Source organism: Thioclava sp. JE_KL1, assembly GCF_009296265.1.
Lineage (GTDB): Bacteria > Pseudomonadota > Alphaproteobacteria > Rhodobacterales > Rhodobacteraceae > Thioclava.
This window is the reverse complement of the sequence record NZ_WBJS01000003.1, coordinates 111,028-518,364: the sequence shown is the minus strand read 5'-3', so window position 1 is coordinate 518,364 and position 407,337 is coordinate 111,028. Positions and strand designations below refer to the sequence as shown.

The following is a 407,337-nucleotide window of genomic DNA, read 5'->3' as shown; positions in this document are numbered from 1 at the left end:
CTCACCCGCTCTCCGCTGCCGTAGAACAGGTCGTAGTACAAAGGGTACCTGTTGACCTCGCCTCGGCAATGTGGATACCCCTGTGTTTGCTGAGGCGTTGGGCCGATGCGGTGCCTGCAACGGGAGACAAACCCACTCCGCCGGCACCACCTCACCGCGCCTGTGGGCGTGCATTGGAGGGCGCGATGGACGGCACCGCTCAGATTTCCGGAGCTCTTCCGGGGCGCATGTTCGATGCGCTCGTGCTCGGAGGTCCAGCGATGTGGGCGATTGCGGCGCTGTCCGTGATCTCGCTCGCGGTGATCATCTGGAAAATCTGGGATCTGCTGGCCGCCGGCGCGTGGTCGGGCGGGGCGCATAGCCAGGCGGCGATTGCGGCTTGGGCGGCAGGCGATCCCGACGGGGCCGAGGCGGCTTTGGCGGGGCGGCGCTCGTTGCGCGCGCAGCTGGCCCGTGCCGCGATGGCGAGCCTACGCGATCCGCAGCTCGATCGGGCCGGGGCCGAGGCCGAAACGGGCCGCGTCGCGCGCGATCTTCTGGCGCGCGCACGCTCCGGGCTGCGGGCGCTGGAACTGGCCGTGGTGATCGGCCCGCTCTTGGGGCTTCTGGGCACGGTCGCGGGGATGATCGCGGCCTTCCGCGCCTTGCAGGAGGCAGGCGTTCAGGCCGATCCGGCGACGCTTGCAGGCGGCATCTGGGAGGCGCTTCTGACGACGGCGGCGGGCATGGCTGTGGCGATCCCGGCGCAGATCGCGCTGTCGGGCTTCGACGCGGTGGTCGACCGTCTGCGCCACGACATGGAAGACGCCGCGACCCGCATCTTCGCCCGCGCGCCCGCCACGCTCACCGAGCGGCCCCGCGCCGCCGCCGAGTGAGGCGCGCGCGATGTTCGCCTTCGGTCAAGCGCGCCCCCGCCGTCGCCCGGCACTGACGCCGATGATCGACGTGGTCTTCCTGCTTCTGGTGTTCTTCATGCTCGCCTCGCGCTTTGGGGTGGAGCGCACGCTCGACCTGACCTTGGGCGGCGGCACATCTGGCGCGGAGTGGTCCGGGCCGCCGCGTCTGGTCGATGTGGGCGAAGGCGGTACGGTCAGCCTGAACGGGCAGGTGGTCGCGCTCTCCGATCTGGCAGGCGCGCTGCAGCCGCTGATGGAACAGCCTTCCGATCCGGTCGTGCTACGTCCCAAAGAGGGCGATCTGAGCGCGCTGACGCAGGTGATCGAGGCGTTGCGCGGCGCGGGGCTGAGCAATCTGGTGCTGGTGCCATGAGGCTTTTTACCGATCCGCCTCGACGCAGCTTGCCCGAGCCGCTTTTGCCGATGATCAACGTGGTCTTTCTGCTGCTGATCTTCTTCCTGCTGGCTGCGACGCTGGCCCAGCCGACGCCCTTCGAGGTCACCCCACCCGAGGCTTCGGGCGAGGGCAAGGCCGATCCCGGCGCGCTGGTCCTGTTCGCGAATTCCGAAGGCGAGATCGCCTATGGGAAGGCGCGCGGCGATGCGGCGATTGCGGCGCTGGGAGCGGCGGCGCAGGATGCGCGCTTGGACTGCGGCGATTGCGCCGACAGCCTGACCCTGCGGGCGGATGGGAAGCTTCCCGGCGACGCGCTGGCCAAGCTGATGCCGCAGCTAGCGGGTCTCGGTTTCACCGATCTCAAACTCGTGGTGCGGGGCAAATGACGCTGCGCGGGCTGGCTTTCGCGGGCGCGCTCGGCGCGGCTTTGGCGGTCCATGCGGGCGTGCTGATGGTCTGGGAGCCTGCGCCTGAGGGCGGGGCGCAATCGGCGGGCGACGGGGGCGACGCGCTCGTCTCGCTTGCGCCGTCTTCGCCGTCCATGGCCGCGCGCGTGGCCGAGTGGGAGCGCCCGCCCGAGGTCGAGACGGAGGTTGCGGCGACGCAGCCTGAGGCTCCAACCGCGCCCGAAGCGCCTGAAGCCCCGACCGAGCCGGTCGAGACCGCGCCGCAGACTGCCGCAGCCCCCACGCTGGCCGCGCCACCTGCGCCCGATGCGGCGCTGCCCGAACAGGCCGAGCCCGCACCGCCCGACATGCCGCGACCTGAAGCCAAGCCCACGCCGCCTGTACCGAAACCAGCGAAGCCGAAACCCAAAGCACCCGCGAAGAAACAGGCCTCGCAGCCCGCCCCCGCCCAGCCGAAGCAGCAGGCGAAGGGGCAGGGCGACAAAGGGGCGGCGGGCGACCGGCGCGCGGCTCCGGCGGCGACGCTTTCAGCGGGGCAGATCAACGCGCTGATCGACAGCTGGGGCGGCCAGATCCGTGCCCGTGTCGCGCGCCATCAACGCATGCCTGCGGGAGCGCGCCGGGGCGTTGTCGGCGTGATCGTGACCGTGGCGCGCGACGGGCGGCTCCTCGGCGTGTCGGTTGCGCAAAGCTCGGGCCATGCGGATCTCGACCGGGCGGCGCTCGACGCCGTGCGCCGGGCGGGTCGTTTCCCCGCAGCGCCGCAAGGCTTGGGCAAACCCAGCTACAGCTACTCCTTGCCGATGGCCTTCCGCTGAGCGCGGCTTGCACCCACCGGCAAGGCGAGGCAGGGTGCGCGCAACCAAGGAGCGAGCATGCCGATCAAGAACCGTTTTGCCGAAATGCACACGGAAGCCACCGCATGGCGGCACGATTTCCACCGCAATCCCGAACTGCTCTACGATCTGCCGCGGACCTCCGCGCGCGTGGCCGAGCTGCTGCGCGAATTCGGCTGCGATGAGGTGGTCGAGGGGATCGGGCGCACGGGCGTTGTCGGCGTGATCGAAGGGCAGGGCGCACGCCAAGGTGGGCTGCGCTGTGTCGGGCTGCGCGCCGATATGGATGCGCTGCCGATCCGCGAGAAAACCGGCGCCGAACATGCTTCCGAGATCGAGGGCAAGATGCATGCCTGCGGCCATGACGGGCACACTTCGACCCTGCTGGCGGCGGCGAAATACCTTTGCGAGACGCGCGCCTTCGCGGGCCGTGCCGTGGTGATTTTCCAGCCCGCCGAAGAGGGCGGGGCCGGGGCCAAGGCGATGATCGAGGACGGTCTGATGGAGCGTTTCGGCATCGAGGAGGTCTATGCGCTGCACAACATGCCGGGGATGGAGCCGGGCAGTTTCGGCATCCGGCCCGATGCGATGATGGCGGCGGCGGATTTCTTCGACATCGTGGTGACCGGCAAGGGCGGCCATGCGGCGAAACCTCAGGAAGTGATCGACCCGGTGCCGATTTCCGCCCATCTGATCCTCGCGCTGCAAAGCATCGTGTCCCGCGCGACCGATCCGCTGGAGGAGATCGTGCTGTCGGTCACGACGCTGGAGACCGACTCGAAAGCGCTCAACGTGATCGGCAATTCGGTGAGCCTTGGCGGGACGGTGCGCACGATGAGTGCCGAGACCCGCGATCTGGCCGAGCGCCGCCTGCGCGAGATCGCGCAGGGGGTGGCCGCGACCCATGACGCGACGGCCGAGGTCGATTACCGGCGCGGCTATCCCGTCACGCGTAACGATGCGGCGGCGGCCGAGGTCGCAGCGCAGGTGGCCGAGGCCGTGGCAGGCACCTGCGATCGCAACGTCGACCCGATGATGGGGGCGGAGGATTTCGCCTATATGCTGGAGGTGCGCCCCGGGGCCTATGGCTTCATCGGCAATGGCCCCAGCGCGCCGCTCCATCACGCGGAATATGATTTCAATGATGCGATCCTGCCTGCGGGTGCAAGCTGGTTCGTCGGGATGGTCGAGGCGCGTTTGCCTGCCGAGTGAGCCTCAGCGCATCACCATCACCGCGCATTTCGCATGGCGCACGACACGCCCGGCGGTCGAGCCGATCAGGTAATCGCCAAAGCCCGGGCGGTGCGACGCGATCACGATGCAATCGGCCCCGATATGTTCGGCGTAGTTCAGGATTTCATGGCCGGGCTGACCTTCGACGATCGCCCAGGCGCCAGCGTCGAACTCCGCCGCGCGCGTGGCGAGGTCATGCTCCAACGTCTTGTGCAATTCCTCCGCATAGCCCTCGGGCATGTAATTGATCGCATAGGCGGGGACGTCTTCCATCACATGCAGCAAGGTGATGCGCGCCCCGTCGCCTGCCAGCGCCCGCGCGACATTGATTGCGGCGTCGGGGTTGTGATCCTCGTCGAAGGCGACGGGCACGAGAATGTTGGAATACATTGGTTTGGCTCCCTTTCTTTGTCGGGAGCCTGCCAGACGGTCTGGCCCTATGCATTGATTTGGGTCACGCCGGAGGTAGGCCGCGCCACCAAATTCGCGTGAGTTGCCTGAGACCTGCGCCGAGCGCGTAGCCGACGCAGGTTTGGTGAGGCTCAGCCGCCGGTATGGCTCATGTGGCGCGACATCTGGCCCGAGACGGTCTGGCGCGAATAGTCGAAATCATGGCCTTTGGGCTTGCGCGAGATCGCCTCGCGGATCGCGGCTTCCAGCGCCGCGTCGTCCTCGCTGGCTCGCAGGGGCGCGCGCAGATCGGCGTTGTCTTCCTGGCCCAGACACATGAACAGCTCGCCCGTGCAGGTCACCCGCACGCGGTTGCAGTTCTCGCAGAAATTATGCGTCAGCGGCGTGATGAAGCCGATCTTCTGACCGCTTTCCTCAAGCCGGACGTAGCGCGCCGGGCCCCCGGTCGATTCCGCCAGATCGGTCAGGGTGAAGCGCTCGGCCATCGCCTTGCGCACATCCGAGAGCGGCCAGTATTGATCGAGCCGCAGATCGTCGCCCATCTCGCCCATCGGCATCACTTCGATAAAGGTCAGATCGAAGCCTTCCGCCGCGCACCAGTCGATCAGGGTGAACAGCTCGTCCTCGTTGAAGCCCTTCAGCGCGACGGTGTTGATCTTGACCTTGAGACCCGCGCGTTTCGCGGCCTCGAGACCTTTGAGCACCTGTTCGAGCCGGCCCCAGCGCGTGATCTTCGCGAATTTGTCGGCATCGAGCGTATCTAGCGAGACGTTGATCCGCTTCATGCCCAGAGCCGCGAGATCATCGGCGAATTTCGCAAGCTGCGAGCCATTGGTGGTCAGCGTCAGCTCGCGCAGATCGCCGGTCTCCAGATGCCGCGAGATCGAGCGGAAGAAGGTCATTATGTCACGCCGCACCAGCGGCTCGCCCCCGGTGATGCGCAGCTTCTTCACGCCGAGGCGGATGAAGGTTGAGCAGAGCCGGTCCAGTTCTTCGAGCGTCAGCAGTTCCTTTTTCGGCAGGAACTGCATGTGTTCGGCCATGCAATAGGTGCAGCGAAAATCGCAGCGGTCGGTGACCGACACCCGCAAGTAGTCGATCGGGCGGGCGAAGGGGTCGATGAGGGGCGTGTTATCCATGGTTCGGAAAGTAAGGCGCGGCGGGCGGGGCGGCAAGGGTCGTCGCGTGGATCACGTGCGGGCAGGGCGCAGAGCGGGGGGTGGCAGTCGCCTCGGACTGGGCATAGGCTCGACGAAATTTTAAGGAGATTTCGAATGCGCAAACCCCTCTCCCGCCCGATCCTGGCGCTCACGCTGATGATGCCGATGGCGGGCTGCGCCACGCTGGGACTCAACGGCCCGAACGCCGCGGGCCCGGCGACCACGGCAGCCCCCGACGCCGCCGCTCCGGTCGCGGCCCCGATCCCGAAACCGAGTGCGAAAACCGCCGATTCCCTTGATACCACCACCGCGGAGCAGCGCGCAGAGGCGGCGAAGAAACCCGTGGGCGGCGAGACCAAGCTTGGCACCACAATCGCGAGCCTTGGCGATCCGGCCGATCCGGGCTTCTGGGTGAAGACCGGGCTGGTGAAAAGCGAGACCCCCGGCCGGATCGAAGACCCGAAGACCGGCAAATCCGCGAAGGTCACGCTGATCCCGTCGGGCAAGGCGGCTGGCTCGGGCTCGGAAGTGTCGCTGCCCGCGCTGCGCCTGCTCGAGGTGCCGCTGACCGATCTGCCTGAACTCACCGTCTACAAACTGTAAGCAGCGCGATGAACCCTCTGCGCGAGATCGACATTCCGCCGCTCTGGCTCGTGCTGTTCGCGGCGCTGGTCTGGGGGCTCGGGCAGGTCGTGCCGATGCCGTTTCGCTATGATCGCGCGCTCGGGATGATCGCGATCGCGCTTGGGCTTGCACTCATGCTGGCCGCGGTGGGGCAGATGCTGCTTCACCGCACCACCTTCATTCCGCGCCGTGACCCGTCGGACCTCGTGACCTCCGGCGTCTTCGCGCTGTCGCGCAACCCGATCTATCTCGGCGATGCGCTGGTGCTGGCGGGGCTGGCGCTGATCTGGCACGCGCCTTTGGGGCTTCTGCTGGTGCCGGTCTTCATGTGGTTCATCACGCAGCGCTACATTCTCGGCGAGGAAGCCCGGATCGCCGCGCATTTCGGCGACGCTTACACCGCCTACCGCGCCCGGACCCGCCGCTGGCTCTGATCGAGCCGCGGCAAAGTGCTGCGCCCGTCAAAAAAGCTGATGACGGTGCAATCGGGTCGCAGCGCAAGAAAGTTCCGGTAAGGCTCTAATATAAAAAGAAAAATAGCCCCAAAGTTCGGTATTCAATGGTATACACGGACCGGTGAGGCGCGCCGTGACCGATTAACAAGGTTTTACGGCCCATCGGTGCTTGTGAAACATTATTGCGCGATGCTAAGGAGTACGACGCAAGATTCCGGGTGCGCAGGCCATCGGCTAAACGCACCGCTATCCAAGGGGGAGTTAGAGTGAAAATCGGAGCTCCAAAGGAGATTTTCGAGGGCGAGGCGCGGGTCGCCATGACGCCCGACTCGGCTTTGCAGCTGCAAAAGCTGGGCCATGAGTGTTTCATCGAGACCGGGGCAGGCGTCCGGGCCGGCTTCACAGACGAGGCCTATGAGGCCGCGAACGTGACCGTCATCAAGACCGCCGCCGCGCTGTTCAAAGAGGTGGATTTCGTCATCAAGGTGCGTCCGCCGAGCGATACAGAGGTCAAGCGCCTCAAGCCCGGCCAGACCCTGATCTCGTTCTTCTACCCGGCCCAGAACGAAGAGCTTCTGAAAGCCGCAGAGAAGACCGGTGCGAACGTGATCGCGATGGACATGGTCCCGCGGATTTCGCGCGCGCAGAAAATGGATGCGCTGTCGTCGATGGCCAATATCGCGGGCTACCGTGCGGTGCTGGAGGCAGGCAACAACTTTGGCCGGTTCTTCACCGGGCAGGTGACGGCGGCAGGTAAGGTTCCGCCGGCGAAAGTGCTCGTGGTGGGCGCAGGCGTCGCGGGTCTTGCCGCGATCGGCGCTTCGACCTCGCTGGGTGCGATCACCTACGCGTTCGACGTGCGTCCCGAAGTGGCCGAGCAGATCGAGTCGATGGGCGCCGAGTTCGTCTATCTCGATTTCGAGGAGGCTGCGAAAGACGGCGCCGAGACGGGTGGCTATGCTGCGCCGTCCTCGCCGGAGTTCCGCGAAGCCCAGCTCGCGAAATTCCGCGAACTGGCGCCCGATATCGACATCGTCATCACCACCGCGCTGATCCCGGGCCGCGACGCCCCGGTGCTGTGGACGAAGGACATGGTCGAGGCGATGAAGCCGGGCTCGGTGATCGTGGACCTCGCCGCCGAGCGCGGTGGCAACTGCGAACTGACCGTGCCGGACCAGAAGATCGTGAGCGACAATGGCGTGACCATCGTCGGCTACACCGATTTCCCGAGCCGCATGGCGACGCAGAGCTCCACGCTCTACTCGACGAACATCCGTCACATGATGACGGACCTGACGCCCGAGAAGGACGGTGTCGTCGTTCATGACATGGAAGACGATGTGATCCGCGGCGCGACCGTCGCCTATCAGGGCGCGATCACCTTCCCGCCGCCGAAACCCAAGGTGGCCGCGATCGCGGCGCAGAAGCCGAAGGAAAAGGCCAAGGAGCTGACGCCGGAGGAAAAGCGCGCCAATGAGGTCGCCGCCTTCAAGGCGCAGACCCGCAATCAGGTGACGCTGCTCGCCGTGGGCGCGATCGTGCTTCTGGGCGTGGGCCTCGTGGCGCCGGCCAGCTTCATGCAGCACTTCATCGTTTTCGTGCTCAGCTGTTTCGTGGGCTTCCAGGTGATCTGGAACGTCTCGCACTCGCTGCACACGCCGCTGATGGCTGTGACCAACGCGATCTCGTCGATCATCATCCTCGGCGCGCTGTTGCAGATCGGATCGGGCTCGTGGCTCGTGATCCTGCTCGCTGCGCTGTCGGTGTTCATGGCCGGGATCAACATCTTCGGTGGCTTCATGGTCACCCGGCGCATGCTCGCCATGTTCCAGAAGTCGTAAGAGGGGGAGAGCGTAATGGAAAACGGATTTTCGACCGCCGCCTATGTCGTCGCGGCAGTTCTCTTCATCCTCTCGCTGGGCGGCCTCTCGGGGCAGGAAAGCGCGAAACGGGCCGTGTGGTATGGCATCGTCGGCATGGGCCTTGCGGTTCTGGCGACGCTGATCGGCCCGGGTTCGGGCCTGTGGCTTCTCTCGGTCATCCTGATCGCGGCCGGTGGCATCATCGGCTGGTTCGTTGCGAACCGGGTGCAGATGACGGAAATGCCGCAGCTTGTGGCCGCGATGCACTCGCTGGTCGGTCTCGCCGCCGTCTTCGTGGGCTACAACGCCTATATCGAGATGGCGCGCGTCGGCGCGATGGGCGTGGAAGAACAGCACGCGCTGAAGGGCTTTGCCGCTCTGATCGCGCATAAGACGCCGGTCGAGCTGTCGATCCTGCGCGTCGAGCTGTTCCTCGGCGTGTTCATCGGGGCGGTGACCTTCACCGGGTCGGTCGTGGCCTTCGGCAAGCTCGCGGGCAAGGTGACCTCGAAGGCCACCAAGCTCCCGGGCGGGCATATGCTCAACGCAGGCGCCGCGATCCTCTCGGTGATCCTGCTGATCCTGTTCATCAACGGGGCAGGCGCTTGGGCACTGATCGCGATGACGCTTCTGGCCTTCTTCATCGGCTACCACCTGATCATGGGTATCGGCGGTGCCGATATGCCGGTCGTGGTGTCGATGCTGAACTCCTATTCGGGCTGGGCCGCGGCGGCGATCGGCTTCTCGCTGGGCAACGATCTTCTGATCGTGGTCGGCGCGCTGGTCGGCTCCTCGGGTGCGATCCTGTCCTACATCATGTGCAAGGCGATGAACCGCTCGTTCATCAGCGTTATCCTCGGCGGCTTCGGCGGCACCTCCGGTCCCGCGATGGAAGTCGAGGGCGAGCAGATCGCGATCGACGCCGATGGCGTGGCTTCGGCTCTGCGCGACGCCGATAGCGTGATCATCGTGCCGGGCTACGGCATGGCGGTGGCGCAGGCTCAGCAGGCGGTGTCGGAACTGACCCGCAAGCTGCGCAGCCAAGGCAAGGAAGTCCGCTTCGCGATCCACCCGGTCGCGGGCCGTCTGCCGGGCCACATGAACGTGCTGCTGGCCGAGGCGAAGGTGCCTTACGATATCGTCCTGGAAATGGACGAGATCAACGAGGACTTCCCCGATACCGACGTGGTGATCGTCATCGGCTCGAACGACATCGTGAACCCCGCCGCACAGGAAGATCCGAACTCGCCGATCGCTGGCATGCCGGTTCTGGAAGTGTGGAGGGCCAAGCAGGTCTTCGTCTCGAAGCGCGGTCAGGGCACCGGTTATTCGGGCATCGAGAACCCGCTGTTCTACAAAGAGAACACCCGGATGTTCTATGGCGACGCCAAGGACTCGGTGAACCAACTGCTGCCGCTGATCGACTGATCGGCAGGGCAGGAAAATTGGAAACGGCCGGTCGATGGACCGGCCATTTTCGTTTGGGGTGACTGGCTCGGGGCGACCAGCCCCGGGCCGCGCCCGACCCTCCCCCCGGGAGGGCGCATTGGCGATGTCGGCGCGGGTATGGAGGTCGTGCGGGCTTGCGAGATAAACCGCCCAGCCACATGCGTTGCAACGCGCCCACCCGAGGCTCGGGCGCGTCCCTCTGTCGCTAAGTAGAAAACCTAGGGCCTTACGCCCCCACGGCCTCACCGGCCAGCTTGCGAATCCGTTCCACCATCGCGCGCAACCCGTTCGAGCGCTGCGCCGAGAGGTGGTCGTTCAGGCCCAGACGGCCCAGCTCGGCGGGTGCGTCCACCTTCAGGACGTCCTCGACCGTCAGTCCGGAATAAAGCGCATGCAGGATCGCGATCAGCCCCTGCACGATCATCGCGTCGCTCTCTCCCTGAAAATCGAAGGTCGCCTGCGGGCCCTCGCCCTCGATCCGGGGCAGCAGCCAGACCTGGCTCGCACAGCCCTCCACCTTGGTCGCGGGCACCTTCACCGCGTCGTCCAGAGGCGGCAATTCGCGGCCCAGTTCGATTACATGACGGTAGCGGTCCTCCCAATCGTCGAGAAATTCGAAGGTCTCGGCAATCTCTTCAAAGGCTTCGCGGGCCATGGTCACTCGCTCCTACGGACAGGGAATTGCCTATTGGGTAACGGGTTCGCGCCCGAGGGTCCAGACGCGGCTTTTCAAAAGCGCTACAATGGGCTACCACAAATCCGGGTCCAGACCCGGGACAGTATCGGAGCCATCATGAACAAAGCCCTGATCGCGGCACTTGCCCTGACGCTCACCACCGCAGGCTGCGGCACAATCCGTGACAGCAAGCTCAACCCGTTCAACTGGTTCGGGCGCGACACGGCCGCACCGGTAGAGACACTCGCCCCGCGCGGCGGCTACCCCGTGAAGGTCGGCAAGCCGAACCAGCAGCAGGTGTCGCAGGTTTCCTCGCTCTCGGTCGAGAAGATCCCCTCGGGCGCGATCATCACCGCGATGGGCCTGCCGCCGACGCAAGGCTATTGGGATACCGATCTGGTCCCGCTGAATGGCGGTGCGCCGGACGAGAACGGCACGGTGACCTATGTCTTCATGGTCTCGCCGCCGCCCGCTGAAAGCCCCGATGCGCGCCGGGTGATGACCCCGCAGTCGCGCGAGGTCTCGGCGGCTGCGTTCCTGAGCACTTACAAGCTGCAGGGCGTGCGCAAGATCGTCGTGCAGGGCGCTTCCAACGCGCGGTCCGTCGCGCGCTGATCGTCACTTCAGTTGATTGAGATGAGGCTCGGGGCGACCCGGGCCTTTTTCTTGTCGTCTTGCCCGGATCAGCCGCGACAGCGGCCCGCGCAGCGCCCGACCGCCCCCTCGGGCGGGCGCTTGTGGGGTGTCAGCGCGCGCACTGAAAGCCTCCGAAACTTTCAGGGATAAAGCGAAGACCACCAAAGAAGGGGGCGCCCACCCGGCGGTCAGGCGCAGCCCTCTGGTGTCCTTACACGTCGATCAGCTTCACCGCGCCGCTATCGGCGGTCAAAGCCACTTCGCCCTTAGCCAGACGCAGCGCGTCAGTGCCGAAGACCTCCGCGCGCCAGCCCTGCAGGGCGGCCACGTCGCGCTTGCCAGCGGCGATGCGATCCAGATCGGAGGACGTCGCGATCAGCTTCGCGGCGACGCCTGCCTGCTGCGATTTCGCTTTCAGCAGCACCCGCAGCAGATCGCCAAGCGCGGTGTCGACCTGCAATTGCTGGGCCTGATTGTCGGGGCGGGGCAGCTTCTCGTTGGGCATCTCCAGCCCTTCGCGCACCGCCGTCAGGATGCCCTCGGCGATCTCGCCCTTGCGGGCCTCGCGCAGCAGCAGTCGCGACTTGCCCAGCTCTTCGATCGACGAGGGCTTGGTCGAGGCCAGCTCCAGCAGCGCGTCATCCTTGAAGATACGGCTCCGCGGGATGTTTCGGTTTTGGGCATAGCCCTCACGGAACTGCGCCAGCTCGCGCACGATGGCGAGGAAGCGGCCCGAATTGGTCCGCGTCTTCACGCGCTTCCACGCCTCTTCGGGGCGGTTGATATAGGTCTCGGGGTTCAGCAGAACCGCCTCTTCCTCTTCGACCCAGGCATCGCGGCCGGTTTTCTTCAGCTGTTCGTCGAGGAATTCGTAGATCACGCGCAGATGGGTCACATCGGCGATGGCGTATTTCTTCTGCGCCTCGGTCAGCGGACGGCGCGACCAGTCGGTGAAGCGCGAGGACTTGTCGAGCGACTGCTTGGCGATCTTGCGCACCAGCGTCTCGTAGCCCACCTGCTCGCCGAAGCCGCAGACCATCGCGGCGATCTGCGTGTCGAACAGCGGATCGGGGAAGACCTGCGCGTCGGTGAAGAAAATCTCCAGATCCTGCCGGGCCGCGTGGAAAACCTTCACGGTCTCCTTGTGGCGGTAAAGATCGTAGAGCGGCTCGAGCGAGAGCGCGTCGGACAGCGGATCGACCAGAACGGCCTCGCCTTCGGTCTCGCCATGATTGGGGAGCGCCATCTGCACGAGGCACAGCTTGGACCAGTAGGTCCGCTCGCGCAGGAATTCGGTGTCGACGGTGACGTAGGGCTCTTGCTTGGCCTTTTCGCAGAAGGCCGCGAGGGCCTCGGTCGTGGTAATGGTCTGCATATCGCGCTTTCAATTCGGTGCGGGCTCATCCCGCGCAGGTGCAAATTCCCTAGACCTTCATGGGGCAAAAGGGAAGGGTGGCGCGTGTTGCGGCCCGGTTTGCGTGGCAGAAGCGCCAGTTTCAGTGCTGCAGGAGGTACGCGGCCCAGGTCAGCCCGTAGAGCACCGGCTGGTGGATCAGGTAGATCGGCAGGGTGTGGCGGCCCGCAAACAGCGCGACTTTCATCGCGCCGCGCGTCTGATCGGGCTGGTAGCGCGCAGCCCGTTTCCAATAGCCCAGCCGGTCGAGCAGTTTCGCCGCGCCCATGCCGATCAGGAACGGCCCGATCCACGGGAAGACCGGCTCGAAATCCATCGAAGGGCGCCACTTCGTCGACAGCCCCAGCCACCAGAGCCACGGGTGATTGAATATCTCGAAGGCGTAGTTCAGATGCACCCAGACCGCGATCACGCCAAGCGCGGCCAGCAGTATCCAAGGCAGGAACAGAAGTGCGGCGCCGATCAGCGAACTGACCGCGATGGAATGCAGGATGCCGTAATAGATGAAATACTCCGGCATCATCACATAAGTCGCCGCACTCACCAGCGCCGCCGCGACCACCACCTTGCCGATCCGCTTCCAGAACGGGGCGGCGCGGAAGCCGTGGCGATGGGCGAGCACAAGGCTGGCGCCGGCCATGAAGATGAAGGTGCTGGCGACCACGCGGGCGAAATCGAGAAAGGCCGGATGGAAGACCGTCCCGCGCGGCAGGAAGCGGAAATTCTCGAGATCGTAGGTCAGGTGGAAGATTGCCATGCCGATCAGCGCCACGGCCCGGATCAGGTCGGGGGCGATCATGCGCCCGCGCGGGGCCGTATCCGGGGTCGTTTCCATGCGTCAGTCATGCGCGAAGCGACGGCCGCTCGCAAGCGGATGAGGCGCATTTCGGCGTGAGCGTGCTTACAGAAAGACGCTTAAAGAAAAACGGGCGTGCGGTCGCCCTCGGCGAAGCGGCGCAGCACCGCCGGATAGAGGCGATGTTCCTGCACCAGCACGCGGGCCGCCAGATCGTCGGGCGTGTCGCCCGGTTCGATCGGAACGCGCGCCTGACCGAGGATCGGCCCGTCATCGAGCACCGGCGTCACCTCATGCACCGTGCAGCCTGCCACCGCATCGCCCGCCTCGATCGCGCGTTTATGCGTATGCAGTCCGGGATATTTCGGCAAAAGCGAGGGGTGGATGTTGAGCATCCGGCCCTCGAACTGCGCGACGAATTCCGGCGTCAGCACCCGCATGAAGCCCGCAAGGCAGAGGATATCGGGCTTCGCGGCGAGGATCGGTTTCAGCAGTTCGGCCTCGAAGGCGGCACGATCCTTGCCATAGGGGCGGTGGTCGATGGCGGCGGTCGGTACGCCCATCCGCGCGGCCTTCTCCAGCCCCGACGCCCGTGCGTCGTTCGACGCGACCAGCACCGGCCGCGCAGGGTGGTCCTCTGCCATGCTCTCGACCAGTCGGACCATGTTCGAGCCGCCGCCCGAGATCAGGATCGCGACACGGATCACAGCAGCGCGCCCTCGTAGGCGATGCCCGCATTGGACGTGACGGTGCCGATGCGGGTGACGCTCTCGCCTTCGCCTCCGAGCAGGGCGGCGATCTCGTCGGCCTTGTCCGCCGCGACGACGACGATCATGCCGATGCCGCAATTGAAGGTCTTCAGCAGCTCGCGCTCTTCCATCGAGGCGGTCTCGGCCAGCCAGCGGAACACGCCGGGCAGCTCCCACGTGTCGAGGTCGATCGTCGCCCCCATGCCCTCGGGCAGAACGCGCGGCAGGTTCTCGGTCAGGCCGCCGCCGGTGATATGGGCCAGCGCATGAACGCCGCCCGTGCGCACCGCCGCGAGGCATTGTTTGACGTAAAGCCGGGTGGGCGCCAGCAGTGCCTCGCCAAGCGCGCCCTCACCGAAGGGGCAGTCCGCGTCCCAGCCAAGGCCGGACATCTCGACCACCTTGCGCACGAAGGAATAGCCGTTGGAATGCACCCCGTTCGAGCCGAGGCCCAGAAGCACGTCACCCTCGGCCACGCCTGCGGGCAAGTCGGTGCCCCGCTCCATCGCGCCGACCGCGAAGCCCGCGAGGTCGAAATCGCCCTTGGAATACATGCCCGGCATCTCTGCCGTCTCGCCGCCGATCAGCGCGCAGCCCGATTGCGCACAGCCTTCCGCGATGCCCTCGATGATGCGCGCGGCCTGATCGAGCTCGAGCTTGCCGGTCGCGAAATAATCAAGGAAAAACAGAGGCTCCGCACCTTGGCAGACCAGATCGTTGACGCACATCGCCACGAGGTCGATGCCGATCGTGTCGACATTGCCAGTATCGATTGCGATGCGCAGCTTGGTGCCCACGCCATCGGTCGCGCCGACGAGGATCGGATCGTTGTAACCGGCCGCCTTCAGATCGAACAGCGCGCCGAAGCCGCCGAGACCCGACATCGTGCCCGAGCGCTGCGTGCGCTTGGCTGCGGGTTTGATCCGGTCCACCAATGCATTGCCCGCGTCGATATCGACGCCCGCATCGGCATAGGTGAGGCCCTGTTTTTTCTCGGTCATCGCGGCGTACTCCGGCAAGTAAACTCTTGGCCGAAGCCCTAGCGTAACCGCACGCGCCCCGCAACGTCGAAGGGGATAGGTGCGCGCGCTTTCTTGACGCCCGCGCGCGGCCTGACTAGAGGAATACCCAATGGTGGGCCTGTAGCTCAATTGGTTAGAGCAGGGCGCTCATAACGCCTTGGTTGCGGGTTCAAGTCCTGCCGGGCCTACCAGTTTTTCGCCGAAATTTCCGCATCTTCTCGGCTCTGTCGGAGCGACTCTCCCTATGCGTGTCGCTCCGCCCGGAAAGCCCCCATTTCGCCCAAATTGCGCCGCGCCGGGATCACGAACCCGCGCCAAATGAGGGCCTTGTTAGCGTACCAGTAACTATAAAAATCGAGCAGCCACGTCATAGGCCCCGATATTTTTGCACAGTCTTCGAAAGTCGGAGACCGGTCCCTCGCGGGCCTGTCCGACAGTAACAAGGTAAAGCAGCGGCGACATGGCCACGACGTTCAACTGGATATATCTGGGGCAACTTGTCGATCAAAATGGGACTCCCTTTGATCTCGATCCCGACGAGTCGAACTGGAAGGTCGAAAACTCGCGTGTCCTCGAAGGGATGACGATTGGGGATTCGACCGATCCTCTCTTCAGCAATATCACCGAAGCGACGCTCATCGATAACGGCGGGGCGTCTGGCGCTCTCGATACCCGAAACGCAGACTCGAACGACAATATCCGAACGGATATCGGTAACGGCGTTGCGACCTTCACCTTCGACAGCCTCGTCGTTTACGAAACTACCCTCACCTATAGGGACGGCACGACGGCGACCGTCCAGTCAGTCCTCGTTCAGACCACCTCGGGCCACCTGTTCTTGGCACCGGAGATGTCCAACGATGCGACCACGGCGGCATATGAGGCCAAGCCGATCCAGTCGATGACCATCGGGCGCGTGATCAGCGACGATAGAGCGAACCTCGCACAGGATCGCTACGTCACCGGCTTCGACGATGGCTATGTCGACGGCACCGACGGGGCGGACCGCATCGACGTGAACTACGTCGAGCCGATCGCGAATGGCTCCGACCGCGTGGACAATAACGATGCGGGCCTTGCGGGCAGTAGCCGCAATGACGACTACATCCGCGCCTATGGCGGCAACGATACCGTGCTGGCCGGGCTCGGAAACGACACGGTCGATGGCGGTACGGGCGACGATTCGATCGATGGCGGGTCGGGCAACGACTCGCTGATCGGCGGCACCGGCAATGACACGCTCCTCGGCGGCAGCGGAAACGACATACTCACCGGCAACGACGGCAACGATTCCCTCGATGGCGGCGCGGATAATGACTGGCTCGATGGCGGCATCGGGAACGACACGCTGATCGGCGGCCGCGGGAATGACCGGCTGATCGGCGGTGCGGGCAACGACTCGCTCGATGGCGGGCCTGGGACCGATACGCTCGATGGCGGCACGGGCAATGACACGCTGCATGGCGGTGCGGGCGGCGATATCCTGTCGGGCGGAACCGGCATGGACTATGCCGATTACAGCGATTCCGGCAGCGCGGTGAACATCAACCTCGGCGCGGGCACGGCCACGGGCGGCGATGCGACGGGCGATACGCTCAGTGGCGTCGACGGGATTTACGGCTCGGCGGGCAACGACACGCTGATCGGCTTCGACGGCGCCTCCTCGGACCCGACGGATGGCTACACCAACGTCTTCTACGGCAATGGCGGCGACGACTATATTGACGGCGCGGGCGCGGATGACATCCTCTACGGCGGCACCGGCAACGACACCGTGCTGGGCGGATCGGGCAACGACTCGCTTTACGGCGACGCAGGCAATGACAGTCTCGTCGGCGGCACCGGGAATGACACGCTCTATGGCGGCGACGGCAACGATGTCATGCAGGGCGGCGCTGGCAGCGATCAGCTCGACGGCGAAGCGGGCAACGATACGCTCTCGGGCGGCGGCGGTGACCTTCTTATCGGCGGCGCGGACGCCGATACGTTCATCGACCTCGTCCCCGGCGACACGATCGACGGCTCGGAGACGGGCGACGATTTCGACATCATCGACCTTAGCGACTGGGGCTGGGACAATGTCGCCGTACATCGCGACGCGGCGAACCCGGAAAACGGCACGATCGATTTCTTCGACGGCAATGGCGCGGTCGTCGGCACGGTCAACTTCTCGAATATCGAAAAGGTCATCCCCTGCTTCACGCCGGGCACCTTGATCGCGACACATAGCGGCGCTCGCGCGGTCGAGACCCTGCAGGTTGGCGACCACGTTCTGACCCGCGACAGCGGCTTTCAGACCATCCGCTGGATCGGCACCCGCGCGCTCAGTGCTGCAGAGTTGCTGGCGAAGCCTGAATTCCGCTCTATCAAGATCGCACCGGGCGCGCTGGGCGCGAACCAGCCCGAGCGCGAGATGCGCGTCTCGCCGCAGCACCGCATCCTGCTGACCGGGCCGCGCGCGCAGCTGATCGCGGGCGAGCCGGAGGTGCTGGCTGCCGCGCGCCATCTTGTCGGGTTGCCGGGGATCGAGATCGACGAGGAGGCCGAGGCGGTCACCTATATCCACGTGATGTTCGACAATCACGAAATCGTTTTCTCCGACGGGCTCTGGACCGAGAGCTTCCAGCCGGGGCAGGCGACGATGAACGATATGGATCAGGCGCAACGGGCCGAATTGCTTGCGCTGTTTCCGGAACTGGACGGCAAAGTCGAAAGCTACCTCGCCGCGCGTCCCAGCCTGAAGCGCCACGAGGCCCGGATCATCGCGGCCGCCTGATCGGGCAAGAGCCACTTCCGCGCGACCTGCTTGCCCTTGCGTTCCCCCGCTCCGGATCGCTACAGGGGTTATTGACCCGTGGATCAATAAAAGGAGCGCGCTGCAATGCCTGACCTCGAAACCGCCGCCAAGGACGACAGGAAGCCGCGCCCGAATATCCTGATCCTGATGGTCGACCAGCTCAACGGGACGCTCTTTCCCGATGGTCCGGCGGAGTGGCTGCACACGCCCAACCTGCGCAAGCTGGCCGAGCGTTCCGTGCGGTTCGAGAACGCCTATACCGGCTCGCCCTTATGCGCACCGGGGCGTGCGGCGTTCATGTCAGGCCAGCTTCCCTCGACCACGGGCGTCTACGACAACGCAGCCGAGTTCCGCTCTGACATTCCGACCTATGCGCACCACCTGCGCCGGGCGGGTTATCAGACCTGCCTCTCGGGCAAGATGCATTTCGTGGGCCCCGACCAGCTTCACGGCTTCGAGGAGCGTCTGACCACCGATATCTACCCCGCCGATTTCGGCTGGACCCCGGATTATCGCAAACCCGGCGAGCGGATCGACTGGTGGTATCACAATATGGGCTCGGTGACCGGGGCAGGGGTAGCCGAGATTTCCAACCAGATGGAATATGACGACAACGTCGCCCATGAGGCGAAGATGAAGCTCTACGATCTGGCGCGCGGCAACGATACGCGCCCGTGGATGCTCACCGTCAGCTTCACCCATCCGCACGACCCCTACGTCGCGCGCAAGAAATACTGGGATCTCTACGAGGATTGCGACCATCTCGAACCCGAGGTCGGCACGATCCCCTACGAGGAGCAGGACAACCACTCGAAGCGGATTTTCGACGCCAATGACTGGCGCGAGTTCACCATCACCACCGAGGATATCCGCCGCTCGCGCCGCGCCTACTTCGCGAACCTGTCCTATCTCGACGACAAGATCGGCGAGCTGTTGCAGGTGGTCGAAGACACCCGGCAGGAGGCCACGATCCTCTTCGTCTCCGATCACGGCGACATGCTGGGTGCGCGGGGGCTGTGGTTCAAGATGAGCTTCTACGAGGGCTCGGCGCGCGTTCCGCTGATGATCTCTGCTCCGGGGCTGGAGCCGGGGCTGGTTTCCGATCCGGTCTCGACGATCGACGTCACGCCGACGCTGTGTGATCTGGCTGGTATCTCGCTCGACGAGATCGCGCCCTGGCTCGACGGGCATTCGCTGCTGCCGCAGGCCAAGCGCGAGCCCCGTGCAGAGTCGGTGGCGATGGAATATGCCGCCGAGGCGTCTTACGCGCCGCTCGTGAGCCTGCGCAAAGGGCGCTACAAGCTGAACCTGTGCAAGCTCGATCCCGATCAGCTTTTCGACGTCGAGGCCGATCCGCATGAGTTGACCAACCTCGCGGGCGACCCCGCCCATGCCGAGGCCTATGCCGCGCTCAAGGCAGAGGCAGCTCAGCGCTGGGATCTGGATCGTTTCGACGCGGACGTCCGGGCCAGTCAGGCGCGGCGCTGGGTCGTCTACGAGGCGCTCAGCCAGGGCGGCCAGTATCCGTGGGATTACCAGCCGCTCAAGAAAGCTTCCGAGGCCTATATGCGCAATCACATGGACCTTAACGTGCTGGAAGAAAACAAACGTTTCCCGCGCGGAGAGTAAGGGCGTAAGGCCCGGGGCGTGCCAGCCCCGGGCCAATCCCCGGCGCCTTTCACTACCCCGTGAGCGCCTTTCCGGAACGCCGCGCCGCCCTAAGCTGTTGTCCAACCCAACAGGTATACAGGAGATCGACCATGAGCGTTCCGACCCTCACCCTCAATGACGGCATCAAAATCCCGCAGCTTGGCCTCGGCATCTGGAAAATGGACGATGCCGATGCGCCCGCAATCATCCAGAATGCCCTCGATGCAGGTTATCGCCATATCGACACCGCCGCCGCTTACGGCAACGAGGCGGGCGTGGGCGGCGGCATCGCGCAAAGCGGCGTGGCGCGCGAAGACATCTTCGTGACCTCGAAGCTCTGGAACGACCGGCAGGGCTATGACGAGACCAAGCGCGCCTTCGACGAAACGATGGGCAAGCTGGGCTTCGACTATCTCGACCTCTACCTGATCCACTGGCCGATGCCTGCGAAGGACAAATATGTCGAGGCGTGGAAGGCCATGATCGAGCTGCGCGACGCGGGCCGCATCCGCGCGATCGGCGTGTCGAACTTCCTGCCCGACCATCTCGAGCGCCTGATCGAAGAGACCGGCGAGGCGCCCGCGATCAACCAGATCGAGCTGCATCCGCGCTTCCAGCAGGCCGACCAGCGCGCTGCGCATGAGAAGCTCGGCATCACCACCGAATGCTGGTCGCCGCTGGGGCAGGGCGAGGCGCTCTCGAACCCGATCCTGACCGAGATCGCAGCGCGCTACGGCAAATCGGCGGCGCAGGTCACGCTGCGCTGGCAGATTCAGCTGGGCTGCGTGACGATCCCGAAATCCGCTAATCACGAGCGGATGCGCGAGAATATCGACGTGTTCGATTTCGAGTTGACCGAGGATGAGATGGCGCAAATCAAGGATATCGACAGCGCGGAAGGCCGCATTGGGCCGGACCCCGCCACCGCCGATTTCTGAGAGGGCCGATGGGTCATGCCACCCCGGCGACACAGGCGCTGACCCGCGCCAAGCTCGCCTTCGAACTGCACGAATATGCTTATGAGGCCGGTCAGGAAAAGATCGGCCTCCATGCGGCCGGTGCGCTCGGAGTAGAGCCGGCGCGGGTTCTCAAGACCCTGATGGTCGAGGTGGATGGCAAGCCTGCCTGCGCGGTGATCCCGTCTGACGCGACACTGTCGATGAAGAAGGTGGCCGCGGCCTTCGGGGCAAATCCGCGAAGATGATGGAGCCCGCCAAGGCCGAGAAGCTGACCGGGTTTCGCACCGGCGGCATCAGCCCCTTCGGCCAGAAACGCGCAAGCCCGGTGGCGTTTGAGCAGAGCGCGCTTCGCTATGACCGGATCATCCTGAACGGCGGCAAGCGCGGGCTGATGATCGAACTTCTACCTGATGAGGCGCTGTCAGCCGCGCGGGCCGAGGCAAAGCCCCTCATCGCCGATCAGTGACCGCCCATCCCCTTGCGGATGCGCCGGATCATCAGCCAGACCGCGAGGATCACGATCGGCGTCAGCCCCGCCATCATCAGCTCTTTGCTCAGCCCGATCTTTTTCGAGAGCGGATAGGCGAGATAGCCCGCGACCGAGATCGCGTAATAGCTGATCGCGACCACCGACAGCCCCTCGACCGTGTGCTGCAGGCGCAGTTGCAGGTCCGACCGGCGATCCATGCTTTCCAGCACTTTCTGGTTCTGCGCCGAGCGTTCCACATCGACCCGCGTGCGTAGCAGTTCGCCCGCGCGCGCCGCCCGCGTCACCATCTGGCGCAGCCGCGTTTCGGCCGATTTGACCGTGCGCACCGCCGGATCGTAGCGCCGCGCCATGAATTCGCTGAGCTTCTGTCGCCCCTCGAAGCGGCTTTCGCGCAGGGCCTCCACCCGCTCGCGCACGATCGCCTCATAGGCACCGGTCGCAGAGAAGCGGAAGGAATGTTGCACCGCGAGGCTCTCCAGCTCGGCGGAGATTTCCAGCAGGTCGTGCAGCGTCTCTTCGGCGGAATTGGCGTCATTGCCCATCCCGTCCACGATCTCGGTCAGGCGCGGGTCGAGCGCATTGAGCCGCTTCGACAGGTCGCGCGCCCGCGCCAGCCCCAGCATCGACATCGCGCGATAGGTTTCCAGCTCGCAAAGCCGCTGCACCGTGCGCCCGATCCGCCCGGGCCCGGTGCCGGGTCGCGCGAAGACGGCAAAGCGCATCTGCCCGTTCGGGTCGATCCGGAAATCTCCCGCGACCACCGCCGCCCCGTCGAGCACCCAGGTGCAGACGAGGCTTTCGGTGACGAACCATTGCTCCAGCAGCGGCGAGATGTCGTCGGGGTTCTCGGGCAGCTCCTCGATGCGGATCTGCACCGCGGCGATCCGTCCGCCGGGTGCCGCATCGATCCAGCTGTCGGGGAATATCTCGGTCTCCGCCGGGTCGAAGGCGCGCGACGACACGCCTTTGCCGAACGCGAGATAGGTGGTGAATTCGGTATGGCTCTCCCATTTCACCTCGTGGCGCCCGATCTTGCCGCCGTAATGGGTGATCCCCGCCTGTGGCTGCGCCGCCCCGTTGCGCGTCAGAAGATCGACGAGGTGATCGTGATCCTTTCTGCGGTCGCGATTGGCAGCGTCGCGCGGCTCCTTGAAGGCGACATAGACCGCATGCCCCGGCACGCCGAGCTTCGGATAGGGGCGGGCGTGCAATTCATTCACGAGCGCATAGCGCTGGGGATGGTCGGGCAGGTGGGGCTTTGGATCGGCGGTCATCTCTCAAGTCTCGCTCACGCGGGTGTTACCCTCTAGCTGCGGCGAAATTCCCCGCTGATCAAGCGTTTGACGGCATGCATCGGAATACCGGGCAAATCTGCCACAGCGCCGCGCGGACCGCGACGGGGCAGGGGGCTCTGCCCCCTCGGCCTGACGGCCTCACCCCCGGGATATTTGCGCCAAGGCGAAGGGAGAAGGGTTAAAACGGCACGTCGTCGGCGTCGGCGGCGGGCACGACGAAGCTCGACAGCAGACGTTTCTCGCCCGCCTTGTCGAACTCGACCACCAGCTTGGCGCCTTCCGAGCCCATCACCTCGCCATAGCCGAACTTCTTGTGGAAGACCCGGTCGCCGATCTCGTAATCGCTCTCGCCCTTGGCGTCGATCACCATATGGCGGGCCTCGCGCGGTTGGCTGGTCCCGCGCGATTGCGCGTTTTGCAGCCGCCGCCAGCCGGGCGAGTTGTAGACATCGGCGCGCGAGACGCGGTCTTCCATCGCGCTGGACCCGCCGAAGCCGCCCCCGTTCATGCCACCACCGTAGAGCCCCGGAGGCGTCAGCACGTCGATATGGGCGGGCGGCAATTCGTCGATGAAGCGCGAGGGCATCTGGCTTTGCCATTGGCCGTAGACGCGGCGGTTGCCTGCGAAGGAAATCGTGCATAGCTCCTCGGCGCGGGTGATGCCGACATAGGCCAAGCGGCGCTCTTCCTCGAGGCCCTTCAGGCCGCTCTCATCCATCGAACGCTGCGACGGGAACAGCCCGTCTTCCCAGCCCGGCAGGAAGACCACGGGAAATTCCAAGCCCTTGGCCGCGTGCAGCGTCATGATCGAGACCTTTTCCTCGGTCTCGGCCTTGTCGTTGTCCATGATCAGCGCGACGTGTTCGAGGAAGCCCTGCAGATTGTCGAACTGCTCCAGCGCCTTGACGAGTTCCTTGAGGTTCTCGAGCCGCCCCGGCGCTTCCGGCGTCTTGTCGTTCTGCCACATCTCGACATAGCCGGATTCCTCGAGGATCCGTTCGGCCAGACGCACATGGCTGAGGTCATTCGCGGGCGCCACACCATCCTCGGCGGGCTCGATCAGCAGGTCGTCATCCTCGGCCCGTGTCACGGCGGTCGCGGGCGAGGCCTGCACGACCTCCTCATGCCAGCGCGCGACATTCTCGACGAACAGCCGCAGCTGCCCGCCCGCCTTGCCCGACAGCGCGCCTTCGGCCACCAAGAGCCGCGCGCCGTCCAGAAGGCTCAGCCCGTTCTCGCGCGCGGCGACCTGAATGCGCTGCTGCGCCTTGTCGCCAAGGCCGCGCTTGGGCGTGTTGATGATCCGCTCGAAAGCCAGATCGTCATCGGGCGAGGTCACGAGGCGGAAATAGGCCATCGCGTCTCGAATCTCGAGCCGCTCGTAGAAGCGCGGGCCGCCGATCACGCGATAGGGTAGGCCGATGGTCAGGAACCGGTCCTCGAAAGCGCGCATCTGATGCGAGGCGCGCACGAGAATGGCCTGCGAATTCAGGCTGATGGGCGGATTGCCGCGGGTGCCGCGCTGGATCGCCTCGACCTCCTCGCCGATCCAGCGGGCCTCTTCCTCGCCGTCCCAATGACCGATCAGGCGCACCTTCTCGCCGCCCTCGGCCTCGGTCCAGAGCTCCTTGCCCAGACGGCCCTCATTGGCCGTGATCAGCCCGGACGCGGCGGAGAGGATATGCGCGGTCGAGCGGTAATTCTGCTCCAGCCGGATCACCGCGGCGCCGGGAAAATCCTTCTCGAATTTCAGAATGTTGCCGACCTCGGCGCCACGCCAGCCATAGATCGACTGGTCGTCATCGCCCACGCAGCAGATGTTCTTGTGGCCCTGCGCGAGAAGCCGCAGCCACAGATATTGCGCGACGTTGGTATCCTGATACTCGTCGACGAGGATGTATTTGAACCAGCGCTGATATTGCGCAAGCACATCCCCGTGGGTCTGGAAGATCGTGACCATGTGCAGCAGCAGATCGCCGAAATCGACCGCGTTGAGCGTCTTCAGCCGCGCCTGATAGGCGGCGTAAAGCTCGGAGCCGCGATTGTCGAAAGCCGCCGTCTCGCGGCCCGAGACCTTTTCGGGCGTCAGCGCCTTGTTCTTCCAACCGTCGATGAGCCCAGCCAATTGCCGCGCGGGCCAACGCTTCTCGTCCATATTCGCCGCAACGATCAGCTGCTTGAGCAGCCGGATCTGGTCGTCCGTGTCGAGAATGGTGAAATTCGACTTGAGCCCCACCAGTTCGGCGTGGCGGCGCAACAGCTTCACGCAGACCGAGTGGAAGGTGCCGAGCCACGGCATCCCCTCGATCGCACCGCCCAGGTGGCGACCCACGCGCTCTTTCATTTCGCGCGCGGCCTTGTTGGTGAAGGTCACCGCCAGCACCTCGTTCGGGCGCGCGCGGCCGGTGTGGATCAGATGCGCGATCCGTGCGGTCAGCGCCGAGGTCTTGCCCGTGCCCGCGCCTGCCAGCATCAAGACCGGCCCATCGAGCGTCTCGACCGCCTGGCGCTGCTGGGGGTTCAGTTTCTCGAGATACGGCGCGCTCCGCGCTTGCATGGCGCCCGCCATGGCACGTTGCGACAGGCTCGCAGCCCCTTCATACGGATCGTCGTCATCAGCCCAATTCATGGGAGGCAATCTAGCGGTTCGGCCTTCAGAGGGAAAGGGGCATGTTCGGCATCTGTTCGCCTAACGTAAGCTTCAGCGCCCGTCTTCGCTCTTGCGGAAATATCCCGGGGGCCCGCAGGACGGGGGCAGAGCCCCGTCACCGCCTACAACGCGCATCAACGCGGCGGAGACAGCCCCTACCCGCGCTTAGCCCTGATGGATCAGCGTGGCGAACAGCTTCGGATCGACGCTGGCGGATGCGAAGGTCTCGCCCTCGGTCAGCATGGCCACGGCGTCATGGCTGTGCAGGCTTTCCTGATGGCTGGCCACGATGCGGAAATCGCCGATACGGGCATCCGCTAGAAGGCGCTCGGCGAAGGCGCGCACGGCATCCTCGACGAAGATCGGGTTGGCGGCGTTCAATTCCGCAAAGGCCTGTTCGTCCTCGCGCTTGACCATGACCTGCGTCTCGGTCGGCACCGCGGCGCGTGCGAGATCGATCATGTCCTCGAACCACAGCACCTCGCCCGGCTCAACCACCGCCGAAATCCGCGCGACGGAGCGCTGCGAATGGGGCGTGGCCAGCTGGCCGCGGCTGGCGCGGGCATGCTCCGAGAGTTCCAGCGAGCACGGGCAGGTCGAGGAATAGACGTAATCGAGATGGATCACCTTGGTGCGCACCCCGGCGGTCTCGATCAGTTCCAGCGCGATATCGTAATACTGCCAGCCTTCCAGCCCGGAGCGCAGCGAGGGCCGCTTCACCGGGAAAGAGACCCGCATCATCAGACGGGCGTCGAAGCTCTCGAGATCATCCATGTAATCGTCGAGCGCGGCTTCCATCACCTCGAAGGAGAAGGTCTTCTCCGCATGGACGTAGAAGCTGCGCATCACGCGGGACATGTTGATGCCCTTCTTCTCCGCTTCGAGGCTGACCGTCCCGGTGACCGACGCCTCCAGCGTCAGATCGCCATTGTCGCGGGTATGAAACCGCACCGGCAGGCGGAAATTCGAGATGCCGACATGTTCGATCCGGGTATGGGCGCCCACGATCAGCGAGGACGGGCCGTTCTGCAGGTCGGGCATCGTCGCCTTGTAGGTCTCGTCCGCCTCGAAATCCGCGTCGTAGTCGCGGCTCAGATCTGGGTAGTTCGAGACCTCGTGGCCCGGCAGCAGCCGCGCGATCGCCGGATCGAGCTGTGCGACCTCGACCGGGTCGGCCTTCGCCGCCCATGCACGCAGCACGTCGAGCGCGGCGCGGGCGTCGTCATTGTCGGGGGTGTCGATCCTGCCTTGCACGTTCATATCCTGTCCTCCGGTGCGCCCGGTCCCGCCAGATATGGGGTTTTTGAGGGCGATGTCCAAGACAATACGCCGGATCGCGGCAATCGGTTCACCCCGTTCAGGCCGCGTCGAGCGCCCCCTTGATGTCGGCGATCAGGTCGCCTCCGTCCTCGATCCCCATCGAGATGCGGATCAGACCGGGGGTGATCGCGATCGCCTCCCGCTCCTCTTCCGACAGATTTTTGTGGGTCGTCGTCGCCGGATGGGTCGCAATGGATTTCGCATCGCCGAGGTTGTTCGAGATCGAGACGATCTGCAGCGCGTTGAGGAAGCGGAACGCCGCCTCCTTGCCGCCTTTCAGGTCGAGCGCCAGCATCGTGCCGCCCGAGCCCATCTGCTCCATCGCCAATGCATGTTGGGGATGATCCATCAGGCCGGGATAGACGGTACGGGCGAGTTTTTCATGGCCCGCAACGGCGCTGGCCACGGCAGCCGCGTTCGCCGCCTGCGCGCGTACCCGCAGATCGAGCGTCTGCAACCCGCTCAGCAGAACCCAGGCGTGGAACGGGCTCATCGCGCCGCCGGTGTGCTTCACGTAAGTTTCCAGCGGACCGCGGATATACTCTTTCGAACCCAGCACGACACCGCCGAGCACGCGCCCGCCGCCATCGATATGCTTGGTCGCGGAATAGACGATCACATCTGCGCCAAGTTCCACTGCACGCGAGAAAATCGGCGAGGCGAAGACGTTGTCGACTACCACCGTCGCGCCGCCCTCATGAGCGATTTTCACGATGCCCGCGACATCCATCACCTCGAGGCCGGGGTTCGAGACGCTCTCGAAGAAGCAGACCTTCGTCTCGGGACGCATTGCGGCGCGCCACGCGTCGAGATCGGTGCCGTCGACCAGCGTCACATCGACGCCGAAGCCCTGCAGAACCTTCAGCACATGCAGGCAGGAGCCGAACATCTGGCGCGCGGCCACGATGTGATCGTCCGCCTTCACGAGGCAGGTCAGCGCGCCATTGATCGCGGCCATGCCGGAGGCGCAGGCGAAAGCGTCTTCGGTGCCTTCGATCGAGGCCATCCGGTCTTCGAACATGCGCGTGGTGGGGTTGCCGTAGCGCGCATAGATGAACTCATCATCGGAGGCGTTGAGGAACCGCGCCTCGGCGGCTTCGGCCGAGGGGTACGCAAAGCCCTGCGTCAGGAACATCGCCTCGGCCAGTTCGCCATATTGGCTGCGGCGAATGCCGTCATGGACGAGTTTGGTGCGGGTCTTGCGCTCTGTCATCGGGGCCTCCTGCGGCGGTCTGTCGCGGCTTGGGGCTGCGATAGCGCGCAGGCGGCGCTGGGTCAACGCATAGCGGCGATGTCACGATCGCACAAAACGAATGCGTGCCGTCGCTGCAGGCTCACGCAAGGGGGGGGAACTTTCCGACGAAAAGCTGCGTTCGGATTAGAACAACAACCCGCGCCTGCGCTCCTCCCCCGAGGCCCAAATGCCGCTTCTCAAGGTCCATGCCAGCTCCGAGCTGCCCGCCGATGTCATCGCTCAGGCGCGCGCGCTGCCGGAGGGTGCCCCGGTCGTCTTGATGATCCACGGCTACGGCTATGCGGCGGGCGTCGAGGGGCGCGACCCGTATCAGCATATCTTCGCGATGGAGCCGAGCTTCAATCTGCACACCGCGATCAGCTGGCCGCGCGCGCTCGGCTTCGACGGCAGCAATCCCGGCGAGGGGTTGGGGATTGCGTTCAGCTGGCAATCGACGGGGCGGCTGACCCGGATCTACGACATGGCCGAGATCGCCGCACAGCGCCTTGCCCGCCTGATCGGCGCGCTTCATGCCGCGACCGGGCGTCCGGTGGGAATCATCGGCCATTCGATGGGCGCACGTGTCGCCCTGCGCGCGCTGCGCCATGCCCATGCGGGGCAAGTCGCGCGGATGGTGCTGCTGGCCGCCGCGGAATTCCAGAGCCGCGCCGAGGAGGCGATGGCGAGCCCTGCGGGACGCAGCTGCGAGGTACTCAACGTCACCAGCCGCGACAACGACCTGTTCGATTTCCTGTTCGAGTGGGGCGTCGCGGGCGGGCGCGAGCGGTCTTTGGGAAATGGCCTGTCGCAGCCGATGCGCAACTGGCTCGATCTGCAGATCGACGCGCCCGAGGTGATCGAGGTTCTCGAAGATCTCGGCTACCCCGTCGCCCCGCCCGCGAAACGCGTCTGCCATTTCGCCTGCTACATGCGCGAGGGGCTGTTCGACCTTTACCGTCAAGTGCTGCGCCAGCCCGACCGACTGCCGCTTCCCTTTCTCGCCGAAGCACTACCTAAGGCGCAAGACCCCCGCTGGTCGCGCCTGTTTGCGCGTCCGCGCACACCGGGTTTCGCCTTGCCCTCGTTCCAGCGTGCGGCAAAGTAGAGCGGAACCTGCCGCCTAACCTGACGGAGACCCCATGATCGACCTCTATTTTTGGCCCACGCCGAACGGCTGGAAAATTTCCATCGCGCTCGAAGAGATGGGCCTGCCCTACGAGACCCACCTGGTGAATATCGGCAAGGGCGAGCAATTCGAGCCGGAATTTCTGAAAATCTCGCCCAACAACCGGATGCCCGCGATCATCGACCGCGACGGCCCGGATGGCGAACCTGTCTCGATCTTCGAAAGCGGCGCGATCCTGCAATATCTCGCCCGCAAGACCGGCCAGTTCTACGGCGAGACCGAGCGCGACCGGATCGCGGTCGACGAATGGCTGTTCTGGCAGGTCGGCGGGCTGGGCCCGATGGCCGGTCAGGCGCACCATTTCCTGAAATACGCGCCCAAGCTGGAGCCGTCGCAGGACCTGCCCTATGCGAAGGATCGCTACCGCGCCGAAACCGGGCGGCTTTATGGCGTCATGGACCGCCGTCTCGCCGAGACCCGCTACCTTGCCGGCGATTTCTACTCGATCGCGGATATGGCGTCCTGGGGCTGGGCCTCGCTCTGGGAAGGGCAGGAGCAGACGCTCGACGACAAACCGAACCTGAAGCGCTGGCTGGACGAGGTCGGCGACCGCCCGGGCGTCAAAGCGGGCCGGGCCCTGTCTGCCGATGAGCGCAGCGACAATTCGAGCCGCGAAGCGCAGAAGCATCTCTTCAAGCGCTGAACGCCAGACCCAAGACATGAAAAAGGGCGCCTCACCGGGCGCCCTTTTACTTTGGTCGATCGGGACCGGATCAGTTGATCGTCAGGTCCAGCGTGATCTCGCAGTTCAGAAGCTTCGAGATCGGGCAGCCTTCCTTGGCGCCCTCGGCCGCCTTGCGGATGGCCTCCTCGTCGCCAGTACCTTTCACGATCGAGGTCAGCGCGGATTTCTTCACCGCGAAGCCATCGCCCTCCTTGTCGAGCGAGATTTCCGCCTTGGTGTCGATCACGACATCCGAGACGCCTGCCTGCTCGAGCTGAAGCGACAGCGCCATCGAGAAGCAGGACGCGTGAGCCGCGCCGATCAATTCCTCGGGATTCGAACCGGGCTCATCTTCGAACCGGGTGTTGAAACCGTAGGGCTGCGACTTCAGCGCGCCGCTCTCGGTCGAAATCGTGCCTTTGCCGCCCTTGATGGTGCCTTCCCAATGGGCCGATGCGTGCTTGCGGATCATGAATCCCTCCTATGCGTTGCATTCGCGGAGACAACGAGACGGAAGGCCAGTTGTTCCGCCTCAGCGCCCGCGCCCCACCAGCCTATCATATTCCTGAATGGCGAAGCGGTCTGTCATCCCGGCCACGTAATCGAGCACGACCCGCGCCAGCGCCTGCTTCGATTCGGGCCGCGTGCAGTCGCCGCCGAGGATGCGCGCGCGGGAGACTTCCTCCTGCCATTCCTCGGGCAGAAGCTCCGGGCGTTCCATGAACAGCGGGAACAGCGCGTTGATCATTTCGGTCACGCGCTTGCGCTCCACCACCACGGAGGGCGCGCGATACATGCGCTCGAACAGGAATTGCTTGAGCACCTTGAGGCTTTGATAAAGCGGCTTCGAGAAGCGGATGATCGGCCCGTCCATCTGACGGATATCGTCGACCGATTGCGGGCCGAGCGAGGTCAGCCGGTTCTCGGCCACCGCGATCACGTCTTCGACCATCACGCCGAAGACCCGGCGCAGCGCCTCGTGCTGGCGGCGCGTGCGGTCGAGACCGGGATGCAGCTTGTCCACCTCGGCGAAACAGGCTTCGATTACCGGCAATTCGCACAGATCGTCCTCGTCGAAGAGCCCCGCACGCAGGCCGTCATGCAGATCGTGGTGGTTATAGGCCACGTCATCGGCCACCGCCGCCACCTGCGCCTCGGCAGAAGCATTGGTCTCCAGCTCCAGATCCCAGGCCGCATCGACCTCGGCCAGCGCATAGGGCAGCTCCTCACGGCTCGGGAAGCTGTGCGAGCCGCCCTTATCGGAAATCGCAGGGCCGTTGTGCTTGGCGATGCCTTCCAGCGTCTCCCAGGTCAGGTTCAGCCCGTCGAAGCCCGCGTAATGCTTCTCCAGCTTTGTCACGATCCGCAGCGCCTGCGCATTGTGATCGAAGCCCCCATAGGGCTTCATCAGCTCGGCCAGCGCGTCCTCGCCGGTATGCCCGAAGGGCGGATGGCCCAGATCATGCGCCAGCGCCACCGCTTCGGCCAGATCGGTGTTCAGCCCCAGCGTCCCCGCGATGGTGCGCGCCACCTGCGCCACCTCGATCGTGTGGGTCAGGCGCGTGCGGTAATAATCGCCCTCATGTTCGACGAAGACCTGCGTCTTGTGCTTGAGCCGTCGGAAGGCCGAAGAATGGATAATCCGGTCCCGATCGCGCTGGAACGGCGAGCGGAAAGTGGACATGCTTTCGGGGTGAAGCCGCCCGCGGCTCTCGCCGGGCTGGCAGGCATAGGGCTTGAGCACTGGTAAAACCTCGTCTTGTCGGCACGCTTCGGCCCTCCTATATCTCGGATGTGACGGAAATACAGGCCCCGTGGGGTCAGGAAGGCCAATCCGATGCAACTCCCTCCGAAAGTGACCGAGCGCGCCTTTGCGCGTCTGGCGGAAATCAATGAAGGTCGCGAAGCGCCGCAAGCGCTGCGCGTGGCCGTCGAGGGCGGCGGCTGTTCCGGTTTTCAGTATGATATCAAGCTCGAAGAGACGCCTGCGGGCGACGACATCGTGCTAGAAGGCGCGGGCCAGAAGGTCCTGATCGACCCGGTCTCGCTGCCATTCCTCGAGAACGCCACGATCGACTTCACCGAAGAACTGATCGGCGCGCGTTTCGTGATCGAGAACCCGAATGCATCCAGCTCCTGCGGCTGCGGCGTCTCCTTCGCGATGTAACGATGCAGGCGATGCGCCCTGCCAGATGGCGCATCCTCGCTTCCTCTTGATATAAATATCCCCGCCGGAGGCTCCCCCCCCTTCGGCGTCACTCCTCCAGTGGCAATTCGCGAAAATCGAACCCGTCTTCCAGCGTCGGCTTGATCACATCGAAATAGGGCGAGAGATCGAAATCGCGCGGCGTAAACAGCGACGAGTGCCGGATATGCAGGATCTCGCCCTGACTGTCGGCGCTGCCCATCTCGATATCGGGCAGGATCGGATAGTGGACCGCGTGAAACGCCTCCGCGATCACGGTCGAACAGATTGCCCGCGTCGGATCGCCCGATCCCAAAGCCAGCATCCGCCGCCGAAACCGATGCGGCACAGGCGGGCGCGGTAGCAGATACCGCACGAGGTCGATCACGTTTTTCAGATCGTATTGCCGCCCGACGGCGCTCTGCATGTAATCGATCACCTCTTCGATCCGGTCGTGCCCAAGCCCCACGGGGCGGCAGATACGCGTGTTGAGATGCGCATAGGCCGCAAGCCCCGCGATCCGCACGCCTGCCTCCAGATCGGCCTCGATCAGTTCGCCACCGGGCGGGCCACCGGAATAGAAAGCCGCATGCGACCATGTGGAATGGGTGAGATATTTGATCGCCGCCGATATCCGCCGATCGCCCTCGACCAGAAGCACATCGCCGGGACGCAGCGTGGCGCGTAGCGCGCGGGTCGGGATCACGCCGAAGGGTTGGTAGAAGCGGGTCTGCTTTTGCAGAAACCGCGCCATTCTCTTGCCGGATACCCGAGACAGCTGCGCCATGATCTCCTCCTTGCTCAGAGGTAGGTCCGGCGCGCACTGCTGCACAGCTCAGGCGCAGAGATGTGATTTTTGTTAAGTGGCGCGCGATGCGCCTGCGCTTATTTCGGCGGCAGCGGACCGCCCATATCGAGCCCGGTATCCATCGCCGCCGCGCGCGCCTTCTCGATCCGCGCCCAAAGGGTGGGGTCTTCCTCGCCTTGCGGCCAGACGCCCGTCAGCGCAAAGCGGAAACGCGCGGAATGGCGCGCCTCGCGCTCGAGCCGGTCGATGAACTCCGCGCCATGTTCCGCCACCAGATCCTCCAGCGGCCCGGCGGCAAGCATCACCACCTGCCAGATCGTCGTGGCCCCCGTCAGCGCCTTGCGGATGAAGGTCCAGAGCACCTCGGGATATTCGCGCAGTTCGAAGACACAGAGCACCGACCACGGGAAGTCCTCGCCCTCGGGCTCCTCGGCATTGTCGGCCAGCCACAGATCGACCAGCGCCTCGACCGTGCGCACGTCTTCCGGCGCGCTGGCCTCGTTGCATAGGATCGAGACGAGTTCGGGGGGAAGGGGGGTGGTCATATAAAGTTCTTCTCTTCTCGCGCATAGCTACACTCGTATCCGAGATAGCGAAGTTATTCACAGTTAAAAGTCGGTTTTCGATAACCGGTAACGACCCAGTCTTTTCCATTTGGCTTTGCCAGCAGCGTGTAGACGCAGGTTTTGCTGTAGGGAACCCAGTTCGTTTGGCTACCTGAGACGGTCGCCATTCCGGCAGGCCCATAAACGGTCGAGGTCGTCGGTGTCACAATTGGAACCGCGCCGGAATCTGACATTTTCCACTGATAGGCCCTCGACCCATCCGGCAGATCAAGGACGTTCATAGGTGGCCCGTAATCCAACACCGGTTCCGATATCGATTTGCCGACATAGGAGTCCATAATCTGTGAGGCACACCCAGACAAAACCACAAAAAAGGTAATCAAAAATCTCTTCATCTCAGCACCGCAGTTAGGAATTAACAAAACCACCGTAACACTAAGACTTTTGAGTCCAGTAGATTATTTACTGCATCATTTCCTTGGTCGCCGACAGCGTCACGCCCTCATAGTCGCGCTCGACCCGGTCGATGTCCCATTGCAGGCGCGTGAGGAACACCACGTCGCCGTCATGATCATAGGAGATGTGCTGCTTGTTGGCGTTGACAAGCTTCTCGACCGCCGCCTTGTCGCCCAGCACCCAGCGGGCGGAGGTGAATTGCGAGGCCTCGAACCGCACGGGGATGCCGTATTCCTGCTCGATCCGGCTCGCCAGCACCTCGAATTGCAGCGCGCCGACGACGCCCACGATGAAGCCCGAGCCGATCGCGGGCTTGAACACTTTCGCAGCGCCCTCTTCGGCGAATTGCATCAGCGCCTTTTCCAGATGCTTGCCCTTCATCGGGTCGGTCGCGCGCACCGATTGCAGCAGTTCCGGCGCAAAGCTCGGGATGCCGGTGAAGCGCAGCGCCTCGCCTTCGGTCAGCGCGTCACCGATGCGCAATTGCCCGTGGTTCGGAATACCGATGATATCGCCGCCCCAGGCCTCTTCCGCCAGTTCGCGGTCGGCGGCGAGGAACAGGACCGGGTTCGATACGGCCATCTGCTTTTTCGAGCGCACATGCAGCAGCTTCTGCCCGCGGGTGAAATGCCCCGAGACGAGGCGCACGAAGGCCACGCGGTCGCGGTGCTTGGGGTCCATGTTCGCCTGCACCTTGAAGACGAAGCCCGCGACCTTCTTCTCCTCGGGCGCCACATCGCGCTCGGCGGATTTGAAAACCTCCGGCTCGGGGCCGAATTCGCCGATCCCGTCCATCAATTCCTTCACGCCGAAGCTGTTGATCGCCGAGCCGAACCAGATCGGCGTCAGGTGTCCCTCAAGGAAGCTCTGGCGGTCGAAGGCGGGCAGCAGCTCGCGCGCCATCTCGACCTCTTCTTTCAGCTTTTCGAGCTGGTCGGCGGGCACATGCTCGGCCAGTTTCGGGTCGTCCAACCCGCTGATCTTGATCGATTCCGCCACCTTGTTGCGGTCGGCGCGATCCATTAGCTCCAGCCGGTCGTGCAGCATGTCATAGCAACCGAGGAAATCCCGGCCCATCCCGATCGGCCAGGACGCAGGCGCCACGTCGATCGCGAGGTTTTCCTGAATCTCGTCGATGATCTCGAACGTATCCCGGCTCTCGCGGTCCATCTTGTTACAGAAGGTCAAGATCGGCAGGTCGCGCAGACGGCAGACCTCAAACAGCTTGCGCGTCTGGCTCTCCACGCCCTTCGCCCCGTCGATCACCATGATCGCCGCGTCGACCGCCGTCAGCGTCCGGTAGGTGTCTTCCGAGAAATCCGAGTGGCCGGGCGTATCGACGAGATTGTAGCGGAACTCGCGATACTCGAAGGACATGGCCGAGGCCGAGACCGAAATCCCGCGGTCCTGTTCCATCTTCATGAAGTCCGAACGCGTCCGTCGCGCCTCGCCCTTGGCACGCACCTGTCCCGCCATCTGAATGGCGCCGCCGAAAAGCAGGAACTTCTCGGTCAAGGTGGTCTTGCCCGCATCCGGGTGCGAGATGATCGCAAAGGTGCGGCGACGGGCGATTTCGGGCGGGAGCGCGGGACGGTTCATCATGCGCGCTCGTTTAGCCTGCCCGCGCGCGCCTTGCAATCGCGGCGATGGGGGGCGCCGGGGTTGTCATGCAGAGGGGGGGGCTCCGCCCCCGCGCTGACGCGCTCCCCCGGGATATTTTGACCAAGGCGAAGTGCAATCCCGCGTGGCCTTCCTCTTGGCGGAAATATCCCGGGGGTGAATTGGCGCAGCCAAGAGGGGGCAGCGCCCCCTCGCTCCGTCTGGTTTAGCTCACCAGACCCGGCACCGGCAGCCCGGCCGATTGCCAGAGCAGCACGAAATTCAGCCCCAGCACGATGAGCGCGCCCAGTACGGCGAACCAAAACAGCGGCCCGCGCAAGGCGAACTTGCCCATGATGTCGCCGCGCCGCGCGAAGATCAGCAGCGCGATCATCGGGACGGGCAGGGCGATCGACAGCACCACCTGGCTCATCACCAGCGCATCGGTCGTGTTCACCCCAAGCCAGACGACGACGAAGGCGGGCGCCATCGTGATGACCCGGCGCAGCCAGACCGGGATACGACGGCGGATGAAGCCCTGCATGATCATCTGCCCCGCCATCGTGCCGACGACTGAGGAAGAAACCCCCGAGGCGATCAGCGAGGTCAGGAAGGCTGCGGCCGCGAATCCGCCCAAGAGCGGCGTCAGCGTGTGATAGGCGGTCTCGATCTCGGCCACTTCGGAATGCCCGCTATGGAAGGCCGAGGCCGCCATGATCACCATCGCCATATTGACCATCCCCGCGATCGCGAGCGCGATGATCACCTCGCGGTTGGAGAACTTCAGCAGCCGCGCCTTTTGCACCGGATCACGCGTCAGGGCGCGGTTCTGCGTCAGGCCGGAATGGAGGAAAATCGCATGCGGCATCACGGTCGCACCGATGATGCCCACCGAGATCGTCAGCGCCGTCGCATCGGGCATCGAGGGGGCGAACATCCCCGCGACGGCCCCGGACCAGTCGACCGGCGCCACGAACATCTCGGCGAGGTAGCACGCCCCGATCAGCGCCACGAGCGCGCCGATCACGATCTCCATCGGGCGGAAACCGCCGCGCTCGAACATCAAGATTGCATAGGTGACGACGGCGGTGACACCCATCCCCCAGATCAGCGGCCAGCCGAACAGTAGCGAAAGCCCCAACGCGCCGCCCAGAAACTCTGCCAAATCGGTCGCCATGGCGGCGATCTCCGAGACGATCCACATCGCGATCGTCACGGGTTTCGAGAAATTCTCGCGCGACAGCTCCGCGAGGTTCTTGCCGGTGACGATGCCCACGCGCGCCGAGATCGCCTGAAACAGCATCGCGATCAGGTTCGCCCCTAGCACGACCCATAGCAGAGCATAGCCATAGCCCGCGCCCGCCTGAATGTTCGTCGCGTAATTGCCCGGGTCCATATAGGCGACCGAGGCGATCACCGCCGGCCCGAAGAACAACAGATACCCGCCGCGCCGGTTGCCCGACAGCACTGCCTCCATGGCCGTGCGGGTGCGGCTCGTCATGTTTTCCTTGCGGGTCAGTTCAGTCATGGGGCCCTCGCTTATGCTGCTCCTGCGAAATGTAGCCTTGGCTACAAGATTCGCAAGTGGCTAATTTTCGTTGACAGCACAACAGGCGCCGCGCGAAGCTTTGCTTGGCATATCGGGCGTGACAGGTTATCCGGTCCGCTCTGGAAATGGTGCCCGAAAGGCCCCGACCGGTATTGAGACAAAGACCGTCAAGGCAGGCGAATGACTGACACTGACCCTTCGCAGATCAAGGGGTTCAACCGGGCCCGAGAGCGTGCGGCGCGCGCGCTTCTGGAAGACTATGTCGAGATGATCGCCGATCTGACGGCGGAATTCGGCGAGGCGCGGATCACCGAGATCGCCGCGCGACTCGGGGTGGCCCATCCGACGGCGACGAAAGCCGTGGCGCGGCTCAAACGCGAAGGGCTGGCCGTGTCGCGGCCCTATCGCGGGGTGTTCCTGACGGAGACCGGGGAGGCGCTGGCCGATCAGGTGCGCGAACGCCACCGGACCGTCGTGGCCCTGTTGCGCGCCGTGGGCGTGCCGGAAGAGGTCGCGGAGATTGACGCCGAAGGGATCGAGCACCATGTCTCCTCCCGCACGCTGGAGGCGTTCGAGGCTTTCCTTGCGTCAAAGGCTGGAAAATAGCTCCGACAGCCGCTCGGCCTCGCCCGCAAGACCCCAGGGCGGGTTCACGATGAACATCCCCGAGCCGATCATGCCGTGGCCCTCGCGGGCGGGCGGGAATCGCACCTCATGGCTCAGCGCGTCGGGGAAATCGCGGCGCAGGGTGCGGACCATCGTTTCGTGTGCGCCCGAGGCCAGCATCGGATACCAAAGCGCTATGATGCCGACGTTCCATTTTTTCGCGATATGGCCGATCAGCTTCGGCATCGCCGTGTAGTCGGCCTTCTCCTCGAAGCTCGGATCGATCAGCATCATCCCGCGACGCGGGGTTGGGGGCGTCAGCGCCAGCGCCATCTCGCGCCCGTCGGCTTTGTGCAGGACCGCGCCGCTTCGCCGCGTGGCCGTGCGCAGGGCGGCAAACTCCTGCGGGTGCAGTTCGCAAAGCTGAATCGTGTCCATCGGCCGCAACAGCGCCTGCGCCACCAAAGGCGAACCTGGATAAGCTTGCGCGCCGTGCTGCGCACGCACAGCAGCCAGCGCGCGCATATAGGGATGATCGGGTGCGAACCAGCCCAAGCCTTCTACCCGCGTAATCCCGGCCGCTGCCTCGCCGGTCTTCGCGGCCTCCGCCCCGTCGAGCGCGTAAAGCCCGCGCCCGGCATGGGTTTCGAGATAGCTTAGCGGCTTGTCCTTGCGCGTCAGGTAATCGAGCGCAGACGCAAGCAGCGCGTGCTTGTGCACATCGGCCAGATTTCCGGCGTGATAGGCGTGTTGGTAAGACAGCATCGGTTCGGTCTCCTTGCGCCCTTCCTGCCGGTCGGCGCGCGCGAGGGCAATGCTCTTCTTCTCGAGAGAAATATCCCGGGGGCGCGCGAAGCGTGCGGGGCAGAGCCCCTCCATCGGGTCAGCTTGGGAGAGAGTAAAAGAAAACGGCGGCGCCCAGGGAGGAGGAGGGGCGCCGCCGTCTCTTTTCTGCCGTCAGGTCTCAGGGAGGAGGAGAGAGACCCTTCGGCACTGTCGACACCGCTTCAGGGAGGAGGAGGAAGCGGCGTCACACCCTCGGGTCCAGGGAGGAGGAGAGGACCCTCGGTATTTTGTGGCGGCACCCTCAGGGAGGAGGAGGAGAGTGCCGCCGAAACGATCGGCCCAGGGAGGAGGAGAGGGCCTTTCGTATCAGTTTGGGCCTGTCGGCCCGGATATCAAGTGCTGCACTGCAGCATGCGACAGCCTGTCGCAGCTTTCCGCCGGTGATAGGCGGCGACCTCAGGGAGGAGGAGAGAGGTCGCCGCCTGCTCGGCGCGGATCTCTCAGGGAGGAGGAGAGAGAGATCCGGGCAGCTCGGATCCGGCATCGCGGCGTCGCGCCGCTTGGGGCCGGTATGTTTGGTGTGGCGGCGCTCTCAGGGAGGAGGAGAGAGAGCGCCGCCGCAGTCCTGAGCCCCAGGGAGGAGGAGAGGGGCTCGGGAAGCGAATTACTTGCCGTATGCGGCCTCGTAGGCCACGCGGGTGATCATCGAGCTGTGCAGCCCGAGGTCGTTCAGCTCGCGGCTGTTGAGCGAGCGCAGTTCGTTGAGCGTCTGGCGATACACCTTGCGGCGGGCCAGGGCTTCGGTCAGTTTCGATTTCAGCGCGGCGAAGCCGCCTTCGTTCAGTTGGATGTCTTGTACGAGTGCCATCGTTTTAGCCTCATCTATCTACTTGCGAGGGCCGCTGCCGGTTCCAGCTTGTCGGCCCGAATTCGTTACTTCGTGTTCCGTCGTTGGGCTAAAGATGGCGCTAATGCTGCGACTGCACAATGCCGGGAAGCCTCATTGCCGCCATGCAGAAAATGCATGAATGATTCTGACCCATTTTCGAGACGCAGACGCAAGATATGTGCGCTTGCCTTGGGGCGTTTGGGGGATTCCTGACCATTTGGGCAGTTCTCGACTTGAACTGCGCGGCAAAAACGCCACAGTTCCGGCCAAATCACGAGCAGTCGGGACGATGACGGACCCGGGAATGGAGGAATCTGCATGGCTCTGAGCAAGGAAACGGTTCTTGCGACGTTGCAATCGGTAGAAGTGCCGGGCGGCGGGACCGCGATCAGCCGCGATCTCGTGCGCGCGCTTGCGGTGCAAGACGGCGTGGTACGCTTCGTGCTCGAAGGCGCGCCGCAGCCTGAACTGGAAGCGATGCGCCCCACGCTGGAAGCGGCGATCAAGGCGCTTCCCGAGGTGACGAGCGTGACGGTAGTGGTGCCCGCGGGCGCGCCGCGCGGTCTTGGCGGCACCGCTCAGCAATCGCAACAGCGCGGCCCCGCGATCGGCGGCCATCCCAAGCCCCAGCAAGGCCCGCAAAAAGTGCCGGGTGTGAAAAAGATCATCGCCGTGGGGTCGGGTAAGGGCGGTGTCGGCAAATCCACTGTCGCGTCGAACCTCGCTGTGGCGCTGACTCGCGCGGGCAAGAAGGTCGGTCTGCTCGACGCGGATATCTATGGTCCCTCGCTGCCGCGCATGATGGGTGCGAGCAAGCGGCCCGCCTCGCCGGACGGCCAGACGATCCTGCCGCTGCAGGCGCATGGCGTCACGCTGATGTCGGTCGGTCTCATGCTAAAAGAGAGCGAGGCGGTTATCTGGCGTGGCCCGATGCTGATGGGCGCGATGCAGCAGATGCTGTTCCAGGTGAAATGGGACGAATACGGCCCGCTCGACGTGCTTTTGATCGATCTGCCGCCGGGGACGGGGGATGTGCAGCTCACGCTGTGCCAGAAAACCGAGCTGGACGGGGCGATCATCGTCTCCACCCCGCAGGATGTCGCGCTGCTCGATGCGAAGAAGGCGATCGACATGTTCCAGCGGCTGAAGACGCCGATCCACGGGCTGGTCGAGAACATGTCTTCTTATGTCTGCCCCAATTGCGGTCACGAGGCGCATCTCTTCGGGCATGGCGGGGTCGCTGCGGAAGCCAAAGCGCTCGGGCTGCCCTTCCTCGGGGCGCTGCCCGTCGATCTGGATGTGCGGCTCGCCGGCGATGCGGGCACCCCGGTCGCGGCGGGCGAGGGGCCGGCGGCCGAGGGCTATGCCGCTCTTGCGCAGGGGCTGGTCGACCGCGATCTGCTCTGACCTCGGGACCAAGGTCACATTTGGAAAGGCGCCCGATCCGGGCGCCTTTTTTCTGGTCACAGGGGCGTTATGGGAAATCATGGCACCTTTCATGGAACTTCACGGGAGCGTAGAAGGCATGTGAGCGGAGATTCGCCATGATACTGGGCGGAATCACGCGCGCTTCACGCGCCCTCGCGCAAAATCACCCTGTAGTGAGCGCTGAAATCAGTGGTGTCGTGGGTTCAAATTGCGGCTCAAAAACCACAGGTTCCGCATTAATGGAAATTTTTTGGGATTTTACGGGAATCTCTGACGGCTCCGGTTTTTCTACCATATATAGTAAACTGCCGTCATGCTTGCGCTAGGTGTGGTCTGATTTCGGCACAACACCTTGTAATGGAGTCTCTTCTCGAACAACATATGCCCAGTATTCGGCAACTTTTTTCTTGCGTGCCATGAATTCCCATGTCATCCCTAATTCATCGGAAGCGAAGACAAATAGAGGCACTAAGACCTCACGGCGAAATGCAGGTTTCATACAGGCCATCGCTTCACGAAAACAAAGAGATCCGGCGCGCGAGCGAGCAGATATCCCCATCCCCCCAGGTGGCGCGTGCAGTCGGACATACCCAGTAATGGGAACGAGGGCGGCGGATTGGGCAGTGGCAGCAGCCCAATCCGCTGTTTTCATTTCGGGCCCCGCCCGGCGGGACAGGTGATAGGAGCGCGCTTTGGCGGGCATGTTCATAGGCGAATACACCTTCAAGGTGGACAGTAAGGGTCGCGTGTCGATCCCCGCGCTGTTTCGTCGTGAGCTGGAAGAGGGTGACCCCGAGCGCCCGAACAAAGATCGCCCCCGCATGGTCATCGTCTACGGCGCCGACACCCAGAAAATGCTCCAGATCTACACGCAGGCCGCTTTCGAGGCGCTGGCCGCCGATATCGCGGCGCTGCCGCGCGGTTCGAAACAGCGCACGATCCTGCAGCGGATGGTTTTGTCCAAATCGCACCCGACCGAAGTCGATCCCGATGGCCGCCTGGTTCTCCCGGCGGCTTTGCGCACGAAGATCGGTCTCGACAAGGAGGCCTATTTCTCCGGCGTGGGCGAGACTTTCGAGATCTGGAACCCCGAGACCTTCGCCGCTGCCGATGAAGCCAATATCGATCAGTGGATCGAGGAGCAGGGCGAAGATTTCGACCCGCTCAGCCTATTGTCGCAGGGGTGAGCCATGACGGATCGGGACGCCCTGCCAGACGCCCCCCACGTCCCGGTATTGCTGCGGCCGCTCCTTCGGGCGGTCGCGCCTGTCTCCGGGACTTGGCTTGACGGAACCTTCGGCGCGGGCGGCTATGCGCGCGGATTGCTGGAGGCGGGCGCCGACAAGGTGATCGGGGTCGACCGCGACCCGGCCGTGTTCGAGATGGCCGAAGCGTGGCGCGGCGAGTATGGCGACAGGCTGGAACTGGTCGAAGGCACGTTCTCCGAACTCGATACCTATAGCGACGAATTGCTCGACGGGGTGGTGCTGGATCTCGGCGTCTCCTCGATGCAGCTCGATCAGGCGGATCGCGGCTTTTCCTTCATGCGCGACGGGCCGCTCGATATGCGGATGTCGCAGGAAGGGCCCTCGGCGGCCGATCTGGTAAACGAGACGGACGAGGCCGAACTCGCGGATATCCTGTACCAATATGGCGAAGAGCGCGCCTCGCGCCGGATCGCCAAGGCCATTGTCGAGGCGCGCAAGGTTCAGCCGTTCGAGACCACGCAGCAGCTGGTCAAAGTGATCGAGCGTTGCCTGCCGCGTCCGAAACCGGGGCAGAGCCATCCCGCCACGCGCAGCTTTCAGGGTCTGCGCATCGCGGTAAACGACGAATTCGGCCAGCTCATCGAGGGGCTGGAAGCCGCCGAGCGCGCGCTGAAACCCGGCGGGCTTCTGGCCGTGGTCAGCTTCCATTCGCTCGAAGACCGGGTGGTGAAGCGTTTCTTCGCGGCGCGCTCGTCGACGGGCGGGGGTGGTTCGCGCCACGCGCCGGTTCAGCAAACCCTTGATCCCGCGTTTGAGATTACCGTCAAAGGCGACGGGCCCGACGCAGAGGAGCTGGCTGAAAATCCGCGTGCACGCTCGGCCCGGCTTCGGGTGGGGCGGCGCACGAATTCGCCCGCCGGCAAGGCCGATCGCACGCAGCTGGGGCTTCCGAAGCTCGTCACCGGGGAAAAGAAGGGGAAACGCCGTTGAGACTGCTTGCCTATCTTGCCGCCTCCGCCTGTGTCCTCGCGCTCGCCTTCTGGGCCTATCACGTCAACTACGACACGCAGGACCGGATCGACGAGCTGCGCGACCTCAACCGCGAAATCGCCTCGCTCAACGAGGGGCTGTCCGTGCTCAACGCCGAATGGGCCTATCTCAACCGCCCGCAGCGGCTGCGCGAACTGGTCAATCTCAACTTCACCTCGCTGCGTCTCCTGCCGATGACGCCCGAGCAGTTCGGGACCGTGGCGCAGATCGCCTATCCGACGCCGCAGGCCGATGATGCCGATGCGTCGGGCACCGATTTGTCCGGCCTGTCCGACCCGATCGAGGTCAAGGCCGATCCTGAGGGAGGGAACTGATGCGCACGCCCCTTCGTCCGCTTGCCCGTATCCTTGACGCCCGCGAAAAAGGCGAGAACCCCGACGCGATCGAACGCGAGAACCGCCGTCTGCGCGGCGAGGCCACTCGTGACAAGGCCCGTCAAAGCGCCGAGGGCCGCCTGCTGGTCATGTCGGTGATCTTCCTCGCGGCCTTCCTGACGGTGGGCCTGCGCATGGGTTCCTTCGCCGCCGCGCGCCCCGAAGAGCCGCAGACCGATTCCACGACCGAGCAGATCCACGCCCAACGCGCCGATATCGTCGACCGCAAGGGCAGGGTGCTCGCGACCAACCTGCTGACCCACTCGCTCTATGCGCAGCCGCCGATGATGATCGACCCGCTGGGCACCGTGGACAAGCTGGTGAAGATCTTCCCCGATCTCGACCGCGACCGGCTGAAGAAGGATTTCACCGGTCATCGCAAATTCGTCTGGATCAAGCGCCGCATCAGCCCCGAGCAGATGCAGGCAGTCCATGATATCGGCGATCCCGGCCTTCTGTTTGGCCCGCGCGAGATGCGGCTTTATCCCAACGGCCACCTCGCCTCGCATATCCTTGGCGGCGCGCGCTACGGCACGGAGGGCGTGAACTCCGCCGAGATCCTCGGCGTGGCCGGGATCGAGAAGGAATATGACAAGTGGCTGCGCGATCCGGCCAATGGTGGGCAGCCGCTGAAGCTCTCGCTCGATCTGACCGTGCAGTCCGCGCTCGAAGACGTGCTCTCGGGAGGCATGAAGCTGATGAATGCCAAGGGTGCGACGGCGGTGCTGATGAAGGTCCGCACCGGCGAGATCGTCGCCATGGCGAGCCTGCCCGATTTCGACCCCAATGACCGGCCCGCCCCGCTTCTGAAGGGCGACCCCTCCGACAGCCCGCTGTTCAACCGCGCGGTTCAGGGGATGTACGAGCTGGGCTCCACCTTCAAGATCTTCGCGGTCAGCCAGGCGATGCAGGACGGTCTGGTCACGCCCGAGACGATGATCGACACCAAGGGCCCGCTGCGCTGGGGCAAGTTCCGCATCCACGATTTCCACAATTACGGCAAGCAGTTGTCGGTTACGGATGTGATCGTGCACAGCTCGAATATCGGCACTGCGCGGATCGTCCAGAAGATCGGCCCCGAGAAGCAGCGCGAATTCCTCGGCAAGCTGGGCCTTCTGGAGCCCTCGCCGGTGGAGCTGATCGAGGCGCCGACGGGCCGACCGATTCTGCCGAAAAACTGGTCGGAGCTTTCGGCGATGACCATCGGCTACGGCCACGGTCTCTCCGACAGCCCGCTGCAGCTCGCAACGGCCTATGCGACGATCGCGAATGACGGGCGGCGCGTGCTGCCGACGCTGATCGCCAAAGGCGGTCCGCGCAAGCCGCATAAACAGGAATTCGGGGCTCCCGAAGGCACGCAGGTCGTCTCTCCGGCGGTGGCCCGCAAGGCGCTGGCGATGATGCGCGCCGTGGTGACGCGCGGCACGGCGAGCTACGGCAATGTCGCGGGCTATCAGGTCGCGGGCAAGACCGGCACCGCCGACAAGCCCGATCCGCAGGGCGGTTATTACGACAAGAAGGTGATCTCGACCTTCGCGGGCGTCTTCCCGGTGACCAACCCCGAATATGTGCTGGTTCTCACGCTGGACGAGCCGACGGATACCTCCGGCGACACGCCGCGCCGCACCGCAGGCTGGACCGCCGTGCCGGTCGCGGCCGAGACGATCCGCCGTGTCGCGCCGCTTCTGGGCCTGCGCCCCGAACCGACCACGCCCGACACGCTCGACGGCATCAGCCTCGTCAAGAAAGACTGACCTTTCCGGGCTGTCGGCGGGCCTCACGCCACGCGCATGAACTCGCGCAAAGAGACCGGGGGAAGGGCCTGTCGCCTTGACCTCGCAGACGCGTCGCCGGATAAGTGCGGCAAGCTGAATGAAGGACGGATACGATGGCTGCGGGCACCAAAATGCTGAGCGAATTGGGGCTGACGCCGCTGCAAGGCGCAGACTGCGCGATCTCGGGGCTGTCGGTCGACAGTCGGCAGGTCAAGCCGGGCCATCTTTTCGCGGCGCTGCCGGGCACGCAGATCCACGGGGCCGAGTTCATCCCTTACGCTTTGCGCATGGGCGCGGCCGCCGTTCTGACCGATCGCGCAGGCGAGAAGGCCGCGCGCGAGGCGCTCGAAGGCACCGACACCGCCATCGTCATCACGCAAGATCCGCGTCAGGCGCTGGCCTTCGCTGCGGCGCTGTGGTTCGAGCGTCAGCCCGAGACCCTGATCGCGGTGACCGGCACCAACGGCAAGACCTCCGTGGCCACCTTCACCCGCCAGATCTGGCAGCTCATGGGGTTCGAGGCCGCGAATATCGGCACGACCGGCGTGGAAGGCAGCTATTCCGCCCCGTCGCCGCATACCACGCCCGAGCCGATCACCCTGCATCGCCTGCTGTCGGATATGGCGGCCGTCGGTGTGACCCATGCCGCGATGGAGGCCTCGTCGCACGGGCTGGCGCAGCGGCGGCTGGATGGCGTGACGCTCTCGGCGGCTGCATTCACGAATTTCACGCAAGATCACCTCGATTATCACGCGAGCTTCGAGGAGTATTTCGCGGCCAAGGCCGGGCTCTTCACCCGTGTCCTGCCCGAAGACGGGGCGGCGGTGATCAATCTCGACGATCCCAAGGGCGAGGAACTGGCGCGCTATATCACCGCGCGCGGTCAGGAGTTGATCGGCATCGGCCATACCGAGCAATGCGAAATGCAGATCCTCGGCCAGCGGTTCGATGCGACCGGGCAGGATGTGCGCTTCTCGTGGGAAGGCTGGACGCAGATGACCCGCCTGCCGCTGATCGGCGGGTTCCAGGCGATGAACGTGCTCACGGCAGCGGCGCTCGCCATCGCTTGTGGCGCGGACCCCGAGGACGTCTTCGCGACCCTGCCGAAGCTCTCCACCGTGCGCGGGCGGATGCAACTGGCCGCCACCCGCGACAATGGCGCGACGGTTTTCGTCGATTACGCCCATACGCCCGACGCGGTGCAGACCGCGCTCAAGGCGCTGCGCCCGCATGTGATGGGCCGCCTGATCGCCATCGTCGGCGCGGGCGGCGATCGTGACGCGACCAAGCGCCCGCTGATGGGGCAGGCGGCGGCTGAGAACGCCGATATCGTCATCGTCACAGACGACAACCCGCGCTCCGAAGATCCCGCGACGATCCGCGCCGCCGTGCTGGAAGGCGCGCCCAAGGCGATGGAAGTGGGCGACCGGGCCGAGGCGATCCTGCGCGGCGTCGATCTGCTGCAGCCGGGCGATGCACTGCTGGTGATGGGCAAGGGCCATGAGAGCGGGCAGATCATCGGCTCGGATACCTATCCGTTCGACGATGCCGAGCAGGCTTCGGTCGCTGTCGCCGCGCTGGACGGGAAAATCTGATGGCCGTGCTCTGGACTTCGAGCGACGCGGCCGCAGCGACGGGTGGCGAAGCCACGCAACCGTTCGCCGCGACCGGAATTTCCATCGACACCCGGACGATCCATCCCGGCGATCTTTTCGTGGCGCTCAAGGATGTGCGCGACGGCCATGATTTCGTGCGTCAGGCCCTCGACAAGGGTGCGGCTGCGGCGCTGGTCAGCCGCATCCCCGAAGGCTGCTCAAAGGACGATCCGCTGCTGATCGTGGATGACGTACTCGCAGGCCTAGAGGCTTTGGGGCGGGCAGGGCGCGCACGTGCGCGGGCCCGCGTGCTCGCCGTGACCGGTTCGGTCGGCAAGACGTCGAGCAAAGAGATGCTGCGCGCCGTCCTCTCCGCCCAAGGCACCGTCCACGCCGCCGAGGCGAGTTTCAACAATCACTGGGGCGTCCCGATCACGCTGGCACGTCTGCCGCAGGATGCCGATTTTGCCGTGATCGAGATCGGTATGAGCAACCCGGGCGAGATCGCGCCGCTGGCGAAGATGGCGCAACCCCATGCCGCGATGATCACCACCGTCGCGCCGGCCCATCTGGCCGCTTTCGACAGCATCGAAGGCATCGCGCATGAGAAAGCGTCGATCTTCGAGGGGCTCGTCGCGGGCGGCATCGCGATCGTGCCGTCCGGCCTTGAGGTTTCCGACATTCTGCGCAAGGCGGCCCAGCAGGCCGGAACCATGGTTAGCTTCGGTCCCGAGCTGGGCTCGGATTACCGTCTGATCGATGCCCGCATCGCGGGCGATGCGACCGTGGTTCAGGCCGATCACCATGGCACGCCGATCCTGTTCAAGGTGATGACCCCGGGGCGGCATTTCGCGAATAACGCGCTCGGCGTGCTGGCCTTGGCCGAAGCCGCGGGCTGCGATCCGACCATCGCCGCGATGGATCTGGGCAACTGGCAGCCCCCCGCCGGACGCGGCCAGCGCGAGCGGGTCTATATGGATGTGGTGGACGAGGCCGAGAGCTTCGATCTCTTCGACGACGCGTTCAACGCGAACCCGGCCTCGATGTCGGCTGCGCTCGAGGTTCTGGCAGGCGCCAAGCCGCGCGACGGGGTGGGGCGCACCGCGAAAGGGCGCCGCATCGCGATCCTCGGCGACATGCTGGAGCTGGGCGACGACGAGGCGGCGCTGCACGCGGCCATCGCCGATCACCCCGCCATGGCGAAGATCGACCTCGTGCATCTCGCGGGGCCGCGCATGGCTTCGCTGCGCGAAGCGCTTCCGCGCGCCAAACGCGGCGAATGGTATGAAAAGGCGGACAAGCTGGCAGAGCGCGCCCGCCACCTGATCGACCCCGGCGACGTCGTTCTGGTCAAAGGATCCAAAGGCTCCAAGGTGAGCGTCGTCGTGAGCGTATTGAAAAAACTCGGCCAGCCCGGCGCGGCCGAGGCCCATAAGGGAAAAGACTAATGTTGTATTGGCTGACCGACTTCTCCGATGGCGGGGGCGTCTTCAACCTGTTCCGCTACATCACCTTCCGCGCGGGCGGGGCCTTCTTCACGGCGCTTCTGGTGGGGTTCATCTTCGGCCCCTGGCTGATCGGTATCCTGCGGCGCACGCAAGGCAAGGGGCAGCCGATCCGCGATGACGGGCCGGAGGGGCATATCTCCAAGGCCGGGACGCCCACGATGGGCGGCATCCTGATCCTGACGGCGCTTCTGGTGTCGACACTCCTCTGGGCACGGCTCGATAACGGCTATATCTGGGTCGTGCTGATGGTCACCTATGGCTATGCCGCGATCGGGTTCGCCGATGACTATGCCAAGGTGTCGAAGCAAAACACCAAAGGCGTCAGCAGCAAGGCGCGGCTCGCGCTCGGTTTCCTGCTCGCGCTGCTCGCGTCGCTCCTGACATGGTATCTGCACCCGTCCGATCTGGAAGGGCGGCTGTCGATCCCGTTCTTCAAGGACCTCGTGCTGAACCTCGGCTATTTCTACATCCCCTTCGCGATGATCGTGATCGTCGGCGCGGCCAATGCGGTGAACCTCACCGACGGGCTCGACGGGCTCGCGATCATGCCGGTGATGATCGCCGCGGGCACGCTGGGCGCCATCGCCTATGTCGTGGGCCGGACCGACTTCACCGAATATCTGGGCGTGCAATTCGTGCCCGGTTCGGGCGAATTGGTGATCTTCACCGCGGCGCTGATGGGCGGCGGTCTGGGCTTCCTGTGGTATAACGCCCCGCCGGCTGCGGTCTTCATGGGCGATACCGGCAGCCTCGCGCTTGGCGGCGCGATCGGCGCGATCGCGGTCTGCACCCAGCACGAGATCGTCCTCGGCATCGTGGGCGGCCTCTTCGTGGTCGAGGCGCTGTCGGTGATCATCCAAGTCGCCTATTTCAAACGCACCGGGAAACGGGTGTTCCTGATGGCTCCGATCCATCACCATTTCGAAAAGAAGGGCTGGTCGGAGCCCCAGATCGTCATCCGCTTCTGGATCATCTCGCTGATCCTCGCACTGATCGGTCTGGCGACGCTGAAAATCCGCTGAGAATTCCTTCCCGTATACCTCTTATTTAGCGCGTATGCGGGTGCGCGCGAAGTCGCAAATGGGCGTCGTGGTTCCACCGCGGCGCCCTTGGTTTACGTCAACTTTATTTGAGCGAACCAAAGCGAAATCCACTGGTTGTCTCCCCGAACCGCGACGCGAGACGTCGTAAAAGTTTTAACGAGGAGAACCCGATGACCCGCAAGTTCAACATTATTCTGTCGACGACCGCTCTCGCTGCCACGCTCTCGCTTGGCACCATCGCAAGCGCCGCAGATGGCGTGACCACCGGTGGCTCGTCCGAAAACGGCCAATACGGCCTGGTCGACTACAAGATGCAGATCGTGCCGAATGACCAGACCTCCGACGGCACCGCGCCCGCGGTCAACGTCACCTCGGGTGGCGACGTCAACAACACCGCTGGTGTCGCGGGCGAGAAAGTCGGCGCTACGATGACCGACCAGACCTCCAACGGCGAAGAGTCGATCCCCGCCGAGAACCAGTTGAACAAAGATGCCGGCATCGTCGGCAACAAGGTCCAGACCGGCGTCAACGATGCCGTCGTGTCCTCGGACGGCGCTGCGGTCGGTACGATCGAGAAAGTCATGAACATGGGCGACAGCGACGAAGTCTATGTCCGCACCGACGACACGCTCGACACGACCGTTTCGATGTTCAAGATCACCGTTCCCGCCTCGGAAGTCGGCTCGGGCAAGCTGACGCTGAATGCGAGCCTGTCGGACATTCTCTCGACGCTCGAGAAGCAGCAAGACCAGAAGTCGTAATCTAACGATCTTCGCTAGAAGACCCTTTGCGGCGCGCACGGATCCTCCCCTCCGTGCGCGCCGTTTTTGCATGTCCGGCGACTTGTGCGCTGCGTTCCCCCTTTCCCCTTCGTATTGGTTCAAATATCCCGGGGGTACGGGGGCTGGCCCCCGATAAAGAACGACGTGATAGAACGACGAAGACGCGAGGCGGCCCCGCTGCCCTTGCGCGAGGCGACAGGAGAGACCCATGATCCCGGTGCAGGGCTTTGACGGACAGAAGGTAGCGGTTCTCGGGCTCGGGCGCTCGGGTCTGGCGACGGCGGCCGCGTTGCGCGCGGGCGGGGCCGAGCCGCTGTGCTGGGACGACAGCCCCGAAGGCCGCGCCCGCGCCGAGGAAGCCGGCTATAGCTGCCGCGACCTGACGCGCCACGGCGCTTTCGAGGAGGTCGCGGCCCTGATCGTCTCGCCCGGCATTCCGCATCTCTATCCCAGGCCCAACCAGGTGATTTCGGCGGCGATGGAGGCGGGCGTGCCCGTCGATAACGATATCGGCCTGTTCTTCGCCTCCTGGGCGACCGATGATTTCATGCGCTACGATCAGGCACCGCGCACGATCTGCGTCACCGGCTCGAACGGGAAATCCACGACGACGGCGCTGATCCATCACATTCTGGAAGAGGCCGGGCGACCGACGCAGATGGCGGGCAATATCGGGCGCGGCGTGCTCGATCTGGAACCCGCCGAGAATGGCGAGGTCGTGGTGCTGGAACTGTCCTCCTATCAGACCGATCTGGCGCGCGCGCTGACGCCGGATATCGCGGTCTTCACCAATCTCTCGCCGGACCATTTGGATCGCCACGCAGGCATGGGCGGCTATTTCGCGGCCAAGCGTCGACTGTTCGCCGAAGGCGGCCCGGATCGCGCGGTGATCGGCGTCGATGAGCCCGAGGGCGTCTATCTCGCCAATCAGATCATGATGGGCCGCAACGATGACAGGCTGATCCGGGTGTCCTCGGCGCGCAAGCTGGGGGATTGGGGCTGGTCGGTCTATGCGCGCAAAGGGTTCCTCAGTGAATGGCGCAAAGGCAAGCAGGTGGCCTCGATCGACCTGCGCGACGTCACCGGGCTGCCCGGCGCGCATAACCACCAGAACGCCTGCGCGGCCTATGCCGCCGTGCGCGCGCTGGGAATTGCGCCGCGGGTGATCGAACAGGCGTTCCATTCTTTCGCCGGGCTTCCGCATCGCAGCCAGACCGTCGCGGAGAAGCGTGGGGTGCGCTGGGTCAACGACTCCAAGGCAACGAACACCGACAGCGCCGCGAAGGCACTCGAGGCCTTCCCGAACATCCGCTGGATCGCGGGCGGTCTGGGCAAGGAGGGCGGGGTGGCCTCGCTCTCCGAACATCTCGGCGCGGTGAAGAAAGCCTATTTCATCGGCCATTCCGCGCGCGATTTCGCGTTGGAACTGGCGGTCGAGCATGAGATTTGCGAGACGATGGAGGCCGCCGTCGCCGCCTGCGCCCGCGATGCCGAAGAGGGCGACACGGTGCTTTTGGCGCCTGCGGCCGCGAGCTTCGACCAATATCCGAATTTCGAAAAACGCGGCGATCATTTCGCGCAGCTCGTGGACGCGCTGCCCGGCTGAGGGTTGAGCGTCTACGCCGTCCGCTCTCACATCTCGCGAAAACGGCAGTCCCGCTTCGGGGCTTTCGAATGCCCCGCTGCGTCTTCTGTCTCCTTAGCCGTATTCGGCCTGTAGCTCGAACGGTGTGGCGTCCTGATCGGCGCCGTTCGTCCTTACGCGCCAAACCTCCGAAACAAGACGAAAATCGCGCCCCGCGTACTGAGTCGCGGCGGCGCCCCAGTTGCATGCTTCGGCAATCAAACGGCGTATCTGGCGTCCAGATTTCGGCATCTCTGACAAGTAATACAATCTGTGGTTGTGATTTTGCGACGTTGAACCGATGCCGCGACGTCAAAACACTCGCAATCTGAATCTTGGCTGCCCGGCTCAACAGGGGACACGGGGCCAGATTTAAACGCCGGGGTGGGCCGGCATTTCAGAAACGGAGAAAGACCATGAAACTGTTCAAACTCGCTTCGCTGCGCCGTCTGAAGAAGGACGAAGAGGGCGTTACGGTCGTCGAATACGGCATCGCGCTGGCGGTCGCATTGGGGATCGCAGTGACAGCTTATTCAGGACTGGCCGACAAGGTGGAAACCCAACTCACCGACGCTGCATCGCTCATGACCGGCAAGACTCAGTAATCATCGGACTCGGGTGGTGCCTTCTGGCGCCACCTGTTGGAAACTATGGAGAGCGCCATGCGTATCGCATCTTTGCTGACCTTCACTGCAGGACTCGCCGTGGCAGGTGGCTCGGCTTACCTGGCGCGTGATTTCTTCGAGGCGAAATACAAACGCGACCTTGCCGCCGAGCGCGAAGGCCTCGTCGAGGTCCTCGCCGCTGCACAGAACATTCCCTTCGGCCAGACCATCGAGGCGCAGAAGCTGACCTCGATCTCCTGGCCGAAAGAGGCGCTGCCGCCGGGTGTCTTCACCGATTACGCAGCCCTCCTGCCCGAAGCGGGCGGGGAGCCGCGCCGCGCCCGTGCCGAGATCGCGCAGGGCGAGCTGATCCTCGCCTCCAAGGTCTCGAATTACGGCGAGAAGGTCACCATCGTTCAGACCCTCGGCCCGAACAGCCGTGCCATGGCGATCGAGGTCAACGCCTCGAGCGGGGTGGGTGGTTTCGTGACGCCGGGCGACCGCGTCGACGTGATGATGACGCGCGGCAAGAACGAGTCGCTCAAAACCGTGACGATCCTTCAGGACGTCCGCGTCATCGGGGTCGATCAGGAAGCCGATGAGAAGGTGAAAACCCCCGGCGTGGCGCGCACTGTCACCGTCGAGGTCTCGCCCGATCAGGGACAACGCCTCGCGCTGGCGCAGAAGGCGGGCACGCTCAGCCTGACGCTGCGCACGCTCGACGAGGCCGAGAGCGATCCGCTGCCCTCGATAGGGCTGGCCGATATTCTCAGCGAGCGGTCCGCGAACAAGCTCGAACCCACGCCCGTGCGCACGGTGACGATCCGGCGCGGCACGGAAGTGACCCATACGACGGTCAAGTGAGGCTCGGGGTCGATGGGGCGCATCCAGAACAGCATCCGGCGTTTCGCCCGCGAGGAAGACGGGACGATCCTCGTCTTCTTCGGGATGAGCCTCGTGGTGGTGCTCGGTCTGGTCGCGCTCTCCTTCGACCTGGGGCGGCTCGGCAGCACCCGCTCGGAGCTGCAATCCTTCGCGGACTCGGTCGCTTTGGCGGCGGCGGGCGAGCTTGACGGCAATTCCGACGCGATCACCCGCGCCAATGCGGCTGCGCAACTCATCGTCGACAGCCAGACCTTCGCGACTGGCTCGCAGGTGTTGGGGGCTGCGAACGATGTGACCCTGACCTATCTCAGCGCCCTGCCGGACAGCGATAGCGACGCGACAAACGCGGTGACCACCGATCCGGCGAAGGCCGCCTTCGTGCGCGTCGATGTCGATGAGCGTGAGGTTCAGGGTGTCTTCGCCGCCGCGTTCACCACGATGGGCGGGTATGACGCGTTCGACGGCTCGGCCACGGCTCAGGCGGTCGCGGGGCTCGAAATCCTGGCCTGTGACGTCACGCCCTTGATGTTCTGCGTGCCGCCGGGCTTCGATGCGGAAAAGGATATCGGACAGATGATCCTGCTGCGCTCGGGCGGGGGCGGTGATGCCGCTTGGGGGCCGGGCGATTTCGGGTTCCTCGATCCGAATGGCGCGAAAATCGATGACGAGGGGCCTTGCGCCAAGAAATCCGGCGCGCAGCTCGACGCCTGCCTGCTCGGCGCCGTCAGCAAGATCACCCAATGCTTCAACCAGCGCGGCGTCGACCTCGAACCGGGCCAGAAGGAAGGACGCAACGCGGCGATCTTCAACGTGCGCTTCGACATGTATCAGTCGATCATGAACGGGCTGAGCAACGATCCCGATTATGCGCCTGCGCCCAATGTCATCAAGGGAATCGTCGCCGCCAATCCGAGCGGGAAGGATGGCACGACGTCGAATGGCGGCGGAAAAAACACCTGCATCAAGGAAAATGAAGAGCTTTCGCCCGATACGGTCGGCCTGCCGCGTGACGATTGCTTCATGCCGGGCGCGACTGAGCCCTGCGGTCGTTTCGGCGATGGCGACTGGTCGCAGGGCCGCATCACCTACATGCAGACGAATTACGGAATCGACATCACGGCGGAGGGTGCCACGGATCCTTTCGCGGATGCCGAAACCCGCTATGACCTCTATCTTGCCGAGATCGCGGCGGCGGCTGGCGGCGACATTCTCTCGGGACGCGCCGAGACGGGCCTGCCGAGCTGCGCGCCCGCGGCCGCCCCCAATGCCGACCGCCGCGTTCTGATCGTCGCGGGCATCGATTGCAGCGCCGAGACGGGCACCGTGATCAAGGGCGCGGCGACGAACGTGCCGGTCAAGGAATTCGTCAAAGTCTTCCTCACCGAGCCGGTGGGCGAAGACGGATCGAGCCCGCCGACGATGGATATCTGGGGCGAAGTGATCGGGTCCGCCAGCAATGGCGACCAAGAGGAGCTGGGCACGGGCGGCATGGTCCGCGACGTCGTCCAGCTTTACCGGTGAGCGCGATGCGGTGGTTTCGCGCATATCGCCTCCGCGCCCCGCGCCGCATCTGGCGCGATGATGAGGGCGCGCAGCTGGTGGAATTCGCGCTGGTGCTGCCGCTGATGCTCATCCTCTTCGCGGCGATCATCGAGAGCGGGCGGATGTTTCTTGCCTACCAGACGGTGATCGGAGGGGTGCGTGACGCAAGCCGCTATCTCGCCCGGATCACCCCGCGCAGCATCTGCGAAACCGGCGGCAGCGTCGATGGTCAGGCGGAGACGCTCGCCGGGATCGTCGGCAATGCGATCACCGGCGGTAGCGTGCTGGGGGGCGGGATCACCGTCACGACGGTGGAGCCGAGCCTCGATTGCATCGAAGGCAGCTATCGTTTCGGCGATGCGCCGATCGTCGAAGTGGCGGCGAATGTCACGATCACCTTCCCCTTCGCCGGTCTCTTCACCCTGATCACACCCACGACGCTCGGCACCGTCACCACGACGATCGCCGACCAGAACCGGGTCTTCGGCTCATGACCGGGCCTCTCGCATATCACGCGCGCGCACTGCGCCGCTTTCTGCGCGACGAGGAGGGCGCGACCCTCGTCGAGTTCACGCTGGTATTCGGCCTCTACCTGCTCGTGTTCTTCGGGCTTCTGGATTTCGGACGGCTGGCCTTTCACTACGTGAATATGCAGCGCGGATTGCAGGTCGCGGCGCGGCTGGCAGCGGTGCGTCCGGCGGCATGTGCCGGCGTGCCGGAGACGAATGAGCGCGGCGTGACGCCGAAAGACGAGACCGAGCCGCAATTCGGCACGAATTGCAGCGCCAAGAGCTGGGTCTGCGCGGCACCCGCCACGGTGAGCTGCTCGGGCGCGACGACGAATGCGACCGTGGCCGAGATCTGGCCGATCGTCGCCCCGGCGCTGCCCAACGGCTCGACCGCCGCGAACCTGTCCTTCAGCTATTCCTACGATTCCGAGCTTGGATTTCTCGGCGGGCCCTATGTGCCGATGGTCACCGTCGAATTGCAGAATGTGAGCTTCCAGTTCGCGACGCCGCTGGGCGCGCTGGTGGGGCTCGTGACCGGCACCGCCAATGAAGATCTTGATGCAGATATCGCCTTCCCGAGCATGAGCACGTCGATGCCGGGCGAGGATCTCGCGCAGGGCGCGGGAAGCTAAAGCAAGGGGAGACATGAAATGACCCGTAGAACCAAACCGATATTCCTGGTGCCCGAGCCGAGCGCGCGCGACCTTGCCGCGCCCGCCAAACGTCGACTGACCTTCTCTGCCGAGGCCGAGCGTCTGACGCATGCGCGAGCGCCCGACGAAGAGGGCCAGGTCATCGCGGTCGCGCGCAGCCGCGGCGGGATCGGGGCCACGATGCTGGCGGTGAATCTCGCCCATCAACTGGCGGCTCAGGGTGTGAAGAAAGGCCAGGCGCCGCGCCGCGTCGGGCTGATCGACCTCGATCTGCAATTCGGCATGGTCGCGGGCTTTCTCGATCTCGATCCGAGCCCGGCGCTCTACGATATGGCGCGCAGCGGGGCGGTGCCGGACGAGACCTTCCTCGATCAGTCGCTCCAGCATTCGAAAGACGGGCTGGAAGTGCTCTGCGCCCCCGCCGCTTTCGCGCCGCTCGGTGCGCTCGGGGCCGATCAGGTCACCGAACTCATCACGCTGATGCAGGCGCGTTGTGATTACGTCGTCGTCGATCTGCCGCATGCGTTGATCGACTGGGTTTCGCCGGTGCTGGCGCGCGCGTCCCTGATGTATCTGGTGACCGATCTCGCGGTGCCCTCGCTGCAGCAGGCCCGCCGCCTGATCGACGCCTATCATGAGGAGAACCTCGCGCTGGAGATCGAGGTGGTCGTGAACCATCAAAGCCGTCCGCTGATGCGCTCGCGGGTGCAGCAGGAGGCGGCGAAGGCGCTCGATCGCGATCTCAGCCACTGGTTGCCCGACGACCCGCGCGCCGCCAAGGAGGCTGCCGATCGCGGCGTGCCTCTTGCGCGGATCGGGCGGCGCTCAGCGCTGTCGAAAGCGATTGCCGGTTTGGCGAAGGGGCGGCTCGCACAGAGCGCAGCCCGGACGAATTGAGGGGGAGCACGAGATGTTTCGCAATTTCACGGATCGCGGGTCGAAACCGACCGAGACCGAAAAGGTGATCCCGCTCGGCAAGCCCTACGCGGGCAGCCCGCCGAAAGACGCGCGCGAGATGGCCGCACAGCAGGTTACGCCCAAACCGCCTGCGGCAGAGGTCGACGAAGACGCGCAGCGTCGCGCGCTAGAACTCAAAAGCCGCCTGCATGACGCGCTTCTAGACCGGCTCAACCTGTCGATGCTCGATAAGGTCGTGCCAGAGGAGCTGCGCCGCGAAGTGGCGGCGCTGGTGAGCGAAGAGCTGCGCGACGCGAAAACCCCGCTGCGCGCGGAGGAGTTCAAGACGCTGGTCGACGAGCTTCTCAACGAAGTGCTGGGGCTCGGCCCGCTGGAGCCGCTGCTGGCCGACCCGTCGATCAACGACATTCTCGTCAATGGCTGCAACCGCGTCTTCGTCGAGCGTCACGGCGTCCTCGAGCGCACGGCGGTACGCTTCCGCGACGAGCGCCACCTGCTGCGGATCATCGACAAGATCGTCTCGCGGGTGGGCCGCCGGATCGACGAGAGCAACCCTTGGGTCGATGCGCGGCTCGAAGACGGCAGCCGCGTGAACGCGATCATTCGGCCCTGTGCGATTGACGGGCCGAGCCTGTCGATCCGCAAATTCGCGCGCCAACCCTACACGATGGAGCGGCTCGTCGAGACTGGGATGATGACGGGGGCTGCGTCGCGGTTCCTCCACGGGCTGGTGCATGCCCGCAAGAATATCCTGATCTCGGGCGGCACCGGCTCGGGCAAGACGACGCTTCTGAACGCGATCTCGGCCGCCATCGACCCGCGTACGCGGATCGTGACGATCGAGGACGCCGCCGAATTGCAGCTGCAACAGGAGCATGTGGTGCGGCTGGAAACCCGCGCGTCCAATCCGAACGGGCAGGGCGCGGTGATCCAGCGCGATCTGGTGAAGAACGCGCTGCGGATGCGCCCCGACCGGATTATCGTCGGCGAGGTGCGCGGCTCGGAAGCCTTCGACATGTTGCAGGCGATGAACACGGGCCATGACGGCTCGATGACCACGGTCCACGCCAATTCCGCACGCGACGCTCTGGGGCGGATCGAGCAGATGGTGACGATGATCGGCCTCGACATGCCGCTCAACGCGATCCGTTCGCAGATCGCCTCCGGCCTCGACATCGTCGTGCAGATCGCGCGCATGTCCGACGGTCGCCGCCGGGTGCTCTCGATCTCCGAGATCACCGGGCAGGAGGGCAATATCGTGATGATGCAGGACATCTTCACCTTCCGCAAAACCGGCACCTCCGCCGATGGCGTGATCGAGGGCGAGTTCACCGCGACCGGCCTGCGCCCGCGTTGCCTCGAAGACCTGATCGCGGCGGGTGTCGCGGTCGATCCGTCCGATTTCAAGATGCGGGGGAACTGAGCCATGTGGGAGATCATCGAAAAGGACCTCGCCGCCTATGTCGCCTATAGCGGCATCGCGCTTGGCGTTCTGCTGGCGCTGACGGGCGGCCTGCACCTGCTCAACCGCACCGAGACCAGCGGTGAGGCGAAAAGCCGCCGGATGAAGATGATCGCGAAGGGGCGCGACACCGAGGAGATGCTCGCGCTGCTCAAGCCCAACCCGCGCAAGGGCTGGATCGCCCGGCTGCCGAAGCGGTTCGATCTGCCGCGTCTGCTGCATCGCGCGGGCTTCCGGATCGGGCCGGACAAGTTCCTGCTGATCTGCGCCGCGCTTGCGATCGGGAGTTTCGTGCTGGCGCTTGCTCCGCTCGGCCCGCTGCGGGCGGCCTCTGCGGCTGTGACAATCGGGCTGGTGCTGCCCTTCATGGTTCTGCGCGCGCGGGCGACGCAACGGATGAAAGTGCTGACGAGCCAGCTGCCTGACGCGCTCGACATGCTCGCGCGGGGTCTGAAGATCGGCCATCCGCTGAACATGTCTATCGGCGCCGTGGCCGAGGAGATGCCCGACCCGATCGGCACCGAATTCGGCATCATCTTCGATCAGGTGACCTATGGCGAAGACCTTCCCGACGCGGTGCTGGAATTCGCCGAGCGGGTGGGGCTGGAAGACGCCGACTATCTCGCGGCCAGCATCGGTATTCAGCACGGCACGGGCGGCGATCTCGCCCGCGTGCTCGAAGTGCTGGCGGCGACGACGCGGGGCCGGATCTCGATGCGGCGCAAGATCCGCGCGATCTCGGCGGAGGGGCGCGCCTCGGCGTGGTTCCTGACCGCGCTGCCCTTCATCATGTTCGGCTTCACATCGTTGATTTCACCCAATTACTACGGCGAAGTCGCCGATCACCCGATGTTCCGCACGATGGCGATCATCGTCGTTACGCTTATCATCCTGAATGCCGTGGTGCTGCGCCGTCTGGTGCAGTTCCGGATCTGAGCCGGGGAGAGAGACCATGTTGATGACACGGATCGAGGATTTCGCGCTTCGGATGGGCCTCGCGCCCGAGACGCTTCTGGCCGCCGGGATCGGCTTCGGCCTGTTGCTGCTGATTGTCGGGCTTCAGGCCGCCTTCCAGCGTGACCGCGCCGCCGAGCGCATCGCGGCCATCGGCGGGCCGAAGACGGGAGGGCGCGCCGAGCATGGCTATCTCAAGGCGCCGGAGGCACGTCCGGGCCAGATCCTGAAGGCCTTCGTGCCCGCCGACCGCCAGACCCGCTCCAAGCTGGAACGCAAACTTGCGCAGGCCGGGCTGTCCGGGGCCAGCGCATTGCGCCGCTTCACCCTGGTCCGGATCGCGCTGGGCGTCTGCCTGCCGGGTATTTTCATGGGGCTTCTGTTTGCCGCACGCAGCCCCGAAATCGGCCTGCCGATGGGCCTGGATGCCCGTCTCGGCAGCCTGAGCGGCATGGCGACCTATCAGATCCTGACCGGGCTCGTCGCAGGCGGCTATCTGCTGCCGCTTATGTGGCTCAACAGCCGGATGCGCGAGCGGCGGCTGCGGATCGAAGAGAGCTTCCCGAATGCGCTCGATCTGATGCAGGTCGCGATCGAGAGCGGCATGGGGTTCGATGCGGCGATGACCCGCGTGGGCAACGAGCTGGCGGAGACCTCGCCGGAGATTTCCTTCGAGTTCCTCTCGGTGCAGCGTCAGGTTCAGGCCGGGCGCGAGCGCGAGTCGGCACTGCGGGACATGGCCGACCGGACCGGGGTCGAGACCGTACGTGCCTTCGCCAATGTCGCGAGCCAGTCGCTGCGCTTCGGGGCCTCGATGGCACAGGCGCTGACCACCTATGCCGCCGATCTGCGCGGCATTCGCGAGATGCGCGCGCAAGAAAAGGCCAATCGCCTGCCGGTGCAGATGTCCGGGGTACTGGCCTCGTTGATGCTCCCGGCGCTGATCCTGATCGCCGTTGGCCCGGTGGTGATTCGATATTTCGTGAATTACGCGCAGTAAATCGAATCGTTTCCAAATTCGATCTTTTCCCAAAGCATTGTTTACGGACAATTTTTTCGGCCGAAATCTCGATTTAAATGCCGAATATGCAACCTTTGATTGCGGAGGGCGTCAATCGAATCATCCACAGGGGGCTGTGGATATAGTCCAAATGGCTAGCTTAGGAATTAACGCATTTAGGGGTTACGCTTAGAGATGGTCTACGCGCTGTCACGCACATAAGTGGGCCACATATAATAGTTTCTGGGGATGGTGGGGACCATGCGGGACTATGGGACAGCCGGGGCTTCGCCCGGGCAAGAGCGCGCTATCGAAGCGGGCATGATTGGGGCCGTTGCACAGTGGTGTGAGTGTCTGCACGGGACGAACCCGCTGCGCATGGCGTTGAGATATCTGACCGACAGTATCGGGGCCGAAGCCGTCATATTGGCGCGTTATCCGCGGGATGCGGGCGCATCGGCACGGGCGTTGGTCCATGACAGGGCGCGATCCGGCTGCCGGATCCCGCTGGAGCAAAGCTTCGCGGCCGATCTGCTGGGCGATTATCTCGACAAGGCCAAACGGGGCTCGACCTGGTATCGCTCGATGCAGGACGAGGACGTGCCGCAGGCGGTCGCCTCGGCACTGGCCCGGCGCAACCTCGTCGAAATGGTCGTCATCCCGCTCGAGATCAGCGATCGCTGGGTCGATACGTTGGAGCTGCATTTCACCGAGAAGCTGCGCCAGTATCAGCAAGCGGTGCTGACCACGCTCGGCGATACGCTGAGCCGCACCTGGCACAACCGCGCCCGGGGCATGTTCACCGAGACCTTGCTGAAATCCGCCGCCAAACAGGCCGCGCCGCTCATCGGCTCGCCGATCCTGAGCGCGGATAACCCGGCGCGTCTGAGCCGTTCGGAATATCGCGTCTGCCTGCTGCTGCGCCACGGCCAGTCGCCCGATCAGATGCTTGCAGAGCTGGGGATCAAGGAATCCACCCTGCGCACCCATCTGAGCAATCTCTACGCCAAGACCGGCGCGCGCAATCTGGCGGAACTGACCTTCCAGCTGGTCTCCGAACTGCCCTTCGAGCTCGCCGGCGCCAGAGCCGGACGGGTCGCATGACCGGGCAACTCCTGCCGCTGGCGGCGCTGGCCCCGGTCTTGATCTGGGTCGCGCTCAGCGATCTGCGCGAGATGCGCATTCCGAACAGGATCGTGCTGATCACGCTTGGCTTCTTTGCGCTCTGCGCGCCGTTTCTGGGTCTGCACGAGCTGAGCCTGCGGCTTGCCGCGGGCGCGATCACCTTCCTCGTCGGCTACGTCTTTTTCGTGCTGCGCGCCTTCGGGGGAGGGGATGTGAAATTTCTCGCGGCCCTGATGCTATTCGTACCCTCTGCGGCGATGGGGGAGTTTTTGATCGCCTTTTCCGTCGCGCTTTTTGCGGGCTCGGCGTTGACGATGGGGCTGCAAAGCGCGCCGGTGGCGACGCGGCTTGGGCCCCGTTTGGGTTGGAAAAGTTGTTACGCACGGGGAAAGCTCCCGATGGGCGTCTCGATCGCGCTTGCGGGTCTGGCTTTGCCTTATCTGGTCGGCGGGTAGGCCCCGCCAAGGGAGGACCTATGTCACGCAAGATTTGGACCAAGTCGCTCGGAGTGGTCGCTCTGGCTTTGTGTACGGTCAGCGCACCGCTCCTCGCGGACGAAACGAAGCCCGACGTCACCGAACGCGCGCAGGCGCTCGTCTGGGGCTCTGGCGATGTGAAACCCGATCCACAGACCGGGCTCTCGATGTTGGAGGAGGCCGCGGCGCAAGGCGATCCCGAAGCGGCTTTGGCCGCAGGTGACCTGCTCCTCTGGGGCGGTCCTGTCGCTGCAGATCGTGATCGGGCCGTAGGCTATCTCGAACAGGCGGTCGAAGCGGGCAGCTGGGAAGCGCACCGTCTGTTGGGCAAGCAGCTGATCGGCGGCTGGGCTTTGCCACGCGACACTGGGCGCGGGGTCGACCTGCTTGAGACGCAGATCGCAAAGGGCGATGCGAAAGCGGCGCTGATCTTGGGCGAGGCCTATCTCTACGGAACGGGACTGCCGCGCGATTATGCCAAGGCGCGCGACCTGTTCGAGACCGCAGCAGAGGCGGGCGACGCGACCGGATTGTGGAAATATGGCGAGACGCTGATGTGGGCTCAGCGCGATCCGAAGACAGCGCAGGCGTTTCTCGAACGCGCAGGCGCGGCGGGCGTGGACGGCGCCTATGCGACGCTGGCCGAGGGCGCGATGTATGGCTATCTCGGTGGCGGCAAGGTTTCGCGGGCGAAGTTCGACGGCTATGCCAAGGCCGCCCGCGCGGCGGGAAACGAGCGGATCGAAGTGCTCGACGCCACGCGCCGCATCTGGGGTATCTCGATGCGCGGCGATGGCAAACAGGCGGTGGCGCAACTGCGCGAGGCTGCCGAGGCGGGCAACAAGACCGCAGCGCGCTATCTGGTCGGCCTTTTGCGCGACGGCAACTCCTATAACGTCCGGCGCGATCCCAAAGGGGCGGCGGACTTCCTTGAAGCGCATAGCGATCTGTTCACGCCCGAAGAACGTGCGAATTACGCGATGACGATCCGTGTGGCGAGGCATCGGCACGATGTCGATTTCGCGCCGCTCGCAGGAGAGATCGCGCCCGCCCGGGGGAAGATGAATGCCGCGCAGGCGCGTGATCTGTTCAAGGCCAACCCGAGGCTCGCGGTCTATCTGATCCAGAAAGACCTCGCCGATAAGGGGCTGTATCGCGGCCCGCTCGACGGGTTCGCCGGGCGCGGCACACTTCGTGCGATGGAACGCGCCTGCGGCGGATTGTCGGGCGATATGGCTTGCCGTGACGGAGTTCTGGCGCCCGAGATCGTCGGCGCGATGCTGCGCGAAGGGTGGGGCTCGTAAGTGACATCGAAGGTTCTGGTCACCGGCGGCGCGGGCTTCATAGGCTCGCATTGCTGCAAGGCGCTGGCTGCGGCGGGGCACACCCCCGTCGTCTTCGACGATCTGTCGCGCGGCCATGCCGATGCGGTGCGCTGGGGGCCTCTCGTCGAGGGCGATCTGCGCGACCGGGAACTGGTCGAGACAGCGCTCAAGGATCACCGGATCGACGCCGTGATTCATTTCGCGGCGCTGGCCTATGTCGGCGAGAGCGTGGCCGAACCCACCCGCTATTACGACGTCAATCTGGGCGGGACGACCGCCCTTCTGGGCGCGATGCAGGCGGTGGGGCTCGACAAGATCGTCTTCTCGTCGAGCTGCGCCACCTATGGCACGCCCGAGACGCTGCCGATCTCCGAGGACACGCCGCAACACCCGATCAACCCCTATGGCCGCAGCAAGCTTATCTGCGAATGGATGCTGGAAGATGCCGCCGCCGCGACCGATCTGCGTTTCGCGGCCCTGCGCTATTTCAACGCGAGCGGCGCAGATCCGAGCGGTGAGATCGGCGAGCGGCACGATCCCGAGACCCATCTGATCCCGCTGGTGCTGCGCGCGGCCTCGGGGCAGGGCCCGGCGGTGAAGGTCTTCGGCACGGATTATCCCACGCCCGACGGCACCTGCATCCGCGACTACATCCATGTCGACGATCTGGCCCGCGCGCACCTTCTGGCGCTCGATCACCTGCGGGGCGGCGGCGACAGTCTGAAGCTCAATCTTGGGACCGGGCGGGGCGCGTCGATCCGCGAGGTGATCGCCTCGGTCGAGCGGGTGACGGGGCGCAAGGTGCCCTTCGAGGACGCCCCACGCCGCCCCGGCGATCCGGCGGAACTGGTGGCCGATCCATCGCGGGCGCGCGACGCTCTGGGCTTTAGCGCGCGTTACCGTGAACTTGACGAGATCGTGTCCCATGCCGCCCCGTGGTTCGGCCTCTGACCTCGGGTTCGTGCTCTGCCGGGGTTGAGCCTGCCGCCCAGCCATCTATCTTGCGCCTCAACGCAATTCAGGAGGCTCTCATGGCAAGCGACGCAATCGATCCGCAACTTCTCGACCGGCTGGCCGAAGTTGCCGTGCAGGTGGGTCTGAACCTGCAAGACGGTCAGGATCTGGTGTTGACCGCGCCCGTCGAGGCGCTGCCGCTGGTGCGCCGGATCGCCGCCGAAGCCTATCGCGCGGGCGCAGGCACCTTCACCCCGATCCTCAGCGATGGTCAGATCACGCTGGCCCGGTTCGAGAACGCGAAGGACGAAAGCTTCGACCGCGCACCCGATTGGCTCTATCAGGGCATGGCGAAAGCTTACGAGAGCGGCGCGGCCCGCATGGCGATCGTCGGCGAAGACCCGATGCTGCTGTCCGAACAGGACCCGGAGAAAGTCTCGCGCGCAGGCAAGGCCAACTCCATCGCCTATAAACCGGCGCTGGAGAAAATCTCGAATTTCGAGATCAACTGGTCGATCGTTAGCTACCCGACGGTGGCCTGGGCCAAGCGCGTCTTCCCCGATCTTCCCGAAGACGAGGCCGTGGGCAAACTGGCCGACGCGATCTTCGCGGCCTCGCGCGCCGATCAACCCGATCCTGTCGCCGCATGGGAGGCGCATAACGCAGCCCTGCGCAAGCGCCGCGACTGGCTCAACGAGCAGCGCTTCTCGGCGCTGCATTTCACCGGCGGCGGCACCGATCTGACCGTGGGCCTCGCCGACGATCACGAATGGAGCGGTGGTGCATCCGAGGCCAATAACGGTGTTGTCTGCAACCCGAACATCCCGACCGAAGAGGTCTTCACCACGCCCCATGCCGAGCGCGTCGACGGGGTCGTGCGCGCGACCAAGCCGCTGTCGCATCAGGGCAGCCTGATCGAGAATATCGAGATGCGCTTCGAGGGTGGTAAAGTGGTCGAGGCGAAAGCCAGCCGCGGCGAGGCGGTGCTGCAGAAGCTGATCGACACGGACGAGGGCGCGCGCCGTCTGGGCGAGGTCGCGCTGGTGCCGCATGGCTCGCCGATCTCTGCCTCGGGGCTGCTGTTCTACAACACGCTCTACGACGAGAACGCGGCCTGCCACATCGCGATGGGGCAGTGCTATTCGAAATGCTTCGTCAATGGCGGCGAGCTGAGCGAGGACGAGGTCGCGGCCAAGGGCGGCAACAGCTCGATGATCCATGTCGATTGGATGATCGGCGGCCCCGAGACCGATATCGACGGCATCAAGCCCGACGGCACCCGCGTCCCGGTTTTCCGCAAGGGCGAATGGGCCTGATAGGCCGCTGAACCTGACTAAGTATAGCGCCCGGCACGCCGATTGGTGTGTCGGGCGCTTATTTTTTGTGCGGACGTGAGGAATTCCGCCTCATCTCGCGCAGTTCGATGCACCCGGCGTAGGAGGGTACCGCTGAACGCGGGCGCAGCTTGACGGAAACGGAAACTGGGCGAAATCTGAACATACGGGTCGGGCTTGGCCGACCCTCTTGGGCAACTCGCGCACCCTTGCGCTGTGTGAAGGGCCGCCCGGTCGACGCAGGTTTTCGATCCTCCTCCCCGAAAACGCGTTCAGGCCGGGCGGTGCCCAGCCTGACAAGCAAGAAATCGAAATTTTCGCCCGCTTAGTTGCCGGTATCGAGGCTCTTCGAGATCAGTTTCTCGCGGCTCTTGGCGAGCGAGGGATGGATCAGCGCGTTCTCGATCGCGGCAACCTGCGTGAAGCCGATGTCGTTGAGCTTCTTCCCGTTCGTAAACTCCGCAGCGCGCGCTTGATCGAACATGCTGAGATGCGGATCGGCCGGCATGAAATAGGCCGGGTCGGACCCGCTCGAGCTCTTCGCGGGAGCTTGCGGGCCAAGGTCAGCGGGTGGCTGCGACGCGACACCGGCTTGCGCGATCCCGACGCCAAGGCCAAGCGCCACTGCAAGGCTGCAACCGAAAGTAGCCGCGGTAAAACGGGTCGTCATAGGCAGTTTCCTCATTTCTTCTTCAGGGCCATACGGATCAGCGTTTCCTTCGCCGTGCGGTCGACATTCTGAACCAGCGCTTCCTTGATCTGCACGATCTGGCGGTCAGTCAGGTTGGACAGGTCGACATTGCCGACGAGAAAATGCACGCGTTGGATCTCCAGCGCATTGAGCGGCTGCTGCTGCGCGGCGGCCAGCGAGGGTAGCGCGGCGCAGGCGAGGGCGGCGATCAGGGCGATCGATTTCATCATGAGTCTCCTCAGGGTGCTCTTCCCAACGAAAATGCAGTTGCGCGCGCGTGGGACAAGCGTGGCCGCGCGCAAGTTTCGGTGAAGGCCGCTTGCCCTATGCGTCAAGATGGGGATTCACATCGCGAATTCATCATGATACCGTAACTATTAACAAGCAGAGGGCAGACATAAGCTCTCGCGAAATACGGGCAGGATCGAGGCAATGAAGGCGGGCTATCAGGGCACCTTCGTCATTTCATGGGCGCAGACGGAAATCGACGGCACACCGGTGCCGCCTCTTGAGGTCGTGACCGTGGGCGCATGTTGGCGATGGACGGGGCAGGCGATTTGCGTGGACGGGCCCAATGATCGGCTCATCTTGCACAATGCGCGTGGCGAGGCGGAGCGGCGCACGAAAGCCGCCCGCGCGGTGCGTCGCCTGCTGGGCGAGGCCGTGGGACATCCGCGAACGCTTGACGATCCCGACGAGACCGAGACGCCCAATCAAAGTTTTACCGTGACCGATGGCTATCACGCCTATGTCGTCACGCTGATCGAGCTGCCCGAAAGCGGCACGCGCATCCTGATGTTCGCCGGTCGGATGCCGCCGGTGGACAGCGATCTGTGGGTGGTCGACCGGGCGCTCGACCTGCGCCCGAAAGCGGCGCGGCAGGGGCCTGCGGGCGTCATCTGTTTTACCCCCGGCACGCTGATCGAGACCGACCAGGGCCGCCGCCCGGTCGAGGCGCTGCGCGAAGGCGACCGCGTTCTGACCCGCGATGACGGGGCGCAGCCGATCTGCTGGATCGGTCGGCGCGACATCTCGGGCGCGCGGCTCCATGCGATGCCGCATCTGCGCCCGGTGCGGATTTCGGCAGGGGCTTTCGGCATTGCCCGGCCCGACCGCGATCTGATCGTATCGCCGCAGCACCGGATGCTGGTGCGCGGACGCGCGGCGCAGGCGCTGTTTGCCGAAGACGAGGTGCTGGTGCGCGCCTGCGATCTGGTGAATGGCCGTCAGATCCGCTTCGAGGGCGCGCTGCGGGGCCTGAGCTACATCCACCTGATGTTCGAGCGCCATCAGGTGCTGACCGCGAACGGGCTGGAAACCGAAAGCTTCCATCCGGCCTCCACGCGGCTCGAGATGATCGCCCGCGACCAGCGCGCCGGGCTCGAGGCGCTGGTGCCGCAGGTCGAGGAAAATCCGCTCAGCTACGGTGCCTTCGCGCGCCGGGCGCTCAAGCCCTCCGAGGCCGCGATCCTGCGCCACGATCTGGCCGCCTGAACAGGCAATTCCGCTGGAAATCGCCGCAGGCTTGGGCTGTGCGTCAGATGCACGGCTTCGTGCGCATTTTGCGCCTTTTCTCTGCCCGAACGTCGCCTTAGCTTCGGGACAAAGGAGAATTCAATGACCAGACCCGTCGTCGGCATCATCGGCAATAGAGGCCTCGTAGGTGACCGCTACCCCGTCCATGAAGGCGGCCAACTCAACTCGGAAGCGGTGAGCAAGGTCTCCGATTGCATCCCGCTGCTGATCCCCGCCGATCCCGAATATGTGTCCGTTCAGGAGTTGATGGAGGTCTGCGACGGCTTCCTGCTGACCGGCGGGCGGCCGAACGTCCATCCGCATGAATATGGCGAGGAACCGACCGAGAAGCACGGCACTTTCGACCGCGCCCGCGACGCGATCACCCTGCCGCTGGTGCGCGCCTGTGTCGAAAGCGGGCAGCCTTTCCTCGGCATTTGCCGGGGCTTTCAGGAGGTCAACGTCGCGATGGGCGGCACGCTTCACCCCGAGATCCGCGAGCTTCCGGGACGGTTGAACCACCGGATGCCCCCCGAGGGCACGCTCGAAGAAGGGTTCTCCAACCGCCACATGGTCACGCTCACTCCCGGCGGCCGGTTCGCGCGTCTCTTCGGCGCGGATGAGGTCGAGACCAACACGCTGCACGGGCAGGGCGTCTGCACCGCCGGTACCCGGATTGTGATCGAAGGGCGCGCCCCCGATGGTACGCCCGAGGCGATCTATGTTAAGGACGCGCCGGGGTTTACCCTATCGGTGCAATGGCATCCCGAATGGCGTGCGGCGGAAGATCCGGTCTCGCGCCCTCTGTTCGAGGCATTCGGCGATGCGGTGCGTGCTTGGGCGCGCGGCGAACGGCCCGCCGCCTGCGTCGCCTGAGCCGCGAAGACAAAACGGAGAGACAGATGAAACGCTCGCGCGTGAACGAAATCATGGCCGCGGCCGAGGAAATGATCCAGGAATTCGGCTTCCGCCTGCCGCCCTTCGCATGGTGGAGCCCGGCCGAGTTCAAGGCGCGCCTGCCGCAGGCACAGCGCATCGTGGAAGCCGCGATGGGCTGGGACATCACCGATTACGGGCAGGGCGATTTCGACAAGCTGGGTCTGTTTCTCTTCACCCTGCGCAACGGCGATCTGCGCGATCTTCAGGCGGGCCACGGCATGGCCTATGCCGAGAAGCTCCTGATCTCGCGCAAGGACCAGATCAGCCCGATGCATACCCATATCATCAAGGCCGAGGACATCATCAATCGCGGCGGCGCAGACCTCGCGATCGAGCTCTATGGCTCTGACGCGGATGGCAAATTCGACGAGACCGCAGGCGGGCAGGTGATGTGCGACGGCGTCCCGCGCAATTACGCGCCCGGCGAGGTGCTGATCCTGCGCCCCGGCGAGAGCGTGACCCTGCGACCCGGTGACTGGCATGCCTTCTGGGGCGAGGGCGGCGACGTGCTGATCGGCGAGGTTTCGACCGTCAACGACGACAATACCGACAATATCTTCCGCGAAGATATCGGGCGGTTCTCCGAGATCGAGGAAGACGAAGCGCCGCGCCACCTGCTGGTCAGCGACTACGACAAGTTCCTGTATTCATAAGTATTTACTGGCTTCCTTGCGGGCGAAAGGCTTCAGCCTTTCGCCATGCTCGGTCAGCCAGGCCTGTGCGCGGGCGGGGTCTTTCTTGCTCAGCTCGCGCAGCCACCACGCGATGGCCTTCTGGATGAACCAGTCGCGATCCTCGGCCAGTTGCGCGGCCCAGCCCAGAACCTCGTCGCGCACCGCCTCGTCCTCGGGCTTGGGATTGCGCTGCTTGGTCCAGGGCAGGGTGAAGACGAAGGCCGCGCGCCGCGTCCACATGTGATCCGAGCGCACCCAGTCCGCCACCTCGTCGAGCCGCGCGGGCTCGGCCTGAAGCCGCTTGGAGCCCGCCTTTGCCGCGTGGTCCGCAATGGCCCAGGCGTCGAATTGCGGCACCCAGCTCGCGATCAGGTCCCAAGCTTCGGCATCCGGGCGCAGCCGCGCCTGCGTCAGCAACTTGGCCGCCGCGATCCGCGCCTCGTGAATGTCGCTGTCCCAAAGCCCACGCGCCAACTCAACGCGTCCCGGCACGTCGAGCTGGCCACGCCACAGCGCCACCATGTCCTCGATCGCCGGAACGGAAATGCCCAGATAGCGCCGCTCCGCCTTGTGATAGGCGGCCATCTCGGCGGCTTTCTCGGCATCCGCCCAGCTTTCCAGCGCGAAAAGCGCGTCTTCCAGCGTGGGTGGCGGGCCGAGCGGCGCGTCGGCGTCCTCTTCCTCGGCGAAGGCCTCATAGTCCGCATCCGAGGCCGCATAGGCCTCGGCCTCTGCGCGCAGCCGGGCGTCCTCCGCCGGGTCGAGCGGTGCGTAATCCGCCGCGCGCGGCCGGGCGACGCGCTTCTTGCCCCGCTTGCGGCTCATTCGACCGTCACCGATTTGGCGAGGTTGCGCGGCTGGTCCACGTCGGTGCCCTTCGCGACCGCGGTGTGATAGGCCAGCAGTTGCGCCGGAACCGCGTACAGGATCGGCGCGAAAGGTTCTGCAATGTCAGGCATTTGCAGCGTGCCCCAAGTGCCGTCCTGCGCCGCGCTGATGCCCTTGGCATCGGAGACCAGCAGCACCATCCCGTGGCGCGCCATCACCTCCTGCATGTTCGAGACGGTCTTGTCGAAGAGCTTGTCATAAGGCGCCATAACGATCACCGGCACGGTGCGATCGATCAGCGCGATCGGCCCGTGTTTCAGCTCGCCCGAGGCATAACCTTCGGCATGGATATAGCTGATTTCCTTGAGCTTCAGCGCCCCTTCCAGTGCCAGCGGATACATCGCGCCGCGCCCGAGGAAGAGGATGTCCTGCGCCTCGGCAAGTTGCTCTGCGAGATGCGCGATCGGCTCGGAGATCGACAGCGCCTGATTGAGCAAGCCGGGCAGGGCGCGCAGCGTATCGGCATGGGCGCCAAGCGTCGGCCCGTCGGTGACGTCCCGGTCGCGGCCCGCTTTCAACGCCATGACGGCCAGAACCAGCAGCTGCGCGGTGAACGCCTTGGTCGAGGCCACGCCGACCTCGACGCCCGCGAAGATCGGCAACATGATGTCGGCTTCGCGCGCGATGGAGGAGGTGGGCACGTTGACCACGGCCACGGTCTTCGCAACGCGCTCGGAGCAATAGCGCAGCGCGGCCAGCGTGTCGGCGGTCTCGCCGGATTGGCTGACGAAGACGGCGAGGCTGCGCTCGGAAAGGGGCGGCTCGCGGTAGCGGAATTCGGACGCCACGTCGATCTCGACCGGGATGCGAGCGAATTCCTCGAACCAGTATTTCGCCACCGCGCAAGCGTAATGCGCAGTGCCGCAGGCGATCAGGACAATCCGGTCGATGTTGGAAAAGTCCAAGTCTTCCGGCAGATTCAGCCCGGTTTCGGGCAGATAATGTCGCAAAGCGTCAGCCAGCACGACGGGCTGCTCTGCGATTTCCTTCGCCATGAAATGCTTGTAGCCGCCCTTTTCGACCTGTGCCTGACCCAGATCGATGCGGCTTTCGTCGCGGTTCGCACGGCGACCCTCGGCGTCAAAAATCTCGGCACCTGCGCGGGTGACGAACGCGTAATCGCCCTCTTCGAGATAGGTGATCCGGTCGGTCATCGGCGCGAGCGCAATCGCGTCCGAGCCCACGAACATCTCGCCATCGCCATGCCCGATCGCGAGCGGCGAGCCCTTGCGCGCCGCGATCAGCAGATCGTCCTCGCCGTCGAAGAGCCATAGCAGCGCGAATGCCCCTTCGAGCTTGCCAAGCGTCGCCACGGCGGCCTCGCGCGCATTCATGCCGCGATCCATGAACATCCGCGTCAGCAGCGCGACGGTTTCGGTATCCGTCTGCGTCTCCGGCGTGATCCCCGCTTCGGCCAGTTCGGCGCGCAGCTCGCGGAAATTCTCGATGATGCCGTTATGCACGACCGCGACGGGCCCCGAGCGATGCGGATGCGCATTGCCCTGGGTGGCAGCCCCATGGGTCGCCCAGCGGGTGTGGCCGATACCCGACTTGCCCGGCAGCGGCTCGTGCACCAGCAGATCGGACAGGTTCCACAGCTTGCCCACCGCCCGGCGGCGATCCAGCTTGCCTGCGTTTACCGTCGCGATCCCGGCACTGTCATAGCCGCGATATTCCAATCGCTTGAGGCTCTCAACGAGCCAGGGGGAAACCTCGTGCTTCCCCAAAACGCCAATAATTCCGCACATTTATCAATCTTTCTTCATGCGACGCGCTTTCTCCGCGCGCAGTTTCGCAAATAGTTTCTTGGCGAGGCCCGGACGGTTCACCTGTTCGGAGCGCTCGATCGCGATCGCCTCTGCAGGAACGTCTTTCGAGATCACCGATCCCGAGCCCGTCAGCGCGCCGTCGCCCACCGTCACCGGGGCCACCAGCATCGTGTCGGAGCCGATGAACGCATTCGCGCCAATGGTGGTACGATGCTTCATCACCCCGTCGTAATTGCAGGTCACCGTGCCCGCGCCGATATTCGTATGCTCGCCGATATCGGCATCGCCCAGATAGGTCAGATGGCCGACTTTCACACCCTCCGCGAGGATCGCGTTCTTCACCTCGACGAAATTGCCGATATGCACGTCCTCGGCCAGTTCCGCGCCGGGGCGCAGACGGGCGAAGGGGCCAATCGTGGCCCCTCGCGAGATGTGGCAGCCTTCGAGATGGCAGAAGGCCTCGATCACCGCACCGGATTCGATGGTGACATCGGGGCCGAACACGACATTCGGGCCCAGCACGACATCGCGGCTGATATAGGTGTCGAGCGCGAACCAGACGCTGGTGGGCTCCACCATAGTCACGCCGTTTTCCATCGCCTCGGCGCGCATCCGCTCCTGGAAGAGGGCCTCGGCGCGGGCAAGCTCGGCGCGGGTGTTGATGCCCAGCGTTTCGGCCTCATCACAGGTCACGACCTGCGCGGTCAGGCCCTTCTTGCGCGCGGCTTCGACGATATCGGTGAGGTAGTACTCCTGCGACGCGTTCTCGTTCGACAGCCCCGCGACCAGTTCGGTCAGAAGTACCGCATCACAGGCGATAACGCCGGAATTGCAGAGGGTTATGGCGCGTTCTTCATCCGTGGCATCCTTGAATTCCACGATCCGGTCCAGCGTGTCGCCCTGCGCCACCAGACGCCCGTAGCGGCCCGGATCGGCCGCCTCGAAGCCGAGCACGGTCACCGCCGCATCGGACGCGGCTAGCCGCTCCAGCGTCTCGGGCCGGATGAAGGGGGTGTCGCCGTAAAGCACGATCACACGGCCGTCGAACCCGTCGAGCGCGGGCAGGGCCTGCGCCACGGCGTGGCCGGTGCCGAGCTGTTCTTCCTGCAGCACGATCTGCGCCTCGGGATCGACCTTCGCGACGGCTTTCTTCACCTTGTCGGCACCGTGGCCCGCGACCACGATCACGGTCTCGGGTTCGAGCGCGCGCCCGGCAGCCAGCGCATGCGCCACCAGCGGCGCGCGGCCCACCTGATGCAGCACCTTCGGCAAGTCGGATTTCATGCGGGTGCCCTGTCCCGCCGCGAGGGTGATCAATGCAATCGCCATTAGAAACCTTTTCTTCTGCTCGGCCCCGTTTTAACCATTGGCTTGCTTGCCGCAAGTGGTGCGTCTTCACGCTTCCTTTCGCGGTGTTACGGAAGGAGCAAAAGGCAATGCGCACAGTGGTTTTCGACCTCGACGGGACTTTGGCTGATACCTCCGCCGACCTGATCGCGGCGGCCAATTCCTGCTTTACGGCGCGTGGCCATGCGCCGCTTCTCGATCCGGCGGAAGACGCGCTGACCGCCTTCCATGGTGGCCGTGCGATGCTCAAGGCCGGCTATGGGCGGCTGGGGCTGCCGGAGGCGGAGATCGCCGAGCTGGTCGAGGCCGATTATCACCCGCTGCTCGCGCATTACGGCGAGAATATCGACCGGTATACGCAGCTTTATCCTGGCGCTGAGGAATCTGTGAAAACGTTGCGCGATCAGGGCTTTGCGACGGCTGTCTGCACCAACAAGCCCGAAGGTCTAGCGCGCGATCTGATCGACCGGCTCGGGATCGCCGCGCTTTTTGACGCGCTGATCGGCGCCGATACGCTGCCGCTGCGCAAACCTTCGCCCGATCCCTATCTCGCGGCGGTCGAGCGGGCCGGGGGCAAGCTGGAGACCTCGCTGCTGGTGGGCGACACCAATACCGATCGCGAGACCGCGCGCGCGGTCGGCGTGCCCTGCGTTCTGGTGACCTTCGGACCGGAGGGGCGCGGCATCGAACGGCTCGCCCCAGAGGCGCTGCTCGATCATTTCGATGATCTGCCCGCGCTGGCCGCGCGGATGCTCGGGTGAGCGCCTCGGCGGGGCGGTGCTGCCCCGAACCAGCCCTCAGACGCGGCTTCCGACGGCCATGACCGCAGCCCCCATCGGTCCTTCGCGCTTTCACGCCACCGCCTTCGTTCTGATCGCGGTGTTCCTCGACATGGTGGGCTTCGGCCTGATCATCCCAGTGCTGCCCTCGCTGATCGCGGATGTCGGCCATGTCGATCTGGCGCAGGCGAGCCGGATCGGGGGTTGGATGTTCGCGGCCTTCAGTCTCGCCCAGTTCCTGTTCGCGCCGCTGATGGGCAACCTCTCGGATCGGTTCGGACGGCGCCCGCTTTTGCTGCTCGCGATTGGCGGCTTGGGCGTCGATTACCTGTTTCACGCCTTCGCGCCGACGCTGCTCTGGCTCTTCGTGGGCCGGATCGTCGCGGGCATCTGCGGCGCGTCCTATGTCATCGCGAATGCCTATCTTGCCGATATTACCCCTCCGGCCGAGCGCGCCCGCGCCTTCGGTCTGATCGGCGCGGCGTTCGGCTTCGGCTTCATCGCGGGGCCTGCGCTTGGCGGGTTTCTGGGCGAGCTTGGCCCCCGCGTGCCCTTCTTCGTGGCGGCTGCGCTGTCGGGGCTGAACCTGATCTACGGGCTGATCGTGCTGCCCGAAAGCCTGCCGCAGGGCCTGCGCCGTCCGGTGAACTGGCGCGCCTGCAATCCTCTGGGCACGCTGAAAGTCTTCGCGCGCTATCCGGGCGTGCTGCCGATGGGCACCGCGCTTGGCGTCTATCTGTTCGCCTCCGCCGTCTATCCCGCGATCTGGCCCTATTGGGGGATGGCGAAATTCGGCTGGTCCGAGGGGACGGTGGGGCTGACACTTGCAGGCTATGGCGTCGTCGCGGCGATCTTTCAGGGCGGGTTGGCCGGTCCGCTCGCGTCCCGTCTGGGCGAGGCGCGGGTGGTGGTGATCGGGCTGATCGTGGGCATCGGCATGACAATCGCACTGGGGCTGTCGACCTCGCTCGTGATGGTGCTGATCGTCCTGCTGATCACCGGGATCGAGGGGCTGGTGCATCCGATGATCGCCTCGCTGATGTCCAACGCGGTGCCCGAGGATGCGCAGGGCGCGCTGCAGGGTGGCATATCCGCGCTGATGAACCTTGCAATGCTGGCAGGCACCTTGTTCTTCACCCAAGTGTTCGGGATATTCCTCGCCGAGAACGCCCCGATCCGCACGCCGGACATGGCCTTTTACGTGGCCTCCGTGATCCTGTTGGCGGCATTGGCGCTGTTTGTCCGCGCAAGAAAGGTTGAGTGATGTCCGAGGTCTTCAAAGGCAATTTCACCCAGCAGGAGCCGATCCCCGAGGACGCGATCGAACGCGCCGTCGAGGTGATGCGCTCGGGTCGCCTGCATCGCTACAACACCCTGCCCGGAGAGCCGGGCGAGGTGGCGCTGCTGGAAGAAGAGTTCGCCGGGTTGACTGGCGCGCCTTATTGCCTTGCGGTGGCCTCGGGCGGCTATGCCTTGGGCTGCGCGCTGCGCGCCGTGGGCGTCGGGCCGGGCGATCCGGTGCTGACCAATGCCTTCACGCTCGCCCCCGTGCCCGGCGCAATCGCGGCAGTCGGCGGCAAGCCCGTGCTGGTGGAGGTCACGGATCAGCTGACCATCGACCTTGACGATCTGGCGGCGAAAGCCCCGCAGGCGCGGGTGCTTATGCTGTCGCATATGCGTGGCCATATCTGCGACATGGATGCGTTGATGAAGATCGCGCGCGCCCATGATCTGACGGTGATCGAGGATTGCGCCCATACGATGGGGGCGACATGGGCCGGGGTTCACTCGGGGCGGCATGGCGCGATCGGCTGCTATTCGACCCAGACTTACAAGCACATGAATTCGGGCGAGGGCGGGCTGATCGTGACCGACGATGCCGAGCTGGCGGCGCGGATGATCCTGCTCTCGGGCAGCTACATGCTCTATGAGCGCCACCGGGCCGCGCCCGGCGCGGAGGTGTTCGAGGGGCTGAAATACGACACGCCCAATGTCTCGGGCCGGATGGACCATCTGCGCGCCGCGATCCTGCGTCCGCAACTGCCGACGCTGGCGGATCGGGTGGCGCGCTGGAATGCGCTGTACCGTGAGGTCGAGGCGGGGCTTGCGGGGGCAGAGGGTGTCGCGCTGATCGAGCGTCCCGAGGCCGAGAGCTATGTCGGCTCGTCCTTCCAGTTCCGCCTGCCGGGACGCTCCGCCCCCGAGATGCTGGACTTCGTCGCCCGGGCTGCGGCCCGCGGGGTCGAGCTGAAATGGTTCGGCGCGGATGAGCCTGCGGGCTTCACCTCGCGCCATGACAGCTGGCGTTACGCCGAGGCGCAGAACCTGCCGCGCACCGATGCGGTGCTGGCGACGCTGCTGGATCTGCGCCTGCCGCTGACCTTCTCGACGGATGACGCCGCCCAGATCGCGCGTATCCTGCGCGAAGAGGCCGAGACCTGAAGATGTGGCGCGCTGAGGCTCACCCGGCGCGCGAAATCCAGTCGGCGATCATCAGATCGAGATGCGCGCCGCCGCCATTCTTGTAGAGCGTGATCTCCTCGGCGCTTTCCCGCCCGCGCGCACCGCCGATGAGGTCGTAGAGATCGGCCTTCACCGCCTCGGGCGTGATAACCCCCTCGCGGATCGGGATCAGCAACTCGCCGATATGGCCGAGCGTGGTGTCGCGGCTGTCGACAAAGAGGCTCGCCGTCGAGATCAGCGCATCGTCGGCCTCGCGCATATCGGCCTTATAGGCGCCGATCAGATCGATATGGGTGCCGGGCTTTACCCATTCGCCATGGAGGACCGGCGCGCGGGCCATGGTCGCGCTGCTGACGATATCGGCCTCCGCCACCGCCTCGGCCAGATCGGTCACCGCGCGCAGGCTGATGCCCTCGGGGGCAGGGCCCTCCGCCAGTTCCTGTGCCTGCTCGGGGCGGCGCGTCCAGAGCGTGATCTCCGTCAGCCCCGGAAAGCCCGCCGCATAGGCCGCGATCAGCGAGCGTGCGACCCGGCCCCCGCCCACGATCAGCAAACGGCGGCTGTCGGGGCGGGCCAGAAGCTGCGCGCCCAGAACGGAATCGGCGGCGGTCTTGAACTCCGTCACCAGCGGGCAATCGACGATCGCGGTGGGCTGGCCATGCTCGGGCTCGAACACCACCATCGCGCCTTGCACTGTCGGCAGCCCTGCCTGCGCATTGCCGTCGCAAACGGTGAAGGATTTCACCCCGTAACCGAGCCCCGGAATATAGGCCGCGCGGCTCAGCAGCACCGCGTCAGAGGGCCCGAGAAACGTATCGCCCAGCTCCGCCTTCGGGCGCGTATGACCCGCGCGCAGCGCCGCGATTGCGCCGGGCCAGTCCAGCTTCTCGGCGATGTCATAGGGGATGATCTTCGGGCTCATGTCGTTTCCTTCATTGTCTAGGGCGTCACAGAGGCGCCAGCCAGCGCGCCGGGGCCGACACCTCGCGCGGGCCGTTGGCGGCACCGGTGATCGCATCGGCCAGAAGCGCACCGCAGCCCGCCGAGAGCGTCCAGCCCAGCTGTCCATGGCCCGCATTGACCCACAGATTGTCGTAAGCCTTCACCCGGCCAAGGAAGGGCGGGCCATGCGGGGTCGAGGGCCGCAGCCCGGTCCACAGCACGGGCGGCGCATCGCTCACCGCATCGCCGAAGCGTGCGGCGACGTAATCGGTCAGAACCTTGGTGCGATCCTCGCGCAGCGTCCGGTCGCGCCCGGCGAATTCGGCAATCGCCGTTACCCGCAAGATACCGCCATAAGAGGCCACGGCCAGCATCGCGGCCTCGTCGATATAAGGATGGCGGGGCAGGCGGCTCGGATCGCGGACCTCCCATGTCCCCGAATAGCCCTTCACCGGGTAGATATCCGGCGCAAAGCCCAAGGGCCGCGCCAGATCGGGTGTCTCCACCCCGGTCGCAAGGATCACCTGCGCGGCGGGCAGCGTCTCGTCGGCGAGGTTGACCCCGGTGATCTTGCCATGAGCCTGCGTGAAGCCGGTCACCGCGCTGTTGTAGCGAAACTGCACGCCGTGCTTGGCGGTAAGGGCCTTGGCGGCGGCGCGGGTCACCTCATGGCAATTGCCCGCGGCATCCATCGGCGAGAGGAACCCGCCTGCAAAACCCGCCTCTGCCAAGAGCGGATCGTTCTCGGCCAGCCAGTCCGGGTCGATCCGCGTCAGCCGCCCGTCGTCATGCGCGTCGATCTCGGCGGTGGAGTTGTGCAGGTAGAGCCCGCCCTCGAAGCGGATCAGTGCGTCCAGCCCCAGCTCCTGCGCCATGTCGGGCAGGGCGGCGCGGGCGGTCTCGGCCAGCCGCATCATCCGCGCGGTGTTGCGTGCCTGCGCGGCCCCGGTGCAGTTGCGCAGGAAGGTCGTGCCCCAGCGCCACAGCGCCGGATCGAAGGGCGCGGTCAGCTTCACGCCGGGATTGCGCCCCGCCATCGCGCGCAGCAGTTGCGGCAAGGCATCCGGCCCCGCCCAGGCGCTCGCATGGCCGATCGAGACGATCCCGGCATTCGCGCGCGAACACAGTTCCGCCGGGCCGGGCAGACGGTCGATCACCGTCACCGGCAACCCGCGGCGGGCCAGCGCCCATGCGGTCATCGTGCCGACGATCCCCGCTCCGATCACGATATGACGTGGCTGGCCCATCTGCGCTCCCGTTGGTTTCCAAGCTCTCAGGTTTCTTTGTGGCGGCAATCACTGCAAGTGACCAGCCCCTGTGCCAGTGGCTCGTGCCGCTGCGTCCTTTGCCCGCGTGCCAGCCCACGGGCCTTGACCCGACTCGGCAATTGCGCATAAATGAACGTGCGTTCAATAAACCGGGGGAGGAGATCCGATGTTCGCAGGTTCGATGGAGTTCGATCTGGGCGAGGATATCGCCGCACTGCGCGATATGGTGCGCCGTTGGGCGTCCGAGCGTGTGGCCCCGATCGCGGCCAAAACCGATCTGGATAATGAGTTTCCGAACGAGCTTTGGACCGAGATGGGCGAGCTTGGCCTGCTCGGGATCACCGTGTCGGAAGAATATGGCGGGGCCGGGATGGGCTATCTCGCCCATGTCGTGGCCACCGAGGAAATCGCGCGGGCCTCGGCCTCGATCGCGCTCAGCTACGGCGCGCATTCCAACCTCTGCGTGAACCAGATCAAGTTGAACGGTTCTGACGCGCAGAAGAAGAAATACCTGCCCGGGCTGATCTCGGGGGAGGCCGTCGGCGCGCTGGCGATGTCGGAATCCGGCGCGGGCTCGGATGTGGTGGGCATGAAGCTCAAAGCCGAGAAGCGCAACGGCTACTACGTCCTGAACGGCCATAAATACTGGATCACCAACGGCCCCGATGCCGATACGCTCGTGGTCTATGCCAAGACCGACCCGGAGGCGGGCTCCAAGGGTATCACCGCCTTCATCGTCGAGAAGGATTTCAAAGGTTTCTCGACCTCCAAGCATTTCGACAAGCTCGGCATGCGCGGCTCGAACACGGCGCAGCTGTTCTTCGAGGATTGCGAAGTGCCGTTCGAGAATGTGCTGGGCGAAGAGGGGCGCGGCGTGCGCGTCCTGATGTCGGGGCTCGATTACGAGCGCGTGGTGCTTTCGGGCATCGGCACCGGCATCATGATGGCCTGCCTCGACGAGGTCGTGCCCTATTGCAAGGAGCGCGAGCAGTTTGGCCAGCCGATCGGGAATTTCCAGCTCATGCAGGGCAAGATCGCCGATATGTATGTCGCGATGAACACCGCGCGCGCCTACACCTACGAGGTCGCGAAGGCCTGTGATCGTGGCGCAGTGACGCGTCAGGATGCGGCGGCGACCGTGCTTTATGCCTCCGAGCAGGCGATGGTGCAGGCGCATCAGGCGGTGCAGGCCCTTGGCGGCGCCGGGTTCCTCAACGACTCCAACGTCTCGCGCCTGTTCCGGGATGCGAAGCTGATGGAAATCGGCGCGGGCACCTCGGAAATCCGCCGGATGCTCATCGGTCGCGAGATCATGGGAGCCGTCTGATGCGGGCGGGCGCTCTCCTCCTGATCGGGCTTGCAGCGCCACTGGCGGCGCAGGCCCAAGGGGCAGGGGCGGATTTCGATCCGGCCCCTTTGGAGAGCTGCCTGTCGGGCGAAGGTGACCCTGCGTCGTGCATCGGCAAAGCGGCGGAGCACTGCATCGGCGATGATGCAAGCGTCCCCGACCGCCGCGCCTGCTATGATGCCGAGCGCGCCCTCTGGTCCGACCGGGCGGCAACAGCCCTCGACAGCTTGCGCCGGGCGGCGGCGGCCAGCGACGCGGCGCAAATCGTGGCGGGCAAGTCTCCGTCCGGATTGCAAGGCGCGCAGCTGGGTGAGGCGGAAGCCGCCTGGGCGCGCTACCGCGATGGCGCCTGCGCCTATGGGTCCGCGCTGCAGGGCGCGGGTGCGGAGGCGGACGAGGCGCGCTGCCTGATGCGCAAGACTGCCGAACATGCGCTGGAACTGCAGATTTGGGCCGAGACGCTGTCCGCTCAAGGCAAGGGAGGGACGCAATGAAGACGCTTTGGATGGTCGCTGTCGCCATGCTGGGCCTATCGGCCACTGCCGCGCGGGCCGAGGGCATTCCCGTCACCTATGATCCGCAGGTTATCACGGCCTGTCTTGCGGCAAAGAGCGGACCCGCGCGCAGCGCCTGTATCGGGCTCGGGGCTGCACATTGCATGACCGTCGACAATGCCGGCTCGAGCAATGCGGGCATGGGCTTTTGTTTCGGCGCAGAACGCGACGATTGGGACGCGCGCCTGAATGCAGCCTATCAGACGATCGTTGCACAGGACGGCAAGATGGATGCGGAACTGAAAGAGCTGGGCTCCGCCGCGCCACCGCAGGTGCCTGCACTGAAAGAGATGCAGCGCGCATGGATCGCCTATCGCGATGCGTCCTGCACCTATGAAATGTCGACTTGGGGCGGCGGCTCGGGCGCAGACCCGGCCGGATCGCAATGTGAAATGCAACTGACCGGAGCGCAGGCGCTACGCCTGATCGCGCGCGCCGAGCAGCTTGAAGGAGATACCCAATGAAAGGGCTGGCAATCGTCGCGGCACTGATCTGTGCCACACCCGCGTTGGCGCAGGAGCCGAGCGTCGATCCGGACGCGGTGCGTGCCTGTTTCGACGGGGCGAAGGATACGCATCCCGCCTGTATCGGCGAGGCGGCCGCGACCTGTCAGGGTCAGCCGGGCGGCGATACGACGCTCGGAATCTCGGCCTGTCTGCAAGGCGAGGCGCAGGTCTGGGACGATATCGCGAAGTCGCAATATAAGGCGGCGCGCGCCCGTCTGCTGGAGCAGGGCGGCACGGAGCTCGCCAACAAGCTGCTCGATGCGCAAAGCGCGTGGGGGCAGTATCGCGACGCCGATTGCGGGCTGCTCTATGAGATTTGGAAGGACGGCACGATCCGCACGGTCGTGGCGTCGCAATGCTACCTCGAGCGTACGGCGCAACGCGCGCTGGAACTGCGCGATTTGGGGAGGATGGAATGAAACTGTTATCGCAGGCCCTGACCTCGTCGGAGGACTTTCAGGCCAATCGCAAGGCGCATCTCGACGCGCTGTCGCAGATCGAAACCGCAGCCGCGCAGGCCGCAGCAGGCGGCGGCCCCGCCGCGCTGGAGCGGCACCTGTCGCGCGGCAAGATGGCGCCGCGCGAACGGGTGGCGGGACTCTTGGATCCCGGCTCGCCGTTTCTGGAAATCGGCGCGACGGCTGCGCATGACATGTATGGCAATGCCGCGCCCTGCGCAGGCGTGATCGCCGGGATCGGCCGGGTGCAAGGCCAAGAGGTCATGGTGGTCGCCAACGACGCCACCGTGAAGGGCGGCACCTATTACCCGCTGACGGTGAAGAAGCACCTGCGCGCACAGGAAATCGCCGAGGAAAACCATCTCCCCTGCATTTACCTCGTCGACTCGGGCGGCGCGAACCTGCCCAATCAGGACGAAGTCTTCCCCGATCGCGACCATTTCGGGCGCATCTTCTACAATCAGGCCCGGATGTCCGCGAAGGGCATCGCGCAGATTGCGGTGGTGATGGGGTCCTGCACGGCGGGCGGTGCCTATGTGCCCGCGATGTCGGATGTGACGATCATCGTGAAGGAGCAGGGCACGATCTTCCTCGCAGGCCCGCCTCTGGTGAAGGCCGCAACAGGCGAGGTTGTGACCGCCGAGGATCTTGGCGGCGGCGATGTGCATACGCGCCTCTCCGGCGTGGCCGATTACCTCGCCGAAGACGATGCCCATGCTTTGGCGCTGGCGCGCCGCGCGGTTGGCAATCTCAACTACACGAAACCTTCGACGGTGAACTGGCAATCGCCAGAGGAACCTGCCTACGACCCCGAGGAAATCCTCGGCGTCGTCCCGGCGGACCTGCGCACGCCCTACGATATCCGCGAGGTGATCGCGCGTCTGGTGGACGGCTCGCGCTTCGACGAGTTCAAACCGCGCTTCGGCGAGACGATCGTCACCGGCTTCGCCCATGTGAAAGGCTGTCCCGTCGGCATCGTCGCCAATAACGGCGTGCTGTTCTCGGAAGCCGCCCAGAAGGCCGCGCATTTCATCGAGCTGTGCTCGCAGCGCTCGATCCCGCTTGTCTTCCTGCAAAACATCACCGGCTTCATGGTCGGGCGCAAATACGAGAACGAGGGCATCGCGCGTCATGGCGCGAAGATGGTCACCGCCGTCGCCACCACCTCGGTGCCGAAGATCACAATGCTGGTCGGCGGCTCCTTCGGGGCTGGCAATTACGGCATGGCGGGCCGGGCCTATTCCCCGCGCTTCCTCTGGACCTGGCCCAACTCGCGGATCTCCGTGATGGGCGGCGAACAGGCCGCAGGCGTGCTCGCCACCGTCAAACGCGACGGGATCGAGCGCAAGGGCGGCCAGTGGTCGGCGGAAGAAGAGGCCGAGTTCAAGCGCCCCACCATCGAGATGTTCGAGCGCCAGTCGCATCCGCTCTACGCCTCGGCGCGGCTCTGGGATGACGGCATCATCGACCCGCGCAAATCGCGCGACGTGCTGGCGCTCTCGCTCTCCGCCGCGCTCAACGCTCCGATCGAGCCGACCCGCTTCGGCCTGTTCAGAATGTAACTTTCATGCCTCCGGCGGGGATATTTGGACCAAGAGGAAGTTCAAAGCTTCGACTTGGCCGAAATATCCCGGGGGGCTCCGCAGGAGCGGGGGCAGCGCCCCCTCCGACGCTCTCAAAGGGGAGACCGACATGTTTTCCAAGATCCTGATCGCCAATCGCGGGGAGATCGCCTGCCGCGTGATCGAAACCGCACGCAAACTGGGCGTGGCGACCGTCGCCGTCTATTCCGAGGCCGACGTCGAGGCGCGCCATGTGGCGATGGCCGATGAGGCGGTGGCCATTGGCGGCCCCGCGCCGAAAGACAGCTATCTGCGCGGTGATGCGATCATCGACGCCGCCAAACAGACCGGCGCGCAGGCGATCCATCCGGGCTACGGGTTCCTCTCGGAGAACCCCGATTTCGTCGATGCCGTCGAGGCGGCTGGGCTGGTCTTCATCGGCCCCTCGGCCAAGGCGATCCGCGCGATGGGGCTCAAGGATGCGGCCAAGGCGCTGATGGAGAAGGCGGGCGTGCCCGTCGTGCCGGGCTATCATGGCGACAATCAGGACCCCGAGCACCTCGCGGGCGCAGCCGACACGATCGGCTATCCGGTGCTGATCAAGGCGGTTGCGGGGGGCGGCGGCAAGGGTATGCGGCTGGTCGAGGCGCCGTCCGAATTCGCCGATGCGCTGGCCTCCGCGCAGGGCGAGGCGCAGACCGCCTTCGGCAATCCCGCCGTTCTGATCGAGAAATTCATCGGCTCGCCGCGCCATATCGAAGTGCAGGTCTTCGGCGATGGCGCGGACGCGGTGCATCTGTTCGAGCGCGACTGTTCGCTCCAGCGGCGCCACCAGAAGGTGATCGAAGAGGCCCCGGCGCCGGGCATGACGCCCGAGATGCGCGAGGCGATGGGGCAGGCGGCCACCCGTGCCGCCGAGGCGATCGGCTACAAGGGCGCGGGCACGGTGGAGTTCATCGTGGACGGCTCGGACGGGCTGCGCCCGGATCGGTTCTGGTTCATGGAGATGAACACCCGCCTGCAGGTCGAGCATCCCGTGACCGAGGCGATCACCGGCGTCGATCTGGTCGAATGGCAATTGCGGGTGGCGAGCGGTGAGCCGCTGCCCTGCGCCCAAGACGATCTGACGATCACCGGCCACGCGTTCGAGGCGCGCCTATATGCGGAAGACGTGCCCGCGGGCTTCCTGCCCGCGACGGGGACGCTCTCGCATCTGCGCTTCGCCGATGGGTGCCGTGCCGATACCGGGGTGCGCACCGGCGACACGATCAGTCCGTGGTATGACCCGATGATCGCCAAGGTCATCACCCATGGGCCGACGCGGGCGACCGCGCTGGGGCAGCTCGCGCGGGCTTTGGAAGAGACGGAAGTGGCGGGCACGGTGACGAACCTTGCCTTCCTCGCGCGGCTCGCGCGGCACGAGGGCTTCGCGCAGGGCAAGGTCGATACCGGGCTGATCGGGCGCGAGATCGACGCGCTCGCCGCCCCGACCGAGACGCCGATTGCCGCAAAAGCGCTGGCCGTGATCGCCGCGGCCGGGCTTTGGGATGGTGACGCGAGCGGCTTCAGCCTCTGGCAGTCGCCGCGCCGCGCGGTGCCCTTCGAAGAAGAGGCCGCGATCCGCGTGCACGGGCCGGGCCATGTCACGGTCGAGCTGGGCGAGGAGGCTCATACGTGCCAACTGGCCGAGGATGGCTGGCGGGTGGATGGTGCCAAGACCGGGGCGCGGATGGCGCAGTCGGACGGGGCGATCACGATCTTCCTGCATGGCGCGCATCGCTTCGATATCCCCGACCCGCTGGCGCGCGGGGCAGATGCCGACGCTTCCGATCTGACGCTCGCGCCGATGCCGGGGCTGGTGAAGGCGGTCTTCGTCTCTGCCGGAGATACGGTGGCGGCGGGGGACCGGCTTGCCATCATGGAAGCGATGAAGATGGAACACACGATGCGCGCAGCCCGCGACGGTGTGGTGGCCGAAGTTCTGGTGACTGAGGGCGCGCAGGTCGAAGCGGGCGCGGCGCTCATCCGGCTGGAGGACGAGGCATGATCCGACTGCATCACATCCCCGGCGCGCGCTCGATGCGGGTGCTGTGGCTGCTGGAGGAGATGGGGCTCGAGTACGAGCTTCAGACATGGTCGCTCACCGATGGCTCGCTGCGCAGCCCGGAGTTTCGCGAACTCTCGCCCGCCGGGCGCATCCCGGCGCTGGAGGTCGACGGGCGGTCGATCTTCGAGAGCGGCGCGATCGTCGAATACCTGACCGAGACGCGGCCCGAGGCGGGGCTGGCCCCGGTCACGGGGGAACCCACCCGCGCGGATTTCCTCGAATGGGTGCATTTCGCGGAGACGCAGGGCAACATCCTGCAAAGCCTCAACATTCAGCACATCTTCCTGCGCCCGCCCGAGGCGCGCTCGCCGGCGATGATGGCGCTCGAGACGAAGCGGCTTGGCGTGACGATGAAGGCGCTCGAGGCGCATCTGGTCGGGCGCGACTGGCTGATCGGAACGTTCTCGGCGGCCGATTGCATGATGGGGTTCAATATCGACGCGATGTTCCGCTTCGTGCCGCGCGAGAGCTTCCCGAACATCTCCGCCTATCGCGACCGGATCGAGGCGCGGCCTGCCTATCAGCGCGCGGTCGCGAAGGGCGGGGCGAGCATGTATGCGCAGGATTTCTACGAGCTGCCCCCGATGGAGCAAACCAATGGCTGAGAGCGTCGAAATCTTCGAGATGGCCCCGCGTGACGGGCTGCAGAACGAAAAGCGCCAGATCGCGCTTTCCGACAAGATCGCGCTGGTCGATTGCCTGAGCCGGGCCGGGTTCCGCCGGATCGAGGTGGGGTCTTTCGTCAGCCCGAAATGGGTGCCGCAAATGGCCGACTCGGCGGAAGTCTTCGCCGGGATCACGCGCCGCCCCGGTATTTCCTACGCGGCGCTGACGCCGAACATGAAAGGCTATGAGGCGGCGAAAGCGGCCAAGGTCGATGAGGTTTCGATCTTCGCCTCCGCCTCCGAGGGATTTTCGCGCGCGAACCTCAATTGTTCGATCAGTGAAAGCCTGGAGCGGTTCGCGCCGATCATGGAGGCTGCGAAAGTCGATAATATGAAAGTCCGCGGCTACATCTCTGTCGTCACGGATTGCCCATTCGATGGGAAAACGCCGCCGGAGAACGTGGCCCGGGTCGCGGAGCAACTGCGCGACATGGGCTGTTACGAGATCAGCCTCGGCGACACGATCGGGCAGGGTACGCCCGAAAGCGTGACGGCGATGCTGCGCGCGGTGTTGGAGGAAGTTCCGGCTGAGAAGCTCGCCGGACATTTCCACGACACCTCCGGGCGGGCGCTGGAGAATATCGAAGCCTCGCTGGCGATGGGCCTGCGGGTATTCGACGCCTGCGTCGGCGGTTTGGGCGGATGCCCCTATGCGCCCGGCGCGGCTGGCAATGTTGCGACGGAGGCGGTGCAGGCGCGTCTCGAAGCTTTGGGCTACGAGACCGGGCTGGATACGACCGTTCTGGCCGAGGCGGCCGCGATGGCGAAGAAGATGAAAGGGCAGGGCGATGTTTGAGACGATCAAGACCGAGACCGATGCGCGCGGCATCGCGCGGCTCACGCTGGCACGTTCGGGGAAGCATAATGCGCTCTCCGAGCAGATGATGGAAGAGATCACCGCGGCGATCGGCCAGCTTGGCGCGGACGATGCGGTGCGCGTCGTGATCCTCGCCGCCGAAGGGCGCAGCTTCTGTGCGGGTGGCGATCTGAAATGGATGCAGAGCCAGATCGCGGCGGGCGCGAAAGAGCGCGCGGCGGCGGCGCGCAAGCTCGCGGGGATGCTGCAGGCGCTCAACACCTGCCCGAAACCGGTGATCGGCGCGGTGCAGGGCAACGCCTTCGGTGGCGGGATCGGCATGATGTCGGTCTGCGACGTGGCCATCGGTGTCGAGGGCGCGAAATTCGGGCTGACCGAAACGCGGCTGGGCCTGACGCCCGCGACGATCTCTCCTTATGTCGTCGCGCGCATGGGCGAGGCGCGGGCACGCCGCGTCTTCATGTCCTCGCGGATCTTCGAGGCCGCCGAGGCGCGCGATCTGGGGTTGCTGGCCAAGGTGGTTCTGCCCGAGGTGCTGGAGCGCGCCGTGATGGCCGAGGCCGAGCCCTATCTCGCCTGCGCGCCGGGTGCTGTGGGCGAGGCCAAGGCCTTGGTCCGCGCGCTGGGGCCGCGGATCGACGAGAGCGTGATCGACATGACGATCGAGGCGCTGGTGACTCGCTGGGAATCCGCCGAGTCGGACGAAGGAATCACTGCGTTTTTCGAGAAGCGCGATCCGGCGTGGAAAGCTTAAGGCAGCCTTAAGTAGCGCCCCGCAACGTGCAGGGCGAATATTCCGAAAATTCAAAGCGCCGTTAAGTTTGATCAAAGGCTGCGCTGCTGCAAAAGCGGCGCAGTCCAACGCGGGCAGGCTCTGAGCGGCGCTCGAAGCGCAAAAAATTCGCATACATTCGTATGCAAAAAGCATCTGTGGCCCGCATTTGCATGATTTTCCGGCCTGCTCTCGGTTGACCCCAATGGGGCGCAAGGCTATTGCTCGCCTAGCCAGAACCTGCGCGACAAGTCGTCGCGATGTTAGGGAGCCAAGCCCATGCATGACATGCTGCGCGAATATCTTCCCATCCTCATCTTTCTCGCCATGGCGATCGTGTTGGGCCTTGTGCTCATGCTCGCTGCGGCAGTGGTGGCGGTCCGCAATCCCGACCCTGAGAAGGTGTCGGCCTACGAATGCGGCTTCAACGCCTTCGACGATGCCCGGATGAAGTTCGACGTTCGTTTCTACCTCGTTTCCATCCTCTTCATCATTTTCGATCTCGAAGTGGCCTTCCTCTTCCCTTGGGCGGTGGCCTTCGGTCAGCTTTCCATGGTCGGATTCTGGTCGATGATGGTCTTCCTGACGGTTCTGACCGTAGGATTCGCATATGAGTGGAAGAAAGGGGCGCTGGAATGGGCGTGATGACCTCTGCCAATACCGCCGGTGCGGATCGCGAAGTCGCGACGCAGACGCTGAACAAGGAATTGCAGGATAAAGGCTTCCTGCTGACCTCCACCGAAGACATCATCAACTGGGCGCGCAACGGCTCGCTGCACTGGATGACCTTCGGCCTCGCCTGCTGCGCCGTCGAGATGATGCAGGTGTCGATGCCGCGCTACGACCTCGAACGCTTCGGCACCGCGCCGCGCGCCTCGCCGCGCCAGTCCGATCTGATGATCGTCGCCGGCACCTTGACCAACAAGATGGCGCCCGCTCTGCGCAAGGTCTACGACCAGATGCCCGAGCCGCGCTACGTGATCTCGATGGGCTCCTGCGCGAATGGCGGTGGCTATTACCACTACAGCTATTCGGTGGTACGCGGCTGCGACCGCGTCGTGCCGGTCGATATCTACGTTCCGGGCTGCCCGCCCACGGCGGAGGCGCTGCTTTACGGCATCCTTCAGCTGCAACGCAAAATCCGCCGCACCGGCACGCTGGTGCGCTGAGGAGAGCGAGAGATGGACGATACTGCCCTTCGCGAACTGGCCGGCCATATCGAGCTGAAGCGCCCCGATGACGTGGTCTCCACCGAGATCGCCTTCGACGAGCTGACGGTCACGATCACCGCGCAATCCGTTCCCGGGTTCACCGAGTTCCTGCGCGACGATCCGAATTGCCGCTTCACCAACCTCGTGGACATCACGGCCATCGACTGGCCCGAACGCCCGCAGCGCTTCGATGTCGTCTGGCATTACCTGTCGATGTATCGCAACCAGCGCATCCGCATTAAGGCGGCGGTCCGCGAAGAGGACATGGTGCCCTCGATCACCAAGCTGCACCCCTGTGCCGATTGGTTCGAGCGCGAGATTTTCGACATGTTCGGCATCCTGTTCTCGGGCCATCCGGACCTGCGCCGTCTGCTGACCGATTACGGGTTCCGCGGCCATCCGCTGCGCAAGGATTTCCCGACGACGGGCTATGTCGAAGTGCGTTACGACGAAGTGCTCAAGCGCGTCGTCTATGAGCCGGTGAAACTGACGCAGGAATACCGGCAGTTCGATTTCCTCTCGCCATGGGAAGGTGCGAAATACATCCTTCCCGGTGACGAGAAGGGCGAGGAGGCGAAATGATGGACGGCGATATCCGCAACAATGTCTATGATGACGGCTCGAGGGACACGCTGACCGACGAGCAGCGCATCCGCAATTTCAACATCAACTTCGGTCCCCAACACCCGGCCGCCCACGGCGTGCTGCGCATGGTGCTGGAGCTGGACGGCGAGGTCGTGGAACGTGCCGACCCGCATATCGGGCTGCTGCACCGTGGCACCGAGAAGCTGATGGAAAGCCGCACCTATCTGCAGAACCTGCCTTACTTCAATCGCCTCGACTATGTCGCGCCGATGAACCAGGAACATGCATGGTGCCTCGCCATCGAGAAGCTGACCGGCGTGGAAGTGCCGCGTCGCGGCTCGCTGATCCGCGTGCTCTACTCGGAAATCGGGCGCATCCTGAACCACCTGCTCAACGTGACGACGCAGGCGATGGACGTGGGCGCGCTGACGCCGCCGCTCTGGGGTTTCGAAGAGCGCGAGAAGCTGATGGTCTTCTACGAGCGGGCCTGCGGCGCACGTCTGCACTCGGCCTATTTCCGGCCCGGCGGCGTCCACCAGGACCTGCCGCCGAAGCTGCTCGACGATATCGAGGCATGGGCGCATGAGTTCCCGAAAGTGCTCGACGATATCGAAGGGCTGCTGACCGAGAACCGCATCTTCAAGCAGCGCAACGTCGATATCTGCGTCATCTCCGAGGAAGAGATCCAGCAATGGGGCTATTCCGGCGTGATGGTGCGTGGCTCCGGCCTTGCATGGGACCTGCGCCGCGCGCAGCCCTACGAATGCTATGACGAGTTCGACTTCCAGATTCCGATCGGCAAGAACGGCGATTGCTACGACCGCTACCTCTGCCGGATGGCGGAAATGCGCGAGTCGACCAAGATCGTGCTTCAGGCGATCGAGAAGCTGCGGATGCCGGAAAATCAGGGCGACGTGCTTGCCCGCGGCAAGGTGACCCCGCCGAAGCGGTCGGAAATGAAGCGCTCGATGGAAGCGCTGATCCACCACTTCAAGCTTTATACCGAAGGCTTCCACGTCCCCGCGGGCGAGGTTTATGCCGCCGTCGAAGCGCCCAAGGGCGAGTTCGGCGTCTATCTGGTGGCCGACGGCACGAACAAGCCGTATCGCGCGAAGATCCGCGCTCCGGGTTACCTGCATCTGCAATCCATGGATCACGTCGCCAAGGGGCACATGCTCGCCGACGTTTCTGCAATCATCGGCACGATGGATATCGTGTTCGGGGAGGTTGACCGCTAATGCTTCGCCGTCTTTACCCGGAACAACCCGATAGTTTCGAGTTCACGCCCGAGAACCTCGCATGGGCCAAGGCCCAGATGACCAAGTTCCCGGTCGGCCGTCAGGCCTCGGCGATCATCCCGCTGCTGTTCCGCGCGCAGGAACAGGAAGGCTGGCTGAGCCGTCCGGCGATCGAAACCGTCGCCGAAATGCTCGACATGCCCTATATGCGGGCGCTCGAGGTCGCGACCTTCTACTTCATGTTCCAGCTGGCCCCGGTCGGCTCGGTCGCCCACCTGCAGATCTGCGGCACCACCTCGTGCATGATCTGCGGCGCGGAAGACCTGATGAAGGTCTGCAAGGAAAAGATCGCCGCCGAGCCGTTCCAGCTCTCGGACGATGGCAAGTTCTCGTGGGAAGAGGTCGAGTGCCTCGGCGCCTGCGCGAACGCACCGATGATGCAGGTCGGCAAGGATTACTACGAAGACTTGACCGAGGAGAGCCTCGCGAAGCTGATCGACGAGATGGGCAAGGGCGATGTGCCGAAGCCCGGCTCGCAGACCGGCCGCTTCTCGTCCGAGCCCGCCTCGGGCCTCACTGCGCTCACCGAGTCCAAGGGCGACAAGGAAGAGTACAACGCATCCGTTGGCTGGGCGCTGGCGATCGGCGACACGATCAAGCGCATCGACGGCACCGAAGTGCCGCTTGCCGCACCGTGGCAAAGCTCGGGCCAGCGCGGCCCGATCGGCACGATGGGGCAGGAGCGTCCGCGCTCTGCCGCGCAACAGGATGAAGAGCGTAAGGCCGCCAAGAAAACCGAGGCCAAGCCCGCCAAGGACACGCCCGCCGACAAGACCGGCGTGACGAAATCCGAAGCGCAGGCCACCTCGAAGGCCCGCCCGGAGTCCAAGCGTGAGCCCGAAGGCACGGAGGCCGACGCGAAACCCGAGACCGCGCAGGCAGAGGCGGGCGAGAAGCCCAAGCTGCTCGACGCACCGCGCGACGGTGGCGCCGATGACCTGAAGATGATCAAGGGCGTCGGGCCGAAGCTCGAGACGCTTCTGCATTCGATGGGCATTTATCATTTCGACCAGATCGCTGGCTGGACCGATGCGGAACTCGCTTGGGTCGACAGCAATCTCGAAGGGTTTAAAGGTCGCGCGACGCGCGACGACTGGAAAGGTCAGGCAGAGAAACTGGCCAGCGGGGCGGAGACCGAATTCTCGTCGCGCGCAAAGAAAGACGGCATTTACGAATAAGCGCAACAGGGTAGAACCGCCGTTCGGCGGAGTGAATGGAGAAACGGGAATGGGTGATCAGACACAAGGGTGCCGCGGCAAGGCGGGTATCTGGGCAGGTATTACGGGGCTTGTGGTCACCGTATTCCTGATGGTCGTGGCGCATGAGCCCTTCCTCGTGGCTCTTTTCCTCGGTCTGATGACCTTCCTGCTGTTCGGCGCCTTCCTGATCTGGGCATTCTGCTCCGAACATGGCGCGCCGGGCGCGGCTGACGGCACCGGCGCCTCCTCCGACGACTCCGCAATTCCCGAAAGCCCGGTCGAAACCTTCAACGCCTCGTCTCCGGAAGGGGTGGCAGCCCAAGCGCAGGCAGCAGCGGCGGCACCGACGCCCGCAGCCGAACGCGAAGTGGCGCGTGCCGACACCATGACGCCCAAGGACGAAGCGGCCACGCCCGAGGCGGACAAGCCCGAGCCCGGCCCGACAACCAAGCCTGCGACGGAAGAGGCCGAGGCCGAGGAGCCCAAGGCCGAGCCTAAGGCGGAAGAGCCTAAAGCCGAAGAGCCGAAAGCGGCGCCCAAGGCCAAGTCCGAGAGCGACGACACAAACCCGCTCTCTGCCATGTCGGCGCAGGTCGCGGACAAGCCCGCCGCCAAAAGCGCGGCAGGCCAACCCGAGGCCGCCGAGGGCGACGGCAAGAAGCCGCGCGGCCTCAAGCAGCCACGCAAGGCGGGTGCCGACGATCTCAAGAAGATCGAAGGCGTCGGGCCGAAGCTCGAAGAAGTGCTGAACGGCTGGGGCATCTACCATTACGACCAGATCGCGAAATGGGGCCCCGAAGAGATTGCCTATGCGGACCAGAACGTGCCGCGTTTCAAAGGCCGCTGCACCCGCGACAAGTGGGTCAGCCAGGCGAAGATCATCGTCGAGGACGGCATGGATGCGTTCCTCGAACGGGCGAAGACGAACGATTACTGAGCGGGGGTGAATGAGCCAGATCGACGAGCACGACAGGGCGTTGGGGCGTAAAGCCGCCCTTATCATCGCCGTCGCCACGATCCTCTGGCTCCTCCTGCAATGGATCGGACAACAACAGGGCTGGTCGGCGCAGGTCGCGCTGATCGGCGATCTCGCGGCGATAGCCGCCTATATCTACGCGCTGGCACTCGTCTGGCGCATCTGGCGCCGGAAATCCGGCAAGTGAGGGAAGCGATATGCTGAAGGATCAAGACCGGATCTTCACCAATCTCTACGGGATGCATGACCGCTCTCTGCAGGGCGCGAAGATGCGCGGGCATTGGGACGGCACTGGCGAGATCCTGTCGAAAGGCAAGGATTGGATCATCGAGCAAGTGAAGGCCTCGGGCCTGCGCGGGCGCGGTGGGGCAGGCTTCCCGACGGGTCTCAAGTGGTCCTTCATGCCGAAGGAAAGCGACGGGCGCCCGGCCTTCCTCGCGATCAATGCCGACGAGTCCGAGCCCGCGACCTGCAAGGACCGCGAAATCATGCGCCACGATCCGCATACGCTGATCGAAGGCGCGCTGATCGCCGGTTTCGCGATGGGGGCTGCGGCCGCCTACATCTACATCCGCGGCGAGTATGTCCGCGAGAAAGAGGCGCTGCAGCGCGCGATCGACGAGGCCTATGAAGACGGGCTGATCGGCAAGAACGCCTGCGGCTCCGGCTACGATTACGACGTCTATCTGTCGCACGGCGCAGGCGCCTATATCTGCGGCGAGGAAACGGCGCTGCTGGAGAGCCTCGAAGGCAAGAAGGGCATGCCCCGGATGAAGCCGCCGTTCCCGGCGGGCGCGGGCCTCTACGGTTGCCCGACCACGGTGAACAACGTGGAATCCATCGCCGTTGTCCCGACTATCCTGCGTCGCGGCGCGGAGTGGTATGCAGGCTTCGGTCGTCCGAACAACACCGGCGTGAAGCTGTTTGCGATGTCGGGCCACGTCAACACGCCCTGCGTGATCGAAGAAACCATGTCGATCTCGATGAAGGAACTGATCGAGAAGCATGGCGGCGGCGTCCGTGGCGGCTGGAAGAACCTCAAGGCGGTGATCCCGGGCGGCGCGTCCTGTCCGATCCTGCCCGCAGATCAATGCGAAGACGCGATCATGGATTACGACGGCATGCGCGAGCTGAAATCCAGCTTCGGCACCGCCTGCATGATCGTCATGGATCAGAATACCGACGTGATCAAAGCCGTCTGGCGCCTGTCCAAGTTCTTCAAGCACGAGAGCTGCGGCCAGTGCACGCCCTGCCGCGAAGGCACCGGCTGGATGATGCGCGTGATGGACCGTCTGGTGCGCGGCGAGGCCGAGATCGAAGAGATCGACATGCTGTTCGACGTGACCAAACAGGTCGAAGGCCACACGATCTGCGCGCTCGGCGACGCAGCCGCCTGGCCGATCCAGGGCCTGATCCGTCACTTCCGCGAAGAGATCGAAGACCGCATCAAGGCCCGCAAGACGGGCCGCATGGGGGCGATGGCTGCCGAATGAAGCAACCCGCCGGATATCACCTGGCCGAGCTGAATATCGGCCGACTGGTTGCCGAACCGGGCGACCCGCGTGTGGAGGCTTTCATGAAAGCCCTCGACGCGGTGAACGGCATTGGCAAGCGGTCGGACGGGTTCGTCTGGATGATGGAGGGCTCGGGCGAGCCCGGCACCGGCAATACCGAGGCCAAGATCGGCGGCGACCCGTGCTTCGTGTCGAACCTGACGGTCTGGGAAGACGTGGAAAGCCTCGAGAAATTCGTTTGGAACACTGTGCATCGCGCCTTCTACGAGCGCCGCGCGGAGTGGTTCGAACTTCTCGGTCAGCAGCATTTCGTCATGTGGTGGGTGCCCGCGGGCCATCAACCCACGCTCGACGAGGCGCTGGAACGGCTCGAAGACCTGCGCGCGAATGGCGCGTCCGAGCGTGCCTTCGGCTGGAAAGACCTGCCGCAAGCCACGCTCTGGAAGACGCGCGCCTGTGCGCCGGAGGTGGCGGCATGAACCTCTCGATCAAACTCTTCTCGCTAGCACTGGTCGCGACAGTTCTCTCAGGCTGCGTGCCGAGCGGCACCATCAAATTGTCGGAAAAGGGCGACGTGCGCGAGGAAGCCCTGAGCGAGATGGTTGCGATGAAGAAAGCCAGGATGCTTTCGGAGAATTGTCGGCGCATGTCTTTGATCACGCTTGGCTATAATGAGTTTCGCGACACCGACATGCGCATTGCCCTGACGGAAAAGGCAAAGGCGCAGGGATATACACGGCGCGATCTGTCGAAATGGGCGTCCAAGCTCGACCATGCCACGCTTCAGAACGATCTCATGAATTACATCAAGTCGCGCAAACTCGTGTTCGGCGAACCGCTGACCTTCTGTGAAGCGGGCGAAAAAGAAATCGCGATGAAGAGCCAGATCGGATCTTACCTCTATATCCGCGATATCCATGGCAAAACACGCGAAGAGCTGGGCGTGACCATCCCGAAACCGGAGGGGAAATAGGGCATGGCAAACGACAGGATGACAGCCGGACTGGCGAAAGGCGCTGTTGCCATGATCTTGCCAACGCTTTTGGCAGGCTGCATGGGCACTCCGGGCGGCAACGAAGCCTCCAAGGGTCCGCGCCGACTGGCGGCAATCGAGGGCTACACGGCTGCCTATGACGCGAACGGCGCGCTTGTCGTGATGCGGCAGGCCGCGCCCTTTGGAAATGACGAGGGCGCCGAGGCCAAGCGGGCCGCGAACGCCATCTGCGGCGGGGCTGTGGCCTCGTCGATCGACGATACATACCGGGACGGCGCTTGGGTCTTCCCGATGGGCTGCGGACACGCGGCCTGACCTAAAACCCGCGCGGGGGCAACCTCGCGCCCGAAGAGACGAGACGGATAGCCATGGCTGACCTGAGAAAGATCATCATCGACGGGAACGAGGTCGAGGTCGATCCGAACCTCACGCTGATCCAGGCGTGCGAACAGGCGGGGATCGAGATCCCGCGCTTCTGCTACCACGAGCGTCTGTCGATCGCAGGCAACTGCCGGATGTGTCTGGTGGAAGTCGTGGGCGGCCCGCCGAAGCCTGCTGCCTCCTGTGCGATGCAGGTGCGTGACATGCGCCCGGGGCCGGAAGGCGCGCCGCCGGTGATCAAGACGAACTCGCCGATGGTCAAGAAGGCCCGCGAGGGGGTGATGGAGTTCCTGCTCATCAACCACCCGCTCGACTGTCCGATCTGCGATCAGGGCGGCGAATGCGATTTGCAAGACCAGGCAATGGCTTACGGGGTGGACTTCAGCCGCTACCGCGAGCCCAAGCGCGCCGCGACCGAGCTGAACCTCGGCCCGCTGGTCGAGACCCATATGACGCGCTGCATCTCCTGCACCCGCTGCGTACGCTTCACCACCGAAGTCGCGGGCATCACCCAGATGGGCCAGACCGGCCGGGGCGAGGATGCGGAAATCGCGAACTATCTGAACATGACGCTCGACAGTAACATGCAGGGCAACATCATCGACCTGTGCCCGGTGGGCGCGCTGGTCTCCAAGCCCTACGCGTTCACCGCGCGTCCGTGGGAACTGACGAAGACCGAGACCGTCGACGTGATGGACGCCGTGGGCTCGAACATCCGCGTCGACACCAAGGGGCGCGAAGTGATGCGCATCCTGCCGCGCAACAATGACGACGTGAACGAGGAGTGGATCTCCGACAAGACCCGCTTCGTCTGGGACGGTCTGCGCCGCCAGCGTCTCGACAAGCCTTACGTCCGCGTCGACGGCAAGCTGAAGCCCGCAAGCTGGGGCGAGGCGCTGAGCGCCGCCGCCGAGGCGATGAAGGGCAAGAAAGTTGCCGGTCTCGTGGGCGATCTGGTCTCGACCGAGGCGGCTTTCTCGCTCAAGCAGCTGATCGACGGTCTGGGTGGCACCGTCGAATGCCGCACCGATGGCGCGCGTCTGCCGATCGGCAACCGCTACGGCTATGTCGGCAACGCGACGATCGCCGATCTGGATAACGCCGAGATGGTGCAGATCATCGGCGCGAACCCGGCGGTGGAAGCGCCCGTTCTGAACGCCCGCATCCGCAAGGCCTGGGCCAAGGGCGCGAATGTGGGCCTCGTCGGCGAAGCCTGCGATCTGACCTATGACTACGTCCATGTCGGCACCGACCGCGCCGCTCTGGCAGAACTGTCGGGCAAGACGATCTCGGACGAGACGAAGGCGAAGAACACCGTCGTCATCATCGGGCAGGGCGCTCTGAACGAAGCCGATGGCGAGGCGGTTCTGGCCCATGCGATGAAGCTGGCCGAGAACTCGAACGCCAAGTTCATGGTGCTGCATACCGCTGCGGCTCGCGTGGGTGCGATGGATGTGGGCGCTGTGACCGAGGGCGGTCTGCTCGCGGCTATCGACGGCGCCGAAGTGATCTACAACATGGGCGCCGACGAGGTGGAGATCACCCCGCGCGCCGAGGGCGGTCCCTTCGTAATCTATCAGGGCAGCCACGGCGATCGCGGGGCCAACCGCGCCGACGTGATCCTGCCGGGCGCGGCCTATACGGAAGAAAACGGCCTCTTCGTGAACACCGAAGGGCGTCCGCAGCTTGCCTTCCGCGCGGCCTTCCCGCCGGGCGAGGCGAAAGAGAACTGGGCGATCCTGCGCGCGCTCTCGGCCGAGCTGGACGCCAAGCAGCCTTGGGACACGCTCGCCGGTCTGCGCCGCGCGATGGTGGCAGAGGTGCCGCATCTGGCGCAGGTCGATGAGGTTGTGGAGAACGAAGTGCAGGCGATCGAGCCGCGCGACATGGGCAAGGCGACCTTCCGTCTGCCGATCCACGAATTCTACCTGACCAACCCGATCGCACGGGCCTCCGTCGTGATGGGCGAATGCGCGAGCCTCGCGAAAGCGCGGGCCGAAGCGCCGGTTGCTGCCGAGTGAGGTTGAGACGGATGATGCAGACCCTGCCCAATATCGCACCGCTCGCCCCCGGCCTTCTGGCCGGTCTGGCGGCGTGCACGCCGACCGGCGGGGCGCAGGGGGATAGCGCGGTCAAACCGGACTATCGGGGCACCGAGACACGGCTCCTCGACAGCGATCTGGTGGAGATACGCGCGCGCGTCTCGGGCGAGGGCGCTGGCGAGAAAGCGGCGACCGATTATGCCCAATGCGCAGCCGCGCAATATGCGCTGGTGCGCGGCTATGGATTTGCGCGCCACGTGCGCACGAATGTGACTGAAGAGGGTGGCATCTGGCGGGCAGATGCGGTCTACACCATCTCGCCCGCCTTGCCGCAGGGACTCAAGACGATCGACGCGGAAGTGACCGTCGCCGATTGCAAGGATCGCGGCATTCCGACCGTATGAAGAGAGTGGGACATCATGGCTGAATTCTTCGCGACACCTTTCGGGATCTTCCTGCTGATCGTGCTGCAGAGCTTGGCGGTTATCGCCTTCGTGATGCTGTCGATGATCTGGCTGGTCTATGGCGACCGTAAGATCTGGGCTGCCGTGCAGATGCGTCGCGGGCCGAACGTCGTCGGGCCCTGGGGCCTGATGCAGACCTTCGCGGATGCGCTGAAATATGTGGTCAAGGAAATCGTCGTGCCGGCGGGTGCCGACAAGTTCGTCTATTTCCTCGCCCCTATCCTGAGCTTCGTGCTGGCGATGCTGACCTTCGCGGTGATCCCCTTCGCCGACGGTTGGGTGCTGGCCGATATCAACGTCGCACTGCTGTTCGTCTTCGCGGCCTCCTCGCTCGAGGTCTACGGCGTGATCATGGGCGGCTGGGCGTCGAACTCGAAATACCCGTTCCTCGGCTCGCTCCGCTCGGCGGCGCAGATGATCTCCTATGAGGTCTCGATCGGCCTGATCATCATCGGGGTGATCATCTCGACCGGCTCGATGAACCTGTCGACCATCGTGCGCGCGCAGGATACCGGCTGGGGCCTGCTGGGCTGGTACTGGCTGCCGCACCTGCCGATGGTGGCGCTGTTCTTCATCTCGGCGCTGGCCGAGACCAACCGCCCGCCCTTCGACCTTCCGGAAGCGGAATCCGAACTCGTTGCGGGCTTCATGGTTGAATACAGCTCGACCCCGTATCTGCTGTTCATGGCCGGCGAATATATCGCGATCTGGCTGATGTGCGCGCTGATGTCGATCCTGTTCTTCGGCGGCTGGCTGTCCCCGATCCCGGGCCTGCCCGACGGGGTGCTGTGGATGTTCGCCAAGATGGTGTTCTTCTTCTTCATGTTCGCGATGGTGAAGGCGATCGTGCCGCGCTACCGCTACGACCAGCTCATGCGGATTGGCTGGAAAGTCTTCCTGCCGCTGTCGCTGGCGTGGGTGGTGATCATCTCCTTCCTCGCGAAATTCGAAATCTTCGGGCACTTCTGGGCCCGCTGGGCGATGGGGAGCTGATAGATGGCTTTCGACTATAACCGCGCTGCCAAGTATTTCCTGCTGGTGGACTTCATCAAAGGCTTCGGTCTGGGGATGCGCTACTTCTTCGCGCCGAAACCCACGCTGAACTACCCGCACGAGAAAGGGCCGCTGTCGCCGCGCTTCCGTGGCGAGCACGCCCTGCGCCGCTACCCCAACGGGGAAGAGCGCTGCATCGCGTGCAAACTGTGCGAGGCGATCTGCCCGGCGCAGGCGATCACGATCGACGCGGAACCCCGCGCCGACGGCTCGCGCCGCACGACGCGCTACGATATCGATATGACGAAATGCATCTATTGCGGCTTCTGTCAGGAAGCCTGCCCGGTGGATGCGATCGTCGAAGGTCCGAATTTCGAATTCTCGACCGAGACCCGCGAGGAGCTGTTCTACGACAAGCAGAAGCTCCTTGAGAACGGGGCCCGCTGGGAAGCCGAGATTGCCCGCAACCTCGAACTGGATGCGCCTTACAGATGACCGACGATTTTTCGAAACTCTTTAGCAACATGATGGAGCAGTCGGCCGAGATGGCGCGGCTGTTCAATCCGGCGCTGGAAAGTTTCAATCCGGCTGCGATGGAGAAACTCTTCCCCACCATGTCGAAGGACATGATGGAGATGTGGTTCGGCAAGACCTTCAACCGCGAAGGGCTCGACAGCCGGACGCGGCTTCTGGTGACGATCGCCGCGCTCACGGTGCTGGGCGCGCAAGCGGACTCGCAGCTGCGCCTGACGATCCGCCACGCGCTCGAGGCCGGGGCCACGCAACGCGAGATCGCCGAGGTGATCTTTCAGATGAGCATGTTCGGCGGGGTGCCCGCCATGACCCGCGCGCTCGAGATCGCGCAATCGGTCTTCGACGAGAATTCGGGAGAGAACGAATGACGGTGTTTGCTTTCGCCTTCTACCTTTTCGCCATTACGGCGGTGGTCGCGGGCTTCATGGTGGTGATTTCCAAGAACCCGGTCCATTCGGTGCTCTGGCTGATCCTCACCTTCCTGTCGGCGGCGGGGCTTTTCGTGCTGCTGGGCTCGGAATTCGTCGCGATGCTCTTGATCATCGTCTATGTCGGCGCGGTCGCGGTGCTCTTCCTATTCGTGGTGATGATGCTCGATGTCGACTTCGCCGCGCTCAAGGGCGAGCTGGCGCGCTACATGCCGCTGGGCCTGCTGATCGGGGTCGTGATGCTGGTGCAGCTGGGCATCGCTTTCGGCGCATGGCAGACCTCCGGCATGGCGGAAAGCCTGCGTGCCGATCCGGTGCCCGAGGGCATGACCAACGCGCAGGCGATCGGCCTGCTCGTTTATGACAAATACCTCTACCTCTTCCAGACGGCGGGCCTGATCCTGCTGGTCGCGATGATCGGGGCGATCCTTCTGACGCTGCGCCATCGCACCAACGTCAAGCGCCAGAACGTCATCGCGCAGATGCATCGCGATCCGTCCAAGACGATGGAAATGGTGGACGTCAAACCGGGGCAGGGGCTGTGAGCGAACAAAAGCAAGCGAAAAACGCGAGTTCGGAAACGAGGGTGAACGCATGATCGGATTGGAACATTACCTTGGCGTGGCTGCCGCGCTGTTCGTGATCGGCATTTTCGGGATCTTCGTGAACCGCAAGAACGTGATCGTCATCATGATGTCGATCGAACTCATGCTGTTGGCGGTGAATATCAACCTGGTGGCCTTCGCGGCCTATCTGGATGACCTCGTCGGACAGATCTTCACCCTCTTCGTGCTGACCGTTGCGGCAGCCGAGGCCGCGATCGGCCTTGCGATCCTCGTGGTCTTCTTCCGCAACCGCGGCTCGATCGAGGTCGAAGACGTCAACGTGATGAAGGGATAAGGGACGATGGAAACGATCATTCTCTTTGCGCCGCTGGTCGGTGCGATCCTTGGTGGCTTCGGCTGGCGGGTGATCGGCGAAAAGGGCGCGATGGTCCTGACCACGGGCCTTCTGTTCCTCGCCGCTCTGCTCAGCTGGATCGTGTTCCTTACGCTGGGCGATCAGACGCAGCACATTCACGTCCTGAACTGGATCACCTCGGGGGAGCTGGACGTCTCGTGGGCGATCCGGATGGACCGACTGACCGCGATCATGCTGATCGTGGTGACGACGGTCTCCTCGCTCGTGCATCTCTACTCGTGGGGCTACATGGCCCATGACGAGAATTTCGACGAAGGGAAGGGCGAGAACTACAAGGCGCGCTTCTTCGCCTATCTGTCCTTCTTCACCTTCACCATGTTGATGCTGGTGACCTCGGACAACCTGCTGCAGATGTTCTTCGGCTGGGAAGGCGTCGGTGTCGCCTCCTACCTGCTGATCGGCTTCTACTACAAGAAACCCTCGGCCAACGCGGCGGCGATGAAGGCCTTCATCGTCAACCGTGTCGGCGATTTCGGCTTCCTGCTGGGGATGTTCGGTCTGTTCTACATGACCGGCTCGCTGCAGCTGGACGACGTCTTCTCGGCGGCCCCGGCTTTGTCAGAGACCAATCTCGACTTCCTCTGGGGGTCCTGGAACGCGGTGGAGCTCTGCGCCTTCCTGCTCTTCGTGGGCGCGATGGGCAAATCGGCGCAGCTCTTCCTGCACACGTGGTTGCCGGACGCGATGGAAGGCCCGACGCCTGTGTCGGCGCTGATCCACGCCGCGACCATGGTGACCGCAGGCGTGTTCCTCGTCTGCCGCATGTCGCCGGTCTATGAATACGCTCCGCATGCGCAGACCTTCATCGTCGTGATCGGCGCCTCGACCGCCTTCTTCGCCGCGACCGTGGGTCTGGTGCAGAACGACATCAAGCGCGTCATCGCCTATTCGACCTGTTCGCAGCTGGGCTACATGTTCGCCGCGGCCGGTGTAGGCGTCTATTCGGTGGCGATGTTCCATCTGCTGACCCACGCGTTCTTCAAGGCGCTGCTGTTCCTTTCGGCGGGCTCGGTCATCACCGCGATGCACCACGAGCAGGACATGCGGAACTATGGCGGCCTTCGCAAAAAGGTGCCGCTGACCTTCTGGGCGATGATCTTCGGCACGCTGGCGATCACCGGGGTCGGTATTCCCTTCACGCCGATCGGCTTCGCGGGCTTCCTGTCGAAAGACGCGATCATCGAGAGCGTCTGGGGCGGTTCCGGCGCGGGCTATGCCTTCTGGCTTCTGGTTATCGCGGCGGCCTTCACGTCCTTCTATTCGTGGCGGCTGATCTTCATGACCTTCTTCGGCAAACCGCGCGGCGATCATCATGCGCATGATCACGCGAAGGAAAGCCCCTGGGTCATGACGGTGCCGCTGGTGGTTCTGTCCTTCGGCGCGATCTTCGCCGGGATGATCTGGTACAACGTCTTCTTCGGCGATCACGCGAAGCTGGTGAAATTCTTCGGGCTTCCCGCCCATGCCGAGCAGACGGCGGATGCGGGTCACGCGACGAATGGCGAGGCTGCGCAGACCGGCGAGGGCACCCATGGCGCAACGCCGCCGGTGCCGGATGCGACCATGTCCGAAGATCAGGCCGAGGCCGAGCTGATGGACGAGGCCAAGACCTCGCCGGATGTCGGCGTCTCGACGGCGGTGATCAAGTATCCGGGCGTCGCACCTCAGGGCGCGATCTACATGGGTCAGGAAAACGAGGTCATCGACAAGGCGCACCACGCGCCGGCCTGGGTCAAGGTTTCGCCCTTCGTGGCGATGCTTGCAGGGCTTCTCGTGGCATGGCTGTTCTACATCAAGGACACCAGCCTGCCGAAGCGGTTCGCCGAGGCGCAGCCGGGCCTTTACCGCTTCCTGCTCAACAAGTGGTATTTCGACGAGCTGTACGAGCGCATCTTCGTGCGCCCGGCGCTCTGGTTCGGCTATCAATTCTGGAAGAAAGGGGACGAGGGCTCGATTGACCGAGTTATCGACGGCATGGCCGTCGGCATCGTCCCGACATTCACGAGGTTCCTTAACAGGATGCAATCGGGCTATCTGTTCCACTACGCCTTCGCCATGGTGATCGGGATTGTCGGTCTCATGCTCTGGGTCGTCCTCAACGGGGGGGCGAACTGATGCAACACCTGCTTTCCATCGTCATCTTCACGCCCGCCGTGGCGGCGCTGATCCTCGCGCTGGTTCTGCGCGGCGGCTCGCCCGAGGCGGACCGGAACGCGAAATGGGTGGCGCTGACCGCGACGTCGGTCACCTTCCTGATCTCGCTGTTCCTGCTGGCCGGGTTCGACCCGTCCAACACCGGCTTCCAATTCATGGAGAAATACAGCTGGATCATGGGGTTCCAGTACCGCGTGGGTGTCGACGGCCTGTCGATCCTCTTCGTGATGCTGACCACCTTCATGATGCCGCTGGTGATCGTCGGTAGCTGGAATGTGACCGACCGCGTGAAGGAATACATGATCGCCTTCCTCGTCCTCGAGACGCTGATGGTGGGCACCTTCGTCACGCTCGATCTGGTGCTGTTCTACCTGTTCTTCGAAGCGGGCCTGATCCCGATGTTCCTGATCATCGGTATCTGGGGGGGCAAGCAGCGCGTCTACGCCGCGTTCAAGTTCTTCCTCTACACCTTCTTCGGCTCGGTCTTCATGCTGGTGTCGATCATCTACATCTACTTCCACACCGGAACGACGGACATGCCGGGGCTGCTCGTCTACGAGTTCCCATACACACCGGTGCACATACTCGGGATAACGATCCCCGGCGGGGTGCAAACGCTGCTCTGGCTCGGCTTCTTCATCTCGTTCGCGATCAAGATGCCGCTTTGGCCGGTGCACACTTGGTTGCCTGCCGCGCACGTGCAGGCGCCGACGGCCGGTTCGGTCGTGCTCGCCGCGGTGCTGCTGAAGCTCGCCGATTACGGTTTCCTGCGCTTCTCGCTGCCGATGTTCCCGGTGGGCAACCTCGTGGTCGGCCCCTGGGCGATGTGGCTCGCGGTGATCGCGATCATCTGGACGTCGCTGGTGGCGCTGGTGCAGACCGATATCAAGCGCGTCATCGCCTATAGCTCGGTCGCGCACATGGCCGTCGTGCTGCTCGGGATCTTCTCGGGCACGCAGCAGGGCATCGAGGGCGGTATCTTCATGGTTGTCGCGCACGGTTTCACCTCGGCGGCGCTGTTCCTCGCGGTGGGTGTGGTCTACGACCGGATGCATACGCGTGAGATCTCGGCCTATGGCGGCCTCGTGAAGCGCATGCCCGCCTATGCGACGATCTTCATGTTCTTCACGATGGCCAATGTCGGCCTTCCCGGCACCGCCAATTTCGTCGGCGAGTTCCTGATCCTCGTGGGCGTCTTCCAGGTGAATACCTGGGTTGCGCTCTTCGCCACGACGAGCGTGATCCTGTCGGCGGCCTATGCGCTCTGGCTCTATCGCCGGGTCGTCTTCGGCGATCTGATCAAAGAGAGCCTGCGCTCGATCACCGACCTGAGCACGCGCGAAAAATGGATCTTCGCGCCGCTGGTCGCGATGACGTTGCTGCTCGGCGTCTATCCCGATCTGGTGACCAACATCATCGGGCCGTCGGTGACGCAACTCGTCCAGAACTATCACGATGCCTTGCCGGACAACCTTCTGTCCGACCTGGTCGAACACTGAGGAGCTGAGGGATGACTTCTGCGGATTTCTCGATCGTCCTTCCGGAGTTTTTGCTCGCCGTCTACGCGATGGTGGCGCTGCTCGCGGGTGTGTGGTTCGGCAAGGACAAGCTTGCGCCGACCCTGCTGTGGATCACCTCCGGCGTCATGCTGGTGATCGCGGCCTGGATCGGTCTGGCCGAGGTTGGCTCGCATGAGGCCTTCGGTGGCCTCTTCATCGACGACGCGTTCTCGCGCTTCACCAAGGTGATGATCCTCGTCTCGGCTGCGCTGGTTCTCGCGATGGGCACCGATTACATGCAGCGGCGCGGGCTGCTGCGCTTCGAATACCCGATCCTCGCGACGCTGGCCGTCATCGGTATGATGATGATGGTCTCGGCGGGCAACCTGATGTCGCTCTATATGGGCCTCGAGTTGCAATCGCTCGCGCTCTACATCGTGGCCGCGCTGCGCCGCGAAAGCGAGAAGAGCTCGGAAGCGGGTCTGAAGTACTTCGTGCTCGGCGCGCTGTCCTCGGGCATCTTGCTCTACGGCGCCTCGCTGACCTATGGCTTCGCGGGCACAACGCAATTCGCGGGTATCATCGGAGTGGTCCAACAAGGTCACCTGCCGATCGGCCTGCTGTTCGGCATGGTCTTCCTGATCGCCGGTCTCGCCTTCAAGGTCTCGGCGGTGCCGTTCCACATGTGGACGCCCGACGTCTATGAAGGCTCGCCCACGCCGGTCACCGCCTTCTTCGCCACCGCGCCGAAAGTCGCCGCGATGGCGCTGATCGCACGGCTCGTCTTCGACGCCTTCGGTCAGGTGCCGGCGGAGTGGGGCCAGATCCTCGCGCTGCTCGCGGGCCTGTCGATGGTCTGGGGCTCGGTCGCGGCGATCGGTCAGACCAACATCAAACGCCTGATGGCCTATTCCTCGATCACCCATATGGGCTTCGTGCTGCTGGGCCTGTCGGCGGGCACCGCCGAGGGCGTGCAGGCGATGCTGACCTATATGGCGATCTACGTGACGATGAATGTCGGCGTCTTCGCCTTCATGCTCTCGATGGAGCGTGACGGCCAGCCGGTGACCGATATCAAATCGCTGAACCAATATGCCCGTCAGGATCCGACCAAGGCACTGGCGATGCTGGTACTGCTGTTCTCGCTCGCGGGCGTGCCGCCGTTCCTGGGCTTCTTCGCCAAGTTCGCGGTGCTTCAGGCGGCGCTGCATGCGGGATATATCTGGCTCGTGCTGCTGGGCGTGATCGCCTCGGTCGTGGCGGCCTTCTACTACCTGCGGATCGTGTTCTACATGTATTTCGGCAAGGAGACGGACCCGCTCGACAACCGGATGCCCGCGATTCAATGGGGGCTTCTGATGGTCTCCGCGCTGGCAATGTTGCTCGGTATCTTCAACCTCTTCGGCATCGAGGGCGCGGCCCAGGCTGCGGCGGCGGCTCTTGTCAACTGAGCGCGATGACTGGCCCGAGGGCGTGGCGCGACACGTCCTGCCCTCGGTCGATAGCACCATGGATGAAGCGGCCCGGCTAGCGCCGGGCCTCTCAGGTTCAGCGTGGATCTTTGCGCATGAGCAGACCGCGGCCCGCGGCCGGCGCGGCCGTGCCTGGCGTGCGCCCACGGGCAATTTCTCGGCGACGCTGGTGATGCGGCCCGAGGGCGGGCTGGGGCAGGCGGCACTCTATTCCTTCGTCGCGGCTCTGGCGCTCGAGGCGGCGCTCGCCCATGTCGGGGGCCCGCATGCGCGTCTCACGATCAAATGGCCCAATGACGTGCTGCTGAGCGGCGGCAAGATCGCGGGCATCCTGCTGGAGAGCCTGCGCGGCGGAGAGCAGATCGCGATCGGCATCGGGGTGAACCTCGCGCAGGCGCCCGACCGCAGCGAGGTCGAGCCCGAGGCGATGGCTCCGGTCAGTCTGGTGGGCGAAACCGGGATGCAGATCGCTCCGGTCGACTTCCTGCCGATGCTGGCGCAGGCCTTCGATCACTACGATCGGCAGTTCCGCGATTACGGCTTCGACGCGATCCGCAATGCGTGGCTCGCCCGCGCCGCGCGTCTGGGCGAAGAGATCACCGCCCGGGTCGGCAACGAAACCTATCGCGGCACCTTCGAGACCATCGACGAGACCGGCGCGCTGATCCTGACCACGCCCGAGGGCCGTCGCGCCATCTCGGCAGCGGATATCTTTTTCTGAGCGGAAAGGGGGAGCCATGCTTCTCTGCATCGACTGCGGTAACACCAATACGGTCTTTTCGGTCTGGGACGGGACGGATTTCGTCGCCACATGGCGGATGGAGACCAATCACCAGCGCACGGCGGACGAATATTTTCTCTGGCTGTCGGGCATGATGCGGGTGCAGGAGATCGCGGGCGAAATTACCGAGGTGATCATCTCCTCGACCGTGCCGCGGGTCGTGTTCAACCTGCGGGTCCTGTCGAACCGGTATTTCAACTGCCGGCCGCTCGTGGTGGGCAAGCCCGAGTGCCGCCTGCCGGTCGAGCCGCGCGTCGATCCGGGCACGACCGTGGGGCCGGATCGCCTCGTGAACACGGTGGCGGGCTATGACCGGCATGGCGGCGATATCGTCGTCGTCGATTTCGGCACCGCGACCACCTTCGATGTGGTGGCCTCCGACGGCGCCTATATCGGCGGCGTGATCGCACCCGGCGTTAACCTGTCGCTGGAGGCGTTGCACGCGTCCGCCGCCGCCCTACCTCATGTCGACGTGACGATGCCCGAAAAGGCCATCGGCACGAATACCGTCGCCTGTATCCAATCGGGCGTTTTCTGGGGCTATATCGGCCTCGTCGAAGGCGTCGTGCGCCAAATCCGGCTCGAACGCGACCGCCCGATGAAAGTCATCGCAACCGGCGGTCTGGCCGAACTGTTCTCGCAGGGCTTTGACCTCTTTGACAGTGTGGATTACGACCTTACCATGCACGGCCTTCGCCTCCTCAACGACTATAACAAGGATCTTCCCGCGTGAGTGACAGACTGATCTACCTCCCCCTCGGCGGTGCCGGCGAAATCGGCATGAACGCCTATGTGTACGGCTACGGCCCAGAGGGGAAAGAGCGGCTGATCGTTGTCGATCTGGGCGTGACTTTCCCGGATATGGACGGCACGCCCGGCGTCGATCTGATCTTTGCCGATCTCGAATGGCTGGAAGCAAACGCCGACCGGATCGACGCGATCTTCATCACCCACGCCCATGAAGACCATATCGGCGCGCTGCCCCTTGTCTGGAACAAGCTGCGCAAGCCGGTCTATGCGCGCGCGTTTACCGGCCGCATCGGTCAGCTGAAGCTGGAAGAGGCGGGCATCCCGCCCGAGACGATCCAGATCGTCGAGCCGCGCCCGAAGGTGATCGAAGCCGGTCCCTTCAAGGTGCAATTCGTGCCGATCTCGCACTCGATCCCCGAAAGCTCCGGCCTCATCATCGACACGCCCGCCGGGCGCGTTGTCCATACGGGCGATTTCAAGCTCGACGGCAATCCGATCGTGGGCGAGCCCTTCGAGCCCGAGATGTGGCATGCCATCGCCAAAGAGGGCGACGGTGTGAAGGTTCTGGTGAGCGATTCCACGAATGTCTTCTCGCCGCTGCCTGGCCGGTCGGAGGCCACGCTGGCCGAGCCGATCTCGGAACTGATCCGCGCCCAGACCGGCATGGTCGTCGCGACCACCTTCGCCTCGAATGTCGCGCGCCTGAAGACGCTCGCCGAGGCGGGCAAGGCCGCGGGCCGCTCGGTCTGCCTGCTTGGCCGCGCGATGAAGCGTATGGTCTCGGTCGCGGAAGAAACCGGCGTGCTCAAGGGCATGCCCGGCACGATTTCGGCAGAAGAGGCGAGCGACGTGCCGCGTCAGAACCTGATGCTGATCGTGACCGGGTCTCAGGGCGAGCGCCGCGCGGCCTCGGCCCAGCTGAGCCGCGGCAAATATCTGGGTCTCGAGCTGAAAGAGGGCGATACGTTCCTGTTCTCCTCGAAGACCATTCCGGGCAACGAGCGCGGCGTGATCCGCATCATGAACGCGTTCTCTGAGATGGGCGTCGACGTGGTGGACGATCACGGCGGGCTCTATCACGTTTCGGGCCACGCGAACCGCCCCGATCTGGAAGCGGTCCATGAGCTGCTCGCGCCGAAGATGCTGATCCCGATGCATGGCGAGCACCGTCACCTGCGCGAGCACGCGAAGCTGGCCTCGGATAAGGGCATCGCGTCGGAAGTCGCAACGAACGGCACGATGATCGACCTGACCGGCAAGGCCCCGAAAGTCGTCGAATATATCGAAGCGGGCCGCACTTACCTCGACGGTTCGGTGCAGATCGGCGCTATGGACGGCGTGGTGCGTGACCGGATGCGCATGGCGCTGAACGGGCTGTGCCTCGTGACCCTGATCCTCGACGAGGAAGACCAGCCGCTGGGCGAGCCCTGGGTCGAGCTGAACGGCCTGCCGAAACTGGGCCGCTCGGGCGCGCCTCTGGCGGAGACGATCGAAGACGAGATGACGCAATATCTCGAACGCGCTTCGATCAAAGTCCTCAAAAATGACGATAAGATCGACGAGGGCCTGCGTCGCATCGCGCGTCAGGTCTCGATGGAAGAGATCGGCAAGAAGCCCGAAGTGATCGTCGTCACCAGCCGCCTGACCGAGTGAGCGTGGCTCCGCGCCCGAAAGGGCGCGGATCGCCCTAGGCGCAGGCGGGCAGGGGCGCGCCCCTGCCTTGAAGACAAAGAAAAACCCCGCCGGAGGAAGCCTCCGGCGGGGATATTTTTACCAATACGAAAGCGTCAGCTATCCGCTTTGTCCTCGGCGGTCTCCTCAACCGCGCCGGGGCGGAAGGAGACGGTGAGGAAGTCCGGAACGTGATCGCCCATGCCCACGACTTCGTTGTCGCGCTCGCGGCGGTTGCGACCACCGCGCGACCGGCGGGCATTACCGCCCTCGTCGGAAGACTGGCTGCGCGATTGCGGCTTCGGAGCGCTCGCGGCCTCGGGGGCAGCTTCGCTGCGGGCCTCTTCGGGCTGAGCCTCGGCTTTCTTGGGCGCCTGCTCTTGCTCCTGCTGCTCCTGCGGCGCGGCGCTTTGCGGCTGCTGCGTCTCTTCGCTGCGCTGGTCGCGTTTCGACCCACGCCCGCCACGATCCCGGCTGCGTCCGCCGCGCGAACGACCGCCCTTGGCGTCTTCGCGCTTGCGCGCCGGTTGCTTCGCGCCTTCGGACAGCTCGAAATCTTCAGGCGGCTCGGCACGCGGGATTTCCTGCTCGACGAGGCTTTCGATCTGACCGAGGAATTTCTCGTCCGACGGGACCGCGATCGAGATCGCCGTGCCCTTGCGGCCCGCGCGACCCGTGCGGCCGATCCGGTGGACGTAATCCTCGGCATGCATCGGCAGGTCGTAGTTGAAGACGTGGCTCACCGAAGGCACGTCGAGACCGCGCGCGGCCACGTCGGAGGCGATCAGCAGCTTGAGCTTGCCATCGCGGAAATTCTCGAGCGTGCGCGTGCGCTGGCTCTGGTCGAGATCGCCATGGATCGGGGCGGCGTCGAAGCCGTATTTCTGCAGGCTCTTGGCGACGATATCGACATCGACCTTGCGGTTGCAGAAGACGATCGCGTTGGTGCAGGCCTCGCCCTCGGCCGAGATCACCGCGCGCAGCAATTCGCGCTTGGCCTTGGCCGTCTGGTCGCGGCGCGCCGGTTCGATCTGGATCAGCTTCTGGGTGATGTTCGCACCGGTGGTCGCCTGACGCGCAACTTCGACCCGCGTCGGCGCATGCAGGAAGGTGTTGGTGATCCGCTCGATCTCAGGGGCCATCGTGGCCGAGAAGAACAGCGTCTGGCGCGTGAAGGGCGTCAGCTGGAAGATGCGCTCGATATCCGGGATGAAGCCCATGTCGAGCATCCGGTCGGCCTCGTCGACGACCATGACCTTCACGTCGGTCAGGATCAGCTTGCCACGCTCGAAATGGTCGAGCAGGCGGCCCGGCGTCGCGATCAGCACGTCGACGCCCTTGTCGATCAGCTTGTCCTGCTCGCCGAACGACACGCCGCCGATCAGCAGCGCGCGGGTCAGCTTGGTGTTCTTGGCGTAGAGGTCGAAGTTCTCGGCGACCTGGGCTGCCAGTTCGCGCGTCGGGCAGAGCACGAGCGAGCGCGGCATCCGGGCGCGGGCGCGGCCCCGGCGCAGCAGCGTCAGCATCGGCAGGGTGAAGCTGGCGGTTTTGCCGGTCCCGGTCTGCGCGATGCCGAGCACGTCCTTGCCTTCGAGCGCGGGCGGAATGGCGCCAGCCTGAATGGGCGTGGGCTCTTCGTAGCCAGCGTCGACAACGGCGGAAAGGACTTTCGGGTCCAGCTTCAGATCGGTGAATTTAGTCATGGGTTTCCTTGGTTTACCTTTGATCGCGTCCTGTCGCGACCCGCATCGGGCGGGGCCGCTGTCGGGCGCTTTAGGAACCGGGCGCCCAGGAGAAGCTCCGCCGGATTACGGAGCTTGACTGCGCCCTACCGGATTGCGACGCAAAGGTCAATCTTTTCAGGGGGTGACCCGGGGCTGCGCGCGGAACATAGCGCGGTCCTGCGCGATATTCGGCCTCTTGCAAAAGGGCACGGAACCTGACCTCCTGAACGGGGTTTGATCCCGAAGCGTGACGAGGGACAGGTATGGCAATCGCGGAATCGGCGGGTCTCGGCCCGGTATTGGCCTTTGCGCTGGTGGGTGTGTGCGGTGTTGGGGCGCAATGGCTGGCCTGGCGCCTGCGCCTGCCCGCCATCGTGATCATGCTGGTCGCAGGGCTCATCGCGGGGCCCGCGACGGGGCTTTTGAACCCGAGCCGGGATTTTGGCGACTTGCTGAGCCCTCTGATCGCGCTCGCGGTGGCGGTGATCCTGTTCGAGGGGGGCTTTTCTCTAGATTTCCACCGCTTGGGCGACGCGAAAACCGGCGTACGGCGACTGGTCTTCATCGGCGCGCCTCTGGGCTGGTTCCTCTCGGTGCTCGCGCTCGTTTGGGGCGCGGGGCTCAGCTGGGAAAGCGCGGCTGTTTTCGGCGGGATCATGGTCGTGACCGGCCCCACGGTGATCGCGCCGCTTCTGCGTACGGCGAAACTTGCCCGCCGCCCCGCGCGTCTGCTGCAATGGGAAGCCATCGTGAACGATCCGATCGGCGCGCTGGCGGCGGTTCTGGCCTTCGAGGTGGTGTTCACGCTGCGCTCCAACTTGCCGATGGGCGAGGCGGTGTGGCATCTCGCGCTCGGTATCGGCTTTGCGGCCGCGATCGGCGGCGCGATCGGCTGGGGCATCGCGCGCAGCTTCTCGCGCGGGTGGGTGCCGGAATTCATGAAGGTGCCGGTGCTCTTCGCGACGCTTCTGGGCACCTTCGCGGTGACGGATCACGTGCTGCATGAAAGCGGGCTGCTTGCGGTCACCGTGATGGGGCTGGTGATCGGCAATGCCGACCTGCCGTCCTACGAGGAACTGCGCCGTTTCAAGGAGCATGCGACGGTGCTGCTGGTCTCGGGCGTTTTCATCCTGCTCGCCGCGAATATCGAGATCGACCAGCTCGCCGCGCTCGACTGGCACGCGCTTCTGTTCGTTATTCTCGTGGTGCTGGTGGCGCGGCCGCTGACGGTGCTGATCTCGCTGATCGGGACAGCACTGCCGCGCAACGAACGGCTGTTGATCGCCTTCACCGGCCCGCGCGGGGTGGTGCTGGTCGCGGTGGCGGGCCTCTTCGGGCAGCGTCTGGCCGAGATCGGCGTCGCGGACGGGCTGCGCATCGGGCCGCTGGCCTTCGTGCTGGTGCTGGTGACGGTGATCGTGCACGGCTTCACGCTGGCGCCGCTGGCGCGAAAGCTGGGGCTCGCCAATGCCGACAAGCCGGGGCTGCTGATCGTGGGCGGCTCGCGCTTCACCACGGCGCTGGCCGAGACGCTGAACAAGGCCGAGGTGCCGGTGCTGATCACCGATCCGAACCACGCCCACCTGATCCGCCCGCGCGCCAATGGGCTCAAGACCTTCTACGGCGACATTCTGGGCGAGGCGGCGGAGGACAAGGTCGAGCTGATGGCCTATTCGACCCTGCTCGCCGCCACCGATAACGACGCCTACAACACGCTCGTCGCGACCGATCTCGCGCCCGAGCTGGGCCGCGACAAGGTCTGGCAGGTGCCGCGCCAAAAGGACGACCGCGAGCGCCACGCGCTGCCGACGCAGCTCGGTGGGCGCCGCTTAGGCGAGGGGCGGACGCTGGAGAATTGGGAGAAGCTGCTATCCGAGGGATGGCGTTTCCGCGTGACCCGGATCACCGAGGAATACACGCTGACCCAGTGGCGAGAAAAGCGGCCCAACGCGAAGCCCGTGATGGTCGTGGCAAAAAGCGGCGATCTGCGCTTCGTGATCGATCCGGCCGAGATGAAGGTCGAACCGGGCGGACGGTTGATCTCGCTCCTGCCGCCCGAGGCGTTCGAGGAAGAAACCGCGCAGAAGGCCAAGGCCGGGGAGAAGCCCTCAGGTCAGCCGGGGCCTGCCGCGCGGATCCCGTGAGGGCTAGTCGATGTCGGTGCTGACGTCGCGTCGGGCGATCACCGCGCCGTCGCGACTGAGCGTGATCTGTCCTGCGTAGGTGCCTTCGGGCCAGCCGCTAGGTGATGTCTTCTTGCCGACATAGCGGAAGAACCGGGCCATGGACGCGTCGACCTCGCTGGTCGTCCTGAAGCTGATCCCGTCCGGGCCGGTGATCTCGAACCCGATCGTGTCCCCCGCGCGCAGGCCGAAACCGTAGCCCCACAAGATTAGCGCGGGTCCGGTGTCGCGGGGCGGGGGCAGGGGAGCGCCAGCCAAGACTGTCTCGAAGCGTGGCAGGGTGGCGGTGAACCCGGCCTCGAGCCAGCCGCTCGGTGTATATTTTACCGGGGCGGACCAGAGCGTTTGCGTTGCATCGGTGGCGCAGGCGTCCTGCATGTCAGGGTCGAACGGGTCGATCACGGTGTCGTCGTGGCGCAGCGAGAGATGCAGATGGGGAAACGCTGCTTTACCCGATTGTCCGACGAGGCCGAGCGGGTCGCCCGCCGCCACCTGATCGCCGCGGGTCACGGAGATGGAGCCGTCGCGCAGGTGGCAATATTGGGTCTGCCAGCCGTGTCCGAGATCGATGACGATCCCGTTTCCGCATTCCTTGCCGGAAACCGTTAGCCCGCTGGCATAAGCCCCGTCGGGCTCTCCGTCGCGGGTGGCGATCACCCGGCCCGGGGCGGCGGCGATCACCTGCACGCCCGCCTGCATCTGCGCTTCTGTCAGCAGTGCGAAATCGGTGCCCTTGTGGCCGTCATAGGTCAGCCCGCCGCAACCCGCGTCTCGCGCGCCGGGACCAGGGGCGCGGTCGACGTAGTTTTGGATGTAGCAATCTTGGCCAAGTGTGCACTCGACCGGCATCTGCAGCTTTGGCGCGTCGGATAGAAAAGTCCCGGCCATGCAGGGCACGGCCGGGACGAGAAGGCTTATCAATACCGCGCGAAGCACGGGCTAGATCATTCGGCGGTCAGCAGGCGCGGCTTGGAGCCGGAGATCCGCTTCTTGCCCGGTTCCTCGACCTTGATGACGATCTTGTCGTCCTTGATCGAGACCTTGGCGACGCCGCCCTTGGTGAGCTTCCCGAAGAGCAGCTCTTCGGCGAGCGGCTTCTTGATATGCTCCTGAATGACCCGGCCCAGCGGACGCGCGCCCATCTTGTCGTCGTAGCCCTTCTCGGCGAGCCAGTTCGCGGCGGCCGGGGTGAGCTCGATATGGACGTTGCGGTCGATGAGCTGCGCTTCGAGTTGCAGCACGAACTTGTCGACCACCTGCAAGATCACCTCGCGCGGCAGCGGCGCGAAGCTGACCACCGCGTCCAGACGGTTTCGGAACTCGGGCGTGAAGGTCCGCTCGATCGCGGCCGTATCCTCGCCCTCGCGCCGGTCGCGCCCGAAGCCGATTGCGGTCTTCGCCTGCTCGGCGGCGCCCGCATTCGAGGTCATGATCAGGATCACATTGCGGAAGTCGACGGTCCGGCCGTTATGGTCGGTGAGCTTCCCGTGATCCATCACCTGCAGCAGGATGTTGTAGACATCCGGGTGGGCCTTTTCGATCTCGTCGAGCAGCAGCACGCAATGCGGGTGCTGGTCGACGCTGTCGGTCAGCATGCCGCCCTGATCGAAGCCGACATAGCCCGGAGGCGCACCGATCAGACGCGAGACCGCGTGCTTCTCCATGTATTCCGACATGTCGAAGCGCATCAGTTCCACGCCGAGCGTATCGGCGAGCTGCTTGGCGACCTCGGTCTTGCCGACGCCGGTCGGCCCCGCGAAGAGGTAGTTGCCGATCGGCTTCTCAGGCTCGCGCAGACCCGCACGGGCCAGCTTGATCGCGGAGGACAGCGTCTCGATCGCCTTGTCCTGACCGAACACGACGCGCTTGAGGGACTTCTCGAGATCCTTGAGCACCTCGGCATCGTCCTTCGAGACCGATTTCGGCGGGATCCGCGCGATCTTGGCGACGACCGCCTCGATCTCTTTCGGGCCGATGGTCTTGCGCCGCTTGCTTTCGGCCACGAGATGCTGGGCGGCGCCCGCCTCGTCGATCACGTCGATCGCCTTGTCGGGCAGCTTGCGGTCATGGACATAGCGCGCCGACAGCTCCACCGCCGTCTTGATGGCGTCGTTGGTGTAGCGAATGTCGTGGTGCTTCTCGAAATAGGGTTTCAGACCCATCAGGATCTTGATGGAATCCGGCACCGACGGCTCGTTCACGTCGATCTTCTGGAACCGGCGGCTCAGCGCGCGGTCCTTCTCGAAGTGCTGGCGGAACTCCTTGTAGGTGGTGGAGCCCATGGTGCGCAGCTTGCCGCCCTGAAGCGCGGGCTTCAGCAGGTTGGAGGCATCCATCGCGCCACCCGAGGTCGCGCCAGCCCCGATCACGGTGTGAATCTCGTCGATGAACAGGATCGCATCGGGATGCTCTTCAAGCTCCTTCACCACGGCCTTCAGACGCTCCTCGAAGTCGCCGCGATAGCGGGTGCCCGCGAGCAACGCGCCCATATCGAGCGAGTAGATCGTCGAATTGGCGAGGATCTCCGGGGTTTCGCCGCGCGTGATCTTCAGCGCGAGACCTTCCGCGATCGCGGTCTTGCCCACGCCGGGATCGCCCACCAGAAGCGGGTTGTTCTTGCGGCGGCGGCACAGCACCTGAATGCAGCGCTCCACCTCATGCTCACGCCCGATCAGCGGGTCGACATCGCCCTTCTCGGATTTCGCGTTGAGGTTCACGCAGTATTTCTCGAGCGCGGAATCCTTGGCTTCGGCCTGGGTTGCCCCTTCGGCTTTGGCCTCTTCCTCGGCCCCCGACACCGGGCGCGTTTCGCCAAACTCGGGGTCCTTCGCCACACCATGCGCGATGAAGTTCACCGCGTCGTAGCGGGTCATGTCCTGCTCTTGCAGGAAATAGGCGGCGTTGCTTTCGCGTTCCGCGAAGATCGCGACGAGCACATTGGCCCCGGTCACTTCCGAGCGGCCCGAGCTTTGGACATGGATGGCCGCGCGCTGGATCACGCGCTGGAAGGCCGCGGTCGGCACGGCTTCCGAGCCTTCGATTTCGGTCACGAGGGTGGATAGCTCATCGTCGATGAACTCCACCAAGGTCTGGCGCAATTCGTCGGTGTCGACGGCGCAGGCCTTCATCACCCGCGCTGCGTCCGGCTCGTCGATCAAGGCGAGGAGCAGGTGTTCTAGCGTCGCGAGTTCATGCTTTCGGGCATTGGCGAGCGCCAGCGCCCCGTGGATTGCCTGTTCGAGCGTATTGGAAAACGACGGCATTATCTGCTCCTTTCCTCGGAGGGCGGCGCGGGAGGATACCCAGCCTAGTGTTGCCCTATAAGATTAAAGTTCGGTGGAAATCGCCACGCTTCAAGTCTTTTCATGCCCAAAATCCGACCGGACTCCGATTCGTGCGGAAAAAACGGTCATTTAACGGGCGCGACGGTGCAGGGATACCGATGAGGCGCGCAATATCTTGGGGGGTTGCGTGTGACCTCTCCCATATGGGGAGGGTTTTCGCGCGTTCAAGCGTATTGCCGGTTACTTGGGCGACTCGCCGCGGCTTTCAGCGGTGTCGTATTGCGTGTCCTCATAGACCGGCGGACGACGCGCGGTGCTTTGGTGCAATTCCGCGGCCAGTTCGGCCTCTTCAGGGTCGGTGTTGCCCCCGCGCTCAGGCGTGTCTTCGACGCGCGCCGCGGGCTTCGTCTTGGGCGAGGCCGCCTCGGCGGGCTCCCCGTCATCATCCTCATCGTCGACTTCTTCGTCGAGCTCCGCCTCGGTATGGGCGGCAGGCGAATGCTCCAAAAGCAGCGCCATGATGTCGGTCCGGGTCAGGATTCCCACAAGTCGCCCGCTTTCGGTCACGGGCACGACGCGCGCCTCGCGCCGGGCCAGCCGTTCGAGCAATTCGCCCACCGGCGTGTCGCCCTCGACGGTCTCGATATCGGTATGGAAGATCGCGCGGACCTCGGCCTCAGGGGGCGCCGCGCGAAAGCGCAGCGGGCGGCGCAGGATGTCGAATTCCTTGAACAGTTCCTCCAGCGCGTCGTGCTGATCGACCACGCCGAGGTAATAGCCGGAATTGTCGACCACCGGCAGCGTATGCACGTTGAGCGCGGTCATCTTGCGCACGATCTCGGACAGCGGCGCTTCGGGGCTGACGGTGACGGGGTTCTGCGTCATCAGATCGCGCACATGCGTATCGGCGAGAAGGGACTCGGCGGCGCGGTGTTCGGCCACCGCCATCAGCCGCGCCAGATCGGCGGGGTCCATATTGGCCGATTGGTTGAACTCGACCAGAAGGTTCGACAGGTCGCGCTGGCTCAGCGAGCGAGCCGGGCCGCGCGCGCGTCCGACATGGGCCGGATGATAGGCGAGAGGGCGCGTCGGGTAAGAAATGCCGAACAGCCGGTTCCAGAGCATCGCGAACCCGATCATCAGCACGGTCATCACCGCGATCGGGAAGATCGCGAAATCGAAGCCGAGCCGTCGTCCCGCCTCGTGTTCCAGCACCACCAGCAGCGCGATCCCGGCTGCGGGCGGATGCAGCGCGCGCGCCGCCATCATCGCCGCGATCGACCCGCCGACCGCCAGCCCGTCCGCATAGGGCGGCGGGGTCACCATCAGCACCGCGACCGGCACCACGGCGGAGATCATCATCCCCATCATCGCGGACCATGGCTGCGCAAGAGGCGAATTCGGCAAAACGAACAAGAGCACCGCCATCGAGGCGAAGCTGGAGACGAGGTAGATCCCGGCCTGTCGCGAATGGGGCAGGGTGGCCACGATGAAGGTCACGACGAGGATCGCTACCCCCGCGCCGACCGCGCCGCGCAGAATGTCGACCGCGGGCCTGCGCCCCATGGAGGGGCCGAAGCGGCGCAACTGGCGGCGGACATTCTTGGGCAGGTGTGAGATCGGCATCGGTTCGCTGGGGTTAACTTGCGTCAGGTATCGCGCCTGGCACGCGCGGATGCAAGCGCGGGGGCGGCGAGGGCGCAGTGGCACGGCGTCGCCGGTTAAGGGCTGGGTGACGACTGCAAGGGCGTCTGACATCTTGCCATCATGAGCGGTGGCTCTATGGTGCGGCGCGACTTTACAGGCGGGACAGAAGACGGAGACAGCGCAATGGCCGGACCGATAGACAAGACGCTGCGCACGGCGAAGAGCCATGCGAAAAGCGGGGCCTTTGCCGAGGCCGAGGCGCTCTATCGCGAGGTCCTCGCAAAGTTTCCCGGCAACAAGCGGGCGCAGGCCGGGCTGGCCGAGATCGCGCAGTCGCGCGCGACCCGTCCGATGAACCCGCCGCGCCCGGTGATCGACCAGCTCTTCGGGCTCAAGAAGTCGGGCCGTGACCGCGAGGCCGCCGAGGCCGCCGCCCGTGTCCTCAAGCAATTCCCGCGTGCGCCGGCTGCGATGGAAGTCCGTGCAGCGGCGCTCTCGGCGCTGGACGATCACGAGGGCGCGGCGGCGCTCTATCGCGAGCTGGTGGGAATGTTCCCTGACGCGCCTGACGCGCATGGCAGCTACGGCAACGAACTGATGGCGCTGAACCGCGATGACGAGGCCGTGGCCGAGTTCGAGCGCGTGTTGGAATTACGGCCCGGCGATCCGGTTTCGCTCAATAACATCGGCAATGCGAAACGCCGGGCGGGTGACGACAAGACCGCACGCAAACTCTATCACGCCGCCCATGAGGCTGCGCCCGATTTCGCCGAAGCACAGCTGAATCTGGGGAATATGCTGGCGAAAGATGGAGAGCTGGAGGAGGCGGAATTCCACCTCAAGGCCTTCTTGCACAAAGTGCCCGATCACTATCTGACCCTGTCGTCGCTGGGCGATCTCCTTCTCGCAAAAGGCGACAAGCAATCGGCGCGCGAGAATTACGAGCGCGCTTTGCACTACCGGCCCGGCTTCCCGGATGCACTCGCTGGGCTCGCCCATATCCAGCGCGCCACAGCGGACGATCCGCTTTTCGATGCGCTCACGGATTCGCTCGCGCAGCCGGGCCATAGCGCGAAGCAACGCGCGGGGCTCGAATTCGCGCTTGGCAAGCTGCGTGAGGAGTCGGGCGAGACCGAGGCCGCTTTCGGTCATTACACGCGCGGTAATGCGCTGCGCAAAGAGGCACAGGGCTACACGATTGCGCGCGACGTGGAGCGTTTCGCCCAGATCAAACAGGCGTTTCCCGCCCCGCCCGCCGAAATCCCCGAAACCGCGCCTGACGGCCCCGAGCCGATCTTCATCGTTGGCCTGCCGCGCTCGGGCACGACCCTGACCGAGCAGATCATCTCCGCGCATCCGCAGGTCGCACCGGGCGGAGAGCTGACCGAGCTGAGCCAACAGTTCAACGAGTTCGACTGGACCGATCCCGATCTGCTGGGGCAGAAAGCGCCCGCGATCCGCGCCGAGTATCGCGAGAAACTGCGCAAGCTCGGGCAGGGCGCGCCCTTTGTGACCGACAAGATGCCGCTCAATTTCCGCTGGCTGGGGGCGATCCGGGCGCTTTTCCCGCAGGCGAAGATCGTCCACACCAACCGCGACCCGCGTGCGGTGATCTGGTCGATCTTCCGGCTCAATTTCAGTTCCGACGGCAATGATTACGCCTATGATCTGGACGATCTCGTTGCCTATCATGGCCTCTATCGCGACCTGATGGCGCATTGGCGCACGCTGTTCGGCGCGACGCTTTACGATCTCGATTACGAACGGCTGACCGCGACGCCGGAGCCGGTGATCCGCGACGTGCTGGCTTATCTCGAGCTGCCTTTCGACGAGGCGTGTCTGCGCCCGCAGGACAATACCCGCATCGCGCGCACCGCGTCGCGCGATCAGGTTACGAAACCGATCTACAAGGGCAGCTCGCAGGCGTGGGAGAAATTCGCGCCCCATCTGGAGACGGCTTTCGCCAAGCTCGACTGAGAGTCTGGGCTTGTTTGTCACAGAATCGTCATTAACCTGTGAGGGCACTTAGGTAAGCCTCCCCCGATTCCCGAGCGGTTTCATTTTTTTCCTTAGGTGCGCCTCGCGATGATGTTGCGGCAGGTTTTCTGCCGCGCTCTTCACGGCGTGGGTGCTCGCAATGGTCGGGGGACGATTTTGCGAGTGAAAGCCAATGGCTTGGTCCGTCGACAAGGTTCTGCTTGCTGCGCGCAGTCATGCAAAGCGTGGGGAATTCGCGCAGGCCGAGGCGCTTTACCGAGAAGTGCTTGGGCGCTTTCCTGGCAACAAACGCGCGAAGGCGGGGCTTGAGGCGCTGGAGCAGGCCAGTAAGGCGAAACCTGCGGCGGGGCCGCCGCGCGCGCTGGTTCAGCAGTTGATGGGACTGATGCAGACGGGGCGCAATCGCGAGCTGGTCGACCAGGCGAACCGCGCGCTGCGGATCCATCCTGACACCATACTGTTGCTCGAATTTCGCGCGGCGGGGCAGGGGGCGCTGGGCGACCATGCCGGGGCGGCCGAGACCTATCGCCGCCTGATCGCCTTGCGCCCGGATCATGCCGATACGCACGGCAATCTGGGCAATGAGCTGATGGAGCTGGGGCAGCACCAAGACGCGATCGTTCAGTTCGAGCGCGTGTTGGCGCTGCGCCCGCGCGATCCGGTCGCGCTCAACAATCTGGGCAATGCGCTGCTCGCGCTGGGCCGCGAGGCCGAGGCGCGCACACGGTTCGAGGCCGCGCTCGAGGTCGCGCCGAATGATGTGCATATGCTCAGTAATCTGGGCAACCTGCTGCTGAACGAGGGGGATTTCTCCGGGGCACGACTCCGGTTGGAAAAGGGGCTGTCGCTCGATCCGCGCCATGTGTTGCTGTTGAACAATCTTGGGATCGTACTTCTCGCACAGGGCGACATCGTGGGCGCGCAGGCACGGTTCGAGGCGGCGCTGGCCGCTGACCCGAGTTATGCCGAGGCCTGGTGGAACCTCTCGCCCCTGCATCGCTTCGCGCCGGATGACCCGCTGCTTTCACAACTCGAAAAGCAGGTCGCGGCGGAAGGGCATTCGGAGCACGATCGGATGCTGCTCGAATTCGCGCTCGCCAAGGCGCAGCATGATGTGGGCAGGACCGAGCGGGCCTTCGCGCTCTGGCACTCGGCCAATGCGCGGCGCAAGGCCGAGCTGGGCTACGACATCGCGCAGGACCGCAAGCTGTTTGCGCAACTGCGCGACCGGTTTGCCGAAGCTCACCTGCCGATCCCCGAGACCGAGGCCGACAGGGCTGCCCCGGTGCCGATCTTCCTGCTCGGATTGCCCCGTTCGGGCACGACGCTGGTCGAGCAGATCGTCACCCAGCACAGTCAGGTCGCGCCCGGCGATGAGATCGCCACGCTCGATCGCGAGATGAGCGCGCTCGACTGGAGCGACCCGGAGGCCCTGACCCGGGAGGCGGGGCGCATCCGCGCCGCCTATTACGAGACGCTTGCCGGGCTGGCCGATGGAAAGCCGTTCGTGACCGACAAGATGCCGCTCAACTTCCGCTGGATCGGCGCGATCCGGGCGTTGTTTCCGCGCGCGCTCATCGTGCATGTCCATCGTGATGCGCGCGCGACGCTCTGGTCGATCTATCGCAACTTCTTTTCCAGCGCGGGGAATGGCTACGCGCATGATCTGGACGATCTCGTGGCCTATCACGGGCTCTATCGCGATCTGATGGCGCATTGGGCGGCACAGCCCGGTGCGCTCGTCGATTGCGACTACGAGGCGCTGACGGAAGACCCCGAGGCGCGTAGCCGCGCATTGATCGAGGCGCTCGGGCTGCCTTGGGAGGATGCCTGTCTGCGCCCTCAGGACAACGCCCGCACGGTTGCGACCACGTCGAACACGCAGGTGCGCAAGCCGATCTACAAAGGCAGCTCGCAGGATTGGGAGACATACGCGCCCTATCTGGAGGCAACCTTCGCGAAGCTTGATTGAGCGCGGGCTTGCGGCGCGCAGGGGCCGCTTTAATCTGCACGGACCACTGAGAAAGCCCTTCGATGCCCGACCTGTCCCATATCCTCGCCTTCGGTGCCGTGGCGCTGGCCATGGTGCTGAGCCCCGGTCCCAACATGATCTATCTGGTCTCGCGCACGATCTGTCAGGGGCGCGGCGCGGGACTGGTCTCACTGGGTGGGGTGGCGCTGGGTTTTGTCTTCTACATGCTCTGTGCGGCCTTCGGGATCACTGCGATCGTGCTCGCCGTGCCTTATGCCTATGACGCGCTGCGGATTGCCGGGGCGCTCTATCTGCTTTGGCTGGCATGGCAGGCGGTGCGGCCGGGCGGGCGTTCGGCCTTTGAGACCCGCGAGTTGCCGATCGACGGGCCGCGCAAGCTGTTCGTGATGGGCTTCGTCACCAACCTCCTTAATCCGAAGATCGCGGTGATGTATCTGTCGCTGCTGCCGCAATTCATCGACCCCGCGGCGGGATCGGTGCTGGCGCAGTCACTGGCGCTGGGCGCGGTGCAGATCGTCATCTCGGTGGGCGTCAACGCCGCGATCGTGCTGGGCGCAGGCGCAATGGCCCGGTTCCTCGCGACGCGTCCGCTCTGGATGCGCGTGCAGCGCTGGGCGATGGGGACGGTGCTCGCCGCGCTGGCGCTGAGCGTGCTGCGCGACGCGCGGCGGTGAGGCTTAGAACCGGTCCTTGCGGGCGCGCGCTTCGGTAAAAACCTCGACCGGCGTCGCGCTTTCGGGCAGGCCGAGCGCCGTGCGCAGTTTCGGGTCGTCGCCGCGCAGGAACGGGTTGGTCGCTTTCTCCAGACCCAGTTCGACCGGAACGGTGGGGCGGGCCTGAGCGCGAATGGCGCGGACATTCTCCATCCGGTCGATGAGGTTCGGGTTCTCCGGTTCGATCGAGAGCGCGAAGCGACCATTTGCCTCAGTATATTCATGCCCCGAACAGACCAGCGTCTCGTCGGGCAACTCGCTAAATCGAGACAACGTGTCATACATCTGCTGCGCCGAGCCCTCGAAGAGACGTCCGCAGCCCCAGCTCATCAGGCTGTCGCCGGAAAACAGTAGACCGCCCTCGGGGAAGTAATAGGCGATATGGCCGACCGTATGCCCATCGGCGGGCAGAACCTCGACATGCTCCATCCCGATCGCGAGCTTTTCGCCGGGGCTGACCTCCTGATCGAGCTTGGGAAGGCGATGCGCATCCGCCTTGGCCCCGACGATTTTCGCCCCCGTTGCCGCCGACAGCGCCTGAACGCCATCGATGTGATCGGCGTGATGATGCGTCAGCAAGATCAGATTCGCTTTCCAGCCCCGTTCGTTCAGCGCCTTGAGAATGGGCGGCGCTTCGGGAACGTCGATCACGGTGGTTGTGTCCGTCGCCGCCTCGTGCACGACATAAGCATAGTTGTCGGCGAGACAGGGAATGATGAGAAGCTCAACGGCCATGGTGTTTTCTACCGCTTTGATTATCTTGCAACATAGGTAAGCCGAAGGAAGCGAAAGGCGCAATGCATCTCGACGTACTCGACCTGCGGAATTTCTACTACCGGACCCAGCTAGGCCGTGCGGCGCAGCGGGCAATCCGGGATCGCGTTGTTTCGATGTGGCCCGCGACGGGGCCGCAGATGGCGGGGCAGACGGTGGCGGGCTATGGCTTCGCTGTGCCGCTGCTGCGTCCTTACCTCGAGCCTGCCCGTCGGGTGATCGGGTTGATGCCGGCCGAGCAGGGCGTGATGCCGTGGCCTGCGGGGATGCCCAATGTCTCGGTCCTGTGCGACGAGGCGCGCTGGCCTCTGGAGACGGGCCGGGTGGATCGGCTGATCGTGATGCACGGGCTCGAGACCTCCGACAATTCCGAGGCCCTGATGCAGGAATGCTGGCGGGTGCTGGGGCCGGGGGGCAGGGCGCTGTTCATTGTGCCCAACCGCGCCGGGCTCTGGGCGCCGCGGGAAACGACGCCCTTCGGCTTCGGCAAGCCCTACACGCTCGGGCAGCTCGATCAGCTCGCACGCCGGTCCGGCTTCGTGCCCGAGCGCCATACCGGTGCGCTCTACATCCCGCCGAGCCATCGCCGCTTCTGGCTGCGCTCGGCCGCGATGTGGGAACGGCTGGGCACCAAGGCAGCGGGCGTGCTGGCGGCGGGCGTCGTGATGCTGGAAGTCTCCAAGCAGGTCCATGCGCGCCATGATTCCGGTTTGGGCGCACGGGTCCGCAAACCGCTGTCGATTCTCGAAGGGGCGGTGAAACCGGCGACGGACCCGGCCTGACACGGAGTTAATGCCTCCCGCGGGAAAAACAGTCGAGACGCAACAATCACCTTCGCGTATCGCCCGCCGCGCAACTCTCCTGCGTCCCGTCGCAGGGCGCGAATAATTTTTCGACCGCCAACGCGTATTGAGGTGAATCACCCTCGCGCGGCGTTCCATGACCAACCGGTCCAAATTCCTGTTAGCGCCCACAAAATCCTCCCCTGCCTGTCACCTTCCCGCGACGAAGGGCAGATTGGAGGCATTCTGCTCACATTCTCGTGCTCAAGATGGTTGCGAGGGGGGGATTGCTCTGCTAGTGACCTCCCCGATAAGCGGCGCGGAGGGCATGTCTCAAGCGCGCCGGGGGAGCGCCCCACGGCCTGTTCCGGGTCGGGGCAAAACGCATCGGAAGGGTGGACGTGTCCGAACCAGCTTCGATTTCCGCAAGCATCGCCGGCCGCTATGCGCTGGCCATTTTTGAACTCTCGCGCGAAGCAAATGCCCTCGCCGCGCTCGAAGCCGATGTCTCCGCGCTGTCGGAGGCGCTGGCTGGCTCTGACGAGCTGCGTGAGGTGATTGCATCGCCGGTCTACACGCGCGATCAGCAGGCAGCCGCAATCGGCGCTCTGGCAGCCAAGATGGGTCTGTCGGACCCGATGAAGAACGGTCTGCAACTGATGGGCGCTAAGCGTCGTCTCTTCGTGCTGCCGCAGCTGCTCAAGGCGCTGTCGGACCTGATCGCGGACGAGAAGGGCGAAGTGACCGCAGATGTCACCTCGGCCAGCAAGCTCAGCGCCGCACAGGCCAAGAAGCTCGCCGAAGTGCTGAAAAACCAGACGGGCAAGACCGTCAAACTGAACACCGCCGTCGATGAAAGCCTCATCGGTGGCATGATCGTAAAGCTGGGCTCGCGCATGGTCGACACGTCGATCCGTTCGAAGCTCGCTTCTCTCAAGAACGCCATGAAAGAGGTCGGATAAATGGGCATCCAAGCAGCTGAGATTTCTGCGATCCTCAAGGAGCAGATCAAGAATTTCGGGCAGGACGCCCAAGTGGCCGAAGTCGGTCGCGTGCTGTCGGTTGGCGACGGTATCGCGCGCGTCTACGGGCTCGATAACGTCCAGGCCGGTGAGATGGTTGAATTCCCCGGTGGTATCCGCGGGATGGCACTGAACCTCGAAACCGACAACGTCGGTGTCGTGATCTTCGGTTCGGACCAAGACATTAAAGAAGGCGACACCGTCAAGCGCACTAACTCCATCGTGGACGTGCCGGTCGGTGAAGCGCTGCTCGGCCGCGTGGTAGACGGTCTCGGCAACGCGCTCGACGGCAAAGGCGCCATCGAAGCGAAAGAGCGTCGCGTCGCCGACGTGAAAGCTCCGGGCATCATCCCGCGTAAATCGGTTCACGAGCCGATGGCGACCGGCCTCAAGTCGGTTGACGCGATGATCCCGATCGGCCGTGGCCAGCGCGAGCTGATCATTGGCGACCGTCAGACCGGTAAGACCGCAATCGCGCTCGACACCATTCTGAACCAGAAGTCGTATAACGACGCTGATCCGTCCAACAAGCTGCACTGCTTCTACGTCGCGATCGGCCAGAAGCGCTCGACCGTGGCGCAGCTGGTTAAGAAGCTCGAAGAGACCGGTGCGATCGAATACACCACCGTGATCGCCGCGACCGCTTCGGACCCCGCGCCGATGCAGTACCTCGCGCCCTACACTGCGACCGCGATGGCGGAATACTTCCGCGACAACGGCATGCACGCGCTGATCATCTATGATGACCTCTCGAAGCAGGCTGTCGCCTATCGTCAGATGTCGCTGCTGCTGCGTCGCCCGCCGGGCCGCGAAGCATATCCGGGCGACGTTTTCTACCTGCACTCCCGCCTGCTGGAGCGTTCGGCGAAGCTGAACGAAGACTTCGGCGCAGGTTCGCTGACCGCTCTGCCGGTCATCGAAACCCAGGGCGGCGACGTGTCGGCCTTCATCCCGACCAACGTGATCTCGATCACCGACGGTCAGATCTTCCTCGAGACGGAACTGTTCTACCAAGGTATCCGTCCCGCCGTGAACACCGGTCTGTCGGTGTCGCGTGTTGGTTCGTCGGCTCAGACGAACTCGATGAAGACCGTGGCAGGCCCGGTTAAGCTGGAACTGGCACAGTATCGCGAAATGGCGGCCTTCGCTCAGTTCGGCTCGGATCTCGACGCCGCAACTCAGAAGCTGCTGAACCGTGGTGCGCGTCTGACCGAGCTGATGAAACAGCCGCAGTATTCGCCGCTCACCAACGCGGAAATCGTGGCCGTCATCTTCGCCGGCACCAACGGCTTCCTCGATAGCATCCCGGTCTCCGAGGTCGGCAAGTTCGAACAGGGTCTGCTGGATTACCTGCGCAACTCGCGCAAGGACATCCTCGACTGGCTCACGAACGAGGATCCGAAGATCAAGGGTGACGCGGCCGACAAGCTGAAAGCCGCTATCGACGAATTCGCCAAGACCTACGCGTGATTGGCCTGAAAGGACAGGGACATGCCCAGCCTTAAGGACCTTAAAAACCGGATCGGAAGCGTCAAGAACACGCGGAAGATCACGAAGGCGATGCAAATGGTCGCCGCCGCAAAGTTGCGCCGCGCTCAAGAAGCGGCCGAAGCTGCGCGCCCCTATGCCGAGCGGATGCACTCCGTGATGGCGGGGCTCGCAAGTTCGGTCCAGGGCCGGGACAACGCGCCGCGCCTGCTTTCGGGCACCGGTTCGGACAAGGTGCAGCTTTTGGTGGTCATGACCGCCGAACGCGGCCTGTGCGGTGGCTTCAACGCCAATATTGCGAAGCTCGCGCGCCAGACGGCTGAAAAGCTGCTGGCCGAGGGCAAAGAGGTGAAGATCCTCACCGTCGGCAAGAAAGGCCGCGATGCGCTGCGCCGTGAATACGGTCAGTACTTCATCGGCCACGTCGATCTGAGCGACGTCAAGCGCCTGAGCTATGACGACGCGCAGAAGATCGCCCGCGACCTGATCGGTCGCTTCGACAATGGCGAGTTCGACGTCGCGACGATCTTCTTCTCGATCTTCGAGAGCGTGATCGCGCAGCGCCCGACCGCGAAGCAGATCATCCCCGCTTCCTATGAACCGGAAGAGGGCGAAGAAACGCCGAGCGTCAATTACGACTACGAACCCAGCGAGACGCAAATCCTCGAGGATCTGCTGCCGCGTGGGGTCGCCACGCAGATCTTCACGGCTCTGCTGGAAAACGGTGCCTCGGAACAAGGTGCGCGGATGTCAGCGATGGACTCTGCGACGCGCAATGCGGGCGATATGATCGACAAGCTGACGATCGAATACAACCGCACGCGCCAGGCCGCGATCACCAAGGAACTCATCGAAATCATTTCGGGCGCCGAGGCGCTCTGACGGAACCGGAGAAAGACAGACATGGCAAGCAATGGTAAAGTGACCCAGGTCATCGGCGCCGTCGTCGACGTGCAGTTCGACGGCGAGCTGCCTGCGATCCTCAACGCGCTGGAAACCGAGAACAACGGCAAGCGCCTCGTTCTCGAAGTGGCTCAGCACCTCGGCGAAAACTCGGTGCGTACCATCGCAATGGACGCGACCGAAGGTCTCGTGCGCGGCGCCGGCGTGAAAGACACCGGCAAGCCGATCTCGGTGCCGGTCGGCAACGCGACCCTCGGCCGCATCCTGAACGTGATCGGCGAGCCCGTGGACGAGAAAGGCCCCGTGGAAGCGGAAGAAACCCGCGCCATCCACCAGCCCGCGCCTAACTTCGAGAGCCAGGCGACCGCCTCGGAAATCCTCGTGACCGGCATCAAGGTCATCGACCTGCTCGCACCCTACTCCAAGGGTGGTAAGATCGGCCTGTTCGGCGGCGCTGGCGTCGGCAAGACCGTTCTGATCATGGAGCTGATCAACAACATCGCGAAGGTGCACTCGGGCTACTCCGTGTTCGCCGGTGTGGGCGAGCGGACCCGTGAAGGGAACGACCTCTACCACGAGATGATCGAATCCAACGTCATCAAGCCCGACGATCTGTCGAGCTCGCAGGTGGCACTGGTTTACGGCCAGATGAACGAGCCTCCGGGTGCGCGTGCGCGTGTCGCTCTGACCGGTCTGACCCTGGCCGAGCAGTTCCGCGACCAGTCGGGTACCGACGTTCTGTTCTTCGTGGACAACATCTTCCGCTTCACGCAGGCGGGTTCCGAGGTGTCCGCACTTCTGGGCCGTATCCCCTCGGCAGTGGGCTACCAGCCGACGCTGGCCACCGACATGGGCGCGATGCAGGAACGCATCACCTCGACGAAAGCCGGCTCGATCACCTCGATCCAGGCCGTCTACGTGCCCGCGGATGACCTTACCGACCCGGCTCCGGCCACCACCTTCGCCCACCTCGACGCCACGACCGTTCTGTCGCGTGCGATCTCGGAACTCGGCATCTACCCGGCTGTGGACCCGCTGGACTCGTCCTCGCGTATCCTCGATCCGGGCATCGTCGGCGAAGAGCACTACAAGGTCGCCCGTCAGGTGCAGGAGATCCTTCAGCGCTACAAGGCTCTGCAGGACATCATCGCCATCCTCGGTATGGACGAACTGTCCGAAGAGGATAAGCTGACCGTGGCTCGTGCCCGTAAGATCCAGCGTTTCCTCTCGCAGCCCTTCGACGTTGCGAAAGTGTTCACCGGTTCGGACGGCGTTCAGGTTCCGCTCGAAGACACCATCGAGTCGTTCAAGGCGGTTGTTGCGGGCGAATACGATCACCTGCCCGAAGCGGCCTTCTACATGGTTGGCGGCATCGAGGACGTGAAAGCGAAAGCCGAGAAACTCGCCGCTGCGGCGTAAGGAGGCATTATGGCCGACACGATGCAATTCGATCTCGTTGCGCCCGAGCGCAAGCTGGCCTCGGAAGAGGCGGCGGTCGAGGTCATGGTGCCTGGTGCGGATGGTGACCTCACGGTCATGCCCGGCCACGCGCCGATGCTGACCACGCTGCGTCCCGGCAAGCTGACGATGGTGACGCGGTCGGAAACCCAGAGCTACGCGGTGACGGGTGGCTTCGCCGAGATCACCCCCGAGGGGATCACGGTTCTGGCCGAGCGTTCGCTGCCCGCGGAAGAGTTCACCAAGGAAGTCCACGATCGCCTGATCGAGGAGGCCCGCCGCGTCCATGACGAGGCGCATCCTTCGGTGGCCGACATGACCGCGAAGCTGCTGGCTGACATGGAGGCCCTCGGCTCGCATATGCTGAGCTGAGACCTCTCGCGAAAAGATTTAGGAAGCCCCGGATTTTCCGGGGCTTTTTATTGTCTGCAGTTGCGGTAAGCTCTGCCTCAGGTTGAAAGAAAGAGGCCCTGTCTCGATGATCACGATCGAAAGCCACCGTCTGGGGATGCAACGCGGCTCGCTCGCGCTGTTCTCCGACTATCAGGATGGCGGCGCCATGTGGACGGGCGAGGGCCCGCGCGAGCTGCGCAAGAAGGTTGCCTTCGCGGAGCCCTTCCGCGCGACGCCGATGGTGCAGGTCTCGCTGTCGATGTGGGACGTGGACGGCAAGCACAATTCGCGGATGGATATCTCCAGCGACGGCGTCACGCCAGATGGCTTCGTGATCGTCTTCCGCACCTGGGGCGACAGTCGTGTGGCGCGGGTGCGCGCGGATTGGCTGGCACTGGGCGGCGTCTCGCATGAGGATGACTGGGACATCGATTGATCCGCACGGTCTCATGCCACGAAAAACGCCCCGCCAATCGGCGGGGCGTTTTCCTATCTGTGGGGGAGGGCGGTTCGCGAACCGCCCGCCGCAAGATCAGTCGAGCGCCTTGAAGTTCAGCGCCGCGCCTTCGTCCTTGATGCCCGAGAACCAACGCGCCGTGACGGTCTTGGTCTTGGTGTAGAAGCGGAAGGCGTCCGGGCCGTACTGGTTGAGGTCGCCGAAGGCCGACTTCTTCCAGCCGCCGAAGGTGTAGTAGCTCAGCGGAACCGGGATCGGGAAGTTGATTCCGACCATGCCGACATTGACGTTCGCCGCAAAGTCGCGTGCCACATCGCCATCGGCGGTGTAGATCGCGGTGCCGTTGCCGTAGGGGCTGTCGATGACAAGATCGAGCGCCTCGTCATAGGACTTCGTGCGCACCATCGACAGGACCGGGCCAAAGATTTCCTCTTTGTAGATGTCCATGTCGGGGGTGACGTTGTCGAAGAGCGACGGGCCGACGAAGAAGCCGTCCTCATAGCCCTGCAGCGAGAAGTCGCGGCCGTCGACGACAAGGTTCGCACCCTGATCGACACCCGAATTGATGAGCGACTTGATCCGCTCCTGCGCCTGCTTGGTGATGACGGGGCCGTAATCCACGTCGTCGCCGCCGGTATAGGGGCCGACTTTCAGCTTCTCGATCTTCGGCACGAGACGTTCGACCAGCGCATCCGCCGTGCCGTCGCCCACCGGAACCGCAACCGAGATCGCCATGCAGCGCTCGCCAGCGGCGCCGTAGCCCGCGCCGATCAGCGCGTCGGCGGCCTTGTCCATGTCCGCGTCGGGCATGATGATCATGTGGTTCTTCGCACCGCCGAAGCACTGCGCGCGCTTGCCGTTGGTGGCCGCACGACCGTAGATGTATTGCGCGATCGGGGTCGAACCCACGAAGCCCACGCCCTGGATCGTTTCGTGATCGAGGATCGTGTCCACGGCTTCCTTGTCGCCGTTGACGACCTGCAGAACGCCATCGGGAAGACCGGCTTCCTGCGCCAGTTCCGCGAGCATGATCGCGGTGGTCGGCACGCGCTCGGACGGCTTGAGGATCATCGCGTTACCTGCCGAAAGCGCCGGGCCCATTTTCCACAGCGGGATCATGGCAGGGAAGTTGAACGGCGTGATGCCGGCCACGACGCCCAGCGGCTGGCGCATCGAGTAGAGGTCGATACCGGGGCCTGCGTCGCCCGTGTATTCGCCCTTGAGCATCGCCGGCGCGCCCATGCAGACCTCGATCACTTCGAGGCCACGCTGCACGTCGCCCTTCGCGTCGGGGATGGTCTTGCCGTGCTCTTTCGACAGAGCCTCGGCGAGCTTGTCCATGTCGCGCTCGATCAGTTGACCGAATTTCATCATCACGCGGGCGCGGCGCTGCGGATTGACCTTCTGCCATTCCAGCTGCGCTTTTGCGGCGTCCGCGATTGCGGCATCCAGCTCGGCCGGGGTGGCCAGCGCGACCTTGGCGATCTGCTCGCCGGTGGCGGGGTTGAAGACTTCGCCGAAGCGGCCGGACGTGCCTGCAACGCGCTTGCCGTTGATCCAGTGACCGATTTCTTCCATGAGACGCTCCTCCTACAGATAATCTTGGCTTGGGCGCACTCTAGCCTTGCGAAATTGAGCATAAAAGAGGAAGTAGCTCAAAAGCGTTTTGCATTTTTGCAAAGAGGAGCGCGATATGGACTGGGACGACCTGCGGATTTTCCTTGCCGTCGCACGGGCCGAGAGCCTGTCGGGCGCCGGGCGGCGGTTGAAGCTGGACGCGGCCACCGTAGGACGGCGCATCGCGCGGCTCGAAGAAGGGGTGGGCGCGAAACTCTTCGTGAAATCGCCGCAGGGCTATGCGCTCTCCGAGTCGGGCGATCGGCTCCTGCCCCATGCCGAGGCGGCGGAGCAGGTCTTCGCGGGCGCCGATGAAGAGCTGTCCGGCATCGCGGGCCAGTTGACGGGGCAGTTGCGGATCGGCGCGCCCGATGGCTGCGCGAATTACCTTCTACCGCAGGTCTGCGCGAAGATCGCCGAGGACAATCCCGGGCTGGAGATCCAGGTCGTCGCCTTGCCGCGGGTCTTCAACCTCTCGAAACGCGAGGCGGATATGGCAATCGCGGTCTCGCGCCCGACGGCGGGTCGCCTGACCGTGCAGAAGCTGAGCGACTATCACCTTAGCCTCGCCGCGCATCGCGACTATCTCGCGAAGGCGCCGCCGATCACCTGCAAGGAGGATCTGCGTCATCACCGGATGATCGGCTACATCCCCGACATGATCTTCGACAAGGAGCTGGACTACTTCGCCGAGACCGAGGCCGAGGTGATGGGGCTGGCGTCGAATTCAGCGGCCGTGCAAACCCGGATGATCGAGGCGGGCGCGGGCGTGGGCATTGTCCACGACTTCGCGATCCCCTTCGCCCCCGGCGTTCAACGGGTGCTGGGCGACGAGATCCGGCTCAACCGCGCCTTTTGGTTGATCCGCCACGCCGATGACCGCCGATCCGAGCGTCTGACCCGCTTCGCCGAAGCGCTAGGGCAGGGGCTTCGCGACGAGGTCGCGCGGCTCGAACACGCTGCGGTTGAAATATAACTGGCGGCCCCGTGAACCGCAAAGCCGTTGACAAATCTATGAAAGCAGTGGGACGCTTGGGTTTAGACGACGTTTTTCAAGGAGACGCCGATGCAGGTTATGCAGATTCTCAAGAACAAGGGCGAGATGGAAGTTTTCACCGTCGCCCCCGACATGAAGCTGAGCGAGGTCGTCGCCCTGCTTTCTTCGAAACGCATCGGTGCGGTGATCGTCTCGCAAGACGGGGAAACCGTCGACGGGATCGTCTCGGAACGCGATGTTGTGCGTGAAATCGCGCGGCGCGGTGCGGATTGTCTGGTGATGACCGCCAGTGATGTCATGACCCGCGACGTCAAGCATTGCGCCCCGATGGACAGCACCGAAGAGGTGATGAGCCTGATGACCGAGGGCCGCTTCCGCCACATGCCCGTGCGCGAGAACGGCAAGATGGTCGGCGTGATCTCAATCGGGGACGTGGTCAAGGCGCGTCTGAACGAGCTCCATATGGAGAAAGAGTCGCTTCAGGGCATGATCATGGGCAACTGATGCCGCATTGCGGCACCTTCCCGCTTGCATTTAGCCACGCAATATAGTTGCGTGCGCTGAGCTTTTTGGCGGGCGACGAGGGAGGATGCCATGCGGATCGGTCTTTACCCCGGAACTTTCGATCCGGTCACGCTGGGCCACCTCGATATCATCGAGCGCGCGATGGCTCTGGTGGATCGGCTCGTGATCGGGGTCGCGATCAACCGTGACAAGGGGCCGCTTTTCTCGCTCGAGGAACGCGTCGCCATGCTTCAGGATGAGTGCGCGAAGATCACCGACCGCCGCGGCGGCGAGATCGTCGTCCATCCCTTCGAAAACCTGCTGATCGACTGCGCCAAGGATGTCGGCGCGAGCGTGATCGTGCGCGGCCTGCGCGCGGTGGCCGATTTCGAATATGAATTCCAGATGGTCGGGATGAACCGCGCGCTCGACGCCTCGGTCGAGACGGTGTTCCTGATGGCCGATGCACGGCGTCAGGCGATCGCCTCGAAGCTGGTGAAGGAAATCGCGCGGCTCGACGGGGATGTCTCGAAATTCGTCACCCCCGCCGTGCGCGATGCCTTGGTCAAGGCTTACGCCAACCGCTGATCAGCCGTTCGAGGCGGAGTTGGCCGACGTGCCGCTCTGCTGCGATTTCTGCTTCATCTGAGTGCTGCCGCTCGCATTTGCCGAGGATTTCGTGGCGTTGCCCGCCTGCTGCGGCAGGTTGTCGAGCCCCCATTGGTCGATCACGACGGAATCCTCGACGCCTTTCAGCGCAAGGTTCGCTTCGTAGTAATTGCCCGACTTGATGAGCTTCGATGCGTCCTGCAGGTGGGCGAGCGACGCCTTCGCGGGCACCATTGCCGCCGAGATCGACACGTCGATATCGTTGTCCTTCAGCGTCTTGGCGGCGGCTTTTGCGTTCCCCTGCGCCATCTGCTGATTGGCCTTGCCGACCGCCTTCTGGTTGTCCGGCGTCACCGTGAAGCTTTCACCAAGCGCGATGGAGCTGTCGAAGGGCAGGTAAGTCACGCCTTTCTTGCCCGCTTTCGAGGGCACGCCCCATTTGCTCTCGGCCTTCTCGGCGGACTGCATTTTCGCGGTGGCGTCCTTGGTCATCTTGGTCGCCATGTCGGTATTGCCGTCGAAGATCGCCAGACGCGCCGCGCGCACTTCGCGCATCGCGGTGTAGGCGTCATTGACCGTGGTCAGCAAGTCCTTGTCGGTCGAGCTTGCCGTGGTCTGCGAGACCGCGTCATTGCCTTGGCTCTGCGCGCTCTGCATCGCGGTGCCGCTTGAGTTGCTGTTGGAACTCGTGGTGGCGGCATTGGCCATCTCAAAGCTCGCGGGGCCCGCGATCAGCGCGGAGGAGAGGGCGAGGGCGAGGAATTTCTTGCTGCGTTCCATGGGATATTCCCTTTCGTGACGGGGTTCAGCTAAGGCGGAGGCGCCGGGCGGCGCGCTCCATGGCCCTAAAACGTCCCGGATTTCAAAGGGTTCTATCACCATGCATCAAGGCTCGCGGCGCGGGTGAGAGGGCGCGTGCATGCTCTGCGAGCCGTGTGTGAGGGGTGAACGAAAAAGGGCAGCCCAAGATGGACCGCCCTTTCGTCATATTCGCAATGTCCGGGGCGGTGCCCCGATCACGCTCAGATCAGCTTGCCCATCGCGACGGCGGTGTCCGCCATGCGGTTCGAGAAGCCCCATTCGTTGTCGTACCAGCTCAGGATACGGACCATGCGGCCTTCCATGACCTTGGTCTGGTCCATGTGGAAGATCGACGAATGCGGGTCGTGGTTGAAGTCGCTCGAGACGTTGGGCTTGTCGGTATAGCCGAGGATGCCTTTCATTGGGCCGTCAGCGGCCGCCTTGATCGCGGCATTGATCTCTTCGACGCTGGTGTCCTTGCCGGCCTCGAAGACCAGATCGACGACCGAGACGTTCGGCGTCGGCACGCGGATCGCGACACCGTCTAGCTTGCCGTTGAGTTCCGGCAGCACCAGACCCACGGCTTTGGCAGCGCCGGTCGAGGTCGGGATCATCGACAGCGCGGCGGCGCGGGCGCGATAGAGATCCTTATGCATCGTGTCCAGCGTCGGCTGGTCGCCGGTATAGCTGTGGATCGTGGTCATGAAGCCCTTCTCGATCCCGATCGCGTCGTTCAGCGCCTTGGCGACGGGGGAGAGGCAGTTCGTGGTGCAGGATGCGTTCGAGACGACGAGGTCGTCTGCGGTCAGCGCACCGTCGTTCACACCGAAGACGATCGTCTTGTCGGCGCCGCTGGCGGGGGCCGAGACCAGAACGCGCTTCGAGCCGTTCTCGAGGTGGAAGGCTGCCTTGTCGCGCGCGGTGAAAATGCCGGTGCATTCCAGCGCGACATCGACATCGCCCCAGGGCAGTTCTTTCGGGTCACGGATTGCGGTGACCTTGATCTTGCCGCGGCCGGCATCGATCCAGTCTTCGCCGGTCGTGACCTCATGGGGGAATTTGCCGTGCACGGAGTCGAATTGCAGCAGATGCGCGTTCGTCTCGACCGGGCCGAGATCGTTGATGGCGATCACTTCGATGTCGGTGCGCCCCGACTCGATGATCCCGCGCAGCACGTTGCGGCCGATGCGACCGAACCCGTTGATGGCAACTTTAACCGTCATATCCGTCTCCTCTGGCTGGCTGCCCGGCAGGGAGTTGCACGGGCAGGTCTTCCGTTAACGCTAACAAGCGCGTTCAGCGCCAAAGGTCAACGGGGTGCAGCCCGATGCTAGCGCCAGAAAGCGACATATTGAACGAGATCGGCAGTTTTTTTCGCCAGAAACAGCAAGATGCGGCCGTCATCCGCCATCACATCCGCCAAAATGAGCAAAATGAGGAGGGCCCCAAGCCAGAGCGCGATCCGATTGGTCATCTATCCCCTTCGCGCGCCCTTGCCCGGCGCGTCAGTGCACGAGTCGCCCCATCGCCCCGGCCACATCGGCCATGCGGCAGGAGAACCCCCATTCGTTATCGTACCAGGCCAACACGCGGACAAGCTTGCCCACAACCTTGGTCTGGTCCGGCGCGAAGATAGAGGATTGCTGCGTATGGTTGAAGTCGATCGAGACCTTCGGCTCGGGGTCGTAGCCCAGCACCATGCCCATGTAGCCGGCAGCGGCCTCGCGGACGATCTCGTTCACCTCGTCGCGGGTGACGGTCTTGCGCGCCTCGAAGGTCAGATCGACCGCGGAAACATTGGGGGTCGGGACGCGCAGCGCGGTGCCGTCGAGGCGGCCTTGCAGCTCGGGCAGCACCTCGCCCAGAGCTTTCGCGGCGCCGGTGGAGGTCGGGATCATCGCCATCGCCGCAGCACGGGCGCGATAGAGATCCTTGTGGCGACGGTCGAGCGTGGGCTGATCGCCGGTATAGGAATGGATCGTCGTCATCACGCCCGATTCGATGCCGATCGTGTCATTGAGCACCTTGGCGAGCGGCGCGAGGCAGTTCGTCGTGCACGACCCGTTCGAGACGACGTGATGCGCCTGGGTCAACTCGCGATGGTTCACGCCGTAGACCACGGTCTTGTCGGCATCGGTCGCAGGCGCCGAGACCAGAACCCGCTTCGCACCGCGACCCAGATGGACGGCGGCCTTGTCGCGGGCGTTGAACTTGCCGGTGCATTCGAGAACGACATCGACGCCGTCCCAGTCGAGTTCTTCCGGGTCGTAGGTCGACATCACGTCGATCGGGCCGCGCCCGAGGTCGAGCGTGTTGCCCGCGACTTTCACCTGCCCGCCGAACCGGCCGTGGACGGAGTCGTATTTCAGGAGATGCGCATTGGTCTCGATCGGGCCGGTGGCGTTGATCTTGACGACCTGCACGTCATTGCGCGCGGCTTCCGCGATATGCGCGAGCGTGCAGCGCCCGATGCGGCCGAAGCCGTTGATCCCGATGGTGACGGTCATGATGATCTCTCCGAAGCGCGTGATTTCGGCGCTGGATACCATTGCATGCAATTTGGGAAAAGGTTTTGAAACAGTATGTTAGCGTAAACACGCGGTGTTTGCGATAACATTGCGGGGCAGGGTGCGGCTTTGGCGCGAAGAGTGGCGCCAAACGGGGCGCGGCGACAGAATCTTTCGCTCAATCGTCGTCCTCCGCGACGAGGAATATCTCTCCCGCGGCTTCCATCTCCCGGATTGCGGCGACGACCGCGCTCATCGCCTCTTCGGCGTCTTTCTCCTTCACCTTGCCCAGATTCGCCATCTCGTCGCGCAAGCTTTGCGCCATGCGCTGGGACATGTTGGCAAGAATGAACTCCGCCGCGGGCTGCAACGGGCCGGTCGCCCCGGCAAGCGCGACGGTCAGCTGCGTCTGATCGACCACGCGCAGCACTTTCGGGATATCGCGTGTGTCGATGCGGGCGGGGATATTGGCGAAGGTGAAGATTGCCTTCTTCACCTCGTCGGCGAAGGTCTTGTCCTCTTCCTCCAACCCCTTGAGCACCGCGTCGCGGGTGGCGGAGGCCGAGTAGTTCAGGATCGCACCCACCCGTTCCACCGGCCCGGAATCGAAGGCTTTGGGCGGGGTGGCATCGAGTTGCGCCGCGAGCGCCTGCCCGATCCGCAGCACGGTTTCGGGCGCGACATTGCCGGTCAGCGAGACCGCATAGGCAATCCGCCGCGCTTTCTCTCCGGGCAGCAGCCCGAGCAATTCGGCAGATTTCGCAACCGACAGCTTCGACAGCATCACCGCGCCCACTTCGACGCTTTCGCCTTCCAGCACGGGCAGAAGCACCTCTGCGGTGAGGCCCGCGATCCGCTGCCATGGATCGGCGCGCGAGGAGCCGGAGGCCAGCCTGCGCAACCGGTTCGAGGCCGAGGGCGAGAGCTGACCATCGAGCAGCGACAGCGCGCCTTCCAGCCCGCCGGGAAAAGCGATGCCGACAGCTTCCAATTCTTCGCAGAACTCTTCCACCACGCTCGCGATGGTGGCGCGGTCGACCAGACGCAGCTGCGCCACAGCCTCGGTCAGTTCGGTCTGGTGGTCGTCGCTCAACTCCGTCAGCGGCAGTTTCAGCCCTTCGGAGGCGAGCAGCCGCACGATGATCGCAGCTTTCTGGCGCCGCGAAAGCGGTCCCGGCCGGGCGGATTTGTCGCCAGCCGAGTCGGACCCGGCCATATGACCGAGCGCCATGGGCGCGATCGCATTCACCGCGAGAACCTCCGTGCTGGGCATCGGCCGCGCGGGCGGCCAATGCGTTTCGCGGTCAACTTTGCACGGAGGCCGTTAAGACGGGATTACCGTCTCAGCGGTCAGCTGGACTGCAGGACGCAGGCACTCGCGTCCTTGTCCCAGACCTGGCCCTGCGGGCAGGACATGGAAGCCTGATGGCCGCTAAAGCACTCGGCCGACGCGGCCAGAGGAGCGAGGATCAGCACGGCGGCTGCAAGGATGGTTCGGGTCATCTGCAATCTCCCTTTGCTAGATGCCCTAGGGTAAGCCCGAATCGCACGCGCCGCCTATAGTCGGCTGACATAGGCGGCGCGGAACGGGCTTGTTTCTCGATTATTCGCCGAAAACGCGGGCGAAAATCGTGTCGACATGCTTGGTATGGTAGCCCATGTCGAACTTCTCGTTGATGCCGTCGACGCCGAGAGCGGCCACGACATCCTTGTCGGCGAGCAGCTGTTCGCGGAAATCGACGCGCTCTTCCCAGACCTTGAGCGCGTTGCGCTGCACCATCGCATAGGCGTCTTCGCGCGACACGCCGGCTTGCGTCAGCGCCAGCAGAACGCGCTGCGACATCACCAGGCCGGGGAACTTGTTCATGTTCGCAAGCATGTTCTCGGGGTAGATGATCATCTTGTCGACGACGCCTGCCAGACGGTTCAGCGCGAAATCGAGCGTCACGGTCGCGTCGGGGCCGATGCCACGCTCGACCGAGCTGTGCGAGATGTCACGCTCGTGCCAGAGCGCCACGTTCTCCATCGCCGGGATCACGGTCATCCGCACTAGGCGGGCAAGGCCGGTGAGGTTCTCGGTCAGGACCGGGTTCTTCTTGTGCGGCATCGCCGACGAGCCTTTCTGGCCCATCGAGAAGAATTCGGCGCCTTCGAGCACTTCGGTGCGCTGCATGTGGCGGATTTCGATCGCGACGTTTTCGATCGAAGACGCGATCACGCCCAGCGTCGCGAAGAACATCGCATGGCGGTCGCGCGGGATCACCTGCGTCGAGATCGGCTCCGGCTTGAGGCCGAGCATCTTGCAGACATGCTCTTCAACGCGCGGGTCGATATTGGCGAAGGTGCCGACAGCGCCCGAGATCGCGCCGGTCGCGACTTCTTCTTTGGCGGCCTGCAGGCGCGCCTTGTTGCGGTCCATCTCGGCGTAGAAGCGCGCGAAGGTCAGGCCCATCGTCGTGGGCTCGGCATGGATGCCGTGCGAGCGGCCCACGCGAACCGTGTCCTTATGCTCGTAGGCGCGCTTCTTCAGCGCGGCCAGAACCTTGTCTAGATCGGCCAGCAGAATATCGGCGGCGCGCACCAGCTGCACGTTCAGGCAGGTGTCGAGAACATCCGACGAGGTCATGCCCTGATGGACGAAGCGCGCCTCTTCCGAACCCACATGTTCAGCGAGGTGCGTGAGGAAGGCGATGACGTCATGCTTGGTGACGGCTTCGATCTCGTCGATGCGGTCGACGTCGAACTCGACATCCTTGGCCTTCCAGACGGCCTCGGCATTCTCTTTCGGGATCACGCCCAGCTCGGCCTGAGCGTCGCAGGCATGCGCCTCGATCTCGTACCAGATTTTGAACTTGGTGGCGGGTTCCCAGATGTCGACCATCTCTTTGCGGGCATAACGCGGGATCATCGGCGGCCTCTTGATTGCGTGTGGTTGCGCGCTTGTTAGACTGCACCTGCCTTTGGGGCAAGGGAGAGCCAATGCCGCAGCTGTCGGATTTCGAGGGGAACTGGGTGCTGACGCGCCAAATCCTGCATAGCGACGGCAATAAGGCCCGTTTTGACGGTCACGCCTGTTTCGCGCCCGAAGGGGTCGGGCTGCATTATCGCGAGAGTGGCGAGCTGGTGATGCCGGGCGGTCAGAGCTTTCACGCGGAGCGCAGCTATTTCTGGCGGGCCGAGGGCGGGCAGATCGCCGTGGCCTTCGAGGACGGTCGTCCCTTTCACAGTTTCGATCCGCTGAGCCCGGCCGCGAGCCATTGGTGCGACCCCGACGATTACCGGGTGAGCTATGACTTCGACGCGTGGCCGAAGTGGCGAGCGATCTGGCGGGTGCAGGGGCCGCGCAAGGATTACGAGATGATCTCGGACTATGTGCGCAGCGCGGGGCAGCCCTGACACGGACGCTCTTGTCGCGGGCGGGGACGCGCGGCAATCTGCCGGGATGAAAGACCTTGTCGCCACACCGATCCTGCAAAATCGCCTGAGCTTCGCGCCCTGGGCTGATCCGCGCACGCGGCGGCTGCCGGGGGTGATCCCGGTGACATATGAGGATTGGCTGGAGGTCGATGATGCCTATGCCACCCAGATGGGCTTGCGCGACCGTTTGATCGGAGAGGCGCGCGATCTGGTGCTGGGCCTGTCGGATCACGGACGGCCTGCGGCGGAGGAACTCTACGATCTGATCCTGCCGATGCTTCCGGCGCTGGGGTTTGCCTGCAGCGCGGAGACGGTCACGCGGCCAGATGGGGCGGAGGTTGCGCTGGATCGCACGGACCCGCTCGCCACGCTCGGGCGGCTCTTGCAATGCGATCTCTGCCTGATGGAAGCCGATGAGGCCGCGTTCGGTCATGCCGAGCATGTTCTAACCGGCGGCGTGCTGTGTTTTCCCTCGGGCTGGACGCTGCGCGAGAAATTCATGCGCCCGATGATGCGCATTCACGAGCCGATCGAGATCTACACCGACGATCTCGGCAAGCGGGTGCAGCGCTTGCTCGATGGGGTGCGTGAGGGCAGGGGGCTGATGCGCGGGACCGCCTCGCGCTCGGCAGCACATCTTCACGATCCGCGCTCGGAATACGAATTCGCTCACGCGCCCGCCGACGCCCCTTATATCCGGGTGGAGCGGCAATGCTTGTTCCGGCTGCCGCGCACGAATGCCGTGGTCTTCTCGATTCACACCCAAGTGGTGCGGCCCGAAAGCCTGAGCCCGGATCAGGCGCAGGCCTTGGCCGAGCACCCGATCCGGCAGGCGGATTAAGCTTCCTGCATCAGCCGCCAGCGCGTCTCGGCCATATCCTGCGAGACCATGCCGGGGATCAGCAGCGCGTCGATCAGCCACCACAGCCCTGCGAGTCCAAGCGGGATGAAGCCGATCAGGATGGGCGACAGGAGCGTGCCGATCCCGGTCAGCGCAAGCATTACTACGCCGGAGAAGACGCGCCCCATATACATCCGGTGCACGCCAAGCATCGGCAGCATGACCCACAGCACATAGCCAAGCAGGGCCGATTTCTTCTCATTCGCGACGCGCTGCTCGATATAGAGGGCGCGGGCATCGTCTCGGGTCATGTTAATCTCCATAACATCTTCCTAGCCGATATGGGCAGTTGCGCTGCGCGATCAAGAGGGTCGCGGACAATCCGCCGTCTCGGCGGGTCTGCGCGGGCGTCCGGTTTCATAACCTTTTAACCAAAAGTGACCCTAGGGAAGTTTTGGCGCTAATCGCCTTATGCGCGAGTGCCGCGAGGCTGCGGATTTCCGCAGTGCTGAAAAAATGTGACATATAAAACAACAAGATAAATAACAGTGATCAACGACTTGTGATTTTTGGCCGTGATCTATTTGTAGCCCCGAGCCGCAACAATTGTCGGCTTTCGTCACAATTATGGACGAATCAAAGATGAAAACCGGGTTAAAGAAAAGCGGGCTTGAAGGTTCGCACTCTGAGGTAGGGTAATAGGGGCGAAAATGTCGGATCTCTCGACCAATTTCGAGCTTGCAAGTGTAACGAGTACCAGCCGGGACCGGTCGCGCATTCTGCGTTATGAGGGCATGGGCAAGCGTCTGTTCGACATTCTCGCCGTGCTGGCGATCCTTCCGGTTCTGCTGCCGCTGATCGCGCTTCTGGCGCTGGCGGTGCGTGTCGACGGTGGTCCCGCCTTCTATTCGCAGATCCGCGTCGGGCAGGGCGGCAAGCGCTTCCGCTGCTACAAGCTGCGCACCATGCATGTCGATGCTGAGGCGCAGCTCGTGCGTATGTGCAACGAGAACCCCGCGCTCGCGCTGGAATGGTCAGTGAACCAGAAGCTCGACGACGATCCGCGGATCACCCGCATCGGTCGCTTCCTGCGCCGCACCAGCCTCGACGAGCTGCCGCAGTTCTTCAACGTGCTGTTCGGGACGATGAGCCTCGTGGGGCCGCGCCCCTTCATGCTCGACCAAGAGGCCAGCTACAAAGGCGCGATGGGCCTGGCTTATTACAAGATGCGCCCCGGCATCACTGGGCTTTGGCAGGTCGCCGGGCGTTCGACCACCGCCTTCGTGGATCGCGTGCGCTTCGACGAACGCTATTACGCGAAACTGTCGCTGCTGAACGATCTGTGGCTTTGCGTGATGACCATCGCCGTGGTGCTGCGCCAGACGGGCAAGTAATTCCAACACCGGTTGCGAGAGAGAGACGGCTTGTAACCTGCCAACGGGCGCTCCCTTCGGGGGGCGCCCATCGTCTTTCAGCCTTCGACTTGCAGGAAGCGCAGCCCGCCCTTGTCGAGCCACGCCGCACTCAAGAGCCCGGTCTCATAGGCGCCGGTATCGACCGCGATGCGGCCCTGATCGGCGACAGGTTGCTCCACGACCCAATGGCCGAAGGCGATCCAGACCCCGTCACGCCGCGTCATCTGCCCGAACCGGGGATGACCCCAGAGCAGCGCATCGCGGCTCTGGCGTTCCATCGGGTGATAGGGGTCGGCCCCCGCATGGGTCGCGGCGAAGCGCCCTTCGCGCCACATCGCGGGGCGCGCATCGAGCCATGCCAGCAGGTCCGGCCCCAGCGCGCGGGCGAGGTCCATCCGCAGTGCGTCCAGCACTTCCGGATCCGTCTCGCGTGGATCGGGCGGCGCGATGCCGTAGCTCTGCAACGTCTGCAATCCGCCCACACGCAGCCAGCCGGCGGTGCGCGCATCGGGCGACAGCAGGAAGTCGAGCATCATCCGCTCGTGATTGCCCATCAGGCAGATCATCCGCGAGGGATTGGCAAGCTGCGCGGCATGAAGCGTCGCCAGCACCCGCGCCGAATTCGGGCCCCGGTCGATCATGTCGCCCAGCGTAATGATCCGGGCCTTTGCGCCTTGCGGTTCCTGCCCGATCCGCTCGAACATCTTGCCCAAGAGATCGGCGCGGCCGTGAAGGTCCCCGATCACGCAGATCGGCGCCTCCGGACGGGGCAGACCATTGGGTGCCGAGGAGGGAGCGGTCTCTGGTTTGAGACGGGAGAGTAGAGAGCGCAACATATGGGGAAATCCGGAGTTATGCGGGGTGGAAACCAACGCGTGGCTGCGACATAACCGTCGTAAGACGTGAGCGAAAGGGGCTCACTTAAAAATGGGCGGCAAACCGCCCCCGTGGCAAGGGCGGGTCTTAAGGGGCATGGCGAGACGCATTCTGATCGTGGTGGAGAACCTGCCGGTGCCGCTGGATCGCAGGGTCTGGCTGGAGGCCACGACATTACGCGCGGCGGGCTACGATGTCTCGGTGATCTGCCCGATGGGGCGCGGCTGGGACGCGGCTTATGAGGAAATCGAGGGCATCCATATCTACCGCCACCCCGCACCGCCCGAAGCCCATTCCGGCGCGGTGGCTTATGCGCGCGAATATTGGCATGCGATCAAGGCGTGGTTCCGGTTGGCGAAACAGGTGAAGCGCGAGCGCGGCTTCGACGTGATCCAGGGCTGCAACCCGCCCGACCTGATCTGGCTTCTGGCGTGGCGCTATCGCCTCTCGGGCGTGCGCTACATGTTCGACCACCACGACGTCTGCCCGGAACTCTTCGAGGCCAAGTTCGGCAAGAAGGGGCTCCTCTGGGCCGTGATGCGCATCTGGGAGCGGATCACCTTCGCCAGCGCCTCGGTGTCGATGGCCACCAATGAGAGCTTCCGCAAGATCGCGATCACCCGCGGCGGCATGGCCCCCGAGGACGTCTTCGTCGTCCGCTCCGCCCCGCGTGTCGAGACTTTCCTGCCCGGCCCCGGCGATCCCGCCTATCGCAAGGGCACGAAGACCGTGCTTGGCTATATCGGCGTGATCGGGCAGCAGGAGGGGATGGACCTTCTGGTACAGGCGGTCGAGCATCTGGTGCGCAAGCTCGGCCACACCGATCTGCATGTGGTGATCGTGGGCTTCGGGCCCGAACTGCCTACCGTGGAGGCCGACGTCGCGGCGCGGGGCCTGAGTGACTATTTCACCTTCACCGGCCCGCTCTACGGCGAGGATATGCTGGCGGCGATGAATGCGATTGATATCGGCGTCGCGCCCGATCCGAAAAACGCGATGAACGACATCTCCACCATGAACAAGGTCATGGAATACATGACGCTCGAGAAGCCCTTGGTGCAGTTCGAACTCACCGAAGGGCGGGCCTCTGCGGGGGAGGCCGCGCTCTATGCCCGCGCCAATGATCCGAGGGACTTTGCCGCCCGGATCGCGGCCCTGATCGAGGCGCCCGAACGCGCGCGTTCGATGGGGCGGCTGGGCCGGGCGCGGGTGCTCGATGCGCTGTCTTGGGATTTCTCGGCCCGACAGCTCCTTGCGGCCTATGATCGGATATTCTCCAAGCTGGGGAAATAAAGCCTGCAGATCGAGCGGAATTGTTTCTTATAAATAGTTCTTTTCGCTCAATTTTCGCCAAGATTCCAGTTGCGCGCCGCCCCATTTGCGCCACAAACTCAAGGGGCGGACAGGGAGACGGTTCGCCCTAGATCGTTAAGCATTCGGCTTGGAACTTGTATGGCGCATTGGAGAACATCGGCGGTGGCGTTTACCGCACTGGTTGTGACCGGTGTCGCCAGCTCTGCTCTCGCGGGTGATCTGCGCGAAGCCGCGCCTCACGCGACCGCTGATCTGACGGGCCGCACGCTTTATGACCCGGTGGCCCATGCGCTCGCGATCGGGCTGACGCCCGCGATGGCCGATGCGCGCGTGGATCGTGCGATCAAAGCCGTGGAAACCTGCCCGGTTGTCTTTGATACTCGCAATCCGATCCCGGGTTGCTGGGGCGGGACCGTCGCGCTGGGCTCGTAAGCCCGCTCAATCCGGAATCGAGGCACTCAGCCGGGGCAGCGACTGCCCGATGAAGCGCGTGAGCCGCCGGTCGGCAGCGCGCACTTCCTCGTCGCGGCGGATCGGCGTGACATAGCGCACCAGCGCGCCGTCGGTCCGCCCGCGCGTGATGCCATCGACGATCACCGACAGCTTCGCGCGCCAGTCGCTCGTCATCGCGCGGCCACGCCCGTCGAACCAGTAATAGACCAGTTGCCGGTTGAGCCCCTTGGTGATGATCGCGCGGTTGACCTCGAAGGGTGCGCGGTGGGGCAGGGCGATGCGATGCGGACGGAAGGCGCTGACCTCCCAGCCGCCGACCGGCAGGCAGACCTCGGGGGAATGGATACCGTCGCCTTGGCTCTGATCGGCATACCACGCGACAAACAGGTTCACCGGCGCGTCCTGAGCGGGGTCGGCATAGACCGCGTTGAGATAATCGCTGGCTGCCAGCACAGTTTCAGTGGCAGGCTCCAGCGGGCGGCGCGTGCCCTGCCAGCCATCGATCTGCGTCGGGAAGGACGACAGCGGCGCGCGCTCCGGCGGGAGCGTCGTCATCTGCGGCAAGCCCGACCAGAGCGCCAGCGCGACCCCCGTCAGGACGACCGCCAGCCCCAGATCGCGCGACGGCGCGAGGTTGCGCAAGCGACGCGCTTCCGGCGCGAAACGGCGATAATCGAGGTCGAGCGCCTCGGAGAGCGGTTTCGGCTCGGCCACCAGCCGCTGCAGCCCGATCGCGGTGAGGCTTAGGATCGCAATCGCCGCCCCGAAGATCACCCAGCCCTCGAAGACATGCAGGAAGCCCTCGGCCTGTTCGATCCCGTAGGCGTCGACAAGGATCGCGACCATGCCGATGCGCAACGAATTCAGAAGCACCGTCAGAGGCGCGGCCATCGCGAAGAGCACGGCTTTGTGCCAGAACGGACCGCGATAGAGGATGCCGAACAGGTAGGAAAAGCTGAGGATCGGGAAGAGATAGCGCAGCCCCGAACAGGCATCGGCCACCTGCAGCTTGTAGACGCCCAGATCGATCACATTGCCGCTCAGGTGCACGGGGATGTCGGCGGCGCGCACCAGCATCACGCCCAGCTCCGACGAGACGAGCTGCAGGGCGATGGTGAGCTTCCAGTAGAGGATCTGCGGCAGCGGCAGCATGAAGATCAGATGCAGCACCGGCTTCCAATGGCGTTTGCCCGCCTGCCAGCCCATGCTCAGCAGTACCGCGCCCATCATCCAGATAATCAGTGCATAGGTCACGAGATCGGCGATTTGCGCGCGGCTGCCGAAGACGGCGAGGGCGAGGGCGAGTGCGATCACCGCAACGCCTTGCCAGCGCTGCGGGCGGGCCTCCAGCGTGAGCGGTGCGTGATGCAGTTCGCGGGCGAAAAGGTAGAGCGAAATCAGCGGAATCAGCGGCCCGTGGCTGTATTCCGGCGTGGACCATGCGGCCCCGAGGCTCGCGAGCCCCAGTGCGAAGAACGGATAGGAGAGGACGGCCAGCGACAGCAGGCCGAGCGCACCCCATGGCAGGGCACGCACCTCGCGCAGAGGGGGGCTCGTGGTGATCATCTCGACTGCTCGCTCATAGGCCGTCTGACGCGGCGCTTAACATGAGCTTACCCCGCGAGAACTTTGATCCAAAGACAAAATCAGCGCTGGGCCGGGGCCGGGCGCGGGGTGTTGCCCGACGAGCCCTCTCTGGTCAGCGCCGCAAGCTGCGCCTGCGCGCCCCGCATTGCGGGCGGGAGCGGCTCTCCGGCAAGACGCAGCGCATCGCGCAGGGCGGCTTCGGCCAGATCGGTCTCTTCCAGCGCGATCAGCACGGCGGCGTAGTGATATTGCGCGAGCGCGTTCTCGGGCAGCCCGGCGGCGGCAGCGGCGAGAAGGGGGCGCGCGGCCCCGTAATTGCCCAGCCGGTATTCCGCCCAGCCATAGGTGTCCTTGAAGGCGGGTTCGGGCCGCTCGCGGAAGCGTTTCGCGATCTGCGCCGCGCGCTCGAGGCTGGGGCGGTCGTCGCGATGGGTGCTCAGCAGGCTCGCGAGGTTATTGGCCACGATCAGATCGCCACTGTCGCGGGTGTAGAGATCGTCATAGGTCGCGATCGCCGCATCGAACCGGCCCGACTTCTCTTCCGAGCGCGCCCGGTAGAGCAGCAGCAGCGGATCGGCCTGCGGTGCCTTCTCCAGCGCGGTCTCGATCACGGCAAGCGCGTCGCCTTCGCGCCCTTGGGCCGCAAGCAGGCGATAGAGCTGGCGGGCCGGGCGCGGATCGGCCGGGTCTTCATACATCAGCGTACGCAGCCCGGTCTCTGCCCGGTCGGTGTCGCCCTGAATTGCACAGAGATTGGCCTCCAGCAGCCGCAGGCCGCGATTGCCGGGTTGCTCGTCCAACTGCGCCTCAAGATAGGCGCGCGCCTCGCCGCCCCGCCCGGACGCCAGTTGCGCCTGCACCACGGCCGAGACCGCCGCCGCCGAGACCGCAGGGGCCGTGGTGACGCCGTCTTCGCCGGTCGCGGGCATCTGCACCAGGGTTTTCAGGGTCTCGATCGCGCTCTCGCTGCGGCCGCGTCCCATCAGGATCGCGGCGCGGATCGACTGCGCCAGCGCCTCCGTGCCCGGAGCCGACGATGCGGCAAGCCGGTCCGCGATGCGATGGGCGAGCATCCAGTCGCGATCGGCCAGCGCCAGATCGGCCTGCCGCTTGAGCAGTCCGGGGCTGTTGGGCGTGACCGCCACGGCCTCGGCCAGAACCGTCCGCGCGGCGCTGGCGCGGTCATGCGCGAAGAGGAAATCGACATAGCGGATCGCCTCGGGCGCGGCGCGCCCCGCCGCATCATAGGCTTGGCTGAAGCGGCCCATCGCCAGATCGGGCGCGCCTTCTCGCAGGTCGGCCTCGCCCAGCAGGGTCAGGGTCTGCGGGTTGTCGGGGGCCTGCTGCAGCGCGCTGCGCAGGTCGGTAATCGCCAGATCGAGGCGATCCTCCTCGATCCGCCACGCCGCGCGCTGCTGCAGGGCAGGGACATTGGTCGGATCGGTTTTCAGGATGGCCGCGATCTCGGTTTTCGCCTTATCTCGCTGTCCGTCATGGTCGAGCATCCGGGCGTAAGCCGAGCGCAGCTGGCGCATCTCTTCGCTGTCGGGATGGCTTTCGATCAGCGCCTGCATCCGCGTCAAAGCCGCCGCCCGGTCCCCGGCCTGAAAATCCAGATCGGCGCGCATCGCGGTGAAGATCGCCTCATTCGCCGCGCCCTTCGACTGCGCGATCAGCGAGTCGAGTTCGGCCCGCGCAGCCTCGGCGCCTTTCGCGCGGGCCAGAAAGCGCACGAGTTCCAGATAGCCGCCCGTCTGCTGGTCGCGATCTGTCGCGAGCTTGCGTAGGAAGCGCGCCGCCCCCGCCGGATCGTCGCGCAGCACATACCACGCGATGAGGGCCGTGCGGGTTTTCGGGTCCTCGGGGAATAGCCCCTGCATCACTTCGAGCTGCGCGCCGATCTCTGCGTTCTCACCACGCTTCGAGATCAGTTCCAGCTTGAGAACCTGCAGCCGGTATTGCGCCGGATCGCGGGCCAGCGCCGCATCGAGGGCGGCAAGCGTCGCGGCGTCGTCGCCCTGGGCGTTGCGCGCGTCGATCAGCACATGCCAGCCGGTCGGGATCTCGGGATGCGACGCGGTCAGCGCCTTGGCCTGCGCCGCGATCTCGGACTGACGGCCCGTGTCGCGCGACAGGCTCGCCTGCCGCAGATCGAGTGCGAGCTGCACCGCCTGCGCGCCGGGATCGTCGGGCGCGAGTTCCAGTACCGCGTCGACCTGCTTCTGCGCGCGCGGCAGGTTGCCCGTGCGCAGCGACAGCTCCGCAAGGATGCGATGCACCTCGACCGTCTCGGGATATTGTTCGAGCAGACGCAAATATTGGCTGAAGGCTTCCTGCAGGCGTCCCTGCGCCAGCAGCAGATCGGCATAGGCGCGCCGCGCGGCCTTGTGGGTGCCGTCATATTCGAAGACGTTGCGCAGCTCTACCATCGCGCGGACGGGATCGCCCTCGGCCAGAAGGGTCTGGGCCGATTGGTAATGGGCTTCGGCCTTGTCTGCGTCACTCTTGCAGCCGCTCAATGCGAGTGCCGCGCAAAGCGCGAAAAAGCTCGCGCGCGCATACTGGTATCGGGGCATCTGTCTTGCCTGCTCTGCTACTGCGCTCTGACTGGCGCTTGGCAGAAAGGCTAGCTGCTCCGACGTCATCTATAAAGAGATTTGAACAGCGCCCCCCTGTCTAAATAGCCAGTTTTCCTAGGAATAGACGCGTTTTTGCGACAGTTTCGCCTCAGCCACTCGCGAATTGCTCACGAATTCTTGCGTAAGGCGGGGAGATGCAGCTTACTGGCGCAAACAAATCCCAGAGGCCAAAGGCCCGGTACAGGCATGAACGAAATCTACACCGAATTCTTCGGGTTGGCAGAGCGTCCCTTTTCGTTGCTGCCCGATCCCGATTTCCTGTTCTGGTCTCCAGAGCACAAGCACGCGGCGACGATGCTCGAATACGGGCTGTTCTCGCGCGCACCGATCACGCTGATCACTGGCGAGGTCGGGGCGGGCAAGACGACGCTGCTGCGTCACCTGATGGCGACGATCTCCGAGGATGTGACGATCGCGCTCGTGTCGAACGCGCGCGGCTCGCGCGACGACGTGATCCGCTGGATCATGCTCTCGCTCGGCCAGCGGGTGGAGGCGGGCGAGGATTACGTCCTGATCTACGACCGGTTCCAGCAGCTTCTGATCCAGGAATATGCCGCCGGGCGGCGCGTCGTGGTGGTGATCGACGAGGCGCAGAACCTCGATGCGGGCGTGCTCGAAGAGCTGCGCATGATCACCAATATCAACGCCGACAAGGACGAGCTGGTGCAGCTGATCCTGATGGGGCAGCCGGAACTGCGCGACCTGATCGCGCGGCCCGAACTGCGCCAGTTCGCGCAGCGTGTGTCTTCCGGCTTCCATCTCGGGCCGATGCCCGCCGATTGCGCGCAGCCCTATATCGCCCATCGCCTGCAGGTCGCGGGGGCGACGCGCGAGATATTCACCCCCGAGGCCGCGCAGAAACTGCACGCCCATTGCGGCGGCCTTCCGCGGCTGATGAACCAGCTGGCCGATCTGGGCATGGTCTATGCCTACTCGGCGCGTTCGGAGATCGTCACCGGCGAGATCATCGACAGGGTGATCGAGGACAACGTCTTCTATCTGCCGGTCGAGACCCAGCGCGCCAAGCCGCGCGTGATCGCGCCCGCGCCTGACACTGCAGCGACTGCTGAGGCCGCGCCCGCCTTCCTCCACAGGGGAGGGCGCTGATGCGGGAGCTCCGCTTCTACGCAGCCCTGTTTGCCCGGCGGGTCCACTGGCTCTTGCTGGCGGTGCTGCTGGGCGCGCTTGTCGGTCTGGCGGCGGGGCGGATGATCACGCCGATCTACGAGGCGAAGGCGCTTCTCGTCGTCGAAGGGGACCGCATCCCGGACGGTCTCGCGGCCTCGACCGTGCGCACCGACACCAATGCCAAGCTGCAGGTGATCCGCAAGCGGGTGCTCTCGCGCGAAAGCCTGCTCGACATGGCGCGGCGGATGGCGCTTTTCCCTGACCTGCGCACCGAGTCCGGCGCGCGCAATGCCGATGCGGTTTTCGAGGCGCTGCAGAACTCGGTCGAGATCGAGATCTCCGAGCAGAGCAAGTCGCGCTCCGCCCCGAAAGACGCGACCTTCATGACGGTGTCCTTCCGCGCAGGCGCCCCGGCTCGCGCCGCGCGGGTCGCGAACGAGCTGGTGACGCGCATCCTCAAGGAAGACAGCGATATCCGCACCAAGGCCGCCCGCGATACGCTCGATTTCTTCTCGCGCGAGGTGGATCGGCTGGAAGGCGAACTGGCGAAATCCTCCAGCGCGATGTTGCAGTTCAAGCAGGAGAACGGCGACGCGCTGCCCGAAGAATTGCCGCTGCTGCGCGACCGTCTCGCTGCCGTGCAGGCGGGCGCGGAGACCCGGCTCGCGCATGTGAACGAGACCGAGACGGAGATCGACCGGCTGGTGCGGCTGCGCGAAGCGGCGGGGCGTGTGGTCGACCGCGATGCGATCTATCCGCCCGCCGCGCGCGAACTGTCCCGGCTCGAGGCGCAGCGCGACGCGCTCAAACCGCTGCTGCCCGCTGATGACGCACGCCTCGCGGCGCTGGGCGCGCAGATTCAGGAATTGTCGCAGCAGGTGACGATGCCGCTGCCGAAAGCCAACTCCGCCTTCGAGAGCCGTCTGCGCGAATTGACGGATACGCTTTTCGTGGCGCAGGCCGCAGGCGATGCCGCCGATCTGAAAATCGCACAACTCCGCGAGGCGATTGCGAAAGTGCCCGCCAACGCATCGGCGCTCGAGGCGCTGCGCCGCGATCACGACAATCTCGCCGATCAGTACGACAGCGCCGTGAAAGCGCGCGCCGTGGCCGAGACGGGTGATACGATCGAGTCGCTGGCCAAGGGCGAGAAGCTGACCGTGATCGATCAGGCGGTCGCGCCGGGCGAGCCGGTGAAACCCAACCGCAAGACGCTTGCGCTGGCAGGCGTCGGGGTGGGGCTGCTGCTCGGTCTCGTGGCGATTGCGCTGCGCGAATTGCTCAGCACCGGCATCCGTCGCCCCGAAGATCTGCAGCGCCATTTAGGGATCTCGGCTTTCGCGACGCTTCCCTATCTGAGCACGCCCGAAGACATGCGCCGCCGTCGTCGTAAGGTTCTGGTCTCCGGCTCGATGGTCGGCGCGGCTTTCGTTGCGGTCGTGGTGCTGTTCGGCGCGTTCTACATGCCGCTCGACCGGCTGTTCTGAGGCAAGGAGGCAAGAGATGGCCGAAAGATTGCGAGACGCGATTGCCAAAGCCCGCGCCGCCCGTACGGGCCGTGCAGCCTCCGAGCCTTCGGTCCGGGCGCAGGTCGCCCCCGGCAGCGACGGCATCACGGCAGGCGCGTGGCAGGCTTTGACGCCGATCGCCCCGAATTTGGGGCGGCTGCGCGGCAAGCGCATCGTCAGCCCCGATGGCAGCGCCGAGAGCGCCCCGATCGACCTGATGCGCACCAAGATCGTGCAGCAGATGCGCGCCAATGGCTGGCGGCGGCTGGCGATCACCTCGCCCTCGGCGGGCTGCGGGAAGTCGACCGTCGCGCTCAATCTCGCGCTGAGCCTCGCACGACAGCAAGAGCGGCACACGCTGCTCATAGAGGCCGATTTCCGCAAGCCCTCGCTGTTGAAGCTGCTCGACGCGCCGCGCGGGCCGCAGATCTCCGAAGTGCTCGCAGGCACGGCCGAGTTTGCCGATCACGCGTTGCGGCTGGGCGGCAACCTCGCGATTGGGGCGAATAGCAAGCCGGTGGAGACCCCGGCCGAGTTGATCCAGTCGCGCCGCGCTGCCGAGGCGCTGGAGCGGATCGAGACGATCTACGCCCCCGACCTGATGATCTTCGACACCGCGCCGGTGCTGGTCAGCGACGATACGCTCTCGCTCGCCGCCCATGTCGATTGCGTGCTGATCATCGCCGCGACCGAAGAGACCACGATTCAGGAAATCGACGTCTGCGAGCGCGAGCTGGCCGAGCGCACCAATGTGATGGGCGTCGTGGTCAACAAATTCCGCTTCGCCGCTCCCGAATACGGCTACGCCTATGGCTACGGCTACGGGGCCGCGACGGACGAGGACTGAGCGGCCAGCCGCTTTGCCTTCGGTCACGCCCGTGCCATATAGCTTCGGTAAGCGCGCGGCCCCCGCCTGCGGGGGCTCTGACCGCGCCAAACCCTGCTGACGAAAGGCCGCCATGACCCGCATCATCTCTTCGCTGTCCGAGATTTCCGATCCCTATGACGCGCTGTTTTGCGACCTCTGGGGGTGCCTGCATAACGGGGTTAAGGCGTTTCCCGCGGCAGTCGAGGCGCTGCAGGCGTTTCGTGCGAAGGGCGGCAAGGTCGTGCTTCTGACCAACGCCCCGCGGCCTGCGAAATTCGTGATGGAATCGCTCGACAAGCTGGGCTGTCCGCGCGACGCCTATGACCTCGTCGTCTCCTCCGGCGATGCCGCGCAGGATGCGATGTTCGCGGGCGCCGTGGGCAAGAAGGTCTGGCATCTGGGCCCGTCCAAGGATGACGGGTTCTTCACCGAGGTGCCGGAAGAATGGCAGGGGCAGGCCGAGATCACCCGCGTCGATTTCGACGAGGCCGAGGGCATCGTCTGCACCGGTCCCTTCGACGAGGTGAACGAAGTCCCCGAGGATTACCGCCCGAAGTTCCTGCTCGCGAAGATGCGCGAGCTGCCGATGCTCTGCGCGAACCCCGATATTGTCGTCGATCTGGGCGACAAGCGCATCTACTGCGCCGGCGCGCTGGCTGCGCTTTATGAGGAAATGGGCGGCGAGGCGATGTATTTCGGAAAGCCCCATCCGCCGATCTACGATCTCGCGCGGCGCAAGCTGAGCCGTCTGGGCGGCGCGGAGGATGCGCGCATCCTCGCCATCGGCGACGGGATCAATACCGATGTGGCCGGCGCTGCGGGGGAGGGGATCGATTGCCTCTTCATCTCCAGCGGGCTGGCGCATGACCAGTTCGGGGCCGATCCGCAGAACCCCGATCCCGAATTGCTGCACTCCTGGCTGGAGGCGCGTCAGCGCGACCCGCTCTACACGATGGGTCAGCTGACCTGAGCGGTGCATAAAATCCAGGCGGTAACTTTGTTGCGCCTTTTGTTGCGGTAGGGTAAAAAAGTTGCGCAGGCATCTTGCCTGTGCTCTGCCGCATGTGCTATGCCGCAGTGCAACATAAACTTCCGGCTGGGACCTATGGATATGCTCGACAACCTGCCCCGTGGCACGATCTGCATCGAAGATCTGGAAATCGGCATGGTGCGCTACCTCCGCAAGGAGGTCACCGACCGCGACATCGAGATGTTCGCGGAAGTCTCCACCGACCATAACCCGGTCCATCTGGACGATGCCTATGCGCAAGACACCATTTTCGAGGGTCGAATCGCGCATGGCATGCTGACTGCCGGCCTGATCTCGGCAGTCATTGGCGAGCAGCTTCCCGGTCACGGCACGGTTTATCTGGGCCAGTCGCTCAAATTCATGGCTCCCGTGCGCCCCGGCGATGTGGTCTATGCCGAGGTGAAGGTGACGGCGATCGACCATTCGCGTCGCCGTGTCACGCTTGAAACCCACTGCGCGGTGGGCGATACGGTGGTCGTGAAAGGCGAGGCGCTGGTTCTGGCGCCCTCGCGCAAGTTCGACTGACCCGGCGACCTCGCCGGAGGGCGGGGTGGATGAAACGCTTGACCACTTGGAAATCGCTGGAGAAATCCGCGCGCGGATCCTCCGTCGCGATGGGCAATTTCGACGGCATCCATCTCGGCCATCAATCGGTGATCGATCAGGCACGTGGGAAAGACGCGCCGCTGGGCGTCATCACCTTCGAGCCCCATCCCCGCGAATTCTTCGCAGCCCGGGCGGGCAAGACCCTGCCGCCGTTCCGGCTGATGAACCCCGAGGCGCGCGCCAACCGGCTCGCCAAGCTCGGCGTCGATCGGCTCTATGAGCTGCCCTTCAACGAAGAATTGGCCGATATGAGCGCCGACGCGTTCGCCCGCGAAGTGCTGGCCGAGGGGCTGGGCGTGACCCATGTCGCGGTGGGCGGCGATTTCCGCTTCGGCAAGGGGCGCGAGGGCGACACGGCCATGCTGACCGAACTGGGCGCGAAATACGGCTTCGAGGTCACTGTCGCGCCGCTTCTGCATGTCGAGGGGGTGGAGGCGTCCTCGACTGCGATCCGCACCGCGCTGGCCGAAGGCCGCCCCGAGGATGCCGCCGCGATGCTGGGTCACCTGCACCGGATCGAGGGCGCGGTGCTGCATGGCGACAAGCGCGGGCGCGATCTGGGCTATCCGACCGCGAATATGTCGATGGCCGGGCTGCATCTGCCCAAGCTCGGCGTCTATGCGGTAAAGCTCGACGTGCTTACCGGGCCGCATAAGGGCAGCTATACCGGGGCCGCGAGCCTCGGCGTGCGCCCGATGTTCGGCGAGAATACCCCGAACCTCGAAACCTTCGTTTTCGATTTCAAAGGCGATCTCTACGACGAGCATGTCTCGGTCGCGCTGGTCGAATTCCTGCGCCCCGAGATGAAGTTCGACGGGCTCGAGGCGCTGGTCGCGCAGATGGATGCCGATTGCGCCCGCGCACGGGAGATCCTGGCTGAGCGCTGAGGGCCGCGCCCGACCTCGGGTGGGCGATTAGCATCTTGCATCTCTGGTCACTTTATCGCGCAAATCCGAATGACGCTGAAACCTGCGCCGACATCGCCAATGCGCCCTCCCGGGGGGAGGTCGGGCGCGGCCCGGGGCTGGTCGCCCCGCGCCAAAAGTCGTCGGTCTGCCCGTCCCGCCATGTCCAAATCGCAGATCCGCTCACGATCCGCCGATCTGCCCTTTCCATTTCCCCGCCGCTGCCCCATTTTCCGCGCCATGACCAAACTGCGCCCCGAGTTCTGGAAACTGCCGCTGAAAAAGCTCACCGCCCCCGAATGGGAGGCGCTGTGCGATGGCTGCGGTAAATGCTGCCTGAACAAGCTCGAATACGAGGATACGGGCGAGGTCGTCTTCACCCGCGTCGCCTGCCGGCTGCTCGATGGCGAGAGCTGCAGCTGCACGCAATATGACATTCGCCACCAGTTCGTCCCAGAATGCGTCACGCTCAGCCCGAAGACGATCCACAAGATCGCCTATTGGATGCCCGCGACCTGCGCCTATCGGCTGCGCTTCGAAGACAAGCCGCTCCATGACTGGCACTACCTGATCTCGGGCTCGCGCGAGACGGTCCACGAGGCCGGGGAAAGCGTGCGCGGCTGGACTGTGCCCGAATTCGAAGTGCCCGAAGACGAGTGGGACGAATACACGATCGAGGATCTCTCATGAATTTTGCCTCCGACAACACGTCCGGTGCCCATCCCGCCATTCTCGAGGGCCTCATGGCCGCGAATGAGGGGCATGTGCATTCCTATGGCGACGACCCGATCACCGAAGGCGTGCAGGCGAAGATCCGCGAGATTTTCGAGGCGCCCGAAGCGCGTGTCTATCTCGTCGCGACCGGGACGGCGGCCAATGCGCTCTCCTGCGCAGTGCTGACCCAGCCCTGGGGCGCGATCTTCTGCCACCGCAACGCCCATATCGAAGAAGACGAATGCGGCGCGCCGGAATTCTACACCGGCGGCTCGAAGCTGGTTCTGGTCGACGGGCCGGACGCGAAGATGGACCCCGATGCGCTCGCGCGCACCATCGCCCATACCGGGCGCGGCGGCATCCATAACGTGCAGCGCGGCATGGTCTCGATCACGAACTCGACCGAGGCCGGCGCGGTCTATTCGCCCGAGGACGTCAAAGCGCTGACCGATGTCGCTCGCCGCTTCCATCTGCCCGTGCATATGGACGGCGCGCGCTTCGCCAATGCGCTGGTGTCCGCGGGCTGCAGCCCGGCGGAGATGACGTGGAAGGCGGGCGTCGACGTGCTCAGCTTCGGCGGCACGAAGAATGGCTGCATGGGCGTCGAGGCGGTGGTGATTTTTGACCCCAAACGCGCCTGGGAGTTCGAGCTGCGCCGCAAGCGTGGCGGCCATCTCTTCTCGAAGCACCGCTTCCTCGCGGCCCAGATGCAGACTTATCTGGCCGACGATCTGTGGTTGAAGACCGCGCGGCATGCCAATGAAATGGCACGCAAACTCTCGGAAGGCATCGGCCAGATCGAGGGTGCGAAGCTGATCCATCCGACGCAGGCCAACGCGGTCTTTGCCGCCCTGCCGCGCGGGGCGCATAAGCGCGCGAATGCAGCGGGGGCCTATTACTATCTCTGGCCGTTCGACCAGTCGCTGGAAGGCCCCGAGGACGAGCTTCTGGCCGCGCGACTGGTCTGTTCCTGGGCCACGACGCCTGAGGAAATCGACGCCTTCCTCGGCCATCTGGCGTAATCAGCGCCGAAGCTCAGCGCCGTCCGGGCAGGTCGCGAAACGCGATTTTCTCGGGCGGGCCGTCCCATTCCGGATGCTCTTTCTGCGCGGCTCTCAAGGCCGCGCGAAACCTGCGGATTGCCCCGAGGCCGGGAATGCGTGGGATATGCGCCAGTTCCCAGTGAATGCCGTTGATCGGATCATCGAAGAACACCGCGTAATAGCCCGGCGCATAAACGGAATATTCCTGCGGAGCGTCCGTCACCGACAGCCCGCGCGGGATCAGGAAATCGCGGTGAAACGCATCCACCTCGGCGCGTGACTTCGCCCAGAGCGCAATGTGATGGATGCCCACCGCCCGCGCCTCGTGGTCCAGCTTCTCGCCTGAACGCGCAGGCTGAATGCCGATATAGGAATGCGGCATCGGGAAGCGCGCCATATAATAGGTCGACCGATACCCGATATCGAGCGTCCAGAAGCTCTTATATCCAAGCCATCCGAACATCGCATCGTAGAAGGCGATCGACCTGTCATAGTCGAGCACCGAGAATTCGACGTGATTGACCCCGCGCCAGCGCATGAACGGCCTCCTCCTGATGGTCTTCACCCTAGAGGAGCCGCGCGATGGTGCAATGACGCCTCACGCAGATGGGATCGGGTAGGGCGGGTGCCACGGTTGCGCAGGGCCCGCCTGCCGCACTGTTGCGGGCGAGACCTCGAAGAGCACCAGATGGCTCAGATCGGGGCGTGAGCGCGAGGCGTAGAGAAGCCCCTGCACGCCACCTTCGCGTGCCCGATCCGAGAGGCGCCATGTGGGCGAGGGGGCGCCGCTTGCCCGGTCATCCTGCCAGACCATAGACGCCGCCGCCTGATCGGGTGTGCCGCGCAGGTCGTCCATCGTCTCTGTCATGATCTCCAGCGGCACGATCACCCGCGACGGATCGCCCGCGCGCACATAGCGCCGCAGCGCGACGGCAGCCCCCTCGGCACTCAGCGAGGCATAAAGTGCGACCTGCCCGGAATAATGAAACCGGCCCTCCGGATGGCGGGCCGGTTCGCAAGCCTCGTCGGCACGGTCGGCGGAGAGAATCCGCCAGACCGTGCCGTGGAAAGGGGTCACTCGGCTTCGCCCTGCTCGGCGAGGAATTTCTCGGCGTCGAGCGCGGCCATGCAGCCCATGCCGGCGCTCGTCACCGCCTGACGATAGGTGTGATCGGTCAGGTCGCCCGCCGCGAAGATGCCCGGCTGCGAGGTGCGGGTTGAACCCGGCTCCACCCAGACATAGCCGCCCGATTGCATCTTCAGGCTGTCCTTCACCAGCTCGGACGACGGCGCGTGCCCGATCGCCACGAAGAACCCGTCGCAGGGGATGACTTTCTCGGACCCGTCGGCGGTGGATTTCACCCGCACACCGGTGACGCCGAGCGGATTTTCGTCGCCGAGGATTTCCTCGACCGTGTGATTCCACTCCACTTCGATCTTGGGGTTCTTGAACAGGCGATCCTGCAGGATCTTCTCAGAGCGCAGCGTGTCGCGCCGGTGGATCAGCGTCACCTTGGAGGCGAAGTTGGTCAGGAACAGCGCCTCTTCGACCGCGGTGTTGCCGCCGCCGATCACCACGACTTCCTTGCCGCGATAGAAGAACCCGTCACAGGTCGCGCAGGCCGAGACGCCGAAGCCCTTGAACTTCTCTTCCGAGGGAAGACCCAGCCATTTCGCCTGCGCCCCGGTGGCGAGGATCACTGCTGCTGCCTCGTAGGTGGTGCCCGAATCGCCTTTCGCCACGAAGGGACGCTTCGAGGTGTCGAGCTCGGTGATCATGTCCATGATGATCTCGGTGCCCATCGCGCGGGCATGCTCTTCCATCTTCACCATCAGGTCGGGGCCCTGAATCTCGCTCTCGCCGGGCCAGTTCTCGACCTCGGTGGTGATGGTCAGCTGGCCGCCCGGCTGCATGCCTTGCACCAGAACCGGCTCGAGCATCGCACGCGACGCGTAGACCGCCGCCGTGTAGCCCGCAGGGCCGGAGCCGATGATCAGAACCTTGGTTTTCTTCGTCTCGGACATGCCCGCCTCCTTGGAAATCTGCCCGACGGATATAGTCGGAGCGAGGCCCGCCGAAAACCCCCCGCTTTCCGCGACAAATAGCACTTGCGGAGCGGTCCGCGAAATATTATTGCGCATCCTCTCTTCCAGCGGTAAGTTCTGCCGCAACCCACGAAGGATTGTTTCAACATGCCCACCTCCCGGCTCGACGACATCGACCGCAAAATCCTTGCCGAACTGCAGGCGGACGGGCGGATGACGAATGTCGAACTGGCCAAGCGTGTGGGCATTTCGGCCCCGCCCTGCCTGCGCCGTGTGCGCACGCTCGAAGAGGCGGGCTACATCCGTGGCTACCATGCCGATGTGAACCCGCGCGAGCTGGGCTTCGAAGTGCAGGTTTTCGCGATGGTGCGCCTGCACAGCCAGGCCGAAGCGGATCTGTCGAACTTCGAGTCGCGCTGTCGCGAATGGCCGCTCGTACGCGAGTGCCACATGCTCAATGGCGAGATCGATTTCGTCCTGAAATGCGTGGCGCCGGACCTCTCGAGCTTCCAGAGCTTCCTGACCGGCCAACTGACCGCCGCCGAGAACGTGGCTAGCGTGAAGACCTCGCTGGTGATCCGCTGCGCCAAGGACGAGCCGGGCGTGCCCTTCGACGTGCTCGAAGAGCGCATCGCCAAGCTGGCCTGAGCCTTACCCTGAATTGAGACGTTGTCGGAGGGGCGCTGCCCCTCCCTTCGCTGTCGCGAATTCCCACCCCGGGATATTTTCGCCAAGCCGAAGGGGCGCGCGGCCGCTTCGCTCTTGGGAAATATCCCGGGGGAGGCCAAAGGCCGGGGGCAGGGCCCCCTTTCTTTTTATATTTGCCGCCCTCGGACGACGGGAGCAGCGTCCCCTCAGCGCGTCTCTTTCGGGCGCAGCACCAGCCAGATCAGCGCGGCGCCCGCCAGCGTCAGGAAGGGGATCATCGCGAGATTGACCGCCTGCCAGCCCGCTTGTGCATTGCCGCTTTGGGTGCAGTTCATCAGTCCGCCCGAGGCGAGCGAGGCGAGGAAGACGCCACCGAAGACCACGAAATCGTTCATCCCCTGCACATGGCCGCGCTCTTCGGGGCTATGGGCGGAGGCGAGCATCGAGGTCGCGCCGATGAAGCCGAAGTTCCAACCCAGCCCCAGCAGCATCAGGGCGATGTAGAACTGGTCCAGATCGACCCCGGTCAGCGCCACCGCGCCGGAGGCCGCGAGAATCACGAGGCCGGTGCCCACGATCACCTCTTTGCCGAAGCGCGCGATCAGGTGGCCGGTGAAGAAGCTCGGCAGATACATCGCCAGCACGTGGGCCGAGACGATATTGGCCGCGTCGCCTTGCTCGAACCCGCAGCCGACCACGGCCAGCGGTGTCGAAGTCATCACGAGGTTCATCAGCGCATAAGAGACCATGGCGCAGATCATCGCGACGAGGATCACCGGGTCTTTCAGCAGCTCGCGCCGGGTGCGGCCCTCGTGATGTTCGTGCTTCTTGCGCCGCCCCGGGGCGGGGATGTCGAGGAAGGAGAACAGGATCGGCCCGAGCGCATTGATCCCGATGATCGCGAGGTACGTCGCCATGAAGGGCACGACCATCGCCTCGCTCGTGACCTTCACCAGCTGCGGGCCAATGATCGCGGCCACAAGCCCGCCCGCCATCACATAGGAGATCGCCTTGGGCTGGAACTCCGCGCTGGCGGTATCGGTCGCCGCGAACCGGTAGAACCCCTGCGCCGACATATATGTGCCGGTGAAGAACGACCCTAGCATGAACAGCGCAAACGATCCGTGATAGAGCGCATAGGCCGCGGTCGCAGCCCCCAGCGCCCCCATCGCGTTGGCGAGGATGAAGCCCGCGCGGCGACCTTTCGCGGCCATAAATTCCGACATCGGCTGCGCCGAGAGGACCGAGCCCAGAATGATCAGCGACAAGGGCAGCGTCGCGAGGCAGGGATTGGGCGAGAGCATCTGGCCCGCAAGACCGCCCACCGTGAAAATCATCGGCATCTGCGCGCCCAGAAGCGCCTGGGCCAGAACCAGCACGATCGTATTGCGCTTTTCGCGAGAGGCGGGAGGGGCGGTCATGTCACTCATGACAGCTTGCTAGCGTGGCGATTGGGGGCTGGCAAGCGGGCGCGGCATGAGGCAGGGTGTCGCGCATGGTTGGACGTATCATTACCTGCGAAGACGATATCGCCGAGGGCACCGAATTTCTCTGCCGCGCCGAGCCGCGTTTTGCCGAGGTTTGCGCGCTGACGGGGCCGTGGCCTCTGCGCCGCCGCGAGGACGGGTTCGAGGCGCTGCGCGACGCGATCATCGGCCAGCAGGTTTCGGTCGCCGCCGCCAACTCGATCCGCAACAAGGTGATCGGCGCGGGCTATGGCGATCCGGTCTCCATCGCGGGCGCCTCGGAAGAGGATCTGCGCGCCTGTGGCCTCTCGCGCCAGAAAGTGCGCTACCTGCAGGCGCTCTCCAATTCCGGCGTCGATTTCGCGGGTCTGCGCGCGATGCCCGACGAGGAGGTGGTCGCCCAGCTTCTGCCGATCCCCGGCATCGGGCGCTGGACGGTGGAGATGTATCTCATCTTCGCTCTGGGTCGCGCCGATGTCTTCGCGGTCGATGATCTGGCGCTCGCTGAAGGGGCGCGGATCCTGTTCGATTTGCCCGAGCGGCCCAAGCGCAAGCAATTCAATGAGCTATCGGCAGCCTGGTCGCCGTGGCGCGCGGTTGCGGCGCGCGGCCTCTGGGCCTATTACGCGGCCTGTAAAGATCGTGAAGGAGTTGCCCCATGACCCGCAAGCTGGAAGCCGGACGCAGAGAGTCGCAATCGGGGGTGGTGAAATCCGCCGTCGTTTTCCTGCATGGCTATGGCGCGGACGGGGCGGACCTGCTGGGCCTCGCCGATCCGCTGGGCCAGCACATGCCCGACACGCTGTTCCTCGCGCCCGACGCGCCCGAACCCTGCCGCGCGGCCCCTTACGGCCGTCAATGGTTCCCGATCCCCTGGATCGACAATTCCAGCGAAGCGGAATCCGCCCAAGGTCTCAAGGACGCGGCAGCCGACGTGGATGCTTTCCTCGATTCCGTGCTGGAAGAGCAGGGGCTGACGCCCGCGCAGCTCGCCGTGATCGGCTTCTCGCAAGGCACGATGACCGCACTCGAAGTGCTGCCGCGCCGGGCCGAGCCCGTGGCGGGGCTGGTGGCCTTCTCGGGACGTCTTCTGCGCCCGGAAGCCTTGGGCACTGAGGCGATCTCCAAACCGCCGGTTCTGCTGATCCATGGCGATCAGGATCCGGTCGTGCCCTTTGCCGACATGGGCAAGGCGGGCGATGCGCTGGTCTCGGCGGGGTTCGATACCTATGCCCATGTGATGAAGGGCACTGGCCACGGCATCGCGCCCGACGGGCTCTCGGTGGCGCTGTCCTTCCTGCAAGACAAACTGCCGGGCTGAGATGCCCGCGGCCGCCGATCGCCGCGGCACCTGCAACCTTGCCAAACGCTCGCGCAGCGTCATTTCTTTGTCATGGCTGTTTGCTACCTATGCCGCATGGCAGCAATCGCGAGATCAAGAGGCTTGCCAGATCGCGAACGCCATATATAGTCATGGATAAGGCAGGGGCGGACCCCGCCCCTGAGCCGAGGCAGGCGACAGGGCGAGGACGGAGTCACCCATGCTGGACGAGTGCGACAGGACGAATTTTCGAACCCAATTCACCCGCGAACCGGCGGCGCTGAGACAGCACCCGGCACTGGTGCTCAACGCCGATTTCCGGCCGCTCTCCTACTACCCGCTCTCGCTATGGCCTTGGCAGGAGGCGATAAAGGCGGTCTTCCTCGACAGGGTGACGATCCTCGCCGAATACGAAGAGGTGGTGCGTAGCCAGAGACAGGCCTTCAAAATCCCCTCCGTCGTCGTCCTCAAAGAATATGTCCGACCCCAGAAGCGCGTGGCTTTCACGCGCTTCAATCTTTTTCTGAGGGACGAATTCAAGTGCCAGTACTGCGGCAAGCGGGGCGACCTGACCTTCGACCATGTGATCCCTCGCTCGCGCGGTGGAATCACCAGCTGGGAGAATGTCGTGGCCGCCTGCGCGCCGTGCAACCTGCGCAAGGCCAACAAGCCGCTGGAGCGCTCCGGGATGCATCTTCTCAAGCCCGCGCGCCAGCCCCAGCCCGAGGATATGCTGCGCATCGGGCGTCGCTTCCCGCCGGGCTATTTGCATGAAAGCTGGATGGACTTCCTCTACTGGGACACCGAGCTGGAAGCCTAAGAAAAAGGGCGCGCCGCATCCGGCACGCCCGTCTTCGTATTGGTGGAAATATCCCGGGGGGCTTGCGCAGCAAGCGGGGGCAGAGCCCCCTCTGGCTTGGTTGATTGTCGCCCTCAGGCGACGGGGGGCAGAGCCCCCGCCGAGCGCCTCAGTGCCCCGCCGCGACCTGACCGCCATTCGACAGCTTGTCGATGATCGTCTCGGTCGCGTGGTTCATGCCCACGACCTTTACATCCGTCCCCGACATCCGGAACTTGCCTACCGCCCGGTCGAGCGCCGAGACAGAAGAGATATCCCAGATATGGGCGTGGGTCAGGTCGATCACCACGCGATCGAGCTTCTCCTGGAAGTCGAAGGCGCGGTTGAACTCTTCCACGGTCGCGAAGAAGATCTGGCCCTTGATGTAATAGGTCCGCAGGTGATGCGCCTCGTTGTAGCGCGAGGAGATCTCGGTCATCCGCGCGATCTTGCCCGCGAAGAAGATCCCCGAGAGCAGCACGCCCACGAGCACACCGATCGCGAGGTTATGGGTGGCGACGACGAAGGCGACGGTGGCCAGCATCACCACGTTGGACGACATCGGCATCGTGCGCAGCTGACCCAGCGAGGCCCAGCTGAACGTGCCGATCGACACCATGATCATGATCGCCACCAGCGCGGGCATCGGGATGCGGCCCACCCATTCGCCCAGCACCACGCAGAAGATCAGGAGCGCGATCCCGGCGGTCAGCGTCGACAAGCGCGTGCGCCCGCCTGAGGTGACGTTGATCACCGACTGGCCGATCATCGCGCAGCCCGCCATGCCCCCGATGAAACCGGTGCAGAAGTTGGCGATGCCCTGACCGAAGCATTCCTGACGACGGTCCGAACGCGTGTCGGTCATCTCGTCGACGATGTTCTGCGTCATCAGGCTCTCGAGAAGGCCGACGACCGCCACGCCCACCGAATAGGGCAGGATGATCTGCAGGGTCTCGAAGGTGAACGGCACGTTGGGGATCAGCAGCGAGGGCAGCTGATCGGGCAGGGCGCCCATGTCGGACACCGTGTGCACGTCGTTGAGCCCCAGCCCCATCGAGACCGCGCTGAGAACGAGGATTGCGATCAGCGGCGAGGGGATGGCGCGGAAGAAGCGCGGCAGCAGGTAGATGATCGCAAGGCCGAGCGCGACGAGTGCATAGGTCGCCACCACCGGCACGTTGGCCGGGTTCAGCTCGGGCCATTGCGCCATGAAGATCAGGATGGCGAGCGCGTTCACGAAACCCGTCATCACCGATTTCGACACGAAGCGCATCACGGTCCCGAGGTTCAGCGCCCCGGCGATCACCTGAAGCACGCCCGCGAGCACCGTCGCGGCCAGCAGGTAGTCGAGCCCGTAGCTGCGCACCAATGTGCCCATCAGCACGGCGGTTGCAGCGGTCGCGGCCGAGATCATACCCGGGCGGCCACCGAAGAAAGCGGTGATCGTGGCGATCATGAAGGAGGCGTAGAGGCCCACTTTCGGGTCCACGCCCGCGATGATCGAGAAAGCGATGGCCTCGGGGATCAGCGCGAGCGCGACCACGAGACCGGAGAGAATGTCAGCGCGGTAGTTGCCAGTCCACTGGCTGCGCCATTGCGACAAGGTCATACGGTTGTCCTGCAATTAGAAAGGCCCGCGACCGGGGAGGGGCGGGCCGGAGGGATGTGAGATTTGGCGAAGCCAATACCCGGGTGACGTAGCGATGCCAAGCCCCGGAGGTCGGGTTTTAAGAAAAATTCAAAGAGGATTAAGCCGGATTGCCCGATTTCGCGGCAAATTTCGCGAGACTGGTGGCCAGATCGCCATAGCCCGTAAAACGCCGTTCATAGCGCAGGCCGAGCCGCTCCGCGGCCTCACGCGCCTTCGCGTCGAGCGCGGGATCGTCGGTCTGGGCCTGATATATCAGCCGGTCGTAATTGCCGAACATCATCGGGATCAGCTCGGGGTGACGATCGAAGCCCATCGGCTTCCAGACGAAAGCATCGAACTGACGGGTCAGGAAATCGGTGAGATAGAAGGCCGTGATTTCGTCCTCGGCGGTCTCGGCAAAGGCCGCGTTACCTTCAAAAAACGAATAACAATGGGGGCCATCGACCATCTCGACCCCCAAAGACTTGCACTTTTCCAACAATTGCCCGCCCGTACCGCAATCGGCATAGACCACGAAGATATCGTCATATTGGTCGCGATAGCGCAGCACCGCCTCTTCGACGGCGGCGGTGATCTTCTCGGGGTATAGGTGCAGATTGGCGGGCAGGCAGGTCAGGTCGATGTGATCCCAGCCATTGATCCGCTTGAGCGCGAGAATCTCCCGCGCCAGCGCCCCGCAGGCGATCAGCAGAAGACGCCCCGAGCCCTCGGGAGCTAAACCATTTTCGGATAGGATCGTGTCGCCGGGAAGCGAGGCAGCTTTCTGGGCGGTCATTCCACTCGTGCCATCATCCGGGCAACGCCTGCTGCGACGAGAACCATCAGCCCGAGCATCGCCATTGGCACGCCCGAAGCGGCAAAGGCCCAGATCGTCAAGCCCGCCAGAACGATCACAAACAGGATCAGCAGCAGAAAATGTGGCAGCGGCATTTCTCGTTTCCCCCTTCTCTTCAAGTATGGGGCGGGGAAGCGCACATGAAAAGGCCCCGATGAAAAAATCGGGGCCTTCTCCATACATATCAGCCTAGATGCGCGCGCGATCGGCGATCAGGCGCTCATCTGGTTGTGCTTGCGGGCGATGAAATCCTTCGCCGTTTCCACCGCCACGGCGGCGTCGCGGCAATAGGCGTCGGCACCGATCGCCTTGCCGAATTCCTCGTTGAGCGGCGCACCGCCCACCAGAACGATGTAATCGTCGCGGATGCCCTGTTCCTTCATCGTGTCGATCACGACCTTCATATAGGGCATCGTGGTGGTCAGCAGCGCGGACATGCCGAGGATGTCGGCCTCTTCGCGCGCGATCGCTTCGAGGTAGTTCTCGACCGGGTTGTTGATCCCCAGATCGACGATCTCGAAACCTGCGCCTTCCATCATCATCGCAACGAGGTTCTTGCCGATATCGTGGATATCGCCCTTCACCGTCCCGATGACCATCTTGCCCATGCGCGGCGCGCCGGTTTCGACCAGCAGCGGCTTGAGGATGGCCATGCCGCCCTTCATCGCATTCGCCGCCAGCAGCACTTCCGGCACGAACAGAATGCCGTCGCGGAAGTCGTTGCCCACGATGGTCATGCCCGCGACGAGGGCCTTGGTCAGAATGTCATACGGCGTCCAGCCGCGGTCGAGCAGGATGCGGGTGGCCTCTTCGATCTCTTCCTTGAGACCGTCATAGAGGTCATCCATCATCTGCGCGGTGAGCTCGTCGTCGTCGAGTTCCGAGAGGATGATATCGTCTTCGTCTTCGGCCATGTCCAATAGTCTCCTGCTAGCCGGTGTTACCCTGTGGTGAGGCCGTGGCCCCGTCAAGTCTTGGCGATTTGCGACATGCGCGGTGTTTTGTCCGACCTCGCATGGTGTTGGTAGGTCCGCATCGGGACTCTACTTGGCAAATGTTCTCATTTCGTTCTAAATTCCGGGCATGAGTCTGCCATTCGATCTTCCCCCCGCGAACCCGTCCGAGCGTCTGCGCGCGCGCGGTGCCGCGGCGCGCCCCGTGGGCCGGTTCGAGCCCTTCTCCCGCGCGCCCGAGCATGACGGCTGGGACATCCCCGAAGAAGAGCGCCTGACGCGCACCGAGGTCTTGGTGGAGCGTCCGCGCTCCGTCATCACCCGCAACCAGTCGCCCGATGTGCCCTTCGAGCGATCGCTCAACCCCTATCGCGGCTGCGAGCATGGCTGCATCTACTGCTTCGCACGGCCCAGCCACGGCTATCTCGGCCTCTCGGCGGGCTTGGATTTCGAGACCCGGCTGATCGCACGCCCCGAGGCGCCGCAGGTGCTCGAAGAGGAGCTGCGCAAGAAAAGCTACCGCCCGAACGTGCTCGCCATCGGCACGAATACCGACCCCTACCAGCCGCTCGAGCGCAAGATGGAGATCATGCGCGCCGTGCTGGAAGTGCTGCAGGCCTATCGCCACCCGGTCTCGATCGTCACCCGTGGCTCGACCATTCTGCGCGATCTCGACATCCTCGCGCCGATGGCCGAGGCCGGATTGGCGCAGGTCGGCGTCTCGGTCACGACGCTCGACGCCAAACTCGCCCGCGATCTGGAGCCGCGCGCGCCCAGCCCGCCGACCCGTATCCGCATGATCCGCGAACTCTCGCGCGCCGGTATCCCGGTCCGCGTGATGGCCGCGCCGATGATCCCGGGGCTCACCGATCACGAGCTGGAGGCGATCCTGACCGAGGCGCGCAGGGCAGGGGCCAAGGCCGCGTCGATGATGCCGGTGCGGCTGCCGCATGAGGTGGCGCCGCTTTTCGCCGACTGGATGGAGCGGCATCACCCCGGCAAGGTCGAGAAGGTGCTGGGCCGGATCCGCGACATGCGCGGCGGCAAGCTCAACGATCCGCGCTTCGGCGAGCGGATGAAGGGCGAAGGCGAGATGGCGGAACTGTTGCAGCAGCGGTTCAAGCTGAGCTGCAAGCGGCTCGGCTTCTCGCGTCATCTGCCCGATCTCGACGTGACGCAGTTCCGCGTGCCGCCCCGGCCGGGCGATCAGCTCGAACTGTTCTGATCTCGTCTGAGACGCGCGCATGCTCCATCCGCCGGGAAACCCCGGCCCTTCCTTCGTTTTGGTTCAAATATCCCGGGGTGAGGCCGCAAGGCCGAGGGGCAGAGCCCCTCGAACCGCGCTTAGCTGCGGCGACGGCCCCGGCGTTCGCGCTTGGGCGCATCCCCGCTCAGCCCGTCATCCTCCGACGAGAACCCGCCGAGAACCGAGGAGATCTGATCCAGCGTCGGGCGCTCGCCGCGCGGACGCGTCTCCAGCGCCTCGCGCATCGCCACCAGATGCTCGGCCATCGTGCCGCAGCAGCCGCCGATGATCGTCGCGCCGCAATCGCGCGCCATCACCGCATATTCCGCCATCAGCTCGGGCGTACCGTCGTAATGGATATGACCGTCGACATATTTCGGGATGCCCGCATTGCCCTTGGCGATGATCGGGCGCTCGGTCCCGGTGGCGGCAAAGCCCAGAACCGTGCGCAGCAGGTCGGCCGCGCCGACGCCGCAATTCGCGCCGAAGGCCAGCGGCGGGTGAGCCAGCTTTTCGACCATCGAGACCATCGCCTGCGAGGTCAGCCCCATCATCGTGCGGCCTGCGGTGTCGAAGCTCATCGTGCCGCACCAGGGCATGCCCGCCAGATGGCAGGCTTCGGCGGCGGCCTTGTATTCTTCCTGCGCCGAGATCGTCTCGACCCAGAGGATATCCGCGCCGCCCTCTTTCAGGCCCTCGGCCTGTTCGTGGAACATTTCGACCGCGAGTTCGTGGGTCAGCGTGCCCATCGGCGCGAAAATCTCGCCGGTCGGGCCCATCGAGCCCGCAACGATCACGGGACGCGACTGCTTGTCGGCCACGTCGCGGCCGATCTCGGCGGCGAGGCGGTTGAGTTCGCGCACGCGGTTCTGCGCGTTGTGCAGTTTCAGCCGCGAGGCATTGCCGCCGAAGCTGTTGGTCAGAAACAGGTCCGAGCCCGCATCGACGGCCAGCGAATAGAGCTTCGCGATCTTCGCGGGCTCGTCGGCATTCCACAGTTCCGGCGCATCGCCCGAGGCCAGCCCCATGTTGAACAGGTTGGTGCCGGTCGCGCCATCGGCCATCAGCCAATCGCGGGTTTCCAGAAGGCGGCTCAGCGCGTCGGTTTTCGGGGCGGTCATAAGGGCCTCGTCAAATGCAAAGGGCCGCGTCGGGCGCGGCGGTTGGGTTTGTCCTGCCATGACAGGCGGGAATTGGCAAATTCGTTTCCTTCATGTTCTTGATGAAGGCGCTGCAATCTCGGACTGAAATGCAAAAGGCCGGACGCGCGGGGCATCCGGCCTTTTAATCTGCGTCATCGGCGAGGGCTCACTCGGCCTCGTCGACCACCTGACGGCGCGCCTCGGCCATGCATTCGGCCATCTTCGCGCGGATCGTCTGTTCATCGGCCTTGTCGCCGAGATCGCCCGAGAGCTTGCGGTACACGTCTTCGTGGCCCGCTTCCTCGAAATCGGAGGTCACGACCTCGCGGACATAGGCATCGGCCTCGGGGCCGGTTTTGCCCAGAAGCTCTGCGGCCCATTGGCCCAGCATCTTGTTGCAGCGGGCATCGGCCTTGAACTGCAGCTCGGCATCATGCGCGAACTTGTTCTCATAGGCGTTTTCGCGATCGTCGAAGGTGGTCATGGCCCACGTCCCTCCCGGTAAAGTCTCCGTTACCTCCGATATGCACATGCACGGCGTGCGCCGCAAGAGGAAAGGGCCGCGATTTGGCCGGTTTGACGGGGCTGTGCATCTGCGTGAAGTGGCGTGCGCTTTACCTTGCGAGACTCGCGGGCTTGTCCTATAGGGCGGGCAACACCCTTTCGCGGACGGCGCGCAGGGGCGTGCGCGGCATTCCCGACGGTATGCGGCGCAGGCCCTGGCACCGCCGCGCCAAGTGAGAACGGAGACGCGATGGCACCCCGGCGCAAGAAGATCTACGAAGGCAAGGCGAAGGTTCTGTATGAAGGCCCCGAGCCCGGAACGCTGGTCCAGTATTTCAAGGACGACGCGACCGCCTTCAACGCTCAGAAAAAGGACGTGATCGAGGGCAAGGGCGTGCTCAACAACCGCCTGTCCGAGTATTTCATGACCGGCCTGACCAATATCGGCGTGCCGAACCACTTCATCAAACGGCTCAACATGCGCGAGCAGCTGATCCGTCAGGTGGAGATCGTGCCGCTCGAAGTGATCGTGCGCAACTTCGCCGCCGGTTCGATCGCGAAGCGTCTGGGCATGGAAGAGGGCACGCCGCTGCCGCGTCCGATCGTCGAATACAGCTACAAGAACGACGATCTGGGCGATCCGCTCGTGCCCGAGGAATATATCATCGCCTTCGGCTGGGCGAGCCAGCAGGACCTCGATGACATCGTGGCGCTGGCGCTGCGCGTGAACGACTTCCTGACCGGCGTGTTCTACGGCGTCGGCATCAAGCTGGTCGATTTCAAGATCGAGATCGGTCGCGTCTGGGATGGCGATTTCATGCGCCTGATCGTGGCCGACGAGATCAGCCCCGACAGCTGCCGCCTGTGGGACGTCAAGACGGGCCAGAAGCTCGACAAGGACGTGTTCCGCCGCGATCTGGGCAGCCTGACCGATGCCTATACCGAAGTCGCCAAGCGCCTTGGCGTGCTGCCGACCAATACCCAGCCGATCAAACCGACGCTGATCAACTGAAAGGACCGCTCGTGATGAAAGCCCGCGTTCATGTCATGCTGAAGGATGGGGTGCTCGACCCGCAGGGCGAGGCCGTCCGTCACGCATTGGGCCATATGGGGTTCGGCGGCGTCGAAGGCGTGCGTCAGGGGAAGGTGATCGAACTGGACCTGAGCGCCACCGATGCAGCCTCTGCCGAGGCCGAGGTGAAAGAGATGTGCGAGAAGCTCCTCGCCAATACCGTGATCGAGAAATACACCATCGAGATCGCCTGATCCGGGTCGGGTGGGGGGCGCTGCCCCCCTTGGCCTGCCGGCCAATTCCCCCCCGGGATATTTGTACCAAGCCGAAGGCCGCACAGGCCTTACCCGACAGGTTCGACCCTCAAGGCCAGGAGTTTGCACCCATGAAAGCCGCCGTCATCACCTTCCCCGGATCGAATTGCGACCGCGACCTGAGCATGGCCTTCGCGGCAGCCGGGGCGGATGTCGTCAAGATCTGGCACAAGGAAACCGCATTGCCTGAAGGCATCGACATCATCGGTGTGCCGGGCGGGTTCTCCTATGGCGATTATCTGCGTTGCGGCGCGATCGCCTCGCGCTCGCCCATCGGGCAGGCGGTGGCGGATTTCGCAGGCAAGGGCGGCTATGTCATCGGCATCTGCAACGGCTTTCAGGTGCTGACCGAGATGCGGCTGCTTCCGGGCGCCTTGATGCGTAACGCAGGGCTGAAATTCGTCTCGAAACCGCTGGCTCTGCGCGTCGCGACGACCGACAGCGCCTATACCTCGGGCTATGAGGCGGGGCAGGAGATCGTGATCCCGGTCGCCCACCATGACGGCAATTACCAGATCGATCCCGAAGGCCTTGCCCGCATCGAGGGCGAGGACCGCGTGGCGTTCCGCTATGTCGAGAACCCCAACGGCTCCGTCGACGATATCGCGGGCGTGCTGAGCGAGAACCGCCGGGTGCTGGGCATGATGCCTCACCCCGAGCGCGCGATCGAGCCTGCGCAGGGCGGCGCCGATGGGGCGGCGCTTTTCCGCGCGTTGAGCGGGATGCTGGCAACCGCCTGATCTCGCGCGCTTGTTGCGCTCTGGGCCTTGGCTTAGACTTCGCGCATGACGCACGTGCAGACACGTTCGACGATTTTACCTGACGAGCCGCCCGAGAGTGAGGGCGGGCTCGGCGTGATGGCGCGCTCGCCACGCGCCCGTTGGCTGCTGCGCGTCGCTGTGGTGTTGATCCTCGCGCTGGCGGGGGCGGTGATGTGGATCACCAACCAGTGGCTGACCCAGCGTTTCACCGAGACGACGCGCGTGCGCACCGAGCTGCGGCTTGCGCTTTACACCGGCAACATCATGTCGGAGTTGCAGCGGACATCGGTTGTGCCGCTGTTGCTCGCGCGCGATCCGGAGCTGACGCAAGCCCTTGATACAACGGATTATTCCACCGCCTCGGCGCAGCTGATCACGGCCAAGAAAGAGGTCGCGGTGGCTTCGATCCGGCTGTTGGACATGCAGGGCCGGGTGGTGGCGTCGACCAATCGCACGCAGATCGGCACGCCCTTCCCGAACGCGCCCTTCTTCGTCGATGCGACCCGCTCGCGCGGGACGATCTTCTCGCTCAACGAGCCCGAGGCGGGCGGCACCGAGTTCGATTATTCGCGGGCCGTCATTCAGAACAACAAGCCCGTCGGCGTGATCGTGGTCGAGGCGGATCTGTCGAAATTCGAACGCGCCTGGGCCGGGATTTCCGATGCGCTGGCGGTGGTCGACAGCGAGGGCAAGATCATCCTGACAACCGAGCCGCGCTGGCGCGGGGTGACGATGTCGGAGGCGCTGGCCGCGCGGTCTGCCCCCTCCGCGATCGAACGCGCGCTGCAGGCGACTGCGGACTGGGCCAATGACGCGCCCGACGCCTATCTCAAGGGGCGCGCGGTGATGCGCACCGAGGCGCGGATTCCCTTCCGCGGCTGGAAGATGATCGCCTTCACCAGCTACGATTCCGTGCGTGAGCGGGTGAATGCGGTGCTCGCGCTCGAGATCATGGGTTTCGCGATCCTGCTGGCGCTGGTCTTCTACGCGCTGTCGCGGCGCGCGCGGCGGCAAAGCCAGGAATTGCGCGCGGAATCGGCGGAGCTGCGCCAGCTCAACACCCGGTTGAGCCGCGAGATCGCCGAGCGCGAGAAGGCCCAGCAGGATCTGGCCGTGGCCGAACAGACGATCGCGCAAAGTTCGAAACTCGCGGCTTTGGGGGAAATGTCGGCGGCGGTGAGCCACGAATTGAACCAGCCCTTGGCCGCGATGAAGACCTATCTGGCAGGCGCGAAACTGCTGTTGCAGCGCGCCCGGGTCGAGGAGGCGCTGTCGTCTTTCCAGCGCATCGACGACCTGATCGGTCGCATGGGCGCGATCACGCGGCAGCTCAAATCCTATGCCCGCAAGGGCGGCGAGGCCTTCGAGCCGGTGGACCTGCGGGTGGCGCTGTCGGAGGCGCTCTCGATGATGGAGCCGCAGCTGAAAATTCGCAAATTGCACATTTCGCGCACCATGCCGCGCAGTCCTGTTATGGTCATGGCGGACCGCATCCGGCTGGAGCAGGTGATCATCAACCTGTTGCGAAACGCACTCGACGCCACCAAGTCGGTTGAGGAACCTCAAGTGGAGTTGTTGCTTACCTCGGGTGAGACGGCCGTGCTGAGCGTGCGTGATAACGGTCCCGGAATTTCGGATCTCGACAAGCTGTTCGAGCCGTTCTGGACCACGAAGAAACCGGGGGAAGGGACGGGGCTGGGCCTCGCGATCTCGTCCTCCATCATCAGTGATTTCGGGGGTCGTCTGACCGCCCATAATTCCGAAAGCGGGGGTGCAGTGTTCGAAGTTCAGTTGCCCCTCCTGGCGGACAAGAACAGGGCCATAAAGGCCGCGGAGTAAGACATGGCAAGACTAATGAAGGTAGCGATCGTCGATGACGAGGAAGATATGCGGCAATCCGTCAGCCAATGGCTGGCGCTGTCGGGCTTCGACGCCGAGACCTATGCCAGCGCCGAAGACGCGCTGAAAGTGATCGGCCCCGATTGGCCGGGCGTGGTGATCACCGACATCCGGATGCCCGGCATGGACGGGATGGCCTTTCTCAAGCGGCTGATGGGGATCGATAGCGGTCTGCCGGTCATCATGATCACTGGCCACGGCGATGTGCCGATGGCGGTCGAGGCGATGCGTCTCGGCGCGATGGACTTCATGGAAAAGCCGTTCTCGCCGGATCGGATGACCGAACTGGCCAAGCGCGCCACGCAGGCGCGCCGCACGACGCTGGACAACCGGGCGCTACGCCGCGATCTGGCCGAGGGCGAGAAGGTGATGGGCAAGCTGATCGGCACCTCCGAGCCGATGGAGCGTCTGCGCGAGGATATTCTCGATCTGTCTCAGGCGGATGGCCACGTGCTGATCGACGGCGAGACCGGCACCGGCAAGACGCTGGTGGCGCATGCGCTGCACGCGACGGGCCCCCGCGCGGGCAAGAAATTCGTGATGGTCAGCTGCGCCGCGCTGACCGAAGAAGCACTCTCGGCCAAGCTGTTCGGCCCGGTCGAGGAGGGCGGTCTGCCGCTGATGGAAGAGGCCCGCGGTGGCACGCTCTGCCTCGAGGATGTCGAGGCGCTTAGCCAGTCGCTGCAGGCGCGGCTCTTGCAATTCATCAACGATCAGGGCGCACCGGCGGAAACGCGGATCGTCGCGATCTGCAATACCCATGGCGAGGGCAAGACGGTCGAGGACGCGCTGCGCCCCGATCTTTATTACCGCCTCGCCGCGCTGAAGATCACCCTGCCGCCGCTGCGCGCGCGCGGCGAAGATATCCTGACGCTGTTCAACCGCATGTCCGAGCAATTCGCCGATGAGTATGGCTGCGACGTGCCGGAGGTGACCGCGCAGGAAGCCGCGCAACTGCTGCAGGCCCCGTGGCCGGGCAATGTGCGCCAGCTGATCAACGTGGCCGAACGCGCGGTGCTTCAATCGCGCCGGGGGTCGGGCTCGATCGCGTCACTGCTGATGACCGACGACGAAGAGGCGGGCCCGGCGGCGATCACGACCGAGGGCAAACCGCTCAAGGAATATGTCGAGAGCTTCGAAAAGATGCTAATCGACAATACGATGCGGCGCCACAAGGGCTCGATCTCGGCGGTGATGGAAGAGCTGTGCCTGCCGCGCCGGACCCTGAACGAGAAGATGGCCAAATACGGCCTCGCCCGCGCGGATTACCTGTAAGGTCCGCGCGCCCGCATCTTCGCCTCTAGGTGCGAAGCGTGCGGGCGGCATTCGAACAAGACGACGTGAGCGGCGCGGGCCTGAATGGCACCGCGCCGCGGCATTTTTCGGCCTGCGGCGGAAAATCCCCGGAACAGGCCTGCCCAATCGCTGAACATCGTGAGACTCCGGGGGGCGATTAACCCTTCCCTTACGAAAATTCGATTGTGTTCCCGTAGGCTGTGCCGCTATGGTCGGAACCAGTCGGTTTCACGCCATAAGTGTGGACCCACCGAAATTCGCTGATGCCTTGGCCGATCCGGCGCAGATGATGCGCAAGGGGCCCCGGCTCAACCGATTGGCCGCAAGGCCGCAAGTTTGTCTCCCTCTTCCGCATTTGCCGGGACGGAGGCCGTTAATTGGGCGCCAAGCGGCTAAGCCGATCGCGCCTTGGAAAGAACCGCGATGATGCGTGACGGGATATCGCAGATGAGGACGGGCAGGCTCGACGCCACCGCCGTCTGCACGCATGTCCGCAACCTCGCCTCAAGGACAGTTTCAGCCCAAGACAGCGCCGCGCCCCCGGGCAGGTCGCAAAGGGCTGACCTATTGGATTTACATGGCAAAGAAGATGCTTATCGATGCCACCCACGCGGAAGAGACCCGCGTCGTGGTGGTGGACGGCAACAAGGTTGAAGAATTCGACTTTGAGACCATCAACAAACGGCAGCTCGCCGGAAATATCTATCTCGCGAAAGTAACGCGCGTCGAACCGTCGCTGCAGGCGGCCTTCGTCGACTACGGCGGAAACCGGCATGGCTTCCTCGCCTTCGCGGAAATCCACCCCGATTACTACCAGATCCCGGTCGCCGACCGCGAAGCGCTGCTGGAAGAAGAACGCCAGCTCGCCGAAGCCGCGGCTGCGGAAGAGGACAAGCCGAAATCTTCGCGCCGCCGCCGCTCGCGCCGGTCGTCGAACAAGGCGGAGAAGGCCAAGCAGGACGAAGCGGTCGTCAGCTCGGACGAGATCCCGGGCATGGGCGTCGTCGATCCCGAGGCGGAAGGCGAGAGCGCCGACGCCTCCAGCGACGAGACCAAAGCCGAAGCGCAGACGGAAACCTCCGAGGCCCCGGCCGAGGACGCGCCCGCTCAGGAGGCTGCTGAAAGGCCCGCCGCTGCGGCTGAGACCGCGTCCGACGAGGATGACAGCGACGACTCCGACGACGATGACGACGACGCGGGCGATGACGCTGCCGAGGCCGATAGCGGCATCGAATCCGTCGCCGACGAGGATGTCGAAGAAGAAATCCGTCCGGCCCGCAAGCCGCGTCCGCGCCGCTACAAGATCCAGGAAGTGATCAAGGTCCGCCAGATCATGCTGGTGCAGGTCGTCAAGGAAGAGCGCGGCAATAAGGGCGCTGCGCTGACCACCTATCTCTCGCTGGCAGGTCGCTACTGCGTGCTCATGCCCAACACCGCGCGCGGTGGTGGCATCAGCCGCAAGATCACCAACGCCGCCGACCGCAAGAAGCTCAAGGAAATCGCGGGCGAGCTGGACGTGCCGAAGGGCGCGGGCCTGATCGTGCGCACGGCGGGCGCGCAGCGCACCAAGACCGAGATCAAGCGCGACTACGAATACCTGATGCGCCTGTGGGAGCAGATCCGCGACCTGACGATGAAATCCGTCGCACCCGCGCCGATCTACGAGGAAGGCGATCTGATCAAGCGGTCGATCCGCGACCTCTACAACAAGGATATCGACGAGGTTCTCGTCGAGGGCGAGCGCGGCTACCGCGCGGCGAAGGCGTTCATGAAGATGATCATGCCGAGCCACGCCAAGAACGTGAAGCACTACGCCGAGTCGCTGCCGCTGTTCGCGCGCCATCAGGTGGAGAGCTACCTCGCATCGATGTTCAACCCGACCGTTCAGCTCAAGTCCGGCGGTTACATCGTGATCGGCGTCACTGAGGCGCTCGTCGCCATCGACGTGAACTCGGGTCGGGCCACCAAGGAAGGCTCGATCGAGGAAACCGCGCTCAAGACCAACCTGGAGGCCGCCGACGAAGTGGCACGCCAGCTGCGCCTGCGCGACCTGGCCGGGCTGATCGTGATCGACTTCATCGACATGGACGAGCGTAAGAACAACAACGCCGTCGAGAAGCGCATGAAGGAACGTCTCAAGACCGACCGCGCGCGCATTCAGGTCGGCCGCATCTCCGGCTTCGGCCTGCTCGAGATGAGCCGCCAGCGCCTGCGTCCGGGCATGATCGAATCCACGACCCAGCCCTGCACCCATTGCCACGGCACCGGCCTGATCCGTTCGGATGACAGCCTCGCGCTGAGCGTCCTGCGCGCGATCGAGGAAGAGGGCACCCGCAAACGGACCCGCGAGGTTCTGGTGCGTGCGCCCGTCGCGGTTGCCAACTACCTGATGAACGCCAAGCGCGAGCATGTGGCGGTGATCGAGGCGCGTTACGGCATGTCCGTGCGCATCGAAGCCGCGCCGGAACTCGTCTCGCCCGATTTCACCATCGAGAAGTTCAAGACCGCGACGCGGAATGTCGCGGAAGTGGAGAGCCCCGTGGTGTCTGCTTCGGCCAGCCTGATGGCCGAGATCGACGACGCCGAGGACGAGGTGGAGATCGAAGTTGAAGCCGAGGCCGAGGCCGAGGAGCAGACCCAGAAGGTCGAGACCGACGCCGAGGAGCAGCCGAAGAAGAAACGTCGTCGCCGTCGTCGTCGCCGGAAGTCGAATGGCGAGAACGGGGAGAACGGGGAGAATAACGACTCCTCGGAGAACGGCGATCAGTCGTCGGACGACCAGAAGTCGGACGAGCAGAAGTCCGAGCCGGCCGAAGGTCAGGAAGCGCCCGCCAAGGCCGAACCCGCGCAGGCGGCAGAAGCTCCGGCGGACGAGGCTAAAACCGAGGCGCAAACCGACGCGAAAACCGAGGCTCAGCCCGAGGAAGAAGCGCCGAAGCCGAAGCGCCGTTCGCGCGCCCGCAAGAAGGTGGAAGAGCCGAAACCCGAAGCCGAGACCGCGGAGGCCCCCACTGAGGGCACCGAAGCCAAGGCCGAGGAAGAAGCGCCCAAGCCGAAGCGTCGCACGCGGTCGCGCAAGAAGGTGGACCCGGAGGCCGACGCGCAAGCCGCCGTCGAAGGCAGCGCTGCAGAGGTCAAGGCCGACGCCGCAGAGGCAGCCGAGGAGGCTCCCAAGCCCAAGCGTCGCTCCCGTGCGCGCAAGAAGGTCGAGGAGCCCGTCGCAGCGACGTCCGGGACGCCCGAGCCGCCGGAAACCCCGCAGCCCGACGCGCCCACTGAGCCGCAGGAGACGCCGCAGCCCGACGCGCCGGTCGAGACGCCTGAGCCCACGCCGCAGGAAACTCCTGTCGACGTGCCGCCGGAAGCGCCGCCCGCGCCCGAACCGGAAACCCCGTTCGAGCAGCCGCCGGAAACGCCGCAGCCTGATGCGCCGGTCGAACTGCCCGGTGGTCCGGCCTTCGCCGAGACTGAGGCAGAGGGCGAGACCATGACCGAGGAGGCACCCAAGCCTAAGAAGCGGGGCTGGTGGAGCCGCTAAGGCACTTTCAGATTTGAGAAAGGCCGGGCAGAGCGCCCGGCCTTTTTCGTATTTCGTTTTCCGCGCTCAGGCCGCCAGTTCCTGTGCCGGGCGGGTCAGTTGCAGCGCCGCGCGCGCTGCCTCGCGGCCCTTCTCGACGAAATGGCTGGCGAAGATCGCCCGGTGGTGATCGGTCTCCTGGAACTGATGCGGGGTCAGCGAGACCGACAGCACGGGCACGCCCGTCTCCAGCCCCACCTGCATCAGTCCATTCACCACGGCCTGCGCCACGAAATCATGCCGATAGATCCCGCCATCGACGACCAGCGCCGCCGCCGCGATCGCGCCATAGCGGCCCGTGCGGGCCAGTTCCTGCGCCTTCATCGGCAGCTCGAACGCGCCGGGCACGTCGAAGACATCGACCTGCGCTTCCGGGATCTCTTCGAGAAACCCCTCGAGCGCACGGTCGACGATATTGGCGTGCCAATTGGCTTTGATGAAGGCGTAACGGGTGTGTGTCATCGTAATCTCCTTGCATAGCGACACGTCACCCAAGGCGATCACATGCAGTCCGCGCCCACGCGCTAAGGCACGGGGTCGGCTGCATATTCTCTTCCATCCGGACTGTAACCGTCGGCTCAGGCCTCGCACCTGATCTGCTGACCCTCGCACGTCGGCGAGGCGCTCGCGGGCTCGCGGATTTCGCCGCATACCGCCGGTGGGGAATTTCGCCCCGCCCTGAGAATGGCCGGAGATTGGCACGCGCTTTTGCGCTCGGCAAGGGGCTTAGTTGCCGGGCGCAGCGTGACGGTCATCACCCCTTGCGCACCAGATAAACCTTCACGCCTTCCCAATCCTCGGCCTCGACCAGTTCGTGTCCGGTCTGAGCGCAGAAATGCGGCACGTCGATCCAGCTCGCGCCATCGGTCGCGACCAGTTGGACCAGTGCGCCGGGCGCGGCCGACTCGAGCGCTTTGCGCAGGCGCAGAACGGGCAGGGGGCAGAGCAGCCCCTTCGCATCGATTTCGATATCGGGCGTCATGGCGGAGGTTCTCGCGCGCCCGCGCTGATTTGTCCACGCTGTTGTTATCTCACGACCCGGTGACCGCGCGCGAGGAATGGGGTAGAGGAGGAACATGTTTGGAATCGATCTCGTCTCCGCTGCGTTCCTGCCCGCCGCCTTTGTGGCGCTCTTTGCGGGTCTGTTGTCATTCCTCAGCCCCTGCGTGCTGCCGATCGTGCCGCCCTATCTCGCCTATATGGGCGGGGTGAGCATGGGCGATCTGCGCGAGGGCAAGCGCTCGGCGGTGGTCCCGGCGCTGTTCTTCGTGCTGGGCTTGTCGACGGTGTTCCTGTTCATGGGGTTCGCCGCCTCGACTTTCGGGCGGTTCTTCCTGACCAATCAGGTGCTGTTCGGACGAATCGCAGGCGGGGTGATCGTGATCCTCGGCCTGCATTTCCTCGGCGTGTTCCGCATCCCGATCCTCGACCGTGAGGCGCGGCTGGATGCGGGCGACCGGGGCGGCTCGTCGCTTGGTGCCTATGTTCTGGGCCTCGCTTTCGCCTTCGGCTGGACGCCCTGCATCGGCCCGCAACTGGGTGCGATCCTGTCGCTGGCCGCCCAAGGCGGCGATCAGGCGCGCGGGACGGCGCTACTGGCAGTCTATGCGCTGGGTCTGGGCATCCCGTTCCTGCTGGCCGCGCTGTTCATCCAGCGTGCGATCGGGGTGATGAACCGGCTCAAGGCCTATATGGGGATCATCGAGAAGACGATGGGCGCGCTCCTGGTCGTCGTCGGGATCCTGCTGCTGACCAACGCGTTCTCGGCGATCAGCTTCTGGCTGCTGGAGACCTTCCCGAGCCTTGCCGTGCTGGGCTGAGCCCTCAGGCCACCATTTGCGCCGCGCGGGCCAGATCGGCCTCGAAAGCCCGCAGCATCGCGGGCTTTTCGATGTCCGGCAGGCGTAGCAGGTAAGACGGATGCACGGTGATCAGCATCGGCGTGCCGTCCTCGAGCACCTCCACCGTGCCGCGCCGTTTGAGAAGGCCACGCCGATCCCCGGTGAGGCTCTCCAGCGCGGTCGCTCCCATCGCGAGGATCGCCTTCGGCTTCACCAGCGCGCGCTCCTGATCGAGCCACCAGCGGCAGTGGTGGATTTCCTGCCGGTCGGGCGACTGGTGGATCCGCCGCTTGCCCCGCGGAGTGAATTTGAAATGCTTCACCGCATTGGTGATGAAGGCGCGCTCGCGGAAGAGGCCAGCCCGCGCCGCGACCTCGTCGAAAAGCTGCCCGGCGGGGCCGACGAAGGGGCGGCCTTCGAGATCCTCGAAATCGCCCGGCTGCTCGCCCACGATCATCAGCGGCGCATCGAGCGGCCCTTCGCCCGGCACGGCCTGCGTCGCGTTCTCCCAAAGCGGGCAGCGGCGGCAGCCATTCAGCCCGGCCAGCAATTCCGCGCGATCGCCCACGGGCGGCGGCGTGGCGCGGTCGCTTGCCAGCCGCTTGGTGATCTTGCCCGCACGGGACGGGGCGAGCGTGGGTGCGTTGGCCGCCATCTCCTCGGCGCGGGCCTGCGCGGTCGCGATCATCTCGGGGATAAGCCCGGCCTCGGGCAGGTTGTGCCAATATTTGCGCGGCATCTCGGATTGCATCGCGCCGACCTTCAGCCGCGCCGGGTTGAAGATGTTGCGGAAATAGGTGCGCCAGAGGTCTTCCGCGCCATCCTCGGGCAAGTCAGGGCGCGGCTGGCCCTCGGAGAAGCGCAACTTGCCCGCTTCGAAATGTGCGGTCAGGTCGGGCGTGAAGATCGACCAGTCCATATCGCCGAAGCGCTTGACGAAGAACGGCGCGGTCAGCTCGCAGATGTAATGCGAGGGCTCGAACCACGCGGCAAAGCGGCGGCGGGGGGCGTCGGGCGCGCCGATCTCGCGGAAGCGCACGAAGGCGGTCATCTTGTGGCGGTCGCGCGAGACTTCCTTGGCCATGCGGTTGAGCCGGTCGATGTGCGGATCGGCACGGTCTTCCAGCAGGCGCTTGTCGGATCGCAGCGCCCAGAGCACCGCGTAAGCCCGCGCGAAGCGTTCCGGGTCGCGATGGCAGATCACGAGGCGGGCGAGATCGACAAACGCTTTCGGCACACTGACTGCGCTGCCCGTGGGGGTAGGGGCGTCCTGCGCGAAGAGATCGGCCTCCGCCGCCCCGCGATGCCAGAGAAGCTCCTCAGGCGGGATGCCAGCGCCCAAGGCTGCGCGGGCCTCGTCTCGCCACGCCTCGAACGTGCCGATCTCGGGCAGGGTGATCGTGCGCATCACAGCAGCTGCAACTGCTGCGGTGGTGGGGCGAAACGGGCGCGCAGGTCTGCCGCATCGGTCAGCGCACGCGGGTGCCAGTCCAGCAGCGTGATGAAGGGTTTCGCCTGCTTCAGGTTCGCCCCCATCCGGCGCAGATCCTCGTAGCGCAGCGTCCGATGGCGGCGCGTCGCCAGCACCCGACCCACCGTCTTCACCCCCAGCCCCGGTACCCGCAGCAGCATCTCGCGCTCGGCCCGGTTCACGTCGAGCGGAAACAGATGCCGGTTCGCCAGCGCCCAGGCGAGCTTTGGGTCGACCGTCAGATCGAGATTGCCGTCGGTCGCGCCTTGCGAAATCTCGTCCACGTCGAAGCCATAAAAGCGTAGCAGCCAATCCGCCTGATAGAGCCGATGCTCGCGCATCAAGGGCGGTTTGATCAGGGGCAGGGCGGCGGAACTGTCGGGGATCGGCGAGAAGGCGGAGTAATAGACGCGCTTGAGCGCATAGCTCGAATAGAGCCGCGTCGAGGTCTTCAGGATCGTGGTGTCATTCGCCCCGTCCGCGCCGACGATCATCTGCGTCGATTGCCCGGCGGGCGCGAATTTCGGAGGGCGCTTGCCGGTGAAGCTGCGTTCCTTGCGGGCGTCGCGCAGCAGCCGCACATCGCCCATCGCGCGGCGGATTTGGGCGGGATCCTTCTCGGGGGCGTAGTCCTGCACCGCGCGGTCGGTCGGCAGTTCGACATTGATCGAGAGGCGGTCGGCGTAAAGCCCGGCCTCCTCGATCAGTTCGGGCGCGGCATCGGGGATGGTTTTCAGATGGATATAGCCGCGGAAATTATGCTCCACCCGCAGGAGCTTCGCGATCCGCACCATGTCGGTCATCGTGTCGTCGGGCGAGCGGATGATGCCGGAGGAGAGGAACAGCCCCTCGATATAGTTGCGGCGGTAGAATTCCAGCGTGAGGGTCACGACTTCCTCAGGCGAGAACCGCGCGCGGGTGACGTTCGAACTGACCCGGTTCACGCAATAGGCGCAGTCGTATATGCAGAAATTCGTCATCAGGATCTTCAGCAGGCTGATGCAGCGCCCGTCCGGCGTGTAGGCGTGACAGATGCCGGAGCCTGTGACCGAGCCGATCCCCTTGCCATCCTTGGAGTCGCGCCTTTGCCCCCCGCTCGACGCGCAGGAGGCATCGTATTTCGCCGCATCCGAGAGGATCGCCAGTTTCTGATCGAGGGTCATTCTTGTCATGTGTTCACTATATGTTCACATTTTTCGCCTTTCAATAAATCCATGACAAAGGGGCGCGAAAATCGCGCCCCTTCGGAAAACCTCGCCTCGGTTTCAGGCCGTCAGGCGGCGATACATGTGCCAGCTGGCATGGCCCAGCACCGGCAACACGATGAACAGGCCAAGAAAGACCGGCAGCATCCCGATGAACAGGCTTGCCGCGATCACCATGCCCCAGATCGCCATCGAGACCGGGTTGGCGGCGACTGCCCGCATCGAGGTGAGGATGGCGGTGATGATGTCGATTTCGCGATCCATGATTAGCGGCAGGCCGACCACGGTGAAGGAAAACAGGATCGCCGCGAAGGCCGCCCCGATCGCAGAGCCGATCGTCAGCATCATCAGCCCGTTACCGGTCAACAGGATTTCGGGCGAGCTGGAGACATTGGTGAAGGCCGACAGCCCCATGAACAGCGCGAAGGTCGTGTGGGCCACGAAGACCCAGAACATGAACATCATCAGGATCAACATCGCCATCGAGGGCGTCTGGCGATCTTTCTCGGAAACGCAGCAGGCGATCACCTCACGCCAGACCAGCGGCTCTTGAGCTTCCAGCCTACGACTGACGGTGTAGAGACCCATCGCGGCAAAGGGCGCGAGCAGCGGAAAGCCGAGCGCGAAGGGGATCAGCCACCATTCCTCGCCCTGGGCTGCGAATACGGTCCAGAGCACGATGCCACCGAGCACGTAGAAGCCCGAAAACATCAGCCCGAAGGCCGGGGCGCGTTTGAAATCGTTCCATCCTGCCTTCAGGATGTCTGGTATTTCCGAGACCTGAAGGTCGCGGATATGCGGCACCTCGGAGGGCGGCGACGCGATCGTTTGCATGTGTATTCTCCCTGACTGAGGGCCCTCTCCCCAAGGCCCGCAACTTCACGTTGCGTCACGCGGGCGTGATCTGTCCAGAGAATTGCGCGCTGCGTCGCCGCGAGGCTCAGCCGCCCATCCGTTTCGTCAGCCGCAGCGACAGCGCATAAGGTAGTCGTTTCAATAGCTTGAGCTGCCATGTGAGGCGGCGGGGGAAGTGGGTCTCGAAGCGGTCCTTGGCCAGCCCGTCGGCAATGCGGCGGGCGGCGTCGTCGGCCTCGATCATGAAGGGCATGGCGAAATCGTTCTTCTCCGTCAGGCGAGTCTTCACGAAACCGGGAGAGATCAGGCGCACGTCAATCGCGGGCGCATATTCCACGCGCAGGCTCTCGACGAGGTTGATCACGGCGGCTTTCGAGGCTGAGTAGAGCTGGCCTTTCGGCAGGCCGAAGATGCCCGCGACCGAGCCGAAGATCACCAATTGCCCACCTTCGCGCAGCAAGCCGGGAGCGGCCTGCGCGAACCACAGCGTGCCGAGCAGGTTAACCTCCACCAGCTTGCGTGCCGCATCGCGCTCGATTTCATCGACGCGGCCGGGATCGTAGAGCGCCGCGGTGATGATCATCGCGTCCAGCGGCCCGTGGGTGAGGATCTCGCCGCGCGCATCGTCGAGGCTTTCGGGATCGGAGACGTCGCAGGGCACGACTTCGCCCTGACCCAGTTCCGCCTTCAGCGCGTCCAGCGGCTCGACCGAGCGGGCCGACAGCACCAGCCGCGCCCCGCGCGTAGCCAGTTCGCGCGCCAGCGCTTGCCCGATGCCCGAGCTCGCGCCCATGATCCAGATGCGTTTGTCCTTGAACTCCACGGTGCTCATCCTCTCGCTACTGGAGAGGATACGCGCCAAAACCGTTCAGGGTTTCATTCCAAGCGCGACAACGCACTCCGCCAGCAGATCATCCAGCGGACGGGTGCCCGACAGCTCCAGCACCGGCTCGGACCGGCCCGCCAGCCATTCGTGATGGCGGCTGAGCGAGCGCCCAGAGAAATAGGGATCGTCATAGCCCGCAGCCCAGGTCAGGAAGGAGCCGTGATTGGCCTCCATGTCGCCGCCCTTGCGGATACGGTTGCCGAAGCGCGCCGCCTCGCGCTTGCGCAGGCGCGCAAGGCGGATCGGTGTGGGAGCGGTGAGAAAGACAATCAGGTCGGCGCCTGCGATGGCGGGCTCCCCCCAGCCGTCGAGCGAACCGGAGATCACCCAGCCCTCCGGCTCTTTCGCCGCCTCCATCAGCGCCAGTCGTTCAGCGGGGCGGCGTTTGACGGTGTAGGGCGGGTCGCTCTCGGCCCAGTAGAACTGATCGGTGTCGAGATGGGTGACGCCCAGCCGGTCGGCCAGACGTTCCCCCAGCGAAGATGTGCCCGAACCCGCGGCGCCGGTAATATGAACCCGCGCCGCCATTCGCGATCAGCTCTCCGCTTGCGCGTCAGCGCGGGACTTGCCTTCGAGGCCAAGCGCCAGCGTCGCCGCCATGAACCCGTCGAGATCGCCGTCGAGTACGCCCTGCGTGTCCGAGGTCTCGTACTGCGTGCGCAGGTCCTTCACCATCTGGTAGGGCTGCAGAACGTAAGACCGGATCTGGTTGCCCCAGCCGGCCGAGCCCTTGTTCTCGTGGGCCTCGTTGATCGCCGCGGTGCGCTTTTCCAGCTCCATCTGATAGAGCCGCGATTTCAGCGCTTTCATCGCGATATCGCGGTTCTGGTGCTGCGACTTCTCGGAACTTGTAACCACGATCCCGGTCGGGTGGTGGGTGATCCGCACCGCCGAGTCGGTCGTGTTGACGTGCTGACCGCCAGCCCCCGAAGAGCGGAACGTGTCGATGCGGATATCGGCGGGGTTCACCTCGATCTCGATATTGTCGTCGACCACCGGATAGACCCAGACCGACGCAAACGAGGTCTCGCGCGTGCCCTTGCCGAAGGGCGAAATCCGCACGAGGCGGTGCACGCCCGATTCCGATTTCAGCCAGCCATAGGCGTTGGGACCGGAAATCTTGTAGGCGCAGGATTTGATCCCGGCCTCGGCGCCCGGTTCTTCGGATTGCAACTCGACCTCGTAGCCGCGTTTCTCGGCCCAGCGGACATACATCCGCTGCAGCATCGAGGCCCAGTCGCAGGCCTCCGTGCCACCCGCGCCCGCGTTGATCTCGAGGAACGTGTCATTCGCATCCGCCTCACCGTCGAGCAGCGCTTCGAGCTCTTTCGACGCGGCGGTCTCTTTCAGCGCGGCCAGCGAGGCTTCGGCCTCGGAGACGACTTCCTCGTCGTCTTCCATCTCGCCCATCTCGATCAGTTCGACATTGTCCTCCAGATCCTGCTTGATCCGGTTATAGGTTTCGAACTTGTCCATCAGTTGCTGCCGGTCGCGCATCAGTTTCTGCGCGCGCGCCTGATCGTCCCACAGGGTGGGGTCTTCGATCATCGCGTTGAATTCCTCGATCCGGTGCGGCGCGGTCTCGAGGTCCATCCGCTGGCCCAGCAAGGTCAGGGACTTGCGGATCTGTTCGACGGTGTTCTGCGTCTCGGCGCGCATCTGTCATCCTCTTGAAAGCTTGGCCCGCGTGATACGAGATCGGGGCGGCGCCCGCAAGGCGGCGCGGGGGAAATTGCGTGGGCCGCGCGGCGTTGAAAAGCGGCGCGGCCCTTGTGTCTGCGGCCTCCGTGGGCCGGAGCGGGACTTGGCTCAGCTTGCGTCCAGTGCCGCGATGATCGCGCCGAAATCGCTGGCCTTGAGCGAGGCCCCGCCCACCAACGCGCCATCGACGTTGGAGGTCGCGAAAATCTCTTCCGCATTGGAAGGTTTGACCGACCCGCCATAGAGCAGACGCATCCCGTTGCCCGCGTCTGCGAAGCGCGCGACCAGCGTGTTGCGCATGAAGTCATGCACCTCGGCGATCTGCTCCAGCGTCGGCGTGCGGCCCGTGCCGATCGCCCAGACGGGTTCATAGGCGATCACGCAATTGGCGGCCGTCGCGCCATCGGGGACGGAGCCCGCAAGCTGTTCGCCGATCACGTCGAGCGTCTGCTCGCCGTCGCGCTGCGCCTCTGTTTCGCCCACACAGATCACCGCGATCAGACCTGCGCCAATCGCCGCCTCGGCCTTGGCGCGCACGATCAGATCGCTTTCATGGTGGTCCGCACGACGCTCCGAATGGCCGACGATGACATAAGAGCCACCCGCATCCGCAATCATCTGCGCCGAGATGTCGCCCGTATGCGCGCCGCTCTCGTTCATGTGGCAATCCTGCCCGCCGACCGCGAGCTTGCCGCCTGCCGCCTCGGCCATCGCGCCGATCAGCGTCGCGGGCGGGCACAGGAGCACGTCACAGGCGGGGGACGGGTGCGCTTCGGTCAGCGCCGTGACCTCGCCCAGATTGCTCTTGAGCCCGTTCATCTTCCAATTGCCGGCGGCCAGTTTCTTGCGCATGTGCGATTATTCTCCCTGATGTCGTTGCGGCCGACATTAGGGCAGGGGGCGCAGCCTCGCAAAGGGCAAATTGGCGCGGGGGGCGAGACTTAGCCGTTGGTCTGGAGGGCTTCCATATCGGCGAACTTGATCGACTCGCCGCAGCCGCATTCGTCGACCACGTTCGGATTGCGGAACTTGAAGCCCGATTCCAGAAGGCCGGTCTCGTAGTCGATCTCGGTGCCCAGCATGAACATCTGCGCCATCGGCGCGATCAGCACTCGGGCAGGGCCCTTCTCGACGACGATATCCATCGGCCCGGCTTCGGCCGCGACCTCCATCGTGTATTCCATGCCCGCGCAGCCCCCTTTCTTCACGCCGATGCGGAAGCCCGCCGCGTCTTCACGCGACATCAGCTTGGCGATCTGCGCGACGGCGGCGTCGGTCAGGGTGACGGGGTCTTGTCCGGGGACGTTGAACATGGGGGCTCTCCTTCACCGAGTAATTTAGTCGGGGACGGGCAGGATTCCAAGGGGCGGAAGCTGTCCCAAAAGCGCGAGCGTGGCGTAAGAGGCGGCGAGCGCCCAGCCGAAAGAGGCCAGCGTGCCGATGATCACATATTCGGATTTTGGATTCGCCCCGTCCTTGGAGACCGCCTCGAAGCGCAGGATCGACTTCGCCGCGATCAGAAAGCCGATGCCGGAGGGCTGACCCGCCAGCACCAGCAGAAAGATCAACCCGCGCTCGAGCAGCCCGATCATCCGCCCGCCTTGGGGCAGGCCCGGAGGCGGGGCGTCGTTTTCGTATTGCGCCATCAGCATCCCCACCGCGAAGCCGCCCGCGCGGGTGGTGATCAATAACCCGGTGGCGAGCGTCAGGGCGCCGGGGAGCCAAGTGAGGTTCACCCAGAGCGAGTTGGCCCAGAACGTCGGGAAGGCGGTGGCGATCAGCGCAGTCGCGGCGATATGGGCCGTCTGATCGCCAAGGAAGGCGGCGAGGGCCTGTTCGCGCGGCGCGAAGCTTTTGACGATGTCGATCACCAGATGGCTGAGGGCGACCAGCGCCAGCACCCCGATCAGCGCCCAGCTCAACTGCAGCCCCACCAACAGCGTCAGCCCCGCAAGGATCGCGATATGCGCGGCCAGAGCCGCTCCGTCACGCCCGGCTTTCTTCACCGCCATGTCGCTGCTTTGAAACGCGAAATCGGTGAAGGCATGGGCGAAGAGAAGCGCCGCGAAAGTCTCGATCATGGGGTCTCCTCGATCATCGCTAAAGCCTCCACGATGGCCGGGTAAGCCGCGCTTGCCAAGGCCTGTGCCAGCGATTGCCGGGTGATGCCGATCTCGGATGCGGCGGCGGTCTGGGTCGGAGGTTTGATGCGCAGCATCGGCGCGATCGCACGTGCCTGCGCCGGCGTCCAGTCTTCCGAGATGTGATCGAACAGCCGCAGTGCCGCGCCAAGCGGCCCGCCCGCAGCATGGGCGATGCGCGGCTCCTCCAAGCTATCGAGTAGTTGGCCCGAGGCGGTGAAGACCGGCCCTGATGCCCCGTTCAGGTCGCCATCGGGCGGCAGTGTGCCGTCGCCCTCGGCAATCGCGATCCGGGTCGAGAATGCCTCGCCCAGAGCGCGCAACTCGGCCTCGATCAGCACGGCCAGCCTTGCCTGATAGCGCGGCTCGGTGATCGCGATCTGCCAGCCATCGCCGCGATTGCGGGCGAAAGCCGTGTCGCCCAGTGCGGGCCGGAGTACTGCCGCCGCGCCCTCGATCGCATCGAGCGCCGCGCTCAGCTCCGACGCCGAGAGCCGGGTCGAGGCGACGATATCGCCGGTGAGGACGCAAAAATAAGCCATGCGCAGGTTATAATGCCTGCGCATGGAGATATGCAAGTAAAAATGCCTGCATCAATTATTTAGCAGGTGAAATGGCCTGCGTCATTCATCGAGGAACGGATAATCCGTATAGCCCTCAGCACCGCCGCCGTAGAACGTGTCCGGGTTCGGCTCGTTGAGCGGCGCGTCCTTCTCGAAGCGCGTCGGCAGGTCCGGGTTCGCGATGAACAGCTTGCCGAAGGCCACCGCCGCCGCGCCCTCTTTCAGCGCCGCTTCGGCCATCGCCTTGTCGTAGCCATTATTCGCGATATAGGGCGCTTTCGACTTCGCACGCAGCGTCTCGATCCCGTCCTCAGGCCATTCGCGCGGACCGCCGGTCTGGCCTTCGACGAAGTGGACATAGGCCATCGGCTTGGTGTTGAGGAAATCGACCACCGCACCGAACAGCTCCGCCGTGTTGCTGTCGATGCCGACGTTATTCGCGTTCGACCAGGGCGAGAGGCGGATGCCCACACGTTCGGCGCCGAGGATCTCGGTCACCGCGTCCACGACTTCGCGCAGGAAGCGGGTGCGGTTCTCGATCGAGCCGCCGTATTCGTCTTCGCGTTTGTTCGAGGTGTCGCGCAGGAACTGGTCGATCAGGTAGCCATTCGCGGCGTGGATTTCGACGCCATCGAAGCCCGCGGCTTTCGCGTTACGCGCGGCGTTGCGGTAATCCTCGACCGTGGCGGCAATCTCTTCGACCGTCAGCGCATGGGGCGTGGTGGTCGCGACGAAGCCTTCACCGTCGAAGGTTTTCGCCTCGGCCGAGATCGCCGACGGACCGACCGGATCGCGCCCATCCAGAAGCTGCGGCACCGAAATCCGGCCGACATGCCAGATCTGCGCGACGATCTTGCCGCCAGCGCCATGCACGGCCTCGGTGACCTTCTTCCAGCCCGCGACCTGCGCGTCGTTATAGATGCCCGGCGTCCAGGCATAGCCCTGACCCATCGGCGAGATCTGCGTGCCTTCGGTGATGATCAGACCCGCGCCTGCGCGCTGGCGGTAATATTCCACCGTCATGTCGGTCGGATGCAGATCGGGCGCGCGGTTGCGGGTCAGCGGGGCCATCACGAAACGGTTGGCGATCTCGATCGCGCCGAGTTTCGTGGGGGAGAATAGCGTATCAGCCATGTCGGTCATCTAGTCGGGCCTCTCATCGGGTTTGACATTCGGCAGCATGAGATGGGTCTTGCAGCGCGATGGGCAAGGTGAGCTACGCGCAACGCCCCTGTGCGCAAATGCGAGGAAACAAAAAGGGAGCCGCGTGGCTCCCTTCCTCTTGGTCCGAAATATCCCGGGGGGCACCCGCAGGGTGCGGGGGCAGAGCCCCCTCCGGACCTCACATGAAGCCCAGTTCCAGCCGTGCCTCGTCCGACATCATGTCCATGCCCCATTGCGGATCGAAGGTCATCTCGACATCGACATCGCGCAGACCACCCACGCAGGCCACGGCATCGTGAACCCAGCCCGGCATCTCGCCTGCAACGGGGCAGCCCGGCGCGGTGAGCGTCATGATCACCTTCGCGTCATTCTCGGGGCTGATCTCGATCGTGTAGACGAGGCCGAGATCGTAGATGTTCACCGGGATTTCCGGGTCATAGACGGTGCGGCACGCTTCCACGACATTTTCGTAGAGCGGGTGATCGGTCGTCGAGGGCTTGATCAGCGGCGTGCCTTCAAGCGGCTCTTCGGGCGTGGCGGTCATGGAAGCCTCTTTCATCGGCGGGGGCGCGCGCGGGCGCCTATCGAATTACTCGACTGTTTATCTAGGTGATAGGACCCGAGCCGTAAAGGGAGGCGTGGGCTGTCTGCTGATATGTGATGACCTGGCGTCCATGACGACACGTTGGTTGAGAAGGGGCGCGCCCGAGCCTCGGGTGGGCGCGTGGCGTCGCCTGTGGCCGGGCGCTTTATCTTGCAAGCTCGGCGGACGCTTGAGCCCGCGACGACATCGCCAATGCGCCCTCCCGGGGGGAGGGTCGGGCGCGGCCCGGGGCTGGCCGCCCCGGACCAAAGGGAGGAAGCGGCGCGCTCCTCCCAACGCTCCTGCCTTGACGCCCCGCACGCTTCGCGCCAAACCGATCCCATGTTGCCCGAAGAGAAACTCGACCAGATCCTCGCGCGCTTCGAGTACCTCGAGGCGCTGCTCAACGCTGGCGCGGAGCCCGCCAAGATCGCCGAGATCAGCCGCGAATATTCCGAATTGAAGCCGGTCGTGACCCAGATCGAGGCTTGGCGTCAGGCGCGCGCCGATCTGGACGAGGCGGAAGGCTGGCTGAGCGATCCGGAAATGCGCGATCTGGCCGAAGAGGAGCTGCCGCGCCTCAAATCCCGCATTCCCGAGATGGAGCAGGCTTTGCGCGTGGCGCTTCTGCCCAAGGACGCCGCCGACGCACGGCCCGCGATCTTGGAGATCCGCCCCGGCACGGGCGGCGAGGAAGCGGCGCTTTTCGCGGGCAACCTGCTGCGGATGTATCAGAAATACGCTGAGAAACACGGCTGGCGGTTCGAGATGATGGAGCTGACCGAGACCGAGCTGGGCGGCGTCAAGGAAGCCGTGGCCCGGATCGAGGGCGAGGGCGTCTTCGCGCGGCTGAAATACGAGTCCGGCGTCCACCGCGTGCAGCGCGTGCCGGAAACCGAGGCCGGCGGGCGCATCCACACCTCGGCCGCGACCGTGGCCGTTCTGCCCGAGGTCGAGGCGGTCGATATCGACATCCCCGCCAATGATATCCGGATCGACACGATGCGGGCCTCCGGGGCGGGCGGCCAGCACGTCAACACCACGGACTCGGCGGTGCGCATCACCCATATCCCGACCGGGATCGTCGTGACCTCGTCGGAGAAATCCCAGCACCAGAACCGCGCCAATGCGATGGCCGTTCTGCGGGCACGGCTGTTCGAGGCCGAACGCGATCGCGCGGCTTCCGAGCGTGCCGAGACGCGGAAGTCTCAGGTGGGCTCCGGCGACCGTTCGGAACGCATCCGGACCTATAATTTCCCGCAAGGGCGGCTGACCGATCACCGGATCAATCTTACGCTCTATTCCCTTGATAAGGTTATGGAAGGCGAGATCGACGAGGTGGTCGACGCGTTGATCGCCGACGATCAAGCGGCGAAGCTCGCGGAGATGGAGGCGTGAGGGCGCAGGATGCGTTGGTCGCCGCGACGCGGCGTCTGCGCGAGGCCGGGATCGAGGGCGCGCAGACCGATGCGCGCAGGCTCTTGGCCCATGCGCTGCAGATCGCGCCCGATCGGCTGACGCTCGCGCTGCAAGAACCGCTGCCAGAGGACGCAGCCGCCCGGTTTGAGGTGGCGCTGACTGCTCGCGAGGCGCGCCAGCCCGTCGCTCAGATCACCGGCAAACGCCTGTTCTGGGGGCATGAATTCCGCGTCACCCGTGACACGCTCGATCCGCGCCCGGAGACGGAATTGCTGGTCGAGGTGGCGCTGGAACGCCCCTTCGTCCACGCGCTCGACCTTGGCACCGGCACCGCCTGCATCCTGATTTCGCTGCTGAAATCCATGCCCTTCGCGGCGGGGACGGGGACCGATTTGTCGGACGCCGCGTTGGAAGTCGCGAAATCCAACGCCGAGACGCTCGGCGTCGCCACGCGCGCCAAGTTCCTGATTTCAGACTGGTTTGCCAATGTGCCGGGGCGCTACGACCTCATCGTCTCGAACCCGCCCTATATCGCCCAAGACGAGATGGCGGGGCTCTCGCAGGATGTGCGCGAGTGGGAGCCGCTCTCGGCGCTGACCCCCGGCGGCGACGGGCTCGACGCCTATCGCGCGATTGCGCTCGGGGCGGGGGCGCGGTTGCTGGCGGGCGGTCGTCTCGCGGTGGAGATCGGTCCGACACAGGCGCAGGCGGTCAGTGACCTCTTCGCGGCCCAAGGTTTCGAGCGGATCGAGACCCGCCAGGATCTCGATGGGCGCGACCGCGTCGTTTTGGCACATAAATCCGGGGATACGGCGGATTGCGGCGCTTCCTGAGCGCGAAATCGCGCAAAAACTTGGGGAAAACCCTGCGAATCGGCGGAAATCGCGGATTTGACCGATTTTCTGACTTGAAAGGTGGCCCCCCGCATGTTTAGTCAAGCCTGTGCAGGGCGGATATTGATCCACCGCACGGCTCAGCTTCACAGCGCGGGTGTTAGGAACGAAACCGGGCAAGTATGCCCAGCGTGACAGTTCAGCCCGCAGGCCACGCATTAGCGGCCATTTCCGAAAAGCCCGTGACAACGGGCCAAGAAAACGAAAGCCATGAGATCTTCGAAATCCCGTTCGCGCAATAAGTCGAACCGTCAACGGTCGATGGGCAATATCGTTAACCGCGTCTTCGACAGCTCCGGCCCCGAAGGCAAGGTGCGCGGTACGCCGCAGCAGATCATCGACAAATATCTTCAGCTTGCGCGCGATGCGCAGCTCGGCAACGATCGCGTGGCCGAACAGAACTTCCTGCAGCACGCAGAGCATTACACGCGAATGCTGGGCGAGGCGCAGAAAGAACAGGCTCGCGAGCAAGAGGCCCGCAACCAGCAGCGCCAGCAAAACAACCAGAACAATGGCAACCAGAACAATGGTGGCCAGAATAACGGTGGTCACAACAGCGGCGGCCAGAACAACAGTGGCAACGGTCAGAATAACGGCCAGAACCACGCTCAGCAGGACGACGGCCAGAACGAGGCCCAGTCGAAGGGTGAAGCTCAGGACAACAATACGTCCGAGCGTCGCGAAGAGCGCAGCGAGGCGAAATCCTCCGGTCGCAACAAGCGCGCCGAAAGCCCCGAGATGATGCCGCCGATGCCGCAGCTGGAGCTCGAAGAGGATTCCACCCTCGTCGAGACGCCGGAAAGCCGCAGCAGTGAAGAGGCACCGAAAGCCGCGGAACAGCCAGAGAAGGCCGAGAAAGCGGAAAAGGCCGAAAAGCCCAAGCGTCCGCGCGCCCCGCGCAAGCCGCGCGCCCCGAAAGCCGATAAGGCTGAAAAGGCAGCGGCGAGCGCCGAGCTGCCCAAAGCCTCGGGCGAGTAAAGCCTCGGACAAGAGATAGCAAAAGGCCCGCCGGATCGGCGGGCCTTTTTGCATGATGGGGCAGGGGCGGCGCTCAGGCGGTCAGGTCTTTGTCCAGAAACACCCGGTCATAGCCACCGTCCATCCGGCGGTCGCGCTCGATAAAACCGAGCCGCGCATAGACCGCGCGGCTGTCTTCCATCGCGGCATTGGCGTAAAGCCACAGTCTTTCCGCGCCGATCTCGCGGGCGCGTGCCTCGGCGAACGCCATCAACTGCCGCCCGATCCCCTGGCCCTGCGCGGCCGGGTCGACGGCGACGGGCTCGATCTGCAACCGGGGCGGCGTGCCGTCATCCGCAAAGAGCCCGATATAGCCCGCGACCCCGCTCGTTCCCTCGCAGACCCAGAGATACGGCAGCTCGGCGGCGTGATCGGCCAGCATCGGCGCGGGTGGGCGTCCGATCCGGGGAATGTAGCGGGAGAAGGCGGCCTCGGCGATCTCGGCAATGCGCGGCAGGTCGTCCTCGCGCGCCGGGCGGATCATTCCTGACCCGCGACGATGCGCGCAAGCCGGCAGAACTGCTCCAGTGTTACCCGTTCGGCGCGCTCGGTGGGCGCGATCCCGGCCTGCTCCAGCTTCGCCTCGATATCGGGGGCCACGCCTTTCAATGAGGCGCGCAGCATCTTGCGGCGCTGGTTGAAGCCCGCAGCGACGACCCGGCTGAGCGTCGCCGCATCGGCCGGATAGCGCGGCTCGGGCAGGGCGCGCAGATGCACCACCGCGGAATGAACCTTTGGCGCGGGCGTGAAGGCTTCGGGCGGCAGGCTCATCACGATTTTCGCCTCGGCACGCCATTGCGCGAGGATCGCGAGCCGCCCGTAATGCTTGCTGCCCGGCTTCGCCACGATCCGCTCGGCCACCTCGCGCTGGAACATCAGCGTCAGGCTTTCCCAGAAGGGCGGCCACTCTTTCGGCGTCAGCCAACGCACCAGCAACTCGGTGCCCACGTTATAGGGCAGGTTCGCAGCGATCTTGATCGGCGGCGTCAGATGCGCGAGCGGATCGATCTGCAGCGCATCGCCATTGATCACTTCGAGCCGCCCCGGATAGGCCTCGGCGATCTCGGCCAAAGCGGGCAGGCAGCGCATGTCTTTCTCGATCGCGAGGACCTTGCGCGCGCCTTCGGCCAGAAGCCCGCGCGTCAGGCCGCCGGGGCCGGGGCCGACCTCCAGCACATCCGCGCCCGTCAGATCGCCCGCAGACCGCGCGATCTTCGCGGTCAGGTTCAGATCCAGCAGGAAGTTCTGCCCGAGGCTCTTCTTTGCCACCAGATCATGCGTCTGCAGAACCTCGCGCAGCGGCGGCAGCCCATCGATCGTCGCCATCACGCTGCCTCAGTCATGACGCGCGGCTCCCATCCGGGCCGCCATCTCGAGCGCCGCGATCAGCGAGGCGGGGTTGGCGCGGCCTTGACCCGCGATGTCATAGGCGGTGCCGTGATCGGGCGAGGTGCGCACGAAGGGCAGGCCGAGCGTGATATTCACCCCGCCATCGAAATCGAGCGTCTTGATCGGGATCAGCGCCTGATCGTGATAGGCGCAGATCGCCGCGTCGTAAGTCTGCCGGGCGCGGGCGTGGAACATCGTATCGGCGGGCATCGGGCCCGCGACGGCGTAACCTTCTTCGCGTAGACCGTCGAGCGTGTCGGCGATCCAGTCGCCTTCCTCGGAGCCCATCGCACCGCCTTCGCCTGCATGCGGGTTCAGCCCCGCCACGGCGATCCGCGGGGCGGAGAAGCCGAAATCGCGCCGCAGCCCTTCATAGGTGATCCGCACCGTCTCGCGCAGAAGCTGCGGGGTCAGGAGTTTCGGGACCTCGGAGAGCGCGACATGGATCGTGGCGGGCACCACGCGCAGCGGCGGGTCGACCCGCGACGAGGCCAGCATCATCACCACCCGCTCGACGCCCGCCAGATGGGCGAGATATTCGGTATGGCCGGGGAAGGTGAACTTTGCCCCGTCCTTCAGCGCTTTCTTGTTGATCGGCGCGGTGGTCAGCCCGGTGCCTTCGCCGCGCATCACCAGATCGACGCCGCGCGCGATCACGTCGATCACGGCTTTCGCATTGGCCGGATCCGGCTCGCCCGGCAGGGCAGCGGCGGGAAATTGATGGGGCAGCACCGGCAGCCCGGCGCTGGCATGGCGCAGCGCATCGGAAGGCCGGTCGATCTCGCGGATCTTGGTGCCGCGCGGCAGATGCGCGGGATCGCCGATCCAGACGAAGGGCAGTTTCGCGCCGCAATGCTCCCAGGCGCGGGCGGCGATCTCGGGGCCAATCCCCGAGGGATCGCCGCAGCTGAGGATCACGGGGCGGTCGGGCGCACGGGCCGCAGTGCGATCGGTCGGCTGGGCGCTCATTTGCGCACGATCACCGCGTCGGCTTCCAGATCGGCCATGTAGCCGTTGGCATAGGCTTCGAGCGCCTTGCTCTCCAGTGCCGCGCGGACCTGATCGCGGTCGGGGGCCGACTGGTCGCCCTCGGGGGCCACCTTGCGATCGCAGAGCATCACCAGAAGATCGTTTGCGCCCTGCGGGATCACTTCGCTCTCGCCCACGTCGAGATGCGACAGCGCGAGACCGACATTGGTCGGCACCTGCGCCTGCGCCACATCCTCATGCATGGTGAGCGCGCTCGGTGGGAAGCCCTTGCCGATCGTGTAGAGCTGGTTGCATTGGCGCGCCGCGGCCACCTGGCTCTGGATCTTGGCCGATTGCTGCGAGCCGGTCTGGCCGATGGCGAAGGTCATGTAGCTCAGCGTCTGCGGGCCCGACGGCGCGTCGCCGTCACCGATCGCACGCAGCATGAAGACCGCGACCGCGCCCTTGAGTTCGATCGGCTGGGTCGCCGTGCCCGGCTTGAGCTTGAGCACCACGCCGCGCAGCTGCGGCGGCAGCTTGTCGATCGGCATCCACTCCAGACGCCCGCCGCGATCCCGCGAGGGAGCGGCCGAATATTGACGGGCGAGTGCTGCGAACGCGCCTTCGCCCTGCGCGGCCGACAGTTGGCGCGCCTGACCCATCGCCGCGCGCTCGCGGCCCGGCGGGGCGGGCACGATCGCCTCGGAGATCAGTACTTTCACGCCCTTGCCGGTCTGGCTCTCGGGCATCATCGCGCGGTCGATGTCGGCTTTCGTGATGTTCACCTGCGGCCCGAACCGCGCCCGGACCACCTGACGCCAGACGAGACCGGCCTCGGTGAAGTTGCGGAAGGTGTTCGGATCGACGCCTTCCTTCTGCAGCGCCTGCACGAATTGCTCGCCGGTCATGTTCGCGCGGCCCGCGAATTCGTCCATGCCCTGCTGGATCGCAGCTTCGTCGAGCTTGATGCCGATCCGATTGCCGGCCCAAACGCGCAGGCGATCTTCGATCAGCGCCTTTTCGGCATCCTCACGGGAGTTCGAACCGGCATTGAGCAGCTGCATGAAGCGCTGGCGCTGCGTGATCTCGTAATCGGTCACGCCCATCCCGTTGACGGTAACGACGGGCGCGAAGCTGCCGCCCGATTGCGCCTGCGCCGTCCCTGCGGCGAAAGGCAGGGCGAGCATCAGCGCCAGAAGGGTGAGCAGTCGGGTCATCATCGTCATGAGCGTGCCTGTCCGTTTCGTCTCGTTCAGTCTTGGCCCTTTGGGCCTCGTTGATCCTCTGGGCCCGCTGGGCCGCGTTGCGATCCTCAGCCTCACCCTCCGCAGGTTCGTCGCGCGGGCGCACCGCCACTCGCGCCGAAGCCGACGAGTTGGACGGAAAGGCCGAAATCGGTCTCCGGGGCTACACTAGTGGATGACGTGAAGCGGCGCGAGAGGGAAAGATCAACCGCGATGCATTCGGTCTGGTAGCGCAGGCCGAGCTTGGCGCGTGCCGCGCGCTCGGCGGTGAAATCGTAACGTGTGCTCAGCGTGCCCGACCAGCCGTTGCCCCAGCGCCATCCCGTGTCGAGCATAAGTTCCGACATGTTGTCGTCGCGCCCTTCGGCGGGGTTCTTCTCGAGCCAGAGATAGCCTGCCGAGACGTTGAAGTCGTCGCCGGCCCGCGACAGCCGCAACTCGTCGCGCGACACGGAGAAGTTATCGTCGAACAGCGCGCGGTTCGACAGTGTCAGCCCGTTCGCGGTGGCCAGATGGCTTGCGAGGAGCCAGTCGGATTTCGTCCCCGACAGCCCCGTGCCCTGCGAGAACTGGCTCAGATCGCGCTGGCGGAAGACGCGGCCCGCCGCGACGCCCAGCGACCAGCCGGAGCTGTCATAGCGCGTCCAGCCGAGCCCGACATTGGCGCGCAGGCCGGTCTCGCGCGCATCCTCGCCCGGATAGCGGGTCAGCGAGAACAGATTGCCGCCATCGAATTCGGGCAGCTGGCTGTCCTCGTTGGGGGCGTCCGCCAGATGATCGGGCGCCCAGACGATCTGCGCCACCGGCTCGATCACATAGGCCGCGCGACCACTCGTCTTCACCCAAGGCCAGCGGATTTCCGCGGCGACGGTGGGCTGGCCGCGCAGAATCGTGTCGCTGAAGGCGGGGTCTTGGTTGGTCTCGATGATGTCGCCCGCGAATTGCGCCTCGAGCGAGCCAAGCATACCCGGCCCGAACAGCCAGTTGCGGCGCCAGTCGGCGGTGAGCGAGCCACGCACCATGTCGCGCCCGTCGGGGCGTCCGTCGCCGTTGAGATCGAGCGTCGAACTCGAAGCGCGCCGCGTCGCCAAGGTGGAAAACCGCAGGCTGCCCTGTCCGCCGATCCCAGCGGGGCGGAAGGTGCGGAACCACTCGCCGGTGCCGCTCAGCATCGGTTCGGTGGAGTTGTTCTCATCTGCGCGCAGCGAGTGAATATTGCCGACGCGGGTCCAGATCATCTCGTCGCGGCGCACCCGTTCGAGCTCGACTCCCGACCACAGCCGATCGTCGTCGCCGAGCCCGTAATTGAGCAGGTAGCTGTCGTCGCTGACCAGCCGAAGCTGCGCGGTCATGCGGAATTCGCGGGGCAGCTGCGCCTCGAGATCGCCGAAGAGATAGCCCCGCGTGCCGCTGCGAATGTCGTCATTGCTGAGCGCGCCCGACCATTCCATCTTGCCCCAGTTGAAGGCCTGACGGTAGCGCAGGTTCAGCGTCTCGGTGCGCGAGGTCGCGACATAGGGCGTCACCGTCAGGTCGCGGCTGGGCCCGAGCGCGATGAAATAGGGCACCAGAAGCCCCGGTCCGAGACCGCTCGTGGTGCGGAATTGCGGGGCGAGGAAGCCGGTCATCCGCCGCACGCCCGGCGCGGGTAGGCGGAGACGCGGCAGATAGGCGATCGGCACGCCCGCCGCGCGGAACTGGGCATCCTCGAAGACGATCTGCCGCGTGGTCGCGTTGTGCACGACGCGGCTCGCGCGGATTTCCCAAAGCGGCGTCGGATTGGTCCGGCAGACCTCGCAGGACGAGGCCACGACCTTGTTCATGATCGTGATCGCGCCGTCGCGCCGCTCGATCCGGGCGGCGGCGAGCTGCAATTCGCGCGCCATCACCATGCGGGCGCTGAGCAGGATGCCGTTTTGCAGATCCGAGGACAGCTCCGCCTGCGAGGCGAGGATCACAGCCTGCGACTGACCGGGCTGCACGAGCCGGATCGGACCTTCGAGGTAGAGCTTGTCCGCCTTCTGGTCATAGACCACGCGCTTGGCCGACAGCCGGTTCGACTTGTAGAAGACCTCGACATTGCCCTCTGCGACCAGCTCGTTCTGATTGCGGATAGAGACCCGGTCGGCCAGCAGCGTTGCCAATTCGTCCGAAGAGGGGATCGGAGCGCCTTGCGTCGTTGTCGCGGCATCGGTCGCGGTGTTGTCTTGTGCGCGCACCGTCTGCGGTCCCGCCACGCCAAGCGCGACGATCAGCGCCAAGGCGCTCGCCCGTCCTGCCAAGGCGCCGAATTGCCGCCGCATCACCCATCCTCCCGGTGCAGTAGCCGCGCCAGCGGCAGCATCAACCCGATCACTGGCGGCGCCCAGGCCGCGAGCAGAACGGGAATCTGTCCGTTATCGCCCAGAACTTGCGCGATATTGCGCAGGAAGAACAAGCCCAGACCCGCCGCCAAGGCCAAAAGAACCTTCGTTCCGATGCCGCCGAAGCGCACATGATCCATCGTGAAGCTCGCCGCGATCAGCACCATCGCCGCCAGCAGCACCGGCAGCGCGAGCTCCATCTGGAACCACACGATATGGCGCCGCGCCGAGAAGCCCGCATCCTCGAGCGACGCGATGAAGCTTGGCAATTGCCAGATCGGAACGGCGGAGGGCTTGCCGAAACTGTCGCGGATGCTGGCAACCGTCAGCTCCGAGGGCAGCGAGAGGCTGTCTTGGGTGGTGGCGTCGCGCTCGGGGTTGGTGGATTCGCCCAGCGGCCAGTCCTTCACGTCCTGCAACTGCCATGCGCCCGGCACCAGCGTCGCGGTCTTCGCGTCGATCCGGCGCACCGGGCCGCGATTAGGGTCGAAGATCAGGAAGGTCACGCCGTGCAGGGTCGTGGCATCGCCATTGGCGCGTTCGGCATGGATCACCGCCTGCGCCAGCGATTTGCCGTCCGAGGCAAGGCCCGCGCTTTGCCGCATCCAGACACCCTCGCGCCCGATCGAGACGGTCGAGCCACCATCGGACGTGTAGTGATCGACGAGCGTCTCGTAGCGCTTCGAGGTGGCGGAGACGAGCGGGTTGCCGACCAGCAGCGCCAGTAGACCAATCACCAGCGCCGCCGCGATCGGGGCTGCCAGCATCCGCAGCGCGGACCGGCCCGCCGCCCGGATAACCACCAGTTCCGAACTGCGCGCCAGTGCGACGAACAGCGCCACCGCCGACAGCATCACAATCAGCGGCAGGATGGTGTAAATCGTCTCGGGGATGTTGAGCGCAGAGAGCACCGAGAGCTGCAGCAGGCTCAGCCCCTGATCGGAGAAGCGGCGGATTTCCTCGACCACGTCGATCAGGAACAGGATGCCCCAGAAGCTCGCCGCGACGATCAGGAAGCTGCGGAGGAACCGTTTCGCAAGATAGAGGGCAAGCGTCATGCGGCAGCCTCCCGCTTGGGCCGGATACGGCGCGGACGCCCCGACCACCACAGCATGAACAGCACCATCACGATCCCGCCCAGCGTCGGCGCGATCAGGCTTGGCCAGAGCGAGGGATCGCGCCCGGAACTCGTCTCGGCGGCGTTCTGCAGAACCTGCACCACGATCAGCCCGCCGATGGCGAGCGACATCTGCCGCCACATGCCGAAGCGCGAAAACGTGCCCATCATCAGCGCCGAGAAGCCGATCAGCGCCGCGATCGGCGCCAGAAGGGGCTGGGTGATCCGCCGGGCAAGCTCCAGCCGCAGCGCGTCGCGGGCCGCCTTGGCGTTCTCCGCGCCCGGCGTCGCGTCCAGACCGGTCCCGGCCATCATCGCGGCGAGGCGCGGCGTCGTCATCTCGTCGATCTTCGGTGCCCGTGCTTTCCCGGCCTTCAGGAACGAGCCGATATCATAGGTGAAATTGCTGAACCGCGTGACCGACAGGCGGTCCGAGGGTTTGCGCAGGGTCTGGGCCATACCCGAGAACATGATCAGTTTCGGCCCCGTCTCGGTCTTCACAATCACGCCCTTGTCGGCGGTGTAGATCGTGCTCGTCTGCGCCGAGCGGCTGTCGGAGACGAAGATGTCCTGCAACTCCCCCAGATCGGAAATTCGCCGGATATAGATCGAGATGCCCGGCGCGGGATGCTGGAACGTGCCTTCGGTGAGGAATTTCGCGGTCAGGTTCTGCGCGACCTCCTGCTGGCGCTCGGCCAGCCGGGCTTTCGCGGCGGGGACGAGGAAATTCACCAGCAAAGCCATCATCACCGAGGCGATCAGCCCGAAGACCAGCACCGGACGCGCCAGCCGCCAGTTCGAGGTGCCGGTGGCGCGCATCACCACCAATTCGCTGTCCTGATCGAGCCGGTTGAACGCGTAGATCGTGGCGGCGAAGGCGGCGACCGGCAGCACGATGCGGATGACGTAAGGCAAGGTCAGCGCGGTGAATTCCAGCACCACCGTTGCGGTCTGGCCATCCGAAATCAGGCTGTCGAACATGATCACAGCCCGGTTGACCCAATAGACGGAGACCAGCACGAGCGCGAAAAACCCGAACAGCGCCATCAATTTGGACAAAACATATCTGTCCAGTTGCGTCACGACCCTCTCAATACCCCCGAATATTTCCCTTTCTCTAGCCTGTCGGGCGAAGTGAGGGAAGGGCACAGCGGGGGTGCTTTTCATTTTCCGGAGGCAGGGCTAGGCTCGCGCGCAATTTGATGCCAATCGCGACCGAGCGCCGCCGACGCGCGCGCCGGTCTCATCTTCGGAGAACCCCACATGACCCAACCTGTTGCTATCGCCTTCAAGGAAACCGATCCGGAGGTCTTCGCCACCCAAAGCGGGCGGATCGCGCTGGTCGTGGGCGGTGACGGCAAGCTGGGGCAGGCCGGGCGCAAGCTGGATCGGGCGATGAAAGGCGCGATCAAGCGCGCGGTGGACTCGGAAGCCTTCGCGGGGCTCGGTGCGGGCGATGCGATGGAGTTGAGCTGGCCCGCCGCGATTGCCGCCGAAGCGGTGCAGCTGGTGCGGCTCGACCGCAAGGCCAGCGCCGACGAGGCCCGCAAGGCGGGGGCTGCGATCGGGGCCAAACTGGGGGAGGCGGGCGCGCTCGTGGTGGCGCAGAACCATCCGCGCGCGGCCGATCTGTCGCTGGGCCTTGCGTTGCGCGCCTATCGCTTCGACTATCACACGGGCGAGGACAAGAAGGCCTACGGGCCGGTGACGATCATGGTCGACAAGCCCGAAGAGGTCGCCGCCGCCGCGGCCCCGCATGCAGCACTGGCCGAGGGCGTGTTCTTCACCCGCGATCTCGTCAACGAGCCCGCCAATATCCTGACCACCGACGATTTCGCAGCCCGCCTCGCCGCGATGCAGGAGCTGGGCCTCGATGTCGAAATCCTCGAAGAGGAGGACATGAAGAAGCTCGGCATGGGTGCGCTTCTGGGCGTCGGCATGGGCTCTGAAATGCCCTCCAAGCTCGTCGTTATGCAATGGAAGGGCGGCGAGGAGGGCGAGGCGCCCTTCGCGCTCGTCGGCAAGGGCGTCGTCTTCGATGCGGGCGGCATCTCCCTCAAGCCCGGCGCGGGCATGGAAGAGATGACGATGGATATGGGCGGCGCAGGCGTCGTCTCGGGCGTGATGCGGACGCTGGCGCTGCGCAAGGCCAAGGCGAATGTCGTGGGCCTCGTCGGCCTGGTCGAGAACATGCCCGACGGGCGCGCGCAACGCCCCGGCGATATCGTGACCTCGATGAAGGGCGACACGATCGAAGTGATCAACACCGATGCCGAAGGCCGTCTCGTTCTGGCCGATGTGCTCTGGTATGCGCAGGACCGGTTCCAGCCCAAGGCGATGGTCAATCTCGCCACGCTGACCGGGGCCGTGATCGTCGCCCTCGGCCACGAGAACGCGGGTCTTTTCGCCAATGATGACAAGTTCGTAGCCGACATTCTTAAAGCGGCGAAGACCGAGGGCGAGGGCGCGTGGCACATGCCGCTGCAACCCGCCTATGACAAGGCGCTGAAATCTCGGCTGGCCGATATGCGCAATGTCGGCAACCGTTGGGGCGGCGCGATCACCGCGGCCGCTTTCCTCAAGCGCTTCGTCAAGGACGAGGTGCCGTGGTGCCATATCGACATCGCGGGCGTGGCGCTTCCGCCGGGGGAGACCACGCTGGCGCCGAAAGGCCCGACCGGCTGGGGCGTGCGCATGCTCGACCGCCTGATCCGCGACAAGTTCGAAGCCTGAGATGGGGCAGGTCAATTTCTACCATCTGACCCGCTCCAGCCTCGAGGAGGTGGTGCTGAACCTCGCCTCCCGGGCGGTGGAGCAGGGTTGGAAGGTGGACTTGCGCGGGACCGATTCCGCGCGGCTCGACTGGCTAGACCAGAGGCTCTGGCTGATGGGAAACGAGGCAAGCTTCCTGCCGCACGGGCTCGCAGGTGGGCCGCATGACGCGCTGCAGCCGATCCTGCTGGGCACCGCGCCCGCAGGCGACGGGCGCGAGGCGATGATGGCCGTCGACGGCGCCGAGGTCGCAGCAGAGGAAACCGACGCCCATAAGCGCGTCTGGATCCTGTTTGACGGCAACGACCCGCAGGCGGTGCAACACGCACGCGGGCAATGGAAGACCCTGACCGGCGCGGGCGCGAAAGCGATCTACTGGTCGGAAGAGGGCGGCCGCTGGGAGAAGAAGGCGGAGAGTTGAGAGGAGCTTATTGCAGTCGCTCCGGCTCCAGCACCATCACGGTTGGCTCGCGCGGCAGGGTCCTGAGCGAAACGATCACCTCGCTCACGCCGGGCCGCTCGACCGCGAAGACGCCTTCCATCCCGTCGAGAAAGCTCTGCAGGGTGGGTTCGCCGAACCAATGGACCGGGATCACGATGCGCGAGCGCAGCCGGTTCAGGATGCGGATCATCGTCGGCTGATCGACCGTCATCGAGCCATCCACCGCCGCCATCACCACATCGAGTCGCCCCAGCGCCGCATATTGCGCAGGATCGGGCTCGTGATGCAGATGGCCCAGATGGCCGATGCACAACCCTGCAACCTCGAAGACGAAGATCGAGTTGCCGTTCTCCTCGACTCCGCCAAAGCTGCGGATCGCGGTGGGCACATTGCGGATCAGCATCTCTCCCAGATCCAGATGATGCTCGGCGGCGATGCCGAACTGATCTGACCAGCCTTTCAGGGCCACCGTGCCTTCGGGGATCATATCGGTCATATGGCTCGAATGGGCATGGTTCATCGTGACGTAGTCAGGGGCAAAGCGCGCCCCGCCGGTCCAGCCGTTGAAATCAGTCACGACCGACAGCCCGCCCTCGGTCTGCAACAGCACCATCGAATGGTCGATGTAATGCAACCGCACCGATTGCTCCGGCACCGGGTCGGACCAGCTGGCTTTGTGCAGATACTCGATCCCGGGCGCGGCATCGGCGATCGCGATGCAATGGCTGATGCGCTGGTTTTGCGCGGCAGCGGCGAACGGCGCGAGCGTGGCGCAGAGGGTTAGAAGGATGGAACGAAACATGGCGAGCCTCCTTTTGCCTTAGCGTAAGGCCAAAATGCGATTCCGGTCCATGCCCTTGCGCCCCACGCGGCCTTCCCTTCGCGGCGCTTTGGGTCTATCAGCCGGGGCCGAAGGAGAGCCCCAGATGACCAAGTTCAGCTTCACCCTCAAGGCCACCGATGGTGCTGCGCGCACCGGGACGATCTCGACGCCGCGCGGCGAAATCCGCACGCCGGCCTTCATGCCCGTGGGCACCGCCGCGACCGTGAAGGCGATGATGCCCGAAAGCGTCGCCGCGACCGGCGCGGATATTCTGCTGGGCAATACCTACCACCTTATGCTGCGCCCCGGTGCGGAGCGGGTTGCGCGTCTGGGCGGGCTCCACAAGTTCATGAATTGGGAGAAGCCGATCCTGACCGACTCGGGCGGGTTTCAGGTGATGAGCCTCGCGTCTCTGCGCAAGCTGACCGAGGACGGCGTGACCTTTGCCTCCCATGTCGACGGCTCGAAACATATGCTCTCGCCCGAACGCTCGATGGAGATCCAGAAGCTGCTGGGCTCGGATATCGTGATGTGCTTCGACGAGTGCCCCGCGCTGCCCGCGACCGAGGAAGAAGTGGCCAAGTCAATGCGCCTCTCGATGCGATGGGCGCAACGCTCGCGCGATGCCTTCGGCGACCGTCCCGGCCATGCGCTGTTCGGCATCCAGCAGGGTGGCGTGACGCGTGAGCTTCGCGAGGAAAGTGCCGAGAAACTCAAGGAAATCGGCTTCGAGGGCTACGCCGTCGGCGGCCTCGCCGTGGGCGAGGGGCAAGAGGCGATGTTCGGCGTGCTCGACTATGCGCCGGGCATGCTGCCGCAGGACAAACCGCGCTACCTGATGGGCGTCGGCAAGCCCGACGATATCGTGGGCGCAGTCGAGCGCGGCATCGACATGATGGATTGCGTGCTGCCATCGCGCTCGGGGCGCACCGGTCAAGCCTGGACCCGTCGCGGTCAGGTGAACATCAAGAACGCCCGCCATGCCGATGATCCGCGGCCCTTAGACGAGGCCTGCACGTGCCCGGCCTGCTCGAATTATTCGCGCGCCTATCTGCACCACGTCTTCCGCTCCGGCGAGATGATCTCGGGGATGCTGCTGACCTGGCACAACCTGCATTACTATCAGGAACTGATGGCGGGCCTGCGCGCGGCGATCGACGAGGGCGCACTGGCGCGCTTCGTCTCGGAATTCCACGAAACCCGCGCGATGGGCGATATCGAGCCGCTCTGACCCCCGCTCAGTGCGAGATCACGATCACCGCGGCGTAATGCGTCGCGGCTGCGGCCAGCACATGGCCGTGCCAGATCGCGCGCGAGAAGGGGATGCGCTCGGTCTGGTAGAAGATCACGCCGACCGTATAGGTCAGCCCGCCCACGACCAGCAGGATCAGCGCGGGCAGGGGCAGGGCCACGATCAGCGGCCACATCGCGATCATCCCGAGCCAGCCCATCGCCAGATAGAGCCAGAACCCCGTGCGCTCCGCGCGGTGGAAGAAGCCGAGCTTCATCACGATGCCGAAAGTCGCAAGCGCCCAGACCGTCGCGGTCAGCGCCCAGCCAGCGACCCCGCCGAGGCCGATCAGCGCCATCGGCGTGTAAGTACCTGCAATCAGTAGATAAATCGCTGCGTGATCGAAGCGCCGCAGCACCGCGCGCGTCGGCGCATGCAGGGTCAGGTTATAGGCCGCCGAGAGCGAGAAAGAGGCGATCAGCCCCACGGAATAGACCGCGAGCGGCCAAACCCGCCCGGCCGGTGCGGCCAGCGACGCCCAGACGATCAGTGCGCTGACGCCTGCCACGGCGAAAACGACGCCCAGCACATGGACGACGCCATCGGCGACATGTTCGCGAAAGCTGTGGCTCAATTGGTGGCGCGTCATCTTGGTGGTCCCCTAGGTCATGCCTTCAAGATAGCAACGATCAGGCGATCTCCCAAGTCGCGACGGAAAAAAACGCTGGGTCACAAGGGGGCTCTGCCCCCGCGCGCTGCCGCGCGCGCCCCGGGATATTTGAAAAGAGCGAAGACAGGACAGACGCCCATCTTCGCTCTTGAGAAATATCCCGGGGGTGAGGGCGAAGCCCGAGGGGGCAGAGACCCCCGATCCAGATCAGATGCCGTCGCCGACGAATGCCTTCTCGACCACATATTCGCGCGGCTCGGAATTCGCGCCCTCGCGCAGGCCGAACCCTTCGAGCACCGCCATCACGTCCTTGTTGAAGGCGAGCGAGCCGCAGACCATCGCGCGATCGGTCTCGGGGTTCATCGGCTCGAGGCCGAGATCCTTGAACACCTTGCCGTTTTCGAGATTATCGGTGATCCGACCCATATGGGGGGATTCCTCGCGGGTCGTGGTCGGGTAGTATTTCAGCTTGCCGTCCACCATCTCGCCGATCAGCGGATCGTTGATCAGGTTTTCGACGAGCTGGCGACCATATTCCAGTTCCTCGACCGTCCGGCAGGTATGCATCATGATGACCTCGTCGAACTTGTCGTAGGTCTCAGGGTCGCGCATCAGCGAGGCGAAGGGCGCGATGCCGGTGCCGGTGGCGAGGAACCACACCCGCTTGCCGGGCAGCAGTGCGTCATGGACGAGCGTGCCCACGGGCTTCGGGCGCAGGATGATCTGGTCGCCCACATTGATATGCTGCAGCTTCGAGGTCAGCGGGCCATCGGGCACCTTGATCGAGTAGAATTCCAGCTCCTCGTCCCAGTTGGGCGAGGCGATGGAATAGGCGCGCAGCAGCGGTTTACCATTGTCGCCCATCAGCCCGATCATCACGAACTCGCCCGACCGGAAGCGCAGGGACTGCGGGCGGCTCACGCGGAAGGAAAACAGCCGGTCCGTCCAATGGGTCACTTCGGTCACGGTCTGCGCGTCGGGCAGGGTCTTCACCTTGGGGATGTCGGTCACGGCGCTCTCGTTCATTGTCACATCTCTCTCGGGCCGGGGCATGCGCCTCGGTCTGGCAAATATACAGATCGGATACAGCTTGCGTGAGCGCTGGCCCTTGATCTGGCTCAATTGCCGGTTTCGTTATGGTCTATCGAATATCGCGGGCGGGTGAAAGCCTCAGCCGGCCAGTCGTGCGCGGTAGTCATGCGCGGCCCAGTCGGCGCGGAACAGCCATTGCGCCTGCGGCTGGCGCTCGGCCAGTTCCGGCGGAATCTCGACCTCGTCGAAGCCCACGCGCCGCGCCATCGCATATTGATCCGCGATCAGCGGGCCCGCAGCGCGCAGACGCCCGGTATAGCCGAGCGCACGGATGCGGCGCGCCAGCGAGAAGCCGCGCCCGTCCGAGAAGGTCGGGAACAGGACGCGGATCATCTCGGCGCCTTCGATCAGCGCAGGAAGGTAGCCCGCATCGGTCTCCGGCGCGATATCGAGGCTCGCCCCGGTGAAGTCGTCATTGTGGAAGCCGTCGTCGCGAACGATCACGCTCATGCCACATTCTCCTTGTTCTCAATCACTTGGCCTTCACTGTTCACACGGACGGCCTTGCCGCCGATGAAGTGGATGCCGCATTCGGTCTTGGCAGCGCCGCGCCAGCGGCCCGCACGTTCGTCTTCGCCCGGTTTGACGGGCGAGGTGCAGGGTGCGCAGCCGATCGAGGGATAGCCTTGCGCCACCAGCGGATGGCGCGGCAGGCGGTTCTCGACCATGTAATCCTGCACATCCTGCTTGTCCCAATGGGCGAGCGGGTTGATCTTCATCCGGCTGTCGGTCTCGATCTCGAAGAAATCGAGCGCCGCGCGCTGGCCGCCCTGAAAGCGTTTGCGCCCGGTGATCCACGCGTCATAGCCCGACAGCGCATTTTCCAGCGGCACCGTCTTGCGCAGCGTGCAGCAGGCATCGGTGCTGTACTGGTGCAGCGTGCCGTCCGGGTCGTCGCGGGCGATCGCGGCCTCATCGGCCTGGATCACCTGCACATTGGTCAGGCCCAGCTTGGCCGCGACGTCGCGCTGATAGGCGAGCGTCTCGGGAAACAGCATCTGCGTGTCGATGAACAGCACCGGCGTACCGGGCGCGATCACCGAGACCATATGCAGCAACACCACCGATTCCGCCCCGAAGGACGAAACCAGCGCGACATTGCCCACGTCGGGGTCCCGCAACGCCCGCTCCATCACCGCGGTTGCGGCGTGGTGGCGGTAGCGTTCGTTCAGCCCGGCGACGCGGGGGGCGATATCCGTTCCATCACTGAGCGGCATGGCGTTGAGCCTCTGCATAGAGCGCTTCCTTGAACGGGGCCGGGCCGAGGCGGCGCAGCGCGTCGAGGAAGCTCTCGGTGGCGCTTTCACGCAGCTCGAGATAGGCGCGCAGCAGACGCTCCAGCGCGGGGATCACCTCCGTATAGGCGAAGCCGGGGCCGGCCCGTTCGCCAAGCGCCATCGTTTCGGTCGCGTCGCCGCCAAGCGTGATCTGGTAGTTCTCCACGCCGGCACGGTCGAGACCGAGGATGCCGATATGGCCCAGATGGTGGTGACCGCAGGCGTTGATGCAGCCCGAGATCTTGATCTTAAGCGCACCGATTTCCTGCTCCAGTCCGAGATCGCGGAAATGGGTCGAGATCTGCTGCGCGAGCGGGATCGAGCGGGCCGTGGCCAGCGCGCAGTAATCCATGCCGGGGCAGGCGATGATATCCGAGGTCAGCCCGATATTCGCCGTGGCGAGGCCGCCTTTGCGCAGCGCTTCGAACAGCGCAGGCAGATCGGCCTTCGCGATATGCGGCAGGATCACGTTCTGCTCGTGGCTGATGCGCAGCTCCGACTGGCCGTAGCGTTCGGCCAGATCGGCGAGCAGGCGCATCTGGTCCGAGGTGGCATCGCCCGGAGGCGCGCCGTGATCCTTCAGACTGACCGTGACCACCGCGTAATCAGGGTTGTGATGGGGTGAGACCGAGCGCGCGGCCCAGTCGCGCAGAAGCGCGTCGACACTGAGCGAGGTTTCGAAGCTCTCGCTCTCCCGCGCAGGCAGCGCGGGCGGGGCGAATTGCGCCTTGAGATCGGCGAGGATCGCTTGGTCCGCGCCCTTGAACGCCGCGCGACGGGCCGGGAATTCAGCCTCGACCATCTCGGAAAACGTATCGATTCCAAGCTCGTGCACGGTGATCTTGATACGCGCCTTGTATTTGTTGTCGCGCCGTCCGGCGAGGTTCCACGCCGCCACGATCGATTCCAGATAGGGAAGCAGATCGACCGCGGGCAGGAAGCTGCGGATCTCCTTGCCGATCATCGGAGTGCGGCCGAGACCGCCGCCCAGGAAGACCTGGAACCCGATCTCGCCATCGTGCTCGACCAGTTGCAGACCCACGTCATGGGCGCGGATCGCAGCCCGGTCGGCCTCGGCGCCGTTGATCGCGATCTTGAACTTGCGCGGCAGGAACTGGAACTCCGGGTGGTCGGTGGACCATTGACGGATCAGTTCCGCATAGGGGCGCGGATCGGCGATTTCATCGGCGGCGGCACCCGCGAAGGCATCCGTCGTCGTGTTACGGATCGCGTTGCCCGAGGTCTGGATCGCGTGCATGCCCACATCGGCGAGCGCGTCGATCATATCCGGCACATCGACCAGTTTCGGCCAGTTGAACTGGATGTTCTGGCGCGTGGTGAAGTGCCCGTAGCCGCGATCCCAGGCATCTGCGATCTTGGCGAGCTGGCGCATCTGCCGGGCCTCGATCGTGCCATAGGGGATCGCCACGCGTAGCATATACGCGTGCAGCTGCAGATAGAGCCCGTTCATCAGGCGCAGTGGTTTGAACTCGTCCTCGGTCAGGCTGCCGTCGAGGCGGCGCGCGACCTGATGGCGAAACTGCTCGGCGCGCGCGCGGACGGCGGCGCGGTCGAAATCGCTGGGTTGGAACATGGATCAGCTCCCGGCCAGAGTGTTGTGGGGTAGCTCAATGGAGGGGCCGGAGGCGCGGAAGGCCTCGCGGAAATGCGCGGGCTCGGGGCCGTTCGGGCCGAGCGTGGCAGGCGCGAGATAGGCGCCCACGACTTTCTCGGGCTGGGCATTGGCCAGATCGAGCCACATCTCGGCAATCACCGGATCGTCGAGAAAGGCGGCGTCCTTGAGGCGCAGCACCCATTGGCCCGCGTCGTTCATGTAAACGACATGGCCTTCGCGCAGGTCATTGGCGCTGATCACGCCGGGGATGAATTTCTTGCTCATAGCACGGCCTCCTTGAGGGCGGTGCGGGCGTCGCGCGGGGCGAGCCCGAGTAGGATCACGGCGGGGCCTTTGGCCTCCGCGGTCACGGTGGGCAGGGTGGCGAGCGTCGCGGGGCGGATCACCTGATCGGCGCGCGAGGCGTTCTCGACAACACAGGCGGGGGTCGCGGGCGAGGCGCCGTGCATCATCAGGCGTCCTTGCACGTAGCGCGCCGCGCGCTTGCCCATATAGATCGCAGCGACCGCGCCGGGGCGGGCCAGCGCCGACCAATCCTGTTCTGCCAGCCCGTCTGCGTCATGCCCGGTGAGCAGGCGCAGCTCGCGATTGCGGCCACGTTCGGTCAGGCTCTGGCCAAGCGAGGCAGCGGCAGCGGAAGCTGCGGTGATGCCCGGCAGTACGCGATAGGCGATCCCGGCCGCGTCGAGCGCGTCCAGTTCCTCGCCCAGTCGTCCGAAGACACCCGGATCGCCCGATTTCAGGCGCAGCACGCGCTGGCCTTCCTGCGCGCGGCGGACGATCAGGGACGAGATGTCGCCTTGCTTCATCGACGGGCCGAAACCGGTCTTGCCGGTCTCGATCAGCTGCGCCTGCGGACCCGCAAGCGCGAGCACCTCGGCGCTCACCAGCGTGTCGTGCAGGATGACGTCGGCGCACATCATCTCGCGCAGCACCGCCACGGTCAGCAGGTCCGGATCGCCTGGACCGGCCCCGGCAAGGGTCACCCGGGTCTGAGTTTCGAGAGTTTCCATGTCACGCTCCTCGTCTGCGTCTTGAGCGTGAATATAGGAAATTATTCCGGTTTTTGACCATATACCCTTGCCAATAAGGACATTCGTTCCCTATGGATTTAGAGGGAGTGACAATCTCCTAACAAGCGGAGGGAAATCGGAATGGCGGTGCAGATCGACGAGCTGGATCGGAAAATCCTCGCGGAGCTTCAGGACGATGCGAGCCAGTCGCTCGACGAAATCGCGCGGAAAACAGGGTCTTCCAAGACCCCGGTCTGGAACCGGATTCGCAAATTGCGCGCGGCGGGGGTGATCGGAAAGCAGACCGCGATCCTCGATCCCGAGGCGCTTGGTTTCGATGCGTGCTTCTTCGTGTTGATCCGCACGTCGGAGCATGAGGCCGAGTGGCAGGACAAGTTCCTCGCCACCCTGCGCGCGCGCCCCGAGGTGATGGAAGCGCACCGTCTGGCGGGTGATATCGATTACATCCTGAAAGTGCGGGTCGAGAATGCGCGTGCCTATGACCGCTTCTATCAGGCGCTGATCTCGGAAGTGAAAATCCACAACGTGACCGCGCTTCTCTCGATGGAGGAGCTGAAATCTACCACCGCGCTGCCGCTGTGAGGCTCAGCGCTTGGTGTAGGTGACCTGCAGCTTCTCCAGCCCGTGGAAGTGGTAGAGATCCGCGTAATAGGGGCGGCGCGGCAGATCGAGCCCCTGTAGCCGCTCCATCAGCACCGGCAGGGCGAGTTTCAGTTCCAGCCGGGCAAGCGGAGCACCGATGCAGAAATGCGCCCCTGCGCCGAAGCCGAAATTCGTGCGCACGGGGCGCGACGGGTCGAAGACGCTCGCATCGTCCCAAGCCGACGGATCGCGGTTGGCACCGGCGAGCAACAGCCCGATCCGCTCGCCCTTGCGCAGCACCTGCCCCTGAAACTCCATGTCCTCATAGAGCCAGCGCGTGAATAGATGCAGCGGCGGATCGAAGCGAAGCAGCTCCTCGATGGTGCCGTCGATCCGCGCAGGCTCCAGCCAATGGGGGGCTACGGTCTGCTCGATCAGGGTTTTCACGCTGTTGCCGATCTGGTGGACGGTCGCCTCGTGCCCAGCGTTCAACAGCAAGATCACGGTGGAGATCAGCTCGTCGCGGGTCAGGTGGGTGCCTTCCTCTTCGACCGCGATCAGCTCCGAGATCAGATCGTCGCCGGGCGCTTTGCGGCGGGTCTCGATCAGATCGCCCAGATAGGCGGCAAATTCCGCCGAAGCGCGCGCGGCGTCTTCCTCGAGGCTGATATCGCGGCGCGCCTGATACATCTGCACCATCGCGTTCGACCACGCCAAGAGCTTGTCCGCATCGCTTTCGGGTACGCCCAGAAGCCGCGCGATCACGATCACCGGCAGGGGTTTGGCGAAATGTTCCAGCAGGTCGCAGCCGCCCTCGGGCATCTCGTCGATCAGCCGATGGCAGAGCGCGGCGATCTCGTCTTGCATCCCTGCGATCCGGCGCGGGGTGAAGGCCTTCGTCACTAGCTTGCGCAGCCGGGTGTGCGTCGGGGCTTCCAGTTCCAACATCGAATGACGCTCGATGGCGTAGAAGGGTTCGAGGTGCTTGGGGATGTCCACCGCCTGCTCGGGTGGGGCCTCGCGCCCCAGCCGCCGGTCGCGCAGCGCCATGCCGACAATCGCGGCCCGCGCGGTAACGCGAAACCCGTATTCGGGCCATTGCACGAAGGGGCCGCCTTGCCGCACCCGATCATAGAACGGGTAGGGGTTCTGGACGAATTCTGGATCGAGCGGGGATTGGGAAAGGGTCTGCATCGGCGCTCCGGTTACTCGGGGCCAGATTGGCCGCAACGCGCCCGGGGATGCAAGACCAAGCGAACGCTCCGCCTTGCATTGCCGCGCGGTAGGCCGCAAGGAAAGGGGCGGGAGAGTGCTGATGCTGGGCCGTGTCGCCATATTGCTGATCTGGATCGCGCTGACGCTCGCCGCCTCTATCGGGGTGTGGCGGGTCTCGGCGCGCGAGGGTCTGGCGCGGATCGAAGCGCAGGGACAGTCCGATCTGCGGCTGGCCTCGGATCGTCTGGTCGCGGCGCTGTTGCAGTTTCGCGAGGTGGCGGTACTGGCGGCCGATCATCCCGACGTCGTGGCGCTGGCGGCGCGTTTCGCCGAAGGGGGCAAGGAGGTCGGCACATGGCGCGATGCGGCGGTGAGCCTGACGCTGCAACGCCTCGCCGACCATGCGGGCGCGCGCGACATCTGGCTGATCGCACCGGGCGGCACTGTGCTGGCAGGCCCGGCGGACAGCCCTGACAGGGTCACAATGAACCGGGCGCTGGCGCGGGCGGCGCAAGGCGCGACCGGCTCAGAGCATTTCGTGGATCCCGATACCGGCGATCGGCTGTTCGTCTTCGCCGCGCCGGTCTTTGCCTCCGGCGGCAATGTTGCGGGGATCGTTCTGCTGCGGCTGAATGCCGAGGATGTCGAGGCCGAGGGGCGCGGCAACCCGGTGCCGGTCTGGTTCACCGATGATAGCGGCGTGAGTTTCCTGACCAACCGCACCGATCTGGTGCTGCTGTCCGAGCCCGGCGCAAAGCCCGATCCCGCGACATATCCGGCGGGGTCGCTCGCCGGGGTGCTGCACCTGCGCGAACGTAACCTTGCGGGGCATCGTCTGGTATCGGGGGATGGCTCGCTCTCCGGGCCCGCCTTGGACGTCTCGCGCGCCTTGCCGGTGATCGAAATGGAGGGCCATGCCCTCGCTGCCGCCGATCCGGTGCTGCGAGCGGCGCGACTTGCGGCGCTTTCGACTGCGGCCGGGTTTCTGGCCGTGGGGGCGGTGATGTTCGCCCTGTGGGAGCGCAGGCAGGCGCTCTCCGAGGCCAATGCCGCGCTCGAGGTCCGCGTGGCCGAACGCACGGCGGAGCTGTCGACCGCGAACGAGGAATTGCGGCGCACGCAGGCGGAGCTGGTGCAGGCGGGAAAGCTCTCGGCGCTGGGCCAGATGTCGGCGGGGATCAGTCACGAGCTGAACCAGCCGCTGATGGCGATCTCGTCCTATGCCGAGAATGCCGAACTGCTGTTGGATAGGGGGCGGGCCGAGGAGGCCGGCGAGACGCTCGGCAAGATCGGCGCGATGGCGCATCGCATGGCGCGCATCATCCGCAACCTGCGCGCCTTTGCGCGGCAAGAAAGCGAACCCGCGACCCGCGTCGGGCTGGCTGCGGTGGTGGAGAGCGCGCTGGAGATGCTCGACGAACGGCTGCGGCGCGCGGGCGTCACCGTGGACTGGCCGCGTCCTGATTTCCCCGCCATCGTGATGGGCGGCGAGGTGCGGCTGAGTCAGGTCGTCATCAACCTGATCTCGAACGCGGTCGAGGCGATGGAGGGGCAGCCCGAGCGCCGCCTGACGATCCGCATGGCGCGCGCGGACGGGATGATCCGCCTGAGCCTGCGCGACACCGGGCCGGGTATCGCCGATCCGGACCGCATCTTCGATCCGTTCTACTCGACCAAGGAGGCGGGATCGGCGGAGGGGCTTGGCCTCGGCCTCTCGATCTCTTACGGGCTGGTGCAAGGGTTCGGCGGCACCCTGCGGGGCGAGAACGTGCCCGGCGGTGGCGCGCGTTTCACCATCGAGTTGCGCGAAGCCACGGCCCAACCCAAACCGATCGAGGTGGAGACATGATGCGCCGGGTTCTCTTTGTCGATGACGACCGTGCGGTGCGCGAGGCGCTGGGCCAGACGCTGGAACTGGCGGGGCTGAAGCCGACGCTCGCGGGCAGCTATATCGAGGCGAAGGACCATATCTCGACCGAGTTCGAGGGGGTCGTGGTCACCGATATCCGGATGCCCGGCAAGGACGGGTTCGCGCTGCTGGACCTCGTGCAGAAGGCCGATGCGGAGCTGCCCGTCGTCCTGCTGACCGGCGAGGCGGATGTGCCGATGGCGGTGCGCGCGATGGCGGCGGGTGCTTTCGATTTTCTGGAAAAGCCCTGCACGGGGAAAGACTTGCTGGCCGTTGTTGAGAAGGCACTCGAGACCCGTGCGCGGGTGATGGAGGCGCGCTTTTCGCGGGCGGCAGGCAAGCGCGGTGACGCGGCGGCGCGGATTTTGGTCGGTAGCTCTCCGGTGGCGGAGGGGTTGCGCGAAGCCGCCCGACGCGCCGCGCGCTCGGGCGCCGAGGTGCTGATCACCGGGGCGCCGGGGGCGGGCAATTCCAAGCTCGCCGAGGTGATCCATCTGCTCTCGACCAATGCACGCCGCCCCTTCGTGAAGCTTGCGGCGGCGGGCCTCGACGTCGCGGCGTTGGAGGCGGGCTTTGCGCAGGCCGAGGGCGGGACGCTTTATCTTGATGAGGTGGCCGACCTGCCGCGCCCCGCACAGTTCGCGCTGATCGAATTGCTGGAGACGCGGCCCGCTACGCGCCTCATCGCGGGCACCTATCGTGATCTGCCGGGCGAGGCGCGGGCCGGGCGCTTCCACCCCGATCTCTACTGGCGGCTGGAAGCGCTGAAGGTGCGCATCCCCTCGCTGTCCGAGCGCCCCGAGGATATTCCCGCGCTGTTTCGCCATTACGTCGCCACCGCCTGCGAACAGGCCAATCTGCGCGCCCCCGAAATCCCGCCCGAGATGACCGCGCAACTGATGGCGCGCGACTGGCCCGGCAATGCCCGTGCGCTGATGTCCGAGGCGATGCGCTTCGCGATGGGGCTGGAGGCGGGGGAGCCGCCCGAGGAGCTTGGTCTATCCGAGCGCATGGCGGCGGTCGAGAAGTCGCTGCTGGCCGAGGCGCTGACCCGCGCGGGCGGCAATGCGACCGAGGCGGCGGCGGCGCTGAAACTGCCGCGCAAGACCTTCTACGACAAGCTCGCGCGCCACGGGCTGCGGCCCGAGGAGTATCGGGACTAGCGGCGGGCGAGGATTCGCACGAAGCCGCATCTATCTGTGCGGGATTTCGCACACACCTCCGCGCGTCCGAATGAGCCTCTCCTCCTAAGATGCTGATTTCGAGCAGATAATGCCCTTCTCACAAGAGTTTCACGAAACAGTTGATCGCATCTCTCGGCGGCTTTCTGCTGACCCCAATGCCGGGGAGGACCGGCGTGACATGAATTCCGGGAGGACATTATGAAGAAATTTACCGCCGCCGTTTCGGCGCTCGCTCTCATGGCTTCGGCCTCGGTCGCTATGGCCGATCCGACGCGCTGCGACGAAGGCGAAATGGTCATCAAATTCAGCCACGTCACCAACACCGACAAGCACCCGAAAGGGATCGCTGCTGCGCTGTTCGCCAAGCGCGTGAACGAAGAGATGGACGGCAAGGCCTGTGTCGAGGTCTACCCGAACTCGACCCTCTACAACGATGACCAGGTTCTGGAAGCAATGCTGCAGGGCGACGTGCAGATGGCCGCGCCGAGCCTCTCGAAATTCGAGACCTTCACCAAGAAATACCGCATCTTCGATCTGCCCTTCATGTTCAAGAACATGGACGCCGTGGACGAATTCCAGAATTCCGACATCGGCCAGAATATGAAAGAGGCGATGGTGCGTCGTGGTCTGCTGGGTCTCGATTTCTGGCATAACGGCCTCAAGCAGTTCTCGGCCAACAAGCCGCTGCTCGTGCCGGGCGACGCCAAGGGTCTGAAGTTCCGCGTGCAGCCCTCCGACGTGCTGATCGCGCAGATGGAAGCGCTGGGTGCCTCGCCGCAGCCGATGGCCTTCTCGGAAGTCTATGGCGCGCTGCAGACCGGCGTTGTCGACGGGCAGGAAAACACTTGGTCGAACATCTACGGCCAGAAGTTCTACGAAGTTCAGGACGGCATCACCGAGACCAACCACGGTCTGCTCGACTACATGGTCGTGACCTCGGTCGACTGGTGGGACAGCCTCGACCCGGCAATGCGCGACCAGATTAAGTCGATCCTCGACGAGGTCACCAAAGAGCGTAACGCCGCGATCAATCAGGTGAACGAAGAGAACCGTCAGGCGATCCTCGACGCCGGTGCGACGATCCGCGAACTGACGCCCGAGCAGCGCCAGCAATGGGTCGACGCGATGAAGCCGGTCTGGGACCAGTTCAAGGATGACGTCGGTCAGGAAAACATCGACGCAGCGCAGGCGATCAACGCCAAGCACTGATCAGGAACGGACGGGCGACGACCCCCACTCGTCGCCCGATCTCACGGCGCGCGCGGTCCCCCCACTTACCCGCGCGCGCCACTTTCAACTCTCGACCTCAGACCGGAGTGAGCCATGAGCCAGCGCTATGAGCCGCGCAACGGGTTTTCGCGGGCGATCCATCATCTGGAGGAGACGCTGATCGCGTTGATCCTCGGCACGATGACCGTGATCACCTTCGTCAATGTCGTGCTGCGCTACGTCTTCAACTCCTCGCTGATCTGGGGGCTGGAGACGACATTGATCCTCTTCGCCTGGCTGGTTCTGCTGGGCATGAGCTACGCGGTGAAAGTGACCGCGCATCTCGGCGTCGATGCGATCATCAACATGCTGCGCCCCGGGCCGCGCAAGGCCATGAGCCTCTTCGCGGCGGGACTGTGCATTCTCTACGCGGTGCTGCTGCTGAAAGGCGCATGGGATTACTGGGCCCCCTTCGCGGGCTTCGATCAGACCTCCGGCCGCTGGTTCCCGACGGGCTTTCAGGACACCCGCGACCGCGCCTTCTACGAGACCGATCAGGTGCCGATCGCGGATTGGCTCGCCGTCTGGCTGGGCGACCGGTTCAACATGGGCGAGGCCTATGACAAGCTGCCGCGCTTCATCCCTTACCTGATCCTGCCGATCGGCGTGACTCTTCTGCTGATCCGCTTCGTGCAGGCGGCAATCGGGGTCGCCGTGGGCAAGCGGTCGGCGCTGATCGTGAGCCACGAAGCCGAAGACCAAGTGGCCGACGTGGCCCATATCAACAAGGGTGACTGAGGCATGGATATCCTGTTCCTTTTCGTGATGGTGATCGGCTTCATGCTGATCGGCGTGCCGATCGCGGTCTCTCTGGGTCTCGCGTCGACGCTGTTCCTGCTGATCTTCTCGGACGCCTCGCTCGCCTCCATCGCGCAGTCGCTCTATGACGCGATGGACAATCACGCGACGCTGCTGGCGATCCCGTTCTTCATCCTCGCCTCGAGCTTCATGTCGACGGGCGGGGTGGCGCAGCGCATCATCCGCTTCGCCATCGCCGTAGTGGGCCACCTGCCGGGCGGTCTGGCCATCGCGGGCGTCTTCGCCTGTATGCTGTTTGCGGCGCTCTCGGGCTCGTCGCCCGCCACCGTGGTCGCCATCGGCTCCATCGTTATCGCGGCGATGCGGCAGGTGGGCTACTCGAAGGATTTCGCCGCCGGCGTGATCTGTAACGCGGGCACCTTGGGCATTCTGATCCCGCCGTCGATCGTGATGGTGGTCTATGCTTCGGCGACCGACGTGTCGGTGGGCCGGATGTTCCTCGCGGGCGTCATTCCGGGCCTGATGGCGGGCGTCATGCTGATGGCCACGATCTTGTTCTTCGCGATCAAGCGCAACCTGCCGAAAGGCGAGTGGCAGGGCTGGGGCGAGGTCGCCGCAAGCTTCGTCGACGCCTTCTGGGGTCTGATGCTGATCGCGATCATCATGGTCGGCCTCTACGGCATTCCGGGCATCACGGGTGGCATCTTTACCCCCACCGAGGCCGCTGCCGTCGCCGCCGTCTACGCGTGGTTCGTCGCGAACTTCATCTATCGCGACATGGGCCCGCTCGATGAGGGCGAGCAGAAAACCTCGCTTCTGAAGAAGCCGCAGGCGCTGATCACCGCCATCTGGCACAAGGGCACGCGCGATACGCTGTTCGAAGCAGGCAAGCTGACGATCACGCTGATGTTCATCATCGCCAATGCGCTGATCCTCAAGCACGTCCTGACCGACGAGCAGATCCCGCAGAAGATCACCGAGGCCCTGCTTGGTGCGGGTCTGGGCAAGATCATGTTCCTCGTGATCGTCAACATCATCCTGCTGATCGGCGGTCAGTTCATGGAGCCCTCGGGCCTGATCCTCATCGTCGCACCGCTGGTCTTCCCGATCGCGATCGAGCTGGGCGTCGATCCGATCCATCTCGGCATCATCATGGTGGTGAACATGGAGATCGGGATGATCACGCCACCGGTCGGCCTGAACCTCTTCGTGACCTCCGGGGTGGCGGGGATGCCGATCATGCGGGTCGTGAAAGCGGCCGCGCCCTTCCTCGCCGTGCTCTTCGTCTTCCTGATCCTGGTCACCTATGTGCCATTCCTGTCGACATGGCTGCCGACGATGGCGATGGGGCCGGAGACGGTCGTGAAATAAACCGCGCGGGGCAGGGGCCGAACCCGGCCCGATCGCCCCGCCATTCTGACCTGGCGCGCCCGTGGCACTCCCACGCGGCGCGCTTTTCTATGGGGGCAGGTCTAGGGGACTCTGCCCCCCGCGCTGCGCGCGCCCCCCGTGATATTTCGACCAAGGCGAAAACGCAGGATATTCTTTCGGCTTGGCCGAAATATCCCGGGGTGAATTCGCGAATGCGAAGAGGGGCAGCGCCCCTGTTGCCCGCTCGGGACGTGACACCGGCGCAAAATAAAAGGGCGACCCGATCGGCCGCCCCTCCTGCTCTGGCTATCGCCTGATTTTATTTCTGTTCCGACCCCGTCGGCGCCGGCGCTGCTGCGGCGGTCTCGGAGGCCGGGGGCGCGAGTTTCCGCGTGCCCTGACCGGTCTGCAGCGGGTCGTCCTGACGCTGCACCGAACCTTCGAAATGCGCACCGCTCTCGATCGCGATGGTCTTGTGGATGATGTCGCCTTCGACACGTGCGGTCGAGGTCAGGCGCACCTTCAGGCCGCGCACACGGCCCACGACGCGGCCATTGACCACGACGTCGTCTGCCATGATCTCACCCTTGATCGTGGCGCTTTCGCCGACGGTCAGCAGATGGGCGCGGATGTCGCCTTCGACGGTGCCTTCGATCTGGATGTCGCCGGTCGTCTTGACGTTGCCGGTGATGGTCAGGTCCGAGGAGAGAACCGAAGGCGCGGGCTTCGAGCGCGGCGCGGCGCTCGGCGTATAGTCGCTCGAGCTGGACGTCGGGCGGCTCGGAGCGGTCGAGCTCTCACCGGTTTTGGGCTTGTCGCCGTCGGCCTTGGGGCCCGGTTCATGGATTTTCGATTTAGAAAACATTCTTACCAGCCTTGATGAAGGTCATCGGGTTAATTGGCTTGCCTCCGAGCCGGATCTCGTAGTGCAGATGCGGTCCCGTGGAGTGTCCGGTATTGCCCATATCAGCAATCCACTCGCCTTGCGACACTTTTTGCCCCACTTTCACGTGGAATTTGTTGAGGTGGCCGTAGCGGGTGGTAATGCCGAACTCGTGGCGGATCTTGACGATATTGCCGTAGCCACGCTCGTGCTCGGCGGCGATCACGACGCCATCGGCGGGGGCATAGACCTTGGTGCCGATCGGGGCGGCCATATCGACGCCCTCATGCATCCGACCCCAGCGCCACCCGAAGGGCGACGAGAAGCGGAAATGCGCCTTCACCGGCATCGAGAAGGGCAGCTTGTCGACGGCGATGCGATACATGTTCATCTCGTCGAGCTTGCGCAGGATGTTCTCGGCGCGCGCGGTGTCGCCATCGAGATCGGCCGTGCCCTTGGTCGAGAGCGAGATCGGCGAGAGCGGCCCGCCGGTGCCCGAATAGCCCCGTTTGATTTCCTTGAGCACGTGATCGGGGTCCATGCCGGCCTGTTTGAAGACCTTGTCGAGCGGCTCCATCGAGATTTTCACCGCCCCTTCGAGCGTGGTGAAGATTTCGTCGTTGCGCTGTTCGAGGAGACGCTTCTGCAGCGCGATCTTGTCCATCTGCAGTTGCGCGGTCTTGGCATCGGCATTTGCGGTGTCGCGTTCCTTCGCGGTCTCGCCGAGCGCGGTGGACAGCATGTCGACCGTCTTCTCCATGTCCTCGGCGCGGGCGATCGGCGTCGGACCCGCGTCTGGGCCTTTGCCCTCGGCTTTGGCCAACGCGAGCCGGGCTTTGTCGCGCTCGTCCATGGTGCGGCGCAGGGTGGCCTGGATCACGCCGATCCCGGTTTCCAGCTCGCGCTTGCGTTCTTCCGAGGCGAGCAGCGTGGATTGCATCTTCGAGACCTGCTCGAGGGCGGTCTGGAAGCGGTCCTGGGCGGCGAGGGCTTCGGCGGCGCGGGCGTCACGCTCTTGCGAGAGCGCGTCGAGGCGGCGCTCGAAGGCGAGTTTCGCGACCTTGTCGTTCTGCTCGGCCCCGCCGGAGGAAATTCCGTCGATGAAGAGCATCGAGGTTGCGGCCATCGACCACACGAACACACCTGCGCCGATCGCCAGTACACTCGCTTGGGTGAGGGGGCGCAGTCGGACGAACCGCGTGGCGCTGTCTGATTTCAGAAACAGCCGCTGTTCGGGCAGGATGCGCTCGAGACGGGTGTTCAGGCGGTCGAGAATGCGTCTAGGCAAGCCGGTCGGTCCTGTGTTTGTTTCGGATCAAGCGCGGCCACGGGGCCGCACGTCACTTGCGGCGGCGCACCCGTCCTGCTTGTGGATAAGTCCTCCGCCCTTGAGCAATGGGATTACCAAGGGGGGCAGGTCCGGGCAACCTCTTTCCCCCTCGCATTTGGTCACGGTTCCCTCGCGCGCGCGGTATGAGCGGTTTTCTGCCCAAAAGGCCGCGTTGCCCGGCGGTTTCGGTCCCGCCAGTCATCTCTGCGTCACGTTGGTGTGATCCGCGCTTGCCGCCGGGCGCGCGCCACACAACGCCCCCGCGGCGCGACATCTGTCGCCCGCTAACGGGGCATCCGGGGCGCTGCGCCCGCTTGGCGGGTCAGCCCAGGTCGCGGGCGGCTTCGAGCACCTCTTCGGCGTGGCCTTTGACTTTCACCTTCGGCCAGACCCGCGCGACATTGCCGTCCGCGCCGATGAGGAAAGTCGCACGAACAATGCCCCAGAAGGTTTTGCCATACATCGATTTTTCGGCCCAGACGCCATAGCTTTCGCAGGTCTCGCCGCCATCGTCCGAGGCGAGATAGATGCCCAGATCATGCTTGGCGCAGAAATTCTCGTGCTTCTTGAGGCTGTCTTTCGAAATGCCGATGACGACCGCGCCAGCCTCGGCGAAGTCCGGGGCGAGCCGGGTGAAATCGAGCGCCTCGGTGGTGCAGCCGGGCGTGTTGTCCTTGGGGTAGAAATACAGCACGACCGGACGGCCCGCAAAGGCCGACAGCGTCAGATTTCCGTCTTTCGTGATCGGATTTCCGAGCGTTTCGAAGCTCTTGCCGCCCGTCGCGGGAAGGGTGAACTCCGGCGCTTTTTCGCCTGTCTCGATCATTGGGGAACCTCCTTGCAGTTTCGGGGCTTACTTTCCACGCCCGCTTGCGCGAGACTTAACCACGAGGCAGGAGACCCGGGCAAGACCGCGCGCGGTGGGCCCGGCATAAGAGACGGGGTCGGCACGCGCCGCCGCCGAGGGAGAAAAAGCCCCGATCCAACGGGCGCAAGACGAACGGTATGGAGAGACAGCGTCCCGATAGTCGCGAAACGTCCGGCGCGCCCGAAAGGGCGAGCGATGCGTCGTTGAGCGATGCCGAGATGCCCAAACCCGAGGCCGAGACCCAGCCCGGGACAGAGACGCCGGTGAGCCGTGGCCGCCGTGCCCGCACCGGTCTGCTTCTTGTTCTCAGCTTCCTGTTTCTTGGGGTCGTGGCTGCCGGTGCCTTTCTCGTCATCACGCATCGCGCGGTCGCCGTGCCGCAATGGATCGTCGCGCGCATCGAGACCCGCGCCAATGACGCCTTGCAAGGCCAGATGCGGGTCCGGCTGTCCGGCGGGATCGATCTTTACATCGACGATGGCATCCGCCCCCGGATCCGCCTGAACACGGTGCGGCTGGAGCGGCCCTCGGGGCTGCCGATCGCGGTCTTGCCGGAATTGCGCATGACGCTCTGGGCGGAGCCTTTGCTGCGCGGGCGGGTCGAGCCGCGCTCGTTTCGGCTGCGCGGCGCGAGCCTGTCGCTGCATCGTCTGCCCGACGGCAATCTGGATCTCGATTTCGGCGGCGGCAATCGCTTCGCCAATATCGACTTGAATAACGCCTCCGATCTCATTGAGACATTTGAGAAAACCCTGGAGGTTCCGGCGCTGTCTCGGCTGCAGCAGATCAGTGCGGAAGACCTGCAAATCCGGCTGATGGACGAGCGGCTCGACCGGCTCTGGAAGGTCACCGATGGCCGCTTCAAGCTGACTCAAAGCGACAGTGAAATCTCGGTCGCGCTGGGGTTCGATCTGGGCAGCGGGCAGACGAAACCGGCGCAGGTCGCGCTGTCGATGACCACGCAGAAAGCCAGCCGTGAGGCTAGTTTCGGGGCCGCCGTGACCGCGCTTCCGGCGCGCGATCTGGCGGTGCAGGCCCCGGCGCTTGCGGCGCTCGGTGTGCTCGATGCGCCGATCTCGGGGGCGCTGCGCTCGGGGCTCAACGACAAGGGCGAGCTGACCGGGATGAACGCGATGCTCGAAATCGGGCGGGGCGCGATCCGGCCCAATGAGGGCGTGAACCCGATCCCGATCGAGAACGGCAAGCTTTATCTCAACTACGATCCGAAACGGCAGCGCGTCGAGGTCTCGACGCTTTCGCTCAACAGCCGGGCGCTGCGCCTGAAAGCGGCGGGCCACACCTATCTGCGCGATCTCGAAGGCGGGGTGCCGCAGAAGATCGTCGGCCAGATCGCGATTTCCGATCTGCAGCTCGATCCGGCGGGCCTGTTCGAGAGCCCGGTGCAATTCGCGCAAGGCGCGGTCGATTTCCGGCTGAACCTCGATCCGTTCCGCATCGATATCGGCCAGCTGGAACTCAACGATCAGGGCGACACGACGATCTCGGCGCGCGGCAAGGTCAGCGCGGAAAAGGACGGCTGGAAAGTCGCGCTCGATGCCGGGATCGACCAGATCGACCAGACCAAGCTGCTCGCGCTCTGGCCGCCCGCGGTCGTGCCGAAGACCCGCGAATGGCTCGAGAAGAACGTGACCACGGGCCAGCTGCGCAATGCCCGCGTGGCGCTGCGGTTGGTGCCGGGCGCGCAGCCGAAACTGGCGCTCGGCTACGAGTTCCGGGGCGCGGATGTGCGGATCATCAAAACTCTGCCGCCCGTGCAGCAGGGCCGGGGCTTTGCCACGATCATCGACACGCGACAGGCGCTCAAGGTCGAGGAGGGGCATGTGACCGCGCCGTCGGGCGGGCGGATCGAGGTGACGGGCTCGTCGCTCATCGTGCCCGATATCCGCATCAAACCCGCCCCGGCGGAGGTCACGCTGATGACGCGCTCTCCGATCCCGGCGGCTCTGTCGCTGCTCGACCAGCCGCCGTTCGAATTCCTCAGCAAGGCGGGCATGAGCACCGACGTGGCGCAGGGCTGGGCCGAGGCGCGCTCGGTGATCCGCTTGCCGCTGAAGCCCAATGTGCCGCAGGACGAGATCGATTTCGACGTGACCGCCCGGCTGACCGAGGTGAAGAGCGACACGCTGGTTCCCGACCGGCCGCTACGGTCCGATTTGCTGACGCTGAAGGCCGATCCGAAAGGGATGACGATCTCGGGCAAGGGCACTCTGTCCGGTGTCGGGTTCGATGCCGCCTGGACGCAGAAATTCGGACCGGAGAACAAGGGGCGCTCGGAGGTCGCGGGCACGGTCGATGTCAGCCCCGATGGGCTCGACCGGCTGGGGATCGCGCTGCCCAACGGTATGGTGCGCGGCTCGGGTAAGGGCCGTATCGCGCTCGAGCTGCGCAAGGATCAACCGACGCGGTTCACCTTCGCGAGCGCGTTGCAGGGGATCCGCCTGTCGATCCCGGAAATCGGCTGGAGCAAAGCGCCGGGCAGTGCGGGCGATCTGAAAATGTCCGGCACGCTCGGCGCGCCGCCGCAGGTCGACAGCCTGTCGCTGAGCGCGGCGGGGCTGAAGGCGCAGGGCGACATCACCTTGAACAAGGGCGGCGGGCTGAACCGGGCGCGGTTCTCGAGCCTGAGCGTCGGCAACTGGTTCACCGGCAGCGTCGATCTGATCGGTCAGGGCAAGGCGCGCCCGCCGAAAGTGAATGTCACCTCGGGCAGGCTGGACCTCGCCAAGGCGGATTTGGGCGGCGGTGCGGGTGCCAGCGCGAGCGGTGCCGGCACGGCGATCAGCGCGTCGCTCGACCGGCTGCAGATTACGGATGGCATCGCGCTGACAGGCTTCCGGGGCGATTTCAGCACGCGCGGCGGCCTCTCGGGCCGGTTTCAGGGGCAGCTCAACGGCAGCGCGCCGATCGACGGCACGGTGATCCCGGCTGCAGGCGGGCGCGTCTCGGTGCGCGCGCAAACCCGCGACGCAGGCCGCGCGCTGGCGGCGACCGGGATCTTCACCAAGGCCCGCGGCGGGCAGGGCGCGCTGGTGCTGACCCCGCTTGGACAGAAGAGCTATGACGGAAAGCTCACGGTCGCCAATCTGCGGGTGAAGGACGCGCCCGTTCTGGCCTCGCTCCTGTCAGCGGCCTCGGGTGTGGGGCTGCTGGAGCAGCTCAGCGGTGATGGCATCCTGTTCAGCTCGGTCGATGGCGCCTTCCGCTTGACGCCCAACGGGGTGAGTGTCACACGGGGCGCCGCCGTGGGGGCCTCTATGGGGGTGACGATGACGGGCAACTATTACCCGCAATCGAAGACACTGAACATGAAGGGCGTGATCTCGCCTTTCTATCTCGTAAACGGGATCGGTCAGGTCATCTCCAAGCAAGGCGAGGGGCTTTTCGGGTTCAACTACTCGCTGCGCGGAAGCTCCGATGCGCCGAAGGTCTCGATCAATCCGCTGTCGGTGCTCGCGCCGGGCGGTCTGCGCGAGTTGTTCCGGGCGGGGCCGCCCAAGGTGCTGAGCGAATAAGGCTGACGATGAAGCTAGACGATTTCGATTTCGAGCTCCCAGAGGGGCTGATTGCGACGCGGCCCGCGCGCCCGCGCGATGCGGCGCGGCTGCTGCTGGCCGAGGGCGATGCGATCCATGACCGCCATGTGCGCGATCTGATCGACATCTTCCGCCCCGGCGACCGGCTGGTGCTCAACAACACCAAGGTGATCCCGGCGCGGCTTGCGGGCACGCGGACCCGGCAAAGCGCGCAGGGCGAGGTGGTCGCGAAGGTCGAGGTGACGCTTCTGGAGCCCGCACCGGGTGGCGAATGGTCGGCGCTGGCCAAGCCGTTGCGCAAGGTGAAGGAAGGCGAGGAGATCGTCTTCTCCGACGCGCTCTCGGCCAGGGTCGAGGCGATCGAGAACGGCCAGCTTCGGCTCAGCTTCAACCTGTCGGGCGACGATTTCGACGTGGCACTGGCTGAGGCGGGGGCGATGCCGCTGCCGCCCTATATCGCGGCGCTGCGTGCCCCCGATGACGAGGACAAGCGCGATTACCAGACCGTCTTCGCACGCCATTCCGGCGCGGTCGCTGCCCCGACCGCCAGCTTGCATTTCACGCGCGAACTGCTGGAGGCGCTGGCCGCCAAGGGCGTGGAGTTCACCGAAGTCACGCTCCATGTCGGCGCGGGCACCTTCCTGCCGGTGAAGGTCGAGGACGTCACCACCCACAAGATGCATGCCGAATGGGGCGAGGTGAGCGAACAGGCGGCAGCCGAGATCAACGCGACCAAACAGGCGGGCGGCCGCGTCATCCCCGTCGGCACCACCGCGCTGCGCCTGATCGAGAGCGCCGCGCGTGCCGAGGGTGGGGCGAAAGGCCATATCGTGCCCTTCCGCGATGCCACCGACATCTTCATTTATCCCGGCTTCGAGTTCCGCATCACCGACGCGCTGATGACGAATTTCCACCTTCCGAAATCGACGCTGCTGATGCTGGTCTCGGCTTTGATGGGCCAGGACCGTATACGCGAAATTTACGATCATGCGGTTAAGACGGGCTATCGTTTCTTCTCTTACGGCGATGCGTCGCTTCTAATTCCGTAGAGTCGCTTTCAGGGCTTGGAAATGTCTTCGCTGCGGACTAGATGCCGCGACACGACGCAATCCAAATCATTCCCCGGGAGTCCAAGACATGTTGTTAGTGCTGCGCCAGACATGGCCGCTATTGCTGGGCATCATGCTCTTGATGGTCGGCAACGGGATGCAGGGCACGCTGCTTGGTATCCGCGGCAAGATCGAGGGTATCGACACTTTCTACATGTCGCTCGTCATGTCGGCCTATTTCGCGGGCTTCCTGTTCGGGTCGCGCATGGTGCCGGAGATGATCGCGCGCGTCGGTCATGTGCGGGTCTTCGCGGCGCTCGGTTCGCTGATCTCGGCGATCCTCGTTCTTTACGCCGCCTTCCCGAACTGGCCCTCCTGGGTGGCGCTGCGCGTGCTGATCGGCTTCTCCTTCTCGGGCGTGTATATCACGGCGGAAAGCTGGCTGAACGCGGGCTCGACCAACGAGACGCGCGGGCAGGCGCTGTCGCTCTACATGATCATGCAGATGTTCGGCATCGTCACGGCGCAGGCGCTGCTGAACGTGGGTGATCCGGCGGGCTATCTCCTCTTCGTGATCCCCTCGGTGCTGGTGTCGCTGTCCTTCACGCCGATCCTGCTCGCGGCCTCGCCCGCACCCAGCTTCGAGACGATCCAGCGAATGACCTTCAGGCGGCTCTGGGAGGCCTCACCGCTGGGCATGGTGGGGATTTTCCTGCTGGGCGGCATCATCTCGGCGATGTTCGGCATGGCTTCGGTCTGGGGCACCGCCGAAGGGCTCAACGTGAAGCAGATTTCGGCCTTCGTGGCGGCGATCTATGTGGGCGGCCTCTTCCTGCAATATCCGATTGGCTGGGCTTCGGATCGGATGGACCGGCGCCGCGTGATCATGGGCGCGGCGCTTGTAGGTGCGGTAGTGACCTTCGCGATCTTCGCGACGAACCCGCCCTTCTGGGTGCTGCTGATCGGGGCTGCGCTGATCGGCGGTGTGGCCAACCCGCTCTATTCGCTGCTGATCGCCTATACGAATGACTATCTCGATTATTCCGATATGGCGTCCGCTTCGGCGGGGCTGATGTTCATCAACGGGCTTGGTGCGGTGGCGGGGCCGCTGGTGACCGGTTGGCTCATGAGCGTCATGGGACCGGGCGGGTTTTTCCTCTATATCGGGGTGCTCTGTGCCGGGATCGCGGGCTATGCCGCGTGGCGGATGACGCGCCGCGAAGCGCCTTCGGCGGACGAGACCGGCTCCTACACGCTGCTCTCGCCGACGGCGACGGCGGTTGCGGTCGAGGCCCGTCTCGAAGTCGCTCAGGAAGAAGCGGAAGCGGAAGCGGAGGCCGAAGCCGAGGCAGATGCGGACGAGCCGTCCGAGGCCGACAAGCGCACCGAGACCACCGGCTGACGCAAGCCCCCTTTGCCTGCCCCTGCGCTTGCCCTACCATGATCTGAAGATCAGGCGGGGCAGGCACGGCAGGGGAGGGCCGTTACCATGGATCGCATCAACGAGATTATACGCTTCTGGCGTATCGAGGTCGGCGAGAAATACTGGTATCAGTCGAGCGAGCAGATCGACGCCGCGATCCGGCGTCGCTATGCGCCGCTCTGGCAGGTGGGCGCGCAAGGCGCGCTGAGCGAATGGGAGCGTAACGCCGAGGGCGCGCTGGCGCTTTTGCTGCTGCTCGATCAGTTCCCGCGCAACATGTTTCGCGAAGACCCGCGCGCCTTTCAGACCGACCCAATGGCGCGCCGCCATGCCGATCGCGCGATTGCCGAAGGGTTCGACCTGCAGATCGGCCCGCCGCTGCAGCAATTCTTCTACCTGCCTTTCATGCATTCCGAGGAACTTGCGGATCAGGATCGTGCCGTGTCGCTATTCGCCGAGCGCTGGCGCTCGGAGGATAACCTGCGCCATGCGCGCGCACATCGTTCAGTGATCGAACGGTTCGGGCGCTTCCCTTGGCGCAATTCCGCGCTAGATCGCGAAACGACGCCCGAGGAACAGGCATTTATGGAACAGGGCGGCTACCGCAAAGCGCTTGCGGATGCGGATGAGTTGAAGCTGTCCGTAAAATAGTTTAATGCCAAACCAGTTTCTGACCGGAGGGAAGACATGGCATCGAAAAGCTACGACATGATTGTGATCGGGGCAGGGCCGGGGGGCTATGTCAGCGCCATCCGGGGCGCACAGCTGGGCCTCAAGGTCGCGATCGTAGAGCGCGAGCATCTGGGCGGCATCTGCCTCAACTGGGGCTGTATCCCCACGAAGGCGCTGCTGCGCTCCGCCGAGGTGTTCCACCTGATGGAGCGCGCGAAGGATTTCGGCCTCAGCGCCGAGAAGTTCGGCTATGACCTGGACGCGGTGGTGAAACGCTCGCGCGGGGTGGCCAAGCAGCTCGCCTCCGGCGTCGGCCACCTTCTCAAGAAGAACAAGGTCGATGTCGTGATGGGCACGGCGAAGCTTGCCGGCAAGGGCAAGGTTTCGGTGAAAACCGACAAGGGTAGCGAGGAACTGACCGCCAAGAATATCGTGCTGGCCACCGGCGCGCGGGCGCGCAACCTGCCGGGGCTCGAGGCCGACGGCAAGCGCGTCTGGTCCTACAAGCACGCGCTCAACCCGCCGCACGAGCCGAAGAAGCTGCTGGTCATCGGCTCCGGCGCGATCGGCATCGAATTCGCCAGCTTCTTCAATACGCTGGGCGCCGAGACGACGGTCGTCGAGGTGATGGATCGCGTGCTGCCCGTCGAAGACGAGGAAATCTCGAAATTCGCCAAGAAGCAGTTCGAGAAGCAGGGCATGACGATCCGCGAGAAGACCACCGTGACCAAGCTCGACCGCAAGGCCGACAAGGTCATCGCGACGCTCGACAAGGGCGGCAAGACCGAGACGCTGGAGGTCGACACCGTGATCTCCGCCGTCGGCATCGTCGGCAATGTCGAGGATCTGGGCCTTGAAGAGGCGGGCGTGAAGGTCGACCGCACCCATGTCGTGACCGACGAATACTGCCGCACCGGCGTCGACGGGCTCTATGCCATCGGCGATATCGCGGGCGCACCGTGGCTCGCGCACAAGGCGAGCCATGAAGGTGTGATGGTGGCCGAGCTGATCGCGGGCAAGCACGCCCATCCGGTCAAGCCGGGCTCGATCGCGGGCTGCACCTATTGCCAGCCGCAGGTCGCCTCGGTCGGCATGACCGAAGCGAAGGCGAAAGAGGCGGGCTACGACATCAAGGTCGGCCGCTTCCCCTTCATCGGCAACGGCAAGGCGATTGCCTTGGGCGAGAGCGAAGGTCTGGTGAAGACCGTGTTCGACGCGAAAACCGGCGAATTGCTGGGCGCGCATATGGTTGGCGCGGAAGTGACCGAGCTGATCCAGGGCTATGTCGTGGGTCGTCAGCTGGAGACCACCGAGGAAGACCTGATGAACACCGTCTTCCCGCACCCGACCCTGTCGGAGATGATGCACGAGTCGGTGCTCGACGCTTACGGGCGCGCGATCCACTTCTGATCGGATGTGCCGAGGAATGCGGAAGGCCGGGGGTGACCTCGGCCTTTTTGTTTTGGTGATAAGGGACGCGCCCGAGCCCCGGGTGGGCGCTGCGCGTCGCCTGTGGCCGGGCGGTTTATCCCGCAAGCCCGCAAGTCGGATGTGCCCGCGCTGGCATCGCCAATGCGCCCTCCCGGGGGGAGGGTCGGGCGCGGCCCGGGGCTGGTCGCCCCGTGCCGGTTATGACCAAGGCCCGTTCTTGCCCTTCCGCCGCACCTTCGGCATCGAGCGCGCGCCGCTCCAATCGCCCGTAGCCGGAGCAGGGGTCGCGCGCTCACGACGTGCACCCGTACCGCCCGCAAGCTGGCGCAGCGCGGCCACGCGGTTCTCGGTCGAGGGGTGGGTGGCGAAGAGGTTATCCGCGCCATGCCCGCTCAGCGGGTTGATGATGAACATATGCGCGGTCGCGGGATTGCGCTCGGCGGCGACATTCTCGACCCGGCGCGCGCCCGCCTCGATCCGCTGCAGCGCCGAGGCCAGCCAGAGCGGATTACCGCAGATAGCAGCGCCTTCCTTGTCGGCCGCATATTCGCGGGTGCGCGAGATCGCCATCTGCACCAGCGCCGCCGCCATCGGGGCGAGGAACATCATAGCCAGCGTCCCCATGATCCCCATCCGCTCGCGCGAGCCGCCGAAGAACAGCGCGAAATTCGCCAGCATCGAGATCGCACCGGCGAAGCTCGCCGTCACCGTCATGATCGCGGTGTCGCGGTGCTTGATATGGGCCAGCTCGTGGGCGATCACGCCGGACAGCTCCTCGCGCGACAGGCTCTGCATCAACCCGGCGGTCACCGCGACGGCGGCATTCTCGGGGTTGCGGCCGGTGGCGAACGCGTTGGGCTGCGGCGTGTCGATCAGGTAGACGGCGGGCATCGGCAGGTCGGCATTTTTCGCCAGTTGGCCCACCAGCGCGTTCAGCCCCGCGCGGTCGCCCGGCGCCACCAGATGCGCGTTATGCATCCGCAGCACCATCTTGTCCGAATTCCACCACGAAAAGACATTCATCCCGGCGGCGAAGATCAGCGCGATCACCATGCCGGTGGCGCCCCCCATCAGGTAGCCCAACCCCATGAACAGCGCCGTCATCGCCGCCATCAGCATCGCAGTCTTGGCATATCCCATCGTGATCATCTCCACGCGAAAACACTCGGTCTCGATATAGGCACGCGACGCGCCCACGCAATTCCGCGGGCGCGCAAAACAAAAGGGGCCCCGGCGGGACCCCTTCAAAATCATGCGATGCAGCGCGCGCTCAGCGTTCGATTTCGCCACCGCCCGCGTGCCAGTCATGCAGGCCGCCGAGGTTGTAGACATGCTCGTAGCCAAGTTGGGCGAGCATCTGCGCCGCACCTGCCGAACGCGCGCCCGAGGCGCAATACAGAGCCACCGGCTTCGACGTGTCTAGCTTGGGATGTTTCTCGGGGCTCGACGGGTCGGCCTTCATGCGGATCGTCGCCAGCGGGATATGCAGCGCGCCCTTGGCCTTGCCCGAGCTTTTGACTTCCATGCCCTCGCGCACGTCGACGACGGTCAGTTCGCCGGCTTTCGCCTTGGCCACGGCGTCTTTCGCCGAGATTTTTTCCACGCGGCCACCGCCGGACGGACGAAGGAAGTTCAGCATCTCAATACCTCTTGCGTTCGCTGGACCCGAAAGATCCGTTTCCCGCCTCATGTGGCAAATGCCGGGAGGCTTTCAAGAGCATTAGCGCGGAACGGAGCGAAAATACATTCAAGAAATGGAATTTAATGCCGATCTGCCACGATTTTGATCGTGCTGCGAGGCGGGCAGGCGGCGCGCGCAAAGCGCGTGACATCCGCGCAGTGCAGAAAGTTCACATTTCGTTCGCAGATTTGGATTGGAGACTCGCACGGAAACACCTATCTAGGGCTGGTGATAAAGGGGGCGTGGATGGCTGAACTGAAGTTCATCGAAGTGCGCGGCGCGCGCGAGCACAATCTCAAGGGCGTGGATGTCGATATTCCGCGCGACCAGTTCGTGGTGATCACGGGGCTTTCGGGCTCCGGGAAATCCTCGCTGGCGTTCGATACGATCTATGCCGAAGGGCAGCGCCGCTATGTCGAAAGTCTGAGCGCCTATGCGCGCCAGTTCCTCGATATGATGGGCAAGCCGGATGTCGATCACATCTCGGGCCTGTCGCCTGCGATCTCGATCGAGCAGAAGACCACGTCGAAGAACCCGCGCTCCACCGTCGGCACCGTGACCGAAATCTACGACTACCTGCGTCTGCTCTATGCCCGCGCAGGTACGCCCTATTCGCCTGCCACCGGCGAGCCGATCGAGGCGCAGCAGGTGCAGGACATGGTCGATATCGTGATGCAGATGGAGGAGGGCACGCGCGGCTATCTGCTCGCCCCCATCGTGCGCGACCGCAAAGGCGAATATCGCAAGGAATTCATCGAGCTGCGCAAGCAGGGCTTCCAGCGCGTGAAGGTCAATGGCGAGTTCTACGAGCTGGAAGAGCCGCCGACTCTGGACAAGAAATTCCGCCATAACATCGACGTGGTCGTGGACCGTGTCGTCGTGCGCGAGGGGATGGAGACGCGGCTGGCGGACAGCTTCCGCACCGCGCTCGACCTTGCTGACGGTATCGCGATCTTCGAGAGCGCGCCCCGCGAAGGCGAGGGCGATCCCGAACGTACGACGTTTTCGGAGAATTTCGCCTGCCCGGTTTCGGGCTTCACCATTCCCGAGATCGAGCCGCGCCTGTTCTCGTTCAACGCGCCCTTCGGGGCCTGTCCGGTCTGTGACGGCCTCGGTGTCGAGCTGTTCTTCGACGAGCGCCTGATGGTGCCCGATGTGACGCTCTCGGTGCAGGGCGGGGCGCTGGCGCCTTGGGCGCGGACGAAGTCGCCCTATTACACCCAGACGATCGAGGCGCTGTCGAAACATTACGGTTTCGATCCGAAGAAGCCGTGGAAGGACCTGCCGGAGAATGTGCAGGAGCTGTTCCTGCGCGGTTCGGGCGATCAGGAGATCAAGTTCCGCTTCGACGAGGGCGGCCGCGTCTACGAGGTCAGCCGCACCTTCGAGGGGATCATCCCCAATATGGAGCGCCGCTACCGCGAGACCGATAGCGCCTGGTCGCGCGAAGAGATGGAGCGCTATCAGAACAACCGCCCCTGCCACGCCTGTGGCGGCTATCGCCTGCGGCCCGAAGCGCTGGCCGTGAAGATCGGCGGCAAGCACGTGGGCCACGTTGTCGAGATGTCGATCAAGGAGGCCCATGACTGGGTCGCCACCGTGCCGGGCAGCTTGTCGAACCAGAAGAACGAGATCGCGACGGCCATCCTAAAGGAAATCCGCGAACGTCTCGGCTTCCTCGTGAATGTGGGCCTCGATTACCTGACGATGAGCCGCGCGGCGGGGACGCTGTCGGGCGGCGAGAGCCAGCGGATCAGGCTGGCGTCGCAGATCGGCTCGGGGCTGACAGGCGTGCTCTATGTGCTTGACGAGCCCTCGATCGGTCTGCACCAGCGCGACAATGACCGGCTGTTGCAGACGCTGAAAAACCTGCGCGATCAGGGCAATACCGTGATCGTGGTCGAGCATGACGAGGATGCGATCCGTCATGCCGATTACGTCTTCGATATCGGCCCCGGCGCGGGCGTCCATGGCGGTCAGGTCATCGCGCGCGGCACGCCCGACGAGATCGCCGCCGATGCGGCCTCGCTGACGGGGCAATATCTGTCCGGCAAGCGCGAGATCGCGGTGCCGACGGAGCGGCGCAAGGGCAACAAGAAGAAGCTCAAGGTGGTTGGCGCGACCGGGAATAACCTCAAGAACGTCACGGCCGAGTTCCCGCTGGGCAAATTCGTCTGCGTCACTGGTGTGTCGGGCGGGGGCAAGTCCACGCTCACCATCGAGACGCTGTTCAAGACCGCCTCGATGCGGCTCAACGGCGCGCGTCAGACGCCCGCGCCCTGCGACACGATCAAGGGGCTGGAGCATCTCGACAAGGTCATCGACATCGACCAGCGCCCGATCGGGCGCACGCCGCGCTCGAACCCGGCGACCTATACCGGGGCCTTCACTCCGATCCGCGACTGGTTCGCCGGTCTGCCCGAGGCGAAGGCGCGCGGCTACAAGCCGGGGCGCTTCTCCTTCAACGTGAAGGGCGGGCGCTGCGAGGCCTGTCAGGGCGATGGCGTGATCAAGATCGAGATGCACTTCCTGCCCGACGTCTATGTCGAATGCGAGACCTGCAAGGGCAAGCGCTACAACCGCGAGACGCTGGAGATCCAGTACAAGGGCAAGTCCATCGCGGATGTGCTCGACATGACGGTCGAGGATGCGCAGGAGTTCTTCAAGGCGGTGCCCTCGATCCGCGAGAAGATGGATGCGCTGATGGAGGTGGGCCTTGGCTATATCAAGGTCGGCCAGCAGGCGACGACGCTGTCGGGCGGCGAGGCGCAGCGGGTGAAGCTGTCCAAGGAACTGTCGAAACGCGCGACAGGTCGCACTTTGTACATTCTGGACGAGCCGACGACCGGTCTGCACTTCGAAGATGTTCGAAAACTGCTAGAGGTGCTGCACAGTCTCGTGGAGCAGGGCAACACAGTCGTGGTGATCGAGCACAATCTCGACGTCATCAAGACTGCCGACCACATCATCGATATCGGCCCCGAGGGCGGCGATGGCGGCGGTGAGATCGTGGCGGTCGGCACGCCCGAGCAGGTGGCCGAAAATCCGCGCAGCCATACCGGCCATTACCTCGCGCAGATGCTGGGAGTGAAGGTCGCGGCGGAGTGATCCGCCGCGCCGATGACTTTGACCGTAACCGCGGGCTCAGCGCTGCGCGGTGCGACCGATGACTTCCATGACCTTGTGGTCTTCCGCGCCCACTTTGTAGATCACGCCGCGTACTCTGTAGTAGCGCCAGGCGCCCGTCACGATCGGCAGGTCGTAGCGGCGCAGGTTCAGGATCATCGAGTGCTGATAGACCGGGAAGTCGTCGCCGACGCTGAACTCGGGCTCCATCTGGCCTTGCAGCACCCAGCGCGCCGTTCCGTTGGTCGTGGCGACCTTGCAGAACGTGTCCCCCGTCGTGAGCGTCTTGCACTCCGGCGCGGCTTTTGCAGCGGTCTTGGTCTCGGCTGTGGCATTGCCCATGTCGATCTTGCCGCCGCGCATCACTTGGACCCCTTGCGCCGATCCTTCGGCGGAGGCGAGGGCGGGCAGGGCGCAGAACAGCGCGATCAGGGCGAGCGGGCGTGTCACGATCCTCATCACGAAAGCCTAGCCACGCAGATACCATCGGGCAATGAAATTGAGAATCGACGCATGTTTCTGTCCTCCAAGCTTTTGAGGACAAGAAAAAACGGGCGGAGTAGTTCCGCCCGTTCGTAACTTTCCGTCTGGACTGTGGCTCAGAAGCCGACGACGTCCGAAGCTTTGCCGATCTGGGCGATCACTTCGCCGTTCTCGGGGCTGACTTCATAGATGTAGCCAAACGAGCGCCAGTAGGTCGCGTCAGCCTTCAGGCCGAATGCGTCGGGCTGACGGAGGCGAACGTGGTTCTCGGTGATCTGCTGGCCAACCTGCCACAGAAGGTCATTTCGAACCGAGGGCTTTTCAGCGTTTGCCTGGTTCGCGACCGAGACGCTCGAAGCGAGTTTCGAACCTGCGGCGCTCATCGGACCATCTGCGAGAGCTGCCATCGGGGTAAGGGCTGCACCGATCACCGCGATCAGCGCGATACGGGGAAGATAAGTCATGCGCGTTTCCTTTCGTCTTGGAGGACCAAATGCCGCATTGCGGCGAAAAGGTCCATTGCAGAATCCGCATTACCGCTATGCACGCGTTTGTGTGCGATTGTGTGCCGGCGGTTTTGCTAGGGCGCTGAAAATGCTTAAATAAATTCTAATGGTGGCTTCAGAAAATATGAAAGACCCGCGCAAATCCGCGCGGGTCTTCACTTTTCGTAACGTCATTTTGAACGTCGTTTCTGCGTTTGCGCGGTCAGTTCCCGAGGATCGAGCGCGCGAGTCCGATCAATGCGAGCACTTCGCCGGTCTGACGGTCGACCTGATAGACGTATCCGTTCGAACGCCAGTAGGTGCGATTGTCGTTCAGCCCGTAGCGATTCGGGTCGCGGATCAGGACGTAGTCGCCAATGATTCTGTCGCCGCGACGCCAGCGGTGGTCGGCGTCCCGCCATGCGTCATCACGCTCGTCGTCATGGCGATAGCTCTTCTTGGCGAGGCCCGGCGGGCGGCATCCATTGTTCTTCTTGGCCAGCCCCGGCGGGCAGCCTTTGTAATTGCGCTCCGCGTGGCCGCGGTCGTTTTTCCACTTGCCGTGGCCATTCCCGTCGGCAAGGGCCGCACCGGGAAGAAGGCTCGCCCCGAGGGCGGCGGCGAGGGTAAGCTGGGTCAGGCGTTTCATGTGACCTCTCCTTTCCATAAGCGCCTCAGGCGCATCTCGGGACATAAATGACCATACCTGCCGGGCCGTTCCATTGCGGAATCGAAACATACCTTCTCACAAGCAAGACCCCGCCGAAGACACACGGTCCTTCGGCGGGGTCCGGCTCGCCCGAGGGCGAGCTTAGGTCGTAGGGGTCACTTCTGGCAGGTATTGACGCCCAGCATCGAATAAAGCGGGCAGGTGCCCAGCAACCCGGTCGCAAGCGGGATCAACCCGATCCAGTACAGCCAGTGATAGGGGCCGGGCGGGGTGACGAAGAAGCCGATGATCAGGGCCAGCCCGACCACGATACGCAGAGTGCGGTCGATGCCGCCGACATTGTTCTTGAACATGCAAAGCCCTTTCGGTGGCGCAGTTTCCTTTGATCTTGATACTGTTACGCAAGCTCAAGCGGCAAGGATTAACTGCGGGAGGCGCGGTGACGCGCCCCCGCTCAGCTGCGCGAGCGCTTCTCGAAACGCGGCAGCATGGCCGAGAAATCGCGCCCCTTGCCGCCTTCGGCTTCCACGAAAGCCGCGTAGAGCGCGGAGGCGAGCTTGCCCATCGGCGTGTCGGCATCGGCGCTTTCGGCGGCCTGCTGGCTCAGCCGCAGGTCCTTGAGCATCAGCTCGGCGGCGAAGCCCGGCTTGTAATCGTTGTCGGCAGGCGATTGCGGCCCAACCCCCGGCGCGGGGCAATAGGTGTTCATCGACCAGCTCTGACCGGAAGAGGTCGAGACCACGTCGAACATCTTCTCGCGGTCGAGCCCCAGCTTGTCGGCCAGCGCGAAGGCTTCGCAGGTCGCGATCATCGTCACGCCGAGGATCATGTTGTTGCAGATCTTCGCAGCCTGACCGGCGCCCGCTTCACCGCAATGCACGGCCTTCTGGCCCATCACGTCGAAGAGGGGCTTCACGATCTCGAAGCTTTTCGCGTCACCGCCCACCATGAAGGTCAGCGTGCCGTTGCTCGCGCCGCCAACGCCACCGGAGACCGGCGCGTCGAGCGAACCGAGGCCGCGATCCGCCGCCATCGCCGCGACCGCTTTCGCGCTATCCACGTCGACGGTCGAGCAATCGCACAGCACTGCATCTTCCTGCATCGCCGGGATCACCTCCTTGGCGACGTCGCGCAGGATTTGGCCGTTGGGCAGCATGGTGATGACAACCTCGGCCTCCTGCGCCGCCGCCGCTGCGGTCGTCGCCTGACCCACGCCCTCGGGCGGCGGGGCGGTGAGGTCGAAGCCGATCACTTTGTGACCCGCGGCGACCAGATTGGCCGCCATCGGCCCACCCATGTTTCCAAGCCCGATAAATGCGATTTTCATGGTGTCTCCTCCCAGATGGCCCATTCGGGGCCGAGCGGCTCCAGCATCTGCGCGACCGCCTCTTCCGGCAGCGCATCCAGAGCATATTTCCATTGCGGATTGCGATCTTTGTCGATGATCTGCGCCCGCACGCCCTCGAGAAAATCACCTAGCTCCGCCGCCCGCCAGGTAAAGCGGAACTCATGGGTGAGGGCGGCGCGGATGGTGTTCTCGGCACGGGTCATTCGGATCAGGCGCAGCGTCGCTTCCATCGAGAGCGCGGAGTTGCGCAGCACCGTCTTGTAGGTCTTCTCGGCGAACTCGCTGCCCGAGGTCTCGAGCTTGGCGACGATCGCGGCGAGGTTCTCGGCCCAGAAAATCCGGTCGATCTCGGGGCGCAGGGCCTCCAGCTTGCCGGGCTCGGGCGAGGTGCGCGGATGGGGTAGGATGTCGATATTGCCGGTCTCGATGAGTCGGGTCTTCAACTCTTCCCAATCGGCCTCGGGCACGAACATATCGGCAAACCCCGCATAGAGCGCGTCTGTCGCGTTCATCCGCGCCCCGGTCAGGCCGAGATATTCGCCCACATGGCCCGGCGCGCGCGCCAGCAACAGCGTGCCGCCCACGTCCGGGATCAGCCCGATCCCGCTTTCGGGCATCGCCACTTGCGTGCTCTCGCCCACGATCCGGTGGCTGGCATGGCCGCCGACGCCGACGCCGCCGCCCATCACGAAGCCCTGCATGAAGGCGACGATGGGTTTGGGATATTCCGCGATCTTGGCGTTCATCCGGTATTCGTCGCGCCAGAAATCGCGCCCCGGCGCATAATCGCCCGCGATCCCGGCCCGATAGACGGCGGCAATGTCGCCGCCCGAGCAGAAGGCGCGATCGCCCACCGCGTCGATCACGACAAGATCGACCTCCGGGTCGTCGCGCCATCGATCGAGGGCCGCCTCGATCGCCATGGCCATGTCGTGATCGAGCGCGTTGAGCGCCTTGGGTCGATTGAAGGTCAGCCGTCCGGCGCGACCTTCTTTTCGTGCGATCATCGTTTCTTCGGTCATCCACGCTCCGCCAGCATCGCGCGACTGATGATCAGCCGCATGATTTCATTCGTACCTTCAAGGATCTGGTGCACGCGCAGGTCGCGTACGAGCTTCTCGATCCCGTAATCGGCAAGATAGCCGTAACCACCATGCAATTGCAGGCATTGGTTTGCCACATCGAATGAGGCATCCGTCACATAGAGTTTAGCCATGGCGCAGAACTTCGTTGCATCATGGGTCTTGTTGTCGAGCTTCCATGCCGCCTGACGCAGGAAGGTGCGCGCGGATTCGAGTTTTACCTCCATCTCGGCGAGGCGGAATTGCAGCGCCTGGAACTGATCGAGCGATTTGCCGAAGGCCTTGCGCTCGCCCATATAGGCCAGCGTCTTGGTCAGCGCGGCCTGCGCGCCGCCCAAAGCCGAGGCCGCGATATTCAGGCGCCCGCCATCGAGGCCTGCCATCGCATAACTGAAACCTTTGCCCTCTTCGCCCAGCAGATTCTCCGCCGGAATGTGGCAATCGTCGAATTGCACCTGCGCGGTCGGCTGGGCTTTCCAGCCCATCTTGCGCTCCAGCCCGCCGAAGCTGAGACCCTTTGCGCCGTCCTCGACGACCACGGTGGAGATGCCCTTGGGCCCCGGATCGCCGGTGCGGACCATCGTCACATAGACATCCGAATAGCCGCCGCCCGAGATGAACGCCTTGGTGCCGTTGAGCACCCAGCCCTCGTTCGAACGCTCGGCTTTGGTGCGCAGAGCCGCCGCGTCCGAGCCCGAGCCCGGCTCGGTCAGGCAGTAGGAGAAGACTTTCTTCATGCTGACCAGATCGGGCAGCCAGCGCGCCTTGTCCTCGTCCGAGCCGAATTTGTCGATCATGCCGCCGCACATGTTGTGGATCGACAGGAACGAGCCCACGGCCGGGCAGGACATCGCCAGCGCCTCGAAGACGAGCGTCGCATCGAGGCGCGACAGTCCCGATCCGCCATAGTCTTCGGAGACGTAAATTCCACCCAGACCCAGCTCGGCCACTTTCGGCCAGAGCTCTTTCGGGATCGTGCCCGCCTCTTCCCACGCCTCGGCATGGGGGGCGATCTCGTCTTGCCCGAAGGCGTAAGCCATATCGAAAATGGCCTGCTGTTCCTCGCTGAGCGCGTAATCCATGAAACTCCTCCCCGAGCTCACTTTCGGCAAAGGCTCGACCTCAACCGGATGAATTGAACACCCGTTTAATTTCGAATCCTTGCGAGAGTTTTGCAAGGGGGGAGCATCGAGGGAAGGGGGCGGGCCGTCAGCCCGCCAGATAATCCGCGATCACCGAGTGCGAGCCGCGCGCCCAGACGTCGTTCAGAAGTTCTGTGAATTTCGCCACGACCTCGGCATTCTCGGCCAGATCGCCGTAAATCTCGGACATCTCCAGCCACGCGGCGGGGCGCTCCTTCGCCAGCTTCGACTGCGCGACGAGGTGATCCCAGTTCGGATCGTTCGGCGCGATCTCCGCCCCGGTCTCGCTGGTGCCGTAGCAATAGCGGCACCACAGCGCGCTTTCGAGGATCAGCCCGGTGCAATCGCGGCCCTGCGCGACGCAGTCGTTGATCGAGGTGATGATGAACTTCGGCTGCCGGTTCGACCCGTCGAGGCACAGGCGGCGGATCGTGTCGGCCACTTCCGGGTTCGAGAAGCGGTTTAGGATCAGCTGCTTGTAATCATTGAGATCTGTCTCCGGCACCGGCGGTACGATGGGCAGGATCTCGGTCGTCTCGATCTTGTCGAGATAGGCGCGGATCTGATCGTCGGCCATCGCCTCATGGGCGTATTCGATGTCGCGCAGCCCGGCAGCATAGGCGATGATCGCGTGCCCGCCGTTGAGGATCCGGATTTTCATCGTTTCGAACCGGTCGACCGCATCGGTGAAGGTCACGTCGACCTTCTCCAGCGCGGGACGGCCTGCAGGGAAATTGTCCTCCATCACCCATTGGCGGAAGGGCTCGCAGGTGACGGGGGCGGCGTCTTCGATCCCGAAGCTTTGGGCCAGCGCACGTTCGCGCGGGCCGGTGGCGGGAGTGATCCGGTCCACCATCGAGTTCGGGAAGGCGACATTGGCCTTGATCCACGCGCTCAGTTCCGGGTCCGACAGTTCCGCCAGCCCGCACACCGCATCGCGGGTGACATGGCCGTTATGGGGGACGTTGTCGCAGCACATCACAGTGAAGGGCGGCACACCCGAGGCACGGCGCGCTTTCAGCGCCGCAATGATCGCGCCGAAGGCGGTCTCGGGGGCGTCGGGATTGGCCGCATCGGCCTGAATGTCCGGATGCGTCGGGCTGAACGTCCCGGTCTTCGGGTCGATGTAATAGCCGCCCTCGGTCACGGTGAGCGACACGATCCGCACGCTGGGCTGCGACATCGCGGCGATCAGCGGCGCATTGCCCGAAGCGACCTCGGCGAAGCCGACCATCGAGCCGATCACGCGGGCCGATTTTGCCGCCGGGTCCAGCTCGATCACACTATACAGACCGTCCTGCGCCAAAACCGCGTCGCGCATCTTGGCATCTCCCGGGCGAACGCCCGCGCCCATGAGCGCCCAGTCATGGCCTTCGCCCAGATTGAACAGATCGTCGAGATAGACTGCCTGATGCGCCCGGTGGAAATTGCCGCAGCCGATATGAACGATGCCGGGGGTGAGCGCGGCACGGTCGTAACCGGGGCGCGCCACGTCTGCGGGAAGCTCGGAGAGGGTGTCGTTGGAAAGTGTCATATCAGCTCATCCAGTTTCCGCCGTCGACATTGTAGGTCTGGGCGACGATGTATTCGGCCTCGTCCGAGGCGAGGAAAACGGCCATGCCGGTCAGGTCGGCAGCCGTGCCCATGCGACCGAAGGGGACGGACTCGCCCACCTCTTTTTTCTTCTGGCCCAAGGGTTTGTTCTCGTATTTCGCGAAGAAGGCGTCGACGCCGTCCCAATGCTCGCCGTCGACCACTCCGGGTGCGATCGCGTTCACGTTGATGCCGTGTTCGATCAGGTTCAGACCCGCCGATTGGGTGAGGCTGATGACCGCGGCCTTGGAGGCGCAATAGACCGCCACCAGAGCTTCGCCACGCCGCCCGGCCTGAGACGCCATGTTGATGATCTTGCCGCCACGTGCCTGCGCGATCATCTCTTTCGCCGCCGCCTGCATCATGAACAGCGTGCCTTCGACATTGATCTTGAAGACACGGGCGTAGTCTTCGTGGGTGATCTCTACGAGGGGGGCCGCGGTGAAGATCGCCGCGTTGTTGATCAGGATGTCGATCCCGCCCGAGGCGCGCATCTTCTCCATCGCAGCGTCGATGCTCGCCGCGTCGGTCACGTCGAGCTTCAGTGCGACAGCACCGATCTCGGCCGCCGTATCCTCGGCCCGGGCCATGTCGATATCGCCGATCACGACCTCCGCGCCTTCCGCGATGTATTTCTCCGCGAAGGCGCGGCCGATCCCGCGGGCTGCCCCGGTGATCAGGGCGCGTTTGCCTTTCAGTCGCATCAGATTGCCTGCCCTTGCGCGTCGAATTTGTGAAGCTGGCTCAGATCGGGCGTCAGGAAGACCGTGTCGCCCGCGTGCAGGCCGATCTCGCCGCCGCCGCGCACGTTGATGAGGCCATACTCGGTGTCGACATGCAGGAAGGTGTCCGATCCCAGATGCTCGGAGACGCCGACAGTGCCTTTCCACGCGCCTTCCGTGGTCGAGACCTCGATATGTTCGGGGCGGATGCCGATGCTGTCGGCGCCGTACTTCGCGGCCTCGTCGCCTTCGATAAAGTTCATCTTCGGCGAGCCGATGAAGCCCGCGACGAACTTGTTGCGCGGCGTGCGATAGAGTTCCAGCGGCGAGCCGACCTGTTCGATGCGGCCAGCCTGCAGCACGACGATCTTGTCGGCCATGGTCATTGCCTCGACCTGATCGTGCGTCACATAGACCATCGTGGTCTTCAGTTTCTGGTGCAGCTCGGAAATCTCAAGACGCATGTTCACGCGCAGCGCTGCATCGAGGTTCGACAGCGGCTCGTCGAAGAGGAACGCCGCCGGTTCACGCACGATGGCGCGGCCGATCGCGACCCGCTGACGCTGACCGCCCGAAAGCTGGCCGGGACGGCGGTCGAGATAGTCGGTGAGGTTGAGAATGCGCGCGGCATTGTCGACCTTCTCCTTCGCCGCCGCCTGATCGAGCTTCGCCATCTTCAGCGGGAAGGCGATGTTCTTGCGCACCGACATATGCGGGTAGAGCGCGTAGGATTGGAACACCATCGCCAGACCGCGTTTGGCGGGGGGCAGTTCGGCCGAAGGTTGACCGTTGATCTCGATCTCGCCGCCGGAGACATCTTCCAGACCCGCGATCAGGCGCAGAAGGGTGGATTTGCCGCAGCCCGAGGGGCCGACGAAGACGACGAACTCGCCATCGTTGATTTCCAGATCGAGCGGGGGGATGACCTCGACATCGCCGAAGGCCTTGCGGACGCCCTTGAGGGTTATTTGTCCCATGGGTTTAGCTCCTTATTTCACGGCGCCGAAGGTCAGGCCACGCACCAGCTGTTTCTGGCTGAACCAGCCGAGGATCAGGATCGGTGCGATAGCGAGCGTCGAGGCGGCAGAGAGTTTCGCGTAGAACAGCCCTTCGGGGCTGGAATAGGCGGCAATGAAAGCGGTGAGGGGGGCGGCTTTCGCCGCCGTCAGGTTCAGGGTCCAGAACGCTTCGTTCCAAGCGAGGATCACGTTCAGCAGAAGCGTCGAGGCGATACCGGGCACAGCCATCGGGGTGAGCACGTAGAGGATCTCGCCCCCCAGCGTCGCCCCGTCCATGCGCGCGGCTTCGAGGATGTCCTTCGGGATTTCCTTGAAGTAGGTGAAGAGCATCCAGATCACGATCGGCAGGTTCATCAGGCACAGCACGATGACCAGACCGGTCCGCGTATCCAGAAGGCCCCAGTCGCGGAACATCAGGTAGATCGGGACGAGCACGCCCACCGCGGGCATCATCTTCGTGGACAGCATCCACATCAGCACGTCCTTGGTGCGCTTGCCCGGCACGAAAGCCATGGCCCAGGCAGAGGGGATCGCGATGACCAGCGCCAGCAGGGTGGAGCCGAAGGAGATCACCACCGAGTTCATGAAGTGGCGGAAGTAGTTCGAGCGCTCCTGCACGACGTGGTAGCTGTCAAACGTCCAGGACGAGGTCAGCACGTCCCAGGGCGCCTTGATCGCATTGCCCTCGGTCTTGAACGACAGGATGATCGTCCAGAGGATCGGGAAGAAGATCACGAAGGCCAGCGCCCATGCGATCACCGACATGATCACGCGGCGGCGGTTGGAGATTTTGCGCGCCATTGGATTACGCCTCCAGGTTCTTGCCGATCATCCGCATCAGGAAGATCGCGACGATATTTGCGAGGATCACGGCGATCACACCGCCAGCAGCGCCTCCGCCCACGTCGAATTGCAGCAGCGACTGGACATAGACGAGGTAGGTCAGCGTGGTGGACGCGTTGCCCGGGCCGCCATTCGTGGTCACGAGGATTTCCGCGAAGGTGGACAGCAGGAAGATCGTTTGAATGAGGATCACGACGGTCGCGGCGCGCGCGAGGTGCGGCAGCATGATGTAGAAGAACCGCGACAGCGCACCGGCACCGTCCATCTCGGCGGCCTCCAGCTGCTCGCTATCGAGCGATTGCAGCGCGGTCAGCAGGATCAGCGTCGCGAAGGGCAGCCACTGCCATGCCACGATAATGGTGATCGAGAGCATCGGCGCATGGGCGAGAAAGTCGTATGGTTGCAGCCCTATCGCCTTGGCGAGATAGGCAAAAATGCCGTTCACCGGATTATAGAGCATGTTCTTCCACACCAGCGCGGACACGGTCGGCATCACGAAGAACGGTGCGATCACGAGGACCCGCACGATGCCTTGGCCGAAGATCGGTTGATCGAGCAGCAGCGCGAGCAGGATGCCACCGAACACGGTGATCAGAAGCACGCCCCCCACCAGTACCAGCGTATTGATCAACGCGGTGAAGAAGGCGGGATCGGTCAGGAAGTAATAGTAATTGTCCCAGCCAACGAAGCCGCCCTGACCGGGCATCAACAGGTTGTAGCGCTGGAACGAGAACCAGATCGTCATGCCCAATGGCACTGCCATCCAAAGAAACAGCAAGATGACGGATGGCGAAATCATAAGGCGCGCGGCAGAGCGCGAGGCTTGCGTGGACATCGGTCCGGCTCCGGTTATCGGGAGTTGCAAAAAGAGGCACGGGGCGGTCAGACCCAAAATGACCGCCCCGGCCAGGGAGGGGGCAGGTTACTTGATGTAACCGGCCTTCTTCATCTCACGCTCGGTCAGACTTTGTGCGCTTTGCAGCGCCTGATCGGCCGAGACTTGCCCTGCGAGAGCCGCCGAGAACTGCTGACCGACAGCGGTGCCGATCGCCTGGAACTCGGGGATCGCGACGAACTGGACGCCCGTATAGGGGACCGGCTGGACCGAGGGGTTCTTCGGGTCAGCTGCGTTGATCGAGTCGAGCGTCAGCTTCGCGAAGGGCGCCGCTTCGAGATATTTCGGGTTCTCGTAGAGCGAGGTGCGGGTGCCCGGGGGCACGTTCGCCCAGCCTTCTTTCTCGGCAACCAGCTCGGTGTAGTGCTTGGAGGTCGCCCATTCGATGAAGGTCTTGGCAGCCTCTTCCTTCTGGGTGCCCGCCGGGATCGCCAGCGACCAGGCCCAGAGCCAGTTCGCGCGCTTGTCCACGCCTTCCTTGTTCGGCGCGAGCGCGAAGCCCACCTTGTCGGCCACGGTCGAGTCCTGCGGGTTGGTCACGAAGGAAGCCGCCACGGTGGCGTCGATCCACATGCCGCACTTGCCCTGCTGGAACAGCGCGAGGTTCTCGTTGAACCCGTTGGACGAGGCGCCCGGAGGTCCGTATTTGTTCATCATGTCGAGATAGCGCGTCAGGGTCTCTTTCCACGGCGCGGTGTCGAATTGCGGGGTCCAGTTCTCGTCGAACCAGCGACCGCCCATCGAGTTGTCCATCGCGCTCAGGAAGGCTGCGTTCTCGCCCCAGCCGGCCTTGCCGCGCAGACAGATGCCGTAGACTTCGTTGTCCTTGTCGGTCATCGCCGCGGCGGCTTTCTCGATGTCGGACCAGGTCGGCTTCTCGGGCATTTCCATCCCGGCCTTTTCCATCAGGTCCTTGCGATACATCACGAAGGAGCTCTCGCCGTAGAAGGGCGCGGCATAGAGGTGATCGTCGACCGTCAGGCCCGAACGGATCTGCGGCAGCAGGTCGTTCACGTCATAGCTGTCGGGCATGCCGTCGAGCGGCACGAGCCAGCCCTGCTTGCCCCAGATCGGAACCTCGTAGGTGCCGATGGTCAGCACGTCGAACTGACCGCCCTTGGTTGCGATGTCGGTGGTGACCTTCTGGCGCAGGACGTTCTCTTCCAGCGTGACCCATTCGACTTTGATGTCGGGATGCTCGGCGTAGAAGTCGTCCATCAGGCCCTGCATGCGGACCATGTCGCCGTTGTTCACGGTTGCGACGGTGATGGTGGTCTCGGCAGCCGCGGCAGTTGCAAGCGCGCCAAGAGCACAGGCGCCCATGAGCGCCCGGATCGTGTAAGTCATAGATTTCCTCCCTTGAGTTTTGAGCATATGCCCAAACTGTGAGAAAATATTCACAAACACGACCTAAACTGTCAATCCAGAATTACTGCGATGTCTTGATTAATTGTTAACGCTGACAGTAACGCCTTGTTTCGGCGTCAGTCTTCCAACAGGGCCTGGGCCGTCGGCTCATCGGTCACGAGCCCGTTGAGAAGCCCGCCTGCAAGGGCTGCACGAATCGCGACCAGTTTCGATGGGCCGGCTGCGATGCCGATCACCGGGGCCTCGCGCTTGGGCTCGATCCGGAACGAGCCGAACCGCGCCGTGGTGGGGGTGGCGATGTAATTGCCCTGCGCATCGTAGAACGAGCCCACGAGCTCGCCCACGCCACCCGCGGCGCGCAATTCCTCCAGCTCGGCAAGGGTGACGAAGCCGTCCTTGTAGACCGGCGCGTCCTCGCCCAACTGACCGACGCCCACGAAGGTCGCATCTGCCGCCGCCGCAAGCCGCTGCACCGCCTGAACCGGCTTGAGCTTGTCGAACATCGCGCGTTCTTCCACCGTCTCCGAGATCACCGGCACCAGCATCGGGTAATGCGGCAGGCGCAGCTTGTCGGCCATGCGCATGATGACGTCGTAGAACGAGGCCGAGCCGTCGGGCGCGATGTTGCCGATCAGGGAGACGATCTTATGCGCGGTCGCGGGGCGCTGCATCACCTCGTTCACCATGGCCGAGAGCGAACGACCGGTACCGAAGGCGATCACCTGCGGCTCGGAGCGTGCGAGGATACGTTCGAGAAGCGTGGCGGCGAAGGCCGCAGTGGCCGCAGAGGGATCGCCCCGTTCGCCCAGCGAGGGCGCGACGCGTGCCGTCTGCAGGCCGAAGCGCCGGATCAGCGCCGCTTCCAGTTCCAGACAAGCCCCGATCTTGTGCTCGATGCGCACCCGCACCAGCCCCTCGGAGACCGCGCGGCTCACCAGCCGCTGCGCGCGCTGGCGCGATACGCCCAGTTCGGCGGCGATCTGGTCCTGCGTCATTCCGCCGACATAATAGAGCCATCCGGCCCGTGCCGCCTCGTCATCGCGCGAGGTTTCGGCGTCACTCATACGGTTCACGAATCTTTCTCCCTAGTCGGCTCATTCTGGAAGAACTCGGTGAAATGCGCAAATTCGCGATGCGGCTGCGCGTCCTCGGGCGGGGTCAGATCGCGCCCGGCCAGATGGCTGCCGCCGGTGAAGCGCCAGACTTCCATTCCTGCCGCAAGCCCGGCGCGGATGCCGTTGAGACTGTCCTCGACCACCAGCGCGCGGGCAGGGGTCACGCCCATCTTCTTGGCCGCATGGAGGAACAGATCGGGCGCGGGTTTGCCATGCGCGACCTCGCTTGCCGTGAACAACCGGTCGCCCACCAGCTTGCGCAGCCCCGCGATTTCCAGCGAGCGTTCCGCGCGCGGCTGGCTCGACGAAGTGGCCACGCACCACGGCACGTCCAACCTCTTCATCACATCGGCCACGCCCGGCATCACCTGCAACTCGCGCTCGAACGCGTCCAGAAGCCGCGCGCGATACTGCGCCTCGAATTCCTCCGGCAGATCGAGCCCGAATTCGTAGCGGATCTGCTTCATCACGGTGGGGTAGGAGCGTCCGAGGAAATGCCGTGCGACATAGTCGAGGTCGATCGACACCCGCAGCTTGGCCAGCTCGTCGATCAGCATCTGCGCCGAGATGATCTCGGAATCGATCAGCACCCCGTCGCAGTCGAAAATCACCAGCTCGGTCATGGTTCCTCCCCCTGTCCTTCGCGCAGCGATAGCGCGCGAAAGCAGGGATGGCCAGAGGTGGGAGGGGACGGTCAGGCTGCGGCGCCTTGCGCACCGATCCCGGTCACGCGCAGCACGATCGCGCCCGCGCCGAACAGGAAGATCGCCATCATGCCAAGCCAGCCGACCCAGGGGATCATGCAGATGAGCGCCCCGATCACCGCCCCGCCGAAGGCCGCGAGTGCGCATTCTCCATTGGTGACGGGATGGCCGCGCCCGATCAGATCATGCGCCCAGGCGCCGATGACCCAGATGCCCACGATATAGCCGCCGAAGCCCAGCACCAGCACCCCGAGCAGCGAGAACGGAATAAGCACGATGCCGATCACCGTCATCGCGAGCAGCAGGATCGAGCCGACCAGCGCGGAGAGCCCGATGAACCCCGCAAGTCCTGCGCGCAAAGGATGGGCGAGGCTGCGTTGGCGCATCCGGTCCATGAAGCCCGGTGCGAAGACGGCAAGAAGCGTGGCCACGATCCCGACCACGAGCACGCCGCCCAGCCAGTCGCGGGTCTCGATGAGGTAATTGCGCTCCGGGGCTACGCGCGACTTCGCCTGCTCGAACTCCTTCGCCTCATGGATGCTGACCTGATCGGCCGGGGCGACGCTGGCAGGCACGCTCACCTCGCCGGGCGTGTCGGTGTAGACTTGGACCTTGCCTGTGACCGTCGCGCCATCGCCCCAGGTGACGGTCTTTGTTCCCAGCACCAGATCGCCCGAGATCTCGGTGTCGATCTGTGCGTCGTCGGCGCCGATGATCACGCTGCCTGCGACCGGCGCCTCTAGCCGGACCTGCTGGCCCATCGCACGCAGGTTGCCCGAGATCGGCCCCTTGATGGTGAGCGCCTGACCCGCGAGCGTGGCCGCGCCCGCCACCGGGGCCGCGAGGTCAATATCCTGTCCCGCCGCGTAGAGATCACCGCCCACCTGCGCGCCGATCACGATATTCTGGCCCGCCAGATGCGCCGCGCCGGTGATCGGGCTGCCCAAGGTTACATGCTGACCGGCGGCGAAGAGGTCGTGGATGTCCTCGCCCGTCGCACTCACGGTGCGGCCCGCGAGATAGGCGTCTCCGCCGAAGCGCCAGTCTTGAGTTTCCTCAGCCGCCGCGACCGAGGCGGCCAGCGCGACAGCGAGGCAGGCGAGGGATTTGACGAGGAAATTGCGCGACATGACCGGGGCCCTCCAGCGAAATTGACGTTGGGGGAAGTATAGCGCCATTCGTTTGCGGCCCCGTGACATAGCTCAATGCGCGCGTAAGAATCTGCGATTTACGCATGTGAAAAGGGGCGCCCCTTTCGGAGCGCCCCTTCCCATTAGATCCCTGAAGCGGGAACGGCTGATTACATCATGCCGCCCATGCCGCCCATGCCGCCCATGTCGGGGGCACCGCCAGCGCCTTTCGGCTCCGGCTTCTCGGCGATCATCGCCTCGGTGGTGATCAGCAGGCCAGCAACCGAAGCCGCATCTTCGAGCGCGGTGCGGGTCACTTTCGCCGGGTCGATCACGCCGAACTCGAACATGTTGCCATATTCTTCGGTCTGCGCGTTGAAGCCGAAGTTCAGGTCGTCGCTTTCGCGGACCTTACCGGCCACGACAGCACCGTCCACACCGGCGTTCTCGGCGATCTGACGCAGCGGCGCTTCGAGAGCGCGCTTGACGATCGCGATACCGGCTTCCTGGTCGGAGTTCGCACCGGTGAGACCGGCGAGCACTTTCGCGCCCTGCACGAGGCTGACGCCACCGCCGACGACGATGCCTTCCTGAACGGCCGCACGGGTCGCGTTCAGAGCGTCGTCCACACGGTCCTTGCGCTCTTTCACTTCGACTTCGGTCATGCCGCCGACGCGGATGACAGCAACGCCACCGGCCAGTTTCGCGACGCGCTCTTGCAGCTTCTCGCGGTCGTAGTCCGAGGTGGTTTCCTCGATCTGGGTGCGGATCTGGCTGACGCGCGCTTCGATCTCGGCCTTGTCACCAGCGCCTTCGACGATGGTGGTGTCGTCCTTGGTGATGGTCACCTTCTTGGCGGTGCCCAGCATGTCCATGCCGACGTTCTCGAGCTTCATGCCGAGGTCTTCCGAGATCACCTGGCCGCCGGTCAGGACAGCGATGTCCTGCAGCATGGCCTTGCGGCGGTCGCCGAAGCCCGGTGCTTTCACGGCTGCGATCTTCAGGCCGCCGCGCAGCTTGTTGACCACGAGGGTCGCGAGCGCTTCGCCTTCGACGTCTTCACCGATGATGAGGAGCGGTTTCTGCGACTGGATGACCTGCTCGAGGAGCGGGACCATCGGCTGCAGCGACGAGAGTTTCTTCTCGTGGAGCAGGATGTAGCAGTCTTCGAGTTCCGCGACCATCTTGTCGGGGTTGGTCACGAAGTAGGGCGACAGGTAGCCACGGTCGAACTGCATGCCTTCGACGACTTCGACTTCGGTCTCCATGCCGCGGGCTTCTTCCACGGTGATGACGCCGTCATTGCCGACTTTCTGCATCGCGTTGGCGATCATCTTGCCGATGGCTTCTTCGCCGTTCGCCGAGATGGTGCCGACCTGAGCGACTTCGTCCGAGTCCTTGACCGGGCGAGCAGCGCTCTTGATCGCGTCGACGACTTTCGAGGTCGCGAGATCGATGCCGCGCTTGAGGTCCATCGGGTTCATGCCCGCGGCCACGGCTTTCAGGCCGTCCTTGACGATCGCCTGAGCGAGCACGGTGGCGGTGGTGGTGCCGTCGCCAGCCTCGTCATTGGTGCGCGAGGCGACTTCTTTCACCATTTGCGCGCCCATGTTCTCGAACTTGTCCGAAAGCTCGATCTCTTTGGCGACCGACACACCGTCTTTGGTGATGCGCGGCGAGCCGAACGACTTTTCGATCACGACGTTGCGGCCTTTCGGGCCCAGCGTGACCTTCACCGCGTCGGCGAGGATGTTGACGCCGTCGAGCATACGATCGCGGGCGTCGGTGGAGAATTTCACGTCCTTGGCTGCCATGTTTGTTGGCTCCTTGACTGAGTTGTTCTTGGGATATCAGGGGATCTCGGTAAGGGCAGGGCGCCTTACGAGATGATGCCCATGATGTCGCTTTCTTTCATGATGAGCAGCTCTTCGCCGTCGAGGGTCACTTCCGTGCCCGACCACTTGCCGAAGAGAACGCGGTCGCCAGCTTTGACGCCCGGTGCGATCAGCTCGCCCGATTCCTTGCGCGCGCCGTCACCCACTGCGACGACTTCACCCTCTGCGGGCTTTTCTTTCGCGCTGTCGGGGATGATCAGGCCACCCTTGGTTTTTTCTTCGCTCTCCACGCGCTTGACCAGCACACGGTCATGAAGCGGTTTGAATGCCATCTGGGTCACTCCCTAAAGGTTCCAGGTTCGAAAACTTTTAGCACTCGTCACTGGTGAGTGCTAACGATGGCGGAGTTAGTCATTGGGGCGGGCGGGTGTCAATAACCGGAGGGCGAATTTTTTGCGTCAATTCGAACGATCCGGGCGCGGCGATTTCGCCTCTATGCGGAATGCAGATCGCGTGGCACTCTCGCCGTTATGAAACTCGCCAAGCTCCTTCGGCCGCTGCTGGCCCCCGCGCTCTCGCTCTGCCTTGCACTGCCCGCTTGGGCGGAGTGTCGCGGCAAGAATATATTCGACGCGCTGCCCGCAGCCGAGCAGGAGGCGCTGACCGCCGAGGCCGATTCCGCGCCCTTCTCTCGCGGATTGCTGTTCTCTGCAACCAAAGGCGAGGAAAAGATCACGCTGGCTGGCACTTACCACCTTCCCGATCCGCGCCATGACAAGCTCGTCGGCACGCTCTCGAAGGCGCTCGACGATGCATCGCGGCTTCTGGTGGAGGCCGGTCCGGACGAGCAGGGCAAGCTGGAACATGCGATCAAGACCGACCCGACGCTGATGTTTTCTACCGGCAAGACGCTGCCGCAGATGATGTCGGAGCAGGACTGGAACATGACCAAGGCGGCGCTGGCCGCCCACGGGATGCCCGCCTTTCTCGCGGCCAAGATGCGGCCCGCTTTCGTCGCGATGACGCTCTCGCTTCCGCCGTGTGCGACGGCCGAGCTTGCGAAGGGGCAGGGAGGTCTGGACCTGCAGGTGATGACGAAGGCCGAGGCCGATGGCGTGCCGGTCGAGGCGCTCGAGCCGTGGGATACCGTCTTCAAGCTCTTCAACGGGATCACCGAGACCGAAGCGCTGGAGATGCTGCGCGCCGCGGTAATCGGCGCGCCCCTGGCCGACGATATGGGCGTGACGATGGGCGATCTCTATTTCCGGGGCGAGCCGCGCCTGATCTGGGAACTGGCGCGCTACCAGGCGGTCGCGGCGGGCATGGATGCCGACGAGGTCGAGCGTCAGATGAAGCTCTCCGAGGATCTTCTGATGGTCGCGCGAAACCAAAACTGGCTGCCTGAGATCGAGGCGGCAGCGAGCGATGGCCCGGTCGTCGTGGCGGTGGGCGCGCTGCATCTGTCCGGCGAAGAGGGGCTGTTGCGGCTGCTCGAAAAGGACGGCTGGACGATCAAGCGGCTGGATAGCTGATTAGTTGAAGCAGAGTGTTTCCGGGGTGCCCGTCCAGGGTTCGGGCTCGCCCCTTTCCGCATCGCCAGACCCCTAGGTGACAAGCCCAGACACAGCGCCTATAACCTGCGCCGACAGATGATTATCCGAGAGGATCTCCCCATGACGATCAAGGTTTTTGGCCATAAGGCTCCCGACACCGACTCCACCGGCTCGCCCATCGCCTGGGCGTGGTATCTCAATGATGTCAAAGGCACTCCGGCCAAGCCCTGCCTGCTGGGTGAGCCCAATACCGAGGCAGCTTTCGTCATCGAACATTGGGGTCTCGACAAGCCCGAGATCATCTCTGACGTGGAAGAAGGCGAGGACGTGGTCGTCGTCGACACCAACAACCCCGCCGAGCTGCCGAGCGGTATCAACGCGGCCAACGTCATCCAGATCATCGATCACCACAAGCTGACCGGCGGGATCGAGACCAAAGGGCCGATCGACATCACGATGCGCCCGCTCGCCTGCACCGCGACCATCCTCTACGATCTGATGGGCGACGACGTGGCGAAGGCCCCGCGCGGCATCAAGGGCGCGATGCTCAGCTGCATCCTGTCCGACACGCTGGAATTCCGCTCGCCCACCACCACCGATCACGACCGCGCCGTCTGTGACGCGCTGGCGAGCGATCTGGGCATCGACATGCACGAGCTGGCCGAGAAGATGTTCGAAGCGAAATCGGACGTCTCCGCCTTCACCGATGCGGAACTGCTGCGGATGGATTCCAAGGAATACCCGGTCGACGGCACGAGCTTCCGCGTCTCCGTACTGGAGACCACCGCGCCGAAGATGGTGCTGGACCGGAAGGCCTCGCTGATGGCCTCGATGGAACAGGTCGCGAAGGAAGACGGCGTCGATCAGGTGCTCCTGTTCGTGATCGACATCCTGAAGGAAGAGGCGACGCTGCTGGTGCCGAACGATCTGGTGAAGGGCGTGGCCGAGAAGAGCTTCGATGCCACGGTCGAGGGCGACACGGTCGTCCTGCCGGGCGTGATGAGCCGCAAGAAGCAGATCATCCCGTCGCTCAAGGTCTGAGCTTTTCGGGGATTGGAATTGGGGAAGGGGCGTCCGGTCGGGCGCCCCTTTTCGTTGGTCGGGAAGCAGGGTGCGCGCCGGTCCGTGGGATGGCGCAGCCTGAGTTTTGAACGAAGGCGGTTTATGCCTGCCAAGCCTCCCACAGCATGAACGTTGCGCGCGGGTGGCAATGCGCCAGCCCGTCGGGACGGACCGGCGCGCGCCCTGCGCCTGCGGCGCGTTCCGCGCGCCATCGCGAAGCGGGAGCATTTTGCTCTGGCGCGGGGCGACCAGCCCCGGGCCGCGCCCGACCCTCCCCCCGGGAGGGCGCATTGGCGATGTCGGCGCGGGCTCGAACGTCATTCGGGCTTTCGAGATAAATCGCCCGGCCACCCGCCGATCGAAGCGCCCACCCAAGGTTCGGGCGCTGCCCTCAACGCCTCACTCCTCCATCGTCCCGGTTTCAACGAAGCGCTGGTGCCAGCTCAGCGCCTCGCCCAGCAGGTTCGGGGCGTGATTGGCAAAGCTGCCTTTCTTCGCGCGCTCGAAATAGTCCCGCAGCATCGGGCGATAGGCGGGATGGGCGCAGGTCTCGATAATCGTCTCGGCGCGCTGCTTCGGAGACAGCCCCCGCAGATCGGCCAGACCCTGCTCGGTCACGATCACCTGCACGTCCTGCGCGATGTGATCGACATGGGCGGCCATCGGGACAATCGCGGAAATTTTGCCGCCCTTCGCCACCGAAGGCGTCATGAAGATCGAGACATAGCCGTTGCGCGCGAAGTCGCCCGAGCCGCCGATGCCATTCTGGATCTTCGAGCCCATCACATGGGTCGAGTTCACGTTGCCATAGATATCCGCCTCGATCAGCCCGTTCATCGCGATACATCCCAGACGGCGCACAAGCTCGGGGTGGTTCGAGATCTCCTGCGGGCGCAGGATCAGCTTGTCGCGGAAATAGGCGGCGTTGTCGTTGAAATACTGCGCCTTCTCGGGCGAGAGCGAGAACGCCGTGGCCGAGGCCATGCGCAGCTTGCCCGCCTCGATCATGTCGAGCATCCCGTCCTGAATGACCTCCGTGAAGGCGGTCATCTGGTCGAAGGGTGCCTCGATCAGCCCGGCCATCACGGCATTGGGCACATTGCCCACGCCGGATTGCAACGGCAGCAGCCCGCGCGGCAGGCGACCCTGTTTTACCTCGTTGCCCAAGAAGTCGAGGATATGACCGGCAATCGCTTCGGCCACCGCATCCGGCGGGCTGAAGGGCGCGTTGCGGTCAGGCGCGTCGGTCTCGACCACGGCCACGACTTTCTCGGGATCGACCTCGAAATAGGTCTGGCCGATCCGGTCGTCAGGCTTCACCAGCGGGATCGGCACGCGGTTCGGGGGCAGGGCGGTGCCGTAATAGATGTCGTGCATCCCCTCCAGCAGCGGCGATTGCCAGCGGTTCACTTCGAGGATGATCTTGTCGGCACAATCGAGCCAGGTCTTGTTGTTGCCGACCGAGCTCGAGGGGATCAGCTTGCCATCCTCGGTGATGCCGGAGATTTCGATCACCGCCGTATCCAGCTTGCCCATGAACCCCATCCACGCCATCGGCGCGACCTGGCTCAAGTGCATGTCGAAATATTTCATCTGACCCGCATTGATCCGCTCGCGCGCGATCGGGTCGGAATTGTAGGGCAGGCGGAATTCGATCCCGTCGGCCTTCGCCAGGGCACCGTCCAGCTCGGGGCCCGTCGAGGCGCCCGACCAGATCTTGACCTTGAAGGGGCGGCCCGCCGCGTGCTCGGCCTCGATCCGCGCAGCCAGCGCCATCGGCACCGCCTTGGGATAGCCCGAGCCGGTGAAGCCCGACATGCCGATGGTCGCGCCATTGTCGATCAGTTCTGCGGCATCTTCGGCCGACATGACCTTGGCGGCGAGCCCGGCATGGGCTTTGCGGATCGTATGGTTCATGGACAAGCGCCTCCTTCGCGACGGCGCGGAACGGGGCTCCTCTCTGCCCCGCATGGCCGCGCGACCTCGAGTTCCGCTGACGAGGAACGCGAGGTTGCGCGGGATGTCCATGTTTGGCAGATATGCGCCGAGTGCATAGCAACTGTCACGGGGCGCATGGCATATCGATCTCAACGCCAGTGGCGCAGAGATCAGGCTTCGGCAAAACCCATCGAAATCAGGGCATTGGCGAAATCGTCATTGGTGAAGGGCTTGATCAGCATCTTGCCTTCGGGAAAGCCGTCCATCATCACGGATTGTTCATCATATCCGGTCGAGTAGAGGATCGGCACCGCACGTTCGCGCAGTGCCTTGGCAGCCTCCAGCGAGGTTTCGTCGCCAAGATTGATGTCGAGCAGCGCCATCGAGATGTCATTGCCGCCAGCAATATGGAGCAATGCTTCTTCGACAGTGCCGAAGATGACCACATCGCGCGCGCCGAATTCGCTCAGCATCGCGGCCGCATCATAGGCCACGATCATCGCGTCTTCGAGCACCAGCGCGGTGCCGTCGATCCGAGGGGGGGAACAAAGAGTCACGAGGACCGCCTAGCCGCGAGGCGGGCACCGCTTACGCGGATCTCGCTTCGTTCGTGTTGGAAAATCCGGGGCATCAGCTTCCTGTCCTTGCAGATTACTGCATTTGGAGGGTGAGAGGGATCGTGGTCGATCCGACGTCAGTATAACGATTTAGGCTTCAGCCCGATTGTCGGTGCACTGAGAGGCCTCTTCAGCCTTCCTGCACCTCGTAATCTCCGGGGTCATTTAACTATGACATACTGCTGCAAAGCGTCTAGCTGGCATGAATCCCACAGGGCTGCCTGTTACACAAGCGATCGTGAACATGTGGGGCGCAGATAGTGAGGGAAATAAGGGGAAATAGGGAATCCACCCACGAAATTTGAAAGGAACCTGCCACGGTCCTCCGCGTTGCCTTATGACGTAAAAGTGAGCCAAGGCATGACACGCAACTTTAGAAATTGTCCCTTCGTCGATAATCCCGCCTTCATGGCGCCCGATGCGCACGAGGAAGCAATCGCCGAAGCCGCCCGCGCGGGCGAGCTACGGATGCCCGCAGGGCAGACCGTCGTGATGGAAGGCAACGAGCCGCAACGCTTCTTCACCTTGCTCGAGGGCCAGGCCATGCGCTACCGGATGCTGGAAGACGGGCGGCGCCAAGTGCTCAATTTCCTCTTTCCCGGCGATCTGATCGGCCTCGACGCCATCATGATGGGAATGGCCTCGCATACGACCGAGGCGCTGACCCCGGTAAAGCTCAGCGTTTTCGACCGTAAACAAGTGTGGGAGCTTTTCTCGAAGATGCCGCAGCGTGCGATGATGCTGACGTGGCAGGTCGCGCGCGAGGAGCATTTCCTGAGCGACGCACTGGTGACGGTGGGGCAGCGCTCGGCGCGCGAGGCGCTCGCATGGGCCTTCGTCACTCTCTTTGAGCGTGGATCGCAGACCGGGCTGGTGCGTGACGGCAAGATGCCGTTCCCGGTGCGGCAGCAGGATCTCGCGGATGCGCTCGGGCTATCGCTCGTTCACACTAACAAGACGCTTGCCCGTCTGCGGTCCGAAGGGCTGGTCAGATGGGCGCAGGGGATTCTCGAACTGCCCGATCTCGAAAGGCTCGCCGATATAGGAGTCGTCGAGCTCGGGGCCGGGCCACCGCGCTACTATTTATAGTCGCGCAGGAGAGTGGCGGAATTCCTCAGTAACGCTGCAGTCGCGCAGCGATTCCTAAAGCTTTTCACATAGGCGAAAAGCGTTTTTCCGCCGGGTGACGCCGAGGAACATCCGAAAAAATCTGCATCAATGTCCTATGACGTAGCGCGCTCAGCGCTTTCGCGGCAGATGCTGGTTTCTTCGCAGAAATCAACAAAACGGAACCGAGCAAGCTTGGAAAACCTGTCTCGAAAACCTGACCTCGCCTATCTGGCGGAGCTGTCCCAATCGCAACGCGCCATTCCCGCGGGAGCGGCGCTTTTGCCCGAGTCCACGCCATTGATCGTGCGGGTCGAGCGCGGGATCGCCATGCGCTATACGCTGCTCGAAGACGGGCGCAGGCAAGTCGAAGCGCTGGTCTATCCGGGCGATCTGTGCGGGCTGACGAGCGTGCTCTACGGTCCGGGGGCGAGCTATTACGAGGCGCTCACGCCGATGATGCTGTCGAGCTTCGATCCGGCCGATCTGCATCAGCCTCTGCCAGATGGTCCCGACCGCACCACGACGCTCGTGTGGCTGATGACGCGCGAACTGACGCGGCTGTCGGGCTGGCTGGCCTCGGTGGGGCAGCGCAACGCCAATGAGGGGATCGCGTGGTTCGTGATGCACGCATGGGAGCGTGCCGAGGCGGTCGGGCTGATCGAGAAGGACAGCGCGCCGTTCCCCTTCGCCCAGCAGGTCGTGGCGGACTCGCTCGGGCTGTCGCTGGTGCATACGAACAAGACGATCCGCCGCCTGCGCGATCAGGGCCTGTTCAGGATCGCCGGCGGGCGTGTGCGGATCTCGTCGCTCCCGGCGCTGCGCCGGGCCGCGGCGCTCTGACCGTTCCCTTCCGGTAATCCTCTCTGACAGCGCGCCGCGGGGTTTCCGCGGCGTTGGTTTGTCATGCGCCGGGGGAGGGCGCTGCCCGTTACCGTCAACGCGGGGCGAGGCGGGAGTCTGAGCGGATAGCACCCCTCACGCACCGAGTGACCTCAAGCGTCCGTGATCGGCTAAGTTGCTCATTTTGCTCACGGATCGCTCACTGCTCCATCACAAGCGCGAGAGAAGGGCCCGTTTACCCCTGTATTCGGGCGCGCCCGTTCAAGACCAACCCCCTTTATTTATTGGTTATTTTTTCGTGCGTCGCAGGTGTGTGATGACATTTGTGCATGATTTTCAGTCGGTTACGCCCGTTCCTGCGACAATTTGTCAACACCGATTGACCTCGCGGGCGCTGCCCTAGAGTGGGAGGCATCGCGCGGGACGGGAGCCCTCGCGGCCTCCCCCGAGAGACCCCTATGCCCCCGCGCCAAGAAGAGGGAATAGGAAAGGTATTTCCGTGTTGTTTGAAAAAATCTACAAGCGGCCCAGCCGCCTCGCTGCCCCGGTCCTGTTGACCGTTGCGGCTGCATGGCTGTCAGGTTGCGCGGAGAACGGGGTGATGACCCCGCTCGGCCCGGTGGCGGCCGGAGAACGCGCTCACCTGATCAGCTTCTTTCTTTGGATGCTGCCCATTTCCCTGCCGATCCTGATCGGCACGCCGTGGATCGCGATGCGCTATCGCCGTCAGGGTGGGAAAGGCAAATATGACCCGACCTGGTCGCACTCGGTTGCCGCCGAAGTCGTGATCTGGGGCGGTGCCACGCTCACCTTCCTCATCGTCGGCTGGCTCACCTGGGGCCACGTGATGGGCGAAGACCCCTACAAGGCAACGGGCAAAGAGCCGATGCATGTGAAGGTCATCGGGTCCGAATGGAAATGGATGTTCATCTATCCCGGCAAGGTCGCCGCCGTGAACCGGTTGGTCCTGCCCGAGAACACCCCCGTCGAGTTCGACATCACCGCCACCGGCGCGATGCAGAGCTTCTGGATCCCGCGTCTTGCCGGCCAGATCTACGCAATGCCCGGCATGGGCACGAAGATGAATCTGACCACCTCGGAAGATCCGTCGCAGACCTATGGCTTCAACAGCCAGTTCAACGGCGCGGCTTTCCCGCTCAACAAGTTTGAGGTCGACGTGGTGAGCCAGGAGCAGTTCGACGCGTTCCTGCAAGAGCCCAAGCACCCCTTCGCCCAGCTCGAAAAAGCTTTCAAGAAGACCGCGACCTGGTCGGGGCCTGAGCTCTTCGAGCCGCCGGAGAAAGGCTACTGGGGCAAAGTAATGATGAACCCTGACATGCTGTCCGATGGCGGTGCAGCGATCCTGCCCGATCACGCGCCCGAGCAGAAGAAGATCGACGACGCGATCCGCGAAGAGCTGCATGTCTCGCAAAACCAACATCAAGGGGACGCTCAATGAGTATTCTTGGTAGTCTCGATTGGAACGATATCTTCATCGTTCCCTTCTTCACGGATCCGTCTCTGTCCACCGGGATCGCAGCAGGCGCGGGCGGCATCGTCGTCCTCGGCGCGCTCGCGGTCATGGTTCTGCTGACCGTCAAAGGTTGGTGGAAGCCCCTCTGGTCGAACTGGATCACCACGCTCGATCACAAGAAGATCGGTGTGATCTATATCGTTCTGGCCCTGATCATGCTGATCCGCGGCGTCCTCGAGGCGGTCGTGATGCGCGCCCAGCAGGTCTCGCCCGCACCGGGCTTCCTGTCGGTCGAACACCACGCCGAGCTGTTCTCGACCCACGGCACGATCATGATCTTCTTCGTGGCGATGCCTTTCCTGACCGGCGTCATCAACGTCGTCATGCCGCTCCAGATCGGTGCGCGCGACATGGAGTTCCCCTTCATGAACGCGGTCTCGCTCTGGCTGTCGATCGGCGGTGCGGCACTCGTGATGGCCTCGCTCGTCGTCGGTCACTTCGAGACCGGCGGTTGGACCGCTTACCCGCCCTATACGGGTATCAAGCTGTCGCCGAACGAGGGCGTGGATTACTGGATCTGGTCGCTGGGCCTGACTTCGGTGGGTTCGACGCTTTCGGGCATCAACTTCCTCGTGACGATCTACAAGCAGCGTGCCCCCGGCATGAAGCTGTTCGACATGTCGATCTTCGCCTGGGCGACGCTCTGCACGGCGATCCTGATGATCTTCGCGATGATGCCGCTGACCGTGGCCTCGTTGATGCTGGCGCTTGACCGTCAGGCGGGCTTCCACTTCTTCACCGCCACCCAAGGCGGGAACATGATGAACTTCGCCAACATGTTCTGGCTGTTCGGTCACCCGGAAGTCTACATCCTGATCCTGCCGGCCTTCGGCGTGTTCTCGGAAGTCATCCCGACCTTCTCGGGCAAGAAGATCTACGGCTACACCTCGCTCGTCTGGGCCACCATTGCCATCGCAGTGCTGTCCTTCACCGTCTGGGTGCACCACTTCTTCACCATGGGTCAGACCGCCCACCTCAACGCCATCTTCGGCATCGCGACGATGACGATCGGTGTGCCGACGGGTGTTAAGGTCTTCAACTGGATGCTGACCATGTGGCGCGGCAAGCTGCGGTTCTCGACCGCGATGCTGTTCTCCACCGGCTTCATCTTCACCTTCGTAATCGGCGGGATCACGGGCGTCATGCTCGCCAACCCGACGATCGACTTCGCGACCCACAACTCGCTGTTCCTGGTGGCGCACTTCCACAACATGCTCATCCCGGGCCTGCTGTTCGGTATGTTCGCGGCCGTGAACTACTGGTTCCCGCTCTGCTTCGGCTTCCGCCTGGACGAGAAATGGGGCCGTCGCAGCTTCTGGCTGTGGATGATCGGCTTCTACGGGGCCTTCATGCCGCTCTATGCGATCGGTCTGATGGGCGCACCGCGCCGCATGGCCTTCTTCACCGAGCCGGCCTACTTCCCGTGGCTGGTGATCGCGATGCTCGGCGCGCTGTGCGTGCTGGCGGGTCTGACCGCGCAGATCATTCAGGTCTGGGTCTCGGTCAAGAACCGTGAGAGCCTGATGGTGCCGGCGGGCGATCCCTGGGACGGTCGTGGTATCGAATGGTCGCTGGGCTGCCCGGTGCCGGAATACGACTTCTCCACCATCCCGGCGATGACCTCGCGCGAGCCGTGGGTCGATGCGAAGGAAGCGGGCAAGCGGGTCATGGATCCGACCGAGTTCGTCGACATCCACCTGCCGAAACCGACCGGCATGCCGTTCCTGGTGGGCCTCGTCGCGACCCTCTTCGCGTTCGCCATGATCTTCCAGATGTGGCTGATCGCTGCGGTGGGCTTCGTGGCCATGTGGGTGCTGGTGCTGATCCGCTCCTACGACACCGACTGGGAAGAAACCGTCACCGCGGAAGAACTGCGTGAGGGCTATGAAGCCCACAAGCGCCTCGTCGAAACCACGCCGCAAATCCGGCTCGACGATGAGTTCACCACCAAGAACCGCGGCCTGATCATGGAGACGCAGGTATGAGTGCAACTATGAGCAACACGGGGGCAGCGCACGCTGCCTCCCACGATCACGGTCATCACGACAAGACGGGCACGGTGATCTTCGGCTTCTGGATCTTCCTGATGTCGGACCTCATCGCCTTCTCGCTGATGATCGCCAACTACGCCGATGCCGAATGGCACGGCATCGCGAACGGGCCGAGCCCTCATGAGCTGTTCAGCCTCGGCCTGCCGACCATCGAGACGATGGCGCTGCTGATCTCCACCTTCACCTTCGGCATCTGCACGCTGGGGATGAAATACGGCGCGTCGATGAAGCGCACGGTGGGCTGGCTCGTCGTGACGCTGGCGCTTGGCGCGATCTTCCTCGGGATCGAACTCTACGAATTCCACGAGTTCTGGACCGAGGGCAACACGCCTCAAGTGTCGGGCTTCCTGACCGCCTATTACTCGCTGGTGGGGCTGCACGGTCTGCACGTCACCTCGGGTATCATCTGGGGCATCCTGCTGATGGTTCAGATGAAGACCTTCGGGATGAACGACCTGATCAAGTCGCGTCTCGTGCGTCTGGGCCTGTTCTGGCACATGCTGGACATCGTCTGGATCGCGCTCTTCACGAAAGTCTACCTGATGGGGGTGCTGTGATGGATTATATCAACTCCGACGTCGGCATGGACTCGGCTGAGTACAAGCACGACATGGCGCGCTATGTCTGGGGCTTCGCGCTCTCGGTGGTCCTGACGCTCGCAGGCGTCGTGATCGTCGCGGGGGGCGTGTTCTCGACGGGCCTCGCATGGTCCATCGTGGGCATCCTCGGCATCGCGCAGCTGATCATCCAGTTCTGGGCCTTCATGCACCTCGACTTCTCGAAAGAGGCGCGTCCGGACCTGTATCTGGTGCTCTTCACCTTCCTGCTCATCATCCTGATGGCTGCGGGCACCGTCTGGGTGCTGGCCGATCTGGCAAGCCGGATGGGTATGGGCGCCGGCAGCATGTAAGCCGAGGGGCAGGGGCCTCCGGGCCTCGCTCCGCCAAGCAAAAGAGAACGCGGGCAGCGCAAACTGCCCGCGTTTTTTCATGTCCGCATGACAGGGGCGATTACATCGGGAAAAGGTGATAGCCCTGGCTTTCCAGCACGGGCACGGCGGCCAGAGCCGAGAGCGCCACATCGACATTCGGCCCGACCTGATCCTCGGTGAAGCCGTGATCGGCCAGTGCCTGCCCGCAGACATAGAGCGTGACGCCGGCATCCGCGAGTTCCTGCTTCAGCTTGGTGTCGGGGTCGTCCTTGCCGAACTTGTCCTCATACGCCTCGGGCGAGAGCGCGAGCGAGGTCGCCGCGCCATGCAGCACCACCGCGAATTTGCGATGTTCCTTGTCGACGCCCGCATGGCCGTAGACGTTCACCGCGCGCGCGACATGCCACAGCGCCGCGTTCACGCCGCCGTCCATCGTCTCGCCCATTCCGACATCGAAGACGATCTTCCAGTCCTTGTTCGGATCGGGGCTGAGCGCGCCATCGGGCACCGGGTGCATCTTGCCGTAGTCCTTCACGACCGGGTTGATCCATTCGGTTTTCGAGTCGTCGTTGCTCGAGGAGGCGGCGAAAGCCGCGCCCGAGCCGAGGGCAAGGGCGAGGGCGGCGGGAAGAACGAAGCGGGGTGCGCGCTGCATGAAACTCTCCTTTGAAATCGCTTTGAGGGCCGGGACCGGGGATGTCCGCGCCCGGTGAGGCTCAGCGCGGGGCGCAGCGCTTCGTTCCTCGCCGCACCGCTCACGGCAGATCAGGGCTGCGTGATGCGCGCCGCGCCTCCAATCGCCCCAATTCGATGCGACAGTAAGTCACGCAAAACTCACGAAATGTCGCATCCCCGTGATCGACGCGATCGCGCTAAGCAATGTGAGTAACCAGTAGTGAGCCAGTCGGAGCATCGATGACACAGAGTGCATTGCGGATCACGGCATTCGTCTCAGCCGTGATTTTGGGCCAGCTTCCCGCCTACGCGCAGGACGCGCCCCCGGAGGAGACGCCCGCAATCGGCGCGCAATCGACGCCCGTCGCGCAAGGGGCCTCGAAGGCCGCCCATATGAGCGATCCGGTGAAAGAGCTCACTGCCGACCACTCGAAATTCGATCAGCTCAAGGGGCCGTTCGCGTCGGGCTCCGAGGTGACGGAAGCCTGTCTGTCGTGCCATACTGAGGCCTCCAATCAGGTGATGCATTCGGTCCACTGGACCTGGGAATACCAAAACGAGGCCACGGGCCAGACGCTCGGCAAAGCGCATGAGATGAACGCGTTTTGCGGCAATGTCGCCTCGAACGAGGTGCGCTGCACCTCGTGCCACACGGGCTATGGCTGGACGGACGTGCGTGAGCCGATGCCCGACGATCCGACCAAGGTCGACTGCCTCGTCTGTCACGACAAATCCGGCCAATATACCAAACAGGATAACCTCGCGGGCGAGCCGCCGCTGGAACCGGTGGCCGCAGGCGCGAAGACGATCACCGGTGCCGCCGCCTGGCCCGTCGATCTGGCCGAGGCCGCGCAATCGGTGGGCGCACCGCCCGGACGCGACAATTGCGGCAACTGCCATTTCTATGGCGGTGGCGGCGATAACGTGAAGCATGGCGATCTCAGCTCGGCGCTGTTCAACCCGTCGCGCGACGTCGATGTCCATATGTCGCCCGACGGTCAGAACTTCACCTGCGAGACCTGCCACGTCTCGGACAAGCACGTCTTCGAGGGCTCGCGCTACGAGACCGACGTGATCGACCCGCATCCCGATCGCATGGCGGGCTCGGCGCATGATGCGGCCGCCTGTCAGTCGTGCCACACCGACAGCCCGCATGAAGGGCCGAACCCGCTGATCGCGGCGAAGCTCAACGATCACACCGACACGTTGGCCTGCCAGACCTGCCACATCCCCAGCTTCGCGCGGGGCGGGGTGGCCACAAAGACCGTCTGGGACTGGTCCACGGCGGGCAAGCTCGACGAGAACGGCAAGCCGATTACCGAAGAGGGCTTCACCCAATCCGATGGCAAGCACCTGCACACCTACATGTCGAAGAAGGGCGATTTCGAATGGAGCGAGAACGTCACGCCCTATTACGCCTGGTCCAACGGCGAGATGACCTTCACCCTGCCGGAGGAAGAGATCGACCCGACGCAGGTGGTCGAGATCAACAAGATAGGCGGCAATCCCGGTCAGCCCGACAGCCGCATCTTCCCCTTCAAGCGGATGGTCGGCACGCAGGCCTATGACGTACAGCGCAATGTGCTGGCCTATAACAACGTCTATGGCCCCGGCAACGGCACCGCGCTCTGGTCCTATTACGACTGGGAGAAAACGCTCAAGGCGGGCATGGACTATGCCGGTGTGGAGTATTCGGGCGAGTTCGATTTCGTCCATACCTACATGTACTGGCCGATCACCCATATGGTCGCGCCCGCAGACGATGCGCTGCAATGCGAAAGCTGCCACACGCAGGGCGGCCGGATGGCCGATCTGGCGGGGATCTACGTTCCCGGATCGGAAATCAATCTCGGCGGCAAGCTGGGGCTCGCGATGTTCCTGATGGCGCTTCTGGGAGCCTTGGGCCATGGCGCGCTGCGCCTGATCAACCGCGGCAAGAAGAATGGAGGCCACCATGGCTGAGCATTGCGTAAAGGTTTATTCGCGCTTCAACCGGCTCTGGCACTGGAGCCAGGTTGGCTCGATCATGCTGCTGTTCTTCACCGGCGCACGGCTTCTGGGGCTGCATCCGATCCTGCCTTTCGGGGCGGCGGTGCTGATCCATACGGTCGTCGCGCTGGCGCTCCTGCTGCTCTGGGCCTTCGCGACCTTCTGGCTGTTCACCACGGGCGGCTACAAGCAGTTCATCCCGCGCATGCAGGGCATGTGGGAGGTTAGCCGCTTCTACGCCTATGGCGTCTTCAAGGGCGAGGAGCATCCTTACGTGAAAAGCTACGAGCGGCGGCACAACCCGCTGCAGGCGGCGGCCTATTTCGCGCTCAAGATGATGCTCTTCCCGGCGATCTGGATCTCGGGGCTGGCCTATCTCAGCTACGGCTTCTGGGATCACCTCGACGGCGGCTCGTTCTGGCTGGAGATCATCGCGAATTTCCACGTCCTCGCGGCTTTCGCCATTGCGAGCTTCGTGGTGGTCCATGTCTACCTGCTCACCATCGGCCACGGCTTCCGCCAGCATGTGCGCCCCATGGTTTCGGGCTATGAGAAGGTCGATCTGACCCCCGAGGCAGAGGCCTATTTCCGCCAACAGGGTCGCGTGCTCGACTGAGCATCGCTACGCACGACCGATCAAGGGCCCCCATGCGGGGCCTTTTTCTGTCTCCGGCTTGGGGCAGCCCCCGGCAGGGCAGGCAAAGAAAAACGCCGCTCGGGAAAGCGGCGTTCGGGTCGGTCTGGCGAGGTGCGCGGGGCTCAGGAGCCCCAGTGCCGCACCGGGCCGCAATCCATGTGCACGAAGTTCGAGCGCGAGTATTTGCCAACGCCGCCGGCGTGGCAGGCGGCGGCCGCCTTGTACATCTGGCTGACCGAGCGCGACTTCAGCCGCAGGTCCATCGCCAGACCCTGCATGTGCAGCGAGTTCTTCGCGACGCCTTTCGAGCGGGAGCGCAGCATGGCGTTGGTCTTCGGCGAGCGGTAGCCCGACAGCAGCATGTAGGGTTCGCGCGAATCCATCAGGTTATGCGCTGCCGCCGCGATATCCACGGTGCGCGCGTCGATGTTTTTCAGCTGGTTGGTGCGCCAGTCGCGGGCGAAGTAGGTGATTTCCTTCAGCGCGTCGGGGATATACTCGCCTTCGATCCAGTAAACGGTGTCGAGCGTCTCGCCGGTACGACCGTTATACATCTTGATCCGTCGGATGTCCCCAGCGCCCTTGAGTAGACCGAAAGCGTTACTCATGGTGGGGGCTGCCGTCACCATGGTCGCAGCAAATGCGCCCAGAAGGCCGCGCCGGGAAATCGTCGTCATAGCAAGTTCCTGTGTTCGCCTGTCTCTCGAATTTCCCGCCCTGTTTCGGGCGGTTGAGGGATGGTAGACCCAAACTTCTTACTCCTTATGGCATAGACAGATTAATCGATAAAGAACGGAACTGATGCATCTTTGCCATGTTGGGGTATGTCGGCAAAATTTCGCCTGCCGGTAGTAAAAATACGCTCACGTCCTTGTGGGAGCGGTGTGCGTGCGGGGTGAGAGGCGGCGGAAAGGCGCTGTTGCGCCCCTGCATCGTTCCGCGCGGGTCGGCTCACTTCGTTGCGCGCAGGCAACGCTTCGCTGGACAGATGCAGGTAAGTTTGGAACATCTGGAACGATGGGACCGGGCAGAGGTTTAGACGCTATGACGCGCAATTTCCGTAAGATAGGGCTGGCCTTCGCGCTAGCTACGCTCGCCGCCGGCGCTCAGGCGCAAGGCACTGCCCAGATTGCTGCCCAAGGGGCCATGTCGCCATTGGCGGGGGTCGAGCTTTCGGGCTTCACTCAGGCCGTGGCCGAGGCTGCCGCTGATAATCCCGCTCTGGCCGCCTTCTATGCCGCCCGCGATTACCGTCCGATCTGGACCGCCGCCGAGGATGCGGGCCGCCGCGCGGCTTTCATGCGCGCGCTCGATCTGTCGGCGATGCAGGGGTTGCCCACGGCGCATTACGACCCCGAGGGGCTGCGTGTCGCCTTCGCCGCCGTCCAGTCCGAGCGTCAGCGCGGTCTGCTCGAAGTGAAGATGAGCCAGATTTTCCTGGATTACGCCCATGACCTGTCGCATGGCGTGCTCGACCCGCATAGCGTCATCTCCGATATCAAGCGCGAACCCAAACGCGCCGATCCCGAAGCCCGGATCACGGCTTTTGCGGCCTCGACCAACCCGGCGCTGTTCCTGCGCGATTTGGCTCCGCAGATGCCGCAATATGCGCAGCTCGTGAAAGCGCGTCTCGATCTGGAGCATCAGATCGAAGCGGGCGGCTGGGGGCCGACGGTGCCCGGCACCAAGCTCGAGCCCGGCGATAGCGGGCCGGATGTCGTGGCGCTGCGCGACCGGTTGCAGCGGATGGGCTATCTGGGCCGCTCTGCCAGCGCGACCTATGACGCCGAGATGCAAAAGGCGGTGCAGGCCTATCAGACCGATCAGGGGCTCGCGACCGATGGCGTCGCAGGGCCGAGCACGCTGGGCGAGATCAACAAGAGCCCCGAGGCGCGGATGAAAGCCATCCTCGTCGCGATGGAGCGTCTGCGCTGGATGAACGGCATCGATTTCTCGGGCCGCTACGTCTGGGTCAACATCACCGATTTCTCGGTCCGCGTAGTCGACAATGGCAAGACCACGTTCCGCTCGGTGACGGTGGTCGGGCAGAACAGCTCGGACCGCCGCACGCCGGAGTTTTCCGACGAGATGGAGCGGATGGTCATCAACCCGGCCTGGCATGTGCCGCGCTCGATCGTGACCAAGGAATACCTGCCGCAGATGAAGCGCAATCCGAACGCGGCGAGCCAGCTGCAGTTGATCGACAGCCGGGGCCGCGTCGTGCCGCGCTCTGCGGTGAATTTCGCCGCCTATAACGCGAGCAACTTCCCCTTCGCAATGAAGCAGCCGCCGTCGAACCGCAACGCGCTGGGGCTGGTGAAATTCCTGTTCCCGAACCGCTGGAACATCTACCTGCACGACACGCCCTCGAAATCGCTCTTCAAGAAAGAGACGCGGGCGTTCAGCCATGGCTGCGTGCGCGTCGGCGACCCCTTTGATCTGGCCTACACGCTGCTGGGCGCGCAAAGCTCCGACCCGGAAGCTGAGTTCAAGCGCATCCTCAATTCGGGGCGCGAAACCGTTGTGCCGCTGGAAAAGCACGTCCCGGTCCATCTGACTTACTTCACCGCCTGGCCCACCGCGTCGGGGCAAGTCGAGTATCGCCGCGACGTCTATGGGCGTGACGCGATCCTCTTTAACGCCTTGCAAAAGGCCGGGGTGGAATTGGGCACGCAGGACAGCTAAATCTCTGGCAAAGGGGGCGGTTAAGCGCGCCCCCAAACGACCATGAGAGGATCGGCCATGTCCCAGACAATCGAGCATATCGCGCAGGCGCTTAACGCCCGCGCCGAAGGCGACCTGTCGATCGAGGTGACCGGCGCGTCCGAGCCTGCGACGGCGGAACCCGATCAGATCGCCCTCGCGATGAGCGAGAAATACGCCGAAGGACTGCGCGAGGGTAAGGCCCGCGCGGCGCTTCTGTGGGAAGGTGCCGACTGGCGCGCGCTCGGGCTGGAGGCGGCGGTCTTCGTGACCCGCCCGCGTCTCGCCATGGCGGGGCTGTCGAAAGCCTTCGATCCCGGCCCCAATGTCGAGCCCGGCATCCACCCGACCTGTGTGATCGACCCGACCGCCATCATTGGCAAGGATGCCGCCATCGGCCCCTTCACCGTGATCGGCAAGGAGGCGAAGATCGGCCCGAACGCGCGGATCGTGGGGCAGGTGACCATCGCGGAGGGCGCGCAGATCGGCTCTGATGCGCTGATCTATCCCGGTGCGCGGATCGGCGCGCGGGTTCTGATCGGCGATCGTCTGGTCTGTCAGCCCGGCGCAGTGATCGGCTCGGACGGGTTCTCCTTCGTCACGCCTGATCCTTCGGGTGTCGAGGAAATCCGCCACACGCTGGAGCAGCGCGAGGAGATCACCGAGCAGAAATGGTCCCGCATCCATTCGCTCGGCACGGTCGAGATCGGAGACGATGTCGAGATCGGCGCCAATGCCTGTATCGATCGCGGCACGGTGCGCGCGACTGCGATCGGTTCGGGCAGCAAGCTCGATAACATGGTCCATATCGGTCACAACGTGCAGGTGGGCGAGGATTGCCTGCTCTGCGGTCAGGTCGGTATCGCGGGCTCGACTCGGATCGGGCACCGCGTGGTGCTGGCAGGGCAATGCGGCGTCTCGGACAACATCACCGTGGGCGATGACGTCATCGCGGCGGGCGGCACCAATATCTATACCAACGTTCCCAAAGGCCGTACGATCTGGGGGAGCCCGGCGGTGAAGATGGAAACGCAGCTCGAGATCAACAAATCTGTCCGCAGATTGCCGAGATTGTTTGCGCAAATCGCCGAGCTTCGAGAAACTGTTACGAAACTCACGCAAAAAGGCGGCACGGAGTAACCCCAGATATGAGGCCAGACGTGCAAGACCAGGTTTTCTCGATCATCGCCCGCGAAGCCCTTCGCGAGCCCTCCGAACTTTCGCCCGAGATGACGCTCGACGAGTTGGGGCTCGATAGCCTCGGCCTCGTCGAAGTGATCTTCGCCATCGAAGAAGCCTTCGACGTCTCGGTGCCGTTCAACGCCAACGAGCCCGCCGCCTCGCAATTCGACATGTCTTCGGTCGGCGCGATCGTGGGCGCGGTGGAGCGTCTCGTCTCGGGCGGCAAGCCTTCGACCGCCGTCGCCTGATGCGGCGCGTCGTCATCACGGGCGCGGGCACGATCAACGCGCTCGGCGAGGGCGTTGCGGCAACCAAGGCGGCCATGGCAGAGGGGCGCAGCGGCATCGGCCCGCTCAGCTTCCAGGATGTAGAGCGGCTGAGCATACGCATCGGCGGTCAGATCCGCGGCTATGACGCGTCGGACCGCTTCACCTCGGCGCAGCTCGCGCAATACGATCCCTTCACCCAATACGCGCTGATCTCCGGCGCGGAGGCGATGGCGCAGGCGGGGCTGGAGGCAGCCCCCGATCCCGCCCGCTGGGGCTGCATCATCGGGTCCGCAGGCGGCGGGCATACGACCGCGAATAACGCCTATCGCGCTGTCTTTGCGGATCAAAAGAACCGCGTGCATCCGCTGACGGTGCCGAAGCTGATGGCCAATGCCGCGCCCTCGCATCTCTCGATCCGCTACGGGCTTCAGGGGCCGAGCTTTGCCGTCGCCACCGCCTGCGCCAGCTCCAACCACGCCATCGGCCTCGCGTTCCAGATGGTGCGTTCGGGCATGGCCGAGGGGATGCTCGCGGGTGGCTCTGAGGCGATGCTCAATTTCGGCGGGCTGAAAGCGTGGGAAGGGCTGCGCGTGATGTCGCCCGATGGCTGCCGCCCGTTCTCGGCGGATCGCAACGGCATGGTGCAGGGCGAGGGCGCGGGCGTCTTCGTGATCGAGACGCTGGAGAGCGCCGAGGCGCGTGGCGCGCAGCCCTTGGCCGAGATTGCGGGCTTCGCGATGAATTCCGATGCGAGCGATATCGTGATGCCGTCGCTCGACGGGGCCTCCGCAGCGATCACCGGCGCGTTGAGCGATGCGGGTATGGCGCCAGAAGAGGTCGGCTATATCAACGCCCACGGCACCGGCACGGCAGCCAATGACCGGATCGAGACCGCCGCGATCCGCGCGGCGTTGGGCAAGGCGGCCGATCACGTCGCGGTCTCTTCGACCAAGGCGCTGCACGGCCACTGCATCGGCGGTACCGGCGCGGTGGAGCTGATCGCCTGCCTGATGGCGCTTGGCGATGGGGTGATCGCGCCGACGGCGAATTACGCCACCCCCGATCCCGACTGCGATCTGGATTATGTGCCCAATACGGCCCGCAAGGCACAGGTCGGCGCGGCACTCTCGAATGCCTTCGCTTTCGGAGGGCTTAACGCGGTCGTGGCCCTGCGCGCGATATGAAAACGCCGCGCCCGGATGGGGCGCGGCGTATTTGATTTCAAACGGTTACGAGCCGAAGCTCACCAATCCAGCTTACTGCTGAACACCGTTTTCCTTGTTGGTTTTCACGGTCTCGTCAAAGGCTTTGGTGAAGCCGCTGAGCGAGATATCCGCTTTGACCTTTTGCTGCGGGTTGGCCAGCGGCGTGATTGTGATCGTCGCCTTGCTGCCCTTCTTGAGCGACTCGAGTTCGGCCTTGCCGACGCCGAAGCGCGCGAAGCAACCCATCATGCGCGGGTCGCAGAAGGAATAGGGGTAGACCATTGCCTTGCCGCCATCGACCTGCATCACGAGGTTCTGCGACAGCAGGGTCTGCATCGGCACCATCACGGTCAGTCCGGCTGCGGCCTGGCTGCCATCGGGCAGGCCGATCACCGAGATGTCGGCCACGTTGCCGCCATTCTGGTCCTTGATCACCTGATACATCTGGCAGGGATCCTTGCCGTCGGGCGACTTGGCGCATTGCAGCTGCCAGTCTTCGTAGGTGGCCTTGATGTAGGTCTGCGGCTCCTGCGGCTTCTGGGCCTGCTGATCGGCGCCGGGCATCGTCGGCGTGGCGTCAGCACCGTTCGCGGTGGCGTCGGGTGCCTGATCGGTGCTGGTCGCGTCTGCGCCCGCATCCGCCGCCGGGGTCGCCGCGCCATCGGTGGTCGCGCCTGCGGTCGCATCCGCCGAGGGGGTCGTGGTCGTGTCGCTCGAGGTGGTATCTTGCGCCCACGCCCCGCTTGCAAGGCCGAGGGCCAGAGCGAGGGCGAGCGGTTTCGTCAGTTGAGACATATTACTCTTCTCCTGAAACGTATTGGGCGAAGGCTTAACACGGGGCTGCGCCCCTGTCAGTCGCGAATTCCGCAGCGGCGCTCACGGATCGGCGGCAAACTGCCACAGTTTCGTGAGCGGCTCGACGGCCTGCATCGGCGCTGGCGCAGGCGAGGGATTTCGCCGAAAGAGCGGGGAGATTCCGCCGCGTCTCGCGCGGGCTGGATCGGCTATTCCGGGGGGAGTGAACGCTGGGCTTTCCAAGCGAAAGGGGCCCATTCAGGACCCCTTCCTTTTCCCCCTGTCGGACTGGCCGACTTCGTCATTGCCGGTACGCTAGGCCGTAATTTTTCACAGGTCAACAGGCAAAGTTGAGGAAGTGTGACAGGCGGTGAGGCGATGAACTCCGGAACGCAATCCCTTGGCACAGAAGAAAAAGACCGCGCCAAGCGTGGCGCGGCCAGTTCAACAGGGAGGAAGCGCCCCCATCCGCGCAAAAGCGCACTCCAGGGGCAGGATCACACTGGCGCAAAAGGGTTAAGGTAGTATTGTCGGAGCCGAAATTTGTTTGGCGAGGGCAAGATGACCGGTGTTCTGACCGAAGAGGGTGTGTTCGTTGGGGGCGGTGGTGAAGGCTACGCAAGCCCGCAGGAATTGAAGCTCCAATACGGCAACCGTCACGGGCTGGTTGCGGGCGCGACCGGTACCGGCAAGACGGTGACGCTGCAGATCCTCGCGGAGGGCTTTTCGCAGGCGGGCGTGCCGGTCTTCATGGCCGATGTGAAAGGCGATCTGTCGGGCATCGCGGCGACTGGCTCGGCTGAGGCCAAGCTGCACAACGCCTTCATGGAACGCTCGCAGACAATCGGGTTCGACCTGCAATACCGCGCCTATCCGACGGTCTTCTGGGACATGTTCGGCGAGAAGGGCCACCCGGTGCGCACGACCGTCTCCGAGATGGGGCCGCTGCTTCTGAGCCGTCTTCTAGGGCTAACCGAGGCACAGGAAGGCGCGCTCAACATCGCTTTCCACATCGCCGACAAGGAGGGGTTGGCGCTGCTCGACCTCGACGACCTGCGCGCCATGCTGCGCCATATCGGCGAGCGCGCGGACGAGATCGCGCTGGAATACGGCAATGTCGGCACCGCGACGATCGGCGCGATCCAGCGCGACCTGCTGGTGCTGGAAAATCAGGGCGGGGCGCAGTTCTTCGGCGAACCCGCGCTGGACCTCGCCGACCTGATCCAGATCGACGAAAACGGCATGGGCCAGATCAACATCCTCGCCGCCGACAAGCTGATGGGCAGCCCGCAGCTTTACGCGACCTTCCTGCTGTGGCTGCTCTCGGAACTGTTCGAGGAGCTGCCCGAGGTCGGCAATCCCGACAAGCCGAAGCTGGTCTTCTTCTTCGACGAGGCGCATCTGCTGTTCGACGACGCGCCCAAGGCGCTGGTCGACAAGGTGGAGCAGGTGGCGCGATTGATCCGCTCAAAAGGGGTGGGGGTGTTCTTTATCACCCAGAACCCCGGCGACGTGCCCGATGGCATTCTCAGCCAGCTTGGCAACCGGGTGCAGCACGCGTTGCGCGCCTTCACGGCGAAGGATCAGCGCGATCTGCACCGCGCGGCCGAGAACTACCGCGCCAATCCGAGCTTCGACACCGAGATAGCGATCAAGGAGGTCGGCACCGGCGAGGCGGTGACCTCCTTCCTCGAGAAGAAGGGCGTGCCGGGCATGGTCGAGCGCACGCTGATCCGCCCGCCGCAGTCGCGCCTCGGCCCGCTCAGCGATACCGAGCGCGCCGCGGTGATCGCTTCAAGCGGTCTGGGCGACAAATACGACACGCCCGTGGATCGCGAGTCGGCGCAGGAGATTCTCGCCAAGCGTGCCGAACTGGCCGCGCGCGAGACCGCGGAGGCCGAGGCGCGCGAGAAAGCGGCCAAGACCGCTGCGGGCCGCTCCGAGCTCGATGAAGGCTTCGACAATTTCAACAATGCAAGGCGCTACGATCCGACGGCGAAGTCGAAACCAGCGCGCAAAACGTCCTCGCGCCGGTCCGATACGATCCTCGAGACCTTCGGCAAGAGCCTTGCGCGTCAGCTGGGCACGAAGACGGGCCAGACGATCGTGCGCGGGGTTCTCGGTTCGCTCTTCAAGTCGCGCTGAGCGACGGGGCGCTCGCGCACTCTTCTGACGGCTGCGGCGCAAGCCGCGCCTCCGCCAGAAGCGCGATCAGCAGCTCGATATGGCGGGCGACCGAATAGGTCGCCTCGCCCGCGCGCCGCGCCTGATCGAGCGCCGCTTCCTCGGCCATCAACGCGCGCAGGGCCGTTCCCGGACGCGGTAGCTCGCTCATCCGCATCACCCGTTTGAGGTCGCGCTTGCGGCTGTAATCGCTCAGCCCGTGCCGGGCCGCGCGGATCAACAGGCGCGGGCGGCGCAGTTTCGCCACGGCGGTGACAGGATCGGGATCAGGGGCGACGCTGTCGGCTTCGGCCGGTTCGACGAGGCGCAAGGGCGACGGGGCGTGGAAGGCGGGCGTGGATTTCTGGCGAAATGCGAAGGTCATCGGAAACTCCCTTGAGGTGAGATCCCGAGCGTTACCCAGCCTCAGGCGGTGTTGCGCAATTTCGCCCTCAAGCGCGCGCCCCGCAAAGCTTTGTTTAGGAAGTTTAAGGAATTCTTGCTGGCGTCCCGTTTATTAACGAACGGGTAACCAAAGCAACTCACGGTTGTTACCGGACGGACTCGCCGCGCGTTTCGCGGCGCAATCTGGGGGACAATATGACTTCGATCGCACCGGCCCCGGCGGCGCTTCCCGCCTGGCTGCCCGAACATGCCCGACTCTATCTGCGCCATGTCGAAGAAGGCGTTCCGATACGGGCACTGGCACGGGCGGAAGGGTGCGCGGCCTCGACCATCCTGCGCCGCGTGCGCCGGATCGAGGCGCGGCGGGACGATCCGCTGGTCGATGAAGCGCTCGAACGTCTTGGCCGCGCGGCCGGGCCGGGCGCTGCCAATTATCCCGAGGCTCCGATGACGACCGTGCTCCAAAAGGACACGCCCATGACTGCTGCTTTCCGCCCCTCCGAGACGCCCGCCGATGAAGACCAGCTGCGCCGCGAGACGCGCCGCATTCTGCGCCGCCTGGCCGAGCCGGGTGCGCTCCTGATCGTGGGGCGCGAGATGGACAAGGCCGTGGTGCTGCGCGGCACGGTGCGCACGGCCGTGCTGGAGCGCGCGGTGGCGCAGGCTTTCGCGCTCAAGGACTGGATCGAGGTCGCCCATGCGGGCCGCGTCACCAGCTACGAGATCACGCAGGCGGGGCGCGCGGCGCTGAAACGCGTGCTGGAGGAAGAGGCCGCAGCACGCGGCGAGACCGCCGCCAATCCCTTCGCCGCGCAGCATGGCGAGTTCATCCACGAGACGCGTGCCGACGCGGACGGGCATCAGCGCCGGGTGCGCGCCAATCTGGCGGAAAGCCCGCTCGCGGTGCTGGCGCGGCGGCGTGACAAGCAGGGGCGGCCGTTCCTCGGCGCCGATCTCGTCGCCGCAGGGGAGCGTCTGCGCGAGGATTTCGAGCTGGCGCAGATGGGCCCGCGCGTGGGGCAGAACTGGGAACGGTTCCTGACCGGCGGCGGCGGGCGCGGGCAGTATCGCCCCGAGCTGGCGATGGGTGGCGGCTCCGACACCGCGCGTGAGCGGGTGGCGCTGGCGCTGCGCGATCTCGGGCCGGGACTGGGCGACATGGCGCTGCGCTGCTGCTGCTTCCTCGAAGGGCTGGAGACGGCGGAGAAGCGGCTCGGCTGGTCGGCGCGCTCGGGTAAGATCGTCCTGCGCATCGCGCTGCAACGTCTCAAGCGGCATTACGACGACACCTATGGTGGCGCCAGTCCGATGATTGGGTGAGTGGCGGTCCGGGCGTTCTTAAAGAACGATCTGGACGCTCTCACGCAGCTAACCCGTCAACGCCTAACAGTCCGTTAAAGTTAAGGTGTTGCCTTAGCTTTGCTGCGCAAGGCTCTGATAAAAAGAAAGAAAGGGCGTGAGGCTTCCTCGCGTCCTTTCCTTTTGTAACCGGTCCGCGTCCTTTCGGGCATGGCGCGCACCCTCACGAGTTCTCTTCTTGGCATGAGCCATCCATGTGGAAATGATATAATGCGAAGTTGTAAAGTTTTTCGCATATCGATAATCGAAGATTATGAATATTACGCTTCGCCAACTCACCTATCTGCGGGCGCTCGGTCAGGCACGCTCTTTTTCGCGCGCCGCCGAAATCGTCCATGTCAGCCAGCCCGCGCTCTCGGTGCAAATCCGTGAGCTCGAGGAGCAGGTGGGTCAGCCGCTGGTCGAGCGGCGTCCGCGCGATGTGCGGCTGACGCGGGCGGGGCGGCGGGTGCTGGAGACCGCCGAGCGGGTCGCGGGCGAGTTGCGCGATCTCCAGTCCGAGGCGCGGCGCGGGCTGGGGCAGGTCAATCTTGGCGTGATCCCGACCATCGCGCCCTATCTGCTGCCTGCGTCTCTGGCGGGGCTGCGCGCGCAAGGGGGGCTTCGGCTGCGCGAAGCCACGACCGAGTCGCTGCTGGCCGAGATCGCCGAGGGGCGCCTCGATGCCGCGATCATCGCGACGCCTGCGCCCGAACTGTTCGAGACACCGCTGTTCGAGGATCGCTTCCTTCTCGCCGGGACGCCGGATCAGTTGACCATGGTGCGCGGCCTCAGACCTCAGGCGATCGACCCGGATCAGCTCTTGCTGCTCGACGAAGGCCATTGCCTCGCGGATCAGGCGCTGGCGCTGTGCGGGCTGACGCGGGCGGCGCAGCGCATCGATCTGGGGGCGTCCTCGCTGACCACGCTTTGCGCGCTGGCCGGGCAGGCGATGGGGCTGACGCTGGTGCCCGAGATCGCGAGCTTGCAGGAAACCCGCGCCTTCCCGACGCTCGCGCTCAGCCGGTTCGACGAGGAGCCGGCACGGACCGTAAGGCTGGTCCGTGCCCGCGAAGTGTCCGATGCCGAGGCGTGGTTCGACCCGCTCACGCAGGTCTTGCAAAAAGCGGGCGAGGGGCTGGTCGCGCAGGCGCGCAGGCGTTTCTGAGCGCCGTGCGCCTCGATCCCTCGTAAGCCGGTCCGATAAACGGGCCGGCATAGGGTCACGCCGCCGCTTCGGCCTTGGCGTTGACCAGCCAGTCCATGACGGTCTCGGGCGAGGACACGCCATAGGGATCCGCGCCATGGTTGTCTTCAAGGCCGGGCTCTTCGAACCAGGCTTCGACCACGCCGTCATTGACGACGGCCGCATAGCGCCACGAGCGCAGACCGAAGCCCAGATTGTCCTTGCGCACCAGCATGCCGACGCGGCGGGTGAACTCGCCCGAGCCATCGGGGATCACCTTGACGTTCTCGAGGCCCTGCGCCTTGGCCCACTGGTTCATCACGAAGGCGTCGTTAACCGACAGGCAGTAGATCTCGTCGATTCCCTGCTCGGCGAAATCGTCGAAGCCCTTCTCGAAGCCGGGCAGCTGGTAGGTCGAGCAGGTGGGGGTGAAGGCGCCGGGCAGTGCAAACAGCACCACGCGCTTGCCTGCGAAGTAATCCGAGGTGGTCTTGTCCTCCCAGCGGAAGGGGTTCGGCCCCTCGATGCTGTCGTCGCGCACGCGGGTGTGGAAGGTCACTTCGGGCAGTTTCGAACCGGAAAGCATGGGGAGGTCTCCTTTGTCGGTTGGGGAGGTTGCGTTTTGGAGAGTGTACTGACTAGCGGATGTCCCTTTCGGTCACAATCGCTGACTTTGCAGTTGCGGCATTCGCTGCGTGAGACCCTTTCGGATGCGCGGAGAAGTTCAGCCTCTTTGAATTCATTATCCTTGTGACGATCCTGAGCGCCGCTTCCGCGCAGGTCAGCCGCGCGCGATGTGCAAGGCGGCCTTCGGGCTTGCGCATTTGCATCCGGGACGCAATCGGCTTATGTGACCAACAACCGCACTCCGAAAGGATGGATCATGCGCGATCTCAAGATGCCCGGTGAACGCCACCCCGAAAAGGCGCATCGCGCCGACAATGCTCAGCCCAAGAAACCCGATTGGATCCGCGTGAAAGCGCCGGTCTCGGAAGGCTACAAGAAGACGCGCGACATTCTGAAGACCAACAAGCTGGTCACCGTCTGCGAAGAGGCAGGCTGCCCGAATGTCGGCGAATGCTGGAGCCAGGGTCACGCCACCATGATGATCATGGGCGAGATCTGTACCCGTGGCTGTTCCTTCTGCAACGTGGCCACCGGTCGTCCCGACGCGCTCGACGTGTTCGAGCCGGGCCGCGTCGCCCATGCGGTCGAGACGCTGGGCCTGAACCACGTCGTGATCACCTCGGTCGACCGCGACGATCTGGACGATGGCGGGGCGGAGCATTTCGCCCAGACGATCCGCGCGATCCGCCACCGCTCGCCCGACACCACGATCGAGATCCTGACGCCGGACTTTCTCAAATGCGAACCCGCCGCGCTGGAGAAAGTCGTCGAGGCGCGCCCCGATGTCTTCAACCACAATCTGGAAACCGTGCCGGGCCTCTATCCCGGCGTGCGCCCCGGCGCGCGCTACTTCCACTCGCTGCGTCTGCTGCAGCGCGTGAAAGAGCTGGACCCGTCGATGTTCACCAAGTCCGGCATCATGGTCGGTCTGGGCGAGGACGCGCCGCAGGTCCGTCAGGTCATGGATGACATGCGCTCGGCCGACGTCGATTTCCTGACCATCGGTCAGTATCTGCAGCCGACGCCGAAGCACCACGCGGTGATGCGTTTCATCACCCCGGACGAGTTCCGCGACTACGAGAAGGCGGCTTACGGCAAGGGCTTCCTGATGGTCTCTGCCACGCCGCTGACCCGCTCGAGCTATCACGCGGGCGACGATTTCGCCCGGCTCCGTGAGAACCGGCTGAAGAAGCTCGGCCTGAGCTGAGCGCGCCCATCGCGATCTGAACGAACCCGGCCCTGTGTGGCCGGGTTTTTCATTTCTCCAGCCGTGTGAGTTTTTCGTCCAGACCGAACAGCGCGCGAATTCCCAATGCGTCGCGCGCGCCCAAGGCCTGCGCGCCTTGGATGCTCAGGTGACCCGCATCGCGGTAAAGCGGCGTGCCGGCTTCCTCCAGCGGGCAGGTATCGTTGGGGCAAAGGACGCCGATCAGGTCCAATACGCGCACGCCTTCGATCTTCTCCAGCCCGTCGAGCGCGGTGAAGGCCTGCGCGCGATAGGCCCGCGCCTCCGTCTGCCGCATCTCGCAGCGCGCGCGGGGGCCGAAGCTGAAAAGCCCGCTTTCGGCCCGTCCGCGACAGGCGAAGAAATTCGTGCCAACAGAGGGCGGCGGGCTGACCATGACGATCTGACGGTCGGGGCGGGCGATAGCTCGCACCGCCGCGTGCAAGGCGGCGCGGCCTCGGGCGAAGGTCATCGCGACGGGGACGATCCGGCCGCGCTCCATCGCGAGGCCCTGCGGTTCAGAGCCGAGGATCTGTGCGACGGGGCTGGAGATGACGACGCGGGTGATCTCGGGATGGGCTTGCAGATAGGCGACGATCGCCGTGTTCGAGCGGATGCAGCCTTCGCCCCAGATGGCATCCTGACCAACCTCCGGCTGAATTTGGGACAGGCCGAGCACCGGCGCGCAGGCGGATTTCGTGGCCTGCGCGATGGGGCCGATCTCGGGAGGCAGGGTCGCGGCCAGATGCATCGCGTAGCTGTCGCCCCATAGGAACGTGGTCGGGTGCGGGCCTGTCGTGCACAGGGCCTCCGGGTCGAACGCCCCGGTGAAGTCGCATCCCGGCGCGCTCCCGGTATTGGCGGCCCCGAGCGCGAGGTAGTCGCGCGGAGGCGTGCGCAGGCCGGGCAGGGCGAGGGCGATCAGCCACAGCGCCACCGTCCCGCCGAGCGCCAGCCCCGCCGCGCGCGGCCATGAGGGCAGCGACGCGCGATGCAGCGGGCGCTCGACCCAGACATGCAGTAGATGGGCGAGCGCCAACGAAACCACGATCAGGCTCAGCCGCAGCCAGAGCGGCAGAGGCGCATCCAGCCACGCATTGCGCGTCAGCGCGAAAAGCGGCCAATGCACGAGATAGAGCGCATAGGAAATCCCGCCGAGCCAGAGGAGCGGTCGCGTCACCCAATGGCCGCCATTCATCCAAGGCGGTCGCGCCGCGATCACAAGCGCCGTGGCCCCGACCACGATCACCGCATCCAGCCCCGGATGGACCGAGCCCCAGCCCGCACCCGGCGCGACAGTGCAGACCGCCAGCAAAACGACAAGCGCCAAGGGGCTGAGCAGACGCAGCCAGCGTCCGGCACGCTTTGCGATCTGCGGCTCGAACAGCATCATCACTGCCCCGGCCATCAATTCCCACGCCCGCGTCGGCAGCAGGAAAAAGCTCGCAACCGGGCTGCGCGGAGCCAAGACGAGGCAGGCGGCGAGGCTGACCGTCAGCGCGCCGATCAGTAGCTTCGGCCAATGCCTGCGCGGCGTAATCAGCATGGCGAGGGGCGTGACGAGGTAGAACTGCTCCTCCAGCGACAGCGACCAGCTATGCAGAAGCGGGTTCAACTGCGCGCCGGCGGTGAAGTAATTCACGCTCCGCCAAAGCGCGATATTCGAGGTGAAGCTCAACGCCGCCCCGAGCGTTTCGAGGAACCGCGCCATCTCGGCTTGCGACGCCAGCCACAGCGCAGCCACGGCGGTTGCGAGATAGACGGCAAAGGCCGCAGGCAGCAGGCGCTTGGCGCGCGACAGGTAGAACGCGCGCAAGGAAAACAGCCCCTCGGCCAGCGCGCGCGCGATCATCCCGGTGATCAGGTAGCCCGAAATCACGAAGAAGATGTCGACCCCGAGATAGCCGCCCGCGAGGGGCAGTTCCGCGTGATAGAGCACCACCATTGCCACGGCGAGCGTGCGCAGCACCTGAATGTCGTGCCGATGGGGAAGACCCACGCTCATGCCGAGACCTGTGCGGCGACCGCGCGCAGGTCGGGCGCGATGTCGAGGCTCAGCCAGTCGGGGATCAGATCGGGCCGTGGCTCCTGTGCCGTCCAGATCCCGTCCTGCAGCTTGAAGCCGTTCGCGGCATAGACCTCCCGGCACGGCGCGTTGAGGGGGCTCTCGTTGATCCGTCCACGCAAGGGACGGCCCGACTGTGCCGCCAACGCAGTCTGCAACAGTGCCGTCTCGATCCCGTAGCCGAAGGCCCGGCAACTGAGAACGAATTGGGTAATTTCACTCGCCTCGGCCCCATCCGCGATCACAAGCGCGCTCACGATCCCCATCGACCCGAACCTGTCACGCGCTTCGGCGATCAGAACGCGGCGAGAAGGATCGGATAGCTCCTTGGCCGAGATCGGCACTTGTGTCGTGTTGAACTGATTGGTGCGCGCGATCAACTCACCCACCCGGGGCAGATCGCGCCGCTTGGCGATGCGGATGGCGACCCGCAGTCCAAGCTGGCGATAAGCGGCGCCGGGGTCTTCCGACGGGGTGGCGACATAGTCCTGCCGCGCCGCCCGCGCCTGATAGAGCGTGGTGCGGTCGGAACCCGCAAACGCGGCGCGCTGAACGGCCCAGTCGTCCAACAGCTGCCACGTCTGGGTCAGGTTCGGGTCGAGGGCCAGCAACCCCGGACACCCGGCTTCGGCCAGCGCGCGCTCATCCGCGCGATCGTCGAGAAAGACGAAGCTCTCGGGCGCGAGGTTCAGCTGCGCCGCGATCTTGGCGATATGGCCCGCCTTCGGCGCCCAGTCGATCTCGCACGCGACGAAATCGGACGCCCGCAGCTCAGCACCCCGCCAACTGATATTCGCTGGATCGTTCTTCGAGGCCACCGCGAGCAGCACCCCGCGCGCCTTCAATCTCAGCAGCAGCGCCTGACGGTCGTGGTGATGGGTGATCGGACCTTCGCCGATCTCACCGGCCCAAAGCGTGTTGTCGAGATCGCTCACCACGAGCTTGCGCCGCGAGAGCAGATGCGCCGCACGGCAGGCGCGCAGATAGGGGCCGGATGCAAGCGATGCGGCCAACGCCGTGGGGTGCAGATCGCCCGCCTCGAAGAGAACGCGCCCCGCCGCCGGACCCAGACGATGCACCTCTGCAGCCTCCGGGATGCGCAGAACCGGGCGCGCCGCCCGCTGAACCAGCGCGTCGAGCCTTGCGTTCAGCCACGCCGCCACGCGGGCCCGCCTCCGCGCGCCGAAGCGATCCGCCGCCGCACCGCGCCAGTCCGAAGCCTGCCGCGCGCCCGAGATGTCATGCAGATAAACCGGGGCGTCGGTCCGCGCGAGGAGGTGGGACAGCGTCGCCTCCACCTCGTCCAAGGTGGCGCGCAAGCCGGGCAGGTCGCGCGCCATCGGGCGCAGGAGGGCGCCGGGCGCGAGGGCGCGGGCATAGCTTTCCGCGAAGCCGAAACCGAAAGGGGCGTAGAAGACCAGATCGACCGGACCGATCCCCTCCACCGCCCGGTGCAATTCCGCCCCGTCGCGCTGGGCGCAGAGCTGCGGCGTGATCGCGATGCCCTCCGCCGCTGCCGCGATCTGAAGCTGCGTCGCGATATCCCAGATCAGGCAATCCCCGATGAACAGCGCCCGCAGCGCATGACCGGGCGGTCGGGCCAGTGTCTCGGTCAGCCGCGCCAAGCCTTGCGTAAGTGTGGTGCGGGCTGCTTCGGACAGCTCCGGGCTCAGCCTGTCGTGCCAGCGCGCAGCAGCCACAGCCCCGTCGTCCTCGGTTTGGGGAAGCCGCGCGGCGCCATAGGTCAGCTTCAGCCACCCCGCCAGAGCCGCGAAGCCCTGCGCGGCCTCTCCCTGCGCGAGGTGATGCGCGAGCAAGGCACAGCCCGTGCGCGCCTGTCGCAGCGCCGCAGGGCCCGGCGCCTCCGCCAGCTTTTGCAAATCCCCGGCAAGGGTGTCGACTTGCGTGCGGATCGCACGGGACAGCTCCAGCTCCCCCCCGTTCATCGCGCGGCCCTCCGAGGTTTCAGTCGCAGCCACACCCTCAGCAGCCAAGGGGCGAGCGTGATCGCCAGCGCCTTCGCCCAGAGCGCTTTCGGCGCGACCTGCCAATCCACCTGCGCCAGCCGCGCGAGTGCCAAGTCCCGATGGCCCGCATTCGCCTGCCAGATCACCGCATGCAGGCAGGAATAGGCGTGAAACCGCGCCGCGCTCCGCCGTCGCGGCAAAGCGATACGTCTGCGCGCGATCCAGTCCGCGAAGGTCTGATGCCAATGCGGCACCTCGCCTTGATGCGCGCGCCAGCCGCTCGCGCCGTCTTCGATGTGGTAGCGGGCGACGGGGGCGGGGATATAGGCAAACCGCGCCTCGCAGCCCAGCCGAAACCACGTGTCGCTGTCCTCGCCGACCGTCACGCCCTCGGGAAATCCGCCCGCGCGGATAAGCGCGCCCCGGCGGATCATCACCGAGGAGGCGGTAACCTCTGGCCCGCCCCGAACCAGATGCGCGAAGTAATCGGTCAGGAAAAGCACCGGAGCCTCGGCAAGCTCAGGCGCGGAGAGACTATCCAGCCCCGCGTGGCACACCTCGCCGAAGATCACCTCCGCCCCCGGGACCGTCCGCCTTGCGCGCTCGAACGCGGCCAGCGCGCCCGGCAGATAGGTGTCATCGGCATCGAGAAAGGCGATCCAGTCGCGCCGCGCCGCCCGCATCCCGGCATTGCGCGCGGCACTCACGCCGCGATTGTCCTGCCGGATGAGACGGATAGTAAGCGGCGAACGCGCGGCGATCCGCTCCACGAGTGCGGCGCCCTCGTCGTTGGAACCGTCGTCGATCACCACCACCTCGGCTGGCGCAGGCCGCTGCGCCTCGATCGAGGCGAGCGTCCGCGCGATGAAGGGCGCCTTGTCGTGCAGCGGGATCACCACACTCAGATCGGCGCAGCGGTCGGGCTCGGCGCTGGGCGTACAGAGGCGGGGCGTGCGGTCCATCCTTGGCGAAAGCGCGGTCATGCGAAGGCGACCTCCTCGGCGAATTGGGTGAAGGCGCGGGCCAGCCCGGCGATCACGCCGTCGATGGCGTCTTGCGGGGCGCAGCTCGCGAGAGCGCACAGATCGGCGAGGCTTTCCGAGCCTGTAAGCGCCGCGGGCTCCCAGCCGCGCCGGGCCACCGCGCTGGCGTAATCGTCGAATTTGAACCGCCCGCCGATCAGCCCCGGCGCGGCAAGCCAGATCGCGGGCAGGCCAAGCGCATCCGCCGCGATGAGCCCGTGCAGCGAGGCCGAAGCGATACGTTCGCATGTGGCGATCTGCGCGATCACCTGCGCGGGCGGCGCGGCGGGCGAGATCAGCCGGATTGCCGCCCCGTGCCGCGCCTTCAGCGCCGCGAATTCCGGCGCGTCGAGATGGGCGTGATGGGCCACGAGCCCGAAGGCATGGGTCGGCGCGGGCAGGGAGGGCCGTTTCTCGGTCCCTCCAACGAGAAGCCGCGTTGCGTAAAGCCCCGGATCCCCGAGGATGACCCCGTCGCCCACGCCCTCGATCCGGTCCCGGCTCAGCGCGCCGCGCAGCCCCACGATCCGCGCCCCAGTGAAGCGCCGTGTGCTGCGGGCATCGATGAACCCGGAGCCGAGGATCGTGCCGCGATATTGCTCGGTCAGGTGTTCGAGCACCGATCCGGTCGCGGTCAACTGGGCGCGGTCGGGATAGGCATGGACCGGGGTGAAACCGTGATGGCGCAGGATAGCGGGCGTCAGCAGATCGCCGAAATTCAGCGTCTCGCGAAACCAATAGGCGCTGAGCCCGTTGCCCCGCGCGAGTGCAAGGCCCTGCTGGGGCAGCCGCTCGGCGAGGTGATAGCTCATCAGCCGGTCGATCCGGTGGCGCAGCATGAGGCTCATTCGCCCGCCCTCCCGATGAGGCTGGCGAGACGCTCAGGGTCTTGGGCTGCAGCGCCGTGGCCGCTCCGCCCGGCCTCCGCACGCAGGGCCGCGGCCTGCCGATAAAGCGCCGCCATCTGCGCCCCGACCTGCGGCCAGAGATAGGCCCGGGCCACAAGCGCCCGCCCGCGCGCGCCCATCGCCGCCCGCTCGGGCGCGGTGGTCGCACCAAGCGCCGCAATCGCGCCGCCCAAGCCCGCCAGATCGGGCGCGACCCACCAGCCGCAGCCCGACGCGCTCAGTTCACCCCAAGGGCTTCCGGTCGTCGCGATCACGGGACGCGCGGCGGCCAGCGCCTCGGCCACCACAGTGCCAAAATTCTCGGTATGGCTCGGCAGGATCAGCGCATCTGCCGCAGCGATTTCCGCCTGTTTCGCAGCACCCCACACCGGTCCTGCGAGGGTGATGCGTTCTGCTGCACCCCGCTCGGCGGCGCGCGCGCCAAGCGCCGGGGTCAGGCCTTCCTCGTCGGGGCCTGCGATCCGCAGCTCCCAATCGCGCGGCGCGCAGGCGGCGAAGGCGCGGATCAGCGTGTCGAGGTTCTTGACCCGGTGCAGCCGCCCGAGAAACAGGAGCCGTTTGCGCCCATTCGGGCTGCGCGTCCGGGTTGGTGTACTCTCCGGCGGCAAGGCAATCCCCAGCGGAACTTGCGCGATCTGCGCGCCGCGACAGTGGGTTGCGACCGCCTCCGCCTCGGCTTGCGAGGTGACGTGCAAAAGCTCCGCCCGCGCCAGATCACGGCGCTGATACAGGTGCCACGCGAGGTCTTTCTTGCGCCGCTTATGCGCCCGCACCCATGGCAGCAGCATCCCGTGCGGGCTGACGATCCGGCCCAGCCCCAGATCGGCCGCAAGCCGCAGCCCCGCATGGTTCAGCGGGTTCCACAGCCCGTGGCTATGCACCACCATCCGCGCGCCGGCTCGCACCTGCGCGCGCATCCCGGCCATCGCTCGTGCGAGCTGCGCGACGTTCGGACCTTGCGTGGGCGCGACGCGCAGGCAGCGCGCGGCGATCTCCGCGTCCGGGTCGAAGGCGCGGGTCAGAAACCGGCTCGCGATGCCCTGCGCCGCGAGCGCCTCCGCTAGAGCGGGCGCATTGGCGGCGATCCCACCGGCGCAACGGCGCAGGTCCGGCACGACATGCAAAACGGTGATCTCAGGCGGGGGAGAGGTCATGGGAGAACTCCGGTTGGGGCTGCGGGTCGGCAGAGAGATGGTCTGCAGCCGCGGTCGCGAGGGCGGCGGTGAACCGGGCAGGGGCGAAGCGCGTCACGTCGGCCCGCAGGGCGGCGCTGAGCCGGGCTTGCAGGTCCGCGTCGCGCGACAGGGCCAGCAGTCGGCGCGCGGCCTCTGCCTCGTCCGAAAAGCGGCAGTCCGGGGCGGAGACGATCTCGTCCTGCCCGGTCCCGCGCGGCACCAGAGGGATCATCCCGCTCGCGGCCATCTCGGCGGTGGCGATGCCGAAGGCCTCCACCTCGCAGCAGTTGAGCCCGTAGCGCAGCGATCCCAAAAGCGCGGTTTTTGCCGCACCGCTCTGAGGTGGCAGCCGTTCGATCCAATTCTGCCCAGCGATCAGCGCGCGGATCCGGGCCATGTAATCGGGCGGCCCGTCGGGCCCGGCGATCACGAGCCTGCCGCGAAACCCTTGGGCACGAGCGCGCGCGACGATGGCGATGGCCCGCTCGATCCGTTTTTCCGGTGCGATCCGGCCGAAGACGAGCACATCCTCCCGCCGCGCCTCCCAGTCGCGGATCGGGCCGAGGACGGCGGCCAGCGCCACCGGCGGGGCGATCACACGGACCCGGCCGGGGCAAAGCGGGGCGCTCGCTGCCGCCAGCCAGCGCGAATTGGCGAGCACGGTGTCATCGGGGCGCGGGCGCAGGGCGGGGCCGTCGATCACGCGGCGCAGGAGCTTCGCGCGCGGGCCCGTTCGCCCTGCCAGCGCGGGATGCCAGTCGCGGGCAGAGAGAAGATGCAGCGCGGGCGCATTCCAGCGGCGGACGCCTGACAGCGAGACCCGCAGATCGTAGGCCCGCCCGAGCGCTGCCAGCGTCCGGTTGAACCGCGCGGCCTCAAGCGTGCCGATGCGGCTTCGCGCGGGAAGGGTGAGAACCCGCAGATCGCCGGGAGAGAGGTCGGTGCCCGCCAGTGCGTTGAGCGTGTCGCAATCGAAGCCGCCGCGCGTGACGAGGGTCAGTTCGAACCGCTCGCGCAGCGCCACGAGGGCCCAGGCGGCCACCGCCTCGGCCCCGCCGCGCCCCCAGATTGCATGGGCGAGCAAGGCGCGCGGTTTTTTGGATGGCGAGCTCATGCCGGACCCTCCGTCGGGCGGCGGCGCAGGAGTGCAGTCAGCCGCGCGCGTTCCGGCGCGCTCAGCCCCAGCCGCCAGCTTGCCCCGAGCCAGAGTGCCGCGCAGAGCCCGAGGCTCAGCGCCAGCCGTGGCGCGCCCTCGGGCAGCAGTGCCTGCACCAGCGCCGCGCCAAGCGCCGCGGGCAGTGTGCTCGCCAGCACAGGGATCAGGGTCTCGTGCGCCCAGCGTGTGGCGGTGCCGGGGGAGAGGCGCGTCAGAAGCATAATCCGTAGCGCGGCGATCGCCGCAGTGACGGCGAGGGCGACCCAGAGGGCTGCGCCGATTTCGCCACTCGTCCGACCGGCGAGGAAGGCGGCGGGCAGGCTCATCACCGCCAGCGCCGCGCCCCAGCCCTGCATCCATGCGATGCGACCGCGTGCGAGGAACGCCAGCCCCAAGCCCGCGCTCAGCTGATCGAGCGCGAGTGCCGCCAGCATCAGCCGCACCACCAGCACCATCTCGGGGTTGCTGCGGCCCAGCCAGAGCGACAGCAGCGCCGGGGCGTTCACCGCCATCGGGATCGCCGCCCCGAACGCGATCAGCGCAGCGATCCGGCTGGCGACCAGCGCGCCGGTGATGCTGCCGTCAGAGCCTCTTGTCGCATGATCGGCATAGATACGCGGGGCCAGAACCTGACGCGTGGCTTCGGCGAATTGGCGCAATGCGGCGGGGAGTTGGTTGCCCAGCCCATAGGCCGCGCTCGCGACCGGACCGCCCAGCGCCGCCATCAGAAGCACCATGCCCTGCGCCCGCGCACTCGTCGCCAGCCCGCCGAGGACCGACCACGACAGGAGCGCGCTCTGGCCGCGCGCGGGGCGGATGTTCAGGATCCAGCGCAGATGCAGCCGCGTCTCGGGCAGGGATTTGCGCACCCGCCACGCCCCGGCAAGCGTGGCGCTCAGGCTCAGCCCAGCGGACAGCGCGGCGAAAGCGGCAAGCGGCGGCGTAGGCTGCCCGATCAGAAGATAGGCTAACGGGATCAGCGCCACCGCCCGCACCAGATCGAGCGCGGCGAACAGCCCGAAGCGCTCGTGTGCCTGCATGGCGATCTCGTACGGGGCGAGCGCGATCGCAACGACGCTCGCCGCCAGAACGCAAAAGAAGGCGACCCGGGCCTGATCCGCCAGCGCGGGGGGCAGCTCGAACAGCCGCGCCAGCGCGGGCGGGCCCAGAACTGCGCCGATCCCGGCCACGCACAGCGCGACCCGCAGATGCAGCCCAATCAGCGCGTTGAAGAGGCGCGGTCTCTCTGCCAACGGCGCAAGGGAGAGCGCCCGCAGCGTCGTACTTTGCAGCGCGCCGGTCACAATGCTTGCGATCAGCGCCAGAGCGAGGGCTGCGAGATAGGCGCCCATCGCTTCGATCCCCAAAGCGGTGAGCGCAAAGCGGGTGCTCAGAAACCGCGCGACCAGCCCGCCTCCGATCTGGCCCCATGTGATCGCCCCATTGCGCAGCGCTCGCGACGGAGGTGATTGTGGTGAGGATGAGGACAAAGGCCGGGGGGACGATACGGAGACGCTCATCGGGCACCGCTCTCCGAGGATGCGCCATCCGATGCCGCACGCGGGCCGCGCCCGTCTCCGGCGCTGACATCGCCCAGAACGACGACACGCGGCGGCACGACCGCGCCGGGGCGCAGGACGCGATGCGCCGTGACCCATGCGCTGTCGCCGATCTCGATGGGCCGCGCGAAGAAGCGGAAATCGCCGCGCGCCCAGTCATGGCTGCCGGTGACGATGCGCACCCCTTGGCTGATGCAGACATGAGCGCCGATGCGCACCGGGCCGGGATTGTCGATCCACACGCGCTCGCCCAGCCAGACATGCGCGCCGATCTCCAGAAGCCACGGGTATTTGATCGTGACGCGTGGCTTGCAGACGAGGCCGGGGCCAACTTTCGCCCCGAACCCGCGCAGGATCGCGGCTTTCGTGCGTGAGGGGATCAGGGCGAGAAGCGCCGATTGGAAGAAGAGCGCATTGACCAGATACCACACGGCGCGCCAGCCAAAGCTGCGATTGCCCGCGATCACCGGGCGGGGGAAGCGAGACAGGTCCTGCGTGGCGATGGGCCGGAAGGGACCTCGCCGGGAGGAGGGGCGCGCTTGCGGTGGGACGGGGAAGGGCATGGCATCAGGCATTGGAGCGCACCGCAGCTTGGGGGAAGCGTGCTCGGACCGCTTCGATCGCGCCGGCCACGCTCGGGCTGAGCCGCGCGGGCTTGAGCCGGGTCCGAATGCGCTTGGCCAGCGCGGTCGTCATCCCCAGCGCGGTCCAGAAGGCGGGGGTGGCGGCACCTCCGGGCGAGAGCAGCCATGCCTCGAACTGCGCATGGGTGAAGAGCGCCGCGAGATAGCCCAGCAACAGCGCCATCAGCACCCGGTCGCTGCGGCGGCGCGCATGCCGGGCCGCGAGAACCGCGCCGCGCGTGATCAGGAGCAGCATTCCGGTGAATAGGACCGCACCCGCAAGCCCGACCTCTTCGATCAGAGCCAGCGCCGAATTGGTCTTCTCGCGCCCGTAGTGCGACGCACTCGCCGACAGCGCGTAATCGTCGAACCCATAGGAGACGCCGAAGCCCAGCCCGAACATTCCGCCAGCGCAGGCCCCTTCGAGCGTCGCGGCCCATGTCTCGGCGCGCGAGGCGATCAGGGTCTCGGTCTGTGCGGAGGCCTTGAAGAGATAGCGCTGCGTCAGCGCCTCCGCCCGATCCGGGAAATAGAGCCACAGAAGCGATAGCAGAGCCCCGAGCGTTGCCGCCGCCATCGCCAGCCGCTTGAGCCCGCGCCCGAGAAGAAAGACCGCGATCAGCACCGTGAGCGACAGCAGGCTCGCCCGCGACAGGCTCATCAGCACCAGCACAGTCAGGATCAGTACCACGGCCCGCCAGAACAGCCGTCTCTGTCGCCCGATCCGGCGCTGGGCGAGCCGCCAGAGCGGCAGTGGCGCGACGGTGAGGATCATCAGGGCGAGGAAGTTGGAATTGGCGCTCAGCCCCCGATAGAGCGAGATATCCGCGTTCATCTCGACCGTACCGAAACCGGATCGCAGCCCGCCGATCCCGGCGAACATGACAAGCGCCAGCAGCGGCCAGAGGATCGCGAAGAGATCGCGCCGCCGCGTGTGCTGCGCCCAGGCAGCGCCCGCCGAGGCGAAGGCCAGCGCGGTCAATGCGTAGGTCGTGGATTTCGGCCCGCTCAGATGCGGCACGCTCGACCACAGCGCGGACAGCGCCGTCAAGCCCAGCAGCGCCAGCCGGAAATACATCCCGTCGCCCGGGATCTTGCGCCACAACCGCCCATTGAGGAGAAGTGCGAGGACCAGAACCCCCATCGCCGCCCAACGCGCGCCGGGTCCGAAGAGCATGTTGACATAGATGACGCTCGGCGCGGCGGTGGCGGCGATGCCGAGGCCCAGCAAAAGGCCGCGTTTGCGGATCGCGAGCCTCATGCGCGTTCCGCCTTGCGGTTGGGCGCGGGCGCGGAGCTGGCTTCGCGCGCGGTTTCGGGCGCGTCGTGCGTCACCCGCTCGGCCAGCGTGCAGAGCTGGCTTGCCCAATCCGCGCTCGACCAGCCTGCGATTGCCGCAGGCGCATCGGCCCGCATCCGGGCGCGCAGATAGGGATCGGCGCAGACGCGGGCCAGTGCGGCGTGCAATGCGCCAGCGTCGCCCGGCGGCACGATCAGCCCGGCCTCGCGCCCGCTCAGTAGGTCGGGCACCGCGCCACAGGCCCCGCTTGCCACGACACCGCAGCCCGCGGCCAGCGCCTCGCCGATCACCAACCCGAACGGTTCGGCGCGGCTTGGCAGGACGAGGCAATCCGCGGCGGCGAGGTGATCGCGCAGCGCCGCCCCTTCGAGCCGCCCGCGCCACAGGATACGGGGATCGCGTGCCGCCGCCTTCGCCAGTGTCTCGCCAAGCGGCCCGTCGCCCGCCACGATCAAGCGCGCCTCCGTGGCGTTGAGCTGCGCGAAAGCGTCCAGCAGCAGGTCCAGCCCTTTCTCGGGGGCGAGCCGCCCGAGGAACATCAACACGGGCGCATCGGGCACGATCCCGAGCCGCGCGCGCATCTCTTGCCGCCCTTCGGGGCCGAGGGTGCGAACGTGGCGCGCGATGGCGGCGGTGTCCGAACTCATCCGTCCGGGTAAGATCTTCTCGGGCGACACGCCTTGGTCGCGAAGATAGTCGGCGGCGCGCTGGCCTGCCGGGCAGAACCCGTCGATCATCGCGAGAATCCGACGCTTGAGCACCGCGCGCACCCCGCGTGCAGGGCTGATCCACGTGTCGCTCAGCGCGATGATCCGCGCGCCCGAGAGCTTGCCGAGAACGATCGCGGCCAGCACGGGGACATGCGCCCAACCGGCGACGAAAATGACTTCGGGTCGCGTGCTGCGGATCTCGCGCCAGAGCGTGACGAGGGCCGCCAGACGCCTCGCGGGCAAGACGGTTTCAGGCGGGGTGTCTGCCCAGTTCTGCGTAGCCGCCGCCGAAACATAGCGCACGGTAAGGCCCGCAGGCCAGCGCGCGGCCAGCGCGGCGGTCATCGCGACCATGTAGGGCGCGGGCTCGATCAGCACCGCGAGTGCGGGGCCGGGGCGGGCATCGGGGCAGGGAGGCTTAACCGACAAGGCGAGCCTCCTGCAGGTAAGGAGCGGCGCGGGCGCAGGCGACGTGCAGCACCTCGGACAGTGCGCGGGCATGGGCGTCCCAACTGGCATGATCGCGGGCGAACCGGGTGCCGGCGCGCGCGATCTGGCGCCACTCGGTACGCGGGCCGGTCAGCAGGGGGCGCAACGTCTCGACCAACGCCCCGACCGAGCGTGGCGCGACCAGATAGCCGGTCTCGCCGTTGCGCAGGAATTGCGCCGGGCCTTGACCCTCGACCCCGATGCAGAGCGCGCCAGCGACCATCGCCTCGAGATAGACGATCCCGAAAGCCTCCCGCCACGACGGCAATACGAAAATGTCGCTTTGTCTGAGGTTTGCGAGCACATCTTCATGTGGTTTCTGACCGGCGAGGGTGATCCTATCCCCGAGCCCCTGCCGCGCGATCTGGGCGGCGAGATTGGCACGCTCCGGCCCGTCGCCGATGATCGTCAGATGCCATGGCGCGTCCCCGTCGCGGGCAAGCCGTCCGAGCGCCGCGATCAGCAGGTTCAAGCCTTTGGCGGGATGCAGATTGGCGACGCTCACCAGCCGCAGGGGAGCCTCGTCCGGCAGCCGCAGGGGCGGACGGTCGGGCGCGGGATCGACCCCGTTCCAGACCACCTCGATATGATCCCCACGCCCGGACAGATCGGTCGCGAAACGGCGCAGCGGCTCGCCCACGACGACAAGCCGGTCGAGCCCGCCCAAGGCGTCGCGAAACCGCTCGGCCTGCCCATTGGTCCAGAGATACCGCCAATTGCTGTTCTCGCCATGCAGCACGCCGACGACGGGCAGCCCCTTCCGCGCGACCAAAGCTTGCGCGGCAGGGGCGAGGGTCTCTGTCTGCACCAGGATCACGTCGGGACCGCGCGCGGCGATCATCTCGCCCGCCAGCGTCGTGAGCGCCCGGTCGAGCGTGCGGTTGGTCAGCTTGCGCATCAGCCCGCCCGGCAGGGTCGGATAGCGCGCGAGGCGGATGTCCTCGATCTCGGGGAAGCGCGCCGCCTCGATCTCGCCGCGATGCTCGGGCGATGCGAGCCGCCCCGTGCCCGCAGGCGTCAGCCCGCGCAACACGCCGACCCGGACCCGGTGGCCCCGCCGCGCGAGCGCCCTTGCGCTGTCGGCGACGAAGCGGCTCGGCCAGCCGTCGGGGCGGTTCGGAAACCACGGGGTCAGCATCAGAATGTCGAGCGATGCGCCGCTGATGATCACAATTCCACTCCTTCACTCGGTTCGCGAGGTCGGGAGGCGACGGGGCGCTCGTTTGGTTGACCTCGCGTTAACCGTCGCGCAAGCGAGGTTAATTTGAGGTTAATGGTCAAAAGCGTGGCCTGTAGGGGCGGCCAGAAGGCCGCAGAGGGCGCATCGGAGAGCGGCCCGCGTGGCCCTGCGCGCTGTGATTTCTCGCGCGCGCGAACCGCGCAGCTGCAATTCTGGTTCCCGCAAAGAAACCTTTGCCGAGCTCCGGCGTTGAAGATATTCCAGCTTCTACGACACGCCGCAGACGGGTTTGTAATGACCAAGATTCACAGGCCCGCGCCTTCGCATGCGCTGTCCTTCCGACAAATCCTGAGACACAAGACCTCCGCCGCGCATGAGGCGGGGGAGGCGCAATTCTCCCAGTTTTTCGCGGCCCCGGCGCAGGAATTGGGCTGGTTTCTCGCAGCGCAGGCCGCAGGGCTTGGCGTATTGGCGCGCCATGCGGCCCCCGGCGCGATCTGCGCGGGATTGCTGAGCGATTTTCTCGACCGGCTCGACCGGGATCTGGCGCGTCTGGGCCGTCTTGTGCGTCCAATCCCCGACCCGGGGCCAAGCCTGCTCGACCCGCTGGCGGTCGATTATCTCGTACTGGGCTCGCGGCTTGGGACGCAGGTGATCGACCGCAAGGTCTTCGCCGAGACCCCGGCCGAGGCCAAACCGCTTTATTTTCAGGCCCCCGCCGCTGGGGCGCTGTGGAAACGGCATTGCGCGACGCTCGATGCGCTGAGCCCCGCAGACCCGCGCGCAGCCTGTGTCGTCGCCGATGCGACGCGGGGTTTCCATCTTTTCGCGCAGGCCGTGCAGGCGCAGGGTGCGGGCACAACGTCCGACGCTCTCGCACCGGCGCTTGCCTCCAATTCCATTGACCATCCGCGGCCCGGCAGGATCGCGGCAGACACCGATTTGACGCCCAAGGAGCCGACGTGACGTCCGATACCAGCCCCGCCCCCAGCCAGCGCCCCGTCGATCTGACCGATTGCGACCGCGAGCCGATCCACCAGCTTGGCCGGGTCCAGAGCTACGGAGCGCTTCTGGCGCTCTCGAGCGACTGGATCGTGCAGCACGCCTCGAGCAATCTCGAGGAGATCCTCGGCATGGCCTATGAGGAGGCGCTTGGCCGTCCACTTGCCGATCTGATCGTCTCCGACGGGTTCGACCGGATCCGCGCGAGCCTGCGCACGGCGGAGGGCGGCGAGACGGCGGTGCGGCTGTTCGGTGTAGTGCTGAAAGCGAACGGGAAGAGTTTCGACGTCTCGCTGCATGCATCGGGGCCGTATCTGATCGTCGAATTCGAGCCGAAGCTGGGCACGCGCGGACGCGATGTGATGACCGATGTGTATCCGCAGATCGCGCGTCTGCGCCGCGACCGGGGGCTGGAGCGGCTTGCGCGCGATGCGGCGATGGGGCTGCAGGCGCTCTCGGGCTTCGACAGCGTGATGATCTACCAGTTCCAGCCCGATCAATCGGGCAAGGTCATCGCCGAGACCCGCAAGGACCAGCAGCGCCTCTATGACGGGCTGCGCTTTCCCGCCAGCGATATCCCGGTGCAGGCGCGCGCCCTGTATAAACGCGCGCTGCTGCGGTTGATCGCGGATGTGAACGATCCCGGTGCGCCGGTGCTGCCCGGGGTCGATCTGAACGGGCAGCCGCTCGATATGTCGCTGGCGGTGACGCGGGCGGTCTCGCCGATCCATATCGAATACCTGCGCAACATGGGCGTGGGGGCATCGATGTCGGTCTCGATCATGCGCGATGGCGAGCTGTGGGGGCTGTTCGCCTGCCACCACGACGCGCCACGCTATATCGATTACGAATTGCGCACAGCGATCGAGATGTACGCCCATATGTTTTCCTATGAACTCAGCAAGTTCGAGGATGGGGAGCGCAAGCAGGCGCAATCCGATACGGCCAGCCTGCAACGCACGCTGATGGGGCATATGGCCGATGGCAAGGCGCTGTCGGAAAGCCTGATGGCGGTCTCCGACGAGATCCGTCTGGTGATCCCGCATGACGGGTTCGTCCTTTATGAGAACGAGGAATTCAGCGCGACCGGCACCACGCCGACCAAAGAGGAATTCGCTGGAATCGCGCGGATGCTGGACCGGTCGATCGGGTCCTCGACCTTCGCGACCGATCAGCTGGGTCGCGTCCACGAACCGGCCCGCGATTTTCCCGAACGTGCGGCGGGGCTGCTCGCCATTCCGATCTCGAAACGACCGCGCGATTATCTCGTGCTGTTCCGCCGCCAGATCGCGGACACGGTCGAATGGGCAGGCGATCCCACGAAGCCTGCGCAGCTCGGCCCGAACGGCGTGCGGCTCACGCCGCGCAAGAGCTTCGAGGTCTGGCGCGAGACGGTCACCGGGCGCTCGGCCCCGTGGACGAACCAGCAATGCCACGCGGCGGAGCTACTGCGCACGGTCCTGCTGGAGATCTTCCTCAAGATCACCGATGCGACCTCGGCCGAGCGCAAGCGCGCGCAGGAGCATCAGGAACTGCTGATCTCGGAGCTGAACCACCGGGTGCGCAATATCCTGAACCTGATGCGCGGGTTGCTGGCGCAGTCGCGCAGCTCGGCGCGCTCGCTCGAAGAGTTCACCGACAATCTCGACGGGCGCATTCAGGCGCTGGCGCGGGCGCATGACCAGCTTACCGCCGAGCATTGGGAGCCCGCCTCGCTGCATGGGCTGATCTCGTGCGAATTCGCGGCCTATGCCGACCGCAAGGCCGAGCGTGTGATCATCACCGGGCCCGATGCGCTGATTTCGCCGCAAGCCTATACGACGCTGGCGCTCGTGCTGCACGAGATGGCGACGAATTCGATCAAATATGGCGGGCTGTGCGATAGCGGCGGGCGCGTCGAGATCGCGCTCTCCACCGATCACAGCGGGGGGCTGCTGATCGACTGGAAAGAGCGTGGCGGTCCGCCCGTCACCCCGCCGAAACGGCGCGGCTTCGGGTCGATCATCATCGAGAACTCGATCCCGCACGAGCTGCGCGGCGATGCCGAGATTTCTTACAAGATGACCGGGGTGGAGGCGCAATTCCGCATCCCGCCGACCACGATCGCGGAGCTGATCGATCAGCCTGGCACGGAGGGAGACGTTGCGGCCGCACCCGCCGCGCAGACCGGCGCCGCCTTCCGCCTGTCGGGGCAGGGGCTGGTGCTGGAAGACACGCTCATCATCGCGATGGATGCCGCCGGCGTGCTGGAGGATCTGGGCGCGCGCGACGTCAAGATCACCTCCTCGGTGGAAGGCGCGCTGACATGGCTGGAGGGCGCGCGACCCGATTTCGCCGTGCTCGACGTCAATCTCGGGGATGAGCAATCCGTGCCGGTTGCCGAACGGTTGCACAAGATGGGCGTGCCCTTCGTGCTGGCCACGGGCTACGGGTCTGCGCCTGACCTGCTGGCGATCTACCCGCCCTGCACGGTCGTCCAGAAACCCTTTTCCTCCGACTCGCTCAGAGAGGCTTTGCAAAACGCAATTGCGTGACCCTACGCACAGAACTTCGATCATATCTGACGGTCCAATAACGATTTGACGTATCTGACATGTAAGTTTCCGTGATAATTCTGACCCCGCGGGACTGGGCAAACGGGGGTCACTATGAATGTGAGTGCCAACACGGTCGGCGGTAGCCGGGCCGATTTCACCGAAGACGAAATCGCGAAGCTCCGCGCGGCGCTGCACACGCTCGGGAATGTCGCCAGTGTCTGCGCCTCCAGCGCCCGCCTCCTGCCGCGATTTTGCGAGGATCAGGCGGCACTCGGGATTTGCGATGGGCTGAGCGAGAATGCCGATATCGTCCGCGCTACGATGGAGGATCTGAAAGCGGTGCTGCGCCTCGACAGCCTTCAGTGACGGTCGTGGGTCTGTGCGCGCTACCCGAGCCGAGTGATCCGGCGCGGCGGTCCTTTGCGTAGCCCTGTCACCGAAGCAAGAGGAGAGTGCCATGCACCGCCTGTCGATCGCCTTTCTCGCATCAAGCCTCTGCGCTGCGCTGATGCCGAGCCTCGCCCCGGCCTCGATCTTCGGCGGCTGGGCTGAGCAGCGGTTTTCGCTGTTTTCCTCTAATGACTGGCAGCAATCGGCCAATGGTGTCGCGATGCGCTCGGACGGCTCGGTGTCGCTGATCTGGCGGGCGCTGCCGCGCGCCGAGTGGGGCACGCGCAAGGCCGCGTGGCAATGGTCGGTCAGCCAGAGCGTCCCGCCCACGCCGCTCGACCGAAAGGGCGGGGATGATCGCGATCTGTCGCTCTATTTCGTCTTCATGCCCGAGGCCGTCGCCCGCGCCAATGAAGGGGCCAGCATTCGTAAGCTCCTGTCGGTGAAGGAAGCCCGCGTGCTGATGTATGTCTGGGGCGGCAAGCATGGCCGCGGGGCGCTGCTGCCCTCGCCCTATCTGGGAGCGCGCGGCAAGACTGTGGTGCTGCGCCCGGCGGGGACCGGATCGCATTCTGAGAGCGTCGATCTCGCGCGCGACTACCAGCGCGCTTTCGGAGGCCAGCCGACGCAGCTTGTGGGGCTGGCGCTGTCGGGCGACAGCGACGACACCGACAGCGCGATCCGCGCCCGGATCGAGGGGCTGAGCCTGAACTGACCGCGCCACACCGTCCCCGGTGATTTCACACAAAAACACTGCCAAGACATGACTTTGTCGGTAACCTGTGTCAGCAAGGCCCAAAAGGGGGGCAGGATGGCGCTCAATTTCCGACAGTCCGAAATTCTCGAGATCGCGCGCGACGAGGGCCGTGTCGTGGTCGAAGCCTTGGCCGAACGCTTCAATGTCTCGGTCCAGACGATCCGGCGCGATCTGACGGAGCTCTCCGAAGCGGGCCATCTGGAACGCGTGCATGGCGGGGCGGTGATCCGCACCGGCGTGGTGAATTTCGCCTATGAAGAGCGCCGCCGGATGAACGAGGCGGCGAAGGCGGCGATCGGGCGGGCCTGCGCGCAGGCGATCCCCGACAACAGCTCCATCGTGCTGACGCTGGGCACGACGACCGAGGCGGTGGCGCGCGAGCTTCTGCATCACCGCAACATCACCGTGGTCACGAATAACATCAATGTCGCCAATATCCTGCTGGCCAATGAGAGCTGCGATATCCTCGTGGCGGGCGGCAACCTGCGCCGCTCGGATGGCGGGCTGGTCGGCGACCTGACGGCGGATTTCATGGGCGAGTTCAAGGCCGATTTCGCGGTGATCGGGACCTCCGCGCTCGATGCGGACGGCGACATGCTCGATTACGATCTGGCGGAGGTGCGCGTCAGCCGCCGGATCCTGCGGCAGGCGCGGCAGAGCTTTCTGGTGACCGACGCGTCGAAGCTGGAACGCTCCGCGCCGGTGCGCTTGGCCTCGCTCTCCGATATCGACCGGGTTTTCATCGACAAGCCCTTGCCCGACGCGCTCATGGCGCTCTGCGCGCAATGGGACACCGAGATCACCGTGGCGGGGTGAGCCTTAGCGCAGCACCCGCCGCAGCCCCGTCTGCACCCGCGTGAGTTCCGGCAGATAGGTTTCGATCAGGCTCTCCGCCGGATCGGCGCTCGCGGCCATACCTGTATTGAGCGCGGCCACGACCCGCCCATGCATGTCGTAAAGCGGTACTGCGATGGAGCGCAGCCCGATCTCCACCTCCTGATCGATCACCGCGTAACCCTCGCGGCGCACCTGATCGATGCGCGCGAGGATCTCGCCCGGATCGGTCAGGCTATAGGCCGTGCGCGGCGTCAGGTCCGAGGCCTCCACGGCGGCGCGCGCCTCCTCCGGGGGCAGGGCGGCCAGCAACACGCGCCCCATCGAGGTGCAATGCGCTGGCAGCCGCGACCCCGGCATCAGCCCGATCGACATCACCCGCCGCTGGGCGGCGCGCGCGAGATAGACGATCTCGGTGCCGTCGAGGATCGAGACCGAGCAGCTTTGCCCGATCCGATCCGTCAGCTGATCGAGCCACGGCTGCACGATCTGCGGCAGCGGCAGCGAGGCCAGCGCCCCCATCCCGAGCCGCAAGACCTTCGGCGTCAACGTGAAGAACTTGCCGTCGTATTCCGCGTAGCCCTCCGCGTTCAGCGTCAGCAGGCAGCGCCGCGCGGTGGCCCGGTCGAAGCCGGTGGCCTGCGCCACCTCGGCAATCGAGAGCCGCGGCGTCTCCGCCCCGAAACATTCGATGACGCGCAGGCCTTTCGCGAAAGAGGCGATGAAATCGGTCGGTTTGTTCAACATGCGAACAGGTTTTCTCAGGATGCGAACAAATGTCAAGATGCGCACGAAATCCGTGGAAAGCCGCTCCACGCAGGTCTAAATCCAAGCCCTCAGGAGGACCGCAAATGGACAAGAGACTTTCCTCGCTGACCGAGGCCGTGGCCGATATTCAAGACGGCGCCACGGTGATGATCGGCGGCTTTGGTGGCTCGGGGGCCCCGATCGAACTGATCCACGCCCTGATCGACCGCTTTCTCGAGACCGGATCGCCCAAGGGGCTGACCGTGATCAACAACAACGCGGGCAACGGCCATGTCGGCATCGCCGCGATGATCGAGCAGGGTATGGTCAAGAAGATGATCTGCTCTTTCCCGCGCTCGGCCGATCCGACGGTGTTTACGGAGCGCTATCTGGCGGGCGAGATCGAGCTGGAACTGGTGCCCCAAGGCACGCTGGCCGAACGTATCCGCGCGGGCGGCGCGGGGATTCCGGGCTTCTTCACGCCGACCTCCGTTGGCACCGATCTGGCCGAGGGCAAGCCGGTGCAGAAGTTCGATGGCCGCGACTACGTGATGGAGCGCTGGCTCAAGGCCGATCACGCGCTGATCAAGGCAGAGCAGGGCGACGCGCTTGGCAATCTCACCTACCGGATGGCCGCACGGAACTTCTCGCCGCTGATGGCGACGGCGGCAGAAAAGGTCGTCGTGCAGGTCACGAAAGCGGTGGAGCCGGGCGAGATCGACCCGGAAGTCATCGTCACCCCGGGCATCTTCGTGGATGCGATCGTCGAGGTCGCCAACCCCGCCCAGGAAGAAGAGTTGAACCGCGCCGGAGCCCATCACCCATGACCCAGAAACTGAGCAATGCACAGATCGCCTGGCGCGCCGCCCAGGACATCGAGGACGGCGCCTATGTGAACCTCGGGATCGGTTTTCCCGAGATGGTCGCGCGCTTCCAGCCCGAAGGTCGCGAGGCGATCTTCCACACGGAAAACGGCGTACTGGGCTTTGGCCGCGCACCCGAGCCCGGTCAGGAGGACTGGGACCTGATCAATGCCGGGAAAAAGGCGATCACGCTGAAACCCGGCACCGCCTTCTTCCACCATGCCGACAGCTTCGCGATGGTGCGCGGCGGGCATCTCGACGTGGCGATCCTCGGCGCTTACCAAGTCGCCGAGAGCGGCGATCTGGCGAACTGGTCGACCGGGCCGAAAGGCGTGCCGGCGGTGGGCGGGGCGATGGACCTCGTGCACGGGGCCAAGCGCGTGGCCGTCATCACCGACCACGTCACCAAGAAGGGCCAGCCGAAGCTGGTCGAGGCCTGCACCTTCCCGCTGACCGGTGTGGGCTGTGTGACCCGCGTCTACACCTCGCTCGCCGTGGTGGACGTGGTGGATGGCCGCTTCGTCCTGCGCGAAAAGCTCCCCGCGATTTCGATGGAGGAGCTGCAATCCGTCACCGGCGCGACCCTGCATGTCGAGGGCGAGGTGGGTGACCTGATCTGTCCCGAGGAGTTGGCCGATGCGTGACGCTTATATCTGCGACTATATCCGAACCCCGATCGGCCGTTTCGGCGGCGCGCTGGCGCCTGTCCGGGCCGACGATCTGGGGGCGATCCCCTTGAAAGCCCTGATGGCGCGCAACACGGGCGTCGATTGGGAGGCGGTCGAGGACGTGATCTTTGGCTGCGCCAATCAGGCGGGCGAGGACAACCGCAACGTGGCCCGCATGTCGGCGCTGCTCGCGGGGCTGCCCGTGAATGTGCCGGGGACCACGATCAACCGGCTCTGCGGCTCTGGGATGGATGCCATCGTCACCGCCGCGCGCGCGATCAAGGCGGGCGAGGCCGATCTGATGATCGCCGGCGGCGTCGAGAGCATGTCGCGCGCGCCCTTCGTGATGCCGAAGGCCGAGGCCGCCTACAGCCGCGCCAATGCGGTCTATGACACGACCATCGGCTGGCGCTTCGTGAACAAGCTGATGAAAGAGACCCATGGCGTCGACTCGATGCCCGAGACGGCGGAGAACGTGGCCGACGATTTCGGCGTGAGCCGCGAAGATCAGGACGCCTTCGCGCTGCGCTCGCAGGAGGCTGCGGCCAAGGCGATGGAAGAAGGCCGTCTGGCCGAGGAGATCACCCCGGTCACGATCCCGCAGCGCAAGGGCGATCCGGTCGTGGTCGACAGTGACGAACACCCGCGCCCCGGCACCACGCTGGAGGCTTTGACCAAGCTGCGGCCCATCGTGCGGCCCGACGGCACGGTCACGGCGGGCAATGCGTCCGGCGTGAACGATGGCGCAGCGGCGCTGATCATCGCCTCCGAGGAGGCCGTGCGCAAACACGGGCTGACGCCTCTGGTGAAGATCTCGGGCGGGGCCGCAGCTGGCGTGCCACCGCGGATCATGGGCTTCGGGCCTGCGCCTGCCAGCAAGAAGCTGATGGCGCGGCTGGGGCTGACGCAGAACGCCTTCGACGTGATCGAGCTGAACGAGGCCTTTGCGAGCCAAGGTCTCGCCACGCTGCGCGATCTCGGTATTGCCGATGACGATGCCCGCGTGAACCCCAATGGTGGCGCGATTGCGCTTGGCCATCCGCTGGGCATGTCAGGCGCGCGGATCACCGGCACGGCGGCGCTGGAACTGGTGCGCCGCAAAGGCCAGCGGGCGCTCGCCACGATGTGCATCGGCGTGGGGCAGGGCATCGCCGTGGCTCTGGAGGCGGTCTAGAGAGCTGCGCCCGGTACGCGCCGAAGGCGCAGGGCGCGCGCCGGTCCGTCCCGACGGGCTGGCGCATCTGCAACCGGGCACGCCGCCTCAATGATGGAGGGGCGTGGCTGGCATCAATCGCTTGAGCGGATAAGGGGCGCGCGCCATCCCACGGACCGGCGCGCGCCCTGCTTGGCTCAGGTCCTGTCCAAGAAATCCTTCAGCAGCGCCGCCACGGCCTCGGGCTGCTCGTAGCAAGGCAGGTGGCCCGCATTCGCGATCTCGTGGAACTCGGCGCCGCACAGCTCGGCCGTGGCGCGCACCAGATCGGGCGGGGTCGAGGCGTCATCCGCACCCGTCATCGCCATCACTGGCAGCGTCAGCGCCCGCGTTGCCTCGGTCTGAGCGGCCCCGGCAATCGCCGCGCAGCAGCCCGCATAGCCCTCGTCGGGCCCGCGTTCGAGCATGTTGCGGCAAAGCGTGAACTCCGCCGGGTGGGCCTCGGCGAAACCGGGCGCGAACCAGCGTGCGAGGATCGCATCCGAGATGCTCGCGATGCCGTCGCGGCGCACATTGGCGATCCGCTCGTTCCACATATCGGGCGTGCCGATCTTGGCGGCGGTATCCATCAGCACCAGCGCGCGCAGAAGATCGGGGCGGCGCGCGGCGAGGCTCTGGCCGATCAGCCCGCCGATTGAGAGGCCGATAAAGGTCACATCCCGAAGCCCGAGCGCGTCGCAGATCGCGGCGGCATCGCCCGAGAGGTCCTCGATGCTGTAGGGGCCGGGCGGGCAATCGCTCAGCCCATGCCCGCGCTTGTCGAAGCGGATCAGCCGCAGCCCCTCGGGCAGATGCGGGATCAGCGCCTCCCAGAGCCGCAGATCGCTGCCGAGCGAATTGCCGAACATCACCACGCGCCCGTCGCGCGGGCCTTCGTCGAGAATGTGGAGCGTCACCCCGTCATGGGTCAGTGCGTGCATGAAAGCCTCCTCTTTGCAGGAGGTTGTAGCGCGCGGGATGGGGGAAGGAAAACATACCGCGGAGGTATCGGGGATTACCTCGGTGATACCTTTGGAGGGGACGGGATTTACTTGGCGCGGGGCGACTAGCCCCGGGCCGCGCCAGAGGGCGGCGCCCGACCTCGGGTGGGCGCGTGACGACAGTCGTGGTCCGCGCTTTATCTCGCAAGATCCTAGAGTGATCGGTGCGCGCAGCAGCGTCGCAAAAGCGCCCTCCCGGGGGGAGGTCGGGCGCTGCCTGGGGCTGGTCGCCCCGGGCGAGACCGGAGGTCGACGCCATCCCCAAAACCAAAAAGGCCACCCCCGAGGGGATGGCCAGCCTCCGAAATCGCGGAGAGGTATTACTCGGCCGGCTCGGCCACTTCGTCCTTGGTCTCCGCCTCGGCTATCGCGGCCTCGACGATGGGCGTGCCATAGACGAAGAAGTCCTGCGGGAGCTCGCCGCCGAACCAGACGCCGCCGCCGTTGAAGAAGTTGCTTTCGTCCCAGGTCAGGGTCTTCCAGTCCGGATCGAAGATCAGGTAGCCGGTGTCGCCGAACAGCTCGATGCGGTTGCCGCCGGGCTCGTAGACATACATGAAATAGGCCTGAGAGACGCCGTGCTTCGCCGGGCCCGCTTCGATCGTGACATCGTATTCCTGCAGGATGTCGGCAAGGTCGAGCATCTGGCCCTGATTGCCATACCAGAAAGCGACATGGTGCAGACGGTTGCCGGGGCCCGCCTGATCCTTGGTGAAGGCGACCTCGTGCACGAGCGGGCTGACCGAGAACCACGCGGCCAGCTCGTCCGAGCCGCCGAAGACCACGTTCTCACGCTTGAGGAAGCCGAGATTGTCCTGCAGGAACTTGCCGTTCTTGGTCACGTCCGAGCAGAGCAGGTTGACGTGATCGAGACGACGCACCGGCACCCCGCGCAGCGGGCGCTTCTGGGCGCGCGAGAGCAGCTTCGATTTCAGCTCTGCCGGGGCCTCGTAATACTCGACCTCCCAGAACAGGTGCTGCTTGTGGCCGTCCGGCGTAGTGAATTCATAGGCGCGGCCATAGCCCTTGTGGCCGTCGACCCATTTGCCCGGGTTGCCCGAGGCCTCGAGCACGGCCACGCGGCGCTCCAGCGCCTGCGGCGACGAGGCGCGCCAGCCCACCATGCCGATGCCAGCCTTGTCCGAGCGGGTCAGCTTCAGCGAGTGGTGATAGCGGTCCTCATAGCCGCGCAGGTAGCAGGATTTGCCGTCATCCTCGGTGGGGGTCATGCCCAGAACATCGTGGAAGAACCAGAAGCTTTCCTCGAATTTGGGGGTGAAAAGTTCGATGCAGGCAAGCTGCGCGATATCGTGGATCTGCTCCTGAAAGCTCATGGTGTCCTCCCTAAAGCTCGATAAGGTGAATGCGGTCAGTTTGCGGGGGCCTTCTCGTGGCCGTTGGTCGGGGCTGCGCCGTTCGAGGCAGCGGCGGGTTGCTCGCTCGCTTCGACATATTTCGGCTCGCCCGCGACCGCGTAATGGCCCGAGCGCAGCTCGTTGAGCATGATCCGAACGGCCTGCGGCTTGACGCCCAGCGTGTCGACCGCCGCGCGCGTGACCTCGCGCATCAGCGCTTCTTTCTGCGCCTCGGTGCGGCCTTCCATAAGGTTGATCTGGATTACCGGCATGACTGCTCCTCTGTCTCGGGACGCGCCCTCATTCCCCGCGTGTCGGGGCCTCCTCGGCGTGTCCGTGGATCGAGATTGGGGCAGAAACGGCGATACGATCAAATACCATTTAGTCCGGGTTTCGATACCGAAGGCGCATCGCGCTGAATGTGGGGAAACCCGATATATGGCATGATGCAGCACCCGGACTGCGTCCAGTCTGCAACATGAGGAACGTCTTGCAGGTAGCGGAAACTATTGACTTAAACTGCGTGCGACTTCGAGGAAGTTCGCGACGATCGGGGACGTGTCACCCTCTCGCGAGATGCAGGAGATATCGACCCGCGCGGTCTCGCTCACATCGCTGATAGGCAGGCATTTCACGCCTTCCATGATGACCGAGGTGATCGATTGCGGGACGACCGAGACGCCGAAGCCCGCCGCTACCAGCGCCATCGCGGTAAAGCCGTCGCCCACGACCTGCGCGACATTGGGCGCGAACCCTGCCTCGTGGCAAAGCCCCGTGACCTTCTCGACGAAGCCCTGCGCGCGGCTCGCGGGAAACAGCATCATCGGTTCGCGCGCCAGTTCCGACAGCGCGACGCTCTCGCGATCCGCGAAAGGCCCCGGATCGGGCACGACGATGTAGAGCGGCTCCGAGGCCAGCTCCTCGATCGCCAGCCCCGGCACCGGCGTCAGCATCCGGTTGAAGCCCAGATCGATCGAGCGGTTCTGCAGCCCCTCGATCTGCGCCAGCTTGTCGAGCGCATGCATCACCACTTTCACATCCGGGTAGCGGCGTTTGAATTCGAGGATGATGCGCGGGATGAAGCTGAGGATCGCGGTGCCGAAGATCGCGATGTCGATCCGGCCAAGCCCGCCCTCGGACGCCCGATGCACCCGGTCCGCCGCCTGATCGAGCAGCGCCGCGATGTTGCGCGCCTCATCGAGAAACAGCGCCCCCGCCTGCGTCAGTTCGACACCGCGCGGCGTGCGGTTGAAAAGCTGCGCGCCGAGCTGTTCCTCCAGCGCCTGAATCTGGCGGGTGATCGGCGGCTGAGAGACATGAAGCCGCTCGGCCGCGCGACCGAAATGCAGTTCCTCGGCCACGGCGATGAAATAGCGAAGCTGACGCAGGTTCATGGGTGTCCTCTCCGGCGCTCAGAGTGAGGCACAATCGCGAAGGGGGCAAGCAGGGCGCGCGGCGGCCCGTGGGGTGGCGCATTCTGACATATCAGCGGATGCGCTTTATCCGTGCGGCTTCGCCCATCGCTCGAGCCACGCGCGCGGATGGCAAGGCGCCAGCCCGTGGGGACGGGCCGGCGCGCGCCCTGCGCCTGCGGCGCGCACCGGGCGCGGCTCGCGAGGCTGGCGCTCACAGCTTGATACAGAGGTTCGTCCGCTCGGTGTAGAATTCGAGCGAATGCACCCCGCCTTCGCGTCCGATCCCGGAGGATTTCGAGCCACCGAAGGCCGTTCGCAGGTCGCGCAGGAACCACGAATTCACCCAGACGAGACCCGCCTCCATCTGTCCGCCGACGCGATGGGCGCGGCTGAGATTCTCGGTGAGGAGCGTGGCCGACAGCCCGTAATTCGTGTCATTGGCCATCGCGATCACCTCGTCTTCGCTGTCGAAGGGCTGGATGTGGCAGCAGGGGCCGAAGATTTCTTCGCGCACGAAGGGGCTGTCCTCGGGCAGGCCGGTCCAGATCGTGGGCTCGACGAAGAAACCCCCGTTGCGATAGTCGCCTTCGGGGAAGTCGGGAACGCCGCCGCCGGTGATGATCTGAGCGCCCAGATCGGCGGCCTTTTTGTAATAGCTCAGCACCTTCTCACGATGCTCGGCGGAGATCAGCGGGCCGATGGTCGCGCCGTCGGTATCCGGGCCGCCTTGGATCAGACCTTCCGCCCCCGCTTTCAGACGGCTGACGAATTCCTCGAAGACGGGGCGTTCGACGTAAATCCGCTCAGTGCCCAGACAGACCTGCCCGGTATTGGCGAAACATGAGCGCATCGTGACCTCGATCGCCTTGTCCAAATCCGCATCGGCAAAGACGATGGCGGGGTTCTTGCCGCCGAGTTCAAACGACACATCGCGCAGCCCCACCGCGGCCTGTTTCATGATCGCCTCGCCGGTGCGGGTCTCGCCGGTGAATGTGATGCCGTCGACGCCCGGATGCTGGGTCAGCAACTCGCCCGCGCTTTCCGGCCCGAAGCCGTGGATCACGTTATAGACACCTTTCGGGATGCCCACCTCGTTCATCACCTCGCCCAGCAGGGTCGCGGTGGCGGGGCTTTCCTCGGAGGGCTTCACGACGACGGTGTTGCCGCAGGCCAGCGCCGGGCCGACTTTCCACGTCATCAGCAGGAAGGGCGCGTTCCAGGGCGAGATCACCCCGATCACACCTTTCGGACGGTGCAGTTCGAGATTGGCCGCGCCTGTGCCGTCGGGCGTATCCATGTGGAAATACTCGCCGCCCGTGTTCTTGAGCATCTCCGCGAAGATCCGGAAATTTGCAGCCCCGCGCGGAATCTCGACCTTCTCGGCAAAGCCGCGCGTGTGGCCGGTGTCCTGTACTTCCGCTTCCATGAAATCGGCCTTGCGTGCGTCGATGGCGTCGGCGAGCTTCATCAACAGATCGCAGCGTTGCGCCTTCGGCATCTTGCCCCAGGGGCCCTTCAGCGCCGCCTGAGCCGCCTCAACCGCGTCGTTCACATCCTCGGCCAGCGCCTCATGCACATCGGCGATCTTCTCGCCGGTGGACGGGGAAATCTTGTCGAAGGTCTTGCCCGATTGCGCGGCGCGGTATTCGCCGTCGATGAAGAGCTTATGCGTGGTCATATCGTCCTCCCGTGAGCCACCTCTTGGGCGACAAGCTAGGCAACCCGGCCGATACGCTCCAATGCTTTTGTATCCCGCACGCGATACCGTTTTTGCATGATGCTCCATCGGGTCGCGATGCAAAACCCGTATCAAGCCCGGCCCGTCAAAGTATTGGAGCGTATCGCGCCACCGTCTTAGCCTTGATCCGGAGGCAGCCCGTATCGGTTTCACGAGACCGACGCAGCGGAGGGCCGCGACGGAGGACACATGCTGGACAGCACCAAGATCGAGAGCTTGGGCGATGCGCTGTATGACGCGCTGCGCTCGGGCCGACCGACTCAGAAAATCAGCGCGCTCGAACCCGAGAGCGACATCGAGGACGCCTATCGCATCCAGTTGCGGATGCTGGAGCGGCGTCTGGAGGCGGGCGACGCGGTCGTCGGCAAGAAGATCGGCCTGACGAGCCGCGCCATTCAGGACGCGCTTGGCGTCTACCAGCCCGATTTCGGGCAGGTGACGAAGCGGATGCTGTTCGAGGATGGCGCGACGATCGACCTGTCGAAACTGATGCAGCCGCGCCTCGAAGGCGAGCTGGCCTTCCGCCTGAAGGAAGACCTGATCGGGCCGGGCGTGACGGTGACGGATGTGATCCGCGCCACAGACTACGTGACGCCCTGTTTCGAGATCGTAGATACCCGGTATCAAGATTGGCAGATCAAGATTCAGGACACCGTGGCGGACAATGCGTCCTGCGGCGTGTTCGTGCTGGGCGAGGCCAAGGCCGATCCGCGCGATCTGGACCTGAGCCTTGCGGGCATGGTGATCGAGAAGAACGGCGAAGTCGTCGCCACCGGGGCAGGGGCTGCGGTGCAGGGCTCGCCGGTGATGGCGGTCGCGTGGCTGGCTAACACTCTGGGCCGTCTGGGGATCCCGCTGAAGGCCGGGGAGATCATCCTGTCGGGCGCGCAGGCGCCGCTGCTGGCCGTCACGGATGGCGATCATTTCACTTGCGAGATCGCGGGCATCGGCTCGTGCGAGATGCGTTTTGCCGGGAGGGCGATGGTATGAGCCTCGATCAACCGAAAACCGTCGATGAGGAAGCGATCATCCGCATGGCCGAGCGCGTCGAGACCGCGCAGCGCTACGCGACCCCGATCCGTAAGCTGACCGAGGATTATCCCGATCTGACCATCGCCGACGCTTACCGCGTCCAGACCGCGCTGCGCCGCAATCTGGAGAAGAAAGGCGAGCGGGTGATCGGCTGGAAAGCGGGCCTGACCTCGAAGCCGAAAATGGCGCAGATGGGGGGCTCGACCCCCGGCGTGGGCTTTCTGACCGATGCGATGGAGCGTCCGGCGAACTCGAAGATCACGGTCAGCGACATGATCCACCCGCGCGTCGAGGCAGAGATCGCCTTTGTGACCAACAAGGAGCTGTCGGGCAAGGTCACGCGCGACGACGTGCTGGCCGCCACCGATTACGTCCAGCCTGCGCTGGAGGTGATCGACAGTCGCTTCACCGGGTTCAAGTTCGATCTGGAATCGGTGCTGGCCGACAATTCCAGCTCGGCGCGCTATGTGCCGGGCGGGCGGATGATCCGCCCCGATGCGCTCGATCTGCGGACGGTGGGCGTCGTGTTGGAGCATAACGGCGAGATCGCCCAGATCGGCGCGGGCGCCGAGGTGCTGGGCCATCCCGCCGAGGCGATCGCGATGCTGGTCGGCGTTCTCGATGACATGGGCGAGGTTCTGCCTGCGGGCAGCTTCGTGATGGCTGGCGCGATCACCGCCGCCGTGGCCGTCAAACCCGGCGATTCCATCACCGCGAGATTTTACGAGATGGGCTCGATCACGGTGAGTTTCACCGAGTGATCCCGAGCCAAGGAGGTTCAAGATGAACAAGATCAAATGTGCCCTGATCGGGTCGGGCAATATCGGCACCGATCTGATGTTCAAGCTGCTGCGCTCGGACGTGCTGGAGCCGGTCTGGATGGTCGGCATCGACCCCAATTCCGATGGCCTCAAGCGCGCCAGGGACAAGGGGCTGAAGGTCACCCATGAGGGCGTCGACGGGCTGCTGCCCCATGTCGAAGAAGACGGTATCCAGATCGCTTTCGACGCGACCTCGGCCTATGTCCATGCCGAGAACTCGCGCAAGCTCAACGAGCTGGGCGTGTTCATGGTGGACCTGACGCCCGCCGCGATCGGCCCCTTGTGTGTGCCGCCAGAGAACCTTGGGGATCTGGCGAAAGCGACGCCGATGAACGTCAACATGATCTCCTGCGCGGGTCAGGCGACTATCCCCATCGTCTCGGCCGTGGGCGCGGTGCAGACGGTCGAATATGCCGAGATCATCGCCTCGCTCAGCTCGAAATCCATCGGGCCGGGCACGCGGGCGAACCTCGATGAATTCACCTTCACCACCTCGAACGCGATCGAGAAGGTGGGCGGGGCGAAGAAGGGCAAGGCGCTTGCGATCATCAATCCCGCCGATCCGCCGATGATCATGCGCAACACGATTTATTGCGAGGTCGAGGGCGAGCCCGACGAGGCCGCGATCACCAGATCGGTCAAGGAGATGATCGCGCAGGTGCAGAAATACGTCCCCGGCTACAAGCTGGTGAACGGCCCCGATTTCGACGGTAACCGCGTCGCGGTCTTCATGGAGGTCGCAGGGCTTGGCGACTACCTGCCGACCTATGCGGGCAATCTCGACATCATGACGGCGGCGGCGGCACGCACCGCCGAGATGTTCGCCGAGCGGATCCTCGACGGGTCGATGGAACTCAAGAAACTGGAGCCGGCACAATGACCTCAGAGAGCGTAATCCAACAGAAAGTGAAATCTGGCCTAGAGGGCCGCAAGGTCAAGCTGCACGACATGTCTCTGCGCGACGGCATGCATGCCAAGCGCGAGCAGATCCCGGTCGAGATGATGGTCAAGATCGCCAAGGGTCTCGACGCGGCGGGCGTGCCTTATATGCAGGTCACCCATGGCGCGGGTCTGGGCGGCAACTCGATTCAGCATGGCCGCGCGTTGGCGTCGAACGCGGAATATATCTCGGCGGTGGCCGAGGTGGTGAAGCAGGCCACGATCTCGGTCCTGCTGATCCCCGGTCTCGGCACGATGAAAGAGCTGGAAGAGGCCTATCAGTGCGGCGCGCGCTCGGTCCATGTCGCGACCCATTGCACCGAGGCCGACACCTCGCCGCAGCATATCGCCTTCGCGCGCAAGCTCGGGATGGATGCCTCGGGCTTCCTGATGATGTCGCATCTGAACTCGGCCGAGGGGCTGACGGAACAGGCGCTCCTGATGGAGAGCTATGGCGCCAACACGGTCTATGTCACCGACTCGGCGGGCGCGATGCTGACCCATGAGGTCACCCATGCGATCTCGATGATGCGCGATGCGCTGAAACCCGAGACCGAGATCGGCTTCCACGGTCACCACAATCTCGGCCTCGGTATCGCGAATTCGATCGCCGCGATCGGCGCGGGCGCGACCCGGATCGACGCCTCGCTGGCGGGGCTGGGCGCGGGCGCGGGCAATGCGCCGATCGAGGTGCTGGCCGCCGTCTGTGACCGGATGGAGATCGAGACCGGCTCGGACACCTTCGCGCTGATGGATCTAGCCGAGGATGTCGTGGTTCCGTTCATGGATCACGTCGTGCGCGCCGACCGCGAGGCGCTGACGCTGGGCTTTGCCGGGGTCTATTCGACCTTCCTGCTGCCCGCGAAACGCGCAGGCGAACGCTTCGGCATCCCGGCGCGCGACATCCTGGTGGAACTGGGCCGCAAGAAGATGATCGGCGGTCAGGAAGACATGATCCAGGACACGGCGATGACCATGGCGCGCGAACGCGGTCTACTGAAGGAGAGCGCCTAAGAAATCCTTTCCGCGCGTCGGTCCCAACGGCGCGCGGAAAGCCGGACCGGGCAGGGGAAGAGGAGCCCTGACGCCCGGAGCGACCGGACCAAAGAAACGCGAAGGGAGGAAATCCATGAAACTGAAACGCGCCGCGCTCGCTTTGAGCGCGCTGATGTCGCTTGCCGCACTGCCGGCCCATGCGATCGACGTGGCCCCGGGGGATTACAACATCCTGCCGTCCGGCACGAATATCGGGCTGCTCTATCTGCAGCACCAGAGCGCTGATACGTTCGAGCTCGGCGGGACGAAGGTGCCCGACAGCAAGGCCAAGGTGAACGTGATGGTCCTGCGCGGGCTGCATTATTCCGAAGCCTTCGGGATGCCTGCGCTCTATCAGGCGGTGCTGCCGATCGTGAATTTCGACACCGCGCGCATCGGCGGTGGGGACATGCCGACCAAATCGGGCGTGGGCGATCTGACGCTGGGCTTTTCGGTCTGGCCGGTACAGCCGTCGAACCCAGAGACCGGGACCACGCTGGGCGTGACCGCCTTCGTGACCGCGCCCACGGGCCAGTATGACGCGGCGAAGGTCAGCGCGGGCTCTGGGACGTGGACGCTGACGCCGCAGATCGGGTTCATTCAGGGGCTCGGGCAGGGGCTCTATTTCGACGCGATGGCCGATGTGGCGGTCACGATGGACCACACGGAGAGCGGCCAGAAGATCGAGCGCAGCCCCGCCACGCAGGTTCAGGCCTATCTGCGCAAGCAATTCGGCCAGAAGACCTCCGTGTCCTTCGGCCTGTCCTCGCAGCGTGGCGGCAAGATCAAGGTGGGCGGCGCCGATACCGGCCAGCGCACCGAGCGCGATCAGGTCCGCCTTTATGCCAATACCTTCGTCACCCCGACCGTCCAGGTGCAGGGGATGCTGGCGAAGGACGTGAACAGCGATGGCGGGTTCCGCAACGACGTGGTCGCGGAGCTGCGCTTCCTGAAGGTCTTCTGATCCTCCCCGGCCGGGCGCGAGCCCTCATTCGTGCCCGGCATTATCCAATACCTTTTGCGATAGTGAGGAGGGTTCCGTTATGACCTATATGGTATCAACGGGAGGAGGCGTGGGAATGGACTTCAAGCGGCTCAAATATTTCCTCGCGGTGGCCGAGGAATTGCATTTCGGACGCGCGGCGAACCGGCTCGATATCGCGCAGCCGCCGCTGTCGCGCCAGATCGCGGCGCTGGAGGCCGAGCTGGAGGTGCAGCTCTTCGATCGCTCGCGCAGCCAGATCCGGCTGACCCAGGCGGGCGAGGTGCTGCAGGATCACGCGCGGCAATTGCTCGAACGGCTGGATGCGGCCTATCGCGAGACGAAGATGGTGGGCTCGGGCGCGGGCGGGCGGCTGCGGATCGCCTTTGTCGGATCGGCCTCGCATGGGGTGCTGCCGACGCTGATCAAATCCTATCGATCCTTCTATCCGGAGGTCGAACTGCAGCTCTCGGCGATGAACAATGCCGAACTGCACACCGCGCTGGTCAGCCGCGAGATCGACATCGCGGTGGCGCGCCCGATCCTCGATGACGAGGAATTCCGCCGCGAGCCGCTCTGCACCGAGCCGTTGATCCTCGCGCTGCCCGACAATTCCGACCTCGGCACCCGCGCCGAGATCCATTTCGCCGATCTCGCCGATAAGACCTTCGTGCTCTATCCGCGCAAGCCCCGGCCCAGCTATGCCGATGTCGTGCTGGATATCTGTGCCCGGGAAGGGTTCAAGCCGAAGGCAGTTGATCTGGCGCAGGATTTCCAGTCCGCGATCAGCCTCGTGTCGGTGGGCGTGGGGATCGCGGTGGTTCCGCAATCGGTGTCGCGCACGCAGCGCCCCGGCGTGATCTTCCGGCCCTATAAGGGCTATAATCCGGGGACCGGCCTGACCGTGCATGCGCGGCTCGACAATCGCGCGCCGCAGGTGATGCACTTCCTTGAGGTTACACGGAAATTCGCACGCAAACAGTAGGTTGCGGCGCGAAGCTCAAGTGATACGTTAAGTCGGGCGCGGGTCGTCGCGGAAGGTCGTGGCCTGCACGGAGGGGCGTTCGGCAAAGCGTGCGTGCCATTCCGCCAGTGCCGGACGGCCCTCGCGCCAGCCCTCACCGTCGAAGCGGAAATCGAGGTAGCACAGCGCGACCCCGATGCTCAGATGACCGATATCGAAGGGCCGCTCGGTCAGGCGCGCGGCATGACCTTCCAGCCAATCCGCAACCCGGTTCATCTTGGTGCGGTAGACGGCGAGCATCTGCTCGGACCGCTGTTCCTCGGGCCGCATCTTCAGCTCGACAAGCCACGGCAGCGCGACATCCAGAAGCCCCGTTCCCAGCGCCTCGTCGCGCTCGGCCTCGAGCCGCGCGGCGGGGTCGGCGGGGAAAAGCTGCGGGCCGTCCGCGCTTTCCAGATCGGCCCATTCGCAGACCACATGGCTGTCGAACAGCAAGCGGCCGTCCTCCAGCTCCAGCGTCGGGATTTTCGACAACGGGTTGATCGCCATCAGCCCCTCATGCGGGATCATCGGATCGGCATGGGTGCGCACGGTCTCGACCGAACCGGCCAGACCTTTCTCATGCAGCGCGACCATCGCTTTGCGGACGTAGGGCGAGCGCGGGGACCAGTGCAGGATCGGCATCGGCTCAGCCCTTCCGCGCGGCGGAGGCCAGCACGTCCTCGTTCACCGTGATCCCGAGGCCGGGGCCGGTCGGGCAATGGACGTGGAAATCGGCAAAGCGGATTTCGCCGCCGGTGAGGTCCGTTTTCAGGATCTTCGGGCCGAAATGCTCGCAGCCCCATTCGAGCCGGGGCAGGGTCGAGAACACCGCCAGATGCGCCGCAGCGCCGATGCCGCTCTCGATCAGGCAGCCGCCATACAGCTCCATCCCGCAAGCCTGCGCGATGCCGGCGGCGCGCTTGATCTCGTTCAGACCGCCCGATTTCACCAGTTTCAGCGAATAGACCGAGCCTGCCGCAGCGATGCCGTTGGCGATAATATCGGGGCCGGTGAAAGCGGCCTCGTCGACCATGATCGGGATCGCGGCGCGGGCGGCGACGCGCGCGGTGGCCGCAATCAGACCGGGACGCAGCGGCTGTTCGATCAGCGACACGCCCATCTCGGCCAGTTGCGGCAGGTAGCGGATCGCGACTGCCTCGGTCCAGCCCTGATTGACGTCGACGATGATCTCGGTGGCTTTGCCCTCCAGCGCCGAGACGATCTTGCGCAGGCGGATCATGTCCTGATCGGGCGTGTTGAAGCCCAGCTTGATCTTGAAGCGGCGATGCTCGCGCGCGTCGAATTTGTGGTTGGCTTCCTCGATCTCCTGGTCGGCATCGCCCGAGGCCAGCGCCCAGATCACCTCGATCTTGTCGCGTACCGCGCCCCCCATCAGGACCGCGACCGGCAGATCGAGCGAGTGCCCGGCGGCGTCGTAAAGCGCGGCATCCACCGCGGCGCGCGCGGCGTTGTTGCGGCTTGCGGCCTTGGCCATCTTGGCGGCATTCAGCTCGAACTCGAGCGCATTCGCGCCCGCCAGCGCAGGCGCGAGATAGGTGTCGATATTGGCCTTCATCGCCTCGACGCTCTCCTCGGCCCAGCGGGGCCCGCCCAGCGTCGACGCCTCGCCCCAGCCGACCGATCCGTCGGCCAGCTCGGCGCGCACGATCACATAGGACTGGAAGTTGATTTCCGTGTTGGACAGCTTGTGACGCCGGGTCGTCGGGCAATCGACGATCATCGTCTCGATCTTCGCGATCTGGCGACCCGCATGGGCGTCCGCGCCCTGAAAATGATCTGCGAGTTTCGCAACGCCGGGCGTAGTCATCGGCTCTGTCCTTCGAAATATGTCATTGGTCTTCAAGGTAAATCCGGCGCCGCGCTTGCGGCGCCGGGAACTCTTTACGCCACTCGGATCATTCCGCGGCCATCGCCTGAGCCTGATTGCCCAGCGTGAAGTCGAAGCGCAGAACCAGATCGGTGTCCGAACCTTCGGGCGCCTTCTCGAACTTGCCGATCAGGTCCTCTTTCACGGCGAAGACCGAGTCGCTGTCGAGATAGTCGCTATCGGCGTCGTAGATCTGCGAGATCAGCGGGCGGTAGCCCTCGCGCGTGACCATCATGTGGATATGGCCCGGGCGCATGCAGTGGTGGCCCATGTAGCGGATCAGCTCGCCCGCGGTCTCGTCGCCGGGGATCGGGTAGGGCACGGGGCGGATCGCGACGAAGGCGTAATGCCCGTTCTCGTCGCTCTCGAAGCGGCCGCGCAGATTGTATTCGGGCTGATCGGGGTCGTGGTTCTCGTAAAGACCGTTCGGCGCGTCTTCCCACACGTCGATGATCGCGCCGGGGATCGGGTTGCCCTTGTTGTCGCGGATATGGCCCTCGACATAGACGGTTTCCTGACCCTCGAAGTTCTTCTGAATGGTCGAGGCGCCTTTCGGCATCACCGGGGCGTTCTCGCGGAAGAACGGCCCGAGCACGGTCGAGACGGTCTCGTCGCCCGAGATCGGGTTCGAGAGCATGTCGACGAGAACTTCGACGCCGAGAATGTCGCCCAGAAGGATGAATTCCTGACGCTTGTCCGAGCACAGCGCACCGGCGCGGCCGAGATAGTCGCAGGCATAGAGAAATTCGTCATGGGTCAGGTTCACGTCTTTGCAGAACCCGTGCAGATGCTTGATCAGGCTTTCCATGATCTCGCGCTGGCGCGGCTCGAGCGTGGCGTGCTGGCCCAGCGAGTCGATGACCACATCGGTCACATTATCCACGGTTACGTTGCGCATAAGTCTCCTCCTCGGATGCGGTGGGCGGCCCTCCTCCGGGCAGCACCTTCAATTCGATAAGGAGAGATTTGCATGGCGCACGCGGCTTGGGCCAGACGGGTGCGCGGTATCCTGTAATACCTCAAAGGTTCAGTTTGGGCGAAGTTCATACCCTAGGCGTTCGGAAATCGTCCGTGCGGCGCCCAGGGCGATATTGCGAAAGGCGCGCGGCTGGACCTCGTGGCGCGAGCGGGGGACCGAGATGACCAGCACCGCGACGGGCTGGGCGATGTGGTCGCGGATCAGCGCCGAGACGCAGATCACATCCGCTTCGTCCTTCGGCGCGCCCGCGTTGAACCCGTCGCGTGCGAGCGCGTCCAGCTCCGCGCGCAAGCGTGCGCGATCCTCCAGCCGCGAGCCGGGCCGCGTGTGCCGGTCGAGATATTCATCAAGCTGTGCCGGGGAGAACTGCGCGAGATGCAGCATCCCCGGCGGGCTGTCATGCAGCGCGATCCACGACCCCAGCGCCTCGCGCGAGACCCGCAGCGCCTGCGTGCCTTCCAGCGCGTCGAGCACCAGAAGCCGCCCGTGATCGTGCAAGGTCAGGTGCAGCGTCTCGCCATAGTCGCGCCAGAGCGCCGCCAAAACGGGCCGCGCGGCCTCGGTCAGAGCGGAACTATCCTCCAGCGCGCGGTTCAGCGTCGCGACCAGCGGACCCAGCCGATAGCGCCCGCGCTCGACCTTTCGCAGCAATCCAATTCGCGCCAGACCGTTCACGAGGTCATGCGTGCCGCTCACGGAATTGCCGATCGCGCGCGACAGGTCCGTGACCGAATGCTCCGGCTGAGCGGCGGTGAACTGGCGCAAAAGCTCCCCGACCTTGCGTAATGTCTTCATCTGGACCCTCCCGCGGTGATTTCGGGTCTCAGAATTCCGATATTGCCGGAAAAAGTCGCGGTATTTGTCGATACCTTTCGGTATCAGCCCGGCTCCGGCACCGTGAAGGGGACAGGTCGGACATGTCTTTCGTTCATCCGACCTGATGGAGGAGGAACCATGAAAGACCAAGTGAAAGACGCCCAAAGCGGCGTCACGACCCCCTATACCGGTGACGAATATCTCAGCAGCCTGCAGGACGCCCGTGAGGTCTATGTCCATGGCGAGCGCGTCAAGGATGTGACCAAGCACCCGGCGTTTCGCAACTCGTCGCGCATGGTGGCGCGTTGGTATGACAAGCTGCATGCCGAGAAGGACACGATCGGGCGTCCCACCGATACCGGCTCGGGCGGCTGGACGCACCCGTTCTTCAAGGGCGCGAAGACGAAAGAAGACCTGATCGCGGGCCGCGACGCCATCGCCGAGACGCAGCGTGTGGCAAACGGCTGGATGGGTCGCGCGCCGGATTACAAGGCGGCCTTCCTTGGCACGCTGGGCGCGAATTCCGGCTATTACGGAGAATACGAGCAGAACGCGAAGAACTGGTATGCCAAGTCGCAGGAGCGTCTCGACTACTGGAACCACGCGATCATCAACCCGCCGATCGACCGTCACCTGCCGGCTGAGGAGACCGGCGACGTGTTCATGCAGGTCGAGAAGGAAACCGATGCGGGGATCGTGGTGTCCGGCGCGAAAGTCGTCGCGACCGGCTCGGCGCTGACGCATTACAATTTCATCGGCTATTACGGCGTGCCGATCAAAGACAAGAAGTTCGCGCTGACCTTTACCGCGCCGATGGACAGCCCCGGCGTGAAGCTGATCTCGCGCGCGTCCTACGAGTTGAACGCCGCCGTCATGGGCACGCCCTTCGACTATCCGCTGTCCTCGCGTCTCGATGAGAACGACGCGATCCTCGTCTTCGACAAGGTGCTCGTGCCGTGGGAGAACCTGTTCCTCTATGGCGATATCGAGAAGGTGAACGGCTTCTTCCCGGCGTCCGGCTTCGCGCCGCGCTTCACGCTGCATGGCTGCACCCGTCTGGCGGTGAAGCTCGACTTCATCGCGGGCCTGTTCTCCAAGGCGCTCGATGCGACCGGGGCAGGCGGCTTCCGCGGCCCGCAAACGGCGGTGGGCGAAGTGATCGGCTGGCGCAACCTGTTCTGGGGCCTCTCGGACGCGATGGTTATGAACCCCGACGACTGGGTCGGCACCGATGGCTATCTCGCGCCGAAATCGTCCTCGGCGATGGCGTATCGCGTCTTCGCGCCGATGGCCTATTCCCGGATCAAGGAGCTGATCGAGCGCCACGTCGCCTCGGGGCTGATCTACCTGCCGTCCTCGACGCTCGACTTCCAGTCCGACGACGTGCGCCCCTATCTCGATCGCTTCGTGCGCGGCTCGAACGGGATGGTCGCGGTGGATCGAGTGAAGCTCCTGAAGCTTCTCTGGGACGCGATCGGCTCGGAATTCGGCGGCCGTCACGAGCTCTACGAGAGCAATTATGCGGGCAATTACGAAGCGATCCGCATGGAGACGATGTTCACCGCTCAGGCCACGGGCGAGCTGGATATGATGCGCGGCCTCGTCGACAATTTCATGAGCGAATACGACCTCGACGGCTGGGTGTCGAAGGATCTCGTGAACCCTTGGGACGTGAACCGCCTCAAGGGCGGCTTCCAGGCCTGAGACTAAAGGGGCTGCGCGGGATCCTCGCGCGGCCCACGACCCCGGGGAAGGAGGAGCCCCATGAGTTTGGATTTCACAGGGATGAAGACGCAGGTGCTGCGCGACGATCAGATCGCTTTGCCCGCGAGCGTCCTGACCATCGGCGCTTTCGACGGCGTCCATCGTGGCCATCAGGCGCTGATCTCGCGCGCCGTGGCCGAGGCGCGGGCGGCGGGCGTTCCGTCGGTCGTCTGGACCTTCGATCCGCCGCCGAAAGTGTTCTTCGGGCGCGCCAAGCAACTGTCGCCGGTGTCGGAGAAACTCGCGCGGATCGCGCGGCTCGGGCCGGATTACATCGTGCTGGCGTCGTTTTGCAAAAGCTACGCCGCGCGCAGCCCGCAGGCGTTTCTGGACGATCTGGCACGGATCAACCCGGCCCGCATCCATGTCGGCGCGGATTTCCGCTTCGGCGCGAAACAGGCGGGCTGCGTGACCACATTGGCCGAGCGTTTCGACGTGACGCTGGCGCCTGCGGTGCTGTGCGAGGGGGGCGAGGTGATCTCGTCCACGCGCATCCGGGGCCTGCGCGCCGAAGGCCGGTCGCGCGAAGCCGTGGCCCTTCAGGGCTCGACCGATGCCGCTGCGCTGATGTCGGGCGCGCTTCTGACACAGGATATGAGATTTGGGGAGGAATTCGATGTCCGGAATTGATCCGCGCGATTTGCGCGACGCTTGCGGCAGTTTCGCAACCGGCGTGACGGTGATTTCGACGCGCACCGAGGATGGCGATCACGGGATGACGGCGAATGCCTTCATGTCGGTTTCGCTCGACCCGCCGCTGATCACCATCTCGCTCGATCACAATTGCAAGCTGCGCGAGAAGGTGCGGGCTTCCGGGCGCTACGCGGTCTCGGTGCTCAATCACGAGATGGAAGGGCTGGCGATGCATTTCGCGGGCCGCCACGATCCGGCGCATAACGACCCCTTCATCGAGCGCGCGGGAATGCCCGTCGTGCCGGGGGCTGCCTGCGTCTTCGTGACCGAGGTCGCGCAGGAGGTGGAGGCGGGCGACCACACGCTCTTCATTGGCAAGGTGGTCGAAATCGAGCGCGATTTGGAGGCCCGGCCGCTTCTGTTCTGCGGCGGCAAGTTCGGCGCGCTGGCGAGCTGAGAAGTGCGCTATTGCGCGAAAATATCCCTCCAGCGTTCGAGGAAGCGCGCGGTTTTCATCGTATCAGTCGCAACCAGTAGCGCCGGGCCAAGCGCGATGAGGCGTTGCAGGGCCAGCGTCTCGTCGCTGTCGCTGCCGCCACCGTCGCGCGTGATCGGGTCGATCAGCTTGGTCTCCGCAAGCGCCCTCTGACCCGCCGGCGAGAGCAGGAAATCCAGCAGCTTCGCGGCGGTCGGATTGGGCTCGCGCCCCGGCAGATAGGCTGCACGCGACAGAACGAGCGTGTAATCGGCAGGCGCGATGATGCCCAGATCGGGATTGTCGCGCGCCGCCTGCGCCGCGTAGGAGCCGAGGATATTATAGGCGATCAGGTAGCGCCCGCCCGCGACGCCGTCGATGATCTCGGCCGAGCAGCAGGTGGCGACCGCGCCGGAGCGCGCGAAGGCCTCGGTCAGTGCGCCGAAGGTGCTGGCCTCCTGGCTGTCGAGGAAAGCGAAGAGGAACCCCAGCCCGGAATCCGCGATGTCATAGGTCGCGACCTTGCCAGTGTAGGGCGATTGCGCGGGCCGCAGCAGGTCGACCAGATCGAAGCGCGTGCGCGGTACGTCCTCGGGCGGGACCAGCGCGCGGTTGTAGATCATCACCGCAGGCTCGCGCGAGATGCCCCAGACCTGATCGCGCCAGCGCAGGTCTTTCGGCAGCGCCGTCGTCTCGGGCGAGACCCATGTGGCGGCGCAATTGTCGTTCACCAGCTTCACCACATGCTGCACGCCCGAACTGATGACCAGATCAGCGCCGGGTTTGCCTGAGGCGCAATCGGCCTCGGAAATATCGTAGAGGTCGTTCGAGCCCCATTGCTCGAACCGGATCGCGAGGCCGGGCTGGGTGTCGAGAAACGCCTCGATCGCGGGGGCGAGGATGTTGACATCGGTCGTGGTGCGCAGGGTGATCTCGCGCGCGGGCTGATCGGGGCCGAAGGTGCGGACGGCTTCGGGCTCGGCGGCTGCGAGGGCGGAGCTTAGGCCCAGCCAGAGCGTCAGAGACAGGAGCGCGCGGATCATGTGGTTTCCTCCGCCTGAGGCAGGGTGATCGCGATGGTGAAGCCTGCCGCATCGCTATCCATTTCCAGCGTGCCGCCATAGGTTTCCGCCACCGATTGCGCGATGGCGAGGCCCAGCCCGCTCGACGCCCCGCGTCGACGCGTGTCCGAGTGTCCCGGCGCGAAACGCTCGCCCAGACGCGCGCGCAGCTCGGGCGTGGGGCCGGGGCCTGCGTCGCGCACCCAGAGCCGGGCGCGCCCGACGCGCAGCTCCGCACCGATGGTGACCGGGGCTTCGCCATGCGACAGCGCATTGCCCAGCAGGTTCTTCGCGGCCTCGGACAGCGAGAGTTCGTCGGCCAGTACGGGCACCTCCGCCTCGGCGATCTCCAGCCGAATTTCGCTACCCGGCGCGAGGGTGGCGTGATCGCCTTCCTCGAAGATATCCAAAGCGATATTGCGCAGATCGACCCGCTCGCGCCGCGCACTGTCGGCGCGGTGGATCACAAGCGCCCGCGACAGCATCTGATCCAGCAGACGGCTCAGCCGCACGGTGCCGGAATGCATCTTCGCGACGATCTGGTCGCGCCGGGCGGGATCGTCTTCCTCGGCGGCGAGATCGGATTGCGCGCGCAGGGCCGCAACGGGCGTGCGCAGCTGATGCGCGGTGTCCGAGATCAGGCTTTTCATCGTGGCGAACTGCCGGTCCAGCCGCCCCATGAACCCGTTTGTCGCCTGCACCATCACATCGACCTCGCGCGGCACGGCGGCGCGGATCGGGGTGAGGTCCTGCGGGTCGCGTTCCGAGATGCGATGGGCCAGCCGCTCCAGCGGGCGCAGCGCGCTATGCACGATGATGATCGCGAAGGCGAGCATGGCGATGCCGCCGACCGCCAGCCCGCCAAGCGCGTTGCGGGTGATGCTGAGCGCAAGCTGGGTGCGTGCCCGCAGGGTTTGCCCCACGATCACCTCCACCGTGCCGGAGAACTGGCGCTCCGCGAAACGGCGCGTGACCCGGATGTAGCGCGCGGGCTCTCCCTTGAAGCGCGCATCGTACAGCTCGGAGTCCTGTGCGGTCGTGTCAGGGCGGGGCAGGTCTTCATAGCCCGTCAGCACCGCGCCTTTCGGGCCGCTCACCTGATAGGCGATGCGGTCATCGGGCGCGAGGGCCAGCAGCTCAAACGCCGAGACCGGCAGATCGACGACCGGCGCGCCGTCGCGGATCGAGATCGAGGCGGCGATGTCATTGGCCGCGCCGACCAGCAGCCGGTCGAACGCGTCGCGGGCCGCCGCGCGCCCATAGGCGAAGGCGGCAAGCGCGAGGATCAACCCGCCGACGATCATCAGCCCCGACAGCCCGGTGACAAGCCGCGCGGTCAGCGAGCGCGTGGCGGAAAGGCCGGTCTCGCGGGGGAGAGCACCGTCAGACATCGCCATCCCGTGCCGCCAGACGATAGCCGCGTCCGCGCAGGGTCTCGATCTCGACCCCGCTGCCGGTCAGCTTCTTGCGCAGCCGCGCGATATAAAGCTCGATCGCATTGTCGCCGGGCACCGCATCGTCGAAGGCATAAAGCCCCTCATGCAGCCGGTCCTTCGACATCACTTGCCCCGCATTGCGCATCAGAATTCCCAGCAGCGCGAATTCGCGCCCCGTCAGTTTCAGCGCCTGATCCCCGACCGTGGCGCTGCCTGCTGTCGCGTTGTAGCGCAGATGGCCAAGCTCCAGATCGGCGGAGCGATCGGTTGCCTGCCGTCGCCCAATCGCATGAAGTCTTGCTTCCAACTCACGGTGATCAAAAGGTTTTACGAGATAGTCGTCGGCCCCGAGCTCGAAGGCGGAGATCTTGTCATCCACCGAGAATTGCGCGGTCAGCATCAGCACCGGCATCATCGCAGCCTGCGCGCGCATCTCGCGCAGAAGGTCCGTGCCGCTGCCATCGGGCAGGTTGATGTCGAGGATCACCGCGTCATAGGCCTGCACCGCCAGAAAATCGCGCGCCTCGCCCACGGAGGCGGCGAGATCGCAGGCCATGCCCGAGCGCGCAAGCCGACGTTGCGTGGCCTCGGCCAGCTCCTCGGCATCCTCCACTAGCAAGAGCCGCATTCTTCCTCCCTCATGCGCCTCTGAGCCTGTGACAGGTTCGTGACAGGTTCAAGCGGTAAAATCCGGCACATAGCCCGCTGCGGGAGGCAACGGGCGGACAGTGGAGGATATACCATGGCTTTTAAACTCATGCGCGCGGCGATTGCCGTCGCGGCACTCACCGTTGCGACCGGCGCTTCGGCGCAGGAATGCATCGCGCCCGCGAACCCCGGCGGCGGCTGGGACTTCACCTGCCGTCAGGTCGGCAAAACCATGCAGGATCTGGGGCTCATCGACTCGACCATGCAGGTCGTGAACCTCGCCGGTGGCGGCGGTGGCGTGGCCTTCGCCGAAGTGGTGAACAAGCGCAATGATGACGACAACCTGATCGTCGCGGCCTCCTCGGCCACCGCGACCCGTCTGGCGCAAGGCGCCTATCCGGGCAACTCGATGGATCAGGTCCGCTGGATCGGGTCGATCGGCGCGGATTATGGCGTGATCGCCGTCGCAGCCGACAGCGACATCCAGACGCTTCCGGAACTGCTCGACAAGATCAAGGCCGACCCGAATTCGGTCTCCGTCGCGGGCGGCTCGGCCGTGGGCGGCTGGGATCACCTCAAGGTGCTGATCGCAGCCGACGCCTATGGCATCGACGATGTGCGCAAGGTCAAATACATCGCCTTCGACGGCGGCGGCGAAGCGGTCACCCAGCTTCTGGCGGGTTCGGTTCAGGCCTTCACCGGCGATCTGTCGGAAGCCAAGGGCTTCGTCGACTCCGGCGATATTCGCGTGATCGCGGTGCTGGCGCCCGAGCGTCTGGACGGCGAATTCTCGGAATTCCCGACCGCGAAAGAGCAGGGCGTGGACGCGATCGGCGCGAACTGGCGCGGTTTCTACGCTCCGGGCGGCATGTCCGACGAGGCTTACCAGGCTTGGGTCGACAAGGTCGGCCAGCTCTACGCCTCCGACGAGTGGAAGCAGGTGATGGCGGCCAACGGTCTGGCCCCGCTCAATCTGCAGGGCGCTGAATTCGAGAGCTTCGTGCAGAACTCGGTCCAGCAGATCCAGGACATCTCGCGCCAGATCGGCATCATCAAGTAAGCGAGACAACCCATGCGCGCGGCGGGCTTTCGAGTGCCGCCGCGCCTTCATACCAAGGGAGGGGATCATGAGTGATCGCATCTTCGGCGCCGTCGGCCTGTGCCTTGCGCTGTTCTACGGCTGGGCGACGCTGCAAATCCAAGAAAGTTTCCTGTCGGATGCGGTGGGGCCGAAAACCTTCCCGCTGGTGATCGCGGTGATCCTCGGGCTCGCCTCGCTCGTGATCTTGCTGCGCCCCGATCCCGACCCGGTCTGGCCGAGCCTCGCGCGGCTCGCCGAAATCCTCGCCGCGGTGGTGGTGATGATCCTCTATGCCGAGTTCCTGCCCGTCGTGGGCTTCCTGATCGCCACCGCTTTTGCCAGCGCTTACCTGACATGGCGGTTGGGCACGGGACCGCTGCAATCCGTCGTCGTGGGTGTCGCCACCTCGATCGGTATCTACGTAATTTTCAAGCTGGTTCTGGGCCTCTCGCTCGCCAGCGGCCCCTTCGGCTTCTGAGGTGAAATGATGGACACCTTAATGTCACTCGCAGACGGTTTTCACACTGCTCTGACCTTCGAGAACCTGCTGCTCGCGCTCTTGGGCACGTTCCTTGGCACCATGATGGGCGCGCTGCCCGGGCTTGGCCCGTCCAACGGCGTCGCGATCCTGATCCCGCTGGCCTTCACGCTGGGGCTGGGCGCTACCCCCTCGCTGATCCTGCTGACCTCGGTCTATTACGGGGCGATGTATGGCGGGCGGATCAGTTCGATCCTGCTCAATATTCCGGGCGACGAACCCGCGATGATGACCTGTCTCGACGGCTATCCGATGGCCAAGAAGGGTCTTGCGGGAGAGGCGCTGTCGCTCTCGGGCATCGCAAGCTTCGTGGGTGCTTTCATCGCCACCTGGGGCCTGATCCTGCTGGCGCCGCAACTGGTGAAATTCGCGCTGCTGTTCGGACCGGCGGAATATTTCGCGCTGTTTGCGCTGGCCTTCGCCACGCTGGGCGGGGTCTCCTCGACCAATCAGGCGAAATCGGCTTTCGCCGCGATGCTGGGCCTCGGCCTGTCGGTGATCGGGGTGGACACGCAGACCGGCGTGCCGCGTCTGACCTTTGGCGAGGTGCACCTCTATGACGGGCTCGATTTCCTCGTCGCCATCGTCGGCCTCTTCGCGCTGTCGGAAGTGTTCATCTTCCTCGAGCACCGCCACGGCTCGGCCACCGGCGCGGGCCACAAGGTCTCGGTCGGGCGCATCACGCCGCCGTGGAAGATGGTGAAAGAAACGACGCCGACCATGCTGCGCTCGTCGCTGCTGGGCTTCGTCGCGGGCGTGCTGCCGGGGGCAGGGGCGTCGCTGGGCTCCTTCATCTCCTACTCGATGGAGAAGAAGCTGGTGGACCGCAAGAACACCTTCGGCACGGGCGATCCGCGCGGTGTTGCGGCCCCCGAGGCAGGCAACAACGCGGCCGCCGGCGGTGCGCTGGTTCCGATGCTGGCGCTTGGCGTGCCGGGCTCGGGCACCACGGCGGTGCTGCTGGCGGTGCTTCTGTCGCTCAACATCACGCCCGGACCGCTGCTGTTCCAGAACAACCCCGACGTGGTCTGGGGCCTGATCGCGGCGCTGTTTATCGCCAACTTCATGCTGCTCGCGATGAACATCCCGATGGTGGGCATCTTCACCCGCGTGCTGATGATCCCGCCGCGCATCCTGATGCCGATCGTCGCGATGGTGTCCTTCGTGGGGATCTACGGGATTTCCGGCTCCAGCTTCGATCTGCTGGTGATGATCGGCTTCGGCGTGATGGGCTGGCTGCTGCGCAAGCTCGACGTGCCGCTGGTGCCGATCATCCTCGGGACGCTCCTGGGCAACACGATGGAGAACAACCTGCGCCGGGCCGTCACGATCTCGAACGGCGATTACTGGACGCTGGTCGGCAGCCCGCTGGCGATCGGTCTGTGGACCGTCGCGATCGTGGGCTTCATCCTGCCGCTGTTCCTGAGCCGCTTCGTGAAAGCGCGGATGCACGAGCGTGGCGATGACGAGGGTGCGATCTCGGACTGAGACCGCACCCCCTAGCGCAGGCATCACGCCTCCCCCGAGGTGCCTGCGCCGGTTCGAAGGAAGGGGCGGCGGTGGTCAACCCGCCGCCCCTTTCTCACCTCCGAGCCTTATTGCGTGGTCCAGCCGCCATCGACAGGGATCGAGGTGCCGGTGACGTTGTGCGCGATCGGCGCACAGAGCCACAGCGCGAGCGCCCCGATTTCGGACGGGTCCGAGAGGCGCCGTGTGGGTTGCTTTTCTGCGAGAAGATCCGCGATCCCCGCCGCCCGGTCGCCGCCATGCGCCGCCGCGCGCTCCGCGATCTGGGGTCCGAGAATGTCGGTCTCGGTCCAGCCCGGGCAGATGCAGTTGACGGTGACGCCGCCCGCTTCGCGCGTGCCCGCCTGCGCATATTCCAGCGCCGCGACCCGGCTCATGCCGACGAGACCGAATTTCGAGGCGACATAGGGCGCCTTGTTGGCCGAGGCCACGAGCCCATGCACCGAGGCGATGTTCACGACACGGCCATAACCGCGCTCGGCCATGCCCGGCATCGCGCGCCGCATCGTGTGGAACGCGCCCGACAGGTTCACCGCGAGAATGGCGTTCCAGATTTCGGGCGTGGCCTCGGCAAGGCTCGCCGTGCGCTGGATGCCTGCGTTGTTCACGAGGATATCCGCGCCGCCCCAATCCGCGACCGCATCCATCGTCGCGTCGATTTGCGCCGGATCGGCCATGTCGGCGTCGAAGAACTTCACCTCCGGCGCGCCCGCGGCCTCCAGCACCGCTGTCGCCTCGGCGACCTGCGCCTCATCGGCCAGACCGTGGAGCGCGATGCGCGCGCCCGCCTCGGCCAGCGATTTCGCGATTGCCAGCCCGATGCCTTGCACCGAACCCGTTACCAGAGCCGTCTTTCCATCCAGTCGCGACATTAGTCCTCCTCCGTCACTTTCTTGCGCAGCTCGGTCTTGAGGACCTTGCCGTAATTGTTCTTGGGAAGCTGCGCGATCACGCGATACGCCTTGGGGCGCTTGAAACGCGCGATCTGCTCGCAGCAATGTTGATCGAGCGCGGCGGGGTCGATTTCGGCCCCCGGCGCGGGCGTGACGAAGGCCACGACGCTCTCGCCCCATTCCGGGTCGGGCTTGCCGACCACCGCGACCTCGTGGACCGAAGGGTGCAGAAGCAGCGCCTCCTCGACCTCGCGCGGATAGATATTCGTGCCGCCCGAGATGATCACGTCCTTGGAGCGGTCCTGCAGCGTGACGAAGCCGTCCGCATCCATCGTGCCCAGATCGCCGGTCCAGAGCCAGCCGTCGCGCAGCGCCTTCGCGCTCGCCTCGGGGTTCTGCCAGTAGCCTTCCATCACGGCGGCTCCGCTCACGAGAATCTCGCCGGTCTCGCCCGCGGGCAGGGCGCGGCCTTCGCTGTCGGCGATGCGCACCGAGACCGAGCTATGTGCCAGCCCGACCGAGGCTAGCCGCTCGCGCCAGCGCGGATGGGTTCGGTCCGCCACCAGTTCGCGCGACAGGGCTGTGATCGTCATCGGGCTCTCGCCCTGACCGTAGATCTGCACGAAGCGCGGCCCCATCACCTCGACCGCGTCGATGATATCGGCGACATACATCGGCCCGCCGCCATAGACGATCGTCTTGATGCCCTCGCCGGTCTGACCCGTGGCGCGGGCGCGGTCCACCAGACGGCGGATCATCGTGGGGGCGGCGAACATCGAGACATGTTGCAGCTTCGGCGCAAGCTCGAGGATTTCGTCGGCCTCGAACCCGCCCGAGCGCGGCACCACATGGCGCGCGCCGCGCATCACATGGACGAAGTTGTAAAGCCCCGCACCATGCGACATCGGCGCGGCGTAGAGGATCGCGTCTTGCGGTTCGACGCTGTCCACATCCGAGAAATAGCCCAGACACATCGCCTGCACATTGGCCGAGGTGATGCACACGCCCTTGGGCCGCCCGGTCGTGCCGGAGGTGTAGAACAGCCAGACCGTCTCGCTTTCCGCGATCTCGACCGGGGCGGGCATCGGATCATGGCGCAGAAGATCGGCATAGGCCGGGCCTTTGAGGTCCACCGTCTCGACGCCCAGATCGGTTTCCGGGCCGCCGGTGAAGGCCAGCTTCGCCTCGGAAGCCTCGATGATCCATGCGGCCTCGCGCGGGTGCAGCTTGCCGTTGATCGGCACCGCCACCGCGCCTGCGAACCACGCGCCATAAATCGCCTCGAGATATTCTGGGCAGTTCTTGGCGAACAGCGCCACGCGGTCGCCCGGAGCGATCCCTTTCGCCACCAGCCCAGCCCCGATCCGGGCGGCGCGGTCGGCGAACTCTGCATAGGTCGCGCGCAACTCCTCGCCCTGCAGCAGCGCGGGGGCGTCCGGGGTGCGGACCGCGCTGCGGATCAGCCACTCCGCCGGGTTCATGCCGCGCGCTCCGCTTCGAGGATCGAGCAGTAATTCGCGACGCCCGAGCCGCCCATGTTGAAGACGCAGCCAAGTTCCGCGCCGGGCAGCTGCATCTCGCCCGCCTGACCGGTGAGCTGCATCGCAGCCAGCACATGCATCGACACGCCGGTCGCGCCCACGGGATGGCCCTTGGCCTTCAACCCGCCCGAGAGGTTTACCGGCAGACGCCCGTCGCGCAGCACCAGCCCATCGTCGATGGCCCGCGCACCGGAGCCTTGCGGCACAAGCCCCATCGCCTCGTAGACGAGCAATTCCGCGATGGTGAAACAGTCATGGACCTCCGCGAAGGAGAGATCATCGACACTGACGCCTGCCGAAGCATAGGCGCGGCGGAACGCCTCGGACGGACCCTCGAAGGCCAGCAGGTCCCGGCGCGACATCGGCAGGTAGTCATTGACCTGCTCGGCGGCACGAAAACCAATGGAATTGGCGAAATCGCCCGCGCGGTCGTCGGCGACCATGACCAGCGCCGCAGCCCCGTCCGAGATCAACGAGCAATCGGTCATCCGCAGGGGCGGGGCGATCATCGGGTTCTTGTCGCTGACTGTGTTGCAGAACTCGAACCCCACATCCTTGCGCATCTGCGCCAGCGGATTGGCGAGCGCATTGTGGTGGTTCTTCGCCGCGATCCGGGCGAGGGCGGCCGAACGGTCGCCATGCGCCTGACAATAGGCCTGCGCAAACCGTGCGAAAATCTGCGGGAAGGAAACGCCCGCCTCCTCCATCTGGTAGGACGCCCCGGCCAGCGCCTCGGTCACGCCTGCGGTGTCCTTCGCGGTCATCTTCTCGGCCCCGATCACCAACGCGGCCTTCACCCGGCCCGAACGGATCGCATCGCGCGCGGCATAGATCGCAGCCGAGCCGGACGCGCAGGCATTCTCCACACGGGTCGCAGGCGTGAAGCGCAGCCTGTCGTCGATCCCCAGCGCCAGCGAGCTTGCGAACCCGTCCGGCACCAGCCCGGAGTTGAAATGCCCCAGCCAGATGCCGTCTATCTCCGCCGGGTCGATCCCTGCATGCTCCAGCGCGCCGCCGCCCGCTTCGAGAACCAGATCCTCGAGCGTGCGCCCCTCCAGCTTGCCGAATTTCGTATGGCCCCAGCCGACGATCTTCGCGTCCATGCGGCTCTCCTCCCAATGATCCTCCGTTGCGGGGGAGACTAGCGCAGGGGCGGCACGACCTCTATTCGTAGAACTACGCTATCGGGAGAAGAGGATGGAGCAGGACCTGCTGGACAGCGATGAGATGGCGCTGCTGGCGTTCGAGCATGCGCCGGTCGGGCTGGCGGTCACCCGCGACCGGGTGATCGAGCGGTGCAACGCGCGGTTTTGCGAGAGTTTCGGCTATCGCGAAGACGAGTTGCCGCAGCGCTCGCTCGCCGTGCTCTACCCGTCGCAGGAGGAGTTCCTGCGCATCGGGGAGATCGGGTTGCGGCGGATGCGCGAGACCGGGCGCTATGCCGATGAGCGGATCATGCAGCGTCGCGACGGGTCTCTGTTCTGGTGCCGGGTGCGGGGGCAATCGCTGACGCCCGACGATCCCTTCGCGCGCGCTGTGTGGAGCTTTGCCGATCTGTCGGAATTGCGGCCCGTCGTCGATCTGACCGCGCGCGAGCGGCAGGTGGCAGCGCTTCTGGCCGAGGGGCAGACCAACAAGGAGATCGCGCGGGTGCTGGAACTGTCGCCGCGTACGGCAGAGGCGCATCGCGCGCGACTGCAGGCGAAACTCGGCGCGCGCAACACCGCCGAACTGGTGGCGCGGCTCACGGGGCTGCCGCTCTAGACGCGTCGCCCCGATGAAAAAGGGGCGCCGATGCGCCCCTTTTTGTCTCGATCCCAAGTCAGGCCCAGATCACGAATGCGGTTCGGGTGTCGCCTCAGGTGTCGACCGTGGCGGCCGCTCGCCGCGCTGTGGGGTGAGCTTGCTCTGGATGATCGCGAGTGCGCTCGACAGCGAGGCGGCTTCCTGAGAGCTCGTCGCTTCTTCGGGGAAGACGTATTTGCCGTTCGCGATGCTCTTGGCATCCTCTGCCAGCCGCTCGACCGGGCGCAGCAGCAGCTTGAGGAACACCAGCGTCACGCCGAGCAGGCACAGCGCCGCGGCTGCGACCGTCGCCAGCGTCACCTGCGTCAAAACCGGCAGATCGTTCGAGATGTTGTCGCGGCGCAGAACCGCGAAGACGCGCCAGCCGAAGTTGGGTAGTTTGTTCCAGACGAAATCCGGCGCAAAGGCATAGGTTCCGCCGTCCTTGCCGTCGACAAGGTGGAAGACGCCGGAAGACTTGCTGCGCAGGCTCGCGCTTGACGTCAGGCTTTTGGGCAGGGGCGTGCTGTCTTGACGGGTGTCGATGACGGGATCGCCGTTGATGTCCTGCACGACCACGTCGATGCCAAGTTCCTTGCTCGCCTCGAACAGGAAGCTGCGCACCCATGCGATCCGCACGCGGTAGACCAGCACGCCGATCTTCTGGCCGTTCGCGCCCTTCACGGGGGTCGAGAGGTTCAGGAAATACTCCATCTTGCCGGTCTGCGCATTGGTGGCCGTCTCGGTGATCGAGTCGACCGACGGCACGCGGATACCATCGCGGAACCACCGCTTGGAGCTGACATTCTTGCCGACCTCATAGCCGTTCGAGCCGGAGATGATCGTGCCATCGGGCGCGGCGAAGCCTGCCCAAGCGACCTGGCCCCCGGTGCGGGCGACGGCGTCCATGAACTTGTTGATGTCGTCTTGCGACGCGGTGCCGATGCTTCGCGCAACGGCATGCATACTGTCCCATTCGCGCATCAGGGCCGTGTTGAAGCTGAGCGCGATCGCATCCGAGCCTCTCAGGACCAGTTTGTGTTCAATGGCTGTCTGAAATTCATGGGCTTGATCCGACACGACCTTGGCGACGAAGACGGCCGTCGCTGCCACGACGAGCACCATCGCCAGAGCGGTGCGTCGGAAAATGCCCCCGAGATTGTGTTGTCGCCGAATGCTCATCTTCGCTTCAATCCTACGTTAATTGTAGAAGGGGTCCGATTTAAATCATGGTTACTGAGTAAATACGGCGAGAAAGTGGTGCGGGCCCATTTCAAGGTTAATTTTTTCGCGGACCGGAAGGATGGCTTGCAAAGCGCAAAGCGATGCCAAACACTCGAAGGAACAAGCTCCCGGGGTACGGGACTGCGAGGGCTCGATCGACGGGTCTTTCCGCAAAAACCAGATTGCAGATCGAGGGGCCGCAAAGGTCTCGGGCACAGGCTTACAGGATGCGAAATATGCAAAAGATTCAAGGAGTAAGCGTCGCGATCGCGACCTGCCTGGCACTGTCACTGGGGGCGGGCTCGCAAGCCCGCGCGGATGGCACGTTTGTGCAGTTCGACGCTGCGCAGAATACCTCAGACACGGTCTTTTCGATGTCGCGCGGGAAGGTGAGCTTCAGCGCGAATTTCTCGGATTACGATGGCGGATGGTCGACCGGCGCGGCCGTGACGCGGGACTTCGCGCTCGAGGGAATCGGCACGCTGAAGCTCGGCCCCAGCATCGGGCGCACGCTGGACGATGATAACTGGCGACTCGGCGCGCGCGTGGGGCTGGAGCGGTATACGCCGACCAGCTTCGGGCATGTCTTCATGCTGGGGCAATACAACACGATCGATCAGGACTGGTTCGCGCTGTTTCAGGCCGGGAACCGGTCCGGGTTGGGGCTCGAACTCTCCGCGGGCGGAAGCGACACCTATTCCGAGCGTACCATCGCGGTGACCCAGAAAATCGACGACGGGCCGGTCTCGATCCGGGCGGGTTGGCGCGCGTTGGCCAAGGAAGCCTTCGTCGGCATCTCCATCAATACCTATTAATCGCGCGCCCCGCGGGCTCACTCGTCCGAGGAGTATTTCGGCAAGAAGCGGCGGTAGATGTCGTGCAGAAGCGCGCTCGCGCTCACATGGCTGACGCCCGGCTCGTCCCCTTCGGCATAGAAGCGCACGAAAAGTTCTTCGCGCTGCTCCTCGGTCGGCAGAAGCTGGAGGCGCGCGCCATCGCGGGTCTTCGCGATGACGTAGCATTCGATCGGGTCGGTGATCTGGTCGATCGTCAACATCCCGCGGGTCTGTTCCGGCAAGGTCAGGCCGCGCAGGCGCACCGTGTCCATCGTGAAAGAGGTCATCCAGACCCAGTATTCCGTGCCGTCGGAGACGAAGGAAATCCGCTCGGGCTTGTCGGCCACATGGATTTCGCGCCGGGGCAGCTCGACGCAGGCACGGCAGGTCGCGGCCAGCAGGAACAGGTTATAGACCGTCCAGAACAGGATCACCCATTTGCCGTCGCCCGCGTCGTAATAGGCGAAGCGATCCCAGATGATCCCGATCAGAAGGCCGCCCAACGTCAGGAAAAACAGGATCAGGAACGGCATCATGATCCGCCATTGCACGACGACCTTCGACCGATCCCCGCCTTTCGCCGTCACCGAGAACGGGTGGCCATGGGGCCGCAGCAAGCCGGTGAAGGCGGCGCGGGCGATCGGGATCGCGCCGATCAACTGGCTCACGTCGTTCAGGAGCGGTACGACCATGCCGCGGCTGAGCATGTTCAGTATCATCAGGCTCCACAGGTAATAGACCCCGAAATAGCTCAGCACATCCGCGAGGCCCGCATTCACCACCGTGATGTTGAAATACCAGTAGAGCAGCGGGTAGCAGATCGCCGCGATCCGGAAGGGGAAGGTCGTGGTCCAGTAGAAGATCGAGTCGATGACGCTCCAGCGGTCGCGCAGGCGTAGATTGCTTTTCGAGAACGGGCCAAGCGAGGACCGCGCGATCTGCATCAGGCCGAGGCACCAGCGGGCGCGCTGGGTTATGTATTCCTTGAGGCCTTCGGGGGCGAGGCCTTCGGTCAGCGGCTCGGCCAGATAGACGGTGCGCCAGCCTGCGTTCTGCAACGCCAGCGTCAGCATGAAATCTTCGGTCACGCTCTCGGTGTTGAAGCCGCCGATCTCGCGCAGCGCGCTCCAACGACAGACCGAGGAGGTGCCGCAGCAAAAGGCGATCCCCCAGCCGTCGCGCGCGGGCTGCATCTGGTCGAAGAAGAAGCGCTGCTCGTCCGGGTAGGAGCTGTCGAGCCGGAAATTGTGCTGGATCGGGTCGGAGTTGAAGAAGTGTTGCGGCGTTTGTACGAGGCCCACGTCGGGGTCGTGAAACAGCGCCAGCGTGCGGGAAATGAAGCCGCGATGGGGCACGAAATCCGCATCGAGGATTGCTACGAAATCGGGCTGCACCTCTTCTTCGGCCAGCCGGTCCAGCGCGTGGTTGATATTGCCCGCCTTCTGCCCCTCATTGTCGGCCCGGCGCATGTAACGCACGCCCTTGGTCTCGCAGAAATCGCGCAGCCAGTCGCGGCGGCTGTCGTCGCAGACCATGATCATCTTGTTGCGATGGCGCAGGAATTTCGCGCCCACGATGGTGCGTTCGAGAACGTCGCGATCCTCGTTATAGGTAGCGATCAGGATCGCGACGAGCGGCTCTTTCTCCGTCGGGAGATTGGCGTATTTGTCCGCTTCCTCGCTGCGCAACTTGATCCGCGACAGGACCAGAAAGGCGCTGAGCGAGCCGATCATGGTGAAGGCTTCGAGGCCGAAGAGCGACCAGCTCGCCAGAGCATCCAGCGTCAGGCCGGGCGGGGCGAGGGTCTCGGTCGCGCGCCACCAGATATAGCGCAGCGCCAGTACCGCGCTGATCCCCAGCAGCACCGCACGGTGCCAGTTGCGCCGCGGTTTGACGAAGCTCGGCAGAATGGCGGTGATACCCACCACGAGGATGAGCTGCATCGCCGCCGAGCCAAGCTCTCCCAGTTGCGGATAGAAGAACATGCCGCCCCGCCCTCAGCGCAGGAAGTCGAGGGGGCGGTGCTCGAAGAACACGCGCCCGGTCCGCCCCACGGGACAGTCGAGATCGGCATCGGATTTCAGGTCCGGAACGAGAAGCGTCACATCATAGCGCTCGAGATGTTTTTGGCTCGGCGCGATGGCGAGGTTCTGGTAGACGCGCGCCGCGCCGCTGCCGGCGAGCCGCGCGATCGTCGCGTCGTAAATCTTGTCGCGCGCGGCCAGCTTGAAGGTCGCGGAATCGCCCACCTTGAGGGTGTTGTAGACGCCTTCGCTCACCGAAGCGGTCACCAGCGAGACATCGCAATCGACGAGCGACATGATCGGATCGCCCCGCTGCACCGTCACGCCATCTGCCTGCAGGGTTTCCCAGTAGATCCCGTTTGCAGGCGATGTCACTTGGCTTGAACTCAGTGTGTTCACCCGCGTCTGTTCCTTCGACCGGCGCGCGTCGAGCGTCTTGACGCGGGCCTCGGCCTCGGTGAGGTCCGCCTCGAGTGAGGCGATCTCCTCATCGAGAAGCGCACCGCGCTGTTCGGAGCTTGGGGCGTCGTTATAGCCGTCGCCCAGATAGACGCCGGACTTGGCGGCGTCGAGCGCGTTTTCAAGCAGCGCCACGTCTTCGCGCGCTTGCGTCACGGGGCCGTTCTCCGCCGGGGCGGCGGGGGCGGTCTGCGCTACGTTCGTGGCACTCGTCTCCGTGCTCTGCGCATCGGGCTGCAGCCGGTCGAGCCGCGCGCGGGCGAATTTCAGCTTCGTCTCGATCTCGGCGATGCGATGCGTGCGATAGAGCTTGCTGCGCGCGCTATAGGCGTCGCGTTGCGTGCGTTTGGCGGCGAGGTCGCTTTTGATCCGCGCGACATTCGCCTCGGCATTCGCCAGCTCCATCCGCAAATCTTCGAGCCGCGTCGTGTCCGAGAGGATATCATCGACGGTGGCCAGCCGCTCACCCTTGTCGACATGGGCACCGAGCGGTCGTTTCGGCATCGAGAGTTTGCCGGCGGTGCTGCTGCGCACCGTGACCACGGGCGCATTGACGACGGCATCGGCGCTCACGCCCGACATCTGCTCTCCGACGATCACCCAAAGCGCGCCCGCAACCAAAATAATACCGATGACAGGGCGAAAAGTTTTCAATTCGGGGCTCCTCGAGATGACACGTTACAGCGGGGCGGGGCCAATAGGTTTAACAACCTATAAACGTAACGTAATTGCAAGATGCAACCCAAGGTCTATTGAGAATATTTGGTTTGTGATGCGACGCGGCACGCTAGATCAGCCGCGGCGTGAGGAGGGCGCCTCGCATGAAATGCGCGTCGATAATGCGACGGAAAATCACTCGTGCGTGATATGCTTCCCGGTCTCAGGAGGAGGATTCACCATGACCGATCCAGCCAATGCGCGCCGCTTGACGGCGGCCGATTTCGACCAGGAACTTCTCGATCTCTACGATTACTATGTCCATGGCAAGATCTCGAAACGGGAATTTCTCGATCGGGCGGGGAAATGGGCGGTGGGCGGCGTGACCGCGCTGGCGATCCTCAGCGCGCTTGCCCCCGATTATGCGCTGGCTCAGCAGGTGGCCGAGGACGATCCTGACATTCAGGGCGAAGACATCACCTATTCGAGCCCGAACGGCACCGGCGAGATCACCGCCTATCTGGTGCGCCCGACGCAGATCGATCCGGACAATCCGCCTGCAGCGATCCTCGTCGTGCATGAGAACCGCGGCCTCAACCCCTATATTCGCGACGTGGTGCGCCGCCTCGCCAAGGCGGGCTTCGTGGCGATGGGCCCCGATGGGCTGTCCTCGCTCGGCGGATATCCGGGCAATGACGACGAGGGGCGCACGATGCAGCGCAGCCTCGATCAGGGCGCGCTGCTCAATGATTTCTTCGCCGGGTTTGAGTATCTCCAGACGCTCGACGGCACCAATGGCAAGGTCGGTGCGACCGGGTTCTGCTATGGCGGGGGCGTGGTGAACAAGCTCGCCGTCGCCTATCCCGAAATGGGCGCGGGCGTGCCGTTCTACGGGGCCGCGCCTGACAGCGCGCAGGTCGCGATGATAGAGGCGCCGCTGATGATCCAGCTCGCAGCGCTCGATCAGCGGATCAATGCGATGTGGCCGGAGTATCAAAAGGCGCTCGAGGAGAACGACAAGCGCTACGAGGCCTATATCTATCCGGGCGTGAATCACGGGTTTCACAACGACACGACGCCGCGCTACGACGAGGCCGCCGCCAAACTGGCCGAGGAGCGCATGATCGCGTGGTTCCGGACCTACCTCGCCGGGTGATCTGGCGCGCTCGCGACCTGCCGGGGGTGCGCTCGGATTTGGCGCGTGCTAGGCCTCTCGAAAGCGCCGCGCCGATGCGCGGGGCGGCACAAGGGGAGAGAGACGCGCGCATGAGAAACGGTGGTCAGGTTCTGGTCGAAAGCCTCGTGGGGCTTGGTGCGCGCAAGGCATTCGGGGTGCCGGGCGAGAGCTATCTCGCGGTGCTCGACGCGCTGCACGACACGCAAGGCACGCTGGATTTCGTGCTGTGTCGGCAGGAAGGCGGGGCGAGCTTCATGGCCGCCGCTTACGGCAAGCTGACCGGGGAGCCCGGCATCTGCATGGTCACGCGCGGCCCCGGGGCCACCAATGCCGCGATCGGGGTGCATACGGCGATGCAGGATTCCGCGCCGATGATCCTCTTCGTGGGGCAGGTCGGCACCGATATGAAGGGCCGCGAGGCGTTTCAGGAGCTCGATTACAAGGCGGTCTTCGGCACCATGGCGAAATGGGCCGTCGAGATCGACCGGGTCGAGCGCATCCCCGAAATCCTCTCGCGCGCCTGGACGATGGCTGTGAGCGGGCGGCCCGGCCCGGTCGTGGTCGCTCTGCCCGAGGACATGCTGACCGCGATGACCGAGGCCACGCCGCTTGCTGCGCCCGTTCGGATCACCGAGCCGCAGCCCGATCCGGCGGCGATGGGCGAGCTGCGCGAGATGCTGGCCGGGGCCAAGCGTCCGCTGATCCTCTATGGCGGGTGCAACTGGCGCGGGGACGGCACTTCGCACATTAAGTCCTTCGCGGAAGCCTCTGATATACCTGTGCTTTCCGTCTTTCGCTATCTGGACCAGTTCGACAATAATTCGCCCGTCTTCTGCGGCGATGCAGGCGTCGGGATGGCGCCGCATGTGAAGCGCCTGATGCGCGAGGCCGACGTGATCCTCGCGATCAACGCGCGCTTTGGCGAGAACACGACCGATGGCTACACGCTGCTGGACGTGCCGCAGCCGGCGCAGCGGCTGATCCATGTTCATGGCTCGGATCTGGAGATCGGCAAGATCTACCGCCCCGAACTGGGCATCCATGCCGGGCCGAACGCCTTTGCCGCAGCTCTTGGCGCGCTGGAGCCGGTCAAAGGTGACTGGGCCGACTGGCGGGCCGAGGGCCGCGCGGCCTATGAGGCCGGCTTCGATCTGCCCGATCTGCCCTCGCCGGTCGATATGGGCAAGGTCTGCGCCTATCTGCGCGAGGAACTCCCCGAGGACATGATCCTGACCAACGGGGCGGGCAATTTCGCGGTCTGGCCGGGGCGGTTCTTCCGCTTCGGGCCGAACGCCACGCTGCTTGCGCCGCAATCGGGCGCGATGGGCTACGGGGTGCCGGCGGCCATCGCGGCCAAGGTGGCGCAGCCCGAGAAGACGGTGGTCTGCTTCGCGGGCGACGGCGATTTCCAGATGACCTCGCAGGAGCTTGCCACCGCCGCGCAGGCGGGCGCGCAGCCGATCATTCTGATCCTAAATAACGGGATTTACGGCACGATCCGCGCCCATCAGGAGCGCAATTATCCGACCCGCGTCTCCGGCACCTCGATGGCGGTGAACCCCGATTTCGCGGCGCTGGCGAAGGCCTATGGCTTCCACGGCGAGCGGGTCGAGCGGACGGAGGATTTCGCAGCCGCGTTCGACCGGGCGCGGGCCTCGGAGACCGGCGCGGTGCTGGACCTCGTGATCTCGCCCGAGGCGCTGACCCCGCGCCAGTCGCTCTCGGCGATGCGCGCGGCGGCGCTGGAGGCGGGCAAGGGGCGCTGAGCGCCCGCCGCCTCAGAACGTCTCGACCCAGGGGCGCAGCGTGATCTCGTTCGTCCAGGCGCTGCGATCCTGCTCGATCAGCTGGCGATAGGTCTTCGCAATCGCCGCGGGGCGCAGCATCGAGCCGGGCTTGTCGGGCGCCTCGCTGCGGCCCGGATTTAGGATCATGCCGTCGATGTTCACCCAGGCGACGTGGATGCCTTGCGGGTGCAATTCGCGCGCCATGCTTTCGGCCAGTCCGCGCTGTGCGAATTTGCCCATCGCGAAGGGTGCGGAGCGCGCGAAGCCTTTCACCCCGGCGGAGGCCCCGGTGAACAGGATGGTGCCGCGAGTACCCTCGGTAGGCTCGGCTTCGAGCATCCGCCGCGCGGCGTGCTTGCCGGTCAGAAACGCCCCGATCGCGGTGATCTCGACGGCGGCGCGAACGTCCTCGGCATCGAGTTCCGCCACCGGGCCGCGCACCCGGCCGGACGGGTTGTAGACGACAACGCGCGGCGGCTCGGGCAGGGCGTCGAACAGATCGGCAATCGCGGCCTCGTCGGTCGCATCCAGCTGCACAATGCGCGCGCCGGTTTCCTTGGCCAGCGCCTGCATCTTCTCGGCGCTGCGAGCCGCGAGGGTGAGGTCATAATCGGGCGCAAGCTCCCGCGCCACCGCGGCTGAAAGCCCGTCGCCCACTCCGATAATCACCGCCTGTGCCTTGCTCATGGTCTGTCCTCCTCCAGTTCGCGTTCCCGCGCGCGGCGCGGATGCCTTACGACATAGCCCGGTGCGACACTGGCCCAAATCGGGGCTGCCCGCGTCGCGGACAGCTTAGCCGAAGAGGATCAGATGCGAGCGCCAGATTACGATCAGGCAGACGATCCCGAAGGTGGCGAACCCGGCCATCGACCAGATCAGCAGCCGCCGCATCAAACCCGGCAGGGGCCCGGCCAGCGAGGCGCGCTTTTGAAACGGGCTGAGCGCGCCCGCCCCAAGCCCGGCTGCGGTGGCCAGAAACAGCGGCACATAGAGCGCGTAGCCGATATAGCCGTATTCGGGCTTGAGGATGCAGAACGGGCAATGATGGTTGGGGTTTTCATAGATATAGAGCGAGACCGTCGCGACGATCGCGGTCAGCCCCATCCCGAACATCAGCGCCGAGGCCAGCGCGTAAAGCCCATAGCCGCGCTTGCGGATCAGCGCCGCGATCCCAGCCGCTAGGGCGATCAGCGCGGTGAGGCCGAGCAGCCAGAGCGCCTGCGCCTCGCCGACGCCCGCCATCTGGTGCGCGAGATTGGGATTGTTCGGCGTGAACAGCTTCGAGCAGCACGAGGTGATCACATCGGTCTGCATGTCGAGGAAATAGCTCAACTCGACCGCGCCATCGGCAAGGATCAGCGGCGTGATTGCCAAAAGGGCTGCGTATTTCACGCGAGTCAGCGGGTAGTCCCGGCCCAGCCTGTTGGCCCGGTCGAGGATCAGCCAGATCACGGCGGCGAAGAACACGCCGATCTTGAGATAGAGCGCGGGGAAGCCGTAATCGTTCACGTTGAGCGTGCCGACCGCACACATCGCGCCGACGAATAGCGACGACATCCGGTCGGCATTGAAGACAAACAGCAATAGGGCCGCGAGCTCGGCCAGCATGACGGCGGCGAAGAGGGTCGAGACCAGCTCCGTCATCCGCTCCATACGCAGTTGGCGCGCGCCCATATCCGACAGATCCCAGCGGCGCAGCACGGTCACGGCGAAGCCGCCCGCCCAGAGGGCCGTCAGCGCGGCCAGACCGGCCACCAGCAACAGCGCCATGATCGGCGTTTGAAAGATCATGGCTGCGGCTCCTGCTGGACAGGCGCGTCCTCGATCCGCCCGTCACGCATCGAAACCACCCGGTCGACGCAATCCGCGCCCCAGACACGTGGGTCGTGGCTCGACATGATGACGGTGCGCCCGCGCGCTTTCTCCTCGGCGACGATCTGCAGGAAGGTCTCGGAAAGTGCGCTGTCGAGATTGGCCGTGGGCTCGTCCGCGATCAGGATCGGGGGATCGTTGATCAGCGCCCGCGCGATCGCCGCGCGCTGCGCCTCGCCGCCCGAGAGTCGCTCGATCCGGGTCTGGGCGCGCGGCCCCAGACCCAGCGCCTCGATCCGGTCCATCGCGCGCGCGCGCAGCTCTGCGAAGGGCTTGCCCAGCGGCGCGGCTGGCAGCATCACGTTTTCCAGCACGGTCAGGCCGCGCACGAGGTTGAACCGCTGGAAGATGAAGCCGAACCGCACGCGCCGCAGTTCGGTCTGGAAGTGCTCCGGCAGGCCCGAGACGACCTCGCCATCGAGGCTGACGCGGCCCGTGGAGGGGCGCGCCATGCAGGCCACGACCGACAGGAGCGAGGATTTCCCCGAGCCCGACGGTCCCTTGAGCACGGTGACGGCCCGCCCCTCGATGCTCAGGTCGATCCCGTCCAGCGCGGTCACGGCATTGGGGCGGCCCGCATTATAGGTCTTGGTCACGGATTGCAGAGTGATCATGGCGGGCTCCTCAGCGCATCACGGCATCGGGATCGGCCGAGGCCGTGCGCCAGATCGGCACCACGGTCGCGGCGATATAGGGCAGGGTGGTCAGCAGCGCGAGCGTCAGCAGTTGCAGCCCGTCCACATGCGGGCTCAGCGGGAAATCGGGATAGATTACCGCCCAGCCCTTCAGGATCGGCGCGAAGAGCGGGGCGCCGAAGAAGAACACATGGGCGAAGCCCGCGACGGTGCCGATCAGGAAAGCCGCGAGCGAGATCAGTCCGCCTTCCCACATCTTCATCGCGATCACGTCGCGCGTGTTCCAGCCCACCGCCTTGAGGATGCCGATCTCGCGCGCTTCCTCGGCCGAGAGCCCGCTGGCTTTTTCGGCGGCGAAGATGACGAAGGCGAGGATGCCCGCGAAGGCCAGCGCCGTCAGCAACCCCTCGCGCCAGTCGAAGAGTTTCTGATAGGTGCGCGCGATATCGGCGCGGGTGACGAAGCGCATCTGCGGCAGCGCGTTCGAGCCTTTCTGGACGATGGTAGCGACCTCGTTGGGGTTGCGCACACGGGCCACGACATCGGTGTAGCGGCCTTCGGGAATGTCGAAGAAGTCGCGGAAATCAGCCTCGTTCATCAGCATCAGATCCGAGGTCATCAGCGCGGAGTCGCGGCTGAAGGTCCTGGCGACGTCGAATTTCTTCAGATCGCCCTCGTAGCGCGACAGGAAAACCGGGGCGCCCGCCCATTCGAGGCCGCGTGCGCGGGGGATGCCCTCGCCAATCGCGATCTGACCGGGGTCGGGCATCATCTCGGGGTCGTCGGGCACCATGACGGTGTAATTCGCGCCATTGATCCGGTCGTAATAATAGCCCCAAAGCCGGGGATGGGCCTCGGTCAGACCGCGGATCGCGGCGATCTCGTCGGCGACCGATCCTTCGATCAGATCCTGACGGCCCAGCGTGATCTTCTGCACGGTGATCTCGGGCGCGCCTTCGAGCACGGTCGTGGTCTCGAACCGCAGGCTGGCGGCGAAGAACATCGCCGAGGCGAGTACGAAGACCACCACGGAATAGACTGCGATCAGGGCGATATTCTTGCCTTTGCGGCGGGCGAGAGCGGCGAGGGTGAAATCGGCCAGCGCGCGCTGGCGGCGCAGGAATGGGGTCATTTCGCGGCCTCGGGTTGGAAGAGGAGCCAGCCCTTGCCGGGCGTGGCGGGGGGCGGCACAAATGTGCCGGAGGGGAAGTGGTCGAAGCTGCCCGGGTGGTCCTGAAACGGCGTGTTCAGATCGGCTAGGCTGGGGTTGCGGGTGTAGCGCGCCTCGGTAAACAGCGCCGGATCGGTCAGCCCCAGCCGCGCGACCAATCTGCGCTCTTCGAGCAGACGCCCATCACGATGGGGGCGCGCGAAGACGGGGTAATATAGCTCCACCGCCAGCAGCAGCGTCAGGGCGCCAAGCCCCGCAAAGACATAGCTCGAGCGGCGCATCAGAACGGGCCGCCCTGATCGAGCGCGTCGAGCAGTTCCGGCGTGACCTCGTCGTGGCGGAGCAGCTTCTGGCCCTTGTGGTCGCGCATGAAATCCTGCGCATCGACCGCGTTCATCAGCGGCACCAGCTCATGGCCCATCGGCCCCAGAACGTCCGAGCCCACGACATAAAGCGCTTCACGCGCGTCGATCAGCTTGAGCCCGTAATACTCGGTCACGCCCATGTCGGTGATCTGGTCGGCTTTGCGGCCGAGGGCGTATTTCTCCATGTCGAACATGTATTTGAAGTAGTCCTTGGCGCCGTCGAAATGATCGGCATAGCCATCCGCGTAGAGCACGGTGGTGACCCATTCGGGGTATTTGTAAACGAACATGCCGCAGACCGGGCAGGTGTCGCCGGGGCCGGGCGGGGGCAGGTCGAGTGTGGGTGCATCGGCGCGCGCAGCACTCAGCCCCGGGCCGAGCGAGAGGGCGGCGGCGAAGCCTGCCGCGCGTTTGAGCATCTGGCGGCGTGTCGGGCGCGATGCACGGCGCATTGCGGGACGCGCAGGCGTGCCCCCGTGATGGCAGGAATGGTTGCACATCGTCTTGCAACTCCTTGAAACGTATTCGGAAAGGACGGGGCCGCGCGGGCCCCGCCTTGAGGCGATCACTGACCGGCGCGGGCGCGGCGCTCGGCACGGCGTTTGCGAATGTTGATCGTGTCGCGCGCCATATCGGCATAGGCCATGACCAGCGCCTCATCGAAGCTCGCCAGCTTGCCCCCGTCCTTGGCCGCCGCATCCGCCTTGGCCGGATCGGCATAGGCGTATTTCGACGTGCCGGTCATCGTGCCGGGCTTTTTCGCGTCGATCACATAGGTCATATCATCGACCACCACGAGCGGCTTGACCTTGGCGTCCGCGCCCGCATCGCCCGCGTAGATCGTCTTCGGACCCGCATCCATGTTCAGCGCAAGACTGATCGCCGCGCAATGCAGCGAGCAGGTGCCGTCGACCGTGTCGTTGTCATAGACGATCAGGTGGCGCGTCTGGCTGAACATCTGCCGCATCATGCCGCAATAGGGGCAGCGGGGATATTTCTCGAACTCGTTTTCGAGCGGCGCCGTGTCGGTCTTGAGGAAGCGGGTCAGCCCGTTCTGGTCGGTCCAGTCCATCGGCGACATCGGCATGCCGTCCATCGGTTTCATATCCTCGGCGGCTGCGCCGGAGGCCACCAGCGCGAGGCCGGTCGAAGAGGTCAGAAGAAAGTCGCGTCGTTTCATCGGGATCATCCTGTCATATCGCAACCCACCGCCATCGAGAGACGGGCGCAGTCGCGAGCCATGTGTCTGGTTTGGAAAAAGCACGTCCGGATCGACGTGCAGGGACGCACTCAGACGACAGGAGGGGCGCGGGCGTGCCGGAAACGGGGCGCGGTCTGCACCGGGAGAGAGAGCCGCTCAAGGGACGCATGGAGCGGGGCGATCTCGCGGTCAAGACGTGCCGGGGTGACGATGGTGTCGGGGGCATCAAACGCGCAGACCGAGGCCGAGCCGCAGACCGCGCATTGGCTGTGGATCTGACCCGTGGGCGCGGTCTGGCTGGGCAGGGGCGCGGCCCCATCCGGCGCGGCGACCGTTTCGCCCTGCGGGGTCATGTAGACGATGCCCTCGCCGGTACAGATCTGCAGCAGCCCCATCTGCGCGCCGGGCGCGGCCCGACCGGTGGCGGCGATGGCGGCCGCGCCCAGATGATCGGTCAGCAGGACGACCTGCAGCAGGATCGCGACGAGCGCGGTCAGCAGCGCCGATTGCGCGCGGCGCAATCCAGCGAAGCGCGGCGCGTGCAGGCGTGGGCCGCGGTCGATCTTGCCGTCAAAGGCTCTGGAGGCGCGTTGGGGTCGGGTCATCACTCAAGCTCGTATCACGCGAGGGTGAGCCGAGAATTGATCCGCGTCAAACGCGTGAGGGGTGACTCAGCGTCGCAGCCCCGCGCGCTCAGTGTGCGGGTGTCAGGCCATGGCCCGGCCTGACCTCTGTGCCCTCAGGCGACGCACCGCCAAGGTCGTGCGGGAAAGCGTACGGCCTCGCCGGTCTCGATCGAGCGCTGCACCGGGTCTTTCGGGTTCCGCTGCGATATCTCGACACAACAACTCGGAAACCTGATGATAGGTCGGCAGGCCGGTGCGCTATCAAGCAGGTTTTTTACCTAAGCTAATTCGAAAAGGAGCCGCGAGGGAGAGACGCATGATTGTAGTGCTGATGAGAGCGGCTATGTCGCGCCGAACCTCTGGACCGGGGCGCGCGCGTTCGGATTGCGGCGCGGCACTGGTGGGGGCAGCCGATCAGGTGATCTCGGAGCTCGAGGAATTCCGCGAGATGGGCATTCGCGCCTTCATCTTGTAGGGCTATCCGCATCTCGACACGGTCTCGCCGCCTGAAATCTATGGGACCGCCCGCAACACCGCTCGCAGAAGGGAAACGCCGCTAATGGAAAAGATCGACCTTACCTCGGATGTCGCGCTCAGCCGGATCGTCTATGGCATGTGGCGGCTGGCCGACGACGCCGACACCTCGCCCGCCCATGTGCGCGCCAAGATCGACGCCTGTCTGGCGCAGGGGATCACCACGTTCGACCATGCCGACATCTATGGCGGCTACACGGCGGAAGGGGTCTTCGGCGCGGCGATGCGCGAGGACCCGTCGCTGCGCGATCAGATGGAGATCGTCACGAAATGCGACATCATCGTCTCGGCGGGCCGTCATGCGCATCGCAAGGTGAAGCATTACGACACTTCGCGCGCGCATATCGAAGCGTCGGTCGAGGCTTCGCTGAAGGAGCTGGCCACCGACCGGATCGACCTGCTGCTGATCCACCGCCCTGATCCGCTGATGGATCATGACGAGACGGGGGCTGTGCTCGACGATCTCGTGGCGTCCGGCAAGGTGCGCGCGGTTGGCGTGTCGAACTTCCGCCCGTGGGACTGGGAGCTGCTGCAATCGGGGATGAAGACGCCGCTGGCGACGAACCAGATCGAGATCAGCCTTGGCTGCCTGCAGCCCTTCACCAATGGCGATCTGGCCTTCCATCAGCGGCAGGCGCAGCCGGTGATGGCGTGGTCGCCGCTGGGCGGCGGCGCGCTGATGACGGGCGAGGGCCGGGTGCAGAGCGTTCTCGACGATATCGCGCAGGCGCAGGGCGTGGATCGTGCGGCTGTCGCGACGGCCTTCCTGCTGGCGCATCCCGCGCGGATCATTCCGGTGATGGGCACCAACAATCTCGAGCGCATCGCGAAGCTTTCCGATGCTTTGAAGGTTCAGATCGACAGGGAGACGTGGTTCCGCCTCTACGAGGCCGGGCTCGGTCAGCCGGTCCCATGAGAAACGCCGCCCGCTAGTTCATCCCGCGCCACCCGGCGCGGGGTCTTCTTTTTCGGGGCGGATAGGGGGGCGTTCAGGCCGACAGCCAGCCCTCGAGCTTGCCGCTGTCGGGCAGGCCGCCCGTGTGGACCAGCTTCCCGTCGACCGAGACGCCGGGGGTCGACATCACGCCCGCCATGGCGATGGCGCGGGGATCGGTCACCTTCTCGACCGAGACCTCGATGCCGAGCTTGGCGGCCGCTTCCTTGACCATCTCCTCGGTCTTTTCGCAGCGCTTGCAGCCGGGGCCGTAAACCTTGACGTCCTTCATCTCTTTTTCTCCTTAGAACAATGCGTTGAACAGGAAGCCGACGGCGAGGATGCCGCTGGCGACGACCCCGATGAACACCGCGATCAGGCGTAGCTTCAGGACCTGGCGAAGGATGATCATCTCTGGCATCGACAGCGCGATCACCGACATCATGAAGGCCAGAACCGTACCGAGCGCCGCGCCCTTGCCCAGAAGCGCCTCGACGATCGGGATGACGCCGGCGGCGTTGGTGTACATCGGCACGCCCATCAGTACGGCTGCCGGCACCGACCACCACGTACCCGAGCCCATGATGCGCACCATCAGGTCCTGCGGCACATAGCCGTGGATCAGCGCGCCCATGGCGATCCCGACGATGATCCAGATCCAGACCTTGGAGAAGATCTCGCGCACCGCCTCGAGGCCGAGGCGATAGCGGTCGGTCATGCTCAGATCGTCGCTCTCGACCGCGCCCGGCGTGGTCGCGCCGGAATGGATGTCGCGCACCCAGTCCTGCAGCCAGCCCTCGACATGGAGCCTGCCGATCACCCAGCCCGCGACGATCGCGATGGCGAGACCGAAGCCGAGATAGACCAGCGCCACGGGCCAGCCGACGAGGCCGACCAGCAGGATCAGAGCCACCTCGTTGACCATCGGGGCTGCGATCAGGAAGGAGAAGGTGACGCCCAGCGGGATGCCCGCGGAGACGAATCCGATGAACAGCGGCACCGCCGAGCAGGAGCAGAACGGGGTCAATACGCCCAATCCCGCCGCCATCACGTTGCCGACGCCCTCGCGCTTGCCCGACAGAAGCGCGCGGGTCTTTTCCGGGCTGAAGAAGCTGCGCACGACCCCCATCGCGAAGACGATCAGCGTCAGCAGCATCATCACTTTCGGCACGTCGTAGAAGAAGAAGGCCAGCGCCTCGCCGGTATGGGTGTCGCGGGCGACCGGCAGCAGCGAGACGATCCATTCGGAGAGGGCCGGGAGTTGGTGGTAAACCACCCACCACGCGACGAGGCCTGCCGCGACGACCACGCTCCACGCCCAGCCGGGCATCCCGCCATGCGGCGTTTCATGCTGCGTCACACTCATGCCGCGGTCCTTTCCGTGCTGGCGCTGGCTTTCATGACCGCGCTCAGAATCTGCTGGATTTCCGGGGAGAGGTCGGGGTTCACCCGATACCGGACCCATTGCGCATCGCGCCGGTCGACGACCAGTCCCGCGGCTTTCAGCACGCCCATATGGCGCGACATGCGCGACTGGGTGGCATCGAGACGCGCCATCAATTCGCAGGCGCAATGCTCGCTCCCGTCATGCAAAAGCTGCATCGCCCCCAGCCGGGTGGGTTCGGCAAGCGCGGAAAGAATAGTCACGATCATCGGTGCCTCCATTTCTACATTCGCATATGCGCATTCGCGCAAATGGAGTCAACGCGCCCGAGGTGGAGCATTCGGTCGCACCCATCCACCGGGGTGCGGGAAACTATCGATGAGAGTGATCGCATCACGGGCCTCCGACCTTCACAGGGTCGGAGTCAGATTAGCGCTGCGGGGGCGCATCGCTTCAATGCGCTCGATCAAGTCGGGCGCGATTTTTCTCGATCTCTAGCGAAAGGTCACTGTGTTCGGCCTCAGGATTGGCCCTTCGCGATGTTGCGCTCCATGAGCCGCTGGAACAGCCGGGGCGAGGCGCGGTTGATCCACCACGCGAGCCACGCGACGCGGCCCACCGGGATCATCGGGCGGCCGCGCTTCAGCCCAGTAAGGATCACCCGTGCGGCAGCCTCGGGCGTCATGTAATCCACCCCGTCCGCAGCCGCTCCCGGGCGGGCGATGCCGTCGGATTGCCGCTCGGCCCGGTCGATATTGGTCGCCACGAAGGAGGGTGCCGCGATCTGGACGCGCACGCCGTGAGGGGCCTCCTCCGAACGCAGCGATTTGAAGAACCCTTCCAGCGCATGTTTCGACGCCGCATAGGCCGTGCGGTGATAGAGCGGCGAGAACCCCGCGACCGAGGAAATCGCCAGATGCGTGCCGTGGCTTTCCCGCACGGGTTCGAGGAACTGCCGCGCCATTGCGGTGGCCGCGAAATAGTTGATCTCGAAGACCTTGCGATGCGCGGCCTCGGTCAGCTCCGAGAACGGCCCGATCTGGGTGACGCCCGCGTTGTAGATCACGAGGTCGATGCGGGGGTGACGCGTCAGGATGTCTTTGCAGGCGCTGGCAAGCTGATCCGCGTCGGTCAGATCGCAGGCGATGGCTTCCTCGTTCGGCTTGCCCGTCAGGCCGGAGATATCCCGATCGAGCAGAACGACCTGCCATCCCTCGGCGCGCAGCCCCGCCGAGAGCGCCTGCCCAAGCCCCCCGGCGCCGCCCGAGATTACCGCAACCCGCGTGCTCATAGCCCGGCCTCGCGGGCCCAGAGATCGAAGACCTCGGCGCTGGTCAGCTCTGGCGTGTAGCCGAAGACCTCTTTCAGCGCGTCATTGGCCAGCACGGGGCGGTATTGCAGGAAGCGCACCTGCTCGGGCCCGTAGCGGCTCAGCCCCAGCGGATGGGCGAGGGCCAGCGCCACCTTGATGCCAAGCGCGGGCAGGCGGCGCACCGGTTTGCCCAGACGCCGCGCCAGATCGCTGACGCCCAAAGCGCCGTCGCCCGCGACGTTGAAGATGCCCGGCGGACCATCTGTCGCAGCGCGGATCAGGATGCGCGCGAGATCGCGGGTCCAGATGAAGACGAAGGGGCTCTCGCACCCCCTCAGTGCGAGCAGGCGCGGCTTGCGGAAAAGTGCGGTGATCTGGTTGTCGGTGCCCTTGCCCAGAACGGTGCCGACCCGCAGCACGACCTGCTCGAGGGCAGGGTGGGCGGTACGCGCCTCGGCCAGCATCTCCTCGACCTGCCGCTTGTGATCGGCATAGGCGAACTCGGGATTGCCGCGCACCGGATCGCTCTCGCGCAGCGGCACGGGGTTGTCGGCGTGATAGCCATAGGCCGCGCCCGAGGAGGTCACGACGAGCCGCCGAACCCCGACCGCAAGTGCCGCCTCCAGCACCTTCCGCGTGCCCTCCACATCGACCTTATAGGCGAGCTCGCGCCCCATGCCGGGGCCCGGCGTCACGATGGAGGCGAGATGCACGATCACCTCCGGCCGTTCGCGCGCGATGACCTTGGCGGGGGCGTCGGTGGTCACATCCATCGCCACGAAGCGCACGGCTTCGGGCAGGGTGTCGGGGCAAGCCAGATCGGTCGCGATGACCTCATGGCCGCTCTCAGACAGTTCGGCGGTGAGTACGCGGCCGATCATGCCGCCCGCTCCGGTAATCAGGATCCGGGTCATCGTGCGGCCTCCTTTCGTCTCATGAGTGTCGAGATCGCGAAGCCCGCGATGATGTGCCAGATGCCCCAGAAGGCCGCGACGATTGCCATACCGCCCAGACCTCCGAAGAAGGTGAAGATCAGCACGAGCCCGAGGCCGGAATTCTGGATGCCCGTCTCAATGGTGATCGCGCGCCGGTCGAAGGGCGACAGCCGCGCCAGCGTCGCGGTGCCATAGCCGCCCGCGAAAGCCAGCGCGTTGTGCATCACGACCATCCCCGCGATCAGCCCGACGAATTGCACGAAATACTGCCAGTTGGCGCTGAGCGAGAGCGCCACGAACGCCACGAAAATCGCCATCGAGATCCATTTCAGCGGATCGCGGATGCGCGTCGTGAGGTCATAGCGGTAATGGTTCAGCGCGATCCCCGCGATCAACGGCAACAGAAGCATGACGCCCACGGTGATCGCCACGCTCACCGGATCGATATGGGTGGCGTGCAGCAGCGCCCGCGTCGGTGCGTAAAGGCTGCCCCAGAACGCGATATTGAGCGGCGTCAGCACGATTGCCGCCACCGTGGCGAAGGCGGTCAGCGAGACCGACAGCGCGGTGTTCCCGCCCGCCCGATGGGTGAAGAAGTTCGAGACATTCCCGCCCGGGCAGGCCGCCACGAGGATCAGCCCCAGTGCGATCGACGGGCTGGGCTGCAGCGCCAGCACCAGCCCGAAGGTGAGCGCGGGCAGCACCAGAAATTGCGACGTGAACCCCACGATCAGCGCCCAGGGCCTGCGCACCAGAGGGCGGAAATCGCGCGGGCTCAGGTCGATCGCGACCGAGAACATGACGATGCCGAGAATCGCGTTGAGCAGATGCAGGGCGCCGGGGCTGAAATTCAGCCGGACCGCGTCGAGCCCGGTCATGCCGGGGCCTTCCCGCCGAGCGCCTTGATCCAGCCGGTGACCGCCTTGCGATAGGTCGCCTTGTCCACGTAATAGGCCATCCGCGCGAGCTTGAGATAGGCCATGCCGCCGGTCGCGCGCTCGAACCCTTCGGCCTTCTTCGCCTGCAGGCGCTTCGCGGCCTCCGAGCCGTCGCGCAGCCCGCGAATGTAGCGCGCCACCATCTCGGCCTGTTCGTGACGGCCCTGCCAGCCAAGCCCGCTCGCCTCCAGCATTCCCAGCACGAAGAGATCATCGCGCTTGGGGTGCATCGCGTTCAGGTACAGATGCGGCGCATCGCCCTGCCAGTTCAGCAGCTCCGGCGCGATGAACGGGTAATGCAGCTTGTAGCCGGTGGCCGCGAGGATCATGTCATACTCGGCCTGCGTGCCATCCTTGAAATGCACCGTTTTTCCGTCGAGCCGTTCGATATCGGCGCGCACCTTCAGATCGCCGTGGCCTGCGTGGAACAGCACCAGCGAGTTCACGATCGGATGGCTCTCGTAGAGTTTGTAATCGGGCTTGGGAAACCCGTATTTCTGCGGATCGCCGACGAACCATTTCAGCAGCGCGCCGTCGATCTTGCGCTTGAGCCACATCGGCAGCTTGATCGCCCCGCCCAGCGTGTCGGCGGGTTTGCCGAAGACGTATTTCGGCACGAAGTAATAGCCGCGCCGCATCGAGAGATCGCAGCTTTTGCCGTGATGGATCGCGTCCACCGCGATGTCGCAGCCCGAATTGCCCGCGCCCACGACGAGCACCCGCTTGCCGGAGAATTGCGAGGGGTCGCGATAGGCCGAAGAATGGATCATCTCGCCGTCGAACTGGCCGGGGAAGTCCGGCATGTTCGGCTCGGAGAGTGTGCCATTGGCGATCAGAACGCCCGCATAGATCTCGGAATGCTCGCCTTCGGCATCGCGCCAGCTGACCCGCCAGCCCTCGCCATCGCCGCCCAGCGGTTCAAGCTTCGTCACTTCCGCATTGAAGCGATAATGGCGGCGAATGTCGAAATGATCGGCGAAATCGCGGAAATACTGCGCCATCTCGCGGTGGCTGGGATATTCCGCCACCTCCTCGCGCATCGGGAAATCGGTGAATTCCGTCATCCGCTTCGAGGAAATCAGATGCGCGCTTTCATACATCGTCGAATGCGCGCCCTCGATATCCCAGAGCCCGCCCACATCGCTGTGCAGCTCGAAGCCCTGATAGTCCACTCCCTGTTCGCCCAGCACCTTGGCCGCGGCCAGACCCATCGGGCCCGCGCCGATCAGGGCGAACGTGCCCCTCGTATTTGTCATGTTGCGTCTCCTCCCAGACATTCTTAAATTGAACCATTGTTCAAAATAAGCAAGCCCCGATCTGATGACGAAAAAGACGACCGAGAAACAAAGACTTAGAGCGCCGTCGAAACGCTCTCTCGCGAGTCGTTCACGGATTCTCGATGCGGCGGAAACGGTGTTTGCGCGGGACGGATTCGAAGGCGCGAAGGTGCGCGACATCGCCGCGCTGGCCGAGGTGCCGCTGGGTCTGGTGAACCATCACGGGGGCTCGAAAGAGGCGCTGTTTCGCGAAGTGGTGGAGCGGCGCGCCGAAGAGCTGGCGCGTCTGCGTCTGGAGGCTCTGGCGCAGGCGAAGGGGCAGGGCGCGCTCGATCTGACGGCGATCCTCGGCTGTTTCTTCCGGCCCTATCTGGCGAAGGCGGCGGGCAGCGATCCGCAATGGCTGGCCTATGCGCGGCTTGTGGCGATGGTCTCGGCCGATCCGGCCTGGGCGGATATTTCGACCGATCTGTTCGACCCGACCGCGCAGCGTTTCATGGATGAGATCTGTGCGCTGCATCCCAAGGTCAGCCGGGCGGTCGTGGCCGAAGGGTTCGTCTATTCGGTCGCAGCCCTTCTGGCCTTCCTGACCTCGGAATGGCGGATCGCGGCGCTGGCCTCGCAGTCCGATGCGCAAGCCTCGGTCGAGGGGCTGGTTGCCTTCTGCGCGGCAGGCTGTGCGGCGCGCATTGCGCAGGCCGAGACGTGACCGGATGCTGAGCACAACGACCTTGCTGGTCATCACCGCCGTGTTCTTCTCGGCCTTCCTGCGCGGCATCGCGGGGTTTGGCTTCGCGCTGGCCGCGGTGCCGATCGTCTCGCTGATGGTGCCGCCGGTCGAGGCGGTGACGCTGGCGGTGCTGCTGCAGGTCGTGGTCGGGTGCCGCGACCTTTTCACCCTGCACGGTCATGTGCACAAACCGTCGCTCGCGCGGCTGTCGCTGGGCGCGATCCTCGGCACGCCAATCGGGATTTTCGCGCTCACCGCGGTCAGCGCCGATGCCGCGCGGGTGATGATCGCGCTCGCCGTGCTGGCGGGGCTGGCGCTGCTGTTGCGCTACAAGCCTGCGCGCCCGCATCCCCATGGCGGACTCGCGCTCCTGGCGGGTGTCGCCTCGGGGGCGTTTTCGGGGCTGGCGGCGATGCCGGGGCCGCCTGCGGTGGCCTATTATCTCGGCGCGGGCACCACGGCGGTGCAGACGCGGGCCTCGTTGCTTCTGTTCTTCTTCGTGGCCTCGCTGCTGGCCACGCCGGGGCTGATCTGGGCGGGTGCTGTGAATGGCGATGCGCTCTGGCTGACGCTGGTCTCGGTGCCCGCGCTGGCGCTGGGGACATGGGCGGGTACGGCTGCCTTCGCGCGGCTCGACAACGCCCAATACCGGACGATCGCCATCGTGGTCATGGCGATTTCGGCGGTGCTGGCGGGCTGGCGGGGGCTGTCGGTCTATCTCTAGGGCAGGGCGCGAGCGCCCCTCTTAGCTGCCGCGGGCGAGGATGAACCATTCGCCGATATTCTCGCGATTGATGAAGCCCACGAAATTGCCGGTCTTGCCGATCACTGCCACGGCCGGAATGCGCCCTTTCGCGAACGCGTCGAGCACATCATCCATCCCGGTTTTCAGCGACACGACGGGCACGTTGTCGAACATGATCTCGGAAACGGGGCGCTGGCGGAACTCGGGGTCGGGCCGGGCCAGCACGCTCTCGCGGGTGACGAAGCCGACGAACTGCCCGTCCGGCGTGAGCACGGGGAACTCCGATTGCGAGCTGTGCAGGATCGCCTGAGCGGCGGTGTCGAGCGTGTCGTCGGGTGTCAGCGACACGAAGGAGGTGATGACCGCGTCACGTGCGGCCGAGCGATGGGCGAGGCCACGCATCGCCGCGTCCGAGCTTTCCGCCCCGGCCGCGAAGAAGATGAACGCCGCGATCAGTACGAGGATCGGGTTGCCGCTCGTCAGCCCCCAATAGGCAAAGAGCACGGCGATGACCTGCCCGGTGCGCGCCGCGACCTGCGTGGCTTTCACCCGGTCCATGAACAGCGCAAGCACGGCACGAAACACCCGACCGCCATCCATCGGGAAGGCCGGGATCAGGTTGAACGCGACGAGAAGCGCGTTCACCAGCGCGAGCCGCCCCCAGAAGCTTTGCGCCGGATTGTCGAGCGATTGCAGGTCGCTCAGCCAGCCGCTGCCGCCAAGGAAGATCGTGAGGATCAGGAAGATCACGACATTGACCGCAGGACCCGCCACCGCGATCAGGATTTCCTGCTTGGGGTTTTCCGGAATCCGCTCCAGCCGCGCCAGTCCGCCGATCGGCAGAAGGGTGATGTCGGGGGTGCGCACGCCGAACCGGGCCGCCATCGTCGCATGGCCGAATTCATGCAGCACGACGCAGGCGAAGACCGACAGAATGAAGAGCATGTTGATCAGCGCGGCCTGCGGCCCGTCCGCCGCCCAGGCCGAGGCGGTGATCCAGATGATCAGCAGAACGAAGGTGACATGCACCCTGAGAACCGTGCCGCCGATCTTGCCGATTGAATAGGACCAGCTCATGTCATCCCTCTCTTTCCGCCGTGCGGTTGCCCCGAAAGCGGGGCGCGGCACATGGATGTCCGCCGCCCTCAATCTGACCCTTCGCTCCGGTCACCACAAGGAAGCAATCCGAATAAGTGACGGAGTTTGAAAAAGCTTCTGCCCGCGCAGATCAGAACTCGGTCACGCGCCGCGTCGTCTCCGGGTCGAGGAAACCCGCGACCGTGGCATCGGTCTCGAGCTGCAGCGCCCGGTGCAGGTCCGGCACCGCGGCGTGATTGAGGACGCGTTTCATCGCGCGGACCGACAGGACGGGAAGATCGGCGAGGCGCTCGGCGGTCTGGACGGCCACCGCGATCAGCGCGGCATCATCAACCACCTTCCACGCCAATCCGATCTCGCCCATCTCCTGCGCCGAATACCGGTCGCCGAAGATCAGCATCTCGCGCGCCTTGTTCAGCCCGACCAGCGCGGGCAGGAGCGAGGTGACGGCCCCGGTGACGAACAGGTTCAGCGAGACCTCGGGGAAGAAGCCCTTCGCGCTCTCCGCCCAGATCGGGAAGTCGCAATTGATCGCCCATTCCAAGCCGCCGCCGACGGCCCAGCCGTTGATCGCGCCGACCACGGGTTTCTCCCCCAGCGTAATCGCATGGGTGGCTCGCTGGATCGCATGCACGATCTCGCGCGCCTCTTCTTCGGTCTCGGGATGGGTATGGGCCTTGCGGTCATCGCCCGCGCAAAACGCTTTGCCCGCCCCGGTGAAGATGATCACCTTGGTGGCCGGGTCGGCATTGGCGTCCTCAAAGGCGCGCGCGACATCGACGACCAGCTGACGGTTCATCGCGTTGAGGCGTTCGGGGCGGTTGAGGGTGATGGTGCGCACGCCCTTGGCGCCAAGCTGGCTCAGGACGGTGTCGTAGCTGAAATGGCTCATTGGAAACTCCGGATGACGCGTTTGGTCTTGCCCTCGGTGCGCGGGAAGCTGTGGGCGGGGAGGAGGGTGACGCTCGCCGTCGCACCCAGTTTAGACTTGATCCGCTGTTCCACTTTGCGCGCAAGATCGGGCGTGGCGTGCTCGCCTTCCGCCAGTTCGGCGCTGACGGGCAGGGTGTCATAGGGCGGCGGCGTGTCGAGCGTGATGCGATAATCTCCCGAAAGCTCGGGGATTTCGTTGAGCACGGCGGCGACCATCGAGGGGAACATGTTCAGGCCCCGCACCACCACCATGTCATCGGAGCGCCCGACGACCGAGAAACGGAACCCGGTGCAGCCGCAGGCGCAGGGCTCGGTCTCGCCGATGGTGATGATGTCGCCCGTGCGGAACCGCACCAGCGGCTGGCAGTCGCGCACGAGGTGGGTCAGAACCAATTCGCCGCGCGCCCCGGCCTCCAGCGGGATCGGCGCGTCGGTATCGGGGTCGATCAGTTCGGGATGCAGCACGTCGGCGGCCATGAAATGCAGCTTCGTGTCATACGGACATTCCGCCGCGAAGTTCGAGAAGACATCCGAGACGCCGTAATTCGCGTTGCGCGGCTCCATCCCCCAGGTCTCGCGCAGGCGGGCGCGGAAGGCGGGATCGTCAAGGCCGGGCTCGCCCCCGAACAGCCCCAGTTTGAGGCCGAGATCGCGTGGCGTCAGTCCGGGGTGTTTCTCGGCGATGACCCGCTCGAGGACGGACGGATAGGAGGGCGTGCAGGAAATCGCGGTGATGCCGACCTCGCGGATCGTCTGGATCAGCAGCTCGGTCGAGCCGACGCCGAAGGGCACGACCAGCGCGCCGGTCGCCTCCAGCGTCATGTGATCGGTCAGCCCGCCCATCCACATCTGGTAATTGAGGCAATGGACCACCGTGTGTTCGGGCGTCAGCCCCGCAGAGCGGTGACAGCGCCCGCCGACCTCCTGCGTCACCAACGCGTCGCGGGCCGACAGGGCGAGGTTCATCGCCTGACCCGTGGTGCCCGAGGTCCGATGCAGGCGGTTGGCGGTGCTGCGCGTGGCGGCGAGGTAGTCGCCGAAGGGCGGATGCTCGGCCTGCGAGATCCGCAGTTGCGATTTGTCGGAGAGCGGCAATTCAGGCAGGTCGCGCAGGTCCTCGGGCGGTCTGCGCCCCTGCCAGAACCTTTGGTAGAAGGCAGAATGCGCGGCGACATGGGCGCGCTGTGCCTGCCAGCGGCGTTTGATCTCGGGCTGCAGCTCCGCGCGGGAGAGGTTCTCGGCGCCAGGAATGGTGGTCATGCCGTCATCCCCCGGTCCCAGAGCAGCGAGAGCGTCTCCAGCACCGCATCGCGGTCCTGCGATATCTCGATCAGGACCGGGTCCTTCGCCAGAAGAAGATTGGAGAGGTATTGATCGACCATGCCCCCCAGCGCATAGGCGCGGCGCAGCAATTCGTCGCGCGGGGGCGCCGTCTTGCCCTCCTGCCGTTGCCTGCGTTCCACGGAGGCGACCACCGCCTCGATCCATTCCCGGTTGAGCGTCTGAAACGCCGCCTGCGCCTCGGGGAAGCCGTCGGTCGGGTGGATCAAGCTGCGCATCAACCCGCTATTTTGCTCGAACAGACGGAGATAGGCGCGGGTCGCCGCGCGCGGCGCATCATGGCCTTCGCGTTCGCTCGCCGCACGCATCGCCAGTTGAAGGAAGGCCACGAACCCCCGGAGCAGGCTGTCGAGCAGGGCGTTGCGATCCTTGAAGTAAAGGTAGAACGTCCCGTTCGAGACGCCGGCTTCCTTGCAGATCTCCGCGACGGTGAGGCCCTGCGGCCCGTTATTTTGCAAAACCTTGCAGGCGGCGATCTGAAGCTGGGCGCGAGTGCGCTCTCCCTTCGGGCGTCCGGCGCCGGTCGTGGCAAGATGCTCCGGGAAAGAGAACACGGCGGCGTCCTGCGACGCATTTGCGAGAGTGGGGGTCACGTTCCGGCTCCAAAAATGAAACTGACGTCAGTTTTATATTTAGGGAAGACCAACCCGTCAACGCTGACGTGACTCTGCGTTGAGTCGGGGTGGCGGTCTCAGATCCCAGAGGGCGCCAGATAGACCTCGCCGGGGCCAAAGGGGAGAAAGCGATCCGCGGCGATCCCGGCCTCGGTGAGGCTACGACCCAGCAGGGCGGGCGGTTCCTCGCGCGGCTCGTCGGTCAGCTGGAATGTCCCCCAATGACAGCCAAGCGCCTGCGTGGGGCCGATATCGGTGAAGATGCGCACGGCCTCTTCGGGCGCGACATGCTGGGGCTGCATGAACCAGCGCGGTTCATAGGCCCCGATCGGGATCACCGCGATGTCCGGCGCGCCGTGCCGGGCGCGGATATCGCGAAAAAGCGCCCCGTCGCCATAGCCGGTATCGCCCGCGAACCAGATCCGGCTCTGCGGCGTGTCGATCCAGAACCCGCTCCAGAGCGCCATGCGTCGGTCGCCGAGACCGCGCGCCGACCAATGGTTCGCTGGCGTCAGCGTGACCGAGACCTCGGAAGTCAGTGCAATGCGGTCGTGCCAATCCCCAGTCTCGATCTGCGCCCCGCGGACCGCCTTCCGCACCGTCGCATCCGTGCCCAGCGGCATCACCATCTTCGGGCTGTAGCGCTTATGCAGCTTGCGCAGCGTCACGGTGTCGAGATGGTCGTAATGGTTATGGCTGATCAAAACCGCGTCGATGGGCGGGAGGTTGTCGAAGGCGATACCGGGCGCGGTGACGCGCCGCGGCCCGGCAAAGCGCAACGGGCTCGCGCGCTCCGACCAGACCGGATCGGTCAGCAGGTTGAGCCCCGCGACCTGAATGAGCACCGAGGCATGGCCGACCATGGTCAGCCGCGCCGCGTCGCTGCGCGCGGGCGGGATGTTCGGCTCGACGGGGACATGTTTGGGCCAGCGCGCCCGCTGCCCTTCGCGGTGCCATTTGAGAATGTCGCGAAAGGAGCGATCGGTAGAGGGCTGGTCCTGCGGGTGAAAACGCTCGCCGTCGAAATGGTCGCTGACCGGGCCGGAATAGTAGCGGTTACGTGCCATCTCGTGCCTGCCTTTGTCTTTCGGGGAAGGTTAGCGGACCGGACCCGGCTTGTCGCGTCTCGGGTATCAGCGCGCCAAGGCCTCGAGATGGGCCGCAGCCCCTTCAGCGAGCGCGGTCGGGTTATAGCCGCCCTCCAGACAGGAGACGATACGCCCCTCGCAACAGCGGCGCGCGACGCCTCGGATCGCATTGGTCAGCCACCAGTAATCGCCCGCGGTCCAGAGCAGCCCGGAGATATCGTCCTCGCGATGCGCGTCGAACCCGGCGGAGAGGATGATCAGCTCCGGCTTGAAAGCCTCGAGCCGCGCCAGCCCGTCCTCCCAGGCCACCTTCATCTCGGAGGCGCCGCTTCCGCTGGCAAGCGGCAGGTTGAGCACGTTGTCATGCGCCCCGGTCTCCGAGCGCGCCCCGGTGCCCGGCCAGAGCGATTTGGGCTCCTGATGCGACGAGATGAACAGGCTGCGCGGCTCGTCCCAGAGGATATCCTGCGTGCCATTGCCGTGATGCACGTCGAAATCGAGTACCGCGACGCGCGACAGGCCATGCCGTTCAAGCGCATGAAGCGCGGCAAGCCCGGTATTGCCATAGATGCAGAACCCCATCGCCCGCGTGCGCGTCGCATGGTGCCCGGGCGGGCGGGTCGCGACGAAGACGCGCTTGGCCTCGCCCGAGAGGACAAGGTCGACGGCCTGCAAGGCACCGCCCGCGCCCAGACGGCTCGCACGGCGCGACCCGGGCGAGACATGCGTGTCCGAGTCGAGATCGGCATGCTCTTGCCGCGCGAAGACCTCTTCGAGCGCTTCGAGGTAGGCCGGGTCATGGCCCAGCAGGAGATCTTCGTCACTGGCCTCGCGTGCCTCGATCAACGGCAGCTCCATCTCGTCGATCAGTCCGCGCACCGTCTCCAGCCGCCACGGACGCTCGCGATGATGAGGCCCGGTATCGTGACCGAGGCAATCCGCATGGGTGATCGTGACGAAACTGCTCATGAAGCTCTCCTGAGAAGGGGCGTATCGGGGCTATAGGCGCGAGTCGGATCCCGCCGCACCGTTACTAGTCCGGTGCTGCCCGTTGCGAAGCTGCGTCAGCCTTGGGGAAATGACAAGCACCCCCGGCGGAGGAAACACGCGTCCGCCTTCACGTTGGATGATATCGAGTAACGCGCTTCCGGGCGCTCAGCAGGGTGGCCCGATCAGAAACACGGGCGGCAACTCGCGCGCGCGGCGCTCTGCCAGCCGTCGTTTCGCGGTGGCCAGCTTGACCTGCGTGACCTCGAGGCGCACCAACGCCCGGCTGCGCGCGTCATAGAGCCGCCGTATCGGTGAACCCGGATTCCCGATCATTCCCGGACGGCGGCCCGCGCTTGGCGGAAACCAGTCGTTCAAGGCGACAAGCGCGTCTCGCCACGCTCTGTCCGCCTCGATGTAACGCTCGAACGCAAGACGCAAGGCGCGGCGGCGCGTCGTGAGTTCCGGTCGCATTTTCTCTCCTCCCCCAGAAGATTCGACATCTTCCAATTATAGCAGAAACGCGGCGAGTCGTCAGGTTTTGCTGGGCTCCGCGGCGATCACCGTCTCGAACACGGTTTCGCGAGCAGGGCAGGAATTCCTTGTCTTGACGCTTTAGGGTTGCATTAAATGAACCATCGTTCATTTAATATGAGCGCCCCCATGGAGGATCGTTGGCCCGATGTGCCGGCGATGGGGTGTCAGAGGAGGAAATCATGCATAGCGAGACGAACCCGCACCCTGAACTCGGTGTGGCCCCGAAACGCGGTCTGGCCCATGTCGCCGGGCCGACCGATACCCCGCTGATCGAGGACACGATCCCGGCCGTGCTGAAGCGCACCGCCGCGCGTTGGCCCGATCGCGAGGCTGCCATCTTCACCTCGGAAGGCATCCGCTGGACCTGGGCGGAGTTCGCGGCACGGGTCGATCGGCTCGCCTCGGGGCTGCTCACGCTCGGTCTGCGGCACGGCGACCGGCTCGGCATCTGGTCGCCCAACCGCTCGGAATGGCTGCTGACGCAATTCGCGACGGCGCGGATCGGGGTGATCCTCGTGAACATCAACCCGGCCTATCGTCTGCACGAGCTGGAATTCGCGTTGCGCAAGACCGGTTGCCGGGGGTTGGTGCTGGCGGAGACCTTCAAGAGCTCGGATTACCTGTCGATGATTCAGCGCCTCTTGCCGGAGCTTGCGAAGAGTGAGCCCGGCCAGCTGGAAACCATGAAACTGCCCGACCTGCGCGACATCATCACTCTGGGAGAGACCCAGCATCCCGGATGCCATCGCTTCTCGGATGTCGAGGCGCTGGGCGAGGCGCAGGACCAAAGCGCGCTCGATCCGATCACCGCTCGGCTGGATCCGAACGAGCCGATCAACATCCAGTTCACCTCCGGCACGACCGGGTCGCCGAAAGGCGCGACGCTGACCCATCGCAACATCGTCAACAACGCGCATTTCGTGACCCACGCGATGCTGGCAACCGAAGCGGACCGCGTCTGCATCCCGGTGCCGTTCTACCACTGTTTCGGCATGGTGATGGGCACGCTGGGCTGCGTCACCAAAGGTGCGACCATCGTCGTTCCCAGCGAGGGCTTCGACGCCCAGAGCGTGCTGGAATGCGTCGCCGCCGAGCGCTGCACCGCGCTTTACGGCGTGCCGACCATGTTCGTCGCGATCCTGGAGCATCCCGATTTCGCGAACCACGATCTGTCTTCGCTGCGCACCGGCATCATGGCGGGCGCGCCCTGTCCGATCGAGGTGATGAAGCAGGTGCAGTCGAAAATGCATATGTCGGAAGTGACCATCGCCTACGGGATGACCGAAACTGCGCCGGTGTCCTTCCAGTCGGCCACCGATACGCCCTTGGAGAAACGCGTCTCCTCGGTGGGGCTGGTGCAGCCGCATCTCGAGGTGAAGATCGTGCGCGAGGATGGCTCGCTTGCCAATGTGGGCGAGCAGGGCGAGCTGCTGACGCGCGGCTACTCGGTCATGTGCGGCTATTGGGGCGAGCCCGAGCGCACGGATGAGGCGCTCGATGCCGATGGCTGGATGCATACGGGCGATCTCGCCCGGATCGACAGCGAGGGCTATTGCAACATCACGGGTCGGGTGAAGGACATGATCGTGCGCGGCGGCGAGAACGTCTATCCGCGCGAGGTCGAGGAATTCCTCTACACCCATCCCGATATCAGTCAGGCGCAGGTCTTCGGCATCCCGGATCACAAGTTCGGCGAGATCGTCGCCGCATGGATCGTGCCGCGCAATGGGGCCGAGCTGACCGAAGACGCTATCCGCGCGTTCTGCCGCGACGAGATCGCGCATTTCAAAGTTCCGGCGGTGATCCGGTTCAAGGATAGCCTGCCGCTGACGGTCTCGGGCAAGCCGCAGAAATTCGTCATGCGCGATGCGATGATCGAGGAGCTGGAACTGGCGGTCGAGGCGACCGCCTGAGCCGTCTCAAGCGTTGCGAGCGTCGCGCGGGTGAACCGCGCGGCGCTCTATGCGTCAACCCGCGTCCTTGGGTTTATGCGTGCCATTGAACCGCGCGCGCAGCGGCAACAGGCTCAGCACCGCTGTCGTCGCAAAACCCGCGCCCGCCAGGAAGGTCCATTGGGCGCCGCCGATTTCCCAGAGCGCCCCGGCCAGCACGCTTGCAATCAGAAGCCCCACGCCGGTCACGAGGTTGAACATGCCAAAAGCGGTGCCGCGCAGCTCTGCCGGGACCGCTTCGGCTACCAGCGCGGCCAGCAGCCCCTGGGTGAAGCCCATATGCATCCCCCACAGCAGCACGCCGACCGCAAGCCCGCCGATCCCGCCGACCAGCGCCAGCGTCAGGTCCGCCGCGATCAACAGCCCCAGCCCGACCAGCAGCAGCCCCACGCGCCCGACCCGATCGGACAGCGCGCCCACCGGATAGGCGATCAGCGCATAGACCGCGTTCATGCCCACCAGAACCAGCGGCACCAGCATCACCGGGATGCCGTCGTCATTGGCGCGCAGGATCAGGAAGGCCTCGCTGAACCGTGCGAGGGTGAACAGCGTGGCGACCACCACGACCCACCAGAACATAGGGCCCAGGAGCTTGAGTTCCGAGCGGGCGAGCGGGTTGCGTACCTTGCGTTGCGTGCGGGGATGGGCGGGCTCTTTCACCACGAACAGGATCAGCCCGAGCGACAGGAAGGCGGGGATCACCGCGACCCAGAAGACCGAGCGGAAATCATCCGAGAACAGCCACATCAGCCCGATTGCGGCGAGCGGCCCGAGAAAGGCGCCCACCGTGTCGAGCGATTGCCGCAACCCGAAGGCCGCACCGCGCATCTTGCCCGGCGCGAGGTCGGCGATCAGCGCGTCGCGCGGTGCGCCCCGGATGCCTTTGCCCACCCGGTCGATGAAGCGCGCGGCCACCAGCCAGTCGAATGTCGGGGCGAGCGGAAAGATCGGTTTCGTCACCGCCGCCAGCCCGTAGCCGAGCGCGGCCAGCTCCTTGCGTCGCCCGATCCGGTCCGACAGCGCGCCCGAGAAGACCTTGGTGATCGCGGCGGTGGCCTCGGCGATCCCCTCTATCACACCCACCGCCAGCGCCGTCGCGCCAAGCCCAGTCATCAGATAGACCGGCAGCAGCGCGTGGATCATCTCGGAGGAGATATCCATGAAGAGCGACACGAACCCCAGCGCCCAGATGCCCACCGGCAATCCGCGTCCAAACTTGCCCGCTGGCGTGTCCTGTGCCTCTTGCGCGTCGTCCGTCATGTGCCTCCTGCGCGCGCCGTGGTGGGCTTACTGCCCGCGCGCCTGTGCCCTGCGATCATAAAGCGCGCGAATGAGCAAGGCCATCGCTCCCTCGAGCGGCAGCCAGACGAGGCAATAAAGCCAGACCAGCAGCGCGGGCCCCCAGCCGATCGGCGTCACGAAGAGCCCGTAAACCGCGATCAGCGTGCCCAGCAATTGCGTGGCCTCGGTCGTCGCGAACAGCCGCAGCGCCGGGAAGGGCCGGCGCCAGAACCAGCTTTGGTGGCGCGTCACGAACAGCGTCATATGCCCCGAGACGAGAAGCTTGAGGAAGATGATCGTCTGGATCTGGTCGCGCGGCAGGCCGAGATAGGCATCGACGAACCAGAACAGCACGAAGGTCTCGACCACCCCGGTCACGCCAAGCGTCGCCGCCACCGTCAGCACGCGCCGCATGTCCCAGCGTACCGGGCGTGGCGAGACCGAAACATTGTCATAGGCGATCATCATGATCGGGAAATCATTCAGCACCGCCAGCAGCACGATCATGATCGCGGTGACGGGGTAGAAATCGAAGATCAGGATCGAGAGCGTCATGAACAAGAGCACGCGGATCGTCTCGGCGACGCGGAAGGTGGCGTAGCTCGTCATCCGCTCGAAGATCCGGCGCGCTTCCTCGATGGCGGTGGTGATGATCGACAGGCCCTTGTCGGTCAGCACCAGATCGGCGGCGGCGCGCGCGGCATCGGTCGCCCCGCTCACCGCGATCCCGGCATCGGCCTTGCGCAGGGCAGGGGCGTCGTTCACCCCATCCCCGGTCATCGCGACGATGGAATGCCCGGCCTGCAGCACCTCGACGATGCGGAACTTGTGCTCGGGCAGGACGCGCGCGAAACCGTCGGCGGCGCGGACATTGGCCTCCACCGTGGCCGGGTCGCCATCGAGCAGCTGGCCCGCCGGGTAGATCTTCTGCCCGAGATCGAGCTTGCCCGCGATCTGGCGCGCGATGGCCTCGTGGTCGCCGGTGATGATCTTGACGTCGATCCCCATGTTGCGGGCCTCGGCGATGGTGCTCGCGGCATCGGGGCGCGGCGGGTCGATGATCGGTAGCAGGCCGAGGAATTCCCAATCCTGCCCGGCGCGTTTCTGTGCCGCACCCAGCGCACGGTAGCCCTGCTGCGCAAGGGTTTCGACCTCGTCCTCCACCGCCTTGCGCGCCTCATCTGTGAGGGCTGCAAGCTCCACGATCACCTGCGGCGCACCTTTCGCGACCTGCCAGCGATCGGCCTCGTGCCGGACCTCCGCCTCGCTGCGTTTGCTGACCGGATCGAAAGGGGTGAAGCTGAGCGTCTCGATAGCGTCGAGCGCAATGCCCTCCGCCGCCGCCAGCACTGCTTTGTCAATCGCATCGGGCGCGTCGCGGTCGCAGGCAAGCGCCGATGCGCGCAGCAGATCGTCGACCGAGATGCCCTCTGCCGGGCGCGGGTCCTCGACGGTCAACTCGTTGAGCGTCAAGGTCCCGGTCTTGTCGGAACACAGCACATCGACGCCCGCCAGCTCCTCGATCGACACCAGCCGCGAGACGATCGCCTTCATCCGCGCGAGACGCTCCGCGCCCACCGCCATCGTCACCGACAGAACCGTGGGCAGCGCGACGGGGATCGCCGCCACCGTGAGGATCAGCGCGAACTGGATCACCTCGAGCGGCGGATTATGCCTCTGAAACGAGACGATCACGATCATCGCCACCAGAACCAGCGCCGCCGCGATCAGGAAATTCCCGATCTGCATCACGGCCTTCTGGAAATGCGATTTGCCATTCGTGGTCTGCACGAGCGAGGCGGTGTGGCCGAAATAGGTCTCCATCCCGGTCGCGGTGACCTCGCCCGTCATCTCGCCCAGCTTCACGACCGAGCCGGAATAGGCGCTGTCACCGACCGCCTTGTCGACGGGCAGGGACTCACCCGTCAGCGCCGCCTCGTCGATGGAGAGATATTTGCCCTCGAAGAGCGTCAGATCGGCCGGGACGATCTGGCCGATCGAGAGCCGTACGATATCCCCGGGCACAAGATCGCGCGCGGCGATCTCCTGCCATTTCTCGTCCCGTTTTACCCGGGCATTGGGGGCCAGCTGCGCCTTGAGCGCCGCGATGGCGGAACTCGCCTTGCTCTCTTCCTTGAACCCCACGGCCGCGTTGAGCAGCAGCATCACGAAGATCACCGCGAAATCGGACCAGTCGCGCAGCACGAGCGACAACAGCGCCGCCAACTCGATCAACCACGGGATCGGCCCCCAGAAATAGCCCGCGATCCGCTGCAGCAGGGTTTTCTCGTCGCTCTGGAGCGCATTGGGACCGTATCGCTCGAGCCTCTGTGCCGCTTCTGCCGCGCTCAGACCTGTCTTGCGGTCCGTTTCCGGCACATCCTGCGTCATCGGTTCAGCGACGGTCTGGTCCATTGTTCGTGTCTCCAGCTTTGGCCCCGAGCTTGCCGAGCCACTGACTGATTTCCGGCCAGACATTCGAGAGAGTGTGGCTGCCCATGAAGAGGCCGATATGCCCGCCCTCGACGAGGCGGCTCACGATATCCTTGCGCGGCGTGCCGAGCAGCGTCTCGGCGGCGAAGACCTGTTCGCGCGTGGTGATGTCGTCCGCCTTGCCCGCAAGCAGAAAAGCCGGGCAGGTGATCGCGCCCAGATCGAGCTTGCGCCCGAGGCCCACGAACTCGCCCTTGGCGAACAGGTTCTGTTTGAACAGCAGGTCGATCGCCTGCAGGTAATAGCGCCCCGGCAGGTCGATGGGGTTCTCGTACCAGCTCTCGAACCGCTCGGTGCGCTTCATGAAATTGCGGTCGTCGATATGCTCGTAGAGATCGACGAACTTGCCGAAATACTGCTGATCGGCATGCATGTTCTTCCAGCCGGTGAGCATGAACCGCCCCGGCATCCGGTCCTCACCGGCCTCGACCATCTCCTGATAGGCCGAGAGCGGCATCTCATGGGCGAGCTTGCGGATCGGACCGTGCCCGGCATCGGTGTCGATGGGCGAGCCGGCAAGTACGAGACCCGCGACCTTCTCGGGGAAGCGCGCGGCATACATCGCCGACATCCAGCCGCCCTGACACAGCCCCACCAGCATCACCCGCCCGCCGAGCTCATCGACCGCGACATTGATCTCGGCGAGGTATTTGTCGATGTCGAAATCGCGCATCTCGGGCGTCGCGCTTTTCCAGTCGGTGCACAGAACGCGGCCGAGACCTGCATCCAGCAGCGTCTCGATCAGGCTCTGGCCCTTGGCGTAATCCGCGATGGTCGAGGAATGCCCGGCATAGGGCGCGTCGACGATCACCGGAATGCCGCCGCCCGTGCCGCCGAAATCGCGCAGCCGCATCGTGTCGAAATCGAGCAGAACGTCGTTCTTCGTGGCCCATTTCGGATCGGGCGGGTGCGTGATCTTCGCCGCCTCGTCGAGATAGGTCAGCCCTTTCTCGACCGCGTCGAGCCCGATCTTCTGCCACTCCATCGCCGCAGCCATCGGCCAGAAGAAGGGAACGCTGTGTTCGTAGGTATTCTTGGCATCGCTCATGTTCGACACTCGCAAGACGCTTTGGTGCACAGATGCACTCTTTTGAGACCCCAAGGCCGGTTAGAATGCAAGTGCAGCGGGGCCCGAGCGCGCGAACGTGAAGCTGATGTGTGGAACGGTGAGGCGGTTTTGGCGGCGGATGACGCTTTCTTAACCCGTGCTTAACCCGTGCTCAGAAGCGCCGTGACCAGCGCGCTGGACGGATCGGACAGCTCCTCGATCACGTCGAAATGGTGCCGCCCGTAGGCCGCGACCAGATCGGCCGAGGGCCAGTGCTCGGCGAGCAGGGACGACTGGCGCAGGAATTCCGGACGCTCCGCCGCGCCGACCCAGACGGTGACTTTCACGCCGGGGCGCAGCTTCAGCAGGGCGGGGCTCTCGCTCGCGGCGATCTCGGGCGTGATCCCCAGCCGCGCGTTCATCGAATGCATCTGCAGCGGACGCAGATCATGCACGCCGCTCACCGAGATCACCCGCCGGATGCGCGCTGCGGTTTCGTCTGACAGCGCGCTGCCCTCGGACACCGAGCGCGTTACCAGATGCCCGCCCGCAGAATGGCCGACGAGATGGATCGGGCCCTCCACGAGCCCCGCCGCGTGATCGATCGCCCGTGCGATCTGCTGCGCGATGCCGGGAATGCTGTTCTCCGGGGCGAGCGTGTAGCCGGGCAGGGCGACGGTCCAGCCCTGTGCCAGCGCGCCTTGCGCCAGATGAGACCACATGTCCTTGCTGAATTTCAGCCAGTAGCCGCCATGCACGAAGACCACGAGCCCCTTGGACGCGCCTTCGGGGCGGAAGAGGTCGATCTTTTCGCGGGACGCTTCGCCATAGGCGACCTCGGTCATCCGATCGGCATGGCGCGACCGGAACTCGGCGGCGCGCTTGGCCCAGAGATCGGGGTAGGCGCTGCCATTCTCGATATAGCCGCCGTTCTCGAAAGCGTCTTCCCAGTCGATCCCGCTCAGGTCTTCCATGTTCCCTCCCGCTCGTTTCGCGTCCCATTTGGAGACAGAGCATATAGCGCGGGATATTGCGAGGGCATGGTTGCGCGGGTAGCGTGCGCCCGAGCCGAAACTTTCGTGATCCACCAGCCGATTGCCGGGTTTCGAGACGCGCTTTCGAGCCGTGAGAACAAGAGGAAAATGACCATGCCGAACCTGCCGAGAAAGCATCTTTTCGATCTGCCCGAGGGGGTGATCTATCTCGACGGGAACTCGCTCGGGCCGCTGCCGCGCGGCGTGGCGGAGCGGCTGGAAAGCTGCGCGCGCGACGAATGGGGGCAGATGCTCATCCGGGGCTGGAACGAGGCGCATTGGATGGATCAGCCCGCCCGCGTCGGCAACAGGATCGGTCTGCTGATCGGCGCGCCGGAGGGCTCGGTCGTGCTGGGCGATACGCTCTCGATCAAGGTCTATCAAGCGCTGGCCTCTGCGCTCGAGATGCGCCCCGACCGCAAGGTGATCCTGTCGGACAACGGCAATTTTCCGACCGATCTCTACATGGCGGACGGGCTGATCCGCTCGCTGGCTCGCGGGCACGAGCTGCGCGCGCCCGCGCCCGAGGATGTGGCCGACGCCATCACCGAAGAGGTCGCGGTGGTGATGCTGACGCAGGTCGATTACCGCACCGGACGGATGCACGACTTCGAGGCGATCACCCGCAAGGCCCACGCGGTCGGGGCGGTGATGATCTGGGATCTCGCCCACAGCGCAGGCGCGGTGCCGGTGGACATGACAGCGAACGGGGCCGAATTCGCCGTCGGTTGTACCTACAAATATCTCAACGGCGGCCCCGGTGCCCCGGCTTTCATCTATATCCGGCCCGACATTGCGGAGACTGTGCGCCCGGTGCTCAGCGGCTGGCTCGGCCATGAGGCGCCCTTCGCCTTCGACCTCGACTATCGCCCCGGCCGTTCGGTCGAGCGGATGCGCGTCGGCACGCCGCCGGTCCTGCAGATGACCGCGCTCGAAGAGGCGCTCAAAGTCTGGGACGGGCTGACGATGGAGGAGGTACGGGCGCGCTCCGTCGAGCTGTCGGAGCTCTTCATCCGCGAGGTCGAGGCGCGCTGCCCAGACCTCACGCTGCTCAGCCCGCGCGACCCGGCGGCACGCGGCAGTCAGGTGTCGTTCGGTTTCGCAGAGAGCTACGCAGTGGTTCAGGCCCTAATCGCGCGCGGGGTGATCGGAGATTTCCGCGCGCCCGACGCGATGCGCTTCGGCTTCACGCCGCTTTACCTCGATGAGGCCGACGTGACCCGCGCCGCCGAAATCCTCGGCGACGTGATGGCGCAGCGGGCCTGGGATACCCCTGCGTTCAAGGCGCGTGGGCGGGTCACATGAGCGATCGCCTTTGCGCGACCGTCAGCCCGGCGTCGTAAACTCGGCGACGACCTCTCGGATCAGCTCGCGCAGCCAGACATGGCCCTGATCCCGGCGCAGATGCGGGTGCCAGGCGATCTGGCTGGGGAAGGTGCCGAGGTCGATGGGCACGGAAACATCGCGCAAGCCATAAGGTCTGGCGGTCATCGCGGCGACCCGCGCGGGCACCGTGGCGATCCCGCCCAGACGCGCGACCGCAGGTGCGGCGGTCAGGAAATGCGTGACCACGACAGCCGTATTCCGGTGCAGACCCGTCGCTTCGGTGCGTTTATGAACCCCGGTGCGCCACTTGCCGGGCGGGGCGACGACCACATGTGGCAACGTCTCATAGAGGCTCCGGTCGAGCGACGCGCCCTCGGGTAGCGCCTGCGGCGCGACGATGCAGCGGAATCCGTCCTCGAACAGGTCCGAGACCACGAGATCCTCGGGCGGGGCGTCGAACCGCCCGACCGCCAGATCGAAGGCCCGCCCGGCAAGCGCGCGGGGGTCCAGATCGGGCCCGATCGGCGAGATTTCGAGACGCGCCTCCGGAGCCCTGTCCGCAAAGGCCGCCGCGAGTTCCGGCGCGAGAACGATCTCGGCATAGGGTCCCAGCAACAGCCGGAAGCGGCGCGTGGTGCGCGCGGGATCGAAGGGCTCGGCGGCGCGGAAGGCCTGTTCCAGCCGCTCCAGCCCCGCGGCGATGTCGGGCGCGATCTCGAGGGCCTTCTCAGTGGGCTCCACACCGTAGCGGGCACGCAGGAACAGCTCGTCGCCAAGCGCCGCACGCAGACGTGACAGCGCCGCGCTCACGGTGCTCTGGGATTGGCCGAGCCGTTGGGCCGCGGCGGTGACATTGCGTTCTTCCATGACCGCATGGAACACGCGCAAAAGCGATACGTCGGGTGTCATGTCTCCGGAATATCGATTTCTGACGTTGTCTGCATCAATTTCTCGATCAGTGAACGCAACCTATCTCTGTTGGGACGCGTTGACGGCCCGAGACGAACAGGACCGGAAATGCCCTGAAACGCACAACGAAGGAGGCCAAACCCATGGCACGTATTCTTATTCTTTCGACCGCAGCCGATGCCCTTGGCGACACCGGCAAACCGACCGGCGTCTGGTACGAGGAACTGGCGACCCCGTATTACGCCTTTCTCGACGCAGGCCACGAGGTGAAAGTGGCCACCATCGGCGGTCGCTCGATCCCGATCGACCCGAATTCCGACGTGACCGGCGATGACGCGCCCGCCTCGGTGACGCGTTTCCGGGATGACGCCGACGCCAAAGCGGTTCTGGACAACCCCGCGCGGATCGAGGACGAGGACATCACTTCCTATGATGCGCTCTACATCCCCGGCGGCCACGGTGCGATGTACGACCTCGCCGAGAGCGATATCTCCGCGAAGGCGATCAGCACCGCCTGGGATGGCGGCAAGATCGTCGCCTCGGTCTGCCACGGCCCCGCAGCCTTCGACAAGGTGAAGGACAAGAACGGCGACTCCATCGTGAAAGGCCGCAAGGTCTCTGCCTTCACCGATAGCGAAGAACGCGGCGTGGGTCTTGCAGACGCGGTGCCCTTCCTGCTGGAAACCCGCCTGCGCGAGTTGGGCGCGAAGTTCGAGAGCGTCGACGACTGGCAGCCCCATGCGGTGGCCGACGGGCGTCTGGTGACCGGCCAGAACCCGGCGTCGTCCGAGGCGGCTGCGAAAGAAGTGCTGGCCCTGCTGGGCTGATACCGAGAGGCGCCACCCGGTCCGGGTGGCGCCGTCTTCGTTCCCACCAAATTCAGAGAGGCTGACATGTCGAAAATCATTCTCATCACTGGCGCCTCCACCGGGATCGGCGAGAGCTGCGCGCGCCATGCGGTCGAAGCGGGCCACAAGGTGGCGCTGGCCGCGCGGTCCGAGGAGAAACTCGAAGCTCTGGTCAAAGAACTGGGTGAAGACAACGCGCTCGCACTGCCGACCGACGTCACCGACCCCGACGCTCAGGAACGCATGGTCGCGCGCGCGGTCGAGCATTTCGGTCGGCTCGACGTCGTGCTGGCCAATGCGGGCGTCGGCGCTTCGGCGCGCGGGACCGAGGCCGGATCGGTCGAGAGCTTCCAGAAGATGATCGAGGTGAATTGCCTCGCCGTGACCTACACCGCGAAATTCACGCTGCCGCATCTGCGCGCCTCGAAAGGGCATATGGTGCTGACCGGCTCCAAGGCGTCGCAGGGCGCGATGTTCGGCTCGGTCTATTCGGCGACCAAATGGTTCATCCGCGGCTATGCCGACAATCTCGGCGAGGAGCTTGGCGAGGCCGGGGGGCGCGTCACCTGCCTGCATCCGGGCATGGTCGACACGCCGTTCTTCGATGAGGCAAAGCCCGACGCGCTGCGCCCCGACGATGTCGCGCGGGCCTTCCTCTTCGCGATCGATCAGCCGGATCACGTTCTGATCCCGCATCTGCCGGTCTATCCCAAACCGAAGACGGATTGATCCGGGCGAGCCGCCTCTGCTGTGATCCGACATTGAAAGGAGCCGGCCCTTGGGGGGCGGCTCCTTGCTGTTTCGACCCTCTGAGAGCCCGGCTCAGATCGGGTAATGCTGTTTCGGGTCCTCGATGGTGATCCAGCGCAGATCGGTAAACTCGGCAATGGCCGCGCGCCCGCCGAACCGCCCGTAGCCCGAGGCTTTGACCCCGCCGAAGGGCATCTGCGGCTCGTCGCCCACCGTTGGGCCGTTGATATGGCAGATCCCGGTTTCGAGCCGGTTCGCCAGCGCCATCGCGCGCGAGACATCGGCGCTGAAGATCGCGCTCGACAGCCCGTATTCGGTATCGTTGGCGACTTTCAACGCCTCTTCGTCGCCCTTCACCCGGATGATCGATTTGACCGGGCCGAAGCTCTCCTCGGCATAGATGCGCATGCCTTCCGAGACCCAGTCGAGCAGGGTCGCCGCAACGATCGTCCCCTCGCGCGAGCCCCCGGCGACAAGTTTCGCGCCTTTGCCGGTCGCGTCGGCAATCAGCGCATCCATCTTCTCGGCCGCCGCTTCGGAGACAAGCGCCCCCAGCGCCACCTCGCCACGCGGATCGCCCGCGGGCAGGGCACTGGCGCGTGCGGCGAGCTTTTCGACGAAAGCGTCGGCCACTTTCTCGTCGACGATGATCCGCTCGGTCGACATGCAAATCTGGCCCTGGTTCATGAAGGCGCCGAAAATCGCGGCATTCACCGCCCCGTCGAGATCGGCATCGTCGAGCACGATCAGCGGCGCCTTGCCGCCCAGCTCCAGCAGCGAGGGTTTCAGATTCTCGCCGGCAAGCCGTCCGATGATCCGGCCGACGGCGGAAGAGCCGGTGAAGTTCACATGCTTGACCGCGGGATGGACGATCAGCGCCTCGACCACATCGGCCGCGTCCTCGGGGGCATTGGTCACGACGTTGAGCGCGCCCTCGGGAAGTCCTGCTTCGGCGAAACATTCCCCGATCAGGCGATGCGTCGCGGGGCACATTTCGGACGCCTTCAACACCACGGTATTGCCGCAGGCAAGCGCCATCGCGACCGCGCGGGTGCCGAGGATGACAGGCGCGTTCCACGGGGCGATGCCAAGGCAGACGCCCTTGGCGCGCGCAACGCCCATCGCCATCGTGCCGGGCTTGTCGGAGGGGATGATCTCGCCGCCGATCTGGGTGGTCATCGCCGCAGCCTCCCGGATCATGCCTGCGGCGAGATGCACGTTGAATCCGGCCCAGGGCCCGGTCGCGCCGGTCTCGGTGATCATCGCCTGGATGAAGTCGTCGACGCGGGCCTCCATCACGTCAGCGGCTTTCGACAGGATCTTGCGCCGCCCGTTCGGCCCGGTCGCGGACCAGCCGGGAAAGGCGCGCGCGGCGGACGCCACGACCGTCTCGACATCGTCACGCCCCGCCGCGGCGGCGCGGGTGGCGACCGCGCCGGTGACGGGATCGATCCGGTCGAAACTTGCGCCCGAGGCTGCAGGGGCGGAGGCCCCGTCCAGCAGCATTCCGATCTCTTTCATGGGTAGTCTCCTCCTCGATTTCTGTCGCATTTGCGGAGTACCGCGCGCGCCCGTCGGGTGTCGCGTCTTCCCCGGCAATCACAGCGATAGTCCGGGCACCGAGGTGCGGATTGCAAGGGGGGATGACGTCACAAAAGCCGCAGCGGTGGAGGCAGCCTCCAGGCGGAGAGCGTCAGACCGACGCTCTCCGACCCAGATCGGGCGAAGACCTCCGTCAGACGCGCAGCGCGTCGGCGGGGTGCTCGACAGAGGGGGCCGTCTCCTCTGGCTCGGGATCGGCGGTGCGAATGCCGAAATCCTCGAGCACGGCGAGGATCGCCGGAGTCACGAAGAGCGACAGCACCGTCGCCGCGCTCAGACCGAAGGCGAGACTCGCCACGATCGGGCGCAGGAATTGCGCCTGCGTCGAGGTCTCCAGCAAAAGCGGGCCGAGCCCGACCACCGTCGTCAGCGAGGTTAGGAAGATCGCGCGGAAGCGGTCGCGCACGGCCTCCTTCCCGGCCTCGAGCATCGGGGTGCCGGTCGCACGTCGCTCGCCGATGAACGCGTCGAGCAGAATCGCATCGTTCACCACCACGCCCGCCAGCGTCGCCAGTCCCACGAGGCTCGGCAGCGAGAGCGGCAGGCCAAGCAGTACATGCCCCCACATCACGCCGATCAGGCTGAGCGGGATCGTCGCGATCACCGCGACGGGGCGGATGAAGCTGCCCATGTAAAAGGCCAGCAGCAGATAGACCCCGATCGCCCCCGCCGTCATGAAACGCACGAGCGACGCGCCGGTGGTCGCGGTGTCCTGTTCTTCGCCCAGAACCTGCACCTTCACGTCGGGGCGCTTTTGCGCCAGTTCGGGCAGGTAATCGGCCCGCATCGCCGCCATCAGCTCGCGCGAATTGGCCCGCGTCGGGTCGATCGTGCCCTGCACCGAGACCGCGCGCTGCCCGTTCACATGGGTGATCGTGGTGTAGCCGCGCGTCTCGCTGACCGTCGCCACCGCCGAGAGCGGCACCAGCGCCCCGTTCTTGCCGGGCACTCGCAGCGCCAGAACATCGCCGATAGCGCGCCGCTCGGAGGGTGCGAGCCGGGCCACGATATCGACCTGACCGCGCGCATCGGCGAAGCTGACGGCGCTGTCGCCCCGGAAGGCCGCGCGCAGCTCGCTCGCCAACGCGGCAGGCGTCACGCCCAGCAGGTTGGCCACCGCCGGTTTCATCCGCACCACCAGCTCGGGCTTGCCCGGCTGCAGATCGAAGGTCACATCACGCACCCCGTCGAAGCCACGGAAGAAGCGGCGCAGCTCGCGCGCGGTGGTCGCCAGTTCGGCCAGATCCGGGCCGGTCACCAGCAGGTCGATCGGTTTGCCACCTGCGCCGCGCTCTTTGTCGGTGATCCGGAAGGCGGCCATGTCGGGCATCTTGCCGACCAGCTGCTTCCAGCGGTCGAGCACCGTGCCGACATCGGTGGTGCGCGTCCCTGCGGGCAGCAGCGAGGCGCTCACCGTGGCCATGTTCGGCCCCGTGGTCGGGCTGTCGGCATTGCTGCCATAGGTGATCGTGTAGCTTCTGACGAGCGGCTGGCCGTCCGGCTGAGCGGGGCTCAGCTCGGCATCCATCTCCTTGAGCGCCTTGACGACCTTGCTTACCCGCGCCTCGGTCAGCGAGAGCGGCGCACCCGCGGGCAACAAAAGCCGCGCCTCGACCGTGTCGCTCTCCAGCGTCGGGAAGCTCTGGTATTTCAGGAAGCCCCCGGTGAAGGGCGCCACGGAAAGCGACACCAGCAAGATCGCGAGCCCCAGCGTCAGATAGCGCCAGCGCAGAGCGACCCCGGCAAGCGGCACGATGACACGGTCGCGCAGCCGCTCGAATGCGCCGTTGACCGCACGTTGCACGGGGCCGGGGCGCATGTCGTGTTTCAGCGAGTGGCGCATATGGGCGGGCAGGATCAGGAAGGCCTCGATCAGGCTGACCGTCAGCGTGATCAGCAGCACGATCGGGATGTATTTCAGCAGCGCGCCGATATTGCCGGTCAGGAAACTGAGCGGTCCGATCACCATCGCGGTCGTCAGGAAAGACGCCAGAACGCCGGGAAAGACCTGCATCGTGCCTTTGACGGCGGCGACACGGGCGGGCTCTCCCGTTTGTCGCCTGCGCACGATGTTTTCCGAGATCACGATCGCATCGTCCATCAACAGGCCCGTGGCGACCAGCAGCGCCACCATCGTCATCATGTTGATCGTGTAGCCGAGGAACTGCATCGCGAAGATCGCGCCGAGGAAGCTGATCGGCAGGCCCATCGCGACCCAGAAGGACATGCGCAGCCCGAAGAACAGCCACATCGCGACGAGCACGAGGATCAGGCCCTGCAACCCGTTGACCCCGATGATGCGCAGGCGTTCGACGATATTGCGCGTGGAATCCGCCGAGATAGCGAGCTGGATATTGCCCGGCGCCTCGGCCTGCGCCTGTGCCATCTCGCGATCGAGTGCGGCGCGCACCCGCAACGCATCCTGCGAGGCGGTTTTCTGGACCGAGACGATGGCAGCGCGCTTGCCGTCGAAATAGGTGGCCTGCGAGGGATCGGCGAAGCCTTCGCGGATCGTCGCGACATCACCCAGCCGCACCTCGCCGCCCGCGGCACTGCCCGCAATCGGGATCTGCGCCAGCTCGGCGGGCGTGCGCCTCTCGCCGAGGAAGCGGATCGCCACCTCGCCCGAGCGCCCTTCGAGCGAACCCGCGGGCATGTCGAGGCTGTAGCGCGCCAGCGTCGCACCGACGGAGCCCATGTCGAGCCCGAAACGCTCCAGCGCGGCGCGGTCGAACTCGATCGCGATCTCGCGGTCGGAGAAGCCGTTCACCGAGACCAGCGAGATCGCGGGATCGGCGCGCAGCTGATCGGCGAAGCTTTGGGCATAGGCGTAGAGCACCGCCGGATCGTCCGGCCCGGTCACCGCCACCGACGAGACAGAGGCGGTGCGCTCGACGATCTGCACCACCGGATCGTCGGCCTTGTCGGGGAAGGAATTGATCCCGTCCACCGCATCCTTGATGTCGTTGTAGAAGCGCGTCATGTCCGCGCCCTCGATCATCTCGGCGGTGATCTGGGCGCTGTTGTCGCGCGCGAGGCAGGTCAGTTTCGCAAGGTTCTCGACCCGCGTCAGGACCGGATCGGTCACGGTGCAGATGCCGGTCTCGACCTCCGAAGGGGCGGCGCCGGGATAGGTGATGCGGACCGAGACATCCGAGGGCGGCGTGGCCGGGAAAGTGTCGCGCTGCAAGCTCGGCAGCGCCATGAGCCCGAGCCCCGCAATCGCGATCATCGCGATATTGGCCGCCGTGCGGTGACCAGCGAAAAGCGCGATCATTGCGCATCTCCCGCGGGCTTGGCGGCGCTGTCTCCGCTCGGTGCGGCGTCGCCTTCGGGCGCGGCACCCTTGCCGCCGCCGCCACCTCCGCCGCCACCGCTGCCCGGTTGCGGGCTGGTGGCCGTCTGGCCAAGCGCCTCGGCGGCGATCTCGGCCCTGCGCGCCTCATCCTCGGTCGCCTTGACCGTCATGCCCGGCACGGCGATCGAAGGATCGGTGACGACCAGCTTGTCGCCCGCCTTGAGGCCTTGCGCGATCACCGCCAGATCGCCCGAGACGAAGCTGGTCTTCACCGCGCGCTTCTCCAGCGTGCCATCTTCCGCAACGACCATCGCACTCCCGCCCGCGACCGCCTCGGCGGGCACGACGAGCAGGCTCTGCTTCGGGGCGGCGAGTTCCACCGCGACGACCATGTTGCGCCGCAGGGGCGGGCGCTCGCCCGCCTGTGCCTGACCCAGCGGATCGTCGACGCGCACCACGACGGGCGCGCTTTGCGTGGTCTCGTCGATAGCTTCGCCCATTCGCTCGACCTTGGCCTTCCAGACAATGGGATGCTCGGGCTCGGGCAGGGTGACGCGCGCCTTTAGATCGGTGACCTTGGTGCCATCGCCCGCGAGCCGGAGCAGGGGCCCCATCCGCCCGATCGGGAATTGCGCAGAAATATCTACCGCCGCGACGCCTTCGCCACTCAGCAGAACCTGACCGCGATTGACATATTGGCCGAGATCCGCGTCCAGCGAATTGACCCGCAGCTCGAAAGGCGCCGAGATCGTCGAGAGCCCAATGGACCGGTCGATCGTCGCCGCCTGCGTAACGAGCACCTCGCGTTCGGCCTCGTTCAGCTTCAGCTGGCTCTCGAGATCGGTCACCTTGGTCTGCGCGGTTAGCTGCTGGCGGCGCGCCGCGTCGAGCTGGGGCTGGGTGATCCGGCCCAGATCGTGCAGCGTCTTCTGGCGGTCGAGCTCGTCCTGCGCGAGCGCAAGGTCGGAGCGCGCCAGTTCGAGGCTTGTGCGCACCGTGTCATCCTTGACCTTGGAGGCCGCGACCTGCGCCTCGAGACTGGCGCGCTGCAGTTTCAGATCGCTGTCGTCGATGGTGAAAAGCGGCGTGTCCTTGGCCACGATATCGCCCGGCGCAAGCGGTTTGGCGATGTCGCGGATTTCCCCCTCGATCCGGGCGACAGCGCGCCATTCGCGCACCGGCGCGACCGTGCCATAGCCGGTGACGCGCGGGATCATCTCGATGGGCGCGAGCGTGATCACCCGCACCAGCGCGGCGGGGCGGTTCGCCTCGCTCGGGCTGGGTAGAGATTTCAGATCGCCCGCAAAAACAATCGCCGCCACACCAAGTGCGCTCGGCACCGCCACCATCGCGAGCCGTGCGAGGCCCGTACCAATTCCAACCATGACGTCCCTCTTCGCGCATGTCTTTTGACTACTTATGCAAACCTTGGCGCGCCGGGCTAGCGCAAATGTGACGCACCCCCTGAAAGGCCCCGTAGCCGGGTCGGCGCGTCGCATGCGGCTGGTGGGTCGCGGGAGGCTTGGCGGGCGCGGGTCGGGCCCTACCTCAAGCAGGATCACGTCTCGAGACACGCACAGACATCAGTCAGGGAGCCAGACCAGCCATGAAATATCCTCTCATCGTGGCCGCCGCGGTTTTCGGGGGCGCGCTTGCCTCCGCCGCGCAGGCCGATATCACCGTCTCCTCCAAGATCGACACCGAAGGCGGTCTCTTGGGCAATATCATCGCACTGTCGCTGGAAAATGCCGGAATGCCGGTCGAGCGGCGGTTGCAGCTGGGCGGCACGCAGGTCGTGCGCAAGGCTATCCTCGCGGGCCAGATCGACATCTACCCCGAATACACCGGCAACGCGGCCTATTTCTTCAACGAGGCCGATAGCGACATCTGGAAGGATGCCACGAAGGCGCATGACCGCGCCGCCGAACTGGACAAGCAGAACGATATCACATGGCTCGACTCCGCGCCTGCCAACAACACCTGGGCGATTGCCGTAACGGGCGATCTGGCCAAGGAGAACAACCTCACCACCATGTCCGATTTCGGCAAATGGGTGTCGAATGGCGGCGACGTGAAGCTCGCAGCCTCGACCGAGTTCGTCTCGTCCCCCGCCGTGCTGCCCGCGATGCAGACGGCCTACGGGTTCAAGCTGAGCCCCGACCAGACCGTGGTTCTGTCGGGCGGTGACACGGCGGCGACCATTCAGGCTGCGGCGCGCGGCACGTCCGGCGTGAACGCGGCGATGGCCTATGGCACCGATGGTGGTGTCGGCGCGGCGGGGCTCGTCGTGATGGAAGACGACAAGGGCGTGCAGCCGGTCTACGAGCCGACCCCGATCGTGCGCGACGCGGCTTTGAAGGAATATCCGAAGATCCCCGAGGTGCTGAACCCGATCTTCGACAAGCTCGACATGCAGACGCTGCAAAAGCTCAACGGTCGTATTCAGGTCGGCGGTGAGCCCGCCGAGGCGGTCGCGAAGGACTACCTGACGCAGATCGGAGTGCTGAACTGACTGCGGCGGCGCGCAAACGGGCGGGCAAAGGCTCCGCGATGGCGGGGCTGTCGCCGCCGGGCGTGCTGTTCGCGGTGTTGGGTCTGGCCGCGATCTTCGCGCCCTTCATGACCTTGGCGGCGAACCGGATCGTCGCCGGTGAGGGCAGGGCGCTCTGGACCCTCGCCGCGCCGCAGATCACAGGGCCGGGCATTGCGCTGATGCTGCTCGGGCTTGCCTTGGGGCTGCCTGCCGCGCGGCCCTTTCTGCGTATCGCGGGGGCTGCGCTTGGCCTTGCGGGGCTGGTCTGGCTGCTGGTTCTCGGCGCGGCGTCGCTGCTCGCGGAGGCGGGAGACTATGCCCGCGTCTCTCCGGCGGCGGGCTTCTGGTGCCTGCTGGTGGTCTTCGCGCTGATGATGGCCGATGCGCTTTCCGCGCTGTCGCCGGGGCCTGCCGCGCGGGCCGGGCTGCTGGTGCTGGTGCTCGCGCTGATCGGCGCGCTGCTGTGGTCTGGCGCGCTGAGCGACCTGTCCATCGCGCAGGAATTCGCGAGCCGCAAGGATGCTTTCTACAGCGCCAGCCTGCGCCATCTGGGCCTTGCCTTCGGCTCGCTTCTGGCGGCGGCGGTGATTGGCCTGCCGCTGGGCGTGATGTCTCACCGCAACGCCGGGCTGCGCCGCGCACTCCTTCCGGTGCTGAGCTTCTTGCAGACGATCCCCTCGCTCGCGATGTTCGGGATCATGATCCCGGTGCTGAGCTGGCTGAGCGGTGTCATCCCCGGCGCCCGCGCGATCGGCATCGCCGGGATCGGCTTCGCGCCGGCCTTCCTCGCGCTCACCCTCTATTCGCTGCTGCCCGTGGTCGCCAATGTGCTGGCCGGGCTGCGCACCGCGCCCGCCGCCACGCTTGAGGCCGCGCGCGGGATGGGCATGACATGGCGCCAGCGCCTGACCCGGGTGGAGCTGCCGCTGGGCCTGCCGGTGGTGCTGGCGGGGCTGCGCATCGTGCTGGTGCAGAATATCGGGCTGGCGGTGATCGCCGGGCTGATTGGCGGCGGCGGCTACGGCACCTTCGTGTTTCAGGGCCTCAACCAGACGGCGGGTGACCTGATCTTGCTGGGCGCATTGCCCACCGTCGCGCTGGCGCTGATCTCGGCCATCGCGATGGACATCCTCGTCGAAGTGACGACCCCCCGAACGGAGCGTGAAGAATGATCGAAATCGACGAGATCACGAAGCTCTATGAGGGCACGGCAGCGGTGGACCACGTCTCGATGACGGTCGAGACCGGGACGATCACGGTGATCGTGGGCACCTCCGGCTCGGGCAAGACCACGCTTCTGCGGATGATCAACCGGCTGATCGAACCGAGTTCCGGCGAGGTGCGGATCAATGGCGAATCCACCGCTGCGCTGCCCAAGCACGAGCTGCGCCGCCGGATCGGTTACGTCATTCAGGGCGACGGGCTGTTTCCGCATTACACGATCGCGGGCAATATCGGCGCGGTGCCCAAGCTGCTCGGCTGGTCCAGAGACAAGACGCGCGCGCGTGTCGACGAGTTGCTGGACCTGTTCTCGATGGAGCCCGCGCAGTTTCGCGACCGCTACCCGGCGGAGCTGTCGGGCGGCCAGCAACAGCGCGTGGGCGTGGCGCGCGCTCTCGCCTCGCGGCCCGATCTGCTGCTGATGGACGAGCCCTTCGGCGCGCTCGACCCGATCATCCGGGCCCGGGCGCAAGCCGATCTGCGGCATATCCAGCGGCAGCTCGGTTCGACCATCGTGCTCGTGACGCATGACATGGAAGAGGCGATCCATCTGGGCGACCGGGTAGCGGTGATGGATGGCGGCAAGCTGCTGCAACATGGCACGCCCGCCGAGATCATCGCCGCGCCCGCCACCGATTTCGTCGCTCAGATGGTGGGCGGGGTCGATCGTCCGCTGCGGCTTTTGTCGCTGATCCCGGTCTCGGACGTGCTGGAAGACGGCGCCGCCGAGGGCGAGCCCATCGCGCCCGACACGAGCCTGCGCGATGCGCTTTCACTGTGCCTCTGGCGCGGCGTCGAGGCGCTGCCGGTGGCCGACGGGGACCGCCCGCTTGGCCGGGTGACGCTGGCCACGATCCGCGCCCGCGCGGCGGAGCTGGCATGAGCCGTAGCGGCGCGATCCGGGCTGCCTGCGTGGCGCTCTTGCTGGCGCTGGTCCTGCGTCCGCATTGGTTCGCGCCGGTCTTCGCGCCCTTCGCCCCGGCGGGCGGTCCGGTGATCTACGAGCGCGCCTCGATCCTGTCGCTCTCGCTGAGCCATCTGGGGCTGGTGGCACTGGCCTCGGGGTTGGCGACGCTCGTCGCGGTGGGCCTTGCCATCCTCGTGACGCGGCCTGCGGGCGCGGCCTTCCTGCCGCTGTCGCGCACGATCACCAATATCGGGCAGACCTTCCCGCCCGTGGCGGTGCTGGCGCTGGCGGTACCCGCGCTCGGTTTCGGGGCCGGGCCGACGCTGGTGGCGCTGTTCCTCTACGGGTTGCTGCCGATCTTCGAGACGGCCATCGCGGGGCTCTCGACCCTGCCGCCCGCGACGATGGAGGCCGCCCGCGGCATCGGCCTGACCCGCTGGCAACGTCTGATCCGGGTGGAACTGCCGCTGGCCCTGCCGGTAATCCTGACGGGCATCCGGCTGTCGGTGGTGATCGCGATCGGCACGGCGACGGTCGGCTCCACCGTGGCCGCGCGGACCTTGGGCGAGGTGATCATCGCGGGGCTTCTAACCAGCAACACCGCCTTCGTGTTGCAAGGCGGCGTGATCGTGGGGCTGTTCGCGGTGCTCGTCTACGACGCGCTGAGCCTGTTGGAGACCGCTCTGACGCGGCGATTGGGCAGGCAACCCGCCGGGGCCGATACCTGAAACCGGACAGGCTCGAGGAGCGACCCGCGCCCCGTCTGAGGCGCGGGCGGCGGCGGGCTCAGAACGCCCAGTCCTCGTCCTCGGTCGCGACCGCCTTGCCGATCACGTAGCTCGACCCAGAGCCTGAGAAGAAGTCATGGTTCTCGTCCGATCCGGGCGAGAGCGCGGCGAGGATCGCCGGGTTCACGCGGGTGGCCTCGTCGGGGAACAGCGCCTCGTAGCCGAGGTTCTGCAGCGCCTTGTTGGCGTTGTAATGCAGGAAATGCTTCACATCCTCGGTCAGCCCCAGACCGTCGTAGAGCTGCTCGGTGTAGCGGCCCTCGATGTCATAGAGGTCGAACATCAGCGAGAAGGCGAAATCCTTGATCTCCGCGCGCTCGGCCTCGGTCACATGCTCCAGCGCGCGCTGGAACTTGTAGCCGATATAATAGCCGTGGATCGCCTCGTCGCGGATGATCAGGCGGATCAGGTCGGCGGTGTTGGTCAGGCGCGCGCGGCTCGACCAGTGCATCGGCAGGTAGAAGCCCGAATAGAACAGGAAGCTCTCGAGGAAGACGCTCGCCACCTTGCGCTTCAGCGGGCTCGCGGGGGCGTCGTATTCGTCGAGGATCAGCCGCGACTTTGCCTGCAGGTGCGGGTTCTCCTGCGACCAGCGGAAGGCCTCGTCGACCTCGGCCGTATTGCACAGTGTCGAGAAGACAGACGAATAGCTGCGCGCATGGACCGCCTCCATGAAGGCGATGTTGGACAGCACAGCTTCCTCATGGGGCGTCGCGGCATCGGCCATCAGCGCGGGCGCGCCGACTGTGTTCTGGATCGTGTCCAGCAGCGTCAGCCCGGTGAAGACCCGGATCGTGAGGGTCTGTTCGTCCTCGGTCAGCTGCGACCAGCTTTGAATGTCATTCGACAGCGGCACCTTCTCGGGCAGCCAGAAATTCGAGGTCAGGCGGTTCCAGACTTCGAGGTCCTTGTCGTCCTGAAGCCGGTTCCAGTTGAGGGCGCGCGGAACAGGCCGGGGAACGGGGCGGGGCGTGTGCAGATCTTTCATGGCGGGCCTCACAGGGAACAGGAAACACAGCCCTGCACCTCGGTCCCCTCAAGGGCCGCTTGGCGCAGGCGGATGTAGTAGATGGTCTTGATGCCGCGCCGCCATGCGTAGATCTGGGCGCGGTTGATGTCGCGGGTCGTGGCCTCGGCGGGGAAGAACAGCGTCAGCGAGAGCCCCTGATCGACATGTTCGGTCGCGGCGGCATAGGTGTCGATGATCGCCTCGGGGCCGATCTGATAGGCGTCGCGGTAGAACTCCAGATTGTCGTTCGTCATGTAGGGCGCGGGGTAATAAACCCGGCCGATCTTGCCTTCCTTGCGGATCTCGATCTTCGCGGTGATCGGGTGGATCGAGGCGGTGGCGTTGTTGATATAGCTGATCGAGCCGGTGGGCGGCACGGCTTGCAGGTTGCGGTTCCACAGGCCGGTTGCCATCACCCGGTCGCGCAGGGCGGCCCAGTCGGCGCGCGAGGGCAGGGTGATCCCGAAGCGGTCGAAGAGGGCGGTGACGGGTTCGCTTTCAGGCAACCAGTCGCGGGTCACGTATTTTTCGAAGAAGCTGCCATCGGCATAGGCGGACGCCTCGAACCCCTTGAAGCTGCGGCCATGTTCGGTCGCCAGTCGGTTCGATTCCGCCAGCGCGTGATAGGCCACGGCGGCGAAATAGACCGAAGTAAACTCGATCCCCTCGGGGCTGCCATACTGGATGCGCTCGCGGGCGAGGAAACCGTGCAGGTTCATCTGGCCCAGACCGATCGCGTGGCTTTCCTCGTTGCCCTTGCGGATCGAGGGGACGGCGTTGATCGCGCTCATTTCCGACACCGCCGAGAGCGCCCGGATAGCGGCCCCGACGCTCGCGCCCAGATCGCCGCCATCCATCACCTTCGCGATGTTGAGCGAGCCCAGATTGCACGAGATATCCGTGCCCATCCGCGCATAGCCTAAGTCTTCGTCGAATTCCGAAGGCTCGGCCACCTGCAGGATTTCCGAACACAGGTTCGACATCGTGATCCGCCCCGCGATCGGGTTGGCGCGGTTCACCGTGTCCTCGAACATGATGTAGGGATAGCCGCTTTCAAACTGGATCTCGGCCAGTGTCTGGAAGAAGGCGCGGGCGTTGATCTTGCGTTTGCGGATGCGCGCGTCATCGACCATCTCGTGATATTTCTCGGTCACGGAAATCTCCGAGAAGGCGCAGCCATAGACCCGCTCCACGTCATGGGGCGAGAAGAGATACATCTCCTCGTTTTTCTTCGCGAGATCGAAGGTGATATCGGGGATGACCACGCCGAGGCTCAGCGTCTTGATGCGGATCTTCTCGTCGGCATTCTCGCGCTTGGTGTCGAGGAAGCGCAGGATGTCGGGGTGATGGGCGTGCAGATAGACCGCGCCCGCACCCTGACGCGCGCCCAACTGGTTGGCATAGCTGAAACTGTCTTCGAGCAGCTTCATCACCGGGATCACGCCCGAGGACTGGTTCTCGATCCCTTTGATCGGCGCGCCATATTCGCGGATATTGGTCAGCATCAGGGCCACGCCGCCGCCGCGCTTCGACAGTTGCAGCGCCGAGTTGATGCCGCGCCCGATGCTTTCCATGTTGTCTTCCAGCCGCAGCAGGAAACACGACACGAATTCGCCCCGCGCCTTTTTGCCCGCATTGAGGAAGGTGGGCGTCGCGGGCTGGAAACGCCCCGCCAGCATCTCCTCCATCAGCCGCATCGCCAGCGCCTCGTCGCCGCGCGCCAGCGTCAGCGCCACCATCACCACGCGGTCCTCGTAGCGTTCGAGATAGCGCTGCCCGTCGCGGGTCTTCAGCGTGTAGGAGGTGTAATATTTGAAGGCGCCGAGGAAGGTCGGAAAGCGGAACTTGGCGGCAAAGGCCGCGTCCCAGATCGCGCGCTGGAAGTTGCGCGAATACTGATCGAGCACGGCGGCGTCGTAATAGCCTTCCTCCACCAGATAGCCGAGCTTCTCGTCCAGCGAATGGAAGAACACCGTGTTCTGGTTCACATGGCGCAGGAAATATTGCCGCGCCGCCATCCGGTCGGCGTCGAAGCGGATATTGCCCTCCGCGTCATAGAGATTGAGCATCGCGTTGAGCGCGTGGTGATCAAGCCCCGCGAATTCCGAGGCCATGGCCCCGCTCGGTTTCACGTCGCTATCGAGCATTCCTGCCTCCAGAAGGTTTCGAGACCCGCGCGCACGCGGTCGATGTCACTGTCCGTGCCTGCCAGCTCGAACCGGTAGAGCACGGGGATATTGCATTTGCGCGCCAGCAGATCGCCCGCGCAGGCGAAGAGCGCGCCGAAATTGCGATTGCCGCTGGCGATGACGCCGCGCAGGCCCGCGCGGCGGGTGGGGTCGTTGAGAAAGGCGATGACCGGTTTCGCAACCGCGCCGCGCCCCTTGCCGTCGGCATAGCTCGGGCAGATCAGGACGTAGGGGCCGGAGGGCGTCGGCATCGGGGCGTCTGCCGAGACGGGCAAGCGCAGCGCGGGCAGGCCCAGCCGCTCCACGAAGCGCTGTGTGTTGCCCGATGCCGAGGAGAAATAGATCAGCCTTGCCTGTCCCATCGCGGCTAGGTCTCAGGCCAGCCGGTTGATCATGTCGGGGCGAAAGCCCGCCCAGTGATCCTCGTTCGCGATCACGACCGGGGCCTGCCGGTAGCCGAGGTCCTGCACCATCTCCATCGCGGCGGCGTCCTCGGTGAGGTCGATCACGTTGTAATCGATCCCCTTGGCATCGAGCGCGCGGGTCGTGGCGGTGCATTGCACGCAGGCCGGTTTCGAATAGACGGTGATGGTCATGTTCTGTCCCTTTGTTTGCTGTCGGCAGCGCGGGACAAGGCTCGTGGGCAGGGCGCAAAGCGAACTGCCACGCGCCCGGGCCCTCCGCCGCGGTCGTCGTCTATCTGCTCTGGCAGGTCTCCTGGCTCGCGGCTCGAGCGCCTCTCGGTCCGTCTTCCCGGCGCATCGCACCAGTGACATTCGGACATCAGGCTCGCCGCTTACAGTTGCGGGGGCAGCGCCGGAATTTCACCGGCTTCCCTCTTCGCCTGCGGAGTGACTCGCAGGAACCAAAGCAACATCATATTGGGATGCATGGTGTAGTGGTGTCAATATATAGATTTCCCTGCCGCGCGAAACTCTCGCGCGACAGGGCAGCTTCAAGCCTCAGGCCCCGTTGCCGAGCGCCCGGATATGCGCCGGGAGGCGGGCGTTCTGGCCATACATGAAGTGGTTCTCCATGCGCTCCGAGAAGCGGCTGGCCTCGGTCTCGCGACCCACGGCCTCGGCCATTTCGCGGATATGCATCGGGCTCGCCCCGCAGCACACGCCGAGGTAATTCACCCCGATCGCCTGCGCCTCACGCGCGAAGGCGCCGATCTCGTAGCGGTTGCAGGCCAGCGGATCGAGCGCGGTCGGGAAGGTCCGGCCATGCGGCGAGGGGCAGGTGCAGCCGTTGTGATCGGAGAGGTTGAAGAAGGTGGGCTCATCCTTCGTGGTCCGGTAAGGCACGGGCAGGGCGCCGACATGGCAGCTCACCGCCGCGCGCACCTTGCGCAGCCACGGCATCATTGTCTGCGGCCCGCGGAAGCAGTTCAGCCCGACGACATCTGCGCCCGCCTGTTCGAGCTGCTGGCAGGTCTCGACGATGCCAACCCCGTCCATCATCTCGTTGCCCGCCATCGGCGCCAGCGTCAGCACCACCGGCAGACCTGACGCCTTCGCGGCCTCGAGCGCACAGAGCGCCTCGCCCGCGTAGTAGAAGGTCTCGCCGATAATGATATCCGCGCCTTCCTCGACCGCCCAGCCGATCATCTCGTCGAACATCGCACGCACCTCGGCCTGTCGCGCCGGATCGGTGGGGTCCCAGATATTCGTGTTCGAGATATTGCCCGCCATCAGGTTGCCGGTCTTCGCATTGGCAACCTCGCGCGCGATCTTCAGCGCCGCACGGTTGAGCGGCTCCAGCAGGTCTTCCTTGCCGATCACGCGCATCTTCTCGCGGTGGCCGTTATAGGTGAAGGCCTCGACGATATCGCTGCCAGCGCGCTGGAAATCGACATGCAGATTGCGCAGCGCCTGCGGGTATTCGAGCGCCACCTCGGGCACGAATTCCCCGGCGGTCAGATAGCCGCGTCGTTCCAGTTCGAACAGGAAGCCCTCGGCGCAGATCACCGGGCGCGCGTCGAGCAGACGGGTCAGTTTGTTGTCATTCATGGAGAGATCCTCTCAGTTCATCCATGACCATCGTTTGGAAAAGCCGAGCCTCACAGGAAACGGAGTGCCGTTTCCTGCTGCAATGGTCCTCGGCCGGGCCGCAGCATGCGACCGCAAGACGAAAAACGGGTCAGAGGCCGCGTCGGGCGCGTGCGCCGCCCCGCCGCACCGGCGGGGGCATCTCGATCGGCAAGGCGAAAGGCTGCGGGGTCAGCGACTCCAGCAGGAGCTCGCAGAACACCTCCACCGCGGGCGAGATCAGGGAGTGCGGATAGGCCTGCATATGGGCGACGATCGCCGCCTTCGCATAGGGCATGTCGCCCGGCAGCGTGCCGAGCCATTCCATGTAGCCGAGCGTCCCCAGCTCACGCGCACGCAGCGGCGAGATCGGTCCTATATCGAGTTGTAGCAGTGAAAGCGTTCGTTCCAAAAGCATCGCGCCCTCCGCGCAAAAGGGCGGGAGTGGTCGCGGCACGGCGATATGCGAGGTCCAATCTGGTCCATCTCTCGTCTCTCCGTCCCAGGGCACCCCGCCCGGGTTTAAGGTGACCGAGATGCGCTAGGCGCGCATCCGAGATGGCAGGTCTCCTGACTCGCGGGTCGTAGCTTCACCGGACCTTCCCAACCTTTGCAGGTCAGTGGCGTTTCCGGTGGCGCTCGCCGCTTACAGTTGCGGGGGCAGTCACGGAGTTGGGCATCGCCCGCACCGTGTTCCCTTTTCAGCCGACCCTTTGGGGCCGGACACCATCCCGGATTTGATCGCAGGAAAATCTGGCGCTGTCCAGAACGGATTGGGGGCGGGGTGGCAGCCGACTGTTGCACGGCAATTCGCGCGCGCATGTCGACGGACTGTCTCGTTCTTACGCGACGGAAGCAGGCTGGGAGCGGCCCGCAACGCCCGGCGTTGACGGAGATCAAGGTCGAAATGCGCCCCTGAGATAGAGTGCCCGCAGGTGCAAACAGGGGAGGCGAGCCCATGACCACGAAGAAAGAAGTTATTCCTTTCGATAGCTTACGCCGCGAGGACGTCGCGCTTGTGGGCGGCAAGAACTCTTCGCTTGGCGAGATGGTGCAGGAGCTGGGCGCCAAAGGCATTCAGGTCCCGCCCGGCTTCGCAACCACCTCCGACGCCTATCGGATGTTCCTTGACGAGAACAATCTGACCGAGGCCATCGCGGGCTATCTCGCGGATTACGATGCCGACAAGATCAGCCTTCACGTCGCGGGGCAGAGCATTCGCGACACCATTGTGGCCGGGGACTGGCCCGACTCGACCGAGGCCGCGATCCGGGAGGCTTACCGCGATCTGTCGAAGCGGGCAGGGGTGCCTGAGGTCTCCGTCGCCGTGCGCTCGAGCGCCACGGCCGAAGACCTCCCCGATGCCAGTTTTGCCGGTCAGCAGGAGACCTACCTGAACGTTTCGGGCGAGGAGGAGCTTCTGACCGCCTGCCGCAAGTGCTATGCCTCGCTCTTCACCGACCGCGCGATCACCTATCGCAAGCTCAGAGGGTTCAATCACCTCGATGTCGCGCTTTCCGTGGGCGTTCAGCAGATGGTGCGCTCCGATATCGGTGGGTCGGGTGTGATGTTCTCGATCGACACCGAAACCGGCTTCGACAAGGTCGTGCTGATCAGCGCGGCCTGGGGATTGGGCGAGAATGTCGTGCAGGGCGCGGTCACGCCGGACGAGTTTCAGGTCTACAAACCCTTCCTTGGCAAGGCGGGCGTCAAGCCGATCATCGAGAAGAAGCTCGGGGCGAAAGAGATCAAGATGATCTATGCCGGGCCGGACGCCCCGAACCCGGTGCGCAACGTGCCGACATCGAAAGCCGAACGCGGGAGGTTTGTCCTGTCGGATGACGAGGTGCTCGACCTCGCGCAGCAGGCGGCGACCATCGAAGCGCATTATGGCCAGCCGATGGATATGGAATGGGCGAAAGACGGCGTCACGGGGAAGTTGTTCATCGTGCAGGCGCGCCCCGAGACGGTACAGTCGCGGGTCTCTGCGGGATCGCTCCGGCGCTACACCATCGGCGCGCACGGTCCGGTCGTCGTCAGCGGGCTGTCGGTGGGCGAGCAGGTCGCGACCGGGCGGGTCTGCCTGATCGAAGACGTCAAGGATATCGACGATTTCGTGGATGGCTCGGTCCTCGTCACCTCGACGACGGACCCCGACTGGGTGCCTGTGATGAAACGCGCCTCGGCCATCATCACCGATCACGGCGGCAGAACCAGCCACGCCGCCATCGTCAGCAGGGAATTGGGCGTTCCCGCCATCGTCGGCTGTGGCGATGCGACCCATGTGCTGCATGACGAGCAGGAGGTGACCGTCTGCTGTGCCGAAGGGGACGAGGGTCTGGTCTATGACGGCTTTGCCGAGTTCTCGGTCGAAGATCTGAACCTCGACGCGGTGCCGGACACCAAGACCAAGGTGATGCTCAACCTCGCCAACCCGGCCATCGCCGCGCGCTGGTGGCGGCTGCCGATCGACGGTGTCGGTCTGGCGCGGATGGAATTCGTGATCTCGAACACGATCCGGGTCCATCCGATGGCGCTGCTGCATTTCTCCGATATCCGGGAGGCCGAGGTGCGGGAAGAAATCGAAACGCTCACAAGGGGATATGAGGACAAGGCCGAGTATTTCGTCGATCAACTGGCGCTTGGCCTGTCCCGGATCGCCGCCGTGGCCTACCCGAACCCGATGATCCTGCGGCTGAGCGATTTCAAGACGAACGAATATGCCGACCTGCTTGGCGGGCGGCAATTCGAGCCGGTGGAATCCAACCCGATGATCGGCTGGCGCGGCGCCTCGCGCTATTACGATCCCGCCTATGTCGAGGGGTTCCGGCTCGAATGCCGGGCGATCCGGCGGCTGCGCGAAGAGGCAGGCTTCGACAATGTGCTGGTGATGGTTCCGTTCTGCCGCACGCCCGAAGAAGCCGACCGCGTCTTGGCGGTGATGGCCGAGGAAGGGCTGGTGCGCGGATCGAACGGTCTGCAGATCTACGTGATGTGCGAAGTGCCCTCGAACGTCATCCTCGCCGAGGAATTCGCCAAGCGGTTCGACGGCTTCTCCATCGGGTCGAACGATCTGACGCAGCTGACCTTGGGCATCGACCGCGACAGCGACCGGCTCGCGCCTCTGTTCGACGAACGGCACGCCGCCGTTCAGTGGATGATCCGGAGTGTCATCGAAAGAGCGCATGGCGTTGGCGCGAAGGTCGGGCTCTGCGGTCAGGCGCCGTCGAACTACCCGGAATTCGCCCGTAGATTGGTGGAGTTTGGCATCGACTCGATCTCGGTGACGCCGGACAGTTTCCTGAAGGTCAAAGGCCATGTTGCCGAGGCGGAAGGTCAGCGCTGACCCGACCGTGAACCCGCGGGACGCGTCCGTTAGCCGTCTCGGGCGAGTTGCCCGAGACGGTCGCGCGCTCAAGCCACGGGTGCCGGCTCGACACGCGGCTTCGCGGGGGCCACATGCATGCCCAGCCGCGCCAGCAGGTCCTGATCTTTCCAGGCTGCGGGGTTGTCCGTGGTCAGAAGCTGATCGCCCACGAAAATCGAGTTCGCGCCCGCGAGGAAGCACAGCGCTTGCCACGCGTCGTTCATCCCCGTGCGGCCTGCCGAAAGTCGCACCACCGACGCGGGCATCAGAATCCGCGCGAGCGCGACGACCCGAACCAGCGCGAAAGGGTCGACCGGCTCGGCATTCTTTTGCACCGGCACACCGTCGATCTCGTTCCAGAGGTTGATCGGCACGCTGTCCGGGTGCGCGGGCAGCGTGGCGAGCGTCACCAGCATGGCGATCCGATCCTCCTCGGCCTCGCCCATGCCCAAGATTCCGCCACAACAGACCCGAATGCCGCCTTTGCGCACATTTTCGACCGTATCGAGCCGGTCCTCCATCGTGCGGGTCGTCGCGATCTCCCGGTAATAGTCCGGCGACGTGTCGATGTTGTGGTTGTAGAAATCCAGCCCCGCCGCCTTCAGCTTCTCGACCTGCTGCGGCGAGAGCATGCCCAGCGTCATGCAGGTCTCCAGCCCCAGCTCGGAGACGCCGCGCACCATCTCGCAGAGCGCATCCATGTCGCGATCCTTCGGGCTACGCCACGCCGCGCCCATGCAGAACCGTTGCGCGCCTGAGGCCTTCGCGCGTCGTGCCGCGCTCAGAACCTCGTCTGTCTTCATCAGCTTGGTGGCCTTCACGCCGGTCTCGTAATGCGCGGATTGCGAGCAATAGCCGCAATCTTCCGGGCAGCCGCCGGTCTTGATCGACAGCAAGCTCGCCGTCTCGAGCGCGCTCGGGTCGAAATGGGTGCGGTGAACCGTTTGCGCCCGGTGAAGAAGCTCGGGGAAGGGCAGGTCGTGGATCGCTTTCGCCTGCGCCATGCTCCAGTCGTTTCTGATGCCTCCCGCCATGATTACGCGCGCTCCTTCAGGCGAGTGAGGCCCGTCGCGAGCCCGCTGGCGATTGCGATCTTGACCAGATCCCCGGGAACGAAAGGTGCGACGCCGGTTGCGAGAAGTTTCGACGCGGGCACGAAATTGGCGAGCCAGGCGAGGCCCGCGGCATAGACCACGATCAGCCCGGCGAGCATCGCTAGCGCTCTGCCGAGCCAGCCGCGACCACGTGCGAGCACGCTAATCAGGGGCGCCGCGAGCAGAAAGCCCAGCAGGTAGCCCCCGGTCGGCCCGATCATGTAGGCCAGCCCGATGCCGCGCTCGGGTGTGCCCGAGAAGACCGGCGCCCCCATAGCGCCCATCATGAGATAGGTGGTCATTGCGGCAGCCGCCATTCTGGGGCCGACGCTCGCTGCGATGAAGAAGACCGCAAGCGTGTGCAACGTCATCGGCACGGGCCAGAAAGGCACCTGAAGCTTCGCGCCGAGCGTGATCAGGGCCGCGCCGCAAAGCGCGAGGCCAAGGCCGCGCCAGAGAGTGTGGGTGAGCTTCTGGGAAGTGTCGAAAACCGTCATTGAACCTGTCCTCAGTCGATAGTTGGAATTTCTATCTATGACTATGCAGGCGCATCCGGGGCTATCAATTGAAGTTATAGATAATTAACCAGAAATCTCGTAAGTCTCGTGTGCGTCGGCATTTTTTATCGATGACTTGCGTTTGCCGATCCAGCCGACATGGCGTGCCAAGGTTGCGCAGGCCAGGTCTGTCTGTCCCTTGTGGAGGGCGGTGATGATGATCCGGTGGTCATGGTCCGAGCGGGCTTCCCAGTCGCGACGCCAGGCAGCAAAAAGGAAGCGTGCGCTGGTCGTCTGCAGATTGTCGATCGTCTCCAGAAGCCGTGGCATCCCGCAGGGCGTCAGGATCAGCCGGTGGAATTGGCGGTTCGCGGCCTCCCAGTCTCGGACTGTTCTGGCGCTGTCTCCGATACGCGTAACTTGTTCTGCTTTCTGGAGAATCGCGCGTGTCATGTTCGGAGCTGCATGGCGCAGCGCCAAGGGTTCGAGACTGGCGCGCATCTCCGCCACTTCGCGCAGTTCGGCCACGTCGAACTCGGTTACCCGAAAGCCGCGGCGCGCTTCGCTCTCGGCCAATCCGCGCGCCTGCAATTCGCGAAAGGCTTCGCGCACCGGGACGTGGCTCGCGCCGAACTCGCTCGCGATATGGTCCTGTCTCAGCCGGGCGCCGGGCGGAATCTCACCGGAAATGATGCGATCCGAAAGTATCCGCGCGATGCGCTGCGAATGTGTCTCATGGGATGTCTCTGTCATGCTTTATAGATAATTTTCCTCGCGGCAATTCGTCCACCATTTTTTATGTGACCGAAACATGTTTGTAAGATTAAGGAAAAGCTATACTTGTGATGCGTGGTGGAGACGCACTTACCTGCATTGGATCTTATGTGACTTGGCAAGAAGCTTTCCGGCGTGATGCGCGCGGAACTGAGGACGACGCGGCTCCCGATGCCGGCTACAAGGCCCTGATGGAGCTGATCGATGACGGATTCTGCGTCATCCAGTTCATCGATGGGCCCAGAGGTCCCCTCAGCGACTATGTCCATATCGAAGCCAATTCCGGTTACGAAAGACATACCGGGATCGACGATATCGTCGGCAAGACCGTGTTCGATGTCGCCCCGCAAGATGGGGCCGAGTGGGTCAAAATCTACGGCGAAGTGCTCAGAACCGGGGAGCCTCTGAGGTTCGAGCGCGAATTCGTCGAGGTTGGGCGCCACGTCGAGGTCTCCGCGACGCGGGTGGAGCCGGCCGCGAAGGCGCAGGTCGCGGTTCTGTTTCGCGATATCACCGGACGCAAACGGAAAGAGCGCGAGCTACGGGAAAGCCAGCGCCGCGCGGAAAAGAACGCGCGTCATATCGCACGCGCGCTTTCGGCCGGGGCGATCCTTGGCACCTGGGTCTGGTATCTCGACAGCGAAAGCTTCGATCTCGATGAAGCGTTCTCGCACAGCATGGGCCTCGATCCCGCGCAGGGCGCCGAAGGTCTGACCATCGACCAGATTGTCGTGAACGTACATGAGGACGACAAGCCAGGCCTCATGGCGGCGATCGATCGCGCCACGCAGCAGACGACGCCGTATGCATATCAGTTTCGCGTCAAGCGGGCCGACGGGCTTTATCACTGGGTCGAAGCCAATGGCCGCATGGAGGCCGAAACGCCGCGCATCTTCGCAGGCGTCCTGATGGATCTCGATGACCGGCGCGCCATTCTCGAAGAGCGCGACAAGGCGGCTGCGGCACTGTCCAGGCTGAATGAAACCCTCGAGCAGCGCGTCGAAGAGCAGACCGCGAAGCTCATGCAGCAGGAGGGAGAGCTCCGGCAGGCCCAGAAAATGGAGGCAGTCGGGCAGTTGACCGGAGGGCTCGCCCACGATTTCAACAATCTCCTCACGGCGATTTCCGGATCGCTCGACTTTGTCGCGAAGCGGCTCGAAGACGGGCGTCGCGAAGAAATCCTGCGCTATCTCGAAGGCGCGCAATCATCGACCGAGCGGGCCGCCAGCGTCACGCAGCGCTTGCTCGCCTTCTCGCGTCAGCAGTCGCTGATGCCCAAGCCCACCGACGTGCCGCAACTGGTCCGCAGCATGGAAGACCTGATGCGGCACTCCATCGGGCCGCATATTCTGGTAAGGGCGGAGGACGACGGGGAGGCTTGGCCCGCGATGGTCGACCCGAACCAGCTTGAGAGCGCGCTTCTCAATCTGTGCATCAATTCGCGCGATGCGATGCCCGATGGCGGCACGATCACGATCGGCACGACTAACGAGGTCATCGAGACAGAGAACTCGGAGCTTCCGCCCGGCGACTACCTGCGTCTGTCCGTGCACGACACCGGAACGGGGATGACTGCGGAGGAAATCTCGAAAGCCTTCGATCCCTATTTCACGACGAAGCCCAGCGAGAAGGGCACCGGCCTCGGGCTGTCGATGGTCTACGGGTTCGCGCGCCAAAGCGGCGGTTGCGCGACGATCGACTCCGAACTGGGCAAGGGGACGACCGTGAACATTTTCCTCCCGCGCTCGCTCGAGACGGTCGCGCGTGCCGAGGTGGATCTGCCTGTAAGCGAGGAGCCCGCCACAGGGGGCGGACACACGATCCTTGTCGTCGACGATGAGGCGATCGTGCGCTTCGTCGTCGTGGAGGCGTTGGAAGAGGCGGGCTTCACGGTCTATCAGGCGGCCCATGCGGCGGCCGGCCTTCAGGTGCTGCAGGACGACCAGCCCGAGGTGACGCTTCTCCTCACGGATATCGGCTTGCCGGGCGGTATGACCGGCCGGGAACTCGCAGCCCGGGCGCGCGAAGCGCGAGAAGATCTGAGGGTGATGTTCATGACCGGCTATGACGAGGAAGCGGCAACGGCCACGACGCTTACGGATACTGAAGTCTTGCTGAAGCCATTCGATTTCGACGAAATGGTGCGTCGCGTCACGAGTTTCGCAAACCGTACCGCTGCGTGACGCGGGTCGCGCCCGAGTGATGTTCGGGGCGTCCGATCCGAGGTGGATCAAACGCCGCGCTTGTTGCCCCAGATCAGAACATGCAGCTGCGGCAGGATGCGGGGTGCGAACCAGCTATCCGCCATAGCGGTATCCGTCAGCCATCCAAGCCGGTCGGCCAGACCCTGCGGATCGACCGGAACCTCCGGGTCGACCTCGGGATTGCCCGGCTGAAGATAAAGCGGCAGATCCGGGTGGCGGGCATGGGCAGACTTGGCCCAATCGTAATCCGCGCGGTCGAAGATCACGATCTTCATCACGGTGCTGCGGGCAGAGCGTCCGGCTGCCACGCAATCGGCAAAGGCGCCCCAATCGACCTGCTCGCCGCTCGAGGGCGGCTTCGGCGACAGTACCAGCGTGTCGAGATCGCCGAACCACGGTCGCGCGACGGAGCCCTGCGTCTCGCAGGCGAAGCGGTAGCCGGCGGCCCGCCCGAGCGCGATCAGCGGTCCGAAATCCTGAATCGCCGGGTTGCCTCCGCTGAGCGAGATCGTCAGCGGCCGGTCGCCCGACAGGCGGCGCAGCTCCGCCCAGACTTCCTCGGAACTCATCGGTGCCCATGTGTGACGATAGGCGCTGTCCACCGCGTGGAGGCTGTCGCACCACGAACAGCGGTAATCGCAGCCGCCCGCGCGCACGAAGAGCGTGGGCTCGCCGATCAGCGCGCCTTCGCCCTGAATGGTCGGGCCGAAAATCTCGGCGATGCGCAGCGTCGTCATGGACGGTATTCCGCCCAGGTCTTGGGCGTCTCGCTGACCAGCGCCGCGCTGGTCTCGGGCCACCGTGCCTTGCACCAGTCATAGAAATGCTTGGCCATGTTCTCGGCGGTCGAGGGCACGTCCATAACCTCGTTCAGGTGCCGGTGATCGAAAGTGTCGTCGATATAGGCCTTAAGCGGTTTCAGATCGTGATAGTCGCGCACGAACCCGTTTTCATCGAGCGTCGCGGCAGCCAGTTCGACGACCACGATGTAATTATGCCCGTGCAGCCGCGCGCATTGGTGATCGGCTGGCAGATGCGAGAGCTGGTGCGAGGCGGAGAAGTGGAATTCCTTGCGGATGCGGAACATCAGCGGGCCTCCTTCTCGGCAACGGCCTTGGCCCAGAAATCGGGATCGGCATAGGCGGTCGGGTCCGCGACGCCCGCAAGATGGAATGCCTCGCGCCGCTCGACACAGGTGCCGCAGCGCCCGCAATGCACCTCGCCGCCCTTGTAGCACGACCACGTCTCGGCAAAGGGCGTGTCGTGTTTGGCGCCCTCGGCCACGATGTCGGCCTTGGAGCGATGCACGAAAGGCGTCTCCAGCCGCACATCGGCATAGCCGTCGAGCGCCATGCGCTGCATCGCATCGAAGCTTTCAGTGAAGGCCGGGCGGCAATCGGGGTAGATGAAGTGATCGCCCCCATGCACCGCAGTCGCCACCGCTTCGTCGCCATTCGCGGCGGCCACGCCGAAGCCGATGGCCAGCATGATCGCGTTGCGGTTCGGGACGACGGTGATGCGCATCGTTTCTTCGGCGTAATGCCCGTCGGGCACGTCGATATCATCGGTCAGCGCCGATCCGGTCAGCGCGGCCCCGATCGGGCGCATGTCGATGAGATGATGCGGCACGCCAAGGCGGCGCGCGGCGGCGGCGGCGTAATCAAGCTCCTTGCGGTGCCGTTGGCCGTAATCGAAGGAAACAAGCCGCGTGAGATTACCCTCAGCGGCGACGATATGGGCGAGCGACACGGAATCGAGTCCGCCCGAGCAGATGACGAGAGTCTTCATATTTGAACCCTTGTTTTGATGACCGGGTAGGCTGCGACCGGTTGAGCGGGCCTCTAAAGGATGGGGCAGGGCTCTGCAAGGGCGGCGCGCCGGATAGATTGCAACGATCGCGCGATTGGACAGACGCGAACCATCGAGGCCCCCGCTTGTCGTCCCACCGCTTGTCGTCACACCGCTTGACGGGGGGCTCCGACGGTGTCACCTCTTTGGGCGAAGCGACAGGGGCGCTCGGGAAACCGGGCTGAGACGAACCCTTAGAACCTGAACCGGATAATGCCGGCGGAGGGAGGCGCGTGAGACGGTCAGGCGCAGTCCCGCCTTTGCCCCCCTCGCACTCCTCTTGCTGCCCGCAGCCAAGGAGAGTGCGATGGAAGACCCCGGACAATATCTCGCAACAATGCGGCAGACCGCGCCGCTCGTTCACAACATCACCAATTACGTCGCGATGAACGTGATGGCGAATGTGCTGCTCGCGTCCGGCGCTTCGCCCGCGATGGTCCATGCGCGCGAGGAGGCGGCCGAGTTCGCCGGGATCGCGCAGGCGCTGAGTATCAATATCGGCACGGTGTCGCCGCCATGGGCGGAGGCGATGGAGGCGGCGGCCACGGTCGCGCGCGCCAAGGATATTCCGTGGGTGCTCGACCCGGTCGCGGTCGGCGCGACGGGTTATCGGCGCGCTCTCGGGGCGCGGCTGGTGGAGCTGCGTCCGACGGTAATCCGCGGCAATGCCTCGGAGATACTCGCGCTTGCGGGCGAGGCCGGCGCGGGGAAAGGGGCGGATTCCACCGAGAGCGTCGAGACGGCTGAAGGCGCCGCGCGGGCCTTGGCGCGCCATAGCGGGGCCGTGGTGGCGGTGACCGGCGCGGTGGATTTCGTGACTGACGGCACGCAGGCCGCGCGGGTTGCGAATGGCCATGCGATGATGCCCCGCGTGACCGCTTTGGGCTGTTCGCTCACCGGTGTCGTCGCCGCCTTTCTCGCAGACCAGCCCCGGTTCGAGGCGGTCGTGGCGGCGCTCGCCTATTTCGGGCTTGCGGGAGAGCGCGCCGGGGCGAGTGCCGACGGCCCCGGGAGTTTTCAGGTCGCGTTCCTCGATGCGCTCTATGCCATCGACGCCGACGCTTTGACCGCCGGTGCGCGGATCGAACCCGCATGATCCCGCCGATCTGTTTCGTCACCGACCCGGACGCCCCGCAGCCCGTGATCGCGCAGGCGATCGCGGCGGCTGAGGGCGGCGCGGGCTGGGTGCAGCTGCGCGACAAGACGCTCCCCGATGCGGAATTCGCAGCACTCGCCCGGACGCTGATCGCAGCACTCGCTCCCTATGATGTCCCGCTGATCGTGAATGACCGGGTCGCCGTGGCCATCGAGATCGGCGCCGCCGGGCTGCATATCGGGCAGAGCGATGGCGACCCCGCCGCGATCCGTCGCCGGATCGGGCCCGACACGATCCTTGGCCTCTCGATAGAGACCGAGGCACAGATCAGTGCCGTGCCTCCCAGCGTCGACTATCTCGGCGTCGGACCGATCCATGCGACCGGCTCGAAGCCCGACCACGCCACCCCGATCGGCCATGCGGGCTTTGCCGCGATCGTCGCACGCACGGACCTCCCCTGTCTCGCGATCGGCGGGATCACCGCCGCTGACGTGCCCGCAATCCGCGCGGCGGGCGGTGCCGGTCTTGCCGTGATTTCCGCCATCTCGCGCGCGCCGGACATGGCACGCGCCACCCGAACCCTGCGCAGCGCATGGAGCGACCTATGATCCCCAATATCCTCACCATTGCAGGCTCCGATCCATCGGGCGGGGCGGGCATTCAGGCCGATATCAAGGCCATTTCCGCCAATGGCGGCTACGCGATGAGCGTGATCACCGCGCTCACCGCGCAGAATACGCGTGGCGTGCAGGCGGTCAGCCTGTGCGACACCGGGCTGATCGCGGCGCAGATGGCCTCGCTGCGCGATGACATCCGGATCGACGCGATCAAGATCGGGATGCTGGGCGATGCCGCGATCATCGAGACCGTGGCCGAGGGGCTTTCCGGGCTCAAGTGTCCAGTGGTGCTCGACCCGGTGATGGTCGCGAAAGGCGGCGATCGGCTGTTGGCAGGGGCGGCGGTGACCGCGCTGCGCGCTCTCCTGCCGCGCGCCGATCTGATCACGCCGAACCTGCCCGAGGCCGCCGATCTCTTGGGCTGCGCTGAGGCGACGACGCTTGATGAGATGCGCGAACAGGCCCATGCACTCCGCGCGCTCGGGCCGCGTGCGGTGCTGCTGAAGGGCGGGCATCTGCAGGGCGAACAAAGCCCGGACCTGCTGGTCACCGAGCAAGAGGAACTCCGCCTCGACGCACCGCGCATTGCGACGCGCAACACCCACGGCACGGGCTGCACCCTGTCCTCGGCGCTGGCGACTTGGCTGGGTGCGGGGCTTTCGCTTCCGGACGCGACACGCCGCGCGAAGGCTTATCTGAGCGCCGCGATTGCAGGGGCAGACAGGCTGTCCGTCGGGGCGGGCCACGGACCGGTGCACCATTTCCACGCTTTTCAGGAGGACAGCCAATGAGCTTCACCCAAGACCTCGCGCAGGCGACCGCGCCGCTGCGCCGCCAGATCCATGAGATGCCCTTCAATCGCGAATTGGCCGAGGGTCGCCTCGATCCGGAAACGTTCCAAGGCTACATCATTCAGGACGCCCATTACCTCGAAGGCTTCGCCCGGGCGCTCGCGCTGGCCGCCGCGAAGGCCCCCGATGCACCGACCGTCGCGCAGCTCTCAGGTTCGGCGGCCGGCGCGATCGCGGTCGAGCGGGAATTGCATGCGCATTACATGGGGCTGTTCGGCGTCTCGGCTGACGATTTCGCGAAGATCGAGCCCTCGGCCGCCTGCGATCACTACGTGTCCTTCCTGCTGCGCAGTGCCACGACCGGCGATTTCCCCGAAGCGGTGGCGGCCCTGTTGCCCTGCTTCTGGATTTATCGCGACATTGGCCGGGAAATTGCGCAGGTCAGCGGGGACGCGAACCCCTATGCCGCCTGGATCGCGACCTATTCGGGCGAGGCTTTCGATCAGAGCGTGGAACGGATGCTGGCGCTGACCGACAGGCTGGGCGCGAAGGCCGATGACGCCGCCCGCAAGCGGATGCACCGCGCCTTCGCCCGCAGTTGCTGGCACGAATGGCGGTTCTGGGACAGCGCTTACCACCGCGAAAGCTGGCGGCGGCCTGCGGCTTGAGTGTCGCGGGCCCGGTTTCGGGCCCGCGACGGAAATCTCCGCGCGGGCCTGCGCCTCTCACAGATCCTTGGCCGAACCGTCGGCCTGACCGGCTATCCAGTATCCTGCCGCCTTCAGCCATTCCTTCGGATGACCGCGGCCGGTCAGATCGTCACGCAGCGCGCGGGCGACGCTGGCTTCGGCGGCGATCCAGACAAATGTTCGCGGCGGCAGGGCAATGCGGTCCAGCAACCGGCGGAGCGGCGCGGGATCCGCTGGGTCCGAGCGATGCGTCCAGAGCGCCACATGATCTGCATTCGTCTCGATTTCCTGCTCTTCTCCCGCATCGGCGACCGCGACCAGGCTCGTGACCGGCATGGCGGCTGGAAGCTCTTCGATCCGTCGTGCAATCGACGGAAGCGCGGTCTCATCCCCGACCAAGACCCAGCGTTCGATGTTGCCTTCAATGATCTGCGATCCGCGCGGCCCGGCGATCGTGGCCGTGTCGCCGACCTGCGCCGCGAGCGCCCACTTGGTTGCAGGGCCTGCGTCGTGCAACGCGAAGTCGACCTCGAGCTGCCGTGCCTCCGGCAGGTGGCGGCGGGGCGTATAGTCCCGCATCGCTGTCTCGCCCGAAGCATCGGGGACGATAATCTTGATGTGATCGTCCGGAGAGGCCGAGACGAAGCCCTCAAGCTCTGGCCCCTCCAGCGTCAGCCGCAACATCTGCGGCGTTACGCGCTCGGTCCGGGCGATGGTCAGATTGCGGCGAAGTGTGTCGTGCCGGACCCTGCGGATCCGCGGCATGTCGGTCATGTCCAGTCCTTCTCAAATCGGGTTCCGTCCGGTCTGGCGGCGGCTGGACATGCCAACGCACTGACCGGGCGTGCCCGAGACAGTGCGTTGATTGACGTGAACGCTTACGCGCGCCCTCACGGGGACGATGGTGAAGGACATAGTCGAGCTTGCCTGTGCGGCAAGCGGATTTCGCAGATTTATCGCCTGTTTACAGACGCAACTTATGGAGAGCGGTGCGTTTCGAATGTGCCGGTCGCTCTGCAGCTCGCGCCACCCCTTGCGTCCTGCCGACGAACCCGACCCCCTATAGGGATCGCTGTGCTTCGGGGTAATAGGTCCAGGCTATGAACCGGCTTGTCTTCTGCCCCTGAGCCATTTCGACGACCCTGGACTCGGCAACCCTCGCTTTGCGCAGCAGTCTGGAAATTGGCTGCAGGTTGTCTTTCTTCGACACCAGAGAGGTAAACCACAGGCATTGATCGGCGACGTCCATGCTCTGCTCGATCATTCTGGCGATGAAGCCGATCTCGCCACCGGGGCACCAAAGTTCGGCGTTCTGGCCGCCGAAATTGAGTTTCTTCGAGTGACCTTTCCCCAAATTTCGCCACTTGCGCCGGGTACCTTTGTCCGCCTGCTCAATGGACGCATGAAACGGCGGATTGCACAGGGTGACATGGAAGATATCGTCGGGACCGATCACGCCTTCGAAGATGTCCTCGGGATCGGTCTGGCGCCTGAGGCTGATGTTCAGACCGTTGCGGTCGCAAATCTCCGCCGCCGACTTGATCGACACCGGATCGATATCGACGCCGGTGAACTCCCAGCCATATTCATGCTGACCGGTCAGTGGGTAGACGAGGCTCGCGCCGGTCCCTATGTCGAGCGCCTTGATCTCGGGCCCGTGCGGGATCTCATGGTCGTTACACTCGGCCAGAAGATCCGCCAAATAGTGAATGTAATCGACACGGCCGGGGATCGGAGGGCATAGATAAGTGGCCGGAATATCCCAGAAATCGATGTCGTAATGCGTCCGCAAGAGTGCCCGGTTGAGCATGCGGACCGCGTCCACGTCCGCAAAATCGATCGTCATCCGTCCACGCGGGTTTCGTGTCGTGAATGCCTCCAGCTCCGGAGTTTGTACGATCAGACGCTCAAAGTCGTACCCCGCCCGGTGTTGATTGCGCGGGTGCAACATCGGTTTGGTGGCCATGGAAAGAACCTTCATGCATAGCGGTGGAGGCCGCGCGGCCAACAGGATGTCGACCTTAGATCGTCATCGCGGCTTGAGAAATGCCTGATCGGCCCGCGTGTCACCGATATCAAGATGCCTGGGATGTGTCGCGGTCGGAAGGCCGAAGCTCGATGGCGATCGAACCTGCGAGGCCGCACCACAAGAGACGAGGGCGGCCACCTGCCAGAAGGGCGCCACCTATTTTGCGTTGTCGCTCAGAGCAGTGCAGGGGGGCAGGCGGTCTTTCTCGACATTGAGAAGCGCTTCGACCTGCGCGCTCACCTCGGCGCCCGGAAGCCCGGGCGGGATTGCCGGGAAATAGGCGACGGTGATCGTGCCCCCGGTCTTCACGTCCCTGCGCCAGATATGGCCCGCGTTATGCGCGACCGGCACGATCGGCAGGCGGAGCTTGCGATAAAGCGCGATCAGGCCGGGCTGGAATTCGCAGCGATCGTTCACGCCGACCCGCGTGCCTTCCGGAAAGATCAGGATCGAGCGGCCTTTGGCAGCCTCTTCGCGCGCGTGGGTGATCATCCCGGCGAGAGCACGTCCGCCGCCGCTGCGGTCGATTAGGATCATCGGCGAATGTTCGAGGAACCAGCCGAAGATCGGGATACGCCGCAATTCGTGTTTCGCGATGATGCAGACATCGGGCACGAGCTGGTTGAAGGCCAGCGTTTCCCAGGTGGATTGGTGGTTGCAGACATAGATGCAGGGGCTGTCGAGATGCTTGTTCTCGAGCCCTTGCTCGCGGACGCGCAACCGCAGGATCCCGCGTGCGAGCGCGAAGACCCCGCCGGTCCAGACCCGCACGGCGGCGCGCACGAGCCGGGGGCGCCGCGCCAGCGCGAGGATCGGGATCATCGGCGCTTGCAGTGCCGTCCACACTCCGAAGGCCCCGTCAAAGAGTTTCGAGCGTAGACCTTCGAACCTCGGGACCGAGCCGGCCCGTCCGCGTCGCGCGCGAGACGCCGTATGTGCTGTATGATCAGGCTGCAATCGGGTGATCCATCGTTTCGAATGGTGAAAAGCCGGCGGTGGTCGCGGCTGCGAGGAACGCACGACGCGCATCGCCCACGGTGCCCAGACATTCCATGGCCGCTTCGACGCGGTCAATTGCACGGATCTGTGCGGTATCAGTGACCGGCCATTTCTCGCGCAGCCAGTAATGCACCTGTTCGATGGTGCTGAAGGTTTTGACGTCGCCGTCCGGCGACACGACGAGGGAGATGGGTTTGCCCCAGTAAATTTCGATCAAGGTTCGTATCTTTCTAAGCGGTCGTGACGGCTCCGATTTGAACGGTTGCGCGATCACGGAGGCATAGTGCGGGCTAAGCCGTTTCTATGCGGTGAATTAGGTCTGCGCGCGAGGCGCGCCGGTTTGGTATCCCGAGCGGATCGCGAGGCGTCAGCGGCAATGCGCGCGGATCACGGTCCGGCCCCTCTGACATGCGAAGCTCTCGTGGAGGTCGCGAGGGGCAGAAATTGCGGTATCGACCAAGTTCATCCCGGTAGGAGGGCTGAGAGAGTTGGTCTGCTCGAACGGCGTCACGGCACCATGGGCCGATGGGAAGCTCCTTTTCCTTACTGCCGCCTTTGAAAAGCTGCGGCCCGACAAAGCTCAAGATCGTCGCTGAGCCGGGAGGAACAGGGTCCGAGAATTAAGATATGCGAGTGCAGACATAAGGGATTTGCGCCCAAATTACGAGGAAATTGCGTTTCGGCACCGGAATTTTCGCGCAACGGCTTGATTGTACGGGATATAAATTCCGCGCTCGGAAAGCCCTGGCCGTGCGTGCCGTTCGCTCGCTGCTGATTTCCTTTGCAAAAGGGGCCGCGGTCACTTAGATATACCGGACTACGCTCGTCTCATCTGTAATTTCTCTTCTCTGCCGGCTCCGGTCTTCCTACTGAAATGACTGAGCTTGGCTGATCAATTCTGCAGACGGGATATCTTCGTCCACATCTCGGCCCTTGCGCGCGCAGGTCTCTCTCTGCGCGAAGACAGACAGGCCGTTACCTGAGAATTCGGAACCGGACGCGACGGTCGTGAGACCGCCTGCAATCTGGCACCAGCTGATGCGGTTCCGAAGCCGGTCTTCAGACCGGATTTCGCGACCAGAGCGGGACTATGGCCCGCAAACACGACTTCGACGGCGTCTTCCGTGATCTGCCCCCCGAAAGCCCCGACGGCTCGGGACCGGACGGACGCCGCATCGCGCCTCATCCTAGGAGGCACCGCCGAGACACGAGCGAAACTGACCGAAGCTTTCGGTCATCCAGAGGAATTCCGCGAGTATCCCTCGCGGGTAAAATGGAGGGCCGAACATGGCTGTCGAAAAAATGCCAACGGGCAAGAAGCCCCAGACGAATGACATCGCGAACAACAAGGGCCATGCCGCCCTCGCCTGGCCTCATTTCTTCCGGACTCTGTCCGAAGAGAAAGCTGCGAACGCGGAAAGCACAGCGCCGCGCAGCGCCCAGAAATAGTCCTTCCCGAAGATCAGGATCGGAATTCCCGGCATGTAGGCTGAGCGATGTGAGGTTCCACGCGAACCGGCCGATGCTCGCCACACGACGTGCCGGGACGTGAAGCGGCAGGGGGAAACTCCTGCCGCTTCGCTTTTTTGACAGGGCGTCCGCCGGGTGGTTGAACAAGCGACTATGTCAGCAAACTTTTCGCAGAGCCGATAAGGTCAACTGCTCGGAGCATTCGGTTTCCAGACTTCGCGCCGACAACGAAGATACGTCTCCCCAGTGTGACCAGGCGAATGAACTGGGGTCAAATTCCCAAACCGGGCCGTCTGTATCTCTTGCTGTTGGAGTGACCAGACACACGCCGCGAATTGCACAAAAAACAGGCATCGAGCTCGAAAGCTGACCGCCAATCCGTCAGCCGCGAATTGGAGCTTGTCCAATATAGGTCCGCGCTTCGCATGTCTGTCTTCCGGCTCTATTCCTGTCGTGACGAGATACGAATGTGATCGATGCCCGAAGCTCTCTCCATCATCGTGATTGAAACAGACCCGGAGCGCGCGGGGCTCATCGAGGACAGTCTGCGCGAAGCGGGCTCCTTTGAGATCACCGTG

At 65.0% G+C, this 407,337-nt stretch carries 388 protein-coding genes, 1 tRNA gene, 2 pseudogenes and 4 riboswitches (1 of these 395 only partly in view); of the genes and pseudogenes, 200 read left to right on the top strand and 191 right to left on the bottom strand.

All coding sequences use genetic code 11. The features are described 5' to 3' along the window. Positions 1-185 precede the first annotated feature (185 nt). From F8R15_RS07890 to F8R15_RS07870, 5 genes are read left to right on the top strand one after another with little or no spacing between them, the layout of a single operon-like run. Complete coding sequence (locus tag F8R15_RS07890) at positions 186-875, top strand: MotA/TolQ/ExbB proton channel family protein (protein ID WP_253732458.1); 690 nt, start codon at positions 186-188, stop codon at positions 873-875. Between the two features lie 10 nt (positions 876-885). After that, on the top strand, positions 886-1,269 hold the full coding sequence (locus F8R15_RS07885) for a biopolymer transporter ExbD (RefSeq protein ID WP_152844195.1): 384 nt from the start codon (positions 886-888) through the stop codon (positions 1,267-1,269). Continuing rightward, the gene (locus F8R15_RS07880) at positions 1,266-1,679 is read left to right on the top strand and encodes a biopolymer transporter ExbD (RefSeq protein ID WP_152844194.1); all 414 of its coding nucleotides are present in this window, start codon (positions 1,266-1,268) and stop codon (positions 1,677-1,679) included. Before F8R15_RS07885 ends, F8R15_RS07880 begins: the two co-directional genes overlap by 4 nt. Beyond that, positions 1,676-2,518, top strand: coding sequence for an energy transducer TonB (locus F8R15_RS07875; protein WP_152844193.1), 843 nt, complete (start codon positions 1,676-1,678; stop codon positions 2,516-2,518). Before F8R15_RS07880 ends, F8R15_RS07875 begins: the two co-directional genes overlap by 4 nt. Before the next feature lie 57 nt (positions 2,519-2,575). After that, a complete protein-coding gene (locus F8R15_RS07870) occupies positions 2,576-3,748 on the top strand; it encodes a M20 aminoacylase family protein (protein ID WP_152844192.1) in 1,173 nt (390 codons plus the stop codon). Between the two features lie 3 nt (positions 3,749-3,751). Here F8R15_RS07870 and F8R15_RS07865 read toward each other — a convergent pair whose 3' ends face one another. Next, positions 3,752-4,159: a universal stress protein gene (locus tag F8R15_RS07865; protein ID WP_152844191.1), complete on the bottom strand. Its 408-nt coding sequence runs from the start codon at positions 4,157-4,159 to the stop codon at positions 3,752-3,754. Positions 4,160-4,311: 152 nt separating this feature from the next. Continuing rightward, positions 4,312-5,319: a GTP 3',8-cyclase MoaA gene (moaA, locus tag F8R15_RS07860; RefSeq protein WP_078599362.1), complete on the bottom strand. Its 1,008-nt coding sequence runs from the start codon at positions 5,317-5,319 to the stop codon at positions 4,312-4,314. Positions 5,320-5,454: 135 nt separating this feature from the next. Here moaA and F8R15_RS07855 point away from each other — a divergent pair, with 135 nt between their 5' ends. From F8R15_RS07855 to F8R15_RS07840, 4 genes are all read left to right on the top strand, one after another. Then, on the top strand, positions 5,455-5,943 hold the full coding sequence (locus F8R15_RS07855) for a D-galactarate dehydratase (protein WP_152844190.1): 489 nt from the start codon (positions 5,455-5,457) through the stop codon (positions 5,941-5,943). An 8-nt stretch (positions 5,944-5,951) separates the two neighbouring features. Further along, positions 5,952-6,398 carry an isoprenylcysteine carboxylmethyltransferase family protein gene (locus tag F8R15_RS07850; protein WP_253732456.1) on the top strand — a complete coding sequence of 149 codons (447 nt, stop codon included), beginning with the start codon at positions 5,952-5,954 and terminating at the stop codon, positions 6,396-6,398. Positions 6,399-6,685: 287 nt separating this feature from the next. Next, a complete protein-coding gene (locus F8R15_RS07845) occupies positions 6,686-8,260 on the top strand; it encodes a Re/Si-specific NAD(P)(+) transhydrogenase subunit alpha (RefSeq protein WP_368731019.1) in 1,575 nt (524 codons plus the stop codon). Positions 8,261-8,275: 15 nt separating this feature from the next. Then, entirely contained in the window at positions 8,276-9,709 is a 1,434-nt protein-coding gene (locus F8R15_RS07840) for an NAD(P)(+) transhydrogenase (Re/Si-specific) subunit beta (protein WP_152844188.1), read from the top strand. 247 nt (positions 9,710-9,956) lie between these two features. Here F8R15_RS07840 and F8R15_RS07835 read toward each other — a convergent pair whose 3' ends face one another. Further along, on the bottom strand, positions 9,957-10,385 hold the full coding sequence (locus F8R15_RS07835) for a SufE family protein (protein WP_152844187.1): 429 nt from the start codon (positions 10,383-10,385) through the stop codon (positions 9,957-9,959). Positions 10,386-10,523: 138 nt separating this feature from the next. Here F8R15_RS07835 and F8R15_RS07830 point away from each other — a divergent pair, with 138 nt between their 5' ends. After that, entirely contained in the window at positions 10,524-11,021 is a 498-nt protein-coding gene (locus tag F8R15_RS07830) for a hypothetical protein (RefSeq protein WP_152844186.1), read from the top strand. A gap of 232 nt (positions 11,022-11,253) precedes the next feature. On the opposite strand, the gene rnd is transcribed toward F8R15_RS07830, so the two are convergent. The 4 genes from rnd to purM form a co-directional block, all read right to left on the bottom strand. Continuing rightward, positions 11,254-12,417, bottom strand: a complete 1,164-nt coding sequence (rnd, locus tag F8R15_RS07825) for a ribonuclease D (RefSeq protein ID WP_152844185.1) — start codon at positions 12,415-12,417, stop codon at positions 11,254-11,256. Between the two features lie 121 nt (positions 12,418-12,538). Further along, complete coding sequence (locus tag F8R15_RS07820) at positions 12,539-13,291, bottom strand: DUF1624 domain-containing protein (RefSeq protein ID WP_152844184.1); 753 nt, start codon at positions 13,289-13,291, stop codon at positions 12,539-12,541. Between the two features lie 80 nt (positions 13,292-13,371). Next, positions 13,372-13,959, bottom strand: coding sequence for a phosphoribosylglycinamide formyltransferase (gene purN / locus F8R15_RS07815; protein WP_078546504.1), 588 nt, complete (start codon positions 13,957-13,959; stop codon positions 13,372-13,374). Beyond that, positions 13,956-15,002 (bottom strand): phosphoribosylformylglycinamidine cyclo-ligase, encoded by a 1,047-nt coding sequence (purM, locus tag F8R15_RS07810; RefSeq protein ID WP_152844183.1) that lies wholly within the window; start codon positions 15,000-15,002, stop codon positions 13,956-13,958. Before purM ends, purN begins: the two co-directional genes overlap by 4 nt. A gap of 135 nt (positions 15,003-15,137) precedes the next feature. Here purM and F8R15_RS07805 point away from each other — a divergent pair. The 5 genes and pseudogenes from F8R15_RS07805 (at position 15,138) to F8R15_RS22090 (ending at position 20,895) form a co-directional block, all read left to right on the top strand. Continuing rightward, a tRNA-Ile gene (locus tag F8R15_RS07805) sits at positions 15,138-15,214 on the top strand. Positions 15,215-15,483: 269 nt separating this feature from the next. Beyond that, positions 15,484-17,799 carry a Hint domain-containing protein gene (locus tag F8R15_RS07800; protein WP_253732454.1) on the top strand — a complete coding sequence of 772 codons (2,316 nt, stop codon included), beginning with the start codon at positions 15,484-15,486 and terminating at the stop codon, positions 17,797-17,799. 105 nt (positions 17,800-17,904) lie between these two features. Beyond that, the gene (gene betC / locus F8R15_RS07795; protein ID WP_152844182.1) at positions 17,905-19,449 is read left to right on the top strand and encodes a choline-sulfatase; all 1,545 of its coding nucleotides are present in this window, start codon (positions 17,905-17,907) and stop codon (positions 19,447-19,449) included. 131 nt (positions 19,450-19,580) lie between these two features. Beyond that, a complete protein-coding gene (locus F8R15_RS07790; RefSeq protein WP_152844181.1) occupies positions 19,581-20,408 on the top strand; it encodes an aldo/keto reductase in 828 nt (275 codons plus the stop codon). Between the two features lie 8 nt (positions 20,409-20,416). Then, positions 20,417-20,895: pseudogene (locus F8R15_RS22090) on the top strand (aminoacyl-tRNA deacylase). Here the strand turns inward: F8R15_RS22090 and F8R15_RS07780 are convergent. From F8R15_RS07780 to F8R15_RS07765, 4 genes are all read right to left on the bottom strand, one after another. Beyond that, positions 20,889-22,193 (bottom strand): DUF3422 family protein, encoded by a 1,305-nt coding sequence (locus F8R15_RS07780; RefSeq protein WP_152844180.1) that lies wholly within the window; start codon positions 22,191-22,193, stop codon positions 20,889-20,891. The pseudogene F8R15_RS22090 and the gene F8R15_RS07780 sit on opposite strands and share 7 nt — an antisense overlap. 199 nt (positions 22,194-22,392) lie before the next feature. Beyond that, positions 22,393-24,843: an ATP-dependent helicase gene (locus F8R15_RS07775; RefSeq protein ID WP_152844179.1), complete on the bottom strand. Its 2,451-nt coding sequence runs from the start codon at positions 24,841-24,843 to the stop codon at positions 22,393-22,395. A gap of 186 nt (positions 24,844-25,029) precedes the next feature. Continuing rightward, on the bottom strand, positions 25,030-26,124 hold the full coding sequence (gene folE2 / locus F8R15_RS07770) for a GTP cyclohydrolase FolE2 (protein WP_152844178.1): 1,095 nt from the start codon (positions 26,122-26,124) through the stop codon (positions 25,030-25,032). A gap of 97 nt (positions 26,125-26,221) precedes the next feature. After that, entirely contained in the window at positions 26,222-27,397 is a 1,176-nt protein-coding gene (locus F8R15_RS07765; protein ID WP_152844177.1) for an aminotransferase class I/II-fold pyridoxal phosphate-dependent enzyme, read from the bottom strand. Positions 27,398-27,605: 208 nt separating this feature from the next. Here F8R15_RS07765 and F8R15_RS07760 point away from each other — a divergent pair, with 208 nt between their 5' ends. Further along, a complete protein-coding gene (locus F8R15_RS07760; RefSeq protein ID WP_078570207.1) occupies positions 27,606-28,523 on the top strand; it encodes an alpha/beta fold hydrolase in 918 nt (305 codons plus the stop codon). Between the two features lie 34 nt (positions 28,524-28,557). Then, positions 28,558-29,247, top strand: a complete 690-nt coding sequence (locus tag F8R15_RS07755; RefSeq protein WP_152844176.1) for a glutathione S-transferase N-terminal domain-containing protein — start codon at positions 28,558-28,560, stop codon at positions 29,245-29,247. A 70-nt stretch (positions 29,248-29,317) separates the two neighbouring features. Here F8R15_RS07755 and F8R15_RS07750 read toward each other — a convergent pair whose 3' ends face one another. Then, positions 29,318-29,740: an OsmC family protein gene (locus F8R15_RS07750; RefSeq protein ID WP_152844175.1), complete on the bottom strand. Its 423-nt coding sequence runs from the start codon at positions 29,738-29,740 to the stop codon at positions 29,318-29,320. A gap of 60 nt (positions 29,741-29,800) precedes the next feature. Further along, positions 29,801-31,012: a deoxyguanosinetriphosphate triphosphohydrolase gene (locus F8R15_RS07745; protein ID WP_368731018.1), complete on the bottom strand. Its 1,212-nt coding sequence runs from the start codon at positions 31,010-31,012 to the stop codon at positions 29,801-29,803. A 93-nt stretch (positions 31,013-31,105) separates the two neighbouring features. Between F8R15_RS07745 and F8R15_RS07740 the strand changes: the two genes are divergently transcribed. Further along, entirely contained in the window at positions 31,106-31,435 is a 330-nt protein-coding gene (locus F8R15_RS07740) for an iron-sulfur cluster assembly accessory protein (protein WP_078519481.1), read from the top strand. A gap of 88 nt (positions 31,436-31,523) precedes the next feature. On the opposite strand, the gene F8R15_RS07735 is transcribed toward F8R15_RS07740, so the two are convergent. The 5 genes from F8R15_RS07735 to F8R15_RS07715 all read right to left on the bottom strand — a co-directional run bounded on the left by F8R15_RS07735 (position 31,524) and on the right by F8R15_RS07715 (position 36,410). Then, on the bottom strand, positions 31,524-32,240 hold the full coding sequence (locus F8R15_RS07735) for a lipo-like protein (protein WP_152844173.1): 717 nt from the start codon (positions 32,238-32,240) through the stop codon (positions 31,524-31,526). A gap of 98 nt (positions 32,241-32,338) precedes the next feature. Continuing rightward, positions 32,339-32,806, bottom strand: coding sequence for a DUF6869 domain-containing protein (locus tag F8R15_RS07730; protein ID WP_152844172.1), 468 nt, complete (start codon positions 32,804-32,806; stop codon positions 32,339-32,341). Positions 32,807-32,859: 53 nt separating this feature from the next. After that, entirely contained in the window at positions 32,860-33,222 is a 363-nt protein-coding gene (locus F8R15_RS07725; protein WP_253732448.1) for a hypothetical protein, read from the bottom strand. A 67-nt stretch (positions 33,223-33,289) separates the two neighbouring features. Beyond that, positions 33,290-34,885, bottom strand: coding sequence for a peptide chain release factor 3 (locus tag F8R15_RS07720; protein ID WP_152844171.1), 1,596 nt, complete (start codon positions 34,883-34,885; stop codon positions 33,290-33,292). Between the two features lie 223 nt (positions 34,886-35,108). Beyond that, the gene (locus F8R15_RS07715; RefSeq protein ID WP_152844170.1) at positions 35,109-36,410 is read right to left on the bottom strand and encodes an Nramp family divalent metal transporter; all 1,302 of its coding nucleotides are present in this window, start codon (positions 36,408-36,410) and stop codon (positions 35,109-35,111) included. A 201-nt stretch (positions 36,411-36,611) separates the two neighbouring features. Between F8R15_RS07715 and mntR the strand changes: the two genes are divergently transcribed. Beyond that, positions 36,612-37,037: a manganese-binding transcriptional regulator MntR gene (mntR, locus tag F8R15_RS07710; protein ID WP_078519476.1), complete on the top strand. Its 426-nt coding sequence runs from the start codon at positions 36,612-36,614 to the stop codon at positions 37,035-37,037. On the opposite strand, the gene F8R15_RS07705 is transcribed toward mntR, so the two are convergent. Further along, positions 37,020-37,802, bottom strand: coding sequence for a 23S rRNA (adenine(2030)-N(6))-methyltransferase RlmJ (locus tag F8R15_RS07705; RefSeq protein WP_152844169.1), 783 nt, complete (start codon positions 37,800-37,802; stop codon positions 37,020-37,022). The genes mntR and F8R15_RS07705 overlap by 18 nt on opposite strands. Before the next feature lie 685 nt (positions 37,803-38,487). After that, a complete protein-coding gene (locus F8R15_RS07700; protein WP_078519474.1) occupies positions 38,488-38,691 on the bottom strand; it encodes a DUF1127 domain-containing protein in 204 nt (67 codons plus the stop codon). Positions 38,692-39,030: 339 nt separating this feature from the next. Here F8R15_RS07700 and F8R15_RS07695 point away from each other — a divergent pair, with 339 nt between their 5' ends. Continuing rightward, on the top strand, positions 39,031-40,119 hold the full coding sequence (locus F8R15_RS07695; RefSeq protein WP_078519473.1) for an Mrp/NBP35 family ATP-binding protein: 1,089 nt from the start codon (positions 39,031-39,033) through the stop codon (positions 40,117-40,119). A 343-nt stretch (positions 40,120-40,462) separates the two neighbouring features. On the opposite strand, the gene F8R15_RS07690 is transcribed toward F8R15_RS07695, so the two are convergent. After that, a complete protein-coding gene (locus F8R15_RS07690) occupies positions 40,463-40,792 on the bottom strand; it encodes a hypothetical protein (protein ID WP_152844168.1) in 330 nt (109 codons plus the stop codon). A 49-nt stretch (positions 40,793-40,841) separates the two neighbouring features. Between F8R15_RS07690 and mraZ the strand changes: the two genes are divergently transcribed. From mraZ to F8R15_RS07575, 23 genes are all read left to right on the top strand, one after another. Then, the gene (gene mraZ, locus F8R15_RS07685) at positions 40,842-41,327 is read left to right on the top strand and encodes a division/cell wall cluster transcriptional repressor MraZ (RefSeq protein ID WP_078520010.1); all 486 of its coding nucleotides are present in this window, start codon (positions 40,842-40,844) and stop codon (positions 41,325-41,327) included. Between the two features lie 3 nt (positions 41,328-41,330). Continuing rightward, on the top strand, positions 41,331-42,338 hold the full coding sequence (gene rsmH / locus F8R15_RS07680) for a 16S rRNA (cytosine(1402)-N(4))-methyltransferase RsmH (RefSeq protein ID WP_152844167.1): 1,008 nt from the start codon (positions 41,331-41,333) through the stop codon (positions 42,336-42,338). Continuing rightward, entirely contained in the window at positions 42,335-42,712 is a 378-nt protein-coding gene (locus F8R15_RS07675; protein WP_152844166.1) for a cell division protein FtsL, read from the top strand. Before rsmH ends, F8R15_RS07675 begins: the two co-directional genes overlap by 4 nt. After that, on the top strand, positions 42,712-44,526 hold the full coding sequence (locus F8R15_RS07670) for a penicillin-binding protein 2 (protein WP_253732446.1): 1,815 nt from the start codon (positions 42,712-42,714) through the stop codon (positions 44,524-44,526). The genes F8R15_RS07675 and F8R15_RS07670 overlap by 1 nt, the downstream gene beginning before the upstream one ends. Positions 44,527-44,660: 134 nt before the next feature. Then, positions 44,661-46,142, top strand: a complete 1,482-nt coding sequence (locus tag F8R15_RS07665) for a UDP-N-acetylmuramoyl-L-alanyl-D-glutamate--2,6-diaminopimelate ligase (RefSeq protein ID WP_078546540.1) — start codon at positions 44,661-44,663, stop codon at positions 46,140-46,142. Next, positions 46,142-47,590, top strand: a complete 1,449-nt coding sequence (gene murF, locus F8R15_RS07660; RefSeq protein WP_152844164.1) for a UDP-N-acetylmuramoyl-tripeptide--D-alanyl-D-alanine ligase — start codon at positions 46,142-46,144, stop codon at positions 47,588-47,590. The genes F8R15_RS07665 and murF overlap by 1 nt, the downstream gene beginning before the upstream one ends. Further along, positions 47,590-48,672: a phospho-N-acetylmuramoyl-pentapeptide-transferase gene (gene mraY, locus F8R15_RS07655; protein ID WP_078539566.1), complete on the top strand. Its 1,083-nt coding sequence runs from the start codon at positions 47,590-47,592 to the stop codon at positions 48,670-48,672. The genes murF and mraY overlap by 1 nt, the downstream gene beginning before the upstream one ends. A gap of 191 nt (positions 48,673-48,863) precedes the next feature. Continuing rightward, positions 48,864-49,454 (top strand): hypothetical protein, encoded by a 591-nt coding sequence (locus tag F8R15_RS07650; protein WP_152844163.1) that lies wholly within the window; start codon positions 48,864-48,866, stop codon positions 49,452-49,454. A 229-nt stretch (positions 49,455-49,683) separates the two neighbouring features. Further along, positions 49,684-51,081, top strand: coding sequence for a UDP-N-acetylmuramoyl-L-alanine--D-glutamate ligase (gene murD / locus F8R15_RS07645; protein ID WP_152844162.1), 1,398 nt, complete (start codon positions 49,684-49,686; stop codon positions 51,079-51,081). Positions 51,082-51,515: 434 nt separating this feature from the next. Next, a complete protein-coding gene (locus F8R15_RS07640; RefSeq protein WP_152844161.1) occupies positions 51,516-51,704 on the top strand; it encodes a Flp family type IVb pilin in 189 nt (62 codons plus the stop codon). Between the two features lie 57 nt (positions 51,705-51,761). Further along, on the top strand, positions 51,762-52,568 hold the full coding sequence (gene cpaB, locus F8R15_RS07635; RefSeq protein ID WP_152844160.1) for a Flp pilus assembly protein CpaB: 807 nt from the start codon (positions 51,762-51,764) through the stop codon (positions 52,566-52,568). A gap of 12 nt (positions 52,569-52,580) precedes the next feature. Beyond that, positions 52,581-54,110, top strand: coding sequence for a pilus assembly protein TadG-related protein (locus F8R15_RS07630; protein ID WP_152844159.1), 1,530 nt, complete (start codon positions 52,581-52,583; stop codon positions 54,108-54,110). Between the two features lie 5 nt (positions 54,111-54,115). Continuing rightward, positions 54,116-54,625 carry a TadE/TadG family type IV pilus assembly protein gene (locus tag F8R15_RS07625; RefSeq protein WP_083075572.1) on the top strand — a complete coding sequence of 170 codons (510 nt, stop codon included), beginning with the start codon at positions 54,116-54,118 and terminating at the stop codon, positions 54,623-54,625. Beyond that, positions 54,622-55,272: a TadE/TadG family type IV pilus assembly protein gene (locus tag F8R15_RS07620; RefSeq protein ID WP_152844158.1), complete on the top strand. Its 651-nt coding sequence runs from the start codon at positions 54,622-54,624 to the stop codon at positions 55,270-55,272. Before F8R15_RS07625 ends, F8R15_RS07620 begins: the two co-directional genes overlap by 4 nt. Positions 55,273-55,290: 18 nt before the next feature. Further along, complete coding sequence (locus tag F8R15_RS07615; protein ID WP_078603825.1) at positions 55,291-56,190, top strand: hypothetical protein; 900 nt, start codon at positions 55,291-55,293, stop codon at positions 56,188-56,190. 13 nt (positions 56,191-56,203) lie between these two features. Beyond that, the gene (locus F8R15_RS07610; protein ID WP_078599330.1) at positions 56,204-57,634 is read left to right on the top strand and encodes a CpaF family protein; all 1,431 of its coding nucleotides are present in this window, start codon (positions 56,204-56,206) and stop codon (positions 57,632-57,634) included. A 3-nt stretch (positions 57,635-57,637) separates the two neighbouring features. Next, positions 57,638-58,609, top strand: a complete 972-nt coding sequence (locus F8R15_RS07605; protein ID WP_152844157.1) for a type II secretion system F family protein — start codon at positions 57,638-57,640, stop codon at positions 58,607-58,609. A 16-nt stretch (positions 58,610-58,625) separates the two neighbouring features. Further along, entirely contained in the window at positions 58,626-59,627 is a 1,002-nt protein-coding gene (locus F8R15_RS07600; RefSeq protein WP_152844156.1) for a type II secretion system F family protein, read from the top strand. 378 nt (positions 59,628-60,005) lie between these two features. Then, entirely contained in the window at positions 60,006-60,731 is a 726-nt protein-coding gene (locus tag F8R15_RS07595; RefSeq protein WP_172976186.1) for a helix-turn-helix transcriptional regulator, read from the top strand. Further along, a complete protein-coding gene (locus tag F8R15_RS07590; protein ID WP_098410536.1) occupies positions 60,728-61,207 on the top strand; it encodes a prepilin peptidase in 480 nt (159 codons plus the stop codon). The genes F8R15_RS07595 and F8R15_RS07590 overlap by 4 nt, the downstream gene beginning before the upstream one ends. Before the next feature lie 20 nt (positions 61,208-61,227). After that, complete coding sequence (locus F8R15_RS07585; RefSeq protein WP_152844154.1) at positions 61,228-62,532, top strand: tetratricopeptide repeat protein; 1,305 nt, start codon at positions 61,228-61,230, stop codon at positions 62,530-62,532. Then, a complete protein-coding gene (galE, locus tag F8R15_RS07580; RefSeq protein WP_368731017.1) occupies positions 62,533-63,504 on the top strand; it encodes a UDP-glucose 4-epimerase GalE in 972 nt (323 codons plus the stop codon). 80 nt (positions 63,505-63,584) lie between these two features. Next, a complete protein-coding gene (locus tag F8R15_RS07575; protein ID WP_152844153.1) occupies positions 63,585-64,823 on the top strand; it encodes an aminopeptidase in 1,239 nt (412 codons plus the stop codon). A 343-nt stretch (positions 64,824-65,166) separates the two neighbouring features. On the opposite strand, the gene F8R15_RS07570 is transcribed toward F8R15_RS07575, so the two are convergent. Both F8R15_RS07570 and F8R15_RS07565 read right to left on the bottom strand, forming a co-directional pair. Then, entirely contained in the window at positions 65,167-65,511 is a 345-nt protein-coding gene (locus F8R15_RS07570; protein ID WP_152844152.1) for a hypothetical protein, read from the bottom strand. Between the two features lie 11 nt (positions 65,512-65,522). Continuing rightward, positions 65,523-65,759 (bottom strand): hypothetical protein, encoded by a 237-nt coding sequence (locus F8R15_RS07565; protein WP_143594660.1) that lies wholly within the window; start codon positions 65,757-65,759, stop codon positions 65,523-65,525. A 205-nt stretch (positions 65,760-65,964) separates the two neighbouring features. Here F8R15_RS07565 and F8R15_RS07560 point away from each other — a divergent pair, with 205 nt between their 5' ends. The 3 genes from F8R15_RS07560 (at position 65,965) to F8R15_RS07550 (ending at position 68,639) form a co-directional block, all read left to right on the top strand. Beyond that, positions 65,965-67,026, top strand: a complete 1,062-nt coding sequence (locus F8R15_RS07560; RefSeq protein ID WP_078599321.1) for a Hint domain-containing protein — start codon at positions 65,965-65,967, stop codon at positions 67,024-67,026. 123 nt (positions 67,027-67,149) lie between these two features. Further along, on the top strand, positions 67,150-67,923 hold the full coding sequence (locus tag F8R15_RS07555) for a gamma-glutamyl-gamma-aminobutyrate hydrolase family protein (RefSeq protein ID WP_078546578.1): 774 nt from the start codon (positions 67,150-67,152) through the stop codon (positions 67,921-67,923). A 26-nt stretch (positions 67,924-67,949) separates the two neighbouring features. Continuing rightward, positions 67,950-68,639 carry a D-lyxose/D-mannose family sugar isomerase gene (locus F8R15_RS07550; RefSeq protein WP_078539548.1) on the top strand — a complete coding sequence of 230 codons (690 nt, stop codon included), beginning with the start codon at positions 67,950-67,952 and terminating at the stop codon, positions 68,637-68,639. Here the strand turns inward: F8R15_RS07550 and F8R15_RS07545 are convergent. The 3 genes from F8R15_RS07545 to glmU are packed head-to-tail and all read right to left on the bottom strand — an operon-like array spanning position 68,634 to position 72,646. Next, positions 68,634-69,485, bottom strand: coding sequence for a DNA alkylation repair protein (locus F8R15_RS07545; protein ID WP_152844151.1), 852 nt, complete (start codon positions 69,483-69,485; stop codon positions 68,634-68,636). The two genes, F8R15_RS07550 and F8R15_RS07545, sit on opposite strands and share 6 nt — an antisense overlap. After that, positions 69,482-71,296, bottom strand: coding sequence for a glutamine--fructose-6-phosphate transaminase (isomerizing) (gene glmS, locus F8R15_RS07540; RefSeq protein WP_152844150.1), 1,815 nt, complete (start codon positions 71,294-71,296; stop codon positions 69,482-69,484). Before glmS ends, F8R15_RS07545 begins: the two co-directional genes overlap by 4 nt. A 3-nt stretch (positions 71,297-71,299) precedes the next feature. Beyond that, positions 71,300-72,646, bottom strand: coding sequence for a bifunctional UDP-N-acetylglucosamine diphosphorylase/glucosamine-1-phosphate N-acetyltransferase GlmU (gene glmU, locus F8R15_RS07535; protein WP_152844149.1), 1,347 nt, complete (start codon positions 72,644-72,646; stop codon positions 71,300-71,302). 107 nt (positions 72,647-72,753) lie between these two features. On the opposite strand from glmU, the gene F8R15_RS07530 reads away from it, so the two are divergent. The 3 genes from F8R15_RS07530 to F8R15_RS07520 are packed head-to-tail and all read left to right on the top strand — an operon-like array spanning position 72,754 to position 75,885. Then, positions 72,754-73,425: an HAD-IA family hydrolase gene (locus tag F8R15_RS07530; RefSeq protein ID WP_152844148.1), complete on the top strand. Its 672-nt coding sequence runs from the start codon at positions 72,754-72,756 to the stop codon at positions 73,423-73,425. Positions 73,426-73,483: 58 nt separating this feature from the next. Continuing rightward, a complete protein-coding gene (locus tag F8R15_RS07525) occupies positions 73,484-74,707 on the top strand; it encodes a TCR/Tet family MFS transporter (protein ID WP_152844147.1) in 1,224 nt (407 codons plus the stop codon). Next, positions 74,707-75,885 carry a DegT/DnrJ/EryC1/StrS aminotransferase family protein gene (locus tag F8R15_RS07520; RefSeq protein ID WP_152844146.1) on the top strand — a complete coding sequence of 393 codons (1,179 nt, stop codon included), beginning with the start codon at positions 74,707-74,709 and terminating at the stop codon, positions 75,883-75,885. The genes F8R15_RS07525 and F8R15_RS07520 overlap by 1 nt, the downstream gene beginning before the upstream one ends. Before the next feature lie 19 nt (positions 75,886-75,904). On the opposite strand, the gene F8R15_RS07515 is transcribed toward F8R15_RS07520, so the two are convergent. Both F8R15_RS07515 and F8R15_RS07510 read right to left on the bottom strand, forming a co-directional pair. Next, on the bottom strand, positions 75,905-76,828 hold the full coding sequence (locus F8R15_RS07515) for an ornithine cyclodeaminase family protein (RefSeq protein ID WP_152844145.1): 924 nt from the start codon (positions 76,826-76,828) through the stop codon (positions 75,905-75,907). Positions 76,829-76,853: 25 nt separating this feature from the next. Further along, positions 76,854-78,095 (bottom strand): FAD-dependent oxidoreductase, encoded by a 1,242-nt coding sequence (locus tag F8R15_RS07510; RefSeq protein ID WP_152844144.1) that lies wholly within the window; start codon positions 78,093-78,095, stop codon positions 76,854-76,856. A gap of 187 nt (positions 78,096-78,282) precedes the next feature. Between F8R15_RS07510 and F8R15_RS07505 the strand changes: the two genes are divergently transcribed. From F8R15_RS07505 to F8R15_RS07345, 33 genes are all read left to right on the top strand, one after another. Further along, a complete protein-coding gene (locus F8R15_RS07505) occupies positions 78,283-79,443 on the top strand; it encodes an isovaleryl-CoA dehydrogenase (RefSeq protein WP_152844143.1) in 1,161 nt (386 codons plus the stop codon). Then, positions 79,443-79,958 (top strand): lysozyme inhibitor LprI family protein, encoded by a 516-nt coding sequence (locus tag F8R15_RS07500; protein ID WP_152844142.1) that lies wholly within the window; start codon positions 79,443-79,445, stop codon positions 79,956-79,958. Before F8R15_RS07505 ends, F8R15_RS07500 begins: the two co-directional genes overlap by 1 nt. Then, complete coding sequence (locus tag F8R15_RS07495; RefSeq protein ID WP_152844141.1) at positions 79,955-80,482, top strand: lysozyme inhibitor LprI family protein; 528 nt, start codon at positions 79,955-79,957, stop codon at positions 80,480-80,482. Before F8R15_RS07500 ends, F8R15_RS07495 begins: the two co-directional genes overlap by 4 nt. Beyond that, positions 80,479-80,943, top strand: a complete 465-nt coding sequence (locus F8R15_RS07490; RefSeq protein ID WP_152844140.1) for a lysozyme inhibitor LprI family protein — start codon at positions 80,479-80,481, stop codon at positions 80,941-80,943. Before F8R15_RS07495 ends, F8R15_RS07490 begins: the two co-directional genes overlap by 4 nt. After that, the gene (locus tag F8R15_RS07485) at positions 80,940-82,544 is read left to right on the top strand and encodes a carboxyl transferase domain-containing protein (protein ID WP_078603804.1); all 1,605 of its coding nucleotides are present in this window, start codon (positions 80,940-80,942) and stop codon (positions 82,542-82,544) included. Before F8R15_RS07490 ends, F8R15_RS07485 begins: the two co-directional genes overlap by 4 nt. A 130-nt stretch (positions 82,545-82,674) precedes the next feature. Then, on the top strand, positions 82,675-84,591 hold the full coding sequence (locus F8R15_RS07480; RefSeq protein WP_152844139.1) for an acetyl/propionyl/methylcrotonyl-CoA carboxylase subunit alpha: 1,917 nt from the start codon (positions 82,675-82,677) through the stop codon (positions 84,589-84,591). Next, complete coding sequence (locus tag F8R15_RS07475; RefSeq protein WP_152844138.1) at positions 84,588-85,256, top strand: glutathione S-transferase family protein; 669 nt, start codon at positions 84,588-84,590, stop codon at positions 85,254-85,256. The genes F8R15_RS07480 and F8R15_RS07475 overlap by 4 nt, the downstream gene beginning before the upstream one ends. Next, entirely contained in the window at positions 85,249-86,112 is an 864-nt protein-coding gene (locus F8R15_RS07470) for a hydroxymethylglutaryl-CoA lyase (RefSeq protein ID WP_152844137.1), read from the top strand. The genes F8R15_RS07475 and F8R15_RS07470 overlap by 8 nt, the downstream gene beginning before the upstream one ends. Further along, positions 86,105-86,887 (top strand): crotonase/enoyl-CoA hydratase family protein, encoded by a 783-nt coding sequence (locus F8R15_RS07465; protein WP_152844136.1) that lies wholly within the window; start codon positions 86,105-86,107, stop codon positions 86,885-86,887. Before F8R15_RS07470 ends, F8R15_RS07465 begins: the two co-directional genes overlap by 8 nt. A gap of 297 nt (positions 86,888-87,184) precedes the next feature. Then, complete coding sequence (locus F8R15_RS07460) at positions 87,185-87,550, top strand: NADH-quinone oxidoreductase subunit A (RefSeq protein ID WP_078519432.1); 366 nt, start codon at positions 87,185-87,187, stop codon at positions 87,548-87,550. After that, positions 87,550-88,074, top strand: coding sequence for an NADH-quinone oxidoreductase subunit B family protein (locus F8R15_RS07455; protein WP_075774728.1), 525 nt, complete (start codon positions 87,550-87,552; stop codon positions 88,072-88,074). Before F8R15_RS07460 ends, F8R15_RS07455 begins: the two co-directional genes overlap by 1 nt. Positions 88,075-88,086: 12 nt before the next feature. Then, positions 88,087-88,698 carry an NADH-quinone oxidoreductase subunit C gene (locus tag F8R15_RS07450; RefSeq protein WP_078519431.1) on the top strand — a complete coding sequence of 204 codons (612 nt, stop codon included), beginning with the start codon at positions 88,087-88,089 and terminating at the stop codon, positions 88,696-88,698. Next, entirely contained in the window at positions 88,695-89,939 is a 1,245-nt protein-coding gene (locus F8R15_RS07445; protein ID WP_078546608.1) for an NADH-quinone oxidoreductase subunit D, read from the top strand. Before F8R15_RS07450 ends, F8R15_RS07445 begins: the two co-directional genes overlap by 4 nt. Further along, a complete protein-coding gene (locus F8R15_RS07440; RefSeq protein ID WP_152844135.1) occupies positions 89,939-91,177 on the top strand; it encodes an NADH-quinone oxidoreductase subunit E in 1,239 nt (412 codons plus the stop codon). Before F8R15_RS07445 ends, F8R15_RS07440 begins: the two co-directional genes overlap by 1 nt. Before the next feature lie 49 nt (positions 91,178-91,226). Beyond that, positions 91,227-92,135 (top strand): hypothetical protein, encoded by a 909-nt coding sequence (locus tag F8R15_RS07435; RefSeq protein ID WP_152844134.1) that lies wholly within the window; start codon positions 91,227-91,229, stop codon positions 92,133-92,135. A gap of 10 nt (positions 92,136-92,145) precedes the next feature. Continuing rightward, positions 92,146-92,361, top strand: a complete 216-nt coding sequence (locus F8R15_RS07430) for a DUF5337 family protein (RefSeq protein ID WP_078570253.1) — start codon at positions 92,146-92,148, stop codon at positions 92,359-92,361. A gap of 10 nt (positions 92,362-92,371) precedes the next feature. Continuing rightward, positions 92,372-93,667 (top strand): NADH-quinone oxidoreductase subunit NuoF, encoded by a 1,296-nt coding sequence (gene nuoF, locus F8R15_RS07425; protein ID WP_078539526.1) that lies wholly within the window; start codon positions 92,372-92,374, stop codon positions 93,665-93,667. Next, the gene (locus tag F8R15_RS07420; protein WP_152844133.1) at positions 93,664-94,167 is read left to right on the top strand and encodes a DUF3291 domain-containing protein; all 504 of its coding nucleotides are present in this window, start codon (positions 93,664-93,666) and stop codon (positions 94,165-94,167) included. The genes nuoF and F8R15_RS07420 overlap by 4 nt, the downstream gene beginning before the upstream one ends. Continuing rightward, positions 94,164-94,661 (top strand): DUF5333 family protein, encoded by a 498-nt coding sequence (locus F8R15_RS07415; RefSeq protein WP_078519424.1) that lies wholly within the window; start codon positions 94,164-94,166, stop codon positions 94,659-94,661. The genes F8R15_RS07420 and F8R15_RS07415 overlap by 4 nt, the downstream gene beginning before the upstream one ends. 3 nt (positions 94,662-94,664) lie before the next feature. Further along, positions 94,665-94,997, top strand: coding sequence for a hypothetical protein (locus F8R15_RS07410; protein WP_152844132.1), 333 nt, complete (start codon positions 94,665-94,667; stop codon positions 94,995-94,997). Positions 94,998-95,050: 53 nt separating this feature from the next. Then, positions 95,051-97,084, top strand: a complete 2,034-nt coding sequence (gene nuoG / locus F8R15_RS07405) for an NADH-quinone oxidoreductase subunit NuoG (RefSeq protein WP_152844131.1) — start codon at positions 95,051-95,053, stop codon at positions 97,082-97,084. Between the two features lie 14 nt (positions 97,085-97,098). After that, positions 97,099-97,509 (top strand): hypothetical protein, encoded by a 411-nt coding sequence (locus F8R15_RS07400; RefSeq protein ID WP_172976187.1) that lies wholly within the window; start codon positions 97,099-97,101, stop codon positions 97,507-97,509. A 15-nt stretch (positions 97,510-97,524) separates the two neighbouring features. Next, entirely contained in the window at positions 97,525-98,562 is a 1,038-nt protein-coding gene (nuoH, locus tag F8R15_RS07395) for an NADH-quinone oxidoreductase subunit NuoH (RefSeq protein WP_078599295.1), read from the top strand. A 3-nt stretch (positions 98,563-98,565) separates the two neighbouring features. Continuing rightward, positions 98,566-99,057, top strand: a complete 492-nt coding sequence (gene nuoI / locus F8R15_RS07390; RefSeq protein WP_075774482.1) for an NADH-quinone oxidoreductase subunit NuoI — start codon at positions 98,566-98,568, stop codon at positions 99,055-99,057. After that, on the top strand, positions 99,054-99,464 hold the full coding sequence (locus tag F8R15_RS07385; RefSeq protein WP_078519420.1) for a carboxymuconolactone decarboxylase family protein: 411 nt from the start codon (positions 99,054-99,056) through the stop codon (positions 99,462-99,464). The genes nuoI and F8R15_RS07385 overlap by 4 nt, the downstream gene beginning before the upstream one ends. Then, a complete protein-coding gene (locus tag F8R15_RS07380) occupies positions 99,461-100,069 on the top strand; it encodes an NADH-quinone oxidoreductase subunit J (RefSeq protein ID WP_078519419.1) in 609 nt (202 codons plus the stop codon). Before F8R15_RS07385 ends, F8R15_RS07380 begins: the two co-directional genes overlap by 4 nt. 49 nt (positions 100,070-100,118) lie before the next feature. Beyond that, complete coding sequence (gene nuoK, locus F8R15_RS07375; RefSeq protein ID WP_075774485.1) at positions 100,119-100,424, top strand: NADH-quinone oxidoreductase subunit NuoK; 306 nt, start codon at positions 100,119-100,121, stop codon at positions 100,422-100,424. Positions 100,425-100,430: 6 nt separating this feature from the next. Next, positions 100,431-102,620: an NADH-quinone oxidoreductase subunit L gene (gene nuoL, locus F8R15_RS07370; protein WP_078546626.1), complete on the top strand. Its 2,190-nt coding sequence runs from the start codon at positions 100,431-100,433 to the stop codon at positions 102,618-102,620. Next, a complete protein-coding gene (locus tag F8R15_RS07365) occupies positions 102,620-104,158 on the top strand; it encodes an NADH-quinone oxidoreductase subunit M (RefSeq protein ID WP_078519417.1) in 1,539 nt (512 codons plus the stop codon). The genes nuoL and F8R15_RS07365 overlap by 1 nt, the downstream gene beginning before the upstream one ends. Before the next feature lie 11 nt (positions 104,159-104,169). After that, positions 104,170-105,609: an NADH-quinone oxidoreductase subunit NuoN gene (gene nuoN, locus F8R15_RS07360; protein ID WP_152844130.1), complete on the top strand. Its 1,440-nt coding sequence runs from the start codon at positions 104,170-104,172 to the stop codon at positions 105,607-105,609. Beyond that, positions 105,599-106,351, top strand: coding sequence for a biotin--[acetyl-CoA-carboxylase] ligase (locus tag F8R15_RS07355; RefSeq protein ID WP_256365669.1), 753 nt, complete (start codon positions 105,599-105,601; stop codon positions 106,349-106,351). Before nuoN ends, F8R15_RS07355 begins: the two co-directional genes overlap by 11 nt. Before the next feature lie 16 nt (positions 106,352-106,367). After that, positions 106,368-107,144 (top strand): type III pantothenate kinase, encoded by a 777-nt coding sequence (locus F8R15_RS07350; RefSeq protein ID WP_078599292.1) that lies wholly within the window; start codon positions 106,368-106,370, stop codon positions 107,142-107,144. 47 nt (positions 107,145-107,191) lie between these two features. Further along, a complete protein-coding gene (locus F8R15_RS07345; protein WP_152844221.1) occupies positions 107,192-108,814 on the top strand; it encodes a ribonuclease J in 1,623 nt (540 codons plus the stop codon). A gap of 134 nt (positions 108,815-108,948) precedes the next feature. Here F8R15_RS07345 and F8R15_RS07340 read toward each other — a convergent pair whose 3' ends face one another. Then, positions 108,949-110,535, bottom strand: a complete 1,587-nt coding sequence (locus F8R15_RS07340) for a DEAD/DEAH box helicase (RefSeq protein WP_152844129.1) — start codon at positions 110,533-110,535, stop codon at positions 108,949-108,951. Positions 110,536-110,819: 284 nt separating this feature from the next. On the opposite strand from F8R15_RS07340, the gene F8R15_RS07335 reads away from it, so the two are divergent. Next, the gene (locus F8R15_RS07335; RefSeq protein ID WP_152844128.1) at positions 110,820-112,700 is read left to right on the top strand and encodes a sodium:proton antiporter; all 1,881 of its coding nucleotides are present in this window, start codon (positions 110,820-110,822) and stop codon (positions 112,698-112,700) included. A gap of 3 nt (positions 112,701-112,703) precedes the next feature. Here the strand turns inward: F8R15_RS07335 and F8R15_RS07330 are convergent, their stop codons facing one another. From F8R15_RS07330 to F8R15_RS07320, 3 genes are all read right to left on the bottom strand, one after another. Next, positions 112,704-113,627 carry a M23 family metallopeptidase gene (locus F8R15_RS07330; protein ID WP_152844127.1) on the bottom strand — a complete coding sequence of 308 codons (924 nt, stop codon included), beginning with the start codon at positions 113,625-113,627 and terminating at the stop codon, positions 112,704-112,706. 56 nt (positions 113,628-113,683) lie between these two features. Further along, the gene (clpA, locus tag F8R15_RS07325; protein ID WP_078519409.1) at positions 113,684-116,002 is read right to left on the bottom strand and encodes an ATP-dependent Clp protease ATP-binding subunit ClpA; all 2,319 of its coding nucleotides are present in this window, start codon (positions 116,000-116,002) and stop codon (positions 113,684-113,686) included. Between the two features lie 261 nt (positions 116,003-116,263). Continuing rightward, positions 116,264-117,649 (bottom strand): HPP family protein, encoded by a 1,386-nt coding sequence (locus F8R15_RS07320; protein ID WP_172976185.1) that lies wholly within the window; start codon positions 117,647-117,649, stop codon positions 116,264-116,266. 204 nt (positions 117,650-117,853) lie between these two features. On the opposite strand from F8R15_RS07320, the gene F8R15_RS07315 reads away from it, so the two are divergent. The 3 genes from F8R15_RS07315 (at position 117,854) to F8R15_RS07305 (ending at position 122,335) form a co-directional block, all read left to right on the top strand. Next, positions 117,854-119,647: a tetratricopeptide repeat-containing sulfotransferase family protein gene (locus tag F8R15_RS07315; RefSeq protein ID WP_172976184.1), complete on the top strand. Its 1,794-nt coding sequence runs from the start codon at positions 117,854-117,856 to the stop codon at positions 119,645-119,647. 193 nt (positions 119,648-119,840) lie between these two features. Beyond that, positions 119,841-121,640 (top strand): tetratricopeptide repeat-containing sulfotransferase family protein, encoded by a 1,800-nt coding sequence (locus F8R15_RS07310; protein WP_152844124.1) that lies wholly within the window; start codon positions 119,841-119,843, stop codon positions 121,638-121,640. A gap of 62 nt (positions 121,641-121,702) precedes the next feature. After that, the gene (locus F8R15_RS07305; RefSeq protein ID WP_152844123.1) at positions 121,703-122,335 is read left to right on the top strand and encodes a LysE family translocator; all 633 of its coding nucleotides are present in this window, start codon (positions 121,703-121,705) and stop codon (positions 122,333-122,335) included. A gap of 3 nt (positions 122,336-122,338) precedes the next feature. Here F8R15_RS07305 and gloB read toward each other — a convergent pair whose 3' ends face one another. Beyond that, positions 122,339-123,109, bottom strand: a complete 771-nt coding sequence (gene gloB, locus F8R15_RS07300) for a hydroxyacylglutathione hydrolase (protein WP_152844122.1) — start codon at positions 123,107-123,109, stop codon at positions 122,339-122,341. A gap of 62 nt (positions 123,110-123,171) precedes the next feature. Here gloB and F8R15_RS07295 point away from each other — a divergent pair, with 62 nt between their 5' ends. The 7 genes from F8R15_RS07295 (at position 123,172) to F8R15_RS07265 (ending at position 129,630) form a co-directional block, all read left to right on the top strand. Next, the gene (locus F8R15_RS07295; RefSeq protein ID WP_078519404.1) at positions 123,172-123,930 is read left to right on the top strand and encodes a class I SAM-dependent methyltransferase; all 759 of its coding nucleotides are present in this window, start codon (positions 123,172-123,174) and stop codon (positions 123,928-123,930) included. A 401-nt stretch (positions 123,931-124,331) separates the two neighbouring features. Then, positions 124,332-124,892: a F0F1 ATP synthase subunit delta gene (locus F8R15_RS07290; protein WP_078546650.1), complete on the top strand. Its 561-nt coding sequence runs from the start codon at positions 124,332-124,334 to the stop codon at positions 124,890-124,892. After that, the gene (gene atpA, locus F8R15_RS07285; RefSeq protein ID WP_078539506.1) at positions 124,893-126,422 is read left to right on the top strand and encodes a F0F1 ATP synthase subunit alpha; all 1,530 of its coding nucleotides are present in this window, start codon (positions 124,893-124,895) and stop codon (positions 126,420-126,422) included. It begins immediately after the preceding gene. Positions 126,423-126,443: 21 nt separating this feature from the next. Continuing rightward, positions 126,444-127,322: a F0F1 ATP synthase subunit gamma gene (locus F8R15_RS07280; protein ID WP_078519402.1), complete on the top strand. Its 879-nt coding sequence runs from the start codon at positions 126,444-126,446 to the stop codon at positions 127,320-127,322. Between the two features lie 21 nt (positions 127,323-127,343). After that, positions 127,344-128,762, top strand: coding sequence for a F0F1 ATP synthase subunit beta (atpD, locus tag F8R15_RS07275; protein WP_078546654.1), 1,419 nt, complete (start codon positions 127,344-127,346; stop codon positions 128,760-128,762). Between the two features lie 9 nt (positions 128,763-128,771). Then, complete coding sequence (locus tag F8R15_RS07270) at positions 128,772-129,173, top strand: F0F1 ATP synthase subunit epsilon (protein ID WP_078519400.1); 402 nt, start codon at positions 128,772-128,774, stop codon at positions 129,171-129,173. Positions 129,174-129,279: 106 nt separating this feature from the next. Further along, positions 129,280-129,630, top strand: coding sequence for an H-type lectin domain-containing protein (locus F8R15_RS07265; RefSeq protein WP_152844120.1), 351 nt, complete (start codon positions 129,280-129,282; stop codon positions 129,628-129,630). A gap of 96 nt (positions 129,631-129,726) precedes the next feature. Here F8R15_RS07265 and F8R15_RS07260 read toward each other — a convergent pair whose 3' ends face one another. Further along, positions 129,727-131,229, bottom strand: a complete 1,503-nt coding sequence (locus tag F8R15_RS07260; protein WP_078519398.1) for a CoA-acylating methylmalonate-semialdehyde dehydrogenase — start codon at positions 131,227-131,229, stop codon at positions 129,727-129,729. Between the two features lie 115 nt (positions 131,230-131,344). On the opposite strand from F8R15_RS07260, the gene F8R15_RS07255 reads away from it, so the two are divergent. The 3 genes from F8R15_RS07255 to coaD all read left to right on the top strand — a co-directional run bounded on the left by F8R15_RS07255 (position 131,345) and on the right by coaD (position 133,357). Continuing rightward, positions 131,345-132,244, top strand: a complete 900-nt coding sequence (locus tag F8R15_RS07255) for a LysR family transcriptional regulator (RefSeq protein WP_078519397.1) — start codon at positions 131,345-131,347, stop codon at positions 132,242-132,244. 90 nt (positions 132,245-132,334) lie between these two features. Further along, positions 132,335-132,769 carry a CBS domain-containing protein gene (locus F8R15_RS07250; protein WP_152844119.1) on the top strand — a complete coding sequence of 145 codons (435 nt, stop codon included), beginning with the start codon at positions 132,335-132,337 and terminating at the stop codon, positions 132,767-132,769. A 90-nt stretch (positions 132,770-132,859) separates the two neighbouring features. Then, positions 132,860-133,357: a pantetheine-phosphate adenylyltransferase gene (gene coaD, locus F8R15_RS07245; RefSeq protein WP_078519395.1), complete on the top strand. Its 498-nt coding sequence runs from the start codon at positions 132,860-132,862 to the stop codon at positions 133,355-133,357. Here coaD and F8R15_RS07240 read toward each other — a convergent pair whose 3' ends face one another. From F8R15_RS07240 to purB, 7 genes are all read right to left on the bottom strand, one after another. Beyond that, entirely contained in the window at positions 133,358-134,158 is an 801-nt protein-coding gene (locus F8R15_RS07240; protein ID WP_172976183.1) for a YfdX family protein, read from the bottom strand. Positions 134,159-134,400: 242 nt separating this feature from the next. After that, on the bottom strand, positions 134,401-135,402 hold the full coding sequence (gene gap / locus F8R15_RS07235; protein ID WP_078519393.1) for a type I glyceraldehyde-3-phosphate dehydrogenase: 1,002 nt from the start codon (positions 135,400-135,402) through the stop codon (positions 134,401-134,403). 107 nt (positions 135,403-135,509) lie between these two features. Beyond that, positions 135,510-135,653 (bottom strand): hypothetical protein, encoded by a 144-nt coding sequence (locus F8R15_RS21435; protein WP_172976182.1) that lies wholly within the window; start codon positions 135,651-135,653, stop codon positions 135,510-135,512. Positions 135,654-135,684: 31 nt separating this feature from the next. Further along, positions 135,685-136,686, bottom strand: a complete 1,002-nt coding sequence (gap, locus tag F8R15_RS07230; RefSeq protein ID WP_152844117.1) for a type I glyceraldehyde-3-phosphate dehydrogenase — start codon at positions 136,684-136,686, stop codon at positions 135,685-135,687. A gap of 178 nt (positions 136,687-136,864) precedes the next feature. Continuing rightward, the gene (locus F8R15_RS07225) at positions 136,865-137,902 is read right to left on the bottom strand and encodes a flagellar motor switch protein FliG (protein WP_083075576.1); all 1,038 of its coding nucleotides are present in this window, start codon (positions 137,900-137,902) and stop codon (positions 136,865-136,867) included. Between the two features lie 134 nt (positions 137,903-138,036). Next, entirely contained in the window at positions 138,037-138,189 is a 153-nt protein-coding gene (locus F8R15_RS07220; protein ID WP_098410593.1) for a chitin-binding domain-containing protein, read from the bottom strand. A gap of 100 nt (positions 138,190-138,289) precedes the next feature. Beyond that, complete coding sequence (gene purB, locus F8R15_RS07215) at positions 138,290-139,594, bottom strand: adenylosuccinate lyase (RefSeq protein ID WP_152844116.1); 1,305 nt, start codon at positions 139,592-139,594, stop codon at positions 138,290-138,292. A gap of 71 nt (positions 139,595-139,665) precedes the next feature. On the opposite strand from purB, the gene F8R15_RS07210 reads away from it, so the two are divergent. After that, positions 139,666-140,082 (top strand): DUF6314 family protein, encoded by a 417-nt coding sequence (locus tag F8R15_RS07210; RefSeq protein ID WP_078599278.1) that lies wholly within the window; start codon positions 139,666-139,668, stop codon positions 140,080-140,082. A 46-nt stretch (positions 140,083-140,128) separates the two neighbouring features. Then, positions 140,129-140,944: a DUF3445 domain-containing protein gene (locus F8R15_RS07205; RefSeq protein ID WP_152844115.1), complete on the top strand. Its 816-nt coding sequence runs from the start codon at positions 140,129-140,131 to the stop codon at positions 140,942-140,944. On the opposite strand, the gene F8R15_RS07200 is transcribed toward F8R15_RS07205, so the two are convergent. Further along, a complete protein-coding gene (locus F8R15_RS07200) occupies positions 140,941-141,255 on the bottom strand; it encodes a TM2 domain-containing protein (protein WP_152844114.1) in 315 nt (104 codons plus the stop codon). The genes F8R15_RS07205 and F8R15_RS07200 overlap by 4 nt on opposite strands. 399 nt (positions 141,256-141,654) lie before the next feature. Between F8R15_RS07200 and F8R15_RS07195 the strand changes: the two genes are divergently transcribed. Next, the gene (locus tag F8R15_RS07195; protein ID WP_253732444.1) at positions 141,655-142,338 is read left to right on the top strand and encodes a sugar transferase; all 684 of its coding nucleotides are present in this window, start codon (positions 141,655-141,657) and stop codon (positions 142,336-142,338) included. Positions 142,339-142,415: 77 nt separating this feature from the next. On the opposite strand, the gene F8R15_RS07190 is transcribed toward F8R15_RS07195, so the two are convergent. Next, a complete protein-coding gene (locus tag F8R15_RS07190; RefSeq protein ID WP_232621733.1) occupies positions 142,416-143,105 on the bottom strand; it encodes a metallophosphoesterase in 690 nt (229 codons plus the stop codon). Between the two features lie 226 nt (positions 143,106-143,331). Here F8R15_RS07190 and F8R15_RS07185 point away from each other — a divergent pair, with 226 nt between their 5' ends. Next, on the top strand, positions 143,332-144,528 hold the full coding sequence (locus F8R15_RS07185) for a glycosyltransferase family 4 protein (RefSeq protein WP_152844113.1): 1,197 nt from the start codon (positions 143,332-143,334) through the stop codon (positions 144,526-144,528). Positions 144,529-144,687: 159 nt separating this feature from the next. Continuing rightward, the gene (locus F8R15_RS07180) at positions 144,688-144,981 is read left to right on the top strand and encodes a hypothetical protein (protein WP_152844112.1); all 294 of its coding nucleotides are present in this window, start codon (positions 144,688-144,690) and stop codon (positions 144,979-144,981) included. 6 nt (positions 144,982-144,987) lie between these two features. Here F8R15_RS07180 and xrtD read toward each other — a convergent pair whose 3' ends face one another. Both xrtD and F8R15_RS07170 read right to left on the bottom strand, forming a co-directional pair. Next, positions 144,988-146,568, bottom strand: coding sequence for a VPLPA-CTERM-specific exosortase XrtD (gene xrtD / locus F8R15_RS07175; RefSeq protein WP_152844111.1), 1,581 nt, complete (start codon positions 146,566-146,568; stop codon positions 144,988-144,990). A gap of 80 nt (positions 146,569-146,648) precedes the next feature. Further along, positions 146,649-149,165, bottom strand: a complete 2,517-nt coding sequence (locus F8R15_RS07170; RefSeq protein ID WP_172976181.1) for a tetratricopeptide repeat protein — start codon at positions 149,163-149,165, stop codon at positions 146,649-146,651. 249 nt (positions 149,166-149,414) lie between these two features. Here F8R15_RS07170 and F8R15_RS07165 point away from each other — a divergent pair, with 249 nt between their 5' ends. The 8 genes from F8R15_RS07165 (at position 149,415) to F8R15_RS07130 (ending at position 157,009) form a co-directional block, all read left to right on the top strand. Beyond that, positions 149,415-150,335 carry an ExeA family protein gene (locus tag F8R15_RS07165; protein ID WP_078570283.1) on the top strand — a complete coding sequence of 307 codons (921 nt, stop codon included), beginning with the start codon at positions 149,415-149,417 and terminating at the stop codon, positions 150,333-150,335. Further along, positions 150,335-151,843 (top strand): hypothetical protein, encoded by a 1,509-nt coding sequence (locus tag F8R15_RS07160; protein ID WP_152844109.1) that lies wholly within the window; start codon positions 150,335-150,337, stop codon positions 151,841-151,843. The genes F8R15_RS07165 and F8R15_RS07160 overlap by 1 nt, the downstream gene beginning before the upstream one ends. 16 nt (positions 151,844-151,859) lie before the next feature. Beyond that, the gene (locus F8R15_RS07155; protein WP_152844108.1) at positions 151,860-152,711 is read left to right on the top strand and encodes a CpsD/CapB family tyrosine-protein kinase; all 852 of its coding nucleotides are present in this window, start codon (positions 151,860-151,862) and stop codon (positions 152,709-152,711) included. A gap of 112 nt (positions 152,712-152,823) precedes the next feature. Beyond that, on the top strand, positions 152,824-153,702 hold the full coding sequence (locus F8R15_RS07150; protein WP_152844107.1) for a TIGR01459 family HAD-type hydrolase: 879 nt from the start codon (positions 152,824-152,826) through the stop codon (positions 153,700-153,702). Positions 153,703-153,843: 141 nt separating this feature from the next. Continuing rightward, positions 153,844-154,287 carry a MaoC family dehydratase gene (locus tag F8R15_RS07145; RefSeq protein ID WP_075774735.1) on the top strand — a complete coding sequence of 148 codons (444 nt, stop codon included), beginning with the start codon at positions 153,844-153,846 and terminating at the stop codon, positions 154,285-154,287. A 29-nt stretch (positions 154,288-154,316) separates the two neighbouring features. Further along, entirely contained in the window at positions 154,317-155,255 is a 939-nt protein-coding gene (locus F8R15_RS07140) for a bifunctional riboflavin kinase/FAD synthetase (RefSeq protein WP_152844106.1), read from the top strand. A gap of 258 nt (positions 155,256-155,513) precedes the next feature. Beyond that, entirely contained in the window at positions 155,514-155,963 is a 450-nt protein-coding gene (locus F8R15_RS07135; protein WP_075774736.1) for a YcgN family cysteine cluster protein, read from the top strand. Further along, a complete protein-coding gene (locus F8R15_RS07130; RefSeq protein WP_152844105.1) occupies positions 155,960-157,009 on the top strand; it encodes a low specificity L-threonine aldolase in 1,050 nt (349 codons plus the stop codon). The genes F8R15_RS07135 and F8R15_RS07130 overlap by 4 nt, the downstream gene beginning before the upstream one ends. 13 nt (positions 157,010-157,022) lie before the next feature. On the opposite strand, the gene F8R15_RS07125 is transcribed toward F8R15_RS07130, so the two are convergent. From F8R15_RS07125 to trxB, 3 genes are read right to left on the bottom strand one after another with little or no spacing between them, the layout of a single operon-like run. Then, positions 157,023-157,568: a VOC family protein gene (locus tag F8R15_RS07125; protein ID WP_152844104.1), complete on the bottom strand. Its 546-nt coding sequence runs from the start codon at positions 157,566-157,568 to the stop codon at positions 157,023-157,025. A gap of 60 nt (positions 157,569-157,628) precedes the next feature. Continuing rightward, positions 157,629-158,108: an RES family NAD+ phosphorylase gene (locus tag F8R15_RS07120; protein WP_368731016.1), complete on the bottom strand. Its 480-nt coding sequence runs from the start codon at positions 158,106-158,108 to the stop codon at positions 157,629-157,631. After that, positions 158,105-159,055, bottom strand: coding sequence for a thioredoxin-disulfide reductase (gene trxB, locus F8R15_RS07115; RefSeq protein WP_078519375.1), 951 nt, complete (start codon positions 159,053-159,055; stop codon positions 158,105-158,107). Before trxB ends, F8R15_RS07120 begins: the two co-directional genes overlap by 4 nt. A 168-nt stretch (positions 159,056-159,223) precedes the next feature. Here trxB and F8R15_RS07110 point away from each other — a divergent pair, with 168 nt between their 5' ends. Beyond that, positions 159,224-159,724: an Lrp/AsnC family transcriptional regulator gene (locus tag F8R15_RS07110; RefSeq protein WP_078519374.1), complete on the top strand. Its 501-nt coding sequence runs from the start codon at positions 159,224-159,226 to the stop codon at positions 159,722-159,724. A gap of 206 nt (positions 159,725-159,930) precedes the next feature. On the opposite strand, the gene F8R15_RS07105 is transcribed toward F8R15_RS07110, so the two are convergent. Next, positions 159,931-161,154, bottom strand: a complete 1,224-nt coding sequence (locus tag F8R15_RS07105; RefSeq protein ID WP_253732442.1) for an MFS transporter — start codon at positions 161,152-161,154, stop codon at positions 159,931-159,933. 65 nt (positions 161,155-161,219) lie between these two features. Here F8R15_RS07105 and F8R15_RS07100 point away from each other — a divergent pair, with 65 nt between their 5' ends. The 3 genes from F8R15_RS07100 to F8R15_RS07090 all read left to right on the top strand — a co-directional run bounded on the left by F8R15_RS07100 (position 161,220) and on the right by F8R15_RS07090 (position 163,331). After that, complete coding sequence (locus F8R15_RS07100; protein WP_152844103.1) at positions 161,220-161,852, top strand: DNA-3-methyladenine glycosylase; 633 nt, start codon at positions 161,220-161,222, stop codon at positions 161,850-161,852. Beyond that, entirely contained in the window at positions 161,849-162,511 is a 663-nt protein-coding gene (locus tag F8R15_RS07095; RefSeq protein ID WP_152844102.1) for an alpha/beta hydrolase, read from the top strand. The genes F8R15_RS07100 and F8R15_RS07095 overlap by 4 nt, the downstream gene beginning before the upstream one ends. Before the next feature lie 220 nt (positions 162,512-162,731). Beyond that, on the top strand, positions 162,732-163,331 hold the full coding sequence (locus F8R15_RS07090) for an HNH endonuclease (RefSeq protein ID WP_078519371.1): 600 nt from the start codon (positions 162,732-162,734) through the stop codon (positions 163,329-163,331). 148 nt (positions 163,332-163,479) lie between these two features. On the opposite strand, the gene F8R15_RS07085 is transcribed toward F8R15_RS07090, so the two are convergent. The 4 genes from F8R15_RS07085 to F8R15_RS07075 form a co-directional block, all read right to left on the bottom strand. After that, positions 163,480-164,958 (bottom strand): SulP family inorganic anion transporter, encoded by a 1,479-nt coding sequence (locus F8R15_RS07085; protein WP_078539480.1) that lies wholly within the window; start codon positions 164,956-164,958, stop codon positions 163,480-163,482. Between the two features lie 139 nt (positions 164,959-165,097). Beyond that, on the bottom strand, positions 165,098-165,775 hold the full coding sequence (locus F8R15_RS07080) for a DUF1638 domain-containing protein (protein WP_152844101.1): 678 nt from the start codon (positions 165,773-165,775) through the stop codon (positions 165,098-165,100). Continuing rightward, positions 165,772-165,930: a hypothetical protein gene (locus tag F8R15_RS21430; RefSeq protein WP_165756922.1), complete on the bottom strand. Its 159-nt coding sequence runs from the start codon at positions 165,928-165,930 to the stop codon at positions 165,772-165,774. Before F8R15_RS21430 ends, F8R15_RS07080 begins: the two co-directional genes overlap by 4 nt. 117 nt (positions 165,931-166,047) lie before the next feature. Then, positions 166,048-166,749, bottom strand: a complete 702-nt coding sequence (locus F8R15_RS07075) for a B12-binding domain-containing protein (RefSeq protein ID WP_078519368.1) — start codon at positions 166,747-166,749, stop codon at positions 166,048-166,050. Positions 166,750-166,918: 169 nt separating this feature from the next. Here F8R15_RS07075 and F8R15_RS07070 point away from each other — a divergent pair, with 169 nt between their 5' ends. Further along, entirely contained in the window at positions 166,919-168,013 is a 1,095-nt protein-coding gene (locus tag F8R15_RS07070; RefSeq protein ID WP_152844100.1) for a PA0069 family radical SAM protein, read from the top strand. Between the two features lie 119 nt (positions 168,014-168,132). On the opposite strand, the gene bmt is transcribed toward F8R15_RS07070, so the two are convergent. Further along, positions 168,133-169,155 carry a betaine--homocysteine S-methyltransferase gene (gene bmt / locus F8R15_RS07065; protein ID WP_152844099.1) on the bottom strand — a complete coding sequence of 341 codons (1,023 nt, stop codon included), beginning with the start codon at positions 169,153-169,155 and terminating at the stop codon, positions 168,133-168,135. A gap of 187 nt (positions 169,156-169,342) precedes the next feature. Next, complete coding sequence (locus F8R15_RS07060) at positions 169,343-169,660, bottom strand: DUF1476 domain-containing protein (RefSeq protein WP_078519365.1); 318 nt, start codon at positions 169,658-169,660, stop codon at positions 169,343-169,345. 270 nt (positions 169,661-169,930) lie between these two features. Here F8R15_RS07060 and purC point away from each other — a divergent pair, with 270 nt between their 5' ends. From purC to F8R15_RS07030, 6 genes are all read left to right on the top strand, one after another. Next, entirely contained in the window at positions 169,931-170,692 is a 762-nt protein-coding gene (gene purC / locus F8R15_RS07055; protein ID WP_078519364.1) for a phosphoribosylaminoimidazolesuccinocarboxamide synthase, read from the top strand. A 14-nt stretch (positions 170,693-170,706) separates the two neighbouring features. Next, on the top strand, positions 170,707-170,946 hold the full coding sequence (gene purS, locus F8R15_RS07050; RefSeq protein ID WP_078539473.1) for a phosphoribosylformylglycinamidine synthase subunit PurS: 240 nt from the start codon (positions 170,707-170,709) through the stop codon (positions 170,944-170,946). A gap of 131 nt (positions 170,947-171,077) precedes the next feature. Continuing rightward, positions 171,078-171,746 carry a phosphoribosylformylglycinamidine synthase subunit PurQ gene (purQ, locus tag F8R15_RS07045; RefSeq protein ID WP_152844098.1) on the top strand — a complete coding sequence of 223 codons (669 nt, stop codon included), beginning with the start codon at positions 171,078-171,080 and terminating at the stop codon, positions 171,744-171,746. A 117-nt stretch (positions 171,747-171,863) separates the two neighbouring features. Further along, positions 171,864-173,606, top strand: coding sequence for an ATP-binding protein (locus F8R15_RS07040; RefSeq protein WP_078539471.1), 1,743 nt, complete (start codon positions 171,864-171,866; stop codon positions 173,604-173,606). 3 nt (positions 173,607-173,609) lie between these two features. Next, entirely contained in the window at positions 173,610-174,941 is a 1,332-nt protein-coding gene (locus tag F8R15_RS07035; RefSeq protein WP_075774544.1) for a sigma-54 dependent transcriptional regulator, read from the top strand. Between the two features lie 598 nt (positions 174,942-175,539). After that, on the top strand, positions 175,540-178,500 hold the full coding sequence (locus tag F8R15_RS07030) for an Rne/Rng family ribonuclease (RefSeq protein ID WP_152844097.1): 2,961 nt from the start codon (positions 175,540-175,542) through the stop codon (positions 178,498-178,500). 66 nt (positions 178,501-178,566) lie between these two features. Here the strand turns inward: F8R15_RS07030 and F8R15_RS07025 are convergent, their stop codons facing one another. Beyond that, entirely contained in the window at positions 178,567-179,001 is a 435-nt protein-coding gene (locus F8R15_RS07025; RefSeq protein ID WP_152844096.1) for a 6,7-dimethyl-8-ribityllumazine synthase, read from the bottom strand. A gap of 81 nt (positions 179,002-179,082) precedes the next feature. Next, positions 179,083-179,229: riboswitch (FMN riboswitch) on the bottom strand. Between the two features lie 64 nt (positions 179,230-179,293). After that, positions 179,294-179,521: a sulfurtransferase TusA family protein gene (locus F8R15_RS07020; protein WP_078519357.1), complete on the bottom strand. Its 228-nt coding sequence runs from the start codon at positions 179,519-179,521 to the stop codon at positions 179,294-179,296. Between the two features lie 94 nt (positions 179,522-179,615). Here F8R15_RS07020 and F8R15_RS07015 point away from each other — a divergent pair, with 94 nt between their 5' ends. Next, a complete protein-coding gene (locus F8R15_RS07015) occupies positions 179,616-180,359 on the top strand; it encodes a cytochrome c biogenesis CcdA family protein (RefSeq protein ID WP_078599256.1) in 744 nt (247 codons plus the stop codon). Between the two features lie 4 nt (positions 180,360-180,363). Here the strand turns inward: F8R15_RS07015 and F8R15_RS07010 are convergent, their stop codons facing one another. From F8R15_RS07010 to F8R15_RS06955, 12 genes are all read right to left on the bottom strand, one after another. Continuing rightward, entirely contained in the window at positions 180,364-181,788 is a 1,425-nt protein-coding gene (locus F8R15_RS07010; RefSeq protein WP_152844095.1) for a UdgX family uracil-DNA binding protein, read from the bottom strand. Next, complete coding sequence (locus tag F8R15_RS07005; protein WP_152844094.1) at positions 181,788-183,023, bottom strand: putative DNA modification/repair radical SAM protein; 1,236 nt, start codon at positions 183,021-183,023, stop codon at positions 181,788-181,790. The genes F8R15_RS07010 and F8R15_RS07005 overlap by 1 nt, the downstream gene beginning before the upstream one ends. 93 nt (positions 183,024-183,116) lie before the next feature. After that, on the bottom strand, positions 183,117-183,890 hold the full coding sequence (locus F8R15_RS07000; protein WP_152844093.1) for a DUF2189 domain-containing protein: 774 nt from the start codon (positions 183,888-183,890) through the stop codon (positions 183,117-183,119). Positions 183,891-183,996: 106 nt separating this feature from the next. Further along, positions 183,997-184,743 carry an SDR family oxidoreductase gene (locus tag F8R15_RS06995; protein WP_172976180.1) on the bottom strand — a complete coding sequence of 249 codons (747 nt, stop codon included), beginning with the start codon at positions 184,741-184,743 and terminating at the stop codon, positions 183,997-183,999. A gap of 36 nt (positions 184,744-184,779) precedes the next feature. After that, positions 184,780-185,325: an AAA family ATPase gene (locus F8R15_RS06990; protein WP_152844092.1), complete on the bottom strand. Its 546-nt coding sequence runs from the start codon at positions 185,323-185,325 to the stop codon at positions 184,780-184,782. A gap of 6 nt (positions 185,326-185,331) precedes the next feature. Further along, entirely contained in the window at positions 185,332-186,456 is a 1,125-nt protein-coding gene (gene prfB / locus F8R15_RS06985) for a peptide chain release factor 2 (RefSeq protein WP_098410629.1), read from the bottom strand. Positions 186,457-186,606: 150 nt separating this feature from the next. Beyond that, the gene (tpiA, locus tag F8R15_RS06980) at positions 186,607-187,350 is read right to left on the bottom strand and encodes a triose-phosphate isomerase (RefSeq protein ID WP_152844091.1); all 744 of its coding nucleotides are present in this window, start codon (positions 187,348-187,350) and stop codon (positions 186,607-186,609) included. An 89-nt stretch (positions 187,351-187,439) separates the two neighbouring features. Then, positions 187,440-187,811 (bottom strand): iron-sulfur cluster assembly accessory protein, encoded by a 372-nt coding sequence (locus F8R15_RS06975; RefSeq protein ID WP_152844090.1) that lies wholly within the window; start codon positions 187,809-187,811, stop codon positions 187,440-187,442. A 24-nt stretch (positions 187,812-187,835) separates the two neighbouring features. Next, positions 187,836-188,579, bottom strand: coding sequence for a DUF3307 domain-containing protein (locus tag F8R15_RS06970; protein ID WP_152844089.1), 744 nt, complete (start codon positions 188,577-188,579; stop codon positions 187,836-187,838). Further along, positions 188,576-189,181, bottom strand: a complete 606-nt coding sequence (locus F8R15_RS06965; RefSeq protein WP_152844088.1) for a MarR family transcriptional regulator — start codon at positions 189,179-189,181, stop codon at positions 188,576-188,578. Before F8R15_RS06965 ends, F8R15_RS06970 begins: the two co-directional genes overlap by 4 nt. Before the next feature lie 81 nt (positions 189,182-189,262). After that, positions 189,263-190,336 (bottom strand): alkene reductase, encoded by a 1,074-nt coding sequence (locus F8R15_RS06960; RefSeq protein ID WP_172976179.1) that lies wholly within the window; start codon positions 190,334-190,336, stop codon positions 189,263-189,265. A 208-nt stretch (positions 190,337-190,544) separates the two neighbouring features. Continuing rightward, the gene (locus F8R15_RS06955; RefSeq protein WP_078519345.1) at positions 190,545-190,910 is read right to left on the bottom strand and encodes a DUF59 domain-containing protein; all 366 of its coding nucleotides are present in this window, start codon (positions 190,908-190,910) and stop codon (positions 190,545-190,547) included. A 381-nt stretch (positions 190,911-191,291) separates the two neighbouring features. On the opposite strand from F8R15_RS06955, the gene prfA reads away from it, so the two are divergent. The 3 genes from prfA (at position 191,292) to F8R15_RS06940 (ending at position 194,239) form a co-directional block, all read left to right on the top strand. After that, entirely contained in the window at positions 191,292-192,347 is a 1,056-nt protein-coding gene (prfA, locus tag F8R15_RS06950; protein WP_078603756.1) for a peptide chain release factor 1, read from the top strand. Beyond that, on the top strand, positions 192,344-193,201 hold the full coding sequence (gene prmC / locus F8R15_RS06945) for a peptide chain release factor N(5)-glutamine methyltransferase (protein ID WP_368731015.1): 858 nt from the start codon (positions 192,344-192,346) through the stop codon (positions 193,199-193,201). The genes prfA and prmC overlap by 4 nt, the downstream gene beginning before the upstream one ends. 270 nt (positions 193,202-193,471) lie before the next feature. After that, the gene (locus F8R15_RS06940; protein ID WP_152844086.1) at positions 193,472-194,239 is read left to right on the top strand and encodes a DUF4167 domain-containing protein; all 768 of its coding nucleotides are present in this window, start codon (positions 193,472-193,474) and stop codon (positions 194,237-194,239) included. A gap of 73 nt (positions 194,240-194,312) precedes the next feature. Here F8R15_RS06940 and F8R15_RS06935 read toward each other — a convergent pair whose 3' ends face one another. From F8R15_RS06935 to lptF, 7 genes are all read right to left on the bottom strand, one after another. Further along, entirely contained in the window at positions 194,313-194,762 is a 450-nt protein-coding gene (locus F8R15_RS06935; protein WP_152844085.1) for a GNAT family N-acetyltransferase, read from the bottom strand. Then, the gene (gene rsmA / locus F8R15_RS06930) at positions 194,759-195,604 is read right to left on the bottom strand and encodes a 16S rRNA (adenine(1518)-N(6)/adenine(1519)-N(6))-dimethyltransferase RsmA (RefSeq protein WP_083075195.1); all 846 of its coding nucleotides are present in this window, start codon (positions 195,602-195,604) and stop codon (positions 194,759-194,761) included. Before rsmA ends, F8R15_RS06935 begins: the two co-directional genes overlap by 4 nt. Positions 195,605-195,613: 9 nt before the next feature. Continuing rightward, positions 195,614-196,636: a 4-hydroxythreonine-4-phosphate dehydrogenase PdxA gene (gene pdxA, locus F8R15_RS06925; protein WP_152844084.1), complete on the bottom strand. Its 1,023-nt coding sequence runs from the start codon at positions 196,634-196,636 to the stop codon at positions 195,614-195,616. Next, positions 196,633-197,862 (bottom strand): peptidylprolyl isomerase, encoded by a 1,230-nt coding sequence (locus tag F8R15_RS06920; protein ID WP_152844083.1) that lies wholly within the window; start codon positions 197,860-197,862, stop codon positions 196,633-196,635. The genes pdxA and F8R15_RS06920 overlap by 4 nt, the downstream gene beginning before the upstream one ends. Positions 197,863-197,954: 92 nt before the next feature. Continuing rightward, positions 197,955-200,183: an LPS-assembly protein LptD gene (locus F8R15_RS06915; RefSeq protein ID WP_152844082.1), complete on the bottom strand. Its 2,229-nt coding sequence runs from the start codon at positions 200,181-200,183 to the stop codon at positions 197,955-197,957. Continuing rightward, complete coding sequence (gene lptG, locus F8R15_RS06910) at positions 200,183-201,301, bottom strand: LPS export ABC transporter permease LptG (protein ID WP_152844081.1); 1,119 nt, start codon at positions 201,299-201,301, stop codon at positions 200,183-200,185. The genes F8R15_RS06915 and lptG overlap by 1 nt, the downstream gene beginning before the upstream one ends. After that, positions 201,298-202,443 carry an LPS export ABC transporter permease LptF gene (gene lptF, locus F8R15_RS06905; protein ID WP_368731014.1) on the bottom strand — a complete coding sequence of 382 codons (1,146 nt, stop codon included), beginning with the start codon at positions 202,441-202,443 and terminating at the stop codon, positions 201,298-201,300. Before lptF ends, lptG begins: the two co-directional genes overlap by 4 nt. A 180-nt stretch (positions 202,444-202,623) precedes the next feature. On the opposite strand from lptF, the gene F8R15_RS06900 reads away from it, so the two are divergent. Both F8R15_RS06900 and F8R15_RS06895 read left to right on the top strand, forming a co-directional pair. After that, on the top strand, positions 202,624-204,093 hold the full coding sequence (locus F8R15_RS06900; protein ID WP_152844079.1) for a leucyl aminopeptidase: 1,470 nt from the start codon (positions 202,624-202,626) through the stop codon (positions 204,091-204,093). Position 204,094: 1 nt separating this feature from the next. Continuing rightward, positions 204,095-204,553, top strand: a complete 459-nt coding sequence (locus F8R15_RS06895) for a DNA polymerase III subunit chi (protein ID WP_152844078.1) — start codon at positions 204,095-204,097, stop codon at positions 204,551-204,553. A gap of 7 nt (positions 204,554-204,560) precedes the next feature. Here the strand turns inward: F8R15_RS06895 and F8R15_RS06890 are convergent, their stop codons facing one another. Beyond that, positions 204,561-205,376, bottom strand: a complete 816-nt coding sequence (locus F8R15_RS06890) for an MBL fold metallo-hydrolase (RefSeq protein ID WP_078539444.1) — start codon at positions 205,374-205,376, stop codon at positions 204,561-204,563. A gap of 124 nt (positions 205,377-205,500) precedes the next feature. On the opposite strand from F8R15_RS06890, the gene tgt reads away from it, so the two are divergent. Continuing rightward, positions 205,501-206,628 (top strand): tRNA guanosine(34) transglycosylase Tgt, encoded by a 1,128-nt coding sequence (tgt, locus tag F8R15_RS06885; protein ID WP_152844077.1) that lies wholly within the window; start codon positions 205,501-205,503, stop codon positions 206,626-206,628. Positions 206,629-206,635: 7 nt separating this feature from the next. Here the strand turns inward: tgt and F8R15_RS06880 are convergent, their stop codons facing one another. The 7 genes from F8R15_RS06880 to cobA form a co-directional block, all read right to left on the bottom strand. Then, positions 206,636-207,277, bottom strand: coding sequence for a hemolysin III family protein (locus F8R15_RS06880; RefSeq protein WP_075774739.1), 642 nt, complete (start codon positions 207,275-207,277; stop codon positions 206,636-206,638). Positions 207,278-207,505: 228 nt separating this feature from the next. After that, complete coding sequence (locus F8R15_RS06875) at positions 207,506-208,324, bottom strand: ferredoxin--NADP reductase (RefSeq protein WP_152844076.1); 819 nt, start codon at positions 208,322-208,324, stop codon at positions 207,506-207,508. 144 nt (positions 208,325-208,468) lie between these two features. After that, positions 208,469-208,840: a DUF934 domain-containing protein gene (locus tag F8R15_RS06870; RefSeq protein ID WP_078546761.1), complete on the bottom strand. Its 372-nt coding sequence runs from the start codon at positions 208,838-208,840 to the stop codon at positions 208,469-208,471. Further along, positions 208,837-209,607 (bottom strand): phosphoadenylyl-sulfate reductase, encoded by a 771-nt coding sequence (locus tag F8R15_RS06865; RefSeq protein WP_078539441.1) that lies wholly within the window; start codon positions 209,605-209,607, stop codon positions 208,837-208,839. Before F8R15_RS06865 ends, F8R15_RS06870 begins: the two co-directional genes overlap by 4 nt. Beyond that, positions 209,594-211,261 (bottom strand): nitrite/sulfite reductase, encoded by a 1,668-nt coding sequence (locus F8R15_RS06860; RefSeq protein WP_152844075.1) that lies wholly within the window; start codon positions 211,259-211,261, stop codon positions 209,594-209,596. Before F8R15_RS06860 ends, F8R15_RS06865 begins: the two co-directional genes overlap by 14 nt. A gap of 3 nt (positions 211,262-211,264) precedes the next feature. Then, the gene (locus F8R15_RS06855) at positions 211,265-211,567 is read right to left on the bottom strand and encodes a DUF2849 domain-containing protein (protein ID WP_134332134.1); all 303 of its coding nucleotides are present in this window, start codon (positions 211,565-211,567) and stop codon (positions 211,265-211,267) included. Then, on the bottom strand, positions 211,564-212,316 hold the full coding sequence (cobA, locus tag F8R15_RS06850) for a uroporphyrinogen-III C-methyltransferase (RefSeq protein WP_152844074.1): 753 nt from the start codon (positions 212,314-212,316) through the stop codon (positions 211,564-211,566). Before cobA ends, F8R15_RS06855 begins: the two co-directional genes overlap by 4 nt. Positions 212,317-212,457: 141 nt before the next feature. On the opposite strand from cobA, the gene F8R15_RS06845 reads away from it, so the two are divergent. Further along, the gene (locus F8R15_RS06845) at positions 212,458-212,919 is read left to right on the top strand and encodes an Lrp/AsnC family transcriptional regulator (RefSeq protein WP_078519325.1); all 462 of its coding nucleotides are present in this window, start codon (positions 212,458-212,460) and stop codon (positions 212,917-212,919) included. Positions 212,920-212,922: 3 nt separating this feature from the next. On the opposite strand, the gene F8R15_RS06840 is transcribed toward F8R15_RS06845, so the two are convergent. Continuing rightward, positions 212,923-214,113, bottom strand: coding sequence for a cytochrome P450 (locus F8R15_RS06840; RefSeq protein ID WP_152844073.1), 1,191 nt, complete (start codon positions 214,111-214,113; stop codon positions 212,923-212,925). Between the two features lie 121 nt (positions 214,114-214,234). Here F8R15_RS06840 and F8R15_RS06835 point away from each other — a divergent pair, with 121 nt between their 5' ends. The 5 genes from F8R15_RS06835 (at position 214,235) to F8R15_RS06815 (ending at position 220,626) form a co-directional block, all read left to right on the top strand. Beyond that, positions 214,235-215,983 carry an ATP-binding protein gene (locus tag F8R15_RS06835; protein ID WP_152844072.1) on the top strand — a complete coding sequence of 583 codons (1,749 nt, stop codon included), beginning with the start codon at positions 214,235-214,237 and terminating at the stop codon, positions 215,981-215,983. Further along, positions 215,980-217,206, top strand: a complete 1,227-nt coding sequence (locus tag F8R15_RS06830; RefSeq protein ID WP_152844071.1) for a sigma-54 dependent transcriptional regulator — start codon at positions 215,980-215,982, stop codon at positions 217,204-217,206. The genes F8R15_RS06835 and F8R15_RS06830 overlap by 4 nt, the downstream gene beginning before the upstream one ends. Before the next feature lie 219 nt (positions 217,207-217,425). Next, complete coding sequence (locus tag F8R15_RS06825; protein ID WP_152844070.1) at positions 217,426-218,436, top strand: TRAP transporter substrate-binding protein; 1,011 nt, start codon at positions 217,426-217,428, stop codon at positions 218,434-218,436. A gap of 114 nt (positions 218,437-218,550) precedes the next feature. Beyond that, on the top strand, positions 218,551-219,234 hold the full coding sequence (locus tag F8R15_RS06820) for a TRAP transporter small permease (protein ID WP_152844069.1): 684 nt from the start codon (positions 218,551-218,553) through the stop codon (positions 219,232-219,234). Positions 219,235-219,237: 3 nt separating this feature from the next. After that, a complete protein-coding gene (locus tag F8R15_RS06815) occupies positions 219,238-220,626 on the top strand; it encodes a TRAP transporter large permease (protein WP_152844068.1) in 1,389 nt (462 codons plus the stop codon). 319 nt (positions 220,627-220,945) lie between these two features. Here the strand turns inward: F8R15_RS06815 and F8R15_RS06810 are convergent, their stop codons facing one another. The 3 genes from F8R15_RS06810 to F8R15_RS06800 form a co-directional block, all read right to left on the bottom strand. Further along, the gene (locus F8R15_RS06810) at positions 220,946-221,491 is read right to left on the bottom strand and encodes a polymer-forming cytoskeletal protein (RefSeq protein WP_078519318.1); all 546 of its coding nucleotides are present in this window, start codon (positions 221,489-221,491) and stop codon (positions 220,946-220,948) included. Then, positions 221,481-222,797: a M23 family metallopeptidase gene (locus F8R15_RS06805; RefSeq protein WP_152844067.1), complete on the bottom strand. Its 1,317-nt coding sequence runs from the start codon at positions 222,795-222,797 to the stop codon at positions 221,481-221,483. The genes F8R15_RS06810 and F8R15_RS06805 overlap by 11 nt, the downstream gene beginning before the upstream one ends. 364 nt (positions 222,798-223,161) lie before the next feature. Further along, entirely contained in the window at positions 223,162-223,665 is a 504-nt protein-coding gene (locus F8R15_RS06800; RefSeq protein ID WP_152844066.1) for a peroxiredoxin, read from the bottom strand. Between the two features lie 179 nt (positions 223,666-223,844). Here F8R15_RS06800 and F8R15_RS06795 point away from each other — a divergent pair, with 179 nt between their 5' ends. From F8R15_RS06795 to lpdA, 5 genes are all read left to right on the top strand, one after another. Then, positions 223,845-227,240, top strand: coding sequence for an AsmA-like C-terminal region-containing protein (locus F8R15_RS06795; RefSeq protein WP_152844065.1), 3,396 nt, complete (start codon positions 223,845-223,847; stop codon positions 227,238-227,240). Positions 227,241-227,248: 8 nt separating this feature from the next. Then, positions 227,249-228,310: a tRNA preQ1(34) S-adenosylmethionine ribosyltransferase-isomerase QueA gene (queA, locus tag F8R15_RS06790; protein WP_152844064.1), complete on the top strand. Its 1,062-nt coding sequence runs from the start codon at positions 227,249-227,251 to the stop codon at positions 228,308-228,310. Positions 228,311-228,398: 88 nt separating this feature from the next. Next, entirely contained in the window at positions 228,399-229,712 is a 1,314-nt protein-coding gene (locus tag F8R15_RS06785) for an MFS transporter (protein ID WP_152844063.1), read from the top strand. An 87-nt stretch (positions 229,713-229,799) separates the two neighbouring features. Continuing rightward, positions 229,800-230,384 (top strand): DUF924 family protein, encoded by a 585-nt coding sequence (locus F8R15_RS06780; protein ID WP_152844062.1) that lies wholly within the window; start codon positions 229,800-229,802, stop codon positions 230,382-230,384. A gap of 36 nt (positions 230,385-230,420) precedes the next feature. Then, positions 230,421-231,815: a dihydrolipoyl dehydrogenase gene (gene lpdA, locus F8R15_RS06775; protein ID WP_078539426.1), complete on the top strand. Its 1,395-nt coding sequence runs from the start codon at positions 230,421-230,423 to the stop codon at positions 231,813-231,815. A gap of 219 nt (positions 231,816-232,034) precedes the next feature. On the opposite strand, the gene htpX is transcribed toward lpdA, so the two are convergent. Both htpX and F8R15_RS06765 read right to left on the bottom strand, forming a co-directional pair. Next, entirely contained in the window at positions 232,035-232,976 is a 942-nt protein-coding gene (htpX, locus tag F8R15_RS06770; RefSeq protein ID WP_152844061.1) for a zinc metalloprotease HtpX, read from the bottom strand. Between the two features lie 130 nt (positions 232,977-233,106). Next, entirely contained in the window at positions 233,107-233,475 is a 369-nt protein-coding gene (locus F8R15_RS06765) for a rhodanese-like domain-containing protein (RefSeq protein ID WP_098410661.1), read from the bottom strand. Positions 233,476-233,763: 288 nt separating this feature from the next. Between F8R15_RS06765 and uvrA the strand changes: the two genes are divergently transcribed. Continuing rightward, on the top strand, positions 233,764-236,625 hold the full coding sequence (gene uvrA / locus F8R15_RS06760) for an excinuclease ABC subunit UvrA (protein WP_078599224.1): 2,862 nt from the start codon (positions 233,764-233,766) through the stop codon (positions 236,623-236,625). A gap of 36 nt (positions 236,626-236,661) precedes the next feature. On the opposite strand, the gene F8R15_RS06755 is transcribed toward uvrA, so the two are convergent. From F8R15_RS06755 to groES, 18 genes are all read right to left on the bottom strand, one after another. Beyond that, complete coding sequence (locus tag F8R15_RS06755; protein WP_078519308.1) at positions 236,662-237,102, bottom strand: hypothetical protein; 441 nt, start codon at positions 237,100-237,102, stop codon at positions 236,662-236,664. Positions 237,103-237,242: 140 nt separating this feature from the next. Then, positions 237,243-237,590 (bottom strand): hypothetical protein, encoded by a 348-nt coding sequence (locus tag F8R15_RS06750; protein WP_083075256.1) that lies wholly within the window; start codon positions 237,588-237,590, stop codon positions 237,243-237,245. A 244-nt stretch (positions 237,591-237,834) separates the two neighbouring features. Then, on the bottom strand, positions 237,835-238,260 hold the full coding sequence (locus F8R15_RS06745) for an excinuclease ABC subunit A (protein WP_152844060.1): 426 nt from the start codon (positions 238,258-238,260) through the stop codon (positions 237,835-237,837). A 176-nt stretch (positions 238,261-238,436) separates the two neighbouring features. Beyond that, positions 238,437-238,634: a DUF2892 domain-containing protein gene (locus tag F8R15_RS06740; protein WP_078599223.1), complete on the bottom strand. Its 198-nt coding sequence runs from the start codon at positions 238,632-238,634 to the stop codon at positions 238,437-238,439. Positions 238,635-238,735: 101 nt separating this feature from the next. Then, positions 238,736-239,608 carry a 3-hydroxyisobutyrate dehydrogenase gene (gene mmsB / locus F8R15_RS06735; RefSeq protein WP_152844059.1) on the bottom strand — a complete coding sequence of 291 codons (873 nt, stop codon included), beginning with the start codon at positions 239,606-239,608 and terminating at the stop codon, positions 238,736-238,738. After that, positions 239,605-240,651: an enoyl-CoA hydratase/isomerase family protein gene (locus F8R15_RS06730; protein WP_152844058.1), complete on the bottom strand. Its 1,047-nt coding sequence runs from the start codon at positions 240,649-240,651 to the stop codon at positions 239,605-239,607. The genes mmsB and F8R15_RS06730 overlap by 4 nt, the downstream gene beginning before the upstream one ends. Then, on the bottom strand, positions 240,648-241,793 hold the full coding sequence (locus tag F8R15_RS06725) for an acyl-CoA dehydrogenase family protein (RefSeq protein ID WP_078570342.1): 1,146 nt from the start codon (positions 241,791-241,793) through the stop codon (positions 240,648-240,650). The genes F8R15_RS06730 and F8R15_RS06725 overlap by 4 nt, the downstream gene beginning before the upstream one ends. Positions 241,794-241,920: 127 nt before the next feature. Beyond that, complete coding sequence (locus F8R15_RS06720) at positions 241,921-243,387, bottom strand: mannitol dehydrogenase family protein (RefSeq protein ID WP_152844057.1); 1,467 nt, start codon at positions 243,385-243,387, stop codon at positions 241,921-241,923. A gap of 1 nt (position 243,388) precedes the next feature. Continuing rightward, on the bottom strand, positions 243,389-244,153 hold the full coding sequence (locus tag F8R15_RS06715) for an L-iditol 2-dehydrogenase (RefSeq protein ID WP_305798611.1): 765 nt from the start codon (positions 244,151-244,153) through the stop codon (positions 243,389-243,391). Beyond that, positions 244,150-245,145: an ABC transporter ATP-binding protein gene (locus tag F8R15_RS06710; protein WP_152844055.1), complete on the bottom strand. Its 996-nt coding sequence runs from the start codon at positions 245,143-245,145 to the stop codon at positions 244,150-244,152. Before F8R15_RS06710 ends, F8R15_RS06715 begins: the two co-directional genes overlap by 4 nt. A gap of 12 nt (positions 245,146-245,157) precedes the next feature. Next, positions 245,158-245,988 carry a carbohydrate ABC transporter permease gene (locus F8R15_RS06705; protein WP_152844054.1) on the bottom strand — a complete coding sequence of 277 codons (831 nt, stop codon included), beginning with the start codon at positions 245,986-245,988 and terminating at the stop codon, positions 245,158-245,160. Positions 245,989-245,992: 4 nt separating this feature from the next. Next, entirely contained in the window at positions 245,993-246,865 is an 873-nt protein-coding gene (locus F8R15_RS06700) for a carbohydrate ABC transporter permease (RefSeq protein ID WP_078519297.1), read from the bottom strand. Positions 246,866-246,952: 87 nt separating this feature from the next. Beyond that, positions 246,953-248,272 (bottom strand): sugar ABC transporter substrate-binding protein, encoded by a 1,320-nt coding sequence (locus F8R15_RS06695; protein WP_078519296.1) that lies wholly within the window; start codon positions 248,270-248,272, stop codon positions 246,953-246,955. A 137-nt stretch (positions 248,273-248,409) separates the two neighbouring features. Then, on the bottom strand, positions 248,410-249,357 hold the full coding sequence (locus F8R15_RS06690) for a sugar-binding transcriptional regulator (protein WP_078570347.1): 948 nt from the start codon (positions 249,355-249,357) through the stop codon (positions 248,410-248,412). 5 nt (positions 249,358-249,362) lie between these two features. Next, a complete protein-coding gene (locus F8R15_RS06685) occupies positions 249,363-250,031 on the bottom strand; it encodes an HAD family hydrolase (RefSeq protein WP_152844053.1) in 669 nt (222 codons plus the stop codon). A gap of 71 nt (positions 250,032-250,102) precedes the next feature. After that, complete coding sequence (locus tag F8R15_RS06680; RefSeq protein WP_152844052.1) at positions 250,103-251,242, bottom strand: hypothetical protein; 1,140 nt, start codon at positions 251,240-251,242, stop codon at positions 250,103-250,105. A gap of 170 nt (positions 251,243-251,412) precedes the next feature. Beyond that, positions 251,413-253,056: a chaperonin GroEL gene (gene groL / locus F8R15_RS06675; RefSeq protein ID WP_078519292.1), complete on the bottom strand. Its 1,644-nt coding sequence runs from the start codon at positions 253,054-253,056 to the stop codon at positions 251,413-251,415. A gap of 65 nt (positions 253,057-253,121) precedes the next feature. After that, positions 253,122-253,409: a co-chaperone GroES gene (groES, locus tag F8R15_RS06670; RefSeq protein WP_075774612.1), complete on the bottom strand. Its 288-nt coding sequence runs from the start codon at positions 253,407-253,409 to the stop codon at positions 253,122-253,124. Between the two features lie 198 nt (positions 253,410-253,607). Between groES and F8R15_RS06665 the strand changes: the two genes are divergently transcribed. Together F8R15_RS06665 and F8R15_RS06660 are read left to right on the top strand one after the other, a co-directional pair. After that, positions 253,608-254,609, top strand: coding sequence for a TraB/GumN family protein (locus F8R15_RS06665; RefSeq protein WP_152844051.1), 1,002 nt, complete (start codon positions 253,608-253,610; stop codon positions 254,607-254,609). A 141-nt stretch (positions 254,610-254,750) separates the two neighbouring features. Further along, positions 254,751-255,671 (top strand): manganese-dependent inorganic pyrophosphatase, encoded by a 921-nt coding sequence (locus tag F8R15_RS06660; protein ID WP_152844050.1) that lies wholly within the window; start codon positions 254,751-254,753, stop codon positions 255,669-255,671. Between the two features lie 420 nt (positions 255,672-256,091). Here F8R15_RS06660 and F8R15_RS06655 read toward each other — a convergent pair whose 3' ends face one another. After that, positions 256,092-257,609 (bottom strand): acetyl-CoA hydrolase/transferase family protein, encoded by a 1,518-nt coding sequence (locus tag F8R15_RS06655; RefSeq protein ID WP_152844049.1) that lies wholly within the window; start codon positions 257,607-257,609, stop codon positions 256,092-256,094. A 191-nt stretch (positions 257,610-257,800) separates the two neighbouring features. Next, entirely contained in the window at positions 257,801-258,187 is a 387-nt protein-coding gene (locus F8R15_RS06650; protein WP_083075284.1) for a response regulator, read from the bottom strand. 420 nt (positions 258,188-258,607) lie between these two features. Between F8R15_RS06650 and F8R15_RS06645 the strand changes: the two genes are divergently transcribed. The 6 genes from F8R15_RS06645 to F8R15_RS06620 all read left to right on the top strand — a co-directional run bounded on the left by F8R15_RS06645 (position 258,608) and on the right by F8R15_RS06620 (position 264,692). After that, positions 258,608-259,336 carry a Crp/Fnr family transcriptional regulator gene (locus F8R15_RS06645; protein ID WP_232621739.1) on the top strand — a complete coding sequence of 243 codons (729 nt, stop codon included), beginning with the start codon at positions 258,608-258,610 and terminating at the stop codon, positions 259,334-259,336. Between the two features lie 213 nt (positions 259,337-259,549). Then, positions 259,550-260,197: a Crp/Fnr family transcriptional regulator gene (locus F8R15_RS06640; protein ID WP_158522062.1), complete on the top strand. Its 648-nt coding sequence runs from the start codon at positions 259,550-259,552 to the stop codon at positions 260,195-260,197. 601 nt (positions 260,198-260,798) lie between these two features. After that, the gene (locus F8R15_RS06635; RefSeq protein WP_078519285.1) at positions 260,799-261,656 is read left to right on the top strand and encodes a cytochrome c oxidase subunit II; all 858 of its coding nucleotides are present in this window, start codon (positions 260,799-260,801) and stop codon (positions 261,654-261,656) included. After that, on the top strand, positions 261,653-263,716 hold the full coding sequence (locus F8R15_RS06630; RefSeq protein ID WP_078539403.1) for a cbb3-type cytochrome c oxidase subunit I: 2,064 nt from the start codon (positions 261,653-261,655) through the stop codon (positions 263,714-263,716). Before F8R15_RS06635 ends, F8R15_RS06630 begins: the two co-directional genes overlap by 4 nt. 8 nt (positions 263,717-263,724) lie before the next feature. Further along, the gene (locus F8R15_RS06625; RefSeq protein WP_165756923.1) at positions 263,725-264,339 is read left to right on the top strand and encodes a cytochrome c oxidase subunit 3; all 615 of its coding nucleotides are present in this window, start codon (positions 263,725-263,727) and stop codon (positions 264,337-264,339) included. After that, positions 264,339-264,692 carry a cytochrome o ubiquinol/quinol oxidase subunit IV gene (locus F8R15_RS06620; protein WP_078519282.1) on the top strand — a complete coding sequence of 118 codons (354 nt, stop codon included), beginning with the start codon at positions 264,339-264,341 and terminating at the stop codon, positions 264,690-264,692. Before F8R15_RS06625 ends, F8R15_RS06620 begins: the two co-directional genes overlap by 1 nt. 100 nt (positions 264,693-264,792) lie before the next feature. On the opposite strand, the gene F8R15_RS06615 is transcribed toward F8R15_RS06620, so the two are convergent. Then, positions 264,793-265,368, bottom strand: a complete 576-nt coding sequence (locus F8R15_RS06615) for a DsrE family protein (protein WP_152844048.1) — start codon at positions 265,366-265,368, stop codon at positions 264,793-264,795. Between the two features lie 260 nt (positions 265,369-265,628). Between F8R15_RS06615 and F8R15_RS06610 the strand changes: the two genes are divergently transcribed. Both F8R15_RS06610 and F8R15_RS06605 read left to right on the top strand, forming a co-directional pair. Next, the gene (locus tag F8R15_RS06610) at positions 265,629-267,350 is read left to right on the top strand and encodes a tetrathionate reductase family octaheme c-type cytochrome (protein WP_216644114.1); all 1,722 of its coding nucleotides are present in this window, start codon (positions 265,629-265,631) and stop codon (positions 267,348-267,350) included. Further along, complete coding sequence (locus F8R15_RS06605) at positions 267,343-267,993, top strand: cytochrome b/b6 domain-containing protein (RefSeq protein ID WP_078603720.1); 651 nt, start codon at positions 267,343-267,345, stop codon at positions 267,991-267,993. The genes F8R15_RS06610 and F8R15_RS06605 overlap by 8 nt, the downstream gene beginning before the upstream one ends. A 143-nt stretch (positions 267,994-268,136) precedes the next feature. Here the strand turns inward: F8R15_RS06605 and F8R15_RS06600 are convergent, their stop codons facing one another. Continuing rightward, positions 268,137-268,691, bottom strand: a complete 555-nt coding sequence (locus F8R15_RS06600) for a DUF882 domain-containing protein (protein ID WP_078546845.1) — start codon at positions 268,689-268,691, stop codon at positions 268,137-268,139. Positions 268,692-269,058: 367 nt separating this feature from the next. On the opposite strand from F8R15_RS06600, the gene F8R15_RS06595 reads away from it, so the two are divergent. The 4 genes from F8R15_RS06595 to F8R15_RS06580 are packed head-to-tail and all read left to right on the top strand — an operon-like array spanning position 269,059 to position 273,352. Then, positions 269,059-270,699 carry a murein L,D-transpeptidase gene (locus tag F8R15_RS06595; RefSeq protein ID WP_152844047.1) on the top strand — a complete coding sequence of 547 codons (1,641 nt, stop codon included), beginning with the start codon at positions 269,059-269,061 and terminating at the stop codon, positions 270,697-270,699. Between the two features lie 57 nt (positions 270,700-270,756). Continuing rightward, positions 270,757-271,857 (top strand): UDP-3-O-(3-hydroxymyristoyl)glucosamine N-acyltransferase, encoded by a 1,101-nt coding sequence (locus F8R15_RS06590; RefSeq protein WP_152844046.1) that lies wholly within the window; start codon positions 270,757-270,759, stop codon positions 271,855-271,857. 8 nt (positions 271,858-271,865) lie between these two features. Further along, positions 271,866-272,147 carry an acyl carrier protein gene (locus F8R15_RS06585; RefSeq protein ID WP_078546851.1) on the top strand — a complete coding sequence of 94 codons (282 nt, stop codon included), beginning with the start codon at positions 271,866-271,868 and terminating at the stop codon, positions 272,145-272,147. Continuing rightward, complete coding sequence (locus F8R15_RS06580) at positions 272,147-273,352, top strand: beta-ketoacyl synthase (protein ID WP_152844045.1); 1,206 nt, start codon at positions 272,147-272,149, stop codon at positions 273,350-273,352. Before F8R15_RS06585 ends, F8R15_RS06580 begins: the two co-directional genes overlap by 1 nt. 72 nt (positions 273,353-273,424) lie before the next feature. Here the strand turns inward: F8R15_RS06580 and F8R15_RS06575 are convergent, their stop codons facing one another. After that, a complete protein-coding gene (locus tag F8R15_RS06575; protein WP_152844044.1) occupies positions 273,425-274,168 on the bottom strand; it encodes an invasion associated locus B family protein in 744 nt (247 codons plus the stop codon). Positions 274,169-274,729: 561 nt separating this feature from the next. Between F8R15_RS06575 and F8R15_RS06570 the strand changes: the two genes are divergently transcribed. Beyond that, positions 274,730-276,313 carry a helicase HerA-like domain-containing protein gene (locus F8R15_RS06570; RefSeq protein WP_152844043.1) on the top strand — a complete coding sequence of 528 codons (1,584 nt, stop codon included), beginning with the start codon at positions 274,730-274,732 and terminating at the stop codon, positions 276,311-276,313. On the opposite strand, the gene F8R15_RS06565 is transcribed toward F8R15_RS06570, so the two are convergent. After that, the gene (locus F8R15_RS06565) at positions 276,300-276,716 is read right to left on the bottom strand and encodes a DUF6477 family protein (RefSeq protein WP_306461390.1); all 417 of its coding nucleotides are present in this window, start codon (positions 276,714-276,716) and stop codon (positions 276,300-276,302) included. The two genes, F8R15_RS06570 and F8R15_RS06565, sit on opposite strands and share 14 nt — an antisense overlap. Before the next feature lie 215 nt (positions 276,717-276,931). On the opposite strand from F8R15_RS06565, the gene F8R15_RS06560 reads away from it, so the two are divergent. Together F8R15_RS06560 and F8R15_RS06555 are read left to right on the top strand one after the other, a co-directional pair. Next, positions 276,932-278,056 (top strand): DUF6456 domain-containing protein, encoded by a 1,125-nt coding sequence (locus F8R15_RS06560; protein ID WP_152844042.1) that lies wholly within the window; start codon positions 276,932-276,934, stop codon positions 278,054-278,056. Between the two features lie 292 nt (positions 278,057-278,348). Beyond that, entirely contained in the window at positions 278,349-279,242 is an 894-nt protein-coding gene (locus F8R15_RS06555) for a LysR substrate-binding domain-containing protein (protein WP_152844041.1), read from the top strand. A 55-nt stretch (positions 279,243-279,297) separates the two neighbouring features. Here the strand turns inward: F8R15_RS06555 and F8R15_RS06550 are convergent, their stop codons facing one another. Continuing rightward, complete coding sequence (locus F8R15_RS06550) at positions 279,298-279,846, bottom strand: peroxiredoxin (RefSeq protein ID WP_152844040.1); 549 nt, start codon at positions 279,844-279,846, stop codon at positions 279,298-279,300. Between the two features lie 297 nt (positions 279,847-280,143). Here F8R15_RS06550 and lipA point away from each other — a divergent pair, with 297 nt between their 5' ends. Further along, entirely contained in the window at positions 280,144-281,094 is a 951-nt protein-coding gene (lipA, locus tag F8R15_RS06545; protein ID WP_078519270.1) for a lipoyl synthase, read from the top strand. Between the two features lie 49 nt (positions 281,095-281,143). Here the strand turns inward: lipA and F8R15_RS06540 are convergent, their stop codons facing one another. From F8R15_RS06540 to F8R15_RS06490, 11 genes are all read right to left on the bottom strand, one after another. Next, entirely contained in the window at positions 281,144-283,117 is a 1,974-nt protein-coding gene (locus tag F8R15_RS06540) for an acyltransferase family protein (protein ID WP_152844039.1), read from the bottom strand. Further along, on the bottom strand, positions 283,114-285,123 hold the full coding sequence (locus F8R15_RS06535; protein ID WP_152844038.1) for an HAD-IIIC family phosphatase: 2,010 nt from the start codon (positions 285,121-285,123) through the stop codon (positions 283,114-283,116). The genes F8R15_RS06540 and F8R15_RS06535 overlap by 4 nt, the downstream gene beginning before the upstream one ends. After that, positions 285,120-286,127, bottom strand: coding sequence for a glycosyltransferase family A protein (locus F8R15_RS06530; RefSeq protein WP_172976178.1), 1,008 nt, complete (start codon positions 286,125-286,127; stop codon positions 285,120-285,122). The genes F8R15_RS06535 and F8R15_RS06530 overlap by 4 nt, the downstream gene beginning before the upstream one ends. Then, positions 286,124-287,014 (bottom strand): polysaccharide pyruvyl transferase family protein, encoded by an 891-nt coding sequence (locus tag F8R15_RS06525; protein ID WP_152844036.1) that lies wholly within the window; start codon positions 287,012-287,014, stop codon positions 286,124-286,126. Before F8R15_RS06525 ends, F8R15_RS06530 begins: the two co-directional genes overlap by 4 nt. Continuing rightward, positions 287,011-288,228, bottom strand: a complete 1,218-nt coding sequence (locus F8R15_RS06520) for a glycosyltransferase (protein WP_152844035.1) — start codon at positions 288,226-288,228, stop codon at positions 287,011-287,013. The genes F8R15_RS06525 and F8R15_RS06520 overlap by 4 nt, the downstream gene beginning before the upstream one ends. Beyond that, positions 288,209-289,363, bottom strand: coding sequence for a glycosyltransferase (locus F8R15_RS06515; RefSeq protein WP_152844034.1), 1,155 nt, complete (start codon positions 289,361-289,363; stop codon positions 288,209-288,211). Before F8R15_RS06515 ends, F8R15_RS06520 begins: the two co-directional genes overlap by 20 nt. Continuing rightward, positions 289,360-290,757 carry a lipopolysaccharide biosynthesis protein gene (locus F8R15_RS06510; RefSeq protein WP_152844033.1) on the bottom strand — a complete coding sequence of 466 codons (1,398 nt, stop codon included), beginning with the start codon at positions 290,755-290,757 and terminating at the stop codon, positions 289,360-289,362. Before F8R15_RS06510 ends, F8R15_RS06515 begins: the two co-directional genes overlap by 4 nt. Positions 290,758-290,921: 164 nt before the next feature. Next, on the bottom strand, positions 290,922-291,539 hold the full coding sequence (locus tag F8R15_RS06505) for a colanic acid biosynthesis acetyltransferase WcaF (RefSeq protein ID WP_152844032.1): 618 nt from the start codon (positions 291,537-291,539) through the stop codon (positions 290,922-290,924). Continuing rightward, positions 291,532-292,848 carry an O-antigen ligase family protein gene (locus F8R15_RS06500; RefSeq protein WP_152844031.1) on the bottom strand — a complete coding sequence of 439 codons (1,317 nt, stop codon included), beginning with the start codon at positions 292,846-292,848 and terminating at the stop codon, positions 291,532-291,534. The genes F8R15_RS06505 and F8R15_RS06500 overlap by 8 nt, the downstream gene beginning before the upstream one ends. Beyond that, a complete protein-coding gene (locus tag F8R15_RS06495) occupies positions 292,845-294,026 on the bottom strand; it encodes a glycosyltransferase (RefSeq protein ID WP_172976177.1) in 1,182 nt (393 codons plus the stop codon). Before F8R15_RS06495 ends, F8R15_RS06500 begins: the two co-directional genes overlap by 4 nt. After that, complete coding sequence (locus F8R15_RS06490; RefSeq protein WP_152844029.1) at positions 294,016-295,257, bottom strand: glycosyltransferase; 1,242 nt, start codon at positions 295,255-295,257, stop codon at positions 294,016-294,018. Before F8R15_RS06490 ends, F8R15_RS06495 begins: the two co-directional genes overlap by 11 nt. A 303-nt stretch (positions 295,258-295,560) precedes the next feature. Between F8R15_RS06490 and F8R15_RS06485 the strand changes: the two genes are divergently transcribed. The 5 genes from F8R15_RS06485 to F8R15_RS06465 all read left to right on the top strand — a co-directional run bounded on the left by F8R15_RS06485 (position 295,561) and on the right by F8R15_RS06465 (position 300,768). Next, positions 295,561-296,232, top strand: a complete 672-nt coding sequence (locus F8R15_RS06485) for a hypothetical protein (protein WP_152844028.1) — start codon at positions 295,561-295,563, stop codon at positions 296,230-296,232. After that, entirely contained in the window at positions 296,229-298,802 is a 2,574-nt protein-coding gene (locus F8R15_RS06480; RefSeq protein WP_368731013.1) for an HWE histidine kinase domain-containing protein, read from the top strand. The genes F8R15_RS06485 and F8R15_RS06480 overlap by 4 nt, the downstream gene beginning before the upstream one ends. A 114-nt stretch (positions 298,803-298,916) precedes the next feature. Beyond that, positions 298,917-299,171: a hypothetical protein gene (locus tag F8R15_RS06475; protein WP_078519256.1), complete on the top strand. Its 255-nt coding sequence runs from the start codon at positions 298,917-298,919 to the stop codon at positions 299,169-299,171. Between the two features lie 91 nt (positions 299,172-299,262). Then, entirely contained in the window at positions 299,263-299,910 is a 648-nt protein-coding gene (locus tag F8R15_RS06470) for a DUF3047 domain-containing protein (RefSeq protein ID WP_152844027.1), read from the top strand. Between the two features lie 96 nt (positions 299,911-300,006). Then, complete coding sequence (locus tag F8R15_RS06465; RefSeq protein WP_078539379.1) at positions 300,007-300,768, top strand: DeoR/GlpR family DNA-binding transcription regulator; 762 nt, start codon at positions 300,007-300,009, stop codon at positions 300,766-300,768. 3 nt (positions 300,769-300,771) lie between these two features. Here the strand turns inward: F8R15_RS06465 and F8R15_RS06460 are convergent, their stop codons facing one another. Further along, complete coding sequence (locus F8R15_RS06460) at positions 300,772-301,533, bottom strand: IclR family transcriptional regulator C-terminal domain-containing protein (protein ID WP_078570379.1); 762 nt, start codon at positions 301,531-301,533, stop codon at positions 300,772-300,774. A gap of 104 nt (positions 301,534-301,637) precedes the next feature. On the opposite strand from F8R15_RS06460, the gene F8R15_RS06455 reads away from it, so the two are divergent. Genes F8R15_RS06455 through pcaF form a run of 3 tightly spaced genes read left to right on the top strand, consistent with a single transcriptional unit; the run spans position 301,638 to position 304,238 of the window. Beyond that, the gene (locus tag F8R15_RS06455) at positions 301,638-302,360 is read left to right on the top strand and encodes a 3-oxoacid CoA-transferase subunit A (RefSeq protein ID WP_152844026.1); all 723 of its coding nucleotides are present in this window, start codon (positions 301,638-301,640) and stop codon (positions 302,358-302,360) included. Then, positions 302,357-303,040, top strand: a complete 684-nt coding sequence (locus tag F8R15_RS06450) for a CoA transferase subunit B (protein WP_078539376.1) — start codon at positions 302,357-302,359, stop codon at positions 303,038-303,040. The genes F8R15_RS06455 and F8R15_RS06450 overlap by 4 nt, the downstream gene beginning before the upstream one ends. After that, complete coding sequence (pcaF, locus tag F8R15_RS06445) at positions 303,033-304,238, top strand: 3-oxoadipyl-CoA thiolase (protein ID WP_152844025.1); 1,206 nt, start codon at positions 303,033-303,035, stop codon at positions 304,236-304,238. The genes F8R15_RS06450 and pcaF overlap by 8 nt, the downstream gene beginning before the upstream one ends. Positions 304,239-304,414: 176 nt before the next feature. Here pcaF and pcaD read toward each other — a convergent pair whose 3' ends face one another. From pcaD to F8R15_RS06420, 5 genes are all read right to left on the bottom strand, one after another. After that, positions 304,415-305,197 (bottom strand): 3-oxoadipate enol-lactonase, encoded by a 783-nt coding sequence (gene pcaD / locus F8R15_RS06440; RefSeq protein ID WP_152844024.1) that lies wholly within the window; start codon positions 305,195-305,197, stop codon positions 304,415-304,417. A 380-nt stretch (positions 305,198-305,577) separates the two neighbouring features. Then, positions 305,578-306,591 (bottom strand): VOC family protein, encoded by a 1,014-nt coding sequence (locus F8R15_RS06435; protein WP_152844023.1) that lies wholly within the window; start codon positions 306,589-306,591, stop codon positions 305,578-305,580. A 35-nt stretch (positions 306,592-306,626) separates the two neighbouring features. Beyond that, complete coding sequence (locus F8R15_RS06430; protein WP_368731012.1) at positions 306,627-307,067, bottom strand: 2-hydroxymuconate tautomerase; 441 nt, start codon at positions 307,065-307,067, stop codon at positions 306,627-306,629. A 51-nt stretch (positions 307,068-307,118) separates the two neighbouring features. Further along, a complete protein-coding gene (locus F8R15_RS06425; protein ID WP_078519246.1) occupies positions 307,119-308,006 on the bottom strand; it encodes a LysR family transcriptional regulator in 888 nt (295 codons plus the stop codon). A 232-nt stretch (positions 308,007-308,238) separates the two neighbouring features. Beyond that, positions 308,239-309,705: a 2-hydroxymuconic semialdehyde dehydrogenase gene (locus tag F8R15_RS06420; protein WP_152844021.1), complete on the bottom strand. Its 1,467-nt coding sequence runs from the start codon at positions 309,703-309,705 to the stop codon at positions 308,239-308,241. A 249-nt stretch (positions 309,706-309,954) separates the two neighbouring features. On the opposite strand from F8R15_RS06420, the gene F8R15_RS06415 reads away from it, so the two are divergent. From F8R15_RS06415 to F8R15_RS06390, 6 genes are all read left to right on the top strand, one after another. Then, positions 309,955-310,755, top strand: a complete 801-nt coding sequence (locus F8R15_RS06415) for a fumarylacetoacetate hydrolase family protein (protein WP_281478234.1) — start codon at positions 309,955-309,957, stop codon at positions 310,753-310,755. Then, complete coding sequence (gene dmpH, locus F8R15_RS06410) at positions 310,752-311,558, top strand: 2-oxo-3-hexenedioate decarboxylase (RefSeq protein WP_152844020.1); 807 nt, start codon at positions 310,752-310,754, stop codon at positions 311,556-311,558. Before F8R15_RS06415 ends, dmpH begins: the two co-directional genes overlap by 4 nt. A 22-nt stretch (positions 311,559-311,580) precedes the next feature. Then, positions 311,581-312,498 (top strand): acetaldehyde dehydrogenase (acetylating), encoded by a 918-nt coding sequence (locus F8R15_RS06405; protein WP_152844019.1) that lies wholly within the window; start codon positions 311,581-311,583, stop codon positions 312,496-312,498. Beyond that, a complete protein-coding gene (dmpG, locus tag F8R15_RS06400) occupies positions 312,495-313,571 on the top strand; it encodes a 4-hydroxy-2-oxovalerate aldolase (RefSeq protein ID WP_152844018.1) in 1,077 nt (358 codons plus the stop codon). Before F8R15_RS06405 ends, dmpG begins: the two co-directional genes overlap by 4 nt. Positions 313,572-313,686: 115 nt before the next feature. Next, positions 313,687-314,556 (top strand): transporter, encoded by an 870-nt coding sequence (locus F8R15_RS06395; protein WP_152844017.1) that lies wholly within the window; start codon positions 313,687-313,689, stop codon positions 314,554-314,556. 115 nt (positions 314,557-314,671) lie between these two features. Next, positions 314,672-315,559: a LysR family transcriptional regulator gene (locus tag F8R15_RS06390; protein ID WP_078519240.1), complete on the top strand. Its 888-nt coding sequence runs from the start codon at positions 314,672-314,674 to the stop codon at positions 315,557-315,559. Positions 315,560-315,586: 27 nt separating this feature from the next. Here F8R15_RS06390 and F8R15_RS06385 read toward each other — a convergent pair whose 3' ends face one another. The 4 genes from F8R15_RS06385 to F8R15_RS06370 all read right to left on the bottom strand — a co-directional run bounded on the left by F8R15_RS06385 (position 315,587) and on the right by F8R15_RS06370 (position 319,242). Next, entirely contained in the window at positions 315,587-316,222 is a 636-nt protein-coding gene (locus tag F8R15_RS06385; RefSeq protein WP_152844016.1) for a glutathione S-transferase family protein, read from the bottom strand. A 4-nt stretch (positions 316,223-316,226) separates the two neighbouring features. Beyond that, complete coding sequence (locus F8R15_RS06380; protein ID WP_152844015.1) at positions 316,227-317,408, bottom strand: muconate/chloromuconate family cycloisomerase; 1,182 nt, start codon at positions 317,406-317,408, stop codon at positions 316,227-316,229. An 88-nt stretch (positions 317,409-317,496) separates the two neighbouring features. Continuing rightward, on the bottom strand, positions 317,497-318,366 hold the full coding sequence (locus F8R15_RS06375; RefSeq protein WP_078599178.1) for a dioxygenase: 870 nt from the start codon (positions 318,364-318,366) through the stop codon (positions 317,497-317,499). 129 nt (positions 318,367-318,495) lie between these two features. Further along, the gene (locus F8R15_RS06370; RefSeq protein ID WP_158522059.1) at positions 318,496-319,242 is read right to left on the bottom strand and encodes an IclR family transcriptional regulator; all 747 of its coding nucleotides are present in this window, start codon (positions 319,240-319,242) and stop codon (positions 318,496-318,498) included. Between the two features lie 159 nt (positions 319,243-319,401). On the opposite strand from F8R15_RS06370, the gene F8R15_RS06365 reads away from it, so the two are divergent. From F8R15_RS06365 to F8R15_RS06355, 3 genes are read left to right on the top strand one after another with little or no spacing between them, the layout of a single operon-like run. Further along, on the top strand, positions 319,402-320,967 hold the full coding sequence (locus F8R15_RS06365) for a 4-hydroxyphenylacetate 3-hydroxylase N-terminal domain-containing protein (protein ID WP_152844013.1): 1,566 nt from the start codon (positions 319,402-319,404) through the stop codon (positions 320,965-320,967). A 60-nt stretch (positions 320,968-321,027) separates the two neighbouring features. After that, complete coding sequence (locus tag F8R15_RS06360; protein WP_152844012.1) at positions 321,028-321,657, top strand: FAD synthetase family protein; 630 nt, start codon at positions 321,028-321,030, stop codon at positions 321,655-321,657. After that, positions 321,644-322,117: a flavin reductase family protein gene (locus tag F8R15_RS06355; RefSeq protein WP_078519234.1), complete on the top strand. Its 474-nt coding sequence runs from the start codon at positions 321,644-321,646 to the stop codon at positions 322,115-322,117. Before F8R15_RS06360 ends, F8R15_RS06355 begins: the two co-directional genes overlap by 14 nt. 8 nt (positions 322,118-322,125) lie before the next feature. Here F8R15_RS06355 and F8R15_RS06350 read toward each other — a convergent pair whose 3' ends face one another. The 3 genes from F8R15_RS06350 to F8R15_RS06340 are packed head-to-tail and all read right to left on the bottom strand — an operon-like array spanning position 322,126 to position 325,260. Further along, a complete protein-coding gene (locus tag F8R15_RS06350) occupies positions 322,126-323,178 on the bottom strand; it encodes an ABC transporter substrate-binding protein (RefSeq protein ID WP_152844011.1) in 1,053 nt (350 codons plus the stop codon). Further along, on the bottom strand, positions 323,175-324,587 hold the full coding sequence (locus tag F8R15_RS06345) for a sensor histidine kinase (RefSeq protein WP_172976176.1): 1,413 nt from the start codon (positions 324,585-324,587) through the stop codon (positions 323,175-323,177). The genes F8R15_RS06350 and F8R15_RS06345 overlap by 4 nt, the downstream gene beginning before the upstream one ends. After that, a complete protein-coding gene (locus F8R15_RS06340; RefSeq protein WP_152844009.1) occupies positions 324,580-325,260 on the bottom strand; it encodes a response regulator transcription factor in 681 nt (226 codons plus the stop codon). The genes F8R15_RS06345 and F8R15_RS06340 overlap by 8 nt, the downstream gene beginning before the upstream one ends. 114 nt (positions 325,261-325,374) lie before the next feature. On the opposite strand from F8R15_RS06340, the gene F8R15_RS06335 reads away from it, so the two are divergent. The 3 genes from F8R15_RS06335 (at position 325,375) to F8R15_RS06325 (ending at position 328,387) form a co-directional block, all read left to right on the top strand. Then, on the top strand, positions 325,375-326,340 hold the full coding sequence (locus tag F8R15_RS06335) for a tripartite tricarboxylate transporter substrate binding protein (protein ID WP_152844008.1): 966 nt from the start codon (positions 325,375-325,377) through the stop codon (positions 326,338-326,340). Positions 326,341-326,407: 67 nt separating this feature from the next. Continuing rightward, positions 326,408-326,839, top strand: coding sequence for a tripartite tricarboxylate transporter TctB family protein (locus F8R15_RS06330; RefSeq protein WP_078599173.1), 432 nt, complete (start codon positions 326,408-326,410; stop codon positions 326,837-326,839). 9 nt (positions 326,840-326,848) lie between these two features. Next, positions 326,849-328,387 carry a tripartite tricarboxylate transporter permease gene (locus tag F8R15_RS06325; RefSeq protein WP_152844007.1) on the top strand — a complete coding sequence of 513 codons (1,539 nt, stop codon included), beginning with the start codon at positions 326,849-326,851 and terminating at the stop codon, positions 328,385-328,387. A gap of 107 nt (positions 328,388-328,494) precedes the next feature. Here F8R15_RS06325 and F8R15_RS06320 read toward each other — a convergent pair whose 3' ends face one another. From F8R15_RS06320 to F8R15_RS06310, 3 genes are read right to left on the bottom strand one after another with little or no spacing between them, the layout of a single operon-like run. Next, a complete protein-coding gene (locus tag F8R15_RS06320; protein WP_152844006.1) occupies positions 328,495-329,298 on the bottom strand; it encodes a 3-hydroxybutyrate dehydrogenase in 804 nt (267 codons plus the stop codon). Beyond that, positions 329,298-330,800 carry a class I adenylate-forming enzyme family protein gene (locus tag F8R15_RS06315; protein ID WP_152844005.1) on the bottom strand — a complete coding sequence of 501 codons (1,503 nt, stop codon included), beginning with the start codon at positions 330,798-330,800 and terminating at the stop codon, positions 329,298-329,300. The genes F8R15_RS06320 and F8R15_RS06315 overlap by 1 nt, the downstream gene beginning before the upstream one ends. After that, entirely contained in the window at positions 330,797-331,963 is a 1,167-nt protein-coding gene (locus F8R15_RS06310; protein WP_152844004.1) for an acetyl-CoA acetyltransferase, read from the bottom strand. Before F8R15_RS06310 ends, F8R15_RS06315 begins: the two co-directional genes overlap by 4 nt. A gap of 94 nt (positions 331,964-332,057) precedes the next feature. Between F8R15_RS06310 and F8R15_RS06305 the strand changes: the two genes are divergently transcribed. Beyond that, the gene (locus F8R15_RS06305; protein WP_244176527.1) at positions 332,058-332,624 is read left to right on the top strand and encodes a PAS and helix-turn-helix domain-containing protein; all 567 of its coding nucleotides are present in this window, start codon (positions 332,058-332,060) and stop codon (positions 332,622-332,624) included. Positions 332,625-332,693: 69 nt separating this feature from the next. Here F8R15_RS06305 and F8R15_RS06300 read toward each other — a convergent pair whose 3' ends face one another. Beyond that, complete coding sequence (locus F8R15_RS06300) at positions 332,694-333,827, bottom strand: cache domain-containing protein (protein WP_152844003.1); 1,134 nt, start codon at positions 333,825-333,827, stop codon at positions 332,694-332,696. Positions 333,828-334,105: 278 nt separating this feature from the next. Here F8R15_RS06300 and F8R15_RS06295 point away from each other — a divergent pair, with 278 nt between their 5' ends. Beyond that, complete coding sequence (locus tag F8R15_RS06295) at positions 334,106-334,684, top strand: hypothetical protein (protein WP_152844002.1); 579 nt, start codon at positions 334,106-334,108, stop codon at positions 334,682-334,684. Positions 334,685-334,701: 17 nt separating this feature from the next. Here the strand turns inward: F8R15_RS06295 and F8R15_RS06290 are convergent, their stop codons facing one another. Both F8R15_RS06290 and F8R15_RS06285 read right to left on the bottom strand, forming a co-directional pair. After that, positions 334,702-336,690: a glycosyltransferase gene (locus F8R15_RS06290; RefSeq protein ID WP_152844001.1), complete on the bottom strand. Its 1,989-nt coding sequence runs from the start codon at positions 336,688-336,690 to the stop codon at positions 334,702-334,704. Between the two features lie 12 nt (positions 336,691-336,702). Continuing rightward, positions 336,703-337,842, bottom strand: coding sequence for an HlyD family secretion protein (locus tag F8R15_RS06285; protein ID WP_152844000.1), 1,140 nt, complete (start codon positions 337,840-337,842; stop codon positions 336,703-336,705). A gap of 244 nt (positions 337,843-338,086) precedes the next feature. Here F8R15_RS06285 and yghX point away from each other — a divergent pair, with 244 nt between their 5' ends. Together yghX and F8R15_RS06275 are read left to right on the top strand one after the other, a co-directional pair. Next, the gene (gene yghX / locus F8R15_RS06280) at positions 338,087-339,001 is read left to right on the top strand and encodes a YghX family hydrolase (RefSeq protein WP_152843999.1); all 915 of its coding nucleotides are present in this window, start codon (positions 338,087-338,089) and stop codon (positions 338,999-339,001) included. A 110-nt stretch (positions 339,002-339,111) separates the two neighbouring features. Continuing rightward, positions 339,112-340,788, top strand: a complete 1,677-nt coding sequence (locus F8R15_RS06275) for a thiamine pyrophosphate-binding protein (protein ID WP_152843998.1) — start codon at positions 339,112-339,114, stop codon at positions 340,786-340,788. A gap of 12 nt (positions 340,789-340,800) precedes the next feature. On the opposite strand, the gene F8R15_RS06270 is transcribed toward F8R15_RS06275, so the two are convergent. The 8 genes from F8R15_RS06270 to F8R15_RS06235 all read right to left on the bottom strand — a co-directional run bounded on the left by F8R15_RS06270 (position 340,801) and on the right by F8R15_RS06235 (position 346,658). Beyond that, positions 340,801-341,496, bottom strand: coding sequence for an SDR family NAD(P)-dependent oxidoreductase (locus tag F8R15_RS06270; RefSeq protein ID WP_152843997.1), 696 nt, complete (start codon positions 341,494-341,496; stop codon positions 340,801-340,803). A gap of 105 nt (positions 341,497-341,601) precedes the next feature. Beyond that, complete coding sequence (locus F8R15_RS06265; protein ID WP_152843996.1) at positions 341,602-342,600, bottom strand: hypothetical protein; 999 nt, start codon at positions 342,598-342,600, stop codon at positions 341,602-341,604. After that, a complete protein-coding gene (locus F8R15_RS06260) occupies positions 342,597-343,295 on the bottom strand; it encodes an ABC transporter ATP-binding protein (protein WP_152843995.1) in 699 nt (232 codons plus the stop codon). The genes F8R15_RS06265 and F8R15_RS06260 overlap by 4 nt, the downstream gene beginning before the upstream one ends. A gap of 10 nt (positions 343,296-343,305) precedes the next feature. Then, positions 343,306-344,448 carry an ABC transporter permease gene (locus tag F8R15_RS06255; protein WP_152843994.1) on the bottom strand — a complete coding sequence of 381 codons (1,143 nt, stop codon included), beginning with the start codon at positions 344,446-344,448 and terminating at the stop codon, positions 343,306-343,308. Further along, positions 344,445-344,768: a hypothetical protein gene (locus tag F8R15_RS06250; RefSeq protein ID WP_078519216.1), complete on the bottom strand. Its 324-nt coding sequence runs from the start codon at positions 344,766-344,768 to the stop codon at positions 344,445-344,447. The genes F8R15_RS06255 and F8R15_RS06250 overlap by 4 nt, the downstream gene beginning before the upstream one ends. Continuing rightward, a complete protein-coding gene (locus F8R15_RS06245) occupies positions 344,768-345,352 on the bottom strand; it encodes a nitrous oxide reductase accessory protein NosL (protein WP_253732437.1) in 585 nt (194 codons plus the stop codon). The genes F8R15_RS06250 and F8R15_RS06245 overlap by 1 nt, the downstream gene beginning before the upstream one ends. 65 nt (positions 345,353-345,417) lie before the next feature. Next, positions 345,418-346,032, bottom strand: a complete 615-nt coding sequence (locus F8R15_RS06240; protein ID WP_152843993.1) for a nitrous oxide reductase accessory protein NosL — start codon at positions 346,030-346,032, stop codon at positions 345,418-345,420. 110 nt (positions 346,033-346,142) lie between these two features. Beyond that, positions 346,143-346,658 (bottom strand): DUF2946 family protein, encoded by a 516-nt coding sequence (locus tag F8R15_RS06235; RefSeq protein ID WP_152843992.1) that lies wholly within the window; start codon positions 346,656-346,658, stop codon positions 346,143-346,145. A 348-nt stretch (positions 346,659-347,006) separates the two neighbouring features. On the opposite strand from F8R15_RS06235, the pseudogene F8R15_RS06230 reads away from it, so the two are divergent. After that, positions 347,007-347,151 (top strand): annotated as a pseudogene (locus tag F8R15_RS06230) (alkanesulfonate monooxygenase); the annotation flags it as partial. Positions 347,152-347,238: 87 nt separating this feature from the next. After that, positions 347,239-348,129: an aldo/keto reductase family oxidoreductase gene (locus tag F8R15_RS06225; protein WP_152843991.1), complete on the top strand. Its 891-nt coding sequence runs from the start codon at positions 347,239-347,241 to the stop codon at positions 348,127-348,129. Positions 348,130-348,202: 73 nt separating this feature from the next. Here F8R15_RS06225 and F8R15_RS06220 read toward each other — a convergent pair whose 3' ends face one another. The 7 genes from F8R15_RS06220 to F8R15_RS06190 all read right to left on the bottom strand — a co-directional run bounded on the left by F8R15_RS06220 (position 348,203) and on the right by F8R15_RS06190 (position 353,972). Beyond that, positions 348,203-348,439 carry a thioredoxin family protein gene (locus tag F8R15_RS06220; RefSeq protein ID WP_078546966.1) on the bottom strand — a complete coding sequence of 79 codons (237 nt, stop codon included), beginning with the start codon at positions 348,437-348,439 and terminating at the stop codon, positions 348,203-348,205. A 12-nt stretch (positions 348,440-348,451) separates the two neighbouring features. Beyond that, positions 348,452-349,477, bottom strand: coding sequence for a permease (locus F8R15_RS06215; protein ID WP_152844212.1), 1,026 nt, complete (start codon positions 349,475-349,477; stop codon positions 348,452-348,454). Positions 349,478-349,509: 32 nt separating this feature from the next. Next, on the bottom strand, positions 349,510-349,800 hold the full coding sequence (locus F8R15_RS06210) for a metalloregulator ArsR/SmtB family transcription factor (RefSeq protein WP_152843990.1): 291 nt from the start codon (positions 349,798-349,800) through the stop codon (positions 349,510-349,512). Between the two features lie 251 nt (positions 349,801-350,051). Beyond that, complete coding sequence (locus tag F8R15_RS06205; protein ID WP_152843989.1) at positions 350,052-350,822, bottom strand: SDR family oxidoreductase; 771 nt, start codon at positions 350,820-350,822, stop codon at positions 350,052-350,054. Then, positions 350,819-351,757 (bottom strand): SDR family oxidoreductase, encoded by a 939-nt coding sequence (locus F8R15_RS06200; RefSeq protein ID WP_152843988.1) that lies wholly within the window; start codon positions 351,755-351,757, stop codon positions 350,819-350,821. Before F8R15_RS06200 ends, F8R15_RS06205 begins: the two co-directional genes overlap by 4 nt. Beyond that, on the bottom strand, positions 351,754-352,656 hold the full coding sequence (locus F8R15_RS06195) for a bile acid:sodium symporter family protein (protein ID WP_152843987.1): 903 nt from the start codon (positions 352,654-352,656) through the stop codon (positions 351,754-351,756). Before F8R15_RS06195 ends, F8R15_RS06200 begins: the two co-directional genes overlap by 4 nt. Continuing rightward, positions 352,653-353,972 carry an NAD(P)/FAD-dependent oxidoreductase gene (locus tag F8R15_RS06190; protein ID WP_152843986.1) on the bottom strand — a complete coding sequence of 440 codons (1,320 nt, stop codon included), beginning with the start codon at positions 353,970-353,972 and terminating at the stop codon, positions 352,653-352,655. The genes F8R15_RS06195 and F8R15_RS06190 overlap by 4 nt, the downstream gene beginning before the upstream one ends. A gap of 64 nt (positions 353,973-354,036) precedes the next feature. Here F8R15_RS06190 and F8R15_RS06185 point away from each other — a divergent pair, with 64 nt between their 5' ends. Together F8R15_RS06185 and F8R15_RS06180 are read left to right on the top strand one after the other, a co-directional pair. After that, positions 354,037-354,702 carry a TetR/AcrR family transcriptional regulator gene (locus tag F8R15_RS06185; protein WP_172976174.1) on the top strand — a complete coding sequence of 222 codons (666 nt, stop codon included), beginning with the start codon at positions 354,037-354,039 and terminating at the stop codon, positions 354,700-354,702. A 4-nt stretch (positions 354,703-354,706) separates the two neighbouring features. Continuing rightward, complete coding sequence (locus tag F8R15_RS06180) at positions 354,707-355,447, top strand: sulfite exporter TauE/SafE family protein (RefSeq protein ID WP_152843985.1); 741 nt, start codon at positions 354,707-354,709, stop codon at positions 355,445-355,447. Between the two features lie 21 nt (positions 355,448-355,468). On the opposite strand, the gene F8R15_RS06175 is transcribed toward F8R15_RS06180, so the two are convergent. The 7 genes from F8R15_RS06175 to F8R15_RS06145 form a co-directional block, all read right to left on the bottom strand. After that, on the bottom strand, positions 355,469-356,545 hold the full coding sequence (locus F8R15_RS06175; protein WP_152843984.1) for a site-2 protease family protein: 1,077 nt from the start codon (positions 356,543-356,545) through the stop codon (positions 355,469-355,471). 151 nt (positions 356,546-356,696) lie between these two features. After that, on the bottom strand, positions 356,697-357,458 hold the full coding sequence (locus F8R15_RS06170) for an enoyl-CoA hydratase/isomerase family protein (protein ID WP_152843983.1): 762 nt from the start codon (positions 357,456-357,458) through the stop codon (positions 356,697-356,699). Beyond that, complete coding sequence (locus F8R15_RS06165) at positions 357,455-358,759, bottom strand: phenylacetate--CoA ligase family protein (RefSeq protein ID WP_152843982.1); 1,305 nt, start codon at positions 358,757-358,759, stop codon at positions 357,455-357,457. The genes F8R15_RS06170 and F8R15_RS06165 overlap by 4 nt, the downstream gene beginning before the upstream one ends. Next, on the bottom strand, positions 358,756-359,433 hold the full coding sequence (locus F8R15_RS06160) for a TetR/AcrR family transcriptional regulator (RefSeq protein ID WP_368731011.1): 678 nt from the start codon (positions 359,431-359,433) through the stop codon (positions 358,756-358,758). The genes F8R15_RS06165 and F8R15_RS06160 overlap by 4 nt, the downstream gene beginning before the upstream one ends. Positions 359,434-359,531: 98 nt before the next feature. Beyond that, complete coding sequence (locus F8R15_RS06155) at positions 359,532-360,521, bottom strand: MBL fold metallo-hydrolase (RefSeq protein ID WP_152843981.1); 990 nt, start codon at positions 360,519-360,521, stop codon at positions 359,532-359,534. Between the two features lie 66 nt (positions 360,522-360,587). Beyond that, on the bottom strand, positions 360,588-361,511 hold the full coding sequence (locus tag F8R15_RS06150) for a histone deacetylase family protein (RefSeq protein ID WP_152843980.1): 924 nt from the start codon (positions 361,509-361,511) through the stop codon (positions 360,588-360,590). Positions 361,512-361,697: 186 nt separating this feature from the next. After that, a complete protein-coding gene (locus tag F8R15_RS06145; RefSeq protein WP_152843979.1) occupies positions 361,698-362,003 on the bottom strand; it encodes a hypothetical protein in 306 nt (101 codons plus the stop codon). A 242-nt stretch (positions 362,004-362,245) separates the two neighbouring features. Between F8R15_RS06145 and F8R15_RS06140 the strand changes: the two genes are divergently transcribed. After that, a complete protein-coding gene (locus F8R15_RS06140; RefSeq protein WP_152843978.1) occupies positions 362,246-363,979 on the top strand; it encodes an AMP-binding protein in 1,734 nt (577 codons plus the stop codon). A 54-nt stretch (positions 363,980-364,033) separates the two neighbouring features. Here F8R15_RS06140 and F8R15_RS06135 read toward each other — a convergent pair whose 3' ends face one another. From F8R15_RS06135 to F8R15_RS06120, 4 genes are all read right to left on the bottom strand, one after another. Further along, entirely contained in the window at positions 364,034-365,278 is a 1,245-nt protein-coding gene (locus F8R15_RS06135) for an MFS transporter (protein ID WP_152843977.1), read from the bottom strand. A gap of 27 nt (positions 365,279-365,305) precedes the next feature. Further along, complete coding sequence (locus F8R15_RS06130; protein WP_152843976.1) at positions 365,306-367,714, bottom strand: plasma-membrane proton-efflux P-type ATPase; 2,409 nt, start codon at positions 367,712-367,714, stop codon at positions 365,306-365,308. Next, positions 367,695-368,840: an alpha/beta fold hydrolase gene (locus tag F8R15_RS06125; protein WP_216644113.1), complete on the bottom strand. Its 1,146-nt coding sequence runs from the start codon at positions 368,838-368,840 to the stop codon at positions 367,695-367,697. Before F8R15_RS06125 ends, F8R15_RS06130 begins: the two co-directional genes overlap by 20 nt. A 161-nt stretch (positions 368,841-369,001) precedes the next feature. After that, entirely contained in the window at positions 369,002-369,814 is an 813-nt protein-coding gene (locus tag F8R15_RS06120; protein ID WP_152843975.1) for an alpha/beta hydrolase, read from the bottom strand. A 174-nt stretch (positions 369,815-369,988) separates the two neighbouring features. On the opposite strand from F8R15_RS06120, the gene kynU reads away from it, so the two are divergent. Beyond that, positions 369,989-371,179, top strand: a complete 1,191-nt coding sequence (kynU, locus tag F8R15_RS06115) for a kynureninase (protein WP_152844209.1) — start codon at positions 369,989-369,991, stop codon at positions 371,177-371,179. A gap of 21 nt (positions 371,180-371,200) precedes the next feature. On the opposite strand, the gene F8R15_RS06110 is transcribed toward kynU, so the two are convergent. Then, the gene (locus F8R15_RS06110) at positions 371,201-372,109 is read right to left on the bottom strand and encodes a LysR family transcriptional regulator (RefSeq protein ID WP_152843974.1); all 909 of its coding nucleotides are present in this window, start codon (positions 372,107-372,109) and stop codon (positions 371,201-371,203) included. Positions 372,110-372,252: 143 nt separating this feature from the next. Here F8R15_RS06110 and F8R15_RS06105 point away from each other — a divergent pair, with 143 nt between their 5' ends. Both F8R15_RS06105 and F8R15_RS06100 read left to right on the top strand, forming a co-directional pair. Continuing rightward, complete coding sequence (locus F8R15_RS06105) at positions 372,253-372,936, top strand: type 1 glutamine amidotransferase domain-containing protein (RefSeq protein WP_152843973.1); 684 nt, start codon at positions 372,253-372,255, stop codon at positions 372,934-372,936. Between the two features lie 66 nt (positions 372,937-373,002). Next, positions 373,003-373,686: an SDR family oxidoreductase gene (locus F8R15_RS06100; protein WP_152843972.1), complete on the top strand. Its 684-nt coding sequence runs from the start codon at positions 373,003-373,005 to the stop codon at positions 373,684-373,686. Between the two features lie 93 nt (positions 373,687-373,779). On the opposite strand, the gene F8R15_RS06095 is transcribed toward F8R15_RS06100, so the two are convergent. The 3 genes from F8R15_RS06095 to F8R15_RS06085 all read right to left on the bottom strand — a co-directional run bounded on the left by F8R15_RS06095 (position 373,780) and on the right by F8R15_RS06085 (position 379,992). Further along, on the bottom strand, positions 373,780-375,228 hold the full coding sequence (locus tag F8R15_RS06095; protein WP_152843971.1) for an aldehyde dehydrogenase: 1,449 nt from the start codon (positions 375,226-375,228) through the stop codon (positions 373,780-373,782). A gap of 214 nt (positions 375,229-375,442) precedes the next feature. After that, on the bottom strand, positions 375,443-378,586 hold the full coding sequence (locus tag F8R15_RS06090; protein ID WP_152843970.1) for an efflux RND transporter permease subunit: 3,144 nt from the start codon (positions 378,584-378,586) through the stop codon (positions 375,443-375,445). Further along, positions 378,583-379,992 carry an efflux RND transporter periplasmic adaptor subunit gene (locus F8R15_RS06085; RefSeq protein ID WP_172976173.1) on the bottom strand — a complete coding sequence of 470 codons (1,410 nt, stop codon included), beginning with the start codon at positions 379,990-379,992 and terminating at the stop codon, positions 378,583-378,585. Before F8R15_RS06085 ends, F8R15_RS06090 begins: the two co-directional genes overlap by 4 nt. A 221-nt stretch (positions 379,993-380,213) precedes the next feature. Between F8R15_RS06085 and F8R15_RS06080 the strand changes: the two genes are divergently transcribed. The 4 genes from F8R15_RS06080 to F8R15_RS06065 are packed head-to-tail and all read left to right on the top strand — an operon-like array spanning position 380,214 to position 383,996. After that, the gene (locus F8R15_RS06080; RefSeq protein ID WP_152843968.1) at positions 380,214-381,119 is read left to right on the top strand and encodes an ABC transporter substrate-binding protein; all 906 of its coding nucleotides are present in this window, start codon (positions 380,214-380,216) and stop codon (positions 381,117-381,119) included. A gap of 38 nt (positions 381,120-381,157) precedes the next feature. Next, a complete protein-coding gene (locus F8R15_RS06075; protein WP_253732435.1) occupies positions 381,158-382,312 on the top strand; it encodes an ABC transporter permease in 1,155 nt (384 codons plus the stop codon). Beyond that, positions 382,309-383,244 (top strand): ABC transporter ATP-binding protein, encoded by a 936-nt coding sequence (locus F8R15_RS06070; protein ID WP_152843967.1) that lies wholly within the window; start codon positions 382,309-382,311, stop codon positions 383,242-383,244. Before F8R15_RS06075 ends, F8R15_RS06070 begins: the two co-directional genes overlap by 4 nt. Then, positions 383,241-383,996 carry an ABC transporter permease gene (locus F8R15_RS06065; RefSeq protein WP_152843966.1) on the top strand — a complete coding sequence of 252 codons (756 nt, stop codon included), beginning with the start codon at positions 383,241-383,243 and terminating at the stop codon, positions 383,994-383,996. The genes F8R15_RS06070 and F8R15_RS06065 overlap by 4 nt, the downstream gene beginning before the upstream one ends. Before the next feature lie 58 nt (positions 383,997-384,054). Here the strand turns inward: F8R15_RS06065 and nrdF are convergent, their stop codons facing one another. The 6 genes from nrdF to F8R15_RS06035 form a co-directional block, all read right to left on the bottom strand. Further along, entirely contained in the window at positions 384,055-385,044 is a 990-nt protein-coding gene (gene nrdF, locus F8R15_RS06060; RefSeq protein WP_152843965.1) for a class 1b ribonucleoside-diphosphate reductase subunit beta, read from the bottom strand. Positions 385,045-385,052: 8 nt separating this feature from the next. Further along, positions 385,053-387,212 (bottom strand): class 1b ribonucleoside-diphosphate reductase subunit alpha, encoded by a 2,160-nt coding sequence (gene nrdE, locus F8R15_RS06055; RefSeq protein WP_305798606.1) that lies wholly within the window; start codon positions 387,210-387,212, stop codon positions 385,053-385,055. Beyond that, complete coding sequence (nrdI, locus tag F8R15_RS06050; RefSeq protein ID WP_152843964.1) at positions 387,194-387,616, bottom strand: class Ib ribonucleoside-diphosphate reductase assembly flavoprotein NrdI; 423 nt, start codon at positions 387,614-387,616, stop codon at positions 387,194-387,196. The genes nrdE and nrdI overlap by 19 nt, the downstream gene beginning before the upstream one ends. A gap of 12 nt (positions 387,617-387,628) precedes the next feature. Continuing rightward, positions 387,629-387,850, bottom strand: coding sequence for a glutaredoxin-like protein NrdH (gene nrdH / locus F8R15_RS06045; RefSeq protein ID WP_078519183.1), 222 nt, complete (start codon positions 387,848-387,850; stop codon positions 387,629-387,631). Between the two features lie 93 nt (positions 387,851-387,943). After that, positions 387,944-388,139, bottom strand: a riboswitch (cobalamin riboswitch). A 77-nt stretch (positions 388,140-388,216) separates the two neighbouring features. Then, positions 388,217-389,266 carry a homocysteine S-methyltransferase family protein gene (locus F8R15_RS06040; protein WP_152843963.1) on the bottom strand — a complete coding sequence of 350 codons (1,050 nt, stop codon included), beginning with the start codon at positions 389,264-389,266 and terminating at the stop codon, positions 388,217-388,219. Positions 389,267-389,396: 130 nt separating this feature from the next. Further along, on the bottom strand, positions 389,397-389,702 hold the full coding sequence (locus F8R15_RS06035) for a hypothetical protein (protein WP_075774686.1): 306 nt from the start codon (positions 389,700-389,702) through the stop codon (positions 389,397-389,399). Between the two features lie 124 nt (positions 389,703-389,826). Then, a riboswitch (cobalamin riboswitch) is annotated at positions 389,827-390,030 on the bottom strand. A gap of 212 nt (positions 390,031-390,242) precedes the next feature. Between F8R15_RS06035 and ppsA the strand changes: the two genes are divergently transcribed. After that, a complete protein-coding gene (gene ppsA / locus F8R15_RS06030; protein WP_152843962.1) occupies positions 390,243-392,630 on the top strand; it encodes a phosphoenolpyruvate synthase in 2,388 nt (795 codons plus the stop codon). A gap of 68 nt (positions 392,631-392,698) precedes the next feature. On the opposite strand, the gene bioB is transcribed toward ppsA, so the two are convergent. The 3 genes from bioB to F8R15_RS06015 all read right to left on the bottom strand — a co-directional run bounded on the left by bioB (position 392,699) and on the right by F8R15_RS06015 (position 394,995). After that, positions 392,699-393,685 carry a biotin synthase BioB gene (gene bioB / locus F8R15_RS06025; RefSeq protein WP_152843961.1) on the bottom strand — a complete coding sequence of 329 codons (987 nt, stop codon included), beginning with the start codon at positions 393,683-393,685 and terminating at the stop codon, positions 392,699-392,701. Positions 393,686-393,687: 2 nt separating this feature from the next. Next, on the bottom strand, positions 393,688-394,242 hold the full coding sequence (locus tag F8R15_RS06020) for a biotin transporter BioY (protein WP_152843960.1): 555 nt from the start codon (positions 394,240-394,242) through the stop codon (positions 393,688-393,690). Positions 394,243-394,326: 84 nt separating this feature from the next. Further along, entirely contained in the window at positions 394,327-394,995 is a 669-nt protein-coding gene (locus tag F8R15_RS06015; protein WP_152843959.1) for a GntR family transcriptional regulator, read from the bottom strand. 131 nt (positions 394,996-395,126) lie between these two features. Here F8R15_RS06015 and F8R15_RS06010 point away from each other — a divergent pair, with 131 nt between their 5' ends. After that, entirely contained in the window at positions 395,127-397,199 is a 2,073-nt protein-coding gene (locus F8R15_RS06010) for an ATP-binding protein (protein ID WP_368731010.1), read from the top strand. A 47-nt stretch (positions 397,200-397,246) separates the two neighbouring features. Here F8R15_RS06010 and queE read toward each other — a convergent pair whose 3' ends face one another. From queE to queC, 3 genes are read right to left on the bottom strand one after another with little or no spacing between them, the layout of a single operon-like run. Next, positions 397,247-397,957: a 7-carboxy-7-deazaguanine synthase QueE gene (gene queE, locus F8R15_RS06005; protein ID WP_152843957.1), complete on the bottom strand. Its 711-nt coding sequence runs from the start codon at positions 397,955-397,957 to the stop codon at positions 397,247-397,249. Further along, on the bottom strand, positions 397,954-398,307 hold the full coding sequence (gene queD / locus F8R15_RS06000; RefSeq protein WP_152843956.1) for a 6-carboxytetrahydropterin synthase QueD: 354 nt from the start codon (positions 398,305-398,307) through the stop codon (positions 397,954-397,956). Before queD ends, queE begins: the two co-directional genes overlap by 4 nt. Continuing rightward, entirely contained in the window at positions 398,307-399,008 is a 702-nt protein-coding gene (queC, locus tag F8R15_RS05995; protein WP_078599115.1) for a 7-cyano-7-deazaguanine synthase QueC, read from the bottom strand. Before queC ends, queD begins: the two co-directional genes overlap by 1 nt. Positions 399,009-399,218: 210 nt before the next feature. Next, positions 399,219-399,313, top strand: a riboswitch (TPP riboswitch). Between the two features lie 62 nt (positions 399,314-399,375). Here queC and thiM point away from each other — a divergent pair. The 4 genes from thiM to tenA are packed head-to-tail and all read left to right on the top strand — an operon-like array spanning position 399,376 to position 402,240. Then, entirely contained in the window at positions 399,376-400,164 is a 789-nt protein-coding gene (thiM, locus tag F8R15_RS05990) for a hydroxyethylthiazole kinase (protein WP_152843955.1), read from the top strand. Then, positions 400,161-400,772: a thiamine phosphate synthase gene (gene thiE, locus F8R15_RS05985; RefSeq protein ID WP_152843954.1), complete on the top strand. Its 612-nt coding sequence runs from the start codon at positions 400,161-400,163 to the stop codon at positions 400,770-400,772. The genes thiM and thiE overlap by 4 nt, the downstream gene beginning before the upstream one ends. Next, positions 400,769-401,572 (top strand): bifunctional hydroxymethylpyrimidine kinase/phosphomethylpyrimidine kinase, encoded by an 804-nt coding sequence (gene thiD / locus F8R15_RS05980; RefSeq protein ID WP_305798605.1) that lies wholly within the window; start codon positions 400,769-400,771, stop codon positions 401,570-401,572. The genes thiE and thiD overlap by 4 nt, the downstream gene beginning before the upstream one ends. Beyond that, positions 401,569-402,240 (top strand): thiaminase II, encoded by a 672-nt coding sequence (tenA, locus tag F8R15_RS05975; protein ID WP_152843952.1) that lies wholly within the window; start codon positions 401,569-401,571, stop codon positions 402,238-402,240. Before thiD ends, tenA begins: the two co-directional genes overlap by 4 nt. A 57-nt stretch (positions 402,241-402,297) precedes the next feature. On the opposite strand, the gene F8R15_RS05970 is transcribed toward tenA, so the two are convergent. The 4 genes from F8R15_RS05970 to F8R15_RS05955 form a co-directional block, all read right to left on the bottom strand. Further along, the gene (locus F8R15_RS05970; protein WP_152843951.1) at positions 402,298-403,035 is read right to left on the bottom strand and encodes a siderophore-interacting protein; all 738 of its coding nucleotides are present in this window, start codon (positions 403,033-403,035) and stop codon (positions 402,298-402,300) included. 286 nt (positions 403,036-403,321) lie between these two features. Further along, the gene (gene rlmF, locus F8R15_RS05965) at positions 403,322-404,227 is read right to left on the bottom strand and encodes a 23S rRNA (adenine(1618)-N(6))-methyltransferase RlmF (RefSeq protein WP_152843950.1); all 906 of its coding nucleotides are present in this window, start codon (positions 404,225-404,227) and stop codon (positions 403,322-403,324) included. A gap of 219 nt (positions 404,228-404,446) precedes the next feature. Next, a complete protein-coding gene (locus F8R15_RS05960; RefSeq protein WP_216644112.1) occupies positions 404,447-405,136 on the bottom strand; it encodes a lysophospholipid acyltransferase family protein in 690 nt (229 codons plus the stop codon). Positions 405,137-405,236: 100 nt separating this feature from the next. After that, the gene (locus tag F8R15_RS05955) at positions 405,237-405,506 is read right to left on the bottom strand and encodes a DUF982 domain-containing protein (protein WP_152843949.1); all 270 of its coding nucleotides are present in this window, start codon (positions 405,504-405,506) and stop codon (positions 405,237-405,239) included. A gap of 1,729 nt (positions 405,507-407,235) precedes the next feature. Between F8R15_RS05955 and F8R15_RS05945 the strand changes: the two genes are divergently transcribed. Beyond that, on the top strand, positions 407,236-407,337 hold the 5' end (the start) of the coding sequence (locus F8R15_RS05945) for an ANTAR domain-containing response regulator (RefSeq protein ID WP_152843948.1). It continues 483 nt past the right edge of the window; only the first 102 of its 585 coding nucleotides appear in the window; the start codon lies at positions 407,236-407,238; the stop codon falls past the right edge of the window.

What these genes read in the sequence shown, in the direction of transcription:
- F8R15_RS07890 (WP_253732458.1), top strand. Translation starts at nt 186, where the DNA reads ATGGACGGCACCGCTCAGATTTCCGGAGCTCTTCCGGGGCGCATGTTC.
- F8R15_RS07885 (WP_152844195.1), top strand. Translation starts at nt 886, where the DNA reads ATGTTCGCCTTCGGTCAAGCGCGCCCCCGCCGTCGCCCGGCACTGACG.
- F8R15_RS07880 (WP_152844194.1), top strand. Translation starts at nt 1,266, where the DNA reads ATGAGGCTTTTTACCGATCCGCCTCGACGCAGCTTGCCCGAGCCGCTT.
- F8R15_RS07875 (WP_152844193.1), top strand. Translation starts at nt 1,676, where the DNA reads ATGACGCTGCGCGGGCTGGCTTTCGCGGGCGCGCTCGGCGCGGCTTTG.
- F8R15_RS07870 (WP_152844192.1), top strand. Translation starts at nt 2,576, where the DNA reads ATGCCGATCAAGAACCGTTTTGCCGAAATGCACACGGAAGCCACCGCA.
- F8R15_RS07865 (WP_152844191.1), bottom strand. Translation starts at nt 4,159, where the DNA reads ATGTATTCCAACATTCTCGTGCCCGTCGCCTTCGACGAGGATCACAAC.
- moaA (WP_078599362.1), bottom strand. Translation starts at nt 5,319, where the DNA reads ATGGATAACACGCCCCTCATCGACCCCTTCGCCCGCCCGATCGACTAC.
- F8R15_RS07855 (WP_152844190.1), top strand. Translation starts at nt 5,455, where the DNA reads ATGCGCAAACCCCTCTCCCGCCCGATCCTGGCGCTCACGCTGATGATG.
- F8R15_RS07850 (WP_253732456.1), top strand. Translation starts at nt 5,952, where the DNA reads ATGAACCCTCTGCGCGAGATCGACATTCCGCCGCTCTGGCTCGTGCTG.
- F8R15_RS07840 (WP_152844188.1), top strand. Translation starts at nt 8,276, where the DNA reads ATGGAAAACGGATTTTCGACCGCCGCCTATGTCGTCGCGGCAGTTCTC.
- F8R15_RS07835 (WP_152844187.1), bottom strand. Translation starts at nt 10,385, where the DNA reads ATGGCCCGCGAAGCCTTTGAAGAGATTGCCGAGACCTTCGAATTTCTC.
- F8R15_RS07830 (WP_152844186.1), top strand. Translation starts at nt 10,524, where the DNA reads ATGAACAAAGCCCTGATCGCGGCACTTGCCCTGACGCTCACCACCGCA.
- rnd (WP_152844185.1), bottom strand. Translation starts at nt 12,417, where the DNA reads ATGCAGACCATTACCACGACCGAGGCCCTCGCGGCCTTCTGCGAAAAG.
- F8R15_RS07820 (WP_152844184.1), bottom strand. Translation starts at nt 13,291, where the DNA reads ATGGAAACGACCCCGGATACGGCCCCGCGCGGGCGCATGATCGCCCCC.
- purM (WP_152844183.1), bottom strand. Translation starts at nt 15,002, where the DNA reads ATGACCGAGAAAAAACAGGGCCTCACCTATGCCGATGCGGGCGTCGAT.
- F8R15_RS07800 (WP_253732454.1), top strand. Translation starts at nt 15,484, where the DNA reads ATGGCCACGACGTTCAACTGGATATATCTGGGGCAACTTGTCGATCAA.
- betC (WP_152844182.1), top strand. Translation starts at nt 17,905, where the DNA reads ATGCCTGACCTCGAAACCGCCGCCAAGGACGACAGGAAGCCGCGCCCG.
- F8R15_RS07790 (WP_152844181.1), top strand. Translation starts at nt 19,581, where the DNA reads ATGAGCGTTCCGACCCTCACCCTCAATGACGGCATCAAAATCCCGCAG.
- F8R15_RS07780 (WP_152844180.1), bottom strand. Translation starts at nt 22,193, where the DNA reads ATGACCGCCGATCCAAAGCCCCACCTGCCCGACCATCCCCAGCGCTAT.
- F8R15_RS07775 (WP_152844179.1), bottom strand. Translation starts at nt 24,843, where the DNA reads ATGAATTGGGCTGATGACGACGATCCGTATGAAGGGGCTGCGAGCCTG.
- folE2 (WP_152844178.1), bottom strand. Translation starts at nt 26,124, where the DNA reads ATGAACGTGCAAGGCAGGATCGACACCCCCGACAATGACGACGCCCGC.
- F8R15_RS07765 (WP_152844177.1), bottom strand. Translation starts at nt 27,397, where the DNA reads ATGACAGAGCGCAAGACCCGCACCAAACTCGTCCATGACGGCATTCGC.
- F8R15_RS07760 (WP_078570207.1), top strand. Translation starts at nt 27,606, where the DNA reads ATGCCGCTTCTCAAGGTCCATGCCAGCTCCGAGCTGCCCGCCGATGTC.
- F8R15_RS07755 (WP_152844176.1), top strand. Translation starts at nt 28,558, where the DNA reads ATGATCGACCTCTATTTTTGGCCCACGCCGAACGGCTGGAAAATTTCC.
- F8R15_RS07750 (WP_152844175.1), bottom strand. Translation starts at nt 29,740, where the DNA reads ATGATCCGCAAGCACGCATCGGCCCATTGGGAAGGCACCATCAAGGGC.
- F8R15_RS07740 (WP_078519481.1), top strand. Translation starts at nt 31,106, where the DNA reads ATGCAACTCCCTCCGAAAGTGACCGAGCGCGCCTTTGCGCGTCTGGCG.
- F8R15_RS07735 (WP_152844173.1), bottom strand. Translation starts at nt 32,240, where the DNA reads ATGGCGCAGCTGTCTCGGGTATCCGGCAAGAGAATGGCGCGGTTTCTG.
- F8R15_RS07730 (WP_152844172.1), bottom strand. Translation starts at nt 32,806, where the DNA reads ATGACCACCCCCCTTCCCCCCGAACTCGTCTCGATCCTATGCAACGAG.
- F8R15_RS07725 (WP_253732448.1), bottom strand. Translation starts at nt 33,222, where the DNA reads ATGAAGAGATTTTTGATTACCTTTTTTGTGGTTTTGTCTGGGTGTGCC.
- F8R15_RS07720 (WP_152844171.1), bottom strand. Translation starts at nt 34,885, where the DNA reads ATGATGAACCGTCCCGCGCTCCCGCCCGAAATCGCCCGTCGCCGCACC.
- F8R15_RS07715 (WP_152844170.1), bottom strand. Translation starts at nt 36,410, where the DNA reads ATGACTGAACTGACCCGCAAGGAAAACATGACGAGCCGCACCCGCACG.
- mntR (WP_078519476.1), top strand. Translation starts at nt 36,612, where the DNA reads ATGACTGACACTGACCCTTCGCAGATCAAGGGGTTCAACCGGGCCCGA.
- F8R15_RS07705 (WP_152844169.1), bottom strand. Translation starts at nt 37,802, where the DNA reads ATGCTGTCTTACCAACACGCCTATCACGCCGGAAATCTGGCCGATGTG.
- F8R15_RS07700 (WP_078519474.1), bottom strand. Translation starts at nt 38,691, where the DNA reads ATGGCACTCGTACAAGACATCCAACTGAACGAAGGCGGCTTCGCCGCG.
- F8R15_RS07695 (WP_078519473.1), top strand. Translation starts at nt 39,031, where the DNA reads ATGGCTCTGAGCAAGGAAACGGTTCTTGCGACGTTGCAATCGGTAGAA.
- F8R15_RS07690 (WP_152844168.1), bottom strand. Translation starts at nt 40,792, where the DNA reads ATGAAAACAGCGGATTGGGCTGCTGCCACTGCCCAATCCGCCGCCCTC.
- mraZ (WP_078520010.1), top strand. Translation starts at nt 40,842, where the DNA reads ATGTTCATAGGCGAATACACCTTCAAGGTGGACAGTAAGGGTCGCGTG.
- rsmH (WP_152844167.1), top strand. Translation starts at nt 41,331, where the DNA reads ATGACGGATCGGGACGCCCTGCCAGACGCCCCCCACGTCCCGGTATTG.
- F8R15_RS07670 (WP_253732446.1), top strand. Translation starts at nt 42,712, where the DNA reads ATGCGCACGCCCCTTCGTCCGCTTGCCCGTATCCTTGACGCCCGCGAA.
- F8R15_RS07665 (WP_078546540.1), top strand. Translation starts at nt 44,661, where the DNA reads ATGGCTGCGGGCACCAAAATGCTGAGCGAATTGGGGCTGACGCCGCTG.
- murF (WP_152844164.1), top strand. Translation starts at nt 46,142, where the DNA reads ATGGCCGTGCTCTGGACTTCGAGCGACGCGGCCGCAGCGACGGGTGGC.
- mraY (WP_078539566.1), top strand. Translation starts at nt 47,590, where the DNA reads ATGTTGTATTGGCTGACCGACTTCTCCGATGGCGGGGGCGTCTTCAAC.
- F8R15_RS07650 (WP_152844163.1), top strand. Translation starts at nt 48,864, where the DNA reads ATGACCCGCAAGTTCAACATTATTCTGTCGACGACCGCTCTCGCTGCC.
- murD (WP_152844162.1), top strand. Translation starts at nt 49,684, where the DNA reads ATGATCCCGGTGCAGGGCTTTGACGGACAGAAGGTAGCGGTTCTCGGG.
- F8R15_RS07640 (WP_152844161.1), top strand. Translation starts at nt 51,516, where the DNA reads ATGAAACTGTTCAAACTCGCTTCGCTGCGCCGTCTGAAGAAGGACGAA.
- cpaB (WP_152844160.1), top strand. Translation starts at nt 51,762, where the DNA reads ATGCGTATCGCATCTTTGCTGACCTTCACTGCAGGACTCGCCGTGGCA.
- F8R15_RS07630 (WP_152844159.1), top strand. Translation starts at nt 52,581, where the DNA reads ATGGGGCGCATCCAGAACAGCATCCGGCGTTTCGCCCGCGAGGAAGAC.
- F8R15_RS07625 (WP_083075572.1), top strand. Translation starts at nt 54,116, where the DNA reads ATGCGGTGGTTTCGCGCATATCGCCTCCGCGCCCCGCGCCGCATCTGG.
- F8R15_RS07620 (WP_152844158.1), top strand. Translation starts at nt 54,622, where the DNA reads ATGACCGGGCCTCTCGCATATCACGCGCGCGCACTGCGCCGCTTTCTG.
- F8R15_RS07615 (WP_078603825.1), top strand. Translation starts at nt 55,291, where the DNA reads ATGACCCGTAGAACCAAACCGATATTCCTGGTGCCCGAGCCGAGCGCG.
- F8R15_RS07610 (WP_078599330.1), top strand. Translation starts at nt 56,204, where the DNA reads ATGTTTCGCAATTTCACGGATCGCGGGTCGAAACCGACCGAGACCGAA.
- F8R15_RS07605 (WP_152844157.1), top strand. Translation starts at nt 57,638, where the DNA reads ATGTGGGAGATCATCGAAAAGGACCTCGCCGCCTATGTCGCCTATAGC.
- F8R15_RS07600 (WP_152844156.1), top strand. Translation starts at nt 58,626, where the DNA reads ATGTTGATGACACGGATCGAGGATTTCGCGCTTCGGATGGGCCTCGCG.
- F8R15_RS07595 (WP_172976186.1), top strand. Translation starts at nt 60,006, where the DNA reads ATGGCGTTGAGATATCTGACCGACAGTATCGGGGCCGAAGCCGTCATA.
- F8R15_RS07590 (WP_098410536.1), top strand. Translation starts at nt 60,728, where the DNA reads ATGACCGGGCAACTCCTGCCGCTGGCGGCGCTGGCCCCGGTCTTGATC.
- F8R15_RS07585 (WP_152844154.1), top strand. Translation starts at nt 61,228, where the DNA reads ATGTCACGCAAGATTTGGACCAAGTCGCTCGGAGTGGTCGCTCTGGCT.
- F8R15_RS07575 (WP_152844153.1), top strand. Translation starts at nt 63,585, where the DNA reads ATGGCAAGCGACGCAATCGATCCGCAACTTCTCGACCGGCTGGCCGAA.
- F8R15_RS07570 (WP_152844152.1), bottom strand. Translation starts at nt 65,511, where the DNA reads ATGACGACCCGTTTTACCGCGGCTACTTTCGGTTGCAGCCTTGCAGTG.
- F8R15_RS07565 (WP_143594660.1), bottom strand. Translation starts at nt 65,759, where the DNA reads ATGAAATCGATCGCCCTGATCGCCGCCCTCGCCTGCGCCGCGCTACCC.
- F8R15_RS07560 (WP_078599321.1), top strand. Translation starts at nt 65,965, where the DNA reads ATGAAGGCGGGCTATCAGGGCACCTTCGTCATTTCATGGGCGCAGACG.
- F8R15_RS07555 (WP_078546578.1), top strand. Translation starts at nt 67,150, where the DNA reads ATGACCAGACCCGTCGTCGGCATCATCGGCAATAGAGGCCTCGTAGGT.
- F8R15_RS07550 (WP_078539548.1), top strand. Translation starts at nt 67,950, where the DNA reads ATGAAACGCTCGCGCGTGAACGAAATCATGGCCGCGGCCGAGGAAATG.
- F8R15_RS07545 (WP_152844151.1), bottom strand. Translation starts at nt 69,485, where the DNA reads ATGAGCCGCAAGCGGGGCAAGAAGCGCGTCGCCCGGCCGCGCGCGGCG.
- glmS (WP_152844150.1), bottom strand. Translation starts at nt 71,296, where the DNA reads ATGTGCGGAATTATTGGCGTTTTGGGGAAGCACGAGGTTTCCCCCTGG.
- glmU (WP_152844149.1), bottom strand. Translation starts at nt 72,646, where the DNA reads ATGGCGATTGCATTGATCACCCTCGCGGCGGGACAGGGCACCCGCATG.
- F8R15_RS07530 (WP_152844148.1), top strand. Translation starts at nt 72,754, where the DNA reads ATGCGCACAGTGGTTTTCGACCTCGACGGGACTTTGGCTGATACCTCC.
- F8R15_RS07525 (WP_152844147.1), top strand. Translation starts at nt 73,484, where the DNA reads ATGACCGCAGCCCCCATCGGTCCTTCGCGCTTTCACGCCACCGCCTTC.
- F8R15_RS07520 (WP_152844146.1), top strand. Translation starts at nt 74,707, where the DNA reads ATGTCCGAGGTCTTCAAAGGCAATTTCACCCAGCAGGAGCCGATCCCC.
- F8R15_RS07515 (WP_152844145.1), bottom strand. Translation starts at nt 76,828, where the DNA reads ATGAGCCCGAAGATCATCCCCTATGACATCGCCGAGAAGCTGGACTGG.
- F8R15_RS07510 (WP_152844144.1), bottom strand. Translation starts at nt 78,095, where the DNA reads ATGGGCCAGCCACGTCATATCGTGATCGGAGCGGGGATCGTCGGCACG.
- F8R15_RS07505 (WP_152844143.1), top strand. Translation starts at nt 78,283, where the DNA reads ATGTTCGCAGGTTCGATGGAGTTCGATCTGGGCGAGGATATCGCCGCA.
- F8R15_RS07500 (WP_152844142.1), top strand. Translation starts at nt 79,443, where the DNA reads ATGCGGGCGGGCGCTCTCCTCCTGATCGGGCTTGCAGCGCCACTGGCG.
- F8R15_RS07495 (WP_152844141.1), top strand. Translation starts at nt 79,955, where the DNA reads ATGAAGACGCTTTGGATGGTCGCTGTCGCCATGCTGGGCCTATCGGCC.
- F8R15_RS07490 (WP_152844140.1), top strand. Translation starts at nt 80,479, where the DNA reads ATGAAAGGGCTGGCAATCGTCGCGGCACTGATCTGTGCCACACCCGCG.
- F8R15_RS07485 (WP_078603804.1), top strand. Translation starts at nt 80,940, where the DNA reads ATGAAACTGTTATCGCAGGCCCTGACCTCGTCGGAGGACTTTCAGGCC.
- F8R15_RS07480 (WP_152844139.1), top strand. Translation starts at nt 82,675, where the DNA reads ATGTTTTCCAAGATCCTGATCGCCAATCGCGGGGAGATCGCCTGCCGC.
- F8R15_RS07475 (WP_152844138.1), top strand. Translation starts at nt 84,588, where the DNA reads ATGATCCGACTGCATCACATCCCCGGCGCGCGCTCGATGCGGGTGCTG.
- F8R15_RS07470 (WP_152844137.1), top strand. Translation starts at nt 85,249, where the DNA reads ATGGCTGAGAGCGTCGAAATCTTCGAGATGGCCCCGCGTGACGGGCTG.
- F8R15_RS07465 (WP_152844136.1), top strand. Translation starts at nt 86,105, where the DNA reads ATGTTTGAGACGATCAAGACCGAGACCGATGCGCGCGGCATCGCGCGG.
- F8R15_RS07460 (WP_078519432.1), top strand. Translation starts at nt 87,185, where the DNA reads ATGCATGACATGCTGCGCGAATATCTTCCCATCCTCATCTTTCTCGCC.
- F8R15_RS07455 (WP_075774728.1), top strand. Translation starts at nt 87,550, where the DNA reads ATGACCTCTGCCAATACCGCCGGTGCGGATCGCGAAGTCGCGACGCAG.
- F8R15_RS07450 (WP_078519431.1), top strand. Translation starts at nt 88,087, where the DNA reads ATGGACGATACTGCCCTTCGCGAACTGGCCGGCCATATCGAGCTGAAG.
- F8R15_RS07445 (WP_078546608.1), top strand. Translation starts at nt 88,695, where the DNA reads ATGATGGACGGCGATATCCGCAACAATGTCTATGATGACGGCTCGAGG.
- F8R15_RS07440 (WP_152844135.1), top strand. Translation starts at nt 89,939, where the DNA reads ATGCTTCGCCGTCTTTACCCGGAACAACCCGATAGTTTCGAGTTCACG.
- F8R15_RS07435 (WP_152844134.1), top strand. Translation starts at nt 91,227, where the DNA reads ATGGGTGATCAGACACAAGGGTGCCGCGGCAAGGCGGGTATCTGGGCA.
- F8R15_RS07430 (WP_078570253.1), top strand. Translation starts at nt 92,146, where the DNA reads ATGAGCCAGATCGACGAGCACGACAGGGCGTTGGGGCGTAAAGCCGCC.
- nuoF (WP_078539526.1), top strand. Translation starts at nt 92,372, where the DNA reads ATGCTGAAGGATCAAGACCGGATCTTCACCAATCTCTACGGGATGCAT.
- F8R15_RS07420 (WP_152844133.1), top strand. Translation starts at nt 93,664, where the DNA reads ATGAAGCAACCCGCCGGATATCACCTGGCCGAGCTGAATATCGGCCGA.
- F8R15_RS07415 (WP_078519424.1), top strand. Translation starts at nt 94,164, where the DNA reads ATGAACCTCTCGATCAAACTCTTCTCGCTAGCACTGGTCGCGACAGTT.
- F8R15_RS07410 (WP_152844132.1), top strand. Translation starts at nt 94,665, where the DNA reads ATGGCAAACGACAGGATGACAGCCGGACTGGCGAAAGGCGCTGTTGCC.
- nuoG (WP_152844131.1), top strand. Translation starts at nt 95,051, where the DNA reads ATGGCTGACCTGAGAAAGATCATCATCGACGGGAACGAGGTCGAGGTC.
- F8R15_RS07400 (WP_172976187.1), top strand. Translation starts at nt 97,099, where the DNA reads ATGCAGACCCTGCCCAATATCGCACCGCTCGCCCCCGGCCTTCTGGCC.
- nuoH (WP_078599295.1), top strand. Translation starts at nt 97,525, where the DNA reads ATGGCTGAATTCTTCGCGACACCTTTCGGGATCTTCCTGCTGATCGTG.
- nuoI (WP_075774482.1), top strand. Translation starts at nt 98,566, where the DNA reads ATGGCTTTCGACTATAACCGCGCTGCCAAGTATTTCCTGCTGGTGGAC.
- F8R15_RS07385 (WP_078519420.1), top strand. Translation starts at nt 99,054, where the DNA reads ATGACCGACGATTTTTCGAAACTCTTTAGCAACATGATGGAGCAGTCG.
- F8R15_RS07380 (WP_078519419.1), top strand. Translation starts at nt 99,461, where the DNA reads ATGACGGTGTTTGCTTTCGCCTTCTACCTTTTCGCCATTACGGCGGTG.
- nuoK (WP_075774485.1), top strand. Translation starts at nt 100,119, where the DNA reads ATGATCGGATTGGAACATTACCTTGGCGTGGCTGCCGCGCTGTTCGTG.
- nuoL (WP_078546626.1), top strand. Translation starts at nt 100,431, where the DNA reads ATGGAAACGATCATTCTCTTTGCGCCGCTGGTCGGTGCGATCCTTGGT.
- F8R15_RS07365 (WP_078519417.1), top strand. Translation starts at nt 102,620, where the DNA reads ATGCAACACCTGCTTTCCATCGTCATCTTCACGCCCGCCGTGGCGGCG.
- nuoN (WP_152844130.1), top strand. Translation starts at nt 104,170, where the DNA reads ATGACTTCTGCGGATTTCTCGATCGTCCTTCCGGAGTTTTTGCTCGCC.
- F8R15_RS07350 (WP_078599292.1), top strand. Translation starts at nt 106,368, where the DNA reads ATGCTTCTCTGCATCGACTGCGGTAACACCAATACGGTCTTTTCGGTC.
- F8R15_RS07345 (WP_152844221.1), top strand. Translation starts at nt 107,192, where the DNA reads ATGAACGCCTATGTGTACGGCTACGGCCCAGAGGGGAAAGAGCGGCTG.
- F8R15_RS07340 (WP_152844129.1), bottom strand. Translation starts at nt 110,535, where the DNA reads ATGACTAAATTCACCGATCTGAAGCTGGACCCGAAAGTCCTTTCCGCC.
- F8R15_RS07335 (WP_152844128.1), top strand. Translation starts at nt 110,820, where the DNA reads ATGGCAATCGCGGAATCGGCGGGTCTCGGCCCGGTATTGGCCTTTGCG.
- F8R15_RS07330 (WP_152844127.1), bottom strand. Translation starts at nt 113,627, where the DNA reads ATGGCCGGGACTTTTCTATCCGACGCGCCAAAGCTGCAGATGCCGGTC.
- clpA (WP_078519409.1), bottom strand. Translation starts at nt 116,002, where the DNA reads ATGCCGTCGTTTTCCAATACGCTCGAACAGGCAATCCACGGGGCGCTG.
- F8R15_RS07320 (WP_172976185.1), bottom strand. Translation starts at nt 117,649, where the DNA reads ATGCCGATCTCACACCTGCCCAAGAATGTCCGCCGCCAGTTGCGCCGC.
- F8R15_RS07315 (WP_172976184.1), top strand. Translation starts at nt 117,854, where the DNA reads ATGGCCGGACCGATAGACAAGACGCTGCGCACGGCGAAGAGCCATGCG.
- F8R15_RS07310 (WP_152844124.1), top strand. Translation starts at nt 119,841, where the DNA reads ATGGCTTGGTCCGTCGACAAGGTTCTGCTTGCTGCGCGCAGTCATGCA.
- F8R15_RS07305 (WP_152844123.1), top strand. Translation starts at nt 121,703, where the DNA reads ATGCCCGACCTGTCCCATATCCTCGCCTTCGGTGCCGTGGCGCTGGCC.
- gloB (WP_152844122.1), bottom strand. Translation starts at nt 123,109, where the DNA reads ATGGCCGTTGAGCTTCTCATCATTCCCTGTCTCGCCGACAACTATGCT.
- F8R15_RS07295 (WP_078519404.1), top strand. Translation starts at nt 123,172, where the DNA reads ATGCATCTCGACGTACTCGACCTGCGGAATTTCTACTACCGGACCCAG.
- atpA (WP_078539506.1), top strand. Translation starts at nt 124,893, where the DNA reads ATGGGCATCCAAGCAGCTGAGATTTCTGCGATCCTCAAGGAGCAGATC.
- F8R15_RS07280 (WP_078519402.1), top strand. Translation starts at nt 126,444, where the DNA reads ATGCCCAGCCTTAAGGACCTTAAAAACCGGATCGGAAGCGTCAAGAAC.
- atpD (WP_078546654.1), top strand. Translation starts at nt 127,344, where the DNA reads ATGGCAAGCAATGGTAAAGTGACCCAGGTCATCGGCGCCGTCGTCGAC.
- F8R15_RS07270 (WP_078519400.1), top strand. Translation starts at nt 128,772, where the DNA reads ATGGCCGACACGATGCAATTCGATCTCGTTGCGCCCGAGCGCAAGCTG.
- F8R15_RS07265 (WP_152844120.1), top strand. Translation starts at nt 129,280, where the DNA reads ATGATCACGATCGAAAGCCACCGTCTGGGGATGCAACGCGGCTCGCTC.
- F8R15_RS07260 (WP_078519398.1), bottom strand. Translation starts at nt 131,229, where the DNA reads ATGGAAGAAATCGGTCACTGGATCAACGGCAAGCGCGTTGCAGGCACG.
- F8R15_RS07255 (WP_078519397.1), top strand. Translation starts at nt 131,345, where the DNA reads ATGGACTGGGACGACCTGCGGATTTTCCTTGCCGTCGCACGGGCCGAG.
- F8R15_RS07250 (WP_152844119.1), top strand. Translation starts at nt 132,335, where the DNA reads ATGCAGGTTATGCAGATTCTCAAGAACAAGGGCGAGATGGAAGTTTTC.
- coaD (WP_078519395.1), top strand. Translation starts at nt 132,860, where the DNA reads ATGCGGATCGGTCTTTACCCCGGAACTTTCGATCCGGTCACGCTGGGC.
- F8R15_RS07240 (WP_172976183.1), bottom strand. Translation starts at nt 134,158, where the DNA reads ATGGAACGCAGCAAGAAATTCCTCGCCCTCGCCCTCTCCTCCGCGCTG.
- gap (WP_078519393.1), bottom strand. Translation starts at nt 135,402, where the DNA reads ATGACGGTTAAAGTTGCCATCAACGGGTTCGGTCGCATCGGCCGCAAC.
- F8R15_RS21435 (WP_172976182.1), bottom strand. Translation starts at nt 135,653, where the DNA reads ATGACCAATCGGATCGCGCTCTGGCTTGGGGCCCTCCTCATTTTGCTC.
- gap (WP_152844117.1), bottom strand. Translation starts at nt 136,686, where the DNA reads ATGACCGTCACCATCGGGATCAACGGCTTCGGCCGCATCGGGCGCTGC.
- F8R15_RS07225 (WP_083075576.1), bottom strand. Translation starts at nt 137,902, where the DNA reads ATGGCCGGGTCCGACTCGGCTGGCGACAAATCCGCCCGGCCGGGACCG.
- F8R15_RS07220 (WP_098410593.1), bottom strand. Translation starts at nt 138,189, where the DNA reads ATGACCCGAACCATCCTTGCAGCCGCCGTGCTGATCCTCGCTCCTCTG.
- purB (WP_152844116.1), bottom strand. Translation starts at nt 139,594, where the DNA reads ATGATCCCGCGTTATGCCCGCAAAGAGATGGTCGACATCTGGGAACCC.
- F8R15_RS07210 (WP_078599278.1), top strand. Translation starts at nt 139,666, where the DNA reads ATGCCGCAGCTGTCGGATTTCGAGGGGAACTGGGTGCTGACGCGCCAA.
- F8R15_RS07205 (WP_152844115.1), top strand. Translation starts at nt 140,129, where the DNA reads ATGAAAGACCTTGTCGCCACACCGATCCTGCAAAATCGCCTGAGCTTC.
- F8R15_RS07200 (WP_152844114.1), bottom strand. Translation starts at nt 141,255, where the DNA reads ATGACCCGAGACGATGCCCGCGCCCTCTATATCGAGCAGCGCGTCGCG.
- F8R15_RS07195 (WP_253732444.1), top strand. Translation starts at nt 141,655, where the DNA reads ATGTCGGATCTCTCGACCAATTTCGAGCTTGCAAGTGTAACGAGTACC.
- F8R15_RS07185 (WP_152844113.1), top strand. Translation starts at nt 143,332, where the DNA reads ATGGCGAGACGCATTCTGATCGTGGTGGAGAACCTGCCGGTGCCGCTG.
- F8R15_RS07180 (WP_152844112.1), top strand. Translation starts at nt 144,688, where the DNA reads ATGGCGCATTGGAGAACATCGGCGGTGGCGTTTACCGCACTGGTTGTG.
- xrtD (WP_152844111.1), bottom strand. Translation starts at nt 146,568, where the DNA reads ATGATCACCACGAGCCCCCCTCTGCGCGAGGTGCGTGCCCTGCCATGG.
- F8R15_RS07170 (WP_172976181.1), bottom strand. Translation starts at nt 149,165, where the DNA reads ATGCCCCGATACCAGTATGCGCGCGCGAGCTTTTTCGCGCTTTGCGCG.
- F8R15_RS07165 (WP_078570283.1), top strand. Translation starts at nt 149,415, where the DNA reads ATGAACGAAATCTACACCGAATTCTTCGGGTTGGCAGAGCGTCCCTTT.
- F8R15_RS07160 (WP_152844109.1), top strand. Translation starts at nt 150,335, where the DNA reads ATGCGGGAGCTCCGCTTCTACGCAGCCCTGTTTGCCCGGCGGGTCCAC.
- F8R15_RS07155 (WP_152844108.1), top strand. Translation starts at nt 151,860, where the DNA reads ATGGCCGAAAGATTGCGAGACGCGATTGCCAAAGCCCGCGCCGCCCGT.
- F8R15_RS07150 (WP_152844107.1), top strand. Translation starts at nt 152,824, where the DNA reads ATGACCCGCATCATCTCTTCGCTGTCCGAGATTTCCGATCCCTATGAC.
- F8R15_RS07145 (WP_075774735.1), top strand. Translation starts at nt 153,844, where the DNA reads ATGCTCGACAACCTGCCCCGTGGCACGATCTGCATCGAAGATCTGGAA.
- F8R15_RS07140 (WP_152844106.1), top strand. Translation starts at nt 154,317, where the DNA reads ATGAAACGCTTGACCACTTGGAAATCGCTGGAGAAATCCGCGCGCGGA.
- F8R15_RS07135 (WP_075774736.1), top strand. Translation starts at nt 155,514, where the DNA reads ATGACCAAACTGCGCCCCGAGTTCTGGAAACTGCCGCTGAAAAAGCTC.
- F8R15_RS07130 (WP_152844105.1), top strand. Translation starts at nt 155,960, where the DNA reads ATGAATTTTGCCTCCGACAACACGTCCGGTGCCCATCCCGCCATTCTC.
- F8R15_RS07125 (WP_152844104.1), bottom strand. Translation starts at nt 157,568, where the DNA reads ATGCGCTGGCGCGGGGTCAATCACGTCGAATTCTCGGTGCTCGACTAT.
- trxB (WP_078519375.1), bottom strand. Translation starts at nt 159,055, where the DNA reads ATGTCCGAGACGAAGAAAACCAAGGTTCTGATCATCGGCTCCGGCCCT.
- F8R15_RS07110 (WP_078519374.1), top strand. Translation starts at nt 159,224, where the DNA reads ATGCCCACCTCCCGGCTCGACGACATCGACCGCAAAATCCTTGCCGAA.
- F8R15_RS07105 (WP_253732442.1), bottom strand. Translation starts at nt 161,154, where the DNA reads ATGAGTGACATGACCGCCCCTCCCGCCTCTCGCGAAAAGCGCAATACG.
- F8R15_RS07100 (WP_152844103.1), top strand. Translation starts at nt 161,220, where the DNA reads ATGGTTGGACGTATCATTACCTGCGAAGACGATATCGCCGAGGGCACC.
- F8R15_RS07095 (WP_152844102.1), top strand. Translation starts at nt 161,849, where the DNA reads ATGACCCGCAAGCTGGAAGCCGGACGCAGAGAGTCGCAATCGGGGGTG.
- F8R15_RS07090 (WP_078519371.1), top strand. Translation starts at nt 162,732, where the DNA reads ATGCTGGACGAGTGCGACAGGACGAATTTTCGAACCCAATTCACCCGC.
- F8R15_RS07085 (WP_078539480.1), bottom strand. Translation starts at nt 164,958, where the DNA reads ATGACCTTGTCGCAATGGCGCAGCCAGTGGACTGGCAACTACCGCGCT.
- F8R15_RS07080 (WP_152844101.1), bottom strand. Translation starts at nt 165,775, where the DNA reads ATGACCGCCCAGAAAGCTGCCTCGCTTCCCGGCGACACGATCCTATCC.
- F8R15_RS21430 (WP_165756922.1), bottom strand. Translation starts at nt 165,930, where the DNA reads ATGCCGCTGCCACATTTTCTGCTGCTGATCCTGTTTGTGATCGTTCTG.
- F8R15_RS07075 (WP_078519368.1), bottom strand. Translation starts at nt 166,749, where the DNA reads ATGGCCGAAGACGAAGACGATATCATCCTCTCGGAACTCGACGACGAC.
- F8R15_RS07070 (WP_152844100.1), top strand. Translation starts at nt 166,919, where the DNA reads ATGAGTCTGCCATTCGATCTTCCCCCCGCGAACCCGTCCGAGCGTCTG.
- bmt (WP_152844099.1), bottom strand. Translation starts at nt 169,155, where the DNA reads ATGACCGCCCCGAAAACCGACGCGCTGAGCCGCCTTCTGGAAACCCGC.
- F8R15_RS07060 (WP_078519365.1), bottom strand. Translation starts at nt 169,660, where the DNA reads ATGACCACCTTCGACGATCGCGAAAACGCCTATGAGAACAAGTTCGCG.
- purC (WP_078519364.1), top strand. Translation starts at nt 169,931, where the DNA reads ATGGCACCCCGGCGCAAGAAGATCTACGAAGGCAAGGCGAAGGTTCTG.
- purS (WP_078539473.1), top strand. Translation starts at nt 170,707, where the DNA reads ATGAAAGCCCGCGTTCATGTCATGCTGAAGGATGGGGTGCTCGACCCG.
- purQ (WP_152844098.1), top strand. Translation starts at nt 171,078, where the DNA reads ATGAAAGCCGCCGTCATCACCTTCCCCGGATCGAATTGCGACCGCGAC.
- F8R15_RS07040 (WP_078539471.1), top strand. Translation starts at nt 171,864, where the DNA reads ATGGCGCGCTCGCCACGCGCCCGTTGGCTGCTGCGCGTCGCTGTGGTG.
- F8R15_RS07035 (WP_075774544.1), top strand. Translation starts at nt 173,610, where the DNA reads ATGGCAAGACTAATGAAGGTAGCGATCGTCGATGACGAGGAAGATATG.
- F8R15_RS07030 (WP_152844097.1), top strand. Translation starts at nt 175,540, where the DNA reads ATGGCAAAGAAGATGCTTATCGATGCCACCCACGCGGAAGAGACCCGC.
- F8R15_RS07025 (WP_152844096.1), bottom strand. Translation starts at nt 179,001, where the DNA reads ATGACACACACCCGTTACGCCTTCATCAAAGCCAATTGGCACGCCAAT.
- F8R15_RS07020 (WP_078519357.1), bottom strand. Translation starts at nt 179,521, where the DNA reads ATGACGCCCGATATCGAAATCGATGCGAAGGGGCTGCTCTGCCCCCTG.
- F8R15_RS07015 (WP_078599256.1), top strand. Translation starts at nt 179,616, where the DNA reads ATGTTTGGAATCGATCTCGTCTCCGCTGCGTTCCTGCCCGCCGCCTTT.
- F8R15_RS07010 (WP_152844095.1), bottom strand. Translation starts at nt 181,788, where the DNA reads ATGCGCACGATCACCCTGCCCGAGATCGGCACGTTCGAGGCGTGGCGA.
- F8R15_RS07005 (WP_152844094.1), bottom strand. Translation starts at nt 183,023, where the DNA reads ATGACAAGAATGACCCTCGATCAGAAACTGGCGATCCTCTCGGATGCG.
- F8R15_RS07000 (WP_152844093.1), bottom strand. Translation starts at nt 183,890, where the DNA reads ATGCAAACGATCGCGTCGCCGCCCTCCGAGGTGCCGCATATCCGCGAC.
- F8R15_RS06995 (WP_172976180.1), bottom strand. Translation starts at nt 184,743, where the DNA reads ATGAGCACCGTGGAGTTCAAGGACAAACGCATCTGGATCATGGGCGCG.
- F8R15_RS06990 (WP_152844092.1), bottom strand. Translation starts at nt 185,325, where the DNA reads ATGGCGGCGCGGGTTCATATTACCGGCGCCGCGGGTTCGGGCACATCT.
- prfB (WP_098410629.1), bottom strand. Translation starts at nt 186,456, where the DNA reads ATGCGCGCCGAGACGCAGAACACCGTCGAACAGATCCGCAAGTCCCTG.
- tpiA (WP_152844091.1), bottom strand. Translation starts at nt 187,350, where the DNA reads ATGCGCAAGAAACTGGCCGCCGGCAATTGGAAGATGAACGGGCTCAAG.
- F8R15_RS06975 (WP_152844090.1), bottom strand. Translation starts at nt 187,811, where the DNA reads ATGTTCAACGTCCCCGGACAAGACCCCGTCACCCTGACCGACGCCGCC.
- F8R15_RS06970 (WP_152844089.1), bottom strand. Translation starts at nt 188,579, where the DNA reads ATGATCGAGACTTTCGCGGCGCTTCTCTTCGCCCATGCCTTCACCGAT.
- F8R15_RS06965 (WP_152844088.1), bottom strand. Translation starts at nt 189,181, where the DNA reads ATGGCTTATTTTTGCGTCCTCACCGGCGATATCGTCGCCTCGACCCGG.
- F8R15_RS06960 (WP_172976179.1), bottom strand. Translation starts at nt 190,336, where the DNA reads ATGGCTGATACGCTATTCTCCCCCACGAAACTCGGCGCGATCGAGATC.
- F8R15_RS06955 (WP_078519345.1), bottom strand. Translation starts at nt 190,910, where the DNA reads ATGACCGCCACGCCCGAAGAGCCGCTTGAAGGCACGCCGCTGATCAAG.
- prfA (WP_078603756.1), top strand. Translation starts at nt 191,292, where the DNA reads ATGTTGCCCGAAGAGAAACTCGACCAGATCCTCGCGCGCTTCGAGTAC.
- F8R15_RS06940 (WP_152844086.1), top strand. Translation starts at nt 193,472, where the DNA reads ATGAGATCTTCGAAATCCCGTTCGCGCAATAAGTCGAACCGTCAACGG.
- F8R15_RS06935 (WP_152844085.1), bottom strand. Translation starts at nt 194,762, where the DNA reads ATGATCCGCCCGGCGCGCGAGGACGACCTGCCGCGCATTGCCGAGATC.
- rsmA (WP_083075195.1), bottom strand. Translation starts at nt 195,604, where the DNA reads ATGGCGACGATCGATGGGCTGCCGCCGCTGCGCGAGGTTCTGCAGACG.
- pdxA (WP_152844084.1), bottom strand. Translation starts at nt 196,636, where the DNA reads ATGAGCGCCCAGCCGACCGATCGCACTGCGGCCCGTGCGCCCGACCGC.
- F8R15_RS06920 (WP_152844083.1), bottom strand. Translation starts at nt 197,862, where the DNA reads ATGACGATGATGACCCGACTGCTCACCCTTCTGGCGCTGATGCTCGCC.
- F8R15_RS06915 (WP_152844082.1), bottom strand. Translation starts at nt 200,183, where the DNA reads ATGCGGCGGCAATTCGGCGCCTTGGCAGGACGGGCGAGCGCCTTGGCG.
- lptG (WP_152844081.1), bottom strand. Translation starts at nt 201,301, where the DNA reads ATGACGCTTGCCCTCTATCTTGCGAAACGGTTCCTCCGCAGCTTCCTG.
- F8R15_RS06900 (WP_152844079.1), top strand. Translation starts at nt 202,624, where the DNA reads ATGACCCAACCTGTTGCTATCGCCTTCAAGGAAACCGATCCGGAGGTC.
- F8R15_RS06895 (WP_152844078.1), top strand. Translation starts at nt 204,095, where the DNA reads ATGGGGCAGGTCAATTTCTACCATCTGACCCGCTCCAGCCTCGAGGAG.
- F8R15_RS06890 (WP_078539444.1), bottom strand. Translation starts at nt 205,376, where the DNA reads ATGTTTCGTTCCATCCTTCTAACCCTCTGCGCCACGCTCGCGCCGTTC.
- tgt (WP_152844077.1), top strand. Translation starts at nt 205,501, where the DNA reads ATGACCAAGTTCAGCTTCACCCTCAAGGCCACCGATGGTGCTGCGCGC.
- F8R15_RS06880 (WP_075774739.1), bottom strand. Translation starts at nt 207,277, where the DNA reads ATGACGCGCCACCAATTGAGCCACAGCTTTCGCGAACATGTCGCCGAT.
- F8R15_RS06875 (WP_152844076.1), bottom strand. Translation starts at nt 208,324, where the DNA reads ATGAACGAGAGCGCCGTGACCGACATCCCCAAGGTGAAGACCCTGCCC.
- F8R15_RS06870 (WP_078546761.1), bottom strand. Translation starts at nt 208,840, where the DNA reads ATGAGCGTGATCGTTCGCGACGACGGCTTCCACAATGACGACTTCACC.
- F8R15_RS06865 (WP_078539441.1), bottom strand. Translation starts at nt 209,607, where the DNA reads ATGCCGCTCAGTGATGGAACGGATATCGCCCCCCGCGTCGCCGGGCTG.
- F8R15_RS06860 (WP_152844075.1), bottom strand. Translation starts at nt 211,261, where the DNA reads ATGTTCCAACCCAGCGATTTCGACCGCGCCGCCGTCCGCGCGCGCGCC.
- F8R15_RS06855 (WP_134332134.1), bottom strand. Translation starts at nt 211,567, where the DNA reads ATGAGCAAGAAATTCATCCCCGGCGTGATCAGCGCCAATGACCTGCGC.
- cobA (WP_152844074.1), bottom strand. Translation starts at nt 212,316, where the DNA reads ATGGAAACTCTCGAAACTCAGACCCGGGTGACCCTTGCCGGGGCCGGT.
- F8R15_RS06845 (WP_078519325.1), top strand. Translation starts at nt 212,458, where the DNA reads ATGGCGGTGCAGATCGACGAGCTGGATCGGAAAATCCTCGCGGAGCTT.
- F8R15_RS06840 (WP_152844073.1), bottom strand. Translation starts at nt 214,113, where the DNA reads ATGCAGACCCTTTCCCAATCCCCGCTCGATCCAGAATTCGTCCAGAAC.
- F8R15_RS06835 (WP_152844072.1), top strand. Translation starts at nt 214,235, where the DNA reads ATGCTGGGCCGTGTCGCCATATTGCTGATCTGGATCGCGCTGACGCTC.
- F8R15_RS06830 (WP_152844071.1), top strand. Translation starts at nt 215,980, where the DNA reads ATGATGCGCCGGGTTCTCTTTGTCGATGACGACCGTGCGGTGCGCGAG.
- F8R15_RS06825 (WP_152844070.1), top strand. Translation starts at nt 217,426, where the DNA reads ATGAAGAAATTTACCGCCGCCGTTTCGGCGCTCGCTCTCATGGCTTCG.
- F8R15_RS06820 (WP_152844069.1), top strand. Translation starts at nt 218,551, where the DNA reads ATGAGCCAGCGCTATGAGCCGCGCAACGGGTTTTCGCGGGCGATCCAT.
- F8R15_RS06815 (WP_152844068.1), top strand. Translation starts at nt 219,238, where the DNA reads ATGGATATCCTGTTCCTTTTCGTGATGGTGATCGGCTTCATGCTGATC.
- F8R15_RS06810 (WP_078519318.1), bottom strand. Translation starts at nt 221,491, where the DNA reads ATGTTTTCTAAATCGAAAATCCATGAACCGGGCCCCAAGGCCGACGGC.
- F8R15_RS06800 (WP_152844066.1), bottom strand. Translation starts at nt 223,665, where the DNA reads ATGATCGAGACAGGCGAAAAAGCGCCGGAGTTCACCCTTCCCGCGACG.
- F8R15_RS06795 (WP_152844065.1), top strand. Translation starts at nt 223,845, where the DNA reads ATGGAGAGACAGCGTCCCGATAGTCGCGAAACGTCCGGCGCGCCCGAA.
- queA (WP_152844064.1), top strand. Translation starts at nt 227,249, where the DNA reads ATGAAGCTAGACGATTTCGATTTCGAGCTCCCAGAGGGGCTGATTGCG.
- F8R15_RS06785 (WP_152844063.1), top strand. Translation starts at nt 228,399, where the DNA reads ATGTTGTTAGTGCTGCGCCAGACATGGCCGCTATTGCTGGGCATCATG.
- F8R15_RS06780 (WP_152844062.1), top strand. Translation starts at nt 229,800, where the DNA reads ATGGATCGCATCAACGAGATTATACGCTTCTGGCGTATCGAGGTCGGC.
- lpdA (WP_078539426.1), top strand. Translation starts at nt 230,421, where the DNA reads ATGGCATCGAAAAGCTACGACATGATTGTGATCGGGGCAGGGCCGGGG.
- htpX (WP_152844061.1), bottom strand. Translation starts at nt 232,976, where the DNA reads ATGGGATATGCCAAGACTGCGATGCTGATGGCGGCGATGACGGCGCTG.
- F8R15_RS06765 (WP_098410661.1), bottom strand. Translation starts at nt 233,475, where the DNA reads ATGCTGAACTTCCTTCGTCCGTCCGGCGGTGGCCGCGTGGAAAAAATC.
- uvrA (WP_078599224.1), top strand. Translation starts at nt 233,764, where the DNA reads ATGGCTGAACTGAAGTTCATCGAAGTGCGCGGCGCGCGCGAGCACAAT.
- F8R15_RS06755 (WP_078519308.1), bottom strand. Translation starts at nt 237,102, where the DNA reads ATGAGGATCGTGACACGCCCGCTCGCCCTGATCGCGCTGTTCTGCGCC.
- F8R15_RS06750 (WP_083075256.1), bottom strand. Translation starts at nt 237,590, where the DNA reads ATGACTTATCTTCCCCGTATCGCGCTGATCGCGGTGATCGGTGCAGCC.
- F8R15_RS06745 (WP_152844060.1), bottom strand. Translation starts at nt 238,260, where the DNA reads ATGAAACGCCTGACCCAGCTTACCCTCGCCGCCGCCCTCGGGGCGAGC.
- F8R15_RS06740 (WP_078599223.1), bottom strand. Translation starts at nt 238,634, where the DNA reads ATGTTCAAGAACAATGTCGGCGGCATCGACCGCACTCTGCGTATCGTG.
- mmsB (WP_152844059.1), bottom strand. Translation starts at nt 239,608, where the DNA reads ATGAAAATCGCATTTATCGGGCTTGGAAACATGGGTGGGCCGATGGCG.
- F8R15_RS06730 (WP_152844058.1), bottom strand. Translation starts at nt 240,651, where the DNA reads ATGACCGAAGAAACGATGATCGCACGAAAAGAAGGTCGCGCCGGACGG.
- F8R15_RS06725 (WP_078570342.1), bottom strand. Translation starts at nt 241,793, where the DNA reads ATGGATTACGCGCTCAGCGAGGAACAGCAGGCCATTTTCGATATGGCT.
- F8R15_RS06720 (WP_152844057.1), bottom strand. Translation starts at nt 243,387, where the DNA reads ATGACACTTTCCAACGACACCCTCTCCGAGCTTCCCGCAGACGTGGCG.
- F8R15_RS06710 (WP_152844055.1), bottom strand. Translation starts at nt 245,145, where the DNA reads ATGGGACAAATAACCCTCAAGGGCGTCCGCAAGGCCTTCGGCGATGTC.
- F8R15_RS06705 (WP_152844054.1), bottom strand. Translation starts at nt 245,988, where the DNA reads ATGGCGCGCAAAATCTCCAACCGCCGCCGCGTGATCATGTCGGTGATC.
- F8R15_RS06700 (WP_078519297.1), bottom strand. Translation starts at nt 246,865, where the DNA reads ATGTCCACGCAAGCCTCGCGCTCTGCCGCGCGCCTTATGATTTCGCCA.
- F8R15_RS06695 (WP_078519296.1), bottom strand. Translation starts at nt 248,272, where the DNA reads ATGACTTACACGATCCGGGCGCTCATGGGCGCCTGTGCTCTTGGCGCG.
- F8R15_RS06690 (WP_078570347.1), bottom strand. Translation starts at nt 249,357, where the DNA reads ATGAGTGACGCCGAAACCTCGCGCGATGACGAGGCGGCACGGGCCGGA.
- F8R15_RS06685 (WP_152844053.1), bottom strand. Translation starts at nt 250,031, where the DNA reads ATGACCGAGCTGGTGATTTTCGACTGCGACGGGGTGCTGATCGATTCC.
- F8R15_RS06680 (WP_152844052.1), bottom strand. Translation starts at nt 251,242, where the DNA reads ATGTCGCGCAATTTCCTCGTCAAATCCCTCGCCTGCCTCGCTGTCGCG.
- groL (WP_078519292.1), bottom strand. Translation starts at nt 253,056, where the DNA reads ATGGCAGCCAAGGACGTGAAATTCTCCACCGACGCCCGCGATCGTATG.
- groES (WP_075774612.1), bottom strand. Translation starts at nt 253,409, where the DNA reads ATGGCATTCAAACCGCTTCATGACCGTGTGCTGGTCAAGCGCGTGGAG.
- F8R15_RS06665 (WP_152844051.1), top strand. Translation starts at nt 253,608, where the DNA reads ATGAAACTCGCCAAGCTCCTTCGGCCGCTGCTGGCCCCCGCGCTCTCG.
- F8R15_RS06660 (WP_152844050.1), top strand. Translation starts at nt 254,751, where the DNA reads ATGACGATCAAGGTTTTTGGCCATAAGGCTCCCGACACCGACTCCACC.
- F8R15_RS06655 (WP_152844049.1), bottom strand. Translation starts at nt 257,609, where the DNA reads ATGAACCATACGATCCGCAAAGCCCATGCCGGGCTCGCCGCCAAGGTC.
- F8R15_RS06645 (WP_232621739.1), top strand. Translation starts at nt 258,608, where the DNA reads ATGACACGCAACTTTAGAAATTGTCCCTTCGTCGATAATCCCGCCTTC.
- F8R15_RS06635 (WP_078519285.1), top strand. Translation starts at nt 260,799, where the DNA reads ATGACCCCGCTCGGCCCGGTGGCGGCCGGAGAACGCGCTCACCTGATC.
- F8R15_RS06630 (WP_078539403.1), top strand. Translation starts at nt 261,653, where the DNA reads ATGAGTATTCTTGGTAGTCTCGATTGGAACGATATCTTCATCGTTCCC.
- F8R15_RS06625 (WP_165756923.1), top strand. Translation starts at nt 263,725, where the DNA reads ATGAGCAACACGGGGGCAGCGCACGCTGCCTCCCACGATCACGGTCAT.
- F8R15_RS06620 (WP_078519282.1), top strand. Translation starts at nt 264,339, where the DNA reads ATGGATTATATCAACTCCGACGTCGGCATGGACTCGGCTGAGTACAAG.
- F8R15_RS06615 (WP_152844048.1), bottom strand. Translation starts at nt 265,368, where the DNA reads ATGCAGCGCGCACCCCGCTTCGTTCTTCCCGCCGCCCTCGCCCTTGCC.
- F8R15_RS06610 (WP_216644114.1), top strand. Translation starts at nt 265,629, where the DNA reads ATGACACAGAGTGCATTGCGGATCACGGCATTCGTCTCAGCCGTGATT.
- F8R15_RS06605 (WP_078603720.1), top strand. Translation starts at nt 267,343, where the DNA reads ATGGCTGAGCATTGCGTAAAGGTTTATTCGCGCTTCAACCGGCTCTGG.
- F8R15_RS06600 (WP_078546845.1), bottom strand. Translation starts at nt 268,691, where the DNA reads ATGACGACGATTTCCCGGCGCGGCCTTCTGGGCGCATTTGCTGCGACC.
- F8R15_RS06595 (WP_152844047.1), top strand. Translation starts at nt 269,059, where the DNA reads ATGACGCGCAATTTCCGTAAGATAGGGCTGGCCTTCGCGCTAGCTACG.
- F8R15_RS06590 (WP_152844046.1), top strand. Translation starts at nt 270,757, where the DNA reads ATGTCCCAGACAATCGAGCATATCGCGCAGGCGCTTAACGCCCGCGCC.
- F8R15_RS06585 (WP_078546851.1), top strand. Translation starts at nt 271,866, where the DNA reads ATGAGGCCAGACGTGCAAGACCAGGTTTTCTCGATCATCGCCCGCGAA.
- F8R15_RS06580 (WP_152844045.1), top strand. Translation starts at nt 272,147, where the DNA reads ATGCGGCGCGTCGTCATCACGGGCGCGGGCACGATCAACGCGCTCGGC.
- F8R15_RS06575 (WP_152844044.1), bottom strand. Translation starts at nt 274,168, where the DNA reads ATGTCTCAACTGACGAAACCGCTCGCCCTCGCTCTGGCCCTCGGCCTT.
- F8R15_RS06570 (WP_152844043.1), top strand. Translation starts at nt 274,730, where the DNA reads ATGACCGGTGTTCTGACCGAAGAGGGTGTGTTCGTTGGGGGCGGTGGT.
- F8R15_RS06565 (WP_306461390.1), bottom strand. Translation starts at nt 276,716, where the DNA reads ATGACCTTCGCATTTCGCCAGAAATCCACGCCCGCCTTCCACGCCCCG.
- F8R15_RS06560 (WP_152844042.1), top strand. Translation starts at nt 276,932, where the DNA reads ATGACTTCGATCGCACCGGCCCCGGCGGCGCTTCCCGCCTGGCTGCCC.
- F8R15_RS06555 (WP_152844041.1), top strand. Translation starts at nt 278,349, where the DNA reads ATGAATATTACGCTTCGCCAACTCACCTATCTGCGGGCGCTCGGTCAG.
- F8R15_RS06550 (WP_152844040.1), bottom strand. Translation starts at nt 279,846, where the DNA reads ATGCTTTCCGGTTCGAAACTGCCCGAAGTGACCTTCCACACCCGCGTG.
- lipA (WP_078519270.1), top strand. Translation starts at nt 280,144, where the DNA reads ATGCGCGATCTCAAGATGCCCGGTGAACGCCACCCCGAAAAGGCGCAT.
- F8R15_RS06540 (WP_152844039.1), bottom strand. Translation starts at nt 283,117, where the DNA reads ATGAGCGTGGGTCTTCCCCATCGGCACGACATTCAGGTGCTGCGCACG.
- F8R15_RS06535 (WP_152844038.1), bottom strand. Translation starts at nt 285,123, where the DNA reads ATGAACGGGGGGGAGCTGGAGCTGTCCCGTGCGATCCGCACGCAAGTC.
- F8R15_RS06530 (WP_172976178.1), bottom strand. Translation starts at nt 286,127, where the DNA reads ATGACCGCGCTTTCGCCAAGGATGGACCGCACGCCCCGCCTCTGTACG.
- F8R15_RS06525 (WP_152844036.1), bottom strand. Translation starts at nt 287,014, where the DNA reads ATGAGCCTCATGCTGCGCCACCGGATCGACCGGCTGATGAGCTATCAC.
- F8R15_RS06520 (WP_152844035.1), bottom strand. Translation starts at nt 288,228, where the DNA reads ATGACCTCTCCCCCGCCTGAGATCACCGTTTTGCATGTCGTGCCGGAC.
- F8R15_RS06515 (WP_152844034.1), bottom strand. Translation starts at nt 289,363, where the DNA reads ATGAGCTCGCCATCCAAAAAACCGCGCGCCTTGCTCGCCCATGCAATC.
- F8R15_RS06510 (WP_152844033.1), bottom strand. Translation starts at nt 290,757, where the DNA reads ATGGGCGCCTATCTCGCAGCCCTCGCTCTGGCGCTGATCGCAAGCATT.
- F8R15_RS06505 (WP_152844032.1), bottom strand. Translation starts at nt 291,539, where the DNA reads ATGCCTGATGCCATGCCCTTCCCCGTCCCACCGCAAGCGCGCCCCTCC.
- F8R15_RS06500 (WP_152844031.1), bottom strand. Translation starts at nt 292,848, where the DNA reads ATGAGGCTCGCGATCCGCAAACGCGGCCTTTTGCTGGGCCTCGGCATC.
- F8R15_RS06485 (WP_152844028.1), top strand. Translation starts at nt 295,561, where the DNA reads ATGACCAAGATTCACAGGCCCGCGCCTTCGCATGCGCTGTCCTTCCGA.
- F8R15_RS06475 (WP_078519256.1), top strand. Translation starts at nt 298,917, where the DNA reads ATGAATGTGAGTGCCAACACGGTCGGCGGTAGCCGGGCCGATTTCACC.
- F8R15_RS06470 (WP_152844027.1), top strand. Translation starts at nt 299,263, where the DNA reads ATGCACCGCCTGTCGATCGCCTTTCTCGCATCAAGCCTCTGCGCTGCG.
- F8R15_RS06465 (WP_078539379.1), top strand. Translation starts at nt 300,007, where the DNA reads ATGGCGCTCAATTTCCGACAGTCCGAAATTCTCGAGATCGCGCGCGAC.
- F8R15_RS06460 (WP_078570379.1), bottom strand. Translation starts at nt 301,533, where the DNA reads ATGTTGAACAAACCGACCGATTTCATCGCCTCTTTCGCGAAAGGCCTG.
- F8R15_RS06455 (WP_152844026.1), top strand. Translation starts at nt 301,638, where the DNA reads ATGGACAAGAGACTTTCCTCGCTGACCGAGGCCGTGGCCGATATTCAA.
- F8R15_RS06450 (WP_078539376.1), top strand. Translation starts at nt 302,357, where the DNA reads ATGACCCAGAAACTGAGCAATGCACAGATCGCCTGGCGCGCCGCCCAG.
- pcaF (WP_152844025.1), top strand. Translation starts at nt 303,033, where the DNA reads ATGCGTGACGCTTATATCTGCGACTATATCCGAACCCCGATCGGCCGT.
- pcaD (WP_152844024.1), bottom strand. Translation starts at nt 305,197, where the DNA reads ATGCACGCACTGACCCATGACGGGGTGACGCTCCACATTCTCGACGAA.
- F8R15_RS06435 (WP_152844023.1), bottom strand. Translation starts at nt 306,591, where the DNA reads ATGAGCTTTCAGGAGCAGATCCACGATATCGCGCAGCTTGCCTGCATC.
- F8R15_RS06425 (WP_078519246.1), bottom strand. Translation starts at nt 308,006, where the DNA reads ATGAACCTGCGTCAGCTTCGCTATTTCATCGCCGTGGCCGAGGAACTG.
- F8R15_RS06420 (WP_152844021.1), bottom strand. Translation starts at nt 309,705, where the DNA reads ATGACCACGCATAAGCTCTTCATCGACGGCGAATACCGCGCCGCGCAA.
- F8R15_RS06415 (WP_281478234.1), top strand. Translation starts at nt 309,955, where the DNA reads ATGCTGGACAGCACCAAGATCGAGAGCTTGGGCGATGCGCTGTATGAC.
- dmpH (WP_152844020.1), top strand. Translation starts at nt 310,752, where the DNA reads ATGAGCCTCGATCAACCGAAAACCGTCGATGAGGAAGCGATCATCCGC.
- F8R15_RS06405 (WP_152844019.1), top strand. Translation starts at nt 311,581, where the DNA reads ATGAACAAGATCAAATGTGCCCTGATCGGGTCGGGCAATATCGGCACC.
- dmpG (WP_152844018.1), top strand. Translation starts at nt 312,495, where the DNA reads ATGACCTCAGAGAGCGTAATCCAACAGAAAGTGAAATCTGGCCTAGAG.
- F8R15_RS06395 (WP_152844017.1), top strand. Translation starts at nt 313,687, where the DNA reads ATGAAACTGAAACGCGCCGCGCTCGCTTTGAGCGCGCTGATGTCGCTT.
- F8R15_RS06390 (WP_078519240.1), top strand. Translation starts at nt 314,672, where the DNA reads ATGGACTTCAAGCGGCTCAAATATTTCCTCGCGGTGGCCGAGGAATTG.
- F8R15_RS06385 (WP_152844016.1), bottom strand. Translation starts at nt 316,222, where the DNA reads ATGCCGATCCTGCACTGGTCCCCGCGCTCGCCCTACGTCCGCAAAGCG.
- F8R15_RS06380 (WP_152844015.1), bottom strand. Translation starts at nt 317,408, where the DNA reads ATGACTACGCCCGGCGTTGCGAAACTCGCAGATCATTTTCAGGGCGCG.
- F8R15_RS06375 (WP_078599178.1), bottom strand. Translation starts at nt 318,366, where the DNA reads ATGCGCAACGTAACCGTGGATAATGTGACCGATGTGGTCATCGACTCG.
- F8R15_RS06370 (WP_158522059.1), bottom strand. Translation starts at nt 319,242, where the DNA reads ATGAAGACATTACGCAAGGTCGGGGAGCTTTTGCGCCAGTTCACCGCC.
- F8R15_RS06365 (WP_152844013.1), top strand. Translation starts at nt 319,402, where the DNA reads ATGAAAGACCAAGTGAAAGACGCCCAAAGCGGCGTCACGACCCCCTAT.
- F8R15_RS06360 (WP_152844012.1), top strand. Translation starts at nt 321,028, where the DNA reads ATGAGTTTGGATTTCACAGGGATGAAGACGCAGGTGCTGCGCGACGAT.
- F8R15_RS06355 (WP_078519234.1), top strand. Translation starts at nt 321,644, where the DNA reads ATGTCCGGAATTGATCCGCGCGATTTGCGCGACGCTTGCGGCAGTTTC.
- F8R15_RS06350 (WP_152844011.1), bottom strand. Translation starts at nt 323,178, where the DNA reads ATGATCCGCGCGCTCCTGTCTCTGACGCTCTGGCTGGGCCTAAGCTCC.
- F8R15_RS06345 (WP_172976176.1), bottom strand. Translation starts at nt 324,587, where the DNA reads ATGTCTGACGGTGCTCTCCCCCGCGAGACCGGCCTTTCCGCCACGCGC.
- F8R15_RS06340 (WP_152844009.1), bottom strand. Translation starts at nt 325,260, where the DNA reads ATGCGGCTCTTGCTAGTGGAGGATGCCGAGGAGCTGGCCGAGGCCACG.
- F8R15_RS06335 (WP_152844008.1), top strand. Translation starts at nt 325,375, where the DNA reads ATGGCTTTTAAACTCATGCGCGCGGCGATTGCCGTCGCGGCACTCACC.
- F8R15_RS06330 (WP_078599173.1), top strand. Translation starts at nt 326,408, where the DNA reads ATGAGTGATCGCATCTTCGGCGCCGTCGGCCTGTGCCTTGCGCTGTTC.
- F8R15_RS06325 (WP_152844007.1), top strand. Translation starts at nt 326,849, where the DNA reads ATGGACACCTTAATGTCACTCGCAGACGGTTTTCACACTGCTCTGACC.
- F8R15_RS06320 (WP_152844006.1), bottom strand. Translation starts at nt 329,298, where the DNA reads ATGTCGCGACTGGATGGAAAGACGGCTCTGGTAACGGGTTCGGTGCAA.
- F8R15_RS06315 (WP_152844005.1), bottom strand. Translation starts at nt 330,800, where the DNA reads ATGAACCCGGCGGAGTGGCTGATCCGCAGCGCGGTCCGCACCCCGGAC.
- F8R15_RS06310 (WP_152844004.1), bottom strand. Translation starts at nt 331,963, where the DNA reads ATGGACGCGAAGATCGTCGGCTGGGGCCATACGAAATTCGGCAAGCTG.
- F8R15_RS06305 (WP_244176527.1), top strand. Translation starts at nt 332,058, where the DNA reads ATGGAGCAGGACCTGCTGGACAGCGATGAGATGGCGCTGCTGGCGTTC.
- F8R15_RS06300 (WP_152844003.1), bottom strand. Translation starts at nt 333,827, where the DNA reads ATGAGCATTCGGCGACAACACAATCTCGGGGGCATTTTCCGACGCACC.
- F8R15_RS06295 (WP_152844002.1), top strand. Translation starts at nt 334,106, where the DNA reads ATGCAAAAGATTCAAGGAGTAAGCGTCGCGATCGCGACCTGCCTGGCA.
- F8R15_RS06290 (WP_152844001.1), bottom strand. Translation starts at nt 336,690, where the DNA reads ATGTTCTTCTATCCGCAACTGGGAGAGCTTGGCTCGGCGGCGATGCAG.
- yghX (WP_152843999.1), top strand. Translation starts at nt 338,087, where the DNA reads ATGACCGATCCAGCCAATGCGCGCCGCTTGACGGCGGCCGATTTCGAC.
- F8R15_RS06275 (WP_152843998.1), top strand. Translation starts at nt 339,112, where the DNA reads ATGAGAAACGGTGGTCAGGTTCTGGTCGAAAGCCTCGTGGGGCTTGGT.
- F8R15_RS06270 (WP_152843997.1), bottom strand. Translation starts at nt 341,496, where the DNA reads ATGAGCAAGGCACAGGCGGTGATTATCGGAGTGGGCGACGGGCTTTCA.
- F8R15_RS06265 (WP_152843996.1), bottom strand. Translation starts at nt 342,600, where the DNA reads ATGATCTTTCAAACGCCGATCATGGCGCTGTTGCTGGTGGCCGGTCTG.
- F8R15_RS06260 (WP_152843995.1), bottom strand. Translation starts at nt 343,295, where the DNA reads ATGATCACTCTGCAATCCGTGACCAAGACCTATAATGCGGGCCGCCCC.
- F8R15_RS06255 (WP_152843994.1), bottom strand. Translation starts at nt 344,448, where the DNA reads ATGACCCCATTCCTGCGCCGCCAGCGCGCGCTGGCCGATTTCACCCTC.
- F8R15_RS06250 (WP_078519216.1), bottom strand. Translation starts at nt 344,768, where the DNA reads ATGCGCCGCTCGAGCTATGTCTTTGCGGGGCTTGGCGCCCTGACGCTG.
- F8R15_RS06245 (WP_253732437.1), bottom strand. Translation starts at nt 345,352, where the DNA reads ATGTGCAACCATTCCTGCCATCACGGGGGCACGCCTGCGCGTCCCGCA.
- F8R15_RS06240 (WP_152843993.1), bottom strand. Translation starts at nt 346,032, where the DNA reads ATGAAACGACGCGACTTTCTTCTGACCTCTTCGACCGGCCTCGCGCTG.
- F8R15_RS06235 (WP_152843992.1), bottom strand. Translation starts at nt 346,658, where the DNA reads ATGACCCGACCCCAACGCGCCTCCAGAGCCTTTGACGGCAAGATCGAC.
- F8R15_RS06225 (WP_152843991.1), top strand. Translation starts at nt 347,239, where the DNA reads ATGGAAAAGATCGACCTTACCTCGGATGTCGCGCTCAGCCGGATCGTC.
- F8R15_RS06220 (WP_078546966.1), bottom strand. Translation starts at nt 348,439, where the DNA reads ATGAAGGACGTCAAGGTTTACGGCCCCGGCTGCAAGCGCTGCGAAAAG.
- F8R15_RS06215 (WP_152844212.1), bottom strand. Translation starts at nt 349,477, where the DNA reads ATGCCCGGCTGGGCGTGGAGCGTGGTCGTCGCGGCAGGCCTCGTCGCG.
- F8R15_RS06210 (WP_152843990.1), bottom strand. Translation starts at nt 349,800, where the DNA reads ATGATCGTGACTATTCTTTCCGCGCTTGCCGAACCCACCCGGCTGGGG.
- F8R15_RS06205 (WP_152843989.1), bottom strand. Translation starts at nt 350,822, where the DNA reads ATGAGCACGCGGGTTGCGGTAATCTCGGGCGGCGCCGGGGGGCTTGGG.
- F8R15_RS06200 (WP_152843988.1), bottom strand. Translation starts at nt 351,757, where the DNA reads ATGACCCGGATCCTGATTACCGGAGCGGGCGGCATGATCGGCCGCGTA.
- F8R15_RS06195 (WP_152843987.1), bottom strand. Translation starts at nt 352,656, where the DNA reads ATGACCGGGCTCGACGCGGTCCGGCTGAATTTCAGCCCCGGCGCCCTG.
- F8R15_RS06190 (WP_152843986.1), bottom strand. Translation starts at nt 353,972, where the DNA reads ATGACAAATACGAGGGGCACGTTCGCCCTGATCGGCGCGGGCCCGATG.
- F8R15_RS06185 (WP_172976174.1), top strand. Translation starts at nt 354,037, where the DNA reads ATGACGAAAAAGACGACCGAGAAACAAAGACTTAGAGCGCCGTCGAAA.
- F8R15_RS06180 (WP_152843985.1), top strand. Translation starts at nt 354,707, where the DNA reads ATGCTGAGCACAACGACCTTGCTGGTCATCACCGCCGTGTTCTTCTCG.
- F8R15_RS06175 (WP_152843984.1), bottom strand. Translation starts at nt 356,545, where the DNA reads ATGAGCTGGTCCTATTCAATCGGCAAGATCGGCGGCACGGTTCTCAGG.
- F8R15_RS06170 (WP_152843983.1), bottom strand. Translation starts at nt 357,458, where the DNA reads ATGAGCCATTTCAGCTACGACACCGTCCTGAGCCAGCTTGGCGCCAAG.
- F8R15_RS06165 (WP_152843982.1), bottom strand. Translation starts at nt 358,759, where the DNA reads ATGACCACCATTCCTGGCGCCGAGAACCTCTCCCGCGCGGAGCTGCAG.
- F8R15_RS06155 (WP_152843981.1), bottom strand. Translation starts at nt 360,521, where the DNA reads ATGGCACGTAACCGCTACTATTCCGGCCCGGTCAGCGACCATTTCGAC.
- F8R15_RS06150 (WP_152843980.1), bottom strand. Translation starts at nt 361,511, where the DNA reads ATGAGCAGTTTCGTCACGATCACCCATGCGGATTGCCTCGGTCACGAT.
- F8R15_RS06145 (WP_152843979.1), bottom strand. Translation starts at nt 362,003, where the DNA reads ATGCGACCGGAACTCACGACGCGCCGCCGCGCCTTGCGTCTTGCGTTC.
- F8R15_RS06140 (WP_152843978.1), top strand. Translation starts at nt 362,246, where the DNA reads ATGCATAGCGAGACGAACCCGCACCCTGAACTCGGTGTGGCCCCGAAA.
- F8R15_RS06135 (WP_152843977.1), bottom strand. Translation starts at nt 365,278, where the DNA reads ATGACGGACGACGCGCAAGAGGCACAGGACACGCCAGCGGGCAAGTTT.
- F8R15_RS06130 (WP_152843976.1), bottom strand. Translation starts at nt 367,714, where the DNA reads ATGGACCAGACCGTCGCTGAACCGATGACGCAGGATGTGCCGGAAACG.
- F8R15_RS06125 (WP_216644113.1), bottom strand. Translation starts at nt 368,840, where the DNA reads ATGAGCGATGCCAAGAATACCTACGAACACAGCGTTCCCTTCTTCTGG.
- F8R15_RS06120 (WP_152843975.1), bottom strand. Translation starts at nt 369,814, where the DNA reads ATGGAAGACCTGAGCGGGATCGACTGGGAAGACGCTTTCGAGAACGGC.
- kynU (WP_152844209.1), top strand. Translation starts at nt 369,989, where the DNA reads ATGCCGAACCTGCCGAGAAAGCATCTTTTCGATCTGCCCGAGGGGGTG.
- F8R15_RS06110 (WP_152843974.1), bottom strand. Translation starts at nt 372,109, where the DNA reads ATGACACCCGACGTATCGCTTTTGCGCGTGTTCCATGCGGTCATGGAA.
- F8R15_RS06105 (WP_152843973.1), top strand. Translation starts at nt 372,253, where the DNA reads ATGGCACGTATTCTTATTCTTTCGACCGCAGCCGATGCCCTTGGCGAC.
- F8R15_RS06100 (WP_152843972.1), top strand. Translation starts at nt 373,003, where the DNA reads ATGTCGAAAATCATTCTCATCACTGGCGCCTCCACCGGGATCGGCGAG.
- F8R15_RS06095 (WP_152843971.1), bottom strand. Translation starts at nt 375,228, where the DNA reads ATGAAAGAGATCGGAATGCTGCTGGACGGGGCCTCCGCCCCTGCAGCC.
- F8R15_RS06090 (WP_152843970.1), bottom strand. Translation starts at nt 378,586, where the DNA reads ATGATCGCGCTTTTCGCTGGTCACCGCACGGCGGCCAATATCGCGATG.
- F8R15_RS06085 (WP_172976173.1), bottom strand. Translation starts at nt 379,992, where the DNA reads ATGGTTGGAATTGGTACGGGCCTCGCACGGCTCGCGATGGTGGCGGTG.
- F8R15_RS06080 (WP_152843968.1), top strand. Translation starts at nt 380,214, where the DNA reads ATGAAATATCCTCTCATCGTGGCCGCCGCGGTTTTCGGGGGCGCGCTT.
- F8R15_RS06075 (WP_253732435.1), top strand. Translation starts at nt 381,158, where the DNA reads ATGGCGGGGCTGTCGCCGCCGGGCGTGCTGTTCGCGGTGTTGGGTCTG.
- F8R15_RS06070 (WP_152843967.1), top strand. Translation starts at nt 382,309, where the DNA reads ATGATCGAAATCGACGAGATCACGAAGCTCTATGAGGGCACGGCAGCG.
- F8R15_RS06065 (WP_152843966.1), top strand. Translation starts at nt 383,241, where the DNA reads ATGAGCCGTAGCGGCGCGATCCGGGCTGCCTGCGTGGCGCTCTTGCTG.
- nrdF (WP_152843965.1), bottom strand. Translation starts at nt 385,044, where the DNA reads ATGAAAGATCTGCACACGCCCCGCCCCGTTCCCCGGCCTGTTCCGCGC.
- nrdE (WP_305798606.1), bottom strand. Translation starts at nt 387,212, where the DNA reads ATGCTCGATAGCGACGTGAAACCGAGCGGGGCCATGGCCTCGGAATTC.
- nrdI (WP_152843964.1), bottom strand. Translation starts at nt 387,616, where the DNA reads ATGGGACAGGCAAGGCTGATCTATTTCTCCTCGGCATCGGGCAACACA.
- nrdH (WP_078519183.1), bottom strand. Translation starts at nt 387,850, where the DNA reads ATGACCATCACCGTCTATTCGAAACCGGCCTGCGTGCAATGCACCGCC.
- F8R15_RS06040 (WP_152843963.1), bottom strand. Translation starts at nt 389,266, where the DNA reads ATGAATGACAACAAACTGACCCGTCTGCTCGACGCGCGCCCGGTGATC.
- F8R15_RS06035 (WP_075774686.1), bottom strand. Translation starts at nt 389,702, where the DNA reads ATGCTTTTGGAACGAACGCTTTCACTGCTACAACTCGATATAGGACCG.
- ppsA (WP_152843962.1), top strand. Translation starts at nt 390,243, where the DNA reads ATGACCACGAAGAAAGAAGTTATTCCTTTCGATAGCTTACGCCGCGAG.
- bioB (WP_152843961.1), bottom strand. Translation starts at nt 393,685, where the DNA reads ATGGCGGGAGGCATCAGAAACGACTGGAGCATGGCGCAGGCGAAAGCG.
- F8R15_RS06020 (WP_152843960.1), bottom strand. Translation starts at nt 394,242, where the DNA reads ATGACGGTTTTCGACACTTCCCAGAAGCTCACCCACACTCTCTGGCGC.
- F8R15_RS06015 (WP_152843959.1), bottom strand. Translation starts at nt 394,995, where the DNA reads ATGACAGAGACATCCCATGAGACACATTCGCAGCGCATCGCGCGGATA.
- queE (WP_152843957.1), bottom strand. Translation starts at nt 397,957, where the DNA reads ATGACGACGCTGCGCATCGCCGAGATTTTCGGCCCGACCATTCAGGGC.
- queD (WP_152843956.1), bottom strand. Translation starts at nt 398,307, where the DNA reads ATGTTCCGCATCCGCAAGGAATTCCACTTCTCCGCCTCGCACCAGCTC.
- queC (WP_078599115.1), bottom strand. Translation starts at nt 399,008, where the DNA reads ATGAAGACTCTCGTCATCTGCTCGGGCGGACTCGATTCCGTGTCGCTC.
- thiM (WP_152843955.1), top strand. Translation starts at nt 399,376, where the DNA reads ATGGAAGACCCCGGACAATATCTCGCAACAATGCGGCAGACCGCGCCG.
- thiE (WP_152843954.1), top strand. Translation starts at nt 400,161, where the DNA reads ATGATCCCGCCGATCTGTTTCGTCACCGACCCGGACGCCCCGCAGCCC.
- thiD (WP_305798605.1), top strand. Translation starts at nt 400,769, where the DNA reads ATGATCCCCAATATCCTCACCATTGCAGGCTCCGATCCATCGGGCGGG.
- tenA (WP_152843952.1), top strand. Translation starts at nt 401,569, where the DNA reads ATGAGCTTCACCCAAGACCTCGCGCAGGCGACCGCGCCGCTGCGCCGC.
- F8R15_RS05970 (WP_152843951.1), bottom strand. Translation starts at nt 403,035, where the DNA reads ATGACCGACATGCCGCGGATCCGCAGGGTCCGGCACGACACACTTCGC.
- rlmF (WP_152843950.1), bottom strand. Translation starts at nt 404,227, where the DNA reads ATGGCCACCAAACCGATGTTGCACCCGCGCAATCAACACCGGGCGGGG.